At 67.4% G+C, this 419,233-nt stretch carries 381 protein-coding genes, 4 tRNA genes, 1 rRNA gene, 4 pseudogenes and 1 riboswitch (1 of these 391 running past the window's edge); of the genes and pseudogenes, 225 read left to right on the top strand and 165 right to left on the bottom strand.

Features of this window, described 5'->3' with window-relative positions; translation table 11 throughout:
- The first annotated feature begins 3 nt into the window (after window positions 1-3).
- Window positions 4-118: ribosomal RNA gene (rrf, locus tag AC5P5W_RS10575) — 5S ribosomal RNA — on the top strand.
- A gap of 351 nt (window positions 119-469) precedes the next feature.
- Here the strand turns inward: rrf and AC5P5W_RS10570 are convergent.
- From AC5P5W_RS10570 to hemH, 3 genes are all read right to left on the bottom strand, one after another.
- Complete coding sequence (locus AC5P5W_RS10570; protein ID WP_197574655.1) at window positions 470-2,575, bottom strand: methyl-accepting chemotaxis protein; 2,106 nt, start codon at window positions 2,573-2,575, stop codon at window positions 470-472.
- A gap of 290 nt (window positions 2,576-2,865) precedes the next feature.
- Entirely contained in the window at window positions 2,866-3,720 is an 855-nt protein-coding gene (locus AC5P5W_RS10565) for an alpha/beta fold hydrolase (RefSeq protein WP_032957858.1), read from the bottom strand.
- The gene (gene hemH / locus AC5P5W_RS10560; protein ID WP_032957857.1) at window positions 3,717-4,679 is read right to left on the bottom strand and encodes a ferrochelatase; all 963 of its coding nucleotides are present in this window, start codon (window positions 4,677-4,679) and stop codon (window positions 3,717-3,719) included. The genes AC5P5W_RS10565 and hemH overlap by 4 nt, the downstream gene beginning before the upstream one ends.
- Window positions 4,680-4,844: 165 nt before the next feature.
- Between hemH and AC5P5W_RS10555 the strand changes: the two genes are divergently transcribed.
- The 4 genes from AC5P5W_RS10555 to tatC all read left to right on the top strand — a co-directional run bounded on the left by AC5P5W_RS10555 (window position 4,845) and on the right by tatC (window position 7,267).
- Entirely contained in the window at window positions 4,845-5,744 is a 900-nt protein-coding gene (locus AC5P5W_RS10555; RefSeq protein WP_111205393.1) for a lipid-binding SYLF domain-containing protein, read from the top strand.
- A 75-nt stretch (window positions 5,745-5,819) separates the two neighbouring features.
- Entirely contained in the window at window positions 5,820-6,047 is a 228-nt protein-coding gene (gene tatA / locus AC5P5W_RS10550; RefSeq protein WP_014648907.1) for a Sec-independent protein translocase subunit TatA, read from the top strand.
- 15 nt (window positions 6,048-6,062) lie between these two features.
- The gene (gene tatB / locus AC5P5W_RS10545; RefSeq protein ID WP_032957854.1) at window positions 6,063-6,521 is read left to right on the top strand and encodes a Sec-independent protein translocase protein TatB; all 459 of its coding nucleotides are present in this window, start codon (window positions 6,063-6,065) and stop codon (window positions 6,519-6,521) included.
- Entirely contained in the window at window positions 6,518-7,267 is a 750-nt protein-coding gene (gene tatC / locus AC5P5W_RS10540; RefSeq protein WP_005420449.1) for a twin-arginine translocase subunit TatC, read from the top strand. The genes tatB and tatC overlap by 4 nt, the downstream gene beginning before the upstream one ends.
- A gap of 84 nt (window positions 7,268-7,351) precedes the next feature.
- On the opposite strand, the gene AC5P5W_RS10535 is transcribed toward tatC, so the two are convergent.
- The 3 genes from AC5P5W_RS10535 to AC5P5W_RS10525 are packed head-to-tail and all read right to left on the bottom strand — an operon-like array spanning window position 7,352 to window position 10,867.
- Window positions 7,352-8,263: a BPSS1780 family membrane protein gene (locus tag AC5P5W_RS10535; RefSeq protein ID WP_014648905.1), complete on the bottom strand. Its 912-nt coding sequence runs from the start codon at window positions 8,261-8,263 to the stop codon at window positions 7,352-7,354.
- 50 nt (window positions 8,264-8,313) lie between these two features.
- Entirely contained in the window at window positions 8,314-9,060 is a 747-nt protein-coding gene (locus AC5P5W_RS10530) for a glutamine amidotransferase (RefSeq protein WP_014648904.1), read from the bottom strand.
- Window positions 9,032-10,867, bottom strand: coding sequence for a GspE/PulE family protein (locus AC5P5W_RS10525; protein ID WP_014648903.1), 1,836 nt, complete (start codon window positions 10,865-10,867; stop codon window positions 9,032-9,034). Before AC5P5W_RS10525 ends, AC5P5W_RS10530 begins: the two co-directional genes overlap by 29 nt.
- An 83-nt stretch (window positions 10,868-10,950) precedes the next feature.
- On the opposite strand from AC5P5W_RS10525, the gene glyQ reads away from it, so the two are divergent.
- The 4 genes from glyQ to AC5P5W_RS10505 all read left to right on the top strand — a co-directional run bounded on the left by glyQ (window position 10,951) and on the right by AC5P5W_RS10505 (window position 19,889).
- Entirely contained in the window at window positions 10,951-11,862 is a 912-nt protein-coding gene (glyQ, locus tag AC5P5W_RS10520) for a glycine--tRNA ligase subunit alpha (RefSeq protein ID WP_014648902.1), read from the top strand.
- Between the two features lie 87 nt (window positions 11,863-11,949).
- Window positions 11,950-14,025: a glycine--tRNA ligase subunit beta gene (glyS, locus tag AC5P5W_RS10515; RefSeq protein ID WP_126411539.1), complete on the top strand. Its 2,076-nt coding sequence runs from the start codon at window positions 11,950-11,952 to the stop codon at window positions 14,023-14,025.
- A 213-nt stretch (window positions 14,026-14,238) separates the two neighbouring features.
- Window positions 14,239-16,035, top strand: a complete 1,797-nt coding sequence (locus tag AC5P5W_RS10510; protein WP_495221128.1) for an autotransporter assembly complex protein TamA — start codon at window positions 14,239-14,241, stop codon at window positions 16,033-16,035.
- Window positions 16,032-19,889 carry a translocation/assembly module TamB domain-containing protein gene (locus tag AC5P5W_RS10505; protein WP_495221125.1) on the top strand — a complete coding sequence of 1,286 codons (3,858 nt, stop codon included), beginning with the start codon at window positions 16,032-16,034 and terminating at the stop codon, window positions 19,887-19,889. The genes AC5P5W_RS10510 and AC5P5W_RS10505 overlap by 4 nt, the downstream gene beginning before the upstream one ends.
- 11 nt (window positions 19,890-19,900) lie before the next feature.
- On the opposite strand, the gene AC5P5W_RS10500 is transcribed toward AC5P5W_RS10505, so the two are convergent.
- The 3 genes from AC5P5W_RS10500 to AC5P5W_RS10490 are packed head-to-tail and all read right to left on the bottom strand — an operon-like array spanning window position 19,901 to window position 24,284.
- The gene (locus AC5P5W_RS10500; RefSeq protein ID WP_111205389.1) at window positions 19,901-21,148 is read right to left on the bottom strand and encodes a J domain-containing protein; all 1,248 of its coding nucleotides are present in this window, start codon (window positions 21,146-21,148) and stop codon (window positions 19,901-19,903) included.
- The gene (locus AC5P5W_RS10495) at window positions 21,145-22,599 is read right to left on the bottom strand and encodes a J domain-containing protein (RefSeq protein ID WP_495221123.1); all 1,455 of its coding nucleotides are present in this window, start codon (window positions 22,597-22,599) and stop codon (window positions 21,145-21,147) included. Before AC5P5W_RS10495 ends, AC5P5W_RS10500 begins: the two co-directional genes overlap by 4 nt.
- Window positions 22,596-24,284: a molecular chaperone HscC gene (locus AC5P5W_RS10490; RefSeq protein ID WP_032957843.1), complete on the bottom strand. Its 1,689-nt coding sequence runs from the start codon at window positions 24,282-24,284 to the stop codon at window positions 22,596-22,598. Before AC5P5W_RS10490 ends, AC5P5W_RS10495 begins: the two co-directional genes overlap by 4 nt.
- Window positions 24,285-24,410: 126 nt before the next feature.
- On the opposite strand from AC5P5W_RS10490, the gene AC5P5W_RS10485 reads away from it, so the two are divergent.
- Both AC5P5W_RS10485 and AC5P5W_RS10480 read left to right on the top strand, forming a co-directional pair.
- On the top strand, window positions 24,411-26,558 hold the full coding sequence (locus tag AC5P5W_RS10485) for a S46 family peptidase (protein ID WP_495221122.1): 2,148 nt from the start codon (window positions 24,411-24,413) through the stop codon (window positions 26,556-26,558).
- A 233-nt stretch (window positions 26,559-26,791) separates the two neighbouring features.
- Window positions 26,792-30,238 carry a hybrid sensor histidine kinase/response regulator gene (locus AC5P5W_RS10480; protein ID WP_495221120.1) on the top strand — a complete coding sequence of 1,149 codons (3,447 nt, stop codon included), beginning with the start codon at window positions 26,792-26,794 and terminating at the stop codon, window positions 30,236-30,238.
- A 39-nt stretch (window positions 30,239-30,277) separates the two neighbouring features.
- On the opposite strand, the gene AC5P5W_RS10475 is transcribed toward AC5P5W_RS10480, so the two are convergent.
- The 3 genes from AC5P5W_RS10475 to acs all read right to left on the bottom strand — a co-directional run bounded on the left by AC5P5W_RS10475 (window position 30,278) and on the right by acs (window position 33,942).
- A complete protein-coding gene (locus AC5P5W_RS10475; protein WP_053494536.1) occupies window positions 30,278-30,853 on the bottom strand; it encodes a manganese efflux pump MntP in 576 nt (191 codons plus the stop codon).
- 88 nt (window positions 30,854-30,941) lie between these two features.
- A riboswitch (yybP-ykoY riboswitch) is annotated at window positions 30,942-31,031 on the bottom strand.
- A 222-nt stretch (window positions 31,032-31,253) separates the two neighbouring features.
- Window positions 31,254-31,919, bottom strand: coding sequence for a response regulator transcription factor (locus AC5P5W_RS10470; protein ID WP_006477308.1), 666 nt, complete (start codon window positions 31,917-31,919; stop codon window positions 31,254-31,256).
- 79 nt (window positions 31,920-31,998) lie between these two features.
- Complete coding sequence (gene acs / locus AC5P5W_RS10465; RefSeq protein ID WP_197574659.1) at window positions 31,999-33,942, bottom strand: acetate--CoA ligase; 1,944 nt, start codon at window positions 33,940-33,942, stop codon at window positions 31,999-32,001.
- Window positions 33,943-34,187: 245 nt separating this feature from the next.
- Between acs and AC5P5W_RS10460 the strand changes: the two genes are divergently transcribed.
- The 4 genes from AC5P5W_RS10460 (at window position 34,188) to xth (ending at window position 40,019) form a co-directional block, all read left to right on the top strand.
- On the top strand, window positions 34,188-35,615 hold the full coding sequence (locus tag AC5P5W_RS10460; protein WP_032957835.1) for a DcaP family trimeric outer membrane transporter: 1,428 nt from the start codon (window positions 34,188-34,190) through the stop codon (window positions 35,613-35,615).
- A 193-nt stretch (window positions 35,616-35,808) separates the two neighbouring features.
- On the top strand, window positions 35,809-37,473 hold the full coding sequence (locus AC5P5W_RS10455) for an MFS transporter (protein ID WP_014648890.1): 1,665 nt from the start codon (window positions 35,809-35,811) through the stop codon (window positions 37,471-37,473).
- 198 nt (window positions 37,474-37,671) lie between these two features.
- Window positions 37,672-39,081, top strand: coding sequence for an aldehyde dehydrogenase family protein (locus AC5P5W_RS10450; RefSeq protein ID WP_197574660.1), 1,410 nt, complete (start codon window positions 37,672-37,674; stop codon window positions 39,079-39,081).
- Between the two features lie 170 nt (window positions 39,082-39,251).
- On the top strand, window positions 39,252-40,019 hold the full coding sequence (xth, locus tag AC5P5W_RS10445) for an exodeoxyribonuclease III (RefSeq protein ID WP_197575274.1): 768 nt from the start codon (window positions 39,252-39,254) through the stop codon (window positions 40,017-40,019).
- A gap of 72 nt (window positions 40,020-40,091) precedes the next feature.
- Here the strand turns inward: xth and AC5P5W_RS10440 are convergent, their stop codons facing one another.
- Entirely contained in the window at window positions 40,092-40,343 is a 252-nt protein-coding gene (locus tag AC5P5W_RS10440) for a GlsB/YeaQ/YmgE family stress response membrane protein (RefSeq protein ID WP_014648887.1), read from the bottom strand.
- An 84-nt stretch (window positions 40,344-40,427) separates the two neighbouring features.
- Between AC5P5W_RS10440 and AC5P5W_RS10435 the strand changes: the two genes are divergently transcribed.
- The 9 genes from AC5P5W_RS10435 (at window position 40,428) to AC5P5W_RS10395 (ending at window position 48,556) form a co-directional block, all read left to right on the top strand.
- Complete coding sequence (locus tag AC5P5W_RS10435; protein ID WP_046433275.1) at window positions 40,428-41,027, top strand: 4'-phosphopantetheinyl transferase family protein; 600 nt, start codon at window positions 40,428-40,430, stop codon at window positions 41,025-41,027.
- Between the two features lie 39 nt (window positions 41,028-41,066).
- Window positions 41,067-41,705: a 16S rRNA (guanine(527)-N(7))-methyltransferase RsmG gene (gene rsmG / locus AC5P5W_RS10430; RefSeq protein WP_032957829.1), complete on the top strand. Its 639-nt coding sequence runs from the start codon at window positions 41,067-41,069 to the stop codon at window positions 41,703-41,705.
- A gap of 112 nt (window positions 41,706-41,817) precedes the next feature.
- A complete protein-coding gene (locus AC5P5W_RS10425; protein WP_014648884.1) occupies window positions 41,818-42,615 on the top strand; it encodes a ParA family protein in 798 nt (265 codons plus the stop codon).
- Window positions 42,615-43,538 carry a ParB/RepB/Spo0J family partition protein gene (locus AC5P5W_RS10420; protein ID WP_014648883.1) on the top strand — a complete coding sequence of 308 codons (924 nt, stop codon included), beginning with the start codon at window positions 42,615-42,617 and terminating at the stop codon, window positions 43,536-43,538. Before AC5P5W_RS10425 ends, AC5P5W_RS10420 begins: the two co-directional genes overlap by 1 nt.
- A 127-nt stretch (window positions 43,539-43,665) precedes the next feature.
- Window positions 43,666-44,400: a suppressor of fused domain protein gene (locus AC5P5W_RS10415; RefSeq protein ID WP_049442094.1), complete on the top strand. Its 735-nt coding sequence runs from the start codon at window positions 43,666-43,668 to the stop codon at window positions 44,398-44,400.
- A 45-nt stretch (window positions 44,401-44,445) separates the two neighbouring features.
- Complete coding sequence (locus AC5P5W_RS10410) at window positions 44,446-45,411, top strand: NAD-dependent epimerase/dehydratase family protein (RefSeq protein WP_053494542.1); 966 nt, start codon at window positions 44,446-44,448, stop codon at window positions 45,409-45,411.
- A 90-nt stretch (window positions 45,412-45,501) separates the two neighbouring features.
- Window positions 45,502-46,224 carry a glycosyltransferase family 2 protein gene (locus tag AC5P5W_RS10405; protein WP_005420380.1) on the top strand — a complete coding sequence of 241 codons (723 nt, stop codon included), beginning with the start codon at window positions 45,502-45,504 and terminating at the stop codon, window positions 46,222-46,224.
- Window positions 46,224-46,571: a lipid-A-disaccharide synthase N-terminal domain-containing protein gene (locus tag AC5P5W_RS10400; protein ID WP_014648879.1), complete on the top strand. Its 348-nt coding sequence runs from the start codon at window positions 46,224-46,226 to the stop codon at window positions 46,569-46,571. Before AC5P5W_RS10405 ends, AC5P5W_RS10400 begins: the two co-directional genes overlap by 1 nt.
- A 212-nt stretch (window positions 46,572-46,783) precedes the next feature.
- The gene (locus AC5P5W_RS10395; protein ID WP_049442093.1) at window positions 46,784-48,556 is read left to right on the top strand and encodes a DUF885 domain-containing protein; all 1,773 of its coding nucleotides are present in this window, start codon (window positions 46,784-46,786) and stop codon (window positions 48,554-48,556) included.
- Between the two features lie 95 nt (window positions 48,557-48,651).
- On the opposite strand, the gene AC5P5W_RS10390 is transcribed toward AC5P5W_RS10395, so the two are convergent.
- From AC5P5W_RS10390 to AC5P5W_RS10370, 5 genes are all read right to left on the bottom strand, one after another.
- Window positions 48,652-51,861 (bottom strand): CusA/CzcA family heavy metal efflux RND transporter, encoded by a 3,210-nt coding sequence (locus AC5P5W_RS10390; RefSeq protein ID WP_197575276.1) that lies wholly within the window; start codon window positions 51,859-51,861, stop codon window positions 48,652-48,654.
- 10 nt (window positions 51,862-51,871) lie between these two features.
- Window positions 51,872-53,077, bottom strand: coding sequence for an efflux RND transporter periplasmic adaptor subunit (locus tag AC5P5W_RS10385; protein WP_032960667.1), 1,206 nt, complete (start codon window positions 53,075-53,077; stop codon window positions 51,872-51,874).
- Complete coding sequence (locus tag AC5P5W_RS10380; RefSeq protein WP_049407169.1) at window positions 53,074-54,327, bottom strand: TolC family protein; 1,254 nt, start codon at window positions 54,325-54,327, stop codon at window positions 53,074-53,076. Before AC5P5W_RS10380 ends, AC5P5W_RS10385 begins: the two co-directional genes overlap by 4 nt.
- A 56-nt stretch (window positions 54,328-54,383) precedes the next feature.
- Window positions 54,384-54,716 (bottom strand): hypothetical protein, encoded by a 333-nt coding sequence (locus tag AC5P5W_RS10375; protein ID WP_014648874.1) that lies wholly within the window; start codon window positions 54,714-54,716, stop codon window positions 54,384-54,386.
- Between the two features lie 241 nt (window positions 54,717-54,957).
- Window positions 54,958-55,347, bottom strand: a complete 390-nt coding sequence (locus tag AC5P5W_RS10370; RefSeq protein ID WP_014648873.1) for a RidA family protein — start codon at window positions 55,345-55,347, stop codon at window positions 54,958-54,960.
- 108 nt (window positions 55,348-55,455) lie between these two features.
- Here AC5P5W_RS10370 and AC5P5W_RS10365 point away from each other — a divergent pair, with 108 nt between their 5' ends.
- Complete coding sequence (locus tag AC5P5W_RS10365) at window positions 55,456-56,349, top strand: LysR family transcriptional regulator (protein WP_032960663.1); 894 nt, start codon at window positions 55,456-55,458, stop codon at window positions 56,347-56,349.
- Between the two features lie 32 nt (window positions 56,350-56,381).
- Here AC5P5W_RS10365 and AC5P5W_RS10360 read toward each other — a convergent pair whose 3' ends face one another.
- The gene (locus tag AC5P5W_RS10360; protein WP_142235030.1) at window positions 56,382-57,953 is read right to left on the bottom strand and encodes a hypothetical protein; all 1,572 of its coding nucleotides are present in this window, start codon (window positions 57,951-57,953) and stop codon (window positions 56,382-56,384) included.
- A 274-nt stretch (window positions 57,954-58,227) separates the two neighbouring features.
- Between AC5P5W_RS10360 and dnaQ the strand changes: the two genes are divergently transcribed.
- On the top strand, window positions 58,228-58,737 hold the full coding sequence (dnaQ, locus tag AC5P5W_RS10355; RefSeq protein WP_049407177.1) for a DNA polymerase III subunit epsilon: 510 nt from the start codon (window positions 58,228-58,230) through the stop codon (window positions 58,735-58,737).
- 13 nt (window positions 58,738-58,750) lie between these two features.
- Here dnaQ and AC5P5W_RS10350 read toward each other — a convergent pair whose 3' ends face one another.
- Window positions 58,751-59,965, bottom strand: a complete 1,215-nt coding sequence (locus AC5P5W_RS10350) for a glycosyltransferase family 1 protein (protein WP_197574509.1) — start codon at window positions 59,963-59,965, stop codon at window positions 58,751-58,753.
- Window positions 59,966-60,246: 281 nt separating this feature from the next.
- Between AC5P5W_RS10350 and rpmB the strand changes: the two genes are divergently transcribed.
- The 9 genes from rpmB (at window position 60,247) to AC5P5W_RS10305 (ending at window position 68,455) form a co-directional block, all read left to right on the top strand.
- Window positions 60,247-60,483, top strand: a complete 237-nt coding sequence (rpmB, locus tag AC5P5W_RS10345; protein ID WP_005411638.1) for a 50S ribosomal protein L28 — start codon at window positions 60,247-60,249, stop codon at window positions 60,481-60,483.
- A gap of 10 nt (window positions 60,484-60,493) precedes the next feature.
- Window positions 60,494-60,661 (top strand): 50S ribosomal protein L33, encoded by a 168-nt coding sequence (rpmG, locus tag AC5P5W_RS10340; RefSeq protein WP_169411268.1) that lies wholly within the window; start codon window positions 60,494-60,496, stop codon window positions 60,659-60,661.
- 475 nt (window positions 60,662-61,136) lie between these two features.
- Window positions 61,137-61,385 carry a hypothetical protein gene (locus tag AC5P5W_RS10335; protein WP_032960654.1) on the top strand — a complete coding sequence of 83 codons (249 nt, stop codon included), beginning with the start codon at window positions 61,137-61,139 and terminating at the stop codon, window positions 61,383-61,385.
- Between the two features lie 125 nt (window positions 61,386-61,510).
- Window positions 61,511-62,929 carry a cardiolipin synthase gene (cls, locus tag AC5P5W_RS10330; protein WP_014648869.1) on the top strand — a complete coding sequence of 473 codons (1,419 nt, stop codon included), beginning with the start codon at window positions 61,511-61,513 and terminating at the stop codon, window positions 62,927-62,929.
- Between the two features lie 45 nt (window positions 62,930-62,974).
- On the top strand, window positions 62,975-64,396 hold the full coding sequence (locus AC5P5W_RS10325; protein ID WP_049442084.1) for an FAD/NAD(P)-binding protein: 1,422 nt from the start codon (window positions 62,975-62,977) through the stop codon (window positions 64,394-64,396).
- Window positions 64,397-64,405: 9 nt separating this feature from the next.
- A complete protein-coding gene (gene uvrD, locus AC5P5W_RS10320) occupies window positions 64,406-66,598 on the top strand; it encodes a DNA helicase II (RefSeq protein ID WP_014648867.1) in 2,193 nt (730 codons plus the stop codon).
- A 121-nt stretch (window positions 66,599-66,719) separates the two neighbouring features.
- Window positions 66,720-67,046 (top strand): low molecular weight protein tyrosine phosphatase family protein, encoded by a 327-nt coding sequence (locus AC5P5W_RS10315; RefSeq protein ID WP_032960648.1) that lies wholly within the window; start codon window positions 66,720-66,722, stop codon window positions 67,044-67,046.
- Between the two features lie 106 nt (window positions 67,047-67,152).
- Window positions 67,153-67,707, top strand: coding sequence for a hypothetical protein (locus tag AC5P5W_RS10310; protein ID WP_014648865.1), 555 nt, complete (start codon window positions 67,153-67,155; stop codon window positions 67,705-67,707).
- Window positions 67,708-68,008: 301 nt separating this feature from the next.
- Window positions 68,009-68,455, top strand: a complete 447-nt coding sequence (locus AC5P5W_RS10305) for a universal stress protein (RefSeq protein ID WP_005411629.1) — start codon at window positions 68,009-68,011, stop codon at window positions 68,453-68,455.
- A gap of 169 nt (window positions 68,456-68,624) precedes the next feature.
- Here the strand turns inward: AC5P5W_RS10305 and AC5P5W_RS10300 are convergent, their stop codons facing one another.
- Window positions 68,625-68,909, bottom strand: coding sequence for a DUF2782 domain-containing protein (locus AC5P5W_RS10300; protein ID WP_014038952.1), 285 nt, complete (start codon window positions 68,907-68,909; stop codon window positions 68,625-68,627).
- 97 nt (window positions 68,910-69,006) lie between these two features.
- On the opposite strand from AC5P5W_RS10300, the gene polA reads away from it, so the two are divergent.
- Window positions 69,007-71,781 (top strand): DNA polymerase I, encoded by a 2,775-nt coding sequence (polA, locus tag AC5P5W_RS10295; RefSeq protein WP_197574507.1) that lies wholly within the window; start codon window positions 69,007-69,009, stop codon window positions 71,779-71,781.
- Window positions 71,782-72,150: 369 nt separating this feature from the next.
- A complete protein-coding gene (locus AC5P5W_RS10290; protein WP_046433229.1) occupies window positions 72,151-72,630 on the top strand; it encodes a DUF421 domain-containing protein in 480 nt (159 codons plus the stop codon).
- A gap of 44 nt (window positions 72,631-72,674) precedes the next feature.
- Here AC5P5W_RS10290 and AC5P5W_RS10285 read toward each other — a convergent pair whose 3' ends face one another.
- The 8 genes from AC5P5W_RS10285 to AC5P5W_RS10250 all read right to left on the bottom strand — a co-directional run bounded on the left by AC5P5W_RS10285 (window position 72,675) and on the right by AC5P5W_RS10250 (window position 81,270).
- Entirely contained in the window at window positions 72,675-73,727 is a 1,053-nt protein-coding gene (locus AC5P5W_RS10285) for a hypothetical protein (RefSeq protein ID WP_495221109.1), read from the bottom strand.
- A 27-nt stretch (window positions 73,728-73,754) separates the two neighbouring features.
- The gene (locus AC5P5W_RS10280) at window positions 73,755-74,195 is read right to left on the bottom strand and encodes a hypothetical protein (protein WP_495221107.1); all 441 of its coding nucleotides are present in this window, start codon (window positions 74,193-74,195) and stop codon (window positions 73,755-73,757) included.
- 96 nt (window positions 74,196-74,291) lie between these two features.
- Complete coding sequence (gene hemF / locus AC5P5W_RS10275) at window positions 74,292-75,188, bottom strand: oxygen-dependent coproporphyrinogen oxidase (RefSeq protein WP_046433223.1); 897 nt, start codon at window positions 75,186-75,188, stop codon at window positions 74,292-74,294.
- A 53-nt stretch (window positions 75,189-75,241) separates the two neighbouring features.
- A complete protein-coding gene (locus AC5P5W_RS10270; protein WP_197574506.1) occupies window positions 75,242-76,855 on the bottom strand; it encodes a hypothetical protein in 1,614 nt (537 codons plus the stop codon).
- Between the two features lie 37 nt (window positions 76,856-76,892).
- Entirely contained in the window at window positions 76,893-77,858 is a 966-nt protein-coding gene (locus tag AC5P5W_RS10265; protein WP_197574505.1) for a hypothetical protein, read from the bottom strand.
- A 35-nt stretch (window positions 77,859-77,893) separates the two neighbouring features.
- On the bottom strand, window positions 77,894-78,454 hold the full coding sequence (locus AC5P5W_RS10260) for a hypothetical protein (protein WP_197574504.1): 561 nt from the start codon (window positions 78,452-78,454) through the stop codon (window positions 77,894-77,896).
- Between the two features lie 30 nt (window positions 78,455-78,484).
- Window positions 78,485-78,904, bottom strand: coding sequence for an NUDIX domain-containing protein (locus AC5P5W_RS10255; RefSeq protein ID WP_197574503.1), 420 nt, complete (start codon window positions 78,902-78,904; stop codon window positions 78,485-78,487).
- Window positions 78,901-81,270, bottom strand: coding sequence for a prolyl oligopeptidase family serine peptidase (locus AC5P5W_RS10250; protein WP_197574502.1), 2,370 nt, complete (start codon window positions 81,268-81,270; stop codon window positions 78,901-78,903). The genes AC5P5W_RS10255 and AC5P5W_RS10250 overlap by 4 nt, the downstream gene beginning before the upstream one ends.
- A 161-nt stretch (window positions 81,271-81,431) precedes the next feature.
- Here AC5P5W_RS10250 and AC5P5W_RS10245 point away from each other — a divergent pair, with 161 nt between their 5' ends.
- From AC5P5W_RS10245 to AC5P5W_RS10115, 27 genes are all read left to right on the top strand, one after another.
- Window positions 81,432-81,884: a hypothetical protein gene (locus tag AC5P5W_RS10245; RefSeq protein WP_014648854.1), complete on the top strand. Its 453-nt coding sequence runs from the start codon at window positions 81,432-81,434 to the stop codon at window positions 81,882-81,884.
- A gap of 70 nt (window positions 81,885-81,954) precedes the next feature.
- Complete coding sequence (locus AC5P5W_RS10240; protein WP_005414880.1) at window positions 81,955-82,284, top strand: hypothetical protein; 330 nt, start codon at window positions 81,955-81,957, stop codon at window positions 82,282-82,284.
- Window positions 82,285-82,321: 37 nt separating this feature from the next.
- A complete protein-coding gene (locus AC5P5W_RS10235) occupies window positions 82,322-82,975 on the top strand; it encodes an RNA polymerase sigma factor (RefSeq protein WP_014648853.1) in 654 nt (217 codons plus the stop codon).
- Window positions 82,972-83,187 (top strand): hypothetical protein, encoded by a 216-nt coding sequence (locus AC5P5W_RS10230; protein WP_014648852.1) that lies wholly within the window; start codon window positions 82,972-82,974, stop codon window positions 83,185-83,187. Before AC5P5W_RS10235 ends, AC5P5W_RS10230 begins: the two co-directional genes overlap by 4 nt.
- 213 nt (window positions 83,188-83,400) lie before the next feature.
- Window positions 83,401-84,798 carry a cytochrome ubiquinol oxidase subunit I gene (locus AC5P5W_RS10225; protein ID WP_197574501.1) on the top strand — a complete coding sequence of 466 codons (1,398 nt, stop codon included), beginning with the start codon at window positions 83,401-83,403 and terminating at the stop codon, window positions 84,796-84,798.
- Between the two features lies 1 nt (window position 84,799).
- Window positions 84,800-85,813, top strand: coding sequence for a cytochrome d ubiquinol oxidase subunit II (cydB, locus tag AC5P5W_RS10220; protein WP_197574500.1), 1,014 nt, complete (start codon window positions 84,800-84,802; stop codon window positions 85,811-85,813).
- Window positions 85,814-86,030: 217 nt separating this feature from the next.
- On the top strand, window positions 86,031-86,774 hold the full coding sequence (locus AC5P5W_RS10215; protein ID WP_014648849.1) for a beta-ketoacyl synthase chain length factor: 744 nt from the start codon (window positions 86,031-86,033) through the stop codon (window positions 86,772-86,774).
- Complete coding sequence (locus tag AC5P5W_RS10210) at window positions 86,767-87,564, top strand: 1-acyl-sn-glycerol-3-phosphate acyltransferase (protein ID WP_197574499.1); 798 nt, start codon at window positions 86,767-86,769, stop codon at window positions 87,562-87,564. The genes AC5P5W_RS10215 and AC5P5W_RS10210 overlap by 8 nt, the downstream gene beginning before the upstream one ends.
- Window positions 87,551-87,808 carry a phosphopantetheine-binding protein gene (locus tag AC5P5W_RS10205; RefSeq protein ID WP_005411610.1) on the top strand — a complete coding sequence of 86 codons (258 nt, stop codon included), beginning with the start codon at window positions 87,551-87,553 and terminating at the stop codon, window positions 87,806-87,808. Before AC5P5W_RS10210 ends, AC5P5W_RS10205 begins: the two co-directional genes overlap by 14 nt.
- Before the next feature lie 17 nt (window positions 87,809-87,825).
- Complete coding sequence (locus AC5P5W_RS10200) at window positions 87,826-88,083, top strand: acyl carrier protein (RefSeq protein ID WP_005411609.1); 258 nt, start codon at window positions 87,826-87,828, stop codon at window positions 88,081-88,083.
- A 22-nt stretch (window positions 88,084-88,105) separates the two neighbouring features.
- Window positions 88,106-88,657: a COG4648 family protein gene (locus AC5P5W_RS10195; RefSeq protein WP_046433259.1), complete on the top strand. Its 552-nt coding sequence runs from the start codon at window positions 88,106-88,108 to the stop codon at window positions 88,655-88,657.
- Complete coding sequence (locus tag AC5P5W_RS10190; protein WP_111205367.1) at window positions 88,650-90,335, top strand: ApeI family dehydratase; 1,686 nt, start codon at window positions 88,650-88,652, stop codon at window positions 90,333-90,335. The genes AC5P5W_RS10195 and AC5P5W_RS10190 overlap by 8 nt, the downstream gene beginning before the upstream one ends.
- Window positions 90,325-91,095, top strand: a complete 771-nt coding sequence (locus AC5P5W_RS10185; RefSeq protein ID WP_014648846.1) for a glycosyltransferase family 2 protein — start codon at window positions 90,325-90,327, stop codon at window positions 91,093-91,095. The genes AC5P5W_RS10190 and AC5P5W_RS10185 overlap by 11 nt, the downstream gene beginning before the upstream one ends.
- Before the next feature lies 1 nt (window position 91,096).
- On the top strand, window positions 91,097-92,038 hold the full coding sequence (locus AC5P5W_RS10180) for an LpxL/LpxP family acyltransferase (RefSeq protein ID WP_197574498.1): 942 nt from the start codon (window positions 91,097-91,099) through the stop codon (window positions 92,036-92,038).
- Window positions 92,028-93,578, top strand: a complete 1,551-nt coding sequence (locus tag AC5P5W_RS10175) for an HAL/PAL/TAL family ammonia-lyase (RefSeq protein WP_032960620.1) — start codon at window positions 92,028-92,030, stop codon at window positions 93,576-93,578. Before AC5P5W_RS10180 ends, AC5P5W_RS10175 begins: the two co-directional genes overlap by 11 nt.
- A complete protein-coding gene (locus tag AC5P5W_RS10170; protein WP_032960618.1) occupies window positions 93,565-93,996 on the top strand; it encodes an acyl-CoA thioesterase in 432 nt (143 codons plus the stop codon). The genes AC5P5W_RS10175 and AC5P5W_RS10170 overlap by 14 nt, the downstream gene beginning before the upstream one ends.
- Window positions 93,993-94,622, top strand: coding sequence for a LolA family protein (locus AC5P5W_RS10165; RefSeq protein ID WP_046433189.1), 630 nt, complete (start codon window positions 93,993-93,995; stop codon window positions 94,620-94,622). Before AC5P5W_RS10170 ends, AC5P5W_RS10165 begins: the two co-directional genes overlap by 4 nt.
- Entirely contained in the window at window positions 94,615-96,969 is a 2,355-nt protein-coding gene (locus AC5P5W_RS10160; protein ID WP_495221098.1) for an MMPL family transporter, read from the top strand. The genes AC5P5W_RS10165 and AC5P5W_RS10160 overlap by 8 nt, the downstream gene beginning before the upstream one ends.
- A gap of 52 nt (window positions 96,970-97,021) precedes the next feature.
- Complete coding sequence (locus AC5P5W_RS10155) at window positions 97,022-98,272, top strand: tryptophan 7-halogenase (RefSeq protein ID WP_197574497.1); 1,251 nt, start codon at window positions 97,022-97,024, stop codon at window positions 98,270-98,272.
- Window positions 98,260-98,817, top strand: a complete 558-nt coding sequence (locus tag AC5P5W_RS10150; protein ID WP_014648839.1) for a DUF3261 domain-containing protein — start codon at window positions 98,260-98,262, stop codon at window positions 98,815-98,817. The genes AC5P5W_RS10155 and AC5P5W_RS10150 overlap by 13 nt, the downstream gene beginning before the upstream one ends.
- Window positions 98,814-99,998 carry a beta-ketoacyl-[acyl-carrier-protein] synthase family protein gene (locus AC5P5W_RS10145; protein ID WP_014648838.1) on the top strand — a complete coding sequence of 395 codons (1,185 nt, stop codon included), beginning with the start codon at window positions 98,814-98,816 and terminating at the stop codon, window positions 99,996-99,998. The genes AC5P5W_RS10150 and AC5P5W_RS10145 overlap by 4 nt, the downstream gene beginning before the upstream one ends.
- Entirely contained in the window at window positions 99,995-100,450 is a 456-nt protein-coding gene (locus AC5P5W_RS10140; protein ID WP_032960608.1) for a hotdog family protein, read from the top strand. Before AC5P5W_RS10145 ends, AC5P5W_RS10140 begins: the two co-directional genes overlap by 4 nt.
- On the top strand, window positions 100,447-101,178 hold the full coding sequence (locus tag AC5P5W_RS10135; RefSeq protein WP_032960607.1) for a 3-ketoacyl-ACP reductase FabG2: 732 nt from the start codon (window positions 100,447-100,449) through the stop codon (window positions 101,176-101,178). The genes AC5P5W_RS10140 and AC5P5W_RS10135 overlap by 4 nt, the downstream gene beginning before the upstream one ends.
- A complete protein-coding gene (locus tag AC5P5W_RS10130) occupies window positions 101,178-102,416 on the top strand; it encodes a beta-ketoacyl-ACP synthase (RefSeq protein WP_014648835.1) in 1,239 nt (412 codons plus the stop codon). Before AC5P5W_RS10135 ends, AC5P5W_RS10130 begins: the two co-directional genes overlap by 1 nt.
- Window positions 102,417-102,477: 61 nt before the next feature.
- The gene (locus AC5P5W_RS10125; RefSeq protein WP_049442064.1) at window positions 102,478-102,918 is read left to right on the top strand and encodes a hypothetical protein; all 441 of its coding nucleotides are present in this window, start codon (window positions 102,478-102,480) and stop codon (window positions 102,916-102,918) included.
- Between the two features lie 160 nt (window positions 102,919-103,078).
- Window positions 103,079-103,339, top strand: a complete 261-nt coding sequence (locus AC5P5W_RS10120; protein ID WP_049404015.1) for a YcgL domain-containing protein — start codon at window positions 103,079-103,081, stop codon at window positions 103,337-103,339.
- Complete coding sequence (locus tag AC5P5W_RS10115) at window positions 103,332-106,670, top strand: ankyrin repeat domain-containing protein (protein WP_111205365.1); 3,339 nt, start codon at window positions 103,332-103,334, stop codon at window positions 106,668-106,670. Before AC5P5W_RS10120 ends, AC5P5W_RS10115 begins: the two co-directional genes overlap by 8 nt.
- 190 nt (window positions 106,671-106,860) lie before the next feature.
- Here the strand turns inward: AC5P5W_RS10115 and AC5P5W_RS10110 are convergent, their stop codons facing one another.
- On the bottom strand, window positions 106,861-108,639 hold the full coding sequence (locus AC5P5W_RS10110; protein WP_014648831.1) for a monovalent cation:proton antiporter-2 (CPA2) family protein: 1,779 nt from the start codon (window positions 108,637-108,639) through the stop codon (window positions 106,861-106,863).
- Window positions 108,640-108,985: 346 nt separating this feature from the next.
- Here AC5P5W_RS10110 and mgtE point away from each other — a divergent pair, with 346 nt between their 5' ends.
- Together mgtE and AC5P5W_RS10100 are read left to right on the top strand one after the other, a co-directional pair.
- Window positions 108,986-110,356 (top strand): magnesium transporter, encoded by a 1,371-nt coding sequence (gene mgtE, locus AC5P5W_RS10105; RefSeq protein ID WP_197575476.1) that lies wholly within the window; start codon window positions 108,986-108,988, stop codon window positions 110,354-110,356.
- Window positions 110,357-110,506: 150 nt separating this feature from the next.
- Window positions 110,507-113,227 (top strand): bifunctional acetate--CoA ligase family protein/GNAT family N-acetyltransferase, encoded by a 2,721-nt coding sequence (locus AC5P5W_RS10100; protein ID WP_111205364.1) that lies wholly within the window; start codon window positions 110,507-110,509, stop codon window positions 113,225-113,227.
- Between the two features lie 73 nt (window positions 113,228-113,300).
- Here the strand turns inward: AC5P5W_RS10100 and AC5P5W_RS10095 are convergent, their stop codons facing one another.
- Complete coding sequence (locus AC5P5W_RS10095) at window positions 113,301-113,681, bottom strand: YbjQ family protein (protein WP_014648827.1); 381 nt, start codon at window positions 113,679-113,681, stop codon at window positions 113,301-113,303.
- 138 nt (window positions 113,682-113,819) lie between these two features.
- Here AC5P5W_RS10095 and AC5P5W_RS10090 point away from each other — a divergent pair, with 138 nt between their 5' ends.
- The gene (locus tag AC5P5W_RS10090; protein WP_032960593.1) at window positions 113,820-114,527 is read left to right on the top strand and encodes an alpha/beta fold hydrolase; all 708 of its coding nucleotides are present in this window, start codon (window positions 113,820-113,822) and stop codon (window positions 114,525-114,527) included.
- Window positions 114,528-114,689: 162 nt separating this feature from the next.
- Here AC5P5W_RS10090 and dkgB read toward each other — a convergent pair whose 3' ends face one another.
- Complete coding sequence (gene dkgB, locus AC5P5W_RS10085; protein WP_014648825.1) at window positions 114,690-115,499, bottom strand: 2,5-didehydrogluconate reductase DkgB; 810 nt, start codon at window positions 115,497-115,499, stop codon at window positions 114,690-114,692.
- Window positions 115,500-115,744: 245 nt separating this feature from the next.
- Window positions 115,745-117,865 (bottom strand): methyl-accepting chemotaxis protein, encoded by a 2,121-nt coding sequence (locus AC5P5W_RS10080; protein WP_049442058.1) that lies wholly within the window; start codon window positions 117,863-117,865, stop codon window positions 115,745-115,747.
- 183 nt (window positions 117,866-118,048) lie between these two features.
- On the opposite strand from AC5P5W_RS10080, the gene AC5P5W_RS10075 reads away from it, so the two are divergent.
- Together AC5P5W_RS10075 and AC5P5W_RS10070 are read left to right on the top strand one after the other, a co-directional pair.
- The gene (locus AC5P5W_RS10075; RefSeq protein WP_014648823.1) at window positions 118,049-118,504 is read left to right on the top strand and encodes an Rrf2 family transcriptional regulator; all 456 of its coding nucleotides are present in this window, start codon (window positions 118,049-118,051) and stop codon (window positions 118,502-118,504) included.
- Window positions 118,494-119,399 carry an NAD(P)/FAD-dependent oxidoreductase gene (locus AC5P5W_RS10070; protein WP_049442056.1) on the top strand — a complete coding sequence of 302 codons (906 nt, stop codon included), beginning with the start codon at window positions 118,494-118,496 and terminating at the stop codon, window positions 119,397-119,399. The genes AC5P5W_RS10075 and AC5P5W_RS10070 overlap by 11 nt, the downstream gene beginning before the upstream one ends.
- Before the next feature lie 95 nt (window positions 119,400-119,494).
- On the opposite strand, the gene AC5P5W_RS10065 is transcribed toward AC5P5W_RS10070, so the two are convergent.
- From AC5P5W_RS10065 to AC5P5W_RS10050, 4 genes are all read right to left on the bottom strand, one after another.
- Window positions 119,495-120,715: an RtcB family protein gene (locus AC5P5W_RS10065; RefSeq protein ID WP_197575438.1), complete on the bottom strand. Its 1,221-nt coding sequence runs from the start codon at window positions 120,713-120,715 to the stop codon at window positions 119,495-119,497.
- A gap of 56 nt (window positions 120,716-120,771) precedes the next feature.
- The gene (locus AC5P5W_RS10060; protein ID WP_014648820.1) at window positions 120,772-121,896 is read right to left on the bottom strand and encodes a slipin family protein; all 1,125 of its coding nucleotides are present in this window, start codon (window positions 121,894-121,896) and stop codon (window positions 120,772-120,774) included.
- 356 nt (window positions 121,897-122,252) lie between these two features.
- A tRNA-Gln gene (locus tag AC5P5W_RS10055) sits at window positions 122,253-122,325 on the bottom strand.
- A gap of 649 nt (window positions 122,326-122,974) precedes the next feature.
- Window positions 122,975-123,931: an aldo/keto reductase gene (locus AC5P5W_RS10050; protein WP_111205362.1), complete on the bottom strand. Its 957-nt coding sequence runs from the start codon at window positions 123,929-123,931 to the stop codon at window positions 122,975-122,977.
- A 169-nt stretch (window positions 123,932-124,100) separates the two neighbouring features.
- Between AC5P5W_RS10050 and AC5P5W_RS10045 the strand changes: the two genes are divergently transcribed.
- Both AC5P5W_RS10045 and AC5P5W_RS10040 read left to right on the top strand, forming a co-directional pair.
- Window positions 124,101-124,958 carry a class I SAM-dependent methyltransferase gene (locus AC5P5W_RS10045; protein ID WP_134809419.1) on the top strand — a complete coding sequence of 286 codons (858 nt, stop codon included), beginning with the start codon at window positions 124,101-124,103 and terminating at the stop codon, window positions 124,956-124,958.
- A gap of 171 nt (window positions 124,959-125,129) precedes the next feature.
- Window positions 125,130-125,669 (top strand): pseudouridine synthase, encoded by a 540-nt coding sequence (locus AC5P5W_RS10040; protein ID WP_111205360.1) that lies wholly within the window; start codon window positions 125,130-125,132, stop codon window positions 125,667-125,669.
- A 93-nt stretch (window positions 125,670-125,762) separates the two neighbouring features.
- Here AC5P5W_RS10040 and AC5P5W_RS10035 read toward each other — a convergent pair whose 3' ends face one another.
- Both AC5P5W_RS10035 and hrpB read right to left on the bottom strand, forming a co-directional pair.
- Window positions 125,763-126,137: a hypothetical protein gene (locus AC5P5W_RS10035; protein WP_014648816.1), complete on the bottom strand. Its 375-nt coding sequence runs from the start codon at window positions 126,135-126,137 to the stop codon at window positions 125,763-125,765.
- Window positions 126,138-126,337: 200 nt separating this feature from the next.
- Window positions 126,338-128,842 (bottom strand): ATP-dependent helicase HrpB, encoded by a 2,505-nt coding sequence (gene hrpB, locus AC5P5W_RS10030; protein WP_197576162.1) that lies wholly within the window; start codon window positions 128,840-128,842, stop codon window positions 126,338-126,340.
- A 67-nt stretch (window positions 128,843-128,909) separates the two neighbouring features.
- Between hrpB and AC5P5W_RS10025 the strand changes: the two genes are divergently transcribed.
- Window positions 128,910-129,707, top strand: a complete 798-nt coding sequence (locus AC5P5W_RS10025) for a TatD family hydrolase (RefSeq protein ID WP_046433165.1) — start codon at window positions 128,910-128,912, stop codon at window positions 129,705-129,707.
- A gap of 55 nt (window positions 129,708-129,762) precedes the next feature.
- Here AC5P5W_RS10025 and AC5P5W_RS10020 read toward each other — a convergent pair whose 3' ends face one another.
- The 5 genes from AC5P5W_RS10020 to AC5P5W_RS10000 form a co-directional block, all read right to left on the bottom strand.
- The gene (locus tag AC5P5W_RS10020; protein WP_262093735.1) at window positions 129,763-130,572 is read right to left on the bottom strand and encodes a Rossmann-fold NAD(P)-binding domain-containing protein; all 810 of its coding nucleotides are present in this window, start codon (window positions 130,570-130,572) and stop codon (window positions 129,763-129,765) included.
- A gap of 71 nt (window positions 130,573-130,643) precedes the next feature.
- On the bottom strand, window positions 130,644-131,582 hold the full coding sequence (gene panE, locus AC5P5W_RS10015) for a 2-dehydropantoate 2-reductase (protein ID WP_046433139.1): 939 nt from the start codon (window positions 131,580-131,582) through the stop codon (window positions 130,644-130,646).
- A 187-nt stretch (window positions 131,583-131,769) separates the two neighbouring features.
- Window positions 131,770-132,537, bottom strand: a complete 768-nt coding sequence (locus tag AC5P5W_RS10010) for a hypothetical protein (protein ID WP_041863959.1) — start codon at window positions 132,535-132,537, stop codon at window positions 131,770-131,772.
- 349 nt (window positions 132,538-132,886) lie between these two features.
- Entirely contained in the window at window positions 132,887-133,678 is a 792-nt protein-coding gene (locus AC5P5W_RS10005) for an ABC transporter permease (RefSeq protein ID WP_014038898.1), read from the bottom strand.
- Window positions 133,675-134,643, bottom strand: a complete 969-nt coding sequence (locus AC5P5W_RS10000; RefSeq protein WP_005411567.1) for an ABC transporter ATP-binding protein — start codon at window positions 134,641-134,643, stop codon at window positions 133,675-133,677. The genes AC5P5W_RS10005 and AC5P5W_RS10000 overlap by 4 nt, the downstream gene beginning before the upstream one ends.
- 84 nt (window positions 134,644-134,727) lie before the next feature.
- Between AC5P5W_RS10000 and AC5P5W_RS09995 the strand changes: the two genes are divergently transcribed.
- Window positions 134,728-135,477, top strand: a complete 750-nt coding sequence (locus tag AC5P5W_RS09995) for a ferredoxin--NADP reductase (protein ID WP_014648809.1) — start codon at window positions 134,728-134,730, stop codon at window positions 135,475-135,477.
- A gap of 303 nt (window positions 135,478-135,780) precedes the next feature.
- Here the strand turns inward: AC5P5W_RS09995 and AC5P5W_RS09990 are convergent, their stop codons facing one another.
- From AC5P5W_RS09990 to AC5P5W_RS09980, 3 genes are all read right to left on the bottom strand, one after another.
- On the bottom strand, window positions 135,781-136,950 hold the full coding sequence (locus tag AC5P5W_RS09990) for a lytic polysaccharide monooxygenase (RefSeq protein WP_197574902.1): 1,170 nt from the start codon (window positions 136,948-136,950) through the stop codon (window positions 135,781-135,783).
- Window positions 136,951-137,131: 181 nt separating this feature from the next.
- Window positions 137,132-138,301 carry a lytic polysaccharide monooxygenase gene (locus AC5P5W_RS09985; RefSeq protein ID WP_014648807.1) on the bottom strand — a complete coding sequence of 390 codons (1,170 nt, stop codon included), beginning with the start codon at window positions 138,299-138,301 and terminating at the stop codon, window positions 137,132-137,134.
- 191 nt (window positions 138,302-138,492) lie between these two features.
- Complete coding sequence (locus tag AC5P5W_RS09980) at window positions 138,493-139,020, bottom strand: DUF1203 domain-containing protein (protein ID WP_164077002.1); 528 nt, start codon at window positions 139,018-139,020, stop codon at window positions 138,493-138,495.
- Between the two features lie 296 nt (window positions 139,021-139,316).
- On the opposite strand from AC5P5W_RS09980, the gene AC5P5W_RS09975 reads away from it, so the two are divergent.
- Genes AC5P5W_RS09975 through AC5P5W_RS09965 form a run of 3 tightly spaced genes read left to right on the top strand, consistent with a single transcriptional unit; the run spans window position 139,317 to window position 142,767 of the window.
- Complete coding sequence (locus AC5P5W_RS09975) at window positions 139,317-140,843, top strand: alpha/beta hydrolase (RefSeq protein WP_041863953.1); 1,527 nt, start codon at window positions 139,317-139,319, stop codon at window positions 140,841-140,843.
- The gene (locus AC5P5W_RS09970) at window positions 140,840-141,586 is read left to right on the top strand and encodes an ABC transporter ATP-binding protein (RefSeq protein ID WP_046433110.1); all 747 of its coding nucleotides are present in this window, start codon (window positions 140,840-140,842) and stop codon (window positions 141,584-141,586) included. The genes AC5P5W_RS09975 and AC5P5W_RS09970 overlap by 4 nt, the downstream gene beginning before the upstream one ends.
- The gene (locus AC5P5W_RS09965; protein WP_049404907.1) at window positions 141,583-142,767 is read left to right on the top strand and encodes an ABC transporter permease; all 1,185 of its coding nucleotides are present in this window, start codon (window positions 141,583-141,585) and stop codon (window positions 142,765-142,767) included. Before AC5P5W_RS09970 ends, AC5P5W_RS09965 begins: the two co-directional genes overlap by 4 nt.
- Window positions 142,768-142,804: 37 nt before the next feature.
- Here the strand turns inward: AC5P5W_RS09965 and AC5P5W_RS09960 are convergent, their stop codons facing one another.
- Together AC5P5W_RS09960 and AC5P5W_RS09955 are read right to left on the bottom strand one after the other, a co-directional pair.
- Window positions 142,805-143,515 carry a transposase gene (locus AC5P5W_RS09960; RefSeq protein WP_014648802.1) on the bottom strand — a complete coding sequence of 237 codons (711 nt, stop codon included), beginning with the start codon at window positions 143,513-143,515 and terminating at the stop codon, window positions 142,805-142,807.
- Window positions 143,516-143,614: 99 nt separating this feature from the next.
- Window positions 143,615-144,412 carry a helix-turn-helix domain-containing protein gene (locus AC5P5W_RS09955; RefSeq protein ID WP_197574906.1) on the bottom strand — a complete coding sequence of 266 codons (798 nt, stop codon included), beginning with the start codon at window positions 144,410-144,412 and terminating at the stop codon, window positions 143,615-143,617.
- Between the two features lie 78 nt (window positions 144,413-144,490).
- Between AC5P5W_RS09955 and AC5P5W_RS09950 the strand changes: the two genes are divergently transcribed.
- Entirely contained in the window at window positions 144,491-144,745 is a 255-nt protein-coding gene (locus AC5P5W_RS09950) for a hypothetical protein (RefSeq protein ID WP_049442042.1), read from the top strand.
- Window positions 144,746-144,828: 83 nt separating this feature from the next.
- On the opposite strand, the gene AC5P5W_RS09945 is transcribed toward AC5P5W_RS09950, so the two are convergent.
- Window positions 144,829-145,842 carry an energy transducer TonB gene (locus AC5P5W_RS09945; protein ID WP_014648799.1) on the bottom strand — a complete coding sequence of 338 codons (1,014 nt, stop codon included), beginning with the start codon at window positions 145,840-145,842 and terminating at the stop codon, window positions 144,829-144,831.
- Between the two features lie 201 nt (window positions 145,843-146,043).
- The gene (locus AC5P5W_RS09940) at window positions 146,044-146,664 is read right to left on the bottom strand and encodes a TIGR00645 family protein (RefSeq protein ID WP_197574900.1); all 621 of its coding nucleotides are present in this window, start codon (window positions 146,662-146,664) and stop codon (window positions 146,044-146,046) included.
- 110 nt (window positions 146,665-146,774) lie between these two features.
- Between AC5P5W_RS09940 and AC5P5W_RS09935 the strand changes: the two genes are divergently transcribed.
- The 4 genes from AC5P5W_RS09935 to AC5P5W_RS09920 all read left to right on the top strand — a co-directional run bounded on the left by AC5P5W_RS09935 (window position 146,775) and on the right by AC5P5W_RS09920 (window position 152,261).
- The gene (locus tag AC5P5W_RS09935) at window positions 146,775-147,464 is read left to right on the top strand and encodes a glutathione binding-like protein (RefSeq protein WP_046433096.1); all 690 of its coding nucleotides are present in this window, start codon (window positions 146,775-146,777) and stop codon (window positions 147,462-147,464) included.
- Window positions 147,465-147,627: 163 nt separating this feature from the next.
- Complete coding sequence (locus AC5P5W_RS09930; RefSeq protein ID WP_164077006.1) at window positions 147,628-149,853, top strand: S9 family peptidase; 2,226 nt, start codon at window positions 147,628-147,630, stop codon at window positions 149,851-149,853.
- A 25-nt stretch (window positions 149,854-149,878) separates the two neighbouring features.
- On the top strand, window positions 149,879-150,394 hold the full coding sequence (locus AC5P5W_RS09925) for a cytochrome c oxidase assembly factor Coa1 family protein (RefSeq protein WP_014648795.1): 516 nt from the start codon (window positions 149,879-149,881) through the stop codon (window positions 150,392-150,394).
- 67 nt (window positions 150,395-150,461) lie between these two features.
- Window positions 150,462-152,261 carry a DUF885 domain-containing protein gene (locus AC5P5W_RS09920; RefSeq protein WP_046433089.1) on the top strand — a complete coding sequence of 600 codons (1,800 nt, stop codon included), beginning with the start codon at window positions 150,462-150,464 and terminating at the stop codon, window positions 152,259-152,261.
- 105 nt (window positions 152,262-152,366) lie between these two features.
- On the opposite strand, the gene AC5P5W_RS09915 is transcribed toward AC5P5W_RS09920, so the two are convergent.
- Window positions 152,367-152,825, bottom strand: coding sequence for a hypothetical protein (locus tag AC5P5W_RS09915; protein WP_197575502.1), 459 nt, complete (start codon window positions 152,823-152,825; stop codon window positions 152,367-152,369).
- Between the two features lie 186 nt (window positions 152,826-153,011).
- Here AC5P5W_RS09915 and AC5P5W_RS09910 point away from each other — a divergent pair, with 186 nt between their 5' ends.
- The 4 genes from AC5P5W_RS09910 to AC5P5W_RS09895 all read left to right on the top strand — a co-directional run bounded on the left by AC5P5W_RS09910 (window position 153,012) and on the right by AC5P5W_RS09895 (window position 155,612).
- Window positions 153,012-153,260, top strand: a complete 249-nt coding sequence (locus tag AC5P5W_RS09910) for a hypothetical protein (RefSeq protein WP_005420185.1) — start codon at window positions 153,012-153,014, stop codon at window positions 153,258-153,260.
- Window positions 153,261-153,383: 123 nt separating this feature from the next.
- Window positions 153,384-154,301, top strand: coding sequence for a bestrophin family protein (locus AC5P5W_RS09905; protein WP_049404914.1), 918 nt, complete (start codon window positions 153,384-153,386; stop codon window positions 154,299-154,301).
- Window positions 154,302-154,320: 19 nt separating this feature from the next.
- Window positions 154,321-155,310: a porphobilinogen synthase gene (hemB, locus tag AC5P5W_RS09900; protein ID WP_014648793.1), complete on the top strand. Its 990-nt coding sequence runs from the start codon at window positions 154,321-154,323 to the stop codon at window positions 155,308-155,310.
- A 32-nt stretch (window positions 155,311-155,342) separates the two neighbouring features.
- Window positions 155,343-155,612 carry a gas vesicle protein GvpG gene (locus tag AC5P5W_RS09895; RefSeq protein WP_014648792.1) on the top strand — a complete coding sequence of 90 codons (270 nt, stop codon included), beginning with the start codon at window positions 155,343-155,345 and terminating at the stop codon, window positions 155,610-155,612.
- A 120-nt stretch (window positions 155,613-155,732) separates the two neighbouring features.
- Here AC5P5W_RS09895 and AC5P5W_RS09890 read toward each other — a convergent pair whose 3' ends face one another.
- Complete coding sequence (locus tag AC5P5W_RS09890) at window positions 155,733-156,596, bottom strand: TolB-like translocation protein (protein WP_169412000.1); 864 nt, start codon at window positions 156,594-156,596, stop codon at window positions 155,733-155,735.
- Between the two features lie 48 nt (window positions 156,597-156,644).
- Here AC5P5W_RS09890 and aroE point away from each other — a divergent pair, with 48 nt between their 5' ends.
- The 3 genes from aroE to dinG all read left to right on the top strand — a co-directional run bounded on the left by aroE (window position 156,645) and on the right by dinG (window position 160,117).
- The gene (gene aroE, locus AC5P5W_RS09885) at window positions 156,645-157,490 is read left to right on the top strand and encodes a shikimate dehydrogenase (RefSeq protein WP_014648790.1); all 846 of its coding nucleotides are present in this window, start codon (window positions 156,645-156,647) and stop codon (window positions 157,488-157,490) included.
- Window positions 157,491-157,493: 3 nt separating this feature from the next.
- Window positions 157,494-157,847 (top strand): hypothetical protein, encoded by a 354-nt coding sequence (locus AC5P5W_RS09880; RefSeq protein WP_014648789.1) that lies wholly within the window; start codon window positions 157,494-157,496, stop codon window positions 157,845-157,847.
- Between the two features lie 167 nt (window positions 157,848-158,014).
- A complete protein-coding gene (dinG, locus tag AC5P5W_RS09875; protein ID WP_049404916.1) occupies window positions 158,015-160,117 on the top strand; it encodes an ATP-dependent DNA helicase DinG in 2,103 nt (700 codons plus the stop codon).
- Between the two features lie 105 nt (window positions 160,118-160,222).
- Here the strand turns inward: dinG and ilvD are convergent, their stop codons facing one another.
- On the bottom strand, window positions 160,223-162,061 hold the full coding sequence (ilvD, locus tag AC5P5W_RS09870; protein ID WP_032959069.1) for a dihydroxy-acid dehydratase: 1,839 nt from the start codon (window positions 162,059-162,061) through the stop codon (window positions 160,223-160,225).
- 409 nt (window positions 162,062-162,470) lie between these two features.
- On the opposite strand from ilvD, the gene AC5P5W_RS09865 reads away from it, so the two are divergent.
- The 3 genes from AC5P5W_RS09865 to AC5P5W_RS09855 are packed head-to-tail and all read left to right on the top strand — an operon-like array spanning window position 162,471 to window position 164,888.
- Window positions 162,471-163,043, top strand: a complete 573-nt coding sequence (locus AC5P5W_RS09865) for a DUF1190 domain-containing protein (protein ID WP_005420172.1) — start codon at window positions 162,471-162,473, stop codon at window positions 163,041-163,043.
- A gap of 7 nt (window positions 163,044-163,050) precedes the next feature.
- Window positions 163,051-164,229: a glutathionylspermidine synthase family protein gene (locus AC5P5W_RS09860; RefSeq protein ID WP_197575377.1), complete on the top strand. Its 1,179-nt coding sequence runs from the start codon at window positions 163,051-163,053 to the stop codon at window positions 164,227-164,229.
- Window positions 164,229-164,888 (top strand): hypothetical protein, encoded by a 660-nt coding sequence (locus AC5P5W_RS09855; protein WP_197575376.1) that lies wholly within the window; start codon window positions 164,229-164,231, stop codon window positions 164,886-164,888. Before AC5P5W_RS09860 ends, AC5P5W_RS09855 begins: the two co-directional genes overlap by 1 nt.
- Window positions 164,889-164,992: 104 nt before the next feature.
- Here AC5P5W_RS09855 and AC5P5W_RS09850 read toward each other — a convergent pair whose 3' ends face one another.
- The 10 genes from AC5P5W_RS09850 to baeS form a co-directional block, all read right to left on the bottom strand.
- On the bottom strand, window positions 164,993-166,291 hold the full coding sequence (locus AC5P5W_RS09850; protein WP_014648783.1) for a DUF58 domain-containing protein: 1,299 nt from the start codon (window positions 166,289-166,291) through the stop codon (window positions 164,993-164,995).
- Window positions 166,288-167,274 carry an AAA family ATPase gene (locus AC5P5W_RS09845; protein ID WP_014648782.1) on the bottom strand — a complete coding sequence of 329 codons (987 nt, stop codon included), beginning with the start codon at window positions 167,272-167,274 and terminating at the stop codon, window positions 166,288-166,290. The genes AC5P5W_RS09850 and AC5P5W_RS09845 overlap by 4 nt, the downstream gene beginning before the upstream one ends.
- A complete protein-coding gene (locus tag AC5P5W_RS09840) occupies window positions 167,271-168,455 on the bottom strand; it encodes a DUF4350 domain-containing protein (protein ID WP_495221074.1) in 1,185 nt (394 codons plus the stop codon). The genes AC5P5W_RS09845 and AC5P5W_RS09840 overlap by 4 nt, the downstream gene beginning before the upstream one ends.
- The gene (locus tag AC5P5W_RS09835) at window positions 168,452-170,068 is read right to left on the bottom strand and encodes a DUF4129 domain-containing protein (protein ID WP_014648780.1); all 1,617 of its coding nucleotides are present in this window, start codon (window positions 170,066-170,068) and stop codon (window positions 168,452-168,454) included. Before AC5P5W_RS09835 ends, AC5P5W_RS09840 begins: the two co-directional genes overlap by 4 nt.
- Complete coding sequence (locus AC5P5W_RS09830; RefSeq protein ID WP_014648779.1) at window positions 170,058-171,050, bottom strand: stage II sporulation protein M; 993 nt, start codon at window positions 171,048-171,050, stop codon at window positions 170,058-170,060. Before AC5P5W_RS09830 ends, AC5P5W_RS09835 begins: the two co-directional genes overlap by 11 nt.
- Window positions 171,047-171,736, bottom strand: a complete 690-nt coding sequence (locus AC5P5W_RS09825) for an RDD family protein (RefSeq protein ID WP_014648778.1) — start codon at window positions 171,734-171,736, stop codon at window positions 171,047-171,049. Before AC5P5W_RS09825 ends, AC5P5W_RS09830 begins: the two co-directional genes overlap by 4 nt.
- A 123-nt stretch (window positions 171,737-171,859) precedes the next feature.
- Entirely contained in the window at window positions 171,860-172,390 is a 531-nt protein-coding gene (locus AC5P5W_RS09820) for a gamma carbonic anhydrase family protein (RefSeq protein ID WP_014648777.1), read from the bottom strand.
- Window positions 172,391-172,530: 140 nt separating this feature from the next.
- Entirely contained in the window at window positions 172,531-173,352 is an 822-nt protein-coding gene (locus AC5P5W_RS09815) for a DNA polymerase beta superfamily protein (RefSeq protein WP_197576178.1), read from the bottom strand.
- Between the two features lie 135 nt (window positions 173,353-173,487).
- Window positions 173,488-174,177, bottom strand: a complete 690-nt coding sequence (locus tag AC5P5W_RS09810; RefSeq protein WP_014648775.1) for a response regulator — start codon at window positions 174,175-174,177, stop codon at window positions 173,488-173,490.
- On the bottom strand, window positions 174,174-175,565 hold the full coding sequence (gene baeS / locus AC5P5W_RS09805; RefSeq protein WP_049442029.1) for a sensor histidine kinase efflux regulator BaeS: 1,392 nt from the start codon (window positions 175,563-175,565) through the stop codon (window positions 174,174-174,176). The genes AC5P5W_RS09810 and baeS overlap by 4 nt, the downstream gene beginning before the upstream one ends.
- A 128-nt stretch (window positions 175,566-175,693) precedes the next feature.
- On the opposite strand from baeS, the gene smeA reads away from it, so the two are divergent.
- Genes smeA through smeC form a run of 3 tightly spaced genes read left to right on the top strand, consistent with a single transcriptional unit; the run spans window position 175,694 to window position 181,464 of the window.
- The gene (smeA, locus tag AC5P5W_RS09800; RefSeq protein WP_197575366.1) at window positions 175,694-176,890 is read left to right on the top strand and encodes a multidrug efflux RND transporter periplasmic adaptor subunit SmeA; all 1,197 of its coding nucleotides are present in this window, start codon (window positions 175,694-175,696) and stop codon (window positions 176,888-176,890) included.
- A gap of 12 nt (window positions 176,891-176,902) precedes the next feature.
- Complete coding sequence (smeB, locus tag AC5P5W_RS09795) at window positions 176,903-180,052, top strand: multidrug efflux RND transporter permease subunit SmeB (RefSeq protein ID WP_111206560.1); 3,150 nt, start codon at window positions 176,903-176,905, stop codon at window positions 180,050-180,052.
- Window positions 180,049-181,464, top strand: coding sequence for a multidrug efflux transporter outer membrane subunit SmeC (gene smeC / locus AC5P5W_RS09790; protein WP_111206562.1), 1,416 nt, complete (start codon window positions 180,049-180,051; stop codon window positions 181,462-181,464). The genes smeB and smeC overlap by 4 nt, the downstream gene beginning before the upstream one ends.
- 112 nt (window positions 181,465-181,576) lie before the next feature.
- Here the strand turns inward: smeC and mnmG are convergent, their stop codons facing one another.
- Together mnmG and AC5P5W_RS09780 are read right to left on the bottom strand one after the other, a co-directional pair.
- On the bottom strand, window positions 181,577-183,466 hold the full coding sequence (gene mnmG, locus AC5P5W_RS09785) for a tRNA uridine-5-carboxymethylaminomethyl(34) synthesis enzyme MnmG (protein WP_100450757.1): 1,890 nt from the start codon (window positions 183,464-183,466) through the stop codon (window positions 181,577-181,579).
- Between the two features lie 547 nt (window positions 183,467-184,013).
- Entirely contained in the window at window positions 184,014-184,505 is a 492-nt protein-coding gene (locus AC5P5W_RS09780) for a hypothetical protein (RefSeq protein ID WP_032957537.1), read from the bottom strand.
- A gap of 160 nt (window positions 184,506-184,665) precedes the next feature.
- Between AC5P5W_RS09780 and AC5P5W_RS09775 the strand changes: the two genes are divergently transcribed.
- The 4 genes from AC5P5W_RS09775 to AC5P5W_RS09760 all read left to right on the top strand — a co-directional run bounded on the left by AC5P5W_RS09775 (window position 184,666) and on the right by AC5P5W_RS09760 (window position 186,851).
- Window positions 184,666-185,628: a pyridoxal-phosphate dependent enzyme gene (locus AC5P5W_RS09775; RefSeq protein ID WP_197575367.1), complete on the top strand. Its 963-nt coding sequence runs from the start codon at window positions 184,666-184,668 to the stop codon at window positions 185,626-185,628.
- On the top strand, window positions 185,613-186,257 hold the full coding sequence (locus AC5P5W_RS09770; RefSeq protein WP_032957535.1) for a YdcF family protein: 645 nt from the start codon (window positions 185,613-185,615) through the stop codon (window positions 186,255-186,257). Before AC5P5W_RS09775 ends, AC5P5W_RS09770 begins: the two co-directional genes overlap by 16 nt.
- 86 nt (window positions 186,258-186,343) lie before the next feature.
- Complete coding sequence (locus tag AC5P5W_RS09765; protein ID WP_185741892.1) at window positions 186,344-186,484, top strand: hypothetical protein; 141 nt, start codon at window positions 186,344-186,346, stop codon at window positions 186,482-186,484.
- Between the two features lie 226 nt (window positions 186,485-186,710).
- A complete protein-coding gene (locus AC5P5W_RS09760; RefSeq protein ID WP_197649777.1) occupies window positions 186,711-186,851 on the top strand; it encodes a hypothetical protein in 141 nt (46 codons plus the stop codon).
- Between the two features lie 33 nt (window positions 186,852-186,884).
- On the opposite strand, the gene bioC is transcribed toward AC5P5W_RS09760, so the two are convergent.
- The 5 genes from bioC to bioB form a co-directional block, all read right to left on the bottom strand.
- Window positions 186,885-187,769 carry a malonyl-ACP O-methyltransferase BioC gene (gene bioC, locus AC5P5W_RS09755; RefSeq protein WP_014648766.1) on the bottom strand — a complete coding sequence of 295 codons (885 nt, stop codon included), beginning with the start codon at window positions 187,767-187,769 and terminating at the stop codon, window positions 186,885-186,887.
- A 12-nt stretch (window positions 187,770-187,781) separates the two neighbouring features.
- Entirely contained in the window at window positions 187,782-188,561 is a 780-nt protein-coding gene (locus AC5P5W_RS09750) for an SDR family oxidoreductase (protein WP_014648765.1), read from the bottom strand.
- A gap of 29 nt (window positions 188,562-188,590) precedes the next feature.
- Complete coding sequence (gene bioH / locus AC5P5W_RS09745) at window positions 188,591-189,370, bottom strand: pimeloyl-ACP methyl ester esterase BioH (RefSeq protein ID WP_046433055.1); 780 nt, start codon at window positions 189,368-189,370, stop codon at window positions 188,591-188,593.
- 18 nt (window positions 189,371-189,388) lie between these two features.
- On the bottom strand, window positions 189,389-190,612 hold the full coding sequence (bioF, locus tag AC5P5W_RS09740) for an 8-amino-7-oxononanoate synthase (RefSeq protein ID WP_046433053.1): 1,224 nt from the start codon (window positions 190,610-190,612) through the stop codon (window positions 189,389-189,391).
- A gap of 67 nt (window positions 190,613-190,679) precedes the next feature.
- The gene (gene bioB, locus AC5P5W_RS09735; protein ID WP_049442017.1) at window positions 190,680-191,723 is read right to left on the bottom strand and encodes a biotin synthase BioB; all 1,044 of its coding nucleotides are present in this window, start codon (window positions 191,721-191,723) and stop codon (window positions 190,680-190,682) included.
- 160 nt (window positions 191,724-191,883) lie between these two features.
- On the opposite strand from bioB, the gene AC5P5W_RS09730 reads away from it, so the two are divergent.
- From AC5P5W_RS09730 to AC5P5W_RS09705, 6 genes are all read left to right on the top strand, one after another.
- Window positions 191,884-192,447, top strand: coding sequence for a DUF3658 domain-containing protein (locus AC5P5W_RS09730; protein ID WP_197574974.1), 564 nt, complete (start codon window positions 191,884-191,886; stop codon window positions 192,445-192,447).
- A 115-nt stretch (window positions 192,448-192,562) separates the two neighbouring features.
- The gene (locus AC5P5W_RS09725) at window positions 192,563-193,123 is read left to right on the top strand and encodes an HAD family hydrolase (protein WP_197574976.1); all 561 of its coding nucleotides are present in this window, start codon (window positions 192,563-192,565) and stop codon (window positions 193,121-193,123) included.
- A gap of 123 nt (window positions 193,124-193,246) precedes the next feature.
- Entirely contained in the window at window positions 193,247-194,587 is a 1,341-nt protein-coding gene (locus AC5P5W_RS09720) for a chloride channel protein (RefSeq protein ID WP_014648760.1), read from the top strand.
- A 93-nt stretch (window positions 194,588-194,680) separates the two neighbouring features.
- Window positions 194,681-195,376 carry a ComF family protein gene (locus AC5P5W_RS09715; RefSeq protein ID WP_126411480.1) on the top strand — a complete coding sequence of 232 codons (696 nt, stop codon included), beginning with the start codon at window positions 194,681-194,683 and terminating at the stop codon, window positions 195,374-195,376.
- A 58-nt stretch (window positions 195,377-195,434) separates the two neighbouring features.
- Window positions 195,435-195,986: an HdeD family acid-resistance protein gene (locus tag AC5P5W_RS09710; RefSeq protein ID WP_014648758.1), complete on the top strand. Its 552-nt coding sequence runs from the start codon at window positions 195,435-195,437 to the stop codon at window positions 195,984-195,986.
- Complete coding sequence (locus tag AC5P5W_RS09705) at window positions 195,983-196,453, top strand: SecDF P1 head subdomain-containing protein (RefSeq protein ID WP_180834995.1); 471 nt, start codon at window positions 195,983-195,985, stop codon at window positions 196,451-196,453. Before AC5P5W_RS09710 ends, AC5P5W_RS09705 begins: the two co-directional genes overlap by 4 nt.
- A 52-nt stretch (window positions 196,454-196,505) precedes the next feature.
- Here AC5P5W_RS09705 and AC5P5W_RS09700 read toward each other — a convergent pair whose 3' ends face one another.
- From AC5P5W_RS09700 to AC5P5W_RS09675, 6 genes are all read right to left on the bottom strand, one after another.
- On the bottom strand, window positions 196,506-198,284 hold the full coding sequence (locus tag AC5P5W_RS09700) for an MFS transporter (RefSeq protein WP_197574978.1): 1,779 nt from the start codon (window positions 198,282-198,284) through the stop codon (window positions 196,506-196,508).
- A 192-nt stretch (window positions 198,285-198,476) separates the two neighbouring features.
- Window positions 198,477-199,592: an N-acetylglucosamine-6-phosphate deacetylase gene (gene nagA, locus AC5P5W_RS09695; protein WP_197574980.1), complete on the bottom strand. Its 1,116-nt coding sequence runs from the start codon at window positions 199,590-199,592 to the stop codon at window positions 198,477-198,479.
- Window positions 199,589-200,365: a DeoR family transcriptional regulator gene (locus AC5P5W_RS09690; RefSeq protein WP_014038836.1), complete on the bottom strand. Its 777-nt coding sequence runs from the start codon at window positions 200,363-200,365 to the stop codon at window positions 199,589-199,591. The genes nagA and AC5P5W_RS09690 overlap by 4 nt, the downstream gene beginning before the upstream one ends.
- 33 nt (window positions 200,366-200,398) lie before the next feature.
- On the bottom strand, window positions 200,399-201,733 hold the full coding sequence (locus tag AC5P5W_RS09685; RefSeq protein WP_014648754.1) for a D-tagatose-bisphosphate aldolase, class II, non-catalytic subunit: 1,335 nt from the start codon (window positions 201,731-201,733) through the stop codon (window positions 200,399-200,401).
- Window positions 201,734-201,749: 16 nt separating this feature from the next.
- Window positions 201,750-202,688, bottom strand: a complete 939-nt coding sequence (locus AC5P5W_RS09680) for an ROK family protein (protein ID WP_046433033.1) — start codon at window positions 202,686-202,688, stop codon at window positions 201,750-201,752.
- Window positions 202,681-203,835: an SIS domain-containing protein gene (locus AC5P5W_RS09675; RefSeq protein ID WP_197574981.1), complete on the bottom strand. Its 1,155-nt coding sequence runs from the start codon at window positions 203,833-203,835 to the stop codon at window positions 202,681-202,683. Before AC5P5W_RS09675 ends, AC5P5W_RS09680 begins: the two co-directional genes overlap by 8 nt.
- Window positions 203,836-204,157: 322 nt before the next feature.
- Here AC5P5W_RS09675 and AC5P5W_RS09670 point away from each other — a divergent pair.
- The 14 genes and pseudogenes from AC5P5W_RS09670 to AC5P5W_RS09605 all read left to right on the top strand — a co-directional run bounded on the left by AC5P5W_RS09670 (window position 204,158) and on the right by AC5P5W_RS09605 (window position 221,343).
- Window positions 204,158-207,517, top strand: a pseudogene (locus AC5P5W_RS09670) (TIM-barrel domain-containing protein).
- A 134-nt stretch (window positions 207,518-207,651) separates the two neighbouring features.
- Entirely contained in the window at window positions 207,652-210,627 is a 2,976-nt protein-coding gene (locus AC5P5W_RS09665; RefSeq protein WP_197574982.1) for a TonB-dependent receptor domain-containing protein, read from the top strand.
- Between the two features lie 65 nt (window positions 210,628-210,692).
- Window positions 210,693-212,048, top strand: coding sequence for a Gfo/Idh/MocA family oxidoreductase (locus AC5P5W_RS09660; RefSeq protein ID WP_197574549.1), 1,356 nt, complete (start codon window positions 210,693-210,695; stop codon window positions 212,046-212,048).
- 317 nt (window positions 212,049-212,365) lie between these two features.
- On the top strand, window positions 212,366-212,902 hold the full coding sequence (locus AC5P5W_RS09655; RefSeq protein WP_239508259.1) for a hypothetical protein: 537 nt from the start codon (window positions 212,366-212,368) through the stop codon (window positions 212,900-212,902).
- 562 nt (window positions 212,903-213,464) lie between these two features.
- Window positions 213,465-214,032 (top strand): annotated as a pseudogene (locus AC5P5W_RS09650) (RHS repeat-associated core domain-containing protein); the annotation flags it as partial.
- Window positions 214,033-214,084: 52 nt separating this feature from the next.
- The gene (locus tag AC5P5W_RS09645) at window positions 214,085-214,540 is read left to right on the top strand and encodes an SEL1-like repeat protein (protein ID WP_142235068.1); all 456 of its coding nucleotides are present in this window, start codon (window positions 214,085-214,087) and stop codon (window positions 214,538-214,540) included.
- Between the two features lie 262 nt (window positions 214,541-214,802).
- The gene (locus AC5P5W_RS09640) at window positions 214,803-215,180 is read left to right on the top strand and encodes a DUF6869 domain-containing protein (RefSeq protein WP_495221065.1); all 378 of its coding nucleotides are present in this window, start codon (window positions 214,803-214,805) and stop codon (window positions 215,178-215,180) included.
- Between the two features lie 673 nt (window positions 215,181-215,853).
- Window positions 215,854-216,150: pseudogene (locus tag AC5P5W_RS09635) on the top strand (hypothetical protein); the annotation flags it as partial.
- A 773-nt stretch (window positions 216,151-216,923) separates the two neighbouring features.
- The gene (locus AC5P5W_RS09630) at window positions 216,924-217,289 is read left to right on the top strand and encodes a hypothetical protein (RefSeq protein ID WP_111205652.1); all 366 of its coding nucleotides are present in this window, start codon (window positions 216,924-216,926) and stop codon (window positions 217,287-217,289) included.
- Window positions 217,290-217,553: 264 nt separating this feature from the next.
- Entirely contained in the window at window positions 217,554-217,817 is a 264-nt protein-coding gene (locus tag AC5P5W_RS09625) for an ankyrin repeat domain-containing protein (RefSeq protein WP_164077373.1), read from the top strand.
- Between the two features lie 563 nt (window positions 217,818-218,380).
- Entirely contained in the window at window positions 218,381-218,878 is a 498-nt protein-coding gene (locus AC5P5W_RS09620) for a hypothetical protein (RefSeq protein ID WP_495221064.1), read from the top strand.
- 956 nt (window positions 218,879-219,834) lie between these two features.
- Entirely contained in the window at window positions 219,835-220,161 is a 327-nt protein-coding gene (locus AC5P5W_RS09615; RefSeq protein ID WP_495221063.1) for a hypothetical protein, read from the top strand.
- Window positions 220,162-220,264: 103 nt separating this feature from the next.
- Window positions 220,265-220,714: an adhesin gene (locus AC5P5W_RS09610; RefSeq protein WP_197574551.1), complete on the top strand. Its 450-nt coding sequence runs from the start codon at window positions 220,265-220,267 to the stop codon at window positions 220,712-220,714.
- A 170-nt stretch (window positions 220,715-220,884) separates the two neighbouring features.
- Window positions 220,885-221,343, top strand: coding sequence for a hypothetical protein (locus AC5P5W_RS09605; RefSeq protein ID WP_142235072.1), 459 nt, complete (start codon window positions 220,885-220,887; stop codon window positions 221,341-221,343).
- Window positions 221,344-221,420: 77 nt separating this feature from the next.
- On the opposite strand, the gene AC5P5W_RS09600 is transcribed toward AC5P5W_RS09605, so the two are convergent.
- The 3 genes from AC5P5W_RS09600 to AC5P5W_RS09590 form a co-directional block, all read right to left on the bottom strand.
- Window positions 221,421-223,298 carry an aspartyl protease family protein gene (locus AC5P5W_RS09600; RefSeq protein ID WP_197574552.1) on the bottom strand — a complete coding sequence of 626 codons (1,878 nt, stop codon included), beginning with the start codon at window positions 223,296-223,298 and terminating at the stop codon, window positions 221,421-221,423.
- A gap of 82 nt (window positions 223,299-223,380) precedes the next feature.
- Window positions 223,381-224,505, bottom strand: coding sequence for a helix-turn-helix domain-containing protein (locus tag AC5P5W_RS09595; RefSeq protein ID WP_197574553.1), 1,125 nt, complete (start codon window positions 224,503-224,505; stop codon window positions 223,381-223,383).
- A gap of 72 nt (window positions 224,506-224,577) precedes the next feature.
- A tRNA-Arg gene (locus AC5P5W_RS09590) sits at window positions 224,578-224,654 on the bottom strand.
- 149 nt (window positions 224,655-224,803) lie between these two features.
- On the opposite strand from AC5P5W_RS09590, the gene ubiA reads away from it, so the two are divergent.
- Window positions 224,804-225,697: a 4-hydroxybenzoate octaprenyltransferase gene (ubiA, locus tag AC5P5W_RS09585; protein ID WP_005411493.1), complete on the top strand. Its 894-nt coding sequence runs from the start codon at window positions 224,804-224,806 to the stop codon at window positions 225,695-225,697.
- Window positions 225,698-225,969: 272 nt separating this feature from the next.
- Window positions 225,970-227,394 (top strand): short-chain fatty acid transporter, encoded by a 1,425-nt coding sequence (locus AC5P5W_RS09580; RefSeq protein ID WP_181454184.1) that lies wholly within the window; start codon window positions 225,970-225,972, stop codon window positions 227,392-227,394.
- Between the two features lie 63 nt (window positions 227,395-227,457).
- Here AC5P5W_RS09580 and AC5P5W_RS09575 read toward each other — a convergent pair whose 3' ends face one another.
- The gene (locus AC5P5W_RS09575; protein WP_032958748.1) at window positions 227,458-228,147 is read right to left on the bottom strand and encodes an EcsC family protein; all 690 of its coding nucleotides are present in this window, start codon (window positions 228,145-228,147) and stop codon (window positions 227,458-227,460) included.
- A gap of 322 nt (window positions 228,148-228,469) precedes the next feature.
- On the opposite strand from AC5P5W_RS09575, the gene AC5P5W_RS09570 reads away from it, so the two are divergent.
- Window positions 228,470-228,643 (top strand): hypothetical protein, encoded by a 174-nt coding sequence (locus AC5P5W_RS09570; protein ID WP_167345307.1) that lies wholly within the window; start codon window positions 228,470-228,472, stop codon window positions 228,641-228,643.
- 54 nt (window positions 228,644-228,697) lie between these two features.
- Here AC5P5W_RS09570 and AC5P5W_RS09565 read toward each other — a convergent pair whose 3' ends face one another.
- Window positions 228,698-229,324: a YiiX/YebB-like N1pC/P60 family cysteine hydrolase gene (locus AC5P5W_RS09565; RefSeq protein WP_053495303.1), complete on the bottom strand. Its 627-nt coding sequence runs from the start codon at window positions 229,322-229,324 to the stop codon at window positions 228,698-228,700.
- A gap of 82 nt (window positions 229,325-229,406) precedes the next feature.
- On the opposite strand from AC5P5W_RS09565, the gene AC5P5W_RS09560 reads away from it, so the two are divergent.
- The 3 genes from AC5P5W_RS09560 (at window position 229,407) to AC5P5W_RS09550 (ending at window position 233,234) form a co-directional block, all read left to right on the top strand.
- A complete protein-coding gene (locus tag AC5P5W_RS09560; protein ID WP_032958753.1) occupies window positions 229,407-229,919 on the top strand; it encodes a hypothetical protein in 513 nt (170 codons plus the stop codon).
- A gap of 73 nt (window positions 229,920-229,992) precedes the next feature.
- Entirely contained in the window at window positions 229,993-231,831 is a 1,839-nt protein-coding gene (locus AC5P5W_RS09555) for a M3 family metallopeptidase (protein ID WP_142235076.1), read from the top strand.
- 2 nt (window positions 231,832-231,833) lie between these two features.
- A complete protein-coding gene (locus AC5P5W_RS09550; protein ID WP_164077404.1) occupies window positions 231,834-233,234 on the top strand; it encodes a TPM domain-containing protein in 1,401 nt (466 codons plus the stop codon).
- A gap of 1 nt (window position 233,235) precedes the next feature.
- On the opposite strand, the gene AC5P5W_RS09545 is transcribed toward AC5P5W_RS09550, so the two are convergent.
- Genes AC5P5W_RS09545 through AC5P5W_RS09535 form a run of 3 tightly spaced genes read right to left on the bottom strand, consistent with a single transcriptional unit; the run spans window position 233,236 to window position 235,882 of the window.
- Window positions 233,236-233,907 carry a VOC family protein gene (locus tag AC5P5W_RS09545; RefSeq protein WP_014648741.1) on the bottom strand — a complete coding sequence of 224 codons (672 nt, stop codon included), beginning with the start codon at window positions 233,905-233,907 and terminating at the stop codon, window positions 233,236-233,238.
- Window positions 233,908-233,961: 54 nt separating this feature from the next.
- Window positions 233,962-235,041, bottom strand: a complete 1,080-nt coding sequence (locus AC5P5W_RS09540) for a serine aminopeptidase domain-containing protein (RefSeq protein ID WP_197574554.1) — start codon at window positions 235,039-235,041, stop codon at window positions 233,962-233,964.
- Window positions 235,042-235,054: 13 nt separating this feature from the next.
- Window positions 235,055-235,882, bottom strand: a complete 828-nt coding sequence (locus tag AC5P5W_RS09535) for a helix-turn-helix domain-containing protein (protein WP_197574555.1) — start codon at window positions 235,880-235,882, stop codon at window positions 235,055-235,057.
- 185 nt (window positions 235,883-236,067) lie between these two features.
- Here AC5P5W_RS09535 and AC5P5W_RS09530 point away from each other — a divergent pair, with 185 nt between their 5' ends.
- From AC5P5W_RS09530 to AC5P5W_RS09520, 3 genes are all read left to right on the top strand, one after another.
- Window positions 236,068-236,469: a hypothetical protein gene (locus tag AC5P5W_RS09530; protein WP_197574556.1), complete on the top strand. Its 402-nt coding sequence runs from the start codon at window positions 236,068-236,070 to the stop codon at window positions 236,467-236,469.
- A gap of 217 nt (window positions 236,470-236,686) precedes the next feature.
- Window positions 236,687-239,089: a TonB-dependent receptor domain-containing protein gene (locus AC5P5W_RS09525; protein WP_197574557.1), complete on the top strand. Its 2,403-nt coding sequence runs from the start codon at window positions 236,687-236,689 to the stop codon at window positions 239,087-239,089.
- Window positions 239,089-240,390 carry an aminotransferase class V-fold PLP-dependent enzyme gene (locus AC5P5W_RS09520; RefSeq protein ID WP_164166571.1) on the top strand — a complete coding sequence of 434 codons (1,302 nt, stop codon included), beginning with the start codon at window positions 239,089-239,091 and terminating at the stop codon, window positions 240,388-240,390. The genes AC5P5W_RS09525 and AC5P5W_RS09520 overlap by 1 nt, the downstream gene beginning before the upstream one ends.
- A gap of 366 nt (window positions 240,391-240,756) precedes the next feature.
- On the opposite strand, the gene AC5P5W_RS09515 is transcribed toward AC5P5W_RS09520, so the two are convergent.
- Genes AC5P5W_RS09515 through AC5P5W_RS09500 form a run of 4 tightly spaced genes read right to left on the bottom strand, consistent with a single transcriptional unit; the run spans window position 240,757 to window position 244,629 of the window.
- Entirely contained in the window at window positions 240,757-242,271 is a 1,515-nt protein-coding gene (locus AC5P5W_RS09515) for an aminotransferase class I/II-fold pyridoxal phosphate-dependent enzyme (protein ID WP_197574558.1), read from the bottom strand.
- 9 nt (window positions 242,272-242,280) lie between these two features.
- The gene (locus AC5P5W_RS09510) at window positions 242,281-242,880 is read right to left on the bottom strand and encodes a DUF6436 domain-containing protein (RefSeq protein WP_180835007.1); all 600 of its coding nucleotides are present in this window, start codon (window positions 242,878-242,880) and stop codon (window positions 242,281-242,283) included.
- Window positions 242,880-243,158: a hypothetical protein gene (locus AC5P5W_RS09505; RefSeq protein WP_169411283.1), complete on the bottom strand. Its 279-nt coding sequence runs from the start codon at window positions 243,156-243,158 to the stop codon at window positions 242,880-242,882. Before AC5P5W_RS09505 ends, AC5P5W_RS09510 begins: the two co-directional genes overlap by 1 nt.
- Before the next feature lie 55 nt (window positions 243,159-243,213).
- On the bottom strand, window positions 243,214-244,629 hold the full coding sequence (locus AC5P5W_RS09500) for an aminotransferase class I/II-fold pyridoxal phosphate-dependent enzyme (RefSeq protein ID WP_049441994.1): 1,416 nt from the start codon (window positions 244,627-244,629) through the stop codon (window positions 243,214-243,216).
- Between the two features lie 182 nt (window positions 244,630-244,811).
- On the opposite strand from AC5P5W_RS09500, the gene cyoA reads away from it, so the two are divergent.
- The 5 genes from cyoA to AC5P5W_RS09475 are packed head-to-tail and all read left to right on the top strand — an operon-like array spanning window position 244,812 to window position 249,357.
- Window positions 244,812-245,717, top strand: a complete 906-nt coding sequence (gene cyoA / locus AC5P5W_RS09495; protein WP_014648731.1) for a ubiquinol oxidase subunit II — start codon at window positions 244,812-244,814, stop codon at window positions 245,715-245,717.
- 5 nt (window positions 245,718-245,722) lie between these two features.
- On the top strand, window positions 245,723-247,699 hold the full coding sequence (gene cyoB / locus AC5P5W_RS09490; protein ID WP_032958781.1) for a cytochrome o ubiquinol oxidase subunit I: 1,977 nt from the start codon (window positions 245,723-245,725) through the stop codon (window positions 247,697-247,699).
- Complete coding sequence (cyoC, locus tag AC5P5W_RS09485; RefSeq protein ID WP_014648729.1) at window positions 247,696-248,331, top strand: cytochrome o ubiquinol oxidase subunit III; 636 nt, start codon at window positions 247,696-247,698, stop codon at window positions 248,329-248,331. Before cyoB ends, cyoC begins: the two co-directional genes overlap by 4 nt.
- A gap of 1 nt (window position 248,332) precedes the next feature.
- Window positions 248,333-248,665, top strand: a complete 333-nt coding sequence (gene cyoD, locus AC5P5W_RS09480) for a cytochrome o ubiquinol oxidase subunit IV (protein ID WP_006399830.1) — start codon at window positions 248,333-248,335, stop codon at window positions 248,663-248,665.
- 11 nt (window positions 248,666-248,676) lie between these two features.
- Complete coding sequence (locus AC5P5W_RS09475) at window positions 248,677-249,357, top strand: SCO family protein (RefSeq protein ID WP_164077384.1); 681 nt, start codon at window positions 248,677-248,679, stop codon at window positions 249,355-249,357.
- A gap of 259 nt (window positions 249,358-249,616) precedes the next feature.
- On the opposite strand, the gene AC5P5W_RS09470 is transcribed toward AC5P5W_RS09475, so the two are convergent.
- Both AC5P5W_RS09470 and AC5P5W_RS09465 read right to left on the bottom strand, forming a co-directional pair.
- The gene (locus AC5P5W_RS09470; protein WP_014648726.1) at window positions 249,617-250,195 is read right to left on the bottom strand and encodes a hypothetical protein; all 579 of its coding nucleotides are present in this window, start codon (window positions 250,193-250,195) and stop codon (window positions 249,617-249,619) included.
- Entirely contained in the window at window positions 250,195-251,961 is a 1,767-nt protein-coding gene (locus tag AC5P5W_RS09465; protein ID WP_049441989.1) for a S8 family serine peptidase, read from the bottom strand. The genes AC5P5W_RS09470 and AC5P5W_RS09465 overlap by 1 nt, the downstream gene beginning before the upstream one ends.
- Before the next feature lie 248 nt (window positions 251,962-252,209).
- Here AC5P5W_RS09465 and AC5P5W_RS09460 point away from each other — a divergent pair, with 248 nt between their 5' ends.
- From AC5P5W_RS09460 to AC5P5W_RS09450, 3 genes are all read left to right on the top strand, one after another.
- On the top strand, window positions 252,210-252,620 hold the full coding sequence (locus AC5P5W_RS09460; protein ID WP_075076244.1) for a hypothetical protein: 411 nt from the start codon (window positions 252,210-252,212) through the stop codon (window positions 252,618-252,620).
- Between the two features lie 108 nt (window positions 252,621-252,728).
- Window positions 252,729-253,169, top strand: a complete 441-nt coding sequence (locus AC5P5W_RS09455; protein ID WP_041863928.1) for a DUF2231 domain-containing protein — start codon at window positions 252,729-252,731, stop codon at window positions 253,167-253,169.
- Window positions 253,162-254,472 carry a PQQ-dependent sugar dehydrogenase gene (locus AC5P5W_RS09450; protein WP_049441987.1) on the top strand — a complete coding sequence of 437 codons (1,311 nt, stop codon included), beginning with the start codon at window positions 253,162-253,164 and terminating at the stop codon, window positions 254,470-254,472. The genes AC5P5W_RS09455 and AC5P5W_RS09450 overlap by 8 nt, the downstream gene beginning before the upstream one ends.
- Before the next feature lie 131 nt (window positions 254,473-254,603).
- On the opposite strand, the gene AC5P5W_RS09445 is transcribed toward AC5P5W_RS09450, so the two are convergent.
- A complete protein-coding gene (locus tag AC5P5W_RS09445; RefSeq protein ID WP_069117699.1) occupies window positions 254,604-255,266 on the bottom strand; it encodes an exopolysaccharide biosynthesis protein in 663 nt (220 codons plus the stop codon).
- Between the two features lie 149 nt (window positions 255,267-255,415).
- On the opposite strand from AC5P5W_RS09445, the gene yidA reads away from it, so the two are divergent.
- The 4 genes from yidA (at window position 255,416) to AC5P5W_RS09425 (ending at window position 260,322) form a co-directional block, all read left to right on the top strand.
- A complete protein-coding gene (gene yidA / locus AC5P5W_RS09440; RefSeq protein WP_197574559.1) occupies window positions 255,416-256,249 on the top strand; it encodes a sugar-phosphatase in 834 nt (277 codons plus the stop codon).
- A 659-nt stretch (window positions 256,250-256,908) separates the two neighbouring features.
- Entirely contained in the window at window positions 256,909-259,227 is a 2,319-nt protein-coding gene (locus tag AC5P5W_RS09435) for a TonB-dependent receptor (protein ID WP_197574560.1), read from the top strand.
- Between the two features lie 177 nt (window positions 259,228-259,404).
- Window positions 259,405-259,794: a hypothetical protein gene (locus AC5P5W_RS09430; protein ID WP_049408008.1), complete on the top strand. Its 390-nt coding sequence runs from the start codon at window positions 259,405-259,407 to the stop codon at window positions 259,792-259,794.
- A gap of 93 nt (window positions 259,795-259,887) precedes the next feature.
- Window positions 259,888-260,322: an NUDIX hydrolase gene (locus tag AC5P5W_RS09425; RefSeq protein WP_197575091.1), complete on the top strand. Its 435-nt coding sequence runs from the start codon at window positions 259,888-259,890 to the stop codon at window positions 260,320-260,322.
- A gap of 25 nt (window positions 260,323-260,347) precedes the next feature.
- On the opposite strand, the gene AC5P5W_RS09420 is transcribed toward AC5P5W_RS09425, so the two are convergent.
- On the bottom strand, window positions 260,348-261,853 hold the full coding sequence (locus AC5P5W_RS09420) for a YifB family Mg chelatase-like AAA ATPase (protein ID WP_197575093.1): 1,506 nt from the start codon (window positions 261,851-261,853) through the stop codon (window positions 260,348-260,350).
- Window positions 261,854-262,608: 755 nt separating this feature from the next.
- On the opposite strand from AC5P5W_RS09420, the gene AC5P5W_RS09415 reads away from it, so the two are divergent.
- The 5 genes from AC5P5W_RS09415 (at window position 262,609) to AC5P5W_RS09395 (ending at window position 265,015) form a co-directional block, all read left to right on the top strand.
- Complete coding sequence (locus AC5P5W_RS09415; RefSeq protein WP_111190760.1) at window positions 262,609-263,007, top strand: Imm10 family immunity protein; 399 nt, start codon at window positions 262,609-262,611, stop codon at window positions 263,005-263,007.
- A gap of 110 nt (window positions 263,008-263,117) precedes the next feature.
- The gene (locus AC5P5W_RS09410; protein WP_164077391.1) at window positions 263,118-263,456 is read left to right on the top strand and encodes a hypothetical protein; all 339 of its coding nucleotides are present in this window, start codon (window positions 263,118-263,120) and stop codon (window positions 263,454-263,456) included.
- A 42-nt stretch (window positions 263,457-263,498) separates the two neighbouring features.
- The gene (locus tag AC5P5W_RS09405; RefSeq protein WP_049441965.1) at window positions 263,499-263,939 is read left to right on the top strand and encodes an Imm44 family immunity protein; all 441 of its coding nucleotides are present in this window, start codon (window positions 263,499-263,501) and stop codon (window positions 263,937-263,939) included.
- 26 nt (window positions 263,940-263,965) lie between these two features.
- Window positions 263,966-264,373: a hypothetical protein gene (locus tag AC5P5W_RS09400; RefSeq protein ID WP_197576146.1), complete on the top strand. Its 408-nt coding sequence runs from the start codon at window positions 263,966-263,968 to the stop codon at window positions 264,371-264,373.
- A gap of 69 nt (window positions 264,374-264,442) precedes the next feature.
- Window positions 264,443-265,015, top strand: coding sequence for a hypothetical protein (locus AC5P5W_RS09395; RefSeq protein WP_164077393.1), 573 nt, complete (start codon window positions 264,443-264,445; stop codon window positions 265,013-265,015).
- 52 nt (window positions 265,016-265,067) lie between these two features.
- Here the strand turns inward: AC5P5W_RS09395 and AC5P5W_RS09390 are convergent, their stop codons facing one another.
- From AC5P5W_RS09390 to AC5P5W_RS09380, 3 genes are all read right to left on the bottom strand, one after another.
- Window positions 265,068-265,598: a cold-shock protein gene (locus tag AC5P5W_RS09390; protein ID WP_197575096.1), complete on the bottom strand. Its 531-nt coding sequence runs from the start codon at window positions 265,596-265,598 to the stop codon at window positions 265,068-265,070.
- A 45-nt stretch (window positions 265,599-265,643) separates the two neighbouring features.
- Entirely contained in the window at window positions 265,644-266,000 is a 357-nt protein-coding gene (locus AC5P5W_RS09385; protein ID WP_049441958.1) for a hypothetical protein, read from the bottom strand.
- A 471-nt stretch (window positions 266,001-266,471) separates the two neighbouring features.
- Entirely contained in the window at window positions 266,472-267,332 is an 861-nt protein-coding gene (locus AC5P5W_RS09380; RefSeq protein WP_188217928.1) for an OST-HTH/LOTUS domain-containing protein, read from the bottom strand.
- A gap of 254 nt (window positions 267,333-267,586) precedes the next feature.
- Here AC5P5W_RS09380 and AC5P5W_RS09375 point away from each other — a divergent pair, with 254 nt between their 5' ends.
- The 4 genes from AC5P5W_RS09375 (at window position 267,587) to AC5P5W_RS09360 (ending at window position 270,368) form a co-directional block, all read left to right on the top strand.
- Complete coding sequence (locus AC5P5W_RS09375; RefSeq protein ID WP_197575097.1) at window positions 267,587-268,189, top strand: DUF998 domain-containing protein; 603 nt, start codon at window positions 267,587-267,589, stop codon at window positions 268,187-268,189.
- A 389-nt stretch (window positions 268,190-268,578) separates the two neighbouring features.
- Window positions 268,579-268,935 (top strand): CPCC family cysteine-rich protein, encoded by a 357-nt coding sequence (locus tag AC5P5W_RS09370; RefSeq protein ID WP_032958808.1) that lies wholly within the window; start codon window positions 268,579-268,581, stop codon window positions 268,933-268,935.
- A 313-nt stretch (window positions 268,936-269,248) separates the two neighbouring features.
- Window positions 269,249-269,737: a hypothetical protein gene (locus AC5P5W_RS09365; protein ID WP_126411453.1), complete on the top strand. Its 489-nt coding sequence runs from the start codon at window positions 269,249-269,251 to the stop codon at window positions 269,735-269,737.
- A 184-nt stretch (window positions 269,738-269,921) separates the two neighbouring features.
- Window positions 269,922-270,368 carry a DUF4279 domain-containing protein gene (locus AC5P5W_RS09360; protein WP_164077396.1) on the top strand — a complete coding sequence of 149 codons (447 nt, stop codon included), beginning with the start codon at window positions 269,922-269,924 and terminating at the stop codon, window positions 270,366-270,368.
- Here the strand turns inward: AC5P5W_RS09360 and arr are convergent.
- Entirely contained in the window at window positions 270,361-270,795 is a 435-nt protein-coding gene (gene arr, locus AC5P5W_RS09355) for an NAD(+)--rifampin ADP-ribosyltransferase (protein ID WP_014648712.1), read from the bottom strand. The two genes, AC5P5W_RS09360 and arr, sit on opposite strands and share 8 nt — an antisense overlap.
- Window positions 270,796-270,921: 126 nt before the next feature.
- The gene (ubiK, locus tag AC5P5W_RS09350; protein ID WP_169411303.1) at window positions 270,922-271,173 is read right to left on the bottom strand and encodes a ubiquinone biosynthesis accessory factor UbiK; all 252 of its coding nucleotides are present in this window, start codon (window positions 271,171-271,173) and stop codon (window positions 270,922-270,924) included.
- Between the two features lie 154 nt (window positions 271,174-271,327).
- On the opposite strand from ubiK, the gene AC5P5W_RS09345 reads away from it, so the two are divergent.
- The gene (locus AC5P5W_RS09345; RefSeq protein WP_005411374.1) at window positions 271,328-271,666 is read left to right on the top strand and encodes a P-II family nitrogen regulator; all 339 of its coding nucleotides are present in this window, start codon (window positions 271,328-271,330) and stop codon (window positions 271,664-271,666) included.
- A gap of 125 nt (window positions 271,667-271,791) precedes the next feature.
- Here AC5P5W_RS09345 and AC5P5W_RS09340 read toward each other — a convergent pair whose 3' ends face one another.
- Window positions 271,792-272,451, bottom strand: a complete 660-nt coding sequence (locus AC5P5W_RS09340; protein WP_049406658.1) for an RIO1 family regulatory kinase/ATPase domain-containing protein — start codon at window positions 272,449-272,451, stop codon at window positions 271,792-271,794.
- Window positions 272,452-272,887: 436 nt separating this feature from the next.
- On the opposite strand from AC5P5W_RS09340, the gene AC5P5W_RS09335 reads away from it, so the two are divergent.
- A complete protein-coding gene (locus tag AC5P5W_RS09335) occupies window positions 272,888-273,793 on the top strand; it encodes an aspartyl/asparaginyl beta-hydroxylase domain-containing protein (protein WP_197575100.1) in 906 nt (301 codons plus the stop codon).
- 124 nt (window positions 273,794-273,917) lie between these two features.
- Here AC5P5W_RS09335 and speE read toward each other — a convergent pair whose 3' ends face one another.
- Complete coding sequence (gene speE, locus AC5P5W_RS09330; protein ID WP_014648709.1) at window positions 273,918-274,772, bottom strand: polyamine aminopropyltransferase; 855 nt, start codon at window positions 274,770-274,772, stop codon at window positions 273,918-273,920.
- 191 nt (window positions 274,773-274,963) lie between these two features.
- Here speE and speA point away from each other — a divergent pair, with 191 nt between their 5' ends.
- Complete coding sequence (gene speA / locus AC5P5W_RS09325) at window positions 274,964-276,853, top strand: arginine decarboxylase (protein WP_014648708.1); 1,890 nt, start codon at window positions 274,964-274,966, stop codon at window positions 276,851-276,853.
- Between the two features lie 37 nt (window positions 276,854-276,890).
- Window positions 276,891-277,211, top strand: coding sequence for a DUF6122 family protein (locus tag AC5P5W_RS09320; protein WP_005411369.1), 321 nt, complete (start codon window positions 276,891-276,893; stop codon window positions 277,209-277,211).
- A gap of 190 nt (window positions 277,212-277,401) precedes the next feature.
- Here AC5P5W_RS09320 and AC5P5W_RS09315 read toward each other — a convergent pair whose 3' ends face one another.
- Genes AC5P5W_RS09315 through AC5P5W_RS09305 form a run of 3 tightly spaced genes read right to left on the bottom strand, consistent with a single transcriptional unit; the run spans window position 277,402 to window position 279,667 of the window.
- A complete protein-coding gene (locus AC5P5W_RS09315) occupies window positions 277,402-278,721 on the bottom strand; it encodes an ATP-binding protein (protein WP_197575098.1) in 1,320 nt (439 codons plus the stop codon).
- The gene (locus tag AC5P5W_RS09310) at window positions 278,718-279,377 is read right to left on the bottom strand and encodes a response regulator transcription factor (RefSeq protein WP_049441948.1); all 660 of its coding nucleotides are present in this window, start codon (window positions 279,375-279,377) and stop codon (window positions 278,718-278,720) included. Before AC5P5W_RS09310 ends, AC5P5W_RS09315 begins: the two co-directional genes overlap by 4 nt.
- Complete coding sequence (locus AC5P5W_RS09305; protein ID WP_049403791.1) at window positions 279,377-279,667, bottom strand: PepSY domain-containing protein; 291 nt, start codon at window positions 279,665-279,667, stop codon at window positions 279,377-279,379. The genes AC5P5W_RS09310 and AC5P5W_RS09305 overlap by 1 nt, the downstream gene beginning before the upstream one ends.
- A 145-nt stretch (window positions 279,668-279,812) precedes the next feature.
- On the opposite strand from AC5P5W_RS09305, the gene AC5P5W_RS09300 reads away from it, so the two are divergent.
- Window positions 279,813-280,247 (top strand): PepSY domain-containing protein, encoded by a 435-nt coding sequence (locus tag AC5P5W_RS09300; RefSeq protein WP_065178854.1) that lies wholly within the window; start codon window positions 279,813-279,815, stop codon window positions 280,245-280,247.
- 83 nt (window positions 280,248-280,330) lie between these two features.
- Here the strand turns inward: AC5P5W_RS09300 and AC5P5W_RS09295 are convergent, their stop codons facing one another.
- The 3 genes from AC5P5W_RS09295 to AC5P5W_RS09285 form a co-directional block, all read right to left on the bottom strand.
- Window positions 280,331-280,810, bottom strand: a complete 480-nt coding sequence (locus AC5P5W_RS09295; RefSeq protein ID WP_014038776.1) for a hypothetical protein — start codon at window positions 280,808-280,810, stop codon at window positions 280,331-280,333.
- Window positions 280,811-280,935: 125 nt separating this feature from the next.
- A complete protein-coding gene (locus AC5P5W_RS09290; RefSeq protein WP_032958821.1) occupies window positions 280,936-282,144 on the bottom strand; it encodes an NAD(P)/FAD-dependent oxidoreductase in 1,209 nt (402 codons plus the stop codon).
- A 13-nt stretch (window positions 282,145-282,157) separates the two neighbouring features.
- Window positions 282,158-282,652, bottom strand: a complete 495-nt coding sequence (locus AC5P5W_RS09285) for a lipocalin family protein (protein ID WP_032958822.1) — start codon at window positions 282,650-282,652, stop codon at window positions 282,158-282,160.
- Window positions 282,653-282,834: 182 nt separating this feature from the next.
- Between AC5P5W_RS09285 and AC5P5W_RS09280 the strand changes: the two genes are divergently transcribed.
- Both AC5P5W_RS09280 and AC5P5W_RS09275 read left to right on the top strand, forming a co-directional pair.
- Window positions 282,835-283,083 carry a hypothetical protein gene (locus tag AC5P5W_RS09280; RefSeq protein ID WP_014648700.1) on the top strand — a complete coding sequence of 83 codons (249 nt, stop codon included), beginning with the start codon at window positions 282,835-282,837 and terminating at the stop codon, window positions 283,081-283,083.
- Between the two features lie 95 nt (window positions 283,084-283,178).
- Entirely contained in the window at window positions 283,179-285,599 is a 2,421-nt protein-coding gene (locus tag AC5P5W_RS09275; RefSeq protein ID WP_075075884.1) for a DUF3772 domain-containing protein, read from the top strand.
- Between the two features lie 499 nt (window positions 285,600-286,098).
- On the opposite strand, the gene AC5P5W_RS09270 is transcribed toward AC5P5W_RS09275, so the two are convergent.
- Both AC5P5W_RS09270 and AC5P5W_RS09265 read right to left on the bottom strand, forming a co-directional pair.
- Entirely contained in the window at window positions 286,099-288,204 is a 2,106-nt protein-coding gene (locus AC5P5W_RS09270; RefSeq protein WP_197574701.1) for a phosphoglycerol transferase I, read from the bottom strand.
- Window positions 288,205-288,448: 244 nt separating this feature from the next.
- A pseudogene (locus AC5P5W_RS09265) lies at window positions 288,449-290,098 on the bottom strand (ABC1 kinase family protein); the annotation flags it as partial.
- 205 nt (window positions 290,099-290,303) lie between these two features.
- Here AC5P5W_RS09265 and AC5P5W_RS09260 point away from each other — a divergent pair.
- Window positions 290,304-291,230, top strand: a complete 927-nt coding sequence (locus tag AC5P5W_RS09260; protein ID WP_014648696.1) for a DUF808 domain-containing protein — start codon at window positions 290,304-290,306, stop codon at window positions 291,228-291,230.
- Between the two features lie 320 nt (window positions 291,231-291,550).
- On the opposite strand, the gene AC5P5W_RS09255 is transcribed toward AC5P5W_RS09260, so the two are convergent.
- On the bottom strand, window positions 291,551-293,089 hold the full coding sequence (locus tag AC5P5W_RS09255; RefSeq protein WP_014648695.1) for a GGDEF domain-containing protein: 1,539 nt from the start codon (window positions 293,087-293,089) through the stop codon (window positions 291,551-291,553).
- Between the two features lie 106 nt (window positions 293,090-293,195).
- Here AC5P5W_RS09255 and AC5P5W_RS09250 point away from each other — a divergent pair, with 106 nt between their 5' ends.
- The 3 genes from AC5P5W_RS09250 to AC5P5W_RS09240 all read left to right on the top strand — a co-directional run bounded on the left by AC5P5W_RS09250 (window position 293,196) and on the right by AC5P5W_RS09240 (window position 295,229).
- Window positions 293,196-293,831: a Rossmann-fold NAD(P)-binding domain-containing protein gene (locus AC5P5W_RS09250; protein WP_197574702.1), complete on the top strand. Its 636-nt coding sequence runs from the start codon at window positions 293,196-293,198 to the stop codon at window positions 293,829-293,831.
- Window positions 293,831-294,538, top strand: coding sequence for a WYL domain-containing protein (locus AC5P5W_RS09245; RefSeq protein ID WP_197574703.1), 708 nt, complete (start codon window positions 293,831-293,833; stop codon window positions 294,536-294,538). Before AC5P5W_RS09250 ends, AC5P5W_RS09245 begins: the two co-directional genes overlap by 1 nt.
- A 304-nt stretch (window positions 294,539-294,842) precedes the next feature.
- Window positions 294,843-295,229, top strand: a complete 387-nt coding sequence (locus AC5P5W_RS09240) for a VOC family protein (protein WP_014648692.1) — start codon at window positions 294,843-294,845, stop codon at window positions 295,227-295,229.
- A 123-nt stretch (window positions 295,230-295,352) separates the two neighbouring features.
- Here the strand turns inward: AC5P5W_RS09240 and AC5P5W_RS09235 are convergent, their stop codons facing one another.
- From AC5P5W_RS09235 to pdhA, 4 genes are read right to left on the bottom strand one after another with little or no spacing between them, the layout of a single operon-like run.
- Window positions 295,353-296,741, bottom strand: a complete 1,389-nt coding sequence (locus AC5P5W_RS09235) for a dihydrolipoamide acetyltransferase family protein (protein WP_053496443.1) — start codon at window positions 296,739-296,741, stop codon at window positions 295,353-295,355.
- Window positions 296,738-297,091 carry an SH3 domain-containing protein gene (locus AC5P5W_RS09230; RefSeq protein ID WP_012512332.1) on the bottom strand — a complete coding sequence of 118 codons (354 nt, stop codon included), beginning with the start codon at window positions 297,089-297,091 and terminating at the stop codon, window positions 296,738-296,740. The genes AC5P5W_RS09235 and AC5P5W_RS09230 overlap by 4 nt, the downstream gene beginning before the upstream one ends.
- 1 nt (window position 297,092) lies before the next feature.
- Window positions 297,093-298,160: an alpha-ketoacid dehydrogenase subunit beta gene (locus AC5P5W_RS09225; protein ID WP_005419896.1), complete on the bottom strand. Its 1,068-nt coding sequence runs from the start codon at window positions 298,158-298,160 to the stop codon at window positions 297,093-297,095.
- Window positions 298,153-299,235: a pyruvate dehydrogenase (acetyl-transferring) E1 component subunit alpha gene (gene pdhA / locus AC5P5W_RS09220; RefSeq protein WP_134809384.1), complete on the bottom strand. Its 1,083-nt coding sequence runs from the start codon at window positions 299,233-299,235 to the stop codon at window positions 298,153-298,155. The genes AC5P5W_RS09225 and pdhA overlap by 8 nt, the downstream gene beginning before the upstream one ends.
- A gap of 335 nt (window positions 299,236-299,570) precedes the next feature.
- Between pdhA and AC5P5W_RS09215 the strand changes: the two genes are divergently transcribed.
- The 4 genes from AC5P5W_RS09215 (at window position 299,571) to AC5P5W_RS09200 (ending at window position 304,119) form a co-directional block, all read left to right on the top strand.
- Window positions 299,571-300,446: a tryptophan 2,3-dioxygenase gene (locus AC5P5W_RS09215; protein ID WP_046432899.1), complete on the top strand. Its 876-nt coding sequence runs from the start codon at window positions 299,571-299,573 to the stop codon at window positions 300,444-300,446.
- Between the two features lie 181 nt (window positions 300,447-300,627).
- Entirely contained in the window at window positions 300,628-302,127 is a 1,500-nt protein-coding gene (locus AC5P5W_RS09210) for a peptide MFS transporter (protein ID WP_005411345.1), read from the top strand.
- 19 nt (window positions 302,128-302,146) lie between these two features.
- Complete coding sequence (locus tag AC5P5W_RS09205; RefSeq protein ID WP_014648687.1) at window positions 302,147-302,752, top strand: thioredoxin family protein; 606 nt, start codon at window positions 302,147-302,149, stop codon at window positions 302,750-302,752.
- A gap of 227 nt (window positions 302,753-302,979) precedes the next feature.
- A complete protein-coding gene (locus AC5P5W_RS09200) occupies window positions 302,980-304,119 on the top strand; it encodes a hypothetical protein (RefSeq protein WP_197574705.1) in 1,140 nt (379 codons plus the stop codon).
- Window positions 304,120-304,199: 80 nt separating this feature from the next.
- Here the strand turns inward: AC5P5W_RS09200 and AC5P5W_RS09195 are convergent, their stop codons facing one another.
- Window positions 304,200-304,694 (bottom strand): MarR family winged helix-turn-helix transcriptional regulator, encoded by a 495-nt coding sequence (locus tag AC5P5W_RS09195; RefSeq protein WP_014648685.1) that lies wholly within the window; start codon window positions 304,692-304,694, stop codon window positions 304,200-304,202.
- Window positions 304,695-304,823: 129 nt separating this feature from the next.
- Between AC5P5W_RS09195 and hppD the strand changes: the two genes are divergently transcribed.
- Entirely contained in the window at window positions 304,824-305,936 is a 1,113-nt protein-coding gene (hppD, locus tag AC5P5W_RS09190) for a 4-hydroxyphenylpyruvate dioxygenase (RefSeq protein WP_014648684.1), read from the top strand.
- Between the two features lie 85 nt (window positions 305,937-306,021).
- Window positions 306,022-307,320, top strand: a complete 1,299-nt coding sequence (gene hmgA / locus AC5P5W_RS09185) for a homogentisate 1,2-dioxygenase (protein ID WP_197574706.1) — start codon at window positions 306,022-306,024, stop codon at window positions 307,318-307,320.
- Between the two features lie 99 nt (window positions 307,321-307,419).
- Here hmgA and AC5P5W_RS09180 read toward each other — a convergent pair whose 3' ends face one another.
- Entirely contained in the window at window positions 307,420-307,962 is a 543-nt protein-coding gene (locus tag AC5P5W_RS09180; protein ID WP_046432894.1) for a hypothetical protein, read from the bottom strand.
- A 125-nt stretch (window positions 307,963-308,087) separates the two neighbouring features.
- On the opposite strand from AC5P5W_RS09180, the gene AC5P5W_RS09175 reads away from it, so the two are divergent.
- Window positions 308,088-308,744 carry a hypothetical protein gene (locus AC5P5W_RS09175; protein ID WP_032957138.1) on the top strand — a complete coding sequence of 219 codons (657 nt, stop codon included), beginning with the start codon at window positions 308,088-308,090 and terminating at the stop codon, window positions 308,742-308,744.
- A gap of 72 nt (window positions 308,745-308,816) precedes the next feature.
- A complete protein-coding gene (locus AC5P5W_RS09170) occupies window positions 308,817-309,776 on the top strand; it encodes a sodium:calcium antiporter (protein ID WP_197574707.1) in 960 nt (319 codons plus the stop codon).
- A 74-nt stretch (window positions 309,777-309,850) separates the two neighbouring features.
- Here the strand turns inward: AC5P5W_RS09170 and AC5P5W_RS09165 are convergent, their stop codons facing one another.
- The 8 genes from AC5P5W_RS09165 to AC5P5W_RS09130 all read right to left on the bottom strand — a co-directional run bounded on the left by AC5P5W_RS09165 (window position 309,851) and on the right by AC5P5W_RS09130 (window position 317,665).
- Window positions 309,851-310,240, bottom strand: coding sequence for a Na+/H+ antiporter subunit G (locus AC5P5W_RS09165; RefSeq protein ID WP_014648679.1), 390 nt, complete (start codon window positions 310,238-310,240; stop codon window positions 309,851-309,853).
- The gene (locus tag AC5P5W_RS09160) at window positions 310,237-310,521 is read right to left on the bottom strand and encodes a K+/H+ antiporter subunit F (RefSeq protein WP_006399171.1); all 285 of its coding nucleotides are present in this window, start codon (window positions 310,519-310,521) and stop codon (window positions 310,237-310,239) included. The genes AC5P5W_RS09165 and AC5P5W_RS09160 overlap by 4 nt, the downstream gene beginning before the upstream one ends.
- Complete coding sequence (locus AC5P5W_RS09155) at window positions 310,518-311,024, bottom strand: Na+/H+ antiporter subunit E (RefSeq protein WP_032957141.1); 507 nt, start codon at window positions 311,022-311,024, stop codon at window positions 310,518-310,520. The genes AC5P5W_RS09160 and AC5P5W_RS09155 overlap by 4 nt, the downstream gene beginning before the upstream one ends.
- Complete coding sequence (locus AC5P5W_RS09150) at window positions 311,021-312,556, bottom strand: monovalent cation/H+ antiporter subunit D (protein WP_032957144.1); 1,536 nt, start codon at window positions 312,554-312,556, stop codon at window positions 311,021-311,023. The genes AC5P5W_RS09155 and AC5P5W_RS09150 overlap by 4 nt, the downstream gene beginning before the upstream one ends.
- Window positions 312,553-312,945, bottom strand: coding sequence for a Na+/H+ antiporter subunit C (locus AC5P5W_RS09145; protein WP_046432880.1), 393 nt, complete (start codon window positions 312,943-312,945; stop codon window positions 312,553-312,555). The genes AC5P5W_RS09150 and AC5P5W_RS09145 overlap by 4 nt, the downstream gene beginning before the upstream one ends.
- Complete coding sequence (locus AC5P5W_RS09140) at window positions 312,945-315,773, bottom strand: monovalent cation/H+ antiporter subunit A (RefSeq protein WP_014648675.1); 2,829 nt, start codon at window positions 315,771-315,773, stop codon at window positions 312,945-312,947. The genes AC5P5W_RS09145 and AC5P5W_RS09140 overlap by 1 nt, the downstream gene beginning before the upstream one ends.
- A gap of 333 nt (window positions 315,774-316,106) precedes the next feature.
- Complete coding sequence (locus AC5P5W_RS09135) at window positions 316,107-316,592, bottom strand: Mpo1 family 2-hydroxy fatty acid dioxygenase (RefSeq protein ID WP_014648674.1); 486 nt, start codon at window positions 316,590-316,592, stop codon at window positions 316,107-316,109.
- Between the two features lie 146 nt (window positions 316,593-316,738).
- Window positions 316,739-317,665: a phosphoribosylaminoimidazolesuccinocarboxamide synthase gene (locus AC5P5W_RS09130; RefSeq protein WP_014648673.1), complete on the bottom strand. Its 927-nt coding sequence runs from the start codon at window positions 317,663-317,665 to the stop codon at window positions 316,739-316,741.
- Between the two features lie 144 nt (window positions 317,666-317,809).
- On the opposite strand from AC5P5W_RS09130, the gene AC5P5W_RS09125 reads away from it, so the two are divergent.
- The 10 genes from AC5P5W_RS09125 (at window position 317,810) to AC5P5W_RS09080 (ending at window position 326,365) form a co-directional block, all read left to right on the top strand.
- Window positions 317,810-318,139, top strand: a complete 330-nt coding sequence (locus AC5P5W_RS09125) for a J domain-containing protein (RefSeq protein WP_005411327.1) — start codon at window positions 317,810-317,812, stop codon at window positions 318,137-318,139.
- Window positions 318,140-318,196: 57 nt separating this feature from the next.
- The gene (gene rpe / locus AC5P5W_RS09120) at window positions 318,197-318,874 is read left to right on the top strand and encodes a ribulose-phosphate 3-epimerase (protein ID WP_069117731.1); all 678 of its coding nucleotides are present in this window, start codon (window positions 318,197-318,199) and stop codon (window positions 318,872-318,874) included.
- A gap of 12 nt (window positions 318,875-318,886) precedes the next feature.
- On the top strand, window positions 318,887-319,369 hold the full coding sequence (locus tag AC5P5W_RS09115; protein ID WP_197575573.1) for a GNAT family N-acetyltransferase: 483 nt from the start codon (window positions 318,887-318,889) through the stop codon (window positions 319,367-319,369).
- A gap of 224 nt (window positions 319,370-319,593) precedes the next feature.
- Entirely contained in the window at window positions 319,594-320,523 is a 930-nt protein-coding gene (yegS, locus tag AC5P5W_RS09110; protein WP_014648671.1) for a lipid kinase YegS, read from the top strand.
- A 299-nt stretch (window positions 320,524-320,822) separates the two neighbouring features.
- Window positions 320,823-322,298: an anthranilate synthase component I gene (gene trpE / locus AC5P5W_RS09105; RefSeq protein ID WP_100450706.1), complete on the top strand. Its 1,476-nt coding sequence runs from the start codon at window positions 320,823-320,825 to the stop codon at window positions 322,296-322,298.
- Between the two features lie 67 nt (window positions 322,299-322,365).
- A complete protein-coding gene (locus tag AC5P5W_RS09100) occupies window positions 322,366-323,145 on the top strand; it encodes an SIMPL domain-containing protein (RefSeq protein ID WP_075076638.1) in 780 nt (259 codons plus the stop codon).
- A gap of 2 nt (window positions 323,146-323,147) precedes the next feature.
- Window positions 323,148-323,735: an anthranilate synthase component II gene (locus AC5P5W_RS09095; RefSeq protein ID WP_014648668.1), complete on the top strand. Its 588-nt coding sequence runs from the start codon at window positions 323,148-323,150 to the stop codon at window positions 323,733-323,735.
- Between the two features lie 16 nt (window positions 323,736-323,751).
- Window positions 323,752-324,783, top strand: coding sequence for an anthranilate phosphoribosyltransferase (gene trpD / locus AC5P5W_RS09090; RefSeq protein ID WP_197575488.1), 1,032 nt, complete (start codon window positions 323,752-323,754; stop codon window positions 324,781-324,783).
- A gap of 74 nt (window positions 324,784-324,857) precedes the next feature.
- Entirely contained in the window at window positions 324,858-325,652 is a 795-nt protein-coding gene (gene trpC / locus AC5P5W_RS09085) for an indole-3-glycerol phosphate synthase TrpC (protein WP_197575490.1), read from the top strand.
- Complete coding sequence (locus tag AC5P5W_RS09080; protein WP_005419826.1) at window positions 325,649-326,365, top strand: haloacid dehalogenase-like hydrolase; 717 nt, start codon at window positions 325,649-325,651, stop codon at window positions 326,363-326,365. The genes trpC and AC5P5W_RS09080 overlap by 4 nt, the downstream gene beginning before the upstream one ends.
- A 112-nt stretch (window positions 326,366-326,477) precedes the next feature.
- Here the strand turns inward: AC5P5W_RS09080 and AC5P5W_RS09075 are convergent, their stop codons facing one another.
- A complete protein-coding gene (locus AC5P5W_RS09075) occupies window positions 326,478-327,239 on the bottom strand; it encodes a sulfite exporter TauE/SafE family protein (RefSeq protein WP_010482650.1) in 762 nt (253 codons plus the stop codon).
- Window positions 327,240-327,301: 62 nt separating this feature from the next.
- Window positions 327,302-327,991 carry a cAMP-activated global transcriptional regulator CRP gene (gene crp / locus AC5P5W_RS09070; RefSeq protein ID WP_010482649.1) on the bottom strand — a complete coding sequence of 230 codons (690 nt, stop codon included), beginning with the start codon at window positions 327,989-327,991 and terminating at the stop codon, window positions 327,302-327,304.
- 149 nt (window positions 327,992-328,140) lie between these two features.
- Between crp and speD the strand changes: the two genes are divergently transcribed.
- Both speD and AC5P5W_RS09060 read left to right on the top strand, forming a co-directional pair.
- Window positions 328,141-328,935 carry an adenosylmethionine decarboxylase gene (speD, locus tag AC5P5W_RS09065; RefSeq protein WP_014648662.1) on the top strand — a complete coding sequence of 265 codons (795 nt, stop codon included), beginning with the start codon at window positions 328,141-328,143 and terminating at the stop codon, window positions 328,933-328,935.
- 167 nt (window positions 328,936-329,102) lie between these two features.
- Window positions 329,103-329,423 carry a DMT family transporter gene (locus AC5P5W_RS09060; RefSeq protein ID WP_005419816.1) on the top strand — a complete coding sequence of 107 codons (321 nt, stop codon included), beginning with the start codon at window positions 329,103-329,105 and terminating at the stop codon, window positions 329,421-329,423.
- An 82-nt stretch (window positions 329,424-329,505) separates the two neighbouring features.
- On the opposite strand, the gene coq7 is transcribed toward AC5P5W_RS09060, so the two are convergent.
- Window positions 329,506-330,150 carry a 2-polyprenyl-3-methyl-6-methoxy-1,4-benzoquinone monooxygenase gene (gene coq7 / locus AC5P5W_RS09055; RefSeq protein ID WP_014648661.1) on the bottom strand — a complete coding sequence of 215 codons (645 nt, stop codon included), beginning with the start codon at window positions 330,148-330,150 and terminating at the stop codon, window positions 329,506-329,508.
- A 196-nt stretch (window positions 330,151-330,346) separates the two neighbouring features.
- Between coq7 and rplM the strand changes: the two genes are divergently transcribed.
- Both rplM and rpsI read left to right on the top strand, forming a co-directional pair.
- A complete protein-coding gene (rplM, locus tag AC5P5W_RS09050; RefSeq protein WP_005414692.1) occupies window positions 330,347-330,775 on the top strand; it encodes a 50S ribosomal protein L13 in 429 nt (142 codons plus the stop codon).
- A 2-nt stretch (window positions 330,776-330,777) separates the two neighbouring features.
- Entirely contained in the window at window positions 330,778-331,170 is a 393-nt protein-coding gene (gene rpsI / locus AC5P5W_RS09045; RefSeq protein ID WP_005411311.1) for a 30S ribosomal protein S9, read from the top strand.
- Window positions 331,171-331,493: 323 nt separating this feature from the next.
- Here the strand turns inward: rpsI and AC5P5W_RS09040 are convergent.
- Window positions 331,494-331,568 (bottom strand) — tRNA-Gln (locus AC5P5W_RS09040).
- 55 nt (window positions 331,569-331,623) lie between these two features.
- Window positions 331,624-331,700: transfer RNA gene (locus AC5P5W_RS09035), tRNA-Met, on the bottom strand.
- Between the two features lie 121 nt (window positions 331,701-331,821).
- Here AC5P5W_RS09035 and AC5P5W_RS09030 point away from each other — a divergent pair.
- The 3 genes from AC5P5W_RS09030 (at window position 331,822) to bfr (ending at window position 333,373) form a co-directional block, all read left to right on the top strand.
- Window positions 331,822-332,442, top strand: coding sequence for an RNA pyrophosphohydrolase (locus AC5P5W_RS09030; RefSeq protein WP_014648660.1), 621 nt, complete (start codon window positions 331,822-331,824; stop codon window positions 332,440-332,442).
- Between the two features lie 108 nt (window positions 332,443-332,550).
- Entirely contained in the window at window positions 332,551-332,760 is a 210-nt protein-coding gene (locus tag AC5P5W_RS09025; protein ID WP_005411309.1) for a (2Fe-2S)-binding protein, read from the top strand.
- A 142-nt stretch (window positions 332,761-332,902) separates the two neighbouring features.
- Window positions 332,903-333,373, top strand: a complete 471-nt coding sequence (bfr, locus tag AC5P5W_RS09020) for a bacterioferritin (protein WP_005419804.1) — start codon at window positions 332,903-332,905, stop codon at window positions 333,371-333,373.
- A 1-nt stretch (window position 333,374) separates the two neighbouring features.
- Here the strand turns inward: bfr and AC5P5W_RS09015 are convergent, their stop codons facing one another.
- From AC5P5W_RS09015 to AC5P5W_RS09005, 3 genes are read right to left on the bottom strand one after another with little or no spacing between them, the layout of a single operon-like run.
- The gene (locus tag AC5P5W_RS09015; protein ID WP_197574767.1) at window positions 333,375-335,615 is read right to left on the bottom strand and encodes an ATP-binding protein; all 2,241 of its coding nucleotides are present in this window, start codon (window positions 335,613-335,615) and stop codon (window positions 333,375-333,377) included.
- Window position 335,616: 1 nt separating this feature from the next.
- Entirely contained in the window at window positions 335,617-337,506 is a 1,890-nt protein-coding gene (locus AC5P5W_RS09010) for an EAL domain-containing protein (RefSeq protein WP_046432861.1), read from the bottom strand.
- A 44-nt stretch (window positions 337,507-337,550) separates the two neighbouring features.
- Window positions 337,551-338,168, bottom strand: coding sequence for a DUF4126 domain-containing protein (locus AC5P5W_RS09005; protein WP_014648657.1), 618 nt, complete (start codon window positions 338,166-338,168; stop codon window positions 337,551-337,553).
- 179 nt (window positions 338,169-338,347) lie between these two features.
- Here AC5P5W_RS09005 and AC5P5W_RS09000 point away from each other — a divergent pair, with 179 nt between their 5' ends.
- From AC5P5W_RS09000 to ampE, 5 genes are all read left to right on the top strand, one after another.
- Complete coding sequence (locus tag AC5P5W_RS09000; protein ID WP_005411304.1) at window positions 338,348-339,091, top strand: DUF6776 family protein; 744 nt, start codon at window positions 338,348-338,350, stop codon at window positions 339,089-339,091.
- Window positions 339,092-339,095: 4 nt separating this feature from the next.
- On the top strand, window positions 339,096-339,560 hold the full coding sequence (locus AC5P5W_RS08995) for a bactofilin family protein (protein WP_032956754.1): 465 nt from the start codon (window positions 339,096-339,098) through the stop codon (window positions 339,558-339,560).
- A 31-nt stretch (window positions 339,561-339,591) separates the two neighbouring features.
- A complete protein-coding gene (erpA, locus tag AC5P5W_RS08990) occupies window positions 339,592-339,984 on the top strand; it encodes an iron-sulfur cluster insertion protein ErpA (protein WP_005419789.1) in 393 nt (130 codons plus the stop codon).
- Window positions 339,985-340,137: 153 nt separating this feature from the next.
- Window positions 340,138-341,043, top strand: a complete 906-nt coding sequence (gene nudC / locus AC5P5W_RS08985) for an NAD(+) diphosphatase (RefSeq protein WP_014648655.1) — start codon at window positions 340,138-340,140, stop codon at window positions 341,041-341,043.
- A gap of 134 nt (window positions 341,044-341,177) precedes the next feature.
- Entirely contained in the window at window positions 341,178-342,065 is an 888-nt protein-coding gene (gene ampE, locus AC5P5W_RS08980; protein WP_014648654.1) for a regulatory signaling modulator protein AmpE, read from the top strand.
- A 478-nt stretch (window positions 342,066-342,543) separates the two neighbouring features.
- Here ampE and AC5P5W_RS08975 read toward each other — a convergent pair whose 3' ends face one another.
- The 9 genes from AC5P5W_RS08975 to AC5P5W_RS08935 all read right to left on the bottom strand — a co-directional run bounded on the left by AC5P5W_RS08975 (window position 342,544) and on the right by AC5P5W_RS08935 (window position 356,831).
- Window positions 342,544-342,969, bottom strand: a complete 426-nt coding sequence (locus AC5P5W_RS08975) for a DUF2752 domain-containing protein (RefSeq protein WP_197574765.1) — start codon at window positions 342,967-342,969, stop codon at window positions 342,544-342,546.
- A 44-nt stretch (window positions 342,970-343,013) separates the two neighbouring features.
- Window positions 343,014-343,292: a CD225/dispanin family protein gene (locus AC5P5W_RS08970; RefSeq protein WP_014648653.1), complete on the bottom strand. Its 279-nt coding sequence runs from the start codon at window positions 343,290-343,292 to the stop codon at window positions 343,014-343,016.
- Window positions 343,293-343,326: 34 nt separating this feature from the next.
- Window positions 343,327-343,614 carry a CD225/dispanin family protein gene (locus AC5P5W_RS08965; RefSeq protein WP_005419784.1) on the bottom strand — a complete coding sequence of 96 codons (288 nt, stop codon included), beginning with the start codon at window positions 343,612-343,614 and terminating at the stop codon, window positions 343,327-343,329.
- A gap of 221 nt (window positions 343,615-343,835) precedes the next feature.
- The gene (locus AC5P5W_RS08960; RefSeq protein ID WP_014648652.1) at window positions 343,836-345,725 is read right to left on the bottom strand and encodes an MFS transporter; all 1,890 of its coding nucleotides are present in this window, start codon (window positions 345,723-345,725) and stop codon (window positions 343,836-343,838) included.
- Window positions 345,726-345,823: 98 nt separating this feature from the next.
- Window positions 345,824-346,618, bottom strand: coding sequence for an SDR family NAD(P)-dependent oxidoreductase (locus AC5P5W_RS08955; protein WP_049440057.1), 795 nt, complete (start codon window positions 346,616-346,618; stop codon window positions 345,824-345,826).
- A gap of 143 nt (window positions 346,619-346,761) precedes the next feature.
- On the bottom strand, window positions 346,762-348,939 hold the full coding sequence (gene yccS / locus AC5P5W_RS08950) for a YccS family putative transporter (protein WP_197574763.1): 2,178 nt from the start codon (window positions 348,937-348,939) through the stop codon (window positions 346,762-346,764).
- A 185-nt stretch (window positions 348,940-349,124) separates the two neighbouring features.
- Entirely contained in the window at window positions 349,125-352,247 is a 3,123-nt protein-coding gene (locus AC5P5W_RS08945; RefSeq protein WP_049403847.1) for an efflux RND transporter permease subunit, read from the bottom strand.
- A 31-nt stretch (window positions 352,248-352,278) separates the two neighbouring features.
- Complete coding sequence (locus tag AC5P5W_RS08940; RefSeq protein ID WP_032957879.1) at window positions 352,279-355,512, bottom strand: efflux RND transporter permease subunit; 3,234 nt, start codon at window positions 355,510-355,512, stop codon at window positions 352,279-352,281.
- 74 nt (window positions 355,513-355,586) lie between these two features.
- Window positions 355,587-356,831 (bottom strand): efflux RND transporter periplasmic adaptor subunit, encoded by a 1,245-nt coding sequence (locus AC5P5W_RS08935; protein WP_014648647.1) that lies wholly within the window; start codon window positions 356,829-356,831, stop codon window positions 355,587-355,589.
- 186 nt (window positions 356,832-357,017) lie between these two features.
- Between AC5P5W_RS08935 and AC5P5W_RS08930 the strand changes: the two genes are divergently transcribed.
- Window positions 357,018-358,337, top strand: a complete 1,320-nt coding sequence (locus AC5P5W_RS08930) for a M20 family metallopeptidase (protein ID WP_046432850.1) — start codon at window positions 357,018-357,020, stop codon at window positions 358,335-358,337.
- 330 nt (window positions 358,338-358,667) lie between these two features.
- On the opposite strand, the gene AC5P5W_RS08925 is transcribed toward AC5P5W_RS08930, so the two are convergent.
- The gene (locus tag AC5P5W_RS08925) at window positions 358,668-359,516 is read right to left on the bottom strand and encodes a hypothetical protein (RefSeq protein WP_136191755.1); all 849 of its coding nucleotides are present in this window, start codon (window positions 359,514-359,516) and stop codon (window positions 358,668-358,670) included.
- Between the two features lie 220 nt (window positions 359,517-359,736).
- Here AC5P5W_RS08925 and queF point away from each other — a divergent pair, with 220 nt between their 5' ends.
- The 8 genes from queF (at window position 359,737) to AC5P5W_RS08885 (ending at window position 366,917) form a co-directional block, all read left to right on the top strand.
- Window positions 359,737-360,555: an NADPH-dependent 7-cyano-7-deazaguanine reductase QueF gene (gene queF, locus AC5P5W_RS08920; RefSeq protein WP_049439336.1), complete on the top strand. Its 819-nt coding sequence runs from the start codon at window positions 359,737-359,739 to the stop codon at window positions 360,553-360,555.
- Window positions 360,556-360,840: 285 nt separating this feature from the next.
- The gene (locus tag AC5P5W_RS08915) at window positions 360,841-361,134 is read left to right on the top strand and encodes a LysM peptidoglycan-binding domain-containing protein (protein ID WP_005419771.1); all 294 of its coding nucleotides are present in this window, start codon (window positions 360,841-360,843) and stop codon (window positions 361,132-361,134) included.
- 45 nt (window positions 361,135-361,179) lie between these two features.
- A complete protein-coding gene (locus tag AC5P5W_RS08910; protein WP_014648644.1) occupies window positions 361,180-361,692 on the top strand; it encodes a hypothetical protein in 513 nt (170 codons plus the stop codon).
- A gap of 357 nt (window positions 361,693-362,049) precedes the next feature.
- The gene (locus AC5P5W_RS08905) at window positions 362,050-364,272 is read left to right on the top strand and encodes an NADP-dependent isocitrate dehydrogenase (protein ID WP_046432822.1); all 2,223 of its coding nucleotides are present in this window, start codon (window positions 362,050-362,052) and stop codon (window positions 364,270-364,272) included.
- 316 nt (window positions 364,273-364,588) lie between these two features.
- Entirely contained in the window at window positions 364,589-365,554 is a 966-nt protein-coding gene (locus AC5P5W_RS08900; protein WP_014648642.1) for a hypothetical protein, read from the top strand.
- Window positions 365,547-366,095 carry a GTP-binding protein gene (locus AC5P5W_RS08895; RefSeq protein ID WP_014648641.1) on the top strand — a complete coding sequence of 183 codons (549 nt, stop codon included), beginning with the start codon at window positions 365,547-365,549 and terminating at the stop codon, window positions 366,093-366,095. The genes AC5P5W_RS08900 and AC5P5W_RS08895 overlap by 8 nt, the downstream gene beginning before the upstream one ends.
- Window positions 366,088-366,504: a roadblock/LC7 domain-containing protein gene (locus tag AC5P5W_RS08890; RefSeq protein ID WP_014648640.1), complete on the top strand. Its 417-nt coding sequence runs from the start codon at window positions 366,088-366,090 to the stop codon at window positions 366,502-366,504. Before AC5P5W_RS08895 ends, AC5P5W_RS08890 begins: the two co-directional genes overlap by 8 nt.
- Window positions 366,505-366,557: 53 nt before the next feature.
- Window positions 366,558-366,917: a hypothetical protein gene (locus AC5P5W_RS08885; protein ID WP_014648639.1), complete on the top strand. Its 360-nt coding sequence runs from the start codon at window positions 366,558-366,560 to the stop codon at window positions 366,915-366,917.
- Between the two features lie 74 nt (window positions 366,918-366,991).
- Here the strand turns inward: AC5P5W_RS08885 and AC5P5W_RS08880 are convergent, their stop codons facing one another.
- The gene (locus tag AC5P5W_RS08880) at window positions 366,992-367,738 is read right to left on the bottom strand and encodes a KilA-N domain-containing protein (RefSeq protein WP_014648638.1); all 747 of its coding nucleotides are present in this window, start codon (window positions 367,736-367,738) and stop codon (window positions 366,992-366,994) included.
- A gap of 155 nt (window positions 367,739-367,893) precedes the next feature.
- On the opposite strand from AC5P5W_RS08880, the gene aceK reads away from it, so the two are divergent.
- Entirely contained in the window at window positions 367,894-369,624 is a 1,731-nt protein-coding gene (aceK, locus tag AC5P5W_RS08875; protein WP_049439331.1) for a bifunctional isocitrate dehydrogenase kinase/phosphatase, read from the top strand.
- An 80-nt stretch (window positions 369,625-369,704) separates the two neighbouring features.
- The gene (locus tag AC5P5W_RS08870; protein WP_111205608.1) at window positions 369,705-370,595 is read left to right on the top strand and encodes an energy transducer TonB; all 891 of its coding nucleotides are present in this window, start codon (window positions 369,705-369,707) and stop codon (window positions 370,593-370,595) included.
- Window positions 370,596-370,634: 39 nt separating this feature from the next.
- Here AC5P5W_RS08870 and AC5P5W_RS08865 read toward each other — a convergent pair whose 3' ends face one another.
- The 3 genes from AC5P5W_RS08865 to trxA all read right to left on the bottom strand — a co-directional run bounded on the left by AC5P5W_RS08865 (window position 370,635) and on the right by trxA (window position 374,720).
- Window positions 370,635-372,209: a sensor domain-containing diguanylate cyclase gene (locus AC5P5W_RS08865; protein WP_032961682.1), complete on the bottom strand. Its 1,575-nt coding sequence runs from the start codon at window positions 372,207-372,209 to the stop codon at window positions 370,635-370,637.
- A gap of 208 nt (window positions 372,210-372,417) precedes the next feature.
- Window positions 372,418-374,163, bottom strand: a complete 1,746-nt coding sequence (gene rho, locus AC5P5W_RS08860; RefSeq protein WP_046429862.1) for a transcription termination factor Rho — start codon at window positions 374,161-374,163, stop codon at window positions 372,418-372,420.
- Window positions 374,164-374,390: 227 nt separating this feature from the next.
- Entirely contained in the window at window positions 374,391-374,720 is a 330-nt protein-coding gene (gene trxA / locus AC5P5W_RS08855; RefSeq protein ID WP_005411275.1) for a thioredoxin, read from the bottom strand.
- Window positions 374,721-375,228: 508 nt separating this feature from the next.
- Between trxA and rhlB the strand changes: the two genes are divergently transcribed.
- From rhlB to AC5P5W_RS08815, 8 genes are all read left to right on the top strand, one after another.
- Window positions 375,229-376,950, top strand: a complete 1,722-nt coding sequence (gene rhlB / locus AC5P5W_RS08850) for an ATP-dependent RNA helicase RhlB (RefSeq protein WP_049439326.1) — start codon at window positions 375,229-375,231, stop codon at window positions 376,948-376,950.
- A 163-nt stretch (window positions 376,951-377,113) separates the two neighbouring features.
- Window positions 377,114-377,800: a cell division ATP-binding protein FtsE gene (gene ftsE, locus AC5P5W_RS08845; protein ID WP_014648630.1), complete on the top strand. Its 687-nt coding sequence runs from the start codon at window positions 377,114-377,116 to the stop codon at window positions 377,798-377,800.
- A 3-nt stretch (window positions 377,801-377,803) separates the two neighbouring features.
- The gene (gene ftsX / locus AC5P5W_RS08840) at window positions 377,804-378,751 is read left to right on the top strand and encodes a permease-like cell division protein FtsX (protein WP_032961674.1); all 948 of its coding nucleotides are present in this window, start codon (window positions 377,804-377,806) and stop codon (window positions 378,749-378,751) included.
- A 7-nt stretch (window positions 378,752-378,758) separates the two neighbouring features.
- Window positions 378,759-379,601 (top strand): response regulator, encoded by an 843-nt coding sequence (locus AC5P5W_RS08835; RefSeq protein WP_019660837.1) that lies wholly within the window; start codon window positions 378,759-378,761, stop codon window positions 379,599-379,601.
- Window positions 379,598-380,311, top strand: coding sequence for a uracil-DNA glycosylase (gene ung / locus AC5P5W_RS08830; protein ID WP_005419723.1), 714 nt, complete (start codon window positions 379,598-379,600; stop codon window positions 380,309-380,311). The genes AC5P5W_RS08835 and ung overlap by 4 nt, the downstream gene beginning before the upstream one ends.
- Before the next feature lie 278 nt (window positions 380,312-380,589).
- Complete coding sequence (gene rpoH / locus AC5P5W_RS08825) at window positions 380,590-381,465, top strand: RNA polymerase sigma factor RpoH (protein WP_005411269.1); 876 nt, start codon at window positions 380,590-380,592, stop codon at window positions 381,463-381,465.
- A 175-nt stretch (window positions 381,466-381,640) separates the two neighbouring features.
- A complete protein-coding gene (locus AC5P5W_RS08820) occupies window positions 381,641-382,024 on the top strand; it encodes a type II toxin-antitoxin system RelE/ParE family toxin (RefSeq protein WP_495221045.1) in 384 nt (127 codons plus the stop codon).
- Entirely contained in the window at window positions 382,008-382,340 is a 333-nt protein-coding gene (locus AC5P5W_RS08815; protein ID WP_169411602.1) for a helix-turn-helix domain-containing protein, read from the top strand. Before AC5P5W_RS08820 ends, AC5P5W_RS08815 begins: the two co-directional genes overlap by 17 nt.
- Before the next feature lie 78 nt (window positions 382,341-382,418).
- On the opposite strand, the gene purD is transcribed toward AC5P5W_RS08815, so the two are convergent.
- Window positions 382,419-383,702: a phosphoribosylamine--glycine ligase gene (purD, locus tag AC5P5W_RS08810; protein WP_126411429.1), complete on the bottom strand. Its 1,284-nt coding sequence runs from the start codon at window positions 383,700-383,702 to the stop codon at window positions 382,419-382,421.
- 61 nt (window positions 383,703-383,763) lie between these two features.
- Window positions 383,764-385,347 (bottom strand): bifunctional phosphoribosylaminoimidazolecarboxamide formyltransferase/IMP cyclohydrolase, encoded by a 1,584-nt coding sequence (gene purH, locus AC5P5W_RS08805; protein WP_046429857.1) that lies wholly within the window; start codon window positions 385,345-385,347, stop codon window positions 383,764-383,766.
- Window positions 385,348-385,555: 208 nt separating this feature from the next.
- Here purH and AC5P5W_RS08800 point away from each other — a divergent pair, with 208 nt between their 5' ends.
- From AC5P5W_RS08800 to AC5P5W_RS08775, 6 genes are read left to right on the top strand one after another with little or no spacing between them, the layout of a single operon-like run.
- Window positions 385,556-386,173, top strand: coding sequence for a CDP-alcohol phosphatidyltransferase family protein (locus AC5P5W_RS08800; protein WP_134966495.1), 618 nt, complete (start codon window positions 385,556-385,558; stop codon window positions 386,171-386,173).
- A gap of 34 nt (window positions 386,174-386,207) precedes the next feature.
- On the top strand, window positions 386,208-387,959 hold the full coding sequence (locus AC5P5W_RS08795) for an alpha/beta fold hydrolase (RefSeq protein ID WP_197574723.1): 1,752 nt from the start codon (window positions 386,208-386,210) through the stop codon (window positions 387,957-387,959).
- 23 nt (window positions 387,960-387,982) lie between these two features.
- Entirely contained in the window at window positions 387,983-389,287 is a 1,305-nt protein-coding gene (locus tag AC5P5W_RS08790; RefSeq protein ID WP_197574725.1) for a dual specificity protein phosphatase family protein, read from the top strand.
- Window positions 389,284-389,721 carry a hypothetical protein gene (locus AC5P5W_RS08785; protein ID WP_075076466.1) on the top strand — a complete coding sequence of 146 codons (438 nt, stop codon included), beginning with the start codon at window positions 389,284-389,286 and terminating at the stop codon, window positions 389,719-389,721. The genes AC5P5W_RS08790 and AC5P5W_RS08785 overlap by 4 nt, the downstream gene beginning before the upstream one ends.
- A gap of 13 nt (window positions 389,722-389,734) precedes the next feature.
- Window positions 389,735-390,364 carry a lysophospholipid acyltransferase family protein gene (locus AC5P5W_RS08780; RefSeq protein ID WP_014648619.1) on the top strand — a complete coding sequence of 210 codons (630 nt, stop codon included), beginning with the start codon at window positions 389,735-389,737 and terminating at the stop codon, window positions 390,362-390,364.
- Window positions 390,361-391,356, top strand: a complete 996-nt coding sequence (locus tag AC5P5W_RS08775) for a phosphatidate cytidylyltransferase (protein ID WP_014648618.1) — start codon at window positions 390,361-390,363, stop codon at window positions 391,354-391,356. Before AC5P5W_RS08780 ends, AC5P5W_RS08775 begins: the two co-directional genes overlap by 4 nt.
- Before the next feature lie 126 nt (window positions 391,357-391,482).
- Here the strand turns inward: AC5P5W_RS08775 and fis are convergent, their stop codons facing one another.
- The 3 genes from fis to prmA all read right to left on the bottom strand — a co-directional run bounded on the left by fis (window position 391,483) and on the right by prmA (window position 393,604).
- Window positions 391,483-391,758 carry a DNA-binding transcriptional regulator Fis gene (fis, locus tag AC5P5W_RS08770; protein ID WP_005419706.1) on the bottom strand — a complete coding sequence of 92 codons (276 nt, stop codon included), beginning with the start codon at window positions 391,756-391,758 and terminating at the stop codon, window positions 391,483-391,485.
- Between the two features lie 115 nt (window positions 391,759-391,873).
- Complete coding sequence (locus AC5P5W_RS08765) at window positions 391,874-392,641, bottom strand: DUF3426 domain-containing protein (RefSeq protein WP_197574722.1); 768 nt, start codon at window positions 392,639-392,641, stop codon at window positions 391,874-391,876.
- Between the two features lie 42 nt (window positions 392,642-392,683).
- Window positions 392,684-393,604: a 50S ribosomal protein L11 methyltransferase gene (gene prmA, locus AC5P5W_RS08760; protein WP_014648616.1), complete on the bottom strand. Its 921-nt coding sequence runs from the start codon at window positions 393,602-393,604 to the stop codon at window positions 392,684-392,686.
- A gap of 164 nt (window positions 393,605-393,768) precedes the next feature.
- On the opposite strand from prmA, the gene AC5P5W_RS08755 reads away from it, so the two are divergent.
- A complete protein-coding gene (locus AC5P5W_RS08755) occupies window positions 393,769-394,740 on the top strand; it encodes a hypothetical protein (RefSeq protein ID WP_197574721.1) in 972 nt (323 codons plus the stop codon).
- On the top strand, window positions 394,737-395,111 hold the full coding sequence (locus tag AC5P5W_RS08750; RefSeq protein ID WP_032959077.1) for a hypothetical protein: 375 nt from the start codon (window positions 394,737-394,739) through the stop codon (window positions 395,109-395,111). Before AC5P5W_RS08755 ends, AC5P5W_RS08750 begins: the two co-directional genes overlap by 4 nt.
- A gap of 96 nt (window positions 395,112-395,207) precedes the next feature.
- Here the strand turns inward: AC5P5W_RS08750 and accC are convergent, their stop codons facing one another.
- The 5 genes from accC to AC5P5W_RS08725 form a co-directional block, all read right to left on the bottom strand.
- Window positions 395,208-396,575 carry an acetyl-CoA carboxylase biotin carboxylase subunit gene (accC, locus tag AC5P5W_RS08745; protein WP_014648613.1) on the bottom strand — a complete coding sequence of 456 codons (1,368 nt, stop codon included), beginning with the start codon at window positions 396,573-396,575 and terminating at the stop codon, window positions 395,208-395,210.
- Window positions 396,576-396,585: 10 nt separating this feature from the next.
- On the bottom strand, window positions 396,586-397,065 hold the full coding sequence (gene accB / locus AC5P5W_RS08740; RefSeq protein WP_005419696.1) for an acetyl-CoA carboxylase biotin carboxyl carrier protein: 480 nt from the start codon (window positions 397,063-397,065) through the stop codon (window positions 396,586-396,588).
- A 54-nt stretch (window positions 397,066-397,119) separates the two neighbouring features.
- Window positions 397,120-397,545 (bottom strand): lysozyme inhibitor LprI family protein, encoded by a 426-nt coding sequence (locus AC5P5W_RS08735; RefSeq protein WP_032959079.1) that lies wholly within the window; start codon window positions 397,543-397,545, stop codon window positions 397,120-397,122.
- Window positions 397,542-397,991, bottom strand: coding sequence for a type II 3-dehydroquinate dehydratase (aroQ, locus tag AC5P5W_RS08730; RefSeq protein ID WP_197574720.1), 450 nt, complete (start codon window positions 397,989-397,991; stop codon window positions 397,542-397,544). Before aroQ ends, AC5P5W_RS08735 begins: the two co-directional genes overlap by 4 nt.
- Before the next feature lie 274 nt (window positions 397,992-398,265).
- Complete coding sequence (locus tag AC5P5W_RS08725) at window positions 398,266-398,994, bottom strand: DOPA 4,5-dioxygenase family protein (protein ID WP_495221044.1); 729 nt, start codon at window positions 398,992-398,994, stop codon at window positions 398,266-398,268.
- Between the two features lie 164 nt (window positions 398,995-399,158).
- On the opposite strand from AC5P5W_RS08725, the gene AC5P5W_RS08720 reads away from it, so the two are divergent.
- The gene (locus AC5P5W_RS08720; RefSeq protein ID WP_134966121.1) at window positions 399,159-399,986 is read left to right on the top strand and encodes an isocitrate lyase/PEP mutase family protein; all 828 of its coding nucleotides are present in this window, start codon (window positions 399,159-399,161) and stop codon (window positions 399,984-399,986) included.
- A gap of 57 nt (window positions 399,987-400,043) precedes the next feature.
- Here AC5P5W_RS08720 and AC5P5W_RS08715 read toward each other — a convergent pair whose 3' ends face one another.
- Window positions 400,044-400,577 (bottom strand): hypothetical protein, encoded by a 534-nt coding sequence (locus tag AC5P5W_RS08715; RefSeq protein ID WP_014648608.1) that lies wholly within the window; start codon window positions 400,575-400,577, stop codon window positions 400,044-400,046.
- A gap of 126 nt (window positions 400,578-400,703) precedes the next feature.
- Between AC5P5W_RS08715 and AC5P5W_RS08710 the strand changes: the two genes are divergently transcribed.
- Window positions 400,704-401,300, top strand: a complete 597-nt coding sequence (locus tag AC5P5W_RS08710) for an NAD(P)H-dependent oxidoreductase (RefSeq protein ID WP_049407909.1) — start codon at window positions 400,704-400,706, stop codon at window positions 401,298-401,300.
- A 16-nt stretch (window positions 401,301-401,316) separates the two neighbouring features.
- Entirely contained in the window at window positions 401,317-401,910 is a 594-nt protein-coding gene (locus AC5P5W_RS08705) for a TetR/AcrR family transcriptional regulator (RefSeq protein WP_495221042.1), read from the top strand.
- A 5-nt stretch (window positions 401,911-401,915) separates the two neighbouring features.
- On the opposite strand, the gene AC5P5W_RS08700 is transcribed toward AC5P5W_RS08705, so the two are convergent.
- Window positions 401,916-402,710 carry a serine hydrolase gene (locus tag AC5P5W_RS08700; RefSeq protein WP_164077594.1) on the bottom strand — a complete coding sequence of 265 codons (795 nt, stop codon included), beginning with the start codon at window positions 402,708-402,710 and terminating at the stop codon, window positions 401,916-401,918.
- A gap of 132 nt (window positions 402,711-402,842) precedes the next feature.
- On the opposite strand from AC5P5W_RS08700, the gene AC5P5W_RS08695 reads away from it, so the two are divergent.
- Window positions 402,843-403,409, top strand: coding sequence for a GIY-YIG nuclease family protein (locus AC5P5W_RS08695; protein ID WP_049439308.1), 567 nt, complete (start codon window positions 402,843-402,845; stop codon window positions 403,407-403,409).
- A 7-nt stretch (window positions 403,410-403,416) separates the two neighbouring features.
- Here AC5P5W_RS08695 and AC5P5W_RS08690 read toward each other — a convergent pair whose 3' ends face one another.
- Window positions 403,417-403,560 (bottom strand): hypothetical protein, encoded by a 144-nt coding sequence (locus AC5P5W_RS08690; protein ID WP_162838509.1) that lies wholly within the window; start codon window positions 403,558-403,560, stop codon window positions 403,417-403,419.
- Window positions 403,561-403,658: 98 nt separating this feature from the next.
- On the opposite strand from AC5P5W_RS08690, the gene AC5P5W_RS08685 reads away from it, so the two are divergent.
- On the top strand, window positions 403,659-404,558 hold the full coding sequence (locus AC5P5W_RS08685; RefSeq protein ID WP_197574718.1) for a LysR substrate-binding domain-containing protein: 900 nt from the start codon (window positions 403,659-403,661) through the stop codon (window positions 404,556-404,558).
- A gap of 34 nt (window positions 404,559-404,592) precedes the next feature.
- Here the strand turns inward: AC5P5W_RS08685 and AC5P5W_RS08680 are convergent, their stop codons facing one another.
- Window positions 404,593-405,309, bottom strand: coding sequence for a transporter substrate-binding domain-containing protein (locus AC5P5W_RS08680; RefSeq protein ID WP_197574717.1), 717 nt, complete (start codon window positions 405,307-405,309; stop codon window positions 404,593-404,595).
- Between the two features lie 82 nt (window positions 405,310-405,391).
- Between AC5P5W_RS08680 and AC5P5W_RS08675 the strand changes: the two genes are divergently transcribed.
- A complete protein-coding gene (locus AC5P5W_RS08675) occupies window positions 405,392-405,763 on the top strand; it encodes a VOC family protein (RefSeq protein ID WP_032959087.1) in 372 nt (123 codons plus the stop codon).
- Window positions 405,764-405,828: 65 nt separating this feature from the next.
- Here the strand turns inward: AC5P5W_RS08675 and AC5P5W_RS08670 are convergent, their stop codons facing one another.
- Window positions 405,829-406,668: an arylamine N-acetyltransferase family protein gene (locus tag AC5P5W_RS08670; RefSeq protein WP_197574716.1), complete on the bottom strand. Its 840-nt coding sequence runs from the start codon at window positions 406,666-406,668 to the stop codon at window positions 405,829-405,831.
- A 203-nt stretch (window positions 406,669-406,871) separates the two neighbouring features.
- Here AC5P5W_RS08670 and AC5P5W_RS08665 point away from each other — a divergent pair, with 203 nt between their 5' ends.
- Complete coding sequence (locus tag AC5P5W_RS08665) at window positions 406,872-409,409, top strand: methyl-accepting chemotaxis protein (protein WP_197574715.1); 2,538 nt, start codon at window positions 406,872-406,874, stop codon at window positions 409,407-409,409.
- 92 nt (window positions 409,410-409,501) lie between these two features.
- Here the strand turns inward: AC5P5W_RS08665 and AC5P5W_RS08660 are convergent, their stop codons facing one another.
- From AC5P5W_RS08660 to AC5P5W_RS08640, 5 genes are all read right to left on the bottom strand, one after another.
- A complete protein-coding gene (locus AC5P5W_RS08660; RefSeq protein WP_197574714.1) occupies window positions 409,502-412,024 on the bottom strand; it encodes a PepSY domain-containing protein in 2,523 nt (840 codons plus the stop codon).
- Window positions 412,025-412,678: 654 nt separating this feature from the next.
- On the bottom strand, window positions 412,679-413,242 hold the full coding sequence (locus AC5P5W_RS08655; RefSeq protein ID WP_197576171.1) for a redoxin family protein: 564 nt from the start codon (window positions 413,240-413,242) through the stop codon (window positions 412,679-412,681).
- The gene (locus AC5P5W_RS08650) at window positions 413,239-415,620 is read right to left on the bottom strand and encodes a protein-disulfide reductase DsbD domain-containing protein (RefSeq protein ID WP_197576170.1); all 2,382 of its coding nucleotides are present in this window, start codon (window positions 415,618-415,620) and stop codon (window positions 413,239-413,241) included. Before AC5P5W_RS08650 ends, AC5P5W_RS08655 begins: the two co-directional genes overlap by 4 nt.
- Window positions 415,617-415,955, bottom strand: a complete 339-nt coding sequence (gene cutA, locus AC5P5W_RS08645) for a divalent-cation tolerance protein CutA (RefSeq protein ID WP_014648595.1) — start codon at window positions 415,953-415,955, stop codon at window positions 415,617-415,619. Before cutA ends, AC5P5W_RS08650 begins: the two co-directional genes overlap by 4 nt.
- A gap of 68 nt (window positions 415,956-416,023) precedes the next feature.
- Window positions 416,024-417,814 carry an endonuclease gene (locus AC5P5W_RS08640; RefSeq protein WP_014648594.1) on the bottom strand — a complete coding sequence of 597 codons (1,791 nt, stop codon included), beginning with the start codon at window positions 417,812-417,814 and terminating at the stop codon, window positions 416,024-416,026.
- A 311-nt stretch (window positions 417,815-418,125) separates the two neighbouring features.
- Between AC5P5W_RS08640 and AC5P5W_RS08635 the strand changes: the two genes are divergently transcribed.
- Both AC5P5W_RS08635 and groL read left to right on the top strand, forming a co-directional pair.
- A complete protein-coding gene (locus AC5P5W_RS08635; RefSeq protein ID WP_005411227.1) occupies window positions 418,126-418,413 on the top strand; it encodes a co-chaperone GroES in 288 nt (95 codons plus the stop codon).
- Window positions 418,414-418,494: 81 nt separating this feature from the next.
- Window positions 418,495-419,233, top strand: the 5' end (the start) of a protein-coding gene (gene groL / locus AC5P5W_RS08630) for a chaperonin GroEL (protein WP_005411226.1). Its footprint extends 911 nt past the window's final position; only the first 739 of its 1,650 coding nucleotides appear in the window; it begins with the start codon at window positions 418,495-418,497; its stop codon lies beyond the right edge, outside the window.

The following is a 419,233-nucleotide window of genomic DNA, read 5'->3' as shown; positions in this document are numbered from 1 at the left end:
CTCCCTGGTGAAATTAGCGCTGTGGAACCACCCGATCCCATCCCGAACTCGGAAGTGAAACGCAGCTGCGCCGATGGTAGTGTGGCTCAAGCCATGCGAGAGTAGGTCATCGCCAGGGTTTATACCCAAAACCCCGCTGCTTGCGCAGCGGGGTTTTTCTTTGTGCGCAGAACACGCGGGTAGTGCCGGCCGCCGGCCGGCACCGCCATAGCTGCACACCGGCCGGTAGATGCACGCCATGCGTGGATATTCTCCGCGGGCAGCCCCAGCGCCAACCAAGGTTGGCGACTACCGAGGGCATGCGGGCGCACAGTAGATCCACGCCGTGTGTGGATGCGGCGCCAGCCAGGGTTGGTCGCTCCTCACGGCAGGTCCGGAAGCGGACTTTCCTGACCCATCACGCAAAAGCAGGCAAAAAAACGGCGCCCTGCGGGCGCCGTCTTGACCGGGATGGAACTGCAGGCCCGGATCAGGCGGCCCGCGAGACCTCGTGCGGTTCCTGCTGGCGGAACACCGATACCGCCTCGGTAAGCGTACCCGCCTGCGATTGCAGCTCGCGTGCGGCCGCGGTGGCTTCCTCCACAAGCGCGGCATTCTGCTGCGTCGCCTGGTCCATCTGCACCACGGTCTGGTTGATCTGCTCGATGCCGACCGACTGCTCCTGCGAGGCCGCCGAGATCTCGTGCATCAGGTGGCTGACATTCTCAACGCCCCCGACAATGCCCTGCATCCGCTGCCCCGCATCGGCCACCAGCTGGGCACCTTCGCCCACCTGGCGACCTGCCTCATCGATCAGCTTCTTGATTTCTTGAGCCGCAGCGGCGGAGCGCTGCGCCAGCACGCGCACCTCGCTGGCCACCACCGCGAAGCCACGGCCCTGCTCGCCGGCACGGGCGGCCTCCACTGCCGCGTTGAGCGCGAGGATATTGGTCTGGAAGGCGATGCCATCGATCACGCCAGTGATGTCGCCGATCCGCTTCGAGGCTCCCTCGATCGCCTGCATGGTGTCGACGACCCGCTGCATGGCGACGTTGCCATCGCTGGCGGCGCTCTGGGTGGTGATCGCCAGCTGGCTCGCCTCGCGCGCATGGGCAGCGTTCTGGCGCACGGTGGCAGTCAGCTCTTCCATCGAAGCGGCGGTTTCCTGCAGGTGCGCTGCCTGGCGCTCGCTGCGCTCGGACAGCGCGCCATTGCCCGCAGCGATTTCGCTGGCAGCGGTGCTGATCGAGGACGCGCACTGCTGGATACGGCCCACCATGCGCGCCAGCTGGCCGGCGGTGGCGTTGGCATCGCGCTGGATCGCGGCAAAGGCGCCGTGATACTCGCCATGCATGCGTCGATCGAGATCGCCGCTGGCCAGCGCCGAGAGCATCTGCCGCACCTCGTCAACCGTACTGCCCAACGTATCCAGCAGCTGGTTGATGCCACCGGTGAGGCCATCGAGGAAGCTGGCACCTTCGGTTGCCTGCAGGCGCTGGTCGAGGTCGCCGGCGGCGGCGGCCGCGACGATGCCGGCGACGGCGTTCTCCAAGGCGAGCTCATGGGTACGGTCATGCCACTCCACGGCAAAGCCCAGGCGCACGCCCTGTGCGTCGAAGACCGGAGTAACCACCTGTGCGAAGTGCACCGGGCCGATCTGTACCTTGCCGTTGTGGCTGACCTGCAGGCCATTGAGGATGGCGCGGATCCGGTCCGGGTTGGCGTGGAAGCGATGAATGCTGCTACCGACCAGGCGCTCGGCATCGAAATCGGGGAAGGCCTGGCGCAACGTTGCCTGCTGGTTGCGCAGCAGGGCCACCACCGAGCGGTTCACGTAGCGGATCACGTGATCGTTGTCGGCAATCATCATCGCGGTGCGCGAGGCATCGAGGGCCTGGCGGATCTGCGCGTTCTCGGCGTGTGCCTCCGCTTCGCGTCCACGCTGGGCCTGCACATGGCGTGCGGTGTCGGCCAGCGCATGGGCCAGCGAACCCGGTGCGTAGGCGGTGGTGTCAGCATGTGCACCAAGATCGGCGCCGGTGGCGATGTCGCGCGCCAGCGCGGCCAGCCGCCGGGGACCGTGGCCGAGTGCTTCGGTCTGCTGGCGGAGCCGCAGTGCGACCTGGCCAAGGAACAGGGTCAGGCCGGCCAGCATCGCGGCCTGCAGCAGCGCCGGCCCCACCGCAGCACCGGCCGGCAGCGGGGCCAGCAGTGCAAGCGTGCCGATGCTACCGGCCAGCCACACCGGCAGACGATCGCGATGGCCCAGCAGCACGCCCAGCAGCAGGGCGATCGGCAACGCCGGCGACAGGCCGGTGATCGCGGACAACAGGGCCAGCTGCAGCGCCACCAGGATTGCCAGGGCGTTGCGGGCGATGTCGCGGCCTGCCAGCGGACCGGCCAGCCACAAGGCGGGCAGCACAGCGCCCGCGGCCAACGCGGCGGCCACACCGTGCGGACCGCGCAGGGCCAGCACCAGCCCGGTCACGGCCAGTGCCGCGCTGCCGGTCAGCAGGCGGCGGTCAGCACCGCGGGCGAGCTGTTGCAGGTGCGACAGGCGGGCGGTATCGGGGGGACGGGCGGATGCAATGGACATCGGAGGCTCCTGGGTCAGCAGACGACAACGAGCACGCCGCAACGCACGCAGCAGGGCGTGACGAGGGCGGGTGCCGGGAATTCGAGGGATGCGGCGCGATCAGCGACGCGGAGAGGGGACACCGCGGCCACATCCTGTGGGTGACGGTGCAGCAGAGCGGGCATGCGGACTTCCTTGCAGAACCAGACACATGCCGCAGGACCGACCGGGCCCGCGTGCAGCGGGCGCAGGGGCCCGCAACTGATGTATCGGCCGCAAACGCGCGGAGTGAAGCGCGCGGACGCCTGCGCTCAGCCGGCGTTGTCGTTGCTGAAGAAGTGCAGGATCACGCCTGCGATCTGTTCCGGATCTTCCATGTGCAGGTGATGGTTGCCGGGAAACACTGCCAGCCGGCCATCCCGCAGGTGCTGCAGGCGATCGCTGCGCATCGGCTCGGGATAATACGACTGCGCCGGCGTGGCATAGATCACCTGTGTCGGGCAGGCGATGGCCTGCAGCAGGTTGTCGATCTGGCCCTCGCTGAGGCGGATCGCGGTGGGCAGCATCAGGCGCGGATCGCTGCACCAGCGATACCCGCCTTCGACCGGTTCCACGCCGCGCTCGACCAGCAGTCGTGCGCACGGTTCGCTGAGCTGGTTGGTCATCATCCGTGCGCGGATCGGCGCGGCCAGGTCGGGGAACACGCGCAGCTGCTTGCGCGCCAACGCACGGGTGGCGTTCACATGCTCGCGCAGGCGATGGGCGGTCTCTTCTTCGGGGCCGCGCAGGCCGCCGAGAGCTTCGATCGCCACCAGGCGCTCGACGCGGTCGCTGACCGAGGCGGTGAGGCTGGCGATGCCGGCGCCCATCGAATGGCCGAGCAGGCTGAAGCGGTCCCAGCCCAAGGCGTCGGCCACATCAAGCACGTGGCAGATCGCGGCCGCCGTGGTGTAGCTGGCACCGGCCGGCAGGTGCGCGCTGTGGCCATGGCCGGGCAGGTCGATCGCCACCAGCTGCAGCGACGCCAGGTGCGGCGCCAGCGGCACGAAGCTGGCGGCATTGTCGAGCCAGCCATGCAGGGCCAGCACGCGCGGGCCGTCGCCGCTGTTGCGCAGGCCGGCGACGCGGGTGCCGCCCACCTCGAGTTCAAAGGGTTGCAGACTCATGCCAGCGAGGCCACGGCCAGTCGTGCCAGGGCGCGCGCGTGTTCCGGTTCGGCATTGAGGCAGGGGATGTAGCGCATCGTCGCGCCACGTTCGGCCAGCGTTTCGGTGAAGCCCATCGCGACTTCTTCCAGCGTTTCCAGGCAATCGGTGGCGAAGCCGGGGCAGACCACGTCGATCTGCTTCACACCGGATTCGGCCAACGCCCACAGGCTCGGCTCAGCGTAAGGCTGCAGCCAGCGCTCGCGGCCGAAGCGCGACTGGTAACCCATCTGCCAGTCGTCCTTGCCCAGGCCCAGCGCGTTGGCGATGGCCTGCGCGCTGGCCTCGCAGCGCTGCGGATACGGATCACCCGCGTCGGCCAGGCGCTGCGGGATGCCGTGGAAGGAGAACATCAGTTTCTGGCTGCGGCCGTGCTGTTCCCAGTAGCGGCGGATCGAGCCGGCAACGGCCTCGACCCAGCCCGGGTCGACCGAGTAGTCGCGTACCAGACTGACGGTCACGCCCGGGTTGCGCCGCTGCCAGGCGTCGACGCGGTCCTCGACCGAGGCGGTGGTGGTGGTGGAGTACTGCGGGTACAGCGGCAGCACCACGATGCGGCGTGCGCCTTCGCCGGCGAGGCGGTCGAGCTCGTGGGCCAGGGCCGGTTCGCCATAGCGCATTGCGTGGCGCACTTTCAGGGTTGGCAGCAGGGCCTGCATCGCCTGCGCCAGCTGCCGGGTATGGACCATCAGCGGTGAGCCATCCGGCAGCCAGACCTGGGCGTACTTGGCCGCCGAACGGCTGCTGCGCAGCGGCAGGATCAGTCCGCGCAGCAGCGGCTGCCACAGCAGTGGCGGGATCGCGACCACGCGGCGGTCGGACAGGAATTCGGCCAGGTAACGGCGTACGGCGGGGGCCGTCGGCGTATCGGGCGTGCCTAGGTTGACCGCCAGCACGGCGGTATCGGGTGCGTCGAGCATGGGGTGCATTGTCGCCGATCCGGTGTCGCACCGGGATGCAGGGTTCGGATTGCAGGCATAGCGGGCATCTATGTGAGCGGGGAGCGCTCATTGGCGATTCATGACAACACTACTAATTTCAGTCACTTGCTATATCTTCCTATGGACTGACTTCTGGAGCCTGCCATGCGTCGCCCGATCCAAGCCCTGCTGATCGCCGCCAGCCTGCTGTCCAGCCAGGCCATGGCCGGACCGCAGGAAGACCAGCGCGCCCGCAATGCCGTGCGCGTGCTGGCGGAGATCCAGGAAATCCCTGAACAGGGAATTCCGGACAAGTTGCTCGACGAAGGCCGCGCGGTCATCGTCATTCCCGACACGATCAAGGCCGGCCTGGTCATTGGCGGTCGTCGCGGCCACGGGCTGATGTCGGTGCGCATGCCCAATGGCGCCTGGTCCAGCCCGGTATTCGTCAAGCTGACCGGTGGCAGCATCGGCTTCCAGGCCGGCGTGCAGTCTTCCGACGTAGTGCTGGTGTTCCGCAACGACCGCAGCCTGGACAACCTGGTCAATGGCAAGTTCACGCTTGGCGCCGATGCCGGCGTTGCCGCCGGTCCGGTCGGCCGCAATGCCGCCGCCGCCACCGACGGCCAGCTGAAGGCCGAGATCTGGTCGTGGTCGCGCGCGCGCGGCCTGTTCGCCGGTGTCGCGCTGGATGGCGCGGTGCTGCAGATCGACGATGCCGCCAATCTGGACGCCTACGGCAGCAACACCACGCCGCGCATGATCTTCGAAGGTCGCGCCGTCGGTTCCCCGTCGATGGACGTGGTCGCCTTCCGTGATCGCCTGGAAGAGGCCACCTACGCCGCCCGCAACAACCGCAACGGCAACGGTGGCAATGCACCGCGTCCGGCGCCGGCGCCGGCTGCCGCCCCCGTGTCTGTGCCCGTTCAGGCAGCACCGGCGGCCCCGGCCGAAGCCACCACCGCGCCGCTGCAGAACGTTCCGCAGAACCCGCCGCCGCAGCAGCAGGGCTTCCAGCCGGTCAACGACGGCGAAATCCGCACGGAAACGCTGGGCGGAAACTGACTTTCGTCACGCGCGCCGGCTAACACCCGGTGCGCTATGCTCGACAGCCTGATCACTAACGTAACGAGCGTCTTTATGGGCAGTTTCAGCATCTGGCATTGGTTGGTCGTGCTGGCCATCGTCCTGCTGGTGTTCGGCACAAAGCGCCTGACCAGTGGCGCCAAGGACCTCGGTTCGGCGGTCAAGGAATTCAAGAAGGGCATGCGCGACGACGACAAGCCGAACGCGCAGCTGGGCGACGAGTCGCGCAGCCAGGACGCCTCGCGCACCGCGCAGGACGAGCACGACCGCACCCCTCGCTGATCCGGAGCGGTCGCGGTGTTTGATATCGGCTTCAGCGAATTGCTGGTGATCGCCGTGGTCGCCCTGGTGGTGCTCGGTCCCGAGCGCCTGCCCAAGGCGGCCCGCTTTGCCGGCCTGTGGGTGCGTCGCGCCCGCAATCAATGGGATTCGGTGAAACAGGAACTGGAGCGCGAACTGCAGGCCGAGGAGATCAAGCGGCAGATGCAGGACGTTCGCCAGGGCATGCAGGACACCGAGAACCAGCTGCGTGCCAGCGGCGAAGCGATCCGTCGCGAAGCGCAGGAGGCGCAGCAGCAGGGCGATACGCTGGCGCAGGAGGTACGCGCACCGGCGCCTGCGGATCTGCCGCCGCATATGAGCGGCCTGACCCGTGCCGATGCACCGGTACAGGAGGGCGTCGCTCCCGAGCCGACGCCGGCGACACCCCCTGAAGCCGGTGCGCCGCCGCCGCCGCGCACGGAGCGCCAGCCATGAGTGAACAGGATTTCGGCGAGAGCTCGCTGGTCGAACATCTGGTGGAACTGCGCGGCCGCCTGGTGCGCGCATTGCTGGGCCTGGGCGTGGTGCTGCTGGCGCTGCTGCCGTTCACCCAGAAGCTGTACAACGCGTTGGCCGAGCCGCTGGTCTCGCAGCTGCCGAACGGGCAGACGATGATTGCCACCAATCCGGCCGGCGCCTTCTTCGCGCCGTTGAAGCTGACCTTCTTCGTTGCCCTGTTCGTGGCGGTGCCGTGGCTGCTGTACCAGCTGTGGGCCTTCGTCGCGCCCGGCCTGTATGCGCGCGAGAAGCGCCTGGCGGTGCCGCTGCTGGTGTCCTCGGTGCTGCTGTTCTACACCGGCTGTGCCTTTGCCTACTTCCTGGTGCTGCCGGCGGTGTTCCACTTCCTCACCACCTTCAGCCCGGACGTGATTGCGATCACCCCGGATGCAAATGCCTACCTGGATTTCGTGCTGGCGATCTTCTTCGCCTTCGGCGGCAGCTTCGAACTGCCGGTGGCGATGGTGATCCTGGTGCTGCTGGGCTGGGTGACGCCGCAGCAGTTCAAGGAAGGCCGCGGCTACGCGATCGTCGGCATCTTCGTGCTGGCGGCGGTGCTGACCCCGCCGGACGTGGTTTCGCAGCTGATGCTGGCGATCCCGATGTGCCTGCTCTATGAGCTGGGCATCCACGCCGCACGCTGGCTGGTGCCGTCGTCGGCAGTCAAGAAGCCCGCCGCCTGAAAGAAAAAAGGGGACGGAGGGGATTAAGTCGTTAGCTGCACACACTGGGCATAAACGACTTAATCCCCTCCGTCCCCTTTTTCATCAGGCGTGGAAGATGTCGCTCGAGGTCGGCGTGGTCGGGATCGGCGGGGCGGCGCGGCTGCCACGGTGCACGAACATCTGCTTCCACGCGGCGTAGACCGCGCCGACATACAGCGGCATCAGCACCGTGGTCAGCACCAGCTGGGCGATGAAGGCGGCGGCCAGCGGGCCGCCGATCAGCATCGCGATCTGGATCACGATCACGAACAGGATGTAGATGCAGAACGCGGCGATCAGGCCGAGCACGGCGAACACGATCATCGCGCCGATGTTCTCGATGCAGCCCTGCAGGCTCAGGCGCAGCGCGTGCATGCCGCTCTGCTTGTCGAACACCACCAGCGCCGGCTGGGTGAACATTGCCAGCGACAGTGCGACCGCGCTCAGGAACACCAGCAGCATCCACAGTGCGATGCGCTTGGCCGGCAGGTTGGCCACCAGCGCCGCGGCATCGTCCGGCTTGATCTGCTGGCCACTGCGGCTGATCTCTTCCATCTTGGTCATGACCTCGCTGAAGGCGGTGAAGCCTTCGCGGCCGATCATCAGGAACAGCAGCGCGCCCAGCAGCAGCACCGCCAGCACCTGGATCGCCAGCGGCACCAGCAGGTGGCTGACGCGGTGGTCGCGGATCGGCTGCAGCAGGTGCGAGGCCAGGCCCGGGCGACCTTCGTCGATCTCACCCACGGCGTACAGCATGCCGCCGAACATGATCGGCGAGATGGCCAGGGTCATCAGCTGCACGGCCATGCCGGCAGCGCCGGGAATCAGCGTCGACAACAGGGTGACCACCCAGCTCACCAGCAGCCAGGTCAGACCGATCCGGGCCAGCTGCAGCGGCGCACGCCGATACAGCGAGAACGTATCCAGCAACCACTGGGCGCCCGCCGAGGCCGGCAGCTTGCGAATCTCTTTCATGGACATCCGGGAAGGACAGGAGGGGGCCGGGCGCTTGCCCGTGCCGCCGATTATCCCTGTTTTGCCGCCGGCTGGGCTGAAGACAGCCGCGCCTGGCGAACGAAGCGGCGCAGCAGCTGGCGCGCCAGCGGTGCGGCGCTGACCGCGCGCTCGATGCTGCGGGCACAGCCGCCATGGCGGCCGATGCAGTCGGCGCGGGCACGCACGTAGCCGCGCATGTGGTGGGTGGCGAACTCGGGGTGGAACTGCACGCCCCAGGCCTGGCGCCCCCAGCGGAAGGCATGGCAGCCATCCAGCGGCGAGCGTGCCAGTACTTCGGCACCGTCAGGCGCGCGCAACACGGTCTGCAGGTGGGTGGCGTGGGCGGCGAAGTGCTGCGGCAGGCCCTGGAACAGCGGGTCCTGCGCGGCCTGCGGCTGCAGCTCCAGTTCGATCGTGCCCGACTCGCGCCCGGCCGGGTTGTAGGCCACCTCGCCACCCAGCGCGTGCGCCAGCAGCTGGTGCCCATAGCAGATACCGAACACCGGCAGGTCGTCGTGGGCGGCCTGGCGCAGCCATGCGGCACTGCGCTCACTCCATTCGGCGTGGTCGGTGACGAAGGCGGCCGAGCCGGTCACCAGCACGCCGGCGAAGGCATGCGGGTCGGGCAGGGCATCCCCGTGTTCGACATCGACCACCACCGTCTCGTGCTCTTCCAGCCCGGCGGCCACCCGGATCCAGTGCGGGAAGCGCCCGTAGCGGCGCAGCGACGGCACCGGGCGGCCGGTTTCAAGGATCAGGAACGGGGCTGGGTTCATCCGGGGGCGGCAGGACTGACAGGACTTCCTCGATTGTAGTCAGCCCCTGCGCCACCTTTTCAAGCCCGGCCTGGCGCAGGGTTCGCAGCCCTTCAGCCCGCGCGGCACGGGTGAAACCGGCCAGATCCATGTCGGCGCGGATCTGCCCACGCAGCCGCGAGCCCAATGGCAGCAACTCATACAGGCCGATGCGGCCGAGGAATCCGGTGCGCCGGCACTCCAGGCAACCAACCGGCCGACAGGGCGTGGCGGCATCTGGATATGCAGCTTGGCTATCAGCCAGCACCGCCCAGTCGGCAGCACCAAGGGTGTGCGGCTGCTTGCAGTGCGGGCACAGGGTGCGCACCAAGCGCTGGGCGAGGATGCCGTTGAGGGTGCTGGCCAGCAGGTAGTGCGGCACGCCCAGGTCGAGCAGGCGGGTGACCGCCGACGGCGCGTCGTTGGTATGTAGCGTGGACAGCACCAGATGGCCGGTCAGCGAGGCCTGCACCGCCATCTGCGCGGTTTCCAGATCGCGGATCTCGCCGATCATGATGATGTCCGGGTCCTGCCGCAGCAGGGTGCGCACGCCGCTGGCGAAGTCCAGGTCGATGTTGGCCTGCACCTGCATCTGGTTGAACTCGGGCGCGATCATCTCGATCGGGTCCTCCACGGTGCACACGTTCACGTCCGGCGTGGCCAGCCGCTTCAGCGTGGAATACAGGGTGGTGGTCTTGCCTGAGCCGGTCGGGCCGGTGACCAGCACGATGCCGTGCGGGCGTTCGACCAGTGCATTCCAGCCGGCGGCCTCCTGCGGACTGAAACCCAGCTGGTCGATGCTCTTGAAGGCGGCATCCGGGTCGAAGATGCGCATCACGCACTTCTCGCCGAAGGCGGTGGGCATGGTCGACAGGCGCATCTCGACCTCGCGGCCGCCCGGCGAGCGGGTCTTGATGCGGCCGTCCTGCGGGCGCCGGCGTTCGGCCAGGTCCATGCGGCCGAGCACCTTGATGCGGCTGACCACGGCGGTCATCACCGCCGGTGGCACCTCGAAGACCTTGTGCAGCACGCCATCGATGCGGAAGCGCATGCGCCCCATCTCGCGGCGCGGTTCCAGGTGGATGTCCGAGGCGCGCTGTTCGTAGGCATATTGCAGCAGCCAGTCGACGATGTGCACGATGTGCTGGTCGTCGGCATTGACGTCGCCGGTACGGCCCAGCTCGACCAGCTGCTCGAAGCTGGGCAGAGTGGTGCTGGCTTCGCCGCGGACATCGCCGCGCGCGCCACGCACCGAGCGGGTCACCCCGTAGAACTCCATGGTGTAGCGGTGCAGGTCGAGCGGATTGACCACCGCCAGCTCGATGCTGCGGCGGGTCAGGTGCTGCAGATCGCGGCGCCACTCCTGCACCAGCGGCTCGCTGGTGGCCACCAGCACCCGTTCGGCATCCACCGCCAGCGGCAGGAAGCGGTGGCGGCGGGCGTAGGCATGGGAGACCAGCGCGGTGACCGCAGCGACGTCGACCCGGGTCGGATCGATGCGCAGGTAGCGGCTGCCGGTGCGCCGGGCCAGCCATTCGGTCAGGCGTTCCAGGGTCAGTTCGCCACCGTCGCGGGCGGCCAGCTTGAGGTTGGACAGCAACACCAGCGGGTGCACTTCACTGGCATTGCGCGCGCCCTGTGCGGAAAACCGCATGCGCTCGACGTCGTGCTCGGCCACCAGGCCATCGGCCAGCAGCGCTGCGCAGACCTGTTCGAAATGCAGGCGGCCCCACGGCAGCGGGATGTCGCCTGGCTCGCCGGGCGTGCCCACCGGCAGCCGATGTTCCATCTGCCTGCTCCTCCCGGGTACGGAATGCCCCGCAGGTCGGCCGTTATACTAACGCACCCCCTTGCCGGCCAAGACTCGTACGCATGTCCGCGACCCCGACCGTTCCGATCACCTTCCAGGGCCTGATCCAGACCCTGAACCAGTTCTGGGCCCAGCAGGGCTGCGTGCTCATCCAGCCGCTCGACCTGGAGGTGGGCGCCGGTACCTTCCACCCGGCCACCTTCCTGCGTGCGATCGGTCCGGAACGCTGGAACGCGGCCTACGTGCAGCCGTCGCGCCGCCCGACCGATGGCCGCTACGGCGAGAACCCGAACCGCCTGCAGCGCTACTACCAGTACCAGGTGGCGATGAAGCCGGCGCCGGACAACATCCAGCAGCTGTACCTGGATTCGCTGAAGGCGCTGGGCATCGACCCGCTGGTGCACGACCTGCGTTTCGTCGAGGACAACTGGGAATCGCCGACGCTGGGCGCCTGGGGCCTGGGCTGGGAAGTCTGGCTCAACGGCATGGAAGTGACCCAGTTCACCTACTTCCAGCAGGCCGGTGGCCTGGAGTGCCGCCCGGTGCTGGGCGAGATCACCTACGGTCTCGAACGCCTGTGCATGTACCTGCAGAACTGCGACAACGTCTACGACCTGGTCTGGACCTACGGCCCGGACGGGCAACCGGTGACCTATGGCGACGTCTACCACCAGAACGAAGTCGAGCAGAGCACCTACAACTTCGAATACGCCGACGTGGACGAAATGTTCCACCGCTTCGATGCCTGCGAGCGTGAAGCGCAGAAGCTGGTCGAGGTGGGCCTGCCGCTGCCGGCCTACGAGCAGGTGATGAAGGCCAGCCACACCTTCAACCTGCTCGATGCACGCCGCGCGATCAGCGTGACCGAGCGCCAGCGCTACATCCTGCGCGTGCGCGCGCTGGCCCAGGCGGTGGCCAAGGCGTACTACGAGCAGCGCGAGAAGCTGGGCTTCCCGGGCGCGAAGAAGGCCTGACGGGCCGTCCGCACCCACCCGCTTTTCATCAACTACCCGGGGCGCCGGACGCGTCGCGCGCTGCGCCCCCACCACAGGATCGAACCGATGAGCCAACTGTCCCCCCTGCTGATCGAACTGGGCACCGAGGAGCTGCCGGTCAAGGCGCTGCCGGGCCTGGCCCAGGCGTTCTTCGACGGTGTTGTCGAAGGCCTGCGCACGCGCGGCGTCGCGCTGGAACTGGGTGATGCACGCCCGCTGTCGACCCCGCGCCGCCTGGCCGTGCTGCTGCCGGGCGTGGGCCTGGAACAGCCGGAACAGCACAGCGAAGTGCTGGGCCCGTACCTGAACATCGCACTGGACGCCGAAGGCCAGCCGACCAAGGCGTTGCAGGGCTTCGCCGCCAAGGCCGGGATCGACTGGACCGCGCTGGAGAAGACCACCGACAACAAGGGTGAGCGCTTCGTGCACCGCGCGGTGACCCCGGGCGCACGCACCGCCAGCCTGCTGCCGGAGATCCTGCGCGAGGCGATTGCAGCGATGCCGATTCCCAAGCCGATGCGCTGGGGCGGCCACACCTGGGGCTTTGCCCGCCCGGCGCACTGGCTGGTGCTGCTGCACGGTACCGAGGTGGTGGAGGCCGAACTGTTCGGCCTGCAGGCCGGCCGTGTCAGCCGTGGCCATCGCTTCCACCACGACCAGCCCGTGTCGCTGGCCCAGCCGCAGGACTATGTTGAAGCCCTGCGCGCCGCCTTCGTGCTGGTCGACCCGCGCGAGCGCCGTGCGCGCATCGTCGCCGAGGTCGAGGCCGCCGCGGCCAGGGCCGGTGGCAGCGCCCGCATCACCGACGACAACCTGGAGCAGGTGGTGAACCTGGTCGAGTGGCCGTCGGCGGTGCTGTGCAGCTTCGAACGCGCGTTCCTGGCAGTGCCGCAGGAAGCGCTGATCGAAACGATGGAGATCAACCAGAAGTTCTTCCCGGTGCTGGATGCCGCAGGCACGCTGACCGAGAAGTTCATCGGCATCGCCAACATCGAATCGAAGGACGTGGCCGAAGTGGCCAAGGGCTACGAGCGGGTGATCCGCCCGCGCTTTGCCGACGCCAAGTTCTTCTTCGACGAGGACCTGAAGCAGGGCCTGGCGTCGATGGGCGACGGCCTGAAGACGGTGACCTACCAGGCCAAGCTGGGCAGCGTGGCCGACAAGGTGGCGCGCGTGGCCGCCCTGGCCGAAGTGATCGCACCCCAGGTGGGTGCCGATGCCGTGCAGGCCAGGCGGGCTGCCGAATTGGCCAAGAACGACCTGCAGTCGCGCATGGTCAACGAGTTCCCGGAGCTGCAGGGCATCGCCGGCCGCCACTACGCCGTGGCCGGTGGCGAATCGACCGAGGTGGCGCTGGCCATCGACGAGGCCTACCAGCCGCGCTTCGGCGGTGATGACATCGCGCTGTCGCCGCTGGGCAAGGTGCTGGCCATCGCCGAACGCGTCGACACGCTGGCCGGTGGTTTCGCCGCGGGCCTGAAGCCGACCGGCAACAAGGACCCGTTCGCGCTGCGCCGCAATGCGCTGGGCCTGGCCCGCACGATCATCGAAAGCGGCTTCGAGCTGGACCTGCGCGCGCTGCTGGCCAGCGCCAACGCCGGCCTGGCCGCGCGCAACGTGCAGGCCGATGTCGGCGAGCTGTACGACTTCATTCTCGACCGCCTGAAGGGCTATTACGGCGACAAGGGCGTGCCGGCCACGCACTTCAACGCGGTGGCCGAACTGAAGCCGGCCTCGCTGTACGACTTCGACCGCCGCCTGGATGCGATCGGCACCTTCGCCGCACTGCCGGAAGCCGAAGCACTGGCTGCGGCCAACAAGCGCATCCGCAACATCCTGCGCAAGGCCGAGGGCGACATTCCGGCGCAGATCGACCCGGCGCTGCTGCAGGAAGACGCCGAGCGCGCGCTGGCCGAAGCGGTCACCGCCGCCATCGACGACACCGGCGCCAGCCTGCACCAGAAGGACTACGTGGCCGTGCTGGCACGCCTGGCGCGCCTGCGCCCGCAGGTCGACGCGTTCTTCGACGGGGTGATGGTCAATGCGGACGATCTGGCGCTGCGTGGCAACCGCCTGGCGCTGCTGACGATGCTGGGCGAGCGCCTGGGCAAGGTCGCGGCGATCGAGCATCTGTCGAGCTGATGCCCGTATCGGTAGTGCCGGCCGCTGGCCGGCATTACCCCCGCGCACCGCATCGCCGGTGGATGTCCATCGGGGTCATTGCCGGCATCGCGCACGATGCCGGCATCCTCGCCTGCATCCACGATGATCGCCACAAAGGTGCGTATTTTGACCGCCACTTAACAACCGATCCCGAATGACGTGATGCATTTCGCATCGTCACCTTCGGTCGGTATGCTGTCCCGCATGCAGCCAAAGAAATACGCCCTGCCGCTGATGGTCCTGTCGTTGGCCGCCACTTCCGTGGTCCACGCGCGCGGCACCATCGACAAGGTGGACATCAAGGGATTGGACAAGGGCGACGACGCCGCAATCATCGAGAACATCCAGGAATCGCTGTCGCTGTACGACACGATCGGCAAGGAACAGGGCGAATCGCGCCTGGAATACCTGCTGTCACAGGCCGAGCGGCAGACCCGCCAGGCACTGGAACCGTTCGGGTACTACAACCCGGTGATCAAGGTCGAGGCACCGCGCGAGGACGAATACGTGCGTGTGCTGATCCATGTCGACAAGGGCACCCCGGTGACCGTGCGCCGCGAGCACATCGACATCACCGGCCCGGCGATGTACGACCAGTACCTGCAGGATGACCTGGCCGCGTTCAAGCCGCGCAAGGGCCAGCGCTTCGAGCACACCCAGTACGAAGCCAGCAAGATCACCATCACCCGGCGCCTGGCCGAGCGCGGCTACTTCGACGCCGACTACACCCAGCGCCAGGTGCAGATCACCCGCGCCGACAACGCCGCCGACATCGACCTGACCTGGGACAGCGGCCGCCGCTACAACATGGGCCCGGTGCGCTTCCAGCAGGACTACTTCGTCGACAAGCTGTTCGATCCACTGGTCTACTGGGACCAGGGCAGCTACTACCACGAGGGCAAGCTGGACCGGCTGCGCGAGTCGCTGACCAAGCTGGACTACTTCAGCGTGATCGACATCCAGCCGCGCCCGGACCAGGCCGACGAGAACGGCGAAGTGCCGGTGGACGTGAAGCTGACGCGCGCCAAGCGCACCATCTATACCGCCGGCCTGAGCTACGGCAGCGAGAGCGGCCCGGGTGTGCGCGGTGGCATCGAGCGGCGCTTCCTGAACAACCGCGGCCACAAGATGAACACGCAGCTGGACTATGCGCAGAAGCGCAAGAGCCTGGTCACCAGTTACCGCATTCCGGCCTTCAACTGGCTCGACGGCTGGTACACCTTCGCCGCCAGCGCGTACGACGAGCAGACCGACTACATCGATCTGCGCAACTTCAAGCTGATCGCCAGCCGCAGCGGCGAGATCAACGAGCACTGGACCGCGATCGCCTCGATCAACGCACTGCGCGAGCGCTGGCGCTACGCGTCCGGCACCGAATTCACCGACGCCGTCTACAACACCTCGACGCTGGTGTACCCGCAGATGGTTGCCGACTACGTCAACGTCGACGACGAGATGTTCCCGCGCAAGGGCATCAGCGGCGCGGCGACGGTGCGTGCCGGCGTGGAAGGCGCCGGCTCGGATACCAGCTTCGTGCAGGCCAACGCCGTGCTGCGCTGGTACATCCCGGTGGGTGAAAGCAACCGCCTGATCCTGCGCGGTGAAGGCGGCACCACCTGGACCAGCGATCTGGTGGCGATGCCGCCGAGCCTGCGCTACTTCGCCGGCGGTGACCGCAGCATCCGCGGTTACGCCTACCGCGAAGTCGGCCCGCGCACACCCAAACCCGACAAATACGCGCTGGGCGCCAAGAACCTGGTGATCGGCTCGGCCGAGTACGAGCACTACTTCAATGGCGGCCCGTGGGGCGCGGCGGTGTTCGTCGATACCGGCAGCGCCTTCGACAACACCATTGACCTGCACACCGGCGTCGGCTTCGGCGTGCGCTGGAAATCGCCGGTGGGCCCGGTGCGCGTGGATATCGCGCATGGCCTGAACAACCCGGATTCGCAGTTCCAGCTGTACCTCAACATCGGAGCGGACCTGTGAGCACGCCCGCACCCACCCCGAACACGCCGCCGCCGCGCGTGCGTTTCTACCGCCGCCGCCGCTTCTGGGCGTGGTCCGGCGTGGGCGTGATCGGCCTGGTGCTGCTGGCGTTGCTGGCGGTGTACTGGCTGCTGCAGACCGTGGCCGGCCGCGATGTGCTGCTGGCCCAGGTGGTGGCGCGACTGCCGGCGGGCGCCAGCTTCACCTGGGACAAGGTGGACGGCCCGGTGGCCGGTCCGCTGACCCTGTACAACGTCGACTTCCGCTACGACGACATCCATTTCCACGCCGAGCGCGCGCACCTGGAGCCGGACCTGCGCCCGCTGCTGGGCCGCAAGCTGCTGCTGGACAAGCTGGAGCTGACCAACGCCACGCTGAACCTGGCCAAGAGTGACGAGCCGTTCAAGCTGCCGTCGTGGCCCGATTCGCTGCCGCAGATCGAAATGCCGCTGGCGATCCAGGCCGATGCCATTGCCATCGACGGCTTCCGCATCAGCCAGGCCAACGAGCCGGTGATCGACATCAGCCGTGTGCGTGGTGGCATCGAGATCGCCAATGGCGAGTTCCAGGCGCACAAGCTGGTGGTGGACAGCGACATGGGCAACTTCACCGCCCAGGGCCGTTACATTCCGGCCAAGGACTACGACACCGATGTGACGGTGACGGCGGTGCTGCCAGCACCGCGTGGGCGCACCGCCGCTACGGTGGGCCTGGTCGCACGCGGCGACCTGTCGCACATGGAAGTGGCCGTAGCCGGGCGCGCGCCGAAGCCGCTGCACGCGATGCTGGTGTTCGATGGCCGCACCGACCCGAGCTGGAGCGCCAGCATCCGCAGCGACGAGCTGGATCTGGCGCTGTTGTCGCCAGCATTGGCGAGCTCGGCGATTGCGCCGTTGTCGCTGGACTTCACCGCCGCCGGCAAGGGCGGCAATGCCAACCTGCGCGGCAGGGTGAAGCAGGGCGACCAGGAGCTGGAACTGGCACCGTCGGTGGTGTCGCTGCAGGACCAGGTGCTGAAGGTCTCACCGCTGCTGGTGAAGGGCCTCGGTGGCGAAGCGCGGCTGGAAGGCACCGCCGACTTCAGCCAGGACGATCAGCAGAAACTCAATTTCTCGGTGGTCGCACGCGATCTGACCTACGTGCCGGCACCCGACCCGAACACGGCTGGCAGCGCACCGGTGCCGGTCACCCTGAAGGAAGCACGCTTCGGCCTGGCCGGTACCCTGAAGGCCTGGGCGGCGATCGGCCGTGCCGAGATCGAACGCGAGGCGCAGAAGGCGCAGCTGCAGTTCGACGTACGCGGCAATGACCAGGCCGCGTCGATCCACCAGCTGCAGGCGCAGACGCCGGGTGGGCAGCTGCAGGTGGAAGGCCAGGTGGCCTGGGCGCCGCAGCTGGACTGGGACGCCAAGGCCACGCTGAAGGACTTCGACCCCGGCTATTTCGTGCCGGGCTGGAACGGCCGCCTGTCCGGCAACCTGGCCTCCAAGGGCCGTCAGCTGCCGCCGCCGGCCAATGCCGCACCGGGCACGGCCGGCACGCTGGAAGCCACCGTCGACCTGCCGTCGCTGAAGGGCATCCTGCGCCAGCGCAACCTTGATGCACAGGGCAAGTTCGCGCTGCAGGGCGCGCAGGGCCAGGGTGACCTGAAGCTGTCGCTGGGCAGCAGCCGGGTGACCGCGTCGGGCAAGGTCGGCGACCGCCTCGACATCGATGCACGTTTCGAACCGCTGCAGCTGAGTGACCTGCTGCCGGGCGCCGACGGCGGCCTGCGCGGCCAGGTGCAGGTGAAGGGGCCGCGCGATGCGCCGGACATCACCGCCGACCTGGTCGGCAATAACCTCAACTGGGAGGGCTACGGCGCCGAGAGCGTGAGCATCAAGGGCCACCTGCCGTGGCGCGGCGACAGCGGCACGCTGGCGGTGCAGGGCCAGCAGGTCAACGCCGGCATGCTGCTGGAGCGCTTGAACGTGGATGCGCAGGGCAGTGTGTCCAACCTGCGCCTGGCTGCGCAGACCCGCAATGAGATGGGCGCGATCGAGCTGCAGGGCAGCGTGCGCCAGCAGGGGGCGCAGTGGCGTGGCGAGCTGGCCTCGCTGCGCATCGCACCGGTGAAGGGTGATGCGTGGTCGCTGCGTGCACCGGCGGCGTTCGCGATCAACGGCAGCACCTACACCCTGTCCGAAGCCTGCCTGGCCGCCGCCAGCAGCGGTGCGCTGTGCGCACAGGCCAACTGGCCGCGCGAAGGCCTGGTGGTGCGCAGTGACGCGCTGCCGCTGGCGCTGGTGCAGCCGTGGCTGCCGCCGCAGTCCGGCCGCCGCATCTACCTGCGCGGCGACGTCAGCCTGGACGCGCAGATCCGCCCGCGCGGCGCGGCCTGGGAAGGCCATGTGGAAGTGCGCTCGAAGGAAGGCGGCGTGCGCCTGGGCGAGAACCGCAACACCGTGGGCGATACCACCCGCGGCGAGCTGGTGCGCTATGACCAGTTCTCGCTGAAGCTCGACATGACCCCGGCCAGCATCAAGGGCTACCTGGGCATGGGCTTCCAGGGCAATGGCTTCGTCGACGCGAAGATGCAGACCGGCTGGGAAGCCAGCGCACCGCTGAACGGTGAGCTCTACCTCAACATGTCGCGGCTGTACTGGCTGGAGCTGTTCTCGCCGGACATCGTGCGCCCGACCGGCCTGATCGAAGGCCACGTCAGCCTGCGCGGTACGCGCGGGCAGCCGTCGCTGGGAGGCGACGCGCAGCTGAGCAACTTCAAGGGCGAATTCCCCGCGCTTGGCCTGACCTTCGACCAGGGCAAGGGCAGCTTCGTGGCCCAGCCCGACGGTTCGGCCAAGATCACCGCGCAGGCCAACTCGGGCCAGGGCACGCTGTATGTCGACGGCGGCCTGTCGTGGTTCGGTGATGCACAGCCGCTGCAGCTGAAGATCCACGGCGAGAACGTGCTGCTGTCCAACACCAGCGAGCTGCGCATCGTCGCCAATCCCAACCTCGACTTCACGTTGGCCAAGGCGGCGATGGAGCTGCGTGGCACCGTGCACGTGCCCGAGGCCGACATCGACCTGGAGCGCCTGGACCGTGGCACCTCGGTGTCCGAAGACGTGGTGGTGCTGGACCCGGCCGATCCGGAAGAGTCGCGCACCTCGCCGCTGGACATGGACCTGACGGTCAGCCTCGGCGACAAGGTGAAGATGACCGGGTTCGGCCTGAAGGGCGCGCTGACCGGCAAGATGCAGGTCTGGGCCAAGCCCGGCCGTGAAATGACCGCCAATGGCGGCCTGGAAGTGAGCGGCCGCTACAAGGCGTATGGGCAGGACCTGACCATCACCCGCGGCAACCTCACCTGGAACTACAACGCGGTGTCCGACCCGCGCATCAACATCCGCGCCGAGCGCCGGATCGGTGATGTCACCGCCGGCATCGACGTGACCGGGCGTGCGCAGCAGCCGCGCGCGGACGTGTGGTCCGATCCGGCGATGTCGCAGTCCGAGGCACTGGCCTATCTGGTGCTGGGACGCAGCCTGACCGGTGCCAGCAGCGACCAGGCGCAGCAGGTCAACGCGGCCTCGGCGGCGCTCTCGGCGGGCAGCGGCCTGCTGGCTTCGCAGCTGGGCGCCAAGCTGGGCCTGGACGACGCCGGCGTGAGCCAGTCGCGCGCGCTGGGCGGCTCGGTGATCGGTGTTGGCAAGTACATCTCGCCCAAGCTGTACGTCGGCTACGGCGTGTCGCTGGTCGGTGCCGGTTCGGTGATCACGCTGAAGTACCTGCTGCGCCGCGGGTTCGACGTGGAAGTGGAGTCGAGCACCGTGGAAAACCGCGGGTCGATCAACTGGCGGCGGGAGAAGTAACCCGCTGCCCCTCAACCACCCTCTGTGTCGGGATCGGTCTGGCTGACAACGGCGAAGGAGGGGGCGGGCCTGCGCGGACGAGGCCCGTGCGTGAGCATGCCGTGTCCATCAAGCGCCGACGGTGGCTCGACGGGCGCTGGCGCGGACGCCGTCCGCGATGGGGTGCCTCCAACGAAAGGCGTCAGCATGAGGACGCCAGACACGATGACCACCGAGGCATGGATTGCCACGTGTTTCATGCTGGACGTGCTGATCGCGATAGGGCGAGCGGCATCACCGAGCAATGCCAGCGCCGCCAGAACGGCCAGCACGACGAGAGCGCCCAGCAGGCAGCGGACAATGGCCACCTGCATCTTCATGAGATTGAAGTGCCCGGGTTGGGATACCGCCATCCAGAAGGCGACCTGATCCGTGTCCAGTGGCGCCAGCGTGTCACGGACACCATGCACTCCCAGACGCTGCATCGTTTGCCGCATGATGCCAGCACGCCCGGGCACGCTGGCCGACAGCAGCGATTGCAGCCAGTGCCACGGTCGGGTCAAGCGTTCCATGCGGGCATGGGCCTCGGTTACGGACACCCGGTCATGCGGTCGGTCCAGGGCTGCGGTGAGGGCCGTGTGGTTGCGCGGCTGCAGCTGCCAGCGGCGATGCAGCAGGTTGCGCCGTGCGCGAACCCGGTAGGGATCGATATCAGCCCGGATCTCATCCCAGCAGAAGTATCGACCCAGCAGATCGAAGTTGGACTCGCACAGCGGCTGGCCCTGGTGCAGCAGCTGCTGCAGTACCACGTCACCGATACGCGGCCTGTCGGCCAATGACCACAGCTCCGGGCGATGGGCCAGCCAGTGCTCGAAGCTGGCCGGGTCGGCGTCGCCGGCGGTGTTGATCAGCAGGCGCGCAAACCGGGGCAGGTTCAATGATGGCTCCACCACATCGTCCGGCATGTCGGTGTCGGGCGTGCATGGATGATGCAGCACCGGCATGTGGTCCATCGGCGAATGGCTGTCGTACGGCGCCGGTGGGCCGGGTGGGCTGTTGTCTGCAGGCGGCGTCGACAGCGCTTCTGCACTGCTTTCCTCCTGCCATTGCGTGCGGCTGCGTGCCCACAGCAGGGCCTGCTGGTAAGCCTCGTGCAGCGCCTGGAATGCCACCGGGTCTTCGTCCGGGCGTGCCGCGCGCAGTCTCTGCGCGTAGGCGCGCTTGATCGCCTTTTCGTCGGCGCTGGCGTCGAGCCCGAGAGCGTCCAGTGCCCGGTTCACACGGTGTTTCCAGAAGCAGGTGGAGGCAGGTCGATCGACAGGCGACGGCACCTGTCACGCAGGAACCAGGTGGTCCATAGCAGCAGGACCAGGGCGCAGCCCACTTCGGGGACGAACATGCCGATGCCCGGTCCAATCAGGTTGCGCGGCCGGAATCCCCGGCCATCCTCGCGCCGGATCCAGCGTGCCGTCGCCAGAGCAAGGCCAGGGAACAGCAGCAACGTACCTTCCAGCCGCAGATCCAGGCCATGGACCAGGATCAGGCTGGCGAGGGCGATCAGCGGCGCTGGCAACGCCAGCAGCCATCCCCAGCGCGAAGGGGGCAGATCCAGCGTCAGCTGGCGCAGCGCCCAACGGACATGGACCCACAGAGCGCCGGTCAGGGCGAGCAGGACCCCGAGCAGCACGCCGCCTATGCCGAGCGCGGCGGCGGTGCGCAGGTCACGCTGGGCAAGACTCATGAGGGTCGAGCCACCGGCAATCGCGAGCGTCAGGGCAGCCAACAGGCCGCCCCGCAGCGCATTGACCTGGCAACGCCAGCGGTTGGGACGGGAAACGTCGGCAAGGCTGCGCCAGAACTGCACCTGCTGCCGATCCCAGACGGCGGGCAATGGCTCCTGGCCGCCGCGTTCCAGCGCATCCAGCAGCGCGTTGACCTCAATGATGTGCTCGGGCAGCTGCGCCTGCCAGAGGGATCGTCGCGCGTGCCATGGCTGCGACAGGTAGCGCAGGCAACGCGCAAGGGTGACCCTCCCCAGCCGCAGGCTGCCCTCCTCCTCCAGCAGCGCCGACAGCTCCGCCGCATTGCCGGATTCGGCAGCCCAGCGTCGATGACCGCGCGACTGGATCGATGCCAGCCTGTCCGGATCCACGCCATCGTGCACATCATCCCAGCCAAAGCAGCGTGCCAGCAGACCCATGTTGGCTGCGCTGACGCTGTTGTGACTGCGTGCCAGTTCATCCAGCAGCGCGTCGCCCACCAATGGCTTGTAGCGCAGCGACCACAGCACCGGCGTGGCCTCCAGCCAGGGGCCGAAGTCTTCAGGGGAAGACAGATGGGCCATGCGCAGGATCGTGTGCGCATGGCCCGATACGTGGACCGCTCCCTCCAGTTCCGCCACTGGCGCCGTGCGCAGCAGCACAGGCGTGCCGCGAGGTGGCCATGGAGGCGAGTACGAACGCGTTTCGGGCGGCGCCCATGCCACGTCTGCGTCGGGCGGCCAGGGTGCGATGTCGGCTGCATGCTCCGCCGGTTCGTCTTCGTCCGCGATATCGGCCAGCGCTTCCTGGCGGACCCAGTCCAATGCCGCCTGATAGGCCTCATGCAGGTGCTGGAAGGCGACCGGATCCTCGTCGGGTCGAGTCACCCGCAGGCGCTTTGCATAGGCGCGCTTGACCGCGCGCTCGTCAGCCGTTTGGTCCAGCTCCAGGACGTGCAGTGCCCAGCTCATGCATCGCGCTCGAGGGCGTCGAGTGCCTCGTCCAGCTGACGGCGATGACGCTCGACGGCAACGGCATCCTGGCTCTCCAGCACATGGCGGAAGCTGCTCAGCCACGACTGCAACTGTTCACGGTGATGGATGCGTTCCTCGTACAGGCGCTCGGTGCGGGCGATCACCGCGAGGTTGGGCTGGGCGTCACGCGGGTGGATCTTCAGCGCTTCCAGCGCGCGCAGGCGCTGCTGGATCTCTTCGGGTGACAGCAGCCCGGGATTCTGTTCCAGGATGAGCTCGTGGCGCCTGCCGGTGGCATCCTCGGTGACTTCCACCTGCAGCAGCCCGTTCACGTCGTAGGTGAAGCGGGCGGTGACGCTGCGTTCCTGCATCGGGACAGAATGGGTCAGCGGCACGGTCAGCTCACCGAGCTTGATGTTGCGATCCACCGTCGGGCTCTCGCCCTGGAACACGTCGATGCGGATGGCACTTTGCCGCTCGTGCAGCGGGTAGAAGCGATCCTCGCGGCTGACCGGCACCACGCTGTTGCGCTGGATGATCGGGTGGAAATAGCCGCTGCGCTCGCCACCGGCAGCATCCTGGCGGGACACCTGCGTGCCAAGCGTGTAGGGGCAGACATCGGTCAGCACGACTTCGCGCAGCGATTCGTCGCGCGCCTTCAATCCCGCTGCAACGGCGGCACCCAAGGCAATCGCCTGGTCCGGATGGACATGGCGCAGCGGCAGCCGGCCGAACATGCGGGTCGCAAGCCTGCTGACCATCGGCATGCGTACCGCACCGCCGACCAGGATGATGTCGTCCAGCGCCTCGGGCTTGAGCCGGGCGTCGCGGATCGCGCGCTCGATGGGCGCGCGCATGCGCAGCAGCAGTGGCTCGCAGAGCTGGGTGTAGCGAGCTTCATCCAGCTGCCACTGGCGTTCGCTGCCGGCCAGGGGCAACTGCAGGCTGGCAGTGCCGCTCTGGCTGAGTTCGCGCTTGAACAGTTCCAGCCGACGCAGCAGCTGCGCCTGCTCGGCAGCGGACAGGTCGCTGGCGGACGTGCCCTGGTCGGCATGGAAGGCCTGCACGAGTACCTGCAGGAAATCCTCGCCGCCCAGGAAATTGTCGCCGGCGCTGGCATGCACTTCGACCACGCCATCGAACAGTTCCAGGATGGAGACGTCGAAGGTGCCGCCGCCCAGGTCCAGCACCAGCACGCGGCCTTCGCCGTCACGCTCCTGCAGACCATAGGCCAGCGCAGCGGCCGTGGGTTCATTGATCAGGCGCTCGACGCGGATGCCGGCCAGTTCGCCGGCGGCCCGGGTGGCCTTGCGCTGGGCGTCGGAGAAGTAGGCCGGCACGCTGATCACCGCTTCCTCCACCTTGTGGCCCAGGGCGGCTTCGGCGTCGGCCAGCAGCGAGCGCAGCACCATGGCCGAGAGCTCCTCGGGACGGAAACTGCGCTCACCCAGCCGGGTCTCACGGTCGCTGCCCATCCAGCGCTTGAAATGGGCCACGGTCTGCTGCGGATGGCTGACCAGGCGGTCACGGGCCGGCTGGCCGACCAGTACGGCACCATCGACGAGGCTGACCACCGAAGGGGTCAACAGCTCGCCATGGGCATTGGGGAACAGCTGCGGCCCTGCTGCCGTGTGCCTGCCGATGAGGGAATGGGTGGTGCCAAGATCGATGCCGACGATCATCTGCGAACGTCCGATGTGCAGAAAACGGCAATTCTAGGAGCGCGGCGCAGGCCTGACTATCGGGCGTTGCCCGACAGCGCCCCACGGGCTATGGTCCCGGGCTGTTCTGTCGTACCGGATTGCCTCATGTCACCACGCAAAGCCCTTCCCACTGCCCTGGCCCTGGGCCTGACCCTCGCCACCGGTGCCCACGCCGATGAAGGCATGTGGATGCCGACGCAGCTGCCGGACCTGGCCCAACCGCTGCAGGCCGCTGGCTTCAAGGGCAATCCGGCCGACCTGGCCAACGTCACCGCGCCGCCGCTGAGCGCCGTGGTGCGCGCCGGTGGTGGCACCGGTTCGTTCGTGTCCGCCGACGGCCTGCTGCTGACCAACCACCACGTGGCGATGGGCGTGATCCAGTACAACAGCTCGCCCGAGCACGACCTGATCACTGGTGGCTTCATCGCCAGGGACCGTGCCGACGAGCGCCCGGCCAACCCGGACTTCCGCGTGCTGGTCACCGTCGGCTTCGACAAGGTGACCGACCAGGTGCTGGCGCAGGCCCGTGGCAAGACCGGCCGTGCCTACTTCGATGCCGTGGATGCAGCCAGCAAGCAGATCGTGGCCGAGTGCGAGAAGGACGGCAGCGTGCGCTGCTCGGTGGCCAACATGTACTACGGCACCGATTTCTACCGCATTGCCCAGCTGGAACTGAGCGACGTGCGCCTGGTGTATGCGCCGCCGCGTGCGATCGGCAACTACGGCGATGAGATCGACAACTTCATGTGGCCGCGCCACACCGGCGACTTCACCCTGCTGCGCGCCTACGTGGGCAAGGACGGCAAGCCGGCCGCCTACAGCAAGGACAACGTGCCCTACCAGGCGCCGGCACACCTGCAGATGTCGGTGGAAGGCCCGAAGGAAGGCGATTACGCGATGCTGGCCGGTTACCCGGGCATCACCTACCGCCACCGCACCGCGGCCGAATTCGCCGGCCAGATCGATACCGTGCTGCCGCGCCGCGTATCGGTGTTCCAGCAGATGATCGACACCATCGAGGCCGCCAGCGCCAAGGACGCGCAGGCGCGTACCCGCTACGCCTCGCAGCTGCAGTCGCTGAAGAACAACCGCAAGCGCGCCGCCGGCGAACTGGAAGGCCTGCTGCGCAGCGATGCGAAGGCCCAGCGTGCCGCCGACGAGACGGCCATGCTGGCTGCCACCGACCGCAGGTACCAGGGTGACATCAAGGCGCTGCTGGCCAACCTGTCGCAGGGTGCGGCGGTGGGCGAGCGTGACCTGCTGCTGGAGCAGATGGCCGCGCAGAGCCAGCTGCTGCGCTCGGCGCTGCTGCTGGAGCGCCTGCGCATCGAATCGGCCAAGCCGGACGCGCAGCGCGAGAGCGGCTACCAGCAGCGCGACCAGGCGATGATCGAAGGGGTGCTCAAGCAGGTCCAGCGCCGTTACGCGCCGGAGGTCGAGAAGGCCCTGCTGACCACCCTGCTGACCCGCTACCAGCAGCTGCCGGACGCGCAGCGCGTGGCCGAGTTCGACGCGGCCTTTGGTCGTACCCCACAGCAGCTGGCCAAGGCGCTGGACACCCTGTATGCCGGTACCCAGCTGGGTGAGGAAGCGCAGCGCCTGTCGCGCTTTGCCGCCGCACGCGAAGGCAAGGCACTGGCCGCCGATCCGCTGATCAGCGTGGCCGGTCCGCTGGTGGCCGCGCAGCTGCGCATCGAGAACGAGAGCAAGACCCGCGAAGGCGAGCAGCTGCGCCTGCGCCCGGCGTACATGCAGGCGCTGTTCGCCTGGCGTGCCAAGCAGGGCCGCGCGGTGTATCCGGATGCCAACCGCACCCTGCGCATCAGCTACGGCAAGGTCGAGGCGCTGCACCCGCGCGATGGCGTGACCTACTCGCCGGTGACCACCATGGCCGGCATCGTCGAGAAGAACACCAACGCCTACCCGTTCGATGCACCCAAGCCGTTGCTGGCAGCGATCGCCAAGGGTGACTTCGGCAGCACCGCCGATCCGACACTGAAGACCCAGACGGTCAACTTCCTGACCAACCTGGACACCACGGGCGGCAACTCCGGCTCGCCGGTGCTCAACGCCAGGGGCGAACTGATCGGCCTGAACTTCGACAGCAACTGGGAGTCGGTCAGCGCCAGCTGGTGGTTCGACCCGCGCTACAAGCGCGCCGTGCACGTGGACATGCGCTACCTGCGCTGGCTGCTGGCCAAGGTCTACCCGGCGCCCGAGCTGCTGAAGGAAATGGGCGTGCCGGCCCAATAACGCCGGTACCTGGCAGGCGCCCACCGCTTCCTGGTGGGTGCCCATTGATTCCCGGTAGGTGCCCACTGTTAGTGGGCACGGATGTCCCCGTCACGACCAACGGTCGTGACCCACCAGACGGATCAACGATCGTGACCTACTGCCATGCCCCACCCTTGCGGTCCTTCCTCGTGACCTACCCGCACGACCAGCGGTCGTGATCTACTGACCCCTGTCCTGACGGAAACGCACGCGTGGTCTCCAGCTGGATCCTGCTGCTGGTCTCGGTTGCCTATGCCGCGCTGCTGTTCGGCGTGGCGTGGTGGGGCGACCGTCGGCCGATGTACCCCGACCGGCCGTGGCTGCGGCCGGTGGTCTACAGCCTGGCACTGGCCGTGTACTGCTCGTCGTGGACCTTCTACGGCGCGGTCGGCACCGCCGTGCGCAACGGCGTGGGCTACCTGCCCATCTACATCGGCCCACTGCTGCTGCTGCTGTTCGGCTGGCGCATCATCGAGCGCCTGGCGCTGATCGCGCGCAGCCAGAACGTGGTCTCCATCGCCGATTTCATCTCCTCGCGCTTCGGCCGTTCCCGGCGGCTGGCGGCGCTGGTGGCGATCATCGCGCTGATCGGCATCATTCCGTACCTGGCGCTGCAGTACAAAGCGGTGGCGATGAGCCTGCAGGTGCTGACCGGCAACACCGGCCCGACCGGCTTCTTCACCGATCCCGCGCTGTACGTGGCGCTGCTGATGGCGCTGTTCGCCACCCTGTTCGGTACCCGCCAGGTCGATGCCACCGAACACCACCACGGCATGATGCTGGCCATCGCCTTCGAATCGGTGATCAAGCTGCTGGCGATGCTGGCCGTGGGCGTGTTCGCCTACCTGTGGCTGAGCAACCGCACCGACGCGGTGGTCGAGTCGGTGCATACGCTGTTCACCGGCCTGCCGCCGGTGGGCTTCATCTCGCAGACGCTGCTCAGTTTCCTGGCCATCATCTGCCTGCCGCGCCAGTTCCACGTGGCCGTGGTCGAGTGCGGCGATGTGCGCGACGTGCGCCGCGCGCGCTGGATGTTCGGCGGCTACCTGGTGCTGATCTCGGGCATGGTGCTGCCGATCGCCACCGCCGGCGTGACCCTGTTCGGCACCGGCGGCAGCGTCGCCGACGACTCGATGGTGCTGGCCCTGCCGCTGGCCGAGGGCCGCAATGCGCTGGCGCTGATCGCCTACGTGGGCGGCTTTTCGGCGGCCACCGGCATGGTCATCGTGTCGTCCATCGCGCTGGCTACCATGGTCAGCAACGACCTGGTGATGCCGGTGCTGCTGCGTCGGAGCGGTGACCACCAGGAGGCCGCCGACGTCGCCTCGCGCGTGCTGTGGATCCGCCGCCTGGCGATCCTGCTGCTGGCGTTGATGGCCTACAGCTACTACCGCACCAGCAGCAACGACAGCACCCTGGCCTCGTACGGCCTGATGGCATTCGCAGCGGTGGCGCAGTTCGCGCCCGGCCTGATCGGCGGCCTGTACTGGCGCGGTGCCAGCCGGCGTGGCGTCGAGGTGGGCATGCTGCTCGGCTTCGCCACCTGGCTGTACACCCTGCTGTTGCCGGCGATGACCATGGCCGGCTGGGTCGATGCCGCCTGGGTGCAGCACGGCCCGTTCGGCATCGAGTGGCTGCGCCCGCGGCAGCTGTTCGGCATGACCGGCTGGGATCCGCTGACCCATGGCACGTTCTGGTCGCTGCTGGTCAATGCGGCGACGATGATGCTGGTGTCCGCGCGCTGGCGGCCCGGCGTCGACGAGCGACTGCGTGCCGCACCCTTCCTCGACCCGTATGCCGAACGCCCGTCGGTGGCCGGCGGCTGGCCCGGCCACGTGCACGTGGGCGACCTGCTGGCACTGGCCTCGCGCGTGGTCGGCGAGCGCTACGCGCGGCGTTCGTTCTTCGAGCAGGCGCAGTCGCTGGGCCGCGAGCTGCAATCCTCGGCGCCTGCGGACCGGCCGTGGGTACAGTTCACCGAGCGTCTGTTGGCGGCCTCGATCGGCGCGGCATCGGCGCGCCTGCTGCTGACCAGCCTGCTGCGTGGCTCGGGCATGGACCTGGGCGAAGTGGTGGCGGTGCTGGACGAAGCGGGGCAGGAGCTGCGCTTCAACCGCGAGATCCTGTCGACCACGTTGGAGAACATCAGCGCCGGGGTCAGCGTGGTTGATCCGGACATGCGCCTGACCGCATGGAACCGCCGCTACCAGGACATGTTCGGCTACCCCGACGGCATGCTCTACGTGGGCCGCCCGGTGGCCGACCTGATCCGCTACAACGCCGAGCGCGGCGAGCTGGGCGAGGGCGATATCGAAGTGCAAATCAACCGCCGCATCGGCTACATGCGCGCCGGCTCACCGCACGTGTTCGAGCGCACCCGCAGCGACGGCAAGGTGATCGAGATGCGCGGCCAGGCGCTGCCCGGCGGCGGTTACGTGACCAGCTACAACGACATCACCGACTACAAGCACGCGGAGAAGGCACTGCTGGAAGCCAACGAGACGCTGGAACAGCGCGTGGCCGAGCGCTCGCACGAGGCCGAGGTCGCGCAGCAGTCGAAGACCCGCTTCCTGGCGGCGATCAGCCATGACGTGCTGCAGCCGCTGAATGCCGCGCGGCTGTTTGCTTCGGCGCTGCGCGACAGCGACCATGTGAGCGACGAGCAGAAGCATCTGGCCGAACGCGTGGATGCGTCGCTGCGCGCCGCCGAAGAACTGCTCGATGGCCTGCTGGACGTGTCGCGGCTGGATGCCGGTGGCCTGCACCCGGTGATCGGCGAGTTCGACGTGAGCGCGCTGATGCGCGAACTGGCCGCGCAGTACACGCCGGTCGCCGCCGGCCGTGGCCTGCGCCTGGACCTGTTCACGCGTCCGGCCTGGGTGCGCAGTGATCGCCGCCTGCTGCGCCGCGTGCTGCAGAACTTCCTGGCCAATGCGCTGCGCTACACCCGTCAGGGCCGCATCGTGCTGGCGGTGCGCCAGCGTGGCAACGAAGTGGAGCTGCAGGTATGGGATACCGGCCCGGGCATTCCCGAGCACCACATGCGGCAGATCTTCGATGAATTCCATCGCTACCAGCAGCCGTTCGACTGGGGCGAGCAGGGGTTGGGCCTGGGCCTGTCGATCTGCCAGCGCATCTCGCGCCTGCTTGACCATCGCCTCAATGCGCGCAGCCGGGTTGGCAAGGGCTCGATGTTCTCGATCATCCTGCCGCGGGTGGCGCCGCTGCCGGGCTATACCGAACTGGCCGCGCCGGTACAGGCCGCAGCCGCGCCGCTGCGCAGCGATTCGCTGGCCGGCCTGCGCGTGCTGTGCGTAGACAACGACGAAGAGATCCTCGACGGCATGCGCGCGCTGCTCGGTCGCTGGCAGGTGCAGGTGATTACGGCATCGACGGTGGATCAGGCGCTGGAGAAAGTGGCCGAGCGGCCGCAGGTGATGCTGGTGGACTACCACCTGCACGACCGCATGGACGGCCTGGATGCGCTGGTGGCGCTGCGTGAAGCCGCCGGTTACCCGCTGCCGGGTGCGTTGTTGACCGCCGATGGCCGCGACGAACTGAAGCGGATGGCACGCGAACGCGGCTACCGCGTGCTGACCAAGCCGATCAAGCCGGCCTCGCTGCGCGCCTTCCTGGGCGCGCTGCGCGATGCGCAGTAGTGCCGGCCGCTGGCCGGCAACCACGTAATCGCGGAAGCGTTACCCCACGCCGTGCAGGTGCTCGTACAGGATCATCGCGCCGATGATCACCAGGATCACGCCACCGATGATCTCGGCACGCTTGCCGACCATGCTGCCCAGCACACGGCCGAGCATGATGCCGACGGTGACCATGGAGAGCGTGCACAGGCCAATGACCGCGGCCATCACGCCGATATGGACGTCCATGAAGGCCAGGCCGATACCCACCGCCATCGCGTCGATGCTGGTGGCGAAACCGGTCAGCGCCAGCTTCCAGAAGCCGTGGTGATGCGAGGGGTCCTCGTCGTCCTCGGCACTATCCGGGCGCAGGCCGTTGTAGATCATGTGGATGCCCAGCGCACCGAGCAGGCCGAACGCGATCCAGTGGTCGAAAGCTTCCACGTACTGCAGGGCGGCGCGACCGAGCAGCCAGCCGATGATGGGCGTGATCGCCTCGATGACGCCGAAGATGATGCCGGCACGCAGTGCATCGCGGAACACCGGCTTGCGCATGGCCGCACCCTTGCCGATCGCCGCAGCGAAGGCATCGGTGGACATGGCAAAGCCGATCAGGAGGATCGAAATGGGGGACATGGACAGCTGCTGAGGTCGGGCAAGGACGGACGCACGGCTCGCGCTCGCGCCCAACCTGACGTTGCGCGCGCGGGCCGCTGGTCTCGCCAACCATCATGGTTGTCCACGCCACGGCGCACTGGCCGAGTATGTTGACGTGGACGATTCCTGCGAAGGAATCCGGCTACTCCCCAAGGGGACGCGAAGCTTAGCATCGCGACTCGCGCGTGGCGCATTTCCAGCGAAACGCGCAGGCAGGGCTGGTTTGTATAGCGATGGCTATATCGCGAGCGCAGCGGTGCCTGGTAGTGCCGGCCGCTGGCCGGCATGCGCAACGGCGAGTGCGTGCCAAGCAAGCTTGGCACCTACCAGAGCGGTTTAAGGCGTTTCAGCTGACTGCCGGCCAGCGGCCGGCACTACCTCAATCTTCTTCCGGCGGCAGCACGATGGCGTCGTCGTCGATGGCCAGCTTGCCGGCCATCAGCACGGCCTGGGTGCGGTTGGTCACGCCCAGCTTGCGCAGGATGGCGGTGACGTGGGCCTTGATCGTCGCTTCGGAAACGTTGAGGTCGTAGGCGATCTGCTTGTTCAAGCGGCCTGCGCCCAGCATCTGCAGCACGCGGAACTGCTGCGGGGTCAGCTCGCGCAGGCGCTGGCCGACTTCGCGTTCTTCGCTGCCGGTGGGCGGCACGTTGTGCGCTTCCGGCGGTGCCCAGGTCTCGCCATCGAGGATGGTGCCCAGTGCGTGGCCGATGGTGTCCGAGTCCGCAGACTTCGGAATGAAGCCCAGCGCGCCGTGGTCGAGCGCGCGGCGCATCACCGTGGCTTCTTCGCGCGCGGACACCACCACCACCGGCAGGTGCGGGTGCAGCGAGCGCATGTGCACCAGCGCGTTGAAACCCTGTGCGCCAGGCATGTTGAGGTCCATCAGGACCAGGTCGGCGTCGTTGTGCTGATCGGCCAGCGCGTACAGCGCTTCCACGCTGTCGGCCTCGAACAGCTGCACGCCGGGGATGACCCGCTGCACGGCGCCGCGCAGGGCTTCGCGGAACAGCGGGTGGTCATCGGCAATCAGGAGGGTGGTCATGGTCGGGGGGAACCGTGGGGGAAAGCAGATGGGGTCAGAGCCCTTTCCTTGCGGAAAGGGATCCGACCCCGGTCGTACATCAGCGCACCTTGCGCTCGTCCACCAGCGAGGCCACCACCGATGGGTCGGCCAGGGTCGAGGTATCGCCGAGCTGGTCCGGCGCGTTCTCGGCGATCTTGCGCAGGATGCGGCGCATGATCTTGCCCGAGCGGGTCTTCGGCAGGCCCGGCGCCCACTGCAGGTGGTCCGGCGTGGCGATCGGGCCGATCTCCTTGCGCACCCAGGCGATCAGCTCCTTGTGCAGCTCATCGCTCGGTACCTCTTCGGCCACCAGGGTGACATAGGCGTAGATGCCCTGGCCCTTCACGTCGTGCGGGAAGCCGACCACGGCCGCTTCGGCCACCTTCGGGTGCGAGACCAGCGCGCTTTCCACTTCGGCGGTGCCGATGCGGTGGCCCGACACATTGATCACGTCGTCAACGCGGCCGGTGATCCAGTAGTAGCCGTCCTCGTCGCGGCGGCAACCGTCGCCGGTGAAGTAGCTGCCCGGGTAGGTGCGGAAATAGGTATCGATGAAGCGCTGGTGGTCGCCGTACACCGTGCGCATCTGGCCCGGCCAGGAATCACGGATGATCAGGTTGCCCTCGGTCGGGCCGCCCTGGATCTCGCCATCGGCATTGACCAGCGCCGGCTGCACGCCGAAGAAGGGCAGGGTGGCCGACCCCGGCTTGAGGTCCATCGCGCCGGCCAGCGGCGAGATCAGGATGCCGCCGGTCTCGGTCTGCCACCAGGTATCGACGATCGGGCAGCGGCTGTCGCCGACCACTTCGTAGTACCAGCGCCAGGCTTCCGGATTGATCGGCTCGCCGACGCTGCCGAGCAGGCGCAGCGACGCGCGCGATGTCTTCTTCACCGGCTCCTCGCCTTCGCGCATCAGCGCGCGGATGGCGGTCGGGGCGGTGTAGAAGATGGTCACCTTGTGCTTGTCGATGACGTTCCAGAAACGCGAGGTGTCCGGGTAGTTCGGCACGCCTTCGAACATCAGCGAGGTCGCGCCGTTGGCCAGCGGCCCGTACACGATGTAGCTGTGGCCGGTGACCCAGCCGACATCGGCGGTGCACCAGTAGACGTCGTCTTCGCGCAGGTCGAACACCGCTTCATGGGTGTAGGCCGCGTACAGCAGGTAACCGCCGGTGGTGTGCAGCACGCCCTTGGGCTTGCCGGTGGAACCGGAGGTGTAGAGGATGAATAGCGGGTCTTCCGCGTTCATGCGTTCCGGTTCGCAGGTGGACGGCTGGCTGTCCACCACATCGTGGAACCAGCGGTCGCGCGGGGCCTGCATGTCCACCGCGCCGCCGGTGTGGCGCACCACCAGCACGGTTTCAACCGTATTCGTGCCCGGCAGCTTCAGCGCGGCATCAACGTTGGCCTTCAGCGGAATCCTGCGGCCACCGCGCAGGCCCTCGTCGGCGGTGATGATCAGCTTGCTCTGGCAGTCGCTGACGCGGTCGGCGATCGAATTCGGCGCGAAGCCACCGAACACCACCGAGTGGATCGCACCGATGCGCGCACAGGCCAGCATGGCCACCGCGGCGTCGACGATCATCGGCAGGTAGATGGTGACGCGGTCGCCCTTCTTGACGCCGAGGTTGCGCAGCGCGTTGCCGAGGCGGCAGGTGCGCTCGTACAGCTCGCGATAGGTCACGTGCTGGGCCGGTGCATCCGGGCCGTCCGGCTCGAACAGCAGGGCGGTCTTGTCGCCGCGCGTTTCCAGCTGGCGATCCAGGCAGTTCACGCTGGCATTGAGCTCGCCATCTTCGAACCACTTGATGTGGAAGTCGGACAGGTCATAGCTGACGTTCTTGATCTTCGTCGGCTTGCGCATCCATTGCAGGCGCTCGGCGGCCTTGCCCCAGAAACCATCCGGGTCGGTCACCGACGCCTGGTACTGCTGTTCGTACGACGTCTTGTCGATGCGTGCCTTGGCGGCGAACTGCGGATCGACGGGGTAGATATCAGCCATGGCACCCTCACTTGCACGTTGACTTTGTATGTGCGGTCGCAGCATCGCAACGACCGATCCCCCTCAGTTTGCCCCATTCACCCCCGGCCGCGTCACCACCCTGGTTAGACCATGGTCGAAAGTGAGCGCCCAGCAGGGCCGGGTTCGACCAATGGCCAATAGCCGCTGTGCGCGAACGCCCCGCAGTCTCGGCTCGACCGTGCCCCACGCGCGGCATCACCTTGCCACTTGGGAGAGAGGGCAACATGAGCCACCGTACGTTGAAAGCCGTGCGCACACCTTTGGCGGCCTGCCTGTTGGTCGCCCTGGTCGCACCGGGCATGGCGTTCGCAGAGACCGCCAAAGAGAAGGCACTGGAAGCACGCGTTGCCGAACTGGAACGCCAGGTCCAGCTGCTGCTGTCTTCGCAGCAACAACAACAGACCCAGATCAGCCAGACCCAGCAGGCGGTGACCGAAGTGCGCACGGTGCAGGCCGGGCAGAAGCCGGTCGCCTCGGTGCCGGCGGGCAAGCAGCCGATCCAGGTCACCACCATCACTCCGGGCGCCGCGCCCGGCACCACGGTCAAGATCGGTGGCTTCATCAAGGCCGACTTCCTGGCCACCCAGACCAGCGATGGCCAGCTGGCCGACGACGCCACCGGCCGTTCGCTGTACCTGCCGGGCCAGACCCCGGTGGAAGGCGCCGGCGGCAGCGGCAAGCGTTCGGGCACCGACTTCAACGCCCACGCCAAGTTCTCGCGCTTCAACCTGGGCATCGACAACGTGAGCGAATCGGGCAACAAGGCCGGTGCGTTCTTCGAGATGGACTTCTTCGGCAACTCGCTGGGCAACCAGACCGCCACCAATACCTATGGCGTGACCCTGCGCCACGCCTACATGTACTGGAACAACTGGATGGCCGGCCAGACCTGGTCCAACTTCATGGACGCGGCCGCGCTGCCGGAGGCGGTCGACTTCGTCGGCCCCACCGACGGCGTGATCTTCGTGCGCCAGGCCCAGGTGCGCTACACCCAGGGCGGCTTCAGCGTCGCACTGGAAAACCCGGAAACCACCACCCTCACCGGTACCCGCAACCCGGTCACCGGGGCCTGGACCAACGCCAGCGCCAACTCCGACCGTGGCAGCCTGCCCGACCTGACCATGCGTTATGGCTGGAAGGGCGACTGGGGCACCTTTGGTGTCGGCGGCATCGTCCGCCAGTTGAAGGTCGACAACCAGGCCACCGGCGCGAAGGCCGACAAGGTGGCCGGCGGCCTGACCCTGGGCGGCAAGTGGGTGATGGGTGACAGCGATTCGCTGCATTACCAGCTGACCGGTGGCGAAGGCATCGCCCGCTACATCGGCCTGGGCATCACTGCCGACAGTGCCTATGACGTGGCCCGCGACGAGCTCAACCCGACCGGCGTGCTGGCCGGCTACGTGGGCTGGCGGCATGCGTTCTCGCCGAAGCTGCGCACCAACCTGATCTACGCGCGCAGCGACTACGACAACGACAGCATCCTCGGCCCGCTGGTGACCAAGAGCGTGCAGAGCATCCGCGGCAACATCTTCTATTCGCCGCTGCCCAAGGTCGATATCGGCGCCGAGCTGATGTATGGCCGTCGCGAAGTGGAAAACGGCAACAAGGGTGACATCACCCGGTTGCAGTTCACCACGAAGTACAGCTTCTAAGAGCGTGCCGGCCAGCGGCCGGCACCTACCGAGATGGGGCGCCGGCCAAGGTCGGCACCTACCGAGATGAGGTGCCGGCCAAGGTCGGCATCTACCGAGATGGGGTGCCGGCCAAGGTCGGCATCTACCGAATTGAGTGCCGGCCAACGGTCGGCACCCACCAACAACGATTGCTTCGGAGGGGAAGCGTCTTATGTCCAGCACTGCACCAGGCCCGCACCATGCGGCGGGCACCCTGACCAAGGGCCACAAGAAAGTCATCTTCGCCTCGAGCCTCGGCACGGTCTTCGAGTGGTATGACTTCTTCCTGTACGGCTCGCTCGCGGCCATCATCGCCAAGCAGTTCTTCAGTGGCGTCAATGAAACCACGGGCATGATCTTCGCCCTGCTGGCGTTCGCTGCCGGCTTCTTCGTGCGTCCGTTCGGCGCGGCCTTCTTCGGCAGCCTCGGCGACCGCATCGGCCGCAAGTACACCTTCCTGGTCACCATCCTGATCATGGGCATCTCGACCTTCCTGGTCGGCGTGCTGCCCAACTACGCCTCGATCGGTTTCGCCGCACCGGTGATCCTGATCATCCTGCGCCTGGCCCAGGGCCTGGCGATGGGCGGCGAGTACGGCGGTGCCGCCACCTACGTGGCCGAGCACGCGCCGGACGACAAGCGCGGCCTGTACACCAGCTTCATCCAGTGCACCGCCACGCTCGGCCTGTTCCTGTCGCTGCTGATCATCCTGGCCTGCCGCATGACGCTGGGCAACGAGGCCTTCGAAGCCTGGGGCTGGCGCATCCCGTTCCTGGTCTCGATCCTGCTGCTGGGCATTTCGGTATGGATCCGCCTGCAGCTGAGCGAATCGCCGCTGTTCCAGCAGATGAAGGCTGAAGGCAAGGGTTCCAAGACCCCGTTCCGCGACAGCCTGAAGGGTGGCAACCTGAAGCTGATGCTGCTGGTCCTGCTCGGTGCGGCGGCTGGCCAGGCGGTGGTCTGGTACGGCGGCCAGTTCTACGCGCTGTTCTTCCTCAGCAGCATGCTGAAGGTCGATGCCACCACCTCCTACCTGCTGATCGCCGCTGCGCTGGCACTGGGCACGCCGTTCTTCATCTTCTTCGGCTGGCTGTCCGACCGCATCGGTCGCAAGAAGATCATCCTGGCCGGCTGCCTGCTGGCGGCCATCACCTACATCCCGATCTTCAAGGGCCTGACCCACTTCGCCAACCCGGCCATCGAAGAAGCCCGCAGCAGCTCGCCGGCCCTGGTCGTGGCCGATCCGGCTACCTGCTCGTTCCAGTTCGATCCGGTCGGCCTGCGCAAGTTCACCAGCTCCTGCGACGTGGCCACCGCCGCGCTGACCAAGGCCGGTGTGCCGTACGACGTGCAGCCCGCCGCCGCCGGTTCGCTGGCGATGGTGAACGTGGGCAGCGCCAGCGTCACCTCGTATGAGGCCGCCGGCCTGACCAAGGAAGAAGGCAAGGCCAAGGCCGATGCGTTCGGTGCGGAACTGAAGACCGCCCTGACCACCGCCGGCTACCCGGCCAAGGCCGATGGCGCCCGCATCAACATCGCCGGCACCATCTTCATGCTGTGGCTGCTGGTGCTGTACGTGACCATGGTCTACGGCCCGATCGCCGCCTACCTGGTCGAACTGTTCCCGACCCGCATCCGCTACACCTCGATGTCGCTGCCGTACCACATCGGCAACGGCTGGTTCGGTGGCTTCCTGCCGGCGATCTCGTTCGCGCTGGTGGCCGGTACCGGCAACCTGTACTACGGCCTGTGGTACCCGATCGCGATCGCACTGATGTCGGTGGTGATCGGCGGCCTGTTCCTGCGCGAAACCAAGAACGTGGATATCACCAAGTAACCGGTGGGTTCCATGCAGTGAAGGAAAGGCCGCGGTGCAGACCGCGGCCTTTCTGCTTGTGGGCCGTGCCCACTCGGCCCGCATCCGGTAGTGCCGGCCGCTGGCCGGCAACCTCCTGAATCGCCGCGGACATGAAGCCCTTGCCGGCCAGCGGCCGGCACTACCATTGCGTTGCGCAGCACCCCGTATAGTCGGCCCATGACCACCACCACGCCGGCCGACCTTCCCGCCCTCCTGCACACCCTGCGCAGCGCCTGGCAGGCCCAGCGCCCGACGTTCGACCAGCGCGAAGCCGACCTGCGCCGTCTGCGCGAGGCATTGAAGCCGCGCCTGGACGAAATGGCCCAGGCCATCGCCGAGGACTTCGGGCATCGCGCCCACGTTGAATCGAAACTGGCCGATGGCATGAGCGTGCTGTCGGCCATCGACCACCTGCGGCGCCACCTGCGGCGCTGGTCGAAGCCGCAGCGGGCACCGGCGGGATGGAAGCTGTGGCCGGCGCGCGCGCAGCTGCGGCCGACGCCGCTCGGCGTGGTGGGGGTGATCTCACCGTGGAACTACCCGGTCACGCTGGCGCTGGTGCCGCTGGTCACCGCGATTGCTGCCGGCAACCATGTGCTGCTGAAGCCTTCGGAACACACGCCGCGCACCAGCGCGTTCCTGGCCGATCTGCTGGCCAGCGTGTTCCCGCCCGATCGGGTGGCGGTGGTGCAGGGCGGGGCGGATGTGGCCGCAGCGGTGTCGTCGCTGCCGCTGGACCATCTGCTGTTCACCGGCTCGACGGCGGTTGGCCGCAAGGTGATGGCCGCCGCCGCTGAGCATCTGGTACCGGTCACACTGGAGCTGGGCGGCAAGTCGCCGGCGATTGTCTGTCGCGATTTCCCGCTGGACAAAGCCGCTGCGCGGCTGGCCACCGGCAAGTGGTTCAACGCGGGCCAGACCTGCATCGCGCCGGATTACGTGCTGATCGATACCGTTCGCCAGCGCGAATTCGTACAGGCGCTGCAGCAGCAGGTGCGCGAGCGCTATGGCGACTTCAGCGATGCCGACGATTACACCCGCATCATCAATGAAGGCCAGTACCGGCGCCTGCAGGGCTATCTGGCACAGGCGCGGCAACGCGGGGTGCCGGTGATTCCGTTGGCGCAGGTGGATGACGCGCGCGCCGACCGCGAGCGCCTGCTGGTGCCGACCGTGGTGCTGGACCCGCCGGACGACCTGGACCTGATGCGCGAGGAGATCTTCGGCCCGATCCTTCCGGTGCGGGCCTACCCGGATCTGGACGCCGCGCTGGGCGACGTGCTGTCCCGCGACCGGCCGCTGGCGCTGTATCCCTTCAGCCACGACACGGCGACGGTGGAGCGCATCCTTGGCCAGGTGGTGGCCGGCGGGGTGACGGTGAATGACACGCTGCTGCACTTCGCCGCCGATGGCCTGCCGTTTGGCGGTGTAGGGGCCAGCGGCATGGGCGCGTACCACGGCCGCGCCGGGTTCGATGCGATGAGCAAGCGGCTGCCGGTGCTGTGGCAGTCGCGCTGGGCGGCCAGCGACCGGCTGCGGCCGCCGTATTCGAAGATTGCGGGGTTGTTGAAGCTGCTGCTTCGGTAGTGCCGGCCGCTGGCCGGCAACTGCAGGGTCCTGCCGACGGTTCATGGGGTTGCCGGCCAGCGGCCGGCACTACCGGTGGGTGCAAGCCTTGGTTGGCACATGGGGGCCTCGGCGCCAACCAAGGTTGGCGACTACCGGGCATGGGTGGCCCAGCCGGTTAGAATGCCCCCATGAAGATCGCCTCGTGGAACGTCAATTCGCTCAATGTCCGCCTGCCGCACCTGGAGCAATGGCTCAGGGAGTTCGGCCCGGACATCGTCGGTATCCAGGAAACCAAGCTGGAGGACCACAAGTTCCCCGATTCGGCGCTGATCGCCGCAGGTTATCGCAGCGTGTTCGCCGGCCAGAAGACCTACAACGGCGTGGCGCTGCTGTCGCGTGAGCCGGCGCAGGACGTGCAGATCGGCATTCCCGGTTTCGAGGACGAGCAGAAGCGCGTCATCGCCGGCACCTTCGGCGACCTGCGGGTGATCAACCTGTACGTGGTCAATGGCCAGGACATCGGCACCGACAAGTACGACTACAAGCTGCGCTGGCTGGAAGCGGTGCATGCCTGGATCGCCGGAGAACTGCAGCGCCACCCGAAGCTGATCGTGATGGGCGACTTCAACATCGCCCCGGACGCGCGCGACGTGCACGACCCGGCGGTGTGGAACGACAACCACATCCTGACCTCCACCGCCGAGCGCGGCGCATTGAACAAGCTGCTGCAGCTGGGCCTGCACGATGGCTTCCGCCTGCACAACGACGAGGCGGGTACCTTCAGCTGGTGGGACTACCGTGCCGCCGGCTTCCGCCGCAACCTGGGCCTGCGCATCGACCTGACCCTGGTCTCAGAGGCGCTGAAGGGCAGTGCGGTGGCCTCGGGCATCGACCGCGAGCCGCGCACCTGGGAACGCCCGAGTGACCATGCGCCGGTCTGGGTGCAGATCGGTTGAACGAACGGGGCCCGACGATTGCCGGGCCCGTTCTGGAACATCTGCCGGCCAGTGGCCGGCACTACCCTCAGATCACCGTATGCTCTTGCGGGTGAACAGGTTGACGATCGCCAGCAGGATCACCGCACCGATCAGCGAGAACAGGAAGGTGCGGAGGGTGATCGCTTCGTTGATGCCGCCGCCGAACAGCCAGCCGGAAATCAGCGCGCCGACGATGCCGACCACGATGTTGAGGATGATGCCCTGCTGGGCATCGCGCTTCATGATGATGCTGGCCAGCCAGCCTACGATGCCGCCGACGATCAGCCAGATGATGATGCCCATGATCGAACCTCCGGTGGGGAACTGTGACCAGTTGACGCGCAGGGCTGTGAACCCGTCGTGGAATTGCGTGATGGGCGTGTGCGGATGAGCCTGCCAGCCACCCTCGATGGCCCGTGGCGCTTCGGTCCGGTGACGGTCTGGCGGCGCCCGCATGTGCCGGGCCAGCGTGGTGAACCGCAGGCGCGGCAGGTGCTGGCGCAGGCATTGGGCGCCGACCCGCAGACGCTGCCGCTGGTCCGTGATGACAAGGGCCGGCCGGAACTGAGCGGCCCGTTGGCCCACTACGGCACCGGCTGGAGCCACAGCGGCGAGGTGCTGCTGGTGGCGCTGGGCGAAGGCGTGCGGCTGGGCGTGGACCTGGAGCTGCTGCGGCCGCGACCGCGCCTGCTGGAAATCGTGCGGCGCTTCTTCCACCCGCAGGAGGTGGCCTGGCTGGAACGCCTGGATGAGGCCGGGCGCGAGCACTGGTTCTTCCGCGTATGGTGCGTCAAGGAGGCCATCCTGAAGGCGCATGGGCAGGGCATCTCGTTCGGCCTGCACCGCCTGCAGCTGGCGCCCGGGCCCGATGGCGCCCTGCACCTGCGCTGGTGCGACCCGGAACTGGGCGAGGCCGCGCGCTGGCACCTGCACGAGTGGCAGGCCAGCGGCCAGTTCCGCGCCGCATTGGCCTGGTATCCACACTGAAGCGGGGAATCGGCGCGCAAAACCGGCGATAATGCCGGCATGAGCGAACACCCACTTCCCGCCAGCGTGTCTGCCACGCTGGAACAGGGCCTGGCCAGCATGGGCCTGGACGCCGCGCTGGCGCCGCCGTTGCTGCGCTACCTGGCCCTGCTGCACCGCTGGAACGGCACCTACAACCTCACCGCCATCCGCGACCCGCAGGAGATGGTCACCCGCCACCTGCTCGACTCGCTGGCGATGCAGCCGTTCGTGGCCGACGGCAGCCTGGCCGACCTTGGCACCGGCCCCGGGCTGCCCGGCATCCCGCTGGCGATCGCCTGCCCGGGCCTGCAGGTCACCCTGGTCGAGAGCAACGGCAAGAAGGCGCGCTTCATGCGCGAAGCCGTGCGCCAGCTCGGCCTGGGCAACGCCCGCGTGGCCGAGTCGCGCGCCGAGGCGCTGGACGAGGCCGGCCGCTACGACCAGTTGACCGCGCGCGCGATGGACACCCTGGCCGGCATCGTCCGCGTCGGTGGCCACCTGCTGCGCCCCGGCGGCGTGTTGCTGGCCATGAAGGGCGTCCACCCGCATGAGGAGATCGCGGACCTGCCGGCGGGCTGGCAGGTGCGTGAGGTGACCCCGTTGAGCGTGCCCGGCCTGGCCGGCGAACGCCACCTGGTCACTGTTACAGGCCCCTGATTCCGGCCGCCAGCCCCTTGTGGAACAACGGGTTGGCGATCCACGATTTCCGCAAGGGGCCGGTTGTACGCATAATGACCGGTCCCAGCACACGTCGACGAGGCACACCCGCATGGCCCGCATCATCGCCATCGCCAACCAGAAGGGTGGCGTCGGCAAGACCACGACCGCCGTCAACCTGGCCGCTTCCCTGGCCAACGCACCCAAGCGCGTGCTGTTGGTCGACCTGGATTCGCAGGGCAACGCGACCATGGGCAGTGGCGTGGACAAACGCGAGCTGGCCGCCTCCACCTGTGACCTGCTGCTCGGCGAGAACAGCGCTGCCGATGTACGCGTGCAGACTGCCGAGGGTTACGACCTGCTGCCCGGCAATATCGACCTGACCGCCGCCGAGATCCAGCTGATGGGCCAGAGCGAGCGCGAGCAGCGCCTGAAGCGCGCGCTGGCGCCGATCCGCGACGAGTACGACTACATCCTGATCGACTGCCCGCCGGCGCTGTCGCTGCTGACGCTCAACGCGCTGGCCGCCGCCGACTCGGTGATCGTGCCGATGCAGTGCGAGTACTACGCGCTGGAAGGCCTGAGCGCGCTGGTGGAAACCATCGAAGCGCTGCGCACCAGCCTGAACCCGGCGCTGGAGATCGAAGGCGTGCTGCGCACCATGTTCGACGTGCGCAACAACCTGGCCAACGCAGTGTCGGCCGAGCTCACCGAGCACTTCGGCGACCGCGTGTTCCGCACCATCGTGCCGCGCAACGTGCGCCTGGCCGAGGCACCCAGCCATGGCCAGAGCATCGTCGGCTACGACCGCGCCTCGCGCGGTGGCGTGGCCTACCTGGGCCTGGCCGGCGAGATCATCCGCCGCAACAACGAACGCAACAAGGCCGGCAAGGCCGTGGAGATCGTCTGATGACCAGCAGCAAGCCGGCAGCCAAGAAGCGAGGCCTCGGCCGTGGCCTGGATGCGCTGTTGGGCCCGAAAGGCGCGGTCAGCCAGGTGCAGGCCACCACCGCGGTGATCGAGCCGCTGCCGGGTGAAGTGCTGCGCAAGTTGCCGGTCGGCCAGCTGCAGCCGGGCAAGTACCAGCCGCGCCGCGAGATGGACGAGGGCAAGCTGTCCGAGCTGGCCGACTCGATCAAGTCGCAGGGCGTGATCCAGCCGATCCTGGTGCGCCAGCTGCCGGCAGGCAACTACGAAATCGTCGCCGGTGAACGCCGTTGGCGCGCATCGCAGCTGGCCGGCCTGGACGAAGTGCCGGTGGTGGTGCGCGAGCTGGAAGACCGCACCGTCATCGCGATGGCGCTGATCGAGAACATCCAGCGCGAAGACCTCAATCCGCTGGAAGAAGCCGAGGCGCTGCAGCGCCTGATCAGCGAGTTCACCCTGACCCATGCCGAGGCCGCCGAGGCCGTCGGCCGCTCGCGCGCGGCGGTGTCCAACCTGCTGCGCCTGCTGGAGCTGCCGGTGGCGATCCGCCTGCTGCTGGAAACCCGCCGCCTGGAAATGGGCCACGCCCGCGCGCTGCTGACCCTGGCTCCCGAGCTGGCCGGCAAGCTGGCCCAGGAAGCAGCCGATGAAGGCTGGTCGGTGCGCGAGGTCGAGCGCCGTGCGCAGGCCTTCGCCGCCGGCAAGGTGCCGAGCAACCGCCCGGCGGCCACGCCGAAGGTGCAGCAGGCCGACATCGCCTCGCTGGAAACCGAACTGTCCGAAGCATTGGGCGCCAAGGTGGCGATCAATCATGGCCGTGGCGGCAAGGGCAAGCTGATCATCCACTACACCGACCTGGATACCCTGGACGGCGTGCTGGAAAAGCTGCGCACGCGCCAGGGCTGAGCCCGGCGCAGTGACAGGGGGCGCGGCCCGTTCCTGCCGTGTCCCGCCAATGACAGGGAACGTACCGCCGCGCGCGCCGTGGGAATGCACTGCCTTCCGGTCCGTGGCCTCATCCAGGGAGCAGGATATGAGCAACGAATACGAGGACGTCAGCCCGGACGGCACCCAGATACTGGTACATCGCCGCGAAAAGGACTTCGTGCTCGCCACCGGCGAAGAACGCCACATCGAGGCGATCAGCGCCCACCTCGAACGCCATCTGGGCCCGGTATCCGGTGTCTTCCACGAGATCATCTCCGACCTGGTGCACATCGACGTGCACGTGGTGCCGGCCAATGACCACTGCCCTTACCTGCGCCTGGTCACCTCCGGCATGAGCGACCTGCCGATGACCGTGCCCGCCGAGGTGGACGCGGACGTGCCGCGCTACATGGAACTGATGGTGACCCTGCCGGCGGACTGGCCCATCTCCCAGGACGCCTTCGAGGACGAGCGCAATTACTGGCCGGTGCGCCTGCTGAAGGGCATGGCGCGGTTGCCGCACGAGTACGACACCTGGCTGGGCTTCGGCCACACCATTCCCAACGGCCATCCCAGCGAGCCCTATGCGCCGGGCGTGGGCTTCGACGGCGCCATCGTGCTGACGCCGGTAACCACCCCGGAGGATTTTGCCACGCTGGAACTGGACGACGGCAAGACCATCAGCTTCATGAGCCTGGTCCCGCTGTACCCCGAAGAGATGGACCTGAAGCTGAGGAAGGGCGCCGAGGCGCTGCTCGACCGCTTCGACGCGAAGAAGATCCAGGATGTAATCGAACCCGGCCGCACCAACGTGGCGAAGAAGCGTTTCGGTTTGTTCTGAGACCGGTAACATCAGGGGCCTGAACTTCGTTTCCAGGCCCCTGCCATGACCATCCTGCTCACCGGCGCTGCCGGCTTCATCGGTGCCTACACCGCCCGCGCACTGCTGGAGGCCGGCCAGGCCGTGGTCGGCCTGGACAACTTCAACGATTACTACGACCCGCAGATCAAGCGCGACCGCGTGGCCGCGCTGTGCCCGTCGCTGGACCTGCGCGCGCTGGACCTGACCGACCGCGAGGGCCTGGCTGCGCTGTTCGATGAAGTGCAGCCGACGGCGGTGATCCATCTGGCCGCCCAGGCCGGCGTGCGCTATTCGCTGGAAAACCCGCACGCCTACGTCGACAGCAACCTGGTCGGCTTCGTCAACATGCTCGAACTGTGCCGCCACCGCGGCGTGCAGCACCTGGTGTATGCCTCCAGCAGCTCGGTCTACGGCGATTCGGCCACGCCGCCGTTCTCCGAGGACCAGCGCGTGGACCAGCCGCGCTCGCTGTATGCGGCGACCAAGGCCGCCAATGAGCTGATGGCCCATACCTACGCGCAGCTGTACGGCCTGCATGCCACCGGCCTACGCTTCTTCACCGTGTATGGCCCGTGGGGCCGGCCGGACATGGCACCGCTGCTGTTCTCCCGCGCGGTGCTGGCCGGGCGGCCGATCGACGTGTTCAACGAAGGCCGCATGCAGCGCGATTTCACACATGTCTCCGACATTGTGTCCGGTATCCTCGGCGCCCTCGCGCACCCGGCCGACGGCCCGGTGCCGCACCGGGTGTTCAACCTCGGCAACCATACGCCGGTCGAGCTGGAGCGCTTCATCAGCGTGATCGAGCAGGCCGCCGGCCGCCCCGCGCAGAAGGTGTACAAGCCCATGCAGCCCGGCGACATGGTGCGCACGATGGCCGATACCCGGCGCGCACATGACGCTTTCGGCTTCGATGCGGTGACCCCGATCGAAGAAGGCCTGCCGCCTGTGGTGCAGTGGTGCCGCGAGTATTTTGGCGATCGCGCCTGAGGATGGATCCTCACGCCGCGGGGTTCATCTTCGGATAACCTCGGCAGCGGAGAATGCGCGGTCTTTGTCCCCCCTTTGGCCGAGTGCCTTATGAGCCAACCCGAGCTTTCCGTTGTCGTCCCGGTATTCAACGAGCGCGACAATGTCGCCCCGCTGGTCGCCGAAATCACCGCCGCGCTGCGTGGCCGGCTGCCGTTCGAAATCGTCTACATCGACGATCACTCGCGCGATGACACCCTGGCGGTGCTGCAGGGACTGAAGGCGACCACCCCGGAACTGCGCGTGCTGCACCATGTGAACCAGAGCGGGCAGAGCACCGCGGTGCGCACCGGCGTCAAGCACGCCCGCGCGCCGTGGATCGCGACCCTGGATGGCGATGGCCAGAACGATCCGGCCGATATCCCCAAGCTGCTCGCCGCACGCGACGCCGCCGAGGCGCAGGTGAAGCTGTTCGCCGGCTGGCGCGTCAACCGCCAGGACAGCGGCAGCAAGCGCTGGGCCAGCAAATGGGCCAACGCCATCCGTGCACGCATGCTGCGCGACGATACGCCCGATACCGGCTGCGGCATCAAGCTGTTCGAACGCAGCGCGTTCCTCGACCTGCCGTACTTCGACCACATGCACCGCTACCTGCCGGCGCTGATGCAGCGCGCCGGCTGGAAGACCACCAGCGTGCCGGTCAACCACCGCCACCGTACCGCTGGCGTGTCCAAGTACAACAACCTCGGCCGCGCGCTGGTCGGCATCCGCGACCTGCGTGGCGTGGCCTGGCTGATCACCCGCAGCAAGCGCACCGCGGTGGAGGAGCGCTGATGGATCTGGAGCTGCATTGGCTCGACCAGCCGCTGACCTGGCTGTACTGGACCGGCCTGCACGTGACCGGCTGGAAGCTGATCGGCTATACCGGCGCGCTGATGTTCGGCGGCCGCTGGCTGGTCCAGTTCGTCGCGTCCAAGCGCGCCGGCAAGCCGGTGATCCCGCGCCTGTTCTGGTACATGAGCGTGCTCGGCAGCCTGATGACGCTGAGCTACTTCCTGTTCTCGGCCAAGCAGGACTCGGTGGGCGTGCTGCAGAACCTGTTCCCGGCGTTCACCGCGCTGTACAGCCTGCACCTGGACATCAAGCACCGCGGCTGGAAGCGAGACAAGGCCAGCCACTGAGGCCCCGGGGTCGGATCCCTTTCCATGGGAAAGGGCTCTGACCCCGTCCGGATCACCCTGTCCGGATCCGCGGCGCATCCACGCATGACGTGGGTCTACTGCGTACCTGGCTACCGGGGCCCCGGTCTGCTGCGCAGGCAGGACCTTCGTCCCATGCCACGGGCGATGGGGGGTGCCATGATCGGGGTCTGCCTTCCCGGGAACCTGTGCTCGTGAAAACCCGTCTTGCCGTTGCCCTGCTGATCGCCCTGTCCGCCCCCGCCGTGGCCCTGGCCGCGCCGCCCGCCACCGCCGCACCGTCCGGCGTGGCCACTGAATCGCCCGCCGACGCCGCCTTCCGCGCGCTGTACGAGAAGGAATGGAAGTGGCGCCAGCAGGGCGGTGGCGAGGCCAGCGAGGACGAGGACGCCCCGGCCAACGCCACCCGCATGCCCGACGTCGGCCCGGCCGCGCAGCAGGCGCGCCTGAAGGTGTGGGATGAGACCCTGGCCGCGCTGAAGAAGATCGACCCGAAGACCCTGTCGGCCGACAACCAGGTCAACTACGCGATCTACCACGACCAGGTGTTCAACCTGGCCGAAGAGACGCGCCTGCGCGGCTACGAGATGCCGTTCAACGCCGATTCCTCGTTCTGGTCCAACCTGTCCTTCATGGCCCGGCGCGAGATGAAGACCGTGCAGGACTACCAGAACTACATCGCACGCCTGAATGATGTACCGCGCTACTTCGGCCAGCAGACCGAGAACATGCGCGCCGGCTTGAAGCGTGGTTTCAGCGTGCCGCGCGCGGTGCTCGATGGCCGCGAAGTGTCCATCGCCACCGTCGCCGAGCTGAAGGACCCGACCGAGTCGCCGCTGTACGCGCCGTTCAAGAAGCTGCCCACCACCATCCCGGCCGCCGAGCAGGCCAGGCTGCAGGCGCAGGCGCGCGAAGCAATCAGCGGCAAGGTGGTGCCGGCGTTCCAGCAGCTGCGCACCTTCTTCGTCAACGAGTACGTGCCGCAGGCGCGTACCACCCTGGCCGCCGAAGCGATGCCCGATGGCAAGGCGTACTACCGGCAGCAGATCCACGAGTACACCACGCTGGACCTGTCGCCGGACGAGATCCACCGCATCGGCCTGGATGAGGTCGCGCGCATCCAGAAGGAAATGAACGACATCATCAAGCAGGTGAAGTTCAAGGGCAGCTTTGCCGAGTTCCTGACCTTCCTGCGTACCGATCCGCAGTTCTATGCAAAGACACCGGAAGAGCTGCTGTCGCGTGCCGCGTGGATCTCCAAGCGGGCGGATGGCCAGCTGGGCAAGTACATGACGTTGCCGCGCGCGCGCTTCACCATCGTGCCGGTGCCGCCGGACATCGCACCGTTCTGGACGGCCGGCCGCGGTGGCATGGGCACCTACTGGCTCAACACCTACAACCTGCCGTCGCGCCCGCTGTACAACCTGCCGGCGCTGACCCTGCATGAATCCGATCCGGGCCACTCGCTGCAGGGCGCGATCGCCGCCGAGCAGAAGAACCTGCCGGAGTTCCGCCGCAACGCCTACATCTCCGCCTATGGCGAAGGCTGGGCGCTGTACTGCGAGAAACTGGGCGTGGAGATGGGCATCTACGAAACCCCGTACGAGGACTTCGGCCGCCTGACCTACGAGATGTGGCGTGCCGCGCGCCTGGTGATCGACACCGGCGTGCACAGCAAGGGCTGGACCCGCGAGCAGGCGTTGGCCTACCTGCGTGACCACACCGCGCTGAGCGAGCATGAAGTGACCACCGAGGTGGACCGCTACATCTCCTGGCCTGGCCAGGCGCTGAGCTACAAGCTGGGCGAGATCGCCATCGTGCGCCTGCGTGCGCAGGCCGAGAAGGAGCTGGGCGACAAGTTCGACATCAAGGGCTTCCACGACACCCTGCTCAAGCAGGGCTCGGTGCCGCTGCCGGTGCTGGAACAGCAGATCCAGGCCTACATCGCCGAGCGCAAGAAGGCCTGACCGTGCAAGGGTAGTGCCGGCCGCTGGCCGGCAACCCGACCCGGTCACGGGGTCGGATCCCTTTCCTGTGGAAAGGGCTCCGACCCCCTCTCGCCTCACCCCACCGGCCGCGGCTTGGCCACCCGTGCTGCGAAGGTCGGCAGCACCAGCAGGGTCAGCACGGTGGCGGTGATCAGGCCACCGATCACCACCGTGGCCAGCGGCTTCTGCACCTCCGCACCGGAACCGCTGGCAATCGCCATCGGGATGAAGCCGACGATCGCCACCAGCGCCGTGGTCAGCACCGCGCGGATGCGGCTCGAGGCACCGTTGATCGCCGCCTGCAGCGGCAGGTCGCCGGCATCCAGGCGTTCGCGGATCGCCTGCATCAGCACCAGGCCGTTCAACGTGGCCACGCCGGAGACGGCGATGAAGCCAACTGCCGCCGATACCGAGAATGGCATGCCTCGCAGCAGCAGCGCGAGGATGCCACCGACCAGCGCCAACGGCACGCAGCTGAACACCAGAATGGCTTCCTTGCCGCTGCGCAGGGCCATGAACAGCAGGCTGCCGATCAGCAGGAACACCACCGGCACCACGGTTGCCAACCGCTTCTCCGCGCGCTGCAGGTTCTCGAACTGACCGCCCCAGGTCAGGTAGGCGCCCGGCGGCAGCGCCACGTCGGCCACCGCGGCCTGCGCCTCGCCGACGAAGCCGCCCAGATCGCGACCGCGCACGTTGGCCTGCACCACCACGCGGCGGCTGCCGTTGTTGCGGCTGATCTGGTTCGGCCCTTCGCTCACGGTAATGCGCGCCACCGACGACAACGGAATCACGAGCCCCGATGGCGTGGCGATCGGCAGCGAGGCCAGCTGGTCCGGATCGTTGCGCGAGGCATCGTCCAGGCGCACCACCACGTTGAAGCGGCGGTCGCCTTCGAAGATCTTGCCGGCCGTGGTACCGCCGATGCCGGTGGACAGCGCATCACTCACATCTGCAGCGCTCAACCCGTACTGTGCCGCCGCCACGTGGTCGATCGCCACGTTGAGCGTGGGCAGGCCGGAGATCTGTTCTACCCGCACGTCGGCCGCGCCATCCACCGCACGCAGCTTCAACGCCACCTGGTCGGCCACCTTCTGCAGCTGGCTGAAGTCATCACCAAAGATCATTACGGCCAGGTCGGTACGCACGCCGGAAATCAGTTCGTTGAAGCGCAGCTCGATCGGCTGGCTGAACTCGAAGCTGTTGCCCAGCTGCTGCCCGGCCAGTTTCTCGAAGCGCGCCACCAGTGCGTCCTTGGCCAGCGTCGGATCGGGCCAGTCCTTGCGTGGCTTCAACACGATCACGCTGTCGGAAATATTGGTCGGCATCGGGTCGATCGCCGCCTCGGCGGTACCGGTGCGCGAGAACACGGTTTCCACTTCCGGCTGCTTGGCAATCGCCTTTTCCAGCGCCAGCTGCATTGCCAGTGACTGCTCCAGCGAGGTCGATGGCACGCGCAGGGCCTGCATCGCCACGTTGCCTTCATCCAGGGTCGGCATGAACTCGCGGCCCAGCAGCGAGAACGCGCCGATGCCCACCACCACCATCATCACCGCACCGGCCAGCACCGTGCGCGGGTGCGCCACGGCCTTGCGCACCACCGGTTCGATGCGCGCACGCAGCACGCGGATCAGCCTGGTTTCGTGCTCGCCGTCGTCCGCGTGCGCATCGCCGTCCTTCACCTTGGGCTCGCGCACCAGCAGCGCGGCCATCGCCGGCACGAAGGTGAAGGAGAACAGGAAGGCACCGACCAGGGCCAGCATGAACGTGGCCGCCATCGGGTGGAACGTCTTGCCCTCCACGCCCTCCAGCGTGAGGATCGGCGCGAACACCAGCAGGATGATCAGCTGGCCGAAGGCCGCAGGGCGCGCCAACTTAATGGCAGAATCGGCGGCCACGCGCAGGCGTTCCATCGCGGTCAGCGCACGGCCCAGTTCGGCGCGGCGCTGGCCCAGCATCAGCAGTGTCGACTCGACCACGATCACCGCACCGTCCACCAGGATGCCGAAGTCCAGCGCACCCAGGCTCATCAGGTTGCCACTGATGCCGAAGCGGTTCATGCCGATCACTGCGAACAGGAACGACAGCGGAATCACCAGCGCGGTGATCGTTGCCGCACGCAGGTTGCCCAGCAGCAGGAACAGCACCACCACCACCAGCAGCGCGCCCTCGGTGAGGTTCCTGGCGACGGTCTTGATGGTGGAATTGACCAGCACGCTGCGGTCCAGCACCGGTGCCGCCACGATGTCGGCCGGCAGTGACTTGTTTACCTGTTCCAGGCGCGCGGCCGCTGCCTGGGCCACGGTGCGGCTGTTGCCACCGGCAATCATCAGCGCGGTGCCCAGCACGGCTTCATGGCCGTTGCGGCTGGCCGCACCCAGCCGCGGCGCGCGGCTCAGTTCCACCGTGGCCACATCGGCTACGCGTACCACCACGCCATTGCGGGTCGCCACCGGGGCCTGTGCCAGGTCGTCGGTGGTCAGCGCCAGGCCGTCGGCACGTACCACCAGGCCCTCGCCGGCACGCTGTACGAAGCCGGCACCGGCCTGCACGTTGGAACGCTGCAGGGCAGTGACCAGGTCGGCCAGGCCGAGGCCATGCGCGGCCAGTCTGGCGCTGTCCGGATGCACGCCGTATTCCTTGACGTAGCCGCCAACCGTATCGACGCCGGCCAGCCCCGGGCTGGAACGCATCTGCGGCGCGATGATCCAGTCCTGCACGGTGCGCAGGTAGGTCGCACGTTCTTCGGGCGTACGCAGCAGGTTGCCTTCCGGTGTGCGGTAGACCTCGCCGGCCTGCCAGCCCGCTTCATCGGGTTTGGCCAGTTTGGCCGGATCGAACGCGGTGAAGTCCACCGTCCACATCAGCACCTCGCCAAGGCCGGTGGTGACCGGCGACAGCATCGGTGATGCACCATCGGGCAGGTCTTCCGATGCCTCGCGCATGCGTTCGGCCACCTGCTGGCGGGCGAAGTAGATGTCGGTGGCATCGGTGAAGATCGCGGTGACCTGCGAGAAACCATTGCGCGACAGCGAACGCGTGGTGGTCAGGCCGGGGATGCCGGCCAGCGCGGTTTCGAGCGGATAGGTCACCTGCCGCTCGATCTGCTCCGGTGTCAGCGCCGGTGCCACCGTGTTGATCTGTACCTGACGGTTGGTGATGTCCGGCACCGCGTCGATCGGCAGCTTGCCCAGCTGGAACAGGCCCACCGCGGCGATCAGTGCGGCCATGAACACCACCAGCCAGCGGTGGCGCACCGCTGTTTCAATGATCAGCTTGAACATGGTCGCCTCCTCAGTGGCCGTGCTCGGCTTCGCCCTTGGCCAGCTCGGCCTTGAGCAGGAAGGCATTGGCACCGACGATGCGCTCGCTGCCGGTCAGCCCAGCGAGGATCTCGATGCGGTCACCGGCACGGCGCCCGGCCAGCACCGGCTGCGCCTTGAAGCCACCTTCGACGGCGACAAACACCGCGCTGCTGCCATCAACGTTCTGCACTGCATCGGCCGGGACGCTGAGCGAACCGTCCTGGCCTTCGGTGACCACCACGGCCGAGACCGGCGAACCGGCCGGCGGCAGCGACGCATCCACCGGGGTGGCGCGGATCACCGCGACGCCGCCCTGCTGGCGCACATCGGCGGCCGAACCGGTGACGGTGGCGGTGAAGCTGCCACCCGGCACGCTCACTTCCAGCGTCATGCCGGGCGTGACCTGTGCGGCCAGCGCCGGCGGTGCGGTGAACACCAGCTCGTTCATTGTCGGGTCGGCGACATCGGCGACTGCACTGCCGGCGGCGACTACACCGCCCGGAGTGACCTGCACGTTGCCGACGATGCCGGCCACCGGGCTGGTGATGCGCACGCGGCCACTGGCATCGGGCGCACCGTTGGCAGCGGCCTGGGCCTGCGCGGCAGCGGCCTGGGCCTGTGCCGCCAGCGACCGTGCGCGCGAGGCTTCCATCTCCTGGCGGGCGACCACGCCCTGGTCGACCAGCGCCTTGTCGCGGCCATAGGCCAGGCGCGCGGCCTCGGCTTCGGCCGAGGCGGCCAGCGCATTGGCGCGGAACACCGCCGCTTCGCCGCTGACCACGATCGCCAGTGCCTGGTTCTGCTTCACCGCGGTGCCCGGTGCGACCAGCACGCGTTCGACGCGGCCGGTCACGGTCGACGCCACCGAGGCGCGTGCACCGACCGACGGTTCGACCCGGCCGGACAGGCGCGTGGAGCTACCGCCACCACGACCGACCGCGACCACTTCGATACCGGACGCCTTGATCTGCTCAGGAGTCAGCTGCACGACACCCTCATCGCCATCGGCGGGCGCCTTTGCGGATTCGGCCTTGGCCTCCTTGCTGTCGGCGGCATGGCCGTGGCCATCGTCGGTGCCGGCCTTGGCCGCAGCCGGGTCTTCATTGGCAGGTGTCTGCGCGTTGCCAGCGCAGCCGGCCAGCAGCGCGGCCAGCAGCACGCCGCCGATCAGCGGGAAAGTACGGGAGAGCGTCATGGGACCTCCACAAAAGGTGCGCGCCCTTCAAGGCGGGCAAGATCGATTTCCGCGGCGACGCGCGACAGGCGCGCATCCACGGCGGTGCCGCGGGCGGCGATGAGGGCGCTGCGCGTGCTGCGCAGTTCCAGCTGCGAGATGCGCCCGGCGTCGAAGCCGATGCGGGCCAGGCGATACGCCTCTTCGGCGGCGACCACGCTTTCATCGGCGGCGCGGGTACGGCTGCCGGCGGCCTTCAAACCGGCCACCGCGGAGAGGCGTGCCGCCTCGCTGTCGCGGCGCTGCTGGTCCAGGCGTGCCTCGGCCGCGCGCTGGTCGGCGTTGGCGGCGCGTATGCCCCCGCGGTTGCGGTCGAACAGCGGGATGCTGAGGCTGACCCCGAGGTTGTAGGCGCGCTCGCCCCCCTCGCGGAAGCGGGTCTGCGCGGCAGTGACGCTCAGGTCGGGCAGGGCGCGCTTGCGCTCCACGTCAACCAGCTTGCCCGCCGCATCCGCTTCGGCTTCGGCGATGCGCACCGCCAGCGCGGTATCGGTGGCACCGCGTGGCAACGGCGGCGCGCGGTCGAGCAGGCTGTCGCCGATCGACTGCACCGGCGCATCCAGTAGCGCGGCACCGGCCAGGCGGGCCAGCGCGGCATCGCGGAAGGCCTGCGCCTCATCCAGCGCGGCGCTGGCGTTGGCGACTTCGCTCTGCGCCTGCACGGCGCGCAGCTGCGGCTCGCGGCCCTGCTTGACCATCGCGTTGACCGCGTTGGCGTCAGCGCGGGTGAGGCTCAGTGCTTCTTCGGCCAGGGTGTAGCGGCGCAGTGCACTTTCCGCCTGTGCATAGACCACCGCCAGCTGGCTGGCCACGTCGCTGCGGCTTTGGGCACCACGCAGGTTGGCGGCCTGTGCCTCGGCACGGGCGGCACGGACACGCGCGCCACGCTGGCCCCAGACCTCCAGCGGCTGGGACAGGGTGAGCACGGTATCGGCCTTGCCCATGCCGCCATAGGAGCCGGTGCCCCAGGCGTTTTCGGCGGAGTAAGAGAGGGAAGGGTTGGGCAACGCACGGGCCTGGTCGGCGCGCGCGTCGGCGGCCTCGGCCAGCGCCGCACCGACGCGGGTGCCGGGCAGCTGGTCCAGGCGTTCAAGCAGGGTGTCGTAGGAAGGGGCGGCTTGCGCCATCACCGATGCCGCCGGGGCCAGGCCCAGCAACACGGCGACGACCCGCCCGGCCGCACGCAGCGGCCGACGTGTCAGGGTCGACATGAAGAATTTCCGGAGGTGAGAGGAACCGAAGCCCGCGAATGCGGGACGCGCTCAACTCACGCCCGGGGAGGACGCGTCAGTTCATCCTGGGCGACCGCATAGGTCGCCGCGTCGCCGGCATTCATCCAGCGCGCCGGAAGCGGCGCACCGAAGGCGGCGAAGGTACTGGCCGGCAGGCTCAGATTGGAGTGGTGGCAGTGGTTGTGGCCACAGGCACCGACGTGCTTGCCGTCGGCATCGCCATCGGCATCCGGTGCGGACTCCACATGCACCGTGCTGGCATGCGGTTCCACCGTGCAGGCCAGCGCGTCGGCCACCGGCACGACCACGAATGCCGCCATCAGCAGCATCAGCAGGGTCGAACGGAGGTGGCGGGTGATCCAGCGCATGGACGGCAGGCTAGCAAGCGGTTTTCGCCGGATACAATATCAATGGACGCTTCGGGAATTCGTCGGAATCTCCCGTTCAGCTGGGCCGGGCGCGGGGTCGGATCCCTTTCCTCCGGAAAGGGCTCTGACCCCACCACACCGTTCGGGTGCGCCGCGCACATGTGCTCTGGTAGGTGTCGACCTTGGTCGACACGCTTTTCGACCCCACCGCGTTGCCGGCCAGCGGCCGGCACTACCCGTATCACGGCAGCTTCGCGATCACCTTGATCTCGAACTGGAACCCGTACAGCCAGGTCACGCCGATACCGGTCAGGGTCGGGTGCGGCGCCTCGCCCCAATACTCCGGCACGATTGCCCAGGCCTTCTCAAAGTTCTTCTCTGGATCGACCAGGAACACGGTCACGTCGATCACGTCATCGAACGTGCAGCCGGCAGCAGCCAACACCGCATTGAGATTCTCGAAGGCGCGGCGCACCTGCGTTTCGAAGTCTGGCTCGGGCGAGCCGTCCTCACGGCTGCCGACCTGGCCGGATACGAACAGGAAGCCGTTGGAACGGATCGCAGGCGAGTAGCGGTTGCGCTCGTACAGGGCCTGGCGGCCGGCGGGGAAAACGACATCACGCTGTGACATGGGGAAGATCCCGTGGGAGAGAACGCCATCCTCCCCGTCAGCGCTGTCTGGATAAACCGCGATGATCGGCCTAGATTGATTGTCAATTCCAAACAATCATGGCCCGCCATGGACCGTTTCGAGGCGATGCGGGCCTTTGCCCGGGTGGTGGAAACCGGCAGCTTCACCCGCGCCGCGCAGACCCTGCAGATCAGCCGCACCACGGCCACCCAGCTGGTGCAGCAGCTGGAGGCACACCTGCGGCTGCGCCTGCTCAACCGCACCACGCGCCGGGTCAGCGTCACCGCCGACGGCGCGGCCTACTACCCGCGCATCGCCCGCCTGCTGGCCGAGCTGGAAGAAGTGGAGGGCGGGCTGGGCGACGCGGCCACCCAGCCGCGCGGGCGGCTGCGCGTGGATGTGCCCGGGCCCTACGCGCGGCTGCGGCTGGTGCCGGCGCTGCCGGACTTCCAGGCGCGCTACCCGGAGATCCAGCTGGACATCGGCGTGAGTGACCGCGAAGTCGATGTCATCGCCGACAACGTCGACTGCGTGATCCGGGGTGGCACCCCGGCCGACCCGGCGCTGGTAGCGCGGCCGCTGGCGGCGCTGCCGATCGGCTTCCACGCAAGCCCCGACTATGTGCAGCGTTTCGGCCTGCCGACCGATCCGCGCGCGCTGCAAGGGCCCGATCACCACATGGTTGGCTTCCTCAGCCCGCGCAGTGGCCGCGCACGCGTGTTCATTGCACAGCGCGGCGATGAACGCGTTGAGGTGCAGGGCCGCTATACGGTCGGCTTCGATGATGGAAACGCCTATCTGGCCGCTGCGTTGGCGGGGTTGGGCGTGGTGGCGCTGCCCAGCTACATGGCCGAGCCGCACGTGGCGCGCGGCGAGCTGTTGCCGGTGTTGCCGGACTGGCAGCTGCCGCCGATGCCGATGCATGTGATGTTCCCGCCGAACCGGCACATGAGCCAGCGGCTGCGGGTGTTCATCGATTGGGTGGTGGAAGCGCTGGGGTGACGCTGCACACCACCCCCGATTGCTGATGGCGACTAGAGCTCCACGAACTCGTAACTGATTGGTAGGCCGAACTGAGCGCGTATGCGCTCAAAGAAGTCCTTGTCTTCTCCTACCAATGGCCGACGCCCCACGATGACCAATGAAGGCTCCAGATCGTGCGTCCGTCTCGGGTGATACGCGTACTCGAGGAGCTGGCCGAGCGCCTGACGTATCGCGCTCAATGGTCTGAGGTCTGATTTGACCTCATAGAGTATGAGCTTGTCATCCGTTCGAAGCTTGACGTCAATGAAGTCTTCCTCAAAGGCGATATCCGCACCGGGATAGCGAAGTTTCAAGCGAGCTTCCAAAAGCCGTTGCATCTTCTGATGTTCTGGAGAGTAGGTGGCCATTCCAGCTTGGAGCTTACGCTGCCGTTCACCGGAGTCCGGGAGTTCGGGTACACCCTTACGTCCTGCCCATCTTGCAGGCTTTTCGGGAAGCGGTGTCTCCACTCCATACAGCGAATAGCGCGTCAAACGATGTGCAGGGTGCCAGCTGGGAATGGGATTGCCAGCGTCGATACGCCTTACGTTCGTCGTCCGGAAACGTATGTTGAGTATCTGCTCGGGAAGGTCAGGATCGAGCGCGGCAGCGTAGCCGTTTGCGTCCTCCACCTCTTGTTTCATTGTGGCAAGCCATCCATTTTTGACATAGGCCTCAACTGCATCTGCTGATTGCTGATCGCTTAGAACCTCCACGTCTCGGATCTCGCACACCATTGACCGACCTTGTGACGAAAGAACGAAAAGCTCGAGGTCAAATGCCTCGCCTCGCTTGAGCAGACGCTTCCTGCTGCGATTCACACCTTGAACAAACGCGTATCGCCAGCCACCGAGCTGCCATTCGTCGCGAAAAAGCCAGTCTTCATGGCCGAAGCCGTACTCGCTCCGATAGCTTGATCCGCTCTCAGTCACATCATGTGCGCCTGCCGGTCTACGCCACCCCATGCTGTTGTGGGCAATCCGGGCTGTGTAGCGATTGCTGGCCTTCGTTCGCCCCTGCACTGGGACCTCATCGAAAACACAGCGCTCGATTTCTTCATAGAGGGGCAGGATATTCACTAGCGTCGCGACGGCGCGCTGCACTGCCGATTCGTTCACGCCGGCTGGACCCACATACTCTTTGACGCCAAAGAATATGAAGTTGCCATTGATCACTTCGCTGGCCGGTATTGGCCCGGCAGGAAGTCTGGCCTCACTCCCGTCTCCACGATGAATCCAGATTTCGTAAGCAGACAATGACGGCATCCCAGGAAGGATGCTGTTGAACGCATCAATACGGCTGGCTAGCTGCTTTGTCGGATCCGGTAGGCTCTGTCCGGGCTGCAAGCCGAACGCAACGCCGTAGCGGAAAAGGTCACCTTTCTCAAAACCAATGTTGAACTGAAGCTCCTCCCGGCCTCCTCGATGGAATACATAGTTCAAGGCCTCGCCTGCCTTGGGGAAGAGCCCCCCGTGGTTGTTACCTCTTCCCCTTACCTGTCGGCGGATGCTGTAGAAGTCGGCAAGCCGGGTATCCTCCAGCGCTTGGTTCAGTCGTTGTCTCACTTCCTCGATTGTGTTCATCGTTTCCCCTGTCCCTGTATGGAAGGCTGAATATAGTGGTATAGAGCAGGTCGCTGATACACCAACGCCTGCATATCAGACTTGGACCAGGCCTCACCATCGTGGCAATGACCGGACTTGTAGCGCCGAGCCAACGCTCGGCTGCTTCTGGCTCCAACGCTCAAGGCCTGCGCCTAGCGCGTGAGCCGAGCACGGGCTCGGCTCTACAGTGGGGGGCTTCCTGCTGCAGGCATGCGAAAATCATCGCGGCACGCAACAGGAAACAGCCTCACGCATGAGTCGCATCGTCGCACTGGATACCGAAACCACCGGCATCTCCCACCGCCTGGGGCACCGGGTGATCGAAATCGGTGCCGTCGAACTGATCGATGGCCAGCTCACCGGCCGCCAGTTCCACACCTACCTGCAGCCGCAGCGCAGGGTCGACTGGGGTGCACAGCGCGTGCACGGCATCAGTGATGCGATGCTGGTGGGCAAGCCACTGTTTTCCAGCAAGGCCGCCGAACTGCTGGACTTCCTGCGCGGCAGCGAGATGGTCGCGCACAACGCCACCTTCGATGTGGGCTTCCTGGACAACGAGCTGCGTCTGTCCGGTATTCCCGGCACGCTGGCCCAGCATTGCCGCATCACCTGCAGCCTGAAGCTGGCGCGCGGGCGCTGGCCGGGCCAAGGCAACAAGCTGGATGATGTGCTGCAGCGCCTGCGCATTCCCAGCCAGCGCGGCCTGCACGGCGCGCTCAAGGATGCCCATCTGCTAGCGCAGGTGATTTCGCACCTGCGCTGAGGCCTGGCCGCTGTTACACCGGCCGTAACCAGCGCTCGATCATCGCCACGCCACAGGCCACCCCGTCCTCATGGCCCATCGCCACGCCCAGGGTCGCCGCGCGTGTGCGTGTTGCGTCGGTTTCAACGAAGGTGATGGCTGCCGCCAGCGTTGCTGCATCCAGTCGCTTCGGTGACAACGGTGCCGGTGCCACGCCCAACCGATACAGGCGATCGGCCCAGAAGAACTGATCCGCGGCGAACGGCATCACCAGCGAGGGAATGCCGGCGCGGCAGGCCGAATGCGTGGTGCCGCTGCCACCATGGTGGATGGCGAGTGCGCAATGCGGGAACAGTGCTTCGTGTGGCGTCGGGCCGAGCACGAACACATCTGCTGGCAGCGCACCCGTCGGCAATCCGGCCCACCCTGGAAACAGCAGCACCCGGCGCGGTGCCAGCGCCTGCAGCAGGGCCGGCAGCACGCGCTCGCGATCGAATCCGGTCATGCTGCCAAAGCCCAGATAGACCGGCGGCGGCCCGGCATCGAGGAAGGCCTGCAGATCGGCCGGCGGCGTCCAGGGCGCGTCAGGAAGCCGCCATTGGCCACAGGCGATGTGGTCGACCGGCCAGTCCGCCGGTGGCGGCAGCAGCTGCGGCGAGATGCCATAGAGCATCGGCAGGCCGGACCACAGCGCGCGACGCGGCGATTGCCCCAGTTGCTGGCGTGCCGCGTTGATCGGCCGACGGAACTGGCGCCAGATCAGGCCGTTGACCCACCCGTAGCTGGCCCGGTTCAACCAGCCCGGCGAGCGTCCGGGTGGCAGGAACGGAGAGCGGAAGGCTCGCGTCGGGGTCAGCGGAATCATGCCGGTGCCGATGACCGGCAGACCCCGACGTTCGCCCACGCTCATGCCGACAAGGGCCGCCAGTCCGCCGGTCAGAATCGCATCGCAGCCTTCGGCGGCGGCATCGGCCTGGCGCATCCAGCCGCTGACATGCTGCAGCGCCATCCGTGCCAGACCGGTACTGGCGGCGGCAACACCGTTGCCCCGCGAGACAAGGGCGACCACTTCGTCATGGATGTCACCCTCAAGGGCCGCGTGGGGCACATCCAGGGCCTGCGCGCTGCCCAGGGTGCCGCCATCGGCCAGCAGTGTCACCGCGTGGCCTGCGCTGATCAGCCCATGGCAGAGCATGGCCAGCGGACGCGTATCGCCTTCGGTTCCGTAGGTCAGGGCCAGCAGCCGCATGGAAAGCTCCGCAGTGATCCGGGCCAGTATGCCGGTTGGCGAAGTCTCCCCGGCCCCGCCGGTCCAGTCCCCGCCTGTGGGTAACTTGCGCAAGTGTTTGAACCCGTGCATAATGCGCGGCTCGCTGTGTCCGGTTTTCTACCGGGCGGCGCCCCCGGGAGCACGTCCCTGGCCGCCCAACGCCAGCGTAACCCTTTGATTCTCTTGACGTGTGGTGGGCAACCATCGAGGCCGCCGTCGCCCGGGCTACGGGCTGACAACTACTACTATCGAGGTGCGCAATGTCCCGCGTATGCCAGGTTTCCGGCAAGCGAGTGCAGACGGGTAACAACGTCTCGCACGCCAACAACAAGACCCGTCGTCGTTTCCTGCCGAATCTGCACGAGCGCCGTTTCTGGGTGGCCAGCGAGAACCGCTGGGTCAAGCTTCGTGTTTCCGCGCATGCACTGCGCACCATCGACAAGAACGGTATCGATTCCGTTCTGGCTGAGCTGCGTGCGCGCGGCGAAAAGGTCTGAGGAGTAAAGCATCATGGCAGGCAAGCGCGATAAGGTCCGTATGATTTCCTCGGCCGGTACCGGCCACTTCTACACGACCGACAAGAACAAGAAGAACACCCCGGGGAAGATGGAATTCCTGAAGTACGATCCGGTCGTGCGCAAGCACGTCCTGTACAAGGAAGGCAAGATCAAGTAATCCGCACGGATTGCTGATCCCCGCGAAGAAACCCGCCCTTGTGGCGGGTTTTTTCATGCCTGGCGTGCAGACTTCGGTAGCGGCCGACCTTGGTCGGCACTGCCGCACTCCCTGCGCACGCTGTCGCCAATGGCACCCTGCCTGAGGTGAAGGGCCGAATGCGATAAGTGATTGTTCCTACCGGTTCTGCCGCCTCGCGCGGTTCAAATCGATTGGAACGACGGGCCCCGCCGTGCCCATGATGGCTGGCCGCTGCGGTTGCAGTGGTCGGGCTTGCAATCCCGTCGAATCGGTAGCCAGTAAACTCGCCCGCCGTTGCCGGAAAGCTCCGCCGACGGCGGGCGACCCATCTGCCTCTATGGCGGACGGTGCGTGGGGGCCTCGCGCCCGCCGGTTTGGTGGCTACCGTTCCCGGTATTGCAACCACGCATCGTCCGCCACCTTCACGGTGGCCAGATCCGTTGAAGGAGGTTGCATGAACACCCCATCACACCGGCAGGACCTGGAACTGGGCTGGCTGCGCCTGCAGCGCATGCTGCAAGGCATCGAGGGCATGGCGCTGCTGCTGTGCGACCACCATCTGGCACTGGCCAACGGCGCGCCGTCGCCGCTGCCGGAGGCGCAGCTGGAGCGGGCCGCACAGGCGATCGCCTGCATGGCGCTCAACGGCCGCCGCCATGCCGACGCGGTGCGGCAGCTGTGCGAGGTGCCGGTGCGGCATTGATCCATCCTGTAGAGCCGAGCCCACGCTCGGCTGCTGTGCGGTCGGACCGGAAGGCCGTCGAGCGCGGCTCGACTCCACAAGGGCCGGTGGGCAGAATGGCCCATCACCTCCCGACGGGCGACACGATGCTGTTCGAGTGGTTGCTGGGTTCGTACCTGCTGCTGATCGACTGGCTGATCCGGCTGGTTGCACTGTGCTGGATCCCCACCCGCACCACGCCGGGGGCGGCGCGTAGCTGGCTGCTGCTGGTCGGCTTCGTGCCGCTGCTGGGCCTGCCGCTGTACCTGCTGTTTGGCCACCCATGGCTGTCGCGCGAGCGCATCCGCCGCCAGGCCGAGGCCTCGCAGGTCATCCGCGAGGAACAGGCGCTGCAGCATCGCCTGCGCTGGACACCGCAGCCGGACACCGCCAGCGCCGAGATCGTGCCGCTGGTGCAGCGCCAGGGCGACTTCATGCCGGTGCACGGCAACGCCGTCGATCTGCTGACCGACTACGACGAATCACTGCACACGCTGATCGCCGACATCGACCAGGCCGAAGACCGCGTGCACCTGCTGTACTACCTGATGTTCGACGACGCGGTGGGCGAGGCGATCGTCGAGGCCCTGCAGCGTGCGGCTGCACGTGGCGTGCAGTGCCGCGTGCTGCTCGACGCGGTGGGCGCCAAGCGCGGCCTGCGTGCCTATCGCAAGCGCCTGCAGGCGCGCGACATCGAAGTGCGCGCGATGCTGCCCGGTGGCCTGCGCTGGCGCCGCAGCGGGCGCATGGACCTGCGCAACCATCGCAAGATCGCGGTGATCGACAACGAAGTGGCCTATGTCGGTTCGCAGAACCTGGCCGGCCCGCAGTTCGTGCCTGGCCACCCGAACCGCGAGCTGGTGGCGCGCGTGCGCGGCCCGGCGGTGGCGCATCTGGAAGCGGTGTTCGCCAGCGACTGGTACATGGAAACCGGCCAGCGCCTGGACGTGATCGCCGATGTGCCCGAGTGCAGCGACGACATCGCCACCCAGCTGCTGCCCAGCGGCCCGGCTTATCCGTACAGCAACGCACGCGATGCGGTGGCGGCGCTGATCCACCTGGCGCGGCGCCGGCTGGTGATGGTCACCCCGTATTTCGTGCCCGACGAAGCCACGCTCAGCGCCTTGCGCATTGCGGCCTTGTCCGGCGTGCAGGTGCAGCTGATCCTCTCGGCCAGCAACAACCAGCGGCTGACGTCGTGGGCGCAGGAGGCCTACTACGACGAGCTGCTGCGCTGTGGCGTGCGCATCGCGCTGTACGAGCCGCAGTTCCTGCACGCCAAGCACATGAGCGTGGACGAGGACATCGCCGTGCTCGGCTCGATCAACATGGATATCCGCTCGTTCGCGCTGAATGCCGAAATCGGCCTGGTCTGCTACGACCGTGCGCTGGTGCAGCAGCTGTGCGCGATCGAGGATGGCTACCTGCGCGAGTCGCGGCAGCTGGACCTGCAGCAGTGGCGCAGCCGTCCCACGTGGCGGCGCAGCCGCGAAGGCATCGCACGGCTGGCCGATGCGTTGATGTGAAACGGCGGCAACCGCCCGCTTCGGCAATCCGGCCCGTCATCGCCGATGGCCTACAATCGGCGCATGACTGATTCACCGCGTAATGGCGAACTGGACCTGGCAATCATCGGTGGTGGTGCGGCCGGGGTGCTGGTGGCGATCCAGGTGTTGCGCCAGGCCCAGGCGCCGCTGGCGCTGGCCATCTTCGAACCGGCTTCGCAGCTGGCGCAGGGCATCGCCTATGCCACGCCGTGGCCGGAGCACCTGCTGAACGTGCCGGCGGCGAAGATGAGTGCGTTTGCCGACCAGCCCGGCGACTTCCTCGACTACCTGATGGCCGCCAATGCCTACCCGGGCGAGGCGCGCGAGGTGCTGGGCGAGCGCTACGTGTGCCGCCACCACTTTGCGGCCTACCTGCAGCAGCGCCTGCAGGAGGCTGCCGCAGCCAGCCCGGCGCAGCTGCAGGTGATCGCGCAGCCGGTGCTGGGCCTGCAGCCGGATGACCATGGTTACCGGCTGCTGCTGGGCGATGGCCAGACGCTGCACGCCGCACAGGCGGTGCTGGCCACCGGCAACAGCATGCGGCCGCTGCCGGTGGCCGGTGCCGATGCGCTGCCTGCCGATGACGTGATCGAGGCCTGGGACTACGACGGCGTACGCACCCTGGCCGGTGAGCAGGCCGTGGCCATCGTCGGCTCCGGCCTGAGCATGGCCGACACCGTGCTGGCGCTGGTTGCTGCCGGCCACACCGGCCCGCTGCACGTGATCTCGCGCCATGGCCTGCTGCCGCTGCCGCATGCGCATGGCGGCCTGCCCGCGTTCGACCCGGCTGCGCTGCTGCCGATGAGCCTGCGCCAGCGCCTGCGCGCGTTGCGCGGGTTCGCGCGCCAGGCGCAGGCCGATGGTCTGCCGTGGCAGGGGGTGATGGACCGCATCCGTCCGCACGGGCAGGCACTGTGGTGCAGCCTCGACGCGGCCGACCAGCGCCGCTTCCTGCGCCATGTGGTGCGCTACTGGGACGTGCATCGCCACCGCATCGCCGAAGAGGTCGACGCACAGCTGCAGGCGCTGATCGAAAGCGGCCAACTGCGTATTCACCGGTCCCGCCTGCAACGCGTCGGCCGCGAAGGCGATGCCCTGCGGCTGTCGGGTCGCGACGCCTCCGGCAAGGATCAGCAGTGGACGATCAGCGGGGTGATCAACGCCACCGGTGTGGAAACCCGCGCCAGCGCGCTGCGCAATCCGCTGCTGCAGCAGCTGCAGGCCGATGGCCTGGCCCGCCCCGGCCCGCATGGGCTGGGCCTGGACAGCACGGTGCCGGGCGACCGCCTGCGTGCCGCCGGTGGCCAGCCGCAGGCGCGGCTGGGCGTACTCGGCAGCCTGCGCATCGGCAGCCTGTGGGAAAGCCTGGCGGTGCCTGAACTGCGTCAGCAGGCGCAGGCACTGGCCACCCAGGTGGTCGCAGGAGCCGCGACGGCGATGCCGTAAAATGGGGGCATGGATGTCTCCCACCTGCTTGATGGCCTGAACCCGGCCCAGCGCGAAGCCGTCTCCGCTCCCCCCGGCCACCACCTGGTGCTGGCCGGTGCCGGTTCCGGCAAGACCCGCGTACTCACCCACCGCATCGCCTGGCTGCATGAAGTCGACGGCGTGCCGACCCACGGCATTTTCGCGGTGACCTTCACCAACAAGGCGGCCGGCGAAATGCGCCACCGCATCGACGCACAGCTGCCCCATGGCAGCCGTGGCATGTGGATCGGTACCTTCCACGGCCTGGCCAACCGCCTGCTGCGCCTGCACTGGCAGGACGCGAAGCTGCCCGAAGGCTTCCAGGTGATGGATTCGGACGACCAGCTGCGGCTGGTCAAGCGCGTGGTGCAGGCGCTGGAGCTGGACGACGGCAAGTACCCGCCCAAGCAGATCGCGTGGTGGATCAACGCGCAGAAGGACGAGGGCCGCCGCCCGCAGCACATCCAGCCCGAACCGCACGACGCGTGGCTGGAGACCATGCGCCAGGCCTACATCGAGTACCAGGCGCGCTGCGACCGCGCCGGCCTGGTCGACTTCGCCGAGCTGCTGCTGCGCGCGCACGAACTGCTGCGCGACAACCCGGCGCTGCTGTCGCACTACCGCGCCCGCTTCCGCGAGATCCTGGTGGACGAGTTCCAGGACACCAATGCCATCCAGTACGCCTTCGTGCGCGTGCTGGCCGGCGATTCCGGCCACGTGTTCGTGGTCGGCGACGACGACCAGGCCATCTACGGCTGGCGCGGTGCCAAGGTCGAGAACGTGCAGGGCTTCCTGCGCGATTTCCCGGGCGCGCAGACCATCCGCCTGGAGCAGAACTACCGCTCCACCGCCAACATCCTCGGCGCTGCCAACGCGGTGATCGCGCACAACCCGGATCGCATCGGCAAGCAGCTGTGGACCGACAGCGGTGACGGCGAGCCGATCGACCTGTACGCCGCGTACAACGAGATGGACGAGGCACGCTACATCGTCGAGCGTGCCCGCCAGTGGGTGCGCGACGGTGGCAGCTACACCGAAGTGGCCGTGCTCTACCGCAGCAACGCGCAGTCGCGCGCGCTGGAAGAAGCGCTGCTGAGCGAGCAGGTGCCATACCGCGTGTATGGCGGCATGCGCTTCTTCGAGCGTGCCGAAATCAAGGACGCGCTGGCCTACCTGCGCCTGCTGTCCAACCGCAACGATGACGCCGCGTTCGAGCGCGCGGTCAACACCCCCACCCGGGGCATCGGCGACCGCACGCTGGACGAAGTGCGCCGCGAGGCGCGCGCGCAGGGTATCTCGCTGTGGGAAGCAACGATGCTGGTCACCCAGGGCAACGCGCTGGCCGCACGCGCGCGCAATGCGCTGGCCGGCTTCCTGGGGCTGGTCAACGAGCTGCAGGCGCAGACCGTGCACATGACCCTGGCCGAGCGCGTGGACCACGTGCTGGCCCGCTCGCAGCTGCGCGAGCACTGGAGCAAGGAAAGCCGCAACGCGCTGGACTCGGAGTCGCGCACCGACAACCTCGACGAATTGGTCTCGGTGGCCTCGCGCTTCGTGCGCCGGGCTGACGACATCGAGGAAGTGGGCGAGGACATGGACGAGCTGGTCGCGTTCCTGGCCTATGCCGCGCTGGAGGCCGGTGAGGGCCAGGCGCAGGCAGGCGAAGAGGGCGTGCAGCTGATGACCCTGCACTCGGCCAAGGGCCTGGAATTCCCGCTGGTGTTCCTGGCCGGCCTGGAAGAAGGCCTGTTCCCCAGCGCACGCTCGCTGGAGGAAAGCGGGCGGCTGGAAGAAGAGCGCCGCCTGGCCTATGTCGGCATCACCCGCGCGCGCCAGAAGCTGGTGCTGAGCTATGCCGAATCGCGCCGCATTCACGGCCAGGACAACTACAGCCTGCCGTCACGCTTCCTGCGCGAGATTCCGCGCGAACTGCTGCACGAAGTGCGCCCGAAGGTGCAGGTCTCGCGCCCGGCTTCGATGGGCGCCAGCAGGGTGATGGGCCATGCCTCGATCGAGGCGCCGCCGGTCAAGCTCGGCGCGCTGGTTACCCATCCCAAGTTCGGCGAAGGCATGGTGACCGACTACGAAGGCAGCGGCGCGCACGCCCGCGTGCAGGTCGAGTTTGCTGATGCCGGCAGCAAGTGGCTGGTGATGGCCTACGCCAACCTGACGGTGATCTGATCGCCGTCGAGGGGTCGGATCCCTCCCGCAGGGAGGGCTCTGACCCCATCGCGGAATGCACGTGGTTGGGGCCGGAGCCTTTTCCGTTGGAAAAGGGCTCTGCCCCCATTAGGCTGCGCTCATGACCCGCAATGTGCTCTTCCTCTGCAGCCAGAACCGCCTGCGCAGCCCGACGGCCGAGCAGGTATTCGCCGATTGGCCGGGCATCGAGACCGCCTCGGCCGGGCTGCTGGCCGACGCCGAGGAAGTGCTCAGCCCCGAGCTGCTGCAGTGGGCCGATATCGTGTTCGTGATGGAGCGCGCCCACCGCAACCGGCTGTCCAGCCGCTACAAGGCCTGGTTGAACGGCAAGCGGGTGATCTGCCTGGATATTCCGGATGACTACGAGTACATGGACCCGGTGCTGGTGGAACTGCTGAAGCGCAAGGTCACGCCGTTCCTGCGTTGACAGGCTGTTGTAGAGCCGAGCCCATGCTCGGCTGCTTTTCCGGCCAGAAGCAGCCGAGCATGGGCTCGGCTCTACAATAGGTGGCACTTCTTCCAGGAACGCCCCCATGACCGAACCCACGCTGCACGTCACCGTGAAGTTGAACGCCCGGCTGCAGCCGGAGCACCGCCACGAACTGTTCGAGGATCCGCTCGACGCGCTGCTGCAGGCGGCCCAGGTGGGCGAGCTGACCGGCGGCGGCACCGCGATGTCCGACCTGGGTGAGGTCGAATACGGCGATATCGAAGTGGCACTGGTCGATGCCGCGGGCGTGCCGAAGCTGATCGACCTGCTGGAGCAGCTGGGTGCACCGAAGGGTTCGCAGATACAGGGCGCAGGCGAGGCCGATCGCAGCTTCGGCGTGACCGAAGGCCTGGGCATCTACCTGGATGGCCTGAACCTGCCGGACGAGGTCTACGAACAGTGCGATTCCAACCACGTGTTCGAGCAGCTGTCCGGGAACATCGACGGCCTGGGCGAGATCTGCAGCTGGTGGCAGGGCCCGACCGAGACCGCGCTGTACATGTACGGCCAATCGTTCGAGGCGATGCGCGATGCGATTGACGAGTTCGTGGCCAGCTACCCGCTGTGCCAGAACGCGCGCGTGGTGCAGATCGCCTGAGCGACGTTGTTGTAGAGCCGAAGGTAGCGGCAGGAGCCGCTGCCAACGTCGCTTGCGACGGCCCGAAGGGTGCCGGTCAGGACGACCGGCATAGCCCATGTTCGGCTGCTCTTCCCGCCAGAAGCAGCCGAGCACGGGCTCGGCTCTACAGAAGAGGGCGGGCCGAGCCTGTCCCCCGGACCACGTGACGGTGCGCACACGCCGCTGCGCGGCGCCGGATTGATCCTGCTCAAGGCGCCGCCTCCACATCCGGTGTGCAATGGTGTCGTTCCCATCCGGCAGACCGCCACGGAGCCCCACCATGTACAAGCGCATCCTGATTGCCACTGACGGGTCCGAACTGGCCGACAAGGGCCTGGCCAAGGGCTTGGAGCTGGCCAAGGACCTTAACGCCGAGGTCGATATCGTCACTGTTTCCGAGCCGTGGGCCGTCGGCATGTACGACGCCATGGGCTGGAGCGTGGGCTACATGAACAGCCCCGAATACAAGGCCGACCGCGAGGAAGGCGCGCAGAAGGTGCTGCAGCCGGCGCTGGCCAAGGCCGCCGAGCAGGGCATCACCGCCAACCCGGTGCACGTGCTGGACCGCTATGCGGCCGACGGCATCATCGAGACCGCCGGCGAGCGCAACAGCGACCTGATCGTGATGACCTCGCACGGCCGCCGTGGCGTGACCCGTGTACTGCTGGGCAGCCAGACCGCCGAAGTGCTGGCACGCAGCACGCTGCCGGTGCTGGTCATCCGCTGATCCATACCCGCTGATTCAAGCGTTCCCGGGGAGGGGACCCGACGCCGGCCGCAGGATGCGCGCCGGCGTTGCTTTTTTGTGGGGGATCGGGGCCGTGCCGGTGGCTTCGAGGGGGTCAGAGCCCTTTCCTGTGGAAAGGGATCCGACCCCGGTCACAACCCCGGTCACCTCACCAGCTGTACAGCTTCCAGTAGACCGGCGACACGCCGTCCTTGTCGTTGTCCATGCGGCCGTCGCCGTTCTTGTCGTACATGTAGAACGGGGCACCGCGCGACGGGGTCACCTTGACCATGCGCAGCTGGCCGGACACGCGGTATTCCTCGATGGTGTCACCGTTGTCCATGGTGCGCTTGGATACATCCGCGCCCTTGACGTCCACCGGGGGAGCGCCCGCGCCACCCATGCTGGCGCAGCCAGCGAGCAGGAGCAGGGAAGCCAGCATCAGGGTCTTCATCGGCAGGGCCTTTGCCTGGAAAGAGCCCTGATTATGCCCCATCGCGGTGTACGGGCCGTGTCGCCGCGGTGCAGGCACGGGCGCGTAGAATCGGCACATGAGCAGATTAGTCCTGATCGACGGGTCCAGTTACCTGTACCGCGCGTTCCACGCGCTGCCGCCCCTGTCCAATGCACAGGGTGAACCCACCGGCGCGCTGTTCGGCGTGGTCAACATGCTGCGTTCGACGCTGAAGGAGCGCCCGGCCTACGTCGCGTTCGTGGTCGACGCGCCGGGCAAGACCTTCCGTGACGACCTGTACGACCAGTACAAGGCCAACCGCCCGCCGATGCCCGATGAGCTGCGCAGCCAGGTCGAGCCGATGTGCCGCATCGTCGAAGCGCTGGGCATCAGCATCCTGCGCATCCCCGGCGTGGAAGCCGACGATGTGATCGGCACGCTGGCCCTTCAGGGCCTGGCGCAGGACCTGAAGGTGACCATTTCCACCGGCGACAAGGACTTCGCCCAGCTGGTGCGCCCGGGCATCGAGCTGGTCAACACCATGACCGGCAGCCGCATGGATTCGGATGCGGCGGTGATGGAGAAGTTCGGCGTGCGCGCCGACCAGATCATCGACCTGCTGGCGCTGATGGGCGACGCGGTCGACAACGTGCCGGGCGTGGAGAAGTGCGGGCCGAAGACCGCCGCCAAGTGGCTGGCCGAGTACCAGCACCTGGACGGCGTGATGGCGGCCGCGCCGGCCATGAAGGGCAAGATCGGCGAGAACCTGCGTGCCGCACTGGAGCGGCTGCCGCTGAACCGCGAGCTGGTGACCATCCGTACCGACGTGCAGCTGGACGCCAGCCCGACCACGCTGGCCCTGCGCGAGCAGGATGTGCCGGAGCTGACCGAGCTGTATACGCGCTATGGCTTCACCCAGGCGCTGAAGGAGCTGGGCGCGCCGGTGCCGGCACCGGTGGCCGCTAGCGAGGCGACCCCGAGCCTGCGCGGCACCGCCGCTGGCTTCGCCCGTGGCAGCGTCGAGGCGCCCGCCGCTGGCACGCTGGATCCGGCACTGTCCGCGCCGGGTGAGTACGAGACCGTGCTGACCGCCGAGCAGCTGCAGGCCTGGGTCGAACGCCTGCAGCAGGCCGACCTGATCAGCTTCGATACCGAGACCGATGCGCTGGACGCGATGCGCGCGCGCCTGGTGGGCATCAGCCTGGCCGTCGAGCCGGGCAGGGCGGCGTACATTCCGGTCGGCCACGACTACCCGGGTGCGCCGGCCCAGCTGCCCATGCAGCAGGTGCTGGACGCACTGCGCCCGGCGCTGCAGGACCCGGCGAAGAAGAAGCTGGGCCAGCATGGCAAGTACGACCTGCATGTGCTGCGCCGCCACGGCGTGGCGGTGCAGGGCTACCACGACGACACCATGCTCGAGAGCTTCGTGCTCAATTCCACCGCCACCCGCCACGACATGGATTCGCTGGCGCTGCGTTACCTGGGCTACAGCACCATCAAGTTCGAGGACGTGGCCGGCAAGGGCGCCAAGCAGATCCCGTTCTCGCAGGTGGGCATCGACGAAGCCAGCCGCTACGCCGCCGAGGACGCCGACATCACCCTGCGCCTGCACCACGCATTGCAGCCGCAGCTGCTGGCCGAGCCGGCGCTGGACAGCGTGTACCGCAACATCGAGATGCCGCTGGTGCCGGTGCTGGCCAGCATTGAAGCCAATGGCGTGCGGATCGACACCGACGAACTCCGCTGGCAGAGCCAGGACCTGTCCTCGCGCATGCTGGCCGCGCAGCAGAAGGCCACCGAGCTGGCCGGGCGCAGCTTCAACCTGGATTCGCCCAAGCAGCTGCAGGCGGTGCTGTTCGACGAGCTGAAGCTGCCGGCGGTGGTGAAGACCCCGAAGGGCCAGCCCAGCACCAATGAAGAGGCGCTGGAGGCGATTGCCGACCAGCATGAGTTGCCGCGGGTGATCCTGGACTACCGCGGGTTGGCCAAGCTGCGCAGCACCTACACCGACAAGCTGCCGGAGATGGTCAACCCGGACACCGGCCGGGTGCATACCAGCTACCACCAGTCCGGTGCCGCCACCGGCCGCCTGTCCTCGTCGGACCCGAACCTGCAGAACATCCCGATCCGCACCGAGGACGGCCGCCGCATCCGCCGCGCGTTCATCGCCCCGGAAGGTTTCCAGCTGCTGGCGGCCGACTATTCGCAGATCGAACTGCGGATCATGGCCCACCTGTCCGAGGACCCGGGCCTGGTGCGTGCCTTCGAGCAGGGCGCCGACGTACACCGTGCCACCGCCGCCGAGGTGTTCGGGCGCACGCTGGAGGAAGTGACCCCGAACGAGCGCCGCGCCGCCAAGGCCATCAACTTCGGCCTGATGTACGGCATGAGCGCCTTCGGCCTGGCCCGCAACCTGGGCATCGACCGTGGCCAGGCGCAGGACTACGTGGCGCTGTACTTCAGCCGCTACCCGGGCGTGCGCGACTTCATGGAGCGGATGCGCCAGCAGGCCCGTGACCAGGGCTACGTGGAAACCCTGTTCGGCCGTCGCCTGTACCTGAACGACATCCACGCCCGCAACCAGGGCCTGCGTGCCGGTGCTGAACGCGCGGCGATCAACGCGCCGATGCAGGGCACTGCCGCCGACATCATCAAGCGCGCGATGGTGGATGTGGACCAGTGGCTGCGTGACAACGGGGCGCCGGCACGGATGATCCTGCAGGTGCACGATGAACTGGTGTTCGAAACCGAAAGCAGTTTCGTCGAGGACCTGCGTTTGCAGGTGGTGGAGCGCATGTCGCAAGCGGCCAAACTGCGGGTGCCACTGGTGGTCGACACGGGCGTCGGCAACAACTGGGACGAAGCGCACTGACGGTGTTTCAGGCCGAAAACGACGTGAATTTGTTCATGAGTCGGGTGTTTCTGACTCGACCATGAATGTTGCCCCTATTGAAATTCATTAAATGGGGCCCCTTCACGAACCGTTAGTGTTCGAAGTGCTTCTATAACTCCCGACAGGCGCAACGCCTGTTGTGGATCTCTCCCATCCCCTGGAGCAGATCTCGGAACGGGGACTCCTCCCCAAGTGCCCGTTCCCCGGCCCCGTTGACCTCCCCCTGGTCAGCGGGGCTTTTTATTTGCGCCAACGGAACACACACTGGGGGTCAGATCCCTTTGCCCGCCGGGCAAAGGGATCTGACCCCAGATGCTAGGCTGGGCCACCGTTCCGCAGGGGAAGACCATGCCCGACCTGTTCGCCCTGGCCATGCCGTGGTGGGAATTCATCCTGCGCGCGGTGGTGGTCTATGTCGTGGTGCTGGGCATGGTCCGGCTGGGCGGCAAGCGGGCTCTGGGGCAGATCACGCCTTTCGACGTGCTGCTGATCGTGCTGCTGGGCAACGCGGTGCAGAACGCGCTGCTGGGCACCGACACCTCGCTGGGCGGTGGCCTGCTGCTGGCGGCCACCCTGATCGTGCTGAACTACGGGGTGGGCTGGTTGACCACCCGGAATCGGCGCATGGAGCGGATGATCGAAGGAGAGCCCACCGTGATCGCGCGTGATGGCCGGCTGTTGGAGGGCGTTCTCCGCCGCGAACTGATCAGCCGGGCCGATTTCGATGCCGCGCTGCGCCAACAGGGCGGCCTGCAGATCGAGGACGTGCAGATCGCCCTGCTGGAGACGACCGGGCACATCACGATCATCGCGCGGAAGAGCACCTGACCTCGTAGCGCCGGGCCCATGCCCGGCTCAACAGGTGCCTGGCCTCAGGGAGCGGCTTCAGCCTTCAGCGCCGGCCAGTTGCGCGTCGCGTCCACATCGCAGGCGACGTGGGTGCCCTTGCCGTCCTTCGCGCAGATCGCCGCCATGGCCTGCGGAATCTTCGGATCCGCGGTATGCGCATACACCGCGGCCATTGCCAGGCAACCTTCGCGCACACCCGCGCTGCACAGCGTCTGGAAGTAGGACCGCGATGCGGCCCATTGTTCGTTTTTGAACAGTGCCTCGCCGGCAACCTTGCAGCCCAGCAGCTTGCCATCGGTGCAGCAGGCCTTGGCGCCGTCCTTGCGGTCCAGGGTCGGGCAGTCCAGCGGCAGGGGGATCTCCACGAAGGCCACCGGCGGTGCGCAGCTGGCATTGCCTGAGCCCGGCTTGCGCTCGTAGTAGGCGAAGCGGTTGCCGCCGTCGATGCTGGCCAGGTTTCCGTTCTTCAGCGGCTGCAGTACGAAGTCGCTGCCGACGTCGCGATGGATGAGGATGCGCCCGTCCTGCAGGCTCGCGCGCAGGCGCTGGTCGCGGCCCCCGGCTTCCACCAGGCCACCATCGAGGAAGCGCAGCTGCGAGAGCACGCCGTACTCCGCTTCATAGCTCCCACAGGGCAGCGCGGAAGCCGGCACCGGGGCCAGTGCAGCGGCCGGTACCGAGGCCAGTCGGGCAAGCGCCTCGGCGCGGCCGCAGGCCACGCCCTCCGCGCGCTGGGCGCACGAGAGCTGCAGCGCCTCATGGGCCTGCAACAGGCGCCCACCACTCCACAGCGCCTCGGCAACGTCGGCGCAGAACGCCTCGCCGTGCTGCTGCCGGCACAGTGCGGCCAGTTCATCGAGCTGCGCGGTCGGCAAGACAGGGTCGTTCGAATGCTGCAGGCCGAGCACGGCCTTGCCCATCATCTCGGCGCCGACCACCTCGGCGATCGCCCTGCAGCCCTCGGCATTGAACGACGCCGAATCCTCCTTGCAGATCTCCGGCATCGGCGGCTCGGAACGTGCAGGCGCCGGCGCTGCGTCCTTGGCCTGCCGCTGGTAGGTCTCCAGCAGCTGCATGCAGGCCGCGCCCACGCCTTCGGCGCACTAGGCATGCAGCTTCAGCGGTTCGGCTTCCGGCAACGCCTCCAGGCACTCGGAGGTGTTCATTACGCAGCCGCCCTCGATGGGCTCCGGCATCGTCTTGCAGACGGCGGTGTGCTCGCGGGTGAATTCGCGATAGGGGGTGCTGATCGTGCGATCGTTGTCCGAGAAGTACCAGTTTTCCAGGCGGCCGGTGGACAGGTTGCCGGTGCCGAGCACGTCCTCCTGGCGGGCGATGCGCAGCTGCTCGGTGGCTTGGTAGGGGCCGGACAGGAAACCATGGCCTTCACTTTCGATGGTCAGCGTGGTGTTGCCGTCGACGTCCTTGTAGGTGCCGCAGGCCATCGATTGCGCGGCGGCCGGCAGGCTGGCCGAGGCCAATGCAAGCAACAGCAGGGAGCGCCAGCCCGCGGCGCGGGGGCGGAAGGGAACAGCAGCAGGCATGGGGTCATCCTTGAAGGAGGCAGTGCAGGGCCTGTCCGGCGCGGGGCGCACCACAGGCGTAAGAAGGCGCCACGGATCAGGCGTGGCGCCGGACGATCAGAGCCAGTCGCGTGGCACCAGGTAGTCGGCCAGGCGCGCCTCGGCGCTGCCCGCTTCCGGGGTGAAGCCGTACTCCCAGCGCACCCGCGGCGGCAGGCTCATCAGGATGCTTTCGCTGCGGCCACCGCTCTGCAGCCCGAACAGGGTGCCGCGGTCGTAGACCAGGTTGAACTCCACGTAGCGGCCGCGGCGGTACAGCTGGAACTCGCGTTCGCGCTCGCCATATGCGGCGTCCTTGCGCTGCTGCACGATCGGCAGGTAGGCGTCGAGGAAGCCATCACCGACCGCACGCAGATAAGCGAAATCGCGCTCGAAATCGCCGTGCAGGTCATCGAAGAACAGGCCGCCGACGCCGCGCGTTTCATTGCGATGGCGCAGGAAGAAGTATTCATCGCACCAGCGCTTGTGCGCGGCATAGCGCTCGTCGCCGAACGGTGTGCACAGGTCGCGGGCGACCTGGTGCCAATGCTGCACGTCCTCGTCGAACGGGTAGAACGGAGTCAGGTCGAAGCCGCCGCCGAACCAGCTGGCCACCACTTCGCCGTCGCGCTGCGCCTGGAAGAAGCGCACGTTGGCATGGGTGGTCGGCACGTAGGGATTGAGCGGGTGGAACACCAGCGACACGCCGGTGGCGCGCCAGGAGGCGCCGGCCAGTTCCGGGCGGTTGGCCGAGGCCGACGGCGGCAGGCGGCTGCCGGCCACGTCGGAGAAGCCGATGCCGGCCTGCTCGAACACCGCGCCGTCGCGCAGCACGCGGGTACGCCCGCCACCGCCCTCGGCCCGCTGCCACAGGTCTTCCTGGAAGCGGGCCTGGCCATCGACGGCCTCGATCGCCGCACAGATGCGGTCCTGCAGGTCGGTGAGGTAGGCGCGCACGCGCTCGAATTCGTTCATGGCGCTACTTTACCGCAGGGCCCGCCCGAAGCTGCGGGCAGGCCTTGGCCGGCTCATCGCTTGCGGTTGGAAGCGCGCGGCGCCGGAGTGTCCTCGGCCGTCGCTTCGTCCACCGCCTCCTGCAGGACACGGCCCAGCTCCAGGGCGCTCCAGTTTCCGGTGTCCAGCACGTCGCAGGCGACGTGGCGCCCGCTGCGGTCGGCGGCACACAGCCGCTCCAGCGTCGCATGGGCGTCGATGTCGCTGCTGCGGCCCTGCGCTGCGACCAGGTTTTCGCAGCCCTCGCGCACGCCGGCACGGCACACGGTGGTGTAGTGCTCTGCCGCCTGCCGCCACTGGCCGGACAGCGCAAGACGGTTGCCAAGAATGTTGCAGCCCTGCAGCTTACCCTGCGCGCAGCAGGCTTCGGCACCGCCGCTGGCCAGCGCCTGCGGGCAGTCCTGAGGCAGCGGCAGCACCGTGTAGTGTTTCGGCGGGCTGCAGGTGCTCGCGCCCTCGCCGGTCGGCACGAACACCTGGAAGCGTGTCCACGTGTCCAGGCCCAGCAGCTGGCCCCCGGGCAACGGCCGCAGCACGAAGTCGCCGCCCTTGTCGTGGCGGATGCGGATGTCGCCGTCTTCGACACGAGCACGCAGTTGGCTGTCCCAGCCGATGCCGACCCGTCCTGCATCGCCGAAGTCCAGCGTATCCATCAGGCCACCTGCGGCGCGGAAGGTGCCGCAGGGCAGCGCCGTAGCCGGCTGCGGCCGCAACGAGGCGCCCAGCGCCTGCAATGCAGGCAGGCGCTCGCAGGCGGCGCTTTCCTTACCGGGCGCGCACGCTGTGGTCAGTGCCTGCACCGCCTGCAAGGGGTCGCCGGATTCCCACGAGAGCTCGGCCACGCGGCTGCAGAAGCCGCCATGGCCGACCTGCTGGCACAACTGCAACAGCTGCTGGCGCTGCGCGGCCGGCACCACCACCGGCGTGGAGGGTGACAGCACGGAGCTCACGGCTTCGACCATCGCCGCACCCATCGCGGCCTTGACGATCTGCTCCTGCAGCGCCGGATCCGCTTCCAGCGCCGCTGCACAGGCCGGTGTCTCGTTGCTGAAGTCGCCATTCCGGCACGGCACAGGCAGTTCGATGCCGGCCAGTGCGGTATCGAGGATGGCCTGTTGCTGCGCCTCATCCGGCGTGGCCGGCGCCCTGGCCTCGTCATGCCAGCGATCGGCCAGCTGCAGGCACATGCCGGGCACGCCTTCCCGGCACCCTGCTTCCAGCGCGGCCGGGGGCGCTTCACGGCGGTTGTCCAGGCACGCCGCCGCATCGGCCAGGCAGCTGCCTTCAGCCGGCCTGGCTGCGGCGGCGCACTGTGCGGGGGCCTGCAGGATGTAGACCGTGCCATCCACCTCGACCGTGCGGCCACGATCGCGCACCTGCAACGCGCTGGGCAGGCCGTACTCCAGGTTCACCAGTTGCAGCTTTCCGTCGATCTGCTGGAACGCGACCGGAGACGGCGCACTGCCGAAGTGCTTCTGCTCGCCGCGGTTCGGTGAGCTGATGCGCAGCGTGCCGCTGCCTTCGTCGGCCTTGAACAGGCCGCATTGCGGTGACTGTGCGGCGGCCATCGGCGCGGCCAGCAGCAGCGCCCAGGCCAGCCAGCGGCGGCGCGGTGCGGGTGAATGCATGTCGTCTCCTTGACGATCGAACGGGAAACTCCAGGCGCTACGGCGAACCACGGCCCTCGCGCGGGGGCGTGCATTGTGCCGTGCCGGGCACCGGCTGGTAGCGCTGGTAACCGGTCTGCGTATCCATGCCAAGCAGGTCGCCGTTGCCCAGCTGGCGCAGGACAAGGGTTTCGCCGTCCTGCTGAAGGTGGATGGCGCCGTCTTCCAGTCGGCCGCGCGTGCCATCGCCGAAGTCGAGCCTGTCGATCGCGCCGCCATCGGCCTGATAGCGGCCACAGGGCACTTGCTGGAGAGGCACGAGGCGTAGATCGGTGCCGAGTTCACGCAATGGCGCACTACGTTCGCAGGCACTGGCGCGCCCAGCATCGCAGACCACCTGCAGCGCCTGCACGGCCAACGCGGGTTCCAGCGCGATCAACTGCTGTTCGGCCACCTCGGTGCAGAAGCGACCACCGCGCTGGTGCAGGCAGAGCCGCTGCAGCGTGGTGCGCTGCGCGGCAGGCAATGGCGCGTCCTGCTGCCCGGCTGCGGCGGCGGGTGCAGCGAGAAAGTGGCGCAACAGCGCCGAGCACCCGGCGCCGACGCTTTCCTCGCACGCGCGTTGCGCCTGTTCCGGCGGCGCATCCGCGAGCCGCGCAATGCACAGCGCAGGTTGGCCCAGGCAGCCGTCGGTGACGGGCGCAGGGGCGCGCTGGCAGGCCTGGGGTCGATGCAACTCGAAGTCGGTCATGCCGTCGTTGATATGCGCCCCGTCAGCAGCCACGCTGATGGCGGTGGATACACCGTCGTCGAGAAATACCAGGCGCAGATCGCCGCCGCTGCGGTCGATGCGCACAGGCGCGTGTTCCTGGCCTTCCAGAGCGCGATAACCGGCAGTGGATGATTCGAACACCAGCGCCATGGCGCCCTCGGTGCTGCGGTACTCGCCACATCGCAACGCGTCGGCGGACGCAGGTTGCGCGGCGAACAGCAGCAGTGCGGGGAGCAGGGTCAGCACGCGCATGCGACGGTCCTTGTCCAGCGGGAATCGGATGGGGCTCAGCGGAAGCGCGAGCGGATGTCCGGCCTCAACAGGCGCCAGGCCAGCCAGCCCTGCAGGCCGAGGAACAGGATCGAGGTACCGACCACGATGAAGGTGACCATCCAGCGCCGCGGCTGCAGCTCCTGCTGCAGGGCCGGGTCATCGGCCAGCAGTGCGATGAGATCGCGCATGCACGCGTCCAGCCACCAGGCGATCGCGAAGTTGGCCAGTGCGCTCAGCAGCAACAGCGCCACGAAGCCCCACAGGCCCCAGCGGCGTTCGCGCAGCAGGCCCCAGCTGGCTGCGGTCGAGACCAGGCAGGCCAGCGCGATGATCATCGAGGCGCCCACCGGGTGGGCCAGCAGCCAGGTGACGCTCTGCACCCGGTGCGCCTGCGCCATTCCGGCGAGCGACTGCCACAGCGGGGTGCCGTGCAGTGGCCACAACAGCAGCGCCTGCAGCACGAAGTAGAGCGTCAGCAGCAGGCACAGCCAGAACGACGCCTGCGCCATCGGGCGCACCCAGGCGTGAGCGGGTGGCGTGGTGCGGGTGGGAAGCGGCGGGAGCGGCACTGACATCCGATGTCCTTGCAGTCGGCGCCCGCCTGCTCAGCGGGCCGTCACCCGGGTGGCGACCGCCGGCAGGATATGGTGTTCGCTCAAGGGTGCCAAGGGCAGGCCATGCGGTGGTTGCAGCGGCACCCAGGCCAGTTCGGCAATTTCGGCGCACGCCTGTGGCGTACCGTCCACCTGCACCCACCAGGCCTGGGCCTGCACGCGGTGGCCGGGCTCGTTCACTGCCCAGTCCTCGAACGTGCCCAGTGCGATGGCGGCACCGGTGCACAGCCGTACGCCCAGTTCCTCGTGCAGTTCGCGGGCCAGCGCCTGCAGCGGTGCTTCGCCGGGTTCGGGCTTGCCACCGGGCTGGATGAAGCGGCGGGCACCGTGCTTGCGCACCAGCAGCGCCCGGCCACGGTCATCCAGGATGACCGCGGCCACGATCCGGATCATGGCCGCGGCGTTGCTCACTTCAGGTTCTGCTCGAACAGCTTGAGGATGCGCTTGTACTGGTCCAGCCAGGAATCGGCACGCACGTAGCCGTGGCGTTCCAGCGGGTACGGTGCGATCGACCAGTTGTCCTTGTGCAGTTCGATCAGGCGCTGGGTCAGGTTCACCGAGTCCTGGAAGAACACGTTGTCATCCATCATGCCGTGGGCGATCAGCAGGTTGTCCTGCAGGTTCTGCGCGTACTCGATCGGCGAGGACACGCGGTACGCCTCCGGATCGATGTCCGGGGTGTTGAGGATGTTGCTGGTGTAGCCGTGGTTGTAGTTGTGCCAGTCGACCACCGGGCGCAGCGCGGCGCCGGCCTTGAACGTGCCCGGCGAACGGAACAGCGCCATGAAGGTCATGAAGCCGCCGTAGGAGCCGCCGTAGATGCCGGCGTGGTCACGGTCGCCCTGCTGGGTGTCGACCAGCCAGTCCAGGCCGTCCTTGTAGTCTTCCAGTTCCGGGTGGCCCATGTTGCGGTAGATGGCCGTGCGCCAGTCGCGGCCGTAGCCCTCGCTGCCGCGGTAGTCCATGTCCAGCACGATGTAGCCCTTCTGCACCAGCAGGTTGTGGAACATCTGCTCGCGGAAGTAGGCCGGGTAGCGCTGGTGCACGTTCTGCAGGTAGCCGGCGCCGTGCACGAACATCACGATCGGGTACTTCTTCCCCGGTTCCTTGTTTTCCGGCTCGTAGTACTTGGCCCAGACCACGCCGGCACCGTGCCTGGACGGTACCGCGACCAGCTTCGGCTGGATCCACTCACGCGCCTTGTAATCGGCGGTGCGGGTATCGGTCAGCACGCGTGCCTGGCCACCGGTGCTGGGCAGCACCGCCAGCTGCGGCGGCAGGTAGGCACCGGAGTAACGCACCAGCAGCTGCTGGCCATCCGGCGACAGCGAGAAATCCTCCACGCCATTGAGGCTGGTCAGCTCGCGCACCTGGCGGCTGCCGGTGTCGACCGCGCAGACTTCGTAGTCATGCGGCGCCTGCTGGTTGCACAGGAAGTAGAAGCCCTTGCCATCGGCCGACGGCACCGGTGCCGAGGTTTCCCACTTGCCGCTGGTCAGCGCCTGCGGCTTGGCGGTGCCGGCCTGGGTGTACAGGTGCGAGAAGCCCGATTCCTCGGACAGCAGCCACAGCGTGCGGCCATCGGCCATCCAGCCGAAATCGTTGAAGCCCCAGTTGATCCAGGCGTTGTCGGTCAGGCGGTGGCGGTTCTGCACGCGGCCGTCGGCGGCATTGACGCTGATGATCCAGCGGTCCTTGTTGTCGTTGGCACGCAGCATCACCGCGGCCTGCTGGCCGTCGGCGCTCCAGCGGATGCCGCCGCCCATGAAGTCGCTCATCACCTGCACGCTGCGCTCGCCCTTCAGCGCATCCTTGCCGGCCTTGCGGCGCAGCTCGGCCAGCGGGTCGGTGCTGATGCCCGGCAGGCTGGACAGCGAGACTTTCTCGGCCTTGCCGGTGCGCACGTCCACGTACCACAGGGTGTGTGGCTCGAAGCCGTTGCGGCCGACGCGGGTGCGGGTGTCCTCGGTTTCCTCGTAGCCCGATTCGGTCACGTACAGCGGCATCTTGCTGGTGCGGCCGTCGTCGAAGTCCTTCGGCTTGGTCACCACGATCAGGTGGGTCAGGTCCGGCGACAGCACGCTGTCACCGATCTCGACGTCGGCGCCCAGGTACACCGGGCCCGGTGCGCGGGTCGGGTCGGCCTGGCGCCAGCGCTGGTCCTGGTCCTTCAATGCTTCGCGCTGGTCGCGGTCGCGGCGCAGGGTTTCCAGCGTGCGCAGCTGCTGGTCGCGCAGCACGTCGGCCTTCGGCGGCGTACGCGGGTCCTTCTCGGCTTTCAGGCTGGCCACCTGCTGCACGCCGCTGGCGGCGGTCCAGTGGAACCAGTTCTGGCCGACGCGCCAGATCACGCCGTTGTCGGCGGCAAAGTTCACGTTGCCCGCGCGCTCGTTGCTGCGGGTGAGCTGGGTCAGCGCGCCGCTGCGCAGGTCGCGCACGAACACATCGCCATTGCGGACGAAGGCGCTGCGGCTGCGGCTGCGGTCGTAGACCGGCTCGGCCACGTCCAGGGTGCCGCGCTGGTCATCGGCCACCTGCGCGGCCACGCCACCGGCCACCGGCTGGCGGAAGGTATCGCGTACCGGGCTGCCGTTGCGCTTGAGCTGGTACTCCACCTGCTGGCTGTTCCACGACCACCAGGCCTTCTCGACCGGCGGACCGATCCAGTCCGGGTCGGCCATGGCCTGTTCGATGGTGATCGGCGTCGGCGCGGCATGCGCAGCCGGTGCGGCCAGCACGGCCGACAGCAGGAGGGACAGGGGCAGCACTCGGGACATGGGCGGACGGCACCAGTAGAGGAAACCGGGCAAGCGTAGCAGCCGCACGGGCCCGGGGCAGGGGCCACAGGTCATGGCAGCGGAATCGGCAAAATGGCCCCCTCCAGGTCGCTGCGACGGCGTGTGCGGCATGATGGCCATTCCGTTCGGATGGAACCGATATGTACTGCTACGACTACAGGATCTCGCTGCGCGTGCAGCACCCAACAGAGGCCGGCGCCGGGATTGCCGCCCGGTTGGATCTGGAACCGGCGTTTTCCCGAGACGTCGGAACCGGATACCGGGATCGCGACGGCAGCCTGATCAGCGGGCATGCGGAGACCCGCGTGGTGTTCGTACTGGAGAGGGGCAAGGACGGCTGGCTGATGGATGCCTGGCCGGCGTTGGTCGACCTCCTGCGGGCACGCGCCGATGTGATCGGGGAACTGCTGCAGGAGGGGGCTTCGATCGGCGTGCGTGTCGGCATCTTTGGAAAGACCGCATGGGCGGGTTTTGTGCTGGATCAGCAGTTGCTGCGACTGTTGGCGGACCTGCAGCTGGGTTTCCAGGTGGAGACCTATTTCCCGGACCCGGCGGACACGCCCGGCGCCAGCGACGAGGTGGCAGGCAGCTAGTGCAACCGGTTGCCGTGGTCGCGCATCCATTCTCCTGAACCCGCATCATCCATCGAACAGGAGCCCGACCATGCAGGAACTGATCCCGATCACCCTCTTCATCTGCATCGCCTACGCGATCCATGCCATTGCCGATGCGCGCGCGCGCAGCAAGCTGGTGGCCCCGCACGTGCCGGAGGAAGTGATCCGCTCGCTGGCCGTGCTGGAAGAAGAGCGGCGCCGCCAGGGGGCGTTGCGCTGGGGCATCAGCCTGGTCTGCCTGGCCCTGGCCATGGCCCTGCTGGAGGCCATCGGTGCGCGTGACCTGACCTTCGGTGCCGCTGCCGCGCTGGTCGGCAGTGCCGGCTTGGGCCAGCTGCTGGCTTGGCACTTCACCCGTCCTGCCGCACGCAAGGGCTGAGCCGGCGCATGCCACGGGCACAGGGGGCGCCCCGCGCATGAGCCTGCTCGGCGAAGCGCTGTCGGCACTGCGGGGCCGTCGCCGCGAGGATACGGCGGCGACGGCGGCTCCCGCCAAAGCGCTGGACGCGGACCAGGCCCTGGTGCGGGCCATCATCGATGGCTCGCAGTCGGCCTTCGCGCAACTGGTTGAAGCCCACCAGCGCACCTGCGCGCATGTGATCGGACGCATGGTGGGCGACCGCGACCAGGTGGCTGACCTGCTGCAGGAAACCTTCCTGGCCGTGTTCCGCCAGCTGCACCGGTTCCGCTTTGAATCTTCGTTGCGTACCTGGGTTTCGCGGGTGGCCTACACCACTGCACTACAGCACCTGCGCCGGCGGCGGCTGGAGGCGCAATGGATGGTGGCGGTGGAGGTGCCGGAGGAACTGGGGATCGGCGATGAAGGCCCCGGGCCCGCCGAGTTGAGCGAGGCGCTGCAGGCCGGGCGCCAGCTCGGCGCGGCACTGGAACGGCTGAGCGCGCCGCAGCGCCTGATCGTCGGCCTGCATTACCTGGAGGATTTCGATCTGGCCGAGATCGAGCAGGTGACCGGACTGGCACGCGGTACCATCAAGAGCCACCTGCACCGCGCGCGCCAGGTCCTGAAGCAGGAACTGACGCGGCATGCCACTGCCGGAGAGCTGCTGTGAACCCACCCACCGATCCTCGCGATGCGGAAGCGCGCGTGCTGGCACAGGCGTTGCGCGAGCAGGCGCAGCAGGAAGCAACGCCGGATGTGAGCGAGGCGCTGCAGAAGCGCATTGCCGCTGAGTCGCGCGACGGTGGCGTGGGCTATGTGGTGGTGCAGGTGCTGTTGTTTGGCGCGCTGCTGGCTGCAGCGGCCTGGTATTTCTGGCTCTGAGGCGCCCTCCGGGCGGTGGGCCGTTCCAGTCGCCGTTGGTAGATGCCGACCTGGGTCGGCGTTTGGGCGTGTGTGCCAACCAAGGCTGGCAGCTACCAGAACGGTTGACCCCTGCGACAAAGTGAAGCAGCGCGTCACCCGGTCGCATCCCACCTTAACGAAATCCTCCTAAAGTGGTCCGGTATCCCACCAGTCGCAGGCAGGAGGCGTCCCTTGGACGCGTTGTTGTTGTCCCGGATCCAGTTCGGATTCGTCATCAGTTTCCACGTGCTGTTCCCGGCCTTCACCATCGGCACGGCCAGCTGGCTGGCCTTCATCGAATGGCGCTGGCTGCGCACGAAGTTGCCCGTGTGGCGCGAGCTGTATTTCTTCTGGCAGAAGATCTTCGCGGTGTCGTTCGGCATGGGCGTGGTCAGCGGCATCGTCATGGCCTTCCAGTTCGGCACCAACTGGCCGCGGCTGAGCGAGGTGGCCGGTACCGTCATCGGCCCGCTGCTGACCTACGAGGTGCTGACCGCGTTCTTCCTGGAAGCCAGCTTCCTCGGCGTGATGATGTTCGGCTGGGGCCGGGTCTCGCCGCGCCTGCATTTCCTGTCCACCTGCATGGTGGCGCTGGGCACGTTGTTCTCCACGTTCTGGATCCTGTCGTCCAACAGCTGGCTGCATACGCCTGCCGGCTACGAGATGGTCAACGGCATCGTGCATCCGGTGGACTGGTGGCAGGTGGTGTTCAACCCCTCGTTCCCGTACCGCCTGGCGCACATGGCGCTGGGCTCGTTCATCACCACCTGTTTCGTGATTGGTGGCGTCGGTGCGTGGTACCTGCGCAGGGGTACGCACGTGGAAGCGGGGCGGCGCATGCTGATCGCCGCCGTTGCATTCGCGGCATTGACCGTGCCGGTGCAGATCTTCGTCGGCGACATGCATGGCCTGAACACGCTCAAGCACCAGCCGATGAAGATCGCGGCGATGGAAGCGCACTGGAATGAAACCGAGGAAGGCGAGGGCGTGCCGCTGGTGGTGTTCGCGCTGCCGAACGAGAAGGAAGAGCGCAACGATTTCGAAGTGGCCATCCCGAAGCTGGGCAGCGTGATCCTCACCCACAGCCTGGACGGCACCTTCGACCCGCTGACCTCGGTACCGGCCAGCGAGCGGCCGCCGGTGACGCCGGTGTTCTTCGCCTTCCGCATCATGGTCGGGCTGGGCACGCTGATGCTGCTGTTGGCCTGGGTGTCAGCGTTCCAGCTGTGGCGCAGGAAGCTGCTGGATTCACCGTGGCTGCTGCGCGGATGGAACTGGATGCTGCCGAGTGGCTTCATCGCGCTGCTGTCCGGTTGGTTCGTCACCGAGATGGGGCGCCAGCCGTGGGTGGTGTACGGCGTGCTGCGCACCGCCGATGCGGTTGGCCCCCAGAGCGCGTGGATGACGGCGTTGTCGCTGGGCGTGTACGTGGTCGGCTACGCCTTCGTGTTCGGCTGGGGCATCTGGTACCTGGTGAAGATCCTGCGCCACGGGCCGCAGCCGTATGCCGAGGGGCCGTCGCTGGACCATGGCAGCCATACGCCGGCACGCCCGCTGTCGGCGGCCGACGAACCGCTGGAGGAGCGCTGACATGGACCTGATGACCTGGCTGCCGGTGGCGTGGTTCGCGGTGATCGGCTTCGGCGTGCTGATGTACGTGGTGCTGGACGGCTTCGTGCTCGGCATCGGCATCCTGGCCCCGTTCGCCGAGGACGAGGAGCAGCTGGACCTGATGATGAACACCGCCGCGCCGATCTGGGACGGCAACGAGACCTGGCTGGTACTGGGCGGCGCCGGGCTGCTGGCGGCGTTCCCGAAAGCCTATGCGGTGCTGTTGTCGGCGCTGTACCTGCCGGTGCTGCTGCTGGTGGTGGCGCTGGTGTTCCGCGGCGTGGCGTTCGAGTTCCGCTTCAAGGCACACCGTTCGCGCCGGCTGTGGAGCGTGGGGTTCGGCCTGGGCTCGCTGCTGGCCACCTTTGCCCAGGGCGTGATCCTGGGCACGCTGGTGCAGGGCATCCCGCTGGTGGACGGTGCCTACCAGGGCGGCGCGTTCGCCTGGTTCAGCCCGTTCGCGATGCTGACCGGTGCCGCGCTGGTGGCCGGCTATGCGCTGCTGGGCAGCACCTGGCTGATCCTGAAGACGGAAGGGCGCGTGCAGGCGCTGGCGCGGCAGATGACCCGCCCGCTGGTGGTGGCGGTGATCGCGGCGATGGGCCTGGTGAGCAGCTGGCTGCCGTTCCTCGATTCGCGGTTGATGGACCGCTGGTTCAGCGACGGCAACTTCTGGTGGCTGTCGCCGGTCCCGCTGCTGACCCTGACGGTGGCGGCCGCGCTGTGGCGCAGCGCGACCCATCCGCGCCGCGACCTGCCGCCGTTCCTGCTCAGCCTGGCCCTGTTCGTGCTCGGCTTCCTTGGCCTGGTGCTGGGCATGTGGCCCTACCTGCTGCCGCCGTCGATGACCCTGTGGCAGGCCGCCGCGCCGGCCTCCTCGCTGGGCTTCACCCTGGTCGGGCTGGTCATTCTGCTGCCGGTCATCCTCGGCTACACGGCGTGGTCGTACCGGGTGTTCCGCGGCAAGGTGCACGCCGACACCGGTTACCACTGATCGTTTGAATGCGGGGCCGGCTGGTGCCGGCCCCCGCGTTGGGGAATGTGAAACCTGCACACCCCGCGCAGGACGTGCTAGCGTGCGCTCCTTTCCGGCGGCCAGGGGGGCAGCCGGCGACGTCCTGGACGGACGCACGGCTGCAGGAATGGGGGGCCGCCGCGCGTCGCCGTAATGGCTCGTGCCTATCGTTCTCCCGTTGAAGCACCATCGCTAAATGATCGAATTCTCCATCGTCGACTGGGCCGCCTGGGCGCCCGGCCTGAGCGAGCGTAGCCAGTGGCTGGGCTGGGCCGATGCGCCGTATCCGCCGCAGGGCGAAGACACGCCGGCGTTGGCCGAGATCCCGGCGATGCAGCGCCGCCGCATCGAGCGGCTGGGCCGGATGGCGATCCAGGCTGCCTGCTGGTGCGAGGACGGGCAGGGCGCTGACAGCCAGGTGCCGCTGGTGTTCGCCAGCCGCCACGGCGACGTGGCCCGTTCGATGGACCTGCTGGGGGCGCTGGCCAGCGATCAGCCCCTGTCCCCCACCGGGTTCGGCCTGTCGGTGCACAACGCGATCGCGGCGCTGTACTCGATCGCCCGCGGCCACCGCGGCAACTACCTGGCGCTGGCCGCCGGCCAGGCCACGGTCGAGACCGCCTGCCTGGAGGCCGCCGGGCTGCTGGCCGATGGTGCCCGCGAAGTGCGGGTGGTGGTCTATGAGTCGCCGCTGCCTGAAATTTACGCGACGTTTGCCGACGAACCCGACCCGTTCTTTGCCTGGTGCTGGCGTTTGACCGCGCCGACAGCGGGCCAGCCGACGCTCTCGCTGCAATGGGAGGCGGCGCCGGAGGCCACCGCCACCGCCCCGGGCACGCTGCCGCACGCGCTGGACCTGCACCGCTTCCTGCTGTCTGGCGCGCCGGCGCTGGAGCACGTGGCCCAGGGCCAGCGCTGGCGCTGGGGACGCCGTGGCTGAGGCGCTGCGCCGCCTCGATCATGCCTGGCGGGTGTTCGGCACCGGCCTGAGCTTCGCCGCATTTGGCGTGGGCGGCCTGCTGCTGGGCGTGCTGGTGATGCCGGTGCTGCTGCTGATGCGCGACGCGGTGGTCCGCCGCCGCCGCGCCCGCCGCGTGGTCCAGGTCGCCTTTGCCAGCCACCTGCGCCTGATGCGTGCGCTGGGGGTGATGACCTACCAGATCGAGGGCGGGGAACGCCTGCAGCGCGACGGTTTGCTGGTTCTGGCCAATCACCCGACCCTGATCGACGTGGTCTGCCTGATTTCGCTGCTGCCCAACGCCGATTGCGTGGTGAAGCGGGCCGTGGCCTGCAACCCGTTCATGCGCGGCCCGGTGCGGGCGGCCGGCTACATCGCCAACGATGACGGGGCCGGCCTGGTCGACGACTGCGTAGCGGCGGTGCATGCCGGCGGTACCCTGGTGATCTTCCCGGAGGGCACCCGCAGCGTGCCGGGCCAACCGCCGCGGCTGCAGCGCGGGGCCGCCAACATCGCCGTCCGCGGCCGGCTGGACATCACCCCGGTACGGATCACCTGCACCCCGCCCACGTTGACCAAGGGACAGAAGTGGTATCGTGTCCCCTCACGTCGCTTTCACGTTCGGCTGCAGATCGGCGAAGATATCCCGATCGCGCCCTTCCTGGCCGATGACGACTCGCCAAGGGGGGATGCCTTGGCAGCACGCCGCGTCACCGAGCACCTTTCTCGTTATTTCGACCTGTCTGGAGATCCGCCCCGTGCAAGCACTTGAGCACGAGATCAAGGAATTGATCATTTCCTCCCTTTCGCTGGAGGACATCACGCCGGAGGACATCGATCCGACCGCGCCGCTGTTCGTCGAGGGCCTCGGCCTGGATTCGATCGACGCGCTGGAACTGGGCTTGGCGCTGCAGAAGAAGTACGGTGTCAGCCTCTCGGCCGATTCAGAAGAAACCCGTCGCCATTTCTCCAGCGTGCGCGCGCTCGGCGAGTTCGTCGCCGCCCGCCAGTCGTAACGGCGCCAGGAATTGCCATGACCAAGAATGAACTGTTCGAACGCATCGTCAGCATCCTGACCGACAGCTTCGAGATCGAAACCGCCCGGATCACCCCCGAGGCCCGCCTGTACGACGACCTGGACATCGACAGCATCGATGCGGTCGACCTGATCGTGCAGCTCAAGCCGCTGCTCGGCCGCAATCTGCAGCCGGAAGCGTTCAAGGCCGTGCGCACCGTGCAGGACATCGTCGATGTCGTGCATGGACTGCTGCCGGACCAGGCAGCCGCCTGACCGCAGCGCCGGCGGCTTCGCCATGGCTCGCGCACGTACCGTCGTGGTGGCAGCGATCTCGCTTGCCTACCCGCTGCTGGTGTACCTGGCGATGGGCCGTTTCGAGCCGCGCTGGTTGTCGCTGCTGCTGTTCACCCTGGCCCTGCTGCGTGCACTGAGCACGCGACAGCCGCTGTGGTGGGCCGCCGCCGCTGGCACCGGCCTGCTGGCGGTGCTGGCCACCGTGCTCAACCAGGCCCTGCCGCTGAAGCTGTACCCGGCGCTGGTCAACGTGGTGATGCTGGCGGTGTTCGGCACCAGCCTGCGCTTCGGGCCACCGCTGGTGGAGCGCCTGGCGCGGCTGCAGGAGCCGGACCTGCCGCCGTTCGCGGTGGCCTATACCCGCCGCGTCACCCAGGTGTGGTGCGGCTTCTTCGTTCTCAACGGCAGCCTGGCCCTGCTGACCGCGCTGTACGCGTCGGACCGGGTCTGGATGCTCTACAACGGATTGTTGGCGTACGTGATGATGGGCGTGTTGTTCGCAGGGGAGTGGCTGGTGCGGCGGCAGGTGAAGGCGGCGCACGCGCATGGCTGAGTGGATTGCCCTGGACCGGCTGCTGCTGGAGGCACGGCCGCAGCGCAGCGTCGGCCTGTGCGACGGCGAGGTGATCGACCATGCCGGCTTCCGCCAGCGCGTACTGGCCTGGCGCGCCGCCTTTGCGGCCGCCGAAGGCCGCGACTGGGCCCTGTACTTCGATGATGCCGTGGCCTTTGCCGCCGCGCTGTTCGGTGCCTGGCATGCCGGCAAGCGGGTGTTCCTGGCCGCCGACAACCTGCCAGCCACGCTGCAGGCGCTGCAGCCGCAGGTGAGCGGCTTCGCAGGCGACGTGTCCGCCGACTACCGCTCGCTGGTGGCGCTGGACGCCGCGCTGGACGATGAGCTGCAGGCGCTGGACGAGCGCGCCTGCGAGCTGTGCGTGTTCACCTCCGGCAGCACCGGCCAGCCCAGTGCGATCGGCAAGCGCCTGGACCAGCTGGCGCGCGAGGTGGAGGCGCTGCAGGCCGCGTTCGGTGCGCAGATGGAGGGTGTGCAGGTCCATGGCACGGTGTCCCACCAGCACATCTACGGGCTGCTGTTCCGCGTGCTGTGGCCGCTGGCCGCCGGCCGCCTGATTCATCCGCGCCGGTTCTTCCACGAAGACCTCGTGGGTGCGCTGGCCGGTACCGATACGGTGCTGGTGGCGACGCCGGCCCACCTCAAGCGCCTGCCCGGGCAGCTCGACTGGGCCAGCCTGCATGGCCGCCTGCGCGCGGTGTTCTCCTCCGGTGGTCCGCTGCCGGAAGACGCAGCGCGGCAGGTGCGGCAGTGGCTGGGCGTGGCCCCGACCGAGGTCTATGGCAGCAGCGAGACCGGCGGCATCGCCTGGCGCCGCTGGGACATCGACCTGCCGCCGTGGCAGCCGCTGCCGGGCGTGCAGTGGCGCATCGACGATGGCTGCCTGGCGGTGGCCTCGGCGCACCTGGACACCCCCGGTTGGTGGCGCACCCAGGACCGTGTCGAAGCCCTGGCCGACGGCCGCTTCCGCCTGCTGGGCCGGGCCGACCGCATCGTCAAGATCGAGGAACGCCGGGTGTCGCTGGATGCGCTGGAACGCGCGCTGCGCGAAGACGCCGAGGTGGATGACGCGCGCGTGCTGGTGCTGCCCGGGCAGCGCGAGCAGCTGGCCGCCGTGGTGGTGCCGGCCGATCCGGCGCTGCTGGAGGGCGGCGACGCTGCGCGGCGGGCGCTGGGCCAGCGCCTTGGCGCCCGCCTGGCGCATGCGCATGACGCAGTGACCCGGCCGCGTCGCTGGCGCCTGGTGCAGGCGCTGCCGATCAATGCGCAGGGCAAGGTGACCCAGGCCGCGCTGGCGGCGCTGTTCCAGCCGTTGATGCCGGTGCCGGCGTGGGATCACCGCGATGCCGCCAGCGCCACCCTGCGCATGACCCTGGACCCGGCGCTGCGGCCGTTCCAGGGCCACTTCCCGCAGGCGGCAATCCTGCCCGGCGTGGCGCAGCTGGACTGGGCGGTGCGCTTCGCCCGCCAGGCGTTTGTGATGCGGGGCGCGTTCGTGCGCATGGATGCGGTGAAATTCCAGCACGTGGCCCGCCCCGGTGACGAGTTGACCCTGCAGCTGGACTGGGATGCCGCACGCAACGTGCTGGCCTTCCGCTACACCTCCAGCCACGGTGTGCATGCCAGCGGCAGGGTGGTTTTCGCTGATGCGGACTGACCCGGCCGTTGCCGGTGCCGCATTCGCGCCACTGGTGGTGATCCCTGTCTACGACCACGAGCACGCCATCGCGGCGGTGGTCGATGGCGTGCAGGCCGCGGGACTGCCCTGCCTGCTGGTCGACGATGGTTCGCACGATGGGTGCGCGGCGGTGCTGCGCGCTCTGGCACAGCGCCAGGGCGTCGACCTGCTGCGCCTGGACGTCAACCAGGGCAAGGGCGGGGCGATGCTGGCCGGCTTTGCCGAGGCCGGCGCGCGTGGCTACAGCCACGTGCTGCAGATCGATGCCGACGGCCAGCACGATACCACTGACCTGCCACGCTTCATCGAAGCCGCGCGCGCCCATCCCGAGGCGGTGATCTGCGGCATTCCGGCTTACGACGCCAGTGTTCCCAAGGCGCGCCTGTATGGCCGCTACGCCACCCACATCTGGGTCTGGATCAACACGCTGTCGCTGCACCTGCGCGACACCATGTGTGGCTTCCGCGTGTATCCGCTGCCGCCGGTACTGCGCCTGATCGGTGAAGAGACCATCGGCCGGCGCATGGATTTCGATACCGAAGTGATGGTGCGGCTGTACTGGCGGCAATTGCCGGTCGAGCACCTGGCCACGCGTGTGACCTATCCATCCGATGGCGTGTCGCACTTCGATGTGTGGCGCGACAACGTGCGCATCAGCCGCATGCATACCCGCCTGTTCTTCGGCATGCTCTGGCGTGCGCCGCGGCTGCTGTGGCGCCGCCTGCGGGGGCAGCGCTGAGATGGCGGCCGCGCAGGGTGCCCCGCACTGGGCCGACATCGGCGAATCGACGTCGGTGGCCGGCGTGCTGTTCCTGTGCTGGGTGCACCGCTGGTTCGGGCGCTGGCCGTTCCGCCTGTGCGTGTGGCCGGTGGTGGCCTGCCATTGGCTGGGCAACCGTATAGGGCGCCAGGCTTCGATGCAGTACCTGCAGCGGCTGCAGGCGCACAGCGGCGTGCTCGGCCGCGCGCCGACACGGCGTGACAGCCTGCGCCACTTCTTCGCCTTCGCCGATACGATGCTGGACAAGATCCTCGGCCTGGGCGGGCGCTACCCGGCCGAGCGCATCCACCTGCATCGTGACCTGGTGCTGCAGAAGATCGCGCGCCGCGAGGGCGGGCTGATCCTCACCGCGCACATCGGCTGCTTGGAGCTGTGCCAGGTGCTAGCCGAACAGGTGCCGGGGTTCCGCATCACCGTGCTGGTGCACACCGCGCATGCGCAGCGCTTCAACCGCCTGCTGCAGCGGCTGGACCCGCTGGCGGCGGTGGAACTGGTGCAGGTGACCGAAATGGGGCCGGCCACCGCGGTGATGCTGGCCGAGCGCGTGGCGGCGGGGGGCTTCGTTGCCATCGTCGGCGACCGCACGCCGGTACAGGGTGGCCGCAGCGTCACTGCCGATTTCCTGGGCCACCGCGCGCCGTTCCCGATCGGCGCCTATGTGCTCGCCGCGGCGCTGGGCTGCCCGGTCTACACCATGGCCTGCCTGCACGAGGGCGACGGCTATCGGGTGGCATTCGAACAGTTCGCCGAACGCATCGTGCTGCCGCGTGGCTCGCGCGACGCCGCGCTGGCCGAACAGGCACAGCGCTTCGCGCGCTGGCTGGAACTCCAGGTCATCCAGTCCCCGTTGGACTGGTTCAATTTCTTCTCCTTCTGGGATCAGGCTCCGCATGACGACTGACGCCGTACCCGTGTGCCGCTTTGGCGACGCACCGTTGACCATCGAAGACGTGGTTGCCCTGGCCCAGCGCCAGTGCGAGGCCGCACTGAGCGACGCGCCGGCGTTCCGCGCGCACATCCAGCGCGGTGCCGACTTCCTCGACCGCCTGCTGCGCGAGGACGGCGTGATCTACGGCGTGACCACCGGCTACGGCGACTCGTGCACGGTGAACATCCCGCCGGCGCTGGTGGCGGAACTGCCGCACCACCTGTACACCTACCACGGCTGCGGCCTGGGCCGTTACCTGGACCCGGTCGAGACCCGCGCGGTGCTGGCCGCGCGCCTGGCGTCGCTGGTGCGCGGCATGTCCGGCGTCAGTGTGCCGCTGCTGGAAGGCCTGGCCACGCTGCTGCAGCACGACGTGCTGCCGATGATCCCGGCCGAAGGCTCGGTCGGTGCCAGCGGCGACCTGACCCCGCTGTCGTACGTGGCGGCGGTGCTGTGCGGCGAGCGCGAGGTGCTGCATGACGGCCGCGTGCAGCCGGCGGCCGAAGTGCTGGCGAAGATCGGCATGACCCCGCTGAAGCTGCGGCCGAAGGAAGGCCTGGCGATCATGAACGGCACCGCGGTGATGACCGGCCTGGCCTGCCTGGCCTGGCAGCGCGCCGATTACCTGGCGCGCATGGCCACGCGCCTGACCGCGTTCAACGTGCTGGCCAGCGACGGCAACGCGCACCACTTCGACGAAACCCTGTTCGCCGCCAAGCCGCACCCGGGCCAGGGCCGCATCGCTGCGCGCCTGCGCAGCGACCTGCACAGCGAACGCCCGCCGCGCAACGAACAGCGCCTGCAGGACCGCTATTCGCTGCGCTGCGCGCCGCACGTCATCGGCGTGCTGGAAGACAGCCTGCCGTTCCTGCGCCAGCTGATCGAAACCGAACTGAACAGTGCCAACGACAACCCGCTGATCGACGCCGACGGCGAGCGCATCCTGCATGGCGGCCACTTCTACGGCGGCCACATCGCACTGGCGATGGACACCCTGAAAAACACCGTGGCCAACGTTGCCGACCTGCTCGACCGGCAGCTGGCGCTGGTGGTGGATGCCCGCTACAACCATGGCCTGCCGGCCAACCTGTCGGCGGCCACCGGCCCGCGCGCGGCCATCAACCATGGCCTGAAGGCGCTGCAGATCAGCGTGTCGGCCTGGACTGCCGAAGCGCTGAAGCAGACCATGCCGGCCAGCGTGTTCTCGCGTTCCACCGAGTGCCACAACCAGGACAAGGTCAGCATGGGCACCATCGCCGCGCGCGACTGCCTGCGCGTGATCGAGCTGACCGAACAGGTGGTGGCGGCAATGCTGATCGCCGCGCGCCAGGGCCTGGCGCTGCGTGAGCGGGTTGGCCTGAATGCGCAGCTGCATGGCAGTCTGGCCGACATGTACGCCGACCTGGGGCAGCGCATCGCCCTGGTCGAGGAAGACCGCGCGCTGGATCGCGAACTGCGGGAACTGCTGGTGGAGATCCGCGCGCAACGTTGGGAGCTGTATGCCGGTGAATGAGGCCATCGAACGGGTTGGCGAAATTGCGTTGACCCCTGCCTTCCATGACTGCGATCCGATGAACGTGGTCTGGCATGGCAACTATTTCAAGTACTTCGAGATCGCGCGCTGCGCGCTGCTCGGGCGCTACGACTACGACTACCCGCAGATGCTCGAATCGGGCTACCTGTGGCCGGTGGTCGATGCGCGGGTGAAGTACGTGCGGCCGCTGCTGTTCAACCAGGCGCTGCGCGTGGTCGCGCGCATCGTGGAATGGGAGAACCGGCTGAAGATCGAGTATGAAATCCTCGATGCGCAGAGCGGCCAGGTGCTGACCCGCGCGATGACCATCCAGGTCGCGGTGGACGCGGCCAGCAAGGAAATGCTGTACCAGTGCCCGCCGGTACTGTGGGAACGCCTGGGAGTACCTGCGCCGTGAACCCCCTTGTCCGTCTTTCGAGCGTGCTGCTGTGCGCGCTGATCTTCGTTGCCGCACCGCAGGTGCAGGCGGCCGACCCCGCCATCGATGCGATCACCCAGGCGGTGGCGCGGCCGGACGTGCTGCGTGGCCAGTTCAGCCAGGAAAAGCAGGTCAGCGGCTTCAGGAACCCGCTGCGCTCGCAGGGCCAGTTCGTGGTCGCGCGCCGGCACGGCGTGATCTGGACCACGCTCAAGCCGTTCCCTTCCGAAGTGGTGGTCACCGCCGACCGCATCCTGAGCCGCCAGCGCGATGGCAGCACCCGTGTCGAGCTCGATGCACGGCAGCAGCCGGCGATGCGTTCGGTGAACGCGATCATGTTCGCGCTGATGAGTGGCGACGTGCAGGCGCTGTCCAGCCAGTTCAACGTGGCGGCCAGCCGTGAAGGGCAGGGCTGGCGGCTGCGGCTGACGCCGAAGTCGGCGATGCTGGCCAAGGCGTTCCAGTCGCTGACCCTGCAGGGTGACCGCTACGTGCGCCAGGTCGAGATCGTCGAGGCCAACAAGGACCGCACGCAGATCCAGTTCAGTGCATTGAGCGAGGCGCCGGCCACCCTCACCGCCGACGAGGCACGCCGCTTTGAGTGAGGCCGTCGCATCGAACGCACCGGAGCGGCTGCGGCGCTGGTGGCACTGGCTGGGCATCGCCTGGCTGTTGCTGCTGCTGGTACTGGGCGCGCAGCAGTGGCACCTGTGGAGCCAGCAATCGCGGATCGACACCGACATCCTCGCGCTGCTGCCGCAGGATGCGCATGACCGCCTGTTGAGCGACGTCACCCGGCGCATCGCCGACGGCAGCTCGCGGCAGGTGGTGGTGCTGCTGGGCAGCAGGGACGGCGCCGCCGCCAAGCGTGCGCAGGCGGCCTTTGCCGCGGCCATGGCCAAGGACACTGACCGAGCCCTGCTGGTGCCCAGTGGTTCGATCGAAGGCTGGTTCGATGAGGCGCGCGCGTTCTACGCGCCGTACCGCGACCGCCTGCTGACGCCGGCCCAGCGCGAGCAGCTGCAGGGCAGCGAACCGGGCGCGTTGGCCGAGCAGGCGTTGGCCGCGCTGTACGGCCCGATGGGCGCTCCGCGCCTGACCGACTGGCGGCAAGACCCGTTGTCGTTGTGGCCGCAATGGTGGCAGCAGCAGGCGCAGGGGTCGGGGTTGCGGCTGGGCGATGACGGCCTGCTCGAAGCCGAGGGCAGGCACTGGGCCGTGCTGCAGTTCGATACACCGGGTTCGGCGTTCCAGCTCGACGGTGAGCGTCATCTCGACGGCCTGCTGGAACGTGCCGGGCGGGCTGCCAGGGCGGCAGCACCGAAGCTGGAAATCCTGCATGCCGGCGTGCCGCTGCACGCCGAGGCGGCCGCGGTGCAGGCCAACCAGGAAATCAACACGATCGGCTGGGGCTCGCTGGCCGCGGTGCTGCTGCTGGTGTGGCTGGCGTTCCGTTCGCTGCGGCCGATCCTGCTGGTCGCCGCGTCGTTGCTGATCGGTTGTGGCGTGGCGCTGGCGGTGACCGTGCTGGTGTTCGGCAAGGTGCACGTGCTCACCCTGGTGTTCGGTGCGTCGCTGGTGGGCGTGGCCGAGGATTACGGCATCCACTGGTTTGCCTCGCGCCAGGCCGAGCCGGCCGATCGCCGCTGGAAGCTGCTGCGGCACCTGTTGCCGGGCCTGTGGCTGGCCTTGCTGACCAGCGCGCTGGCCTACCTGGCCCTGGGCCTGGCCCCGTTCCCGGGCCTGCGCCAGATGGCGCTGTTCTCGGTGGTCGGCCTGGCCGCCGCGTTCCTCACGGTGATCTTCTGGTTCCCGTGGCTGGATGGCGGCGAGATCCGCCAGACCCGTTTCTCGCAGTGGCTGGGCAACACGCTGGAGCGCTTCCCGCGGTTGCATGGCCGCCGGCCGGTGACGGTGTTCGTGGTGATCACGCTGGCGCTGTCTGCCATCGGCATCGCCCGCCTGCACAGCAATGACGACCTGCGCAGCCTGCAGTCCTCACCGCCGGCACTGATGGCCCAGCAGATCCGCCTGAGCCAGCTGCTGGGCATGCCCAGCCCGGCGCAGTTCTATCTGGTGCAGGGCAGTGACGCTGCACAGCTGCTGCAGCGCGAAGAAGCACTGACCGAACGCCTGCGTGTACTGGCCAACGACAAGCGCATCGGCGGTTACCGCGCGATCAGTGACTGGCTGCCGTCGCCGGCACGCCAGCAGGCCGATGCGGCGCTGACCGCCAAGGTGGAACCGGGCGTGCTGCAGGCCGTGTCCGATGCGGTCGGAGAACCCTTGCCGCGCCCCGACTTCGCCACCACGCCGCTGACCGCGGAGGCGTTCCTGGCCTCGCCGGCCTCGCAGCCGTTCCGCCACCTGTGGGTGGGTGAGGTCGGTGGGCAGATGATCAGCGTGGTGATGGTCGATGACCTGTCGCGCGCCGATGCGCTGGCGACCCTGCGCGGGGCGGCCGAAGGCCTGCCCGGCGTGCGCTGGGTGGACCGCACCGCCGACTTCTCGCAGCTGCTGGGCCACTACCGCAAGCTGATGGGGGGGCTGCTGCTGGTCGGCATCGTGCTGGTGTTCGGCGCGCTGTGGCTGCGCTACCGCCGCCAGGCCTGGCGCGTGTTCGCGCCGACCCTGATTGCCGGTGCGTTGACCCTGGGCCTGCTGGGCCTGTTCGGCCAGCCACTGCAGCTGTTCAACGTGCTGGCACTGATGCTGCTGCTGGGCATGGGCATCGACTACGGCATCTTCCTGATCGAGCACCGCGGCGATGCCAGTGCCTGGCTGGCGGTGTGCGTGGGCGCGGCCAGCACCTGGCTGTCGTTCGGCCTGCTGGGACTGTCGCAGACCCCGGCGCTGCGCGCGTTCGGCCTGACCCTGCTGTTCGGCATCGGCCTGGTCTGGCTGATCTCGCCGCTGTTCCGGCCGCCGCCGCATGATCTGCCGCGGGCCTGAGCCTGCTTCCGACTTCCTTCTTTCCACTTGATCGAGCAACAAGGACGCACCGATGAATACTGCTGTGGATGCTGTCGAACGTACTGAAATCCTGATCATCGGTGCCGGCCCGGCCGGCTCCGTGGCTGCGGCGATGCTGCGCCAGCAGGGCCGCCAGGTGCTGATGCTGGAGCGCCAGCAGTTCCCGCGCTTCTCCATCGGCGAAAGCCTGCTGCCGCAGAGCATGGAGTACATCGAGGCCGCCGGCCTGCTGCAGGACGTGGTCGAAGCCGGCTTCCAGCACAAGAACGGCGCGGCCTTCGTGCACGGCGAAGCGCGTACCGCATTCGACTTCAGGAAGAAGTTCTCGCCGGGCTGGGGCACCACCTACCAGGTGCAGCGCGCCGACTTCGACAACGTGCTGGCGCGCGGTGCCGAGCGCATGGGGGCCACGCTGCGTTTCGGTGATGAAGTGCTGTCGGTCGAAGCCGGCGAGCAGCCGGCGGTGACGGTGCGCCGCCCGGACGGCAGCGAGTACCGCATCGAGGCCGATTTCATCCTCGACGCCTCGGGCTTCGCACGCCTGCTGCCGCGCCTGCTGCAGCTGGAATCCCCGTCCAACTTCCCGGTGCGCGGGGCGATCTTCTGCCACGTGCGCGACAACATTCCGGCCGAAGCGGACTTCGACCGCAACAAGATCCTGATCACCACCCATCCCGAGCACGTCGACGTCTGGTACTGGACAATCCCGTTCTCCAACGGCTGCTGCTCGCTGGGCGTGGTCGCCGAACCGTCGTTCTTCGAGCGCTACGAGGGCGACGACCTGCAGAAACTGCAGGCCATGGTCGGCGAGGACCCGAACCTGACCCGGCTGCTGGCCAATGCCGAATGGGCGGTGCTGCCGGTGCGCCGCATCACCGGCTACTCGGCCAATGTCAGTTCGTTGTGGGGGCCGGGCTATGCCCTGCTGGGCAATGCCGGCGAGTTCCTCGACCCGGTGTTCTCGTCCGGCGTGACCATCGCCTTCAAGTCCGCGCAGCTGGCCAGTGCATGCCTGGCGCGCCGCTATGCCGGCGAAGCCGTGGACTGGGAAGCGGAGTTCTCGGTCCCGCTGCGGGCGGGCGTGAAGACCTTCCGCCGCTTTGTCGAAAGCTGGTACGAAGGCGGTTTCCAGAAGATCATCTACCACCCGCAGCAGCAGCCCGAAGTGCGCGACATGATCAGCTCCATCCTGGCCGGTTACGCCTGGGACACCAACAACCCGTACGTGGCCGATGACAGTGGCCGCCGCATGCGCGTGCTGGAGCAGCTGTGCGGCGCCTGATCGCCCCTGCGACAGCACTGCTGCTGAGCCTGCTGCTGGTGGCCTGCGCCGGCCGCATGCCGAAGCCGTTGGTGGAACTGCCGCCGCTGCGCCTGTCGCCGGCCAGCCTGCCGGCGCCGCTGGCGTTGCAGCAGCAGTTGCATTTCCGGTTCGGCACGCATGAGCGCGACCTGGATGCACTGCTGGAAGCCGATGCGCAGCAGGTGCAGCTGGCGGTGCAGGCGATGGGCCAGACCGGCGTGCGCCTGCAGTGGGACGGCCGGCAGCTGACCCAGCAGCGCGCGCCGTGGCTGCCGCCGCAGGTGCGCGCCGAGCGCGTGCTGGATGACCTGCAGTTCGCGCTGTGGCCGACCGCAGCCATCGCGGCCGCGCTGCCAGCCGGCTGGCAGGTCCGTGACGATGGCCATCAGCGCAGCCTGTCGCGCGACGGCACGGTGTGGCTGCAGCTGCAGCGCCTGGACGATGGCAGCGTGCAGCTGGACAACCGCGCCGAAGGCTATGCGCTGCGCATCGAATCGATCGACATGGCCGGGCCGGATCGATGAGTGCACCGATCTATCTGAACGATCTGGGCGTGGTCTGCGCGCTCGGCGATGGCCGCGACGCGGTGGCTTCGGCGATGTTCGCCGGCGTGCCGGGCGGGCTCAGCGACAACGATACCCTGCTGCCGGGGCACACCCTGGCGCTGGGGCAGGTGCGTACACCGCTGCCGACGCTGGAAGAACTGCCGGCCGCCCTGCGCGGGCGCAACAACGCCCTGCTGGACGTGGCACTGGCGCAGATCGCACCGGCGGTGGCCGCCGCGATCGCCCGCCACGGCGCCGAACGCGTGGCGGTCGTGCTGGGCACCAGTACCTCGGGCATCGGTGAATCCGAGCAGGCCCTGCGCACCCATGCCGAACAGGGCCAATGGCCGCCCGGGTTCGATTACGCCCAGCAGGAAATGGGTACTGCCGCGCAGTTCGTGCGCCAGCGCAGCGGCGCTCAGGGGCCGGCGTGGACCCTGTCCACCGCCTGCTCGTCCAGTGCCAAGGCACTGATGTCGGCGGCACGCATGCTGCGGGCCGGTATCGTCGACGCCGTGATCGCAGGTGGCGCGGACTCGCTGTGCCGCTTCACCGTGGCCGGCTTCAGCGCGCTGGAATCGGTGTCGGCCCTGCGCTGCAATCCATTCTCGCAGCACCGTGCCGGCATCAACATCGGCGAGGGTGCCGCGCTGTTCCTGCTCACCCGCGAACCCGGCCCGGTATGCCTGGCCGGCTGGGGCGAATCGGCCGACGCGCACCATATGTCCGCCCCCGATCCGCAGGGCCTGGGTGCCATCGATGCCCTGCAGCAGGCGCTGCAGCGCGCCGGCTGGGCGGCCGATGAAGTGGACTACGTGAACCTGCATGGCACCGCCACCGGCCACAACGATGCGATGGAAAGCCTGGCGGTGTCGCAGGTGCTGGGCAACCAGGTGCCGGCCAGTTCGACCAAGCCGCTGACCGGCCATACGCTGGGTGCTTCAGGCGCGATCGAAGCTGCACTGTGCTGGATCGTGCTGGCCGGGAACCCGCAGCAGCAGCTGCCACCGCACTGGTGGGACGGCGTGGCAGACCCCGCGCTGCCGGCACTGCCGCTGGTCGCACCGGCCACCCGCCTGGCACAGGCACCGCGGCGGGTGCTGAGCAATTCGTTCGCCTTCGGCGGCAGCAATGCCGTGCTGGCGCTGGAGCGTCGATGAACACGCTGTACGCGATCGAAGAGGTGGTGCCGCACCGCCAGGACATGTGCCTGCTGGAGCGCATCACGCACTGGGACCAGGACACCATCGAGGCCGAACTGGTGGTGCCCGACGCGGGCCTGTTCGTCGAGGAGGGCCAGGTGCCGGCGTGGGTCGGCATCGAATACATGGCGCAGGCCATCGCGGCCTGGGCCGGTTGCCGTGCGCGTGCGGCGGGCAAGCCGCCGCAGTTGGGCTTCCTGCTTGGCAGCCGCCGCTACAGCAGCCCGCGCAGCAGCTTTCCCAGCGGATCGCGGCTGCGCGTACAGGCGCGCTGCGAGCTGTTGGGTGACAATGGATTGGGGATGTTCGCCTGCCGCATCCTGGCAGGCGAGGACGAATGGGCGACAGCCAACGTGTCGGTGTTCGAACCGGCCGATGCGATGGCCTATCTGGAGAGTGGACAGGCATGACAGGGAATCGAAGCGTGCTGGTGACCGGCGCCAGCCGGGGCATCGGCCGGGCCATCGCGCTGCGCATCGCGCGTGACGGCTTCGACGTGGTGGTGCATTGCCGCAGCCGCCTGGATGAGGCACAGGCCGTGATGGCCGAGATCCACGCGTTGGGCCAGCAGGCCCGCGTACTGATGTTCGACGTGGCTGATCGCGAGGCCGCACGCGCTGTGCTGGAGGCCGATGTCGAAGCGCACGGCGCGTACTACGGCGTGGTCTGCAACGCCGGCATCGCCCGTGACGGTGCCTTCCCGGCACTGTCAGCGGAGGATTGGGACCAGGTCATCCACACCAACCTGGACGGTTTCTACAACGTACTGCATCCGCTGATCATGCCGATGGTGCGCCGGCGCAAGCCTGGCCGCATCATCACCCTGTCGTCGGTGTCCGGACTGGCCGGCAACCGCGGGCAGGTCAATTACAGCGCCGCCAAGGCCGGCATCATCGGTGCCACCAAGGCCCTGGCGCTGGAACTGGCCAGCCGCCAGATCACCGTCAACTGCGTGGCCCCGGGCCTGATCGAGACCGAAATGCTCAACGATGAAGTGGTTGAACACGCGCTCAAGCTGATTCCCGCCGGCCGCGTCGGTCGTCCCGACGAAGTGGCGGCCACGGTGGCGTTCCTGCTGTCCGAGCCGGCCGGCTACATCACCCGCCAGGTGATCTCGGTGAACGGAGGCATGATCTGATGGCCGCTGATCGTCGCGTGGTGGTCACCGGTGCCGCCGCCATCAGTCCGCTCGGCCACGACTGGCCGACCATCGAGGCACACCTGCGCAGCTGCCGCAATGCGGTGCGTGCGATGCCCGAGTGGGATGTCTATGCCGGGCTGAACACCAAGCTGGCCGCGCCGGCGCAGGATTTCGAGCTGCCGCCGAACTACAACCGCAAGACCACCCGCTCGATGGGCAAGGTCGCGATCATGTCGGTGCGCGCCACTGAGGTGGCACTGCGTGAAGCCGGCCTGCACGAGCATCCGGTGCTGCGCAGCGGCCGTACCGGCGTGGCCTACGGCTCGTCCTCGGGCAGCCACGAGGCCACCGGCGAATTCGGGCGCATGCTCAACGAGTTCACCACCGATGGCATCAGTGCCACCACCTACCTGAAGATGATGAGCCACACCGCGCCGGTCAACATCGGCGTGTTCTTCGGCCTGTCCGGGCGCGTGTACACCACCTCCAGTGCCTGCACCTCCGGCAGCCAGGGCGTGGGTGCGGCCTATGAAGCGATCCGCAGTGGCAAGCAGACGGTGATGGTGGCCGGCGGTGCCGAGCAGCTCGATGCCACCGCAGCGGCGGTGTTCGACACCCTGTTCGCCACCAGCGTGCGCAACGATGCGCCGCAGACCACCCCGCGCCCGTTCGATGCCGGCCGTGATGGCCTGGTGCTGGGCGAGGGCGCCTGCACGCTGATCCTGGAAGACCTGGAGCACGCGCAGGCGCGCGGCGCCACCATCCTTGCCGAGGTGGTCGGCTACGGCACCAACAGCGATGGCCAGCACGTCACCCAGCCCAGCGCCGACACCATGGCCCAGGCCATGCGCCTGGCGCTGGAGGATGCCGGCCTGGACGCGGCGCAGATCGACTACGTCAACGCCCACGGCACCGCCACCGACCACGGTGACATCGCCGAAACCCAGGCGACCGCGCAGGTGTTCGGCAACCGCGTGCCGATCAGCTCGCTGAAGAGCTATGTCGGCCACATGCTGGGTGCCTGTGGCGCGTTCGAGGCCTGGCTGAGCATCCAGATGATGCGCGCCGGCTGGTTCGCGCCGACCCTGAACCTGGCCGAGGTCGACCCGCGCTGTGGCCAGCTCGACTTCATCACCGGGCAGGGCCGCGAACTGCAGGCCGAGTACGTGATGAGCAACAACTTCGCCTTCGGCGGCATCAACACCTCACTGGTGTTCCGCCGCTGGAGCGAGTGATCCACCGCCCCACCGCACTGTTTCCGCCATCCACCCGCACCCCTGACAAGGAGAAGTTTCGATGCGCCGCACTCTCATGCTCGCCACTGCCACCGCGCTGCTGGCCCTGACCTCCACCGCCTCTGCCCGCGATACCCGCGTCGAGCAGTCCCTGCAGGAGCTGGTCAGCTCGCAGGCTGCCAAGGACGCCGGCATCGACGGCAGCGTGCGCTTCTACCTGGCCGGCCAGCCGGTCAGCGTGCAGCAGCGCCTGGGTGAAGACGTGACCAACAAGAAGACCAACGCCGCCAACAAGAGCGATGCCGAGGCCTGCCGCTGGGTCGCGCTGTCGGCGCTGCGCGCGCTGCAGGACGGCGCCAGGTCGCGCGGCGCCAACGCCGTGGTCGACATCGTCAGCTACTACAAGAAGAACGAGTTCAAGAGCAGCACCAATTACGAGTGCTACGCCGGCACCATCCTCGCCGGTGTCGCGCTGAAGGGCACCTACGCCAAGGTCAAGTAAGCGCCCGCGTGGCGGCGGCGTTGGCTGAACGTCGCCGCCACATTGCTGAACCTCGCAAGGGAAACGCCGCCGATCGCGCCGCCATCGTCGGCTGACGGCTTTCCCCGGTGTCGGCTTTCCGACACAATCATGGCTCTTCCCGGGTTATCGTCCCGCGGACATGCACGCCTACGTCTATAAAAGCCAACTCAAGCCGGACACCTACGTCTACGTTCCCCGACGCGATGATTTCAGCGCGCTGCCCGCGCCGCTGCTCACCTCGCTGGGGACGCTCACCTTCGTCCTGGAGGTGGCCCTGGATGTCCAGCGCCGCCTGGCCCAGGCCGATCCTGAAAAGGTCCGCAGCGAAATGAGCGAACGCGGGTTCTACCTGCAGGTACCGCCGTCGGTGGCCAGCCTGATGCCGCGACACTATGACTGACACCTCCCGTCCGCGTGCCCTGTCGATCGCCTTCGCCGTGGGTGCCATGCTGGCGTTGGGCGCCGCGGTGGGCGGTGTGCCGGGTGCCATCCTTGCCGCACTGGCGCAGCCGGCGTTCGCGCTGGGCGTGTCGTGGTGGCGTCGCAGCCGTGCGCTGCTGCCGCTGAAGGTGGTCGCACGCCAGGACCTGCCCGCACTGCTGGCGCTGTGGGCTGCCGCGCCATTGCTGCTGGCGCTGCTGCTGGCCTGGCCGCTGGCGGCCCTGCGTGACAGCGGCAGCCTGGCGGCGGTGCTGGGCCTGAGCGTGCTGGTCAGTGCCGGCCTGCTGGCGGCCTGGCGCACCTGGCCGCTGTGGAACGATGTCGAACGCCTGGATGGCAGCCTGGCCCAGCACTGGCAGGCGCTGGCCGGCCGCGACCTGACCGCCTGGCGTGGTCTTGGCGTGGCGGCGCTGGTGATCGCCTTGGCCGCACTGGTGGTGCTGCCGGCCTGGCCGGGCCTGTTGCCGGACGGCGCACGCTGGCCCGCCGCACTGGCGGTCGTGCTGCTGTCGCCGGCGCTGCACCTGCTGCTGCAGCGGGTCGCGCCCGCGCCGCTGGTGTCGCTGCGCCCCAGCCCGTTCGCCGCTGCCAGCAGCGAACAGGAACCGATGTTCCCCGCTGCGGCCGAAACCGCGCCGCTGGAGGCGATGGCGCCGCAGGAACTGACACCGGCCCTGTATGAGGCCGCGCGCCAGGGCCGCGTCGACCGTGGCCTGCAGCTGCTGCAGGCCGGTGCTGATCCGTATGCGCTGCCGGACCCGAACTGGCGTGACCAGCGCAGCCTGGCGGTGCTGGCGGCGGTGCTGCCGGACCTGCGCCTGCTGCGCGAGCTGATTGCCCGCGGCGTTGATGTGAACGCGCCGCACCGGGGCATGACCCCGCTGCTGGCCGCCACCCGTGACAGCTGGCATGGCCGCCCCGAAGCGGTGATGACCCTGCTCGCCAACGGTGCCGATTCGCGTGCCACCGACAGCGATGGCAACACCCCGCTGCACCATGCCGCACGCAGTTCCGACCCGGGCGTTGCCGCGCTGCTGCGCGATGCCGCTGCCGAAGTCGATGCGCTGAACCGCGAGGGCTGGTCGCCGCTGGCGGTGGCCTGCCAGGTCGGCAACTGGCGCCTGGCCCGCTTCCTGCTCGAGCGCGGTGCACGCAGCGAACCGGCCGATGGCACCCCGGTGCTGCTGGCCGCCGCCGCCACCGAGGACGACGATCCGGCCGGCGTGCAGCTGCTGCTCAAGCACAAGGCACGCGCCGACGCGCGTGATCGCCAGCGCCGCAGCGCGCTGCACGAGGCAGCGCTGGCCGGCCACGTGGAGATCATCGGCGTGCTGCTGGGCGCCGGCGCCAACCTGGAAGCGCGCGATGCACTGGGCCGCACGCCGTGGCTGGAAGCCGCCCGTGCCGGCCGTGCCGCCGTGGTCGAGCACCTGCTGCCGCACAAGCCGGACCTGGTCGCGGTGGACGGCGAAGGCCGCAATGCGGTGCAGCTGGCAGTGATGGCCGAGGATGTCTCGCCGCTGCTGATCAAGCGCCTGATGGAACTGGGCATCGCCGCCGACGCCACCGACCCGGTTGGCCGCCGCGCGGTGGACTATGCGGCCGAAGCGGGCCGCTGGGCGATCGTGGCCTTGCTGGACCCGTCCTATCCGCTGCCGGCAGCCGTCAGTGATGGCCTGGCCGAGCGCGGTGAAGCGGCCAGCGCCAGCGGCCTGTTGCCGGACCGTCCGCCGCTGACCCTGCTGCGCGAAGCGCTGGGCTTCGGCAACACCGATGGCATGGCCGCGCTGGCCAGGCTGTGTCAGCCGGAAGAACTGGGCGGCCTGCTGCTCGATCCGGAGCTGGCCCTGGAGCCGCGCGCGGTCGATTGGCTGCTGGCCCACGGTGCCGATCCCTATGTGCGCGACGCCTGCGCCGATACGCCGATGTTCGCGCTGCTGTCGCGCGGCATCGACGCGGTGCCGGCGCTGCAGGTCATGCTGCAGCGCGGCCTGTCGCCGGCCGGGCGCGGTGGGCTGGCACGCTTCCTGGCCGCCTGCGCACAGCACGACCAGGCCGCCCGCGGCCTGGAACAACTGGCGCTGGAACTGCTGGAGCGTGGCGCCGATCCGTTCGCCGCTTCGCCGGCCGGTGACCCACCGCTGTCGCTGGCGGTACGCCTGGGCTGGCTGCGCCTGCAGCAGGCCCTGCTCAAGGCCGGTGTCGATCGCGAAGCGCGCGACAGCCATGGCATGACCGCACTGCATCTGGCCACCGCCCTGGCCCGCGAAGGCGCGCTGAAGCTGCTGGTGCAGCACGGTGCCTCGCCGGAAGCACGTGCCGCCGACGGTCAGACGCCACTGGGCGTGGCGCTGTCGATCGGTCGCCGTGACCTGGCCGACTGGCTGGACTGGCGGGTGTGGCCGCTGCCACGCCGTACCCTGCGCGAGGCCGATCTGCCGGCCGCTGCGATGGCCGGTGATGTGGACGCCGTGCGCCGCCTGATCGATCTGGGATTTGCCGTCGACGCGGTCGACGCACAGGGCTGCACCGCGCTGCTGCGTGCGGCCGGTGGTGGCCACCTGGCCGTGACCGACCTGCTGCTGGCGCGCGGTGCCGATCCGCAGCACGCCGCTGCAAGCGGTGCGACGCCGCTGTCGGCGGCGGTCAGCATGCGCCAGGTCGACATCGTTTCGGCCCTGCTCGATGCCGGCGCCAAGCTGGAACATCGCCTGCCGGGCGGGGTGACCGTGCTGATGCTGGCCTCGGCGCTGGGCCTGCCGGACATCGTCGCGCGCCTGCTCACTGCCGGTGCCGACGTGCATGCCGGTGACGCGCAGCAGCTGGGCCCGCTGCACTGTGCCGCGCTGTACGGTTTCAGTGCCCGCGACCGCTCGCGCCTGCTGGCCCTGCTCGACACCCTGCTGTTGGCGGGCGCCGAGCCGGACCAGGCCGCCGCCGGTTCGGTCACGCCGCTGCTGCTGCTGCTGGGCGCACGCGCCGAGCCGGGTACCGCCTGCGACGAGCAGGTGGTGATGGCGGCGGTAGAGCGCCTGCTGGATGAGGACGTCAGCCTGGACGTGCGCGATCCGCGCGGCTTCGGCCCGCTGCATCTGGCCGCCCTGCATGGACTGCCGCTGCTGGTGCAGCGCCTGTTGCGCGCCGGTGCCGATCCGGAAGTGCGCGACAGCCTCAACCGCAGCCCGCGCGAGATCGCGGTGATGCGCGGCTTCATCGACGTCGCTGGCGAGTTCGAACCGCGCGTGCCGGGCGTTTCGTCGATGGCGCGGTTCCTGCGCGACAACGGTTGAGCACCGGGATCGGAATCCGCAGTGGGTAGTGCCGGCCGCTGGCCGGCAACCTGCTGAGACCTCCGGGATACCGAGGCTGCCGGCCAGCGGCCGGCACTACCGGGTCCGCCATCGATCGGGTCGGTGCCAACCCTGCCCCCGGTGGGTGCCGATCGTGCCCCCGGTGGGTGCCGACCGTTGGTCGGCACGCCTACTTGCCGTCGCTTTCCGCGTCGGCCTCGAACAGATGCATCAGGTCGTTGCGTGCGTCGCGCGAGGTCTGGATCACCGCTGCCTCGTCGTCGTACACCAGATACTGGTCGCGCAGCAGCTGCTCATCGTGCTCGCGGAAGCGCTGCACATGGCGTTCGGCCACGTCCGGCGCCACGCCCAGCGCGGTCAGCACGCGTCCGCTCATCTCAAGGCTGGTGCCGAACACTTCGCGGAACGGCTCGGCCGACATGTCCATCAGGCGCCACGCATGCTGGCGGTTGCGTGCACGCGCCAGCACCGTCGCGTCCGGGTACAGCCGGCGCACCATGCGTACCGCGCGCAGGTTGGTCTCCGGGTCATCCACGGTGATCACGAACACATCGATGTGCTCGCCCCCCGCCGCACGCAGCATCTCCGGCCGGGTCGGATCGCCGTAGTACAGCTGGTTGCCGAAGCGGCGCAGGTCGGCAACGGTGTCCGGGTTCGCCTCCAGCGCCACGAACGGCACCTTCTGCGCGGTCAGCAGGCGCGCGATCACCTGGCCGAAGCGTCCCATGCCGGCGATCAGCACCTTGGGCCGGTTGTCCGGCGCCACCTTGTCAGCCTCGGCCGCCGCGCGTGGTGCGGCTTTTTCCTGGCCGAGCAGCTTGAGCAGCGCGATCATCAGCAGCGGCGTGATCGCCATCGACAGGCCGACGATCGCCACCAGCCGGTCGTGGTTGGCGTTGCCCAGCAGGTGCGCGCGCTGTGCCTCGTTGAATACCACGAAGGCAAACTCGCCGCCCAGCCACAGCACGCTGCCCAGCAGCAGCGATTGCCGCGAGCTGAGCCGGGCGACACGTCCAACCGCGTAGAGCAGGCTGAACTTGACCACCAGCAGGATGCCGACACCCGCGGCGATCAGCCACGGCTCGGCGGCGATGCGGTCCAGGTCGATGCCCATGCCCACTGCGATGAAGAACAGGCCCAGCAGCAGCCCCTTGAATGGTTCGATCTGCGCTTCCAGCTCATGCCGGAACTCCGAATCGGACAGCAGCACGCCGGCCAGGAACGCGCCGAGGCTGGGGCTGAGGCCGGCTTCCTGCATGAACCAGGCGGTGCCCAGCACCACCAGCAGGGCGGTGGCAGTGAATACTTCCGGGCTGCGGGTGCGCGCAATGATGCTGAACACCTTGCGCAGCACCGGTCGTCCGCACAGGATCACCACCGCCAGCGCACCCAGCGCCACGGCCGCATCTTCCCAGCGCAGGGTCTCGTTCTTCACTCCGCCCAGCAGCGGGATGGCCGCCAGCAGCGGGATCGCGATCAGGTCCTGGAACAGCAGGATGGCGAACCCGAGCCGGCCATGGTCGCTGTTGATCGCCTTGTGCTCGGACAGCAGCTGCAGGCCGACCGCGGTGGATGACAGCGCCAGCGCCACGCCGACCACCAGCGCGCTCTTCCACTGGAAGTGATCGAGCAGCAGCAGGCCGCCCAGCACCAGCCCGGACAACGCCACCTGCGCCGCGCCGGCGCCGAACACCGAGCGCCGCATCACCTTCAGGCGTGCCGGTGACAGCTCCAGGCCGATCACGAACAGCAGCATCACCACACCGATCTCGGCGGCACCGAGGATGCGGTCGGCGTCCTGCACGAAGCCCAGCCCGTCCGGGCCCAGCACCACGCCGGCCGCCAGGTAGCCCAGTACCGCGCCGAAGCCGAACTTCTTGAACACCGGCACGGCGATGACCGCCGCCAGCAGCAGCACCAGGGCCAGTTCCAGACCACCGCTATGCATGGGAATACCTGGTCATCGGGGGAGCCCGCTGTGCGTCCGTTCGGATGGGGGAGGGCGTGGCGAGCGCCACCACGACATTATGCGCGCCGGCCTGTGTATGCACGAGAACAACCGGCCGGGCGGCCACCCAGCGCGGGGCGCCCAGGTTGACCTGCATGGCCCACGGGTCCAGACTGCCCGCCGCTGGCGGCGCGTCCGTTGGCATACGCATCCCGGAGTCCCCAACCCATGTCCAGCGACAGTAGAAGTCGACCTCGTTCGACGCCAGCGATGGCCACCGCCTGACACCGGGACGGTTTGCCTGCGTTGGCGTTGCGCGAGGTCGCATCCCCACAAGGCAAAACCGATGAACCAGAAGCAATTGCTGCGCCCGGTGGCCGATGCCGCCGCACTGGCCGCACCGCTGGCGAACTACAACACCGCCGACGCGGTGGAATTCCTCAACACGCTGGACCTGACCCGCGCCGCGGAAACGCTGGCTGCGCTGCCGTTGCCGCGTGCAGTGAAGATGCTCGAAGCGCCGGAGCTGCACCGCAGCGGTGAGCTGGTGGCCGCGCTGCCACCCGCGCGGGCTGCGGCGCTGCTTGGCCTGATGGCCGACGACCGCGCCACCGACATCGTCCACGAGCTGGATGAGGAAGAGCGCGCGCGGTTGATCCCGCTGCTGGGCACCGACGCCCGCCAGGTCATCCAGAAGCTGCTCAGCTACCCGCCGAACACCGCCGGCGCACTGATGACCACCGAGTACGTGGCGGTGCCCGCCAGCTGGACCGTGGCGCAGACCCTGCAGCACATCCGCCAGGTCGAGCGCACCCGCGAGACGGTGTACGCGATCTACGTGCTGGAGCCGGCCAGCCAGCAGCTGCAGCAGGTGGTGACCATGCGCCGGCTGATCACCGGCCTGCCCGAGGAATCGATCCTGGACGTGGCCCAGGTCAATCCGCCGGTAACAGTGGATGCGCTGATGGACCAGGAAGAGGTGGCACGGCTGATCCGCCGCCACGACCTGCTGGCGATTCCGGTGGTCGACGCGCAGCAGCAGATGCTCGGCATCGTCACCGTGGACGACGTGCTCGATGCGCTGATCGAGGAATCCACCGAGGACGCGCACAAGTTCGGCGGCATGGAAGCGCTGGACAAGCCGTACATGCAGATCGGCTTCTTCGAGATGCTGCGCAAGCGCGCCGGCTGGCTGAGCGTGCTGTTCCTGGGCGAGATGCTGACGGCCAGCGCGATGCAGCACTACGAGGACGAACTGGCGCGCGCGGTGGTGCTGACCCTGTTCATCCCATTGATCATGAGTTCGGGTGGCAATTCCGGCTCGCAGGCCACCTCGCTGCTGATCCGCAGCCTGGCACTGCGCGAACTGCGCCTGCGCGACTGGTGGAAGGTGGCCCTGCGCGAAGTGCCGACCGGCATGGTGCTGGGCGCCATCCTCGGCTGCCTGGCCATCGTGCGCATCGTGATCTGGCAGCTGGGCGGCCTGCACGACTACGGCGAGCACTGGATCCTGCTGGCGATCACCATCGGCGTCGCGCTGGTGGGCATCGTCACCTTCGGTTCGCTGTCCGGCTCGATGCTGCCCTTCATCCTGAAGCGGCTCGGCTTCGACCCGGCCAGCGCCTCGGCCCCGTTCGTGGCCACCCTGGTGGATGTGACCGGCCTGGTGATCTACTTCAGCATCGCCGCGATGATCCTGCACGGCACGCTGCTGTAACAAAACGTGCACGCCGGGGTCGGATCCCTTCGCGCAGCGAAGGGCTCTGACCCCGGATATCCGCAGCAGGGGATCAGAGCCCTTTCCTGCGAAAAGGGGTCCGACCCCGCCTCCGACCCCATCGCCACGGAATTTGGGTACCGTAGGCGCATGAGTACCTACCACCTGCAGTCCGTGTTCCGTCCGCAGTCGGTCGCGGTGATCGGCGGCAGCCCGCGCGAGCGTTCGGCCGGGCGCGCGGTGATGCGCAACCTGCGTGGCACCGGCTTCCCCGGCAAGGTGGCGTGGATCAATCCGCGGCATGCCGAGATCGATGGCATCCGCACGGTCAAGCGGCTGAAGGACCTGGACTGGGTGCCCGACCTGGTGGTGATCACCGCACCAGCGGCGATCGTGCCGCAGGTGGTGCGCACTGCCGCCGAACGTGGCGTGCAGGCGGCGATCATCCTCACCGCGCACCTGGGCGAAGGCCCCGGTTCGTTGTCTGCACAGGTAGAGGCGGTGGCGCGCAAGCATGGCCTGCGCATCCTCGGGCCGCATTGCCTGGGCGTGATCGCGCCGCACGCGCGGCTCAATGCCAGCATCGCCGCACATTTTCCGCAGGCCGGCGACCTCGCGCTGATCTCCGAATCCTCGGCCATTGCCGCCGCGCTGGTGGAATGGGGCGTGGCGCGCTCGGTCGGGTTCTCCGCCGTGGTCTCGCTGGGCGATACGATGGACGTCGACTTCGGCGACCTGCTCGACTACTTCGCCACCGACTACCGTACCCGCGCCATCCTGCTCTACGTCGAGCAGATCAAGGACGCGCGCAAGTTCATGTCGGCCGCGCGTGCCGCCGCCCGCGCCAAGCCGGTGGTGGTGGTGAAGTCCGGCCGCGCCGAGCGCGTGCAGCCGGGCAGCCGCGATACCCATGTGCAGGCCCTGGCCCGCGCCGATGATGTGTACGGTGCGGCCTTCAACCGCGCCGGGCTGCTGCGCGTCGGTGCGCTGGACGAGCTGTTCACCGCCGCCGAATCACTGGGGCGGCTGGGCACCTTCCCTGGCCGCCGCCTGGCCATTCTCAGCAATGGTGGCGGCGTCGGCCGCCTTGCCGTGGACCAGCTGATCGCGCTGCGTGGCACACTGGCCACCCTGTCCGACAGCACGGTGCAGAAGCTCGATGCGGTATTGCCACAGGGCTGGTCGCGCAGCAATCCGGTCGACATCGTGGTCGACGCCGATGGTGACCGCTATGCCGCGGCCATCGAAGCGCTGCTGGCCGACAACGAGAATGACGCGGTGATGGTGGTCAACGTGCCGACCGCGTTCACCTCATCGGCGGACGCCGCGCAGGCACTCACCCGCACGCTCGGCCTGCGCCCGCGCCACCACCGCGACAAGCCGGTGTTCGCGGTGTGGCTAGGCAACGACGACCAGGCCACCGCCACGCTCAACGCGGCGCGGGTGCCGACCTATCCGACCGAGGCCGAAGCCGTACGTGGCTTCCAGCATCTGGTGCGCTACCGCGAAGCGCAGAACGCGTTGATGGAAACGCCGCCCAGCCTGCCGCAGGACTTCAGCGTCGACACGGCCGCCGCGCGCGCACTGGTCGATGCCGCGCTGGCCAACGGCCAGCAGTGGCTGGACCCGCTGGCTACGCATGAACTGCTCAAGGCCTACGGCATTCCCTCCGCGCCGGTGATGCATGCGCGTGATGCGCACGAGGCGATGGACCTGGCGCAGCCGCTGCTGGAACGCGGTGCCACGGTCGCGCTGAAGATTCTCTCGCCGGATATTCCGCACAAGTCGGAAGTGGATGGTGTGCGCCTGAACCTGTCCACGCTGCCGGCGGTGCAGAGCGCGGCCAACGCGATCCTGTCGCGCGCACGCCAGCTGCGGCCGGATGCGCGTACCGACGGCCTGCTGGTGCAGCCGACCATCGTGCGTCCGAAGGCGCGCGAGTTGATTGTCGGCATCGCCGATGACGCGACGTTCGGCCCGGTGATCGTGGTCGGTCGCGGCGGCACTGCCGTCGAAGTGATCAACGACAAGGCGCTGGCGCTGCCGCCGCTGGACCTGCGCCTGGCCCACGAGCTGATTGGCCAGACCCGCGCCTCGCGCATCCTCAAGGCCTACGGTGACGTGCCGGCGGCTGACGAGCGCGCACTGGCGCTGGCGCTGGTGAAGCTGGCACAACTGGCCGCCGACATTCCCGAAGTGCGTACGCTGGACATCAACCCGTTGCTGGTCGACGGCAAGGGCATCCTCGCCCTCGACGCCCGCGTAGCGGTGGCGCCGTCGCGCATCCTGCACAAGGGCCGCGGCCATCCACGTTTCTCGGTGTTCCCGTACCCGAAGGAGTGGGAGCGCACCATCGAACTGTCCGATGGCGGCCGTGCCTTCGTGCGCCCGGTGCGGCCGGAGGACGACGCGCTGTTCCGTGCGTTCTTCGCCCGCGTCAGCGACGAGGACCTGCGCCTGCGCTTCTTCCAGTCGGTGAAGCACTTCAGCCACGAGTTCATCGCGCGCCTGACCCAGCTCGACTACGCGCGCTCGATTGCGCTGGTGGCGATCGAACCGCGCAGCGGCGAGATGCTGGGCGCGGTGCGCCTGCACGCCGATGCCGATTACCACCGTGGCGAGTACGGCATCCTGATCCGCTCGGACCTGAAGGGCCACGGCATCGGCTGGCGGCTGATGGCGATCATGATCGAGTACGCCAAGTGGCTGGGCCTGGACGTGGTCGAAGGCCAGGTGCTGCGCGAGAACAGCACCATGCTGGCGATGTGCCAGAGCCTGGGCTTCAAGACGAAGCTGGACCCGGACGACCCGACGGTGATGATGGTGACCCTGCCGGTGCAGCAGGTCGAGGTGCCCGACGTGCCATTGTAGAGCCGAGCCCACGCTCGGCTGCCTTGCATCACACGGGCACGCCTGAGCCGGGCATGGGCTCGGCTCTACAGCTTCAACGCATGGGTTCCACCACCACCGCCGTGCCATAGCACAGCACTTCGGTCAGCCCGGTCATCACATCGGTGGCGTCGTAGCGCATGCCGATGATCGCGTTGGCACCCAGCTGCCGCGCATGCTTGACCATGTCGCGGTAGGTTTCCTCGCGGGCCTGTTCGCACAGTTCGGTATAGATGGTGATGTTGCCACCGAAGAGCGTCTGGATACCGCCGAGGAAGTTGCCGACGATCGAGCGCGAGCGCACGGTGATGCCGCGCACCACACCGAGGTTGCGCACGACGCGGTGCCCAGGCAGCTCGAAGGCGGTGGTGACCAGCGCATCATCGAAGCGGAGCGCGGGTGGGGTGGGGGTGCCGCTGTTGTAGGGGTCTGCCATGGTCGCGTCCGTATCGCTGCCTTCTGAGAGTCGAGCCATGCTCGACGGGCCGTGCAGCAGTCGAGCATGGCGCGACCCTACAACGCAACCGCCTGTTGCGGCATGGTTCCGTCACCGTGCTGGCGCGACAATACCCCCATGACCGACCGTATTCCCCTGCTGCTGCTGCCCGGCCTGCTCAACGATGCCGAGCTGTGGCGCGCGCAGCTGGCCGACCTGGCCGACATCGCCGACTGCACAGTAGGCGACCAGACCCGTGGCGAGACCCTGCAGGCGGTGGCCGAGGACGTACTCGCACAGGCACCGGAGCGCTTTGCGCTGGCCGGTTTCTCATTGGGCGGCTTCGTCGCCCAGCAGATCCTGCGCATTGCGCCGGAGCGCGTGCTGCAGCTGGCGCTGATCGATACCTCGATCCACGCCGATTCACCGGAACGTGCCGAGCAGCGCCGCAGCCAACGTGCCAGCGTGCGCCTGCCGGGGAAGTTCCACGGCTTCGGCGATGTGCTGATGCGCAGCTACATCGATGCGTCGCGGCTGGATGACTACGTGCTGGTGCAGCGCGTGCGCGACATGACCGCCCGCCTGGGCGCGGACGTGTTCCTGCGCCAGAGCGCGCTGGAACGCCGCGATGGCCATGATGTGCTGGCCGGCTACCGCGATCCGCTGCTGATCGTGTGCGGCGCGAACGATCGCATCACGCCGCTGGCGGTGAGCGAGGAAATGCACGCGATGGTGCCGCACTCGCAGCTGGTGGTGGTGCCTGACTGCGGGCACCTGGCACCGATGGAGAAGCCGGACGAGGTCAGTGCGGCGATGCGTGGGTGGTTGCTGCAGGGCAGGGGATGATCCCCACCCTCTCGTAGGTGCCGACCTTGGTCGGCACGGTGTTCCAACGATCGATCAGGGCTCAGTGCCGACCAAGGTCGGCACCTACCTGTAGAGCCGAGCCATGCTCGGTTCCGGGGAGGCAGCAGCCGAGCGTGCGCTCGGCTCTACAGCACCACTGCCTCAATCCCAGGCCGGGGCGATGCCTTCCGGGTTGGCCAGGCGATGGCCGCGGTCGAGCTTGGCGATCTGTGCCATGTCTTCGTCGGTCAGGCGGATCGCTGCCGCTTCCAGGTTGCTCGCCAGGTTCTCGCGCTTGGTCGAGGACGGAATGACCGAGAAACCCTGCTGCAGCGCCCAGGCCAGCGCGACCTGCGCCGGCGTGGCCTGGTGGCGTCCGGCAATGGCCTGGATCACCGGGTCCTTGATCACCTCGCCGTAGGCCAGGCTCATGTAGGCGGTGATGTGGATGCCGTTGTCCTGCAGGAACTTCACCAGCAGGCGATTCTGCAGGTAGGGGTGGATTTCGATCTGGTTGGTGGCAATGGCACCGGCGCCGAGGATGCCGATCGCCTTGCGGGTCTGCGCGATGGTGAAGTTGGAGATGCCGATCTCGCGGGTCAGGCCCTGCGCCTTGGCTTCAGCCAGTGCGGCCAGGTACTCCTCCATCGGCACGTCGACCTTGTCGTTCGGCGATGGCCAGTGGATCAGCGCCAGGTCGACGTACTCGGTTCGCAGCTTTTCCAGGCTGGTGCGCAGGCTGGCGAGCAGCGCATCGCGCTTGAACGCGGTGATCCAGACCTTGGTGGTCAGGTAGATGTCGTCGCGCGGCACGCCGGAATCGGCGATGGCCTGGCCGACCTCGGCTTCGTTGCCGTAGATCTGCGCGGTATCGATGGCGCGGTAGCCGACCGCCAGCGCGTTGCGCACGGAGTCGATCACGGTCTGGTCTTTCAGGCGGAAGGTACCGAGACCGAAGGCGGGGACAGTCATGGGGGCTCCAGCAGAGGGGGAGGGAGGCGGGAATATCCACGAAAGGGTAGGCCAGCGGCCGTGTGCATGCCGGCAACGGTGCATTGCATCGACGTGTACGACGGCAGGTGGTGGTGGGTGCGGACCGTTGGTCCGCACTGTTCATGCCGCCACCCATGCAGCGTTGGACGCGGCCGGCCAGCGGCCGGCACTCCCCCTGTCTGCGCTCGACGGTAGTGCCGGCCGCTGGCCGGCAACCGGATCAATCAAGCCGCGCGTGCCAGCCCGCCCTTCGCCGCCGCCGTGGTCGACAGGTCGAACACATCCACCGCATCGATCAGGCGGTTGGCCTGCTGCTCCAGGCTGCGCGCGGCGGCGCTGGCTTCTTCCACCAGCGCGGCGTTCTGCTGGGTCGTGCCGTCCATCTGGATCACGGTCTGGCTGACCTGTTCGATGCCCGCGCTCTGCTCCTGCGAGGCCGCGGAGATCTCGGCCATGATGTCGGTCACGCGCTGCACCGATGCAACGATCTCGGCCATGGTGTCGCCTGCCTCGCGCACGCGCTGTGCGCCATGGCCAACCTGTTCCACCGAGGCTTCGATCAGTGACTTGATCTCCTTCGCGGCTGCCGCCGAGCGCTGCGCCAGCGTGCGCACTTCGCTGGCGACCACCGCGAAGCCGCGGCCCTGTTCTCCGGCGCGTGCCGCTTCCACCGCGGCATTCAGCGCCAGGATGTTGGTCTGGAAGGCGATGCCATCGATGACGCTGATGATCTCGGCGATCTGCCGCGACGAGGTCTCGATCGCGCCCATCGTCGCCACCACCTGGCCGACCACGCTGCCACCGTGCGAGGCGACCGTATGGGCGCCGATCGCCAGCTGGTTGGCCTGGCGCGCATGTTCGGCGTTCTGGCGCACGGTGGAGGTCAGCTCCTCCATCGATGCCGCGGTCTCCTCCAGGTTGGCCGCCTGCTGCTCGGTGCGGCGCGACAGGTCATTGTTGCCGGCGGCGATCTCCGCGGCGGCGGTGTGGATGTTGCCGGAGGCGTGCTTGATGTCGGTGACGATGGTCGCCAGCTGCGTGGCGGTGGTATTGGCATCGCCGGCGATACGGGCGAACACCCCCTGGAAATCACCGTGCATGCGCGCGCCGAGACGGCCATCGGCGATCGCGCGCAGCATCGTCGAGACTTCGCCGAGGTTCAGTTCGGTAGTCTGCATCAGGCGGTTCAGGCCTTCGACCATTGCACGGAAATCATGCTCGAAGCGGGCAGTGTCGCCGCGCTGGCTGAAGTCACCGGCGGCCGCCGCCTCGGCCAGGCGGCGGATCTCGCCATTGATCAGGCCGAGGTTGTGCTTGGCCATATCCAGCGCTTCGGTGATCACGGCCTTCTCGCCGGGCAGGCGTTCCATGTCCTGGCTGAGGTCGCCGACCGCGTAGCGGCCCATGATCGAGATCGCGCGCATCTTCACCCGGATATGCGCATCGACCAGTGCGTTGCAGTCGGCCACCATGGTGCCGAACGCGCCGGGGAAGGCAGCGGCGTCCATGCGATGGCTGATGGTGCCGGCTTCGTGCGCCTGCGCCATCGCGGCCTGTGCATCCAGCACGCTGCGCAGCGTGGATTGCACCGCCTGCATGGCCTGCGCGAGGCGACCGATCTCGTCGCGGCTGCGCACCTGTACTGCGTGCTGCAGGTCACCGGCGGCCACCGCGCGCGCCGCTGCTTCCACTGCCAGCACCGGCTGCACCACCGCACGCCGCAGCCACCAGGCCAGACCGATCAGCAGCAGCACGGCGGCCAGCACGGTCAGCGCCGCGCACAGCAGCAGGGTCTGCCGGGCCTGCTGCGAACGTGCCGCCAGCGCCGCTTCAGCCACCTGCGTGGCGTGCGTGCTCAGCGCATCCAGAGCCATCGCCACCGGGCGATCCTTGCCGCGCACCAGGTTGTCGCCGGCCGCGGGATCGTAGCCGGCCGCGGCAAATGCCTGCAGCGCCGCGTGATAGTCCTGCTGCAGCTGCGCGTGCAGGCCAACGAACGCCTGCGCCAGCTCACGCGTGCGCGGGTCCGGGCTGGTGGCCAGACCCTTGGCCAGTTGCCCGACCAGGCGGCCTTCGCTGTCGAAGCCATCCAGGTGGCGTTGGCGCAGCGCATCGTCGTGCCCGCGCAGCAGCACGTTCTTCCATTCCTGCACCTGGCCACGGAACTCACGCTGCAGGCGTTCGGCATCGCGGCTGTGCGCGACTTCGGGCGGGACCTCGGTGGACAACTTCAACCAGGCGGAGGCCAGGCCTGCCAGCGCGCACAGCAGGACCACGGCCAAGCCAACAGAAACCGCGCCGAGCAGCTTGGACTGCAGGCGCGGAGCACGGACAGACGCATTCATCGGGAAGCACTCTCGGGAAGGGGCAATGCGGTATCGACCCGCTACGCTTCCGCTGAAGTGCGACGAACATCACATTAGCGTTTCGTTTAGTGATGTGAAGGAAGTGTTTCATAGGACAAATGTGTCCATATGGAACAAATGCGGACCCTGGACAGGGGATATAAATGTAACTAATGTAGTTACATGAAATCCGCGAACCCGCTCTCTGACGCCCTGCACGTGATGGCGCATCTGGTCGGCCAGGATGGCCCGCGCACCTCCGGGCAGCTGGCGTCCTGCCTGCCGACCCATCCGGTGGTGATCCGCCGTCTGCTGGCGCAGCTGCACAAGGCCAGCTTGGTACGCAGCACCCGCGGTCATGGCGGTGGCAGCCAGCTGGCCCGCGACGCTGCAACGATCACCCTGCATGACATCTATCTGGCCGTGGGCGCACCACCGCTGGTGCAGGTCGGCGCCCGCGACGCCGGCGGCGGCTGCCCGATCCAGCAGCTGGTCAACAGCGCGCTGCTGGAGGGGGCACGCGAGGCACAGCGGTTGCTGGAGGCGCGCCTGCGGGCGACCACGCTGGACCAGCTCGGCGCCGACTTCGCCCGCCATCTCGCCCATCACCGTTCCCTGGAAGGTCCTCATGAATCCTGATGTGCTCATCGTCGGCGGCAGCTACGCCGGCATTGCCGCCGGCCTGATCCTGGCCCGCGCCCGGCGGCCGGTCACCGTCATCGACGCCGGCTCGCCGCGCAACCGCTTCGCCAGCCATTCGCACGGGGTGCCAGGGCTGGATGGCATCAGCGGCGCCGAGCTGCTGAAGACCGCGCGCCAGCAGCTGCTGGATTACCCCAGCGTGCGCTGGGTGCATGCCGAGGCTGTGCAGGCCAACGCCAGCGCAGAGGGCGTGGAAGTACGTACCGCCGATGGCCAGGTGCTGGCCGCGCGCAAGCTGCTGCTGGCCAGCGGTATCGCCGACCAGCTGCCGGAACTGCCCGGGCTGGCCGCGCGCTGGGGCAGCACCGTGCTGCACTGCCCCTACTGCCATGGTTACGAAGTGGGTGGCGGCGCCATCGGCCTGCTTGGCGGCCATCCGATGTCCGCCGGCAAGGCGCCGCTGTTTGCCGACTGGGGCAATGTCACCTTCTTCAGCCAGGGCCTGCCGATCACCGATGAGGAACGGGCTGCCATGCAGCAGCGCGGCGTGCAGATCGAGACGTCGCCGGTGCTGGGCGTGCAGGGCGACCAGCCGACCTGGCTGGAAGTGGAGCTGGCCGATGGCCGCCGCATCGCCCAGCGTGCGCTGTTCGTACCGGCCACCCAGGCGATGGCCACGCCATTGGTGCAGCAGCTTGGCTGCACCTTGGTCGAGAGCCCGCTGGGGGTGCTGATCGAGGTCGACATGATGAAGCAGACCTCGGTGCCCAACGTGTATGCCGCAGGCGATGCGACGACGGTCGGCAACATCACCCTGGCCATGGCCGAAGGCGTGCGCGCGGGCATCGGCGTGCATCATGCGCTGGTGGCCGAAGACAGCGTGCCGCGCTGAATGTGCCGGGGTCAGATCCCTTTCGCAGAAAGCGATCTGACCCCCGACGTGACGTACTACTCTGGTAGAGGCCGGCCTTGGCCGGCACTGCTCCGTTACCCCTTCACGCACAGCACCTGGCGCAGGGTGTGCACCACCTCGACCAGGTCCAGCTGCGCTGCCATCACATCGTCGATCGACTTGTACGCGGCCGGTGACTCGTCCAGCACGCCGCTGTCCTTGCGGCATTCCACGTGCGCGGTGGCCTCGCGGTGCTGGGCCAGCGTGATCTGCTGGCGCGCCGTGCCACGGCTCATCACCCGGCCGGCACCGTGGCTGCAGCTGTGGAAGCTGTCGGCGTTGCCCTTGCCGCGCACGATGTAGCTGCGCGTGCCCATGCTGCCGGGAATGATGCCCAGCTCGCCTTCGCGCGCACTCACCGCCCCCTTCCGGGTCACCAGCAGTTCCTGGCCGTGGTGCGTCTCCTTCTGCACGTAGTTGTGGTGGCAGTTCACCGCCATCGCTGCCAGCTGGAACTTCGGCAAGCGGTGGCGCATCTCGGCCAGCACGCGCGACATCATCGCCTCGCGGTTCTGCCGGGCGTAGTCCTGCGCCCACGACACGGCTTCGACGTAGTCATCGAACAGCGGCTCGCCTTCCATGAAGAACGCCAGGTACTTGTCCGGCAGGTGGAAGCCGAGCACGCGCCGGGCCAGTTCCTCGCGCGCCTTCTCGATGAAGTAGGTGCCGATCAGGTTGCCGGTGCCGCGCGATCCGCTGTGCAGCATCACCCACACCGTGTCCGTCTCGTCCAGGCACAGTTCGATGAAGTGGTTGCCACCACCCAGCGTACCCAGCTGGCGGTCGAGCTTGTCGGTGCGGATTCTGCGGTGCCTGTCCTTGATCTTCTCCAGGCCGGCGGCCAGCCCGGACTGCACGAGCCGCGTGTGGATGCTGTCGGGCATGCGGTGATGCTCGCCGCCGCGTCCGTTGCCGACCGGAATGCTGCGCTCGATGCTGTTGCGCAGCTGCCGCAGGTCGTCGGGCAGGTCGTTGGCGCGCAGCGTGGTGCGTACCGCCGCCATGCCGCAGCCGATGTCGACGCCGACCGCGGCCGGGATGATCGCACCGCGGGTCGGGATCACCGAGCCGACGGTCGCGCCCTTGCCCAGGTGCACGTCCGGCATCACGGCCACCCACGGCCCGACGAACGGGATCGCGGCGATGTTGCGCAGCTGCTCATGCGCCTGCGCTTCCAGCGGCACACCGTTGACCCAGCCCTTGATCGGCGTGGTGCCCTCGGCGTGCAGCCATTGATAGTTGTGTTGAGTGTCCATGTCTTCGTGTATGTCCTTGATGGGCCGGCGGCGCGTCCCTGCGCCGCCGCTACCCCCTACCTGATCGTCACCAGCTGCTTCAGCACGCCATCCAGGCCGCCGAACACGGTGAGCGTGTCGATCTTCTCGGTGACCTTCTCCAGTGCCTCCAGCTCCTTCAAGCGCATCAGCACCGGGTTGTCCTCGATCAGCTTTGCGGTGTTGAGCTGCGAACGCGTGGCGTTGGCCTCCTCGCGGCGACGGATCACGCTGGCCTGGGCCTGCTTCTCGGCCAGCACCACGCCATTGAGGATCTCCTTCATCTCGCCCGGCAGGATCACGTCCTTGATGCCCACGCCGAGCAGCCGCACGCCGTGGCCCTCGATCGCGGCCTGCACATGGGCGGCGATCTCGCCGTCCAGCGCCGCCTTGTCGCCCAGCAGCTCGTCCAGGCTGCGCGCGGCTATCGCCTGGCGCAGGCCGAACTGCAGCTGCCGGTAGACGAACTCATCGGCATTGCTGAGCGTGCGGTGTGCACGCACCGGGTCGATCACCTGCACGGTCGCGGCCAGGTTCACCCGCAGGGTCACCTTGTCGCGGCTGAGCAGCTCCTGGCCGGACACGTCCAGCGAACGTGCACGCAGTTCCACGCGCTCCACCGACACGTTGCCGTTGAAGTTCCAGAACGCGTGCAGGCCGGCGTCCAGCGTCTGCCGCAGCGTGCCATCGATGAACAGCAGGCCGACCGACTCGCTTGGCACGGTGCTGATCACCGCCACACGCGGCAGCACGCCCAGCTGGCCCAGGCGTTGCTGCACGTCCGCCGGGATGCGCGGCTCGTCACCCAGCGCCATCACGCGTACCTGGGTGTCGACCGAACCCCGCCAGTACAGACGGCGGCTGCCCGGCGGCAGCACTTCATCGATGCGGCCGTTGCGCAGCAACAGGCCGACTTCGGTGGCGCTGACATTGGCCAGCACGAAGTGCGTGTCCAGCGTCGCGCCCAGTGCCTCGATCAGGCTGTCCTGGTCGCTGCCGGTATAGGCCGCGCCCTTCGATGCGGTGTGGATGTCCACGTGCGGGCGGCCGCCGAACGGCGACAGGCGGTGCACGCCCGGCAGCAGCATCTGCTGGAAACGACGGTTGCGATACACCAGGCCGCGCTCGCCGTCGCCGATCACGACCTTGATGGTCCAGAACATGGGAGTCTCTCCTTGTATGGCTCTGGTGGTTCGACCCGTTGCGGATGAATCGCCATGACCCGGGTCGATCAGGTCGTGGCGCGGCCGCCTGCACACCACGTGCAGGCAGCGGAAGAGGGCGGCCATCGGCGGACGGTCCGCGCGCGGAGCCTTCGGTGCGCCGGCAGTGCTGCCATCGCCGTTCCCGGCAGGCAGCACCGGGGCGGAACGTGGCTGGCAGTGGCGGCGGGCCGGGGCCCGGCGTGCGGTCCGTTGCCTTCCACGCCCCGCCCGAAGGCGATGGCGGTGGACGGCGACAATGGCCGCTGGGGCTTGCGCCCCGGGTGTTGCTTCAAGTCATGACGTGACAGGTCATGTGGTTTGGAGTGGGAGTCGAACCCACGACAGACGGAATCAGGATCCGTTGCTCTACCCTGCTGAGCTATCCAGTTGGGGACCGCGCGGAATCGAACCGCGTACCGGCGAACCGGCGCCTGCCTCCAGCAGGCGATCCAGGCGATGGCATGTCCGCGACCTCCGGCATACGCCACGGCAACGCCGCGCGCACCAGCCCGTGATGGAAACGGGACCGTTGGAGAATCGAGGGTGCAGGCCACCGACATTATCGACGAGCGATAATGTTTTGATGCGATGCAGATAATGTCCTGGCGCAGCCGATCGCGCGAAGTAAATCCTTCGGCGGGGCGGGAGAAACCTGGGTCAGTGAGCGGCGGGTTGCCGCGCGGGGTGCAGTTCTGGCATCGCGGGTCCTTGTGCCGACGCAAACGAAAACGCCCCCGGGACTTGCGTTCCGAGGGCGTCGTCAGGCCTCGGAGATCGGGGTGGCCGATCTCCGCAGGGCGGGTATCAGGCCGTTGTCAGCTGGTCTTCCTTGCCGAACGCGCGCGCCAGCCCGTCCATGCGCAGGCATGGCAGCAGTTTGGCGATGGCGACGGAATGCGCGTTCAAGGGAAGTTTCCAGAGGTTGTTGAAACGAGGTGCGCACGATAAACCACGATTTAGTCGCGTGCAACCATTTTGTTCAATTGTTTTCTTCGGCACGTGGGCAATGCCGGCCAGCGGCCGGCGCTACCGGGCCTCACGCTTCGGCGCTGGCGGCATCCAGCTGCGCGACATCCTGCACGCTCAGCGACACGTTGGCCGCTGCCAGCAGATCGTGCAGCTGTTCGACGCTGGTGGCGCTGACGATCGGCGCGGTGATCGACGGCCGCGCGATCTGCCATGCCAGTGCGATCTGTGCGGCGCTGGCACTGTGCTTGCTGGCCACGTCATCCAGCGCCTGCAGGATGCGCAGGCCGCGCGGGTTCAGATAGCGCTTCACCACCGTTTCGCCACGTGCCGGGCTCTTGGCCGCATCGGCCGGTGTGCGGTACTTGCCGCTGAGGAAGCCACTGGCCAGGGCGTAGTAGCCGATCACGCCGATCTGTTCGCGCTGCACCAGCGGTTCCAGCTCATTCTCGTAGCCGGCACGGTCGTACAGGTTGTACTCCGGCTGCAGGGTTTCGTAACGCGGCAGCTTGTAGTCGGTGGACACCTTCAGCGCATCGGCCAGGCGCGTGGCGCTGTAGTTGGAGGCACCGATGGCGCGCACCTTGCCGGCTTCGATCAGGCGGCCGAACGCGGCCAGGGTCGCTTCCAGTGGCGTCGACTCATCATCCTCGTGGGCCTGGTACAGATCGATCACGTCGGTCTGCAGGCGGCGCAGCGAATCCTCGACGGCCGCATTGATGTTGTCCGGGGTCAGGCCGGGGCGTTCGGCCCATTTGGCCACCTTGGTCGCCAGCACCACCTTGTCGCGCTTTCCGCTGCGCGCGAACCATTTGCCGATCAGCGTTTCCGATTCGCCGCCGGCGTTGCCCGGCACCCAGGCCGAATACACATCGGCGGTGTCGACCAGGTTGAAGCCGGCGTCGACGAAGGCATCGAGCAGGGCGAAGCTGGCCTTCTCATCGGCGCTCCAGCCGAACACGTTGCCACCGAAGGCGAGCGGACGTACATGCAGGCCGGAACGGCCCAGTTCGCGGGTTGCCGTCATGGGCACGGACTCCTTGGGGGAAGTGCTCCAGAATAGAACGCGTAGTGTGACCGTGCTGCGGCGGCGACCACAAAACAGTGTTCCGCGATACGCACGCGGCTAACGTTTTGTGAACACCTGGGGCGCCGCGGCTGCTAGTCTCGCCGCATCTTCCGCTGGAGTCGCTCCGATGATGCCTGCTTCGTCCCTGCGTGGTTGCCGCCTGCTGCTTGCTTCGGCCCTGCTTGCCGCTGTTCCCGCGTTTGCCGCACCGGCCACGGTCGCGCCGGCGAAGATCCAGGTGTCGCCGGCCATCGACGCGGCGGTGAAGGCGCCCACCCGCGATGCCAACAACGTCAAGCGCGACGGTTTCCGCCACCCGGCGCAGACGCTGTCGTTCTTCAAGGTGACGCCGGAAAAGACCGTCATCGAGATCACCCCCGGCAACGGCTGGTACTCGGAGATCCTGGCGCCGCTGCTGCACGACAAGGGCCACTACGTTGCTGCGGTGGTCGATCCGATGGCGGTGCCCGAAGGCCGCGGCCGTGACTACCAGCAGCGCAGCCGCGACAGCCTGGAAAGGAAGTACGCCGCTGCACCGGCACAGTTCGGCAAGACTGCCGTGGTCGCCTACGATCCGGCCAAGCCGGTGTTCGGCCCGGCCGGTTCAGCCGATGTGGTGCTGACCTTCCGCAACGTGCACAACTGGCGCAAGGCCGGCCAGGCGCAGGGCATGTTCCAGGGCTTCTTCAACGTGCTCAAGCCGGGCGGCGTGCTGGGCGTGGTCGAGCACCGCGCCAAGGCCGACGTGGCTGACGACGATGACACCGGCTATGTCGGCCAGCAGCAGGTGATCGCGATGGCCGAGGCCGCCGGCTTCAAGCTGGACGCGCGCAGTGAGGTCAACGCCAACCCGCGCGACACCAAGGACCACCCGAACGGCGTGTGGACGCTGCCGCCGACCAACCAGCACGACAAGGCCGATGATGCGAAGTACCAGACGATCGGCGAAAGCGACCGCATGACCCTGCGCTTCATCAAGCCGTAAGAGGGGTGCCGGGCTGGCGCATGCTGACTCTGTAGAGCCGAGCCCATGCTCGGCTGCTGTTGCGTTCCGCCGTGCTGTGCGCGATGAGCCGAGCATGGGCTCGGCTCTACAGCCGAGTGGCGCGTGGCGCGGCATGGGACAATGCGCCACCCGCCGACTGCCGTGCCCGCAATGCTGATCGCCTTCAACAAGCCCTTCAACGTGCTCTGCCAGTTCACCGACCGCAGCGTACCGCCGCGACCGACGCTGTCCGGGTTCGGCCTGCCGCCGCGCGTGTATGCCGCCGGTCGCCTGGACCATGACAGCGAAGGCCTGCTGCTGCTGACGGATAACGGCACGCTGGCGCACACGTTGACCGACCCGAAGCACAAGGCCGACAAGACCTACTGGGTGCAGGTGGAAGGCACGCCCAGCGATGAGCAGCTGCAACGGTTGCGCGATGGGGTGGAGCTGAATGACGGGCCGACCTTGCCGGCGAAGATCGAGCGCCTCGATCCGGCGCCGTCGCTGTGGACACGCGATCCGCCGGTGCGCTTCCGCAAGACCGTGCCCGATGCCTGGCTGGCGATCACGATCCGCGAGGGCCGCAACCGCCAGGTGCGGCGGATGACCGCGGCAGTGAACCTGCCAACGCTGCGGCTGGTGCGGGTGGCGATGGGGCCCTACCGGCTGGACGACCTGCAGCCGGGGCAGTGGCGGCAGATCGGTTGAAACAGAAAGGGCCGGATACCTCGCGGCATCCGGCCCTCTCGTAGCTGGTAGGGTCAGAGCCCTTCCTGCGGAAGGGCTCTGACCCGGGCAGCTTCACGCGTCGCTGCCGATATCGCTGTGCTCGTCCACCACGGTGTCGTTGCGACGGTCGCGTGCGTGGATGCGCTGCGCCTGCCCATTCACCACGTGGCCATTGGCAGCCTTCTTCTTCTGCTGCTTGCGGTACAGCGCATAGCCGAGCAGGCCGACGCCGACGGCAGCCGCGGCAATGGTCACGGCCGGGTTGCGGCGGGCGAACTTGGTGGCGACCTTGCCGCCGGTCTTCACTGCGCCGAGGGCGGCGCCGGTCTTGATCCAGTCCGCGTTGCGCAGGCTGCCACCGGCGCTCTTCAGGCCATCGCCGGCGGTGTGGGCCAGCTCCAGGGCGCGCTCCAGAGCGCGGTCGGTGATTACGGTCAGCTTGCTCATGCGGGGGTCCTTTGCCTCGGGTCGAAGTCCAGTGTCGCGTGTTGCCCGTAAACGGTATGTCAGTCGGGGACGCACGTGGTGTGACTTTACCGCAGCCATTCAGGATCAGGCAGGCTCCGCACCCGGTAGTGCCGGTCGCTGGCCGGCAATGCTCTCCGCCTGGTGCCAGGGGGCTGTCGGCCAGCGGCCGGCACTACCAATCAGGTTCCGCGCGGCTTGGCCCGGTGCGTGGCCGTCGCCGTCCACGGATCATCCGGCCATGGGTGGCGCGGGTAACGGCCCTTCATCTCCTTTTTCACTTCGGCGTAGGTGCTTTCCCAGAAGTTGCGCAGATCCTGGGTGACCTGCAGCGGGCGGCCGCCGGGGGAGAGCAGGTGCAGGGTCAGCGGCACGCGGCCATCGGCGATGCGCGGCGTGTCGGCCAGGCCGAACAGTTCCTGCAGCTTCACCGCCAGCACCGGCGGCAGCGGATCGCCGCTCTCGCTGTCCAGCGCATAGGTGATCGGCCGCTCCAGTCCGGACGGCACGGTGATGCGGGTCGGCGCATGACGCTCGACCAACTGCCGTTGTGACCACTCCAGTGGCGATTTCAGCGCCTCGCCGAAGCTGGATTCATCCAGCGCATCCAGTCGCGTCCTGCCGGCGAACGCGGGCTGCAGCCATTGCGCGCGCGTGGCCAGCAGGGCATCGTCGCTGCAGTCGGGCAGGCCGAGCTCGGGCATCCAGCGCCGCAGCGATTCCACCCGTGCCTGCCACTGGCGCAGGCCCTCGGTCCACGGCAGCGCCTGCAGGCCGAGCTCGGCCACCGCATCGGTCAGCGCCTGCGCGGCGTGCTGCGGATCGACCCGGCCGGCCGAGCGGCTGTCCAGCACGATCCGGTCGAAACGGGTCTCGCGCAGCGCCACCAGGGCGCGTCGCTCGCTCTCCCAGCGCACCACGTCTTCGGTGACGAAGCGCTCCGGCCATGCCTTGCGCAGCTGGCCTTCATCCACCGGTGCGGCACGCAGCAGCAGCGCATCGCGCGCCTCGAAGCGCAGTTCGCTGGCCACCAGCCACGGCTCACCGCGCAGGTCACTCAGTTCGTGCAGGCGCGCGCTGCGGCCATTGGCCAGCAGGTAGCGCAGCGGATCGCCGGGATGCTGGAAACCGATCCGGTCGGGAAAGGCGTGTGCAAGCAGATCGCCCAGTTCGTGCGCCTCGATGCTGGCCGGCGGCGTAGCCTCGCAGCGCAGGCGGCGACGCCACTGCTTGGCGGCGGCATCAATGGCGGCCAGCCCGCTGCGGTTGGCATCGCCCGGCGCGCGGCCAGTGCGGAACGCGGCCAGTGCGCGCCAGCGGGCCGCCAGCGCGTCACCGCCCTGGCGCAGCGGGTCGCGCGCTTCCAGCAGGGCGGCCAGATCGGCGGCCAGCGCCTGCGCGCGGGCATCGGGCGCTGCCAGCAGCATCGCCGCCATCCGCGGGTGCGTACCCAGCGCCAGTACACGGCGCCCGAGTGCGGTGATCGCGCCCGAGTCCGACAGTGCACCCAGGCGTTGCAGCAGTTCGCGCGCCGCACCCATCGGGCCGGCCGGTGGCGGGTCGAGGAAGCGCAGGTCGCTGCTGCCCCACGCGGCCAGTTCCAGCGCCAGTCCGGCCAGTTCCACCTGGTCGATCTCCGCGCGGCGCTGCGGCTCCAGCCGCTGCGACTGCGGCCACAGCCGCCAGGCCACGCCCTCGGCCACGCGACCGGCACGGCCCGCGCGCTGGTCGGCCGACGCCTGCGCGATGGCCACCACGTCCAGCCGGGTGAAGCCGCTGTTGGGGTCGTAGCGCGGCTCGCGCGCTTGGCCGCTGTCGATCACCACGCGCACGCCGGGCAGGGTCACCGACGACTCGGCCACGTTGGTCGCCAGCACCACGCGACGGCGGCCATCGCTGGCGGCCTGCAACACGCGCGCCTGTTGTTCCACCGGCAGCTCGCCATGCAGCGCCAGCACCTCGACGTTGCCATCGAGTGACTCCTGCAGGCCGGCCTGGACGCGCGCGATCTCGCGCTGGCCGGGCAGGAACACCAGCAGGTCACCGGGGTGCTCGGCCAGTGCCTGCTGCACCGCGCGGCGCACCTGCAGTTCCAGGGCTTCATCGCGGCGCGCCGGGAAGTGGCTGATCGCCACCGGATAACTGCGGCCCTCGCTGCTCAGCCGCGGCGCATCGAGGAAGCGTGCCAGCCGCTCGCCGTCCAGCGTGGCCGACATCACCACCAGGCGCAGGTCGTCGCGCAGCTGCGCCTGCACGTCCAGCGCCAGCGCCAGGCCCAGATCCCCACTGAGATGGCGCTCGTGGAATTCATCGAACAGGATCGCGCCGACGGTTTCCAGCATCGGGTCGTCCTGCAGCATCCGGGTCAGGATGCCCTCGGTGACCACCTCGATGCGGGTGCGCGCGGATACCTTGTTCTCGAAGCGGATGCGGTAGCCGACCGTGCCGCCGACCTCCTCACCCAGCTGCCGTGCCATGAACAGCGCCGCGCTGCGCGCGGCGACCCGGCGTGGTTCCAGCAGGATGATCTTGCGGCCCTGCAGCCACGGCGCGTCGAGCAGCGCCAGCGGCACCTGGGTGGTCTTGCCGGCACCGGGCGGGGCCTCCAGCACCAGCCGTGGTTGCACGGCCAGCTGCTGCTGGATCTGCGGCAGCAGCGGGGAAATCGGGAAGAGCGGGGCGTTCATATGCAAAGGATAAGGGGCCACGGCAGGCGCAGGTACAATGCGCGGGCACTTTTCCCCCGCGATGACCATGCACCTGATCGATATCGGCGCCAACCTGACCCACGACTCCTTCGACCGCGACCGCGATGCCGTGCTGGACCGCGCGCGCCAGGCCGGCGTGGTGCAGATGGTCATCACCGGTGCCAGCCGCGAGCACTCGCCACTGGCCCTGCAGTTGGCCCAGCAGCACCCCGGCTTCCTGTACGCCACCGCCGGCGTGCACCCGCACCACGCGGTGGAATACACCGAGGAATGCGATGCCGAAATGCGCGCGCTGCATGCCCACCCGGAAGTAGTGGCGGTGGGGGAGTGCGGGCTGGACTACTTCCGCGATTTCTCGCCGCGCCCGGCCCAGCACCGCGCGTTCGAGCGCCAGCTGCAGCTGGCCGCGGACAATGGCAAGCCCCTGTTCCTGCACCAGCGCGATGCGCATGCCGATTTCATGGCACAGATGAAGAACTTCGAAGGCCGCATCGGCCCGGCGGTGGTGCATTGCTTCACCGGTGAGCGTGACGAGCTGTTCGACTACCTGGACCAGGACTGGTACATCGGCATCACCGGCTGGCTGTGCGACGAGCGCCGTGGCGCGCACCTGCGCGAACTGGTGAAGAACATCCCGGCCAACCGCCTGATGATCGAGACCGACGCACCGTACCTGCTGCCGCGCACGCTGAAGCCGATGCCGAAGGACCGCCGCAACGAACCGATGTTTCTCTCGCACATCGTGGAAGAACTGGCGCGTGACCGTGGCGAGGACGTGGCAGTTACCGCCGCGAATGCAACGGCCGCGACGCGTACGTTCTTCCGCCTGCCCGGCGCAGGTTGATGGTAGTGCCGGCCGCTGGCCGGCAACACGGTTGATTGCCGGCCAGCGGCCGGCACTACCGGAGCAGGTCGCGCAGGCCCTCACGGTAGCTGGGGAACCGCGGCGCCCACGCCAGTGCTTCACGCGTGCCACGGCTGTCGATGCGCTTGTTGCTCTGGTAGAAGCGTCGCAGGGTCGGGCTGAGTGCAGGGTCGTCCCATGCCACGGCAGGTGGCATCGCAAACCCGCCCAGCTGCGCGGCGAAGGCCAGTACCTCCTGCGGCGGTGCCGGCTCGTCATCGGCCGGCAGATACAGGCCATCCACGCACGGCCGCTGCATCGACGCGATAACGACCGTCACCAGGTCATCCACGTGCAGCCGGTTGAATAGCAGCCCGGGACGCACTACGTGGCGGGCACGTCCCTGCGCCAGCTGCAGCAGCGCATTGCGCCCCGGCCCGTACAGGCCGGGCAGGCGGAACACTGCCGATGCGATGCCGCGTTCTCCTGCAAGCGCACGCCATTGCGCTTCGGCCCGCAGGCGCTGCACGCCGGCTGCTTCAGTGGCATCGGCTGCGCTGCGCTCGTCGACCCAGCCGCCGGCGCGGTCGGCATACACCGAGGTGGACGACAGATAGCCCACCCAGCGCAATGCCGGGCTGGCCCGCAGCGCGGGCAACAGCAGGCGCAGTGCAGGATCGCCATCGGCGTCGGGTGGCACACTGCACAGTACGGCCTCGGCCTGCGCGATCTCATCGAGCAGGGCGGGCGATGGCGTGGCATCGGCACCCAGCGGATGGCGACGCAGACCATCGCGTGGTGCCGATGCGGGATCGCGTACCGTGCCGGCGACGTGTGCGCCCAATGCCTGCAGATGTCGGGCCATCGCACCGCCACTCCAGCCCAGCCCGAGGATCAGCACCCGCGAGGGCGATGCACTGGCGGCGGAGATGATGCTCACGCGCCGCGCAGTGCCTGGTAGGCCTGCAGGCTGCTGTAGGCGACCTGCAGCAGCAGGGCTTCCTGGTCGGCCTTGCGCGCGCGGGCCAGCATGTCGCCGACGATCTGTTCGGCCTCCACCTGTTGGCCGGCTTCCAGGTCACGCAGCATCGATGCCTTCAGTGCCGAGCCGGCCTGGGTCAGGGTGTCGCGCGCGGTGTCCTGCGCGGCCACGGGAACCGGTTCACCGGCGGCTTCGGCCACGGCCAGGCATTCGTCGTACAGGCCGCGCACGATCGCCTCGCCATCATCGGTGGCAACGATGGTGCCGATGTCGGCGCGCAGCAGGCAGGTCGCCGCCGCCAGCGCGGTAAGGAAGGTGTACTTGATCCATTGTTCCTGGCCGATGTGTTCGCTGGCCAGGTGATCAAGATGGGCCTGCGCGCAGACCGCAGCGAAGGCGCGCACGCGCGCCGAGGCCGCGCCGCTGTCGCGCTCGCCGAAGGTGAGCTTGGCCGGTTTGCCCAGGTGCAGCACCGCACCGTCGGGGGCCTTGGTGGCGCTGATGAAGCACAGGCCACCAAGCACGGCGTCGCGGCCGAAGCGCGCGTCCAGTGCGTTGTAGTGATGCAGGCCGTTGAGGATCGGCAGCACGGTGGTGCCTGCGCCCACGGCCGGGGCAATGGCGTCGATCGAGCTGTCCAGGTCGTAGGCCTTGCAGCTGAGGATGACCAGGTCGAACGGCTTCTGCGCGGCCAATGCGGGCAGTGCATCAGCGGTGACATGCTGCACGGGGAAGCTGGCATCGCCGAGCGGGCTGCGGATGACCAGGCCGTCGCGATCCAGCTGGGCGGCGCGCGCGGGGCGCACGAGGAAGGTCACGTCCACACCGGCCTGGGCCAGGCGACCACCGAAGTAACCGCCGGTACCGCCGGCGCCGAGGATCAGGATGCGCATTGCACGTTCACCGTGTTCTGGGGAATCAGGATTTCGATTGTGCCGGAGATCGCGGCCAACGGCGGTGCCACTCGTGGTGGTTCGCGGAAAGCACGGTTCAGTGGGGTTGGCCGGGTGCGGCCACCACGGAAGACAGATCAGGAGCGGAAGCGGGCCGCTCGCTGCGCGAGCGCGTGTAGAACCGCGCTCAGGGCAGCTGTTCGCTGAAGCCTTCGGTGTATCCCAATAGAAGCGTGGTGCGGGAGGACAGCGTTGCAGCCAGTTGTGACCAGGTGTCGTGCGTTCCGGCAGCGTAGACGCGCTGCAGGTCCGCGACCAGAGCGTCCGCTTCCGCAGGCGACGGCGCGCTGTCACGCTGGAAGCCCAGCCACGATGCGCCAAGCCCGAACAGGCGGTAGTCGTAATGCTCTTGCAGGTGCCGGATCAGGGCGTGGTTCTGGAAGATGTTCCAGTCCGCGCTGAAGTAGCCGTTGGGCAGGGCGGCGATCAGCAGGTCGTCACGATCCACGGGCACCTGTTGCACGCAGACCACCTCGTCGACGATGAGATCCGGTGCGGCATTGGCCGCGACCAATGCCTCGATGTCTGCGTCATTGCACATCAGCGTGCCCGCCAGCGTGCTCCATTCCAGCCGATGCGTCGAATGCTCAAGCTGCGCGACCACATGCGCCAGCAACCGCCCGCGTGCCGCCAACGCATCGTCGGGGGTCGCCGGGTCTTCGTCCTCGTAGAGCGCGATGCGCGCGTCGTCTGACGCGTGCATGCTGGTGTAGCGGCACTGGCCGGCATCATCGAGCGTGCACAGGTAGCGATACCGGGGATCAGCCGCGTGCCGCGAGGCCAGGTATTCCAGCACCTCATCCAGCGTGGGTGAATCGCCCAGCAACGCATGGCTGAAGGCATCAATGGGGCCGTCCGACACGGCTTTGTCCAGCGCAATGGAAGTGATCTTCATCGCCACAGCCTAGCTGCAATCCCGAACGAGAAAAGCGGAACATCGGCTTTGCCGTGAAAGCTCCATCCACGCATGGCGTCGATCCATCGTGTCGACCAAGGTCGACACCTACCAGCAGCAGCGGAGAACGACATCCCGGCAGATCGCCGGAATTTGTCGAAGGCGGGGTGGGTCCGATTGCGGGGGTGTCCGCGGCATGGATGCCGCGGCCAAGCCCCCAAGGATGGGTTTACGGCGTCCCCCGCAATCGGACCCACCTCGCCAACCCAAGGAATGCCAGCTTTTGACGTTGCCGTTGAAGTTCACGTTGATTCGGCGGGTGCAGGGCCGCAGGCCCTGCAGGCCACCCTTAGCTGCGCATGCCCACGCCACGGCGCAGCAGCCACAACGCCAGCGCCGTCAGCGCCACCACGAAGCCGATCATCAACCCATAGGCCACCGGCAGCGGCACATCGCTGCTGCCCAGCAGGCCATAGCGGAACGCATTGACCATGTAGAAGATCGGGTTCGCGTGCGTGGCCGCTTCGGCCCAGCCCGGCAGCAGCTTCACCGAATAGAACACGCCACCCAGGTAGGTCAGCGGGGTCAGGATGAAGGTCGGCACGATCGCCACGTCGTCGAACTTCTTCGCATACACCGCATTGATGAAACCGGCCAGCGAGAAGATCGTCGCGCCCAGGATCACCGTGGTCAGCATCACCAGCGGGTGCGGAATGCGCACCGGGGTGAAGAACATCGCGATGATCAGCACGATCACGCCCACCATCAGGCCGCGCAGCACGGCGCCGGCCACGTAGCCCCACAGGATCACCCAGTTCGGCATCGGGCTGACCAGCAGCTCTTCCACGTGGCGGCCGAACTTGGCACCGAAGAACGAGGAACTGATGTTGCCGTAGCTGTTCTGGATCACGCTCATCATCACCAGGCCCGGCACGATGAACTGCATGTAGGTGTAGCCGCCCATGTCACCCACGCGCGATCCGATCAGGTTGCCGAAGATCAGGAAGTACAGGGTCATGGTGATCGCCGGCGGCACCAGGGTCTGGCCCCAGATGCGCATGATGCGGGCGACTTCGCGGCGCACGATGGTCATCAGTGCGATGCGGTTGCGCTGGCCGTCGGTCAGCTCGGTGGTGCTCATGCAGGCTTCTCCAGGTTGCCGGTGAGGCGCACGAACAGCTCCTCCAGGCGGTTGCTCTTGGTACGCATCGAACGCACGCGGATACCGGCCTCGTTGAGCGTGGCGAACACGCGGTTGAGGTCCATTGCGCGCGGCATGTCGATGTCCAGCGTGTGCGGGTCCGGCGCGGTCAGGGTCGCGCCCTCGATCACCGGCAGCTGCGCCGGCAGGTCACCGTCGATGTCCAGCAGGAAGCCCTCCACGTCCAGCTTGGCCAGCAGGGTGCGCATCGGCCCCTGCTCGACGATCTGGCCATGGTTGATGATCGCCAGGTGGCGGCACAGGTACTCGGCTTCTTCCAGATAGTGCGTGGTGAGGATGATCGTGGTGCCGGCAGCGTTGATCTCCTTCAGCACGCGCCACATGTCGCGGCGGATCTCGATGTCCACGCCGGCGGTCGGCTCATCCAGGATCAGCAGGCGTGGGCGGGTCATCATTGCGCGGGCGATCATCAGCCGGCGCTTCATGCCGCCGGACAGCGTGCGGCTCATCACCTGCGCCTTTTCCCACAGGTGGGCCCGCTTCAGTTCCTCTTCGGCGCGCTGCTCCGCTTCCTCGCGCGGCACGCCGTAGAAGCCGGCGTAGTTCACCAGGATGTCGAAGGGCTTTTCGAACAGGTTGAAGTTGATTTCCTGCGGCACCAGCCCGATCAGGCGCATGGTGGCGCTGCGGTTGCGCACCAGGTCGCTGCCGAACACCTCCACCTGGCCCTCGCTGAGGTTGACCAGGGAGCTGATGATGCCGATCAGGGTCGACTTGCCGGCACCGTTGGGGCCCAGCAGGGCGAAGAAGTCGCCCGGGGCCACTTCCAGGGAAACCCCCTTCAGGGCCTGGGTGCCGTTGTCGTAGGTCTTGCGCAGGTCGCGCACGCGCAGGGCGGGCGCCGTATCGTTCTGGGATGCCAAGCTCGAAGCCTTCGCGCCCATGGGCTGGCGCTGGAGAGGGGCGGGGAGGGGCTATTATAGAAGACCCCGAGGGCTTGCCCCGGCTACACACTGTCCCGAAAAGTCGTGCCTGTTCAATTCCCCCTCAAGCTGGTCGGCCGCCGCATGCTGGCCCCGACCGTCGGCCACTACCAGTTCGTGCGTGACGATGGGCAGCCGCTGGATTTCCAGCCCGGCCAGTTCATCCAGGTCCATTTCAGCTACGCCGATGGCACCGAAACCAAGCGCAGCTACTCGCTGGCGACCATTCACGACCACGCACTGGGCCCGGGCGAGGCGGTGGATATCGCGGTCAGCTTCGTGCCCGGTGGCGCCGCCACCGCGCTGTTCGAGGCGCTGGAGCACGGCGGCCAGATCAGTGCATCAGGCCCCTACGGCCGCTTCTGCCTGAATCCCGGTGACCACAATGCCCGCTACCTGCTGATCGCCACCGGTACCGGCGTTACCCCGTACCGCTCGATGCTGCCGCTGCTGGAAAAGGCCATGGCCGAACGTGGTGCGCAGATCGTGCTGCTGCAGGGCGCGCGCAGCCCGGGCGAGCTGCTGTACAGCGAGGATTTCTACAGCTTCGCCGAAAAACACCCGAACTTCCGCTATGTTCCATGCCTGTCGCGCGAACTGCCCGCCGATCCGCATCCGGACGTGCAGCACGGTTACGTGCAGCAGGCGCTGGCCGGTTTCACGCCGGACCCGGCCACGGACATCGCCTACCTGTGCGGCAACCCGGACATGGTCGATGCCTGCGCCGAGCTGCTGAAGGCCGCCGGCCTGGGCAACCCGCAGATCCGCCGCGAGAAGTACGTCAGCAGCAAATAGGTCCGGCTGGCGCCGGCCGCTGGCCGGCAACCCCACGAACCTGGTAGTGCCGGCCGCTGGCCGGCAACCGCACGAACCCCGGTAGTGCCGGCAGCTGGCCGGCAACCACACGAACCCCGGTAGTACCGGCCGCGGGCCGGCAACGGCATGAACCCCGGTAGTGCCGGCCGCTGGCCGGCAACCACACGAACCCCGGTAGTACCGGCCGCTGGCCGGCAACCGCACGAACCCCGGTAGTGCCGGCCGCTGGCCGGCAACCCTGGAAACCGGAGGCGACCCCACGCCGCCCCCGGTGCCCTGCCTTCAGTACTCGATCCAGGCATCACGCCAGGCAGAGCCGGTACCCGGGCGGTAGGCCTCTGCATTGATGTTGCACCAGGCGCCTTCCGGGAACGGGCGGCAGGCATACAGCTTGCCGTCGGTGCCCTTCACCACGGTCTGGCCCGGCGTGTAGCTGCCGATACCCGCGGGGTATACGAAGTCGTAGTCGTCAGCCGGCGGCGGATCGATCGGATCGACCGGATCCGGCACGCGGGTATCGAGCTGGAACAGGTGGCCTGGCTTCAGATAGACGCGGTTCCCGGTAGCCGAGGCGACGGGCGTGATCACGCCGTTCTTCATCACCCCCACGCGCGCCTGCTGCGCAGTGCCATTGACCTTGTGGGCCAGTGCCAGCGGCCACTGGTTCGCAGCGGTCTGGCCGGCGGCAAGGGTGATCTGCGGGCTTTCCAGATCGTTGCCCTGGGCGTTGAAGACCCGCAGGGTCAGGATGGTGCCCACGTCCAGCGCACCACGGGCAGTGACCGGACCCGCGTCCTGCCACTGCGGCGGCGGGGTCACACCACCGCCCCCCTCGAAGCGCACGTCTGCGCAGGTATAGAACGCCTCGCCCGAATCCGAGCGCTGCCAGGTGTTGTAGATGATGTGCTGGCCGCTGCGCTTGGGTAGCGGGCAGTCCAGCTTGTAGACGTCACCGGAGACCGGCACGTTGCCCAGCGTGCAGAATTCCTGCAGGTCGGCCCAGCGCAGCGGGCTGCCCGGTTGCCAGCCATCGCGGGTGACATAGAACTTCCACTCGCGGGTGGCATGCGGGGCCGGCGCCTTGAACTCGAACGTGTAGCGGCCACGGGCGTCGGCTCGGATCGGCGAGGTCTGCCAGTCACTGCGGTTCAGATCCAGGCCGCGGTATTTGCTGTTGCCGCCGCTGCACAACTCGCCATCGGGCACGACGGTCTGGTGGTTGCCATGGGCCTCGGCCTGGTTGATCCCGGCCCAGTCATAGAACGGTTGCGCACCACCGATGGCCTTGGCGGCAGCGCAGGCGGGGTTGGTCGGATTTTCGGGATTGCCCTGGTAACAGGCATAGACACGGCTGGCGGGTTTGGACAGGGTGCCGTGGGCGAACGCGCTGCCAGAGGTGGCAATGCCTGCGATCACAGACAGCGCGATGACGGTCCGGTGTGACAGATGCATGGAGATCTCCTGTGGGTGGTGAAACCCCGCGAAGTCTCGACATCCCGCCCGCCCGCATCCATCGGATTACGTTGAAAAAAGCATCGCGTGGTTGCATATGGGAACGGCTTCCCACTCACACGCTGGCGCGTCTCACGCTATGCAGGGAACGGCGCTCTGCCACCGTTCCCTGTACCCGGTCTCAGTATGCAATCCATGCATCGCGCCAGGCCGCACCCACACCCGGCCGGTACGCCTCGGCGTTGACGTTGCACCATGCACCTTCCGGGAACGGGCGGCAGGCGTACAGCTTGCCGTCGCTGCCCTTCACCACGGTCTGGCCCGGCACATAGCTGCCGATGCCCGCCGGGTACACGTGGTCGAAATCACCGCCCGGTGACGGTGTACCCGGGTCGGGAACCTGGGTATCGAGCTGGAAGCGGTTGCCGTCCTTCAGGTACACGCGGTTGTCGGTGGCCGAGGCGGTCGGCGTGATCACGCCATTGGCAAGCACGCCCACGCGCGCGTGCTGGGCACTGGCATTGACCTTGCGGGCGAGCACCAACGGCCACTGCGCGGGTGCGGTCTGGCCGCTGGCCAGGGTGGCCTCCACACGTTCGACGTCATTGCCGTTGGCGTTGAACACGCGCAGCGCCAGCGTCGTGCCAACCGGCAGCTCACTGCGTGCGGTGACCGGGCCGGCGTCCTGCCATTGCGGTGCCGGTGCGGTCCCTCCGCCTCCCTGGAAGCGCACGTCCATGCAGGTATAGAACGCCTCGGTCGAATCCGAGCGCTGCCAGGTGTTGTAGATCACATGCTGGCCGGTGCGCTGCGGCAACGTGCACTGAAGCTTGTAGGTGCCGTCGGCCGACAGCGGCGTATTGCCCAGCGTGCAGAACTCCTGCAGGTCGGCCCAGCGCAGCGGGCTTCCCGGCTGCCAGCCTTCGCGGGTGACGAAGAAGCGCCAGTCGCGCGTGGCGTGTGGTGCGGTCGCCTTGAACACGAAAGTGAACTTGCCATTGGCATCGGCCTGGATCGGCGTGGTCTGCCAGTCACTGCGGTTCACGTCCAGGCCGCGGAAGGTCGGGTTGTTGCCGCTGCACAGCTTCCCGTCGGGCACCACGGCCTGATGGTTGCCGTTGGCGTTGGCCTGGTTGATGCCGTTCCAGTCGTAGAACGCCTGTGAACCGCCAATCGCTTTTGCAGCGGCACAGGCCGGGTTGGTCGGGTTCTCGGGATTGCCCTGGAAGCAGGCATAGACGCGGCTGACCGGCGTGGTCATCGTGCCGTGGGCGAACGCGCTGCCGGCCAGGCACAGGCCCGCAGCGGCGAACGAGGTGGCCAGCAACAGCGGTGTGGATCGGAATGACATGGCGCATCCTTGTGGTCGTCGAAAGGGAACGGTGACCGCAGGAGCTGCGCTGCGCGGCGGACTTTCGGCGGCACCACGGCGAGTATCGAGCCGCACTGCAGGCGACGGAACCATCGCAGTGCCGATCCGTGACTGCGCATGTGAAGCCCTTCCCGCAGGCTTCACGCAGGGCTGAACGGATGCGCTGGACGTCACGTGACCGGCGTGGCATCGATCACGTCATGGAGATCACGCGACGCAGTCCCGGTACCCACCCGATCTGCCTGGCACGAGAAACAGCCATGCGCCGCGTTGTGCAGCTGCACGAACGCCACCGACGGGTCGGCAAACAGTGCATCCAGGTGGTCGGCCACCTCGGTGCCCGCGCAGACCTGGGCACCGCACATCAGCGCGGCGTGGTCATAGGCACGCATCGAGATCATCCGGCGCTGCACATACGGGGGCACCTCGCCCGGCGGCAGGACGCAACGGGTCACGCCGCGCTGCACGAAGATCGGGCCGGCGGCGCGGTACGGCGAATGCAGCGGCAGGTGGACGTGGGACAGCAGGAGCAGCTCGCTGCCAGGCGCGGGGTCGCTCAGGCTGATCCGGCAGGGATGTCCGCCGTTGGCGCCGGCCCAGCGACGCTGGATGCCGAGCACGGCGAGCGCGCTGTCGCTCATCTCGAACAGGTGCAGGAACGGGCGGTGGTCGATGCCGCCTAGGTACCACGCGTGCATGGGCGTCTCCTTGGGTTTTCCGCGGATTGTGCGCATGCGCCGGTCGCCGTGCTCGCCGTTTTCAGACCCCGCATCGCCGTCGGGCCGGAACACTGGCCCTTGGGGTACTGCTGGCCGCCGCCGATGCCGCCCTGCACGGGCCAAGGCCGAGCGCGGGACTGCCAGGTCTGCGCGCCGTCGGCGGCGGATTCGTCATTGCCCATCGCCGTCGGCGCGCTGCCCGTGTAAGTTGGGTCACATCTTCCGCGGCAGCCCGTCGTGGTCGACAGGAACGTCCTCCAGGGGAAACGAGCACGATGCAAAGACACCACCTCGCGCTGGCCGGGATGCTGGCCAGCCTGATGCTTGCCGGGTGCAGCCAACCGCCGCCGGCCGCCGCCGGAAGCGCCAGCGATGCACCCAGCCGCCGCTTCGGCACGATCGACTTCCAGCCCTGCACGTTGTCCACCGAAGGCGCCAGCGCCAACGTGGAGGCGCAGTGCGCCACCCTGCAGGTGCCGGAGAACCGGGCCCAGCCCGATGGCCGCCGGATCGGCCTGCGCATCGCCTGGCTGGAATCGGGCAGCAGCGGCGCCAGCCAGCCCGACCCGGTGTTCTTCCTGGCCGGCGGCCCCGGCCAGGCGGCCAGCGAGGTGGCGGTCATCGTCGATACCGCACTGCGCCAGGTGCGCAAGCAGCGCGACGTGTTCCTGATCGACCAGCGCGGCACCGGCGGCTCCAACCCGCTCAGCTGTCTGGGCGCAGATGGCAAGCCGCTGCAGATGGACGAGGATGCCGCGCCTTCCGAGGCATCGCTGCGCGACTACGCCCAGCGCTGCGCCGCATCGCTGCAGGGGCGTGCCGATGCGCGCTTCTACACCACCACCGAGGCGATCGCCGATCTGGATGCGGTGCGTGCGGCGCTCGGTGTGGACCAGCTGAACCTGGTTGGCGGCTCCTACGGTACCCGCGTGGCCCAGCGCTATGCCGGGGCCTATCCGCAGCACACCCGCAGCATCGTCATCGATGGCGTGGTACCGAACGAGCTGGTGGTCGGTGGCGACTTCGCGACCACCTTCGAGGATGCGATCGCCCTGCAGTCGGCGCAGTGCCGCAAGGATGCCGCGTGCAGCAAGCGTTTCCCGACCGACACCCGCGCGCAGCTGCGCAGCGTGGTCGACACCCTGCGCCGTGCACCGGTCTCGGTCGAGTATCGCGACCCGGGTACCAACGCACCGCGGCAGGATGTCCTGACGCCGGACAGCGTGGTCGGCCTGGCCTTCGCCTTCTCCTACGTGCCGCAGTATTCCTCGCTGCTGCCACTGGTGCTGGATGAAGCCGCGCACGGTCGTTATGCCCCGTTGGCATCGCTGGCGCGCGGCGCGAACCGCAGCATGGATTTCCAGATCAACCGCGGCATGCAGTGGTCGGTGATCTGCAGCGAGGATGCGCCGCGCTACCACGCGCCGGCCGAGGACCCCGAGCGGCTGTTCGGCAACGAAGTGGCCAGCGCCTTCTTCGCCGCCTGCCCGGTGTGGCCGCACCGTCCGGCGCCGGCAACCGATGCCGTGCCGCTGCGCAGCGACGTGCCGGCACTGCTGCTGTCCGGTGAGCTGGACCCGGTGACCCCCCCGCGCTACGCCGCACAGGTGCTCAAGGGCCTGCCCAATGGCCGTGCGCTGGTCGCCCGTGGCCAGGGCCATGGCACGTTGACCGCCGGCTGCATGCCGCGGCTGCTCGGCCAGTTCATCGACAAGACCGATGCCAAGGCGCTGGATGCCGGCTGCCTGGACACGCTGAGCTACGTGCCGGCGTTCACCTCGTTCAACGGATGGGAACCATGATCGTCGCCGACAACCTGCACAAGGCCTTCGATACCCGCACGGGCCGCATCCAGGCGGTCGCCAACGTCGGCTTCCGCGCCGGCGATGGGCAGATCACCGGCCTGCTCGGCCCCAACGGTGCCGGCAAGACCACCACCATGCGCATGCTCTACACGCTGATGACCCCTGACCAGGGCAGCATCAGCGTCGATGGCATCGATGCCGCCGGCAATCCGGTGGAGGTACGTCGCCACCTGGGCGTACTGCCCGATGCGCGCGGCGTCTACAAGCGTCTGACCGCGCGCGAGAACATCGCCTACTTCGGCGAGCTGCATGGCCTGTCGGCCGAGCGCATCCGCGAACGCATCGAGGTGCTGTCGCACGCGCTGGACATGGGCGACATCCTCGACCGGCAGACCGATGGCTTCTCGCAGGGCCAGCGCACCAAGACCGCGATTGCCCGCGCGCTGGTGCACGATCCGCGCAACGTCATCCTCGACGAACCGACCAACGGCCTGGACGTGATGACCACGCGCGCGCTGCGCCGCTTCCTGCTGGGCCTGCGCGAAGAGGGTCGCTGCGTGATCCTGTCCAGCCACATCATGCAGGAGGTGGGCGCGTTGTGTGACCACATCGTGATCATCGCCAAGGGCACGGTGATGGCCGCGGGCAGCGCCGATGATCTGCGTGCGCAGGCCGGTGAAGCCAATCTTGAGGACGCGTTCGTGAAACTGATCGGCAGCGAAGAGGGCCTGCACGCATGAGCATGATGTCGACCCTGATGACGGTGATGCGCAAGGAACTGCGCGACCTGTCGCGTGACCGCCGCACGCTGCTGCTGACCCTGCTGTTCGGGCCGCTGCTGTACCCGGTGCTGCTGCTGGGCATGGGCAAGCTGGCCGAGAGCCGGGTGCGCACCCAGATCGAGGAGCCGTTGCAGATCCCGACGATCGGCGCGGAGAACGCGCCGAACCTGGTGCGCTTCCTCGCCGCACAGGGCCTCAATGCCGCACCGGCGCCGAAGGACCTGGCCGAGGCCATCCGCAGCCAGGATATCGATGTGGCGCTGCGCATCAGCGGGGACTTCGGCAAGGACTGGGCCGAGGGCAAGCCGGCGCTGGTGGAGGTGATCAAGGACAGCACGCGTCGCGCGGCCGAGGTACCCAGTGCACGCCTGGAGGCGGCGCTGGCCACCTACAACGGCCAGGTCGGTGCCTTGCGCCTGATGGCACGCGGCATCGATGCACAGGTGGCACGCCCGCTGGACGTGGCACGCCAGGACCTGGCCAGTGCCGAGGCCAAGCGCGGCATGATCCTGTCGATGCTGCTGCCGGTACTGCTGACGCTGACCTCGTTCATCGGGGGCGCCTACCTGGTGATGGACGCCACCGCCGGCGAGCGCGAGCGGCAGTCGCTGGAACCCCTGCTGGCCACGCCGGGCTCCCGCAGCGCGATCGTCAGCGGCAAGATCGCCGCCGCCTGCGTGGTCGGTTTCGTGTCGCTGCTGCTGACCCTGGTCGCGTTCAAGGTGAGCGCGCAGATCGCACCCGGCAACATCGGCCGCCAGTTCAACATGAACGTCGGCTCGATGCTGCAGATGCTGCTGGTGATGCTGCCGATGCTGCTGATCGGTACCTCGCTGCTGACCTTCCTGTCGGCCGCGGCCAAGAGCATGAAGGAAGCGCAGAGCCACATGACCTGGCTGATGCTGCTGCCGATGCTGCCCGGCTACGCACTGGTGGCCTATCCGCTGAAGAGCGAGATGTGGCAGTACGCCGTGCCGTTCCTGTCGCAGAACCAGATGCTGCTGAAGGTGATCCGCCACGAGACCATCACCCCGACGGTCTGGGCGATCTACCTTGGTGCCAGCCTCGGCCTGGCCGCCGTGCTGTGGTTCGCCGCCGTGCGCCGCTACCACAACGAGCGCCTGGCCATCTCCGGCTGACCCCAAAAAAGGGGACGAAAAAAGGGGACGGAGGGGATTAAGTCGTTTCTGCCCCTCCCGTCCCCTCCTTGCGCGGGCGGCCTTGTCTTCGCATCGCCACCGGGCGCCCGAGCGTCTTCTCTACCATCCGCAGGAACGCAGCATCCCCCAACGGACGCTGTTTGGCGCTATGACTGCGGATTGCGGGCAGATCGGCGGACGCATTCACATCGCGCAGGAATCGCGCATACACCGTCGTCCTGTTGCGAGCGGTCGCGGCCAACGCTCTGAATGCGGGATGCGGGGTCAGCATGGGGTCATCGCGTCGTTGAAGGTTGCCGTGCACGCTGGACCACGGATGATCTTCAGCACTGACCGCAATGCCGGCACGAACGGGATTGCGTTCGATGTAGCGGTATACGCTGAGCAGGTAAGCGTCGCTGTCGATCATCGAGGAATGGAAGCGGCCCTGCCACAGGGGACCGGTGCGGCCGTGCCGCTGGTTGAAAGCCTGTACATAGTTGTTGCCCTGCATGCGCATTGCATCGGCCAGCCCACGCTGCGTGGATGGCGTGGCCAGCAGGTGGATGTGGTTGTCCATCAGTACGTAGGCATGCAGTGCGACGCGGTGCTTGAGGAAAGCGCTGTGCAGCAGATGCAGGAACAGTTGCCGGTCGATGTCGTCGACAAAGATCGCACCCTTGTTCACACCGCGCTGGATCACGTGATAGGCCTGGCCGGCCAGCATCAGGCGCGCTTGTCGGGGCATGGGATTCCCAGGTCGAAGGGGGCCTCAGCCTGGCATCGGCACCGTGGCGTAGGGCATCAGGTAATGCCGCGCAGGCGTATCGGAGGAGTCAGAAGCGACTTAATCCCCTCCGTCCCCTTTTCCGTACCGCGCGGGCGTTACCCCCATCTCGCGCTTGAACACGTTGATGAAGGAACTGGGCGTGTCGTAGCCCATCGACAGGGCGACGCTGATCACCGGTTCGCCTGCCTGCAGGCGTGGCAGTGACAGCAGCACGCGCAGGCGCTGCCGCCACTGGCCCAGGGCCATGCCTGTTTCGGCCTGCCAACGGCGGGCGAGGCTGCGGCTGGACAGTCCGCTGGCGGCTGCCCACGCTTGGACGCTGCGCAGGTCGTCCGGCGAACGCGCCAGCGCCGCCGCGATCCGCCACAACCGGCGATCCCGCGGCTGTGGCAGGGCAAATGGCAAGGGAGTGCTGGCACGGATCTCATCGGCGATGACGCCGGCCAGGCGTGCCTGCGCAGCGTCCAGTGCCTGATGCTGCCAGCGCAGTGCGCGCGTCACCGCCGCCTGCAACAGCGCATCGGGTTGGAAAATACGGGGCAGCGGGGGCAGATCCAGGCCGGCATCGGCGCGGACGTACAGGCTCCAGCCATCGAACCCGTCTGCCCCGAGCAGCGCATGGGGCAGCAGCGGCGGTATCCAGGCAACGTGCCCGGCCGGAAGCAGCCACTGCAGATTCCCGGCTTCGATCCGCAACAGGCCCTGATGGGCGCCCAGCAATTGACCGCGCCGGTGTTGGTGGCGGGCGGTGCGCCGCCTCCCGGGCACGCGCAGCTGGCCGGCCAGCACGATGGGGCCGTCGTCGGCGTCCGCCAATGCCGGATCAATCAAGCCGGTCGGTGTCTGATCTGCCATATCCATTGGCAGTTATACGGCAGAAGCGCCGATCCGCGCGCGCCACACTGGGCGCCCATTTCAACACGAGCCGCCCCGATGCAGCCCCAGGACATCCTTCCCGACCACCAGAACGAAGTACAGGTAAACGGCCTCACCGTGCGCAAGGGCAGCGTCGGCGCCTTCCTCGCCAGCGTCCGTGACTGGCAGGACCCCGCCAGCGATGACGCCACCCGGGCCACCGCCGAAGCAGATCTGCGTGGGCTGCTGCCGGGCCTGCATGCGCTGGGCCTGTTCCAGGTGCTGGCCGCGCGCGATCCGGCACTGCAACGCCTGATCGACAGCCTCTCCTGAAACGAACACGGCCCGGACATGCCGGGCCGTGTCCTCATTGCGGGGGCGGAAACGACTTAATCCCCTCCGTCCCCTTTTTGCGGTCAGGTGCCGCCCGGGGCGAATACCAGGGTACGGCGGGTGGTGACCGGTGCGCTGACCGGCTCGAAGCGCCAGCGCTTGACCGCGTTCATGGCTTCGCGATCGAAGACGCGCGACGGTGTTGCGCGCAGCACGCGGGCGTTGGTCACTGAGCCGTCGGTGCCGACGGTGATTTCCACCAGCACTTCGCCGGAGGTGCCTGCACGCAGTGCCTCGGACGGATAGCGCGGCGCCGGGGTGCTGACCGGGCGCAGGTTCGGCGCCGCAGCGGCCGCTGGAGCCGCGGCCTGGCGTGCGGCACTGGCCTGCTGGGCGGCGGCCTGCTGCTGCTTCAGCTCGGCTTCGCGGCGCGCGGCGGCCTGGCGCTCGGCTTCCTGGCGCTCGTTGTCGCGGCGGGCGGCATCCTGCTGCGCAGCGATCTGCTTGGCCGCGTCGGCTTCCTTGGCACGCTGCTCGGCCAGGCGCTGCTGTTCGGTCTGCTGCTTGCTGCGGTCCTCGGCGTCCTTCTTGGCCTTCTCGGCTTCGGCCTCGGTGCGCTTGGCCGCGTTCTGCACGCCCTTGGCCAGGCCGTCCTTCAGGCGCGGCAGGGCCGGCGCGGAGGCATCCACCTTCTCGATCAGCGCCACCAGCCGCTGCGCTTCGGTGTAGTCCTCGCGCCCCAGGTGCTGCTCGGCGGCGATCAGGGTGTACGGCAGCAGGTCGGTCAGCGCGCTCTTCACCGAGGCGTCGTCCGGGGTCTTGTCGCGCAGGGCGAGGTAGTACTCGATGGCGTTGTCGCCGGCCGGCGCGTACATGCGGTTCTCGCGCAGGGCCTGGCTGGCCGACTCACGCAGCTGCTCGGTGCCCATCGACTGCACCTTGGCGGCGACCACCGGTGCGGCAGGTGCAGCGGCGGTGGGGGCGGCGGCCGGAGCCGGTGCTGCGGATTCTTCCTTGCCCGAGCAGGCGGCCAGCGCCAGTGCCAAAGCAACCGGCAGCCACCGGCGCGCGGCGGTGATCGTTGAGACGTGCGACATCCTGCTCCCCTTTAGAAGACGACGTGACGTAAATCATTGATATGCATGGCCGGGACCCGTGGTCCAGGCGCGGCAGGGTAGCGTTTCCCGACGCCACCGCCGGCAACGGCGAGGATGCAATCTAGCATCCCGGCCACCGCCCCGCACAAGGGGTGGTGGCCGGGTGGGGCCGCGGCGATCATGTCGTGGCCGGCGGCGACCTCAGTAGTCGTGTGCCTTGTCGTGCGACTTGCTGTGGCCGTTGGACATCAGCTTGTCGGTCCAGGCGATGCCGATCGCCGACAGGATGAACACGCAGTGGATGATGGTCTGCCACAGCACGCCTTCCTGGGTCAGCATCGAGCAGCGGGCGACACCGATGTTGGCGGCGGCCACGCTCATCTGCTCCGGCGTGCACAGCGGGATACCGCCCAGCGCACCGCTGGCGATGAAGGTCTTCAGCAGGTGGATCGAGGAGATGCCGATGATCGCCATCGCCAGCTTCACCTTCAGCACGCTGGCATTGACGTGGCTCAGCCATTCCGGCTGGTCCGGGTGGCCTTCCAGGCGCAGGCGCGAGACGAAGGTCTCGTAGCCGCCGACGATCACCATTACCAGCAGGTTGGAGATCATCACCACGTCGATCAGGCCCAGCACGATCAGCATGATCTGCTGCTCGCCCATCGAGGCGGAATGCGAGATCAGGTGCCACAGTTCCTTGCCGAACAGGAACACGTAGACGCACTGCGCCACGATCAGGCCCAGGTACAGCGGCAGCTGCAGCCAGCGCGAGGCGAAGATCAGCGAGGACAACGGGGACAGGGGACGAGGACTGTGGCTCATGCAGGACAGTGCGTTTCGGGGGAGCCGCGAGGTTACCGGCCCGCCATGACGGTGCCAACCCAACTCACGCACTAGACTTCAGGTTCCTTTCCGCACCCCGAGCCGACGCCATGATCGACCTGTATTACTGGCCCACCCCGAACGGCCACAAAGTGACCCTGCTGTTGGAGGAAGCCGGCCTGGAGTACCGCATCCACCCGGTCAACATCGGCTCGGGTGACCAGTTCAAGCCAGAGTTCCTGGCCATCTCGCCCAACAACAAGATGCCGGCCATCGTCGACCACGCCCCGGCCGATGGCGGTGCCCCGCAGAGCGTGTTCGAGTCCGGTGCGATCCTGCTGTACCTGGCCGAGAAGACCGGCCGCTTCCTGCCCAGCGACCCGCGCGGCCGCGTGGCCACCCTGGAATGGCTGTTCTGGCAGATGGCCGGCCTGGGTCCGATGAGTGGCCAGATGGGCCACTTCAACGTGTACGCACCAGAAAAAATTCCCTATGCCATCGAGCGCTACGACAACGAAGTGCGCCGCCTGCACGGGGTGATGGACAAGCGCCTGGCCCAGCACGCCTTCCTGGCCGGCGACGAGTACACCATCGCCGACATGGCCAGCTACCCGTGGATCGGCGCCTACGACAAGCTGCCGGTCGACTTCGCCGCGTTCCCGAACCTCAAGCGCTGGCACGAGGCCATCGCCGCGCGCCCGGCCACCCAGCGCGCCTATGCGCTGCGCCAGCAGGTGAACCCGAACGCCGGCAAGCCGCTCAGCGACGAAGAGCGCAAGCACCTGTTCGGCCAGCGCTGACCCGCCGCGGGGTCGGATCCCTTTGCAACGCAAAGGGCCCTGACCCCAGCACCGCAGCATGGGCAGAAGGTCATGCTGCCTTCCTGCACGGGCTTGGTTAGGATGGGGGAACGACCGCCCCGCGCCCGCCGCCGGGCGGACCTGCCGTTTGCCGGGATCCTCCATGCGCCACCTGTTCGCTTCGCTTGCCCTCATGCTCGCCACCAGTACCGCCGCCCACGCCGAAAAGCTGACCCTGGAGGCCATCACCGGCCCGCTGCCGCTGTCCGGCCCGACCCTGATGAAGCCCAAGGTGGCGCCGGACGGTTCGCAGGTCAGTTTCCTGCGCGGCAAGGACAGCGATCGCAACCAGCTGGATCTGTGGACCTACGACATCGGCAGTGGCCAGACCCGGTTGCTGGTTGATTCCAAGGTGGTGCTGCCCGGCACCGAGACCCTCAGCGATGAGGAAAAGGCGCGCCGCGAGCGCCAGCGCATCGCCGCGATGACCGGCATCGTCGATTACCAGTGGTCGCCGGACGCACAGCGCCTGCTGTTCCCGTTGGGCGGCGAGCTGTACCTGTACGACCTCAAGCAGCAGGGGGCGGCGGCCGTGCGCCAGCTGACCCACGGTGAGGGCTTCGCCACCGACGCCAAGCTGTCGCCCAAGGGCGGCTTCGTCAGCTTCATCCGCGGCCGCAACCTGTGGGTGATCGACCTGGCCAGTGGAAAGCAGCTGCAGCTGACCCGCGACGGCAGCACCACCATCGGCAACGGCGTGGCCGAGTTCGTCGCCGATGAAGAGATGGACCGCCACACCGGTTACTGGTGGGCACCGGACGATTCGGCCATCGCGTTCGCGCGCATCGACGAGGCACCGGTGCCGGTGCAGAAGCGCTACGAGGTCTACGCCGACCGCACCGATGTGATCGAACAGCGTTACCCGGCCGCCGGTGACGCCAACGTGCGCGTGCAGCTGGGCGTGATCGCACCGGCCGCCGAGGCGCAGCCGCGCTGGATCGACCTGGGCAAGGAACAGGACATCTACCTGGCCCGCGTCGATTGGCGCGATGCGCAGCACCTGAGCTTCCAGCGCCAGTCGCGCGACCAGAAGCAGCTGGACCTGGTGGAAGTGGCACTCGACTCCAACCGCCAGCGCGTACTCGCCCACGAGACCAGCCCGACCTGGGTACCGCTGCACAACAGCCTGCGCTTCCTTGAAGACGGCAGCGTGCTGTGGTCGTCCGAGCGCACCGGCTTCCAGCACCTGTACCGCATCGACAGCAACGGCAAGACCACCGCGCTGACCCACGGCAACTGGCCGGTGGACGAGCTGCTGGCGGTGGATGAGACGGCCGGCAAGGCCTACTTCCGCGCCGGCATCGAAAGCCCGCGCGAAAGCCAGATCTACGCGGTATCGCTGCAGGGCGGCGAGCCGCAGCGCCTGTCGAAGGCGCCGGGCATGCACAGCGCCACGTTCGCCCGCAATGCCAGCGTCTATGTCGACAGCTGGTCCAACAGCACCACGCCGCCGCAGATCGAGCTGTTCCGCGCCAACGGCGAGAAGATCGCCACACTGGTGGAAAACAACCTGGCCGATCCCAAGCACCCGTATGCGCGCTACCGCGACGCGCAGCGCCCGGTCGAGTTCGGCACGCTCACCGCCGCCGACGGCAAGACGCCGCTGCACTACAGCCTGATCAAGCCGGCCGGCTTCGATCCGTCCAGGCGCTACCCGGTGGCGGTGTATGTCTATGGCGGCCCGGCCAGCCAGACTGTCACCGACAGCTGGCCCGGCCGTGGCGACCATCTGTTCAACCAGTACCTGGCCCAGCAGGGCTACGTCGTGTTCTCGCTGGACAACCGCGGCACCCCGCGCCGCGGCCGCGACTTCGGTGGTGCGCTGTACGGGAAGCAGGGCACGGTGGAAGTGACCGACCAGCTGCGCGGCGTGGCCTGGCTCAAGCAGCAGCCGTGGGTGGACCCGGCGCGCATCGGCGTGCAGGGCTGGTCCAACGGCGGTTACATGACCCTGATGCTGCTGGCCAAGGCGTCGAACCAGTACGCCTGCGGCGTGGCCGGTGCCCCGGTCACCGACTGGGGCCTGTACGACAGCCATTACACCGAGCGCTACATGGACCTGCCGGCGCGCAACGACGCCGGTTACCGTGAAGCGCGCGTGCTGACCCACATCGATGGGCTGCGCTCGCCGTTGCTGCTGATCCACGGCATGGCGGACGACAACGTGCTGTTCACCAATTCGACCAGCTTGATGAGCGCGCTGCAGAAGCGCGGCCAGCCGTTCGAGCTGATGACCTACCCGGGTGCCAAGCATGGCCTGTCCGGCGCCGATGCCCTGCATCGCTACCGTGTGGCCGAAGCCTTCCTGGGGCGCTGCCTGAAGCCTTGAAACACAGACGGGAAGGAGCCCGCCGATGACACTGCCGCCGCCGATTCCCACCCACGGCCCGAAGCCCGCCGGCTGGTGGTCCCGCCACTGGCGCTGGGCGATGCCCGTGGCCGTGCTGCTGGTGCTGGCCGGGGCCGGTGGCACGGTGGCCTGGAGCGTGCTGCGCTGGAGTGAGGCGGCACGCGAGAGCCCACCGATGCGCGAGGCGATGCGTCGCGCCGGCTGCAGCATCGAACTGGTGGAAGCCTTCGGCGAGCCGCTGCGTACCGAATCGATGCCGCTGGGCAGCATGCAGACCGCGCTCAACGGCCAGCGCGATGTCGGCCTGACCGTGGCCCTGGAAGGCCCCCGCGCACACGGCCGGTTGTTCGTGAAGGGCACCCGCAGTGACGACGTGTGGGACTACCCGGTGATGTACGTGCTGGGCGAGAACAAGCAGACCTTCGACCTGACTGCGCTGGATGACGATGAGGCCGCGCAGGAATGCGAACTGCAGGCCTGCCGCGAACGCGGCGAATGCCCGCTGACCGCAGCGTTGTGACCTCCGGCCGATTGTCGCCACCGCGCTGAGCGCGTAGGGTGCGGGCAACCCTGTCCTGGAGTGCACCATGAAGCCGATCGCGTTGGCCGTTGCCCTGGCCCTGACCGCCGCCCCGCTGCTGTCCGCACCGCCGGCGCTGGCGGCACCCGCCGCCAAGGCCGCTACACCGGCCAGCCCGGCCTGGGTCGCCCGCAGCAACGCACTGGCGCAGATCCTGCTCGATGCGCAGGGCCCGTTCCAGCCGGAAGAAACCGGCTTCTTCGGCGTGCCCGGCTACGACGACAAGGTGGCCGACCTCGGCGCGGACAACGGCAAGCGCTACCGCGCCGCGATGGCCAAGGCCCGCGACGAACTGAAGGCGAAGCTGGCCACCGAGCAGGATCCCAACGTCCGCCAGGACCTGGAGATCATGATCCACGCCGCCAACCAGAACATCGAAGGCAGTGAGCTCAACGAGAAGTACCTGCTGCCGTGGAGTGACGCGCCGCAGACGGTGTTCAGCGGCCTCAACCTGCTGCTGTCCGACCAGGTGCCGGCCGAGCGCCGGGCCAAGGCGATCGACCGCCTCAAGGCTTACGCCGGCCTGCAGCCGGGCGGCACCGCGTTCACCACGCTGGCCCGCCAGCGCTACGAAGAGCGCTTGAAGGACAGCAGCCTGTTGCAGCCGACGAAGATCGAAGTGCAGCAGTCGCTGGACAACGTCGAGACCTACATCAGCGGCATCGAGTCGCTGCTGAAGAAGTACCAGATCGCCGGCGCCGATGAAGCGATGAAGGCCCTGGCCGGGCAGATGAAGGACTACGCCAGCTGGACGCGCTCGACCGTGCTGCCGAAGGCGCGCACCGACGCACGGCTGCCGGCGCCGCTGTACGCCTACCAGCTCAAGCAGGTCGGCATCGACATCGACCCGAAGCTGCTGATGCAGCGCGCGCAGCTGGAGTTCATGGAAACCCGCTCGGCGATGCAGCAGCTGGCGCCGCTGGTGGTGAAGGAGAAGGGCCTGAAGGTGGCCGACCCGAGCGACCCGGTGGCGGTGATCCGCGCGCTGAAGGCCGACAAGATCGCCGACGACCATCTGGAAGGCCACTACCGCAAGGTGATCGATGCGATCGATCCGCTGATCCGCGAGCATGCCATCGTCGACGTGCCCAAGCGCGCCATGCAGATGCGCCTGGGTTCGGCCGCCGAGAGCGCGGCCAGCCCGGCCCCGCATTTCCTGCCGGCGCCGCTGGTCAACAACACCGGGCAGCAGGGCACCTTCGTGCTGCCGCTGGGCAACCCGGCCGCGGGCCCGGGCGCACAGTACGACGACTTCAACTTCGGTGCGGCGGCGTGGACGCTGAGCGCGCATGAAGGCCGCCCCGGCCACGAGCTGCAGTTCACCGCGATGGTCGAGCGCGGCGTGTCGCTGGCACGCACCATGTTCGCGTTCAATTCGGTGAACGTGGAAGGCTGGGCGCTGTATGCCGAGGCCGAGATGGTGCCGTACGAGCCGCTGGACGGGCAGATGATCGCCCTGCAGTTCCGCCTGCTGCGCGCCGCACGCGCGATGCTCGACCCGATGCTCAACCTCGGCCTGACCGACCGCGCCAACGGCGAGCGCGTGCTGATGGAGCAGGTCGGCCTGTCCAAGGCGATGGCCACCCAGGAACTGGACCGCTACATGGTGCGCATGCCGGGCCAGGCCGGCAGCTACTTCTACGGCTACACCCGTATCCTGGAACTGCGCATGCAGACTGAGCTGGCACTGGGTGCGAAGTTCGACCGCCTGGCGTTCAACAACTTCCTGCTCGACCAGGGCCTGCTGCCGCCGGACCAGCTGGCCGACGCGGTGAACAAGGTGTTCGTGCCGAAGTACAAGCGCTGAACACCCCCCGGTAGTGCCGGCCGCTGGCCGGCATTCCCCTGACGTCGGGAGGATTTCTGAGGTTGCCGGCCAGCGGCCGGCACTACCCGCGGTGATGCTGCCGCGTCACCGCTGCGGGGTGATCACCTGCGTCGGCAGTCGTGCCGGCGGTTCCGGGTTCGGCACCCAGATCGCCACGCCGGCGGCGCGCTTCTGCGTGGTCGGAATACCGATGCCGACGCCACCGCCGACATGCGAGCCGAACGTGCCGGCACCCACCGACATGCCCACCGGTGAGCCGCTGCTGCCCACGCCCATCAGCACCACGCCATTGGCGCCCAGCGCTGCGGCCTCGCGCTTCAGGCGCGCCACCGCTGCATCGGTCTGGCCCTGCGTGCCGAAGCCCACGGCAGACGCCGATTCCAGCTGGGCGATTTCCTGGGAGCCGGCCGGCGGCGTCGAATAGATCTGCACCAGTGCCGGATCGATCGGCGCGCGGGCGCTCCCCAGCATGACCTTGGAGGTGCTGGCACAGCCAGCGGCGACCAGCAGGATGGCCGCCAACGCGGCCCAACGGATGTTCATGGCACGACCCCTGTAGGACTGGTTGCGATCATCGGCGGGCCACTCTGAATCGGCGCCAACACCCGGCCCAGAGCAGGCACGGCGGCACGCTAGCACGGTGCCGGTGACAGCCCCGCCAACGGCAGTAGGCGGCGACGGCGGGAACGACTATGGTGCACAGACAGGAACCAACTGCGGGAGAGTGGAATGGGCGTGATCAGTCTGTTGTGGGGCGTACTGGCGCTGTTGTGGATGATCCTGGCGCTGATTCCGCTGCTGGGCTGGGGCAACTGGTTCCTGATCCCGTTCGCCGCCGTGGGCGCGGTGATCGCCGCGCTGGGCATCCTGTTCACCCACCCGACCAAGCGCGGCCGGGCCTGGGCCGGGCTGGTGCTGAACGGCATCGTGGTGGTGGTCGGCATCCTGCGCCTGGGCCTGGGGGGCGGCGTGATCTGAGCCGCATCGCCGGGTGCGACAGGGCGTCGCAGGTACACGGCCGCGGGCCGGGCAGGGGCGTACAATGAACGGCTGCGCGAGCCCCCCGCGTGCCTGTGAATCCGCGCCCGGCGCGGCTGCCCCATGATCATCCGACCCCGTCCCCACGGCTGGCAACTGCTGTACATCCTGCGCGGCTCGATCGTAAAAGCGATCGCGCCGAAGGTGCTGGCCATCCTGATCCTGTCCATCGCGGTGGCCGCGGTGGTGGAGCTGGCGCCGCCGACCGGCATCGAGCGCGTTTCCGTCACGCCGTTCACCCTGCTCGGCCTGGTGCTGTCGATCTTCCTCAGTTTCCGCAACAGCGCCTGCTACGACCGCTGGTGGGAAGGCCGCAAGCTGTGGGGCCAGCTGGTCTACGAATCGCGTTCGCTGGCCCGCCAGGTGAACCTGCTGCTGGCCGATGACGCCGGTCGCCGCCGCCGCATCGCCTACCTCACTACGGCTTTTGCCCATGCGCTGGCCGCGCGCCTGCGCGGGCGCATCGTGGCCCTGGCGGCGTTGCCGTGGCTGGACAAGCCGCAGCGCGAGCAGCTGGGCCAGCGCGAGAACGTGCCCGACGCATTGCTGTCGATGATCGCTGCCGAGCTGGCCCACGCCCTGCGCGCCGGCGAACTCGACCCGATCCTCTACACCCAGCTGGAAGAGCGCCTGCACGCGATGTCGTCGATCCAGGCGGGCTGCGAGCGCATCCTCACCACGCCGCTGCCGTTCGCCTACACCCTGCTGCTGCATCGCTGCGCATGGATGTTCTGCGTGCTGCTGCCGTTCGGCCTGGCCAGCTCGCTGGGCTGGGGCACGCCGGTGCTGTCGGCGGTGCTGGCCTACGCCTTCTTCGGCCTGGACCAGCTGGGCGAAGAAATGGAAGACCCGTTCGGCCTGGAGCCGAACGACCTGCCGCTGGACGCGCTGGTGCGCACGATCGAGATCGACCAGCTCGACGCGCTCGGCGAACGCCCGTTGCCCGAACCCCTGCTGCCGCAGGGCTACCTGTTGCAATAGCCACTCCTCGGAGCCTGCCATGTCCCACCCGCTTTACCGCCCGCGCCGCATGCGCCACGACGAGTTCTCGCGCCGCCTGATGCGCGAGAACACGCTGACCACCGACGACCTGATCTACCCGGTGTTCGTGCACGAACGGGCGGGCCGCACCGCAGTGCCGTCGATGCCGGGCGTGGAGCGGCTGTCGATCGAAGAGCTGCTGAAGGTGGCCGAAGAAGCGCTGGAACTGGGCATTCCAGTGATCGACCTGTTCCCGGTGATCGACCCGTCGCTGAAGTCGCTGGACGCGTCGGCGGCGTGGGCCGAGGACGGCCTGGCGCAGCGTGCGATCCGCGCGCTGAAGTCGCGCTTCCCGGAACTGGGAGTGATGACCGACGTGGCGCTGGACCCGTACACCACCCACGGCCAGGACGGCATCATCGACGACAAGGGATACGTGCTCAACGACATCACTGTCGAAGCGCTGGTCAAGCAGTCGCTGTCGCACGCCGAGGCCGGTGTGGACATCGTCTCGCCGTCGGACATGATGGACGGCCGCATCGGCGCGATCCGCCGTGCGCTGGATGCCGACAACCACATCAACGTGCGCATCATGGCCTACTCGGCCAAGTACGCCTCGGCGTTCTACGGCCCGTTCCGTGATGCGGTGGGCAGCGCGGCCAGCCTCGGCAAGGCCGACAAGAAGACCTACCAGATGGACCCGGCCAACGGCGACGAGGCCCTGCGCGAGATCGCGCTGGACCTGGAAGAGGGCGCCGACATGGTGATGGTCAAGCCGGGCATGCCGTACCTGGACCTGGTGCGCCGGGTGAAGGAGACATTCGGAGTGCCGACCTTCGCCTATCAGGTGAGTGGCGAGTACGCGATGATGAAGGCCGCCTTCGCCAACGGCTGGCTGGACGAACGCGCCTGCGTGCTGGAGTCGCTGCTGGGTTTCAAGCGGGCCGGCGCCGATGGTGTGCTGACCTATTTCGCGCCGCAGGTGGCGCGATGGCTGCGCGAGCGCTGACAATAGCGCCACGATAGACGGAGGACTGCGCGATGGGACCCGAACTGGGATGGGTGCAATGGCTGATCTGGGGCACCGGTACGCTGGTGTTCGGCGCCATCATCGTCGCTGTCTTCATCGCCGCCTGGCGGGCCGGCAAGCGCCCGCCGGAACAGCTCTCCGCTGCCCGCCACGTGGCCCGTGAGCAGGCGCTGCCGGAGACCGTGCAGGCCGAGCTGGCCGCGTTGAACCAGCGCAAGGACAACGGCCAGCTGAGCGAGATGGAGTACGAGCAGTTGCGCGCCAAGGTGTTGTCGCGCTGACAGGGCGTTTCATCCACGCATGGCGTGGATCTACTGGTAGTCGCCAACCTTGGTTGGCGCTTTCACGTATGCCAACCAAGGTTGGCATCTACCAAACGGCCATCCACGCATGGCGTGGATCTACCGCGCGCACCCGGCCACCGCCGCCACCTTCGGCACCGCCAACCGGTACACGTCCACGCCACCGGCACGCGGCGCCTTCGCTGCACTGCTGGCCACCATCATCTCGCCCGGTTTGGCGTTGTCGATCACCGGCGCACCGGTCCAGCCGCCGGCCTGGTTGAACGACAGCCCCAGCGGCTGCAGCGCTACACCGCTCCACGCACAGCCGCTGCTCCAGACCTGCGCGGTACTGCCGTTGCCGCGGCTGAACACCACGGCGCCGTCCTGGCCCAGCCAGTCGCCGTCGGTCTCGTCGTCGGCGCTGTTCAACGCGCTCAGTGCGCTGGCCGGGCCGCGCAGGCCCTGCGCATCCAGCGTCGCCACGAACAGGTCCCAGCCGGCGCCACGGCCCTGCTGGCGGGCAAACAACAGCTGCTTGCCGTCCGCGCTCAGGGCCGGCCCGCGCTCTTCCCGGCGCCCGCCGTCACCGGCCAGCGGCTGCGCCGGGCCCAGCCGGCCGTCGGCGGCCAACGCGGCGCGGTACAGCGCCAGCGCGCCCTCGCGGCCGGCCGCGAACAGCAGCCAGCGGCCGTCACGGCTGAAGTAGGGATCGCGGGCTTCACCGGCCACGCCTACCGGCAGTACCTGTGCCTGCTGCCAGCGACCGTCCACCACGCGCGCCTCCCACAGGCCCCAGCCGGCCTCGCCGCGGCGGGCGAAGACGATGCGCTGGCCATCGGCGCTGATCGTGGCGCGACCTTCGTCGGCGCGGGTCGAGACCACGCCCATGCCTTCGATGCCGTACTCGTTCAACGCCATCGCCACGGGGGCAGAGAGTAGACTGGCGGCGAGCACCAGCAGGGGCGGGGTGATGCGCATCATCCGGTTCCGTGCACGAAAGAGCATCAGTCTAGTCAGCTTGAGGATTCCATGACCGACCGTTACGCCGTCTTCGGACACCCCGTTGCCCACTCGAAGTCGCCGCAGATCCACGCGACGTTCGGTCGCCAGGAAGGCATCGCCATCGACTACCGCGCGATCGACCTGGCCCCGGATGCGTTCCTGGCCGGACTGGAGGCCTTCGCCGCCGAGGACGGTGTCGGCGCCAACGTCACCCTGCCGCACAAGGAAGCCGCGTTCTCGGTGTGCACCACGCTGACCGCGCGCGCGCGCCGCGCCGGCTCGGTCAACACACTGCTGCGCAAGGGCGACCGCTGGCACGGCGACACCACCGATGGCATCGGCCTGGTGCGCGACCTGACCGACCGCCACGGCCTGGACCTGCGCGGCCGCCGCGTGCTGATGATCGGCGCCGGTGGCTCGGCGCGCAGCGTCGCCCCGGCGCTGCTCGATGCCGGCATCACCGAACTGGTGGTGGTCAACCGCACGCCGGAGCGCGCCGACGAACTGATCGACGCGATGGGCGAACCCGGCCGTGCGATCAGCCGCTACTGGGAAGACCTGCGCGACCTCGGCGACTTCGAACTGATCGTCAATGCCACCTCGGCTGGCCGCGACCGCGACGTCGAGTTCAAGCTGCCGCTGTCGCTGGTCAATTCGATGACCACTGCCGTCGACCTGAACTACGGCGAGGCGGCCATCGCCTTCCTGGCCTGGGCCCGTGCGGCGCAGTGCCGCAATACCGTCGACGGCCTGGGCATGCTGGTCGAGCAGGCCGCCGAGAGCTTCCTGCAGTGGCACGGCGTGCGCCCGCAGACCGGCGAGGTCTACCAGTCGCTGCGCCAGGGCTCGGCCGTGCTGGCCGGCGAGGACTGACCGATGGACAGCACAACCCTGATGGTGACCGTGCTGAGCATGGTCGGCGTGCGCCTGCCTGTGCTGATCGCGCTGTGCGTCGGCCTGGTCTGGGTGGTCGGTGCGCCGCGCGATGCCACCCGCACCGGCGCGCTGGTCGGCCTGCTGCTGTTGCTGCTGTCCAGCCTGGGTGGCCTGGCGGCGGGCATGCTGCCGATGTGGCTGGTCAGCAGCGGCAACTTCAGCGCCATCTCGGGCATGAGCGCCATCTTCGGCGTGGTGCACTTCGCGCTGGCGATGGTCGAGGCCATCGGCGTGGTGCTGCTGGTGTGGGCGCTGGTGCGCCTGCTGCGTAGCCGTCCCGCCCCGGTCGCCTGAGCGCTGGCGCCGGGCCACGCCCGGCGTGTTTCGCCCCTGTGCGGCGCGGGCTTCGGACCGTGCGCGCCGGCGGGCGTCGTCGCTGGCTCGTTCAGGGTGCCAGCAACAGTGAACGCGGCCGGCCATGCGACAATGACCGGCCTGATCCAGCTACGGTAGTTCCCGGCGTGACCGAAACCGTCGCCGCTCCGCGCACGCTCGATGACACCTTGAAGGACGCGATCCGCAAGGCGTACACGACGCTGCAGGCCAACACCCCCGGCTTCTCCACCCGTCGCTCGCAGAGCCAGATGATCGGCGTGGTGTCGCGCGCGCTGTCGAAAAGCGGTGGCGTCGGCGTGGTCGAGGCGCCGACCGGCGTCGGCAAGAGCCTGGGCTACCTCACCGCAGGCGTGCCGATCGCGCTGGCCACCAAGAAGAAGCTGGTGATCAGCACCGGCACCGTGGCGCTGCAGTCGCAGCTGGTCGAGCGCGATATCCCGAATTTCCTGAAGGCCACCGGCCTGGAAGCGACCGTGGCGCTGGCCAAGGGACGCACCCGCTACCTGTGCACGCGCAATGCCGCCGAGGCGCAGGGCGAGGGCTCGCAGGGCGGCATGTTCGAGGATGACGCGCCACTGTTCGACCGGCCGCTGGCGCCGATCGAGATGGACATCGCCAAACGCCTGACCGACGCCTTCACCAGCGGCAGCTGGGATGGCGATATCGACAATGCGCCGGAGACCATCAGTCCCGGCCTGCGCAGCCGCATCACCACGCCGGCCTCGGGTTGTGCCGGGCGACGCTGCGCCTATTCGGCGCAGTGCGCGGTGCTGCGCTCGCGCAATACGGTGCGCGACGCACAGATCGTGGTCACCAACCACGCGCTGCTGCTGTCGGCGCTGTCGATCGGTGACAGCGACAACGGCCAGCCGTTGATCGCGCCACCCTCGGACATGCTGCTGGTGCTGGACGAAGGCCATCACATCGGCAACGTGGCGATCGACCAGGGCGCGGCCAGCCTCGCGCTGGACGAGATGGCCAAGCGCACCGGCCGCCTGCAGATCCTGATCGCCGGTGCGTACCGCGCGGTCGACAAGGACCGGCTGGGCAACCTGCTGCCAAACGAAGCGATCGAAGTCGCCAGCAACGTGGCCAAGCAGCTGCGCGCGTTCCGTGATCACATCGAGCGGGTGTGGATGCCGGCGCCGGCGGACGAAGAGCCGATGTGGCGCGCGGCCAATGGACGCCTGCCCGAGGCCTGGCGCGAGCCGATCGAGGCACTGGCCGACGATACCCGCAGCCTCTACAACTGGGCGCATGCGGCCACCACGCAGGTGGCCAAGGGCAAGCCGGACGATGCCGCGCGCGAGCGCCTGCAGCGCAACCTGGGCATGGCGCTGGAGATGATCGAGCAGCAGTACAACCTGTGGCAGGCGTGGCGCCGCGAAGACAAGGACGGCGCGCCGCCGATGGCGCGCTGGGTGACTGCCACCCGCGATGGCGACCTGGTGCTGCACGGTTCGCCGGTGTCGGCCGCGCACGTGCTGCGCAAGCTGCTGTGGGATGAAGTGGACTCGGTGGTGATGACCTCGGCGACGCTGACCGGCGGTGGCGACTTCCAGGCGCTGGCGATCGACAACGGCATTCCGGAAGAGGCCGAGATGGTCTCGCTGTCGTCGCCGTTCGACCTGCCCAACCAGGCCGAACTGATCGTGCCGAAGTTCCCGGTCACGCCGGACGACCGCGAAGGCCACCCGCGCGAAGTGGCGCGCTACCTGGACACCGAACTGGACTGGGCCAAGGGCTCGATGGTGCTGTTCACCTCGCGCTGGAAGATGGAGAAGGTGGCCGGGCTGATGCCGGCCGCGCGCCGCAAGCAGGTGCTGGTGCAGGGCGAGATGTCCAAGACCCGGCTGATCGAGGAACACCTGCGGCGTGTCGAGGCAGGCGAGGGCTCGGTGCTGTTCGGCCTGAACTCGTTCGGCGAGGGCCTCGACCTGCCCGGCGAGGCCTGCACCACGGTGGTGATCACCCAGGTGCCGTTCGCCGTGCCGACCGACCCGCAGACCGCCACCCTCAGCGAGTGGTTCGAGGGACGCGGGCTCAACGCGTTCAACCTGATCGCCATTCCGCATGCGCTGCGCACGCTGACCCAGTTCGCCGGCCGCCTGATCCGCACCTCCACCGACACCGGCCGCGTGGTCATTCTTGATTCGCGGCTGCTGACCCGCCGCTACGGCAAGCGCATCATCGACGCGCTGCCGCCGTTCAAGCGCGTGATCGGCTGAAAAATGGGGACGGAGGGGATTAAGTCGTTTGAGCCTCAAACGACTTAATCCCCTCCGTCCCCTTTTCCCAGGTGCCGGCCAGCGGCCGGCACTACCGGATCGGCATCAATCGCCGAGCAGGGCGGTGTTGCGTACGGCGCCCTTGTCGGCGCTGGTGGCCAGCAGGGCGTAGGCCTTCAACGCGCTGGTGACCTTGCGCGGGCGTGGCGCGCGCGGTTTCCAGCCACGCGCGTCGGCGTCGGCGCGGCGCTGGGCCAGCGTGGCCTCATCCAGCAGCAGGTCGATGCGGCGGGCCGGGATGTCGATGCGGATGCGGTCGCCGTTCTCCACCAGACCGATGACACCGCCGCTGGCGGCTTCCGGCGAGACGTGGCCGATCGACAGGCCCGAGGTGCCGCCGGAGAAGCGGCCATCGGTCAGCAGCGCGCACTGCTTGCCCAGTCCTTTCGATTTCAGGTAGCTGGTGGGGTACAGCATCTCCTGCATGCCCGGGCCGCCCTTCGGCCCTTCGTAGCGGATCACCACTACCTCACCCGGTTGCACCTCGTCGGCGAGGATGCCGGCGACGGCGGCGTCCTGGCTTTCATAGACACGCGCGGGGCCTTCGAACACGTGGATCGATTCGTCCACGCCGGCGGTTTTCACCACGCAGCCATCCACGGCCAGATTGCCACGCAGCACGGCGAGGCCGCCTTCCAGTGAGTACGCATGCTGCAGCGAGCGGATGCAGCCCTCGGCGCGGTCCATGTCCAGGGTCGGCCAGCGCGTGGCCTGGCTGAAGGCCTCCTGGGTAGGGATGCCGGCCGGGCCGGCCTTGAAGAAGGCATGCAGGGTGTCGTTGTCACTGCGCACTACGTCCCAGCGTTCCAGCGCGTCGGCCAGGCTGGCGCTGTGCACGGTCGGCACCGTGGTATCGAGCAGGCCGGCACGGTCCAGTTCACCGAGGATGCCGAACACGCCGCCGGCGCGGTGCACGTCCTCGATGTGGTACTTCGGCGTGTTCGGCGCCACCTTGCACAGCTGTGGCACGCGCCGCGACAGCGCGTCGATGTGGGTCAGGTCGAAGTCGACCTCCGCCTCCTGTGCTGCGGCCAGCAGATGCAGGATGGTATTGGTGGAGCCGCCCATGGCGATGTCCAGGGTCATCGCATTGGCGAACGCGGCCTGGGTGGCGATGCCGCGCGGCAGCGCGCTGGGGTCTTCGCCGCCGTACCAGCGATGGCAGAGTTCGACGATCAGGCGGCCGGCGCGGCGGAACAGCGCCTCACGGTCGGCGTGGGTGGCCAGCGTGGTGCCGTTGCCGGGCAGCGACAGGCCCAGCGCCTCGGTCAGGCAGTTCATCGAGTTGGCGGTGAACATGCCTGAGCAGGAACCGCAGGTGGGGCAGGCGCTGCGCTCGAACGCGGCGACTTTCTCGTCGGAGGCGCTGTCATCGGCGGCCACCACCATCGCATCGACCAGATCCAGCTTGTGCTCGGACAGCCTGGTCTTGCCCGCTTCCATCGGCCCGCCGGAGACGAACACCACCGGGATGTTCAGGCGCAGCGCGGCCATCAGCATGCCGGGGGTGATCTTGTCGCAGTTGCTGATGCACACCAGCGCGTCGGCGCAGTGCGCGTTGACCATGTACTCCACGGCGTCGGCGATGATCTCGCGGCTGGGCAGCGAATACAGCATGCCGTCGTGGCCCATCGCGATGCCGTCGTCCACGGCGATGGTGTTGAATTCCTTGGCGACGCCGCCGACCTGTTCGATCTCGCGCGCGACCAGCTGGCCGAGATCCTTCAGGTGCACGTGGCCGGGCACGAACTGGGTGAAGGAGTTGGCGATGGCGATGATCGGCTTGTGGAAGTCGCCGTCCTTCATGCCGGTGGCGCGCCACAGGGCGCGGGCGCCGGCCATGTTGCGACCGGCGGTGGAGGTGCGGGAACGGTATTCGGGCATGGCGGGCGGAACGGGCGGGCCGTACGACGTGGGGGTCAGCCGATCATGGCCAATTTTTTCGGTTGCTGCTGCAACCACCTTCACCGCTTGCAGCGGCTTGGCGGTCCGCGCATGTCCCCTTATTCCCGCGCCTTCGGCGCGCCCCCCTTGAACAACAAGGGGGCTTCTTGCCGGAGACTTGGCTGCGCGCGCCGGGCATGACCGGGCGCCGCGGGATGTGTGCCAACCAAGGTTGGCACCTACCAGAGCGGTGCGCCGCCTGGGGTCGGATCCCATCGCGGCGCGATGGGCTCTGACCCCAATGCCGACGAAAATGAAAGTCCGTTCATCTTTCGCACTTTGCCGATTCCGGTTGCTGGCCCGGATTTGGCATCATTGGGGCATTGATCCGTCGACAGGGCATGAGGCCATGAAACGTTCCCGCACCACCGCGCTGCTGCTGATGAGCGCCGCGCCGCTGCTGTTCACCGCCTGCCAGAAGGAGCCGGAGGTGAAGGTGCAGGAAGGCCTGTATACCTCGGTGGAGGCCTGCACCGAGGCCACCGGCGATCCGTCGTCGTGCCGCAATGCGTTCGCCGAAGCGCAGAAGCAGGCCGCCGATGCGGCGCCGAAGTACGCCAGCAAGGAAGCCTGCGAGAAGGACTACAAGCCGGAACAGTGCGTGCAGCAGCACACCTCGGCCGGTACCTCGTTCATCGGCCCGATGATGATGGGCTTCTTCATGTCGCAGATGCTGAGCAACCGCGGCGGCCTCGCCCCGCAGGCGCCGGCGTCGGCACCGGCCTACCAGGACAAGAATGCGGGTTGGGCGCGCCCGGCACCGGGTGGCACCGGTGGCCTGAACACCGCCAGCGGCATCGGTGCCGGCAAGGCCGGCCTGGCGCCGGTCACCAGCGAGCCGAACCGTGCGGTCACTGCCAGCCGTGGTGGCTTCGGCAATACCAGCGCACGCCGCAGCACCAGCGGCAGCTACGGCGGCTGATCAACCCATGCAGCGCATCCGGATTGCCGAGCGTGCCCAGTGGCGGGCGCGCGCGGAAGAGGCGGGTTTCCGCTTCCACACCATCGACAGCCAGCCGTACTGGGATGAAAGCGCGTATTACGCCTTCACCCTGCGCCAGATCGAACAGGACATCGAAGACCCCAGCGCCGAGCTGCACCAGATGGCGCTGGATCTGGTCGGTGATGTCATCGGCAGCGAACGCTTGATGGACCAGCTGGCGATTCCGTCGCACTACCGCGACTGGATCGCCGACAGCTGGCGCCAGCGCCAGCCGCACCTCTATGGCCGCCTGGACCTGGCCTACGACGGTAACGGTCCGGCCAAGCTGTACGAATTGAACTACGACACGCCGACCTCGCTGTTCGAAGCCAGCTTCTTCCAGTGGCAGTGGCTGGAAGACCAGCGCAATGCCGGCCGCCTGCCGCAGCATGCCGACCAGTTCAACGCCATCCACGAAGCGCTGGTCGAGCGTTTCGGCGACCTCGCCGCGCAGCTGCCGCCGCCGCTGTACTTCAGCGCGGTCGGCAGTTCGGAGGAAGACCGCGGCACGGTCGAGTACCTGCGCGACTGTGCGTCGCAGGCCGGCCTGCATGGCCAGGCCATCGCCATCGAGGACATTGGCCTGTCCGAGGACGGACGCTTCACCGCGCTGGACGATTCGGTGATCGGCACGCTGTTCAAGCTGTATCCGCTGGAAGACCTGATGGCCGAGGAATTCGGCCGCGCGCTGCCCGGTTCGGGCGTGCAGCTGCTGGAACCGGCCTGGAAGGCGGTGCTGAGCAACAAGGGCATCCTGCCGCTGCTGTGGCAGCGCAACGTGGGCCATCCGAACCTGCTGGAAGCGCATTTCGATGACGGCAGCACGCTGGCGTCGGGCTGGGTACGCAAACCGCTGTTCTCGCGCGAAGGCGCCAACATCGAGATGCACCTGGCCGATGGCAGCACCCAACGCAGCGACGGTCCCTACGACGGCCCGGCGATCATCCAGCGTGCGCATCCTCTCACCCGCTTCGAAGGCGGCTATCCGCTGATCGGCAGCTGGGTGATCGGTGACCATGCCTGCGGCATCGGCATCCGCGAGGATGACAGCGCGATCACCCGCGACAGTGCGCGCTTCGTGCCGCACGCGATCGTCGACGAGGCGCCGACGCGGATCTACGTCTGATGACGGTGCGGCGCAATCGCGACCTGCGGCCTGCGCCGCTGCCGGGCCGGCATCTGGATGACGGCCACGCCCTGTGGCGCTATTCGGACCGCATCGCGGTGCGCTGCCACCGCTGCGATACGCCCGGCTGGGTGGTGCGGACGCCGGAATCGCGACGTTTCCGCTGCCTGGGCTGCAGCGCAGCCCTCGACAGTGGATGCGGCTGCGGTTGCTGTGCCGCGGGCGACTGGGTCGGGTCCGTGCGCTACAGCGGCTATCGTCCCTGCGGATACTGCGGGCACAAATGGGTCCGCGCCGAGCTGTACCGTGCGCGTGCAGTGTCGCCGTTGCGGACGCTGGCGGCGGACTGCAGTCAGTGCGGACGCAGCAGCGAGGTGGAGGTCACGTTGTCGCGATGGCGTGGCAATGAGGCGATCGATCCGCATTTTGGCTTGCCGCTGCGGCTGGTCGAAAAGACTGCGGCCGGCGTGCTGTGGGCCTACAACGAAGCCCATCTGCAGGCACTGCACGACTACGCTGCCGCGCCTCTGCGCGAGCGCGCGGGCGTTACCAACGGTTCGATGTTCTCGCGCCTGCCGCAGTGGATGAAGCTGGGCCGCAACCGGGTGCTGCTGCAGCGTGCGGTGGAGCGGTTGCAACGTCGGTTGCTTCAGGGGTAGTGCCGGCCGCTGGCCGGCAACCGGTTTTGGTAGATGCCGACCCTGGTCGGCGCTGTGGATTCCGTGCCAACCAAGGTTGGCACCTACCAGAGCGATCGCGGGTATCAGAGCAGCCCTTCGCGCTTCACCGCCAGATAGCGTTCCACCAGCGCGCCGGGCAGGGCATCGGCGGTCACGTCCAGCACCATCACCTTTTCGCTGCGCAGGGCCTCATGCGCCTTCGCGCGTTGCTGCAGGTACAGCGCGGCGGCACCGGCCTGGGTGGCGTCTTCCAGTGTCTGCACCTCGCCCTCCAGTGCGCCGTCCAGCTCGCGTTCGCGCAGGCTGGCCACGCACACCAGGTGGCGCCGCTGCAGCAGGCGCACTGCCGCCAGCAGGTCTTCGATGTCCTCATCACGCACGTTGCTGACCAGCATCACCAGCGCACGCCGGCGCTGGCGCAGCGACACCTCGGTGGCGGCGGCCAGGTAATCGGTGGCCACCGCGCGTGGCTGCAGGTCGTAGCTGGCGCGCAGCAGGTGCTCGACCGTACCCATGCCGCGCTGCGGTGCCACCCAGCGGCGTTCGCCACCGGCAGCGTACAGGCCGGCAGCGTCGCCCTGGCGCAGCGCCAGGTAAGCCACCACCAGCGAGGCGTTCAAGGCATGGTCGAAGTGCGAGAGCCCGCCTTCGCTGGCCAGCATGCGCCGGCCACTGTCCAGCATCAGCAGCAGCTGCTGGTTCTTCTCGTCCTGGTATTCGCGCGAGATCAGCTTGCGCGCACGCGCGGTGGCCTTCCAGTCGAGCTGGCGCAGGCTGTCGCCGATGCGGTACTCGCGCATCTGGTGGAAATCGGTGCCTTCGCCACGGCGGCGCTTCACGTGCGCACCAACCAGCCGCGAGGCCTGGTCGGCACTGAACAATGCGAAGCGGGTGAGCGGCACGAAGTTCGGATAGACCCGCACCTCCAGCGCCGGCGGCAGCGTGCGTTGCTGCCACCACAGGCGCCACGGCGAACGCATGCGCAGGTGCACCCCCTCGAAGCGGAAGTGCCCACGCTGCAGCGGCTGCAGGTGGTAGTGCAGGGTGGACGCCGTACCGGCCTGCAGGCGCACGCGCTGCGGCAGCGCTTCCAGCGGCCAGCCGCCGGGCACCAGGTCGAACACCTGCACCGTCATCGATTGCTCGGCCTGCAGGCGCAGCGCCGCCTCGCGGCGCACGCCCAGCGCCAGCGCTTCGGGCAGCTCGCGCTGTACCTGCGGCGACGGACGCCGCGACTGCCGCCACAGATCCCACAAGGCGGGCAGCGCGATGACGACGGCTGCCAGCGCCCAGCTCCAGCGCGGCAGCCACCCGCCCAGCACCAGGCCGCCCAGGGCAGCCCAGGCCAGCAGCAGCGCCAGCAGCAGCGGGGCCGGTCTCATCGGCGCGGTGCTTCCACCTTGGCCAGCAGCGCGCCCAGCACGTCGTCGGCGTCCTGGCCTTCGATCTGCAGCTCCGGGGCCAGCGCGATGCGGTGGCGCAGCGCCGGGCGCGCAATGTCGCGCACGTCGTCCGGCGTGACGAAGTCACGGCCGGCCAGCACCGCCTGCGCGCGCGAGGCACGCACCAGCGCGATGCTGCCGCGGGGGCCAGCGCCGACCGCGATGCCCGGCCACTGCCTCGTGGCCGCCACAATCCGCACCGCGTAGTCGATCACTTCGTCATCGACGGTGATCGCCGCGGTCGCGCGCTGCAGTTCCAGCAGCTCGCCGGCCCCCAATACACGCGGCACCTGGCTCAGGTCGAAATCGCTGGCGGCACGGCCACTGGTGATCGCGGTCACCATGCGCTTCTCGTCCTCCAGCTGCGGGTAGTCGATCAGCACCTTCAGCAGGAAGCGGTCCAGCTGTGCTTCCGGCAACGGGTAGGTGCCTTCCTGTTCCAGCGGGTTCTGCGTAGCCAGCGCCATGAACGGCGGCGCCAGGGTGAAGGCCTTGCCTTCGATGGTCACCTGGCCTTCCTGCATCACTTCCAGCAGGGCCGACTGGGTCTTGGCCGGGGCACGGTTGATCTCGTCGGCCAGCAGCAGGTTGGTGAACACCGGGCCGCGACGGATCTTGAAGCTCTCGCTCTTCGGGTCGTACACCGCGTGGCCACTGACGTCGCTGGGCATCAGGTCGGGGGTGAACTGCACGCGCCCGTAGTCCAGCTCCAGGGCCTGTGCCAGTGCACGCACCAGCAGGGTCTTGCCCAGACCGGGCACGCCTTCGATCAGCACGTGGCCACCGGCCAGCAGCGCCACCAGGATCTGGTCCAGTACATCGGCCTGGCCGATGAAGGCGTGTCCAACGGCGGTGCGGATGGCATCGACGCGTTCGATCAGGCGGGCGTTGGCGGCCGCCGGCAGCTCGGGGACTTCGGTCATAGCAGGGATCTCATCTGGAGCAGCAAGCGGATGCGCTCGCGCAGGGCGGAGGAATCGTGCGGTGGCGGGGGCGTGAGCGCGCTGGCAACACGGCCTTGCGGCCATTTCAGCAGTTCGGCGATGGCCTGATCGCGCGGCGCACCGTCCAGTGCAGCGGCTACCGGTGCGCGCAGGCGCAGGCGATGCAGGAACAGGGCGAACACGGCGTCGTACAGGCGCGTGCCGTGGCCGAAGCGCAGCAGCAGCTCGCCACTGGCACGCACGTGCTCCAGCAGCGAGCGGCGTTCCAGCACCGGCGACGGCAGCAGGCTGCCAAAGCGCTGCGAGCGGGCCCACAACCAGCCCAGCAGGGCCAGCAGCAGCGGCGCCCACAGCGGCCAGGCCTGGTAGAACAGGCGCGCCCACAGCGACGGCGGGCGGCTGGCGTAGACCAGCCAGAAAGTGCCCTTGCCGTAATTCGGGTCGAGCAGGTAACGGGTCAGGTCGCGGTGCGAGAGATCGTGCAGGCCATCACTGGCCTTGCCTGCGGCCGACGCCAGGCGTGCCGCCGGTGAGTCCACCTCGCCGCGCATGAACTCCATGTCGGCCAGCACGCTCACCTTGCCCTGGCCATGGCGCAGGCGTGCGAACACCAGGTTGCGCTCGTTGCCCCAGCGCCGTTCGGCCCGCGCATTGGCGGCAAAGCCCAGCGTGAAGCGACGGCCGCCGCAGAACTCGACGTGGCTGGGATCATCGATGACGTGGAATGGCTGGCAGTCACTCTGCTGATACAGGCTGTCCACGCCCAGCTGGTCCAGCAGGGGCCCCTGCGTGCTGCTGGCGTCGTCCTCGGCGGGCGGCGGCGTACGCACCAGCAGATGGCCACCACCATCAACCCAGGCCAGCAGGGCCCTGGCCGCCGGTGCCGGCAGTTCGCTGCTGTCCTGCAGCAGCACCACCGTATCGTGCGGGCCCAGCGCCATCTGCTGCAGGTCCAGCCGCGGCCGCGAGTGCACCTCGATGCCATCGGCACGCAGGGCCTGGCCCAGCACGTACAGCGGGTTGTAGCCAGCTTCGCCCTGCGGCGGCAGTTGCACGGTCTCGGTCACGCGTTCGTGCGTGCGCAGGTAGAGGATCGTCAGCGGCACGCCGAACAGCACCAGCCCACCCAGCAGCAGCGACCAGAACAGGCGCGGACTCATGCCAGCCACCTGTACTGCCGGCGCAGGGTATCGGCCAATGCATCGAAATCGGCGCGGCTGGGCAGGCGGCCACCGTAGGCGGCGTACTGCCACATGCGCACGATGCGCGCGAACAGGTCACGGTCGGTGGCATCGGGCATGCGCCGCGACGCGCGCAGGCATTGCGCTTCGGTGGCACCGGGCGGAAGCGCGATGCCGCTGCGCTCGCCCACCGTGCGCACGCTGGCGCGGTACAGCAGGGCCAGCGCCTGCCGCGGCCGCCCCTGGTCCCACAGCAGGCCGGCCTGGGTGGCCACGTCCGGCGGCAGCACGACCGGCAGTTCCACCGGTTCTTCCACTACCTGCGGTGCGGCCTCGGCCTTGCGCCGGCCACTGCCGCGCAGCCACGGCAGCCACAGCCGTGCGGTCAACAGCAGCACCAGCAGCAGGACGCCCAGCAGGCCCCACAGGCCCCACTCGGCCAGGCGTGCCAGCCAGGCGATGCCGTCCTTGCGCGCTTTGCGTTCACCCTTGCTGTTGGTGTCACGCTGCAGCTGCTTGTCTTCCTTCTTTTTTTCCTCGGCCTGCTCGATCGGCTTCCAGCGGGTGATCTCGCGGGTCGGGCGCTGCAGCGGGTCCTCATAGGCGCGGTTCACCGCCTGGCGGAAGCCGGCGGTGTCCACTGGCGCTGCACCGAAGATCATGGCCGGTGCATTGGCCGGATCGTTCGCCGCAGTGGCCGGTTCCTCCGCGCTGTCCTCGTCCTCTCCGGCATCGTCTGCCTGTTCTGCGGCCGTCTGCGCGTCCTGCGCATGCACTGGCGCGGAGGCCAGCGGCAGGGCAAGGCACAGCAGCAGGGCCAGCGTCGATGCCGCCGGCAGCAGCCGCTCGCGCAGGCGGCGCAGGGCGATCTCAACGTCCCACGCTTCCATCTGCGTGCGACGGTTCAAGTACAGGCCGAAGCCGGCGCCGACGTAGAACGGACCGATCAGCACCGAGGCCAGCCAGCACGCCAGGTTGAAGCCGGCCCGCGCCCAGGCGGGTGTGTCCTGGCCGATCATGTCCCACGCGGCACGCCATGATTCGGACATCAGCTCCAGCGGCATGAACATGAACACCGCGCCGATCGCACCGGACACCAGCACCGCTTCAAACGCCATGCAGGCCACGGTCAGCACGGCGGCGGCACCCGCCGCACCAGCGGCCACGGCACGGCGGCGTGCACCGCGCTGGGCCGGCGCATTGCCCTCCAGCAGGTTCACCGGCAGGCACAGGCTGCGCAGCACGCTGAAACGGCGCCAGCCCAGGTAGCCCCAGAAACCTGCATTGCCCCAGCTGCGTTGCGCGCGCAGGGCCGCCAGCGTACCGACCGGCTCGCCGAAGATGCCACGCGACAGCACGTACAGCGGCGCCCGTTCGAACAGCGGCTTGCACCACCACATCGCCAGCCACGCCCAGCCGAATGCATCCAGCCACCAGCCCAGCGCGTTGAAGACCACGAACAGCGGCGCACTGGCCAGCAGCCAGCTGCCCCATACCGCGCGTGCGTGGCGGCGCGACAGGGCACTGCCCAGCTCCATTGCTTCCCAGCCGCTGCGCGCGCGCAGCACCACGTCCAGGTGGTCAATGCGCATGGCCGCCTCCGCGTCCGCCGCGCCACAGCCACAGCAGCACGCCGGCCCACAGCATGCCGGCCACGCTGAACTTGCCCCACGCCGGCACGTCGGCAATCGACGACCAGAAGGCTTCGATGAACGCGGCCACCAGCAGCATGAACGCCACGCCCAGGCACAGGCGCGCACCGATGCGGCCGCCCTCGACCAGTGCATCCAGGCGGCTGCGCCGGCCGGGTGCCAGCAGTTTCATGCCCAGCTGCAGACCGGCACCGCCGGCGATCACGATCGCGGTCAGCTCGAAGGCACCATGGCCTGCGACGAAGCGCCAGAACGGATCACCATGGCCGATGTGCTGCAGGTGGCCCGCCACCGAACCGATGATCACGCCGTTGAACAGCAGCACCAGCAGCGTGCCCAGGCCGGCCAGCAGGCCGCTGGCGAAGGTACGCAGGGCGATGCTGATGTTGTTGAGGATGTAGTGGCCGAACATCATCCAGTCGGTGCCGCTGTCGCGTCCCAGGCGCTCGGCGGCCGGATCGTACATGCGCTCCATCTCGGCGATCTGGCGGTTGTCCATCACCATGTGGATCAGGTCCGGATAGACCTGCACCAGCACGAAGCAGGCCAGCGCCGGCAGCGCGAACATCGCCAGCGCCACCCACATGCTGCGCGCCTGGCTGCGCACCAGCAACGGGAAGTCGGCCACCAGGAATTCCAGCGCACCGCGCCAGCGCGTCGGCGGCGTGCGGTACAGCACGCTGTGGCCCTGCTGCATCAACTGCTGCAGGCGCTGCACCAGCTGCGGGCTGTAGCCGCGCTCGCGGGCCAGCGCCAGCTGCTGGCACAGGCGCCGGTAGCGCTGCGGGAAGGCGGTATCGTCCAGCGCGAGCGCGCTGGCCTTGCGCCGCGTGCGGCGCGAAGCACCGGCGCGCAGCAGCAGCCAGTGTTCCAGGTCCTGCCATTCCTGCTGGTAGCGGGCGACGAACTGTTCCTGCTTCATCGCCGCCCCAGCAGCCAGTTGGCCATGGCATACAGGCGCAGCACGCCGACCTGGCCGTGGGTGCCGGTCAATGGCTCGGCAATGCCGGCCAGTTCCTGCTGGCGTGCCGCCGACAGCCGCGGCGCGCGCTCGGCGAAGGCCATCAGCGCCGCCTGTTCTTCCGGTCGCAGCGGCTGCGGCGGGGCCAGCACGCTGTCGATGGTGGGCGGAGGCGGCAGGTACAGCACCGGTGCATGCACCACCACGGTACCGGCCACCAGGTCGCCGAGGCGGCGGCCGTGGGAATCGAACAGGCTGCTGATCAGGCCCAGTGCATAGCCGAACGGCAGCATGTCCACGGTGCGCAGCAGGTTGCGGGTGATGGCGGCCATCCAGCCCACCGGCGCGCCATCGCGCGCGAGCACGTGCAGGCCCAGTGCGCGCTTGCCCAGGGTGCGGCCCCACCGCGCTTCGCAGACGATCGGGTAGGCCCAGTAGACCAGGAACATCAGCACCAGGCCGAGCCCGGAGCCGAACGAATCCAGCAGTGCCAGCGGAATCGACATCAGCACCAGCACCGCGATGCGCACGCCCAGATCGATCAGCCAGGCCATCGCCCGGGGCACCGGGCCGGCCGCCGGCAACTGCAGCGGCACACCCTCCGGCGTCACCACCTCGCGGTAGGTATCGAGCATCGGTGCGGCCATCAGTGCGATGGCCTTCGTTGTGGGCGGCGGAGTCCTCTCCGGCAGGCAGCCACAGGCATGGGGGTCTCGACAGGTCCTGGTCGGGCCCAGACTTTAGCAGAGCCGCATGGCGGTGTTGGCCGATCAGCCCAGGTATTCGTCCTTCAGCCGCACGTAGTGGTCGGCCGAATAGTGCAGCGACTCGATCTCCTTGTCGCTCAGCGTGCGCGCCGGGCGGGCCGGGTTGCCCACCCAGAGCTCACCTTCACCGACCACCTTGCCCGGGCCGACCACCGCTCCGGCACCGACGAAGCCATGGCGTTCCACACGGGCGCCATCGAGGATGCAGGCGCCCATGCCGATCAGGCTGTAATCACCGATGGTGCAGGCGTGGATGATGCAGCCATGGCCGACGGTCACGCCTTCGCCGATCAGGGTCGGGTAGCCGGCCTTGTTGTACGGGCTGTGGTGGCTGACGTGGATGATGGTGCCGTCCTGCACATTGGTGCGCGCACCGATGCGGACGTAATTGACGTCGCCGCGGATGATCGTACCCGGCCACACTGATACGTCCTCGGCCAGTTCCACGTCACCGATGAGGGTGCAGGCCGGATCGATGTACACGCGCTGGCCGAGGACGGGCATCTTGTCGCGGAAGGGGCGCAGCGGGTTCATCGGTGTCTCCGGAAATCAGGGCGTTCACCGCGATGATACTGCGTGGTAGTGCCGGCCGCTGGCCGGCAACGTCATGGGCGTACCTGGAATTCTGCGGTTGCCGGCCAGCGGCCGGCACTACCCGAGTCAGGTGCAGCCGCTCAGATCGGCGCGTGCTCGGCCAGCATCTGCCGGAACAGCTCATCCAGCCACGCCGCATCACCGTGTCCAGCGGGCAGCTGCGGCGCCTGCGCAGTCCGGATGGCCAGTTCACGATCGATGAAATCGCTGATCGCCGCGATGCGTGGTCCGGCACTGACCTCGGCACTGGCGCGTTTAACGGCCAGCAGGGCATCGATGGCTTCACGCACCGGGCCGTGCGTCAGCAGCCGGTCCAGCAGGTCCTCGAAGGCCATCGGCGGGGGGGGCTGTTCGTGCTCGATCCACTGGCAGGCCAGCAGTGGGCGCAGCACGTACAGGTACTTCTTCGTGCGTACCGTTTCGCCACGCAGGTAACCGCGATGGTTCGAGCGCGCCATGTTGAAGTAGTGCCACCACGTGCCCAGTGATGAATAGAACGACTCAGCTGCCTTCCAAAGCTGCGACACTGCGGTGTGATCCTGCTGGTAGATGATCGGCGAGCGCAGCCATTCAATCAGTGTCGGATTGGATTTTGAAACCAGGCGCAATGCCTTGCGCAGGTCCCAGCCGCTGACATCGAGCTCATCGTCGATCGGCAGCTCGATCACGTCCCGCTGCGCATCGCCGGGGCCGGTGCTCTCGTTGACGGTGAGATACCACGGCTGGCGATGCACGTAGATGAAGCGTGCATCGTAATCGCTGTCCGGCGAAGAGAAGCCCCAGCCACGGCTGCCGGACTCGCACGCCAGCAGAACGCGCACGTCGTGTCGCCGTTCGATGTCGGCGAGGCTGGAAAGAATGGCGGCGCGCTTGCCCGGCGCGATCGGGTGGATGTCGTCCATGCAGTCGTGATCCGTTGATGTCGAGCGTGCTCGACTGTAGCGCAGTTGCGCACGGGTAGTGCCGGCCGCTGGCCGGCAACCTCAATGGGCGCACCTGGAATTCTGCGGTTGCCGGCCAGCGGCCGGCACTACCGGCTAGGGTTCGTAGCTGTAGCCCATGCCGTACACCGAACGGATCGGTTCGCCTTCCATGCCGGCGTCGGCCAGCTTGCGGCGCAGGTTGCGCACATGGCTGTCGACGGTGCGGTCGACCACCACGCGGTGGTCCAGGTAGAGGCGGTCGAGAAGCTCATCGCGCGCCCAGATCCGGCCGGGCGTGGCCAGCAGGGTGCGCAGCAGGCGGTATTCCACCGGCGTCAGGTCCAGGCCCTTGCCGTTCCAGGTGGCGCGTGCCGCCGGTTCGTCGATGTGCAGCCCGCTGTTGGCGCGTGCAGCGGGGTCCGGGCGGTAACGGCGCAGCACTGCCACCACCCGCGCCACCACCTCGCGCGGACTGAACGGCTTGCAGATGTAGTCGTCGGCACCGATGTCCAGGCCCAGCAGGCGGTCGATCTCTTCCACCCGCGCGGTGACCATGATCACCGGTACGTCGCTGCCGGCGCGCAGTTCGCGGCACAGGTCCACGCCATCGCGTTGCGGCAGCATCAGGTCCAGCAGCACCAGGTCGGGCTGGTAGCGCGCGAATGCGTCGATCACCTGGCCGCCATCGTCCACCCATTCGCTGGTCATGCCGGCGGCGGCCAGGTAGTCGCGCAGCACCGAGGCCAGGCGTGGCTCATCCTCGACGATCAGGATCTTCGCGGACGCGGCGGGGGACAGGCTCATGCGGACTCCGGCAGGGTGACGACCACGCGCAGCCCGCCCAGCGGCGAGGGCTCGGCGTGGATATGGCCGTGGTGGGCGAGGATGATGTTGTGGCTGATGGCCAGGCCCAGCCCGCTGCCGCCGCTGGCGCGGTTGCGCGAACTCTCCACCCGGTAGAAGCGCTCGAACAGCAGCGCGCACTTGTCGGCCGGTACGCCCGGCGCGGTGTCTTCCACGATCAGCTGCACGCCGGCGGGCACGCGCGCAGCCTGCACGCGCACGCGGCCGCCGCCATGGGTATAGCGCAGTGCGTTTTCCAGCAGGTTGGCCAGCACCTGCTGCAGGCGGCGCTCGTCACCGGACACCTGCAGCGGTGTGGCGGGCAGCGCTTCTTCCAGTGCCAGCCCCGCCGTGGAGAAGCGCACGCGCATGCCATTGAGCTCGCTGCGCACCAGCGCCACCAGGTCCAGCGGGGCGAAGCGGTAGGCCAGGCCGCCGGACTGGGTCATCGACAGGTCGTGCAGGTCGTCGATCAGCTTGCCCAGCTGGCGGATCTCGCCCTGCAGGGCACCCAGGTTGGCGCGGTCCAGCGGGCGGATACCATCCTCGATCGCCTCCAGTTCGGCGCGCACCACCGCCAGCGGCGTGCGCAGTTCGTGCGAGATGTCGGCAATGAAGGCGCGGCGGTTGCGCTCGGTGTCGTCCAGCGCCTGCGCCATCCGGTTGAAGTCGTTGACCAGTGCATCCAGCTCGTCATCGCTGGTGCGCTCGATGCGGGTGGCGTAGTCGCCGGCGGCGAGCCGGTGGGTGGCGGCGGCCAGCTTGGCCAGGCGCTGGCGCAGCGCGCGCGACACCAGCCAGGCCAGCACTACGGTCACCAGCAGCAGCGAGATGCCGATCACCCACCATGCGCGCATCTGGGTGTTGTAGAAATTCAGGTCGTTGGTAGCGATGACGGTCTGGAACGGCACCATGCCCAGCCAGCCGACGGTGTGTCCGTCCACCTGCACACTGTGCGGCTCGTCGTCGCTGATCGCGTCCGGGTTGCCGGCCACGAACCGATGCTGCGCATCGAACAGGCCCAGCCGCGAGGGAACGCCGGTCTGGTCGGACAGCGGCGGCACGGGCCCCTCGTGCCCATGGCCCAGGTCCGGGCGCAGCAGCCGCGCCCAGCGGTCACTGTCACCGCGCAGATGCTCCCAGCCGCCTTGCGTGCGGTACTCGCGCTGCAGGTGTGGCATCACGCGCTGCATGCGCAGGTCGCCCTGGTCGTTGAGGTAGTCCAGGAAGCCGGTCTGGAACGCCACGCGGCTGGCAATGCCGTTCACTGCCAGCACCAGCAGGCAGGCGGTGAAGATCGCGAGGAAGGTCTTCGCGGTCAGGCCGAATTTGAATCGAATCTTCGCCATCGCCGGGCCATTAGCGGCGCATGCGGCGCCGAAAGCAAGCGCCCGCTGAGCCGGTCGCACAATCTCCATATTCTCTGCACACTTTCACGGCAGCGTGCACGGGTCAACGAAAGGCCCCCACGCCCCCCATGTCACTCCTGCGTCCGCTGTTCCGCTCCCCCCGTGCGTTGTTGTTGCCCCTGCTGCTGGGCCTGGCGGCCTGCTCGGCGGGCAGGACCGAGGCCCCGGCCACCCCCGAAGTCGGCGTCATCACCGCCCGCGCGCAACCGCTGGCACTGCAGCGGACCCTGCCCGGCCGGGCGGTGCCGTTCGAGGTGTCCGAGGTGCGGCCGCAGATCGGTGGGCTGATCCGCCAGCGGTTGTTCACCGAAGGCCAGCAGGTCAAGGCCGGGCAGCTGCTGTACCAGGTCGATCCGGCGCCGTACCAGGCCGCCTTCGATACCGCGCGTGGCCAGCTGGCGCAGGCCGAGGCCGCTGTGCTGTCGGCGCAGCCGAAGGCCGAGCGCACCCGTACGCTGCTGGGCATGGACGCGGCCAGCAAGCAGGACGCCGACGATGCCACCTCGGCACTGAAGCAGGCCCAGGCCAACGTGATTGCCGCGCGCGCGGCATTGCAGGCCGCGCGGATCAACCTGGACTACACCCGGGTGACCGCACCGATCGACGGCCGCATCGGTACCTCCAGCGTCACCGCCGGCGCGCTGGTCGCCGCCGGCCAGGACGCGGCGCTGGCGACCATTCAACGGCTGGACCCGGTCTATCTGGATGTGACCCAGTCCAGCACGCAGATGCTGGCGCTGCGCAAGCAGCTCGACGCCGGCCTGGTGAAGGCCATCGATGGCAAGGCCCAGGTGAAGGTGCTGCTGGAGGACGGCAGCACCTATGCCCATGAGGGCACGCTGGAGTTCGTCGGCAGCGCAGTCGATCCAGGCACCGGCAACGTGGTGCTGCGCGCGGTCATTCCGAACCCGGAGGGCCTGCTTCTGCCGGGCATGTACCTGAAGGCGGTGTTGCCGATGGCCACCGATGCGCGTGCCCTGCTGGTGCCGCAGAAGGCGGTGCTGCGCAATGAACGTGGCGAGCCGCTGCTGCGCCTGCTCGACGCAGAGGATCGCGTGGTCGAGCGGCGGGTCAGCACCGGCCAGGTGGTGGGCAACCAGTGGCAGATCACGCAGGGCCTGAAGGCTGGCGAGCGGGTGATCGTCAGCAACGGCAGTGCGGTAGCGCTGGGCCAGCAGGTGAAGGCGGTGGCGGCCACCACGGCGCAGCTGGCGGCGATGCCGGCGGTCGACCCGAACGGCAACACCGACGAAAAGTCGCACTGAGGCCTGCCGCGCATGGTTCGTTTCTTCATCGACCGGCCGATCTTTGCCTGGGTGATCGCCATCGCGGTCAGCCTGCTCGGCCTGCTCGCGATCCTGATCCTGCCGGTGGACCGCTACCCGCAGATCGCCCCGCCCACCATCACCATCCGCGCCACCTACACCGGCGCCTCGTCGCAGACCGTGGAAAACGCGGTCACCCAGGTCATCGAGCAGTCCCAGCAGAGCCTGGACCACCTGATGTACATGACCTCGACCAGTGCTTCCGATGGCTCGGCGCAGGTCAACCTGGTGTTCGCCACCGGCACCAACCCGGACACCGCGCAGGTGCAGGTGCAGAATCAGCTGCAGGCCGCGATGGCGACGCTGCCGCAGGCGGTGCAGCAGAACGGCCTGACCATCACCAAGTCCAGCGGTTCGATCTTCGAGGTGCTGTCGTTCACCAGCGAAGACGGCAGCATGGACAACTTCGATGTCGCCAACTTCATGGAAGCGCGCATCGACGACCAGATCAGCCGCGTCAGCGGTGTCGGCAACATCCAGCCGATCGGCCAGGAATACGCCATGCGTATCTGGCTGGACCCGGAAAAGATGCGCCAGTACGCGCTGATGCCGTCGGACATCGAGACCGCACTGCAGGCGCAGAACACCGACGTGTCGGCCGGTGAACTCGGTGGCCAGCCGGCGCTGAAGGGCCAGCAGCTGGACGCGACCGTGACCGCGCGCAGCCGCCTGCACACGCCCGAGCAGTTCGCGCAGGTGGTGCTCAAGGCCGATGCCAATGGCAGCGTGGTGCACCTGGGCGACGTGGCGACGATCGGCCTGGGCCCGGAAAGCTATGACAGCATCAGCACGTTCAACGGCAAGCCGTCGGCCTCGCTGGGCATCGAGCTCAACGCCGGTGCCAACGCCATCGCCGTCTCCAAGGCCGTCGAGGCACGACTGCAGCAGCTGCAGAAGTACTGGCCGCATGGCTACACCTACCACGTGGCGTTCACCACCACGCCGTTCGTGACCATCTCGCTGAAGGAAGTGGTGATCACCCTGATCGAGGCGATCGCGCTGGTCGTGCTGGTGATGTACCTGTTCCTGCAGAACTGGCGGGCCACGCTGATCCCGACCATCGCGGTGCCGGTGGTGCTGCTGGGCACCTTCGGCGTGCTGGCCGCCTTCGGCTATTCGATCAATACGCTGACCATGTTCGCGCTGGTGCTGGCCATCGGCCTGCTGGTGGACGACGCCATCGTGGTGGTGGAGAACGTGGAGCGGGTGATGACCTTCGAAGGGCTGGCACCGAAGCCAGCCACGTTGAAGGCGATGGGCCAGATCACCGGCGCGCTGGTCGGCATCGTGCTGGTGCTGACCGCGGTGTTCCTGCCGATGGCGTTCTTCAGCGGTGTCACCGGCGTGATCTATCGCCAGTTCTCGGTGACGATCGCCGCTGCGATGATCCTGTCGGTGCTGGTGGCGATGACCATCACCCCGGCGCTGTGCGGCAGCATCCTGCACCAGATTCCCAAGGGCGGCCATCCGCATGGCGACCACGCTGGCGAGCCGGGCCTGCTGGGCAAGTTCTTCATCTGGTTCAACCATCGCTTCGAGCGCACCTCCAACCGACTGCGCCATCGCGTCGACCGCTTCCTCGGCCGGCGCACGCTGGGCGTACTGTTCTACCTGGTGCTGAGCGTGGCCACCGGCCTGTTGTTGTGGCACCTGCCGGGCGCGTTCCTGCCCGATGAAGACCAGGGCATGCTCAACGCGCTGGTGAAGCTGCCCGCCGGGTCCACCCTGGAGCAGACCCGTGCCGTGATGGATCGCCTGAGCGCCGCCGCGGTGAAGGACGACAGCGTACTGTCAATCCAGGCCACCGCCGGTTTCAGTGTCAGCGGCAGTGGCCAGAACGTCGGCCAGGCCTTCATCCGGCTCAAGGATTGGGACGACCGCAAGGACGATGCCGATACCATCGCCGCGCGCTTGACCGCGGCCATGGCCAGCGTGCCCGATGCGCAGGTGTTCATCACCTCGCCACCGGCCATCCTCGGCCTCGGCGATGCCGGTGGCTTCACCCTGGAACTGCAGGACGAAGGCGGTGCCGGCCATGCCGCCGCCGTGGCCGCGCGCAACACGCTGCTGAAGGACGCTGCCAAGGATCCGAAGCTGGTCAACGTGCGCTACGCCAGCCTGGAAGACGCGCCGGTGTACGCGGTGAAGGTGGACGACGCCAAGGCGCAGGCGATGGGCGTCAATCCGCAGGACATCAATGACACCTTGAACGCCGCGCTGGGTGGCGACTTCGTCAACAACTTCATCTACAAGGGCCGCATCAAGAAGGTGTTCATCCAGGGCACGGCCGAAGCCCGCATGCAGCCGCAGGACATCGAGCGCTGGAGCGTGCGCAACCAGGCCGGGCAGATGGTACCGCTGTCGTCGCTGGTCAGCGCGCACTGGACCAGTGCGCCGGCCGCGCTGCAGCGCTACAACGGCGTGTCGGCGATGGAGATCACCGGCCAGCCGGCACCGGGCGTCAGTTCCGGCGAGGCGATGGCCGAGATCGCACGTCTGGCCGGCACGCTGCCGGAAGGCTTCAGCCATGCCTGGTCGGACATGGCCTACCAGGAACAGCTGTCGGGGAACCAGGCGCCGATGCTGTATGCCATCTCGCTGCTGTTCGTGTTCCTGTGCCTGGCCGCGCTGTATGAAAGCTGGGCGGTACCGTTCGCGGTGATGCTGGCAGTGCCGGTGGGCGTGTTCGGCGCCGTGCTGATGATGAACCTGCGTGGCCTCAACAACGACGTGTACTTCCAGGTCGGCCTGCTGACCACGATTGGCCTGGCAGCGAAGAACGGCATCCTGATCGTCGAGTTCGCGCGCATCCTCGAGCAGCAGGGCAGGAGCACCCGCGACGCGATCCTGCAGGCGGTCTACCTGCGGCTGCGCCCGATCGTGATGACCTCGCTGGCATTCCTGATGGGTGTGCTGCCGCTGGTGTTCGCCACCGGCGCCGGTTCGGCCGCGCGCCGTTCGCTGGGTACCGGCGTGGCCGGCGGTACGGTCGCCTCGATGGTGCTGGGCATGTTCTTCGTGCCGTTGTTCTACCTGCTGGTGCGCCGCCTGTTCCCGGGCCGCGCGCCGGCCGACGCCACTGCCCCGGAGGCACGCCCATGAAGCCGATGCTGCTGCGCGCCCTGGCGGCCGCAACGATGACCACCGTGCTGGGCGGCTGCGTGAGCATGGCCCCGCACTACCAGCGCCCCGAGGCGCCGGTGCCGGCACAGTTCGCCAATGCCGCCACCGGCGAGACCGGGCCAGCACTGGCGATGCCGGCCTGGCGCGAGGTGTTCCTGGAGCCGCGCCTGCAGCAGGTCATCGCGCTGGCACTGCAGAACAACCGCGACCTGCGCGTGGCGGTGCTGCAGGTGGAGAAGGAACGCGCGCAGTACCGCATCCAGCGCGCGGCGCTGCTGCCGTCGGTGGATGCCAGCGGCAGCGTGACCCGTTCGCGGGTGAGTGATGCCAACAGCGAGATCGGCGTCAGCCAGGTGACCGAATCCGATGCCGTGCAGGTGGGCTTCAGCAGCTGGGAACTGGACCTGTTCGGGCGCATCCGCAGCCTGAAGAACGAGGCGCTGCAGAACTGGCTGGCCAGTGCCGAGAACCAGCGTGCGGCGCGCACCAGCCTGGTCGCCGAAGTGGCCACGGCCTGGCTGGCGCTGGCGGCCGACGAGCAGTCGCTGGCGTTCACCCGGCAGACGCTGGACAGTCAGCAGCAGACCCTGCAGCGCACCGAGGCCCGCCATGCACAAGGCCTGGCCTCGGGCCTGGACCTGTCGCAGGTGCAGACCAGTGTGGACGCCGCGCGCGCTGCGCTGGCCAGGCTGCAGACCCAGCAGGCGCAGGATCGTGATGCGCTGCAGTTACTGGTGGGTGCTCCGCTGGACGCGGCATTGCTGCCCAGCGCACAGGCACTGGACGGCACCGTGGCGCTGGCGCCGTTGCCTTCCAACCTGCCCTCGAGCGTGCTGCTGCAGCGTCCGGACGTGCTGTCCGCCGAACACGCGTTGCAGGCGGCCAACGCCGATATCGGCGCCGCGCGCGCCGCGTTCTTCCCGACGCTGACGCTGACTGCCAACTACGGCCACAGCTCCACCGCGTTGTCGACGCTGTTCTCGGCCGGCACCCGCGGCTGGTCGTTCGCGCCCAGCATCACGGCGCCGATCTTCCACGCCGGTGCGTTGAAGGCCTCACTGGATGCCTCGAAGATTGGCAAGGACATCGGCATCGCTCAGTACGAGAAGGCGATCCAGCAGGCCTTCAGTGAAGTGGCCGATGCCCTGGCCACGCGCGATCACCTGGGCGCGCAGATGGAGGCACAACGGGCACTGGTCGCCGCCAGCCAGCGCAGCTACACGCTGGCCGAGGCGCGCTATCGCACCGGGCTGGACGGCTATCTGCAGGCGCTGGATGCGCAGCGCAGCCTGTTTGCCGCGCAGCAGGACCTGATCGCGCTGCAGCAGCAGGAAGCGGGAAACCGGGTGACGCTGTTCAAGGTGCTGGGCGGTGGCGCAGACGCACGGTAACGCGCCCTGCTCTGGTAGGTGCCGACCTTGGTCGGCACGGAAGCATGGAGTGTCGCGATCTGATGATTCGTGCCGACCAAGGTCGGCACCCACCAGAAGCGGACGGTGCTGCCTACGCCACGCGGCCCCGGCGTGCACGCTCCAGGTGCACCAGCAGCAGCGAGATTGCCGCCGGGGTCATGCCCGGGATGCGCTGCGCCTGGCCGATGGTCTGTGGGCGCACGCGCTCCAGCTTCTGCAGGGCTTCGGCCGACAGCCCGCGCACCGTGGCGTAGTCGAAGGCTTCAGCGATCGGCGTGGCTTCATGCCGCTGCTGGCGCTCGATCTCCTCGCGCTGGCGGTCCAGGTAGCCGGCGTACTTCACGCCGATCTCCACCTGCTCGGCCACCTTGGCGTCGGCCACGGCCGGGCCCAGCGACGGCACCTGCATCAGCTGCGCGTAATCCAGCTCGGGGCGCTTGATCAGGTCCAGCACGTTGGTTTCGCGGCTGACCGCCACGCCCAGCGTGTCCTGCACTTCGCGGCCCAGCGCATTGGCCGGGGTCGCCCACAGCGCGCCCAGGCGCGCGCGCTCGGCGGCGACGGCGGCCTGCTTGGTCTCGAACGCGCTCCAGCGCTGGTCATCCACCAGGCCCATCTCGCGGCCGGCCGGGGTCAGGCGCTGGTCGGCGTTGTCCTCGCGCAGCTGCAGGCGGTATTCGGCGCGGCTGGTGAACATGCGGTACGGCTCGTTGGTACCGTGGGTGATCAGGTCATCCACCAGCACGCCCAGGTAGGCCTCGTCGCGACGCGGGCACCAGCCGTCCAGCCCACGCACCTGGCGTGCGGCGTTGAGGCCGGCCAGCAGGCCCTGCGCGGCGGCTTCTTCATAGCCGGTGGTGCCGTTGATCTGGCCGGCGAAGAACAGGCCGTTGACCAGCTTGGTTTCCAGCGAAGCCTTCAACCCGCGTGGATCGAAGAAGTCGTACTCGATCGCGTAGCCCGGGCGGGTGATGTGCGCGTTGCCGAAGCCGCGGATGCTGCGCACCATCTCCAGCTGCACGTCGAACGGCAGCGAGGTGGAGATGCCGTTGGGGTAGATCTCGACGATGCCCAGGCCTTCGGGTTCGACGAAGATCTGGTGGCTGGCCTTCTCGGCGAAGCGCACCACCTTGTCCTCGATGGACGGGCAGTAGCGCGGGCCGATGCCTTCGATCTGGCCGCTGTACAGCGGCGAGCGGTGCAGCGCGTCGCGGATGATCTGGTGGGTCTGTTCGGTGGTGTGGGTGATCCAGCAGCTGACCTGCTGCGGATGCTCGTCCACCGAACCCAGGAAGGACATCACCGGGCGCGGCGAGTCGCCGGGCTGCTCATCCATCACGCTGTAGTCCAGCGAGCGGCCGTCGATGCGCGGCGGCGTGCCGGTCTTCAGGCGGTCCACCTGGAACGGGCGCTCGCGCAGGCGCGCCGCCAGCGTGGTGGCCGGCGGGTCGCCCATGCGGCCGGCGGCGTACTGGGTCGGGCCGACATGGATCTTGCCGGCCAGGAAGGTGCCGGCGGTCAGCACCACGGCCTCGGCATCGAAGCGCAGGCCGGTCTGGGTGATGACCCCGCGCACGGCGTCGCCGTTGATGACCAGGTCATCGACGGCCGCCTGGAACACGGTCAGGTTGGCCTGGCCTTCAACGATGGCGCGGATCGCCATGCGGTACAGGTTGCGGTCGGCCTGGCAGCGGGTGGCGCGCACGGCCGGGCCCTTGGAGGCGTTGAGGGTGCGCCACTGGATGCCGGCACGGTCGGCGGCATGCGCCATCGCACCACCGAGGGCGTCGATTTCCTTGACCAGGTGGCCCTTGCCGATGCCGCCGATGGCCGGGTTGCAGCTCATCGCGCCCACCGTTTCGATGTTGTGGGTCAGCAGCAGGGTGCGCACGCCGGTACGGGCCGCGGCCAGCGCGGCTTCGGTGCCGGCGTGGCCACCGCCGATGACGATGACGTCGTAACGATGGAAGGACGGGTTCATGGGGCTGTTCAGCTGGGGGCGGGCGCGGCCGGGGCGGCGCCGGGGTGGCGATTTTAGCGCCATTCGGGGCCGCGGCGTCGGTGCCGGCCGGCCGGCGTCGAAATCAGCCCTAAAGTTGGCAGGATTATTGCAGATAACCCAATAGCACCCACCGTGGCTGGCGCCGCAGGCGCCCGTGACCGGAATTGGAACAGGGGCCGGTACAGGCGCACGGTGGGGGAGCAGAGGGCCGGCAGTCGGGGGACTGTCCGGCCCTGTTTTTTTGGGATTGCCGGGAAAGGCCCGACCACGCATGGCGTGGATCTACCGACGCTGGCGCTCTCTCCGGTTGGCGACCCGGCAAAACAGACGGCCCCGCAGTGCGGGGCCGTCTGTCTTCAGAGGTGCCGACATCCGACAGGGCCGGAACAGGGGGGATCCAGATGTTCCTGTCGGATATCGACGTAGAGATTTTTGCGGCGGCCCGTCTCGCTTTTTGTCACTTTGTGACGCGGGCCGTCACCGGTTCCGTAGAGTGCAACCTGGACCGGGTGAAATGCAAGACGGTTCAGCGCTCAACTGTGCGCTGCGTCCCACGATCCATGTTGCGCCACGGGGAACCGTTCATCCTCGGCGCGCTCGGCGCCGGGGTCGGACGGGCCGGCGGTGGCGGCGCCGACGGCTGGATGTTCGACTGCGGCGGGCGACGCATCGAGTCCATGTTCCGCCACGGCGAACCGCCGTTGTACGACGGCCGCGGCGGCGGCGGCGGACGGTTCTCGCCACCGTTGCCGGGCGGGCGCGGTGGCGGACGGTGGTTGTGCGGCGGGCGGTAGATCGGGCGCGAGTAGTACGGATTGCCATAGCCGCCGTAGTAGCCGCCATAGCCGCCGTAGTAAGGGTAGCCGTAGTTGTAGGGATAGCCGGCCGGGTAGCGGTACTCCACCGACGGCGCACCGTGGTAGTAGCTGCCGCTGCGGCCACCGCCGACATAGTCGTAGGTGGTGCAGCCGGTCAGGGCCAGCAACAGGCCACCGGCAAGCATCAGGCGCGTTTTCATGGTGGGTCCCCCCAGAGGACGGGTTGTGCAGTCAGCTTCGTGCGCAGGCGTTGAATCGGCCCTTAACTTCACTGGCCAGGATGAATGGAGGTGAAGGCCCTCATGCTGTCATGACCTGTGCCGGGGTCGCCAGCGTGGGGCCATACGTTAATCTTGCGTCATGAGCGATTCACTGTTGCCCCGTGCCGACGATGTCCTGGCTGCCGCTGCGCGGATCGCGCCGCACGCCAGCGTGACCCCGGTGCTGCGCTCGCGCACGCTTGATGCGCTGGCCGGCGCGCAGCTGGCGTTCAAGGCCGAGCACCTGCAGCGCGGCGGCGCATTCAAGTTCCGCGGGGCCTGCAACGCGGTGTGGTCGCTGGATGCCGATCGCGCCCGTGCCGGCGTGGTCACCCATTCGTCCGGCAACCACGGCGCTGCCCTGGCCCTGGCCGCGCGCACCCGTAGCATTCCCTGCCACGTGGTGGTGCCCGAAGGTGCGGTGGCGGCCAAGCTGGCCAACATCGCCCGCCATGGTGCCACGCTCTGGCGCTGCCCGCCGACCATCGCCGACCGCGAGGCCGCCTGCGCCAAAGTACAGGCCGATACCGGCGCGACCCTGGTCCATCCCTATGCGGACCCGGCGGTGATGGCCGGGCAGGGCACCGCGGCCCTGGAGCTGCTGCACAGCGACGGTCCGTTCGACGTGCTGGTAGTCCCAGTCGGAGGGGGCGGCCTGGCCAGCGGTACCGCCCGGGCCCTGCAGTTCGCCAGTCCCCAGACCCGGCTGGTGCTGGCCGAACCGGCCGGTGCCGACGACACCGCGCGCTCGCTGGCCGCAGGCGAGCGCCAGGGCGCGTTCACCCCTGACACCATCTGCGACGGCCTGCGTACCCTGATCGGCGCCCCCAACTTCGCGCTGCTGCGCGCGGCCGGCGTCGAGGTGATCGTGGTCGACGACGCCGCCACCATGGCCGCGATGCGCCTGCTGTGGGAGGTGCTCAAGCAGGTGGTCGAGCCGTCCTCGGCCACCGTGCTGGCCGCGGTACTGGCACAGCCGCAGCGGTTCGCCGGCCTGCGGGTGGGCCTGGTGCTGTCCGGTGGCAATGTCGACCTGCCCGCGCTGCGTTGGGGGGCGCCTTGAGCCGCGACGGGCACCGGCCCCGCACCGGCCTGCTGGGCTGGCTGTGGCGGCTGTTCGTGCTGCTGGTGGTCTGGCTGCTGGGCGTGACCGCCTGGATCGTCTGGGTGGGGGAGCGCGACCAGGCAGCCAAGGCCGACGCCATCATCGTGCTCGGTGCGGCGGCCTATGACGCCAAGCCGTCGCCGGTATTCGAAGAACGCATCCGTCATGGCCTGGATCTCTATGAAGCCCGGTACGCGCCACTGCTGATTTTCACCGGCGGCTACGGTGGCACCGGCGCGCGCTTTTCCGAATCGCAGGTGGCGCGGCGCTATGCGCTCAAGCATGGCGTGCCGGACGATGCGATCCTGATCGAGACCGCCTCGCGCAACACCGTGCAGAACCTGGTCGAGGCCAAGCGGCTGATGGACCAGCGCGACCTGCACCGGGTGATCATCGTCAGCGACCCGTTGCACATGGCGCGCGCGCTGCGCCTGAGCAAGGCGCTGGGCATCGATGCGCTGGCCTCGTCCACGCCCAGCACGCGCTTCCGCAGCTTCCACACCAGCTGGCGCTTCCTGGTGCAGGAAATCTATTTCTTCCACCGCGACCTGGTGCGGCCGCCGCTGAGTTCGCCGGCCAACACCTGAGGCGGAAACCTGATCTGGGCAGACGCCCATCGTGGAATCGTGAGGTTGCCGGCCAGCGGCCGGCACTACCGGGCGATCAGGTCTGCTTGCGCCAGATCGGGATCGCCGACACCGCCCGAATTAGGTGGGTGCCGACCAAGGTCGGCACCTACCCGGGCGATTCGCGCACGATGTGGCATACGGTAGTGCCGGCCGCTGGCCGGCAGACGCCCATCGTGGAATCGTGAGGTTGCCGGCCAGCGGCCGGCACTACCAGCCGGTCAGGTCTGCCTGCGCCGGATCGGGATAGCCGACACCGCCAGGATTGGGTGGGTGCCGACCAAGGTCGGCACCTACAGAGCGATTCGCGCACGGTGTGGCATGCGGTAGTGCCGGCCGCTGGCCGGCAGATGTCCATCGTGGAATCGTGAGGTTGCCGGCCAGCGGCCGGCACTACCAGACGATCAGGTCTGCTTGCGCCGGATCGGGATCGCCGACATCGCCCGAATTAGGTGGGTGCCGACCAAGGTCGGCACCTACCCGGGCGATTCGCGCACGGTGTGGCATGCGGTAGTGCCGGCCGCTGGCCGGCAAATGTCCATCGTGGAATCGTGAGGTTGCCGGCCAGCGGCCGGCACGACCGGGCGATCAGGTCTGCTTGCGCCGGATCGGAATCGCCGACACCGGCACCGAGGCCACGTCATGCCCGCCTTCGCGGATCGGTGCGCCCGGGTCCGGTGCCCAGGCGTGGGCATAGATCACTTCCCAGCTGCTGGGCAGCTTGCCGTCGGCGCGTCGCATCGGTTCATACGCCGCTGCCGCCGCGGCGAAGCGGCCACGCCCGGTCAGCGTGTGGCGGCGGTCCACCCGCGCATTGGTCGCGCCCATCGCGCGCAGCTCCCGCATCAACGAGGGCAGGTCGTCGTAGGTCAGGGTGAACAGGTCGCGGTCCAGCACCGGGTCGCGGAAACCGGCCATCATCAGCGCATCGCCGAACTGGGCGATCTGCGCGAAGCGGCTCACGTGCGGGCGGTCATCGGCGGCCGCGAACGCTTCGTTGAGTTCGACCAGCGTGTCCGGGCCGAAGGTGGAGCACAGCAGCAGGCCGCCGGGCTTGAGCACGCGGCGGAAGCCGGCAAACACCGCCGGCAGGTCGTCCACCCACTGCAGGCACAGGTTGCTGAAGATCACGTCCACGCTGTTGTCGGCCAGCGGCAGCGCGGCGGCGTCGCCGCACAGGCGCTGGAACGGCTTCCACCAGCCGGCCTGGCGCTTGGCCTGATCCAGCATCGGCAGCGCCACGTCCAGCGCGATCACCTGCGCCTTCGGCCAGCGCTTCTTCATCAGCGCACTGGCGTGGCCGGTACCCGCGCCGATGTCCAGCACTACCTCGGGCTTGCGTGCCTCCAGGTAGTCCAGCGATTCCACCAGCCGCGCCTGCACCTCGCGCTGCAGGGCGGCGGCGGCGTCGTAGCTGTTGGCGGCGCGGGCGAACGCGCGGCGGACATGGCGGGCATCGAAGTGGGACGGCATTGCGAAAGTCTCTTAGAACGTACCGGGGTAGGCGCCGCCGTCGATCAGCAGGTTCTGCCCGGTGAGGTAACCGGCCTGTGCGCTGCACAGGAAGGCGCAGGCCGCGCCGAATTCATCCGCCGTGCCGAAGCGGCCGGCCGGGATCTGCTGGCGGCGGCGTTCGGCCACTTCGGCAGCATTGCCGTCCTTGCCCGCACTGTGGGCGAAGTTGGCGCGCAGGCGGTCGGTGTCGAACTGGCCGGGCAGCAGGTTGTTGATGGTGACATTGTGTGCCACGGTGCGGCGCGACAGCCCGGCGACGAAGCCGGTCAGGCCGCTGCGCGCGCCGTTGGACAGCGCCAGGATGTCGATCGGGGCCTTCACCGCCGAGGACGTGATGTTGACGATGCGGCCGAAGCCACGCGCGATCATCGCGTCCACGGTGGCGCGGATCAGCGCGATCGGCGCCAGCATGTTGGCGTCCAGTGCGGCGATCCAGTCGTCGCGCTCGAAACTGCGGAAGTCGCCCGGCGGCGGGCCACCGGCATTGGTGACCAGGATGTCCACCTGCGGGCACGCGGCGAGCGCTGCGGAGCGACCGGCCTCGGTGGTCACGTCGGCGGCGACCACGCGGACTTCGGCGGCGCCGGGCAGGGCGCGCAGCGCTTCGGCGGCGGCCTGCAGCGCAGCCTCACCACGGGCCACGATCACTACGTTGACGCCCTCGCGCACCAGCGCACGCGCGCAGCCCAGGCCCAGCCCCTTGCTTGCGCCGCAGACCAGTGCCCAGCGGCCGTTGATACCCAGATCCATGCATCAATCCTGCGGAATGAGGAAGGCGCTCATTGTCCGCCATCGGCCGGTGACAGGCCGGCAACGAAGTGTTGCAGGGCGGCGGCCACCTCGTCGGCATGGCCGAGGAAGGGCGCATGGCCGCCGTGGGCGATGGTCAGCGCCTGCGCACCGGGGGCCAGTGCCGCGGCGGCCTGCATTGCCGCCGGAGACACCAGCCGGTCACGCTGGCCGGCGATCCACAGGCTGGGCTTGGCCAGCGTCGGCAGTGCGCCACGCAGGTCGGTGCTTTCCAGCAGGCGCAGGCCTTCCAGCAGGGCGCGTTCGGTGGGTGCACCGCGCTCGACCAGGCGCTGGCGCAGCGTGCGCAGCTCCTCGCGGGCGTGTGCCGAGCCCATGACATCCAGCGCCAGGAAGCGTTCCAGGGTGCCACCGAAGTCGGTGGCCAGCTCGCGCCCGAACTGCTCGAACACCGCCGGCTCCACCGCATGCGGCCAGTCTTCGCTACGCACGAAGCGCGGCGTGGCCGCGATCATCGCCAGCCCGCGCACCTTCGGCAGTGTCGCGGCGGCGTGCAGCGCGAACAGGCCGCCCAGCGACCAGCCGCACCACACCGCAGGCGGCGTGGCCGCGGCAATGGCATTGACCACGAACGGCAGGCGCAGCGGCGTGGTGTCCTCGCGGCTGTGGCCATGGCCCGGCAGATCAACCAGATGCAGGGTGAAGTGATCGGCCAGGCGTTGCACCAACGGCGCGAACACGCCGCCCTGCAGGGCCCAGCCATGGATCAGTACCAGGTCCGGCCCCTGGCCGGTGACGTCGATATGCATGGGGAAACGGCAACAGGCTCAGGCAAAGACAGGCAGCGGCGGTGGCGCGGCCTCACGCGCGGCCAGGTCGACGCGATCGCGCGCGCTGGCAATGGCTTCGACCAGGCCACGCACCTGCTCGGGGGTGTGCAGCGCGGACAGCGTGACGCGCAGGCGCGCCTTGCCTTCGGGAACCGTGGGCGGGCGGATCGCGCCGACCAGCCAACCGGCCTGTTCCAACGCCTGGGACATCGCCACGGCGCGATGGTCATCGCCACACAGCAGCGGCTGGATCGGCGTTTCCGAGGCCATCAGGTCCAGGCCATGGCGGCGGGCTTCGCCGCGGAACAGCGCGATCAGATCGGTCAGTTTCGAGCGCCGCCAGTTGTCACGGCGCGCCAGGCGCACCGCTTCCAGTGCTGCTGCGGCCAGCGCCGGCGGCATCGCAGTGGTGTAGATGTACGGGCGTGCAGTTTCGGCCAGGTGCTCGACCAGGTCGTCGCGGCCCAGCACCAGCGCGCCGGAACCGCCCAGTGCCTTGCCCAGCGTGACCAGCTGCAGCGGCACATCGTCCACGCCCAGCCCGGCGGCGGCCACGGCACCACGGCCATCACCGACCACGCCCACGCCGTGCGCATCGTCCACATAGAACAGCGCCTGCTGCAGGCGTGCCACCAGCGACAATGCACGCAGCGGTGCGATGTCGCCATCCATGCTGAACACACCGTCGGTGGCCAGCATCGCCGCGCCATCGGGCGCGTGCTTGAGCTGGCGCATCGCGCCTTCGGCGTCGAGGTGCGGATAACGGCGCAGGCGCGCACCCGCCAGCCGCGTCGCATCGAGCAGGCTGGCGTGGTTGAGCTTGTCCTGCACGCACACATCGTTCTCTTCGCTCAGCAGCGCCTGCTGCACGGCCAGGTTGGCGGCGAAGCCACTGCCGAACAGCAGCGCGCGCGGGTAGCCCAGCCACTCCGCCACTTCGCGCTCCAGCGCGTCATGCAGGGCGTGGTGGCCGCAGACCAGATGCGAGGCGCCCGCGCCGGAGCCTTCGCGTGCGGCCGCATCCTGCAATGCGTTGACCACGCTGAACTGCTGGGCCAGGCCCAGGTAATCGTTGCTGCAGAAGCCGGTCAGCCACTGGCCGTCCACCTCCAGGCGGACGCCATCACGACGGCTGACCGTGCGCCGCGTGCGGCGACGGCCTTGGGCATCGCGCAGGGCGCGTTGGGCGTGGAGGCGGGCGGTCAGGTCGGGGCGGGCCATGGCGGCTGAATGCGGCGACGGGGCGGCTAGGGTAGCGCGTTGCCGCGGCGCCTGCTTGCGGCCCGTCTCAGGCCGCGTGAGCGCAGCCACAGGCGGGCGCATCGGCGCTGATATCAGCGTGCACGATGCCGCCGTGGTCGTGGCCCTCGGCATCCACCTGCACCGCCATCGGCTGCAACCCCAGCCGCGCGAACAGGGCCAGGTCGCGCTCGCTCTCCGGGTTGCCGGTGGTCAGCAGCTTGTCGCCGTAGAAGATCGAGTTGGCACCGGCCACGAAGCACAGCGCCTGCAGTTCGTCGCTCATCGCCTCGCGACCGGCCGACAGCCGCACCATCGAACGCGGCATGGCGATGCGTGCCACCGCGATCATGCGCACGAACTCGAACGGATCCAGTTCGGCACTGCCATGCAGCGGCGTGCCCGCCACCTGCACCAGCTTGTTGATCGGCACCGAATCGGGATGCGCCGGCAGCGTGGCCAGCGCCAGCAGCAGGCCCACGCGCTGCGCGCGCGTCTCGCCCATGCCGACAATGCCGCCGCAGCAGGTTTTCAGACCGGCATCGCGCACGTGCGCCAGCGTGTCCAGGCGGTCCTGGTACTGGCGCGTGTGGATGATCGAATCGTAGTAGTCCGGCGCGGTGTCGAGATTGTGGTTGTAGTAGTCCAGGCCGGCGTCCTTCAGCGCACGCGCCTGCTCGCCACTGAGCATGCCCAGCGTGGCGCAGGTTTCCAGGCCCAGCGCCTTCACCCCGGCGATCATCGCCGCCACCTTCGGGATGTCGCGGTCCTTCGGCGATCGCCACGCGGCACCCATGCAGAAGCGCGATGCGCCGGCAGCCTTGGCCTGGCGTGCCTTGGCCAGCACCGCGTCGGTGTCCATCAGCTTCTGCGCGTTCACCCCGGTGCTGTAGCGCTGTGCCTGCGGGCAGTACGCGCAGTCTTCCGGGCAGCCGCCGGTCTTCACCGACAACAGCGTGGACACCTGCACCTGCGCTGGGTCGAAGTGCTCGCGATGGACTGCGGCAGCGCGGAACAGCAGCTCGGGGAACGGCAGATCGAACAGCGCCTGCAGTTCGTCGTGTTGCCAGTCGTGGCGGATGGCAGCAGCCATGGCGGGACCTTGGGTACGAGTGGAGCGAGGGCGGCAGTGTGGGTGGGTTGGTGAGCCCTGTCAACTTGATTGATTCCCATGTGGTTTACATCGGTTGACCGCCATGAATGGGCGCTACGGTGTAAGTTCATTGCTGCATACGGACGCGCGAGCACGTGCCATGAACAGCTACCAGCCCTACCCGATCCGCCGCGACGCGGTGCTGTGCAGCCTTGCCGAACTGCCCGACGGCGGCCTGCGCGTGGTGCTGGATGATCTGCGCCAGTCCGACACGCCAGGGGAGTGGAAGAACCACGTCTTCGTGACCTTCAAGGACTACCCGGCAGGGCAGCTCGATCCGGCGACGTTGCCGAAGGAGGAGCTCGAGGCTTTCGGCCACTATGTGCTGGTTCGCCTGTTGGCCATCAATGGCTGCCTGCGCGATACGGACGAGCGCTCCGACAACGATGCCCATCTCACTGACCTGGCGCGGCAGAACATCGCCGCGCTGACCAGCGAGGACATCGCCTCGATCGATGAGCAGCTGTTCTCCCTCTGCGACGGGCAGTTCCGAAAGATCGCCTACATTGTGGGGATGGTCATGTCGCTGCAGCCGAAGTGCCGATCGGGAATTCCCGATGTGTTCTATGCAGGGCGTGTACGCATGCTGGTGGAACGGGGCATGTTGCAGGCGCAGGGCAACCTCACGCGGATGGGCTGTTGCGAAGTGCGCGTCCGGCAGTAGGCTTGCGCCCACCAGGACCTGGCTGGAACTGTGCTTACATCTACCTGCTGGAAGGACACATGCTGAAGTCCATCCAGAAGATGGCGGCAGCTGAGGCAATGAAAGAAGGATGCGCATGGAACCGGACACGATGCCGCAGGGCGGAAAGCTGCTGATACTCGATCTGGATGAGACGCTGGTGCATGCCAGCGAGCGTGAACTGGAGCGAGCCGCGGATTTCCGCCTCGTCGGCTACCACGTCTACCTGCGGCCCCATCTGCAGGCATTCCTCGACTATGCCTTTGCCCATTTCACGGTGGGTGTGTGGACGTCGTCCGGGCAACTGTACGCCGAACCGCTGGTGGACCGGCTGATGCCGGGGCGTCCGCTGGCGTTCCTGTGGTCCGCGCCGCGGTGCAGCACGGCCCGTGATTGGGAAACCGGCGGTTACACCTCGCAGAAGCGGCTGGGCAAGCTGAAGCGCCACGGCTTCCGTTTGGAGCAGATGATCGGTATCGATGACACGCCCGGCAAGTACGCCAGAAACTACGGAAATCTGGTCGCGGTGCGTGAGTTCACCGGGGATCCGGCTGATGACGAGCTGGCCCATCTGCAGCTGTATCTGGAGTGGCTGCGGCAGCAGCCCAACGTGCGAGCGGTGGAGAAGCGCCGGTGGCGGGAGCGCCTGCACGCATAGGTAGCTGCACAGGGCAGGTGCTATCGGCGAGCACCCGCACTCGCGCGTTTCACCGCATCCTGCAAGGCCTGCAGCCACAATAACCGCTGCCCAACGCAAGCGCTGGCGCGCAGACTGTGCCCCATGACCGATCTCCATCGCCTCCGCGGCCGCATCACCGCGCTGGTTCTCAGCGAGGCCTGGCGCCGCCGTGCCGCGCTCTGGGGCGGCGCGGTGGCCGTGGCGTTGGTGGCCATCCTGTTCGCCAAGGCCAGCGACGCGGCCTTCCATCTGTTCCAGCGCATCACCGCGCACTCGCCGTGGTGGGCCCTGCTGCTCACGCCGGGCATCTTCGCGCTGCTGGCCTGGTTGACCAGTGGCGTGCTGAAGCCCACGCGGGGCAGCGGCATTCCGCAGGTCATCGCTGCGTTGGACAAGCCCGATGAGCCATTCCGGAAGACCAATCTTTCGCCTGCGGTCTCAGCCGGCAAGCTGCTGCTGACCTCGTTGTCGCTGCTCGGCGGCGCGTCCGTCGGACGCGAAGGTCCCACGGTGCATGTGGGTGCCAGCCTGATGTACCTGTTCGGCCGCTGGTTCGGCTTCAAGGATCCTCGCGAGCTCTCGCACTTCCTGCTGGCCGGTGGTGCAGCGGGCATTGCCGCGGCGTTCAACACGCCGCTGGCTGGCATCGTATTCGCCATCGAGGAGCTCAGCGGCCGTTTCGAGCATCGCTTCTCCGGCACCCTGCTGACGGCGGTGATCGTCGGTGGCGTGGTGTCGCTGGGCCTGCTTGGCAACTACACCTACTTCGGCCATGTGAGCGCGCGGCTGCCGCTGGGGCAGGGCTGGCTGGCGATCCTGCTGTGCGGCGTGGTGGCCGGGCTGCTGGGCGGCCTGTTCGCGCGCGCGGTGCTGGCCAGTGCGGCGGGCCGCCCGCGTTGGCTGGGCCAGCTGCGCCAGCGGCATCCGGTGCTGCTGGCCGCAGGCTGCGGCCTGGCGGTGGTGGCACTGGCTTTGACGTTCGGCGACGGCGCGTTCGGCACCGGCTACGAGCAGGCGCGCAGCTTGGTGCAGGGGCAGGCGTTGGTCGGCCACGAGTTCGGGTTGATGAAGCTGCTGGCCAACCTGGCATCGTACGTGGCCGGCATACCGGGCGGCCTGTTCTCGCCCGCGTTGGCGGTCGGTGCGGGGCTGGGCCACAACCTGGCGGTGCTGATGCCGGGCGTGGATCCGCGCGCGTTCGTGCTGCTGGGCATGTGCGCGTACCTGACCGGCGTCACCCAGGCACCGCTGACCTCGGCGGTGATCTCGCTGGAGCTGACCGACAGCGGCGATCTGCTCCTGCCGATCCTGGCCACGGTGCTGATCGCGCGGGGCGTGTCCGGTCTGGTATGCCGGGTGCCGATCTATCGTGGGTTGGCGGAGGTGTTGACGGCGTCGGCCGTTGCATCAACCGGGCCTGGGCAGGGCGGACGCCTTTCCTGATCGGCAGCACCCTCTGCAGTTGCGGGCAGTCCCGACACTGCGATCGGTGCTTCGCCGATGGCCGCACATGGGCAGCGCGATGAAGCATGGGCAATGCGCATTGATCTCCTGCGTTCGGCAACCCGTGTCTCCCGCGCACTGCTGGGTGTCCTGCTGCCACTGCGCTGCCTGGTCTGCGGCGATCCGGGCCATGATGATCTCGATCTGTGCCGCGGCTGCCTCGCCGGACTGCCCTGGGCCGGTCGCGCCTGCCTGCGGTGTGCACTGCCGTTGCCGGATGAGGGCCTGATCGTCTGCGGCAGCTGCCGCGAGGAAGCACCACCGCAGACGGCCACGCACGCCAGCCTGCTGTACCTGCCGCCGGTGGACCAGCTGCTGCTGCGCTACAAGTTCCATCAGGACCTGGCGGCCGGTCGCCTGCTGGCGCAGTTGATGCAGCGCGCACCACCGCCCTGGTCCTGCCCGCCGCTGGTGCCGGTGCCGCTGCACCGCCGGCGCCTGCGCCAGCGCGGCTACAACCAGGCTGCCGAGCTCTGCCGGCTGCTGCCGTTGCCGGTCTGGCAGGGGCTGTACCGGCGGCGGCACACCGCACCGCAGTCCGAACGCACGGCCGAACAGCGCAGGGAAAACCTGTTCGATGCGTTCGATGTCCACGGGCCGGTGCCCACGCATCTGACCGTGGTCGACGACGTGATGACCACCGGCAGCACGGTGATGGAAATCGCCGAAACCCTGCGCTGCGTGGGCGCCAGAGAGGTGCGGGTATGGGTGTGCGCGCGGGTGCCGTGATCGCTCCCTTCATCGCCACGGGCTAGGATGAACCCGGTTCCGGATCGAAGGAGTGACCATGAATTCCCCCTTGTCTCCCTTGTTGTCAGCGGTTGGCCGCAGCTGGTGGATCCTGCTGCTGTATGGCCTGGTCGCGCTCGGCTTCGGCATCATCGCCATCGGTTGGCCGCTGTCCGCAGCCATGGCATTGGCCTGGACGCTGGGCGTGATGGCCATCATCGAAGGGGTCATCAGCCTGTTCGCACTGATCAGTGGTGGCAGCGGCGCCTCGCGCGGCTGGCTGGCGCTGTATGCCATCGCTTCGCTGGGCTTCGGCATCCTGGCGGTGATCAACCCGCTGGCCACCGCCAGCGTGCTGGTGCTGTTCCTGGCGGCGTGGCTGCTGGTAGCCGGCATCTATCGCATCGTCTTCGCGATCCGCGTGCGCAAGCAGATCCAGGGCGAGTGGCTGCTGATCCTCAGTGGCGTGCTGGCGGTGGTGCTGGGGCTGCTGTTCGCGGCCAATCCATACGCAGGCGTGGCGGTGACCACGCTGTGGATCGGCATTGGCAGCCTGCTGTACGGGCTGCTGCAGGTGCTGGTGGCGTTCAAGCTGCGGAAGCTGAAATGAGGGGCGCGCGTCCGCTCCTGCTGGGCGCGGCGCTGGTGCTGGCCGGATGCATGCCGGGTGCCACGCCCGGTGCGCTGGCAGGCAAGGATCATGCGCCGCGCGCCGGCGTGGACGTGCGCCTGAGCGCGGTCGATGCGGCTGGCAACGGCACTCCGGCGCACTGGCAAGGTGAAACCCTGGCCCTGCGCGAGCCGCCGATTGCCGGCAGTGCGGACATCGCCGATGTGCGCTACGTGCTGGACGATGCCAAGCAGCCAGGCCTGCAGATCCGCTATCGGCCAGAAGCGCATCAGCGCATCCACGATGGCACCTCGGCCCTGGTGGGCCAGCGCGCGGCGATCAGCGTGGACGGCCGCGTGCTGATGGTGGCGACGGTGAAAGGCCCCTTCGGGGAATCGATGATGCTGAGCGGGCTGCCGAGCATTGCCGAGGCGCAGGCGCTGGCCAGGCACATCACCGGTCAGTGACGGGCGCGCCAACACCACCGCGCTACGCGCGGAGGTCGACCAAGGTCGACCGCTACCGTGCGAACCTTGCCTCGATCTCCTCCAGTGACTTGCCCTTGGTCTCCGGCAGCCAGAACGCGGCTACCAGGAAGAACACGAACGTGCACGCCGCCCAGAACAGGAACATGCTGGCGTAGCCGTAGTGGCCCACCGTGGGCAGGAAGATCGCCGCGATGGTGGTCGACACGAACTGGTTGATCAGCAGGGCGATGCTCATGCCGTTGGAGCGGATGCGATTGGGCATCAGTTCCGACAGTGCCAGCCACACGCAGACGCCGGGGCCGACCGCGAAGAACGCGACGAATACCAGGATGCAGGCGGCTACCGCCCAGCCATGCGCCGGCGGCGGCACCGGGCCGATGCGGGCCTGCTCGATGCGCAGCGGTGCCTGTGCGGCCTTGGCCGGGTCGGCGAACGGGTTCAGATGCAGCTTGCGGAAGAACGCGCCGATCACACTGTCCGGCTGCACGGTCCCGGCACGCTCGATGCGCAGCTCGCGGTCGGTCAGGCTGTCGCTGCGCAGGGCGCGCACATTGGTGAAGTCACCGTAGGCGTACGACACGGTCAGCTGCATCGGCCGGCCTTCGCTGTTTATGCCACCGCCCAGGCGCTGCCACTGTGCGTCGTCCAGCACCAGCCGCAGGCCGTCGCCGCTGACCGCCGCCTGCAGTTGCGGCTGCACGTCGGCGCGGCCACGCTCGGCCTGGAAGAACAGCGTGGCGGCAGCCAGCAGGGCCACGCAGATGCCGCCGCTGCCGAGCATCAGCAGGAACTTGCGGCCCTTGCGGTCGACCAGCAGCAGCGCGACCACGGTCATCACCGCGTTGAGCAGCTTGATCGCCACGTCGGCACCGTTGGCCACCGAGCCGGACAGGCCGGCCTGATTGAGGATGTTCACCGCGTACGCCAGCACCGAATTGATGCCGGTGGCCTGGGTGCAGGCCAGCACCACGCAGGCCAGCACGAACGGCACCACGTAGCGGCGGCTGAGCAGTGGGTCGCGCTTGCCGTCGCTGCTGCTCGATTCCGGCGCCTGGATCTGTGCAAGGGTGGGTTCCACGTCGGCAGCAGGCAACACCCGCTGCAGGCTGCGGCGGGCATCATCGACGCGGCCGCGGCGCACCAGCCAGCGCGGCGATTCGGACAGCCAGGAGATGCCGGCACAGAACAGCAGGCCTGGCGCCAGGCAGCTCCAGAAGATGGTGCGCCAGGCCTGGTCCTTCACCGTGAACAGTTCCTGCGCCTGCTGCGCCAGCGGCAGCGAGCGCACGGCTTCGGCGGCGGCATCCACCGCATGTGCGTGGTACAGCCCGATCAGTGCCGCCAACACCAGGCCGATGGTCAGCAGCAGCTGGAACATCGCCGCACCGCGCCCACGCCGCTCGGGGCTGAGCACTTCGGCCAGGTACAGCGGGATCACCACGCCGATCAGGCCGCCACTGATGCCCTGCAGCAGCCGCCCGAGCAGCAGCGGCGTGTAGCCCGAGGCCAGCGCCATGATCGGAATCGACGCGGTGAACAGCAGGCCGGCCAGCAGCATCGCACCGCGGCGACCGATCAGGTCGGCGACCATGCCGGCGAACAGCGAGGACAGCACGCTGCCCAGCAGTACCGCCGCCACCACGAAGCCGAGTTGCTGGCTGCTGAGCTGCCAGGCGTGGCTGGCCGTTGCCTCCAGGTAGGGCAGGGCACCGGCGATGATGCCGATGTCGATGCCGTACAGCAGGCCGCCGAGGCCGCCGATGAAGAGCAGGTAGCGTACGGGCCAGCGCGGGGCGGTGCTTGCAGTCATCGGCAGTTCCTGTGGTAGCGCCGGGCCAGGCCCGGCGGCGGTTCGTCGCAGAGTGCATTCTGTAGAGCCGAGCCATGCTCGGCTGCTTTCCGTTCCGATATCGAGGTTCCCCATGCCGCGCTTCGCGCGGTGAGCCGAGCATGGCTCGGCTCTACAGGGAGCCCGCGCGGCATCCGGGCCGCATCGCTTGCGTCAGGTCAGATCGACCACGCGCCCACCAATGACCACCTGCTGCAGGCGCAGTTCGGCGTCCAGCACCACCAGGTCGGCGCGGGCGTCGGGCGCGATGCGGCCGCGATTGCCCAGGCCCAGATAGTCGGCCGGGAAGGTGGAAACCCGCTGCGAGGCGTCGGCCAGGTCCAGGCCGACGCGCACCAGGTTGCGCAGCGCCTGGTCCATGGTCAGTGCGCTGCCGGCCAGCGAACCCGTCGCCAGGCGCACGCAGCCGCCGCACTTGTGCACGCGCTGCTCGCCCAGCGCGTACTCGCCGTCGGGCATGCCGGTGGCGGCAGTCGCGTCGGTCACCGCGTACAGGCGCGGGATCGCGCGCGCGGCCAGCCGGATAACGCCGGGGTGGATGTGCTGTAGGTCGGGGATGATCTCGGCGTACTGCGCATGCGCCAGCGCCGCCGCCGCAATGCCCGGGCGATAGTGGTCAACGCCGGTCATGCCGTTGAACAGATGGGTGAAACCGGAGGCACCGGCCTGCAGCGCCGCCACGCCCTCCTCGTAGGTGCCGGCGCTGTGGCCCAGCTGCACGCGGATGCCCATCGCCGAAAGCGCGGGTATCAACGCGGTGTGCTCGCCGATCTCCGGCGCCAGCGTCATCACCCGGATCGGCGCCAGCGCGTGCAGCTGCTGCACCAGTGCCACCGTCGCCTCGATCGTACGATTGGGCTGTGCGCCCAGCCGCTGCGGGCTGATGAACGGTCCTTCCAGATGCACGCCGACGATGCTGGCGGCGTCGGTATCGGGCGCCGCCATCGCCGCAGCGACGCCGTGCAGCGCGTGCTCGATCTCGTCCAGCCCGGCAGTCATGGTGGTCGCCAGCAGCGTGGTGGTGCCGAAGCGCAGATGGGTGCGGGCGATGGTGCGTGCCACGTCGCCGCCCTGCATCAGGTCCACGCCGGCCGCGCCATGCACATGCAGGTCGACGAAGCCGGGCAGGATCACCGGCAGCTGCAGGTCGTCGGCGCCGCTGTGGTCGTCCACCTGCAGCCGGCGCACGCGTGAATCGAAGTGGACGTGCCCGCGCCGCCAGCCCAGCGGGGTGAGGATGCGGCCATGCAGGGTGCGGGTGTCGGTCATGCGGTGGGCTCGGCGATGATCACTTCGATGCCCAGCCGCTGCAGCCCTTCGCGGGTTGCATCGTCGATGCCGGCGTCGGTGATGATGGCGTGGATCTGGTCCAGCAGGGCGATGCGGTGCAGGCTGACGCGGCCGAACTTGGAGGCATCGGTCAGCACCACGATGCGGCGCGCACGCTCGACCATGCGGTGGTTGAGGCGGGCTTCGGCCTCGTCGTGGGTAGTCAGGCCGAACTGCAGGTCCAGGCCGTCCACGCCCAGGAACAGGGTGTCGAAGCTGTACGAGTTGAGGCTGGCTTCGGCCTGGCTGCCCTGCAGCGACAGCGACTGCTGGCGCAGCAGGCCACCGGTCAGCAGCACGGTGATGCCCGCGGCATTGGCCAGTTCCCAGGCGATGTTCAGGCCGTTGGTCATCACCGTCACGTCGCGATGCGCGCGCAGGTGGCGGGCCAGCGTCATCGTGGTCGAGCCGGAATCGATGATGATGTTGTCGCCCGGCTGCACCAGGCGCGCAGCGCGCGCACCGATCGATTCCTTCAGTGGCAGGTTCAGCGCGTCCTTCTCATGGATGTCCTGTTCCTGCGGCGGCGTGCGCACCAGGGTCGCGCCGCCGTGGGTGCGGTTGGCCAGGCCCTGCGATTCGAAGTGGGTCAGGTCGGCACGGATCGTCACCGCCGACACGCCGAAGCGCTCGACCAGATCGGCCACCTGCACCGAGCCGTGCTCGATCAGCAGCTGCAGGATCTGTTGCCGGCGGGAGCGGGTGTTGCGCATGGCCATTCTCGGTTTTGCGGGAAAAGGTAGAGATTAGCCGTTCGCAGGAACGCCGGCAGCCGAACCTGCGTTCTGCGTGCGGGGTCCGGCCTGGTTGGCGCTGCAGGCACGGGCGTACTCACCCAGGCACAGGCCGATGCGGTGCTGCACCAGCGCGGTGGGGGTGTTGGCCAGGCTGCCTTCGCGCACGGCGCGGTACTGCTCCGGCAGGTACTGGCTGAGCAGCACCAGCGGCGGCGCATGCTGCTCCAGGTTGGCGAACAGGGTCTGCACCGCCTGTACCAGCGCCGGCTCGCCCCAGTAGTAGCGGCAGCGGTCGCTGAAGGAATAACGGCGCAGCAGGCGCAGCGCGGCGGCATCGCCCTGGTAGTAGGACTGCCAGTACTTCGGCTGCGCCACCATCACCTCGTCCAGCACCTGCGGCAGGTGCGAGCACTGTGCGGCCGGCAGCAGTTCGGCCTCGATCGCGGCCAGCGCGAACAGCGCCTCGCGGTAGGCGAAGGTGGCCGCCGGGCCGACCTTGAGGATGGCGAAGTGGTCGCGTACCAGCGCATGCAGGCCGCTTTCGCGCTGGTAGTCGGTGGAATGCGCTTCGAACACGATGCGCGGCTGCCGCTCGAGGAAGTCGGCCAGCGCATGGGCGGCGTCCGGGTTGTACTCATGCACGCTGCTGTGGTCGAAGTCCACGCCCGGCTGCACCACCATCGCGATCACGCGCTGCCACGCATCGCGCAGCTGTGGCGTGTCGAACGCCTGCTGGTGGATGGCCAGGGTCTGCGCGGCGGCAGCCGGCGTGGTCACCTGCAGGCCTTCGGCCAGCGAGGCTTCGCCGCCGGGAATCGGCACCTCGGTACCGATCACGTAGACCGGCGGCGGCAGGCCGTGTTCGGCGGCGGTGCGTTCGGCGATCTCGGCAAGCTCGGCCGAACGCGCAGCGACGATGGCATCGGGCAGCGGCACCGGGTCATCGGCGCAGGACATGCTGCAGTCGAGGTGGATCTTGTGGAAACCGGCGGCGACGTAGGCTTCGATCAGCACGCGCGCGTGGGTCATCGCTTCGGCCGCCGGGCGCTTCTGCCAGGCATTCGGGCCGAGATGGTCGCCGCCCAGGATCAGCCGTTCGCGTGGGAAGCCTTCCTCATCGGCCAGGGTGCCGACGTAATCGCGGTACTGCGGCGGGGTCATGCCGGTGTAGCCGCCGAACTGGTCGACCTGGTTGGAGGTGGCCTCGACCAGCAGCACGGTGCCATGTGCCTGTGCCACGTGCATGGCCGCGCGCAGCACCTGCTCGTTGCTGCAGCAGACGCTGTACAGGCCGACATTGGCACCGGCGCGGTGGGAAGCAAGCAGGGTCTGCAACGGGGACATGGTCAGGCTCCGGACATCAGGAAAACGAGGGTTGGCAGGCGAGCAGGGCGGCACCACGTGCGCCACCGGCATCGCCGAAGCGTGGCGGCACGATTGGTGGCACCTGCACACCCTTGAACAGGTGGGCGGCGATGGCGGCGGGCAGGTGCTGGTACAGCGGCGCGTACTGCGAAAGGCCGCCGCCGAGCACGATCACGTGCGGGTCCAGCGCCAGCACCAGCGCGGCCAGGCTGTGGCCGAGCAGGTCGCGATGGATGTCCAGCGCCTTGCGCGCGCGGGCATCACCGGCTTCGGCCAGGGCGATCACCGCGCTGGCGTCGGCGGCGCTGCCACCAAGGTGGCGCTCGATCATCGCCACGCCACTGCCGGACACATAACGCTCCACGCAGCCCTGCAGGCCGCAGGCGCAGTCGATCAGCGGCAGGCCGTGGCGCTGCAGCAGATGACCGGGCACGCTCCAGTGGCCCCATTCGCCGGCCAGCCCGTTGAAACCGGTCAGCAGGCGGCCCTGCACGCAGAAACCACCGCCAGCACCGGTGCCGAGGATGGCGCCGAACATGCTGGGGTAGCCGTCGGCGGCACCGCCGTGTGCTTCAGACAGGGCAAAACACTGCAGGTCGTTGCCGAAATGCAGCGGGCGTTGCAGCCGCGCCTGCAGGTCCGCGGCCACGCTGTGGCCGGTCAACGCAGGCACGTTCGCGCTGAGCTGGCGGCCGCTGCGGCGGTCGCGCACGCCGGGCAGGGCGATGCCGATCGCCGCATCACTGCGGCCCAGTGCGGCATCGGCCTCGGCGACCAGCGCCACGACTGCCTGCAGGAAACCGTCGTAGTCACCCTGTGGGGTGGCCACGCGGCGGCGCCAGGTAACCTGCATCGCCACATCGCACGCCACCAGCTCGATCTTGGTGCCGCCGATGTCGATGCCGTAGCAGGCGTGGGCGATCAGCTCAGCCATGGTGGATGGTGACGCCCTTGACGACGCGGTTGACGGTGCCGTCCGGGAACGGGTTGTCCGGGGTCAGGCCCAGCGCGGCCGAGCGCTGTAGTGCGAACAGCTGCGCAAAGCCCAGCCACACCGGTGCCAGCCACGGATCGTCCAGTGCCGGCACGGTGAGGGTGTATTCGTCGTCGGCGCCGATGTCCGAATGCGGACCGATCGCCAGCACCTGGCCGGCCACGCCGTCGCGGCGCAGTTCTTCCAGCAGGTCCTGTTCGTAGCGGCGCGCCAGCGGCTGCACGCTGCGCAGCACCACCACCAGGGTGTTGCCATCCAGCGTCGACTTCGGGCCATGACGGAAGCCCAGGGGTGTGTTGGCCAGCGCCAGCACGCGGCCAGCGGTGAGCTCCAGCACCTTCAGCGCGCACTCGCGTGCCAGTGCTTCCAGCGGGCCGCTGCCGAGGTAGATGATGCGGTTGAACGGGCGCTGCGCCAGTGTCGCCACCGGTGCATCCCACTGCGCCAGGCCTTCGCGGGCCAGCGCGGCGATCTGCTTCAGGCGCGTCACGCGCGCATCCCACGGCGAACGATCGAACACGGTCAGCGCGGCCAGCAGCATGCAGGTCAGGCTGCTGGTCATGGCGAAGGCGCGGTCGCAGCTGGCCGACGGCATCAGCAGGGTGCAGGTGTCGGCACGGCTGGCGGCACGGCGGGCCAGCTCGCCATCGGCGTTGCAGGTGATGTCGAGGAAGCGCGCGTCATCCACGTCGCTGCGCACGCGGTCCACCGCCGCCACGCTCTCCGGGCTGGAGCCACTGCGGCCGAACGAGACCAGCAGGGTCGGACGGTCGCGCTGCAGGTACAGCGCCGGGTGGGTCAGCAGACTGGTGGTGTGCACCACGCGCACCTCGGCGAGCCATTGCGCGTTGATCGCGTCGGCCACCATTTCGGCGATGAAGCCGGAGCTGCCGGCGCCGGTGAACAGCACGCGCTGGTTGGGATCGTTGAGGCTGTCGCCGAGGAAGGCCTGCAGGCGGTCGCGGGCACGCGACAGGTCCTGTGCCAGGGCTTCCCACAGCGCAGGCTGCTGGGCGATTTCGGTAGCGGTATCGGCTCCGCCAAGGCGCTGCCAGGCGGACACATCGGAAAGCAGGGTGACGTCCATTCGGAGGTTCCAGTTGGGCCAGCGCACCATCTGCGTTTTCTTTCGAAATGTCAAACATCGAAAGTAAAAAGAAAGAAAAAAGGTGAGTGGCTTTGCCTTGCCCGCGATGCCGGGAAAAACGAAAGGACCGACGGAATTCCGTATCGCACAATGCTTAACAGGCGCCTGCAAGCGCTTACACAAAGTATTGCGGCGCAACAACTTTCGTTTCAACGGAATATATCTTCCTTTTTCCTTTCAATTTGTTGACATCTTTCGAATCGCTGCCCTAGAGTCGGCCCAATCGCTTTCGAAACGCCCGGTGAACGGGTTGGGAGTCCGCGTGGAAAACTGCGTTCGTCGCTCGCCGCTGATGCTGGCCCTGGTGCCGGCCTTGATGCTGGCGTCCATGACGGCCCGCGCCGAGCCGGTCGGCAACCTGCGTACGGTCAGCGCCAGCGCCAGCCGCGACGGCGTGCAGGGCTGGGACCTGCAGACCGACAAGGGCGCGCGCATCCGCATTGAACTGCCGGCGACCGACATCATCCGCGTGCAGGCCGGCCGCAACGGCACGTTGACCGGCGCCGGCGACAAGGCCGCGCCGATCGTGCTGCCGCAGCCCAAGGCGAGCGTGCAGGCGCAGCTGGAAGAAGACGCACAGGAAATCCGCGTGCGTACCGAGGCACTGGTACTGCATGTACAGCGGCAGCCGCTGCGCCTGCGCCTGGAACGGCTGGACAATGGCCAGCCCACCGCGCTGTGGCAGGAACTGCAACCGCTGGACCTGGATGCCACGCAGAGCGTGCAGGTGCTGTCCTCGCAGGCCGATGAGGGCTACTTCGGTGGTGGCCAGCAGAACGGCCGTTACCAGTTCAAGGGCCGCGAGCTGGAGGTGTCCTATTCCGGTGGCTGGGAAGAAGGCGATCGGCCGAGCCCGGCGCCGATGCTGCTGAGCAGCCGTGGCTGGGGCATGCTGCGCAATACATGGAGCGATGGCAGCTACGACCTGCGCCAGAGCGACCAGGCCACGTTGCTGCATCGCGAAGACCGCTTCGATGCGTACTACTTCGTGGGCGCCGACCTGCCCAAGCTGATCGAACGCTACACCCAGCTGACCGGCCGCCCCAACATGGTCGCGCGCTGGGCGCTGTCCTACGGCGATGCCGATTGCTACAACGACGGCGACAACAGCAGGAAGCCCGGCACCGTGCCCGAAGGCTGGAGCGACGGCCCGACCGGCACCACGCCCGATGTGATCGACAGCGTGGCCAAGCAGTACCGCGCCCACGACATGCCCGGTGGCTGGATCCTGCCCAACGATGGCTACGGCTGCGGCTACAAGCAGCTGCCGGAAACGGTGAAGGGGCTGGCCGGCTACGGCTTCCGCACCGGCCTGTGGACCGAGAACGGCGTCGACAAGATCGCGTGGGAAGTGGGCAAGGCCGGCAGCCGTGTGCAGAAGCTGGACGTGGCCTGGACCGGCAAGGGCTACCAGTTCGCGATGGACGCCAACCGCCAGGCATTCAACGGCATCCTCGACAATTCCGATTCGCGCCCGTTCCTGTGGACGGTGATGGGCTGGGCCGGCATCCAGCGCTACGCGGTGGCATGGACCGGCGACCAGAGCAGCAGCTGGGATTACATCCGCTGGCACGTGCCGACCCTGGTCGGTTCGGGCCTGTCCGGCATGGCCTACGCCAGCGGCGATGTGGATGCGATCTTCGGCGGAAGCGCCGAGACCTTCACCCGCGACCTGCAGTGGAAGGCGTTCACGCCGGTGCTGATGGGCATGAGCGGCTGGTCGTCGAACGCGCGCAAGCACCCGTGGTGGTACGACGAGCCCTACCGCAGCATCAACCGCGACTACCTGAAGTTGAAGATGCGCCTGACGCCATACATGTATGGGCTGGTGCACGAGGCCGCGCAGACCGGTGCACCGCCGGTGCGTGGCCTTATGTGGGACAACCCGCGCGATCCGCATGCGCAGGATGAAACCTACAAGTACCAGTTCCTGCTCGGCCGCGACCTGCTGGTGGCGCCGGTGTACCGCAGCCAGGCCGCCAGCCGTGGCTGGCGCCGCGACATCCACCTGCCGGCCGGCGGCTGGATCGACTACTGGGATGGCCGTCGCGTGCAGGCCGCCGCCGATGGCCGCCAGCTGGACCGCCAGGTGGACCTGGCCACGCTGCCGGTGTTCGTGCGTGCCGGTGCGATCCTGCCGATGTACCCGTCGATGCTGTTCGATGGCGAAAAGCCGCTCGATGAAGTGACCTTCGACCTGTACCCGCAGGGCGACTCGCAGTACACGTTGTACGAAGACGATGGCAACACGCGCCGCTACCAGCAGGGCGAGTCGAGCACGCAGGTGATCCGCGTGCAGGCGCCGGCGCAGGGCAGTGGCCCGGTGCAGGTGCAGATCGACGCCGTGCAGGGCCAGTACAACGGCCAGCTGGCGCAGCGCCGCTACGGCCTGCGCGTACTCAGCCGGCAGGCACCACGTGCGGTGCAGGCCGGTGGCCGCGCGCTGCCGGCGCTGGCCGATGCTGCCGCCTTCAACAGCGCCAACGAGGGCTGGTACTTCGATGCCAAGGACCGCCGCGGCACCGTGCATGTGCGCACTGCCACCCAGGACATCCGCCAGCCACTGCAGCTGCAGCTGGACTTCGCAGTCGCTGCCGCAGCCACCGATGATGCCTATCCGGCCGCACCGGTGCTGGGCCGCGAACTGCCGGCCGACAGCCTGCTGGTGGTCAACCGCCCGGCCGAAGAGCCTGGCCATGCGTTGGAAAATGCTTTCGACGACGATCCGGCCACCTGGTTCCGCAGCGTGCGCAACCAGGCCGTGCGCACCGGCGCCCACGAGTGGGTGATCGGCTTCGGCGAGCGGAAGATGATCGATGGCATCGACATCGCGCCACGCAATGACAAGAACTGGAAGCACGGGCAGGTACGTGACTATGAGGTCTACCTGGGCGACAGCAACGGTGAGTGGGGCGAGCCGATCGCCCGCGGCCGCCTGCAGTTGAAGGAAGGCGTGCAGCGCATCGACTTCCCGGCCCACGCCGGCCGCCTGCTGCGCTTCCGCGTGCTGAGCGTGCAGAACCCCGAAGGCGACGGCGCCAGCAGCACCGACCCGATGGTCACCGCCGCACAGGGCAGCGCCCGCGCGTTCGATGCACTGCAGCCGCGCGATGTCGGCCCGATCGCCCTGTCCACCTTCCACATTCTCGAACACTAGGAACCGGAGCGACCGGCCCGGCAGCGCTATCTCTCCGAGCTGCCGGTGCCGGCCGCGCTGGCCAGCCAGCTGCGTACCGACCAGTCCTTCCGTGGCGACGCCGGCATGCGCATGAACGGCCTGCAGTTCCGCCGTGGCCTGGGGGTCGGCGCCAACAGCCGCATCGACCTGCGCCTGCAGGGCGGCTGGCACCTGCTGCGTGCCGACCTCGGCATCGACGACGCCTGCCGCAACGCCGGCGGCCTGCAGTTCCAGGTATGGGGCGACAACCGCCTGCTGTACGACAGCGGCCTGGTGAAGGCGCCCGGCGTGGTCAAGCCGGAGCTGGACATCCGTGGCCTTTCCACCCTGAGCCTGCGCACGCTGGGTGCGCAGGGCAGCCAACCCGCCCAGGTCTGTGCCAACTGGGCCAACGCCGTACTGATCGGCCAGGAGGGCGACTCCGCCAGCATCGTCGCCCCATGACCCCCACGTAACACCGCTCCTCCCCCGCCCCATCCCGACTACGGCCCTCATGGCCGTGGCCCGGGAGCGTTTTGCCCGCCGAACGCCCACGCGCTCACCCAGTTGCGCCGCACCCTTGCCAGGAGAGAACCCCGATGTTGCCCGCCCGCCACCACCGCCCCCCCTGCCGCCCGATCGCTCCGCTGACGCTGGCCATCGCCGGCGTGCTGCTGTCGGTCGCCGTTCCTGCCTTCGCCCAAGAGAGCAAGGACAAGGCCACCGACCTGGCCCGCATCGAGGTCACCGGTTCCAACATCCGCCGCACCGACGTTGAAACCGCCTCGCCGGTGCAGGTGATCAGCAAGCAGGACATCCAGAACATGGGTGCGCGCACGCTGCTGCAGGTGCTCGACAACCTGCCGGCCGCACGCCCTGCGCAGCAGGATGCGCGCTCGCTGTTCACCGGTTCCGATGGTGCCTCGCAGGCCAACCTGCGCGGGCTCGGCGCACAGGGCACGCTGGTGCTGCTGAACGGTCGCCGCCTGTCGTACTACGGTGCGCCGGCCGGCTTCCAGACCCAGTTCGTCAACATCGATGCGATCCCGGCGGCGGCCATCGAGCGCATGGAAGTGCTGACCGACGGTGCCTCGGCGGTGTACGGCACCGACGCGGTGGCCGGCGTGATCAACGTGATCACCAAGCGCAACTTCCAGGGTGCCGAGATCAGCTTCACCAACGACACCTCCTCGCGCATCGATTCCTACGGTGAGCGCCAGGCCAGCATCACCGCCGGCTTCGGTGACCTGGCCGAGAACCGCTTCAATATCTATGGCGCGGTCAACATGTACCGTCGCGACGCGATTCCGCTGAGCGATTTCTACGACAAGCGTCCGGACCAGTACTACGTCAACAACCCGAACTACCTCAACAACCTGCGCCTGGGCGTGGGCAGCAAGCCGGGCGAGTTCAACCCGGGCACCTACTTCGCCTTCGATCCGGTCACCGGCCGCCGCGTGCAGGAAGCTGCGCCGGGCTGCAGGAACGTGCTGACCAGTGAAGCGGCCGGCCCGCGTTGCGTCTGGGAAACCTGGATGAACAACGAGATCGATGCCGGCGCCAAGTCCGAGCGCAACACCGCCTACCTCAACGGCACCTTCCTGGTCGGTGACAACACCGAGATCTTCGCCGAGGCGACCTATACCGACATCGACCTGCGCGCCAACGGCGGCACGCCGCGCACCTATGGCACCACGACCGGCAACCCGACCAGCTGGTTCTCGCGCAACACCGGCAACACCGTCAACCAGTTCCTGTACCCGTTCCTGGGCCCGAACAACGAGTACAACCACGCCAGCCCGCAGTTGAGGGCCATGATGGGCGGCGTGGTCGGCCTGAACTACCTGCTGCAGGATGCCGGCCCGAACTACTTCGGCCAGCGCAATACCGACAAGAGCTACCGCGTGCTGGCCGGTGCGCGTGGCAACCGGGGTGACTGGAACTGGGAAACCGCCTTCGCCAGCGCGGGTACCCACTCCACCACCTACCAGACGATCAACGTCAACACCAAGGGCTTCGAGAAGGCCTTCGGCCCGTACACGATCGATCCGGGTACCGGTCGGGTGATCATCTCCGACCATCCGGCGTACAAGTTCGGCGAGATCAGCGAAGCCAACGCCGCGCTGATCCGTGAAGCGTTCCCGACCTTCGACATCCAGTCGTGGACCCGCCTGCACACCCTGGACGGCAAGATCGAAGGCCCGCTGTTCCAGCTGCCGGCCGGCGAGATGCGCGCCGCGTTCGGCTTCAACGCCAGCCGCGAAACCTTCTACACCCCGGGCAACGCCGATGCGGCCAACGGCCTGATCACCCAGCAGGGCGGCTCGTGGTTCGACGGCAAGCGCAACACCTACGCGCTGTTCGCCGAGACCGTGGCACCGATCACCGACAAGCTGGAGCTGGACGCCGCGGTCCGCGTGGACAAGTACCCGAACTTCAGCGCCAACGTCGCGCCGAAGATCGGCTTCAAGTACCAGGCGTTCGACCAGCTGATGCTGCGCGGTACCTACTCCACCGGCTTCCGCGCGCCGAGCCTGGCCGAGTCCGGCAATGGCGGCGTGTTCGCACAGCTCGGTGGCTTCCGTGACGAACTGCGCTGCGGCGAGACCAATGCCATCGCCAACCTGCTGCTGAAGTCGCAGCGGCCGGGCGATGTCGATCTGGGCAAGAGCCTGCTGAACGTCGATTGCAGCCGCACCGTGGCGCGCATGACCCAGCCGAACAAGGACCTGAAGCCGGAGAAGGCGAAGATCGCCACCCTCGGCTTTGTCTACGAGCCGGCCAGCTGGCTGTCGGTGTCGGCCGACTACTGGTTCATCTACCGCAACAACGAAATCGTCGCGCCGGACTATCGCCGCATGGAAGACATCATCTCGATGTCGCGCTCGCCGATCACCGACAGCGACCGTGCCAACCTGGCCCAGCTGGCGGCAATGTGCGCCGATCCGGCCAGCGGCGTGAGCTGCCCGGCCACTCTGCCGGGCTACTCCGCCGGCAACGTGGCCAGCGTGGTCGGCCAGTACAAGAACCGCGGCAAGACCCTGATCGACGGCTTCGACATCGATGCGCGCAGCCGCTTCTCGCTGGGCGACTGGGGCAACCTGAACATCGGCCTGGCCGCCACCATCGCCAACCGCAACCGCTTCTACATGGACGCGGAGAACGGCTGGTACTACGGCGACGTTGTGGGTTATTACAACAATCCGCGCCTGCGCGCCACGCTCAATGCCGACTGGACCTACAAGCAGGTGACCACCAGCATGTTCGTCAATTACGTGGGCGGCACCAAGTGGGCCACCGACCAGATCGACGAAGAGAGCAACAACAAGGAAACCTGCACCGGCGGCTACCTGGCCCTGCAGAAGAGCAAGTGCGATGGTGCACCGTCGTGGTGGACCGCCAACATGAGCGTCACCTGGCGCCCGGATGATGCGTGGAACCTGAGCTTCACCGTCAAGAACCTGTTCAACCGCCTGCCGTTCTACGACCCGAACAGCTTCCTGGGTGACTCCAGTGACTACGCAACCATCTTCGGCCGTGGTTACAGTGTGACCATCGGCTACCGGTTCAAGTAATTCCGTTTGCGTGACCTGGCGTGCCGGCTGCGGCCGGCACGCTGCCAAGAGGAGAGATGTTTGCCATGAAGCGTAGGGAATTCATCGCGGCCAGCGCCGCTGTCGCCGCCAGCAGCCTGCTGCCGCAGACCCCCGCCTGGGCACGCGGGCGCAAGGTGCGCCTGGCCATGATCGGCACCGGCATGCGCGGGCTGGTGCTGCTGAAGGAACTGGTGCGTCGCGACGACGTCGAAGTGGTTGCCGTCTGCGATATCGAGCCGATCATGCTCGGCCGTGCCACAGAGATGGTGGCGAAGGCCGGCAAGCCCGCGCCGAAGACCTATGGCCAGGACCGCGACACCAACGCCTGGAAGCGACTTCTGGAACAGAAGGGCATCGATGGCGTGATCATCGCCACGCCGTGGGAATACCACGCACCGATGGCGATTGCCGCGATGCAGGCCGGTGTGGCCGTCGGCTGCGAAGTGGTGGCTGGCATCACCCTGCAGGACCACTGGGACGTGCTGAAGACGCAACTGAGCACCGGTACCCCGTACATGCTGCTGGAGAACGTCTGCTACCGCCGCGACGTGATGGCGGCGTTGCAGATGGTGCGCCAGGGCCTGTTCGGCGAACTGGTGCATCTGCAGGCCGGCTACCAGCACGACCTGCGCGGCGTGAAGTTCAATTCCGGCGATCCCAACCAGCCCTACGACAGCGGCGTGGAGTTCGGTCCCAAGGGCTGGAGCGAAGCACGCTGGCGCACCGAGCATTCGGTGGAGCGCAACGGCGAGCTGTATCCCAGTCACGGCATCGGCCCGTGCGCGATGTACACCGGCATCAACCGTGGCAACCGCTTCACCCACATCAACGCCTTCGCGACCAAGGCACGCGGCCTGCACGAATACACCGTGGCCAAGAGTGGCGGCACCACCCACCCCAGCACCAAGGTGAAGTTCAAGCTCGGCGATATCGTCACCACCACGCTGGCCTGCGAGAACGGCGAGACCATCCTGCTGCAGCACGACACCTCGCTGCCGCGCCCGTATTCAATGGGTTTCCGTGTGCAAGGCACCAAGGGCCTGTGGATGGACGTGAACCATTCGGTCCACATCGAAGGCCGCAGCCCGCCGCACCAGTGGGAGGAGTTCAAGAAGTACCAGGATGAGTACGAACACCCGCTGTGGAAGCAGAATGCCGACACCGCCGCCAGCGCCGGCCACGGTGGCATGGACTGGTTCGTCATCCATGCATTTGTTGAAGCACTGAAGGCCAAGGCACCGATGCCGATCGACATCTACGACGCGGTGACCTGGAGTGCGATCACCCCGTTGAGCGAGCAGTCGATCGCCAACGGCTTCCAGACGCTGGAGTTCCCGGACTTTACTGCTGGTGCGTGGAAGACGCGCAAGCCGATCTTCGCGTTCGACGGGAAGTATTGAGGTTTACACCCTTCCACGCTGTGACGGAGACGCCGGGCACTGCCCGGTGTTTCTGTTTCTGGAAGCATTCGTCTTGTAGAGCCGAGCCCACGCCTGGCTGCTTGTTCGGTCGGTCGCTCGCTTTATCAGAAAACTCTGAAATCCGACCCACTCCACAGTTTCTGACTTGAATGTGTAAACCACATCGGAGATAACGTTCCCCGTGCGGTCATGGCCGCATTCCGGACCAGGGACGATCCGAAGCATGACGTGGTGAGGCAGCTGCCCCACGTTCTCGTTCCCGCCGGAGCTGTGTTCGTCCAGGAAGGAGAACAGGGATGTTGGAACGACTGAAGACCATTTCGTGTGCCGCACTGGCGATGATCGCGCTAGGGAGCTTGGCTCCTTGGGCTGCGCAGGCGCAGGAGGTGCAGAAGAAGTGGGAGAGCTACCTGTCGATGGGCCAGCCGCGAGCCACCGAAGCGGCGGTGCAGAAGGACATCAAGTCGCTCTTTTCCCAGTACGAAAAGGACAAACCCTTCGATTGGCATGTCAAACGCCAACGCGTCCTTGGAAAGAAGGTCATCTACGATTACCGGGTCAGACCCGAGAAGATCGTTACTACCGACTGGGTCTACATCCACTCAGGGCAGGAGTACTCCTCCGAAGATCAGATTCGTAGCGTGATCCTCGCTACCCGCGTCAGCGACCCGCGGGCGGTGGGGCGCATCTTGGCGCAGGGACGTCAGCCAATGCTTCGAAGAGCTCAGGGCCGCTGCCAAAGAAATCTTGGGGCGTCTATCGATACTCTGAAATGGCGGGCGGTTGGGGGCCATCGATTGGCGGCTCCATTCAAGGTTCAGATAATCTTATGAAGGGCAATAAGGACGGTGATAATTGGGCGTCGTTTCGTCGCCTGTTCTCACTGGACGATATGGGAAGAGATAAGGTGGGTGGTGGATCCCTTTCTGTTCCTCCGCTGCCTGGAGTTGGGTTTGGCGTCATGTCGGGATCTGGTTACACAGTTTCTGGGCAGATAGCTACGCCGACTGGAAATGGGTGCGGGTGTCCTTGAGATGAATAAATACAATCGATTCCTTCGGGCTTACTACATCATGTTCTTCTGGGCACTCAGGCTAGTTGCTTGCCTTGCAGCTGCCGTGAATATAGTAATCCTTGCTTTTGTGCTGATTGATCTTGCTGATGGAGGCCGAGACTATGGATTTACGGGCTTGGCGTTTGTCGCTTTCTCTCTTTGCATAGCTTTTGCCATGTGGAAAATCGGGTCTGTCGGCCTGCTCCGTCTCCGGCAAGCGAAGGAGTCATAGATCTTGCGAGGTCGTCGGTCGCGGGAGCGAGTGTGAGGGCTTTAGGCCAGCGCGCCCGTGTCGTGATCGCCTTCCACAGCTGCGATGCGCTTGCCTGTCGAATCCTCCGGATATGGGCTATAGCTATGACGTAGCACCCGCTGCCTGGGCCGCAGACAAGCGGCTTCGCCAAGGGGCGTCTGGGGCAGGTGCTGCACGCCAATGGCTGCCCCCAGTACTGCCACGACCGCTTCGGCCAGGTCACCCGCAAGGTGCAGACCGTCAACGGCGTTGCCAGCACGCTGCGCTATGCCTACAGCAAGGCGGGCCGCCTGGCCGCGCTGACCTACCCGGGTGGCAGCGTGGCCGACTACGTGCGCGATACCCAGGGCCGCATCAGCCAGATCGGCCTGACCCGGCCCGGCCAGGCGCGCCAGTTCGTGGGGAACAACGTGACCTACGCGGCCTTCGGTCCGGCCACTGGCTGGACATATGGCAACGGCCGCCAGCTGCAGCGTCCGCTGGATCTGGATTATTGCCCGCAGGCGGTGCATGACCCGGCCGCCGGTGGCCTGTCGCTGGGCTATGGCTATGATCCCGTCGGTTCGATCACCGAGCTGAAGAACGGCACAGGCTCGACGGCGCTGGCCAAGTACGCCTATGACGCGCTGGGTCGCCTGACCCAGACCCAAGACGGATAAAAAGCAATCCTGGAGAGTGGGTGAATTTCATGAAAGAGGGTGGGGTCAAATGAGCATGTTCAAGAAGACTGGTCTTCTCCTGTATCTGGTGGGTGCAGGGTATGTAAATGCGCAGGTGCCCCCTCAGCCGGAAAGGCCGGTGGTTGAGCTTGACGGCTCGATCGCGACGGATAGTGGCGCTGAGCTTGATGATAAGCAGCTACTTGCGTTGACTGGCCGCGCAGACGCGGGCGACGCTGAGGCAGCGTTTCGAATCTCACGCCACTTTGAGGGCAGAGGCACGGCTGGCAGCTCCCACATGTGGCTTGTCTATGCCGCAGCACTGGGGCACCCGATTGCACAGTACAACGTGTTCTTCATGTTGAAGGACAAGAAGGACTGCGCGTCATCAAGTGAGGCATACGCATGGCTCAAGATTGCCGCGTTGAACGGGGTGAGAGCCGCGGACTCTGAACTTGAGCGAGCGGCCCGCATAGCAGCTCAACGATGCGGTAGTAAACGATAGGGAGAGAGAGATCACTTGCCGATTGAGGGCTAGTAACGTCCAGCTACCCACTAAGTCCCCAGGCTCACATGGTGCGCAGAGGATGGGCGTGGGCTTTCGGCTACCGGTCGTATGTCAATAGATGGGCATGTGCAGCAACTTCAAAACAAGCAGGCGCGGTTGAGGCGATTGCTTGCTGATTCTGCAGCAAAGCGCTGTGCAGGTTATAGCAATGAGGCTTGGCAATGGGTGACTATGGCTCAATCAATTTGAGATATACATAATGTTTGATAAAGAGCGCGTGGAAAAAATAGCTGAAGCTTGGGTCAATTTTAATCGGCTCGCAATCGATGCGATTGAGCGGGATCCGCTCACAGGCGGGCTGGATGAAGTTGATGACATCATCCAGCGAGATCCTAGCGAAGGTTGGAAATTCATTGAGGCTGTCAGGCGGATGGATGTAGATGCGCACCTACTTTCCAATCTTGCTGCCGGACCTTTGGAGGACTACCTGGTTGCCCACGGCGAAACCGAGATCGAGAGGGTTGAACGCTTGGCAAAACACGACCCGTCTCTTCGGGATCTCCTCGCTCAGACGTGGAAGAACTCGATGTCGGATGAGGTGTGGCGGCGGGTACAACGTGCTGCCACATCAGGTTAGGCTGCCATGGGTAACGCTCGAACGCCTTATGACTACGCTTGGCAGCTTCGCTATCGGCATGGCCCGCGAGGCCGCAGGGGGAGTGCAGTGCAATAAGTAATAAATGCGGGAGGCCGTTGCGGAAGTGCATGCGGGAGATTGGCAAGGAGCTTCAGCCCGCGAAAATGAATCTTCCGGAATCAATAAACCACCTGCTTTGGTGGATGTCTGATGACTCAACCATTCAGCGCGGGCAAAGATGATGAAATTTATTCCCATTATTTTTATCTGCTCAGTCTTCACTATCACCTCTTGCGATCGCAAGGGCAGGGAAGTTGTGCCGGAGGGCGTGATCGAAGTCTATGATTCGGCAGAGGGGGGTGCCGTAATTGGTACAAGTACTACTCCGGTTCCGGTTGTTGGATATGTCTATCCGGACAAGACTCGTTACGTGCTGAAGGTTTGCCATCTGGGTCACATAGGATATGTGCGGGATGGAATACGGGAGCTAAGGGCAGCAGTAAACCCGAGGTCATGCTGCCCGGAAACCGCGAGGAGCGCGGACTAGAATTAACTAAACGAGGCGAAACTGAGATCATCAAGTTGGAGACTGTGGCGAAACAGGAGCTGCCACTGCGTGAATTACCTAGTTGGATGTGGGCCAGGGCGTACCCCAGCCAGGTTGGGAAGACACAGTGATGGCAGGGCACCTCGGAGCGGTCCCGCAACCGGCCATCGTGACTGCGGTGGATGGCGAAGCGCGCAACCATGACGCAGTGGGCAATACCACCAGCACCGGCAGCTACAACCACCGCGGTGACGCGTACTGTGTACTCAGGCTAGTGGCGCAGCACAGATCACGTTGTACGACGAGGCTGGGTAGTGGCTGGGGAACTATTCGGGCACGGGCCAAGCGCAACGGCAGGCCATCTGGCTGGACAACTACCCGGTGGCGTTGATCAATGTGCCGGGCCCCGGTATACCGGAGCTAGATCAGCACTTTCGGATACGCAGGTGGCGTCCCGTCGTCTTTGGTAGATCAACTTGGTATGTGTCCCTGCGACGAGTGCGTTGACTACCTAAGCATAACGTTCGGTGTGGCAGGCCTCACCTTTGGAGGCTTGGAAGCTGTGAATGGCGCAGGAGTCACCATTGCCGGTGTTTTGTCTCTGCAGCCCGAAGTTGCAATCCCCGGATTTCTGGTAATGGTGAATGGTGTGGCAACGGCGTACGATGGAGTGTCAGCGATACAAACCGCACAGGATGGAAAGGGAAGAGAATCCACCTACACCGAGGCGGCGGGGGATTGCTGTGGTATTTGGCGCGAATGCGGGAGAGCTGTTGTCATTCGGCTTCACATTGAGCAGTTGCCTTCAGGTCACACCAGAACTGCTGCAACGCGTAGCTACTGACAAGGATGCCATGAAGGTGGTGAAGGATGTTTGGGGTGGGTCTGGGTGCAATTGCAGATAATTGAGATGATATGCATATGCGCAATAGAATACTGAATTGGCTCGGTTTGGTGTTTTTTTCGCTAATTTTTCTGAGGTCATCGTCCTATCTCGCATTGAAGGTGTATGCGATTGGTCACCTTGAGAGGGGCGATTATTTTGTAATGTTGCCTCTGGCGCTGGGTTCGCTCCTGATCTGCGGCATGTTTGTGGCAATTGTTCTTAAGAACGTAAAATCCAATCAATAGATTCCACCTGGAAGTTCACGCGCGACGTATGGATCCGTCAAGTGATTGGCCAAGGAGATGAGCCGATGGGTATCACTATCCATGATTTCAAGATGACCGGAATTCGTCTTGATCCGGTGTCCGGAGTGACTGTTTCTCTGTTTGATGACTCTGTGCAGGGATCCTATGATTTGGTCTTTGGCCGAGTCAGGAAGGCGAGCATTGATGGCTTCTCTAGCCAGAATGTCGTACTCGATCTCAAGGTCTTCCATCGAAAGGATGATTCCTTTGAATTCCAGCGGTGTTGCTTTCTCCTTGGTCTAGACCCAGTGGCTGCCCGGGAAATTGTCGATGGCGACACCTTGGTCTTCATTGAGGCCTCTGTCGGCGCAGAAATTGCACTTCTAGTAGAGGGGACTTGGGAAAGCCGGTTGATCCCGGTCAAATCATGATTCTTGATCTGTCGAATGCATCGCTCCAAGACGCACGCACCGCCTGGCTTGTAGGTCGACAGGGATCTGACAGAGAGATGGATTACAGGACGGATCACCATCGGGCCAACGCAATGGGCTCTACCGTGCGTGCAGCCCGATGAACATCATCGATCCTGTACTCAGCGAACTGCTTTCCCGGCTCGGTGTCGACACTGACTTCGGCGACGCGGTGCTGACTTGTCCGGAGACCCAAGGGCCTATGAGGACACGCCCCTGCATGTGGTGGCCTATTACAACGATGTGGCCCTCCGCAGCGCATTGATGCCCTTCGTGACCAACATCGATGTGCGTGGTGATCTTGATCTGACGCCGCTGGCAAGTGCGGTGGCACATGGCAGCGTCGCGGCAGCGGCTTATCTCCTCTGGTGTGGTGCAGACCCGCACGCAGGGAATGAGCTTGATCGGACACCACTGGAAATGATGTGCCAGGACCCGAGGTTTGATGATGCGGTGCGTATGGTCGACACCGCAGATGGAGCCTGGTGATGGAAACTTCTGAAAAGAGGTTCTACCGATGCGCCTGATGACCTTCATCTGCCCACTTTGTGGCGCTAGCGGGCAGCGCTTTCCGCTGCGATCTGCTGGAAAGCGTCAAGCGAAGGCGTCCTGCCGGGGGTGTCGCGTCGAGCTTCGTTCAGACCCGCGGTTGGGCACGTACACGCTCTATCTTCTGTACACACAGGTCATCATCCTGGTGGCAGCATTGCCGCTGATCGGGGCCAGTGTCGCGGGTGAATGGGCGCGGCTGGGAATGATCTGTGCGGTGGTGCTGGTGCTGTGCTGGTTCCCCGGCGCGATCAGGCACGCACGAAGTCCGATCGTGCGCGCTTGCCGGGATCCCGATTACAGTTATGCGCGCAGGCCGGGTGTTTCGACTACGCACGCTGCCGCAAGCCCGGGGCAGAGTAGCGACACGCCAAGCGCCAGCCCATGATAGGGAAGTCAAGAAATGACATGCCATCTTGGGCACGAGGTACAAATCATAGATCATTTTGCAGAACGGGTTGCAGATGATAATTAGCATTTGGCCGGCCCTTTCTGGGGCTTTCATGTCTATGCCGAAGGCTGGTATCTTGCGTGCAGCGGTGCTGCTCTTGCCAATGCTAGGGGGCTGCAGCATTCACCAGTTTCAACATACGGAATGGAAGTCGGACTGGGTAGATGTTTCGTCCGATGCGATTTTCCCTGGCAATTCAACGACTCTGCCGCTTGACCGCATTTCCACGCTTGATCCTGATAGTGAAGCAGCCATTGTGGAGTGGATGTTGAAGCATTCGCTGGCCGTGGTATCGGCATCAGAGGTTAAAGGGAAGATCGGTCCAATGCCGTTGAGTGACCTGAAGCCAGCGCCCGGGGAGAGCGTCTACTTCGTCAGGGCCGCTTCGGATGAAAGTAGGGGCAAGTTCATCGGCTACGTCAACGACAAGGGACTTCTCATCATGTATGGGGTGATGGGGGGCTGCGGTGAGCAGAAGCAACGGGTGGTTGCCGTGAGCCTTCGGGAGAAGCCCGCCAATGTATTCGGTCGATGCTCGGCGGCGCTATAGTGCGCTGAAGCGCCGAGCTCCGCCTACTGCCTGGCGGATGACGCCAGGTGTGCGACCAATGGCGCGCTCGGCAACCGCAAGGGAGATCGGCGCAGCGCGACCAATGCGTTCGAGCAGATCGTTCTGGGGAGGTAATGGAAAACAGTCAAAGGAAATCGGGGTTGCTCAAGAGTTCTCTCGATGCCAAAGGCTTCTTCCTGCGCGCTTTGTCTGTCGCGTCCGTCTGTGTGCTCGCCCTGAGCGCATGCGAGAATGACCGCTTAGGGGAGCTGCAGCTGAAACCCATCTACGCGGAACTGAGTAGTGCGTATTACGGTGGGATGTGCGAGGGTGCAGCCGGTCCAGACGCCAGTATCGAGAAGGTTCGTGCGGTGCGCATTGGTACGATCGCTGGTGATTGCGCAGTGCTCTATTTGGACGGAGTAGATAGGAAGGGTGAGCCCGTGATCTATGGAGCGAAAACTGGGGATCGGCCTGAATGTGCTGGATTGATACGAAAGCTCGAAGTCGGACGGGCAAGCGCGGCAGTTCTCGGCAGGGCGCGGGAAATATGCAGATAGTGATTTTCAGATATTCTCCGTATGACCTCCACTGTTGGGGGGCGCAGATGCCCGCTGTGGGCCGGCAGTCGCAATCTTCTTCTCAGTGCCAGCCTGGCCTTAAGAAACTCGAATTCGGCGTCTAGTATGAAGATGAATTTGGATACCTTGGAAAAGGTCTCATCAATATTGTTCGACGCGCTCCGCTCCAGGGGCTTGCAAGAGAACTGGCCGCACTGTTCAGGAGGTATCGGATTCCACTGGCCCAGCTGCGAACGCTGGAGGCAGGCAGGTACTCTCGAGCGCTGCGCGATGCGTTGCGCGAGTAGGGCGCCAAGCGGGATGCAAGGTGCATGAGCTCCCGCGCTCCTCCACCAAAGAACGCGATCGGCCTGCACGCCCTCGGAGAGGTACAAGATGAAAGCCAGGCAGATTCTTCGGTACGGGCTGGCCTACGCGGTGTCGTGTGGAGCACTCTGGCTGTTCCTGCACTTTGTGGGCAGGGCGCTTTACGCCTTCGACTCACATCAGGTTTTCTTCTGGCTGTATGCCGTCAGCCTTCTGTTGCTGGGAATTGGCGCACGGGTTCCCGCCTCTGGCCGCCTGACGTTCAGGCGGCTTGCCAAGGGGGCAGGCCTAGGGCTGCTCGCGGGCCTTCTGGCCCAGGTCGTGGTACTTGTACTGGAAGCCTACAGATTCAGCGGATTCAGGCCATCGCTGCTCTGGCAGGTACCGGTTCGCTGACGGTGATCAGCGTCGTGCTGCTCACGCCGCTCTGGGGCGTAGTGCTGGTTGCCCTCACCGCCGCATTCCGCCGCGACAACCACCCACATCAGGCCTCGAACCCATGAAGCGCCTGACTGCCTTTTGCCTCGCGGCCGCACTGACATCCTGTGCGGCGCATCCGAACCGCACGACGAAGTGTCAGCCGGCCCAATTCACTTACATCGGCACCGAGAGCATCGACGGGCTGACCTATGGGCGCTTCCAGGTCAGCCACAACGCTGGTCAGCCGCTTCAGCTGTGGGTGGATGAGAGACGCAGGTTGAACTCAAGGACCGCTCGCGCAGAGATGAGGCGCACAGGCGAAGATGCTTGGCGGCCTTACAACGTGATCCTTGAGGAAATCACACCGGGAGCGATCGGGGTGTCGATCGGGCAGGGTGAACAGCAGAGCGTTTTGTTCGATGGTGATGGCGTGTTCCTGCCCGGCCAATCCAGTGCGGACACGGAGTACTCCATCGTGGTACGGGATGCAGCCGGTTGCGAACATCGCACCGCGTCATTCATTCCCTGACGTTGCCGCCGCTGTGCGAGATTCTCGGTCACCCCCGCTCAGCGGCACCCACTGCATGCGCAGCGGGTGCCCCACAGCGGTCTGCGCGATCTCAATCGGCACGCCATCCCGCAGCCACGCGGCCCGCCAGCACCAGCTCGGTATCTGAGGTCAAACTACAGCAAATGCCAATGTCCCGCGAACTGATTTTCATAAGGTGCATGAAGGGCGCAGCTGCAGTTGGAGCGTTGGCGATCTGCTGCGCGCTGATTGCGTCCATGATGAATATGGGCTGTCCAGTCGTTGGGTACTCTCCAGCAGTCATGCTTGCTCTTTTTTTCGCATTGCTGGTGCTGCTTGTGTATTCCAAGTTCGAACTGGCGGGGAGGGGAATTCTGTCGGTTGAGGTTGGGCGAGTGCGATTCGCATTCGCTATGGCTTTCCTGGCCGAGATGTTCATGATTGGGTTGCTGGTCGCCCGCAACCTCGAATGCGATAGCTTCGTTCGCGCGATTCCCATTCCTGGGGCACTACTTGTCTTCTATACAGCTGCCGCCTTCTCATTTGTATTCAGTGACTTCTACCTTGGTGCAGCGCGAAAAATCATCAGACTTGGTGCTCGGCCGAGGAACTTCTTAAGAGACAAATAGTTGGAACTGCCTTTGTGGTGCGTGAGCATCCGCCACGTGAGTGGCGGGTGCTCCGCAGGGATAGCGCCAGTTCTGACTCAATCGGCACGCCATCCCGCAGCCACCCGGTCCGCCAGCACCAGCTCGGTATCCACCTGCCGGCCATCGCGCAGATAACGGATGCCCACGCGCGTCCCAACCGGACGCTCACGCAATAGCGCACGCCAGTCCGCCAGCATCCGCGTGGCAATCGGCTCGCCTGAAACCATGACAATGCGATCATCCCTGCGCAGCCCGGCGCGTGCACCGGCGCTGGACGGCGCCACATCGGCCACACGCAGTGCATCGTGTTCGGCTTGCAGCCACAGCCCGCTGCGGTCGAAGGCATCGGCCTGCGTGCTTTCGGCATTGGGTACCAGATAGAGGCGCTTGGCACCGTAGTCGATGCCCATCGAGAAGCGCCGCAGCACGCCGCCACCCAGGATCGCACCGTAGTCGGCCAGGGCCAGCGCACCCTTGTCAGTGCTGGACAGATCACCGACCAGACCAGTGACCTCGATATCGCCCATGCGCAGCACACCGAGCCGGGCAGGTCGCGCCCGCCCCGGGCCACCCAGGCCCCATCCAAGCACCGCCTCCTCACTGGCGTGGTATTTCTCCAACAGACCATGGGTACGCACGAACGGACTGCTCAGGCTCAGCGAGTTGCGTGAGCCGGTGTCCAGCCACAGGCGAAGCGGGATGCCGTCAAGCTCGCCATTCAGTACCGGCGCGCGGTCATCCTGTTCGAACGGCAGCACCACCGCGTTGGCAGGCGGCTGGTAGTGGCCCGGCAGGGTGAAGCCGAGCACGCGCGCGCCATAGTCGAAGGTGGTGACGAAGCGCAGGAAGGTCTCGTAGCCGATGAAGCCATCATGCGGCACGCCCATCGAGTTGATCTGCTGGCCGAGGTCGATGATGTGGAACACCGGGTTTGCAAGGTGCGCGCCACCGATGCGCAGGTGGCGGGCCTGTGCCAGGCCCAGGTCGCTGGCGTTGTCGCCGGCACCATGCACGCTCAGGCGGCCCGTGGTGGTCAGCCCCAGGCGCTTGGCGGCGGTCGGTGTCAGCAGATTGATGGCGCCCGTATCCACCAGGAATCGCGCCGGCTGTCCGTCCACTTCGGCCTCGATGTAGACATGGTTGTTGATCAGGTCGAACGGAATGCGGGTGGTGCCGCTGGCATCCTCGATATAGCTGTCATGGGCCATCATTGGCGGTGCATACACGGTGTCTGTTACCGGGCCATCCACCTGGTAGCGCTGCACCTGTACATCGCTGCGCAGTCGCGGATCAGCACGGCCCCGGGCATCGAGGGTGTCGGTGATGATGCGATGGGGCAGCAACAGGCCTTCGACCGCCCGGTAGTCCTCCAGTGCGGTGGCGGTGGGTGTGCGAGCGGATGCAATGACCACGCGGCCGAGCAGGCCGCTGCCCGTATCGAACCAGAGCTCGATCGGGTCGGCGCCCCTCGGCTTCGTGGCCAGGACGGTATAGCGCCGGCCATCCAGAGCCTCGGTGCGGGGCGCGGCAAAGTGCGTGGTCGGATAGGCGTTGGACCAATAGGCACGGGTCGCCAGCCACGACTGCATGCGCGCGGTCCGACGTGGCACGGTGCCATCCAGCAGGCCGACCTCGCCGCCATAGTCGCGCCGCCAGGACAGTTGCCCATCAAAGCCCTGCGCGACGGTGAAGTCTCCCAGTTGCGCCTGTTCGGCATAGCGCCCGGCACGCAGGTCCTGGTTGAGCTGCCAGCGCCCGTGCAGGCCGCCCACCGACTGCTCGCCCACCGCCTGCAGACGCTGTACCGACAGCCACTGCTCGCCACCACTGGCTACGCGGGCCTTGGCCAGCACATCGGCAGCATCCACCCCCGCGGCGTGTGCCGGAACCGCCAGCACCCACAGCAGGCCACCTAGCATCCATCGCAAACGCATCGCCTCACCTCCTTCGTTGGATCAGGAGGTGATGGCAGCGCACGGACCGGGGATATTCGACCGGGCGTGAAGGATTGGACGTTCAGTTGGACGCGGTGAGGCGGCGGTACTCGCTCGGCGTCTGTCCGGTGGCGCGCTTGAACGCGCTGTTGAAGGTCGACTTGCTGCCGAAGCCGGCGGCAAGGCCGATGTCCAGCACGCTGCGGAGGTCGGACGGATCGGACAGGCACGCCCTCGCGGCAGCGACGCGGAAGCTGTTCACGAACTCGGAGAAGCTCTGGCCCACCCCTTGGTTGAGCGCCTGCGAGACCTGGTTGGGTGACCAGCCGCTGCGCTGGCTGAGGGTCTGAAGATCCAGCCCGGGCGCTTCATGCAGGCGTTCGTCCTGCATCAATGCGGTCAGCGCGCTGGCGATGGCCGCGCATTGTGCTGCGTCGATGCCCGAGCGTTCGTAGCGTGCGTGGGTCGTATCCTCGGCGGACGCGGTCATGTCCACCATGATGGGTGCCGCAGTGCTCGCACGTACGCGCAGCTGCTGGCGTACGACCCGGCACGCCAGCAGGTACATGCCCATGGTGGTCAGCAGGCTGAGCCCGATGCTGGCCAGCAGTGGAGCAGCGTCCGGCGGCCACCGGTTCATTGCGCTGGCAAGCCAGCATCCCGCCATCACGATCGCCAGCCCGCGCAGTCCGCTGCGTTGGATGGCGGCTCCGGGCGGGGCGGGCGGCACACGCAGCGAGAGCCACAGCGCGGCCAGCAGGTAGGGAGCACCCTGCAGCAGCCAGCCGTGGAAACTGAGCTGGAACAGCACATCGCCCAGCGGTGAGGCCTCGAAAGGCGCGAGTGCGTTCAACAGGGAAATGGCGAACGCGAGGCCAGCCGGCAGCAGATGCGCGAGCGGCAAGGGTGTTGCAGCGGCCTGCGCGGGTGTCAGCAGCGCACGCGCATGGCCATACAGCAGTGGACCGAGCAGATAGACCAGAGGCACTTCGATGACCCGCAGCCAGCGCACGGCGTCGGGCGAGAGCCAGGCCTGGCCACCCAGCAGCACCAATCCGAACAGATTGGCGGCGGCGAAACAGGCGAGGAATGCGGTGAGCAGCGGGTTCCCACGCGATGTGCGACCGACGCTCACGCCGGTGGACAAGGTGGCCAGGCCGAGAATCGCAGCACCCGCGGCCAGCTTCAGCAGATCCGGTGGCGTCATGCGCGCAGTGTTGATGAAGCACGTGGCAACGTCCAGCGCGGGCTGGCGGCGTGCAGGCAACACAGGGGAAGATGGCGCGCCCGGAGGGATTCGAACCCCCGACCAATGGCTTCGGAAGCCACTACTCTATCCGGCTGAGCTACGGGCGCGTTGTAGAACCGCCGCGCCGTCGGCCGGTGCCGGGGCGGGCATCGCAGCGCCATGAAGCGGTGCGGGACCGGCATTCTATCCAGTTTCGCCGAACAAATCTCCCCCCACGGGCAAAGCCGTGCCGGAGGGGCAGGAGTATCCTATCGCCATGGCTGATACCCCCCTCACTTCGCCGCAGTCGCCGGCGACGCCGCGTTGGCGGCATTACTGGAGTCTGATGCGCGCTGATCGCCCGATCGGCACGCTGCTGCTGCTGTGGCCCACCTGGTGGGCGTTGTGGCTGGCCGCGGGCGGCCTGCCGCCGCTGTGGACGCTGTTCGTGTTCACCGCCGGCGTGTGGCTGACCCGCTCGGCCGGTTGCGTCATCAACGACTACGCCGACCGCTGGCTCGACCCGCATGTGGAGCGCACCAAGGCACGCCCGCTGGCCACCGGTGCGATCAGCGGCCGCGCCGCGCTGGCGCTGTTCGCCGTACTGATGCTGGTGGCGTTCGGCCTGGTGCTGACCCTGAACGGGCTGACCATCGGCCTGAGCTTCATCGGCGTGTTCCTGGCTGCCAGCTATCCGTACCTGAAGCGCTATACCCATCTGCCGCAGGTCTACCTGGGCATGTCGTTCGGCTGGGGCATCCCGATGGCGTTCGCCGCCGTGCAGGGCGAGGTGCCGATGCTGGGCTGGCTGCTGTATGCCGGCAACATCCTGTGGTCCACCGCCTACGACACCTGGTACGCCATGGTCGACCGCGAGGACGACCTGAAGATGGGCTCGCACTCCACCGCGATCCTGTTCGGTGATCTCGACTTGGTCATCCAGGGCGTGCTGTACGCACTGTTCCTGGCCACGATGGCGCTGGTCGGCGTGCGCGGCGGGCTGGGCGGGTACTACCTGGCCGGCGTGGCCGTGGCCACCGCGCTGGTGGTGTACGAGTTCTGGATCTGCCGCAACCGCGAACGCGGCCCGTGCTTCAAGGCGTTCCTGCACAACAACTGGGTGGGTGCCGCGCTGTTTGCCGGCATCGCCGTGGACCTGGCGCTGCGTTGATCCCAAGGCCTGGTAGAGCCGGCCGCTGGCCGGCTGCACGACCATCCCGATTGGGAAATTGCCGGCCAGCTGCCGGCGCTACCGCCTTCCACCACCTGCGGTGATGCCTGGATCTGGTAGAGCCGGCCGCTGGCCGGCTGCACCCGTGCGCGATCCCGAGGTTGCCGGCCAGCGGCCGGCACTACCGTTCTGTGCCGCCTACGACCAATAGGTGGCTGACAGCCCGCACCCCACCGCCCAGAATCGATCCATCGAACCTGGGAGGGTAGGCGATGGCCTCTACGGCAGCAGTACAGGACGGCTGGATGGCGCGCGCAGCGCTGCGTTCGGCCGCCTGGGCGGAAAAGTGGTTCCCCGACGCGTATGTGTTCGCGGTGCTGGGCGTGGTCATCGTCGCGCTGGCCGCGATGGGCTTCGGCTCGACCCCGCAGGCCACCGCGAGCGCCTTCGGTGACGGCTTCTGGAGCCTGATTCCCTTCACCATGCAGATGGCCTTCGTGGTCATCGGTGGCTACGCCGTGGCCACCGCGCCGGTGGTCGCGCGCTTCATCGACTTCCTGGCCCGGGTGCCGCGTACCGGCCGCGGTGCGGTGGTGTACGTGGGCCTGGTCAGCATGCTCGCCTCGCTGCTCAGCTGGGGGTTCTCGCTGGTGTTCGGTGGCCTGCTGGTGCGTGCGCTGGCCCGTCGTACCGAACTGCGCATGGACTACCGCGCCGCCGGTGCTTCGGCGTACCTCGGCCTGGGTGCGGTGTGGGCAATGGGGCTCAGTTCCTCGGCCGCACAGCTGCAGGCCAACCCGGCCAGCATGCCGCCGGGGCTGGTGGAGATCACCGGCGTGCTGCCGTTCACCGAAACCATCTTCCTGTGGCAGTCGATCGCGCTGACCTCGGTGCTGATCCTGGTCTCGCTGCTGATCGCCTGGCTGACGGCACCCGCGGCGGGTAGTGCGCGTACCGCCGAGGCGTTCCCCGGTGCTGCACAGGCCGAGCCGGAACCGCTGCAGCGACGCACGCGCCCGGGCGAATGGCTGGAATACAGCCCGCTGCTGACCGTGCTGCTCTCGCTGCTGGCGTTCGGCTGGCTGTTCAACGAGTTCGCCAACAAGCCGGTGATCACCGCCATCGCCAACCTCAATACCTACAACTTCCTGTTCATCTCGTTGGGCCTGCTGCTGCACTGGCGCCCGCGCAGCTTCCTCAACGCGGTGGCCAAGGCGGTGCCGAGTACCACCGGCGTGCTGATCCAGTTCCCGCTGTACGGCGGCATCGCGATGATCCTCACCCACGCCGCTGGCGGTGACGGGCAGACCCTGGCGCACCGGCTGTCGAGCCTGTTCGTGCACGTGGCCAGCACCGATTCGTTCGCGCTGGTGATGGGCGTCTATTCGGCCGTGCTGGGCTTCTTCGTGCCGTCCGGTGGCGGCAAGTGGATCATCGAGGCGCCGTACGTGATGCAGGCCGCCAACGAACTGAAGGCGCACCTGGGCTGGGCGGTGCAGGTCTACAACGCGGCCGAAGCCCTGCCCAACCTGATCAACCCGTTCTGGATGCTGCCGCTGCTGGGCGTGCTGGGCCTGAAGGCACGCGACATCGTGGGCTTCACCTTCATCCAATTGCTGGTGCACATCCCGCTGGTGCTGGGCCTGTTGTGGCTGCTGGGCATGACCCTGGCGTATGTGCCACCGGTGATGCCGTAGTCCAGTATCCCCGGATCATGCGGCTTCCTACTTTGAAAGCCGCATGGCCAGAACGCGCGCTGCTCAGATTTCATTGGGCTTGTTGCCCAGTGCGGCATCCGCTTCGAACCAGCTTCGCGCAGTATTGCCAACATACTTGGTCAACGCATAGTTGGCCCCTGAGCCGATGACGACTCCGATGCCGAACGGAATGGCTTTTTCCAGCGCCTTGCGGGTAAAGGTGATGCCGATCTTCTTGAAGAGTTCCTTGAGAGCTTGCAACACGGCGCCCTTCAAGTACTGACGGACCATCTTTACGCCAGCATTTGAGGCGATCCGAGTCGACGCTTCGACGCCGAGCTTCTCCAGAGAACCTCCTGCGGCGATGAGAAAAGCCAGGTGCCTGGCGTCTTCGCCATTCACGTCCCATCCATAGGCCTCAGCCAAGCACATGGTCATGTCGACCTGCAGTTTCATGCTGATGCTTGCATCGGCGAGACCACCGCCAACCATTGCCAGGGCCGTACCAATTCCCGGGATGACCCCGGTCAGAGCAGTCGCTCCCCCCGTGGTGGCTGACATCCGGCAATAACGGCTGATGATCTTGTCGGCCACCAACCCTGCAACCTCGTGCTGGCCGCGTGTTGGATCCCGGGAGAGAATCTGGCGCCTGTACTGGGCGACGAGGGCCTTCGCGTCTGCGGGACTGATCGCGATGCTCTCGACCGCTTTGAGGAGGCGAGAGTCACTTGCTTCTGCAACCACGGCGTTCATTTAGACGTTCCTTGTTGATGCTTGGAAAGATGGGCCGTCCATAGCAGCCCGTCCGCAGCCTATCGGCTTCGGGTAGCCATTCTTGAGCGAACGCTCGCGCATTCCGGTGCGCCCTACAGCACTGAATACGTGCTCCTGTCATTACCCCATAAGGACATGCCGAACCCGCATGAATCCTTCAGCGGCTTGTGCCGCAAGGACTTTCGCGTGTTCATTCACGCGCGTACACACAGGTGTAGCCGTCCGCCAACGCGCGATTAACTCTTCGCTGCAGACGATGGCCCTGTCCACCGCATTCCGCGCGTGGCTTTGGAGATCGGACATGGCACAGCAGAACCAGAACCCGAACCAGAAGCAGCAGGGCCAGCAGAACCAGCAGGATCAGCAGGATCAGCAGCAGGGCCGTGGCCGCGACCAGCAGCAGCAACAGCAGCAGGAACAGCAGCAGCGCAACCAGCGCAATCAGCAGCAAGGTGGGCAGGACGAGGAAGAGTGACGTCGGTACCCACCCTGGGCAACCCCCGAAGCCCCGCCGCGCGCGGGGCTTCGCTTATTCCAGCACGCCGATGCGTTGCAGCACCGGCGCGGCCGACATGTCATTGGGATTGGTGCCGGGCTGATCCTGCGGCACCTCCATGCCCATGCCGCGGTACAGATCGACCCAATGCTGTGCGATCTGCCCGGTCTGCGGATTGCGGAAGTTCATCGGCTGCAGCGCGAACACATGGTGCGCACGGAACGCACGCTCGATGAAGTCGGAACAGTAGTAGCTGTCCTCGTTCAACACATACGACGTGTTGTACGGCTTGCCCAGCATCATGCGCGCGGTGGCGACCGCATCCTTGATCGCCGCCTGCTGCGGTGCCCGCAGGCGATAGACCACGATCTGCCGCTGCTTGGCCCGGGCGTCCTGGCGGAACTCGACCAGCGATTGCCGGCGCGATCCTTTCTCGTCCGCATGCAATACCTCCCAGCCCTTCGGCGTGGAAGCGACCAAGGCGACGTGATCGAAGCTGGGCGCGCCCTGCTTGCCGGTGGCATCGTCGATGGCCGCACTGAGGCCGCTGCGGCCGGCGGTGACGAACAGCAGATCACCTTCGTGGACATCGACGGCCATCGCCAGCGCTGGCCACAGGGCGGGCAACAGCAGGCCGATCATGAGCAGGAGGCGACGCATGGAGAGTCTCGGACAGGCGGAGTGCCGGAATTGTAGGGCGCGCGGTAGCATGGGACGACCCAACCGGATTCAGGATGAGCCCATGCGTCGAAACCGTTCCGCTGCCGTGCTGATGCTTGCCTGTGGCGTGGCCCTGGTTGCCTGCACGCCCGAGCCCCAGGTGACGCCCACGGAAGTGGCGCCTGCACATCCCGCGCCGTCGTCCACGGCGGCAGCGGTCCAGCCCGCACCGGTGCCTGCCAGCGGTGAATGCCCCTACTCGCAGTTCGATGCGTTCCTGAAGCACTTCGGCAACGAGATCGCGCTGCAGGAAAAAGCCACCGCCGATCCGCTGCTGGACAGCTACATCGATGCCGAGGCCGAGCCGGAACCGCGCAAGGTGGAAAGCCGCCTGGCGCTGGCCGATGTCGAGTGGCCGGTCATGCCCGATCCCGCCGCGTTGGCCGGGCAGGGCCGCGAGATGCAGGTCAGCACGCTGGCCGATGGGCAACGACAGGTACAGATCCGCACGCCGGACAGCAGCGACCAGCAGACCTACACCTTCGCGCAGTCGCCCTGCTGGACGCTGGTCAAGCGCGAGGATGAGTCGATCTGATGCCTGTCCCGGCACAGGCGCGGCCGGGCGGGGGCTGCTAGGCTCGGAGCCTGATCCAGGCAGGGAGACGCCGATGCAGGCTCGCAGGATGTGCACCATCACCGCCACCATGACTGTCATGCTGGCGATGGCACCCTTCACCGGCGTCCAGGCGCAGTCGCTGCCGGCCGACGATAGCGCCTACTTCGCCAGTGCGGCAGCCGAACAGGCCGCGCGCGGCGAGCTGGGCAAGCGTGTCGAGGCCCTGCAGCAGGCTTCCGCGCTTGCACCTGCGCAACGCTTCCATCAGGCCGAGGCACTGCAGGCGCAGTGCCTGCGCCATCACAGCTATCTGCATCTGCAGGCCGCACGCAACGCCCGTGACCATCGCCCGACGCAGGCGCTGGACCAGGTGATGGGGCTGTGCAGCCGCATCGCCCACACCGGCCGCGCGGCGCTGCGCGAAGCGCCCGCAGACGCGGCGTGGGCAGCACCGTATGCCTTCCTGCGCGCGCGTGCGCTGAAGGACGCCGCAGCACCGGCCAGTACCGCACTGGATGAGGCCGTGGAGGCCCTGGCCGATCCGGCGCTGGACAGTTTCGCACGGCTGCGTGGGCAGATCCTGCGCAGTGCCGAGTACCCGCAGATCGAGCGTGATGGTCGGCACTGGGACACCGGGCACGACAAGCAGGCACTGGCCCAGCAGCAGGACCGCGCGTTGCGGGAAGCGGGCTGGAAGGGTTACTGGCAGGGCCTGCACTCGCGCCGCGAGCCGATGGCCTCGGTGCTGCTGGGCCTGGTGCAGGTGAACGATGCCGCCGCGCGCCTGCAGGGCGATGGTTCTGCACCGGCGCGGGGCTACCAGCGCATGGGCCTGGATGCATCGGCGGTGGATGCTACGCTGCAGGCGATCGAACGCCATGCAGGGGACCGTCGCGCCTACCAGGACATGCTGCTGCGCCACGCCGCGCGCTCAGGCATCGATGCGCCGCAGCTCTGGGATACCACGTTGCCCGATGCCGGCTATATGCCGCCGGTACTGACGCTGGCGCAGCTGCGCGACAATGCCGCCGATGCCATGCAGCACCTGGGGCCGGCATACGTCAGTGAGCTGCGTGCGCTGCTCGATCCGGCCAACCGGCGCATGGATCTGGCCGCCGAACGTGGTGACCGCAGCCAGGACGCGTTCTCGGTAAGCGCTCCCGGCGTGCCGGCAATGCTGTTCGTTGGCGTGCGCCGTGGTGATCTGGAAAGCGATGTCGAGATCGCCCATGAAGCCGGTCATGCCATGCACGGTGAGTGGATGCAGCGCGGCCATGCCTCGCCGCTGCAGCGCAATGGCAGCCAGTGGCTGACCGAGGCCTTTGCCATCTACAACGAACTGCGCTTCCGCGACCAGCTGTACCAGCAGGCAGGGGACCCGCGGGCGAAGGCCTATTACCTGAAGTCACTGCTGGACGATATGGTGCTGCAGCTGTTCACGTCTTCCGAAGAGGCGCAGCTGGAGCAGTCGATCTACGAAGGCGTGGCGGACAACACGCTGGGTACCGCCGATGACCTGGACGCGTTGACCGGCCGGGTGCTGGCGCGCTTCGGTCAGGACCCGGAGCGCTATCCGCAGCTGTGCAACGGCTGGATCGGCAAGCGCCTGATGTATGACGACCCCAACTATCTGGTGAACTACCTCTATGCAGGGCTGCTGGCCGTGCAGCTGTTCGTGCAGGATCAACGCGACCCGGCAGGGTTCCGTGAACGCTATCTCGCGGTGCTGGGTGAAGGCTTTGATCGTGCGCCGACCGAGCAGGTGGCGCAGTTGCTGGGGCACGCGCCCGATTGGCCGGCGCTGGTTGATGCCGATCTGCAGGTGTTCAACCAGGCGGTCGCGCAGCTGCAGGCGCTGCATGCGCGGATCGAGGCAGGGCAGGGCACGTGAAGATGCTGCGCAGGATGACGTGCACCCGGGTCACGGCATGGCTGTTGATGCTGTTGTGCCTGTTGCCGATGGTGGTGATGGCCGGTGCTGCGGTCCCTGCGCTGGATGACCCGGTGGTGGACGCCGCCAACGCACTTTCGGCGGATACCCGCGACATACTGCGCACGCAGGCCCTCAAGTTGCAGGCGCGCACCGGCGCGCAGCTGCAGGTGCTGGTGGTCGACCATGCTGGCGACGAGGGCATCGAGGCCTACGCGCAGCGGGTGTTCGACCAGTGGCAGTTGGGCCGCGAAGGCGTTGACGATGGCGTGCTGCTGCTCGTGGCCGTGCAGGACCGCCGTGTACGCATCCAGACCGGTTACGGTCTGGAGGGCGCGATTCCAGATGCCTATGCCGCCCGCATCATCGACAAGGCGATCGTGCCGCGTTTCCGCGATGGCGACCTTGACCAGGGCCTGCTGGATGGAACGAAGGTCGTGGTCGCGCTGATCGATGGCGAGGACCTGCCGGCCTGGGAAGCGCCATCGATGCGCGACGTGCTGCCGGCCGGTTGGCGCAGCGCGGACTCCGTGGTTGCACTGACGCTGCTGGCCGGCTTCCTTGCGGGTCTGTGGCGCTCACCGCCCTCGGCGCCCGCGGCCAGGATGCCGGACGACCTCGCACGCAGGCATCGCGAGCGCCAGCGTGGAGCGCCACGCGAGGTCACCACGCCGCAGGCGCGCCCGAAGCGATTGCCGGCCTGGGGTCGCCCGCTGCTGGTGACGGCTGTGGTAGCCGCGGGTCTGCTGTCGGCGGCTATGTGGGCGCCACGCCAGGCATTGGCAGCGGTCTGCATCGTATTGGCGTTGTGCGTACCGGTGGCGAGCCTGCTTGGCTGGTGCTGGCGCCGCAGCCGAGGTGTGCGCGTGGTGCTGCTCGGCATGCTCGGGGTCAGTTCGGGGTTCTTGGTGGTGATGATGCTGCGTGGCCAGTTGCCGCCCAGTCTGGCCCTGCACACGTTGCTGGACCTGGCGGCAGGCATCGTAGCCATGCTGCTGTTCTTCCTCGTGCAGGCGTGCCGCGCGCGCTGGCACAAGGACCGCAGCAGCTTCGGGGTGAGGTTCGCAGTGCTCTTGCTGCTGACCGCTGGCTACGTGCTCTTCGCACTGCTGGCCATTGATCGCGCCGACCCGGTGGCACGCCTTGCCGCGACGATCGGGTGGAGTGCCGGCACGGTCGTGCTGTACTTCGCCTGGATTTTCACCATGCTGCCCGGTGAGAAGGCACGCGGCAGCCGCAGATCATCCGTCGGCCACCGCAGTGCGTCCAGCAGCCCGTCGTCAAGTTCGTCTGCGAGCAGCTCCAGCAGCTGGTCCGGAGGCGGCGGCCGCAGCGGCGGAGGTGGTGCGTCGGGCAGCTGGTAGTTCAGGCTGCCTGTACCCGCCAGCCGAGCACAACGTCCTCCACGACACCGGGGCCAGCCACGTCGCCCACCTGCAGCAACAGCCCCTGCGCATTGGGCAGGTCCTTCTGCTCGGGAAACCACCGTCGATCGGCCGCGACCACGATCAGCAGGCCCTCGTCGTCGCCCATCGGTGCGAACTGCGGCGAAGCCGGGCTGATCGGCTGCAGGCCGAAACGTTGGTTGGACAGTTCGCGTACGGCCTCGACATCGCGGCTGGGCAGGCCGACTTCGCTCAGGCAGGTCAGCTCGCTGCCATGGAACACGCCTTCGCGAGCGCTGGCCGGCAGGCGGCGGCGGCCGATCAGTTCAAGGATCAGGCCGTCCGGGCCGGTGAAGTACACCGACTGCGACTGCCAGCTGCTCTCCAGCGCGAAGTAGTCCAGCCCCGCCGGATTGCGCTGCAGCGGCGTGCGCTCACGCAACCACGTCATTGCCTCGCTGAAGCGGTTGTCCGGCACGTTGAAGGCCAGATGCACGCCACCCACCGGACGCCCCGCCGCAGGCTGAAGTTCGAGGGTGCTCCAGCCGACGTGCACATGGTTGCCGACCACGCGCTGCTGCAGCACATCGTGGAAATATGTGGCCACGGAAGCGACGTCGGATACCGGCAGAGTGAGGTGCAGCAGGCGCATGATCGATTCTCCGTGGACGCTCCCACTGTAGCGCCGGGCGATGCCCGGCGGCCACTAGCGCAGCGAATGGTTGAAGAACCGTATTGCCGCGTCCGCTGCCTGCGCGTGGGTCTGCGCCTTCGGCACCGATGTGCTGCACAGGTCCTGCAGCCGCTGTTGTCCGGCCGGGGTGCATGCGGCGAGGAAATCGTAATGGCCGACACCGGGCAGCACCTGCAGTGCAGCGCCCGCAATCACCGCACGCGCAGCCTCGCCATTGGTCTGTGGTGGCGCGACCGTGTCCGCCTGGCCCAGCACGATCGACACCGGCTGTTTCAGCGAGGAGAGCTGCTCGGGCGCAAAGGCCTGCACGATTGCCGGCGCCAGCAGGAACACCGCGCGCACGCCGGGAATGGCGCGTGCGTCGTTGGCGTGGGACATCCATGGCGACAGTTCGGGCGACGTCGCAGCGGCAACGCGCGCCTCCATCGTGTGCGTTGCCGCCTCCTGTTGGGGCTGGCAGACGCCGTCATCCGGATGTGCGGTGCAGAAGTCCCGCAATCGCTGCAGGTCCGGTCGCGCACCGGCTGCCAGCAGCGCGGTGTAGCCACCGGCCGAGAAGCCGGCGACCCCCAGGCGCTCAGGATCGACATGCGGGCCCAGCACCGGATCAGCTTGCACGGCCGCCAGTGCGGCACGCAGGTCATCGGCGCGCAACCAGGTCAGAAGGCTGCCGGGCAGGGTCATGGTGTCAACGCCGTTGTTGCCTGGATGATCCACCGCAATCACCAGATACCCGGCCCGCGCCAGCGCCGTGCCCAGCCAACCCATCATGCGCGCGCTGCCGCCGTTGCCATGCGAGAGCAGCAGGGTCGGCAGGCGATCACCCGCGACCGGCGCATCCTTGGCCGACCGGCCGGCGTCGAACAGCGGCGCGTCGGGTGGACCGATGGTCAGCGCGTTTTCGCGGCTGCCGGCCTGTGCCGGATACCAGGCCGTGTAGCGCAGCGCGTCGCGGTGCCCTGCGTCGCGCACGGCGGCGCTGGCCAGCGTCGTCGTGCCGTGGCGCTCGCCGGCGACGCCGCTTTCGCGGGCGGCGCCGACGCTCGCGAACGCCAGCAGCATTCCTCCCAGCACAGCAGCGGTCATGCGCATCTTCAACTCCTTGTCAGTGGGAACGTTCTTCCACCGGCAGCCAGATCTCCACGCCGCCGTTGCCGCTGTGCTCGTCGAACCGGGCGTCGTAGCGCTCCAGGTCCGGCGCATCGGCAAGGCTCAGGTTGGACGCAGGGAGATAATGATCCAGCAACCAGAACCAGGTCGAGCGGATGGCCGAGATGTGTCCGCCGTGCCAAGCCACCAGGTAGCGGCGCGCCGGGATGTCCACGCGTCGCCAGTGCGCAGGCACGCTCGGCACCGTGCTTGCCGGTAGTGCCGCAATGTAGTCGAAGCCACCATCGTCATCACTGTTGCAGCACACGCCGAAGCTGACCGGTGCCGGCGTCGGCCACTCGCGGTTGAGCTGGGCCCATTGGCCCGGAATCGCGCCGCTGCTGTCGCGGGTATGCCGCATGCCGACGCCTGCCAGCTGGAACGCGGGCGTATCGAGCAGCCGGGGGGCTTCAATGCAGGCTGACGGGGCCTCGTCCAGGCGGATCGCCTGCACCAGCGTCAGCCCATCGGTGCCCTGTTCGCGTACCCGTTCCGGTGTCTGCCCGAACTGTTCGCTGAAGGCACGGGTGAAGGCAGCATGGGTGGTGTAGCCGGCCCCCAGCGCCACCTGCAGGATGTCGCCCGCGCCGTTGGCCAACCGCTGCGCGGCAGCGGTCAGGCGGCGCCCGCGCAGGTAGCGCACCACCGAGGTGCCGGTGCGGGCCTGGAACAGGCGTGACAGATGAAACGGCGACAGGCTGGCCGCAGCGGCGATATCGGCCAGCGCCAATGGCTGGTCCGCATGGGTTTCGATGTACCACAACGCCTTGCCTGCCGCGCTCATCCTGCCGTTCCCCGCATCCAATGCCGGCACAGTAGCGGATCGGCAGGCGCGGCGTTTAGCAGTTCTTGCGCTGCCGGGCTTTGCGTCTGCCTGCGTACCGGCAACAATGCGTGCTTCATGGACGTGATGGGGGGCAGGGAGATGCGATCGACGACGGGGGATGCCAGGCCAGCGGAGCCCGGCCGATGATCGAGATAATCGAAATGCTGCTTGCCCTCTGGGTACTTCCCAGTCTGTTGACCCTGGCGCTGATGCTGCTGATGTTGTTCGGCGCGCCACGGTGGCGCGGCAACCCCTGGGTGTACCGTGTCGGCTTCGCGTTGCTGGGCGGGTTTCTGACACCGACGTTGTTGGGGGCCGGTCACGGTGGGTTGCCGTGCGCGACTATCGGCGGGCTGGTGATGATACTGACGCAGCTGCAATGGATCGGCGATCTGCAGGTCGACTTCATGGGGATCGGGATTCGCAACAGGGGCATCTGGATCATGTCCACCCCCGCCTTGGTGGTGTTCGCCGCCATGATGTTCGTTCCGCTGCGAACGGCACGGCCGGCCCGATTCGGCTTTGGCGACGACGCCAACGGCTAGCCGCTGTGTGCGGGGATGGGGCGTGGGTCTGCATTGCCACCCATGCATGGCGTGGATCTACGGATGAGCCCTGGCAGGGGCCAACCTTGGTTGGCGCATCAAGCTGTCGTACTGACGTCATGCCTCCTTCACACATCGCGCCGAGACTGCGCGCCTTGTCCAGGCCTGTTGTGTGCGCACAGGTGCTGGCCCTGTCGCGTCCTCCCGGAGCCCTGCCGTGCATCGTTCGAAGCTTTCGCGTTCCATCCTCCTTGCCCTTTCCATGGCCAGCGCAGGAGGCGCGATCGCAGCGGAGGCCGATGCGGTCGATGCCGCCGGCGGCAGCCGCGCCGCGCCCACCCAGCTCGACGCGATGCTGGTCACGGGTACCCGCGCGTCCAACCGCACCCAGTTCGAAACGCTGGCGCCGGTGGATGTGTTCAGCAAGGAAGACATCAGGTCCGTCGAATCCACCGACCTGAAGGACGTGCTGGCCCAGCTGGTGCCGTCGTTCGTGGTGCAGCGCCTGCCGATGGCGGACGGCCAGGTGTTCGTGCGTCCGGCGACGCTGCGTGGCCTGTCGCCGGACCAGACCCTGGTGCTGGTGAACGGCCGCCGCTTCCACCGCAGCGCGCTGCTCGGCAACCGTGGTGCACAGGCCGCTGATCTGGCACAGATTCCAACCAGCGCGATCAAGCGCATCGAGGTGCTGCGTGATGGCGCGTCGGCGCAGTACGGCTCGGACGCCATCGCCGGCGTCATCAACATCATCCTGGAGGATGGGCCGGGTAGCGAGATCACCGCCGGCTACTCGCAGTACGCGCAGGGCGACGGTGCTTCGCGCGATTTCAGTGCGCGCACTGGCTGGTCGCTGGGTGACTACGGCAGCCTGGTGCTGTTCGCCGAATCGTCCACCTCCGACGCCACCTCGCGCACCCGCCAGCGCCCCGATGCCATCGCCTTCCAGGCCGCGCATCCGGAGCTGGAGGTGCCCAACCCGGTGCAGCGCTGGGGCCAGCCGGAACTGGAAAGCCGCCGCGTCGGCTTCAACGTAAAGGCCAACGCCAGCGATACGCTGGAGCTCTATGCCTTTGGCCTGTACAGCCACAGCGATGGCGTCAGCGATTTCAACTGGCGCAACCCGGACACCACCACCGGCGCGTACCGCACCACCGCCATCTTCCCGGGCTGGAACCTGCGCTCGCTGTATCCGGTCGGCTTCAGCCCGCAGTACGGCAACGTGCAGAACGACCTGCAGCTGGTCGGTGGCCTGCGCGGCGAGATCACGCCGAAGCTGCGCTGGGATGTCAGCGCCTCGTATGGCCGCAACGCCATCGACTATCGCCTGAAGAACTCGATCAATGCCTCGCTCGGTCCGGCCAGCCCGACCGACTTCGATCTCGGCCGCCTCACCCAGACCGAGAAGAACGCCAACGCCGACTTCAACTACGAATGGGACGTGGCTGCGCTGTCCAAGCCGATCAACGTCGCCTTCGGTGGCGAGTTCCGCCAGGAAACCTACCAGGTGCGCGCCGGTGATCCGGCCTCGTACGCGGTGGGTCCGGGCGCGGCCGCGGGCCTGGAGGCCAACTCCAATGGCGCGCCGGGCTTCTCGGCCAGCCAGGCCGGGCAGTGGAGCCAGCGCAGCAAGGCCGCCTACGTGGACATGGAAGTGCCGCTGGGCGAGCGCTGGAGCATCGGTGCAGCCAGCCGCTACGAGGACTTCTCCAGCTTCGGCAGCACACTGGACGGCAAACTGTCGGCGCGCTTCGCGATCACCCCGGACGTCGCCCTGCGCGGCACCGTGTCCACCGGCTTCCGCGCGCCGACGCCGGCGCAGCTCAACACCACCAGCACCACCCAGGGGTTGGATACGCGCACGCTGCAGATCTTCACCAGCGGCCGCCTGTCGCCGAACGATCCGCTGGCGCAGCTGCTCGGTGCCAGGCCGTTGAAGCCGGAAGAATCGCGTACCGCATCGCTGGGCCTGACCTGGCGCACCGACCTGGGCCTGTCCGGCTCGGTGGATGTCTACCAGATCAAGCTCACCGACCGCTTCAGCCAGTCGGCCAGTTTCGCCATTCCGGCCGGTACGCCCAATCCGCTGGGCTATACCTCGGTGAACTACTTCACCAACGACTTCGACACCACCACCACCGGCGTGGACGTGGTCGGCAACTACCTGCGCGACCTCGGCGCGGGCCGCATGACGCTGACCCTGGCCTACAACTACAACCGCACCCGCGTGGACAACGGCAGCACCTCGGTGGCCACCAACGAGACCCAGCGCGTGCTGTTCGAAGATCGCCTGCCCGAGCACAAGGGGAGCTTGACCGGCAGCTGGGACATCGGTGCCTGGTCGCTGATGGCGCGCATGCGCTACTACGGTGCCTGGACCGATTCCAGCGGCAATGCGGTGGGCGATATCTACCAGCGTTTCGGTGCGATGAGCTTCCTCGACCTGGCCGTCGGCTATCGCATCAACGAACATCACAGCCTGCGCGTGGGTGCCGACAACGTGTTCGACCGCTATCCGGACGAAGCCACCTTCCAGACCAGTCGCGGCCTGGTCTACTCGCGCAACGCGCCGTACGACACCGACGGTGCCAACCTGTACGCACAGTACCGGCTGAGCTTCTGATGGACCGCAACCGCCGCGTCCTGTTGCGTGCCGGTGCACTGCTGCCGGCTGCAGCTGCGCTGTCTTCACTGCCCGCCATGGCTGCCGCGGGTTACGCTGCGCCCATGCAGATTCCCGCAACGACCGTAGCGCCGGACGCGCTGGCCCGCGATGAAGGCTACTGGGCCGCCGTGGCCAGCCACTTCGACATCACCGATGAAGTGAACCACCTGGAGAACGGCTACTGGGGCGCGATGGGCCGCGAGACGCTGGCCAGCTACCAGCGCCACACCGCCGAGGTGAACCGTGGTAACGCCTGGTACGGCCGTCATGAGTTCCCGGCGCAGTACATGGCGGTGCAGGGGCAGGTGGCCGAACTGCTGGGCGTGGGCGCCGACGAGATCGCACTGACCCGTGGCGCCACCGAAGCGATGCTGGCGCTGATCGGTGGCTACAACCGCCTGCGGCCCGGCGACCAGGTGCTGTACGCCGACATCGACTACGACAGCATGATCGGTGCGATGCGTTGGCTGCAGCAGCGCCGTGGCGTGCAGGTCGAGCGCATCGCGCTGCCGGTGGTGCCCGACCATGCGCAGATCCTGCAGGCCTACGAGGCCGCGTTCGCGCGGCTGCCACGCCTGAAGCTGGTGCTGCTGACCCAGGTCAGCCATCGCCATGGGCTGGTGCTGCCGGTGGCCGAGATCGCCGAGCGTGCACGCGCACGCGGTATCGACGTGATCGTCGATGCGGCGCACGGGTTCGGCCAGATCGACTACGCGGTGCCGCAGCTCAAGGCCGATTTCGTCGGCATCAACCTGCACAAGTGGATCGGCGCACCGGTCGGTGTCGGCGCGATGTACGTGCGCAGGGGCCGCGTTGCGGACCTCGACCCGTACATGGGCGAGACCGACGACGGCCGCGTGGGCAGCCGCGTACACACCGGCACGGTCAACTTCGCCGCTTACTTGGCACTTCCGGAGGCGATTGCCCTGCACCAGCGCATCGGTGCGGACAACAAGCAGGCGCGCCTGCGTTACCTGCGCGAGCGCTGGACGCTGCCGGCGCGGCAGATGGCGCACATCGAAGTGCTGTCTTCGCCGGATCCGGCGTTGGCGAGTGCATTGGCCAGCTTCCGCCTGCGCGGGCGCACCAGCGTGGCTGACAACATCGCGCTGCAGAAGCGCCTGTTGGATGAGCATCGCGTGTTCACCACCCATCGCGACGGCTTGGACTCCGGCGCCTGCGTGCGGGTGACGCCGTCGGTGTTCACCCGGCCGCAGCAGATGGATGCGCTGGTGAAGGCCCTCTCCGCCTTGGCCTGACCCTGCTTTGGTGGGTGCCAACCTTGGTTGGCACATTCCAACCGTGCCGGGGAATCTTCCGCCGGCCAGCGGCCGGCGCTACCGGTCGGGTGGGTGCCAACCTTGATTGGCACATTCCAACCGTACCGGGGAATCTTCCGCCGGCCAGCGGCCGGCGCTACCGATCGGGTGGGTGCCAACCTTGGTTGGCACATTCCAACCGTGCCGGGGAATCTTCCGCCGGCCAGCGGCCGGCGCTACCGGTCGGGTGGGTGCCAACTGTTGGTTGGCACATTCCAACCGTGCTGAGGAATCTTCCGCCGGCCAGCGGCCGGCACTATCGGTCGGGTGGGTGCCGACCGTTGATCGGCACATCCCATTCCAGGGCTACCGCTCGATCGCCGGCAACGCGTCCGACAACAACAACCGGTCAATCCGTCGCAGCGCACTTTGCAGCTGCCGGCGATCGGCCGCCAGCCCCAGCGACAGCCGCACGCCGTTCTGATGCTGCACCCCCGGCGGGCAGAACGCCGATGAGGGCGCGATCGCCAGCCCCTGCAGCTGTGCGGTACGCACCAGGGTGGCGTCAGTCCATGGCGCTGGTACCCGGCACCAGGCATGCAGGCCTTCGGCGCGCAGCAGCAGCGAAGGCGCCAGCAGGTAGCGCGCCATGCGCATGCGCTCGTGCGCTTCGCTGCGCACCTGCGCCAGCAGCGATTGCGCCGAACCATCCAGCAGCAGCTGGCTGGCCAGCGCCGCCACCAGCGGATGCCCCATCAACCGGGTGGCGCGCAAGGCCGAAGCCATCGCCTCGGCGTGCGCGGCACCCGGGCAGCGCACGAAGGCCGTGCGCAGGCCGGGGCTGATCACCTTCGACAGCGTCGCCACATGGAACACGTGGCGCGGTGCCAGCGTTGCCAACGGTATGGGTGCCTCTTCGGCAAGGTGCCAGTAAGGATCATCCTCGACCGCCAACAGGCCCTGGCTTTCCAATACGCGTGCCAGCGCTTCGCGCCGCTGCAACGACAGCGTCAGCGCGGTCGGGTTCTGGCAGGTGGGGTTGAGATAGACCAGCCGCGCGCCACTCCCGCGCGCCTGCCTCACCAGTGCATCGGGGCACATCCCGTACTCATCGGCTTCCACCGGTACCAGCCGCCGCCCAAGCGCCCCGGCGGCCTGCAGCAGCCCCGGGTAGACCAGCGTGTCACACAGGATCGCGTCGCCATCGCGGCCCTGGCTGACCAGGATCGCGGCAAGCGCCACCTGCGCGCCTTCGGTCAGCAACAGGCTGGCATCCTCCACCGCGCCCAGCATCGGTTGCAGCCAGCGCGCTGCCGCGTGGCGGTCGGTGGGATTGCCGCCGCCCAGGTGGTAGGTCATCAGGTTCGGCGCGTTGCTGCGCGCAAGCACGGCGGCGGCACCGCGGCGCAGGGTCTCGGCCAGCGCATCGGCATCGGGCACCGGCGGCACGTTCATGCTCAGGTCCACCACCTGGTCGAAGCCGGCCTTGGGTGGTGCGATGAAACTGCCTTGTGGCCCGCGTGCCTCGATCAGGCCGCGCTTGCGCGCTTCGTCGAACGCCCGCGTTACCGTGGTCAGGTCGACGCCGAGCTGCTGCGCCAACGCACGCTGCGAGGGCAGGCGTTGTCCTGGTGCAAGCCCACCGCGACGCACCGTGCGCTCCAGCGAATTGACGATGCGCAGGTAGATCGGCCCGTTGTGCGCGAGCACGTCCTGCACCCATTCGCGGGCTGCGACATCCGGTCGCGGCATGTACGGAGCATGTCGGGGCGTATCGTTGCTTCCAACGGCGGGAGCCTGTCCATAACCATCGGTCGGTTCGGACAGGTGACCGCCGTTGTTGCTTGTGGCGGCCACAGCGGCCAGCGTCAGTGGTGTCATTGCGCGTCCTCAGCGCTTGGCCTGCCAGGGGCAGTAGCAGCCCACGGCAAGCAGTCCTTTCGGGCGCACGGTTTCGCCGCGCACCAGTCTGTCCAGCAGTGGTTCGACGAAGCTGTTGGCCGAGTTGCAGACCATGCCGATGCTGTACGGGCCGGCATAGGCGAGGTGGCCCTGCCGGTCCCAGATCGCCACGGCAGGGCTCGCCGGGATGTGTTCGATGCCGTCGATGGTCGGCAGGTTGATCACCTTGTTGCGCAGCGGCTCAGGCAGTTCGCCGTGGGTACCGGGGCGGCGGATCGCATAGAAGTCGATGCCGGCGCGGCGGTACATGCTGATCAGGTAGCTCAGGTGTGCGCCGGTTTCGCGGTTGCAGACGGCACACGCCGGGTCCCAGAAGTGCACCACGCGGATGCGGCCGGTATCGCCGGCCAGATCGGACGGCAGGCGCAGCTGCGAGTCGTCGAAGACGATGGCCTGTTCGGTGAACGTCGACTGCGCGCTGTAGCCGAAGTAGTGCCACAGCGCAGCCGCCACGCCGGCCATGAACAGGCAGGCGAGGGCGATCATCGTCGGCAGCAGCCAGCGGCGGCGCGGCGCGGCTGCGCCCATCAGGACGCGTCCCCGCCGAACTTGTGCACGTACTGCTTGCGCATCTCGCGGCAGGAGTCGGCCTGCGCGCGACGCTGGATCTCGCTACGCGACGGATCCTCGCTGCGCTGCACGCATTGCTCGATGGCGTGGCGCTCGGCGGCCTGCACATCCACGGTCTGCGGCTGCAGGCAGACCCAGGCCAGCGCGGCCAGCATCAACACCACAAAGCCACCACAGCCGGCCATTACCAAGTGGAACTTCAGTCTCTCGGCGCGCATCGACGCACGTCCCTTCATCCATACATTGCATACAAAATATCATCTTGTATGGATGCGGCGCCATGCGCCCGGTTCAGACGATGGCGTTGTGCCGGGCCTCGGGGGCCTCAGACAGGATCTCGTTCAGTTTGGCCAGCGCCCCGGCCAGCGCATCCTGGTCAACTGCGCCGCCCAGCGACAGGCGGATGGCGTTGCCCGGTGGCGGTTCCTCCACGCTGAAGGCGTCCGAGCTGGCGATGCCCAGCCCCTGTTCCTGTGCGGCCTGGATCAGCCGGTACTGGTCCAGCCGCGGCGGTAGCGGCAGCCATACGTGCAGGCCGGCCGGGTGCGCCCGCGCGCGGGACGGCAGGTACTGCGCGGCAATCGCCTGGCGCTCGCGCAGCTCCTGCTGGAAGCGCTGCACCATGTCCTGGGCCTGGCCGCTGCGGATCCACTGCGACGCCACCGCCACCATTGACTGGGTCGGCATCAGCGCGATCGCACGCAGGGCGTCCAGCACCGGTTCCATCGGTTCGCCGCCCGGCACCACCAGGTAGGCGGTGCGCAGGCCCGGTGCCAGGCACTTGGACAGGGTGGAGATGTAATACACCGGGCAGCCGGCGTCGCGGTGGGCGGCCAGCGGCGGTGCGGCGTCCCCGGCCAGCAACCAGTAGGGATCGTCTTCGATCACGGTCAGATCGTGGCGCTTGGCAACCGCCAGCAGGGCCTGCCGGCGTTGTGCCGACATCGTCGCCGTGGTCGGGTTCTGGATGGTCGGTACCAGGTACAGCAGGCGCGGGCGGCGTAGCTGGCAGGCCTCTTCCAGCGCTTCGGGCAGCATGCCTTCGGCGTCCATCGCCACTGGCACCACGCCCCGCTGCAGCACGCGCGCGGCGGCCAGCAGGCCCGGGTAGGTCAGCTGCTCGGCGGCGATCAGCTCGCCCGGTTGGGTGCGGGCCAGGATCAGTGCGCACAGTGCGGTCTGCGCGCCGGGGCAGATCACCACCTGGTCGGCACCCACCGTGCCCAGCACCGGTGACAGCCACTGCACGGCGGCGGCGCGGTCCTCGCGGGTGCCGGCGCCGACGTGGTAGCTCATCAGTTCGCCCTGGCCCAGCTGCTGGCCCACGTGCTGGAAACCGGCCTCCATGCCCTGTGCGAACGGCGCGCTGCCCAGCAGCGGCGGGATGTTCATGCTCAGGTCCACCGAGGTGCTGCGGTTGCCGGCCGACAGCGCGATGAAGGTGCCGCCGGCGCCCTGCGCATCCAGCAGGCCAGCCTGGCGCAGCTCGGCAAAGGCCCGGGTGACCGTGGTCAGGTCCACGCCCACCTGCTGGGCCAGGTCGCGCTGCGGCGGCAGCCGGTCGCCCGGACGCAGCACGCCGTCATCCACTGCCTCGCGCACCTGCTGGGCGATCTGCAGGTACAGCGGGCCAGCGCCCTCGCGGAAGGGGCGAACCCAGGTGCGATTGGGGTGTTTCAGGCGGCGGCCGGCGGCAGGTGGCGTCATCGGTCAGTTTTTCCATACGTGCAGATGCACAAGTCCATACAATGATGTATCTTGTATGGGCTTGATTGGAGTTGATCGCTCTCTTGTAGGCGACCTCGTACCCACAGTGTAGCCGCTCCACGCCCGGGCGCTGCGCGCAGGCGAGCCGGTCAAGCGTGCTTCTTCAACAGGGTTGACCTCCAATGAATATCTGCTGGAACCGCATCCGCCTGGCGCTGGTCGCCCTGGCCTGCGTCGGCCTGTCGGGCTGTGACTGGGTGCTGCTGGATTCGAAGGGCATGGTCGGGCTCGCCCAGCGCGACCTGATCCTGATCTGCATCGGCCTGATGCTGATCGTGGTGATACCGGCCATCGTGCTGACCTTCGTATTCGCCTGGCGCTTCCGCGCCGGCAACACCAAGGCGAAATACACGCCGGACTGGTCGCACTCCACCAAGGTGGAGATCGTGGTCTGGGGCGTGCCGCTGCTGATCATTGCCGGCCTGGCCGTGATCGTGTGGAAGTCGACCCACGAACTGGACCCGTACAAGCCGCTGGACGTGGCCGGTGAGCCGCTGCACGTGGACGTGATCGCCACCGACTGGAAATGGGTGTTCGTCTATCCGGACCTGGGCATCGCCACGGTCAACCAGCTCAACTTCCCGGCCAACCGCCCGCTGGCGTTCAACATCACCTCCAACTCGACGATGAATACCTTCTTCATCCCGCAGCTGGGTGGGCAGATCTACGCGATGGCCGGCATGCGCACGCAGCTGCACCTGATCGCCAACGAGCCCGGCCAGTTCCGTGGCATGTCCGGCAACTACAGCGGGCATGGCTTCTCGAACATGAAGTTCATTGCCACCGCCAGCAGCAACGAGGAGTTCGAGCGCTGGGTGGCCGAGGTACGCAGCGCACCACAGGCGCTGGACTTCAACCAGTTCAAGGCGCTGGCCGCACCGTCGAAGAACGCGCCGGTGCAGCACTTCTCCAGCGTCGAACCGCTGCTGTTCAAGAAGGTCATCGACCAGTTCATCGGCGTCGGTGAGAACACCGCTGCTGCGTCCCCGGCGGGTGCTGCCGGTGGTGCCCAGGTTTCCCAGGAGTAACGAACATGTTGGGTAAATTGACGTGGGAGGCCGTGCCGCTGCACGAGCCGATCGTCGTGGTCACGCTGGCGGCCATGGTGCTGGGTGGCCTCGCGCTGCTTGGCGCGGTGACGTACTTCAAGCTATGGGGCGTGCTCTGGCGCGACTGGTTCACCACCGTGGACCACAAGAAGATCGGCATCATGTACGTGGTAGTGGCGCTGGTCATGCTGGTGCGTGGCTTCGCCGACGCGCTGATGATGCGCGCGCAGTTGGCCGCGGCCGGGCCAGGCAGTGATGGCTTCCTGCCACCGGAGCACTACGACCAGATCTTCACCGCGCATGGCGTGATCATGATCTTCTTCGTGGCCACCCCGTTCGTGGTCGGCCTGATGAACATCATCGTGCCGCTGCAGATCGGCGCACGCGACATGGCGTTCCCGTTCCTCAACGCCTTCAGCTTCTGGATCTTCGTGGTTGGCGCCGCGCTGATGATGATCTCGCTGGGCGTTGGCGAGTTCGCCATGACCGGCTGGGTGGCCTATCCGCCGCTGTCGGGCATCGAGTTCAGTCCGGGCGTAGGCGTGGACTACTACATCTGGGCGTTGCAGGCCTCGGGCATCGGCACATTGCTGACCGGCGTCAACCTGTTCATCACCATCCTGCGCATGCGTGCGCCGGGCATGACCCTGATGAAGATGCCGGTGTTCACCTGGACCGTGCTGGTCACCAGCGTGATCATCATCGCCGCCTTCCCGATCCTGACCGTGGCGCTGGGTGCGCTCACCCTGGACCGCTACCTGGACTTCAACTTCTACACCAACACGTTGGGTGGCAACCCGATGATGTACGTGAACCTGGTGTGGGCCTGGGGCCACCCGGAGGTGTACATCCTGGTGCTGCCGGCGTTCGGCATCTTCTCTGAAGTCACCGCCACGTTCGCGCGCAAGAAGCTGTTCGGCTACAAGTCGATGGTGGGCGCCACGCTGGCGATCGGCATCCTGTCGTTCATCGTCTGGCTGCACCACTTCTTCACCATGGGCTCGGGTGCCAGCGTCAATGCCTTCTTCGGCATCATGACGATGATCATCGCCATCCCCACCGGCGTGAAGATCTTTACCTGGCTGTTCACCATGTACGGCGGCCGCGTCGAGTTCAGCGTGCCCATGCTGTGGACCATCGCCTTCCTGGTCACCTTCACCATCGGTGGCATGACCGGCGTGCTGCTGGCCATCCCGGGCGCGGACTTCCTGCTGCACAACAGCCTGTTCCTGGTCGCCCACTTCCATAACACCATCATCGGCGGCGCGCTGTTCGGCTACCTGGCCGGCTTCGCCTACTGGTTCCCGAAGGTGTTCGGCTTCACCCTCAACGAGCGCCTGGGCAAGTGGTCGTTCGCCTGCTGGGTGATCGGCTTCTACCTGGCCTTCATGCCGCTGTACATGCTGGGCTTCATGGGCATGACCCGCCGCATGAACCAGTACGACAACCCGGCGTGGACGCCGTACCTGATCGCCGCCTTCATCGGTGCACTGTTCGTGTTCGCGGGCATCATCCTGATGCTGGTGCAGATCTACGTGAGCGTGCGCGACCGCAAGCGCAACCTGGACCTGACCGGCGACCCGTGGAACGCACGCACGCTGGAATGGGCCACGCCGTCGCCGCCGCCGTTCTACAACTTCGCCGTGGTGCCCAAGGCCGATGAGCTGGATGCCTTCCACGAAGCGAAGAAGCGCGGCCTGCCGCCGCCGCCGAAGACGTACGCCCCCATCCACATGCCGAAGAACACCGGCGTGCCGCTGATCCTCAACATCTGGATCCTGGTGCTGTGCTTCGCCCTGGTCTGGCACATCTGGTGGATGGCCGCGGCCAGCTTCATCGCGATGATCGTGACCCTGATCGTGCGGTCCTACGACGAGGACGTGGATTACTACGTCAGTTCCGAAGAGGTGGCGCGCACCGAAGCGGCCAACCTTGCCAAGCTGAAGGAGGTACGCGCATGAACCTGTTGACCCGCCCCGAGCTGGCCAGCGACACGCAGGCGCACGAGGACCACCACGAGCACGACCACGGCCACGAACAGGGCGGCATGAAGGTGTTCGGCATGTGGGTCTACCTCATGTCCGACCTGGTGCTGTTCGGTTCGCTGTTCGCCTCGTACGCGGTGCTCAGCACCGCCTACGCCGGTGGCCCCACCGGCAAGGACCTGTTCTCGCTGCCGTTCGTGATGGCCGAGACCTTCCTGCTGCTGGTCTCCAGCATCACCTACGGCCAGGCCGTGCTGGCCATGCATCGCCACGATGCCTCGGCGGTGCTGCGCTGGCTGGGCGTGACTTTCGTGCTCGGTGCCTCGTTCATCGGCATGGAGATCTACGAGTTCTCGCACCTGATCCACGAAGGCGCGGGCCCGAGCACCAGTGCCTACCTGTCGGCGTTCTTCGCGCTGGTCGCCACCCACGGCCTGCACGTGGCCAGCGGCCTGATCTGGATGGCGGTGGTCATGCACCAGGTCTACCGCCGTGGCCTGACCCCGACCAACATCACCCGTGTGTCGTGCCTGAGCCTGTTCTGGCACTTCCTGGACCTGGTGTGGATCTGCGTCTTCACCTTCGTCTACCTGATCGGAGCCTTCTGACATGGCCCACGTCGAAACCTCGCGCGCCGGCAATGCGCACGGCTCCACCAAGTCCTACCTGATCGGCTTCGTGCTGTGCGCGCTGCTGACCGTGGTGCCGTTCGCACTGGTGATGAATCCGGTGCTGTCGCGGCCGCTCACGCTGTTCCTGCTGGTCGGCTTCGCAGTGGCGCAGATCCTGGTGCAGCTGGTCTATTTCCTGCACATGGACCGCAAGTCCGAAGGTGGCTGGAACCTGGCCAGCTTCGTGTTCACCCTGGTGATCCTGTTCATCGTCGTCGCGTTGTCGGTCTGGATCATCTGGAGCATGCACTACCACATGATGATCAACTGAGCTGGCGAACCGTGAAAGGCATTGCGTTCCCCCATCGTGGCCTGCGCCTGGCCGCAGGCCTGCTGCTCGGCCTGCTGGCCGGCTGCAGCGCGCAGTCGCGCATGGACTTCTATGCGAAGGACATCGCCTGCGAAGAACTTGGCCAGCAGTGGTCGATGCCCGACAGCCGCGGCACCGTGCGCGGCCCGAAGGACCTGCAGGGGCAGGTGACCTATCTGTTCTTCGGTTTCACCAGCTGCCCGGACGTGTGCCCGACCACGATGGTCGAGCTGAGCCAGGTCAAGCACCTGATGGGCAAGGATGCCGATCAGCTGCAGGTCGTGTTCGTCAGCGTGGACCCGGCCCGCGACACGCCGGAGGTCGCACGCACCTATGTGGAAGCGTTCGATCCCAAGGCAATCGCGCTGGTCGGCAACGAAGCGCAGCTGGCCGCGATGGCCAGCGACTTCAAGGCGTTCTACGAAAAGGAACCCGGTCAGGTACCGGATACCTACACCATGAGCCACATTGCCGGCGGCTACGTGTTCGACCGCCAGGGCCGCCTGCGCCTGTTCGCGCCGTACGGCATGCCGGTGGAAAAGCTGTTCTCGGACGTGCAGCGCCTGCTGCTCGAGCCCGGCCACCCGGCCGCCGGCAACGACGCGCTGGCCAGCTGCCACCTCAAGCACAGCGGCACACTGGCCGCGCGGTAACGCCGGTGGGTGCCAACCTTGGTTGGCACGTCCGAATCTGCTCCTGGTAGATGCCAGCCTTGGTTGGCACAGCTGTAGAGCCGAGCCCATGCTCGGCGCCGCGCGCACCGCGCCTGCGGCACCCCGTAGACAGCAGCCGAGCATCGGCTCGGCTCTACACGCGCGCGGCCCCGGCAGGTGTCGACCGTTGGTCGGCACACCCCCACACCAATCCCCGGCCGGCCAGGAGAGCCAGCCGGCCGGGGCACCGCTCAACGCCTTACTTGGTCTCTTCCCACTGCACCACGTCCGGCTCGGTGGCGCGGATACCGGCGGTGGACAGCAGCCTGGTGGTCGCATCCAGCGCCGCGTTCACCGACGGGTACTCCACGATCGCCTGGCCCGACGCCTTGGAGACCTTCACCACGGTGCCACCGGTGGCCGTAGCCGCGCGCTGGGCCGATGCTGCATCGGTGAAGAACACCTTGACCCGCGAGGTCGCCACCACCGGCGCTCCGTCACGGGAGACCGCCGCCGCGAACTTGCCGGCACCGGCATCAGCAGGCGCCGCCGCGGCGCCATCCAGCGAACGCTTGGTACGCGAGCTGGTGGTCGCCGCCGCCTGCGGGGTGATCGTGAACTGGCCGCCGCTGGCCTGCTTTACCGTTGCCGAGGGCGACAGCTGGAAACGCGTGCCGCCCACATCGAACGAGCGGCCGGTAGCGGACGCCTTCAGTTCCTGAGCATCCACGGTCGACAGGGTCCTGGCCGGAGGGGTCTGCCCCGAGCTCTGTGCCCAGGCAGGGAAGGTCATCGCCGCGAAGGCGAGCGTGCTCAACAGAATGGTGGTCTTCATCATCAGTGCCCCAGAACGCGGATCTTGAAGAATTCGAGGTTGCCACGCGATGCAGCGGTCGCGGCCTGCCCCATGTCGGTCACTTCCAGCGTCCAGGTGCCCGTGGCGTTCTCATCCAGGAAGGCATTGCTGGACAGCAGGTCCCAGCTGGTGAAGTTGCTCTGCGCGCCACCCGTGCCCGAACCGATCGCGGTGAACGCCGGTTGCACCACGCTGCGGGTACCGCTGGGTGACACCAGCACGAACTGCAGCTGGCGCGTGTTGCGGTGGTTGACCCGGAAGCCCAGCTGCACGCTTTCGATGTTGCGCGCGCCGTTGGCCAACTGGAAGGTCAGGCGTGCAGCGGCGGCCGAGGTGTTGCCGATGGCCACGGTACGGGTGGTGTTGCGCCAGCCGCTGTCGACCAGCGCACCGAGCGACTGGAAGTTCTCGGCCACCTGCACCGCGCGTGCAGCGTTGACCACGCCGAAGCCATACCAGTTGCTGTAGGCACGGCCGGCAGCATTCACCGTCCAGCCTGGCACCAGCGTGCGCCCGTCGGCCAGCGTCACCGCCGGCTGGTTCGGGTGGTTGCGGGTGGCGGTGGTGGCCAGGATGTACTTCACATCGCGATAGGACAGGTTCGGATTGGCTTCCAGCACCAGTGCCGCCACGCCCGAGACCATCGGCGCTGACGCCGAGGTGCCGTTCATCTTGGCGGTGTAGTTGCAGGTGCTGTCGATGGCCGACAGGTTGCTGTCCAGCGTGTTCTGGCGGTTGGTGTTCTTGTTGCTGCCCTGCGCGCACCCGGTCACGTCGGTGGTGACGATGGCCGGGTCGTAGGCGCGTGCCACCAGGCCGGGGGCGTACTGGGCCTGCAGGCCGTATTCGCCGCCGAAGGCCGACACCCACAGCGCCGAGCCGGTGGAGGAATACGACGAGCGCACGCCATCGGCACGCACCGCGCCTACCGTGATCACGTTGAACAGGTTGTTGCGCGGATCACGGCCAGCCGGCACGCAGCCGGTGTTGCGGTTCTTGGTGTCGGTGGTGCAGACATCCTGGGTCTGGCTGATCGAGGCATTGTTGAAGTTGTTGCCCGCCGACTTCACGTAGATGCCGCCGCGGCCACCGCGCGTCCCCGACAGTGCCTGCTCATACGAACGAATCGTGTTTTCGCTGTACGCCAGCGGCAGGTTCGGATTGCCCGGGCCGGCGCCCCAGCTGTTGTTGAACACCTGCACGTCGGCCGACTCCGCGCCGTCCCACCAGGCGTACTCGATGTTGCTCTGCTGGTTGCCCAGGGCTGAGCGCGAAATCGGGTTGAAGCCCTTCAGCGTCGCCGCCGGGGCCACACCGCGCACGCCCAGGTTGTTGGCGCCCACCGCGCCCGCAATGCCGCCGACCATGGTGCCGTGGTTGTCGACATCCGGGTTGGTCGGGGTGGGGTTGTTCGAGCCGTTGGTGAAGTTCTTGCCGGCCACCGCGGCCACGTTGGCGGCCAGGTCCGGGTGCGCGATCTGCAGGCCATCGTCGACGATGGCGATGGTGACGCCCTGGCCGCGGATGCCGTTGCGGAACAGGCCATCCACGTTCAGGTCGTTGCCGGCCACCGGCAGGGTGTCAGCCGGGACCGTCTGCCCGGTGTTGAGCAGGTGCCACTGTATCCCCGCCAGTGGATCGGCCTGTTGGGCCTGGGCGGTGACGGCCAGGCTGCCCAGCACCAGGGCAGTGGCAAGGGCCAGGCGCGCAGAGCGCGGTGGCGCGGAGCGTTGCGTGTGTCGCTTCATACACGAATCCTTCTGTTGTGAATCGGCATGGCAGGACGGCGGGGCGGAACTGCCCCATCGCAACGAGCCAAACGCGACACAACGGAGAACCCCCTACCTCTTCACATCCGCAATGTACGAATATGCAAATTGCGTCACAAACACTTAGTACGTCAGGTTATGACAGGGCGCGCGAATGCCTTCACGCCATCTTCGCGCGCTTGCTTCGGGTGCGGGAAACTCGGGTAACCACATGCAGGTGAAGACACATGAAGAAGGAACGCCAGCGTGCACGTGCGCGCGCAGACCAGACCCCGCTCTCGGTTGCCGCCATCCGCAAGGTGGTGCTGTCGATGTACCACCGTCGCCATGATTACTGGACCGATGCGGATATCGCCGAGCTGCTGCCGGCGCTCGCCACATTCAATATCACGACGATCAAACAGTTGCGCTTGCTGATGAAGCGGCACCGACGCGCGCTGCTGCAGGAGGAAAGAGTGAAGATGCGTAGGGCGCAGACACTGCACCTGCTGGCTGAGGATGGTCCCTGTGGCATCGATGTACACGCCAATACCAGCTACTACGCCATCGGCGGCCTGGTCCGCACCAGCATGGAACACGAATTCGGCTTCGAGACGATGCTGCCCTTCCACGAGGTGCGCGAGGACGAACCCACGTAGTGCGGTGCCTGCCCGGTGGGTGTGGCAGCGCCGCCGGGGCATCATCGCGCGCCCTCACATCGCGCTGTGCTACTACAGCCCGTGCACCCTTCCGCACGGAGCACGATGATGGTCAATCCGCTCGCCCAGGCCCATCGCGGCCTCGGCACCACGCTGTTCAGCCTGTTGAACCCGATACCCTTCGGCTTCTTCGTCGGTGCACTGATCTTCGACGCGATCTATCTCAACAGCGCCGAGGTGATGTGGGGCAAGGCCGCCGCTTGGCTGATCACGTTCGGCCTGCTGATCGCCATCGTGCCGCGCCTGATCAACCTGTTCGCGGTCTGGCGCCGCAACGGCACGGCCACCCGCATCGACCGCATCGACTTCTTCCTCAACCTGGTCGCGGTGGTGCTGGCCATCTGGAACGCCTTCGTGCACAGCCGCGATGCGTATGCCGTTGCTGTGCCGGGCACGATCCTGTCGGCGCTGACCGTGGCCCTGATCGCCCTGGGCCTGATCCTGTTGTCATTGCAGCCGCCGGTGCTGCAGGGAGGTCGTCATGGCTAAGCACATCCTGCCCACCGTGGCCGCGCTGGCACTGGCCGTCACCCTGTCGGCCTGCGCCGGCAAGGCCGAATACCATCCGGCCGACCAGTCGGGACCGCAGCCGCCACTGCCCAAGCCGGCCAACTTCCTGATGCCGCCGATGCAGGTGCCCAAGGGCGTGGGCTGGGCCGACGGCCAGGCCCCCACGGTGGCCGAAGGCCTGAAGATCGAGCGCATCGCCGCCAACCTGCAGCACCCGCGCCGGCTGCTGACCCTGCCCAACGGCGATGTACTGGTGGTGGAAGGCAATGGCCCCGGCGAAGAGCCGGTCACCACACCCAAGCAGTGGATCGCCGGCAAGGTGAAGGCGCGCTCGGGCAAGGCCGGCAAGGGCGGCAACCGCGTCACGCTGCTGCGCCGCTCGCCAGGCACGAACACCTGGACCCAGCACGTCTACATCGAAGGCCTGCACTCGCCGTTCGGCATCCAGCTGATCGGTGACACGCTGTATGTGGCCAACACCGGCAACATCATGCAGTACCACTACGTGCCCGGCGAAACCCGCATGTCCGACAAGGGCCGCGAGTTCACCGACCTGCCCAGCACCATCAACCACCACTGGACCAAGGAACTGCTGGCCAGCCGCGATGGCAGCAAGCTGTACGTGGGCGTCGGCTCCAACAGCAACATTACTGAAAATGGCCTGGCCGTCGAATACCGCCGCGCGGTCGTGCTGGAGGTGGACGTAGCTACCCGTGGCAGCCGCATCTTTGCGTCGGGCATCCGCAACCCGACCGGGCTGGACTGGGAGCCGAGCACTGGCCAGCTGTGGGCCGTGGCCAACGAGCGTGATGAGATCGGTGCCGACCTGGTGCCGGATTACCTCACCTCGGTGAAGGAAGATGGCTTCTACGGCTGGCCCTACAGCTACTACGGCCAGCACGTGGACGAGCGCGTGCAGCCGCAGCGGCCGGACCTGGTGGCCAAGGCGATCGTGCCGGACTATGCCATCGGCTCGCACGTGGCACCGCTGGGCCTGTTGTTCTACACCGGCCAGGCACTGCCGGCGCAGTACCACGGCGGCGCCTTCATCGGCGAGCACGGCAGCTGGGACCGCTCGCCACTGAGTGGCTACGAAGTGGTCTACGTACCGTTCAAGGACGGCAAGCCGACCGGGCGGCCGCAGACCGTGGTCAGCGGCTTCACCTCGAAGGACGAGAAGACCCTGATGGGTGCGCCGGTGGGCATGGCGATGGATGCCGAGGGCGCACTGCTGGTGGCCGACGACGTGGGCGACGTAGTGTGGCGGGTGTCGGCGAAATAGCTGTGTAGCGTCGAGCCACGCTCGACTGCTGTGGATCCGGCCTTTGTAGAGCCGAGCCCATGCTCGGCTTACGCGCGCAGCGCGCGGGTTTCCGTGCACCGAGCGAACAGCAGCCGAGCATGGGCTCGGCTCTACAGTTCGGCGGTACTGCTGCGGAACCCGCTGAACACCGATTCCGCAGCAAACCCCACGCCGCCCAGCAGCACGCCGAAGTACACCACCGTGGCCACCACGAAGCCGTAGCCGGCTGCCACCGCCGCACCATCGCGCTGGATGAAGCCAATCGCAAACGACATCAGCGCCAGCGCCGGCAGCGTGTTGCTGAAGGGAATCGGCCCGGCCGGCGCCATCAGCAGCAGGGTCGCAAACACCAGCATCAGGTTGTTCAGGCGCATCATCTTCTTCGAGCGCACCATCACCGCCAGCCGCATCGGCCGCGACAGCCGCTCCATGCGGTGCACCCATTTCAGCGCACGGCCCAGGTTGGCCTTCAGCTTGTCGGTGGCGATCCCGCGGCGCGCCAGCTTCTGCGGCACCCACAGCGGGCGGTCGCGCACCCGGCTCAGGCCGATCAGCAGGATCGAGGCGCCAAACACCGTGCTCAGCCCGGGAATCGACACCGGAATGATGAAGATGGCCGAGAGCAGGATCACGACCAGCAGCAGGCCCTCATCGCCCAGCGCGCTGAGCAGGGTGCCGACGCTCACCTGGTCGCCGGGCAGCTCGTCGATCATCTGCTCGATCTGCTGGGCCAGGGGGGCGCTGTCGTTGGTTTCGGGGGCACGGTAGGTCATGCGTCGCAAGGTTCTCCAGGGAAGGGCGGTCAGCGGGCCGTCCTGCGGTGGGGGACGCACAGGCTCCTGCAGTATCCCGGCCAACGTGGGCAAAGAGGTGAACCGGGCATGAGGGGGTAAACTGGCGTGCCCCGCACGAGTTGAACGCAATGGACATGGGCCGCAGGCAATCGACCATCGAACTGGTCGCCATCGACATGGATGGCACGCTGCTGGACCCGTCGCACCAGCTCACCCCCCGCGCCAGGAAGGCCATCGCGCAGGCGCGCGCACTGGGCGTGCACATCGTGCTGACCAGTGGCCGCCCGGTTCCGGGCCTGGCGCCGTACCTGCACGAGCTCGGCATCACCGGCAACGACGACTACTGCATCGCCTGCAATGGCGGCCTGGTGCAGCGCATCGGCACGCGCGAAACCGTGGTCGAGTATCCGCTCAGCTTCGACGATTTCCTGTTCTGCGAGCAGGTGGCCCGCGACCTGGGCGTGCACTTCCAGGCGCTGGACAGCCAGCGCATGTACACGCCCAACCAGGACATCAGCTACTACACCGTGGCCGACTCGCATCTTTCGCGGATGCCACTGTCGTATCGCCGCGTGGAAGACATGGACCCGTCGATGTCCTTCATCAAGCTGATGATGATCGACGAACCCGAGGTGCTGGACGCTGCCATCGCGCGCCTGCCCAGCGCGCTGACCGAGCGCTTCGCGGTATTGAAGAGCGCACCGTTCTTCCTGGAAGTGTTCGACCACCGCGCGGGCAAGGGGCCAAGCCTTCAGAAGCTGGCCGAGCACCTGGGCATTGAGCGGGCCAACGTGATGGCCATCGGCGACCAGGAAAACGATCTGACCATGCTGCAGTATGCCGGCACCAGCGTGGCGATGGGCAATGCCATCGACGCGGTGAAGGTGGTGGCGCGGTTTGAGACCAGCAGCAATGCCGATGAAGGCGTGGCGCGCGCGATCGAGCGTTTCGTCCTGCAGTAACCGCGCGTCCCTATGCTCTGGTAGCTGCCAACCTTGGTTGGCACACACAATCGGCAAGCGCCGACCAAGGTCGGCCTCTACCAGGCCCCATTCGCCCCGGTAGGTGCCAACCTTGGTTGGCACACGCAGGCGGCCAGCGCCGACCAGGGTTGGCCTCTACCAATCCCCATTCGCCCCGGTAGCTGCCAACCTTGGTTGGCACGCGCAGGCGGCCAGCGCCGACCAGGGTTGGCCTCTACCAATCCCCATTCGCCCCGGTAGCTGCCAACCTTGGTTGGCACGCGCAGACGGCAAGCGCCGACCAAGGTCGGCCTCTACCAGGCCCCATTCGCCCCGGTAGGTGCCAACCTTGGTTGGCACACGCAGGCGGCCAGCGCCGACCTGGGTCTATACCCACGTATAGCCCACCCATCCCCACCGCCATCGGCGCTGTACCACCGCGCAATGGCGTATGCGGCAGCGCGATGCAAGAATTTCGCACGTCGAAATTACGCCATCGAATCCTGCGGCAGATGATCGTCTTCCTCTGCTGACCGGCGCGCACCGCGCCGTCGCTCTCTCAACGCAATCGCACCGCCAGCCAGGGCGCCGACACCGGCGCTGCAACGCGCTGGGCGTGCGCCTGCGCGACTCTCTCCCTGCACCCTGGATCTACTGCCATGAACACCCCACCCACGACGCGCCTCGCCCTGGCCATCATCGCGGCCACCACTGCACCTGCCTACGCCGCAGAAACGCACGACGCCGCGCTCGACACGCCCACCACGCTCAACGCCCTGCAGGTCATCGCCACGCCGCGCGGTGCGGCCGTGGCACCGACCCAGGTGGTCGGCCCCAACCGCTACATCATCAAGGCCGAAGACCTCGACGCGATGGTCACCGGCAACAATGGCCTGGCCATGCTGAAGCAGGTGCCGGGCGCGAGCTATACCGCCACCGATGGGCTGGGCTTGGATATCTCCGCCACCAGCCTGTTCGTGCGCGGCTTCCGCATGAACGAAATGGGCATCACCTTCGAAGGCGTGCCGCTGAACGACAACGGCTTCCTCTCGCTCACCGGCACCAGCGTGGTGAACGTGGGCGTGCCCGATGGCATCGGCGCGATCACGGTCAGCCCCGGTGGCGCACCGGTCAGCGTGTTCTCCAGCAGCGTCAATGGCGGCAGCCTGGAATACCGCCTGCGCGAGCTGCGGGACACGCCCAGCCTGCGCGTGAAGCAGGGCGTGGGCAGCAACAGCACGTTGGTCACCACCGTATCCGGGCAGAGCGGCCAACTCGGCGAGCATGGCCCGAAAGTGCTGGTCGACCTGCAGCGTGTGTCCGCCGACAAGTACCAGGGCGAGGGCACGCAGAACTTCCTGCGCGGCGACCTGAAGCTGCAGCAGGACGTCGCCTGGGGCGATGTCACCGTGTTCCTGTCCGACAGCAAGGCCAAGGTCTGGGGTTACAACAACATTTCCTTCGACATGATCCGCAAGCTGGGCTGGAAGGCCGACATCTTCTACCCGGACTACGCCTGGGCGTATCACGTGGCCTCGCCGGAGAACGCAGACAAATCCTGCGGCGCCTATACCTGTGGTGAACTGTCCGGGCTGATTCCCTACGACACCGGCCAGAGCACGCGTGACCGCGTGTCCTCGATCAACCACCGCTTCCAGATCAGTCCGGCGCTGAGCGGCAACGTGCAGCTGTACAACGCCAACAGCCACACCCAGGCCACGCTGACCGACCCGAACGTGCCGTCGCCCAACGGCGCGCCGTTCTCCGAACAGGTGCAGACCCCGCGCCTCAACCGGCTGGGCGGCATGCTCAATCTGCAGTTCGAGACCGGCGCGCACACCTTCACCGCCGGTTTCTGGCAGGAGAAGAGCAAGGCCGCGGCCAAGACCGAGTGGTACCAGCAGCCGCTGCTGGGCGAGGGCCCGCCGCTGAAGGCCACCGGTCCGTTCGATGTGTACGGCCCCGCGTTCAAGACCGACAACGCATCGAGCTGGGTGACCCGCTCGCGCCAGCTCTACCTGCAGGACGACATCGTGCTGAACGACACGCTGAAGCTGGGTGTCGGCTTCAAGGCCGTGGACTTCCGCACCAGCGGCGGCGGCCTCGGTGACGCCAAGGACCGGCCGGTGAACGGCACGCTGCGCGCGAAGAGCAACTTCCTGCCGCATGTCTCGCTGTTCTGGAGCCCGACCGAATCCACCGATGCCTTCATCGACCTGGCCAATACCATGAACGGCTACCGCGTGGCCCAGCGCGGCAACATCGGCTACACCGCCTCGGCGTGGACCATCACCGACCAGGAGGAGTTCGACCGCGTGGCCGGCACGCTGCGCCCGGAGAAGAACTGGAACCTCACCGTGGGCGCATCGCATCGCTTCGACCGGCTGACGATCACCGGCGACGTGTTCTACAACGACATCCGCAACCGACTGCTGTCGGCCGCCATCGGCACCCAGTTCGCACAGATCAACACCGTGCGGCTGATGCCGAAGATGCACGTGATCGGTGCCGACCTCGGCATCACCGCCGACCTGACTGACCACCTGCAGTTCTACCAGGGCGTGGCCGTGGCCCGTTCGTACTACGACAGCGATTTCGTGGTGGGCGACACGGTGTACCCGATCAAGGGCAACGCGCAGCCGGGCTACCCGCAGATCTCGCTGGTCAGCGACCTGTCAGCGCATTTCGGTGACTGGCGTTTTGGCGCCACCAGCACCTCCTACCTGCGCCAGCCCTTCACCTACGAGAACGACATCCGCGTGCCGACGTTCTGGCAGGTCAACACCTATGCCGCCTACCGCTTCGGTGCCGACAGCGCCGTGCCCGGCCTGGAGCTGCGGCTGGACGTGAGCAACCTGTTCAACCGCCACAACATCGGCACCGCCACCATTGCCGGCTCGTCGTTCTCGGGGGATTACCAGACCCTGCAGCGCAGCGCGCCACGGCAGCTGATGTTCAGTACCTCGATGGCGTTCTGAGACGATGAGGGTGGGGTCAGAGCCCTTTGCTGCGCAAAGGGATCCGACCCCGCAGCCACCCCGTGATCGGGGTCAGAGCCCTTTGCGCAGCAAAGGGCTCTGACCCCCAAAACCCGCCTAGAAACCCGCCTTGCGCAAACAACAGGGGTTTTCTGGCGGCGACGCAAGGTTCCCACAATGTTGCTGGGTCATCCTGTTGGCATGGCACAGCACAACCCGCGAACCCCGTTGTTCGGCATCCGGGGCCCAGGACGGCCCCGGCAGGCTCTGTCCGTGGCGCCGGCGATCGATCTGCAGGGCGAGTACCAGTTCTGGCAGGTCTACGAACGCGTGGTCCGCCCGCTGCCCGGCGGTGGGCTGCGCCGGGCCTGGCTGGTGTGCCAGAAGGTGTACCGGGACCGCCTGCGGTTCCCGCATGACACCCGTGAAGCCGCGCTGGCGCGTGTGCTTTTCGGCAGCAACAGCACGCCCGAGCGCGCAGCCGAACTGCAGGACCTCTTCGGCCTTGTCAGCCGCCGCATGGCGTCCGTTGCCGTCCGGCGACAGGCGCCCATCCCGGGAAAGTGAATCACTGGCCAGGAATCGACACGCGTTGATGGCTTTCTCTTGGTCCGCCTGCTTTTGGCCTATTCTGGGGCGGGCTGGTAAGGACGGGAAACGATGAAAATCAGACGATCTGCACGCCTTGTGATCGTTGCTGAGGATGCGGTGTTGCTGTTCCGGTATCACGATGAACACCACGCTCCCTTCTGGGCTACACCGGGCGGGGAGCTTCTGCCCGGGGAGGGATATGCGGACGCCGCACGGCGTGAGCTCAGGGAGGAGACCGGATTGGATCTGCCGATAGGCGTGCGGCTGGAAACGCGCGATGCCATCTACGCGGTCGCCCGATCAACGCCCGCGCGATGGCTGGAAGAATATTTTCTGGTCCGCAGCCCCAACCAGCCCGACATCCAGCGTGACGGGTGGACGGAGGAGGAAAATGCCACGATCAGGGCGTGGAAATGGTGGCGCGTAGAAGAGATGAGAGAACAGCCTGCTTCCCTGTTCAAGCCGGAATGGCTGCCGGATCTTTTTGAACGTGTGCCCGCATGACGCGGCCTGATTCTGCCCGCTGCGATTACGTGCTCGCCTTCCCCCGGTCCAGCTGCCGGTAGCCAATGGCCTCGGCCAGATGCGCCGTCTGGATCGTTTCGCAACCCGCCAGATCGGCAATCGTGCGCGCCACCCGCAGAATCCGGTGCATCGCCCGCGCCGACAGCTGCAGGCGCTCGATGGCCTGTTCCAGCATGTCCTGATCTGCCTCGCTCAGTCGGGTACAGGCCCGCAGTGCCGCCGGCGGCAGATGCGCGTTGAGCCCGCCACGCACCTGCTGCTTGGCATGGGCGGCTTCCACCCGTGCACGTACCGCCGCACTGGGCTCCCCCAGCGGCGTGCTCTCCCGCAACTCCACTGCGTCCATACGGGCCACACTGATATGCAGGTCGATGCGGTCCAGCAGCGGGCCGGATACGCGCGCGCGGTAGCGGTTGATGCGCTCATCACTGCACAGGCAGCGGTTGCTGCGGTCGCCAGCCCAGCCGCAGGGGCAGGGATTCATCGCCGCCACCAGCTGGAATCGCGCTGGATACTGCACGCTGCGTGCCGCGCGGGCGAGGCGGATGTGGCCGGATTCCAGCGGCTCTCGCAGGGTCTCCAACGCACTGCGGTTCCACTCCGGAAGCTCATCCAGGAACAGCACGCCGTGATGGGCCAACGAGATTTCGCCAGGGCAGGGCGGATTGCCGCCACCCACAAGCGCCGCCGCGCTCGCACTGTGGTGCGGTGCCCGGAAGGGCCGCTGCCGCCATCGTCTTGGGTCCAGCCCTTCGCCACTCACCGAGGCAATCGCGGCCAGCTGCAACGCCTCGGCTTCCTCGGTATCCGGCAACAGGCTGGGCAGGCGCGAAGCCAACAGCGTCTTGCCGCAGCCAGGGCTGCCGATCAACAACAGATGGTGCCCACCGGCGGCCGCCACTTCCAACGCGCGCCGTGCATGCGCCTGCCCCCGCACGTCGGCCAGATCGGGCAGGGGCAACGGTGTCGTGTCCACGCGCTCCACGGGCGGCAGCAGGCGCGGATTGCCCAGACCGGCACAGCACTCCAGTAGCGTGCGCGCCACGCGCACATCCGCGTGCTCGGCCAGCGCCGCCTCGGCGGCATTGCCGGGCGGCACCACCAGGATGCGGCCGGCATCAGCCGCCGCGATCGCAGCAGGCAGCGCTCCGGCCACCGGCCGCAGTTCGCCGGTCAGCCCCAGCTCGCCCAGGAACTCGTATTGCAGCAGCGACTGCGGATCGACCTGGCCACTCGCGGCAAGAATGCCCAGCGCGATGGCCAGGTCGTAGCGCCCACCTTCCTTGGGCAGGTCGGCAGGCGCGAGGTTGAGCGTGATGCGCCGCTGCGGAAAGTCGAAGCGTGCACAGAGCAGCGCGGCACGCACGCGCTCGCGCGATTCGCGCACGCTGGTCTCGGCCAGGCCGACAATCTGGGTGGCGGGCAGGCCGCCAGAGAGGTGCACTTCCACCCGCACCAGCGGGGCATCGACCCCGGCGCGGGCACGGCTGTGGACCAGCGCCAGGCTCATGTGTGGATTCCTGCAGAAAGACGCCTGATGGTGCGGCAGGTAATCTGCGTGGGACTATCGGGGTTTGCCGGCAATGCGTCTCGGGGTATTTCTGCCTGCAAAGGGCGCAGCGTGCGCATCGAGGGCAAATGATCTGTGCAGCGCGGCTCTGGGATGGCGGTCTCGCAGGTCTTGCGTCAGACAAGGGGTACTACAGGGCAGTGAAGGAAAGGAGCGAGCTGAAATGCAGTGCATTCGAGTACTGATGGCCCTCTCGCTCGCCATGGGCCTGCCGGGGTGCCGGGATGAGGTGGAGAGTTCAACGTATCCCATTGGCCAGACGGGAGAGACGTGCACCGCCTACAAGGGCTTCGAGCGCCAGCCTCCTGAAGTAGTTGTGGCCGAGCTTGCCAAGCGAGGGTTGGATAGCAGCCGTTTGGTGCATAGGACAGTCTGCGGCCCGATCACAAGTTGGGACATTCTCCCCCGCAGGGGCGTCGATCGATCGGATACCTCCGCCAGACGCATATGTAAGCGTCCACCTGCTGGAAGACGGCTCGGTTTCCGTCAGTACAGACCGCCCCTGACGTTGGCGCCGCCCTTGATGATCGAGCGGCGGGGGAACAGACAAAAGTACGGATGGGCTCGCAGGCGGGGCGAGTGGCACCCAGGTGGGCTGGAAGGGTGACAACGATACGACCCTGCGTGCTGAGAGCGGCACCAGGACAGCGGCGGAGTAGACATTGAGTTTTCCACATGTCAGGAGTACCCGGGAAATGTACAGATTCAAGGCCGAAGTCGTTTCCATGGAGGAAGATGACTACTGCATCGTAGTTGGCTTGGCCGACAGCTCGACGAATCCGTCTCGTTACGTGGTATTGCAGAACGCGAAGGCGTATGACGACCAGGACGAAGAGTTGGGCATGGCGCACGCCCATATCGAGGTCGGCGGAGGTCTTGAGCCTTGCTATGGCGGTCTGGTGCATATCTCTCTGCGGCGCATGGAGCTTGAGCTGTCTCTCTCCGAAAGTGCACAGAGGAAGCTTGGGATCACTGGTGGGATTGCAGTGACACTGAAAACGTTGGAAAACGGCAGCAAGCTGGAGGCCGCGTTGCGGAAAATCTGTGTTGCGGAGGGTATTCCGCTTGATCTGAACTCGTCTGGACGGGATTGAGTTCATGCTGTGCCGCACTGCCTGCGAGAGGCGGGCTGAGCGGGGACAAGAGGCAGCAGGTCCGGACAGGCGAATGTGTTCTGGCTCATTTTCAAAGCCGGGGGAGTGGCATGAAAGCTGACGAATTTGTATCCGCTATCCAGCGCTATGTGCTTGAATCATCCGTGGGTAGTACGATCTCGAACCTGGCGTATCCACCGGGCCGTCGGGTGGCCCCAGACCTGTTGGCACGGTCCGAATGGTTCAACAGCTTGTCCGCTGTAGAAGCCGACATGTTGCGAGCCGTTGCCGGTGAAGCTGCCCGTTCGGCGGTCTTCGGGTTTCTGGCGGTGCTTGATGGCACCCGTGTCATCGATTCAGAGAAAGGCACCCTCGAGCTTCACCATGTGGGTCGCGAGAAGCGCCTGGCGAATCCGTCTGGCATCGATCTACACGACCTGCTCGAATAGGTGCGGGATGCGCGCGCAGCACTAACATGGAGCGTGGGACTGATGAAACTGAACTTCGTGGCGGACTGCGACTGGGAGTCGCATGTTGGCAGGATAAAAAGTCATTACGTAGAGCGCTCCGCCACATTCGAGTCCAGGAGCTACGGGAACGAAGTGGCTTCTGTGGCATTGCTTTTCGTGTGTCGAGATCCCGAGCTGGATTTCAAGCGAAGAGTGCAGTTTCGACGAAAGAAGGCGGAGTTCTATACCGATGTGATGCTTGACCTGCCGACCATCGTTCCGCTCTCGATGAAGGAGAAAATGCGGTATGTCTCCCGCGAATTGCTTGAGCAGTTGGCGGAGCAACTGGGCAGGGTGAAGTTCAAGGACTTCGACCATGCAAGGTTTCTGATGGATCTGAAGGTATGGCTGGAGGACATCGATAGCCGTTACAACGGCCAATCGTCGGGTGCATGGCACTATGCCTCGGGCGAGGCGTCCTAGTCGCTCCGGAAGTCACCGATGCTCACTTGCTGGTCAGTTTTCTCAACGGAATGAGGGATCCATTGCAGCGCTATCTTTGTGATCTGGATGTAACAGGCAATCTTTCGGCGGGCCGCGATGTCGAGCAGCTGCTCCCCGATCGATATGAGTTGGATCAGCGTGTGATTCGCTTTGTCTCCATTGAGCAGGCCAATCTGAACGCCTGGAGGGTTCGTCTTTGCGAAGTATTTGACAATGGAGCGCCTGGCTTCATCGATGTGTACGAGTTCGAGGCGGTGGACCCTGATCATCCCTTTGGTACCGAGTGGACGTTTGATTCGGTTGACGGCGCCTTGAGGTTCGCGCGGGACGTGCTGAGGACCAGTCAGGGGTGCTATGTGAACCAAGGACTGATTCAAGACGAGTACAAGGACCGCTATCATCCGGAATGGTGATACGCCTCTGGAACGAGTGGGCTATCCGCACATGAGTCAAGAATGCTCTGTGATCATTCTTTCAGATGGATGGACGAAGTTGTCATGAAGACACGCAGACTCATCTGGATTGCGCTGGGTATGTTGCCTGCAGCAGCAGGCTTCCCCGCAGGGAATACACGCGTGGACTTTGTATCGAAAGCCTTCCGCGATGGAAGTTTCGTCCCGCATGTCTACAGCGAGAGGGATTTCCTGCGCCGCTATGGTGATGGCGAGATGGTCGTGGACGCGGCAGGGCTGATACGGCGTAGATACCTGGATCCCACTACCCGATTGGAGGTGCTGATCACCTCCAACCCTGACGTGGCTCCGCAGTTCCGAACCATTGATGAGATCCGCGTTTCATCGATCAGCGCGGCGCAACCCACTGCAGGTAGAACCGAGAGCCTGCGCGGCATGAAGCTGAAAGGCGTTGCGATGGGTGATCCGGCGTCCGAGGCCATCGGCACAGCACGCAGATATGGCCAGGGGAAGACAGAGCAGGCAACGCTGGGGGGCTTCGATGTCGAGCGCACCTGTGGGTTCTCGGAAGGTGGATCGAGCATTTGCTTCTACGTTCGGGATGGGAAAGTGGTTGCGATGGCGCTGGGGTTTGGCCCCTGACCAGTTGCTGTGCCGCATGCGGTGCAGGCACAGCGCAACCGTGAGCGTCAGCCTACGAGGGCACTTCAGCGCTGAGGTAATTGGTGGAAGCGGCCTGGCGGTTGGCTGGCGCCCCAAGCAGACACCGCTGCTCATCCAGCACCAACCCATTGAAGCGCCCAAACCGTGCCTCAACCCACGAAGGCCCCGCGCTTTCCACCAGCAATCGCCCCTGGCTCTGGTGCAGATCCAGCCAACGCTCGAAGCTGATGCGCAGCCGTTCGATATCCGGTGCCCGCCAGCGGGCATCGGCAGGCATGCGGATCAGCACGCGCGAGGGCGCGTTCTCCACCTCCATCACCAGCACGCCCTTGCAGCGGATCTCGAAGGACATCACCCCGGCATAGCGCGCGTGCAGTTCAAAACCCTCGTAGGCCTTCGCGGTCACGAAGCCGAGTGCATCACTGCGCAGCAGGCGGTAATCGGCTGGCTGCAGCTTCTGGTAGGCCCAGACCTGATCGCCCGTGGGCTCGGGCCACTCCACCCACATCGCGCCGATCACCGCGATGCACACCGCTACAGCGGCCAGGCCATGCATCTTCATTCGTCACCCCGCACACAGGCAGAAAGGTCCGCGCCATAAGCGCGCTCAGTCCTTGGGTCGCATCCGCTCGTGAATGAAGGCGGTCAGCGCCAGATCGGCCATCACCAGCCCCTCCATCACCCGGTCGCCCACGTACTGCTCTGGCCCGCCGTTCTGGCGCGTGCGCTCGGCCGCCAGCAGGATCTCCTGCACGATGCGCTGGCCGGTGAGTGCGCAGTCGGCGTCGGACAACGCCATCTGCCGGCCACGCAGGTGATGGCGCTCAGGCCACGGCTGGCCATCGGCCGCAGCGCCCGCGCCGATGGCGCGCAGGATGGCGATGAGGCTGTTGGGGTCCGGGGCCGGAGCGGCCGAGGGCGCTTGCTGGATCGGGCGCGGGGGAGGGGAGTGCGGCGTGGTCATGGCGGGCTCCGTGCATGCAGGCGGACGCCGCCACCGATAAAGGTGGCGGGCAGAGCGTGGCTCGAAAACCGGATGTTGGGAACCGGCGGGTACAAGACCCCCACGCCCCGCCCGCCATAGCCGGCAGACGGATTGCCAGCCGGCACCACGCGCGGTGGTGCCGGCTGGCAAGCGCAAACTACTTCCCAACAAAACGGGCTTTCGAGTCCCGACCACCGATGCACGGTGGCGCAGTAACGATTACCTGCTGTTGTTCGGAATGCCAACGGGTGGGGGGCAATGCCGCCAAAACCCGAGACGCTTTTGGCATTGTCGCATAGCACCGGAAGCGGCGAGAGCCTTGGCGTGCTTGGCGCAGCGGGACTTCTGGAATGGAGTCGTCAGAACCTTCCGCTAGAGACGCAGGGAGCGGCAAATGCGACAGCACTTGGTAGGCGAAAGCGTATTGCTACTACCAATAGCGGCGCCTGGCTAGCCAGTCGAATCTGGCCGCTCGCGGAACCAAGCCCCGAACTGGCCGTGGTGCGCGAAGTGGCGCAGTTCGAACTGACGAGATTCGTGAATGACGTGCCGCCATCGGGCACAGCCGTACTTCTTGGGGGTTTGTTCCGGGTGGTGCTCTGCTACCCAGCGAACGGCTGTGTCCACACTCACCCAGCCGTCGATCGCCCGTTCTCGGAAGGCCTGTCTCAGCGCACTGACAATACCTGTGAGCGGCCAATGGATCTGCCCATCAGGCGCGATGCCGTTGACCATAAACTCATGGAACTGGGGAGAGTGAACCAGCTCCGCAAAGGCTTTCGCTCCCCGCGCAACATCTGCCGCAAGTGCACGCAGCCGTTGAAACTGGCGGTCGATCTGAGCGTAGGAACGGCTGAGTGCAGCCTGTGCCTTCAGGCATCCTTCGACAGTCTGGATATCGTATTGCTCGATGAAGTGGTGAACGAGCACGTTCCTGAGGTTCACCAGTTCGCGCAGGTCGGCTTGCAGCGTTGCATGGGATTGCTCTGGAAACTCTAGCCCCATGTGCAGAGCGACGAAGCTTGAATTGCTGTCGTAACCCGATGGGCCGCCAGGGGCTTCGCTGCCCTCTTTGACCACGCATTCGGCAGTCAGGTGACCTACCAGCACCCCCATGGTCTTGCCGCTGATCTCTGCTTTGCGCTTGTCCAAAGCCATTGGGAGTGTTTCCGGCGTACCGAACAACTTCTGAAAGGCGAGCATGGATCTCATCAGTTGCTCGCACTGCTGAAGTCGCAGAATGCAACGGCCAAGAAGCTGTTGCACTTCGTGCTGTGCACCGACAATGTCATTCTGGTCGACGGCGGACATGGCAAACCTGAGCATGGGACACGTCGACTTTACAGCCAGAGATGGTGGAAGCTCAGGCTGGACCAGAATGATGAGGTTGTTGTCTGCATCGCTTGCGGGCATGAGTGACTTTCTGCCTATTGACCCCTTAGGGCGTCGCGCAGAAGGTGACTACCTCTGTAGTCAGCCGGAGCCACCCTGCCCCGATCAGGAAGGTTCTGCGGTGTTTGAACGGATTCCACCCACTGGCGCAGGCCAAACAAGGACCACTATACGTGTCACACCGCAGCCGACTGCTTCTCTGTGCGGGTCTGGTCCCGCTTCCGTGGTTCCTGTTCTGGACCAGCGTTGCCGCCCTGTTCGCGCCGGGCTACAACCCGCCTGCGCAGCACGCCAGCGAGCTGCTGCAGGCGCCAACGCTTGCAAGCATCTGCGGCAGGATCGCGGCTATCGGCTCCGGTATGGGCTTCGTGGCGTTCTCCATCGGGGTATGGCGGGAGTCCGGTCGCCGGATTGCAGTAGGTGCAATCTGCTGGTTGGTCTTTGGCATTTCCATGCTGACCAACGGGCTCTGGCCCATGGGCCATCCGATGCACGGCTTCTACACCATTGGTATCGCAAACATCATTGCACCGGCGATGTCGCACATCGAACTGAGTGCGTGGTCTGCCAACCGAAGGGCGTATGCCATGACCGCTGTGGTGAGCATCGCGGGCATCGTCTATCTCTGGTTGAACGTGGTGGGGGCGGATCCGGAGGGATTCAGGGGGCTGACACAGCGCCTCTTCTCGTCGATCAACTCGCTGTGGCCGTTCCTCGTGGGGCTGTACCTGATGCGGCGGGGTTCAAGCGCGCTGAAGGCGCAGGCTGCGCATTGATGGGGGCGCGCGACAGGAACATAGAGGGCCGAACAAGGACTTCTCGATTCTCCGGCCCCAGCTCAAGGTGATCTTCTCGGGATTCATGCCAGTGTGCTCGCTGTTCAAGCCGTGGGTGCTCTTCAACCATCTGTTCCTTGATGCTGGCACCACGGGTGGCAAGAGGGGGAAGGTCGTGCGCGCCTTCTGCTATAAGTAGCGCAACCGCGCCCAGAGAAGGCTCTTGCGATTGATGCCCGCTCTGGGCTGAATGCAAACGTGCCGGCGCCAGACAACGCGACCCGGAATGCTAGAGGCCGCTCTCGATCCGAAGCGGACGTTCGTCCCCTTCAGCCCTACGCGACACCTGCCAGTCCAGTGATTCGTCTACCTGAGGTTCTTGGTTCTCAATGATCGATCTGCCTTGTCCATCGTGTGGCTTCCTGACCCTGGAAGACGTCTACGGGTCCCATGCCATATGTCCGATCTGCAACTGGGAGGATGACGGAGTGCAACTTGCCAACCCCACATCCACCGGCGGAGCCAACGGCGAGTCTCTGGCGCAAGCGCAGCAGAATGCTCTTTCCAGTTTCCCCCTTGGCGTCGAGGTCGCAAGCGGCTTTCGCCGCGGATCTGGCTGGCGCCCTTTGTCCAGCACGGAGATCGGGCACTACGAAGCTCTAAGGGGCGGCAATCACTGGCACAGCAAGAGTGTCTCGTACGAGAAGGAGGCTTACTGGTCGATGCTGGGCGTTCTTTCGATCTGAAGCACTTCGCGGCTCAACTCATGGCGTTCGCGAATGTCCACCACTGGCCGAGAGCGGACATTGGCTCGCGCAGGGTATTTCCTGTGGATCACTGACCAGCCAGCGACCCGTAGCGGACATGGCCCAAATGTCTTGAACGTGGATTTCGCGGGGCTTCTGATCCTATGCCTGGATCTGGCCAATGCGCCGGCTTGATGGCCGAACCCAGCCGCCCTAGGATCGCGCTGTATCAGGGGAAAGTACGCCACATGGTGCTTTGTGGGCAGGTCGTATGACCGGATCCAAGGGTCCATCCATCAGGGAGTCAGGTCCCATGAGAAACATGACAGTGCTCCTACTCGTGCTTGCGATTGCCAGCCCAGCTGCAGTCGCGGCGGATCGCCCTTCGGCACAGGCCGTGCTCAATCGCGTTGCCAACGAAGGGGGGCGCAAGGTGCTTTGGGACCTGTGGCAGCACGAGCGGGAGTTTGGGCAGGTCACCGCTGGCATCGAGTCAGGCGATCCTGCATGGCTTGAGGTTGCGGCTGCGCTAAAGCCGTTTTCAGATGCGGGCGCCTCCCTATCCATCAATTACGCGGTAGCCCGTGCATTGCCCAAGACGCCAGAGCGGGTCTTGGCATTGACCACCCAGGGATTCAAGGTCGAGGACATCTGCACATCGCCGTTCATCGAGCCAGATCCGGGAGTCGCGGAGGCGTATGAACGACGTACGCTTGCGGCACTTTCACGACTGAAGGGCACATCGGTTGCGTCCGTTGCGGCAGAATGCGCGGCGCAGGTCCGCCTTCCGGATGGGGCTTGATGATTTTTACGGCTGGGCTTTTTGGACATGTTCAAGTAGGGACCGGCCAGCCCTCCGTTTGAGCCCAAGCCGATTCCCCCGGTTCGGCCTATTCCGAAGCTGCTGTCGTCCGGTTCCGGCCGGAATCTGGCATCAACGAGGCCTACGCACTGGAATACGTTCCGAAAAGGACAGCTGGATTCCCATGGCAGCATTCGATCATTCCCTGGTAACCCTCCGATTCTTCGGCGACGACCTCCTGCCCGAAGAAGTCAGTGCCTTGCTCGGAGCGACTCCAACCGCATCGCATCACAAGGGCCAGGAACTCAGAGGCAACCAATCAGGCACCGTGCGTATCGCCAGAACCGGAAGCTGGCAACTTGATGCGGCGCGTCGTGAGCCTGAAGATCTGGAAGCGCAGATCTTCGAGATCCTCGATCAACTCACCGGCGATCTCGCCGTATGGCAGGCTCTGGCACGCTTCCGGCCTGATCTGTTCTGTGGCCTTTTCATGGGCAGCAGCAATGATGGTGTCTCGCTTTCGCCTCGCACGCTGCTCGCCTTGGGTGAGCGCGGCATTGAGCTCGGGCTGGACATCTATGAAGCCGATGAAGAAGTGCGCAACGCCCAGCGCCAGCAGGCCATCAGTTGATGATCTCCCCACTCCCCGAAGCAACAAACGCCTTCAACTGCCGAACGAACTCCGCGTCGTAGGCTTCCCACTCCGTAACCTCCCCAACCACCCGCAACGGCTGCGCACTCCGATACGATCGCGTCGGGTTGCCGGGAAACTTCTTGTTGGTCACGTTCGGATCGTCTTCAAACGGCCCGGTCGGCTCCACCACATACACGCGCGGCCGCCCCTCACCGCGGGCCATCTCCGCAGCCAGCCCGGCGCCCTTGGCAATGGTGGTGAAGTAGATGTGGTTCATCACCACGCTGTCGCGATAGTTGGAGCGGAAGCCCGCGCTCAGCAAGTCGCCCACGGCCAGGTCAGCGCGGGTGCCGTGATAGAACGGCCCAGCCACCTGGTCGCAGGTGTCATGCGAAACGGGTGTCCAGTCGGTGTCCTGTGCCATTGCTGCTGCCCCTCTCTGTGCTGCCGGATCGACAGGCCGGCGAGTCTAGGGCGCCCGGTGGGCCTTGCTGCAAGGCCCCATCCAGGAAATAATCTGTAAACGGGAGGCGCAGTGCGCCTCCTTTTTTCATTCTGCGGCGCCGCGCCCTTCCAGCTCGCGCACGGCGGTTTCCAGCGCGTCCAGCTTCTGGCGGGTCTTCAGCAGCACGGCGCGCTGCACTTCGAACTCCTCGCGGGTGACCAGGTCCAGCTTGGCCAGGCCGGCCTGCAACGCGCTCCTGAAGGTGGCCTGCAGTTCCTCGCGCGATTCGCGCAGGCCCGGCGGCACCAGGTCGCTGAGGCGACGGGCGAGGTCATCGATTTGATTCAGGTCGATCATGGGGTGCTCCGTGGGGTGGGCCCGTGCATCCGGCGCGGGCAGGCCATTCGGGCACAAGGATACTGCCGGCACCCACTGCCCGGACAGGCCGCAGCGGCTTCGCACGGGCCGCGTTCAGGCGCTATCCTCCACGCCGGAAGACAGGAGATAGACGATGAAGATGGTCATGGCGGTGATCAAGCCGTTCAAGCTCGACGACGTGCGCGAAGCGCTGGCCGAGCGTGGGGTCACCGGGATCACGGTGACGGAAGTGAAGGGCTTTGGTCGCCAGAAGGGCCACACCGAGCTGTACCGTGGCGCGGAGTATGTGGTCGATTTCCTGCCGAAGGTGAAGCTGGAAGTGGCGGTGACCGATGACCAGGTGGAGGCGGTGGTTGAGGCCATCGTGAAGGCCGCCGGCACCGGCAAGATTGGTGACGGCAAGGTGTTCGTGTACGACCTGGGCAGCGTGGTGCGTATCCGTACCGGCGAGTTGGACGCGGACGCGTTGTAACCCGCTCGGCGGGATGTTGTAGAGCCGAGCCCATGCTCGGCTGCATTTCGCGCGATGCAGGAACAGCAGCCGAGCGCGCGCTCGGCTCTACAAAGAGCGGTAAAGCGGTCGAGCGAGCTCGACCCCTACCGGCGCTTGGCCCACTTGTAGAACCGCTTCCAGCCCTGGCGCACGGCGGCGACCCAGCCCGGGTCGGCCACCAGTGCGGCCTGCGCGGCACTCGGCGCCTGGCCGGTCACGCGCTGGCGGATCTTCAGCAGGTTCTTCATGTCGCTGCGGCGCATCTGCCGGCTCAGCGGGCCGCGGCGCAGCCAGCGGGGTACGCGCCAGGCGGAGGTGAAATCCAGCAGGACCGGCACGCCGCCACTGACCACCACGTTGGTGCCATGCAGGTCGTTGTGGGTGATGCCGGCGGCGTGCAGGCGGCTGAGCGCGTGCTGCAGCTGCTCGAACACTTCATTGCCCACGGCCTGCGCGGTGCTCAGGGTCTGGCCCGGGATGAACTCCATACCCAGTGCCAGGCCACCGAGGGTGCCGAGCAGCGCGGGGGCATGCTTCCAGCCGCCGAGGCGCTGCAGCATGCGGGCCTCGCGGCGCACCATCAGTCGCGCGATCAGCGAAACGGGAGTGCCGCGGTAGCGGGAGTAGTCCTTGATGACCGCCTCGCGCCCGTCCAGGCAGGTGCGGTAGACGTCGGGGGCCAGGAAACGTTCGCCGCGCTTGAGCAGCAGCGGGGAGGCGGCATCATTGCCGCAGGAGGAGGGGGGAAGAGCAGGAAGATGCATGTCGGGGTCTCGGACGACCCGGTGGGTGGCGCAAAGCGTCAAGCGAACCGGTATTACAGGGAGTTACTAAGTTTTCGTTAATTTTAGTACTCGCCAGTTCGCTATTCCACGATTTGTCGGAGAAATGTCGGGGTCGTGGCTGGAACAGTTCGTCACGCAGAATCGGACAATTCCGTCTCACTTATAAGGTTTGCCCCGCTGAATCAATGAGTTGGGCGCGCTTCCAGCCCATTCATCGGCGGCGCGCTGAACGCCACGCACGTCCAGCTTGACCCCAGCGCACGCCCTGCCGACCATAAGCTGTTAACCCGCGACATCGGCGGCCGCCCCCCTCCGGCACGTCCCCGTCCCCTGCCGCGTTCCGAACCGGTGCTGGCCGCCTGGCCGTGCATCGCCCCGTTTCCCGTTCCGGCCGCGGCTGGAGGAAAGTGCTTTGATCATCAAAATCGTCATTGCAGCGCTGTTCGTGGCCTGCGTGCTGTACATCCACTTCCGTGGCAAGGTCCGCGCGCGCTGGTCGCGCCAGCTGCTGGACCACTCCAGTTTCATGGCCCCGATCAACGTGGTCATGTACATGTTCTCGAAGGTGCCGACCACGCCGTTCCTGGACCCGGGCAAAGAGTTCCCGCAGCTGGAGCCGCTGCGCCAGAACTGGCAGATGATCCGCGACGAGGCGCTGGCGCTGCGCGACGCGCAGAAGATCGCTGCCTCCAGCACGTTCAACGATGCCGGCTTCAATTCGTTCTTCCGTCGTGGCTGGAAGCGCTTCTACCTGAAGTGGTACGGCCCGTCGCACCCGTCGGCGAAGACGCTGTGCCCGAAGACCACGGCGCTGATCGAGTCGATCCCGGACGTGCGTGCGGCGATGTTCGCGCAGCTGCCACCGGGCAGTGAGCTGCGCCCGCACCGCGACCCGTTCGCTGGCTCGCTGCGCCTGCACCTGGGCCTGAGCACGCCCAACGACGATGCCTGCTACATCGAAGTGGACGGCATCAAGAAGAGCTGGCGCGACGGCGAGTGGATGATGTTCGACGAGACCTACATCCACCATGCGCACAACGAGACGCAGCAGGACCGGGTGATCCTGTTCTGCGACATCGCCCGCCCGCTGCGCTTCGGCCTGCCGGGCCTGTTCAACCGCGCGGTGGCGGCCACGCTGCTGGCCGGTGGTGCATCGCCGAACCTGCCGGGTGACCCGACCGGTGGCGTCAACAAGGCGTTCGGCAGTGTCTACAAGGTGCGCCTGAAGGCCAAGGCGCTGCGCGAGCGCAGCGTGGTGGCCTACCAGCTGATCAAGTGGGGCATGGTGGTGGCGGTGATCGCGGGCATCTGGGCGCTTTGACTGTAGAGCCGAGCCCATGCTCGGCTGGGTTTACCGCAACCTGTCCGAAGAGCAGCCGAGCGTGGGCTCGGCTCTACAGAAAGCAGAAAACCCGCGCTGTCGCCAGCGCGGGTTTTTGTTTGGATCAACCCTTCAATGCCGCCTGTACGAACGGCGGGGTCACCAGCACGCCGGTGTGCAGCGCGGCGGTGTAGTACAGGGTGTTGAAGGTCTTGGCGGCCGAGTCGGCCTGGCGGAAGTCGAAGCTGCTGTCGCCCTTGCGCGCCATGGTCACGCTCCACCAGCCGGTGGGGTAGCACGGCTGCGGGAACGGCAGGGTCTTGAACGAACCGAAGCCGGCCTTGCCCATCTCGGTGCGCATTTCGTTGATCAGGTCCAGCTGCATCAGCGGCGATTCGGACTGCTGCACCAGGATGCCGTCGTCCTTCAGGGCCTTGAAGCAGCTCTCGTAGAAGGCCTTGTTGAACAGGCCTTCGCCGGGGCCGACCGGGTCGGTCGAATCAACGATCACCACGTCCACGCTGCCGGCCGGGCAGTTGGCCATGTAGGCCACGCCGTCGTCGAACAGCAGCTCGGCGCGGGCGTCATCGTTGGAGTCGCACAGTTCCGGAAAGTGCTTGCGCGCCATCACGGTGACCTGCTCGTCGATGTCGCACTGGGTCACGCTCTCCACGCCGCTGTGCTTGAGCACTTCGCGCAGGGTGCCGCAGTCGCCGCCACCGATGATCACCACGCGCTTGGGCGCAGCGTGGGTGAACAGCACCGGGTGGCTGATCATCTCGTGGTAGAAGAAGTTGTCCTTGCTGGTCAGCATGATGGCCCCGTCGATGGTCATCAGGTTGCCCCAGTCGGTGGTCTGGAAGATCTCGATCTTCTGGAACGGCGACTGCACCTCGTCCAGCTTGCCGGTGATGCGGTAGCCGATGGCCGAGCCGGTGCGCTCGAAGTGTTCGATGTACCAGTTGTTGCTGTCAGTCATTGGAAAACAGTCCTGTTCGGAGGGGTGGAGCCGGGCTGGCGGGCGGGGCCGCGTGGCACAGATGCCACATCCGGACGGATCGGCCCGTTCAGGTTGGAACCTGTCACGGGCGCGGGCGCGCATGATAACGAACCTGTGGGCATATAGGCGTTATCATGCCCCCCCTTTTATTGCCAACAAGGCCGACTGAAATGACCGATTGGTCCCTCGACCAAGCCCGCAAGACCTACTCGATCCCGCATTGGGCGGACGGTTACTTCGACGTGGATCAGGCCGGGCACATGGTGGTGAGACCGACCGGGGCGGACGGCCCGGTGGTATCGCTGCCCAAGGTGGTGGACGCTGCGCGCGCGGCCGGTGCCAAGCTGCCGCTGCTGGTGCGCTTCCCGGACATCCTCGGCCAGCGCCTGGGCAAGCTGCAGGCGGCCTTCGCCCAGGCCCAGCAGGACTGGGAGTACAGCGGCGGTTACACCGCCGTGTACCCGATCAAGGTCAACCAGACCCGCGGCGTGGCCGGCACCCTGGCCAGCCACCACGGCGAAGGCTTCGGCCTGGAAGCGGGCAGCAAGCCCGAGCTGATGGCCGTGCTGGCGCTGTCCCGCCCGGGTGGCCTGATTGTCTGCAACGGGTACAAGGACCGCGAGTACATCCGCCTGGCCCTGATCGGCCGCAAGCTGGGCCTGCAGACCTTCATCGTCATCGAGAAGCCGTCCGAGCTGAAGCTGGTGCTGGAAGAGTCCAAGGCGCTGGACGTGAAGCCGGGCCTGGGCGTGCGCATGCGCCTGGCCTCGCTGGGCGCCGGCAAGTGGCAGAACAGCGGTGGCGACAAGGCCAAGTTCGGCCTGTCGCCGCGCCAGCTGCTGGACCTGTGGAAGTCGCTGCGTGACACCGAGTACGCCGACTGCCTGAACCTGCTGCACTTCCACATGGGCTCGCAGATCTCCAACGTGCGCGACATCGCCAACGGCATGCGCGAAGCCACCCGCTACTTCGTGGAGCTGTCGCGCCTGGGCGCGAAGATCACCCACGTCGACGTGGGTGGTGGCCTGGGCGTGGATTACGAAGGCACCCGTTCGCGCAGCTTCTGCTCGATCAACTACGGCCTGCATTCCTACGCCAGCAACATCGTGCAGCCGCTGGCCAATGCCTGCGAAGAGTTCGGCCTGACCCCGCCGCGCATCGTCACCGAGTGCGGCCGCGCAATGACCGCGCACCACGCGGTGCTGATCGCCAACGTGTCGGAAGTGGAAGAGGCACAGGAAGGCCGCGTGCCGGACCAGCACGACGACGAGCCGGCGGCGATCCGCCACCTGCGCGAGATCCACGACGAACTGGACGTGCGCCCGGCGGTGGAACTGTTCCAGGAAGCGCAGCATTTCCATGCCGAAGGCCTGGCCAGCTACGCGCTGGGCCAGATCGACCTGCCGCAGCGTGCGCGCATCGACGACCTGTTCTACGCCATCGCCCATGGCGTGCGTGCGCGCCTGAGCTACGACGAGAAGAGCCATCGCCCGGTGCTGGACGAACTGAACGAGCGCCTGGTCGACAAGTACTTCGTCAACTTCAGCGTGTTCGAATCGATCCCGGACGTGTGGGCGATCGACCAGGTGTTCCCGATCGTGCCGATCGAGCGCCTGGATGAAACCCCGGACCGCCGCGGCATCATCGCCGACATGACCTGCGACTCGGATGGCATGGTGGAAACCTATGTCGAGAACGAGAGCCTGGACAGCTCGCTGCCGCTGCACAAGATGAGGCCGGGCGAGAGCTATCGCATCGGCTTCTTCATGGTCGGCGCCTACCAGGAAATCCTGGGCGACATCCACAACCTGTTCGGCGATACCGACGCGGTGGAAGTGCTGGCCGATGCCGATGGCTACGCCATCACCCAGCAGCGCCGCGGCGACACCACCGACGTGATGCTGGATTACGTGGGTTACCGCCTGGACGAACTGCGTGCGACCTATGCGCAGCGCGTGGCTGCAGCGCAGCTGTCGCCGGAACGCGCGCAGGAACTGTCGGACGCGCTGGAAGCCGGCCTGACCGGTTACACCTACCTGTCCGACGAACCGCTGGTGTGATGGACGGCGCCGGGTTTGCCCGGCGCCACCGTTGCCGATGAGCGCGCGCGCGATCTTCCACCTGTTCCTGCATGCCGCCGTGCCAGCGTTGCTGGCATGGCTGTTCTGGCGCAAGCGCTTTGCCTCGGCGTGGCTGCTGATGCTGCTGGGCTGGATCATCGACCTGGACCATCTGCTGGCCGACCCGATCTATGCACCGAACCGCTGCAGCATCGGGTTCCACCCGCTGCACACCGCACCGGCCATCGCAGTCTATGCCGGGCTGTGCGTGCCGAAGAAAACGCGGTTGTTCGGTATCGGTCTGATCATCCACATCGTGCTGGACGCGATTGATTGCTGGTGGATGCATCACCGTTGATGCTTGGTGCGTGTCGACCAAGGTCGACACCTACCGGGTGCACGGTGGCGGACGGAACTGACGGACTGCTTTGGTGGATGCCGACCTTGGTCGGCGCTTTTGATGCGTGTCGACCAAGGTCGACACCTACCGGGGGGGGGGGCGGCTGAACCGGTAGCGCCGGGCGGCGCCCGGCGAGCGCAGCGGTGCTTCACGCCACCGGCAACCACAACGTCGCACGCAGGCCCGGCTGCGCATTCTCCAGCTGCAACCGCCCGCCATAGCTGGCGGCGATATCGCCTACGATCGCCAGGCCCAACCCGCTGCTGCCTTCGCGCTCGTCCAGCCGCACACCACGCTGGGTGACGCGTTCCAGCGCGTCTGCGGCCAGGCCGGGGCCATCGTCGCGCACTTCGATGCGTAGCTGCCCTTCGCTGGTTTCCGCTTCGACAGTGACCTGCTGTTGCGCCCAGCGCCCGGCGTTGTCCAGCAGGTTGCCCAGCATCTCCTCCAGATCCGCACTGGCGCCGGCGAACTGCAGCGCCGGATCGATGCCTGTCGCCGTGAACGCGATGCCACGTTCGCCATGCACGCGTGCCATCAGCCGGCACATCGCCTGTGCGACGGCCGCCACGTCGGTGCGCTGGCGATGGTCGGCAGCCAGTCCTGCAGCCAGGTAACGGTCGACACTGGCCTGCATGCGCGCACTCTGCTCGCGCACGGTGGCACGCCAATGCGTGCCGTCGCTGTCAGCTTCGGTGGCCAATACGCTCAGTGGAGTCTTCAGCGCGTGCGCCAGATCCTGTGCACTGGTGCGCGCACGCGCGACCATGCGTTGCTGGTGGTCCAGCAGCGCGTTGAGTTCTTCACCCAGCGGTGCGACCTCCGCGCCCAGTCCCTGTGTGTCGATGCGCTGCGCATCGCCGCGACGTACCCGTTCCAGCTGCGCACCGAGGCGATGCAGCGGGCGCAGGCCGAAGTGCACCTGGCTGGCCAGCACCGCCAGCCACGCCGCGACCAGCACGCCCAGTGCGATGGCGGTGCGCTTGCGGAACGCGGCAACATCGGCATCCAGCGCGCTGCGGTCGGTGGCGACCACGGCCACGAACGGTTCGCTGGCGCGCGGCAGGCGCACCTGCTGCACGCGTGCACGCAGGAATTGTTGCAGCGGCCCGGGCAGATTGCGCGTGGCCGGCCCGGCGGCCTTCGCCGGCAGGGTTTCATCCCACAGCGAGCGCGACTGCAGCAGCACGCGGCCATCGGCACCGGCGATCTGCCAATAGGCACCGGAAAACACGCGCTGGAAGCGCGCATCATTGGGTTCCTGGCGCAGGCGCAACTGCCCGTCCGGGTCCACTTCGGCCTGTGACAGCAGAGTCAGCATGTCCTGCTGCAGTTCGTGGTCGAGGCGGTCGCGCGCGCTGCGCTTGAACAGCTCGCCCAGCAGAGCGCTGGCCAGCAGCGAGACCAGCAGCAGCCCGACGCCGCCGGCCAGCAGCAGGCGCCGCCGCAGCGACGGTTGCCGGTTCATGGCTCGGCCAGCCGCCAGCCTTGGCCGCGCACGGTCTGGATCAGGTCGATGCCGAGCTTGCGGCGCACGCGTCCGAGCAGCACGTCCAGTGCGTTGGAGTCCGGGTCGTGGCCGCCGTCGAACACCTGTTCGCCCAGCCGGTCGCGGCTGATCACCTGTCCGCTGTGGTGGATGAAGTAGCTGAGCAGGCGGAATTCCTGCGGACTCAGTGGCAGCGCCTGTCCATCCAGCTCGAAGCGGCCGGCATTGACGTCCAGCTGCAGCGGGCCGCAGTGCAGGCGCGGGCTGGCGTGGCCATGGCTGCGGCGGATCAGGGCGCGCAGGCGCAGCACCAGCTCATCGGCCTGGAAGGGTTTGGTGAGGTAATCGTCGGCACCGGCATCGAAGCCGGCCAGCTTGTCGTGCCAGCGCCCGCGCGCGGTCAGCACCAGCACCGGAAAGCTGCGGCCGTTGCCGCGCCAGCGCTCGATCACGCTCAGCCCGTCCAGCCCGGGCAGGCCGAGGTCGACGATGGCGGCCTGGAGGTCTTCGATCTGCCCGATTTCTTCGGCCTCGCGACCGTCGGCGACCACCGCCACCACATAGCCGGCCTGTTCCAGCAGGGGCACCAGGCGCTGTGCCAGTGCGGCATCGTCTTCGGCCAACAGGATGCGCATCAGTCGTCGAGCTCCGTCTTCAGCAGCTTTCCGCTGCGCGCATCATAGTCCAGCTCCACCACCACGCCGTCGCCGCGCAGGATCTCCACTTCGTAGACGCCGTCGTCCAGCTCCACTTCCAGCAGCTGGCCGGGGTAGCGCTTGAGCGCATCGCGCACCACGCTCTCCAGCGGCACGTAGCGGCCCTGCTGCACGGCGCGACGCGCGACCTGCTGCGCCGGGTCCTGCAGGGGCGCGGCGGCGGTCGGGGCGTTGGCCAGGGCCAGCAGCAGGGGCAGGGTGGCGAGCATGCGGGTAACGAAAGAGAGAGGGGTACAGGCGCGAGTGTGGCGGGGATGACTAACAGCCGGCTAACAGCCACGGCTAAGGCGCTGTTAACCGGGCCATGCATCGTGGCGTTGCCGGGATGGTCCGGCCACGAACAGGAGAACCCCCATGTTGAAGTCGCTCACCCTCGCCACTGTTGCCCTGCTTGCCGTCGCGCCGGCCGTACAGGCCGCGCCGCTGGGCATGGCCCAGGTTGAACAGACCCTGCGCAAGGCCGGCTACACCCAGATCCACGAGATCGAACGCGATGATGGCCTGTGGGAGGCTGACGTGAGCCGCGCCGATGGCCGCTTCAGCGAGGTCTACGTGGACCCGAAGACCGGCGAGATCTTCGATGAGCACAGCGGCCGCGCGCTGCTGACTACCGAGCAGGTGCTGGCACGGGCGCAGTCGCATGGCCTGCGCGAGATCCATTCGCTGGAACGCGATGGTGCTACCTGGTCGCTGGAAGCCCGCAATGCCCGCAACCAGAAGGTAGAGGTGCGCCTGAGCGGCTATGACGGCCGCATCCTGCACAGCGAGCGCGATGGCTGGCTGGATTGACGTTGGCCTCTGTAGAGCCGAGCCCATGCTCGGCTTTGCGGCCAACCGTAGCCGAGCATGGGCTCGGCTCTACAGGGGCTGGCTTACCAGCCGTACGGCGGCGGGTAATCCCAGCCCGGCCCGCGGCCGTAGTAGCCGCCATACGGGCCGAAGAAGCCCGGGCCCTTGCCCTCACTCACGTGGATGTTGAGGTTGACCCCGTGGGTCTTGCCTTCATCGGTGGTGTAGTTCTTGCTCAGGTTCAGCGTGGCCGCGTTGTAGTGGCTGTTGCCGCCGTTCTTCGAATAGCCGATGCCAGTGGTGAAGCTGCCGGACACCTTGACCTTGTCGTCGGTCACGTCGGCGATCTTCGCATCGTCGTGCACGCGCGGGCCGCTCTTGTCACCGTAATAGGTGCCGGGCGGGTCCTGCTGCAGGGCCGGGTCGTTGAGGTAGCGCATCGGCGCCTGCGGCAGGGTCAAGTCCAGGCCGGCAGCCTGCGGCGCAGTGGCGCCAGCGGCGGACTGGGCCAGCACGGTTCCCGGCAGGGCCAGGCACAGCAGCAGGGTCAGGGGGCGGATCATGACGGCGCTCCAGCGGACAGGTGGCCGCGCAACTCGCGGCGGTACAGGCCGACGCTAGCAGGGGTTGCTTGAATGATGCCTGTCGGCGCCGGATTGGGGTAGAGCCGGCCGCGGCCGGCTGCAGGTCACAACCGCCCGAACCCGAACAGCCTTTCCAGCGCATGCTTGCGCCGCTCGATCCGGGCCCGCAGCAGCTGGGCGCCGATCATCGAATAAGTGATGCCGTTGCCGCCGTAGGCCATGGCGAAATGGACCCGCGGTCCCCACTGCGCGTGCGGGCCGAAGAAGGGCAGGCCGTCGGCGGTTTCGGCGAAGGTGCCGGCCCAGGAAAAGGCGGGTATCGGATCCAGTCGCGGGAACCAGTGCCGCAGCTGCTTCATCAGCTTGCCGGCCTTGCCATCAACGCGCCGGTCGCGCCGGGCGGGGATATCGATGGCGTCGTCCAGCCCACCCACCAGCAGGCGGCGGTCGCCGGTGGCGCGCAGGTACAGGTACGGGCGGGCGCTTTCCCACACCATCGTGTTGCGCAGCCTGCCGAGCACGTCCGCTTCGATGGGATCGGTGATGAAGGCATAGCTGCTGCGGTTGCGCGCAACCCGCTGTTCCAGCCACGTCTGGTTGGCATAGCCCATGGCCAGGACCACGTGGCGGGCACGGACCGAGGCGCCGGCCTCGGTCATCGCGGTTACGCCCTGCGCGCCAGGCTTGAGCGTGTGCAGCACGGTGCGGTCGTGCACATGGCCGCCGCGGCGGCGCACTCGTTTGAGCAGGCCGTAGGTGAGACAGTAGGGATCGACCCGCGCCGCCTGGCGGGTCAGCAGGGCGCCGCCGGCATCCACGTCGAAACGCTCGCGAAGCGCTTCGCGGTCCAGCCAGCGGGCATCCAGGCCGATGCTGCGCCGCGCCTCACCTTCGGCCATCAGGCGCGGCACGTCGCGATGGCGGCTGGCCAGGTACAGGCTGTCCATGCGCTGGAAATCCACGTCCTTCAACCCGCGTGCCACTTCGCCCAGTGCCGGGATTGCCTCCGCGCAGGCCCGGTACGCCCGTGCCGCGGCGTCTTGCCCGTAGCGTTCGGCCAGTTCGAGCAGATGGGTATCGATCTCGTACTGCAGCAGCGCGGTGCTGGCCGCCGTGCTGCCCCAGCCGATGTCACGCTGCTCGATCACGGCCACGTCATGGCCATGGTGGGACAGCTCGTCGGCAATCAGCGCGCCGGTGATGCCGCCACCGACCACCAGCACATCGCAGCGCAGATCCTTCTCCAGCGGGGGGAACGCCTGGATCAGTCCGTTGCGTACGGCCCACCACGGGTAACCGCTTTTCAGGTCCATGCGTGCGTGGGGCTCAGGCTGTGGGTTTGCCGGTATGTGGCGTCTGGATCAGTTCGGACAGATCGAAGCCCTGCAGGCGGGCCGCCGCCAGATAATGGTCCTGCACGGTCGCGTCCAGGCGCGGCTCGCGCGCCAGCAGCCACAGGTACTTGCGATCCGGGCTGCCGACCAGCGACACGCTGTAGTCCGGGGCGATCTGGATCACCCAGTAGTCGCCCTTGGCGAACGGCAGCCAGCGCAGGCCCTTGGGCAGGAAGCTGACCTCCAGCCGCGCGCTGTCGTTGTCGACAGCGCAGGCCTCGCCGGTGGCCTCTTCGATCTCGCCGTCCATGCGGCAGCGGTTGGTGACGCCGACGTTGCCGTTGTCGAGCAGGGTGTAGTGCGCCGATACGTCGGTGCAGCCTTCCGGCTCGTGGCGCATCGGCAGGCGTGCGATCTCGTACCAGGTGCCCAGGTAGCGCGGCAGCTTGAGGTCGGCGACGGTTTTCAGCGGCGGGTGCTCGGTCATCGGCGGTCGTGGCAGGGGTGGGCCTCCACGATGCCGATGGCCTTGCCATGGGCGGGTGAAGCCGGGGCGATGGCCGTGTCCAGAACGTTCCGTCGCCCCGGCGGAGCGCCCGTTGTCACCGGCCTGGGGGTATCCTGCCGCCAGCGCCGTGTTTTCCTGATCCAACCGAGGTGGAGGTGCCGATGTACCAGGTGATCCTGTTGAAGAGTGAATCTGCGTTCGCGCGCGAACAGTGGCCGCAGGTCGACGAACTGGTCGACTACGAAGGTGTGAGTTACAGCCTGCGCGCCGGCCCGCGCCAGCCGCTGCCGACCGACCACGACTGGCACCCGGTGGCGGTGTACGCGCCCGATGAGATCACCGAGGAAGAGTTCCAGGACTGGTATGCGCTGCAGCAGCCGACGGTGGAAGAGCTTCGGCTGAAGTACTGATGCGCGACGCTGGCGGGGCCGCCCATCCGGCCTTGACCGGCTCTGCCGTATAGTCGCGCGCAGGCGCGGTGGTCCGCGCGAACCGGTGTGGCTGCGTGTCTTCTTTCCTGCGATCGATCCGTGCACGGGGGCCCTGGTGGGTCCTGCTGCTGTGCACCGCCTTCCTGCTGTCCGCGCCGGTGCTGGCGCAGGATGAGGACCCCACGCCGAAGCAGCAGCTGGCGGATATCGATTCCAGCCTGAAGGATGTGGAGCGCAAGCGTGGCGATGCAGAAGCCACCGAGACGCTGGCGATGCTGTCCGAGAATGCCTCGCAGGCACGGCGCGATGCCGAGGCGCTGGAAAAGGCGCTGCAGCCGCAGCTGGACCGACTCAACGAACAGCTGGCGCAGCTGGGAACGCCGGCAGAAGGGGCCGCTGAGCCGCCGGAGCTGGCGGCGCAACGGCGCACCCTCACCAAACAGCGTGACGGCCTGGCCGCTTCGGTGGTGCAGGCCAAGGCCAGTGCCGTGCGTGCGCAGCAGCTGGCGGCGGACATCGAGCAGCAGCGAGCCGCGCAACGCACGGAAGAACTGGGCCAGAAGGTGGCCTCGCCGTTGTCGCCCGCGCTGTGGAGCAAGGTGGCCGAGCGTCTGCCGATCGATATCGCGCGGGTTGTGCCATTGGCCGGGCAGGGCCGCGATGCGCTGGTCGCCGGTATCCGCGCCCATGGCTGGGGCACGCCGTTGCTGGGCCTGCTGGCCGCGCTGGTGATGATGTTCCCGTTGCGGCTGTGGCTGCGCAGGCTGGGGCGCCGTTTTGCTGCGTCCGAACGTGCGCCTGATGGTCGACTGCGCCGGTCCGGCCTGGCCATGTGGCTGCTGCTGGTCGGCACGCTGCTGCCCGGTTACGCCGTGGTGGTGCTGATGGCGGCGCTGGATGCCATCGATGCGATCGCGCCGCGCCTGCAGGTGGTGGCCGACGGCCTGGAGACCGCAACGTTCCGCGCGGCCTTCATCGCCGCACTCAGCGCCTGCCTGCTGGTGCCCAAGCGCCCGTCATGGCGGCTGTTGAACCTGGACGACACCGCCGCGCTGAAGCTGCGCAAATACGCCTGGGGCGCGGCGGCGCTGGCCTGGCTGAGCACGGTGCTGGTGGCCCTGGACCAGGCCACGCGCACCAGCGACGTCACCACGGTGGCGCTGGACGGACTGATTGCGCTGACTTACCTCGGCCTGATCATGGCCATGCTGGTGACCCTGGCGCGCCTGCATCGCCGGCAGACCGCCGAGGCCGAGGCCAAGCTGGAAGCGCAGGCCGATGGCGTGGGTGCAGCCACGCCGGTGCGCCGCAGCAGCTGGCTGGTACTGGCCCGGGTAGCGGGCAACATCGCGGTGGTGGCCGCCATCATTGCCACATTGCTGGGCTACCTGAATTTCGCCAAGTTCGTGAACCAGCAATTGATCGGCGGCAGCATCGTGGTGTTGGCCGCGACGTTGCTGTTCAAGTTCGTCGATGACCTGAGCACGTGGATGCTCAACGCCGACAGCAAGGTCGGCCAGACCATCCTGCTCAGCACCGGCCTGAGCGTATCGCGGCTGGAACAGGCGGGCGTGCTGCTGTCGGCAGCGCTGCGTACCATCGTCGTACTGATCGCGCTGCTGGCGCTGGTGGCACCGTTCGGCAACATCGGCGCGGTGGTGGAGCGCTTCACTTCACTGTTCACGACCGGATTCGATATCGGTGGCACCAAGCTGGCACCGGCGGGGATCGTGTTGGCGGTACTGGCGCTGCTGGCCGGCCTGGCGATCACCCAGCTGGTGCAGCGCTGGCTGACCGACACCTACCTGCCCAAGACCGAGCTGGACCTGGGCGCGCGCAATTCGGTGAGCACCGTTGCCCGTTACGTGGGCATCATCATCGCGGTGATCTGGGCGCTGTCGGCGATGGGGCTGCAGCTGAGCAAGCTGGCCCTGCTGGTCAGCGCACTGTCGGTGGGTATTGGCTTCGGCCTGCAGGTGATCACCCAGAACTTCGTCTCCGGCCTGATCCTGCTGGCCGAGCGCCCGGTGAAGATCGGCGACTGGGTGAAGCTGGGTGACCAGGAGGGCGACATCCGCCGCATCAGCCTGCGATCGACCGAGATCCAGGTGGGCGACAAGTCGACGCTGATCGTGCCCAACTCCGAGCTGGTCACCAAGACCGTGCGCAACATGACGATGGGCAACAACCAGGGCCGCATCCAGATCCAGTTCGCGGTGCCGCCCAGCACTGATGTCGGCAACCTGCGGCAGGCGCTGCTGGATGCGTACACCGCGCACACCAACGTGCTGAAGCAGCCGGCGCCGACGGTCTACATCGACAGCATTGCCGGTGGCCAGATCACCATCAACAGTTTCGCGTACGTGGCCAGCCCGCGGCAGGTGTATGCAACCCGCAGTGATCTGTACTTCAGCCTGCTGCAGATCCTGGCCGAGCGGAACATCCCGCTGTCGACCCCGACCGACATCCACATCATCCGCGACCCGCAGGAGTAGGGGTTGTGTTGCAGGGCTGCGCCCTGCACCCCCAGTAGTGCCGGCCGCTGGCCGGCAACTTCAACAGCAACAGCGACAGCTGATTTCCTGCGGGATGGCGGGGTGGGTCCGGTTGCGGGAGACGCCGTAAACCCCCAGGCCGGCCCAGCCGCTGGCGGCTGTGCGTTCGGGCGCTTGCGAAGCAGTGCTTCGCAAGCAAAACGCCCTCACCCATGGGGGCTTGGCCGCGGCATCCATGCCGCGGACACTCCCGCGATCGGACCCACCCCGCCGTCGACAGTTTCCCGCGATCTGTCGGAAATGCTCTTGGGGTCAGATCCGTTTTCCGGAGGAAAACGGATCTGACCCCATCTTGATTTTCGATATCTGACAGAGTGTGTCGACCAAGGTCGACACCGCCCCGCCAAACCACGGATTGCACGCTGTTGCCGTTACTTCTGAGGTTGCCGGCCAGCGGCCGGCACTACCACGGGTGCAGGGCGCAGCCCTGCAAAGAACCCTATCCCCGTGGTCGGCTGCGCGAGGGCACCAGTGCGAACGTATCCACCGCCAGCTTCTCGGCATGGTTCAACCACGCGCGGATCTCCAGATCATCCACTTCGTGGTCCAGCCCGAACCACACGTTGATCTTGCCGTCGGCATCGGGCTGCACCCACTGCTGGGCCAGCACCACCTTGCGCTGCGAGGACACCGCCTCGATCCAGAAACCGCGATCCGGGCGCGTGCTCGCCACCAGCTGCAGCATGTACTGGCCGGCACGGGTGCGGCGGCCCTTCTGGGTGATCATGTGCGCCTGGCGCACGCTCGGGCGCGGGCCCTGGAATGCGTCCAGCGGTGCATCGACCGCGATGCCGCCGCGCAGGTCATTGTCGCGGTACAGCTTGATGCCGTTGTCGCGGTTGACGAGCAGCGCACACCAGTCGCCGTCGGCCGAGCCGTCCTCGAATGCGGTGCAGCGATCAACATAGGCCAGCGTGTTGTCCGGATCCGCGTCATCGAACTGGCGCGAGGTGTTCTCCAGGTAGACCGACTTCAGCCCCCAGTCCTTGTCGTACTCCAGCAGCACCGGTGGCTGCACGTGCTGCAGGCCGACCACGACCTGGTCATCGCCATCGATCTTCAGTTCGCGGGTCGGTTCGCCTAGCCACAGTGAGCGGGCGAAGGCCAGGTACTGCGGGTAGTCGCGGCCACCATCGCGCGTGGCCGCCACGCTGGCGCTGGGTGCGCGTTGGCTGTCGATCAGCGAGCGGCCAAAGCCCATCGTCTTCAGGTTCGGGTCCAGCAGGCTGAGCAGGGTCGCACCCGAATCCAGCGTGGTGCCGGCGTCGGCGCTGAGCTGCTGCGGGGCAATGCCATCGCCCAGGAACAGCAGCAGGTTCTCGCGCTTCTGCCGGGTCAGGATGTGGGTCAGATCGTTGGGCATCGCCAGGTGGTCGGAGGCGATCACGATCAGCGTGTCCTTGCCGTACGGGCTGGCCTGGATGCGCTGCACCAGCTGCGAGATCAGCCGGTCGCTGCACTTGAGCGCGTTGAGCATGTTGATGTTGCCGTACTGGCTCTGGTAGCGCTCACCCTTGCACGATACCGGCAGGTGGCCCGCCGGGTGGTGGGTGTCCATGGTCAACGTGGTCAGCATGAACGGTGAACCGGCGCGCGAGAGCTGTTCGAAGCGCTGGTAGGCGGTATCCAGCAGCACGTCGTCGTGCACGCCCCAGGCCGAGTAGTGGATGCGGCCGATCTTCTTCTGCTGCTTGAACCACGCCAGGTCGTGCACTTCATCAAAGCCGTGGCTGGCCAGGAACTGGCCCTTGCCGGCGAACTGGCCGTTGGCCCCACCCAAGTAATGGTTGGTGTAGCCCTGCTGCTTCAGGTAGTCGCCCAGGCACACCGCCTTGGGCAGGAAGCTGCCCATGCGGTCCATGCTGTTTTCATCGCCCTGCGAGGTGGTCAGCGGCACGCCGCACATCGACGACACCAGGCCGGCGATGGTCCAGCCGCTGCCTTCGGCCGAGGCCAGCCCACGCACGTCCAGCGACTCGGACGCCAGGCGGTTGAGGTTGGGCATCAGGCCGGGAAACACGGCCTCGTCCAGATAGGTGCGTTCCAGGCTTTCGCCGTAGATCCAGACGATGTTGCGCGGGCGCTGCAGCGGCTGCGTCGGCACCTGGTACTCAGGGGCGATGCGGGCGAAGTCGACCGGGCGCAGCTGCTGGTACAGGCGCTGGCCGTCACGGGCCAGCGGGCTGATCATGATCGTGGCCACCCACACGGCCGCGAAACCGGCGAACAACGCGCCACCGTGGCCGGGCCGGCGCCAGCGCTTCACCCGTGTGGCGAACAGTGGCAGCAGCGAGACCAGCGCCAACACGATGAAGCCGGCGATGTAGCCCTTGAAGTCGGAGACACCGGCACCTTCCATGTCGGCGCCGAGGTGGTACAGGGTGGCGGCATTGAGCCCATCACCGGACAGCTTGTCGATCAGCCACCACGCGCTGAGCATGAGCAGCAGCAGCGAGAACGCGCCGGCCTTCCACCACACCCACTTGTCGGACGCGAGGAACAACCAGCACAACAGCAACAACGACAGCAGCAGTATCCAGAGCATAGGCAGCTTCGGCAGTGACGGGGTGGTGGTGATGGACGTCGTACCGACGCGTGTCCATCCGACCGGCGCTGCCGCAAGCACATGCATGTGACAGGCCGATGACCCGATAGTGCATGCACGAACCTGACTGAAATGTTTGTTGAAATGACGCGCGCGTAATCGCGCTCAGAAGGTAAAGCGAGCGTGAAAGGGGTAGCTGGATTGCATTAAAAACTGCATGAATACGGGCGTTTTCGTCGATGCGCTAGCGATGCCCGCGTTCTTCGCGTGCCCGCGCACGACGGTCGAACAGCAATGCACTGGTTACGATGCCCAGGCCGAGCACCACGCCGATGAACAACAGGATCAGGGCGATGAGCGGGTAACCGAACAGGTGCCAGCCGGTGTCGATCCTCATCATCATCGCGGCGGCCATGATCAATGCGGCGCTGATGATGCCGGCCGCCACGCGGTTGGCGATCTTCTGCAGGTTCTCCATCAGCCGCGATTCTTCCAGGCCGGTGACCTTCATCTGCAGGCGGTTCTCGGCCAGCAGCGCCATGATGTCCGACAGCTTGCGCGGCCCATCACGCAGCAGCTGCTGCAGCTCCATCGCCTCGCTGGCGATGTTGGCTGCAGACAGCGACTTCTTCAGGCGCGCACGCATCACGTGCTGCAGCTGGCGCTCGACGATGCGGCGCGTGTCCAGCTCTGGCGCCAGCAGCCGGCACACGGTTTCCAGGTTGAGCAGGGCCTTGCCGAGCAGGCTCAGTTCCGGCGGCGTGCGCAGGCCGCAGGCGGTGGCGATGCGCACCATGTCCAGCACCACGCGGCCTTCGGAGAAGCTGCCACTGGCCGCATAGCGCGCGATCAGCTGACCGGTTTCGCGCAGGTAGCGCTCTTCATCGAAGGCCTCCAGCCGCGTGCTGATACTGATCAGGTCATCGGCCACTTCCTCGCCACGGCCGTCGACCGCCGCGAACAGGATCTTCAGCAGACGCTCGCGCAGGCGCGGCGGCATGTGCGCGACCATGCCCAGGTCGAAGATCGCCAGCCGGCCGTCGGGCATCACCCGCAGGTTGCCCGGGTGCGGGTCTGCATGGATCTCGCCATGCACGAAGATCTGGTCCAGGTAGCCGCGGATCAGCGCCGCCGCCAACGGGTCCATGTCCTGCTCGGTGCGGCGTACGCCGGAGATCGCATCCACGCGCACGCCGGTGGCAAGCTCCATCGTCAGCACGCGCTGGCTGCTGTAGTCCCAGATCGGCTGCGGCACCCACAGCCGGCGGAACGGCCGCAGGTGCCGTCCGAAGCGCGCCAGGTTCTCGGCCTCGGCGTGGTAGTCCAGCTCCTGCATCAGGGTCTTGGCGAACTCGTTGAGCCAGTCGCGCAGGCGCACGCGGCGTCCGACCTGGGTCAGGTGGTCGGCGGCCAGCGCGAAGCTGCGCAGTGCCTCCAGGTCCGAGCGCAGCTGTGCGGCCACTTCGGGCTTCTGCACTTTCACCGCCACCTGGCGGCCATCGTGCAGCACCGCGCGATGTACCTGCGCGATCGAAGCACAGCCCAACGGCTCGGGATCGAACGAGGCAAACAGCTTGTTCACCCCTACGCCCAGTTCCTGCTCGATGATCGCGTGGATGCGCTCGACCGGGATCGGCGCCACCTTCTCCTGCATGCGCTCCAGCGCCGTGGCGAACTCCACCGGCACCATGTCCGGCCGCGTGGACAGCATCTGGCCCAGCTTGACGAAGGTCGGCCCCAACGCTTCCAGGTCGCTGACGAACTGTTCCGGATTGCCGTCGGCGGGCACGTCGGCCTGGTTGCTTGCCGCATCCAGGTTCATGCCCGAGAACACGCCCGAATGGCGGTAGCGCATCAGCAGGCGCAGGATCTGGCTGCGCCGGCTCATGCCTTTGACCAGCGGGGGATTGCCATTGGCGGCGGACGGATTGCTCAAGCGGGACTCCCATGCGACGAAGACAGGTAGCGCCGGCTGCGGGCCGGCAATGTCCGGATTCCGCAGTGTCGCCGGGGGGCGGTGGGCATGCGGTGAACCCGGTGTCTTCCGCAGTCCACACCGGATCGGTCAGAATCCGCCTATTCCCTTTCTTGGACGCCCCATGGCCGGTGCCAGCCTGTTCGCCCTGCTCGACGATATCGCCACCCTGCTCGACGATGTCTCGGTGCTGACCAAGGTCGCCGCGAAGAAGACCGCCGGCGTGCTCGGTGACGATCTGGCGCTGAACGCGCAGCAGGTCACCGGGGTCAACGCCAACCGCGAACTGCCGGTGGTGTGGGCGGTGGCCAAGGGCTCGCTGGTCAACAAGGTGATCCTGGTGCCGGCGGCCCTGGCGATCAGTGCGCTGGAAGCTTGGCTGCACAGCCGCGGCTGGAACGTGCCCCTGATCGTGCCGCTGATGATGATCGGTGGTGCCTTCCTGTGCTTCGAGGGCGTGGAGAAGCTGGCGCACCGCTTCCTGCATTCGGCCGACGACGATGCCGAGCGCCAGACCGAACGCCGCAAGGCGCTGGCCGACGCGCAGGTGGACATGGTCGCGTGGGAGAAGGACAAGGTGAAGGGTGCGATCCGCACCGACTTCATCCTTTCGGCCGAGATCATCGTACTGACCCTGGGCGTGGTCGCCACCGCATCGTTCACCAACCAGCTGGTCACGCTGGCCGTGGTTGCACTGGCGATGACGGTCTTCGTCTATGGGCTGGTGGCGGGCATCGTCAAGCTGGATGACGTGGGCCTGTACCTGTCGCGCAAGGGTGGGGCTGTTGCCGCCTTCGGTCGCGGCCTGGTCGCGTCGGCACCGTGGCTGATGAAGTTCCTGTCGGTGGCCGGCACCATTGCCATGTTCCTGGTCGGCGGCGGCATCCTGGTGCACAACGTGCCGGCGCTGCACCACGCGGTGCAGGCGCTGGGCGGCGAGGGCCAGTGGGGCTGGCTGGTCAGCGCGGCGGGCAACATGGTGGTGGGCATCATCGCCGGCGCCATCGTGCTGGCGGCGGTGACCGGGTTCCAGAAGCTGCGCGGCAAGTAGTCACCGGCAGGTTCCCCGGTAGAGGCCGACCTTGGTCGGCGCTTTGTTTCCCACGCGTGCCAACCAAGGTTGGCACCTACCAAAGCGGTTCAAGGTGGTCGGCATCGTCGCCGGCGGGTTCCCCGGTAGAGGTCGACCTTGGTCGGCGCTTTGTTTCCTGCGTGTGCCAACCAAGGTTGGCACCCACCAAAGCGGTTCAGGGTGGTCGGGATCATCGCCGGCGGGTCGCCGGGTAGAGGCCGACCTTGGTCGGCGCTTTGTTTCTGCGTGTGCCAACCAAGGTTGGCACCTACCAACGTAGTTTGCTGCGGGCCGGACGGTCAGCCTGCCTGCACGCGGTTCTTGCCCTGTCGCTTGGCGGCATACAGCGCGTCGTCCGCGCGCCGCAGCAGGGTTTCGGTGTCGTCGCCGGGTTGCCATTGCGCCAGCCCGGCACTGAAATGCACCGGTACGCGCCGGTCCTGCACGGTCAGCACGCGATGCGCCAGTGAACGCTGAAGGCGCTGCACCGTGGCCATGCTGTCGGCGCCCTGGGTTTCCGGCAGCACCAGTACGAACTCGTCGCCGCCCAGCCGCGCGATGCCATCGGTGGCGCGCAGCAGCAGCTTGCAGACGGCCACCAGGTGCTGCAGCAGTGCATCGCCACCGGCATGACCATGTGCATCGTTTGTCTGGTGGAAATCATCCAGATCGATCACCGCCACGCCCAGCGGCGAGTTGTTGCGTGCGGCACGGGCCAGCTCGCGTTGCAGCAGTTCGTCCAGGCCGCGGCGGTTCAGCGCCTGGGTCAGTGGATCGATGCGTGCCAGGTCACCGGCCGCGCGCAGTTCCTGCTCCAGCTCGGCGATGCGCTGCTCGGCACGCTCCACTTCCTGCCGTGCGTTGGCCAGGTGATCGCGCGCCTGCGCGGCCTGCTGCTGCACCTTGCCGGTGTCGCGCATCACGTCCTGCAGCAGCTGGTTGAGGTCGGCGATGCTGCGCGCCTCGCGCAGCTGCAGTGCGTAGCTGCCGATGCGATCGTGGTACTCGCCGGTGCTGGTGGCCATGCCATCCATGCGCTCGATGAACTCGCCCATCAGCCCGCGCATCGCCGCCTTCGAATCGTCGATGCCCTGGCGCAGCAGGCCCTGCTTGTAGATCACTTCGCGCAGTTCGGCGCGGGTGCGCTCGACCGCCTCAGCTTCCAACGGCCCGTCCAGCAGCTGGCGTACCGCGGCGATCTGGCCCTGCAGCCAGCTGCGGTCATCCAGCAGCTCGCTCACGTTCTCCAGCAGCAGCGCGAACAGCTCCAGCAGCAGTGCCTGCTGCTCCTGCCAGCTCTCGGCACGCACGCCGACCTGGTGGCCAAGTTCGCGCACGCCCTGCTCGATCGGTTCCAGCGCCGTGCCTGGCTGCCACTGGCGCAGGTGCATGGCCAGTGCCTGCGCCTGTTCGCGCAGGTCCGGGTCGTGCTGCAGCAGCGCCACCACCGCGCCGCCCAGCAGCAGCCGCAGCTGCTCGGACAGGCGCAGGCTTTCGGGTTGCCCATCCGGCGAATGCTGTTCGATGGTACGGATGTACTTGTCGATCAACTGCCGCATCGCGCGCCCGTAGCGCGGCCAATCGGCGCTGGCCTGCGCCGACTGCAGGCGGTCGCCCATATCGCCCAGCTCGCCGGGCAGGGTGGCCATGCCGTTGGCGAACGCGGCCAGCAGCGGTTCCGGCGCGTCGGCGCCTGCGAACAGCTGCTGCAGCGCCACGCCACCGCCGCCCTGCAGCACCACGCGGTCGCCCAGCCCATCGTCCACCACCGCGCGCACGCGTGCCGGCGGCCCAAGGGCGGTACCGGGGGCAGGGCGGTGGTCGGGCTGGTCCGTCATGGAGCGAATCCTGGGGGCTGGCAGGGACTGGTTCCAGCATATCGGCGCGGCCGCCGACGGCTTGAACGGCTAGGATGGGCGACAGGATGCCGCAGTGGAGGTGGTGATGCGCGTGATGTTGCTGGGGGCGACCGGCCTGGTCGGTGGGCTGACCCTGCCCCGGCTGCTGGACGACCCGCGCTGCAGCGCCGTGATCGCCCCGACCCGTCGCCCGTTGGGCGCAGCCCACGGGAAGCTGGAGAACCCGGTACTGGCCTTCGATGCGCTGCCCGCCGCCGCCGGGTGGGCGGGCGTGGGCGCGGTCATCTGCGCGCTCGGCAGCACCATTGCCCAGGCTGGCAGCCGCGAGGCCTTCCATCGCATCGACCATGATTACCCGCTGGCGTTCGCCCGTCTGGCGCAGGCGAAGGGTGCGCAGACCTATGTGCTGAATTCCGCAGCCGGTGCCGATCCGCGGTCGTCGATCTTCTACAGCCGGGTGAAGGGTGAATTGGAGCGCGATCTGCGCGCGCTGGGCTTCACCTCGTTGACCCTGGTCCGCCCAGGGTTGATCGGCGGCGAGCGCAACGAGGTGCGGCGCGGTGAGCGTCTCGCGCTGAAGGTGCTGGGCGTGCTGGGGCCGGTACTACCGCGGGCGTGGCGGATCAACCCGGCGAGCGAGATCGCCAAGGCGCTGGTCGAGGCCGCGCTGGCCCCGCAACCGGGTGAGCACGTGGTGGCATCGAGCGCACTGGCCGGCTGATGTCGCGTGCGCTGCGCCTGACCCAGCTCCAACAGCTGCTGCGCCGCCATCGGCGGCCGGTGGCCGGCCAGGTGCTGGCCGACGCGCTGGGAGTCAGCCTGCGCACGCTGTACCGCGATATCGAAACCCTGCGCGAGCAGGGCGCCGACCTGCGCGGCGAGGCCGGCGTCGGCTACCAGCTGACGCCGAGCGATACCCTGCCGCCGATGACCCTGCCACCGGCCGAGATCGACGCACTGGTGCTGGGCCTGCGCTGGGTTGCGGCCCGTACCGAACCCGCGTTGGCCGAAGCCGCACGCGATGCCCTGGCGCGCATCGCCCATGTGTTGCCCGCAGCGCGGCGCGAGGCCCTGCGTGACAGTGGCCTGCGGGTGGGCCCTTCGCGTGCGGCGGCCAAGGTTCGCCCTGCTCGTCTGCAGGCCGTGCGAGAGGCTGTCGGTTCACAGCAGCGCCTGAAGTTCGGCTACGAGGACGCGCACGGCCAGCGCAGCGAGCGCATCGTCTGGCCGTTCGCGCTGGGCTACTTCGATGAGGTGCCGATGCTGGCGGCGTGGTGTGAGCGCCGCGAGGATTTTCGCCATTTCCGCCTGGATCGCATCCGCCAGGTGCGCGTGCTGGAGGAGCACTACCTCGTACCACGCGCCACGCTGCTGCGGCGCTGGCAGAAGGCGCAGGGCATCGCGCCGGACTGGCTGGACCGTTCGTAGCGTCGGGCCTGCTCGACTGTCATTGCGCTTCGCTTTCTGCTGCTGGTGCGATGGGTTGGCGGCTTTTGCTCTTTGCTCTTCGATCTTTGCTCCTGGTAGGGGGCGAGCTTGCTCGACCGCCTTTGATCTTCGCGAACAGCAGTCGAGCAAGCTCGACCTCTACCAGGGCAGTGGCAACGGCAGTCGAGCAAGCTCGACCTCTACCAGGGCAGGAGCGACAGCAGTAGAGCACGCTCGCCGCTACTGACAGAATCTGTCAGCAGGGCCGTACCACCATGATCGCTCCCAACAACGGAGCTTCCCCATGTTCACGCCCAGCACCCTGCTGCAGTACGTGCGCGACGTCGCCACCAGCGCCACCTTCTACAGCGGCATCCTCGGCAAACCGCCGGTCGAGCAGTCGCCTGGCTTCGCCCTGTTCCTGCTCGGCGATGGCGCCGCACTCGGCCTGTGGCAACGCGATGACGTGCAACCGCCGGTGTCTGCGCAGGCAGGCGCCGCCGAACTGGCGATGGTGGTCGCAAACCCCGAGGCCGTGCAGCAGATGCACGATGCGTGGCGTGGGCTCGGCGTGCAGATCCTGCAGTCGCCGGTGACGCTGGAGTTCGGCCACACCTTCGTCGGTGCCGACCCTGATGGCCACCGGCTGCGTGTGTACAGCCGCGCCGAAGGCATGGTCGCGCGCGATTGATCGCCCGCATTGTGTAGATCCACGCCATGCGTGGATGCCGGAAAAAAAACGCCGGGCAATGCCCGGCGTTCTCTCCAAGTCATGTGCCAACCAACGGTTGGCACCCACCGGTCAGGTGGCCGATCAGCTGGCCAGTGCCAGGTCGTCCATCATCGCGCGCAGGAAGCGGGCGGCTTCACCGCCCGTGGCTGCGCGGTGGTCGAAGGTGACCGACAGCGGGATCACCTTGTGCGCTTCCACGCCGCCCATCACCGGGGTCATCTGGTGGCGGGCTCGGCCGGCACCGACGATGGCCACGCACGGCGGCACCACGACCGGGGTCGCGTAGCGGCCGGCGAACATGCCGAAGTTGGACAGCGAGATGGTGTAGCCACTCAGTTCCGACGCCGCGATCGAACGCGATTCCACCTGCTCGCGCAGGCGGTTGACGCCTTCGCGGATGCCGCGTGCGTCGAGCATGTCGGCGTTGCGCAGGGCCGGCACGAACAGGCCGTCGTCGGTGTCCACGGCGATGCCGATGTCCACCTGCGCGTGCAGGGTGCGGGTCAGTGCTTCGCCGTCGAACCAGGCGTTCATCGCCGGCACCTTCTGCGCGGCGACCACGATCGAACGCACCAGGCGCGCGGTGACGTCGTTGCCCGGCAGCCAGGCGTGGATGTCGGCGTCGTCGTTCAGCGTGGTCGGCACGACCTTGCTGTGCGCATCGGCCATCACGCGGGCCATGTTGCGGCGCACGCCCTTCAGCGGTTCCGGCTGGCCCTTGGCGACCACGCCCGGCGGCTGGGTACGCATCGGCTTGCCGGCGGCGGACAGCGGGGTGCGGGCTTCGCTCTGCACGGGGGCAGACACCTGCGCCGGGGCCGGCGCGGCATAGGCAGCAGCGGCAACCGGTGCCGGAGCAGCGCCGAGCTTGGCGGTGCCATTGGCGGCGGCCTGCTTGACGTCGGCCATGGTGACCGCGCCATCGGTGCCGGTAGCGGCCACGCGGCTCAGGTCCACGCCCAGCTTGCGGGCCATCGCACGCACGGCCGGCACGGCCTTGACGCCACCGACGGCCAGCGCCTGTTCGGCATGCACGGCATTGGAGCTCTGCATCGCGCCGACCACGGTACCGGCGTCATCGCGCTCGGCCGCGGCGGGCTTGGCCTCCTCGGCGGCAACCGGAGCGGCCGCAGCCGGCAGCGGCGGGGGGGTCGGTGCGGCCGCCGGTGCAGCGTGGCCATGGCTGTGGCCGGTGTCCTGGCCATCGGCTCGCTGCGGCAGGTTCGGGTCCAGTTCGAAGCTGGCCAGCACCGAGCCGGTCGGGATGATGTCGCCGGCGCCGCCGGACAGCTTCAGCACCTTGCCGGAGAACGGCGAGGGCACTTCCACCACGGCCTTGGCGGTCTCCATCGACACCAGCGGCTCGTCCAGCTTGATCACATCGCCTTCCTTGACGAACCACTCGACGATGGTCGCGTCCGGCAGGCCTTCGCCCAGGTCGGGCAGGTTGAAGTTCTTGGTCTGGCTCATTTGCAGTTCTCTTCCAGCAGTTCCAGTTCGCGGGCCGGCAGCCAGCCCGTCGCGCCATTGGCGCGCTCGGACCACCACCACCCGCCGTGTTCGTGATGAAGCTTCACCATCTCGCCGCTTTCCACATCCAGCTCGCGGGCGTCGTAGTCGCACAGTGCTTCGGCGCGACCCTCGTCCAGCAGCTGCAACCAGGCGATGGGCGCCCATCCAGCGCGCCCATCGTTGGTGCGTACCCAGGCAAACGCCGGCCATTCCTCGTCACGGACACCTACTTCGACGATCTGGCCGGTGCGGAACCGGAGGGGGTTGGGATACTGGCTGCGGTAAGCCCCCAGAAGGCGGGCCCGCATGTCAGCCGGCCGCCACCGCGCGCTTGGCCGCAGCCACGATCCGCTCAACGCTCGGCAGGTACTTCATTTCCAGGCGGAACAGCGGAATGTGGGTGTCGTAGCCAGTGACGCGCTCGACCGGTGCCAGCAGGTCGTAGATCGATTCCTCGGCCAGGCGCGCGGCGATCTCGGCGCCGAAGCCCGCGGTCTTCGGGGCCTCCTGCACGATCACGCAGCGGCCGGTCTTGGCCACCGATTCGGCGATGGTGGCGAAGTCCAGCGGACGCAGCGTGGCCACGTCGATGACTTCGGCACTGATGCCTTCGCCGGCCAGCTTGTCCGCCGCTTCCAGCGCTTCCTTCACCTGCGCGCCCCAGGTCACCAGGGTCACGTCGGTGCCGTCGCGCAGCACGAAGCAGACGTCCAGCGGCAAGGCTTCGCCGTCGTTGACGACCACTTCCTTGTACTGGCGGTAGATGCGCTTGGGCTCCATGTAGATCACCGGATCCGGCTCGCGGATCGCGGCCAGCAGCAGGCCATAGGCACGCTGCGGCGACGACGGCAGCACCACGCGTAGGCCCGGCACGTTGGTGAAGATCGCCTCGTTGGCTTCGCTGTGGTGTTCCGGCGCGCGGATGCCACCGCCCCACGGCACGCGCAGCACCATCGGGCAGTGCAGGCGGCCACGCGTGCGGTAACGCAGGCGTGCCGCGTGGCAGACGATATGGTCGACCATCGGGTACATGAAGCCGTCGAACTGGGCTTCGGCCACCGGCTTCATGCCCTGTGCGGCCAGGCCGATGGTCAGGCCGGCGATGGTGGTTTCGTCCAGCGGGGTATCGAGGATGCGGTCCGAGCCGAAGCGCTGCTGCAGCCCGGCGGTGGCGCGGAACACGCCGCCGTTGACGCCCACGTCTTCGCCCAGCACCAGCACCGACGGGTCGTGTTCCAGCTCCCAGGCCAGCGCCTGGGTGATGGCTTCGATGAGGGTGATCGGGGTGGTGGTCATGCTGTCATCTCCGCGCGCGACAGCGGCGCTGTCGGCGGCGTTGGTGTGCGCGCCGGGCGCGCCGTTCTTGATCTCATCCATGGCGCTTCTCCAGGGCGATCGCCTGGGCACGCTGGGCCAGCAGGTCCGGCGGCGGATCGGCATACAGGAAGTCGAACATCGCCTCGACCGGCTGCACCGGCGTGTTGAGGTACAGGTTCACTTCCTCGTCCACGCGCGCGCCGCACTCGGCGACCCAGGCGGTTTCCTCTTCTTCGCTCCACGCACCGGCGTTGATCAGGTACTTGCGCAGGCGCAGCATCGGTTCGCGCTGCCAGGCATCCTTCACTTCGGCGTCGTCGCGGTAGCGGCGCGCGTCATCGGCGGTGGTGTGGTCGGACAGGCGGTAAGTCATCAGTTCCAGCACGGTGCCACCGTCGCCGGCCAGCGCACGTTCGCGCGCCTGCTCCATGGCAGCCAGCACGGCGATCAGGTCGTTGCCGTCCACCTGCAGGCAGTGCAGGCCGCCAGCCAGGCCCTTCTGCGCCAGCGTTTCGGCACCGGTCTGGGCCGAACGCGGGACCGAGATGGCCCAGCCGTTGTTGACGATGCACAGGATCAGCGGGAGCTTGTAGGCGCCGGCCGAATTCAGTGCCGCGTAGAAGTCGGTCTTGGAGCTGCCGCCGTCGCCGCACACCGCCACGGCGATCTGCGGTTCCTTGTTGAGCTTGAACTTCAGCGCGGCGCCTGCGGCATGCAGGCACTGGGTGGAGATCGGCACGCAGAACGGGAAGTCCTTGGCCGCGTTGCCGCCGTAATCGTTGCCGCGTTCGTCGCCGCCCCAGTACATCAGCACGTCGTGCGGGCGCACGCCACGCATGAACATCGCGCCATACTCGCGGTACGAAGGCGCGAACACGTCGTCCTTCTGCATCGCCGCGCCGATGCCCACGTGCGCGGCTTCGTGGCCCAGGCAGGCGGCATAGGTGCCCAGCTTGCCGGTGCGCTGCAGTGCGATGGATTTGCTGTCGAACGTACGTACGAACAGCATCTGCTTGAACAGCGGTACCAGGACCTTGGGGTCGCGCAGCGACGCGGGCAGGTCATCGCGGACGAGTTTGCCGTCCGTATCCAGGTACTGCAGGTATTCGATCTTGAATTCAGCGGCAACCGTCATTGCGTACTGCACCTTCGACAGAGAAGTTACAAATGATATGAATCGCCATGTTAAGGAACGCGTACGGAATAGCCTTCCTGCGCCGCAACACGGCAACGCCCTGTTTTACCCCTGCCGGCGGGTGGGGGGCCAATAACAACAACGTATTCAGTCGTTGCTGCAAAGCATCAGAATACGCCTCTGGCTGACTGCTGGCGCAACGACCCGATCGGTTCCACGCGCAGGCCCCGCATCGGCCAATGCTCCACGGGGCACCGCACGCCCCGGTATGGACCCGGCGGCTGCCAGCGCGGCGGCAACGCGCTACCCTTGCCGCCCCCGATCTGGTCCCGCCCATGTCCGTCGACAACAACCAACGCGATCTCGAAGCCGGCATCCACACCGACCTGCAGGGACGCCTGACCTACGGCGGCTACCTGCGGCTGGACCAGCTGCTCAGCGCGCAGCAGCCGCTGTCCAACCCGCCGCACCACGACGAGATGCTCTTCATCATCCAGCACCAGACCTCGGAGCTGTGGCTGAAGCTGCTCGGCCACGAACTGCGTGCGGCGATCGGCTTCCTGCAGCGCGATGAAGTCTGGCAGTGCCGCAAGGTGCTGGCGCGCAGCAAGCAGGTGCTGCGCCAGCTCACCGAGCAGTGGTCGGTGCTGGAAACGCTGACCCCGTCCGAATACATGGGCTTCCGCGACGTGCTGGGCCCATCGTCGGGCTTCCAGTCGCTGCAGTACCGCTACATCGAGTTCCTGCTGGGCAACAAGAACGCGCAGATGCTGCAGGTGTTCGAGCACGACCCGGCCGGGCAGGCGCAGCTGCGCACCGTGCTGGAGGCGCCGAGCCTGTACGAGGAATTCCTGAAGTACCTGGCCCGCTTCGGCCATGCCGTGCCGGCGGTGTACGAATCCCACGACTGGACCCAGCCGCACGTGGCTGACGACGCGCTGCAGCCGGTCTTCGAGCGCATCTACCAGGACACCGACCGCTACTGGCGCGAGTACGCGCTGTGCGAGGACCTGGTGGACCTGGAGACCGCCTTCCAGCTGTGGCGATTCCGACACATGCGCACGGTGATGCGCGTGATCGGCTTCAAGCGCGGCACCGGCGGCTCGTCCGGCGTGGGCTTCCTGGCCAAGGCGCTGGAGCTGACCTTCTTCCCCGAACTGTTCCAGGTGCGCACCAGCCTGCAGGCGGCACCCCCGGCAGAACTGGGCTGAGCCCCATTCAGCTTGGACCCCGGCCATTGGCTGGATCGTTTCGGATGCAAGTTCAGCGAGCAGGCTGGCACCTGCCTCAAACGGCGTGTATTTGACGTGAACGGCAGAAGTCGGTGATCCTCGCGCGTTGCTCCAACTGCACAGCGGACGTGCTCGTCATCCACCGAACCAGGAAATCCGCATGAGCGTAAACGCCACTGCGAACACCCCAGAGCCGGCGCTGCCGGACTTCAAGACCACGCTGGGCCACCCGCGCCCGTTGTGGATGCTGTTCATGACCGAGTTCTGGGAGCGCTTTGCGTTCTACGGCATCCGCTGGGCGTTGGTGCTGTACATCGTCGCCCAGTTCTACAACGGCAGCGCTGCCGGTGAAGGCGACGCCAGCCGCATCTATGGCGCCTACCTGGCCCTGGTATACGCCGCGGCGATCTTCGGTGGCTACGTGGCCGACCGGGTACTGGGCTACCAGCGCTCGATCCTGACCGGCGCGATCATCATGGCCGCAGGCCTGTTCATGATCTCGCTGCCGCAGGAGCACATCTTCAAGCTTGGCCTGGCCACGATCATCGTAGGCAACGGCCTGTTCAAGCCCAACATCTCGACCATGGTCGGCAAGCTGTACGGCCTGAAGGACGAGCGCCGCGACTCCGGCTTCACCATCTTCTACATGGGCATCAACATCGGCGCGATGATCGCCCCGGTGCTGACCGAGTACCTGGCCCGCAAGGTGTTCGGTACCGACGCGATGCCGTCCTACAAGGTCGTGTTCATCGCCTCGGGCGTGGGCATGCTGATCTCGCTGGTGTGGTTCTACATCGGTCGCGCCGGCCTGAAGGGCATCGGTGCACCGCCGGCCGGCGCTGAAGGCTTCGGCCGCATCATCATGGTGCTGGCCGGTGCCGTGGTCGCCATCCCGGTGGCGTACTTCCTGCTGGCTACCGGCGCCACCGCGCTGGCCTGGATCCTGGGCGCGATGTTCACCGCGCTGGCCGTCCTGCTGCTGGTCGAGGGCATCCGCGAAGGCAAGGTGCAGCGCGACCGCGTGATCGCCATGCTGATCATCTTCGCCTTCAACGTGATGTTCTGGATGTTCTTCGAACAGGCCGGCAGCTCGTTCACCTTCCTGGCCGAGAACATCGTCAACCGCCAGTTCGGTGACTGGACCTTCCCGACCGCGTGGTTCCAGTCGGTCAACTCGGTGGCGATCATCACCCTGGCCCCGGTCATTGCCTGGATCTGGGTGGCCATGGGCCGCGCCAATCCGTCCATCCCGCGCAAGTTCGGCCTGGGCCTGCTGTTCAACGGCGCCGCCTTCGCGCTGCTGATGTTCGCCCTGTCGCAGATGGTCGTTGACGGCAAGATCCCGTTCTGGACCCTGTTCATGGTCTACGTCATCCAGTCGGTGGGTGAGCTGTGCCTGTCGCCGATCGGCCTGTCGATGGTGACCAAGCTGGCCCCGGTGCGCCTGGTCGGCTTCGGCATGGGTGGCTGGTTCCTGTCCACCGGCATCGGCAACAACCTGTCGGGCATCTTCGCCGGCGTGGTCAGTGGTGAAGGCGGCATGACGGTCGAGTCGGCCCTGAAGGGGTATACCTTCGGGTTCTGGGCCCTGATCGGCTCCGGCGTGGTGCTGTTCCTGATCGCCCCGCTGATCAACAAGCTGATGCACGGCGTCAAGTAATGATGAGAGGGTAGAAGGCATGCGCAGCAAGCTCGGTGGTGCAATGGTGGTGGTCTGTGCGGCGCTGATCGGCGCCTGTTCGCAACCGCAACCGCCTGCCGCCGCCGAGCCCACGCAGCCCCTGGATACCCGACCCACCGAGCCACCGGTTGCTGACCCCAGCGAACCGGTGGCCTCGGGCAACACCCCGGTGGCGGCGGACATCGCCGCCATCGCCGGGCTCGGCGCGCAGTTCGACCCGGCCCGCAACCCCGCCGACGACCTGGCCACCGCCAAGGTGGAAGCCCAGCGTGGCAAGAAGCGGATCCTGCTGGAGGTCGGCAACGCCGCCTGTGAGCGCTGCCGGGCGCTGGACGACGTGGTGGAAGGCAACGGCGACCTGCGTCGCTTCCGCGATGCCCACTACGTGTGGGTGAAGGTCAACGCCAGCGACGAGCAGCCCAACACCGCCTTCTTCGCCCAGTACCCTGTGATGGCGCGCGACTACCCGTACCTGCTGGTGCTCGATGCAGATGGCGGCCTGCTGGTATCGCAGGCCACCGGCGAGCTGCGCAGGGGCGAGGCGTTCCAGCCTGCGCGGGTGAGTGCCTTCCTCAAGCAGTGGGCGCCTGACAAACCGGAATAGGGTAGTGCCGGCCGCTGGCCGGCATGCTCTGGTGGGTGCCGACCGCTGACCGCCCACCCCGGTGGGTGCCGACCGTTGGTCGGCACTGAGGCGCATCCACGCCTGGCGCGGATCTACTGCGCGCACCGTCACACTCTCTGAATCGGCGTCTCAACTTCACCGTGAGCACGCCGTTACCGGCAAGGACCTCAGTCGACATCCCGTCGATGCAACCTTCCAGAACGCCCATGCACAGCGACCACGCCGAACGATTGCCCGAACCCGCCAGCGACCTGGCCGAGGGTGGGGCAGGCGAGGGCGTGACCCTGCCAGCGCAGGAGGCCCTGCTGGACGACGCGGGCACCGGCGAGGACGCCGTTGAACTGGCGCCGCCACGCCATCGCCTGCCGCAGATCGCGCTGCCCGACAACGTGGTGCTGAAGGGGGCGGTGCAGAAGCTGGTCGAGCAGAAGTCCCGGCTTGATGCGCTGGCCGCCGAAGGCCAGCTGGCCGGGCTGCTGCCGCCCGAATGGCAGGGCCACGGCGCGCGCGCGATCGAGCTGTCCACCTTCATCCAGGGCGTGCTGCCCTTCCTGCAGACCGGCGAGCGTGGCGAGACCGCCCCCGCGCGACTGCCGGTGCGCCATGTGTTGGGTGACGACAGCCGCTGGGGCCTGGACGATGTGGCCGAACCGAAATCACTGGCGTGGTATCTGGCCAGTGACGAGCGCGCCACGGCCGGCAGCAAGGACGTCGCCGAGGCGTATCTGGTGGGCGCACTGGGCTTGGCGTGGATGCAGGAAGGTCGCAGCCGCCCCGGCTTCCTGCGCGCGATGGGCCAGGACAGCCTGGCCGCGCGGGTGACCATGCTCGGCTATCCGCCGGCCAACGAACTGGCGCTGTACAGCGTCACTGCGCACGGCCAGCCGCAGATCTGGTGCGTGCACGGGCGCCGCCGCATGCGCCCGCTGGTGGCGCCGTGGTTGAGCGTGCTGCTGCTGACCGCCTACGGCGTGCCGGCGCCGGTTGCGTGGCCGTCCAGCTTCCCGCCGGTGGAAGCGGTGGCCGAGCTGCTGGCGACCGCCCGCCTGGGGCGCGCGCTGCCGGAAGTGGACCTGGCCAAAGCCGTGGCGAAGATCGCCGAGGACGCCGCCTCTGACGCCTGGCAGCCGGTCAGCCTGCTGCAGCTCAACACCTGGTCACCGCGCTGGCACTTCTTCCTGGGCACCTTCGTCGGCCTGCCGTCGTTGCTGCTGGTGGCGGCGGCGCTGGCGCTGCCGGGGGCGGTCGAAGCAGCGACGGTGGCCGCCTCGCTGGGCTTCGCCGGCGGCGCCATCGCAGCACTGGCCGTGCCGTGGATCCACGCACGCCGCAAGCACCTCAGCTGAAAAAAGGGGACGGAGGGGATTAAGCCGCAATCAGCACAGGTGTGCCTGATGCGACTTAATCCCCTCCGTCCCCTTTTCTTCTAGACGCCTTCGCCCATCCGCTCCAGGCCTTCGCCGGCCAGGCGAAGGATCAGCTTCTCCAGCACCTGCTCTTCCTCCTCGCTCAGCACCGACATCAGCTTGCGGGTGATCTCGATCACCATCGGCGCGATGGTCTCGTACACCTCGAAACCGGCGGCCGACAGCGCCAGCACCGAGCGGCGGCGATCGTCGCCGTGGGTCTCGCGCTTGATGAAGCCGCGCTCCAGCAGGCGGGCCACGGCGCGGCTGACCGCCACCTTGTCCATCGCCGTGCGGTCGGAGACCTCGCTGGCCGAGGAGCCCGGGTACAGCGCCAGGATGGTGATGACCCGCCACTCGGGGATCGCCAGACCGTAACGATCGCCGTACAGCTTGGCGATGTTGCCGCTGACCCGGTTGGACAGCACGCTCAGCCGGTACGGCAGGAACTGTTCCAGGTCGAGCAGGACGTGCGAGGCACGCAGGCGGGTCGAAACGGGATCGGCGGGGCTCATGTTGCGGTGCACCTTGCTGGTGGTTTCAAGTGTAACTATAAGGGGTGGGTCCAGACCCTGCATTCTCGCCGGGTCCCTACCTGCCCGCACCTGGTTTGTACCGATGCGGTACCGATTCGGAGCCACGCCATGAATACCGCAGTCCCGACCGCCTCGCATCCCAACCCCGGCATGCAGGTCACCACCTTCGAGAACCCGATGGGCATCGACGGCTTCGAGTTCGTCGAATTCGCCGCCCCGGCCGGCCGTGGCCAGGAGCTGCACGAGTACTTCCGGAAGATGGGCTTCAGCGCGGTGCTCAAGCACAAGCAGCGTCCGATTACCGTCTATCGCCAGGGCGACGTCAACTTCCTGGTCAACGAAGACCCCGATTCGTTCGCCGCCGACTTCGCCGAAAAGCATGGCCCCTGCGCCTGTGGCTTTGCCATCCGCTTCAAGAAGCCGGGCCAGGAGGTCTACCAGACCGCGCTGGGCAACGGCGCCGAAGCCATCGCCTTCAAGCCGGACAGCAAGGCGGTCAGCGCGCCGGTCATCAAGGGCATCGGCGACTGCATGCTGTACCTGGTCGACCGCTATGGCAGCGCCGGCAGCATCTACGACGGCGACTACGAGCCGATCGCAGGGGCCGACCTGCACCCGTTCGGCTTCGGCCTGACCTTCATCGACCACCTGACCCACAACCTGTACTTCGGCAACATGCAGCAGTGGTCGGACTACTACGAGCGCCTGTTCAACTTCCGCGAGATCCGCTACTTCGACATCAAGGGCCTGAAGACCGGCCTGGTGTCCAAGGCGATGACCGCGCCGGATGGCATCGTGCGCATCCCGCTGAACGAATCGTCCGACCCGAAGAGCCAGATCAACGAGTACCTGGACGCGTACAAGGGCGAGGGCATCCAGCACATCGCCTGCTTCACCGAGAACATCTACGAGACCGTCGAAGCGATGCGCGCGCAGGGCGTGGATTTCCTCGACACGCCGGAAACCTATTTCGACGTGATCGACCAGCGCGTGCCGAACCACGGTGAAGACGTGGCGCGCCTGGCCAGGAACAAGATCCTGATCGACGCCGATCCGGAAACCCACCAGCGCAAGCTGCTGCAGATCTTCACCCAGAACTGCATTGGCCCGATCTTCTTCGAGATCATCCAGCGCAAGGGCAACGAAGGCTTCGGCGAAGGCAACTTCACCGCGCTGTTTGAAAGCATCGAGCGCGACCAGATCCGCCGCGGCGTGCTGTAAGGTCCGCAGGCAATGTCGGCGTCCCGCCGGCATTGCCTGTCCGAATGGTAGTGCCGGCCGCTGGCCGGCAATCTCTGGAGTTCCCATGTCCCCCGCCATCACCGCCCGCGGCTACCAGTCCGGCTTCGGCAACGAATTCGCCACCGAGGCCGTCGCCGGCGCGCTGCCGGTCGGGCAGAACTCACCGCAGAAGGTGGCCCACGGCCTGTACGCCGAACAGCTGACCGGCACCGCCTTCACCGCGCCGCGCGGCAGCAATCGCCGCAGCTGGCTGTACCGGATCCGCCCGGCGGTGACCCATGGCGAGTTCACTCCGTTCGCGCAGTCGCAGCTGCAGTGTGATTTCGGCGCACAGCCGGCTTCACCGAACCAGCTGCGCTGGAGCCCGCTGCCGTTGCCGGAGCTGCCGACCGACTTTGTCGAAGGCCTGTACACGATGGGTGGCAACGGCTCGCCCGACGCGCATGCCGGCGTGGGCATCCACCTTTATGCTGCCAACCGCGACATGGTCGGCCGCTACTTCTACGACGCCGACGGTGAACTGCTGATCGTGCCTCAGCTGGGCGCACTGCGCCTGCTGACCGAGCTGGGCGTGATCGAGATCGAGCCGCAGCAGATCGCGGTGATCCCGCGCGGCGTGCGGTTCCGCGTGGAACTTCCCGATGGCCCGAGCCGCGGCTACATCTGCGAGAACTACGGCGCGCTGCTGAAGCTGCCCGACCTTGGCCCGATCGGTTCCAACGGCCTGGCCAACCCGCGTGACTTCGAGACCCCGCACGCGGCGTTCGAGGATGTCGATGGCGATTTCGAAATGATCGCCAAGTTCGAGGGCCGCCTGTGGCGCGCGCCGATCGACCATTCGCCGCTGGACGTGGTGGCCTGGCACGGCAATTACGCGCCGTACCGCTACGACCTGCGTCGCTTCAACACCATCGGTTCGATCAGCTACGACCATCCGGACCCATCGATCTTCCTGGTGCTGCATTCGCCCAGCGACACACCCGGCACCAGCAACATGGACTTCGCGATCTTCCCGCCGCGCTGGCTGGTGGCGCAGAACACGTTCCGCCCGCCGTGGTTCCACCGCAACATCGCCAGCGAGTTCATGGGCCTGGTGCATGGCGCCTACGACGCCAAGGCCGAAGGCTTCGTGCCGGGTGGCGCATCGCTGCACAACTGCATGAGCGGTCATGGCCCGGATGCGCCGACCTTCGACAAGGCCTCCAATGCCGATCTGTCCAAGGCCGATGTGATCAAGGACACGATGGCCTTCATGTTCGAGACCCGCGCGGTGATCCGCCCGACCGCGCAGGCGCTGGCCGCCGGCCATCGCCAGGGCGATTACCAGCAGTGCTGGAACGGCCTGCGCAACAACTACCGCTGACCCGGAAAAGGGGACGGAAAAAGGGGACGGAGGGGATTAAGCCGCAATCAGCACACGCGTGTGCCTGAAACGACTTAATCCCCTCCGTCCCCTTTTTCTTCAGGCGGCCTCGGTGAACGCGTCGCAATGCTCCAGCGGCAGCGCTTCCAGCAGGCGTTGCCGCACACGCTGGCAATAACCCTCCGAGGTCAGCCCGGGCAGCATCTGCATCGCCGAGTGCAGCACCTGCAGTACTTCACTTTCGGCGCGCGCCTGCTGTAGGTCGCGGAACAGCGCCGCCGCCTGCGGGTGGCGCTGCATTTCCAGGATGCCCAGTACATAGATGCGCGCGGCCACCAGCGAGCGGCGGCGCTCGCTGCCGGTTGCGGGTGCAGCCGGTGCCGCCGCCGGCGTGGTGGGTGCCGGTGCTGCCGCGTCTGCGGGTGGTGGCGGTGCGGCTGTGGCGCCGGTACCGGTGCTCAGGTAGCCGGCCTGCACCAGCTGGATGACCATGGCGGGCGCGTCCTGGCCGAGCAGGCCGGTCAGGTCGGCGATGCTGCGCTGGCCGTCGCACAGGATCAGCAGCCGGCGCTGGCGCATGTCCAGCGGCGCGCGATGGGCCTGCAGCGCGGTTCGGGCGAGTTCGGTCTTGCGCGGTTGCATGGAAGGGACAGCCAAGTCGGTGCACGCCGAGCCTGAACGAAGGCGATGAAACCGCGATGACAATGCAGCGCCTGCACACGGGATGGGCTAGCGTGCAGCCATCTTCGTGCCAGGGAACCGCACCGATGAAGCACCTTCCGCTTGCTGGTCTGTTGCTCCTTTCGCTCACCGCCTGCAGTGCTGGCCCCGACAAGCAGGGGGCGGCCGGCAGTGGCAGCGACACCCCGGCCGAAACCGCCTCGGCGACCGGGCCCGCGCAGTCGGCGGATCCCGACCTGGCCGCCCGCCCGGCCAACGACCTCCGCAAGGACAGTCCAGCGCGCCTGGACGGCTTCGGCGGTGCAACGCTGGGCGCCGGCATCGCCGAGGTCCGCAGCGGCTTCGGCACGCCGCTGCAAGGACTGGGCACCGACGCCAATGGCAAGCCCCTGCCGGCCGACGACAGCAACGACGGCTGCTACTTCCTGCGTCCGCAGGGCGCCGAAGACCCTCGCCTGATGATCGAGGCACGCAAGCTGGTGCGCTACGACGTGCGCAGTGCGGCGATCGTCGCTCCGGGTGGCGGCAAGGTCGGCATGACCCTGGGCGAGCTGCAGGTGCTGTACCCCGAGCGCGCCGACGTCGGCCCTGACAAGTACGACGAGAAGGCGCAGCACCTGCGCGTGCGACCGGCGCAGGAAGGCGGGGCGGTCATCGACTTCGCGCTCGGCGCCGATGGTCGGGTCAGCGCCTGGCGCGTCGGCCAGACCCCGCAGGTCGATTACGCCGAAGGCTGTGGCTGATCCTTGATCCACCGCCCAGCCATGCGCTCGGGCCAAGCGTAGAATCGCGCCACCACTGCTGGGGAGTGCTCGATGATCGCCATTGCCATTGCCTGGTTCCTGCTCGGCCTGCTGTTGCTGGCGCTGGGCGGGGATTCCATCGTCAAGGCCGTGTCCGGCCTGGCCCAGCGCTTCGGGGCCAGCCCGTTCACTGCCGGGCTGCTGCTGCTCGGGGTGACCACCTCGTTGCCGGAACTGGCGGTCAATGCGCGCGCGCTGGCGGTCGGCCAACCGGAGCTGGCACTGGGCAATGCCGTGGGCAGCAGCATCGTCAACCTGGGCTTCACCCTGGCGGTGGCAGCCATCGCCGCGCCCCTGTTGCTGCGCGCGCGCCTGCAGACGGTGCTGTGGTGGTCGCTGCTGGTGGCCGGCGTGCTGCTGGTCCTGTTCGGGCTGGATGGTCGCCTGGCGCGCTGGGAAGGCGGCGTGCTGGTGGCAGGCTTCATCGTCATGCAGGTGCTGCTGCTGCGCCGCGGTCGCGTTGAGCGTGCCGAGGTGCAGGCGGCCATCGCCGAGTCCGCCCTGAGCCGCACCAGCCTGCCGTTGAACGTGCTGCGGGTGCTGATCGCAGCGCTGACGCTGTACTGGGGCGCGCGCCTGGTCGTGGGCGCCGCCGCTGACTTCGGTGCCGCGCTGGGCTGGACACCGCTGCTGGTCGGCCTGCTGCCGGTGGCGATCGGCACCGCACTGCCGGAGGTGGCAACCGCAATTGCTGCCGCGCGTCGCGGCCACGGCGACATGGTGCTTGGCCACGTGCTGGGCTCCAGCGTGGTCAACCTGCTGCTGGTGATCGGGGCGATGGCGGTGTTGCAGCCGTTGGCGTTGCCGGCCTCGTTCGTGCGCCTGGAACTGCCGGCACTGCTGGCGTTCGCCCTGGTGCTGTACCCGATGCTGCGTGGCGATCTGAAGATCAGCCGCAGTGAAGGCGGAATCCTGCTGGTCGCGTTCGACGGCTGGTTCGTGCTGGAGCTGCTGCTGGTCGGCGCGGCATGAGGTAGTTCCGGCCGCTGGCCGGCAACCTCACTGCCTCTGACGGAACCCTTGCCACTGCCGGCCAGCGGCCGGCACTACCGGTTCTGTGTGGCTTCCTCTTCCCGCGCCGGTTCCGGCGGCGGAAGCTGTTCCTCGGCAGCCGGCTCGTTGCCCGGCAGGCTGGGACGGGTTTCCATCAGCAGCGACAGCGCCGCCTTGGCCATCATGTGGGCGCTGATCGGCGCGGTGATGAACAGGAATACGGTGATCAGCAGCTCGCGCGGCTGCGGGTCCTGGCCCAGGAAGATGTGGTAGCAGACCGAGCACACCAGCACGCAGCCCACGCCCAGCGTGCTGGCCTTGGTCGGCGCGTGCAGGCGCTTGAAGAACGTGGACAGCTTCACCAGCCCCAGTGCGCCGACCAGGATGAAGAAGCAGCCGAACAGCAGCAGGATCGACAGGCCGATCTGGATCGCGGTGATCATTCGACGATGTCCCGGCGCAGCACGAACTTGCTCAGCACCACGGTGCTGCCGAAGCCGAGCATGGCGATGACCAGTGCGGCTTCGAAGTAGATCGCGGAGTTGAGGTACATGCCGAACAGCATCAGCTCGGCAATGGCGGTCACCGACAACGTGTCCAGTGCGAGGATGCGGTCGGGCACGGTCGGTCCGCGCAGCAGGCGCCAGGTGGCCAGCAGCATGGCCAGGCCGACCACGTGCATGCACACCACCAGCGTGGTCTGGATGATCTGGAATCCAGTCATGGGAAGATCTCCATCAACGGCGCCTCGTAGCGGCGCTTGATCGTATCGATCAGGTCCTGTGGGTCCTCCAGGTGCAGCACGTGCACCAGCAGGAACTTGCGGTCGTCGCTGAGCGCGGCCGAGACCGTGCCCGGGGTCAGCGTGATCATGCTGGTCAGCGCCGCGATGCCGTGGATGTTGGCGATGTCCAGCGGCAGCCAGATGAAACCGGGGTGAATCTTCTTCTCCGGGCCCAGCACCTGCAGGGCCACGCGGATGTTGGACATCAGGATGTCCCACAGGGTCACGCATACCAGCTTGGGCAGCGGCCGCAACGTGCCGATGCGCGCGAACTCGCGGTCCAGGCGTGCGGCGAACAGCGGCACCACCACGCCCAGCACCAGCCCCAGCACGATCTGGCCGAGGGTGAAGCTGTCGGACATCAGCAGCCAGAATGCCACCACCATGATGCTGAGCATCGGCGAGGGAATCAGGCGACGGAACAGGGAGCGCTGGGCGGTCATGGCTGGCGGATCTCCGGTGCGGTCGCGCGCAGCTGCTGCACGTACTCGCTGGGTTGCAGCAGCTGTGCGGCGGTGGCGTCGGTGTAGCGCATCAACGGTGCAGCGGCCAGGGTCATGGCGATACCGTAGGCCAGCAGGATGCACGCGGCGTACAGCTCCACCCGGCGCAGAGGAGCCTTGCGCGGCTTCGGCGCCTCCGGATCGACAGGCGGCACGCGCCAGAACAGGCGGATGCCGCCGCGGGTCAGGCCCATGATCACCAGCAGGCTGCTGACCAGCACCGCGGTCCAGACCGGAGCGGTGTACTGCGCCGGCATGCCGGCCAGCAGTGCGGCCTTGGCCAGGAAACCGGACAGCGGCGGCAGGCCGGCCACCGACACCGCGCCGATCAGGAACAGCACGGCGGGTGTCTCCTTGCCCGGCATCGGCGCGACCACTTCCTTGCGGTCGCTGGCACCGCCGCGACGACGGCGGATCAGGTCGGCGATCAGGAACAGCGCGGCGGCGACGAAGCTGCTGTGCGGCAGGTAGTACAGGCCGGCCGAGAGCACCTGCGGCGTGCCCACCGAGAAGGCGATGAACAGCGTGGCTGCCGACACGATCACCAGGTAGGAGATCAGCACGCGCAGGCGGGTCGCGGCGAGGGCGCCCAGGCCGCCCAGCACCAGCGTCGCCACACCGGCCCACAGCAGCCAGTCACGGCCGTAGCCGGCCATCGCGCCGGCATCGTCGCCGAACCACAGCATCTGGATGCGCAGCACCGAGTACAGGCCGACCTTGGTCATGATCGCGAACAGCGCAGCCACCGCCGCTGGTGCGCGTGAATAGGCTTCCGGCAGCCACAGGTACAGCGGCATCAGGGCGGCCTTGGCGCAGAACACCAGCAGCAACAGGCCCATCGTCGCCTTCACCAGGGTCAGCTGCGCCGGCGGTACCTCGGCGATGCGCTGCGACAGCTCGGCCATGTTCAGCGAACCCAGCGTGGCGTACAGCAGGCCCAGCGCGATCAGGAACAGGGTCGAGGCGGTGACGTTGAACACCACGTAGTGCAGGCCGATGCGCATGCGCAGGCCGCGGCCACCACTGAGCAGCAGGCCGTAGGAGGCGATCAGCATCACCTCGAAGAACACGAACAGGTTGAAGATGTCGCCGGTCAGGAACGCACCGTTGAGGCCGACCAGCTGGAACTGGAACAGCGCATGGAAGTGCGGTGCGCGGCGGTCCCAGCCCGAACAGGCGTGCAGCAGGCAGGGAATGGCCAGCAGCAGGGTGGTCAGCAGCATCCACGCCGACAGCCGGTCGGCCACCAGCGCGATGCCCAGCCGCGACGGCCAGTCGCCCAGCAGGTAGACGCTGATCTCACCACTGGCGGTGGTGGCAAACAGCAGGCCCACCGCCAGCGCCAGCGCCGACAGCGCGGTCCAGGCCACCGCGCGCTGCACCCTGGGGCCATAGCGGCGGTGTTCGACGAACAGCGACAGTGCCGCACCCAGCAGCGGAATCAGGATCGGCAGGATCACCAGGTGGTTCATGCGCGGTCCTCGCCCTGGCGTGGTGGAACGCGCTCATCCTGCAGGTCGTCATCCGGCTCGTGGGCGTCCACATGGTCGCTGTGGTTGTCGCTGCGGCTGCGCATGGCCAGCACGATGCTCACCGCGGTCATCGCGAAGGCGATCACGATCGCGGTCAACACCAGCGCCTGCGGCAGCGGGTCGGTGTAGTTGCCCAGGTGGCTGTCCACGCCGTCCTGCAGTACCGGCGCCTTGCCCAGCACCACGCGGCCACCGGCGAAGATCAGCAGGTTGGTCGCATAGGACAGGAAGGTCATGCCGAGGATCACATCGAAGCTGCGCGCACGCAGCAGCAGGTAGATGCCGATGGCGGTCAGCACGCCGATCGCGGTAGCCAGGGCCAGTTCCATCAGTGCATCTCCCCGGTGCGTGCCGAGCGGCGTTGCAGGTCGATCTCACCCTTGCGGGCGGTACGGGTACGCGATGGCTTGATCGTGCCCATCATCGACAGCATCAGCATGGCACCGCCGAACACCACCAGATAGACGCCGATGTCAAAACCAATCGCACTGGCCAGCGGCACGTCGCCGATCAGCGGCAGGTGCAGGTCGAGGTGGCCGCTGGTCAGGAACGGCACGCCGAACAGCATCGACGCGCTGCCGCTGAGCAGGGCGATCAGCAGGCCCATGCCGATGCAGCGGATGTAGTCGAAGCCGAAGCGCGACTCCACCGACGCAGTGCCCTGGATCACGTACTGGATCAGCAGCGGCACCGCCAGCACCAGGCCGGCGATGAAGCCGCCACCCGGCGCGTTGTGGCCGCGCAGGAACAGGAAGATCGACACGGTCAGGGTCAGCGGGAACATGATCTGGGCCAGGTCGGCCGGCACCGGCAGCTTGATCGGCGGGCCGGGCATGATCTGCTCCGGCGCCATCCGCGTGCGCCGCAGCAGGGCATGCACCACCAGCGCGGCGATGCCGAACACGGTGATCTCGCCGAAGGTATCGAAGCCGCGGAAGTCGACCAGGATCACGTTGACCACGTTCTGGCCATAGGCCTCGGGCAGGGCACGGGCGAGCAGCTCGCCGGCCATGGTGTTCGGCGGCAGGGTCATCGCGGAATAGGCCAAGGCGCCAAGTCCAGCACCGGCGATGATCGCGATCACCGCGTCACGGCGCTTGCGCCAGCGCGGCCGCTCCGGCCCGGACTGCGCAGGCAGGTAGTTCATGCCCAGCAGCATCAGCACCAGGGTCACCATCTCCACCAGCAGCTGGGTCAGGGCCAGGTCCGGCGCGGACAGGAACACGAAGGTCAGCGCCACCATCAGGCCGACGCCGCCGACCAGCAGCACCGCCAGCAGGCGCTGCTTGTAGATACGCAGGGTAGCCACCGCGCAGGCCATCATCACCAGCCACAGCGCCCAGCCCAGCAGCGGGATCGGCTGTGGCCTGGTCCAGTTCGGCGAGGCGGGGTTGGCCACGAACGGCGCGGCGGCGGCCACGATCGCCACCAGCACCAGGCCCAGCAGCATGCGCTGAAGGCTGCCGTTGGCGATGCCGTTGGTCAGGCGCATGGCCAGTGCGGAGATCGCGTCCAGCTGCGCATGGAACACATTGCGGCCAGTGCTGACGTTGGTCACGGCGTGCAGGTTGATCAGCTTGCGCAGGCCGAAGTACAGCGCCACGCCGCCGATCACGCCGATCGCGCTCATCGCCAGCGGCAGGTTGAAGCCGTGCCATACCGCCAGGCTGTACTCGGGCATGGCGTCGCCGAGGATCGAGGCCGCAGCGGCGTGCAGCACCGGCGCTACGGTCAGTGCCGGTGCCACGCCCACCGCCACGCAGATCACCACCAGCAGTTCCACCGGCACCTTCATCCAGCGCGGCGGTTCGTGGGGCACGCGGTCCAGGTCGTGCGGGCCGGGGCCGAAGAAGGTGTCGTGCACGAAGCGCAGGCTGTACGCCACCCCGAATACGCCCGCCAGCAACGCTGCGATCGACACCGCCGTGCGCATGATTCCCGGGCCGCCGGCCGTGATCGCTTCGGCGAACAGCATTTCCTTGGACAGGAAGCCATTGAGCAGGGGGATGCCAGCCATCGCCAGCGAGGCGATGATCGCCAGCGCGCTGGTAAACGGCATCAGCCTGCGCAGGCCTCCCAGCTTGCGCATGTCTCGGGTACCGGTCTCGTGGTCGATGATGCCGGCGGCCATGAACAGCGAGGCCTTGAAGGTGGCGTGGTTGAGGATGTGGAACACGCCGGCCACCACCGCCATCGGCGTGGACAGGCCGAACAGCAGGGTGATCAGGCCCAGGTGGGAAATGGTCGAGTACGCCAGCAGGCCCTTCAGGTCATGCTGGAAGATCGCATTCCAGGCGCCGATCAGCAGGGTCAGTGCGCCGATGCCGCTGACCGTGTAGAAGAACAGGTCGCTGCCGGCCAGTGCCGGATGCAGGCGCGCCAGCAGGAACACGCCGGCCTTTACCATGGTGGCCGAGTGCAGGTAGGCCGAGACCGGGGTCGGCGCCGCCATCGCGTGCGGCAGCCAGAAGTGGAACGGGAACTGCGCGCTCTTGGTGAAGATGCCGGCCAGTACCAGGAACAGGGCGTAGGGGTACAGCGCGCTGGCGCGGATCTGCTCGCCAGCAGCCAGCACCACGTCCAGGTCGAAGCTGCCGACGATGCGGCCGATCAGCAGCACGCCACCGAGCAGGGCCAGGCCACCGCCACCGGTAATCACCAGCGCCATGCGTGCGCCTTCGCGGGCGTCCTGGCGGTGCGACCAGAAGCCGATCAGCAGGAACGAACTGATGCTGGTCATTTCCCAGAAGATCATCAGCAACAGCAGGTTGCCCGACAGCACCATGCCCAGCATGGCGCCCATGAACAGCAGCAGGTAGCAGTAGAAGCGGTGCGCGTTGTCCTGCTGGCTCAGGTAGTAGCGCGCATACAGCACCACCAGCGCGCCGATGCCGAGCACCAGCCCGGCGAACATCCAGGCCAGCCCGTCCAGTCGCAGGGTGAAGTCCAGCCCGAGCTGCGGCAGCCAGGGCACCAGGGTGCGGACCACCTGGCCATCGAGCACCGACGGGGTCAGCCAGCCGAGGATGGCCAGCCCGCCCAACGGCGCCAGCGCCGCCAGCCAGGCAGCAGTCGAGCGCGAACTACGGGGGAAGGCCGCAACAGCCGCTGCCATCAGGAACGGCAGGGCCAGCAGCAGGGGCAGGCTGGGGAGCATGCAGGGAATCCATGATTCACGAGCAGGTCAGGGAGGATAACAGGCTGCGAAATGTCGCCGAAACCCATCGAACAGCGATCAATTGCATGTAACGTTCGCTGATTCATTTTTTCTGCGATGCAACATCACATTCCTGCATCCCTTCCCTGGCTGCCCTCGGGGGACACCCTACGCCCACGCAGGGAGACCGCAGGCCCTGTCGCACAGGGGCTGCCGTCGACGGGCGGGCAATGGGGAGCGGATCACCGGCGCAGGCTGGCAGGGCTCCCGTGGACTACGGGTGACGGAATCCGCCCGTTCAGGAAACGACGGCCGCTGTCGGCCGCCGCCAGGTCAGTAGCGCCAGTCCAGCTTGCGGTAGAACTTGGCCATCACCCAGGCCGGGCCGATCAGCAGGTAGGTCAGGTCGGTCAGGAAGCTGGGCTTGCGGCCCTCGAATTTGTGGCCGATGAACTGCGCGATCCAGGCCACCACGAACACGCCCACCGCCAGCCAGCGCAGGGCCTGCAGGCCGATCTCGGCCTCCAGCAGCCGGCACAGGCAGCCGAACACGAAGAACTGGATGAGCATGCCGATGCCCAGCGGGCGCGACAGCTTGTTGTAGAAGCACCACGCGCTGAACATCGCCAACGCCGACCAGATGCCGTACTGGAACCAGGTGATCAGCGGCGGCAGGCACCACAGCAGGGCCACCACCGACCACAGGATCGCCGGGACCGCCACCACGTGGATGCGCTGGTTGATCACATTGCGGTGGTCGTCGGAGTAGCTGGCGAAATAGCGGTCGATCGGCCGCGCAAGCTGGGTGGATGTCTGCATGCTGCGTCGCTTCCTCGGGCAACGGTAGTGCCGGCCGCTGGCCGGCACTCCAGAGCATAGCCGAGTTCGCGAGGTTGCCGGCCAGCGGCCGGCACTACCGCGATCAGAGCGCCCCCCGCCTTTCCGGCCGGGGGGACGCGGGGGGATCAGTCGACGCTGATCCCGGCCAGGCGCTGCAGCGCCTCGGCGTACTTGGCGCGGGTGCGCTCGATGATCTCGGCCGGGATGCTCGGGCCCGGGGCGGTCTTGCCCCAGTCCAGCGTCTCCAGGTAATCGCGCACGAACTGCTTGTCGTAGCTCGGCGGGCTGGTGCCCACTTCGTATTCGTCGGCCGGCCAGTAACGGGAGGAATCCGGCGTCAGCATCTCGTCCATGATGTACAGGCGGCCATCGGCGTCGGTACCGAACTCGAACTTGGTATCGGCCAGGATGATGCCGCGCTCGCGGGCGTAATCGGCCGCGAACTTGTAGATGCGCAGGGTGGCGTCGCGCACGCGCTCGGCCAGTTCCGCACCGACCTGCTTCACCATCGCATCGAAATCGATGTTCTCGTCATGGTCGCCGACGGCGGCCTTGGTCGAGGGGGTGAAGATCGGCTCCGGCAGCTGCTCGGCCTGGCGCAGGCCGTCGGGCAGGTCGATGCCGCTGACCTTGCCGGTGCGCTGGTAGTCCTTCCAGCCGCTGCCGATCAGGTAGCCGCGGGCGATCGCTTCCACCGGCACCGGCTTCAGCTTGCGGGTGACCACCGCACGCTTGGCGTACAGGGCTGGGTCCACGCCTTCGGGCAGCACGCTGGCCACGTCGATGCCGGTCAGGTGGTTGGGCATCAGGTGCGCGGTCTTGGCGAACCAGAAGTTGGAGACCTGGCAGAGCATCTCGCCCTTGCCCGGAATCGGGTCAGGCAGCACCACGTCGAACGCCGACAGGCGATCGGTGGCGACCATCAGCAGGTACTCGCCCGGCGGGGTTCCGGCTGGCAGCCGCTCGCGCGGGATATCGAACACATCACGCACCTTGCCGCGATGGCGCAAGGGCAGGCCGGGGAGATCGGATTGCAACAGCGTGGTTGGCACGGGCACTCCTGGGGCGTTGTCGATACGGCTGCTGCCCAACGGACCCGGCGGGCCCGCTGACCAGCGGGCGGCCTAGTGTAAAGCGGTCCGGGCCCGCTGTGACGTAAAATGAGCGTCCATTTCGTCGGTCGACCCCGGAGCGCCATGCGCTGGTACGGAAAACTGCTCGGATTCATCGCCGGCGCCCTGCTGTTCCGGCCCAATCCGCTGTTCGGCGCGGTGGTCGGCCTGTTGATCGGCCACGCCTTCGATTCGGACTGGTTCCGCCTGAACAAGGAGAACCCGTACCGGGAGCTTGGGCTGACCTCCGAGGCCACCGATGCCGAGGTCGAGCGCGCCTACCGCAAGCTGATCTCGCAGTACCACCCCGACAAGCTGGGCGGTGCCGCCCCCGAGCTGCAGCAGCAGGCCGAGCAGAAGTCGCGGCGGATCAATGCCGCCTACGACCGCATCAAGACCCTGCGCAAGCGCTGATTCCAGAGTCCCGCCTGCGGGCGGGAGAACCTTTTCCCCGTTCCGAAGGCCCCGGCCATGTCCAACTGCCTCATCGCCCCCTCCATCCTGTCCGCCAACTTCGCCCGCCTCGGCGAGGAAGTCGACAACGTCCTCGCCGCTGGCGCGGACTGGGTCCACTTCGACGTGATGGACAACCACTACGTGCCGAACCTGACCATCGGCCCGATGGTCTGCCAGGCGCTGCGCAAGCATGGCGTCACCGCGCCGATCGACGTGCACCTGATGGTCGAGCCGGTGGATCGCATCATCCCGGACTTCGCCGAGGCCGGTGCCACCTACATCAGCTTCCACCCGGAGGCGAGCCGCCACGTGCACCGCACCCTCCAGCTGATCCGCTCGCTGGGCTGCAAGCCGGGCATCGTGCTCAATCCGGCCACTCCGGTGGACATCCTCGACTGGGTGCTGGATGACCTGGACCTGGTGCTGCTGATGTCGGTCAACCCGGGCTTCGGCGGCCAGGCCTTCATCCCCTCGGCGCTGGACAAGCTGCGCGTGGTGCGCAAGATGATCGATGCCAGCGGCAAGGACATCCGCCTGGAGATCGATGGCGGCGTGAAGGCCGACAACATCGGCGAGATCGCCGCTGCCGGCGCCGACACCTTCGTCGCCGGTTCGGCCATCTTCAACGCCAGGACCAGCTACCAGGATGTGATCGCGCAGATGCGCGCCAACGTCGCTGCGGCACGGGGCTGAGCCATGAGTACGGTGGCCGTGTTGAACATCCGCCCGGCCACCGTCGCCGATGCGGGACTGATCCTGCATTTCATCCGCGAGCTGGCCATCTACGAGAAGGCCGAGCATTCGGTGCAGACCGATGAGATCGGCATCGCCGAGAGCCTGTTTGGTCCCGATGCCACGGCACGCGCACTGATCTGCGAAGCCGACGGCGAGGCCATCGGCTATGCGGTGTATTTCTACAACTATTCCACCTGGCTGGGCCGCAAGGGCATCTACCTGGAAGACCTCTACGTCAGCCAGGAAAAGCGCGGTGCGGGCGCCGGCAAGGCACTGCTGAAGTACATCGCGCGCCAGGCCGTGGCCGAGGGCTGCGGCCGTTTCGAATGGTCGGTGCTGGACTGGAACATCCCGGCCATCGAGTTCTACACCGCTGCCGGTGCCAAACCGCAGGACGAGTGGACCGTGTACCGGTTGCAGGGCCAGGCGCTGCACGATTTCGCCAACGGGTGAGATGACGTGCATCCACGCTTGGCGTGGATCTACTGCTGGGCAAAAAAAAAGCCACGCCAATCACTGGCGTGGCCTCGCTGCATGCGTGGGAGGCTGATCCTGCCTCCATCCATCGTCCCTGCTATGGCCTTCCATTCTCCAGCAACTGAATGACACCTGCGTGACATTCACCGCGGGCAAACAGCGCATTGCTAGCCTGTGCCACCCCCTCCTGGAAGTACCGCATGACCACCCCGCGCTGGCGCCTGATCCTCAATGGCAAATCCGCAGGCAACGAGGAACTGCGCGAGGCTGTCGGCCATTGGCGCGGGCAGGGCGTGCAGCTGGACGTGCGGGTGACCTGGGAGGACGGTGACGCCGAACGCTACGTGGCCGAGGCCATCGATCATGGCGTGGACGTGATCGTTGCCGCCGGTGGCGATGGCACGCTCAGCGCGGTGGCCGAAACCCTGGCGCATCGTGAGGAAGCGGCGGATGCGCTGCCCTCGCTGGCGCTGATCCCGATGGGGACCGCCAACGATTTCGCCACGGCTGCGGGTATTCCGACCGAGCCTGAGGGCGCGTTTGCGTTGATCGGACAAACCACGCCGCGTGCCATCGATCTGCTGCGCGTGGATGCCGATGGCACGCCCTGGTGGTGCGCCAACCTCGCCAGCGGTGGCTTCGGCACGCAGGTGACGGTGGAGACCGATGCCGGCCTGAAGAAGATGCTGGGCGGGCTGGCCTATGTGATCACCGGCATCGCCAAGCTGGGCCGCATCGAGCCGATCACCGCGCGGCTGTCCGGCCCGGATTTCGCGTGGGAAGGCGACTTCATCGCCCTGGGCATCGGCAATGGCCGGCAGGCCGGCGGTGGCCAGCAGTTGTGCCCGCAGGCCGTGATCGACGATGGGCTGCTGGATGTCACCGTGCTTCCGGAACTGGAAGGTGAGGTCACCGCCACGCTCGGCCAGATGCTGAAGTCGGGCACCCAGGCGGCGCTCGAACAGCTGGCCACGCGCGCGCGGCTGCCGTGGCTGCAGATCGACGCACCGAAGGCGCTGACCCTCAACCTGGACGGCGAACCGGTGCAGGCCCGCCAGTTCCGCATCGCGTGCGTGCCGGGCAGGGTGCGGATGCACCTGCCGACCGGATGCCCGTTGCTGGCCGGGTAGGGGGTAAAGTCGACTGTTGGTCGACTGCTTTTCGTTCCGACGGCGTAAAACCCCGCGCTACGCGCGCAAGTCGACCAACAGTCGACTCTACCGGTCCGCGTCGTTGGTTCCCGTGGCCGGCCCCGCCCGTCCGGTGGTTCAGTTTCACAGGGTTCCCCTCCCGCCCCGGCTGCGATACAGTCAGGGGGTGTCCAGCCTGACGACCCCGCATACCCTTTCTTCCGCACGCCGTTGGTGGCGATGGTGGCCCGTTGCCGTCGTCCGCCCCCATAACGCTGTGTCCCGGAAGGAAAGTCGTCTTGAACTCGCACGCTCAGTTTCAGCAGCAGGCCGCTGAAGGCCACACCCATATTCCCGTCGTCCGTGAAGTGCTGTCCGACCTGGACACGCCGCTTTCGGTCTATCTGAAGCTCGCCGACGGCCCCAATACCTACCTGTTTGAATCCGTCGAAGGCGGCGAGCGCTTTGGTCGTTACTCGATCATCGGCCTGCCGGCGCGTCGCGTGTACGCCTTCCATGGCCACACGCTGACCGTGCGCGAAGACGGCCAGGTGGTGGACACCCGCGAAGTGGCCGACCCGTTCGCCGAAGTCGAGGCGCTGCGCAGCGCCCACTCGGTGCCGAAGCTGGACGGCCTGCCGGGCTTCACCGGTGGCCTGGTCGGCTGGTTCGGTTTCGAGTGCATCGGCTACATCGAGCCGCGCCTGGCCCCGCCGGCCGGCCGCGATGAGCTGGGCACGCCGGACATCCTGCTGCTGGACTCCAACGAGCTGGCGGTGTTCGACAATCTCAAGGGCCGGCTGTACCTGATCGTGCACGCCGACCCGCGCGTCGACGGTGCCTTCGAGCAGGCCCAGGCGCGCCTGGATGCACTGACTGCCAAGCTGCGTGCACCGGGCGCCGGCTATCCGGCGCCGCTCAACAGCGACGTGCTGGACGAATCGGATTTTGTCTCCGGTTTCACCCGCGAAGGGTTCGTCGATGCGGTCCAGCGCAGCAAGGAATACATCCGCGCCGGCGACATCTTCCAGGTGGTGCTCAGCCAGCGCCTGAGCGTGCCGTTCAAGGCGCGCCCGGTGGATGTGTACCGCGCGCTGCGTGCACTGAACCCGTCGCCGTACATGTACTTCCTGGATGTCGGCGACCTGCAGGTGGTCGGTTCATCGCCGGAAATCCTGGTACGCCTTCAGGATGGCGAAGTCACCGTGCGCCCGATCGCCGGCACCCGCCCGCGTGGCGCCACGCCCGAGCTGGACCTGGCGCTGGAAGCCGAGCTGCTGGCCGATCCGAAGGAACGCGCCGAGCATCTGATGCTGATCGACCTGGGCCGCAACGATGCCGGCCGCGTCTCGAAGGCAGGTACCGTGGAGGTGGGCGAGCAGTTCGTGATCGAACGCTACAGCCACGTGATGCACATCGTCAGCGAAGTGACCGGGCAGCTGCAGCCGGGCCTGAGCTATGCCGACGTGCTGCGTGCCACCTTCCCTGCCGGAACGGTCAGCGGCGCGCCGAAGATCCGCGCGCTGGAAGTGATCCGCGAGCTGGAACCGATCAAGCGCAATGTCTACGCCGGCAGTATCGGCTACATCGGCTGGCACGGCGATGCCGATACCGCGATCGCGATCCGCACCGCGGTGATCAAGGATGGCCGCCTGTACGTGCAGGCCGGTGCCGGCATCGTCTACGACTCGGACCCGGACAAGGAATGGGACGAGACGATGAACAAGGGCCGCGCGCTGTTCCGCGCCGTCGCCCAGGCCGCCAAGGGCCTGTGATCCTCCCCGTGCCGTGGCCTGCGCCGCGGCACCTTCCGCTGTTCCCATTCAAGACAAGGAGTACCGCATGAAGCTGCTGAGCGCATTGCTGTGGTCGTCACTGCTGGCCACGATGGCCCCGTCTGCGTGGGCGCAGGCCAACACGATTCCCTCGCAGCCGCACCTGCTGGTGAAGGGGCAGGGCAGCCGCACGGTGATGCCGGACCGGTTCGGCCTGCAGTTGAACATCGAAGAGACCGACATGGACGCCGACGCCGCGCGCCGCCGCGTGCAGGACAACGTTGCCCGCGTGCTGGCACTGTTCAAGCAGCACAAGGCGGTGGAGGGCAGCGTGCGTGCGGACAACCTGCGGATCGGCCCGGCCACGCGCTATGAGCAGAACCGGCAGGTCTTCATCGGTACCCGCGTATCGCGCCAGCTGCGTGCCAGCTTCGCCAGCGTGAAGGCGATGCAGGATGTGCTGGGGGCGTTGAAGGCCAACGAGAACGTACAGGTGAGCAGCCTGGCGCCGACCTATTCGGGCGAAGTGGCGCTGCGCCGCGAACTCAAGGGCGAGGCAGCGGCCCAGACCCGCGAGTCCGCGCTGGGCCTGGCCAAGGCCTATGGAACAAGAGTGCGTGGCCTGTACAGCATCTCCGATGTGGCGCCGAACTTCGCCTATGGCGTGCAGGCGGGCAATTGGCCCAGCAGTGGGGATCTGGTGACGCCGCCCTCGCCGCCTGCGCCCGAGGCACCGATGAACAGCATCGAGACCACGGGCTCGCGCCTGCGCGAGTCGGTGGAAGCCGGCCCCATCACCTACACCGAAAACGTGTACGCCATTTTCCTCATAAGCGACGGAACCTGACCATGTTGTGGATGATCGACAACTACGACAGCTTCACCTACAACCTCGTGCAGTACCTGCAGACGCTGGGCGCCGAGGTGAAGGTGGTGCGCAACGATGCGATGAGCGTGGACGAGATCGCCGCGCAGAAGCCCGAGCGCATCGTCATCTCGCCCGGCCCGTGCACGCCCAACGAAGCAGGCGTGTCGCTGGAGCTGATCCAGCGCCTGGGCCCGACCACGCCGATCCTCGGCGTGTGCCTGGGCCACCAGGGCATCGGCCAGGTCTACGGCGGCACGGTCATCCGTGCCGGCAACATCATGCACGGCAAGACCTCGCCGATCCGCCATGAAGGCAAGGGCGTGTTCGCCGGCCTGCCGGACCGCTACCAGGCCACCCGCTACCACTCGCTGGTGGTGGACAAGAACAGTCTGCCGGACTGCCTGGAAGTGACTGCCTGGACCGAGAACGACGACGGCTCGATCGAAGAGATCATGGGCCTGCGCCACCGCCAGTTCCCGGTGGAAGGCGTGCAGTTCCACCCCGAGTCCATCCTCACCGAACACGGCCACGCCCTGCTGCGCAATTTCCTGCAGCGTCCGGCGGCCTGATCCAAGGAGCATTCCCATGAGCTTCTCCCCCCAGGAAGCCCTGCATCGCACCATCGAACACCGCGAAATCTTTTTCGACGAAATGGTCGACCTGATGCGGCAGATCATGCGCGGCGACGTCTCGCCGATGATGACCGCGGCGATCCTGACCGGGCTGCGCGTGAAGAAGGAGACCGTGGACGAAATCGCCGCGGCGGCCACCGTGATGCGTGAATTCGCCCGGCCAGTGCCGGTGGCCGATACCTCCAACCTGGTTGATATCGTCGGTACCGGTGGCGATGGCTCGCACACCTTCAACATCTCCACCTGCTCGATGTTCGTCGCGGCCGCCGCCGGCGCGCGCGTGGCCAAGCATGGCAACCGCAGCGTATCTTCCAAGTCCGGCAGTGCCGACGCGCTGGAAGCGCTGGGCGCGGTGATCGAACTGCAGCCGGATCAGGTGGCAGCGGCCATCGACCGGACCGGCATCGGCTTCATGTTCGCGCCGATCCATCACCCGTCGATGAAGGTCGTCGCGCCGGTGCGCCGCGAGATGGGCGTGCGCACCATCTTCAACATCCTCGGCCCGCTGACCAATCCGGCCAGCGCGCCGTCGGTACTGATGGGCGTGTTCCATCCCGATCTGGTGGGCATCCAGGCCCGCGTGCTGCGCGAGCTGGGCACTGAGCGCGCCATGGTGGTCTGGGGCCGTGACAACATGGACGAGATCTCGCTGGGCGCCGGCACGCTGGTGGGCGAACTGCGCGACGGCAAGGTGCGCGAGTACGAGATCCACCCGGAGGACTTCGGCATCGCCATGTCGGCCAGCCGCAACCTGCGCGTGGACAGCCCGGAGCAGTCCATCCAGATGCTGCGCGCGGTACTGGACAATGAGCCCGGCCCGGCGCTGGACATCGTTGCGTTGAATGCCGGCGCCGCGCTGTACGTTGCCGGCGTGGCCAGCGACATCGGCGACGGCCTGGCCCGCGCCCGTGCCGCCATCGCCAACGGCAGTGCCCGCCAGCGCCTGCAGCAGTATGTTGAGACCACCCGCGCGCTGGTTGCCTGAGCGCGCGGTTCAGCCTGACCCCGTCGATGGCCGATAATGGCCGTCCTCACCGCCCCCGCACCGAACCGAAGACGATGAGCGACATCCTGCAGACGATCCTGGCCCGCAAGGCCGAAGAAGTGGCCCAGCGCCGCGCCCAGCGCCCGCTCGAGGCGCTGCAGGCCGCCGTGGCCAGCGCCCCGCCGGTACGTGGCTTCGTGCGCACCTTGCAGGCGGCGGTGGCCAACGGCGATCCAGCGGTGATCGCCGAGGTGAAGAAGGCCAGCCCGTCCAAGGGCGTCATCCGCCCGGACTTCCGCCCGGCCGACATCGCCGTCAGCTACGAGTTCGGCGGCGCCAGCTGCCTGTCGGTGCTGACCGACGTGGACTTCTTCCAGGGCGCCGACGCCTACCTGCAGCAGGCGCGCGAGGCGTGCACGCTGCCGGTGCTGCGCAAGGACTTCGTCATCGACGCCTACCAGGTGTACGAGGCACGCGTGCTGGGCGCCGACTGCATCCTGCTGATCGTCGCCGCGCTGGACGACACCCAGCTGGCCACGCTGTCCGAACTGGCGCTGTCGCTGGGCATGGACGTGCTGGTGGAAGTGCACGACATCGACGAGCTGGAGCGTGCGCTGCAGGTGCCGGCGCCGATGATCGGCATCAACAACCGCAACCTGCGCACGTTCGAAGTGTCGCTGCAGACCACGCTGGACATGCAGAACGCGGTGCCGCGTGACCGCCTGCTGGTCACCGAGAGCGGCATCCTTGGCCCGCAGGACGTGGCGCTGATGCGTGACGCCGGCATCCATGCCTTCCTCGTCGGCGAAGCCTTCATGCGCGTGGAAGAGCCGGGCGAGGGCCTGCGTCAGCTATTCTTCGCGGCATGACAACGCACTATCCAACGCCGCGCGAGGATGCGCCGCTGGTGGTCTTCGACTTCGACCACACCCTGTACGACGGCGATTCGGGCACCCACCTGTTCGCCTCGCTGATCAAGCGCAACCCGCTGCGCATGCTGGCGGCGCTGCTGGTCACGCCGATCGCCGGGCCGATGGTGGCGATGCTGCCGACCCGTCGCGCGGGCATCTCGGTCTATGTGTGGATCGGCAGCTTCGGCCTGCACCGTGCGCGTGACTTCAACAAGGTGATCGACGCCTATGTGCTGCGCAACCAGGCGCAGATGCGCGCCAAGCTGCTGCCGCAGGCGCTGGAGGTGTTCGCCGCGCACCGCGCCAAGGGCGACCGCGTGGTGGTTGCCACAGGTGCGCCGCCGGAGCTGGCGCGCGCGATCCTGGCTTTCGTGGCCCACCAGGACGTACCGGTGATCGGCACCGAGGTCGGCCCACGGCTGGGCGGCGTCGGCCCGACCCGCCACTGCCACAATGAAGAGAAGATGCGCATGCTGCGCGAGCGCGGCTACGGCGACATCGATATCGCCTATTCCGACAGCACCGCCGACCTGCCGCTGCTGCTGGCGGCCAAGGCGCCGGTAGTGGTGAACCCGAAGCCGGGCCGGGTGGCGTTCTTCCGCCGCGTGCTGCCGGCGGGCACCCGCATCCTCAACTGGGGTTGCGTGGACCGGGGCGGCGACAAGGCCTGATCCCGCCGCACGGTGATGGATCTGCCGGCCAGCGGCCGGCACTACCCTTCTCCGTCGCGGTTGTGCCGGCGCTTCTCTGTCCCGGTAGTGCCGGCCGCTGGCCGGCAAACGCTCAGCGGTACAGGTGCCCGTACACCGCGTGGCCAATCTGGAACAGGCTGATCCCCAGCACCAGCACGCCGACGGCCACCAGCACCCAGCGCTCCTTCACCCGCTTGACCAGGATGGCGGCTACCGGCGCGGCCATCATGCCGCCGATCAGCAGGCCGGCGACGATCTGCAGGTGCTGCACCCCCATCGACAGCAGGAAGGTCGCCGACACCGTCAGCGTGACCACGAACTCCGCCGCATTGACCGTGCCGATCGTGGTGCGCGCCTGGCCACCCCGGGCGAGCAGGGTGGACGTGGCGATCGGCCCCCAGCCGCCGCCACCGCTGGCGTCGAGCAGGCCCGCGAAGAAGCCCAGCACCGGTACCCGGCGGATCTCGCCCTTGGGCATCCAGCGTCCGGCCGCGCGGGCCAGGATGATGATCGCCAGCACCAGCAGGTACAGGTAGATCAGTGGCCGGATGATCTCGCCCGGGATCTGCGTGAGCACGTACGCGCCCACGGCACCGCCCACCGCGCCAGGCAGGGCCAGGCGCAGGAACAGGCGCTTATCGACATTTCCGGCTGCGAGGTGCGACACACCCGAGGCGCCAGTGGTGAACACTTCAGCGGTGTGGATGCTGGCGCTGACCTGCGCCGGGGGCAGGCCCATGCTCAGCATCACCGACGAAGACACCAGGCCGAACGCCATGCCCAGCGCGCCGTCGACCAGCTGTGCGCCCAGGCCGATGAGGATGAACCACCAGAATTCGCTGCTCAGTTCCATGCCCCGAGCCTAGCGCGCGAAGGAGTGCGGACCAAGGTCCGCACCCACCGGGTGCTCAACGGTCAACGGGTGCCGTACAGCACCACGGTCTTGCCACGGGCATGCAGCAGGCCGTCGGTCTGCAGCTTCTTCAGCACGCGGCCGGCCATTTCCCGCGAGCAGCCGACCAGGCGTGCCAGCTCCTGGCGGGAGACGCGCAGCTGGCTGCCCTGCGGATGGCTCATCGCCTCCGGTTCCTGCGCCAGGTCGTGCAGGGTGCGCACGATCCGGTCGGTAACGTCCAGGAATGCCAGGCGGCTGGCCTTGCGGCTGGTGTCGAGCAGGCGCTTGGAGATCTGCTGGCCCAGCGCGTACAGCAGGCGCGGGGCGTCGGCCGACAGCGGGCCGAGGAACAGCTGATGCAGGCGCTCGTAGCTGATTTCAGCCAGCTCGCAGGCGGTACGGGTCCGCAGGATCACCTCGCGGCGGTCCGATTCGACGAACAGGCCCATCTCGCCGACGAACTCGCCGGCACCGAAGTAGCCCAGCACAAGCTCGCGATCGTCATCTTCCTCGGCCATGATCGAAACCGAGCCGCTGATGACGTAATACAGGGTTCCCGCCGGGTCACCGGGTCGGAAGACGTCGGTACGGGTGGGATATCGCCGCCTGTGGCTGTGCGCCAGGAAACGATCGATTGTGGCGATATCCAGGGCCAGTGGACTGCTAGCTAGGCGCACGGTTGACACGATAGGGGCGCTCCCTCTGCGCATGAACGGATTCACGGGGTCGATAGCGGAGCTTAACCAGCGCAATTGTTAAGGGCAAACAGTGTGCCAGAACTCTTGCGTCTTCACGTTCCCCCCGGGGGCAGTTTGCCCCATAATTCCCCCTTTCCCTTCTTACACAGGAATCGACCGCCGTGGTCAAGCCGTTGCCTCGCCTGAGGCTGCAGGGTTTCAACAACCTCACCAAGGCGCTGAGCTTCAACATCTATGACGTGTGTTACGCGCGCACCGAAGAGGAGCGTCAGCGTTACATTGAATACATCGATGAAGAGTACAACGCCGACAGGCTGACTCAAATCTTGACCGATGTCGCCGAGATCATCGGCGCCAACATCCTGAACGTGGCCCGCCAGGACTACGACCCGCAGGGTGCCTCGGTGACCATCCTGATCTCCGAAGAGCCGGTGATCGACAAGAAGCAGGCCGGCAAGGAACTGATTCCCGACGCCGTGGTCGCGCACATGGACAAGAGCCACATCACTGTCCATACCTACCCGGAAACCCATCCGCAGGAAGGCATCGCGACGTTCCGCGCGGACATCGACGTGGCCACCTGTGGCGTCATTTCGCCGCTGAAGGCCCTGAACTACCTGATCGAGAGCCTGGAATCGGACATCGTGATCATGGACTACCGTGTCCGTGGCTTCACCCGCGATGTGAAGGGCAAGAAGCATTACATCGATCACAAGATCAACTCGATCCAGAACTTCCTGGCCAAGAACATCAAGTCGCGTTACGAGATGTTCGACGTCAACGTCTACCAGGAAAACATCTTCCACACGAAGATGCACCTGAAGGACTTCGACCTGGACCAGTACCTGTTCGAGGAAAAGGCCAAGAACCTGTCGTTCAAGGAACGCATGAAGATCGAAGCGCTGCTCAAGCGCGAGATCGAAGAGCTGTTCCACGGCCGGAACCTGTCCGAGTAAGCCCCATGTGCGATGCCCGCAGGCATCGCCGCCCAGGCGGGACGACCCGCCCCGTGGAACCAGTGCCTCGCACGCGTTACGGTTCCACGGTGATGTGCCGACCCACGGCCCGGTGTGAAAACACCGGGCCGTTTCGTTTTTCCCAAAAAGGTAAGGAGCCCCCACCCATGCCCTGGATCTATCTGCTGCTGGCCGGCCTGTTCGAGATCGGTTTCGCCCTCGGAATGAAGTACTCCGAAGGCTTCAGCAAACCCCTGCCCACCGTTGCCACGGTGGTGTCCGCCCTGATCAGCCTGTACCTGATGAGCCAGGCGATGAAGAGCATCCCGGTCGGCACCGCCTACGCGATCTGGACCGGCATCGGCGCCATGGGCGTGGCGGTGCTGGGCATCTATCTGTTCAACGACAGTGCGTCGCCGGCCCGCCTGGCCTGCGTGGGCCTGATCGTAGCCGGTGTGATCGGCCTGAAGCTGGTCTCGCCCAACTGATTGATGGCCCGACCAACGGTCGGGCCCCACCGTCGCCCCCCGCACCTCCTGGTAGGCCCGCACCGTTGGTGCGGGCGACCCTTCAAATGCGGTAGGCGATGGTCTTCATCACCCTGGAAGCCAGCGCCATCGCGCCCGGGATCGGGAATGGCAGGCGGCGTGCGCCGGCCTGTTCGGCGTGCTCCGCATGGCGGGCCTCGTCCTCCTTCATCACCTGGATGACCGCGCGGCTGCGCAGATCGCCGGCCGGCAGGTCGACCAGGTGCTCGTCCAGATGGGCTTCCACCTGGCGCTCGGTTTCAACCACGAAGCCCAGGTTCCAGCCGTCGCCGCGCAGACCCGCCAGGGTGCCGATGGTGTAGCTGCCGGCGTACCACAGCGGATTGAACAGGCTCGGGCGGCTGTCCAGTTCATCCAGCCGGGTCGCGCACCAGGCCAGGTGATCGGTCTCTTCCTGGGCCGCTTCCAGCAGGTGTTCACGGGTGGCCGGGTCGCGGGCCACGGCCGCCTGGCCGAAGTACAGGCCCTGTGCGCAGACCTCGCCGACATGGTTGATCCGCATCAGCCCCGCGGCGTGGCGGCGCTCGGCGCGGTCCATGCCCGGCTCGCCGGTGCCTGCGGCCGGGTAGGGGCGGGCCGCCGGAGGGTTGCCGAACACCGTGTCCAGGGCGCGCTGCGCCTCGGTCAGCAGGTGGTCCAGCGGGGTGGTCTGGCGGAGCACGGTCATGGCGGCACGCGGTGGGGCGGGAGACCCGCCGATTCTCGCCCGCCCCCGCTCCCCTGCCAACCCGGGGCAGGGCCAGCTTGCACCGAGGGCGTGACCTGCGTACAATCCCGCCTCTTGCGCTTCACCTTTCACAACGCGTGGCAGAGTTCCGGCGAGTCCTTCGCCGCAATGAGCCCGACCTAACCTAGAGTTCTTCATGAGCACTTTCACTGCCAAGAACGAGACCGTCCAGCGCGACTGGTACCTCGTCGACGCCGAGGGCAAGACCCTGGGCCGTCTCGCCACCGAGCTGGCCCGCCGTCTGCGCGGCAAGCACAAGCCGGTCTACACCCCCCACGTTGATACCGGCGACTACCTGGTCGTCATCAATGCAGAAAAGATTGCCGTCACCGGCAAGAAGCTGCAGGACAAGATGTATCACCGTTTCACCGGCTACATCGGCAACCTGAAGACCGAGTCCCTGGCCCAGGCGCTGGAGCGCCACCCGGAGCGCGTGATCGAGATCGCCGTGAAGGGCATGCTGCCGAAGGGCCCGCTGGGTCGCCAGATGTACCGCAAGCTCAAGGTCTACGCCGGCACTGAGCATCCGCACGCCGCACAGCAGCCGCAGGTTCTGGATATCTAATCATGGCTATCACTCAAAACTACGGCACTGGCCGCCGCAAGTCCTCCACCGCTCGCGTGTTCCTGCGCAAGGGTTCGGGCAACATCACCGTCAATGGTCGTCCGCTGGACGAGTTCTTCGGTCGTGAGACCGCGCGCATGATCGTGCGCCAGCCGCTCGAGCTGACCAAGAACACCGAAAGCTTCGACATCCTGGTCACCGCCGCTGGCGGCGGCACCACCGGCCAGGCCGGTGCGATCCGCCTGGGCATCGCCCGTGCGCTGGTCGAGTACGACGAAACCCTGAAGTCCGAGCTGCGCAAGGCCGGCTTCATGACCCGTGACGCCCGTGAAGTCGAGCGTAAGAAGGTCGGTCTGCACAAGGCCCGCCGCGCCACCCAGTTCTCCAAGCGCTGATTTACCGCGCCTGGTTGGGCTCCTGCGGGAGCCCGCTGGTTGGAAAAGCAAAAGCCCGGCTTCGGCCGGGCTTTTGTCGTTTTGGAGTCAGGCATTTCGTGGTTGCCGGCCAGCGGCCGGCACTACCCGGGGTTTCGCATCTCGGAAGGGGTGGGGTCAGAGCCTTCTCCTTTGGAAAAGGATCCGACCCCGGGCCTCTCTCTGGAGAAGAGCCCCCTTGATGTTCAAGGGGGCGCGCCGACAGGCGCGGGGATAAGGTGGGATGCGCGACCAAATTAAAAGCAAAAGGCCAGATCTTTCGATCTGGCCTTTTGCTTTTAATTTGGCTGCCCCGGATGGATTCGAACCACCGAATGCCTGAGTCAGAGTCAGGTGCCTTACCGCTTGGCGACGGGGCAAAACGTGCAACTATTTTCTCACTTTTCACACTGAAAAACAACTTGATTTTCAGTGTGGTGGCTATGGGTGGACTCGAACCACCGACCCCAGCATTATGAGTGCTGTGCTCTAACCGGCTGAGCTACATAGCCTTGGTGAGCCCGCTATTCTGCGGATGTGTATCGACCCTGTCAACACTTTTGTGTCGTGCTTGTGGGCCGACAGAGGGCATGGGATAGTCCCGACCAGTAGATTTTCTTAGGAGTCCGCATCGTGATCGATCCGGACGGCTATCGACCGAACGTCGGCATCGTGCTGATGCGGCAGGACGGCCAGGTGTTCTGGGCACGACGCGTGCGCCGGGATGGCTGGCAGTTCCCGCAGGGTGGCATGAACACCGACGAGACGCCTGTCGAGGCCATGTATCGTGAACTGCAGGAAGAGACCGGCCTGCTGCCTGAGCATGTGGAAGTGCTCGGGGCCACGCCCGGCTGGCTGCGCTACAAGCTGCCGGCGCGGGCCATCCGCCGCAACGAGCGGCAGGTCTGCATCGGCCAGAAACAGGTCTGGTTCCTGCTGCGCCTGACCGGCGACGAATCCCACGTGACGCTGGACCACACCGACTCGCCCGAGTTCGACCACTGGCGCTGGGTCGACTTCTGGTACCCGGTAGAGCACGTGGTGATGTTCAAACGCGGCGTCTATGCGCGTGCCCTGCGACACCTGGCGCCACTGGCGCGCGGCGTGGCCGGGCAGGGCGTCACCGCCATGCCCAAGAGCGCCGCCGAGGCCTGGATGCCGGGCCACACCGCCGGGCACGACCGCCCGCGCAAGCGCCCGCGGACCCGAGGGTACTGGCCGAAGAAGGTCACGGGCGACGGCCCGGCCAGCTGACCGGCTGAACGGTCTCGAGAATGGTTCAGGTCTCTGATTGACAACCATTCTCGTTTCCATTGGAATAGCCACCAGGCCGCTTCTGGCCTGTCAGCCCGGTTCCCGCCTGTGTACGTCTGCATCTGCAACGGAGTCACCGACCACCAGATCCGCGAAGCCGCCAGCCATGGCGTGAGCACGGTGGCCGAACTGACCATGCGTACCGGTTGTGGTGCCACCTGCGGTTCCTGCCTGGACATGGCCGGCGACCTGCTGGCCAAGGCACGTGCGACCCACGATCTGCCGCTGCCGGTATTGGGCCTGGCGCAGGTCGCCTGATCGCCTTTTCGCGGCGCGTTGACGCCGCGCTTTCGCATCCTTCACCTTCGGCCGCGCAGGCCAATGCACACGATTCGCGTTCCTTCACGAGCGCACGCGAGGCGTTAAAGTGCCTGCGTTTTCAGCGTGCAGGAGCACCCCCATGAAGGGCGACACCAAGGTCATCGAATTCCTCAACAAGGTCCTCTACAACGAGCTGACCGCGATCAACCAGTACTTCCTGCACGCCAAGATGCTGAAGAACTGGGGCATCAAGGAACTGGCCGAACACGAGTACAAGGAATCGATCGACGAGATGAAGCATGCCGACATGCTCGCCGACCGCATCCTGTTCCTTGAAGGCCTGCCGAATTTCCAGGCGTTGGGCAAGCTGCGCATCGGCGAGAACCCGACCGAGATCCTGCAGTGCGACCTGTCGCTGGAACGCGATGGCGTGGTCACCCTGCGCGAGGCCGTGGCCTATTCCGATTCGGTTGGCGACTACGTCAGCCGCCAACTGTTCGTGAAGATCCTCGATTCGGAAGAGGAGCACATCGACTGGCTGGAGACCCAGCTGGACCTGATCGAGCGTATCGGCGAGCCGAAGTACCTGCTGAGCAAGCTGGAAGAGTGAGTCAGCCGCCCTGGCCGGCGCGGTGCTGTGCCAGGTAGCCCGTCAGTGCAACGCGCGCCCGGGCGAATTCCGCAACCAGCAGCGCCACCGCCACCGCGGGGCGCTGCAGGCTGCCACTACGGGCTTCGTGCTCGATCCGCTGTGCGATCGCCGACAGCGACAATGCGCCGACGTTTGCACTCGATGACTTCAGGCTGTGCGCTGTGGCCTGCAAGCGCAGCTCATCGCCGTTCTGCGCGGCCAGCTGCAACTGCTGCACCATCACCGGCGCATCTTCAAGAAAGACCATGACGATCTGGGTGGCAGCGTCGCCGATCACGGTGTGCAGTTCATCCAGCACGTCGCGGTCGATCACCGGTTTCGGCGCGGCTTGGCTTGTCGTCTCCTGTAGAGCCGAGCCATGCTCGGCTGATGGAGTGGGAGTGCAACTGGCCGTCAGCCGAGCATGGCTCGGCTCTACAGACGGCTCCACAGAAAGTCGTCCAGGTGATGCAGCTCTGCCGCCACCCCAACGCAGCAGCAGCGCATGCAGCGTGGCGCGCGCGATCGGCTTGGACAGGTAATCGTCCATGCCCGCCTGCAGGCAGCGCTCGCGGTCACCGGCCATGGCGTTGGCGGTCATGGCGATGATCGGCAGGCGGGCGCGCCCGGTCTCCACTTCTTCGGCGCGCCAGCGGCGCGTGGCGGCGTAGCCGTCCAGCACCGGCATCTGGCAATCCATCAACACGATGTCCACGCCGCCTTCGCGGAGGGCGGCCAGCGCCTGCTCGCCATCGGCGGCGTTGCGTACTTCGCACTGGAACACGCGCAGCAGTTGTTCGGCGACCATCCGGTTGACCGTATTGTCCTCCACCAGCAGCACACGCAGATGCAACGGCGGCAGCGTGGCAGCCGGGTGCTCGTTGTCCGCGCTGGCCAGCAGCGCAGCGGGGCGGGCGGGGGCGACCGGTGCAGCCAGCAGTGCATGCAGGGCCGCATCGTCGAAGTGCGGGGGCAGCTGGCGCTGGCGCTGGCGTTGTGGAAGTGCGCCCTCCTGCAGCCACAGCACCTGCAGCACATCGTCGTCACCACGTTCACTCAGCGCCAGCTGCAGCGTGGCCTCACCGTTGCGGCGTGCGCGGGCATCGACCAGCAGCCATGCCGGTGCCGGTTGTCCGGGCCGCGCGGGAGCGCGCAGGCGCTCGACCACGGCATCCAGCTGTGCCAGCACCTGCACCTGCAGCCCATGGTGGGCGGCGATGCGCTCGATACGTGCCTGCAGCGTTGCATCGGCACTGAACAGCAGCAGCGGTGCCGGTGCGCGCGCCATCGCCGGCAGGTCGCCAGCGACCTTCAGCAGCGGGATCTCGAACCAGAAGGTTGCGCCCTGGCCCGGCGTGGAGTGCACGCCGATGTGCCCGTGCATCAGGTCGATGATGCGCTTGCAGATGGCCAGGCCCAGGCCGGTGCCGCCATAGATGCGGGTGGTGGATGCGTCGGCCTGGCTGAAGGACTGGAACAGGCGTGCCTGCAGCGCGTCGTCGATGCCGATGCCGGTATCGATGATCTCGAAGCGCAGCTGGTGCTGCGCGGCACTTTCACCCAGACGCAGCACGCGCAGCTGCACTTGGCCGCGGGCGGTGAACTTGATGGCGTTGGCCAGCAGGTTGCTCAGCACCTGGCGCAGGCGCACCGGGTCGCCGCGCACCGGCAGGCGCACCGATGGATCCAGTTGCAGGCCCAGGGCCAGGCCCTTGGCGTCGGCGGCCCGCTGCATCAGCTGTACCACGCCATCGAGCAGGTCGCGCAGGTTGAAGCTGGTGATCTCCAGTTCCAGCGCCTGCGCTTCCAGCCGGGAGTAGTCGAGGATGTCGTCGACGATGCGCAGCAGCTGTTGCGAACTGGCCGAGGCGGTGGCCAGCATCTGCCGCTGGTCTTCGCCCAGCGGCCCGCGTGCGATCAGCTCCAGCATCGGCAGGATGCCGTTGAGCGGGGTGCGGATCTCGTGGCTCATCGTGGCCAGGAACTCGCCCTTGGCCAGCACGGCCGCCTCGGCGGCCTGCTTGGCCTGCAGCAGCTGTTGTTCCAGCTGGCCCTGGCGTTCGGTGGTATGGCGAAGCTGGTCGCGTTCGGCGGCCAGCGCACTGTGCGTGCGCTGCAGCTGGGCCAGCGCATGGTTGCGCGCGCGCAGGCGCAGGCCCAACAGCAGCAGCGCGATGGCGGCCGCAGCAAGGGCAACCAGCAGCACGCCCCACAGCGGCACGTCAGAGCACCGCGTTGTGGAAGTCGAAGTTCAGGTCGCTGCCGGCCGACTGCACCATGTTGCCCTGGATGTAGTCGACGCCGCCTACCCACATCGCCGCTGCAGCCTGCGGATCCTCGATCTGCTGGCCGATGATCTGCAGTCCGGCGGCATGGGCCTGTTCGATCGTCTTGCGCAGTTCCTCGCGCGTGGCCGGATTGGAGTGGCTGCTGGAGAAGCGCGCAGCCATGCGCACGAACGACAGCGGCAGCTGGGTCAGCAGTGCATCGGCCTCGCCGCTGGGTTCGAACTGGCTCAGGCAGAAGCGCACCCCTGCGCTGGCCATGCGCTGGCAGAACTGCTGCAGCGGCACGGTGTGGATCAGTGCGTCGGGCAGGCGCACGTCGATCACCAGCGCACTGCCAGGCAGGTCACGCTGCTGCAGTGATTCCAGCAGCCAGTCGGCGAAGGCATCGCGCTGCAGGGTGCGCAGCGACTGCGAGACGAACAGGCTCAGCGGCTGCGTTGCGTGCCGGTACAGATCCAGCAGGCCCAGTGCGTGGTCCATCACCTGCTGGTCGAGGTCGGCGATGCGCCCGGCGGCTTCCGCGGCGGGGATCACCTGGCCGGCCGCCAGCACCGTGCCATCGGCCTGGCGCAGGCGCAGCAGCAACTGGTATTGCGCGGTGTTGCCGCCTGCCACGGCGACGATCGGCTGGTAGGCCAGTTCCAGCTGGCCCTCCAGCAGCGCCAGGTGTTCCTGTTCGGTGACCGCCTGGCGATGCACATGGCCCGCCACGCCGGCGCTGAGCAGGCGCGCCTGCAGGGTTGTGCGCTCAACCGCTTCCAGCGCACTGCTGGCATCCTCGAAGCCCGGCGACAGCGGCGCATAGCCGACCACGCCGCGCAGATGCACGGATTCGTCGTCGCGGATCACGAAGGCGCGGGCCGACAGCTGCTCGCGCAGGCTCGCGGCGATGCCTTCGAGGGCGTCCTCGTCGGCGTTGCGGGCCAGTAGCAGGAAGCTGTTGTCGTTCAGCCGCGCCAGCAGGTGCGGATGGCCGGCTTCGGCCAGGCGCTGCCCGGCCTGCACCATCAGCCGTTCAAACGCGGCATAGCCATAGCGTTCGCGCAGGCCCAGCGCACTGGCCACTTCGATGAAGAACACGCCGCCCCGGTCGCGGTGGGCGAGTGCGGTGTTGAGCTGCTGCAGCACATGGTGGCGCGTCGGCAGGCCGGTTTCCGGATTGCTGGTGGCCGGTGCGCCGGTGGCGCCCGGCAGGGTCGCGGCTTGGGCACGTGCGCGGCGGATGCGGTTGGCCACCGCTGCGATCAGGTGGCGCGGCCGGATCGGCTTGCTCAGGTAGTCGTCGGCGCCGCTGTCGAGCACTTCGAACTGGCGCTCTGGATCCGGATCGCCGCTGAGGAACACGATCGGCAGCAGCTGCAGGCCGGGCTGCTGGCGGATCAGCGCGGTCAGGCGCATGCCGTCCAGCCCGGGCAGGTGCAGATCCATCAGGATCAGGTCGGGGCGGTGCTCCTTGATCGCCTGCAGCGCGGCATCGGCATCGCTGTGCACGATCGCCTGCATGCCGGCGCCGTGCAGCACGCTCTGCGCGAACAGCGCCTGGGCGCGATCGTCTTCAACGATCAGCACGCGGTAGGGCGAGTCCGAGGGCGGCGGGGCCAGATCGTTGTTGCCGGCTTCGGCCAGTGCGATCGGGCCGGGCAGCGGCGGCGGTGCGCTGTTGACCGGCGCCGGGGCATCGGTCGCGATGGGCGGCGGGGTCGCAGCCGTCGGTGCGGCCACAGCGGGGCCTGCCGCCTCGGGCGCCCAGCGCTGCCAATGATCGGCCGGAGGGGTTTCAGCGCGTCCCGGGCGGGCGCCCGCGGGGGATTCGTTTGCGGCCATCGGTGCTCCTGGTGTTCGCGTCCATTATGCGACAAGCCCGGTGCTCAACCGGTACTGCTGTGCCCCGGCGGTGCTGCCGATGCACCGCGCGCCAGCCAGCGCACGCCCTTCCACAGCGCGCGCCAGACCAGCCACACCAGCAGCGCGCCGGCCAGGCTGCAGGCCAGCACCACCACCAGCGCGATCCACGGGTGTGCCAGGGCCAGCGCCAGGCCACCGACTACCACGGTGTCCTCAGCGGCGGAGGCGACCCAGTTGCTGGCCGGTTCCGGCGAGGTATTGAGCAGCGCGCGGGTACCGGCCTTCAGGCCGTGGCTGGCGAGGGCGACGCCGGCACCGGCGGCGAGTGCGCCGGCGCCGAGCTGACCGTCCGGCGACAGGGTAGCCGCTGCGAGGAACGCGCCGGCCGGCACGCGTGCGAGCGTCTGCACCAGGTCCCAGACCGAGTCCACGCCGGGAATCTTGTCGGCGAAGAACTCGGCGATGGCCAGCGCCGCCGACGTGCCCAGCACCCACCAGGATTCGGTGGCCTGCAGAGCGGGCGGCAGGTCGACCCAGCCGAGCAGGCCGGCAAGGCCGACGCCGAACACGGTGAGGTAGACGCGGATGCCGGCCAGCCAGGCCAGCAGGATGCCGATCACGAACAAGTGGGCTTCGGTCATGGCGATGCTCCGGCGACGGAACTGTGCAGGGGACCACACTATCGACGATGGCATGCCTGAACGCCACAGACCGTGGCCGGCCACGGCGCAGGAAACCCACCCGTCCTGTCATACACTAGCCCGTCGTTTGCCACAGGGGCCGTACCGGTGTCGCCCTCGCGATACCCCGGAAACCACCCATGACCAACCGTCCTCCCATGCGCGTGCAGGTACGCCTGCCCGGCGCGCCGCAACCGCCGGCCGACCGTCGCCGCCTGCTGGTGATCGGCGGCATCTGGCTGCTCAGCCTGGTGCTGGCGGTGCTGGGTGGCTGCTGGATGGCCACGCCACGCGATGCCCAGGGCCAGCGCCTGCAGGCTGCCGAGAAGCGCGCCGAGACGCTGCAGGCGCAGCTGACCGAGCTGCGCCAGAAGCAGGCCACGCTGGAAGCCTCCGACCGCATCAGCCGCGCCGCCAATACCGAGGTGCAGTCCTCGCTGGCCGAGCGCGATGAGGAAATCGCCGGCCTGCGCGCCGACGTTGCCTTCTATGAGCGCCTGGTGGGTTCGACCAGCCAGCGCAAGGGCCTGAACACCCACTCGATCGAGTTCAGCCCGGAAGCGGCCGGCACCTGGCAGTACACCGCCGTGCTGACCCAGAACCTCAACCGCGGCGCCATCAGCCAGGGGCAGATGCGCTTCACCGTGGAAGGCGTGAAGAACGGCAAGCTGGCCACGATCAGCTGGGATGATCTGCACCAGCGCAGCAAGGTGCCGGGACAGGATTACTCGTTCCGGTACTTCCAGCAGCTCACCGGCAGCGTGATGCTGCCGGCTGACTTCACCCCGCAACGCGTGCGGGTGACATTGGGGAGTGGTACGGGGGGTACCACCCAGGTATTCGACTGGAAACAGGCCGGCGCGCCGGCCAGCAAAGGGGAGTAGGCAGATGTTCGGAAGCAGCAAATCCAACCGTGAAGGCCAGCTGGTGGTGGATGCCCTGATCGGCAACCAGGTGGTGATCCGCGGTGATGTGGAATTCAGTGGTGGCCTGTATGTGGAAGGTCGCATCCACGGCAAGGTGATCGCCACCGAAGGCGCCAGCGGCGCGACCCTGACGGTCGCCGAGCATGGCGTGATCGAGGGTGAGATCCGGGCCCAGGTGGTGGTCATCAGCGGCCGTCTGGACGGCGATGTACACGCCACCGAGAAGGTCGAGCTGACCCCCAGCGCACGGGTCAATGGCAACGTCCATTACCAGGTGGTGGAGATGAATGCGGGCGCCCAGCTGAACGGCCGCCTGATCCATGCCAGCGCCCCGATGGCGGCCCTGCCGGCGCCGGAAGGCGATGAGGCCAATGGCGGCAAGGGCGACACCGCCGCACGCCGCAAGCTGGCCGAGGCGATGGCTTGAAAGCCATCCCCGGCACCCCCATGCTGGCACCATGAGCACGCTAGTCTCCCTGCCCGGCGCCACCCCGGTTGCCGCGCCCGATTACCAATCGCTGGAGCGCCCGCTGAACTTCACCGAGTCGGCGGCCGCCAAGGTCAAATCCCTGATCCAGGAAGAGGGCAACCCCGACCTGGCCCTGCGTGTGTACATCGAGGGCGGCGGCTGTTCGGGCTTCCAGTATGGGTTCGAGTTCGACGAGAACCGTGCCGAGGATGACCTGGCGGTACAGACCAGCGGGGTGACCCTGCTGGTCGACCCGCTGAGCCTGCAGTACCTGATGGGCGCCGAGGTGGACTACACCGAGAGCCTGACCGGTGCCCAGTTCGTGATCCGCAACCCGAACGCAAAGACCACCTGCGGCTGCGGCAGCAGCTTCAGCATGTAAAAGGCCTGTGGCCGGAATGTGCCAACCAGGGTTGGCACCTGCCAGAGCGGGTAGATCCACGCCATGCGTGGATGATCCTTCCTGCATCCACAACGGCAGATTGCGCACAGCGCCGACCTTGCCACCCGCATCGATTGGCGGCACGCTTGCAGGATGCCCAATACTCCTTCGCCGCTTTCCGGTTTCGCCTTCGTGGGTGAACCGCTGGAGCGCGCCGATGCCCTGCGCGAAGATGCCGATGCACTGGCGCGCCTGTGGCCGGGCGCGCGCATTCTCGTGCTCGATCAGGACGGCAGCGCCTTCACCGGCGATGACGATCAGCCACTGGCGCTGACCGGCGCCGACATCGGCGGCGGCCCGGGTGCCGCGATCTTCCTCGGCCTGCGCGGAGAGCAGGCGTGGTTCTCGGTTGAAGCCACCAACGTCACCATCAGCGCACCACGCCGGCTTGATCTGCGCCAGGCCGCGCTGCTGTGGTCGATGGCCGATGCGACCGCCTTCAGCTATGCCCGCGGCATGTCGTACTGGCACTCGCGCACCCGCTTCTGCGGCGTGTGCGGCGGCGCCGTGGCGTTTGCCCGTGGTGGCTTCGTCGGCCGCTGCGGGCAGTGTTCCACCGAACACTACCCGCGTGTCGACCCGGCGGTGATCGTCGCCGTGGAAAACCAGGGCCGGCTGCTGCTGGGCCGGCAGTCGAACTGGGCCCCGCGTCGCTACTCGGTGCTGGCCGGCTTCGTCGAACCCGGCGAGACCTTCGAGCAGACCGTGGTGCGCGAAGTCCATGAAGAGAGCAAGGTGCGGGTGACGGCCTGCCAGTACCTCGGTTCGCAGCCCTGGCCATTCCCAGGTGCGCTGATGGTTGGCTTCCGCGCACAGGCGCAGGATGACCTGCCGACCGTGGACGGTGAGCTGGAAGACGCGCGCTGGTTCAGTGCCGACGAGGTCGGCGCGGCACTGGCGCGCGACGTGGAGGACGATGGCCAGGGTATCCGCCTGTCGCCGCCGATCTCGATTTCGCGCGGCCTGATCGAGCATTGGTACCGGCAGCAGAAGGGCTGAGCCGGGCCGGCTGGGGCGATTGCATTGCCGCCACCTGAACACGGCCCGGGTTACAGTGCGGGTCATCGCGGAGGGCGCCGCTGCGACAGGTAAGGTAGCGGCGCCGAGCGTTTTGTTTCGTAGGGAGACCTGCCATGTTCACCACTCTGGCCGCCGTGCTGGTGGCACTGGCCCTGGGCCATGTTGCTCCGGCCGCTGCTGCCTCGCTGCGCCGTTTCGACGGTTTCCGGCGTTGGCTGGGCTGGCTGGATGCGCGTGGTGGCAAGGCCTGGCAGGGACCGGCCGGCGTTGCCTTGGCACTGCTGCCGCCGCTGTTGCTGATGGTGCTGCTGGCGTGGCTGTTGCGCGGGGTGCTGTTCGGCCTGCCGTCGCTGCTGCTGGGCGTGGCGGTGCTGGCCTGGTGCTGGGGCCCGCGTGACCTGGACCGCGATATCGAGGCCATTATCGATGCCGATGATGCGGCGACGCGGCAGGCTGCAGTGCGCAACCTGCAGTCGGCCGGCGGCAGCCTGCGCGAGGACATTCCGTCACTGGTCGAGGCGACGGTGCTCAACGCACTGCGGCGCTGGTTCGCGGTGCTGTTCTGGTTCCTGTTGCTGGGCCCGGCTGGCGCGCTCGGTTACCGGCTGCTGGCGCTGATGGCGGAGAGCCCGATGCGCGCACGCGTGCCGGTGGAGCCGCTGGCGCTGGCGCAGCGCCTGCTGGGCTGGATCGAGTGGCCGGTGGCGCAGCTGATGGCCTTCTCGATGGCGCTGGTGGGCAATTTCGATACGGCGTGGAAGGCCTGGCGCCAGGCCCATGGCGAACGCCTGGCCGGCAACATCGGGTTCCTTGGCGCGGTGGCGCGGGCCAGCGTCAACGCCGAGCTGCGTGAGGATGCGCACGATTACACCGAGGCAGGGTTGCTGCCGGTGTGGCAGCGGTTGCCGGACCTGCGTGATGCGATGAGCCTGGTGTGGCGGATGCTGCTGCTGTGGCTGGCGGTCCTCGCCCTGCTGGTGATTGCAGGCTGGGTGACGTAGTTGCTTTGCAGGGCTTGCAGCCCTGCACCTGCAGAGTCGACAGCAACTGCAACGGCAGGATTGCAGCGGGTCGGCGGGGTGGGTCGGATGGCGGGGGACGCCGTGAATCCGTCCATGGAGGCTTGGTCGCCGCATCCATGCGGCTCACACCCCCGCCATCCGACCCACCCCGCCTTCGACAGTTTTCCGCGCACTGACGTTCTGTAGAGCCGAGCCATGCTCGGCTCCGAGCGAGCGCAGCGAAGCGATCCGCTTCCGCTTTTGATCTTCTCTTTCTTTTCCGTGGTGGACGCACACGGAAACTGTCCGTGGTCGGGCGGGATGGGTTTGCGGGGGTGTCCGCGGCATGGATGCCGCGGCCAAGCCTCCACGGACGGATTCACGGCGTTCCCCGCAAACCCATCCCGCCCGGCCAACCCCAAGGCTTCTGCCTTCAAACGCCGCCCACCACGAGGGGCTGCGCCGTTGGCTGGAAAACCTAGATCGGTGCCAGTGCGGTGAACGGTGCCCAAGGCAGGTTGCGCAGCAGCGCATACCCGGGCAGCACCCAGAGCCAGAACGTGGGATTGGCCAGTACCCGCATCAGCGGGTCGAGCACGCGCGGACGGATGCCGGCGACGTTCAGCAGCATCAGCAGCAGGAACGGCAGGCCGATGACCAGCAGCGGGTTCATCGCCATCGCGCCGGGCAGGTCGAAATGGACCAGTGAATACAGGCAGCGGGTGCTGCCACAGCCCGGGCAGTACAGGCCTGTCAGCGCGTACAGCGGGCAGCTCGGCAAAGGATTGCCGGCGACATACGGATTGACGTTGCGCAGCACCACCGCGGCACCGGCGGCCAGGCCGGTGGCGGCCAGCAGCGGTGCCCAGCGGGCGAATCGGGAGCGGGCGGGAAGTGCGGACATTGCAGCAACGGATCCGGCGCAGGCGCCGGATCCGTCCACGCGGATCAGTAGCCGCTGTTGTTCATTGCACCCATGCCGCCGACAGCGACGATCAGGATGCCGTACAGCACGCCGACCACGACGGCGGCGATGGCCGACCAGATCGCCCACTTCTTGGCCTTGGCGGCGGAGTCCTGGGCACCGGCGATGTCGCCAGCGGCCAGCTTGCCGTTGACCTGCGCGGCGTAGACGATCGACACGATGCCGGCCGGCAGGCAGCAGAACAGGGTGCTCAGGATGGCCCAGACCAGATTGTTCGGGACCTGCGGAGTGGCGGTGTTCATGGGTTCAAGCTCCTTGATGGGTGGTGGTGGTGAATCATTGGTCGGAAAGAGCGCCCAGTACGGCCAAGCCGCCGAACAGCCCGAACCACAACAGCAACAGGACCGGCAGGGCCACGGCCGAAGCCACCGCCCACCAGCCCGCCTTGCGCGACGCACTGTAGGCCCCCGGCAGGTCGCCGGCGGCGCGGCGGCCATCGACCTGGGAGGCATAGACGATCGACACCACGCCCAACGGCAGGCAGCAGAACAGCGTCGTCAGGATCGCCCAGACCAGATGGTTGGGGATGTAGACCGGACGGCTGAGCGGTGGCGGTTGATTCAAAGCAAGACTCCATTCCTTGGTGGCCGGCCATGATGAAACGGCCGAACCTCCCCCCTGTGGGTGCGTAATCTACCTCAACCCGCGCTGCATGTATGCGGTTACAGTCAGATACTGGCCGGTATGGCCCTTGATCTGACGCATCTGACGGACCTCTGCGATGCATCGGAGGGCGAGGATGGGGGCTTGTCGCTGGGACGGTCTACCCGTGTCCGTGCGGTCGATCAGGCGTGATCACCACGCAGGGCCCGCACCTGGGCCTCCAGCACCGGGGCGCTGGTGGTGCGGCCATCCACGGCCGGTGCCGCCACCACCTCGACCGTGGCGCGGAAACGACGCGGCACCCGCATGCGGCCAAGGCGGCTGTCGCGGCGGCTCCACATGCTCGACCACATGCCGCGCAGCGCCATCGGCACCACCGGCACCGGCCGCCGCTCGAGGATCTTCTCGACGCCGGACTTGAACGGCGCCATCTGCCCGTCGCGGGTCAGCGCGCCCTCGGGGAAGATGCAGACCAGTTCGCCTTCGGCCAGCGCCGCGTCGATCTCATCGAACGCACGCTGCATCAGCGCCGGGTCTTCGCGCGCCCCGGCAATCGGGATCGCCTTGGCGGTCCGGAAGATCCAGCGCATCACCGGGATGTTGAAGATCCTGTAGTACATGACGAAGCGCACCGGACGCGGAATCGTCGCCGACAGGATCAGCGCGTCCATGTAGCTGACATGGTTGCAGACCAGCAGTGCGGCGCCTTCGTCCGGCACGTTGGCTTCGATGCCGTGCGGGCGCAGCCGGTACAGGGTGCGCACCATCAGCCAGCTGAGGAAGCGCATCAGGAATTCGGGGACGATGGTGAAGATGTAGATCGCCACCAGCGCGTTGGCGATGGCCAGCGCCAGGAACTGCTGCGGAATGGTCCAGTGCAGCAGCTTGTGGGCGGCCAGCGACAGCAGCGCCGCAGCGACGATGAAGCCCGAGTTCTGGATGTTCAGTGCGGCGAACACGCGCGACATCTGCGCCTTCGGCGTGCGGCTCTGGATCAGTGCGAACAGCGGCACCACGAAGATGCCGGTGAACAGGCCGATGCCGATCAGGTCGATGACGATGCGGATGCTGCCGGGCTGCTGCAGGAACGGCCCGATGGTCAGCCCGTGCACTGTCGCTTCGCCGCTGCGGGCGAAGTACAGGTCGAGCAGGAACGCGGTCATGCCGAACGCGCCCAGCGGTACCAGGCCGATTTCCACCGTACGTGCTGACAGCTTCTCGCACAGCAGCGAGCCGACGCCGGTGCCCACCGAGAACAGGGCCAGCGCGAAGATGTACAGGGTCGGCTGGCCGCCCAGGTTGGTCACCGCATAGGCCGGCAACTGCGAGGTCAGCACGGTGCCGACGAACCAGAACCAGGACACGCCCAGGATCGAGTTGCGTACGGCTTTCTGCTGGCGCGCCATGCGCAGCACCGCCAGCGATTCCGGCAACGGGTTCCAGTTGATCTTCAGGTTCGGGTCGCCGGCATCGACCTTGGGAATCAGGCGGGCGGCGATGTTGCCGCAGATCGCCAGGGCGATGATCGCGCACGCGGCCACCACCGTGCCGTGACTGCCAGCCACGGTGAACACCAGGCCGCCGACGATCATGCCGGAGAGGATCGACATCGAGGTGCCCATCTCGACCAGGCCGTTGCCGCCGGTCAGCTCTTCTGGCCTGAGCACCGACGGCAGCACTGAGTACTTCACCGGGCCGAACAGGGTGGACTGCATGCCGGTGCAGAACAGCGCGACCAGCAGCACCGGCAGGCTCTGGGTGAGGAAGCCGGTGGCCGCCAGCGACATGATCACGATCTCCATGGTGGTGGTGATCACGATCAGTCGCGATTTTTCCAGTTTGTCGGCGATCTGCCCGGCCAGCGCCGAGAACAGGAAATATGGCAGGATGAAGATGGCCGGTGCCAGGGTGGCGTACAACCCCAGTTCTTCCTCCGGCACAGCCATGAACAGCAACATGCTGATGATCGCCTGCCGGTACACGTTGTCGTTGAACGCACCGAGCGCCTGGACCACGAAGAACGGCAGGAAACGGCGCTGGCGCAGCAGGGCGAACTGGTTGTGACCGGACATGGAACCTCCTTGACCGGCGCAGCCTAGCATTCCTTCCCCTCCGCTGTGGATGCGGACCTGTGGGTGCGGACCGTTGGTCCGCACACCTGCCAGCACTCTCAGACGATATCGTCGACCACGCCGCCATCCACGCGCAGCGCCGCACCCGAGGTTGCCGAGGCCTGCGGCGAGGCCAGGTACACCACCATGTTGGCCACTTCCTCGACCGTGGCGGTGCGCTGGATCACCGAGGACGGCCGGTGCGCCATCACGAACTCACGGCCGATCTGCTCCAGCGGCTTGCCGCTGCGCTGGCGTTCATCCTCGAACATCGCCGCAAAACCGTCGGAGAGGGTCGGGCCGGGCAGCACCGCGTTGACGGTGACGCCACTGCCGGCCACGCGCTTGGCCAGGCCGCGCGACAACGACAGCTGCGCGGTCTTGCTGACCCCGTAATGGATCATGTCGGCGGGAATGTTGCGCGCTGATTCGGAGGAAATGAACAGCACGCGGCCCCAGCCGGCATCGACCATTGCCGGTAGCAGCGCACGCGACAGGCGCACGCCCGACATCACGTTGGTCTGCCAGTAGCGCTCCCAGGTCGCGTCATCGGTCTCGAAGAAGTCCTGTGGGCCGAAGATGCCGGCGTTGTTGACCAGGATGTCGACCTTGGGCAGGCCGGCCAACAGTGTTTCGACACCGGCTGCATCAGAGAGATCGGCGGCGAGGCCGAGCACGTCGGCTCCCGGCACGGTGGCGAGCAGGTGCCGGCGGGCGCGCTCGACGCTGTCGGTGCTGCGGCCATTGAGAATGACACGCGCACCAGCGCTGGCCAGTCCTTGGGCGATGGCCCGGCCGATGCCGGCGGTGGAGGCGGTGACCAGCGCGGTGCGGCCACTGAGCTCGATTTTCATGGCGATAGTCCGGAGCGGGGGGAATTGCCCAGTATCCGCGCGGCCGCGTGATCGAACCGCAGCGCCACGCGCAACGCGCCGTTGCACACGGCGCAATTGACCCATGCCACGCGTGGGTGGGATCTCCGATCAGCGATGAGGAGTCAGGTCAGGCTGGTCACCGCTTCATTGGCCGCTGCCCGCACCTTCGGCAGCATCCGCAGTACCAGCGCCATCTGCGTGCGGATCAGCTGCAGTTTCGGCGGCATCGCCTCGTCGATCTGCTCCAGCTCGGCGGCCACCGCGCGGTCGGCATCGTTGTCATCGTCGGCGACCGGTTGCCGTGCGGTCAGCGCCGAGGCCAGTTGCTGCAGTGCCTTGCGCACGCGCTCGCCGGCCGCCAATGCCAGCGGGTCGCCCGCATAGCTGTCCACCTGGTCGCGATGCGCGCCCAGCGCCGACAGGTGTCCCAGCAGTGTGTTGGACAGCGCCAGGAAGTGGAAGCCGGCATCCAGATTGCGGCGCACATGGCCGGGCTCACGCAGCATGTTCGACAGTGCGGTGGACAGCGCGGCATCGGCGTTGTGCATGTCGCGCCGCGCGATGCGGTAGGCCAGGTCGTCGCGCATGCCGCTGCGGTACTGGCCCAGCACCGAATCCAGGTAGCGAGCCGCAGTGTCCAGCACGCGTGCCAGGACGAGATGCAGCTGCCGGCCCTGCCAGTCGGGCAGGACCAGGAACGCGGCCGCCGCTGCGATCGTGCAACCCAGCACCGTATCGACCATGCGCGGCACGATCAGCACGAAGCCGTCGCCGATCAGGTTGAAGCAGGTCAGCGCCATCACCGTGATCGCCGCCGACGCCACCAGGTAGCGGTCGGTGCGGGTGAAGAAGAACAGAAGTGCAGAGAGCAAGGCGATCAGCAGCTGCACGTGCAGCTGCGGGAACAGCTGCAGCAGCGCCCAGGTCAGCACCAGTCCGGCCAGGGTGCCGACGATGCGCTGGGCCAGGCGTTGGCGGGTGGCGCCGAAGTTGGGCCGGCACACGAACACGATGGTCAGCAGTACCCACGAACCGTTCTGCGCATTGAACAGGCGGATCGCTGCAAAGCCGGCAATCAGCGCCAGCGCCATGCGCAGCCCATGCCGGAACAGCACCGAGCCGGGCGTAAGCTGCTGGCGGATGCGCACGCCCATCTCGCGCAGGGTGTGTGGGTTGCTGTCGCGCAGGCGGGTATCGACGTTGTCCAGGCTGGCTTCGGAGCGCTCGGCATCCAGCAGGCGCCGTTCGATGCTGCGCAGGTTGTGCACCAGCAGGTCCAGCGAGCCCAGCAGGCGCTGCCATTGCGGCCGCTGCTGGTCGCGCAGGTAGGCCAGCGCATCGGCCAGGTCGCGCCCGGCCTGCTGGTTGCCTTCGCCGTACACGAACGGACGGCGCAGCCGGATTGCCTCGCCCAGGCGGGCACAGGCCTGTCCCTGCAGGTCAAGCAGGCGCTGGCAGCGGTACAGCACGTCGCTGTGGAAGAACGCGTCCACCAGCGCGCCGTACGGGTAATGCGAGGAACTGGCGCGCTCGTGGAAATCCTGCGCCATGTAGTACAGGCGCAGGTAAAGGCCGGAGTTCACGCCGGGTCGGCCGGAGCGGCCGAAGCGGGCCAGGATCGCGGTCTTGGCCTCGTTCAGCGCGCCGACCACGCGGCGGTTCTGTTCGGCCAGGTCGAGCTGGCGACGTTGCAGGTCGGCTTCGCGCACCGGCTCGAACAGCGCGGCCTTCAGCTGCAGGTAGCGGCCCAGCTCAACGTACAGTCGCGCCACCCGCTCGCGGACCGGCCGGTTGGCGAACAGCGCGGTCCACAGGATCGACAGCAGGCCGTACCAGACCGCACCGGCCAGCAGGTGGCTGACCGCTTCCAGCGCACTGTGCAGGTCGCTGGCACCGTGCTGTTCCAGGCCGATCATGGTGTAGATCGCCAGCGTCACCGTGGCCTGGGCAATGGACGCATAGCGCTCGCCGAGCGCGCCGAGCAGGGTCAGGCCGAAGGTGGACAGCGCCAGCGCGCCGATGAAGATCCACGGCCACGGGAACAGCCAGATGACCGATGCTGCGGCAATGCAGAAGCACAGCAGCGACAGCGCCACCGCCTTGGTCCGGCCCCACCAGTTGTCATCGGTTTCGGCGATGGCACTGGCGATGATGCCGAGGAACACGCCGGGCAAGGCGGTCAGCGCATCCAGCTGCCAGCACACCGCCAGCGCCGCGGTCAGGGCGATGAACACCCGCAGGCCGTAACTGGCCTTCTCGTGGGCCCACAGGCGGCTGAGGCGGGATTGTCGGGCGGACATGCAGGCTCGGTGGAAGGGTCTCCGACCATTATTGCGGGTGTGGGGTGAAATATGGAGTGCGGACCAACGGTCCGCACCCACGGTAGTGGTAGTGCCGGCCGCTGGCCGGCAGATTTGCGGTACGGAGAAAGCCGGCCAGCGGCCGGCTCTACCCATAGATCCACGCCGCGCGTGGATGGGCCCTTCTAGGCCCGCTGCGCGCGCTTGAGCAGCTTGGCTTCGCGCCTGCGTGCGCGGCGTGCGCGCCAACGCTCGGCCAGGCACGAGAAGATCACGTACAGCGCCGGCGTGCTGAGAAGGGTCAGGCTCTGCGAGAACAGCAGGCCGCCGATCATCGCGATGCCCAGCGGGCGGCGCAGCTCGGACCCTTCACCCAGGCCGATCGCCAGCGGCACGGCGGCCAGGATCGCGACCATCGTGGTCATCATGATCGGGCGGAAGCGCACGATGCTGGCCTCGCGTGCGGCATCGCGCGGCGCCAGCCCATGCTCGCGCTGCGCCACCAGGGCGAAGTCGATCATCATGATCGCGTTCTTCTTGACGATGCCGATCAGCAGAACCAGCGCGATCATCGAGATCACCGACAGTTCGGTGTTGGTGCCGAACAACGCCAGCAGCGCACCGACGCCCGCCGCCGGCAGCGTGGACAGGATGGTGACCGGGTGGATCAGGCTCTCGTAGAGCATGCCCAGCACCAGGTAGACGGTCAGGATCGCGGCAAACACCAGGATCAGCATGTCGCTGGGATCTGAATTGAAGCCGAAGCCCGCATCGTCGGCCAGGCGGATGTCGCCAGGCATGCGCATGCCGGCGACGGTGGCATCGATGATCGCCTTGGCCTCACCCATGCTCACGTTCGGAGCCAGGTTGTAGCTGAGGTCCATCGTCGTGTACTGGTTCTCGTGGGTGATCTGCGAGGGGGCCAGGCCGGGCATCTGCGTGGCCACCGCGGTGATCGGCACCATGTCGCCGTTGCGCGCACGCACGTACACCTCATCCAGCGCCGCCGGGGTGGCGGTCTGCGAGGGCAGGGCGTTGACCACCACGCTGTACTGGTTGATGTCCGAATAGATGGTGGAGATCTGGCGCTGGCCGAACGCACCGTACAGCGCGCCGTCGATGGCGCCGACAGTGATGCCCAGGCGCGCGGCCTTGGCGCGGTCGATCTGGATGTTCTGGCGCAGTCCGGCATTGTCCACGTCGGTGCCGACGTCACGCAGCTTCGGGTTCTTCTTCAGTTCCGCCTGCAGCTTGGGCAGCCATTCCTGCAAAGCAGCCAGGTCGTTGCCCTGCAGGGAAATGCGGTACTGCGCGCCCTGGCTGGAACCGCCGCCATCGTTGCTGGGCAGGTCCTGGATCGCGCGCAGGCGCAACTGCAGGTCGGGGTAGCGATCGGCCTTGGCACTGAGTCGCGCCAACGCATGTGCGGTGGTTTCGCGGCGACCGTCGCTGCGTGACTTCAGCTCGATGTTGAACTGTGCACTGGAGCCCTGACGGCCGCTGCCGAGGCGCACACCCACGGTTTTCACTGCCGGGTCGGCCATCAGCATGTCGGTGATGCGACGCTGGCGGGCGACCATGTCCTCGAAGGAGACGGTGGCGCTGGAATTGGCGCGGCCCCAGATCAGGCCGGTGTCCTGCGGCGGGAACGCGCCCTTCTTCACCGCCCCGAACAGGAAGATGGTGACGCCGATCAGGATCAGCGGCGTCAGCGACAGCAGCAGCGCGTGGCGCAGCGAGAAGTCCAGGAACACGGTGTAGATGCGCAGCATGCGCTCGTGGCCGGCATCCAGCCAGCGTCCGAAGCGCGACGGCGGCGCGCTGTGGTCATGGGCGCTGAGGAAGCGGCTGCACAGCGCCGGGGTCAACGTCAGCGAAACGATCATCGAGACCACGATGGCCGCCACCAGGGTGACGGTGAACTCGCGGAAGAACGCGCCCATCATGCCGCTGGCGAACAGCAGCGGGATGAACACCGCGACCAGCGAGGCGGTGATCGAGACAATGGTGAAGCCGATCTCGCGCGCACCGGTCAGCGCCGCCTGCATGCGCGGCATGCCCTCATCGAGGTGGCGCATGATGTTCTCGATCACCACGATCGCATCGTCCACGACGAAGCCGATCGCGATCACCAGCGCCAGCAGGCTCAGGTTGTTCAGGGTGAAGCCCATCACGTACATCACCAACGCGGCACCGGCCAGCGACAGCGGTACGGTCACTGCGGCGATCAGCGTCGGTGCCAGCCGGCGCAGGAACAGCGCCATGGTCAGCACCACCATCGCCAGGCTGATCAGCAACGTGATCTGCACTTCATGCAGCGACGAGCGGATGGTCGGCGTACGGTCGAAGTACGGCGTCATCGTGGTGCCTGGCTGCAGGTAGTCGCGCAGGGTCGGGATCTGCGCCTTGACCCGGTCCACGGTCTCCACGATGTTGGCGCCGGCACGGGTGAACACGTACATCACCACCGCCGGTTTGTGGTCGAACCACGCGGCCTGGTAGGCATCCTGCTGGCCGTCGTAGACGTTGGCGATGTCCTTCAGGCGGATCACCCGGCCATCGCCCTGGGTCTTGACCACCAGATCGGCGAAGTCGGCCGCACGCGCCACCGAATCGTTGGCGATGATCGCGGTGGTGGTGTTGCCGTCGCTGAGGAAGCCGGTGGGCGAGGTCACGTTGGCCGCGCGCACCGCATTGCGCAGGTCATCGGCGGTCAGGCCCAGCGCGTTCATCAGGCGCAGGTTGACGTCCACGCGCACCGCTGGCGTCGACGCGCCGGCGATGTCGACCGAGGCGACGCCACTGATCTGGCGGATGCGCTGCGCCAGCAGCGAATCGGCGACGTTGTACAGCTCATCGGCCGACTGCGTCTGCGAGGTCAACGCGATGGCGATGACCGGGTCGTCGTTCGGGTTCGCCTTCTGGTACATCGGCGAGCCCATGCCCGAGGGCAGGTCGGCCTGCGCCGAGTTGATCGCGGTCTGTACGTCCAGCGCGGCCGAATCGATGTTGTGGCCGCTCTGGAAGATCATGAACACCAGCGAGCTGCCTTCCGAGCTCGACGAGCGCATGCGGTCGATGCCCGGCAGCTGGCCGAGATGGCGTTCCAGCGGCGCGGTAACCGTGGAGGCCATGGTCGCCGCATCGGCGCCGGACTGGCTGGCATGCACGAAGATCACCGGGATCTCGATGTTCGGCAGTGCCGATACGCCCAGGCGCAGGTAGCAGATCAGGCCGACCATGAACAGGCCGATGGCCAGCAGCGCGGTGCCGATCGGGCGGCGGATGAAGGGGCCGGACAGGTTCATCGTGCGGCCCCTTGCAGCAGCGGGGCGTGGATCATGCCTGCGGCTCCTGCAGCGAACCGTCGCGCAACGCACGCTGCTCGCGGCGGCGGGCAAGCCATTCGGAGAAGCGCTCCATGTACAGGTAGATCACCGGCGTGGTGTACAGCGTGACCAGCTGCGACAGCAGCAGGCCACCGACGATGGCGATGCCCAGCGGGCGGCGCAGCTCCGAGCCGATCCCGGTGCCCAGGGCCAGCGGCAGCGCGCCCAGCATGGCCGCGGCGGTGGTCATCATGATCGGGCGGAAGCGCAGCAGGCAGGCACGGCGGATCGCTTCGTGCGCGTTGGCACCGGCGCGGCGGGCCTCGATCGCGAAGTCCACCATCATGATGCCGTTCTTCTTGACGATGCCGATCAGCAGCACGATGCCGACGATGCCATCCACCGACAGGCTCAGGCCGCACAGCATCAGCGCCAGCAGCGCGCCGACACCGGCCGGCGGCAGCGTGGAGATGATCGTGATCGGGTGGATGTAGCTCTCGTACAGCACGCCCAGCACGATGTAGATCACCACCAGCGAGGCCAGCAGCAGCCACACCACGTCCGTCTGGCTGCCAGTGAACTCGGCGGCCTTGCCGATGAACTCGGCATGCAGGTGGGTGGGCATGTCCAGGCTGTCCTTGGTCTCCTGGATTGCACGCACCGCTTCGGACAGCGAATAGCCCGGCGCCACGTTGAACGAGACCGTCACCGCCGGCAGCTGCTGCTGGTGGCTGACCACCAGCGGCGCGCTGCTGACCTTGCCTTCGGCCAGCGCCGACAGCGGGATGATGTTGCCTGCGCCGACGGTGATGCCGGTGTTCTGCGCGCCGATGCCGGTGGCGGTCGACGAGTTCGACGAGGTGACCTGGCCGAAGCTGGTGGCATTGGTGCCGGTCAGTGCGCCGGCGCCGTTGGAGGCCACCGCCAGCTGCTCCATCAACGCGGTGCTGGTGCGGAACTCCGGTGCCACTTCCAGCACCACGCGATACTGGTTGAGCTCGGTGAAGATGGTGGAGATCTGGCGCTGGCCGAACGCATCGTAGAGCGTGTCGTCGATGGTCTGCATCGGCACGCCCAGGACACTGGCCTTGTCGCGGTCGATGTTCAGCTCCAGGGCGCGGCCCTGGTTGGACAGGTTGTTGTCCACGTCAGCCAGTTCCGGGCGCTTGCGCAGCGCTTCGGTCAGGCGCGTGGCCTGGGTCGCCACCGTTGCCGAATCGACGTCCGACAGCGAGTACTGGTACTCGGTAGCGGCCACACGGGTATCCAAGGTCACGTCCTGCACCGGCTTCAGGTACAGCGCCACGCCGGGAATGCCGGCCACCGCCTTCTGCAGGCGCGGCAGGATCTCGTCCAGGCCATCGCGCTGGCTGCGCTCCTTCAGCACGATCGACAGCTGGCCCTGGTTGAGCGTGGGGTTCATGCTGCCGGCACCGATGAATGCCGACACGCCGGTCACATCCGGATCGTGCCGCAGTGCTTCGGCGACCTGCTTGGTGCGCTGTTCCATCTGCGGGAAGGCGATGTTCTGGTCGGCCTGCACCACGCCCGTGATCAGGCCGGTGTCCTGCTCGGGCAGCAGGCCCTTGGGAATCAGCACGTACAGCAGCACGGTCAGTACCAGCGCGCCGCCGGCCACGGCCAGGGTCAGGCGCTGGTGGCCCAGCACCCAGTCCAGGCTGTGCTCGTACAGGCCGACGGTGCGCGTCCACAGGTTCTGCTTGCCGGCGGCCGCTGCGCGCTCATGCGCGTCCTCGCCCTCGGGCAGGGCGTCGGGCTTGAGCAGGTAGGCACACATCATCGGGGTGAGCGTCAGCGAGATCAGCATCGACAGCACCACCGCGATGCTCAGCACCCAGGCGAACTCGTGGAACAGGCGGCCGGTGACGCCGGGCATCAGCAGCAGCGGCAGGAACACCGCTACCAGCGAGACGGTCAGCGACAGCACGGTGAAGCCGATCTGGCGCGCGCCGATCTCGGCCGCTTCCTTGCCACTCTTCCCCTGCTCGATGTAGCGCACGATGTTCTCGATCATCACGATCGCATCGTCGACCACGAAACCGGTCGCCACCACCAGCGCCATCAGCGAGAGGTTGTCCAGCGACATGCCGGCGAAGGCCATCACCGCGAAGGTGCCGGCCAGCGACAACGGCACTGCTACCGACGGGATGATCGTGGCCCACAACCGGCGCAGGAACACGAAGATCACCGCCACCACCAGGCCGATGGTGAGGATCAGGGTGAACTGCACTTCATGCACCGAGGCGCGGATGGTCTCGGTACGGTCGTTGAAGATCTCCAGGTGCACGTCGGCCGGCAGCACGCCCTGCAGCTGCGGCAGGATCGCGCGGATGCGCTCGACGGTCTGCACGATGTTGGCACCAGGCTGGCGCCGGACTTCCAGCAGCACCGCCGGCTTTCCATCGGCCCAGGCGGCCAGCTGGTCGTTCTCCACGCCATCGATCACCTCGGCCACGTCCGACAGCCGCACCGGGCGGCCGTTCTTGTAGCTGATGATGGTGTCGCGGTACTCGGCGGCGCTGGCCAGCTGGTCGTTGGTGCCGATGCTGTAGGACTGCGTCTTGCCGTTCAACGAGCCCTTGGGCGCATTGACGTTGGCCTGGGTCAGTGCGCTGCGCAGCTGCTCCAGGGTCAGGCCCATGTTCGACAGCTGCGCCGGATTGACCTGGATGCGCACGGCAGGGCGCACGTTGCCGGCGATCGACACCAGTCCCACGCCCTGCACCTGCGACAGGCGCTGGGCCAGGATCGAGTCGGCGTAATTGTTGACGTCGCGCAGCGGGCGCGTGTCGGAGGTCAGCTTCAGGGTGACGATGGCCGCGTCGGCCGGATTCACCCGGTTGTAGACCGGCTGGTAGGGAAGCGACGAGGGCAGGGTGGCCTGGCGGATCGCCGCCTGCACGTCCTGCGCGGCGATGTCGATGTCGCGGTCCATCGAGAACTGCAGGATGATCGTCGACAACCCGGCCGACGAGTCGGAGGTCATCAGCTCCAACCCGGAAATCTGCCCGAACTGGCGCTCCAGCGGGGTAGTGACCAGCGAAGCCATGGTGGTGGCGTTGGCACCGGGGTACTGGGTGGTGACCACCAGGCTGGGCGCATCGATTTCCGGCAGCGCCGACACCGGCAGCTTGCGGTAACCGAGGATGCCCAGCAGCAACAGGCCCGCCATCAACAGCGAGGTGGCGATCGGGCGGCGGATGAAGATCGTCGAAAAGCCCACGGACTGATCCTTGCTGGCACTTCAATGTCGGCGCCGGCGGGTATGCCGGCGCGAGGGAGATCAGTGGCCTGCGCTCAGCGCGGGCCACCACCGCGACGGCCACCGCCGCCTGCGTTCTTCTGCTCGGCCGCCTTCAGTTCGGCCTCGGTCGGTGCGGCCGGGGTCTCGCCCGGCTTCAGCGCGGTGACCTTGCTGCCCGGCTTCAGGCGGAACTGGCCTTCACTGACCACCCGCTCGCCGCCCTTCAGGCCTTCGGCGATCTGCACCTGGCTGTCGCCCACTTCCACGCCGCTGCGCACCGTCTGCATCTTTACCGTGTTGTCGCCCTGCACGATGTAGACGTACTCGCCATCCGGGCCACGCAGCACCGCCTGGGTGGGGATGACCACACCACCGGCGATCGTGCGCAGCTGCATGCGCACGTTGACGAACTGGCCCGGCCACAGGCCGTTGTCGGTGTTGTCGAAAATCGCGCGCGCCTTGAACGTGCCGCTGTCGGCACTGATCAGGTTGTCGACCACGTCGAGCTTGCCGTCGCCGGACAACACATGCGAATCGGCACGGTCCAGCGCGGCCACCGGCACCGTGCCGGCGGCCTGCGCCTGGCGCACGTCGCCGAGCTGGCGCTCGGGCAGGTTGAACAGCACGTGGATCGGATGGATCTGGGTCAGCGTGACCAGCGCGGTGCCGGCGTTGACCACGTTGCCCGCGTCGACCGCGCGGATGCCGGCGATGCCGGAGATCGGTGCGGTGACCTTGGTGTACTGCAGCTGCACCTGCGCCGAACGCATGCTGGCCTCGTTGGCGGCCACGGCGCTTTCGTACTGTGCCACTTGGTTTCGCTGTGTATCCAGATCGGTCTTGGCGACGTACTGGCGATACTCAGGCGCGTTCGAGCGCTGGAAGTTGGAGCGCGCAGTGGCCAACAGGGCTTCGTTCTGGCGCTTGGCTGCGGCGGCCTGGTCATAGCTGGCCTGGGCCGTGCGCGGATCGATCACCGCCAGCACGTCACCCTGCTTCACTTCCTGGCCTTCGCGGAAATTCAGGCTCATCAGCTGGCCGCCGACCTGCGGGCTGACGGTAACGGTGTTCATCGCAGTCACCGTGCCCAGCGCGCTGGCATACACCGGCACGTCCTGGCGCGTGGCCTCCACCACGGTCACCGGTACTGGACCGGCATTCGGATCCTCGCCGCCCTGGCGCGCCCCCGCAGCTGCACCACCGGCCTTGTCCTTGCCCCCGCCCATGACGCGCAGGCCGACCACGGCCAGCACCAGCACTGCCACGACCAGCAGCACGATCTTCCAAACACGTGACATTACGAGGACTCCGAGAGGGCTGGACCAGGCGGGACGCCGGGGCAATGCGCAAAGCATACCTGTGCCACATCACGTTTCCTGCATGACGGATGGGACGGGCGCTAAGACCGGATCGAGCGCCGGAGGTTCCCGTGGCGGCGGTGTTGCCCTACATTCAGCTGGAACCCTTCTGCTGTGGAGATTGCGATGCGCCGTTCGCTGCTGCTGTCCGCCCTGCTGCTGGCCCTGCCGGCCCTTGCCCACGCCCAGGACGGGCAGCGCCCGGAAGTGACCGCCGCCGCGCAGCGGCTGCAGGCCAAGGTGGTCGAATGGCGCCGCGATTTCCACCAGCATCCGGAGTTGTCCAACCGCGAGGCGCGCACCTCGGCCGAGGTCGCCAAGCGCCTGCGTGCGATGGGCCTGAAGCCGAAGACCGGCATCGCCCACCACGGCGTGGTTGCGATCATCGAGGGCGGCAAGCCGGGGCCGAAGATCGCCCTGCGCGCCGACATGGACGCGCTGCCGGTGACCGAGCAGACCGGCCTGCCGTTCGCCTCCAAGGCCACTGACCAGTACCGCGGGCAGACCGTGGGCGTGATGCATGCCTGTGGCCATGACGCGCACACCGCGACCCTGCTCGGCGTGGCCGAAGCACTGGTGTCGATGAAGAAGGACCTGCCGGGCCAGGTGATGCTGATCTTCCAGCCGGCCGAGGAGGGCGCACCGCCGCCGGAAGAGGGTGGTGCGGCACTCATGCTGAAGGAAGGCCTGTTCGCCGATTTCAAGCCGGAAGCGGTGTTCGGCCTGCATGTGTTCTCCAGCGTGCAGGTGGGTCAGATCGCGGTGCGCGGTGGCCCGTTGATGGCGGCCTCGGACCGGTTCGGGATCAAGGTGATCGGCCGCCAGACGCATGGTTCGGCGCCGTGGAACGGGGTTGATCCGATCGTCGCCACCGCCGACCTGGTGGGCACCGCGCAGACCATCGTCAGCCGCCGCGCCAACCTGTCCAAGCAGCCGGCAGTGCTGACCTTCGGCGCGATCAACGGCGGCATCCGCTACAACATCATTCCCGATGAAGTGGAGATGGTCGGCACCATCCGCACCTTCGACGAAGGCATGCGCCAGCAGATCTTCGCCGACCTGCGCAACGTGGCCGAGCACACCGCCGCCGCGCATGGTGCCAAGGCGGTGACCGAGATCTACGAAGCCGATGGCAACCCGGCCACGGTGAACAACCCGGCACTGACCGCGAAGATGCTGCCGAGCCTGCAGGCGGTGGTGGGCAAGGACAACGTATACGAGCCACCGCTGCAGATGGGTGCGGAAGATTTCTCGCTGTACGCCAAGGAAGTGCCGGGCATGTTCTTCTTCGTCGGCTCCACCAGCGCGGGCATCGACCCGGCAACGGCGCCGGCGAACCATTCGCCGAAGTTCCTGCTGGATGAGAAGGCGCTGGATGTCGGGTTCCGCGCGCTGCTGCAGGTGAGCCTGGATTACCTGCACGGTGCCGGCACCCCGGCGGAGTGAGGGTTTCCGGCAGGGCTGCGCCCTGCACCCGCTGAAGCGGTAGTGCCGGCCGCTGGCCGGCAACCTCAAGGTCAAAAGCGGGCGATCAGTGGGATGGCGGGGTGGGTCCGGTGGCACGGGACGGCGCAAGTACGTCCCTGTAGCCTCGGTCGCGCCATCCATGGCGCTCACGCCCCTGCCACCGGACCCACCCCGCCTTCGACGGTTTCCCGCGAGCTGTCGGAACGACATCCTGCTTTGGTGGGTGTCGACCTTGGTCGACACGGCGGACGTCATGAACGTCTGAAGAAATCGAAGATCGGTATGGATTGATGCGCTGATGATGCGATTTCAGAAGCCCTTGGCAGCGGCCAGCGCTTGATCAAGCATCGGGGTTGTCCAGGCTGGTACTGGTTCGGCGGGCAGCCAGGCCAAGGGCTGGTTCATTAAGGGATGGGAGAAGGCAGATGGATTTGCCCGGCCGGCCCATTCGCGCAGGCGGAGCCATCCAAGGATTTCGTAGGGAAAGATCATCCGATCCTCCCTATCGAACTCGCGGATGTCATTCGCGGATCTATTGCGGGCCTGCTGAACGTGAAACTCCGCCAAGGCCGAAACCAGGTCATCGACCTGGCCCACGTTCTCGGTATCCCAGCTCGCAAGTGCATCAGCGTAGGGCCCCATGGTGGTGGGGGTCGAGTAGTTGTGCAGATCAATCCGCTCTTTGAACGCGGCAGCGCAAAGAAGCATCAGGAACCAGAAGTGGCGATAGATCGTCCCTGCCCCGGGACGGCCATCGTTACGCAGATCAAGAAGCTGCGTGTCCAGCCCTGCGCGCAATTGATGGAACAGAACCCTCACCTCCGCACGCCGGGCCGCCAGAAGACACAGACCCAGCGAGACGGCGGCAGTGTCTGGAAGCATCATGCAGCTGAACTGGGCCCCTAGACCCTTTCCAATCAGTAGGCTGGCCACATCCACCTGTGCACGGGCGTGGGCAGCTGCGGCGACGAGCAACTCGGGGTGCCGCTCGCGCTGGTTGAGCGAGCGATGCTGGTAATCGACCAGGTGCCAATGAGTCAGATCCTCCAGGCTCTGGCAGAGATAAGGCAAAGAGTCTTCGCTGGCCTGGATCGCAATCCGTTCAAGTTTGCCTTCTGCGTCTTCGAGGATGAGTTCCCGTTTCAATGCATCCGTCATGCTCCAGGCAGCCCAGGTCGAGACTTTGCGCTGCAGATTCCTGAATGAGCTGCCGACCATAGAGTCCCCCAAAAGGTCCAAAGCTTCCTCCGCCCAAATGTAGAGAGGTAGAGTTATTTGCGACAAAAGTTGCAAGTGTCTGTTCCGAAAAGAAATTGATGTGGCCGCTGACCCGAAATGGGAGCCCGGACAGGAGTACTCACGCGATACAATGGCGCCCATGAACACCCCACAGGATTCCAGCCTCGGTCGCGAGGTCAGTTACCCGTCGCAGTACGATCCCGGCCTGCTGTTTCCCATCCCCCGCAGCGGCGCCCGCGCCGAGATCGGCCTCGATGACGCCGCGCTGCCGTTCGTTGGCCACGACCGCTGGCATGCCTTCGAGCTGAGCTGGCTCGACGCGCGTGGCAAGCCGCAGGTCGCCGTCGCCACCGTGCAGGTGCCGTGCACCTCGCCGCGGTTGATCGAATCGAAGTCGTTCAAGCTGTACCTGAACTCCCTCAACAGCACCCGTATCGACAGCGCCGAGGCACTGCGCGCGCGCATCGTGGCGGATCTGTCGGCCTGCGCCGGTGCGCCGGTGGAGGTCGAATTCGGCCTGCCGGGCCTGCGTGAGACGCCGCTCGGCGAATCCATCGATGGGCTGGACCTGGAGATCGACTGCTACGGCCCGCCGCAGGCAGACTTCCTCGCCGCTGATGCCGGCGAGGTGGTGGAGGAAACCCTGGTCTCGGCGCTGCTGAAGTCCAACTGCCCGGTTACCGGCCAGCCGGACTGGGCCACGGTCAGCCTGCGCTACCGCGGGCCGAAGATCGACCGCGCCGGCCTGCTGCGTTACCTGGTCAGCTACCGCGAGCACGCCGAGTTCCACGAGCAGTGTGTTGAACGGATCTTCAGCGAGGTGTCTGCGCGCTGCCAGCCGCAGTGGCTGGAAGTGGAGGCCCGCTACACCCGTCGTGGCGGCCTGGATATCAACCCCTGGCGTGCCAGCCCGGGCATCGCCGCCCCGGCCGCGACCTACCGCGAACTGCGGCAGTAACCGCCATAGGCGGTTGCCCGTTGCGCCGGGCCATGCCCGGCGAGCGCCGGCCAGCGGCCGGCACTACCATGATTCGCAGGTGGTTACGGGTAGAGCCGGCCGCTGGCCGGCAATCGGCCAAGGCCGGATCCCCCTGGCACAGCCGGCCAGCGGCCGGCACTACCGGGCGTCCATTCCCCCGATTGTTCAGCCGCCCCGGGGGGCGGCTTCACATCTGCACCATCCCCATTTAACAACCTCCATGGCACCGTGCGAATCACGTAGTCATGCAGACGGGAGTTGTGGATGAGTACCGAGAAGAAAGCCGATTTCTCCGGCGTCAGTGGCAGTGTCGACAGTACCGCCGAGCAGGTGCCGAAGGCGGACTTCTCCGGCGTCAGCGCTTCGGTGGACAGCACCGCAGACGTTGTCAGCGGCGGCACCTATACCGTGCAGAAGGGTGACTCGCTGTCGAAGATCGCCAAGCAGCATCTGGGCGACGCCAATGCCTGGAAAAAGATCTTCGAAGCCAACCGCGATGTGCTTGATGACCCGGACAAGATCTTCCCGGGCCAGACCCTGAAACTGCCGCCGAAGTAAGCCGGCCATCGAACGCCGTCCGACAATCCCTGGGAGGAACCCCGAATGATCAAGACCACCCCGCTACAGACCGCCCTGATCGCCGCCCTGCTGGGCAGCGTTGCCCTGGTCGGTTGCAAGAAGAAGGAGGAGTCGACCGACAGCAACGCCGCTCCGGCAGCGACCGCCCCGGCCGAACCCGCAGCTCCCGCGCCGATGACCGGCGCACCGCCGCCGATGGCCGAAGCCGCTGCGGTCAACGTCTCGTCGGTCACCGTCGGCAAGACCGCCGCCGCCGACAAGTCGGTTGCGACGACGGCTTTGTTCGCACCGAAGGATGACATCATCGTCTCGGTCAAGACCGACGGCGCTGCAAACAACGTCACCGTTGGCGCCAAGCTGACCTATCAGGACGGCCAGGTAGCCGGCGAACAGAACGCCACCCTGAACACCAGTGGTGCGGAAACCACCAACGTCACGTTCAAGAATGCAAAGGGCTGGCCGGCCGGCAAGTACCGCGCCGAGGTCACCGTCGATGGCAAGGCGGCCGGAACGCCGCAGGAGTTCGAGGTCAAGTAAGTCCTGCCGACTCTCTCCCGGCAGGGCTCACGATGGACGCAGCCGCGAGGCTGCGTCCTTTTTTGTTGGGCGATGGCTGGCTTCATCCACGCATGGCGTGGATCTGCTGATGCGGTGGGGGGCTTCATCCTGGCGCGGATGGATCACAGCGTTGCCGCCGTGCAGTACCGCCGCGTATGGCACAGCTTTGCCCCGCGCGGCTGAAAACGCGACAATGCAGGGGTTTCCCCGCCGCGCGCCCACCCTGACGGCGACGGGGGAAAGCGTGGGGCCCGGCCCCGCGCGCGACACGGTTGCACGTGGCCCGGCGCTGGCGCCGGCCTTCCCCTGAGCACTGCTACAGAGTCCAAGTCCCCCATGTCCAAGATCCTCTACACGCTGACCGACGAAGCACCGTTCCTGGCCACCCAGTCGCTGCTGCCGATCGTCGGCGCCTACACCGCCACCGCAGGCATCGTGGTGGAAACCCGTGACATCTCGCTGTCCGGCCGCATCCTGTCGCTGTTCCCTGAACTGCTCAGCGACGCGCAGAAGGTCAGCGACGACCTGGCCGAGCTGGGCCAGCTGGCGACCACCCCGGACGCCAACATCATCAAGCTGCCGAACATCTCCGCCTCGGTGCCGCAGCTGAAGGCGGCCATCAAGGAACTGCAGGACCAGGGCTATCCGCTGCCGGATTACCCGGAAACCCCGGCCGACGACCAGCAGCGCGACTACAAGGCGCGCTACGACAAGGTCAAGGGCAGTGCGGTGAACCCGGTGCTGCGCGAAGGCAACTCCGACCGCCGTGCACCGCTGTCGGTGAAGAACTACGCGCGCAAGCATCCGCACCGCATGGGCGCCTGGGCGTCGGATTCGAAGTCGCACGTCGCGCACATGGCCGCCGGTGACTTCTACGGCAGCGAGAAGTCGGCCACCCTGGCCAACGCCGGTTCGCTGAAGATCACCTTCCACGGCAAGGACGGCAGCGCCGTGGTGCTGAAGGAAAAGACCGCAGTGAAGGCGGGCGAGATCGTCGATGCCGCCGTCATGAGCCGCAAGGCACTGGCCGCGTTCATCGGCGAGCAGATTGCCGATGCCAAGGCCCAGGGCGTGCTGTTCTCGCTGCACCTGAAGGCGACCATGATGAAGGTCTCCGACCCGATCATGTTCGGCGTGGCGGTGAACGAGTTCTACAAGGACGTACTGACCAAGCACGCCGACGTGCTGAAGCAGGCCGGTTTCGATGCCAACAACGGCATTGGTGACCTGGCTGCGCGCCTGCCGTCGCTGCCTGAAGCCACCCGCGCCGCGATCGAGGCCGACCTGGCCGCCGAGTACGCGCAGCGCCCGGGCGTGGCCATGGTCAATTCGGACAAGGGCATCACCAACCTGCACGTGCCGAGCGACGTGATCGTCGACGCCTCGATGCCGGCGATGATCCGCGACTCGGGCAAGATGTGGAATGCCGAAGGCAAGCTGCAGGACACCAAGGCGGTCATTCCGGACCGCTGCTACGCCGGCGTGTACCAGGCCGTCATCGACGACTGCAAGGCGCACGGTGCCTTCGACCCGGCCACCATGGGTTCGGTGCCGAACGTCGGCCTGATGGCGCAGAAGGCCGAGGAGTACGGCTCGCACGACAAGACCTTCCAGATCGCCGCCGATGGCGTGGTCAAGGTCACCGATGATGCCGGCGCCGTGGTGTTCGAGCACGCCGTGGAAGCTGGTGACATCTGGCGCATGTGCCAGACCAAGGACGCGCCGATCCAGGACTGGGTCAAGCTGGCCGTCGAGCGCGCCCGCCTGAGCAGCACCCCGGCCGTGTTCTGGCTGGACGCCGCCCGCGCCCACGACGCGCAGGTCATCGCCAAGGTCGAGCAGTACCTGAAGGACCACGACACCACCGGCCTGGATATCCGCATCCTGCCGCCGGTGGAAGCCACCGCGTTCTCGCTGGACCGCATCCGCAAGGGCGAGGACACCATCTCGGTGACCGGCAACGTGCTGCGTGACTACCTGACCGACCTGTTCCCGATCATGGAACTGGGCACCAGCGCCAAGATGCTGTCGATCGTGCCGCTGATGGCCGGTGGCGGCCTGTTCGAGACCGGTGCCGGTGGATCGGCCCCGAAGCACGTGCAGCAGTTCGTTGAAGAGGACTACCTGCGTTGGGATTCGCTGGGTGAGTTCCTGGCCCTGGCCGCGTCGCTGGAACACCTGGGCAACCGCTACGACAACGCCGCTGCCCGCGTGCTGGCCAAGGCGCTGGACGAAGCCAACGGCCAGTTCCTGGACAACGACAAGTCGCCATCGCGCAAGCTGGGTGGCATCGACAACCGTGGCAGCCACTTCTACATCGCGCTGTACTGGGCCCAGGCCCTGGCCGCGCAGGACGAGGACGCCGCCCTGAAGGCGCGCTTCGCCCCGTTGGCCAAGACGCTGACCGACAACGAGCAGAAGATCGTCGAAGAGCTGATCGCAGTGCAGGGCAAGGCCGTGGACATCGGCGGCTACTACCGCCCGGACGTGGCCAAGGCCAGCAAGGCGATGCGCCCGAGCGCGACCTTCAACGCCGCGCTGGAACAGCTGCGCGGCTGATCCACTGCCGTTCGGCCGTGACACCGGAACCCGCGCTTCGGCGCGGGTTTCTTTTTATGGCGCTGGGGTCAGATCCCTTTTGCAAGCAAAAGGGATCTGACCCCATTCGACCCGTGTCCAGAACCGTGACATCCGTCGGTCGTCGGAATGCCGTCAACGGGGCATGAAACTTGCCCGCGATGGCGGTCGCAGAATGGATCGGCGCGGTTTCGCAGTCGCCTTGAATCTGAGCAATCGATCACGACGGCCGCCGCTGGCGATGCCCTAGCCTTGGCGACGCGAGGCCACCGGGGAGGTGGCCGCACGGGGAACACGGATGGCACGCGTGCTGGTAGTGGGAACCGATATCCAGGGCGAGCAGGCCCTGCTGCAACGGCTGCGCCTGGCCTCGGCGCTGCCGGATGGCCAGGTCCGCCGCAGCCAGGATCTGGACGATTGTGATCTGCTGGTCATCCGCGATACCCCGGCGCTGCGCAACGCCGCCCAGCGCATGCGACAGCAACGTCCGCGCCTGCAGTGCTGGATCGAGGACATCGGCGGCCAGCTGCGTGATGGCGACGGGCATCAGGACGTGCTTGATGACGGTGCCATCGGTCGCGCGTTGCGTCGCATGCAGTTGGCACCGGAGCCCCTGGTCATGCAGACACCTGCGCCGATCCGCCTGGCAGATGGCGCGCACGCCATCACCCGTCTGCTGCGCGAGCGGCTGCCGCTGCGACAGGGCCAGGCACTGCTGGGTGATGCAGGCGAGCCTCTGCTGCTGATGGATCTGGAGCACGATCAGGCCGTGCTGTTGCAGGAGCCGGCTGCGGCGCTGGTGGAGCGGCTGGCCGATGCCTTTGAGCGCCTGCAGCTGGACGCGCTGACACCGGCGCGCCTGCAGGCCCTGGCCGGCGAGCGGCCACGCCAGCCGCTGCGGCCACTGCTGTGGCAATGGGCGCAACGCAGCCGCCATTGGCAGGCGCTGGACGAGCGCCTGCGCGGCGCCTCGGTGAAGCTGCTGCGCTGGCCGGACTTCCGCGTACTGGGCCATGACCACGATGGCTTCCGCCTGTGCTCGCTGCTGCTCAAGCGTGCGTGTACGGTTGAGGAATGCACGATGCTGCTCGAACTGCCGGCGGCGGCCGTTCGCGATTTCATCCATGCCGCCTATCTGTGTGGCTACGCGCAGCTGCAGGCCGCCCCGGCGACGCTGATGATGGCGGCAGGTGGCACCCGCACCGACAACGGACTGCTCGCCCGCCTGTGGCGGCACCTGCGCGGGAGCGAGCGCAATGCGTGAGCACAAGGTGGTCGTGCTGGGCGGCATGGGCAGCGGCAAGTCGACGCTGGTACGCAGCATCGCGGCTGGCGCGGTGGTCGACACGGATGTGGCCAACAGTGATCGCCTCGGCGCCGACAAGGCCTCCACCACCGTGGCGCTGGACTATGCAGACATCGACCTGCCCAACGGCGAACGCCTGCGTCTCTACGGCACACCCGGCCAGCAGCGTTTCGATTTCCTGTGGCCGATCCTGCTGCAGGGCGCGCGTGGCGCGGTGCTGCTGCTGGATGCGCGCCGCGCCGGCCTGGCCAGCGAGCTGGAAGGCTATCTGCAGGTGCTGCAGCCGTTCGCATCATCCTTGGCACTGGTCGTGGCGGTCACCCACCTGGACCAGGCACCGCAGGCCGCACTGGATGACTGGGCCATCCGTGCCTGCCTTGACGACCAGCCGCTGCCGCTGCTGGCCGTGGATGCCCGTGACCGAGGACAGGGACTGCTGCTGATGGATGTACTGATGAGCGAAATGGAAGCGCACGCACTGGTGGCTGCACATGGCTGACGGGCAGCTGGCGGTACTGCCCGACGCCGGTCAGCGTGAGCGCCTGCAGCCCCTGCTGCAGGACCTGCAGCAGCGGGTCGAAGGCGTGCGCACGGTCGTGCTGGCCAGCGTCGATGGCTTTGCCCTGGTCAGCGCCGGCGCCGAAGGGCGCGGCGAACGGCTGGCGGCGATGACCAGCGCGATGCTGGCGCTGGCTGCGGCGGTCGGGCGCGAACTGGTGCTGGGCGATCTGCAGACACTGATGCTGGAAGCGGCGGGCGGAAAGGTGCTGATGCTGGCGATCCAGGCCGAAGGGCGCGCACCGTTGCTGCTGATGGCGGCCTGCGACCAGCGCAGCGTGATCGGCCAGGTGCTGTGGCAGAGCAGGGAATGTGGCCAGGCGATCCTGGCCGAACTCGGCGGATCGTGAGCCCGGCCGCAGGGGAACAAGGGGCTCGGACCAACATCGACAAGGGGTGCGACGTGGCTGGATTGAATGATTCGTTGAACGCACTGATGGGCATCGACGGCGCGCAGGCAGTGGCGCTGGTCGATTACGAAAGCGGCATGCTGCTGGGCGAAGCCGGTGCTGGCATGGACATGGAAGTGGCCGCCGCCGGCAATACCGAAGTGATCCGCGCGAAGATGAAGACCGCCGCATCGCTGAACCTCAACGACAGCATCGAGGACATCCTGATCTCGCTGGGCAAGGCGTACCACATCATGCGCCCGGTGGCGAAGAAGAAGGGCCTGTTCTTCTACATCGTGCTGGACCGTACCAAGTCCAACCTGGCATTGGCCCGGCGCAAGGTGCAGGACGTGGAGGCCGAACTGGCGATCTGAGCGGCCGCCTCCGTAGCGCCGGACCATGCTCGGCTGCTTCCAGCCGAAGCAGCCGAGCACGTTCGGCGCTGCCTTCAGGCTGCTGGAAGCAGCAGTGCAGAGACGAACGAGAGAGCCTTGCTGTCGCGTGCGGCGAAGTACCTGGGCGCATGATCTGGCAGCCACACTTCGTTGAAGTGGCGGCGGAAGTCCTCGTAGAACTCGTTGGGATACAGCTTGGCCTGCACCGTGCGGCCGTCCGGGTAGGCGTGGTCATACGTGGGCAGCGCATCGGTGTCGACGCCGCGATGATCCCTCAGCCATTTGCAGAACAGTCGGCCTTCGGAGATGTCCGGCACCAGCGCCTGCGGGAGCGTATAGCCCGCCTGCTCCAGCGGTGCGATCAGGTTCAACGTCAGCTCGTTGAGCATCGAGAAATGGGTGTACGGCACCTTGGCACGGTTCTGCATGTAGCGGTCGATGTGCACGGGCAGCAACGCATTGGCGCGACCCTGCTGCCATTCCACCACCCACTGCGAGACCTTCACTGCGAACCTGCGCGACAGCCACTGGCCGAGGTGGATGGCGAGGTACGGGTGGATCCAGGTGCCCTGCATGGCCGGGTTCCCACCGGATACCACGTGGATCAGCTCATTCTCGGACAGCTTCGTCTGCGCCATGAGCTCCTGCAGGAACTCCTCCGTCGATTTCAGTGCCCGGTAGTCGGACCAGCGCTTGCCGACGGACTGGCACAGGGCGGTCGCGCTGATGTAGCCGTCGCGGGCGCGCTGCGGGATGACGTTGCCTTCCTCCACGCGCGGAATAAAGGTCATTTGCTGCATGCGTCACCTCGTGCCGTTGTTGGGCCTGAAAGGGTAGGCAGCAGGGAGGCATCAGGTCTGTAGGAATCGTTGCGTTTGTCGCGGCATGCAGTGGCCCTACACAAGCCACCCCACGCCAGCGTATGGTGAGGCAGGTCCTCCCGGGTGAGCCCTGCATGTCCGAGCCTGACACCGTTGCCGACTTGGCGTCGCGCATCGCCGGCGCCATTCACGCCGGCTTCGAGCAGTATCACGCCCGCTTTGCGGCGATCACCGCCCGTGCGCGGCAGCGTTTCGAGCAGCGCGACTGGGTGGGCGCGCGCCGGGATGCAGTCGAGCGCATCGCGTTGTACGACCTGTGCATCGCCGAACAGATGGATGCGCTGCGGCGCCTCGCCGGCGAAGCGATCGGGGAACGCGCGCTGTGGCTGCAGGTGCATGCGCGCTATAGCGCACTGCTGCGGGGGCTGATCGACGCCGAGCTGTACAAGACCTTCTACAACACGCTGTCGCGGCGCTTGTTCTCCACCCGCGGCGTGGACCCGGCGCTGGAGTTCATCGCCTTCGATGTCGAGCCGTCCGATGCGATCACCCACCCGGTCGCACGGCATACCTATGCGGTCTCGCCGACGCGGCCGGTGGAGGCTCTCCAGCGCGTGCTGGCCGATTACCGCTTCGACATTCCGTATGCGCACCAGCTGCGCTGCGCGGCGGCCATCGCTGTGCGCCTGCAGGATGATCTGGCCCACTGGGGTGATACGCCGGTGCGCAGCATCGAGCTGCTCGACACCGTGTTCTACCGGGAGCGCCGCGCCTACCTGGTGGGTCGCGTGTTCGGCGAACACCGCTTCTCACCGTGCGTGATCGCCCTGGTCAACGATGGGCAGGGCCTGCGTGCAGATGCGGTGCTGACCCGGCGTCGCGATGTCGCCCATCTGTTCGGCGTGTCGCGCAGCTATTTCCAGGCCGACCTTGCCACGGTGGGCGATGCGGTGGTGTTCCTGCGCAGCCTGTTGCCGGGCAAGCCCATCGATGAGATCTATACGGTGCTGGGCCGCGCCAAGCAGGGCAAGACCGAGCGCTACCGTACCTTCTTCCGCCACTTCAACGAACATCCGCAGGAGCGGCTGGTGCATGCCGAAGGCACGCCGGGCATGGTCATGGCGGTGTTCACCCTGCCCAGCTATCCGCTGGTGTTCAAGCTGATCCGCGACCGCTTCGCGTGGCCGAAGTCGATGTCGCGGCAGCAGGTGGAAGAGAAGTATGCGCTGGTGTTCAACCTCGACCGTGTCGGTCGCCTGCTTGATGCGCAGCCGTACCGCCATCTGCGTTTCCCGCGCGACCGCTTCGCACCGGCCTTGCTGCAGGAGCTGCTTGCGCAGTGCGCGCAGAGCGTGCGCGTCGATGGCGATCAGGTGGAAGTCGCACTGTGCTACGTGCAGCGTCGCTTCCGTCCATTGAACCTGTACCTGCGCGAGCAGGGCGGCGATGCGGTGCGTGCGGCGGTACTCGACTACGCGCAGGCGATCACCGACATGGCGCGCAACAACATCTTCCCCGGCGACATGTTGCCGAAGAACTTCGGCGTATCGCGGCATGGCCGGGCAGTCTTCTACGACTATGACGAGCTGTGCCTGGTCAGCGACTGCGTCTTCCGCGCCTGGCCGCAGCCGCGCACGCCGGAGGAAGCCATGGCCGACGAACCCTGGTTCCACGTCGGGCCACGCGACGTGTTTCCAGAGCGCTTCGGCCCGTTCATGGGCCTGCCGGCGGGCGAGCTGGCGGCGGTGCGCGAACATTACCGGCACCTGTTTGATCCCGCGTGGTGGCAGGGCCTGCAGGCGCGCTTCGCCAGCGGTGATTATCCGGATACCCCGCCCTATGCGGCGGTCCATCGCCTGGCCTGAACGGCGTGGCGTGGACTGCCTGCCGGTCCCGCTCGGACTGCGGTACGCTCGGGGTTCACCTCATCACCATGGATCCGGCAATGATGCGTTCCCCCCTGTTCCTTGCGCTGGCCCTGGCGTTCGCCGCCGGTGCTCCCCTGCTGCCGGCCGATGCCGTGGCCCAGAACGCGCGCGCCGTGCGCGCCACTGCCGAGATGAGCATGGTGCTGTCGGGCAGTATCGACGTGGCGGCCGATGGTTCGGTCAGCACGCTGGTCCTGGACCAGCGTGCCATGCTCGCACCCGGCATCGTGTCGTTCGTGGAAGGCGCCATCCGCGGTTGGCAGTTCGAACCGACGCTGCGTGATGGTACGCCGGTGGCCGTCCACGCGCCGCTGCGCGTACGCCTGCGTGGCAAGGAGCAGGAAGACGGCAACTACCAGATCAGCATGACCAGCGTCGACTTCAGTGAATATGATCCGAAGGCTACCGATTCGATCACCCAGAAGCGCATGCCGCCGCCGCGCTACCCCGAAGAGGCCTTCCGCAATGGCGGGCAGGGTGACGTACTGCTGCTGGTCAAGGTCGCACGCGACGGCACCGTGGCCGATGTCATTGCCGAGCAGGTGAACATGACCGTGGTCGCACCGGAACGGACCATGGCCAGGATGCGCGACATCTTCGCCAAGGCCAGTATCAGTGCGGCCCGCAAGTGGACCTTCTCGCCGCCGACCACCGGCGAGGACAGCACGCGGGATTCATGGACCGTGCGCGTGCCGGTCACTTTCGCCCTGAACAACAGCGACAACGGCCAGCCGGAACGCTACGGCCGCTGGCGTGCCTTCATCCCCGGCCCGCGCCAGGCCGCACCCTGGCGCACGCCGGATGGCGCCGGACAGGCGGGAAGTGATCTGCTGCCGGCCGGCGGCGTGTACATGGTCGATGGCACCCAGCGCGGCCTGCGCCTGCTGACGCCGCTGGCGCAGCGCTGAGCCCGGTGCGATGGAGCGGTCGGCCAGGCCGGCCGCTTTTCAGTCCGCGTACGGGTAGACCACCACGCGGTTGCGGCCCTGTTCCTTGGCCATGTACAGGGCCTTGTCGGCCAGCCGCAGCGCCTGCTCGGCATCGACATGGAAGCTGGGGAAGTGGGCCACGCCCAGCGACACGGTGATGGTGCCGACCGGCTCGAACGGATGATCGGCGATGTGCTGGCGCAGCCGCTCGCCGGCCTGGCGCGCCGAGTCGGTACTGATGCCCGGCAGCAGCAGCAGGAATTCCTCGCCACCGGCACGGCAGAGGATGTCGCTGTCGCGCGAGTAGCGGCGCATCTGGTCGGCGATATGGACGATGGCGGCGTCACCGACGTCATGGCCGTGGCTGTCGTTGATCGATTTGAAGCGATCGATGTCCAGCGCCAGGATCGCGAACGGAATGCCCTGCACCTGCAGCGCATCCAGCGCCTGCTGCAGGCCGCGGCGATTGAGCAGGCCGGTCAGCGGATCGGTACGGTTGGCGCGGTTGAGTGTGCCAATGCGGTCCTGCAGGGCGTTGAAGCTGTGCAGGACCGCCTGCTTGAGCTGGGCAACCTCGAAGTACCATGCGCGGATGCCGCTGACGTGGTTGATCGCGCTGCCGGTGTCCTCGCCACCCTGCACGTTGCGCGCCAGCTGCCACAGCGGCATCGAGATGCGCCGGGCGAACCACCAGGTGATCAGCAGTGACAGCAGGCCGAGCGGGATCGCGTTCCAGATCACCGCGGTCATCAACCGTGACAACGGCTGCAATGTGGCCTCGGTCGGCCGCTGGGCGATGATGCCCCAACCAGTGGCCGGTACCGGCGCGTAACCGGCCAGCATCGACACGCCCAGGTTGTTACGGACCTGCTGCGCGCCGCGCTCACCGCGCACCACCGCCTTCACCGCCGGGTTGCCGACCACGTAGTCGCCGACCCGCTTGCCGTCGGCGTGGTACAGCAGGCGGCCATGGCGGTCGACCACGTACAGGTAGGAGCCGTCGCGGTAGTAGTGCTTGCCCAGCAGCGTATGCAGCGCGCTGCGCTGGCGCAGGTACAGGGTGCCGCTGACGTAGCCGCGATAGTGGCCCTGGCGGTCGAAGATCGGGTGCGACAGCGAGACCAGCAGCTTGCCTGTGGTCGACTGGTACGGGTCGCTGATCATCGGCTGGCGTGCAGCCAATGCGGCATTGTTGCCGACGCTGTGCAGGATCTCGCCCTGCAGCTGCAGGGTCTGCGGCGAGGTGGCGATCACCAGGCCGTCGGCGTCCACCACCAGCGAGGAATTGAAGCTGTTGGTCTGCAGCTGCAGGCGGCTGGCCTCGTCCTGCGCCTGTGCCGGATCGAGGTCACTCTGGCCGAGCCGGGTGGCGGCGTAGGCCAGCTCCTGCTGTGCGGCCAGCAGGAAGTTCTGGGTGGTCTCGGCCAGCTTGGTGGCATAGACGCGGTTGGCTTCCAGGGTATTGCCGACCAGCTGGTCGCGCTGCACGCGGTAGCTGGCCAGCAGGGTATTGGCCAGGGCGATGATGGCGCTGAGCAGGGCCAGGGCGAGGATCAGCTTGCCCAGGTTGAGGCGGGGAGACAGCGTTCGCATGCGTCGACGGATCCGGCAGGAGGCTGGACCCGACCGGTTCTCCGGAAGGGGCGACAGCGGAATCGGTGGCCACGCCCGCAGGGCCGGGCAGGGTATCGGGCGGATTATCGCCAAAAGTCGGCGGCGGCAAAGTGAAGTGGGTCGCCCTGCAGGCAAAAAAAAAACCTGCCGCAGCGAGCGGCAGGTTCCTTTCGATGCAATGCCTGGATCAGCGCTTCATCGAACCGAAGAACTCGTCGTTGGACTTGGTGTTCTTCATCTTGTCGAGCAGGAACTCCATCGCGGCCATTTCATCCATCGGATGCAGCAGCTTGCGCAGGATCCAGATCTTCTGCAGCAGTTCCGGCTCGATCAGCAGGTCCTCGCGGCGGGTGCCGGAACGGTTGATGTCGATGGCCGGGAACACGCGCTTTTCAGCAATGCGGCGGCTCAGGTGCACTTCGCTGTTGCCGGTGCCCTTGAACTCTTCGTAGATCACCTCGTCCATCTTCGAGCCGGTGTCGACCAGCGCGGTGGCGATGATGGTCAGGCTGCCGCCTTCCTCCACGTTGCGCGCGGCACCGAAGAAGCGCTTCGGGCGGTGCAGGGCATTGGCGTCCACGCCACCGGTCAGCACCTTGCCCGAGCTCGGCACCACGTTGTTGTAGGCGCGGGCCAGGCGGGTGATCGAGTCGAGCAGGATCACCACGTCCTTCTTGTGCTCGACCAGGCGCTTGGCGCGCTCGATGACCATTTCGGCCACCTGCACGTGGCGCGCGGCCGGCTCGTCGAAGGTCGAGCTGATGACCTCGCCGCGCACGGTGCGCTGCATTTCGGTCACTTCTTCCGGGCGTTCGTCGATCAGCAGCACGATCAGGTGCACGTCCGGATGGTTGGTGGTGATGGCAGTGGCGACCTGCTGCATCATCATCGTCTTGCCGGCCTTCGGCTGGGACACGATGAGCGAGCGCTGGCCCTTGCCCTGCGGCGCCATCAGATCGAGGATGCGGCCGGTAATGTCTTCCGACGAACCGTTGCCACGCTCCAGGGTGAAGCGGCGGCGCGGGAACAGCGCGGTCAGGTTCTCGAACAGCACCTTGTTCTTCGACGCTTCGATCGGCTCACCGTTGATGGTGTCGACGATGTTCAGCGCGAAGTAGCGCTCGCCGTCCTTCGGGAAGCGGATGCGGCCGGAGATGTGGTCGCCGGTGCGCAGGTTGAAGCGGCGGATCTGGCTGGGCGAGATGTAGGTGTCGTCCGGGCCGGCCAGGTAGCTGGCTTCGGCCGCGCGCAGGAAGCCGAAGCCGTCCGGCAGGATTTCCAGCACGCCATCGGCGGCAACGCCGTCGCCGTGGCGGGTCAGCACCTTCAGCAGGGCGAAGATCACGTCCTGCTTGCGGGCACGGGCCACGCCTTCGGAGATCTGCAGCTGCTCGGCGATCTCCAGCAGCTTCTGTGCCGGCATGCGCTTGAGGTCGCTCAGCGAGTAGACCGGGAAGCCCTCGGGCACGTTGGCGTGCGGGCGCGGCACGAAGGGCTGCTGCTCGCCGCCGTCCTGCGGCATGCCGTCATCGCGGCCACCGCGGTTGCGGTCGCGGTCGCGACGGTTGCGGAAACGGTCGCGGCGATTGCCCTGGCCCTGCTGGCCGTTCTGGTTGTAGGGGTTGTTGTTCTGACCCTGGCCCTGGTGCTGCCCACCGCCCTGGTGGTTCTGCTGGCGCTGTCCGGATTCGCGGCCTTCGCCACCCTCACCGCCGCCGGAGGCGGGGGCTTCAGTGGCAGGCGCGCTCGGCGCGGGGGCGGCTGCAGCCGGTGCCGGCGCTTCGGGCGCGGCTGCCAGCGGCAGGGTCGGTTGCGCCGGAGCGGCACTGGTTTCGGCGGCTGCCGGGGCGGCGGCCTTGCTCACGCGGGGCTTGCGCACGCGCTTTTCGGCGGGCGCATCGGCGCTGCCGGTTTCGGAAGTGTTATCGGACAAGAGCGTTATTCCTCGCTTGAAGGTGCGAGCGCCCGGCTGGGGCGGCGAACGTTGGGAATGGGTCTGGAAGAAACTGCGTCCAGAGGGTGCGGCACGCGAGCGCGGCCGGATATGCCGACACTATCATCGGCCTGCGGCGGCATGCAAGGGTCGCCGGGAACAGCATTCATGATGGACGCGGGGCGCCCGCCGGCAGCCGCGGGCGGCGGCTGCCGGGAACAGCAGGATCAGGCCAGGGCCTTGTCCAGCAGGCCGGCCAGCTGGGCCTTGCCCACCGCACCGATCTGCTCGCCGACCTTCTCGCCGTCCTTGAACACGACCAGGTACGGAATCGAACGCACGTGGTACTTGGCGGCCAGTGCGCGGTTGTGGTCGACGTTGACCTTGGCGATCTTGGCGCGGCCCTGGTAGGCATCGGCCAGTTCGTCCAGCGCCGGGGCGATCATCTTGCAGGGGCCACACCACTCGGCCCAGAAATCGACCAGCACCGGTTCCTTGGAATTCAGCACTGCGCTATCGAAGTCGGCGTCGCCGACATGTACAACCTTGTCGCTCATCTTGGTTTCTCGTCTTGGATTGCACCCGGCCATGCCGGAGGTGGGTGAACTGGGCCATGCCCGGTGGCGCGACCCTCGTCGTTGCCTCGCGGCGCACTGCCGCGGTGCGTTCGGCGGGATGCCTGGACGCTCACGGCCGGCAGTGTACCCCTATCGCAGGGCAGGGACAGGCGCCGGTTGGAACCCAGCGTATCGTGATCGCTTCGATGGCCGGTATGTGTCGGATTTCACTGTCTTCCTGTACATGGGGCTGGCAGTGGGCGACACCAGCGAACCCGGGCAGGCCGTTCAAGTCCGGTGTGGCTGGGTGAAGGTGGCGTCTCTGGATGCCATGAGACGCCGCATTCCGGTTTGCCTGCCCGAGTGCGGTAAACTGGGGCATTGTGCGGCGCGCGGACCGGTGGTCCCAGCCTGCCAACCCGCCGCAGGGGCCGCAGTTTGCGACGGTGCCCCTAGACGATGAAGTGCCAGCCGCCCCACGGGCCGGCGGCCATACCAAGACGGACTCATGAGCGACAAACCGCTGACCGATTTGACCTTCTCCTCCTTCGAGCTGCATCCGGCCCTGCAGGCCGGCCTTGAAGGAGCCGGATTCACCCGCTGCACCCCGATCCAGGCGCTGACCCTGCCGGTCGCGCTGCCCGGCGGTGATGTTGCCGGCCAGGCCCAGACCGGCACCGGCAAGACCCTGGCCTTCCTGGTCGCTGTCGTGAACCGCCTGCTGACCCGCCCGGCGCTGGCCGACCGCAAGCCGGAGGATCCGCGTGCGCTGATCCTTGCCCCGACCCGCGAACTGGCCATCCAGATCCACAAGGATGCGGTGAAGTTCGGTTCCGACCTGGGCCTGCGTTTCGCGCTGGTCTACGGTGGCGTGGATTACGACAAGCAGCGTGAGCTGCTGCAGCAGGGCGTGGACGTGATCATCGCCACCCCGGGCCGCCTGATCGACTACGTCAAGCAGCACAAGGTGGTTTCGCTGCATGCCTGCGAGATCTGCGTGCTGGACGAAGCCGATCGCATGTTCGATCTGGGTTTCATCAAGGACATCCGCTTCCTGCTGCGCCGCATGCCGGAACGCACCATCCGCCAGACCCTGCTGTTCAGTGCCACCCTCAGCCATCGCGTGCTGGAGCTGGCCTACGAGCACATGAACGAGCCGCAGAAGCTGGTGGTCGAAGCCGAGACCATCACCGCTGCGCGCGTGCGCCAGCGCATCTATTTCCCGGCCGACGACGAGAAGATCCCGCTGCTGCTGGGCCTGCTGTCGCGCAGTGAAGGCGCGCGCACCATGGTGTTCGTCAATACCAAGGTGTTCGTCGAGCGCGTCGCCCGCTCGCTGGAAAAGGCCGGCTACCGCGTCGGCGTGCTGTCCGGCGACGTGCCGCAGAAGAAGCGTGAGAGCCTGCTCAACCGCTTCCAGAAGGGCCAGCTGGAAATCCTGGTGGCCACCGACGTGGCCGCGCGTGGCCTGCACATCGACGGCATCAAGTACGTCTACAACTACGACCTGCCGTTCGACGCCGAAGACTACGTGCACCGCATCGGTCGTACCGCGCGCCTGGGCGAAGAGGGTGATGCGATCAGCTTCGCCTGCGAACGCTACGCGATGGGCCTGCCGGACATCGAGGCCTACATCGAGCAGAAGATCCCGTCCGAGCCGGTCACCAAGGAACTGTTGACGCCGCTGCCGCGCCCGGAACGCCCGGCCCCGGCTGCTGGCGAGGAAGGTGAGGAGAACGAGAGCGTCGGCCAGATCTTCCGTGAAGCGCGCGAAGCCCGCGCCGCTGAAGAAGAGCGCCGTGGTGGTGGTCGCAGTGGGGGCCGCTCCGGCGGTGGCCGTGGCGAGCGTCGCGACGGTGAGCGCAGCGGCGAGCGCCGTTCGCGTGGCCCGCGCAAGCCGCGCGTGGAAGGCGAGCAGGTTGCAGCTGCCCCGGCCGAAGGTGCTGAAGCCGCTGTCGCCCAGGCTCCGCGTCCGCCGCGCCCGCCCCGCGCCGAGGGCGCGCCGGAAGGTGCCGTGGATGGCGAGCGCAAGCCGCGCAAGCGCCGTCGTCGTCGCCACGGCCGTCCGGTCGAGGGTGGCGAGGGCGTGCAGGCCAACGCCGGCAACGGCGCCAGCCCGGTGACCCCGGTGCAGGTGGTGGCCAAGCCGGTGCGCACGGCGGCCGACAGCGGCGATTCGTTCCTGACCCGCATCGGCCGCAAGATCCGCCGGATGCTGTCGGGCAGCTGATCGGCGCTGCCGATCAGCGGGAAGCCCCCGACCGCTGGTCGGGTGGCTTTGAACGGTAGTGCCGGCCGCTGCCGGCAACCCACATGGCTGCCGGCCAGCGGCCGGCACTACCGATCGGCGCCACCGTCTCCACGAGGTCGCGCCGCTCCTGCATAATCGGGGCATGAGTGTCCTGCGCTTCGACAATGTCAGCAAACAGTACGCCGGTGGCCACGAGGCGCTGATCGATGTCAGCTTCGAGGTCGCGCCGGGCGAGATGCTGTTCGTCACCGGCCATTCCGGTGCGGGCAAGAGCACCCTGCTCAAGTTGATCCACCTCGACGAGCGGCCCAGCCGCGGCGCGGTGGTGTTCGACGAGCGCAACCTGCTGAAGGTGCGCGGCGGCGACGTGCCCCGCCACCGACGCGCGGTGGGCGCGGTCTACCAGGACCACCGGCTGCTGATGGACCGCTCGATTGCCGAGAACGTGGCGCTGCCGCTGATCCTGCGCGGCACCCGCCGTGGCGACATCAGCAAGCGCGTGCGCTCGGTGCTGGAGCGGATGGGCCTGGGCCATCGCGAGAAGGCGCTGCCCTCGCAGCTGTCGGCCGGCGAGCAGCAGCGCGTGGGCATCGCCCGCGCCATCGTCGGCGAGCCCAAGCTGCTGGTGGCCGATGAGCCGACCGGCAACCTCGACCCGACCCTGGCGGCGGAGATCATGGCCCTGTTCGCCGAGCTGCCCTCGCGCGGCACCAGCGTGCTGGTGGTCAGCCACGACCTGCCGCTGCTGCGCCGCATGCGCAAGCGCGTGCTGATCCTCGACCATGGCCGGCTGGTGGATGACATCTCGCCGCAGGACCTGGCGGAGTAACCGATGGCGAAGAACGAAAACAGCGAAGCCGCCGCCCCCTCGCGCGTGGGCGTCTGGTTCCAGCACCACGTGCACAGCGTGGTGTTCAGCCTGGGCCGCGCCTGCCGCAAGCCATGGGCGACCCTGCTGACGGTGATGGTCATGGCGCTGGCGCTGGCGCTGCCGCTGGGCCTGTCGATCGCGCTGGACAACCTCAAGCAGTTCGCCGGCAGCGTGCAGCAGTCGCGCGACATCAACGTGTTCCTGAAGGGCAACGTCGATGCACCCGGCGCGCTGCGCCTGGCCGGCCAGCTGCGCGACCGCGACGACGTGGCCGAAGTGAACGTGCGCACGCCCGAGCAGGGACTGCAGGAACTGCGCGATGCCGGCCTGGGTGAGGCGATCGACGCACTCAACGACAATCCGCTGCCTTCGCTGCTGGTGATCACTCCCGGCCAGGGCAAGGACGACGCACGCCTGGCGCGCGCGCTGGAAAGCCTGCCCGAGGCCGATCTGGTGCAGCACGATGCGCTGTGGCGCCAGCGCCTGGATGCCTGGCTTGCCTTCGGTGCGCGGCTGGTGCAGGTGCTGTCGGTCCTGCTCGGCGCAGGTGCCGCGCTGGTGGTCGGCAACACGGTGCGCCTGGACATCCAGGCCCGCCGCGAAGAGATCGGCGTGCTGCAGCTGCTCGGCGCCAGCGATGGCTTCATCCGCCGCCCGTTCCTGTACCTGGGCGCGTGGTACGGCCTGGGCGCCGGCGCGGTGGCGCTGGCCCTGATCGGCGCTGCGGGTGCCGCCCTGCGCATGCCGCTGGCCGAACTCTCGCGCAGCTACGGCAGCCCGTTCGTACTGCACGGCCTGGACCTGCTGCACGGCGGCCTGGTCCTGCTCGGCACGCTGCTGCTGGGTTGGCTGGGCGCCTGGCTGGTCACCGGCCACTTCCTCCGCCAGACCCGCCCGACCGACACCTGAGACCGGCATGCAACCGCAAGCGCTGAAACACCTTGAAGGGCCCGCGACGCGGGTGATGGTGGTCGATGGCTCGAAGCTGGTGCGCAAGCTGATCGCCGACGTCCTGCAGCGTGACCTGCCGGGCGTGGAGGTGATCGGCTGCGACAGCATCGAGGACGCACAGCAGGCGCTGGCACAGGGGCCGGTGGACCTGGTGACGACCTCGCTGACCCTGCGCGATGGCGACGGCCTGGCGCTGGCGCGGATGGTGCGCGAAGCGGCCGGCCAGGCCTATGTGCCGGTGATCGTGGTCTCCGGCGATGCCCAGCAGCACCTGGAGCAGCGCCGCTTCACCGAGTACGTCACCGACTATTTCGACAAATCGCTCGGCCATGAAGCACTGGCGACCTTCATCCGCGGCTACGTGCAGCCGCAGACCATCCCCGGTGCCACCATCCTCTATATCGAGGACAGCCGCGTGGTGGCCGAGGCCACCAAGCGCATGCTGGAACGCCAGCAGTTGAACGTGCTGCACGTGGTCAGCGCCGAAGAAGCGTTCACCCTGCTCACCGCCGAGTCGCTGGGCCGCAGTCGCCACCGCATCGACCTGGTGCTGACCGACGTCACCCTGAAGGGCGAACTGAGCGGTCGCGACGTGGTGCAGCGCGTGCGCGTGGATTTCGGCTACGGCAAGCGCCGCCTGCCGGTGCTGGTGATGACCGGCGATGGCAACCCGCACAACCAGACCGGGCTGCTGCAGTCCGGTGCCAACGACCTGGTGCTCAAGCCGATCGAAGAACGGCTGCTGGTCACCAAGGTGCTGTTCCAGCTGAGGCTGGCCCGATTGAACGATGGACCTCTGTTGCGATGATGGATGAAGTAGCCGACACCCCGACGATCCAGCTGGAACCGAGCTGGAAGCAGCATGTCGGCGATTACCTGTTGCAGCCGCAGATGCGCGAGCTGTCCAGCTTCCTGCGCCAGCGCAAGGCCAGTGGCGCGGCGGTGTTCCCGCCCGGCCCGCAGATCTTCGCCGCGTTCGACGCCACGCCGTTCGAGCAGGTGAAGGTGGTGATCCTCGGGCAGGACCCGTACCACGGTCGCGGCCAGGCACATGGCCTGAGTTTCTCGGTGCCGCCGGGCGTGCCGGTGCCGCCGTCGCTGCTGAACATCTACAAGGAGATCGAGAGCGATCTCGGTATCCCGCGTCCGGACCACGGCTGCCTGATTCCGTGGGCGCAGCGTGGCGTGCTGCTGCTCAATGCGGTACTGACGGTGGAAGAGGGCAAGGCCGGTGCGCACCAGGGTCGTGGCTGGGAAGGCTTCACCGACCACGTGGTGGATGTGCTCAACCGCGAGCGCGAAGGGCTGGTGTTCATGCTCTGGGGCGCCTATGCGCAGCAGAAGGGCAAGGTGATCGACACCCGCCGCCATCGCGTGCTGAAGTCGCCGCATCCGTCGCCGCTTTCGGCCCATCGGGGCTTCCTCGGCTGTCGTCATTTCTCGATGGCCAACGAGTACCTGCAGCGCCGCGGCCAGGCCCCGATCGACTGGTCGCTGCCGCCGCGCTCGGCACTCTGAGGGCCGGCGGGCCGCTGGGCCTGAACACCGGGCAACGTTCCCGGGCCTGAATGGGCCTTCAGAACGGCCCGTTCAGCTCCGCTTGACCGGAATCGGCCGCTTTACGGCAGGTAATTGCTTGAATTCCAAGGGATTGTGAATCCCGAAAAGCATGCTCGCCACTGTCATCAAATCGCGCTACGGTAGGGCTCTGTTTGGGACCAGTGTTGCATCAATGGGATGCTGGAACTTTTTCCTCCTTTAGCAGTCCAAATCCCGGACTGCTAAGATGGGTGCCTATGAGCCAGAACACCTCTACTGCCCTTGTGGCAAACAATCTCCCGATTCCCAGTGCGCTCGGTTCGCTGGACGCCTACATCGGTGCCGTGCACCAGATCCCGGTGCTGTCGGTCGATGACGAACAGGACCTGGCCCGTCGCTTCCGCGACGGCAACGATCTGGACGCTGCCCGCGAGCTGGTGCATTCGCACCTGCGCTTCGTGGTGCACGTGGCCCGCGGCTACAACGGCTACGGCCTTGCCCTGGGCGACCTGATCCAGGAAGGCAACATCGGCCTGATGAAGGCGGTCAAGCGCTTCGACCCGGACATGGGCGTGCGCCTGGTCTCCTTCGCGGTGCACTGGATCCGTGCAGAGATGCACGAGTTCATCCTGAAGAACTGGCGCATCGTGAAGGTCGCCACCACCAAGGCGCAGCGCAAGCTGTTCTTCAACCTGCGCAAGTCGAAGACGCGCCTGGGCTGGATGAACGCGGCGGAAGTGAGCGCGGTGGCCAAGGACCTGAACGTGTCCGAGCGCGAGGTCATGGAAATGGAGTCGCGCCTGTCGGGTCGCGATATCGGGTTCGATGCGCCGACCGACGAGGACAACGAGCACGCGCCGCCGTCGCCGGCTGCGTTCCTGGTTGCCGATGACGAAGACCCGTCGATGGCCTACGAGCGCGAGGACAGCGAAGACAACCAGATGCAGCTGCTGCGCGAAGGCCTGGCGGAACTGGATGCCCGCTCGCGCGACATCATCCGCCGCCGCTGGCTGGACGCGGACAGCAAGGTGACGCTGCAGGAACTGGCCGACGAGTACGGCGTGTCGGCCGAGCGCATCCGCCAGGTTGAAGCGAACGCGCTGAAGAAGATGAAGGCGCTGTTCACCGCGTAAGCGGGGTGGCGTTGGAATGAAGAAAGGCCCGGCGGAGATGCCGGGCCTTTTTGTTTCTGGAGCGCATCCACGCATGGCGTGGATCAATCCTGACGCCAGGGCGGCAGCTGCGCCGACCGGAGCATGCGCTGGACGCTGATTTTCACGCCGTACCACTCGGTGGCACGGTATGATCATGTCACGTGTCTTCCGCACTCGAAGCTTCAACCGCAGTACACGACGTTCTTCACTGACCGATAGAGCCTTGTGCCGCGCAGCGGTGGAAATGCGTCAAGGACTGATTGATGCAGATATAGGGGGCGGCCTTCTCAAAAAGCGGGTTGCGCTGCCGGGCCGCGGAAAGCGCGGTAGCGCCCGCGTTATTGTCGCAACTAGGGTGGGGCGCTACTGGTTCTTTCTCTTCTGCTACGAGAAGAACGCGCGCGCGACCATCAGTGGTGCGGAACGGGACGCCCTTCAGCTGTATGCGTCTGAGTTCTTGAGAATGAGCCCTGAACAGTTGGACAGGGCAGTTATCTGCGGAGAACTGCAGGAGATTTGCCATGACAAAGACGGTTGAACATGGACGTGCAAAGAGTGCGATCCTCGATGCGGTGCATGAAGGCGCGGCGGGCCTTTACGCCAGCGGCTTCATCGACAAGCGGCGCATGAGCATGTACGAGGCGCTTTGTCTTGGGCCTGTGCCCGAATACAGCAGCGCCCAGATCCGTGCACTTCGCACGTCGTTGGAACTTAGCCAGCCGGTGTTCGCAGGTGTGCTCAACACCAGCGTTTCGACGGTCCGTAGCTGGGAACAGGGCGGGAAGAAGCCGAGCGGGCCGTCGCTGAAGCTTTTGAACCTGATTGATCGGAAGGGTCTCGAAGCAGTCCTGTAAAGCAAAGGCCCGGCAATGCCGGGCCTTTGCTTTACTGTGGTATTCAATCCGCGCCATGCATGGAAGCGGGGGGGTGCCTCACCCCTCGCGTGCGATCGCGCGCCAACCAATGTCGTTGCGGTGGAACTCGTTGGCCCAGCTCACCTTGGCCACGCCGGCATAGGCATTGGCCTGCGCGTCGCGCACGCTGTCGCCCAGTGCGGCCACGCACAGCACGCGACCGCCCGCACTGACCACGTGGCCCTGCGCATCCAATGCCGTACCGGCATGGAACACCTTGGCACTGGCCGGCACGTCGTCCAGGCCGGAAATCACGTCACCGGTGATCGGCGCTTCCGGGTACGGCCTGGCCGCCAGCACCACGCCCAGCGACGGGCGCGCGTCCCACTGCGCTTCGACCTCATCCAGGCGGCCATCGATAGCCGCTTCCACCAGCTCGACCAGGTCCGACTGCAGGCGCAGCATCACTGGCTGGGTTTCCGGGTCGCCAAAGCGCACGTTGAATTCGATCACCTTCGGTGCGCCGCTGGCATCGATCATCAGGCCGGCGTAGAGGAAACCGGTGAACGGGATGCCGTCGGCGATCATGCCCTGCACGGTGGGGTTCACCACCTCGCGCATCACCCGTGCATGCACCTCCGGCGTCACCACCGGGGCCGGCGAATAGGCGCCCATGCCGCCGGTATTCGGGCCGGTGTCGCCGTCGCCGACGCGCTTGTGGTCCTGCGAGGTGGCCATCGGCAATGCATGCACGCCGTCCACCATCGAAATGAAGCTGGCTTCCTCACCGTCGAGGAATTCCTCGATGACCACGCGCGCACCGGCATCGCCAAACGCGTTGCCGGACAGCATGTCACGCACCGCGTCCTCGGCCTCGGTCAGGCTCATCGCCACGATCACGCCCTTGCCGGCGGCCAGGCCATCGGCTTTGACCACGATCGGTGCGCCCTTCTCGCGTACATACGCCAGCGCGGCGTCCACGTCGCTGTGCACGGCGTAGTACGCGGTGGGGATGTTGTGGCGGGCCAGGAAGTCCTTGGCGTAGGCCTTGCTGCCTTCCAGCTGCGCGGCGGCGGCGGTCGGCCCGAAGATGCGCAGGCCGGCGGCGCGGAAGCGGTCGACCACGCCGGCCACCAGCGGTACTTCCGGGCCGACCACGGTCAGCGCTACGCCTTCGGCCTGGGCCAGCGCCAGCAGGCCGTCGATATCGGTGACCTTGACTGCCACGTTGCGGCACGTGTCTTCGCTGGCGGTACCGGCGTTGCCGGGCGCCACGATCACTTCGGTGACACGGGAGGACTGGGCCAGCTTCCATGCCAGGGCGTGTTCGCGGCCGCCAGAGCCGATGACGAGGATCTTCATGGGACAGGGTTCTCGGGTACGGAAGAGAAAAGCCGGGCAGGGCCCGGCTTGGTGATGCGGATCAGTGGCGGAAGTGGCGCACGCCGGTGAACACCATGGCCAGCCCATGTTCGTCGGCGGCGGCGATCACTTCGGCATCGCGCATCGAACCGCCCGGCTGGATGACCGCCTTGATGCCGGCGGCTGCAGCGGCATCGATGCCATCGCGGAACGGGAAGAAAGCGTCGGAGGCCATCACCGAGCCCTCGACCACCAGGTTCGCATCGGCGGCCTTGATGCCGGCGATGCGGGCCGAGTACACGCGGCTCATCTGGCCGGCACCGACACCGATGGTGCGGTTGTCCTTGGCGTAGACGATCGCGTTGGACTTCACGAACTTGGCCACGTTCCAGGCGAACAGCAGGTCGGTGAACTGCTTGTCGGTCGGCGCCAGCCTGCTGACCACCTTCAGTTCGTCGCGGGTCATGCCGCGGTTGTCCGAGGACTGCAGCAGCAGGCCCGAGCCGACGCGCTTGCTGTCGAAGTTGTTCAGGCCGTCGCCGTGCGGGATGCGCAGTACGCGCACGTTGGCCTTCTTCTGCGCGTACTCCAGCGCGGCCGGCTCGTAGTCCGGGGCGATCAGCACCTCGACGAACTGGCGGTCGAGGATCACCTTGGCGGTGGCGGCATCCAGCGGCTTGTTGAAGGCGATGATGCCGCCGAAGGCGCTGGTCGGGTCGGTGGCGTAGGCCAGCTCGTAGGCATCGCCGTTGCCGGCGCCGACGGCCACGCCGCACGGGTTGGCGTGCTTGACGATGACGCAGGCCGGCGCATCGAACTGGCGCACGCATTCCCACGCCGCATCGGCGTCGGCCAGGTTGTTGTAGCTCAGCTCCTTGCCCTGCAGCTGCTGGAAGGTGGCCAGCGTGCCCGGCACCGGGTACAGGTCGCGGTAGAACGCGCCGCTCTGGTGCGGGTTCTCGCCATAGCGCAGGTCCATCACCTTCACGAAGGTGGAGTTCATCTGCGCCGGGTACTCGGCACGGGCCGGCACGGCGGCGTCAGTGGCGGTGACCGCCGACAGGTAGTTGCTGATCGCCGCATCGTACTGGGCGACGCGGTTGAACGCGGCCACCGAGAATGCGAAGCGGGTGGCTGCCGTCAGCTGGCCGTTGTTGGCCTCCAGCGAGGCCAGCAGCTCGGCGTACTGCGACGGATCGGTGGCCACCGCCACGCGGGCGAAGTTCTTGGCCGCCGAGCGCAGCATGGCCGGGCCGCCGATGTCGATGTTCTCGACCGCGTCGGCCAGGGTGCAGTCGGCCTGGGCGGTGACCGATTCGAACGGGTACAGGTTCAGCACCAGCAGGTCGATGGCACCGATACCGTGCTCGGCCATCACTGCGTCATCCAGGCCGGAGCGGCCCAGCAGGCCGCCGTGCACCATCGGGTGCAGGGTCTTGACCCGGCCGTCCATCATTTCCGGGAAGCCGGTGACCTCGGCCACGTCCTTCACGGCCAGGCCCGCATCGCGGATCGCCTTGGCGGTGCCGCCGGTGGACAACAGCTCCACGCCGCGTGCCGCCAGCGCAGTGGCCAGCTCGACCAGGCCGGTCTTGTCGGAAACGGAGAGGAGGGCCCGGCGGACGGGCAACAGATCAGCAGTCATGGGACAGAATCGGCAGCGGAGCGGGGCCGATATTGTAGGCGGTGGGGGCCGGTGGCGGGCGCCGGCGGGGAAAATCGACCCGCACCCACGGCCTGTGGCCGCCTTCAGCACAGCCTGGCCGGGGGCGGTCCGCAAGCAATTCGATGGGGCGCGCTGCTCCAATCGGGTAGGCTGTGCCGGAACTGCCAAGGATCAGCGGGTTCGGATCGTGTCGATCTATGCATTGAAAGGACGTTTTCAGGACCTGTTGCGTCCGGCCGTACGCGGTCTGTACCGCATGGGGATCACCGCCAATGCGGTGACCGTGACCGCGGCCGTGGTCTCGCTGCTGGTCGCTGCCGCCGTCTGGTGCTGCGCGCCGGCCCAGCCCCTGCTGTACCTGCTGCTGCCGCTGTGGATGCTGCTGCGCATGGCGCTCAACGCCGTGGACGGCATGTTGGCCCGCGAGTTCGGCCAGCAGTCGCGGCTGGGCGCCTATCTGAACGAGCTGTGCGATGTGATCGCCGACGCGGCGCTGTACCTGAGCCTGCTCAGCGTGCCGGGCGTGCGCCCGGAAGTGCTGTGGCTGGTGGCCTGGACGGCGGCGCTGAGCGAGTACGCCGGGGTGCTGGGGCTGATGGTCGGTGCCAGCCGCCGCTATGACGGCCCGATGGGCAAGAGTGACCGCGCCTTCGTCGTCGGCGTGCTGGGTCTGCTGCTGGCGTCTGAGTGGGTTGGCGCGATGACGGTCACTGGCGTGGCTGCGGCCATGGCGGTGCTGTGCATGCTGACCATGATCAACCGCGTCCGTCGCGGACTGCGGGAAACGGCGGTTTCGTCGAATTAATCAAGCAGATACAGAAAGACAATCAGGAGATTGCATGCGTCAGGCGCAGGAACGGGAATTCCACAGCTTCGACCAGGTACCGCTGTTCTACCGGTACTGGGCGGGCACCACCGCAACCCCGGCCACCCGGGCCATCGTGCTGCTGCACCGCGGCCACGAGCACTCCGGGCGTGTCACCCACCTGGTCGATGAGCTGGACCTGTCCGACACCGCCTTCTTCGCCTGGGATGCGCGCGGCAATGGCCGTTCGCCGGGTGCGCGTGGCGATGCACCGGGCTTCCCGGCGCTGGTGCGCGACCTGGACAGCTTCATCGCCCACATCGGCGCCGAGCACGGCATTGCGGTGGAAGACATCGTGGTGATCGCGCAGAGCGTAGGGGCGGTGGTCGCCGCGACCTGGGTGCACGATTACGCGCCACGCCTGCGTGCGCTGGTGATGGCTTCACCGGCGTTCAAGGTGAAGCTGTACGTGCCGTTCGCGCGGCCGGGCCTGGCCTTGATGCAGAAGCTGCGCGGCAACTTCTTCGTCAACAGCTACGTCAAGCCGCAGTGGCTGACCCATGACCCGGCGCGGGTGGAAAGCTACCGTACCGATCCGCTGATCACCCGGCCGATCTCGGTGCGCGTGCTGCTGGGCCTGTACGAAGCGGCCGACCGCATCGTGGCCGATGCGCAGGCGATCAGCGTGCCGGTGCAGCTGCTGGTGTCCGGCTCGGATTTCGTGGTGCACCGTGGCCCGCAGGATCGCTTCTATGAGCGCCTGTCCAGCCCGATCAAGGAGCGGGTGCACCTGCCGGGCTTCTTCCACGACACGCTGGGCGAGCGCGATCGGGCACCGGCACTGGCGCGCATCCGCAGCTTCATCCAGGCGCGTTTCGCCGAACCGTTGCGCGAGCTGTCACGGCGCGACGCGCACCGCCATGGGCCGACCTTCGAAGAGTCGGAGATCCTGGCCTGGCCACCGGAACGCAACAGCCTGGCCGACCTGCGCTGGCGCGTTGTACGTGGCGGCCTGCGCTTCGGCGGCACGCTGTCCGAAGGCATCGCGCTGGGCCTGCAGACCGGTTTCGATTCCGGTAGCACGCTGGACTACATCTACCGGAATGAGGCGCGCGGCAAGGGCCCATTGGGGCGGATGGTCGACCGCAACTACCTGGATGCGATCGGCTGGCGTGGCATCCGCGTGCGTGGCCAGCACCTGCAGGAACTGCTGCGCGACGCCGCACAGCGCCTGCGCGGGCAGGGCACGCCGGTGCGGGTGCTGGACGTGGCCGCCGGCCATGGCCGCTATGTGCTGGAAGCACTGGGCCAGGGCGAGCAGCGCGCCGACCGCATCGTGCTGCGCGACTTCAGCGATCTGAACGTGACCCAGGGCCAGGCGTTGATCCAGCGCCTGGGCGCGGCCGACATCGCGCGCTTCGAGCAGGGTGATGCGTTCGACCCGGCACAGCTGGCCAAGGTCGATCCAGCGCCGACGCTGGCGGTAGTCTCGGGCCTGTACGAACTGTTCCCCGACAACGACGCCGTGCTGCGCTCGCTGCAGGGCATTGCCGCAGCGGTGCCGGTGGGTGGCTACCTGGCCTATACCGGCCAGCCCTGGCACCCGCAGCTGGAATTCATTGCCCGTGCCTTGACCAGCCACCGCGGTGGCGCGGCGTGGGTGATGCGCCGCCGTACCCAGCAGGAGATGGACGAACTGGTGCGCCTGGCCGGGTTCGAGAAGGTGGCGCAGCGTATCGACGACTTCGGCATCTTCACCGTATCGCTGGCGCGCCGGACCGCGTGATGGCGACGCTCGCCGCATCCCCACTGGCCGCAGAGGGGCGCCCCTGGCGGCGCGCCCTGTTGTGGCTGGCCCTGCTGGGTCCGTTCTTCTTCGCCAGTTATGGCTTCGCCAACTGGATGGCCGGCCGCCACGCTACCCTGCCGGTGATGGCGTTCGGCTGGGAGACCCGCATCCCGTTCGTGCCATGGACGATCGTGCCGTACTGGTCGATCGACCTGTTCTACGCGGTCTCGTTCTTCCTGTGCCGGCAACGGCTGGAGCTGGACCGGCACGCATTGCGGCTGTTGAGCGCACAGCTGATCGCCGTGAGCTGCTTCCTGCTGTGGCCGCTGCGCTTCAGCTTCGAGCGTCCGCAGATCGGCGGTGTGTTCGGCTGGCTGTTCGATGTGCTGCTAGGCTTCGACAAGCCGTTCAACCAGGCACCGTCGCTGCACATCGTGTTGCTGATCGTGCTGTGGGTGAAGTTCGCACAGTACCTGCACGGCGTGTGGCGCTGGGTGCTGCATGTGTGGGCGCTGCTGATCGGCGTATCGGTGCTGACCACGTTCCAGCATCATTTCATCGATATCCCGACCGGCCTGCTGGCCGGCTGGTTGTGCGTCTGGCTGTGGCCGGAGCAGGGCACGCCACCGCTGCGTGCATGGCGCACGGCACGTGATGCCAAGCGCTGGCGCCTGGCAGGGGTGTACCTGCTGGGGGCCGCTGTACTGCTGGTGCCGGTGGTGCTTCTGCGTGGCGCCGCGTTGTGGCTGCTGTGGCCGGTGGTGTCGCTGCTGCTGGTGGCGCTGGCCTATGCCGGGCTGGGTACCGCGGTGTTCCAGAAGCGCGCCGATGGTCGCCTGACCATGGCGGCACGCTGGCTGCTGGCGCCGTACCTGGGCGCAGCCTGGGTCAATTCGCGGCTGTGGACGCGGCGTGCGCCGCATCCGGTGCCGGTGATGGATGACGTGTGGCTGGGACGCATTCCCTGTGCTGCGTTGCCAACACCGCTGGTCGGCGTGGTCGATACCTGTGCTGAACTGTCCTGCCGCGCGCCGGGCGCGGCGTATGCCAGCGTGCCGATGCTGGACCTGGTGGTGCCCACGCCGGAACAGCTGCGCGAGGCGGCCGATGCCATCGAGCGTCTGCGCGTGCAGGGGCCGCTGCTGGCGTGCTGCGCGCTGGGCTATTCGCGCAGTGCCGCCAGCGTCGCCACCTGGCTGCTGCGCAGTGGTCGTGCCGCCGATGCGAACGCGGCAGTGGCGATCGTGCGGGCTGCACGCCCCGGCATCGTGCTGCACGCGGCGCATCTGCATGCCATCACTGCTGCGGCAGGAGCGCGCGCATGAGCACGGTTCCCGATCTGGTGACCATGCAGCTGCTGCTGCGCCAGGGGCGTTGGCCGGCGCTGCTGTCGCTGGGGATGTTGCTGGTGGCACTGCTGCTGCTCGGCACCGAGCCGGGGCTGGCGATGATCGCTGCCGGCCTGTTGCTGCTCAGTGTTGCCGCGGGCATCGCACAGGCCTACCACGCGTGGCGGGTGGGGCTGGATGCCAGCCTGCTGCAGCTGCTGCGCGATGAAGGCCTGGAGGGCGAAGCCGCCGCGCGCCGCATCGATCAGCTGCTGCACGACAGTGGCCTGCGCCGCGCGTCGCCCGATGCGCCACTGCGTGGCTGGGATGCGCGCTGGTCCGGCATGCGCCGCCTGCTGCTGCGCCAGTACCTGCTGACCGCAGTGCAGTTCGCACTGCTGGTGCTGGCCGTGGTGTGGCCGCAGACGTGAATGGGAGTGACCGATGTTTGCCGAACTGATTGCCCGCGCCTGCAGTGGCGCGATCCATGTGGTGACCGGCGCACGCGCGCTGTGGATCGGTTGCGCGCCGTCCAGCGAGCGCCGCGTGTACTACGGCAACCACGCCAGCCATGGTGACTTCGTGCTGATCTGGTCATCGATGCCACCGGCACTGCGGCGCCAGGTGCGCCCGGTGGCCGCGGCCGAGTACTGGCAGCGTGATGGCCTGCGTCGCTACCTGATCGATGCGGTGTTCAACGGTGTTCTGGTCGAGCGCGAGGCCGGCCATCGCCAGCAGGACCCGTTGCAGGTACTGCGCGATGCGGTGGACGAAGACTGCTCGCTGATCCTGTTCCCGGAAGGCACGCGCAATATCGGCGATGAACCGCTGTTGCCGTTCAAGAGCGGCATCTACCACCTGGCGCGGCAACGGCCGGAGCTGGAGTTCGTGCCGGTATGGATCGACAACCTGAAGCGGGTGATGCCGAAGGGGCGGTTCCTGCCGTTGCCGCTGCTGTGCACGGCTACCTTCGGCACGCCGCTGCGGCTGCAGGCCGACGAGGACAAGGCCGCATTCCTGGCCCGCAGCCGGCAGGCGCTGCTGGACCTGGCGCCGAATGGAGGTCGTGCATGAGTTTCGTGCTGGATGTATCTGGCGATCTGGCAACGCAGAGTGTCGGCCAGCAGACCGGCCTGCTGTTTGCCGGCGTCGGCGCGGTGCTGGTGCTGGCCACGCTGGTGGCCGAGACCCTGCGCTGGCGCCAGCGCGGTCAGCCCAGCGCGGTGATCGCCAACCTGGTGTCGCGTATCCGTGCATGGTGGGTGATGGCGATCGTGGTCGGGCTGGCGCTGTTCTTCGGCCGCGCCGGGGTGATCGTGCTGTTCGCGATCATCTCGTTGTTCGCGCTGCGCGAGTTCATCACCCTGGCGCCGACCCGTTCAGGCGACTACTACGCGCTGCTGGCTGCGTTCTACATCGTGCTGCCGTGGCAGTACTACCTGGTGTGGATCGACTGGTACGGCATGTACACGCTGCTGATCCCGGTCTATGCGTTCCTGTTCCTGCCGATCCTGTCGACCATCGGTGGCGATACCACGCACTACCTGGAGCGCACCGCGAAGGTGCAGTGGGGGTTGATGATCTGCGTGTTCTGCATCTCGCACGTGCCGCTGCTGCTGAACCTGCACGTGCCCGGTCACGACCCCTCGCGCAACGTGCTGCTGTTCGCCTTCCTGGTGATCGTGGTGCAGTCCTCGGACGTGTTGCAGTACATCTGGGGCAAGCTGCTGGGCCGGCACCTGATCGCGCCGAAGCTGTCGCCGTCGAAGACGGTGGAGGGCTTCGTGGGTGGCGTGCTGAGCGCCAGCGCGCTTGGGGCGGCGCTGTGGTGGATCACCCCGTTCACGCCGCTGCAGGCGTTCGGCCTGTCGCTGCTGATCAACCTGATGGGATTCTGGGGCGGCCTGGTGATGTCGGCGATCAAGCGCGACCGTGGGATCAAGGACTGGGGCCACATGATCGAGGGCCATGGCGGCATGCTCGACCGGCTAGATTCGGTGTGCTTCGCCGCGCCGGTGTTCTTCCATGTGGTGCGGTACTACTGGAAGGCGGGCGGCGGCGGGTGATCCCGCCGGGGCTGCATCCACGCATGGCGTGGATCTACCGGTAGTGCCGGCCGCTGGCCGGCAACTGCGACATCCTGCCATCGTTCATGGGGTTGCCGGCGAGCGGCCGGCACTACCCGCGCGCGCTCAGGCGCTGATGCCGTATTCCTTCAGTTTCTTGCGCAGGGTGGCGCGGTGGATGCCCAGCATCGCGGCGGCGCGGCTCTGGTTGCCTTCGCAGTGGTTGAGCACTTCCACGAACAGCGGGATTTCCATCTCGCGCAGCACGATCTCGTAGACATCGTCCGCGTCGCAGCCATCAAGATCACGCAGGTAGCGGCGCACGGACTGGGCGACGTGTTCACGCAGCGGTGGCCGGGGAGCGCCACGACTGTTGTCAGGACGAGAGAGGACAGCGTTCAAGGGGGTTCCCGATTCGGTTGGCCCGTGCGCGCGGAGCGCGCGGCCGGACGAGGTGGTGGCGGCCAGTCTAGCGCGAGCGTGCCCGACCTGCCACGGCTGGTCGCCTCTACCCTGGTCAGAGGAAGTCGAAGGTGAATGCGACGGTGGACGCGGCGGGTTCCTGCACGCGGAACGCGATGCGCGCACTCTGGCCCGGTTCCAGCACGGTCGTGGCCGGGCTTTCGCCAAGGTATTGCGCGGGCGTGAACACGCCGCTGCCGATCACCCGGCCATCGGCATCGGACAGTGACAGGCGCAGGTCCGGCCAGGCCTGTGCCCAGCGCGCATCGTTGCGGATGCTGGCCTGCACCTGCAGCACACCGGCCTGGCCGGGCAGGGGGCGGATCTCGCGGCTGGTCATGGTGAACGCGGTCGGCTCGTGCCAGGCCGGCAGGCTGCAGCGCAGCACGGCGCACAGTGCGCCCAGCCAGGTGCGGTTGCCGGCGTCGGCGGCCAGTCGCGCACGATCGGCCAGCACGCTCTGCAGTACCAGCAGCAGTGCCAGCCCGGCGACCAGCACCCAGTGCCAGCGCGGCGTCGGCAGCGCGCGCGGCCGCGAAGTGCCCAGGAAGCTCGGCGCATCGCCGGCCACCGCCTGCGCGGCCGGGACGGCAAGGACGGGTTCGATCACGGTCGCTTCGTCGAGGATGACGGTGTCATCGAGCTGTCGCGTCTCCGCCATCGGCGGCAGCGCCGCGTCGACCGGGTCCCCGGACTTCGCGGCAGGGATGTCATGCGCCGACGGGTCGGGCGTGCGCGCGTCGGTCGCAGGTGCGGCCTCGCCTTCCGACGCGGGGCGCAGGAAGGTGGCCAAAGGGCGGCGCGGCGGGTTCGGCTCGGACATGCTCAGGGCGCGGGCTCGGATCCAGCGGTCATTCAATCACGATCAGGCGCGGCGCGTGCCGGTGATGCGCATCCAGTCGCCATCCTGGGTGGCCTGCAGATCGTCGAACCACGCGGCATAACGCTGCAGCAGTTCGCCTTCCTGGCCCTGCAGGATGCCCGACAGGGCGATGCGACCGCCGGCGGCTACGCGTGCGGCCAGCAGCTCGGCCAGCGCATCCAGCGCCGAGGCAAGGATGTTGGCGACCACGATCGGGTAGGTGGCGACCGGTTCGTCCTGCGGCAGGTACACCTGCATGCGGGCCTGCTCGCCATTGCGCTCGGCATTGTCGGCGGTGGCGACCAGCGCCTGCGGGTCGTTGTCCACGCCGATCGCTTCGGCGGCGCCCAGCTTCAGCGCGGCCAGCGCGAGGATGCCCGAGCCGCAGCCGAAGTCGAGCACGCGCTGGCCCTGCAGCTGGCCGTCCACGGCCAGCTGGTCCAGCCAGCGCAGGCACAGGGCAGTGGTCGGGTGGGTGCCCGAGCCGAAGGCCAGGCCCGGGTCCAGCCGCACCACGGCGGCATCGGCGGCCTGTGCAGCGTCCGGCAGTTCATGGTTCCACGGCACGATCCAGGTGCGGCTGCCGAAATCCATCGGCTGGAACTGGTCCAGCCATGCGCGCTCCCAGTCTTCGTCTTCGACCGCGCGGAAGCTGCCATTGCTCCAGTCCAGTTCCGGGTCGAAGGATTCCAGGGCGGCCAGCAGCAGCAGCGCATTGCTGTCGGCGGGGAACAGCGCGCTCAGCACCAGGGTGTCCCACAGCGGCGTTTCCCCCACGCCGGGTTCGAGGATGGCCTGTTCGTTGCTGGTGTCGGCTTCGGCATCAAGCAGGGTCACGGCCAGTGCGCCGACGTCCTCCAGCGCATTTTCATAGCGGGGCTGGGTGGCTTCGGTGCAGCGCAGGGTCAGTTCCAGGAACGGCATGGCGGTGGGGACAGTCGCGGGAAAGGGGGCAATGCTAGACCATCGGCGCGTCTCCGTATTGCCTGAGATGCCGCTTCGAGATGAATGGGGGCAGTTCAGACAGGCCTGCCGGGCCTTGCTAAACTCGGCGCTTTCCTGTGTGCCGTGAACGCTCACCACCGCCGATGGCCTTCGCTCCGACCCTGAAAACCTGGTTGCTCGTGCTGCCGGCGGTGGCCGTGCTGGGCGTGGCCGGGTATCGGGCCAGCGGCCATGCTGCGGGCGTGGCGTCGACGTCGGCGTCGCCGGACCTGCCGCTGGCCATGGCCAGCCGTGACGGCGGAGCGCCGCTGCCGGTGGTGTCGGAAGCCCTGGCGCGGCGGCTGGCGGCTTTCGAGCGCGGCAACACGCTGCCGTCGGGCCTGCCGCTGGACCTGCGCGCCGACATCGAAGACGCCAGCGACCTGTATGCCTACGCCCAGCGCCTGCGCGCACAGGCCGACAACGGCAATCACGAGGCGCGCTGGATGCTCAGCCGCGTCTATGACTATTGCGCGCAGTACGCACTGGATCCGGGTGGCTACCGCCTGGACAACAACGTACTGAGCGGGTTGGGCCTGACTGCGGCGCCGGCGATGATCGAGGCACGCGAGCGCGTGGCACAGCGGTGTGGCGGTTTCGTGCCGGGCGACAAGCTGGGCGCGGCGCTGGTGCTGGCCGAACGCCGCAAGGCGGCCGCGCAGGGCAACCTGGCCGCGGAAGCGTCGCTGTTCGCCGAGGGCGAGCCCTTGCATGACAGTGCCGAGTACCGCCGCGACCTGGTCGAGCGCGTGCGCACCTCGCGCGACCCCGAGGCCTACATGGCCATCGCGCCAGGCATGGGCGTGCGTGCGGCCGGTGACCGCGCGCTTGACGGGCTGGTGGCGGGCGAGCAGCTCAGTGAACTTGCATGGCGGCTTGCGGCCTGTGAACTCGGCCTGGCCTGTGGAGCGGACAGCGTGCTGGTCAACAATTTTTGTGCGAACGGAGGGATCTGTTCGCAGGATGGAGCGCAGGATTTCCGGGATTTCGTGTATGACGCTGCGGTATCGCGGCAAGGTGCTGGGAAAATGAAGGAATGGATCAAGCGATTGGTTGGAAAGAGGGACGGGCGATGAATTACCGTCGATTCCTGCATGGGGCCAAGTTCTGGTTCTGGGTGGCGCTGTTCGTGGCCTACTCGGCTGGGGCGGTTGGCCTGCTGATGATCGATACCTACGAGGACCGCTACCGGCATCTGTCGAAGGTGGAGCTGACCACGGTGAAGGCGCAGGAAGACGTGCGCCGCGCCGGTGCCAGCCAGGTCGCTGCGGTCTACCGCGCGCAGAGTGGCATGCCATTCGCTTCACTGCCGGCCGGCAGCACCTTCCAGGTGGTGTGGCCCGATGGTTCCACCGAAACCATGGTGATCGTCGATCCGACCTCGCCCAATGGCGTGCGGCCGCTGGCCCATTCGCAGATTCCGGCCGACGTGGCCGACAAGCGCTGACGTGCTCGCTGTGGAGCCGAGCATGGGCCCGGCTCTACAGGAACAGAAAAGGGCGGGGATATCCCCGCCCTTTTCATGTCCGGCACCTGGCGCCGATCAGGTCAATGCGATCGGCTTGTTCTTGCGCTCGGCCAGGCGCTTTTCCAGGTAGTGGATGTTCTGGCCACCGGCCTGGAAGCCCTTGTCACGCATGATCCGCTGCTGCAGGGCGATGTTGGTCTTGATGCCATCGACCACCATTTCGCTCAGTGCCACCCGCATGCGGGCAATGGCGGTTTCGCGGTCCGGGCCGTGCACGATCAGCTTGCCGATCATCGAGTCGTAGTTCGACGGCACGCGGTAGCCACTGTAGATGTGGGTGTCCACGCGCACGCCGGGGCCACCCGGCGGATGGAAGCCGGTGATGGTGCCCGGGCTCGGCACGAAGGTTTCGGCGTCTTCGGCGTTGATGCGGCACTCGATGGCATGGCCGGTCAGCACCACGTCGCTCTGCTTGATCGACAGCTTCTGGCCGGCGGCGATCTTCAGCTGCTCGGCCACCAGGTCGATGCCGGTGACCATTTCGGTGACCGGATGCTCCACCTGGATGCGGGTGTTCATCTCGATGAAGTAGAAGCGGCCGTCCTCGTACAGGAACTCGAACGTGCCCGCGCCGCGGTAGCCGATGCGGATGCAGGCTTCCACGCAGACCTTGCCGATCTGCTCGCGCTGCTCGGCGGTGATGCCCGGCGCCGGTGCCTCTTCCACCACCTTCTGGTGGCGGCGCTGCATCGAGCAGTCGCGCTCACCGAGGTGGATGGCATTGCCCTGTCCATCGGCCAGCACCTGGATTTCCACGTGGCGCGGATTCTCCAGGAACTTCTCCATGTAGACCTCGCCATTGCCGAACGCGGCCTTGGCCTCGCTCTTGGTGGTTTCGATCGAGGTCTTCAGCGACGCTTCGGCGTGCACCACGCGCATGCCGCGACCACCGCCACCGCCGGCCGCCTTGATGATGACCGGGTAACCGATCTCGCGGGCGATCTTGGTGTTGGCGACGATGTCCTCGCCGAGCGGGCCGCCCGAGCCGGGCACGCACGGTACGCCCGCGGCCTTCATCGCGCGGATGGCTTCGACCTTGTCACCCATCATGCGGATGGTGTCGGCCTTGGGGCCGATGAAGATGAAGCCGGATTCTTCCACGCGTTCGGCGAAGTCGGCGTTCTCCGACAGGAAGCCGTAGCCCGGGTGGATGGCCTGGGCATCGGTGACTTCCGCCGCCGCGATCAGGGCCGGGATGTTGAGGTAGCTCTGCGGCGACGGCGCCGGACCGATGCAGACCGACTCGTCGGCCATGGCCACGTGCTTGAGGTTGCGGTCGACCGTGGAGTGCACGGCCACCGTGCGGATGCCGAGGGTATGGCACGCGCGCAGGATGCGCAGCGCGATCTCCCCTCGGTTGGCGATGACGACTTTGTCGAGCATGGCGCGCCCCTCAGCCGATCACGAACAGCGGCTGGTCGAATTCCACCGGCTGGCCGTTCTCGCCGAGGATGGCAACGATGGTGCCGGAGGTGTCGGCTTCGATCGGGTTGAACATCTTCATCGCTTCGATGATGGCCAGGGTTTCGCCTTCCTTGACCTGCTGGCCCACGGTGACGAAGGCCGGCTTGTCCGGGGCGGACGAGGCGTAGAAGGTGCCGACCATCGGCGAGCGCAGCACGTGGCCTTCCGGCAGTGCCGGGCCCGGCTTGGCGCTGCCGCCGGTGGAGGCTTCGGTCGGCGACTGCATCGGCATCGCCTGCGGCGCCGGGGCAGCCGGAGCGGCATACACCGGCGCGGCGACCGGGGCGGCATAGCCGGCCACCGGGGCGCGCGACAGGCGCACCGACTCTTCGCCTTCCTTGATTTCGATTTCAGCCAGGTTCGACTCTTCCAGCAGGTCGATCAGCTTCTTGATTTTGCGGAGATCCATGGTGGCCTCTTTGCTCGTGATGTCAGTGTGGTGGAGAGTGCGGTTGCACTCGGTTCAAAGCAGTTCGTAGAACTCGCGCAGCTGCCGCGTACGGTCGCGCGTCTGGGTGATCAGGCATTGCATCTTCGCGGGGTTGCGCGAGGTGCCGTCTGCATTGAAGGCATACACCGCCTCGCAATCTGCATCGCGCAAGGTGATCCAGATGCGCTGGGCCTTCACCAGCTGTTGTTCGGCCGCCGCGCAGCGGCTGCAGCTGCCATCGGTTGCCTGCGCCTTCAGTTCGCCACGCGCCTGCGCGTAGACGGCGTTCAATGCGCTGTCGGCATCATCCAGGCGATCGGAATCGCACATGTCGCGCTCGTAGCCGCCGCTTGCCTGTGCGCAGTCGATGCCCGCGGCCGCGCGCTCGGCAGCGACACTGGCGCCGCACAGACCGGCCCACAGCAGGATGCCGGCAAGCACGCGCGGCGGCATCTTCACGCGCTGGCCGCCTGCACGCGCAGCAGCGCCGCGTCCATCGCGTAGCGGTAGCTGTCGGCACCGAAACCGCATACCACGCCCACTGCCTTGTCACTGAAGTAGCTGTGCTGGCGGAACGGCTCACGGGTATGCGGGTTGGACAGGTGGATCTCGATGAACGGCACCGCCACCGCCGCCAGCGCATCGCGCAGGGCGACCGAGGTGTGGGTGAAGGCGGCGGGGTTGATCAGGATGAAAGCGGTTCCGTCGCTGCGCGCAGCCTGCACGCGGCCCACCAGCACATGCTCGGCGTTGGACTGCAGCCGTTCCACGGTGTGTCCGGCGGCCGATGCCTGGGCAGCCAGGGCCTGGTCGATGTCGGCCAGCGTGGTGTGGCCGTAGACCTCCGGCTCGCGGGTACCGAGCAGGTTGAGGTTGGGGCCGTGCAGGACCAGCAGCTTCGCCATGGGATCCGGAAGACGGGAAAGGGCGGCAGTCTGGCGGAACCGGCGGATGCTGTCCAGTTCGGCGAAGTTTGCAGCGTTTCAATCGTATGTTTGAAATCTGCCGGAGCGCTTGCGGCCGTATGGCGGGCGCTGGATCAAGGCGCGCTGAACGTGGTGCTGGACGGGGATGCGTGCACGTAGGCCGACGATGCCGGCATCCACGCCATGCGGGGAGACGGGGTTCGGTGGGCAGCACACTGCGCCTCCACATGGAGCTGTCCGGCACCCCGGCCGCTCAGATCTCCAGCGGCACCGTCGGCACCACGTTCGGGAACACCTCTTCCAGCGGTTCCGGCTGCCCGGGCTTCGGCGCCGGCCAGTTGTAGGCATTGACCGGCTGCGCGCGGTTCACCCACAACGCGTAATGCAGATGGTCAGCGCGGCCATCGCCGGTATTGGGGTGGATCAGGATGGTCAGGCCCAGGCTGTTGAGCTGCAGCCAGGGCACCAGCACCGACAACAGGTCGTTGGTGAAGCCGAAATAGAACGACGGGGTGACGTGCGGCCCGCGTGGCTCAAGGTTCCAGTTGCCCAGCTCCACAGGGAAGCGCTCGGCGGCCCAGCGCCGCAGCAGCGCGGCCTTCTCGAAGCTGTCCTCGTCGAAGTAGATGTGGGCGTGGTAGCTCTTGATGGCGGTGTAGGCACGTGGCCGGGTGGGCAGCGTGGCCTCGCCGGGGCGCACGCTGGCCGGCCGCGGGGTAGGCTCGCTGGCCGTGGCCTGGCCCCATGGGCTGCGGCCCTCGGGCGCTGGCGGAACGATGGCTCGGAAGCCGGGTCGCCCGGGTTCGGTGGTGTTCACGGCGTTGTCGCTGCGCGCGGCTGCGGTGGCAGCCGACGCGCTGGCCAGGCCGCCAGCGGCCAGCCCGGCCGACGCGATCAGGCGACGGCGCGCGGGTGAAAGCAGGTCGGCCCATTGGGCGTCATCGTCGCCGGCGTCGATCAGGGTCTGCGGGTCCGGGTGCATCTGGGGCTCCGTGGGGCACTGTGTGGCAGGCAAGCACGCTCGGGCAGCGTGCACGGTGGTGTCCAATAAGCAGCCGGCATCACCTCATGCACGTTGGCCCACGCCGTGATTGAGTGCCGCCGCAGCGTGGGCTAGGGTGCAGGTCCGCCGCCCGGGACCCCGCCATGACCCCGCTTGATGCCGACACCCAGCGCAAGCGCGCGCGTTTCCGCCAGCTGCATGCGCGAGGTTGTTTCGTGCTGCCCAATCCGTGGGACGTGGGCAGCGCCCGCTACCTGCAGCGGCAGGGCTTCCAGGCACTGGCCACGACCAGTGCCGGCTGCGCCTGGAGTGAAGGGCGGCCGGATGGGGCGGTTTCGCTGCAGGCCACACTGGAACATCTGCGGCTGATGGCGGCCGCGACACCGCTGCCGTTGAACGCCGATTTCGGTGATGGCTTCGGCGCCACGCCACAGGCAGTGGGCGAGGCGGTGGCGGCGGCCATCGACACCGGTATCGCGGCGCTGTCGATCGAGGACGCCAGCGGCGTGGCCGATGCGCCGCTGCGGCCGATCGGGCAGGCGGTCGAGCGACTGTGTGCGGCACGTGCGGCCATCGACCGCGCGGGGGGCGATGTGCTGCTGGTCGCGCGGGCCGAGAATTTCTTCGTTGGCGTGCCGGATCTGCAGGACACCCTGCAGCGCCTGCGCGCCTATGCCGAGGCCGGCGCCGATGTGCTGTATGCACCGGGCATCAGCACGCCCGAACAGATCAGCGCGGTGGTTGCCGCTGCGGGGGCGAAGCCGGTGAACCTGCTGGTCGGTGGACCGACACCGCTGAGCCTGCAGGACATCGCCGCACTCGGCGTGCGACGGGTCAGCCTGGGCGGTGCGCTGGCGCGAGCCGCGTGGGGTGGGCTGATGCAGGCCATCGAGCCGATCATGCAGGACGGCCGCTTCGATGGCCTGCAGCAGGCGGCTTCGGGCGCGGCGTTGAACGCGCTGTTCCGCTGACACACGCCCAGGCCTGCAATGGATCGAGCCCGGGCGTGGATGGACGCGCGCCTGCGACTACAGCGCTTCCATCCCGCCCCTGGGCAGCGTCACGCCCGGCTCCAGCGCCGGCAGCAGTTGCCGCAGCAGTGCCGGGTTGTCCAGCATCGCCGCGCCGTCCAGATAGCGCCATTGCGTTGTACCGACGCGTCGCACGGCAACCATGAATGACGTGCTGCGCATCGGCGCTTCGCGCACGCGCAGCAGTGACTGGCGCGGTACGAAGCAGACTTCCTCGTCACCGGCCGCATAGGTGCGGCCCGGCACGCCTGCCTCGTCGCTGATGATGCTGACGCCGGCCCTGCGCAGCGCCTTCACGGTGTCGCGGGTCGCCCGCGCATAGGCCTCGTCGCCACCGGCCAGCTGCTTCAGGCTGGGATGGGTACGCGCGATGATCAGCTCGGTATCGCCACGGGCGAAGGCGCCCATCATCGCCTGCACCTCCTTGCGCAATGCGGCCGAGTCTTCCGGACTGAGTTCACCGGCCAGCGCGGGCGTAACGTCCATTGCCATCGGCAGGGCCAGCAGAAGGGCAAGCAGATACCGGTGCATCGTCGGGCAGCTCAGTGGGAACCGCCGCACTATACGGTGGATGCGGAAACAGCGTCCCACGCATGGCGCTGGTATCCCGGGCGACACTACTTACTATTGGTAGTTAGTGAACTCCGGACATGCCCCATGCACACCCTCATCGTTACCGCCCACCCTGAACCCGGCGCGTTGACCCATGCCATCGCCAGGCGCATCGGCGAAGCCATCACCGCGTCGGATGCCGCCAACAGCGTGACCCACGCCGATCTGATGGCTGAAGGCTTCGATCCGCGCTTCAACATGCAGGACCAGGCGCTGTTCCGTGGCACCGGCGCGACTCCGGCTGACGTCGCCGCCGAGCAGGCGCGGCTGCAGGCTGCCGACACGCTGGTACTGGTCTATCCCCTGTACTGGTGGTCCTTCCCCGCGCTGCTGAAGGGCTGGATCGATCGTGTGTTCACCCAAGGCTGGGCCTACCAGGACGGCGCCGATGGCAAGGTGCAGAAAAAGCTGCAGCGGTTGGGCGTGCATCTGGTCGGCATCGGCGGGGCTGGCGCGGACATGATCGAACGGCGCGGCTACGGTGCGGCGATGAAGACCCAGATCGACATGGGCATCTTCGACTACTGCGGCGCGCGCGTGCTGTCGTCCGACCTGCTGCTGGACGCCGATTCCGGTGCAGCCGAAGCGCATCTGCAGACCGCGCTGGCGATCGGCCGTAAAATCGGTGCTCCGATGCGCTGACCGCCGTGCTCCACCGATGCCTGCCAACGCCGCTCCCACGCGCCGCCGATTGACCCGCGAGCAACGCGCCCGCCAGTTGCTGGACGTGGCCTGGGCGCTGGTCGGCGACGAAGGCACCGACGCATTGACGCTGGGGCGGCTGGCCGAGGCGGCCGGTGTGACCAAACCGGTGGCCTATGATCACTTCGTGACCCGCAACGGGCTGCTGGCCGCGCTCTACGATGACTATGACGGGCGGCAGACGGTGGTCTTCCACGAGCGTATCGGCCGTGCCAGGGCGCAGCTGGCCGATCGTGCAGCGGCCATCGCCTCCGGCTACATCGACTGCGTCCTCAGCCAGGGCAGTGAAGTGCAGGGCATCCTCGCTGCGCTGGTGGGCGCGCCGGAACTCCATGAAGTGCGTCTGCGCTACCAGCAGGACTTCATCGACAACTGCGACACCTGGCTGGGCCCGTTTGCGGCCGATGGCACGGTCCCCCTGGCCGGACGCTGGGCGATTCTCGGTGCGGCCGAAGCCCTGTCCGAAGCCGTGGCGGCAGGCGCGCTGGACAAGGTCGGCGCCGAGGCCGAGCTGCAGCGCTTGATCGTGGCGACGGTCAAGCGACGCTGATCCGCTCAGGCGTCGGCGGTGGTGTCGTCCAGCGCCGCAAACCCGGCGGCCAGCCGCTCGCGCACAAGGGCATCGCGTGCGTCGCGGCTTTCAGCGCCCAGCACCACGGTGATCAGGCGTACCGGCAGGTTCCGCCCGGGCACAGCCCGGCAGGCAGTGGCGGCCAGGCAGAAGCCTGCGGCCTGGGTGTAGCCGGTCTTCAATCCATCCACGCCGTCTTCGCCAAGCAGGGCGTTCTGGTTGCTGCGGCTGAAGCGGCCATGCGCGAACGTGCGCTGCGCGGTGATTGCCAGGATCTGCGGATGGTCATTCAGCAGGCAGGCGGCGAGTACCGCCATGTCGCGCGCGCTGGAGGCATGGTGCGGGGTGGTGATGCCGGACACGCTGGCGAACCGCGTGCTGCGCAGGCCAAGCTGGCGCGCGTGCCAGTTCATGCGGCCCAGGAACGCAGGCTGTGATCCGTCCAGATGGCGTGCGATGGCCAGCGCCGCATCATTGCCGGAGACGATCATCAACCCTTCCAGCAGGCGCGCCAGCGTGACCGTTTCGCCGGGCACCAGGCCCATGCGTGTTTCATCATCGGCTACGGCATGCACATCCTCGGCGGCGATGGTGACCGCCTGGTCCCACGTGCCACCGTTCTCTTCGACGCATCCGTAAGCGGCGTAGGCGGTCATCAGCTTGGTCAGCGAGGCCGGTTGCCGCGCGATGTCCGCGTTGTGCTGGTGGACCACCGCGAAGGTTGCCGCGTCCAGGGTGATGGACGAGACCGGCAGGTGGGCAGGCGCAGGAGCAGGCATGGTGGCGGTGATGACAGCGACAACCAGCAAGGATAGTCCGAAGCGGCTGCATGAAGCCGTACTGCCAAAGCCCTGCGGCGCCCACCGCAACGCCCGGTTGCGCCCGGGCTGCAGTGGAGGCAGCCTGCGCACATGCAGTCGCATATCCGCATCGACGGTCGTGTCTTCGCCTACGTCTTCCCCTGTGCGTGGGAGGACTACGCGAAGATCGGCTTTTCACGCGATCCGCTCGGGCGCATCAGCGCATTGCACCGGCGCTGGTTCGAGTTCTTCGACCTTGATGCCGGTACGCTGGTGGAAGCGGAGAGCGAGCGCGATGCGCGTGATCTGGAGCTGCAGCTGCGTTCGCCGTTCAAGGCGCACCGCGCGCCGGCGCCGATGACGGTCCAGGACAAGGCCGGAGGTCGCACCGAATGGGTGCGTGGTGCCAACCAGGCGTTGTCGCTCGCGGTTGATGCGTTGGGCGCACAGGGCTATCGCTGTTTCCAGCTCAAGGCTTGGCTGCAGGCCGCCCAGCGCCTGCGCATGGACCGGCTGCACGACTGGGCGGCGGTGCAGCTTCCGGAAGAGGATGGCCTGCGCATGCCCGGTGGCCCCGGCGAGCGCGTGCTGCGTGACACCCTCGACGGTTGCCGGGCGCTGGATATCGACCCAATGCCATGGCTGCCTGAACACGTCCAGCGTTGGTATGCAGGTTGAGCCGTGTTCAACGGCCACGCGGTTTCTGAACCGGCGCGGCCGGTTGCGGCGCACCCGTGGGGGAGCCGGTGGACGGGCAGGCCAGCTGCCGGGCCAGTTCGGCGTTGGCCACGTGGCCCTGCAGGAACAACAGGCTGCCGTAGATGTTCATGAGCGTCCCTCCACTTGAGTGGATTGCACGATACGGGCAGCATTGACCGGGAAAAAGCGACATTTCCGCAAGCATGCCTTGAGAGGAATTCAAGCCTGATGTCCCGTCCGCCCCTTCACGCCCTGCAGGGCTTCGTGGCCGCCGCGCGGCTGGGCAACCTGTCACGCGCAGCGGCGTCGATGAGCCTGACCGTCAGTGCGCTCAGCCATCAGATGCGCCAGCTGGAAGAGCGGCTGGGGCAGCCACTGCTGGTCCGCCAGCCACGCGGCGTCACCCTCACCCTGGAAGGGCAGCGCCTGCTCGACCAGGTCGGCCCGCATCTGGATGCGATCAACGAGGCCTTCCAGCCCTATGCCGCACGCGCCGAGCACGTGCTGACGATCAGCGCGGTACCGTCGATGGCGTCGGCGTGGCTGGTGCCGCGCTTGGGGCACTTCGTTGCCGAGCATCCACAGATCGAGATCAACCTGCAGTCGAGTGAACGCCTGATTGACTTCGAGCGACAGCGCCAGTTCGACGCCGCGCTGCGGCTGGGCAGCGGGCAGTGGCCGGGCCTGGTGGTGGAGCCGCTGTTCGACGAGTGGCTGCTGCCGATGGCCAGCCCGGCGCTGATCGAACGCATGGGAGGGATCGACCGCGTGCCGCTGAACCAGTGGCCGCTGCTGGGGGATGCCGATGGCGCGTGGGGCGCCTGGTTCGCGCTGAGTGGGCAGAACCCGCCGCCGCGCTTCGTGGCGGTGCTGGATGATTCGGAGGCGCATCACCGTGCGGCGCTGGACGGGGTGGGCGTAGCGCTGGGACGGGTGACGCGGGCGCGCCTGCTGCTGGATTCGGGCCAACTGGTGGCGCTGTCCAGCCTGCGACTGAAAACCGCTTGGCCGCATTGGCTGGTCTACCCGCAGCGCTCGGCCCGCCATCGCGGCTTCCTGGCCTTCCGCGACTGGCTGCACGCTCAGGCGGCCGAGCACGTCCGGCACATGGCAGACGCGCATTTATAGCGTCGAGCCATGCCCGACTGCGTGTGTCCCGCAGTCACCGTACCAACGTAACCGCCTGCCCGGCACGGGCGAAGGCTTCGCCCAGCAACGAGCCTGCCTTGATCGCCTCCACTTCCTCGAACAGCGCCTGCAATGCATCGGCCGGGCGCGAGGCCGGCGCCGCGACCGCCTGCTGGATCACGGTGAAACGGTCGGCCAGCACGCGGTGGCCGGGATGCGCCTGCGCCCAGGCGGCCAGCGGCTGGCGCACGCCGGCGGCGGCATCCAGGCGCTGCAGATCGAACAGGGTGATGGCAGCGGCCGACGTCTCGGCCCGCTCGATCATGGCGTGGCGCAGTTCGCGGCTGAGGAACAGGTCGTAGGCGGCGCCACGACCGACCGCGATGCGCAGACCATCGCGGTCCAGGTCGGCCACCTGCTGCGCAGGGCTGTCCTCGCGCACCAGGTAGGTGCCTTCGATCTCCGCATAGGGGGCGCTGAAGGCGATGCGGTCGGCGCGCGCCGGATCGATGGCCAGGAAGGCCAGGTCCCAGGCATCCTTGCTGGCTGCAGCGACCACCGCGGCCGCGGCGTCGTGGCAGGTGAAGCGTGCCTGCACGCCCATGCGCTGCGCCAATGCCGTGGCCAGTTCCAGTGACGGCCCGCGCGGTGAGCGCGCGTCCCCCTGCGCCAGTACTGGATTGCCCAGGTTGATGGCCACGCGCAGGAAGCCCAGCGGTGCCAGCGCACCACGATGATCGGCCAGGGACATGCAGGACTCCGCGGGGAAAGGGCGGTCCAGCATGCCAGTACGGACCTGCAAGGCAGTGTCAGCATCCGGTTATCCTGCGGACATGAACCCCATCCTGCACGTCGAGATACCGGTCACTGACCTGGGCCGGGCCATCACGTTCTACCAGCACTGGCTGCAGGTGGCGGTGGACGAACCGATCCTGCTGCACGACTGCAGGATGGCCTACCTGCCGTTTGCCGATGAGGCCACCGGTGCCAGCATGGCGCTGGTGCGGGGGGCCGACTATCTGCCTTCCGTCCACGGTGCGCGCATCTACATCGGGGTTGATGACCTGGATGCCAGCCTCGAGCGTGCGCTGCAGGCCGGGGCCGAGCTGCGCTTCGGCCCGGCCGATGCCGGTGACTGGCGCGTGGCCGAGATCGCCGACAGCGAAGGCAATCGCATTGCGCTGCAGGCGCGCGTGATTCTGTAGGGCCGAGCCCATGCTCGGCTGCTGTTGACCCAGCCGCCAACGCTCATCCGAGCATCGGCCCGGCTCTACACCGTGGCCGAGCGTGAGCGCTGCAGCCAGTCGTTGATCGCCGGGTCCAGCCGTGGGTCGTCCGGCAGCTGCATGCCGAAGCGCTGCTGCAACACCTCGCGCACGTCGCCCACATCGCGCAGCGGACGCTTGTCCGGTGCCTGGCCGGGACGGTACTCGGTGTAGTTGCCACTGCCGATGGTGCGTCGCCAGTCCGGCCCGGTCAGGGATGCGCGCAGCTGGCCGGGGAAACTGGAATCGGGATGGGTGCACACGTACCAGTTGCCCACGACGTTGTCGATCGGTGCCGGCGCGTGCAGGTCGAAGCGATACATCGCCCGCCAGCCATCGCCGGACTCGGCGGACAGCACGAAATCCCCCTCACCGGGCAGGCGCTGCAACAGGAAGCGCTCGTGGGGCGTGGCCTGCGGCTGCGGATCATGCAGCCGCAGCGGCACGGTCGGGGTCAGGCTGCCGAAACCGGCATCCACCAGCCAGTCATCGCCGTCCACCTGCACGCGCAGCAGCAGGTGGGTGCGTGCGGTCAGTTCGCCGTCCTGGGCGGCCAGCAGCACGCGCGCGCTCAACGGCTGTGCATCGAAGCCCAGCGCCTGCAGCAGTGCCAGCAGGCCGCCATTGAGTTCGAAGCAGTAGCCGCCACGACGGTCGTCGAGCAGCTTGCGCTGCACGCTGTCCAGGTCGATCGGTACTGCATCGCGCAGCAGGCAGCTGAGGGTTTCGAACGGCAGCAGTGCGTTGTGGCGCTGCTGCAGCAGGGTCAGGCCCGCCAGCGTCAGCGGTGGCGGTGCATCCAGCTTCAGGCGTTGCAGGTAGCGGGGGACATCGAGCGTCGTCATGCGCGCGCCGGGCGGGGGAGGGAGATCTACTGTGCTCTCCCAACCGGGGTTGAGGTCAAGCATTGCGCGGGTGTCATCCCCCCGTCGCCTGTGCCGGGTACAAAGGCCGCGTCCGCCAGCAATCGGTGGGAGTGAACCAGGAGCGCCCTAAAGTTGCGCCATTTCCCGCCGATACAGGTGCGTCCTTCCGCCTGGAGCCTGTCATGTCGGCCGTCGTCCCCCACCTCCGGTCCCTGCGCATGCGGCTTGCCGCACTGCGCTCGGCGTCCCCCGGCCTGCTGCTGTGGCTGCAGCCGCATCGGCTCAGTGTGGCCAGCAAGCTCAAGGCGACCCTGTGGGTCTGTGGGCTGGGCCTGATCGCGATCGCCGCCGTCTACGCCTGGACCGGCCATGCCAGCACGCAGGCGGCGCGCAGCCAGGCCAGCTACCAGCACGGCAGCGATCTGGCCGCGAGCGTGGCCACGCGGGTGGCCGAGGCGCGTCGTCTGCAGACCCAGTATGCACGTAGTTTCGACGATGCCGACCGCGCGCAGCTGCTGGCGACGCAGAAGGCGCTCCAGGCCGATCTTCAGGCGCTGCGCGCGATGCCGATGGATCCCGGCCGGCGCGAGGCGCTGCAGGCACTGACCGAAGCCGCCGGCGCGTTCTCGCAGGGTGTGGCCGCCCTGTTCGAACGCGTCGATGAGATGGGTCGTGGCGATGCCGGCCTCGCCGCGCAATTGCAGCAGGCCGCCGACGCCCTGCAGGCGCAGGTGGATGCGTTGCAGCGGCCTTCGTTGGCGTTGTCCCTGCAGAAGATGCGCCGACAGGAGGCACTGCTGCTGCTCGATGGCGACTCCACCCATGCCGACCGTGCGAGCGAAGAAAAGCTGCCGTTCGATCTCGCACTGGTGGGCCTGCCGACCGATGCGCAGGATGCCCTTCGCAACGGCATGGAGGCCTATCAGGCCGCATTGCTGGGCTATACCGCCGCCCGCGTGGGCCTGGATGTAGAGGCGCAATCGCTGCTGGATACCGCCGCCGGCGTGGCGCCGGCGCTGGCCGCCTTCCAGCAGGCCCAGGTGGCGGCGCTGGCCAAGGCACAGGCGCGCCAGCAGGCCGGCGCACGCACCATGAGCGTGCTGTTCGCGGTGACCCTGCTGCTGGTCGCCGGTGTGTTGATCACCAGCCTGGTGCTGGTGCGGCGTGCGGTGCGCCAGCCGATCCAGGACACCCTGCGCTTCGCCAGCGACATCGCCGACGACCGACTCGACACCACCCTGCGCGTCTACAACGCCAACGATGAAATCGGCCAGCTGGCGCAGCGCCTGGTCGACATGCAGCAGCGCCTGCGCGCGCGCATCGAGACCGAGCGTGCCGTGGCGCGCGGCAACACCCGTGTGCGGCAGGCATTGGACAGTGCGCAGACCGGGCTGATGGTGATCGATGCTGAGGGCCAGGTGGCCTACGTCAATCCGGCACTGCTGCAGCAACTCGAGCGGGAGGCCGAAGATCTGGTGGGCAGCGATGCCTTGCGCCTGCATCCGGCGCTGGCCAGCCTGGCCGGCGCGCGCCAGCGCGAGGAGCGCGAGATCGGCCATGCCGGCGTGCGCTACCAGCTGATTGCCAACCCCATCATCGACGAAGGGCAGTTCCTCGGCGTAGCGGTGGAATGGCGCAGTCGTGCGCTGGAGACGCTGCTGGAAACCGAGGTCGCTGCCCTGGTCGATGCTGCAGCACGCGGCGACCTGCATGGCCGTATCGTGCTGGAGGGCAAGCAGGGCTTCGTGCGCACCTTGTCGACCAGCATCAATCGCCTGCTGGCCACCTTTGAAACCAACCTTGGTGACCTGCAGGCACTGCTGGCTGCGCTGGCCTGCGGCGACCTCAGCGTGCGCATGGAGGGGGACCTGCAGGGCGTGTTCGCGCGCATGCGCGACGATGCCAATGCCACCGTCGCGCAGCTGGGCCGCATCGTCACCCGCATCCAGCAGGCCACCTCCAGCCTGGATACCGGCGTTGGCGAGATCGTCGCCGGCCATTACGATCTGTCGCGGCGCACCGAGCAGCAGGCCGCCAACCTGGAAGAGACCGCGGCGTCGATGCAGGAGCTGACCGATACCGTCGGCCGCAACGCCGATGCCGCAGGCCGCGCCGATGCCCTGGTGCAGGGCGCGGCGGCGGTGGCCCAGCGGGGTGGCGAGGCGGTCGGCCAGGTGGTCGCGACCATGCATGGCATCAGCGAAGCCTCGCGACGGATCGGCGACATCACCCAGTTGATCGACGGCATCGCCTTCCAGACCAACATCCTTGCCCTCAATGCGGCGGTGGAAGCGGCGCGTGCCGGCGAGCAGGGCCGCAGCTTCGCCGTGGTGGCCGCCGAAGTGCGCCTGCTGGCGCAGCGCAGTGCCGAGGCGGCCAAGCAGATCAAGGGGCTGATCGAGGATTCGGTGGCGCGTGTCGGCCAGGGCAACCAGCAGGCCGCGCAGGCCGGCACCACGATGGGCGAGATCGTCGGCAGCGTGCAGCAGCTGGCCGAGCTGCTGGCAGGTATCCGCAGTGCGTCGCAGGACCAGCATGCGGGCATCGCACAGGTGAACCAGACCATCGTGCAGATGGAAGCCAGCACCCAGCGCAACGCCAGTCTGGTGGAAGAGGCCGGTGCCTCCACGGCGCAGATGCAGGCGCAGGTGCGTGCCTTGGCAGAAGCCGTGGGCGCGTTCCGCTTGCAGTCGATGCCGCAGGCGCGCGCGGCGGCCTAGTCAGTCGAGCGTGGGCTCGGCGCTACATCGGCTGCACGAACACTGTAGAGCCGAGCCCATGCTCGGCTCACACCAGCGTTCGGCGGCAGGAATCAATACACGTCGCGGCGGTAGCGCCCGTTTTCCAGCAGCGTTTCCACCGCTTCATCACCCAGCGCAGTACGCAGCACCTGGTCCACGCCTTCGGCCATGCCCTGCAACGACCCACAGACATGGATCACCGCACCGCGCTGCATCCAGTCGCGCAGCGCATCGACGGCCGCACGCAGGCGATCCTGCACGTAACCACCCTCGCCATCGCGCGAGAACGCCAGGTCCACCCGCGTGAGATGGCCATTGGCCTGCCAGGCTTCGATCTCGTCGGCGAACAGGAAGTCGTGTGCGCGCTGGCGTTCACCGAACAGCAGCCAGTGCCCGCGCTCGCCTGCGTGGGCAGCTTCGCGCAACAGGCTGCGCAGCCCGGCGATGCCGGTGCCGTTGCCGATCAGCACCATCGGCGCGCCGCTGACGCGATGGAAACCGGGGTTGCGATGCACGCGGGCGACGATGCCGGCACCGATCGGTGCATGCAACGACAGCCAGCCCGAGCCCAACCCGGCGCGACCGGAGGCGTCATGCACCAGCCGCACCACCAGCTCCACCACGCCGTCATCCGTGCAGGAGGCGATCGAATACTCGCGGCTGGGCAGCAGCGGCAGCCCGGCCAGCCACAGGCAGGCATCCTGCACCGCCAGCGCGGCATCGGCCTCGGGCAGCTCGCGTTCACTGGCCAGCGCCAGCAGCGTGCGCGGATGGCCATCGACCAGCAGGGGCTGCAGCGGATCCAGACCGTGGCCCTTCAGCACGGCACCGGCATGCCGCGCGTTGTGGCGGGGTGCGATGTGCAGGATGTCACCCGCCTGCCACTGCACGTCGGCCGGTGCGGCAAGACGGATACGCCAGATGGCTCCGCCGACGCTGCCCGGGTTGAGGTGGTCGCGGCCGAGCAGGCGCCACTCATGCATCTGCGTAGCCGCAGGCAGCACGCTGTCATCGGTGACGATGCCGGTGAGCGTACCCAGCTGCTGCTGCCATTGGCGCAATGCCGGCACCGAAGCGGCATCGACATCGATGCGCTCGAACAGCGGGCGCGCGCCGTTGCCGATCAGCCAGCCATTGAACTGGCGGCCGAAGCCGCAGTAATGCGGGTACTGGCGGTCGCCCAGCGCGAGCAGGCCGAACTGCAGGCGCGACAGGTCCAGGCGTTGTGCGAGCAGCAGCCGTGCCGCGCGGCGCGTGGCATCCGGTGGCTCGCCGTCGCCGAACGTGCTCAGCACGAGCAGCGCCTGGGACGTGGCCTGCAGCGTCGCGGCATCGACGCGGGCCAGCGACTGCACCTGCACCGCATGACCGGACGCCTGCAGCTGCGCGGCCGCACGCCACGCCAGTTGTTCGCCCAGTCCGCTCTGGCTGGCATGCACCACCAGCCACGGCGGACCACGGCCATCGGTGGTCGTGGCCGGCAGCGCGCGGCGCAGCCCTCGCGCCGCACGCTGGCTGCGGCGGCGGTCCAGGTACAGCATCCAGCCGGTGATGAAGAACAGGCTCATGCCCAGGCTGCTGAGCATCACCACCACGCGCCCGGGCACACCGAAGTAGCTGCCCGAATGCAGCGCGAACACGCTGGTGGCCAGCTGTCCGCCCGCGCCCTGGCGTGCGTACGGGCGGGCATCGAGAACCGCGCCGCTGGCCGGATCGAGCTGCAGCAGGTCATGCGCACGGTCGTGGTGGCCGCCGCGCTGCGACGGATCACCGGCCATCACCCGCACGTTCAGCGCCTGCCCCGGCTTCTCCGGCAGGCGCAGGTCGATGAAGCCGGTGCGCACGCCGGGTAGCGCGTACAGCGTGGCCTCGATGCGATGGACGTCCAGTGCCGCGTCGGCGGCAACCGTGTGCTTTGCCGCCGGCGCCACACCGAGCAGCGTGTTGGCCGCGTTGCGGTACCAGTCGAACGACCACCACAGGCCGGTCAGCGCACTCATCAGGTAGATCAGCAGCACCCAGGTGCCGACCACCGAGTGCAGGCTCCACAGGAAGCCTCGGCCGCTGCGCGTCCACTCCACCGCCAGCCAGCTGCGCCAGTGCCACCAGCGTCGTGGCCAGCGCAGGTAGAGACCGGACAGGGTGAAGAACAGCAGCGCGATTGCACAGCTGCCGGTGATCCACTTGCCGCGCTCACCGGCAGCGAGGTGGCGATGCAGGTCCTCGACGACGTCGAAGAATGCCTGCCCGCGCAGGGCGCTGAAGCGCTCGCCGCTGTACGGATCGAAGTACACCCAGTGTTCCTTGCCGCCGGCAAAGCGCGCGACCGACGGCCGCTGTCCGGTCGCATCCACGCGCAGGCGTTGCAGGGGGCGCTCGCTGCCAGCCTGCAGCAACGGCACCAGTTCGCTGAGTGCAAGGGGATGCTGGCCGTCCGCATGGTGCTCGGCGATCTCAGCGAAGCCAGGATTGGCCGCGCGCAGCAGCTCGTCCTCGAAGGACAGCATGGCGCCGCTGAGGCCCATCAGGGCCAGGACGGCACCGGCGGTAATGCCCAGCAGCCAATGAAGTTGGAACAGGACGTTCTTGAACATCGAAGGAGGAGGGCCAGGAAGGCTGCCGCCCGCATCCTGCGCAACAGCAAATGAGAATTAGTCGCGGAATTCTCCGTGGCGCCCTGCCTGCGGTCAAGCAGGGGTTGCCGGCCGGGCTGCGCCCGGCACCCGCGGTAGTGCCGGCCTGGCCGGCAACCTCAGAAGCAACAGCCGAAGCAACAGCGGGTTTCCTGTGAGGAAGCGGGGCGGGTCCGGTTGCGGGGGACGGCGCAAGTACGTCCCTGTAGCCTTGGCCGCGGCATCCATGCCGCGGACACCCCCTCAACCGGACCCACCCCGCCTTCGACAGTTCCTGCGATCTGTCGGAACGACGTTCTGCTTTGGTGGGTGCCGACCGTTGGTCGGCACGGGGTCTGATTCCGTTCTGAATATCGATATCTGACAGATGTGTCGACCAAGGTCGACACCTACCAACGGCCGCGAAGATCTGTCAGAGGTGGGGCGGTGTCGGAGTGCGGGGTGTCAGCCGCATGGATGCGGCTGCCAAGCTTACAGGGACGTACTTGCAGCGTCCCCGCACTCCGACACCGCCCCGCCAACCCACGGAATGCCCGCTTTGGCTTTGGCTTTGGCTTTGGCTGTTGCCGTTGCATTGAGCAGGGTGCAGGGCTGCAAGCCCTGCAAAAAACACCCTCACTTCACCCAGCCGTCGATCTCGCCGTGGGCGAACGGTCCCAGCTTTGCCTTCACCCGCCGCCCCTGTGCATCGAACAGCACGCTGTAGGGCAGCAGGCCCTGCGTATTGCCCAGTTGCACGCTGGCATCGCGTGGCCCCGGCGTCTCGACCACGATCGGGTAGTCCACCGGCACCCGCAGCAGGAAAGCGCGCACGTCGTCCGGGGCATCCAGCGCAATGCCCAGCACCTGCACACCGTTGTTGCCCTGGGCTTCGGCGAAGCGGGCCAGTTCGGGCATCTCTTCCACGCAGGGCGCACACCAGCTGGCCCAGACATTGATCAGCAGCGGCCGGCCGGCGAAGCGGGCGCGCAGGTCCAGCGGTTGTTCCGCCAGGTCCGGCAGGATCAGCGCCGGCAAGGGATCACCCACCTGCAGGGCAGGCTTCACGGCCGTCGCTGTGGAAGCCGTCGTTGGCGCGGCCGGTGCAGACGGGCCGGGTGAGAATCGATGCCCGGCCCACAGGCCGAGGCCGGCGGCCAGCACCGCTGTCCACAGCAGCGCTGGCCGTTGCCACTTCATCGTGCGGTGCGCAGCAGCGCTTCCTCGACCACCGCCTGGGTCAACAGGGTCGGCAGCACGGTCGGCGGCGCCCCCGGGCCGTACACCACGTACAGCGGCACGCCCACGGCCTTGTGCTCTTCAAGGAACGTGGTGATCTGCGGGTCGACGTTGGTGTAGTCACCGCGCATGTACACCGCGTTGGTGCGCTTGAGCAGTTCCTTGAACTCCGGCCGCGACAGCACGGCACGTTCATTGGCCTTGCAGCTCACGCACCAGTCGGCAGTCATGTTGACGAACACCACGCGGTTGTCCGCACGCAGGCGGTCCAGCAACTGCGGCGAATACTCGACCACGTTCTCGCTGGCGGCCTGTGCGGCCCGCGCCGGTGGTGCCAGCTGGGTCACGCCCCAGGCAGGAACCAGCGCGCCGATCGCCAGCAGCACGCCGAGCAGGGTCACCGCACGCGAGCCGGTCCAGCGATTGCGCTCGAACAGCCACAGGCCGAAGGCGAACAGCAGCAGGCCACCCAGCACCAGTGCCATGCCGTCCACGCCGCGCTGTTTGCCCAGCACCCACAGCAGCCACAGCGCGGTGGCATACATCGGGAAGGCCAGCACGTGCTTGAGCGTTTCCATCCACGGGCCGGGCTTGGGCAGGCGGCGTGCCAGCGCTGGCACGAAGCCGATCAGCAGGAACGGCAGCGCAAGGCCCAGGCCGAGGAACAGGAATACGGTCATCGCCTTCAGCGGCGGGGCAATGAACGCGTAGGCGATCGCCCCGCCCATGAACGGGCCGACGCAGGCGCTGCCGACCAGGCAGGCCAACGCACCGGTGAAGAAATCGCCGGCCGGCCCGCTGCGGCTGGCCAGCGACTGGCCGAGGTTGCCGATGCCACCGCCGAGGGTAAACACGCCGGACAGGCTCAGGCCCACCGCGAACATGATGTAGGCCAGCGCCGCCACCACGCCCGGGTGCTGCAGCTGGAAGCCGATGCCGACGGCGTTGCCGATCGCGCGCAGGCCCACCATCAGCGCGCCGATCACCGCGAACGCGACCAGCACGCCCAGCGTGTACCAGAGGGCATGGCTGCGTGCCCGCTCAGGGCTTTCGCCACTCTGCGCCAGGCTCAGCACCTTCAGCGACAGGATCGGCAGCACGCAGGGCATCAGGTTCAGCACCAGGCCACCGGCCAGCGCCAGCAGCAGCACCCACACGAACGAACGGTCCGGGTTCGGGGTTGTCGCCGGTGGGCGCGTGCGCAGTGCGTTGCCATCGCGCGCGTCGGCGGCGAACTCATTGCGCGCACCCTCACTGCCGCTGGCGGCGGGAGTGGCAATGCCGTCGTTGGGGACGGTCGGCAGCAGGCGCAACGGTGCGCCGTTGGCGGATTCACGTGGCACGCCGGCGGCGGGCAGCGGGCTGATCACCTCGTTGCGCGCTGGCGCCTGGTCAATGCTGGCGGACAGCTTGCCAGCGGGAATCGACAGCTTCACCCGGCGGGTCATCGGCGGGTAGCAGATGCCATCGGTCTGGCAGCCCTGGAAGGTCACCACCAAGGTGCTGTCGACGGCATCAGTGACAGTGCGGCGCAGCGGCAGCGGCACTTCCACCTGGTTGAAGTAGACCGAGACATCGCCGAAGTGCTCGTCGCGATGCGATTGCGCGGCCGGCCAGCGCGGCTTGCCGGCCAGCACGCCGGCGCTGCCTTCCAGCTTCAGCAAGGTGCGGTCGCGATACAGGTAATAGCCGGGCGCTGGGCTGAAGCGCAGCAGCAGGGTGTTGCCGTCACTGGCGATGGCATCGAAGCCGAACGCCTGTTCCGACGGCAGCGGCAGGGCCTGGCTGTTGTTGGCCGCGCCCGGCAGGCGCAGGCCACCGCTGTTGCCGGCACCGGCCAGCGGGTTGTTGAACGGGTTGGCCGCACCGGCACGCGCGGCAGGCACCGCCGCCGCCGCACCGGCGCCCGGCAGGGTGACCTGCACCACGCGCTTCTGCGGCGGGTAGCAGACACCGGCATCGGCGCAGCCCTGGTAACGCACTTCCAGGCTGATGGTGCCGGCAGCCTCGGACGGCGTGCCGGGCAGGGTGGCCTGCAGGCGCTCGCGATAGGTCTCGACTTCGCCGAAGAAATCGTCGTGGTGCTTGTCGCCCTTGGGCATCTGCAGCGCGCCGGCATTGAAGGCCGGGTCGGCCTTGACGCTGGTGCGGTGGCGATAAAGGTAATAGCCCGGTGCGATCTTGAACTGCAGTTGCACCTGGCCCCGTTCGGGGGCACTGGCGGTCAGCGCGAACGCCTGGTCCACCGGCAGCAGGTCCTTCTCATCCAGCGCGAAGGCCGGCAGCGAGAGCCACAACAGGGCGCACAAGGCGGCGCCGCGCGCAAACAGAGTCTTCAATCAGTGTCCTCCCGGGTCTGTGCCCGGATCCAGTCCAGATACGCCGGCAGGCCGGCCCGGGTTTCGACCGCGATGCACTCCGGGAGTTCATACGGATGCAGTGCGACGATCCGGGCAATTGCGTCATCGACGCGGCTCGCGGTGGTTTTCACCAGCAGCTGCAGTTCGGCGTCGGTGGTCACCTCCCCCTGCCAGCGGTAGGTCGACTGCGCGCCATCGAGGCGGGTCACGCATGCCGCCAGGCGCTCGCCGACCAGCGCGTGCGCGATGCGCTCGGCACTGGCCCGGTCCGGGCAGGTGGTCAACAGCAGCAGGACGGGATCGACGGTCGACATGACCGCCGAGTATAGGGCCGCCGCCGGGTCAGGGCCCGGCGGCGGCAGTGGACCGCTGCGTTGCGCGGTCAGTTGGCCAGCTGGCAGGTGGCCGGCTTGGCCGAGGTGAACAGGGCCGGGGTTGCCCACTCGGGGTGGTCGATGAACGGGTTGCGGTTGCCCTGGAAGCTGTAGATCACGTCATTGCGCGCACGCTCGGCATCATCCGGCGGATCGGACAGGTGCCAGTCGATCAGCGTGGACAGCAGGCCCATGTAGGCCGGCGAACTGCTGGTCTTGACGATTTTGCTGCGGTCGTCGGTCAGCTCCAGGTCCGGCTCGGACTGGCCGGTGGCCGCATCCTTGCCGCCCTCGTAACGGATCGCCATGTACATCACCGCACGCGCCATGTCGCCCTTGCGCTTGCCCCACACCTCGAAGGTGCCGGTGTTGCCGTCCGGCGTGCGCACCCAGTTGGAGTTGCCCGGATAGCCGCCGCTGCCGCCGCCCTGGCCGTTGTTGGCCTCGGTGGCGCGCTCGCCGCAGTTGGCGTCGCACTTGCCGAACGGCTTGTTGCCACGGTCGGCGTTCCACTGCGCGTCGGTCAGGTACAGCATGTGGGTGTCGGTATACGGCGCGTACGGCAGGCCCTTGTCACCGGTGGTGGTGGCAAAGCCCAGCGAGTTCGGCCAGGTGTGCTCGCGGTTGTACTTCAGGCCACTGCCACTGCCGGCGCGATCGGTCACCTTGGCGTAGCTGTGGTTGCGATATGCATCGAGGATCCTGCCGGAATTGTTCGGATCCTCGTCGGCGATTTCCAGAATGGTCCAGGTACTGGTGCCCGAGCCGCTGTAAGGGTAGGCGGTGTGGCCCTTGATGGTGGCATGCAGCGAGCAGCGCAGCTGGCTGGGGCTGCTGGTGTTGACCTTGGAGTAATAGCCGGCCGGCACGCCCGGGTTGCCCGGGTCCGGATTGCCGCCGGTGCTGGCCACGGTGAAGGCGATGCGGCTGTCGGCGGCCGGGTGCGCGCCCTGCAGGTCGGTGATGCGCGCGGCGCGGATGTCGAAGCGGCAGGCCTCACCGGCCACCAGCGCAGTGTTGGTGGACAGCTTCACGCTGCGGCCGCTGGCCGGGAAGGTCAACGGCACGCTGCCGGAGGTGCCGCAGCTCAGGGCGAAGGCGCCACTGGCCAGGTTCACCGTCTCGCTGAACACCACTTCCAGGTCGGCGGCGGCCGGGAAGGTGCTGCTGCCCTGCGCCGGGGTGGTGGTGGAGACCGACGGCGGTGTGTTCGGGCCCGGGGTTCCGCCGCCACTGAAGGTCTGGCCGTTGTTGCAGCTGCCGAAGGTCTGCCTGGCCGACTCGGCCCAGGTGAAGTGGGTGTACTGGCTGCCGCTGCCGGTCAGCTGCAGCGAGGTGCCCGCGGCCGTGCTGTTGGTCTCGGCCACCGGGATGTTCTGGCTGGTCATGCCGGCGGCAGGGCCACCGGAGGCGGTGATGGCGCCCTCGTAGCTGAGGAACTGGACCACCTTGCCGCTGGCATCGACCAGGGCGATGCCGTCGTTGGGGCCGTTCTGGATGCCGTTGGTCGGGTAGTTGACCACGGCGATGGTCGCGCTGCCGCAGCCGGCGGCGGTGCCGGCCGGGACCGGGTTGTTGGCGTAGACCGCGGCCGCCGAAGGATTGCTGCCGTTGTAGAGGTAGAGGCGGTAGCCGGACAGGTCCTCGCCGGCGGTGGCGACCACTTCGATGGCTTCGCCGACGTCACCGGCGGCGGTGCTGTCGTCGTAGTGCAGTTCGTTGATGAAAACCTCGGCCTGGGCCGGCGCGGCGGCCAGTGCCAGCAGGCAGGCGGCGGCAAGCGGGGACAGCAATCGCATCGACTACTCCTTGTGATTGGGAATGCCTGACCGAGCCTAAGGCCGATCCAGTGACACTTTGTCGTAAATGAACGTCAGATATCTGACAGTGCGACGCTTGTCACCGAAATTGTCCAGGACCGACGCCTTGGCCGAGGCGCGCGGGCGGAAAAATTTTTTCATTCCGCCCTTGAAAGGGGGCGGCGGGGCTCCATCTCTGCCCTGCTCCCGACGTTGTCGGGTTTCTTCACGTGCGGTTCTGGCACTCGCCTGGGGTGAGTGCTAACATCGCCGGACTTTTTTAGACCAATCAATCACTTAAGAGGTCTCCTATGAGCATCAAGCCGCTGCACGACCGCGTTGTGGTCAAGCCGATCGAAGCCGACGAAATCTCCGCCGGTGGCATCGTCATCCCCGACTCGGCCAAGGAAAAGTCCACCAAGGGTGAGGTCGTGGCCGTCGGCCCGGGCAAGCCGCTGGACAACGGCAACGTGCGCGCGCCGTCGCTGAAGGTCGGCGACAAGGTCATCTACGGCCAGTACGCCGGCAGCTCGTACAAGAGCGAAGGCGTCGAATACAAGGTCCTGCGCGAAGACGACGTGCTCGCCGTCATCGGCTGAGCCCCGGCGCGACCTGTTTCAACCTGATCCCAAACTCCCAGCCGCCGGGCATCGTCCGGCGCTACCAATGAGGTAAATGCAATGGCTGCCAAGGATATTCGTTTCGGTGAAGACGCCCGTTCGCGCATGGTGCGCGGCGTCAACGTTCTCGCCAATGCCGTCAAGGCCACCCTGGGCCCGAAGGGCCGCAACGTCGTGCTGGAAAAGAGCTTCGGCGCGCCGACCATCACCAAGGACGGCGTCTCCGTCGCCAAGGAGATCGAACTGGCTGACAAGTTCGAGAACATGGGCGCGCAGATGGTGAAGGAAGTTGCTTCGCGCACCAACGACGATGCCGGCGACGGCACCACCACCGCCACCGTGCTGGCCCAGGCCCTGATCCGCGAAGGCGCCAAGGCCGTTGCCGCCGGCATGAACCCGATGGACCTCAAGCGCGGTATCGACAAGGCCGTCTCGGCCGCCGTCGCCGAGCTGAAGAACATCTCCAAGCCGACCGCCGACGACAAGGCGATCGCCCAGGTCGGTACCATCTCGGCCAACTCGGACGAGTCGATCGGCCAGATCATCGCTGACGCGATGAAGGAAGTCGGCAAGGAAGGCGTCATCACCGTTGAAGAAGGCTCGGGCCTGGACAACGAACTGGACGTGGTCAAGGGCATGCAGTTCGACCGCGGCTACCTGTCGCCGTACTTCATCAACAACCAGCAGTCGCAGACCGCTGACCTGGATGACCCGTTCATCCTGCTGCACGACAAGAAGATCTCCAACGTCCGTGACCTGCTGCCGGTGCTGGAAGGTGTCGCCAAGGCCGGCAAGCCGC

The sequence above is a fragment of the Stenotrophomonas sp. YJH_SMC_123 genome (genome assembly GCF_059368215.1).
Note: the sequence above shows the minus strand (reverse complement) of the source record. Positions and strands in the feature narration are given on the sequence as shown.

Excerpts from the sequence above, each read along its gene's own strand:
- AC5P5W_RS10065 (WP_197575438.1), bottom strand. The coding sequence starts at position 120,715 with ATGGACACTCAACACAACTATCAATGGCTGCACGCCGAGGGCACCACG.
- AC5P5W_RS09210 (WP_005411345.1), top strand. The coding sequence starts at position 300,628 with ATGAGCGTAAACGCCACTGCGAACACCCCAGAGCCGGCGCTGCCGGAC.
- AC5P5W_RS09505 (WP_169411283.1), bottom strand. The coding sequence starts at position 243,158 with ATGAAGGGACGTGCGTCGATGCGCGCCGAGAGACTGAAGTTCCACTTG.
- arr (WP_014648712.1), bottom strand. The coding sequence starts at position 270,795 with ATGGCACAGGACACCGACTGGACACCCGTTTCGCATGACACCTGCGAC.
- AC5P5W_RS09425 (WP_197575091.1), top strand. The coding sequence starts at position 259,888 with ATGAAAATCAGACGATCTGCACGCCTTGTGATCGTTGCTGAGGATGCG.
- AC5P5W_RS09685 (WP_014648754.1), bottom strand. The coding sequence starts at position 201,733 with ATGTCCCCGTTGCAGACCCTGCTTGCTTCCCACCGCGCCGGTGCCAAT.
- AC5P5W_RS09080 (WP_005419826.1), top strand. The coding sequence starts at position 325,649 with ATGACAACGCACTATCCAACGCCGCGCGAGGATGCGCCGCTGGTGGTC.
- crp (WP_010482649.1), bottom strand. The coding sequence starts at position 327,991 with ATGCGCAGAGGGAGCGCCCCTATCGTGTCAACCGTGCGCCTAGCTAGC.
- AC5P5W_RS10260 (WP_197574504.1), bottom strand. The coding sequence starts at position 78,454 with ATGTCAGTGCCGCTCCCGCCGCTTCCCACCCGCACCACGCCACCCGCT.
- smeA (WP_197575366.1), top strand. The coding sequence starts at position 175,694 with ATGTCACTCCTGCGTCCGCTGTTCCGCTCCCCCCGTGCGTTGTTGTTG.
- AC5P5W_RS09630 (WP_111205652.1), top strand. The coding sequence starts at position 216,924 with ATGGGTATCACTATCCATGATTTCAAGATGACCGGAATTCGTCTTGAT.
- AC5P5W_RS09880 (WP_014648789.1), top strand. The coding sequence starts at position 157,494 with ATGGACAGCACAACCCTGATGGTGACCGTGCTGAGCATGGTCGGCGTG.
- AC5P5W_RS09250 (WP_197574702.1), top strand. The coding sequence starts at position 293,196 with ATGCGCGTGATGTTGCTGGGGGCGACCGGCCTGGTCGGTGGGCTGACC.
- AC5P5W_RS09545 (WP_014648741.1), bottom strand. The coding sequence starts at position 233,907 with ATGCGCCTGCTGCACCTCACTCTGCCGGTATCCGACGTCGCTTCCGTG.
- AC5P5W_RS10240 (WP_005414880.1), top strand. The coding sequence starts at position 81,955 with ATGCAGGAACTGATCCCGATCACCCTCTTCATCTGCATCGCCTACGCG.
- hrpB (WP_197576162.1), bottom strand. The coding sequence starts at position 128,842 with ATGAACGCCCCGCTCTTCCCGATTTCCCCGCTGCTGCCGCAGATCCAG.
- AC5P5W_RS10495 (WP_495221123.1), bottom strand. The coding sequence starts at position 22,599 with ATGAGCTGGGCACTGCACGTCCTGGAGCTGGACCAAACGGCTGACGAG.
- AC5P5W_RS08815 (WP_169411602.1), top strand. The coding sequence starts at position 382,008 with ATGACAAAGACGGTTGAACATGGACGTGCAAAGAGTGCGATCCTCGAT.
- AC5P5W_RS09865 (WP_005420172.1), top strand. The coding sequence starts at position 162,471 with ATGAAACGTTCCCGCACCACCGCGCTGCTGCTGATGAGCGCCGCGCCG.
- AC5P5W_RS09405 (WP_049441965.1), top strand. The coding sequence starts at position 263,499 with ATGAAACTGAACTTCGTGGCGGACTGCGACTGGGAGTCGCATGTTGGC.
- xth (WP_197575274.1), top strand. The coding sequence starts at position 39,252 with ATGAAGATCGCCTCGTGGAACGTCAATTCGCTCAATGTCCGCCTGCCG.
- AC5P5W_RS10040 (WP_111205360.1), top strand. The coding sequence starts at position 125,130 with ATGCTGATCGCCTTCAACAAGCCCTTCAACGTGCTCTGCCAGTTCACC.
- AC5P5W_RS09775 (WP_197575367.1), top strand. The coding sequence starts at position 184,666 with ATGAGCGATTCACTGTTGCCCCGTGCCGACGATGTCCTGGCTGCCGCT.
- AC5P5W_RS09225 (WP_005419896.1), bottom strand. The coding sequence starts at position 298,160 with ATGGATGAGATCAAGAACGGCGCGCCCGGCGCGCACACCAACGCCGCC.
- AC5P5W_RS09620 (WP_495221064.1), top strand. The coding sequence starts at position 218,381 with ATGTCTATGCCGAAGGCTGGTATCTTGCGTGCAGCGGTGCTGCTCTTG.
- ung (WP_005419723.1), top strand. The coding sequence starts at position 379,598 with ATGATGGATGAAGTAGCCGACACCCCGACGATCCAGCTGGAACCGAGC.
- AC5P5W_RS08715 (WP_014648608.1), bottom strand. The coding sequence starts at position 400,577 with ATGCACCGGTATCTGCTTGCCCTTCTGCTGGCCCTGCCGATGGCAATG.
- AC5P5W_RS10400 (WP_014648879.1), top strand. The coding sequence starts at position 46,224 with ATGGATCTGGAGCTGCATTGGCTCGACCAGCCGCTGACCTGGCTGTAC.
- rpe (WP_069117731.1), top strand. The coding sequence starts at position 318,197 with ATGTCCAACTGCCTCATCGCCCCCTCCATCCTGTCCGCCAACTTCGCC.
- AC5P5W_RS10325 (WP_049442084.1), top strand. The coding sequence starts at position 62,975 with ATGGCCTACAATCGGCGCATGACTGATTCACCGCGTAATGGCGAACTG.
- trpD (WP_197575488.1), top strand. The coding sequence starts at position 323,752 with ATGAGCTTCTCCCCCCAGGAAGCCCTGCATCGCACCATCGAACACCGC.
- glyS (WP_126411539.1), top strand. The coding sequence starts at position 11,950 with ATGAGCCAACTGTCCCCCCTGCTGATCGAACTGGGCACCGAGGAGCTG.
- AC5P5W_RS10360 (WP_142235030.1), bottom strand. The coding sequence starts at position 57,953 with ATGAACACAATCGAGGAAGTGAGACAACGACTGAACCAAGCGCTGGAG.
- AC5P5W_RS09460 (WP_075076244.1), top strand. The coding sequence starts at position 252,210 with ATGAAGAAGGAACGCCAGCGTGCACGTGCGCGCGCAGACCAGACCCCG.
- AC5P5W_RS08930 (WP_046432850.1), top strand. The coding sequence starts at position 357,018 with ATGCGCCGTTCGCTGCTGCTGTCCGCCCTGCTGCTGGCCCTGCCGGCC.
- AC5P5W_RS09930 (WP_164077006.1), top strand. The coding sequence starts at position 147,628 with ATGCGCCACCTGTTCGCTTCGCTTGCCCTCATGCTCGCCACCAGTACC.
- AC5P5W_RS09660 (WP_197574549.1), top strand. The coding sequence starts at position 210,693 with ATGAAGCGTAGGGAATTCATCGCGGCCAGCGCCGCTGTCGCCGCCAGC.
- AC5P5W_RS09075 (WP_010482650.1), bottom strand. The coding sequence starts at position 327,239 with ATGGAACTGAGCAGCGAATTCTGGTGGTTCATCCTCATCGGCCTGGGC.
- AC5P5W_RS10000 (WP_005411567.1), bottom strand. The coding sequence starts at position 134,643 with ATGGGCGCGAAGGCTTCGAGCTTGGCATCCCAGAACGATACGGCGCCC.
- AC5P5W_RS09640 (WP_495221065.1), top strand. The coding sequence starts at position 214,803 with ATGTTTGATAAAGAGCGCGTGGAAAAAATAGCTGAAGCTTGGGTCAAT.
- cyoD (WP_006399830.1), top strand. The coding sequence starts at position 248,333 with ATGGCCCACGTCGAAACCTCGCGCGCCGGCAATGCGCACGGCTCCACC.
- smeB (WP_111206560.1), top strand. The coding sequence starts at position 176,903 with ATGGTTCGTTTCTTCATCGACCGGCCGATCTTTGCCTGGGTGATCGCC.
- AC5P5W_RS09730 (WP_197574974.1), top strand. The coding sequence starts at position 191,884 with ATGAACAGCTACCAGCCCTACCCGATCCGCCGCGACGCGGTGCTGTGC.
- AC5P5W_RS09950 (WP_049442042.1), top strand. The coding sequence starts at position 144,491 with ATGCAGCCCCAGGACATCCTTCCCGACCACCAGAACGAAGTACAGGTA.
- AC5P5W_RS08915 (WP_005419771.1), top strand. The coding sequence starts at position 360,841 with ATGAGTACCGAGAAGAAAGCCGATTTCTCCGGCGTCAGTGGCAGTGTC.
- AC5P5W_RS09410 (WP_164077391.1), top strand. The coding sequence starts at position 263,118 with ATGAAAGCTGACGAATTTGTATCCGCTATCCAGCGCTATGTGCTTGAA.
- polA (WP_197574507.1), top strand. The coding sequence starts at position 69,007 with ATGAGCAGATTAGTCCTGATCGACGGGTCCAGTTACCTGTACCGCGCG.
- AC5P5W_RS08675 (WP_032959087.1), top strand. The coding sequence starts at position 405,392 with ATGAACCCCATCCTGCACGTCGAGATACCGGTCACTGACCTGGGCCGG.
- AC5P5W_RS09555 (WP_142235076.1), top strand. The coding sequence starts at position 229,993 with ATGCAGGCTCGCAGGATGTGCACCATCACCGCCACCATGACTGTCATG.
- AC5P5W_RS10470 (WP_006477308.1), bottom strand. The coding sequence starts at position 31,919 with ATGACCACCCTCCTGATTGCCGATGACCACCCGCTGTTCCGCGAAGCC.
- AC5P5W_RS08955 (WP_049440057.1), bottom strand. The coding sequence starts at position 346,618 with ATGAAAATCGAGCTCAGTGGCCGCACCGCGCTGGTCACCGCCTCCACC.
- AC5P5W_RS09690 (WP_014038836.1), bottom strand. The coding sequence starts at position 200,365 with ATGCGCAACACCCGCTCCCGCCGGCAACAGATCCTGCAGCTGCTGATC.
- AC5P5W_RS08765 (WP_197574722.1), bottom strand. The coding sequence starts at position 392,641 with ATGTCCGAGCCGAACCCGCCGCGCCGCCCTTTGGCCACCTTCCTGCGC.
- AC5P5W_RS09205 (WP_014648687.1), top strand. The coding sequence starts at position 302,147 with ATGCGCAGCAAGCTCGGTGGTGCAATGGTGGTGGTCTGTGCGGCGCTG.
- AC5P5W_RS08975 (WP_197574765.1), bottom strand. The coding sequence starts at position 342,969 with ATGTCCGCACTTCCCGCCCGCTCCCGATTCGCCCGCTGGGCACCGCTG.
- AC5P5W_RS10280 (WP_495221107.1), bottom strand. The coding sequence starts at position 74,195 with ATGCCTGCTGCTGTTCCCTTCCGCCCCCGCGCCGCGGGCTGGCGCTCC.
- AC5P5W_RS10565 (WP_032957858.1), bottom strand. The coding sequence starts at position 3,720 with ATGAGTCTGCAACCCTTTGAACTCGAGGTGGGCGGCACCCGCGTCGCC.
- AC5P5W_RS08720 (WP_134966121.1), top strand. The coding sequence starts at position 399,159 with ATGACCCCGCTTGATGCCGACACCCAGCGCAAGCGCGCGCGTTTCCGC.
- prmA (WP_014648616.1), bottom strand. The coding sequence starts at position 393,604 with ATGCCGTTCCTGGAACTGACCCTGCGCTGCACCGAAGCCACCCAGCCC.
- rhlB (WP_049439326.1), top strand. The coding sequence starts at position 375,229 with ATGAGCGACAAACCGCTGACCGATTTGACCTTCTCCTCCTTCGAGCTG.
- AC5P5W_RS08900 (WP_014648642.1), top strand. The coding sequence starts at position 364,589 with ATGGCACGCGTGCTGGTAGTGGGAACCGATATCCAGGGCGAGCAGGCC.
- AC5P5W_RS10125 (WP_049442064.1), top strand. The coding sequence starts at position 102,478 with ATGCGCCGCACTCTCATGCTCGCCACTGCCACCGCGCTGCTGGCCCTG.
- AC5P5W_RS08635 (WP_005411227.1), top strand. The coding sequence starts at position 418,126 with ATGAGCATCAAGCCGCTGCACGACCGCGTTGTGGTCAAGCCGATCGAA.
- AC5P5W_RS10170 (WP_032960618.1), top strand. The coding sequence starts at position 93,565 with ATGCCGGTGAATGAGGCCATCGAACGGGTTGGCGAAATTGCGTTGACC.
- AC5P5W_RS09280 (WP_014648700.1), top strand. The coding sequence starts at position 282,835 with ATGTACCAGGTGATCCTGTTGAAGAGTGAATCTGCGTTCGCGCGCGAA.
- AC5P5W_RS10200 (WP_005411609.1), top strand. The coding sequence starts at position 87,826 with ATGACCAAGAATGAACTGTTCGAACGCATCGTCAGCATCCTGACCGAC.
- yccS (WP_197574763.1), bottom strand. The coding sequence starts at position 348,939 with ATGTCCGCCCGACAATCCCGCCTCAGCCGCCTGTGGGCCCACGAGAAG.
- AC5P5W_RS09285 (WP_032958822.1), bottom strand. The coding sequence starts at position 282,652 with ATGACCGAGCACCCGCCGCTGAAAACCGTCGCCGACCTCAAGCTGCCG.
- AC5P5W_RS09150 (WP_032957144.1), bottom strand. The coding sequence starts at position 312,556 with ATGAACCACCTGGTGATCCTGCCGATCCTGATTCCGCTGCTGGGTGCG.
- dkgB (WP_014648825.1), bottom strand. The coding sequence starts at position 115,499 with ATGACTGTCCCCGCCTTCGGTCTCGGTACCTTCCGCCTGAAAGACCAG.
- acs (WP_197574659.1), bottom strand. The coding sequence starts at position 33,942 with ATGGCTGATATCTACCCCGTCGATCCGCAGTTCGCCGCCAAGGCACGC.
- AC5P5W_RS09235 (WP_053496443.1), bottom strand. The coding sequence starts at position 296,741 with ATGAGCCAGACCAAGAACTTCAACCTGCCCGACCTGGGCGAAGGCCTG.
- AC5P5W_RS09165 (WP_014648679.1), bottom strand. The coding sequence starts at position 310,240 with ATGATCACCGCGATCCAGATCGGCCTGTCGATCCTGCTGCTGTTCGGC.
- AC5P5W_RS09215 (WP_046432899.1), top strand. The coding sequence starts at position 299,571 with ATGTCCGTCGACAACAACCAACGCGATCTCGAAGCCGGCATCCACACC.
- AC5P5W_RS09895 (WP_014648792.1), top strand. The coding sequence starts at position 155,343 with ATGGGACCCGAACTGGGATGGGTGCAATGGCTGATCTGGGGCACCGGT.
- AC5P5W_RS08785 (WP_075076466.1), top strand. The coding sequence starts at position 389,284 with ATGAGCACGGTTCCCGATCTGGTGACCATGCAGCTGCTGCTGCGCCAG.
- bioH (WP_046433055.1), bottom strand. The coding sequence starts at position 189,370 with ATGCATATCGACGTCACCGGCCAGGGGCCGGACCTGGTACTGATCCAT.
- AC5P5W_RS08925 (WP_136191755.1), bottom strand. The coding sequence starts at position 359,516 with ATGACGGATGCATTGAAACGGGAACTCATCCTCGAAGACGCAGAAGGC.
- AC5P5W_RS09060 (WP_005419816.1), top strand. The coding sequence starts at position 329,103 with ATGCCCTGGATCTATCTGCTGCTGGCCGGCCTGTTCGAGATCGGTTTC.
- AC5P5W_RS09960 (WP_014648802.1), bottom strand. The coding sequence starts at position 143,515 with ATGCCCCGACAAGCGCGCCTGATGCTGGCCGGCCAGGCCTATCACGTG.
- AC5P5W_RS10135 (WP_032960607.1), top strand. The coding sequence starts at position 100,447 with ATGACAGGGAATCGAAGCGTGCTGGTGACCGGCGCCAGCCGGGGCATC.
- AC5P5W_RS09850 (WP_014648783.1), bottom strand. The coding sequence starts at position 166,291 with ATGAGACCGGCCCCGCTGCTGCTGGCGCTGCTGCTGGCCTGGGCTGCC.
- AC5P5W_RS09180 (WP_046432894.1), bottom strand. The coding sequence starts at position 307,962 with ATGCAACCGCGCAAGACCGAACTCGCCCGAACCGCGCTGCAGGCCCAT.
- AC5P5W_RS10415 (WP_049442094.1), top strand. The coding sequence starts at position 43,666 with ATGAGCAACGAATACGAGGACGTCAGCCCGGACGGCACCCAGATACTG.
- AC5P5W_RS10115 (WP_111205365.1), top strand. The coding sequence starts at position 103,332 with ATGACTGACACCTCCCGTCCGCGTGCCCTGTCGATCGCCTTCGCCGTG.
- AC5P5W_RS09385 (WP_049441958.1), bottom strand. The coding sequence starts at position 266,000 with ATGACCACGCCGCACTCCCCTCCCCCGCGCCCGATCCAGCAAGCGCCC.
- queF (WP_049439336.1), top strand. The coding sequence starts at position 359,737 with ATGAACACCCCACAGGATTCCAGCCTCGGTCGCGAGGTCAGTTACCCG.
- AC5P5W_RS09465 (WP_049441989.1), bottom strand. The coding sequence starts at position 251,961 with ATGAAGCGACACACGCAACGCTCCGCGCCACCGCGCTCTGCGCGCCTG.
- AC5P5W_RS08695 (WP_049439308.1), top strand. The coding sequence starts at position 402,843 with ATGCAGTCGCATATCCGCATCGACGGTCGTGTCTTCGCCTACGTCTTC.
- AC5P5W_RS09145 (WP_046432880.1), bottom strand. The coding sequence starts at position 312,945 with ATGGAACTGGCCCTGGCTACCGCGATCGGCGTGCTGACCGCCATCGGC.
- AC5P5W_RS10315 (WP_032960648.1), top strand. The coding sequence starts at position 66,720 with ATGACCCGCAATGTGCTCTTCCTCTGCAGCCAGAACCGCCTGCGCAGC.
- mnmG (WP_100450757.1), bottom strand. The coding sequence starts at position 183,466 with ATGAACCCGTCCTTCCATCGTTACGACGTCATCGTCATCGGCGGTGGC.
- AC5P5W_RS10175 (WP_032960620.1), top strand. The coding sequence starts at position 92,028 with ATGACGACTGACGCCGTACCCGTGTGCCGCTTTGGCGACGCACCGTTG.
- rpmB (WP_005411638.1), top strand. The coding sequence starts at position 60,247 with ATGTCCCGCGTATGCCAGGTTTCCGGCAAGCGAGTGCAGACGGGTAAC.
- nagA (WP_197574980.1), bottom strand. The coding sequence starts at position 199,592 with ATGACCGACACCCGCACCCTGCATGGCCGCATCCTCACCCCGCTGGGC.
- AC5P5W_RS09570 (WP_167345307.1), top strand. The coding sequence starts at position 228,470 with ATGGCACAGCAGAACCAGAACCCGAACCAGAAGCAGCAGGGCCAGCAG.
- AC5P5W_RS09510 (WP_180835007.1), bottom strand. The coding sequence starts at position 242,880 with ATGGGCGCAGCCGCGCCGCGCCGCCGCTGGCTGCTGCCGACGATGATC.
- ampE (WP_014648654.1), top strand. The coding sequence starts at position 341,178 with ATGTTCACCACTCTGGCCGCCGTGCTGGTGGCACTGGCCCTGGGCCAT.
- AC5P5W_RS08750 (WP_032959077.1), top strand. The coding sequence starts at position 394,737 with ATGAATTACCGTCGATTCCTGCATGGGGCCAAGTTCTGGTTCTGGGTG.
- AC5P5W_RS10525 (WP_014648903.1), bottom strand. The coding sequence starts at position 10,867 with ATGGAACATCGGCTGCCGGTGGGCACGCCCGGCGAGCCAGGCGACATC.
- AC5P5W_RS10370 (WP_014648873.1), bottom strand. The coding sequence starts at position 55,347 with ATGTCACAGCGTGATGTCGTTTTCCCCGCCGGCCGCCAGGCCCTGTAC.
- AC5P5W_RS09160 (WP_006399171.1), bottom strand. The coding sequence starts at position 310,521 with ATGACTGGATTCCAGATCATCCAGACCACGCTGGTGGTGTGCATGCAC.
- AC5P5W_RS08700 (WP_164077594.1), bottom strand. The coding sequence starts at position 402,710 with ATGCCTGCTCCTGCGCCTGCCCACCTGCCGGTCTCGTCCATCACCCTG.
- bioB (WP_049442017.1), bottom strand. The coding sequence starts at position 191,723 with ATGGCTGCTGCCATCCGCCACGACTGGCAACACGACGAACTGCAGGCG.
- AC5P5W_RS10390 (WP_197575276.1), bottom strand. The coding sequence starts at position 51,861 with ATGTTCAAGCTGATCATTGAAACAGCGGTGCGCCACCGCTGGCTGGTG.
- AC5P5W_RS10290 (WP_046433229.1), top strand. The coding sequence starts at position 72,151 with ATGCCCGACCTGTTCGCCCTGGCCATGCCGTGGTGGGAATTCATCCTG.
- AC5P5W_RS09420 (WP_197575093.1), bottom strand. The coding sequence starts at position 261,853 with ATGAGCCTGGCGCTGGTCCACAGCCGTGCCCGCGCCGGGGTCGATGCC.
- pdhA (WP_134809384.1), bottom strand. The coding sequence starts at position 299,235 with ATGACGGTTGCCGCTGAATTCAAGATCGAATACCTGCAGTACCTGGAT.
- AC5P5W_RS10155 (WP_197574497.1), top strand. The coding sequence starts at position 97,022 with ATGAATACTGCTGTGGATGCTGTCGAACGTACTGAAATCCTGATCATC.
- AC5P5W_RS08870 (WP_111205608.1), top strand. The coding sequence starts at position 369,705 with ATGATGCGTTCCCCCCTGTTCCTTGCGCTGGCCCTGGCGTTCGCCGCC.
- AC5P5W_RS09720 (WP_014648760.1), top strand. The coding sequence starts at position 193,247 with ATGACCGATCTCCATCGCCTCCGCGGCCGCATCACCGCGCTGGTTCTC.
- AC5P5W_RS10050 (WP_111205362.1), bottom strand. The coding sequence starts at position 123,931 with ATGACGGCAACCCGCGAACTGGGCCGTTCCGGCCTGCATGTACGTCCG.
- AC5P5W_RS09610 (WP_197574551.1), top strand. The coding sequence starts at position 220,265 with ATGAAGCGCCTGACTGCCTTTTGCCTCGCGGCCGCACTGACATCCTGT.
- AC5P5W_RS08945 (WP_049403847.1), bottom strand. The coding sequence starts at position 352,247 with ATGAACCTGTCCGGCCCCTTCATCCGCCGCCCGATCGGCACCGCGCTG.
- AC5P5W_RS09100 (WP_075076638.1), top strand. The coding sequence starts at position 322,366 with ATGAAGCTGCTGAGCGCATTGCTGTGGTCGTCACTGCTGGCCACGATG.
- AC5P5W_RS09655 (WP_239508259.1), top strand. The coding sequence starts at position 212,366 with ATGTTGGAACGACTGAAGACCATTTCGTGTGCCGCACTGGCGATGATC.
- AC5P5W_RS09595 (WP_197574553.1), bottom strand. The coding sequence starts at position 224,505 with ATGACGCCACCGGATCTGCTGAAGCTGGCCGCGGGTGCTGCGATTCTC.
- tatA (WP_014648907.1), top strand. The coding sequence starts at position 5,820 with ATGGGCAGTTTCAGCATCTGGCATTGGTTGGTCGTGCTGGCCATCGTC.
- AC5P5W_RS08865 (WP_032961682.1), bottom strand. The coding sequence starts at position 372,209 with ATGCGAACGCTGTCTCCCCGCCTCAACCTGGGCAAGCTGATCCTCGCC.
- AC5P5W_RS10120 (WP_049404015.1), top strand. The coding sequence starts at position 103,079 with ATGCACGCCTACGTCTATAAAAGCCAACTCAAGCCGGACACCTACGTC.
- AC5P5W_RS09920 (WP_046433089.1), top strand. The coding sequence starts at position 150,462 with ATGAAGCCGATCGCGTTGGCCGTTGCCCTGGCCCTGACCGCCGCCCCG.
- AC5P5W_RS09975 (WP_041863953.1), top strand. The coding sequence starts at position 139,317 with ATGCAAAGACACCACCTCGCGCTGGCCGGGATGCTGGCCAGCCTGATG.
- AC5P5W_RS10010 (WP_041863959.1), bottom strand. The coding sequence starts at position 132,537 with ATGAAGATCACTTCCATTGCGCTGGACAAAGCCGTGTCGGACGGCCCC.
- AC5P5W_RS10185 (WP_014648846.1), top strand. The coding sequence starts at position 90,325 with ATGCGGACTGACCCGGCCGTTGCCGGTGCCGCATTCGCGCCACTGGTG.
- AC5P5W_RS10245 (WP_014648854.1), top strand. The coding sequence starts at position 81,432 with ATGTACTGCTACGACTACAGGATCTCGCTGCGCGTGCAGCACCCAACA.
- cyoB (WP_032958781.1), top strand. The coding sequence starts at position 245,723 with ATGTTGGGTAAATTGACGTGGGAGGCCGTGCCGCTGCACGAGCCGATC.
- AC5P5W_RS10070 (WP_049442056.1), top strand. The coding sequence starts at position 118,494 with ATGAATCCTGATGTGCTCATCGTCGGCGGCAGCTACGCCGGCATTGCC.
- AC5P5W_RS09860 (WP_197575377.1), top strand. The coding sequence starts at position 163,051 with ATGCAGCGCATCCGGATTGCCGAGCGTGCCCAGTGGCGGGCGCGCGCG.
- AC5P5W_RS08780 (WP_014648619.1), top strand. The coding sequence starts at position 389,735 with ATGTTTGCCGAACTGATTGCCCGCGCCTGCAGTGGCGCGATCCATGTG.
- AC5P5W_RS09705 (WP_180834995.1), top strand. The coding sequence starts at position 195,983 with ATGAGGGGCGCGCGTCCGCTCCTGCTGGGCGCGGCGCTGGTGCTGGCC.
- AC5P5W_RS09255 (WP_014648695.1), bottom strand. The coding sequence starts at position 293,089 with ATGACGGACCAGCCCGACCACCGCCCTGCCCCCGGTACCGCCCTTGGG.
- AC5P5W_RS08680 (WP_197574717.1), bottom strand. The coding sequence starts at position 405,309 with ATGTCCCTGGCCGATCATCGTGGTGCGCTGGCACCGCTGGGCTTCCTG.
- AC5P5W_RS10020 (WP_262093735.1), bottom strand. The coding sequence starts at position 130,572 with ATGGCCCGACATCTGCAGGCATTGGGCGCACACGTCGCCGGCACGGTA.
- AC5P5W_RS10180 (WP_197574498.1), top strand. The coding sequence starts at position 91,097 with ATGGCGGCCGCGCAGGGTGCCCCGCACTGGGCCGACATCGGCGAATCG.
- AC5P5W_RS10435 (WP_046433275.1), top strand. The coding sequence starts at position 40,428 with ATGAGCCTGCCAGCCACCCTCGATGGCCCGTGGCGCTTCGGTCCGGTG.
- AC5P5W_RS09985 (WP_014648807.1), bottom strand. The coding sequence starts at position 138,301 with ATGTCATTCCGATCCACACCGCTGTTGCTGGCCACCTCGTTCGCCGCT.
- AC5P5W_RS09955 (WP_197574906.1), bottom strand. The coding sequence starts at position 144,412 with ATGGCAGATCAGACACCGACCGGCTTGATTGATCCGGCATTGGCGGAC.
- AC5P5W_RS09345 (WP_005411374.1), top strand. The coding sequence starts at position 271,328 with ATGAAGATGGTCATGGCGGTGATCAAGCCGTTCAAGCTCGACGACGTG.
- AC5P5W_RS09980 (WP_164077002.1), bottom strand. The coding sequence starts at position 139,020 with ATGCACGCGTGGTACCTAGGCGGCATCGACCACCGCCCGTTCCTGCAC.
- AC5P5W_RS10195 (WP_046433259.1), top strand. The coding sequence starts at position 88,106 with ATGGCTCGCGCACGTACCGTCGTGGTGGCAGCGATCTCGCTTGCCTAC.
- AC5P5W_RS09910 (WP_005420185.1), top strand. The coding sequence starts at position 153,012 with ATGGGCGTGATCAGTCTGTTGTGGGGCGTACTGGCGCTGTTGTGGATG.
- AC5P5W_RS08970 (WP_014648653.1), bottom strand. The coding sequence starts at position 343,292 with ATGAACACCGCCACTCCGCAGGTCCCGAACAATCTGGTCTGGGCCATC.
- AC5P5W_RS08725 (WP_495221044.1), bottom strand. The coding sequence starts at position 398,994 with ATGCACCCGGACCCGCAGACCCTGATCGACGCCGGCGACGATGACGCC.
- aroE (WP_014648790.1), top strand. The coding sequence starts at position 156,645 with ATGACCGACCGTTACGCCGTCTTCGGACACCCCGTTGCCCACTCGAAG.
- ubiK (WP_169411303.1), bottom strand. The coding sequence starts at position 271,173 with ATGATCGACCTGAATCAAATCGATGACCTCGCCCGTCGCCTCAGCGAC.
- yidA (WP_197574559.1), top strand. The coding sequence starts at position 255,416 with ATGGACATGGGCCGCAGGCAATCGACCATCGAACTGGTCGCCATCGAC.
- AC5P5W_RS08820 (WP_495221045.1), top strand. The coding sequence starts at position 381,641 with ATGTCACGTGTCTTCCGCACTCGAAGCTTCAACCGCAGTACACGACGT.
- AC5P5W_RS09520 (WP_164166571.1), top strand. The coding sequence starts at position 239,089 with ATGGACCGCAACCGCCGCGTCCTGTTGCGTGCCGGTGCACTGCTGCCG.
- AC5P5W_RS08880 (WP_014648638.1), bottom strand. The coding sequence starts at position 367,738 with ATGCAGCAAATGACCTTTATTCCGCGCGTGGAGGAAGGCAACGTCATC.
- AC5P5W_RS09680 (WP_046433033.1), bottom strand. The coding sequence starts at position 202,688 with ATGGCTGAGCTGATCGCCCACGCCTGCTACGGCATCGACATCGGCGGC.
- AC5P5W_RS09455 (WP_041863928.1), top strand. The coding sequence starts at position 252,729 with ATGGTCAATCCGCTCGCCCAGGCCCATCGCGGCCTCGGCACCACGCTG.
- ubiA (WP_005411493.1), top strand. The coding sequence starts at position 224,804 with ATGGCTGATACCCCCCTCACTTCGCCGCAGTCGCCGGCGACGCCGCGT.
- AC5P5W_RS10460 (WP_032957835.1), top strand. The coding sequence starts at position 34,188 with ATGAGCCACCGTACGTTGAAAGCCGTGCGCACACCTTTGGCGGCCTGC.
- AC5P5W_RS10530 (WP_014648904.1), bottom strand. The coding sequence starts at position 9,060 with ATGAACCCAGCCCCGTTCCTGATCCTTGAAACCGGCCGCCCGGTGCCG.
- AC5P5W_RS10145 (WP_014648838.1), top strand. The coding sequence starts at position 98,814 with ATGAGTGCACCGATCTATCTGAACGATCTGGGCGTGGTCTGCGCGCTC.
- AC5P5W_RS08640 (WP_014648594.1), bottom strand. The coding sequence starts at position 417,814 with ATGCGATTGCTGTCCCCGCTTGCCGCCGCCTGCCTGCTGGCACTGGCC.
- AC5P5W_RS09965 (WP_049404907.1), top strand. The coding sequence starts at position 141,583 with ATGAGCATGATGTCGACCCTGATGACGGTGATGCGCAAGGAACTGCGC.
- speE (WP_014648709.1), bottom strand. The coding sequence starts at position 274,772 with ATGACTGACAGCAACAACTGGTACATCGAACACTTCGAGCGCACCGGC.
- bioF (WP_046433053.1), bottom strand. The coding sequence starts at position 190,612 with ATGGCCCGCCCCGACCTGACCGCCCGCCTCCACGCCCAACGCGCCCTG.
- AC5P5W_RS09310 (WP_049441948.1), bottom strand. The coding sequence starts at position 279,377 with ATGCGCATCCTGTTGGCCGAAGACGATGCCGCACTGGCACAGCGCCTG.
- AC5P5W_RS09415 (WP_111190760.1), top strand. The coding sequence starts at position 262,609 with ATGTACAGATTCAAGGCCGAAGTCGTTTCCATGGAGGAAGATGACTAC.
- AC5P5W_RS09240 (WP_014648692.1), top strand. The coding sequence starts at position 294,843 with ATGTTCACGCCCAGCACCCTGCTGCAGTACGTGCGCGACGTCGCCACC.
- accB (WP_005419696.1), bottom strand. The coding sequence starts at position 397,065 with ATGGATCTCCGCAAAATCAAGAAGCTGATCGACCTGCTGGAAGAGTCG.
- AC5P5W_RS09830 (WP_014648779.1), bottom strand. The coding sequence starts at position 171,050 with ATGAAGCAGGAACAGTTCGTCGCCCGCTACCAGCAGGAATGGCAGGAC.
- AC5P5W_RS10130 (WP_014648835.1), top strand. The coding sequence starts at position 101,178 with ATGGCCGCTGATCGTCGCGTGGTGGTCACCGGTGCCGCCGCCATCAGT.
- AC5P5W_RS09820 (WP_014648777.1), bottom strand. The coding sequence starts at position 172,390 with ATGAACCCGCTGCGCCCCTTCCGCGACAAGATGCCCGTCCTCGGCCAG.
- AC5P5W_RS09835 (WP_014648780.1), bottom strand. The coding sequence starts at position 170,068 with ATGCGCATTGACCACCTGGACGTGGTGCTGCGCGCGCGCAGCGGCTGG.
- AC5P5W_RS09390 (WP_197575096.1), bottom strand. The coding sequence starts at position 265,598 with ATGAAGATGCATGGCCTGGCCGCTGTAGCGGTGTGCATCGCGGTGATC.
- yegS (WP_014648671.1), top strand. The coding sequence starts at position 319,594 with ATGACCACCCCGCGCTGGCGCCTGATCCTCAATGGCAAATCCGCAGGC.
- AC5P5W_RS09915 (WP_197575502.1), bottom strand. The coding sequence starts at position 152,825 with ATGAACATCCGTTGGGCCGCGTTGGCGGCCATCCTGCTGGTCGCCGCT.
- AC5P5W_RS09750 (WP_014648765.1), bottom strand. The coding sequence starts at position 188,561 with ATGGATCTGGGTATCAACGGCCGCTGGGCACTGGTCTGCGGCGCAAGC.
- AC5P5W_RS09565 (WP_053495303.1), bottom strand. The coding sequence starts at position 229,324 with ATGCGTCGCCTCCTGCTCATGATCGGCCTGCTGTTGCCCGCCCTGTGG.
- hmgA (WP_197574706.1), top strand. The coding sequence starts at position 306,022 with ATGTCCCCCGCCATCACCGCCCGCGGCTACCAGTCCGGCTTCGGCAAC.
- purH (WP_046429857.1), bottom strand. The coding sequence starts at position 385,347 with ATGACTGCTGATCTGTTGCCCGTCCGCCGGGCCCTCCTCTCCGTTTCC.
- AC5P5W_RS09540 (WP_197574554.1), bottom strand. The coding sequence starts at position 235,041 with ATGCGCATGACCGCTGCTGTGCTGGGAGGAATGCTGCTGGCGTTCGCG.
- AC5P5W_RS10190 (WP_111205367.1), top strand. The coding sequence starts at position 88,650 with ATGGCTGAGTGGATTGCCCTGGACCGGCTGCTGCTGGAGGCACGGCCG.
- uvrD (WP_014648867.1), top strand. The coding sequence starts at position 64,406 with ATGGATGTCTCCCACCTGCTTGATGGCCTGAACCCGGCCCAGCGCGAA.
- AC5P5W_RS09700 (WP_197574978.1), bottom strand. The coding sequence starts at position 198,284 with ATGACTGCAAGCACCGCCCCGCGCTGGCCCGTACGCTACCTGCTCTTC.
- AC5P5W_RS10335 (WP_032960654.1), top strand. The coding sequence starts at position 61,137 with ATGAACACCCCATCACACCGGCAGGACCTGGAACTGGGCTGGCTGCGC.
- AC5P5W_RS09530 (WP_197574556.1), top strand. The coding sequence starts at position 236,068 with ATGATCGAGATAATCGAAATGCTGCTTGCCCTCTGGGTACTTCCCAGT.
- AC5P5W_RS09000 (WP_005411304.1), top strand. The coding sequence starts at position 338,348 with ATGACCAACCGTCCTCCCATGCGCGTGCAGGTACGCCTGCCCGGCGCG.
- coq7 (WP_014648661.1), bottom strand. The coding sequence starts at position 330,150 with ATGACCGTGCTCCGCCAGACCACCCCGCTGGACCACCTGCTGACCGAG.
- AC5P5W_RS09370 (WP_032958808.1), top strand. The coding sequence starts at position 268,579 with ATGATCGATCTGCCTTGTCCATCGTGTGGCTTCCTGACCCTGGAAGAC.
- AC5P5W_RS09615 (WP_495221063.1), top strand. The coding sequence starts at position 219,835 with ATGAAAGCCAGGCAGATTCTTCGGTACGGGCTGGCCTACGCGGTGTCG.
- AC5P5W_RS09550 (WP_164077404.1), top strand. The coding sequence starts at position 231,834 with ATGCTGCGCAGGATGACGTGCACCCGGGTCACGGCATGGCTGTTGATG.
- AC5P5W_RS08995 (WP_032956754.1), top strand. The coding sequence starts at position 339,096 with ATGTTCGGAAGCAGCAAATCCAACCGTGAAGGCCAGCTGGTGGTGGAT.
- AC5P5W_RS09600 (WP_197574552.1), bottom strand. The coding sequence starts at position 223,298 with ATGCGTTTGCGATGGATGCTAGGTGGCCTGCTGTGGGTGCTGGCGGTT.
- ftsX (WP_032961674.1), top strand. The coding sequence starts at position 377,804 with ATGGCGAAGAACGAAAACAGCGAAGCCGCCGCCCCCTCGCGCGTGGGC.
- AC5P5W_RS09715 (WP_126411480.1), top strand. The coding sequence starts at position 194,681 with ATGCGCATTGATCTCCTGCGTTCGGCAACCCGTGTCTCCCGCGCACTG.
- rplM (WP_005414692.1), top strand. The coding sequence starts at position 330,347 with ATGAGCACTTTCACTGCCAAGAACGAGACCGTCCAGCGCGACTGGTAC.
- AC5P5W_RS09780 (WP_032957537.1), bottom strand. The coding sequence starts at position 184,505 with ATGAAAACGCGCCTGATGCTTGCCGGTGGCCTGTTGCTGGCCCTGACC.
- AC5P5W_RS09710 (WP_014648758.1), top strand. The coding sequence starts at position 195,435 with ATGAATTCCCCCTTGTCTCCCTTGTTGTCAGCGGTTGGCCGCAGCTGG.
- smeC (WP_111206562.1), top strand. The coding sequence starts at position 180,049 with ATGAAGCCGATGCTGCTGCGCGCCCTGGCGGCCGCAACGATGACCACC.
- AC5P5W_RS08835 (WP_019660837.1), top strand. The coding sequence starts at position 378,759 with ATGCAACCGCAAGCGCTGAAACACCTTGAAGGGCCCGCGACGCGGGTG.
- hemF (WP_046433223.1), bottom strand. The coding sequence starts at position 75,188 with ATGAACGAATTCGAGCGCGTGCGCGCCTACCTCACCGACCTGCAGGAC.
- AC5P5W_RS10405 (WP_005420380.1), top strand. The coding sequence starts at position 45,502 with ATGAGCCAACCCGAGCTTTCCGTTGTCGTCCCGGTATTCAACGAGCGC.
- AC5P5W_RS08755 (WP_197574721.1), top strand. The coding sequence starts at position 393,769 with ATGGCCTTCGCTCCGACCCTGAAAACCTGGTTGCTCGTGCTGCCGGCG.
- AC5P5W_RS09905 (WP_049404914.1), top strand. The coding sequence starts at position 153,384 with ATGATCATCCGACCCCGTCCCCACGGCTGGCAACTGCTGTACATCCTG.
- cls (WP_014648869.1), top strand. The coding sequence starts at position 61,511 with ATGCTGTTCGAGTGGTTGCTGGGTTCGTACCTGCTGCTGATCGACTGG.
- AC5P5W_RS10570 (WP_197574655.1), bottom strand. The coding sequence starts at position 2,575 with ATGTCCATTGCATCCGCCCGTCCCCCCGATACCGCCCGCCTGTCGCAC.
- AC5P5W_RS10005 (WP_014038898.1), bottom strand. The coding sequence starts at position 133,678 with ATGAGCACCACCGAGCTGACCGACGGCCAGCGCAACCGCATCGCACTG.
- AC5P5W_RS09580 (WP_181454184.1), top strand. The coding sequence starts at position 225,970 with ATGGCCTCTACGGCAGCAGTACAGGACGGCTGGATGGCGCGCGCAGCG.
- AC5P5W_RS10375 (WP_014648874.1), bottom strand. The coding sequence starts at position 54,716 with ATGCGCTGGATCACCCGCCACCTCCGTTCGACCCTGCTGATGCTGCTG.
- AC5P5W_RS09845 (WP_014648782.1), bottom strand. The coding sequence starts at position 167,274 with ATGACCGAAGTCCCCGAGCTGCCGGCGGCCGCCAACGCCCGCCTGATC.
- AC5P5W_RS10265 (WP_197574505.1), bottom strand. The coding sequence starts at position 77,858 with ATGCGCGTGCTGACCCTGCTCCCCGCACTGCTGCTGTTCGCCGCGCAA.
- AC5P5W_RS08685 (WP_197574718.1), top strand. The coding sequence starts at position 403,659 with ATGTCCCGTCCGCCCCTTCACGCCCTGCAGGGCTTCGTGGCCGCCGCG.
- purD (WP_126411429.1), bottom strand. The coding sequence starts at position 383,702 with ATGAAGATCCTCGTCATCGGCTCTGGCGGCCGCGAACACGCCCTGGCA.
- hemH (WP_032957857.1), bottom strand. The coding sequence starts at position 4,679 with ATGCTCGACGCACCCGATACCGCCGTGCTGGCGGTCAACCTAGGCACG.
- ftsE (WP_014648630.1), top strand. The coding sequence starts at position 377,114 with ATGAGTGTCCTGCGCTTCGACAATGTCAGCAAACAGTACGCCGGTGGC.
- AC5P5W_RS09295 (WP_014038776.1), bottom strand. The coding sequence starts at position 280,810 with ATGATCCGCCCCCTGACCCTGCTGCTGTGCCTGGCCCTGCCGGGAACC.
- ilvD (WP_032959069.1), bottom strand. The coding sequence starts at position 162,061 with ATGCCCGAATACCGTTCCCGCACCTCCACCGCCGGTCGCAACATGGCC.
- hppD (WP_014648684.1), top strand. The coding sequence starts at position 304,824 with ATGAATACCGCAGTCCCGACCGCCTCGCATCCCAACCCCGGCATGCAG.
- AC5P5W_RS09810 (WP_014648775.1), bottom strand. The coding sequence starts at position 174,177 with ATGAGCCTGTCCCCCGCCGCGTCCGCGAAGATCCTGATCGTCGAGGAT.
- trxA (WP_005411275.1), bottom strand. The coding sequence starts at position 374,720 with ATGAGCGACAAGGTTGTACATGTCGGCGACGCCGACTTCGATAGCGCA.
- AC5P5W_RS10075 (WP_014648823.1), top strand. The coding sequence starts at position 118,049 with ATGAAATCCGCGAACCCGCTCTCTGACGCCCTGCACGTGATGGCGCAT.
- AC5P5W_RS09445 (WP_069117699.1), bottom strand. The coding sequence starts at position 255,266 with ATGACCTACCGTGCCCCCGAAACCAACGACAGCGCCCCCCTGGCCCAG.
- AC5P5W_RS08935 (WP_014648647.1), bottom strand. The coding sequence starts at position 356,831 with ATGTCACGTGTTTGGAAGATCGTGCTGCTGGTCGTGGCAGTGCTGGTG.
- AC5P5W_RS09430 (WP_049408008.1), top strand. The coding sequence starts at position 259,405 with ATGTTGCTGGGTCATCCTGTTGGCATGGCACAGCACAACCCGCGAACC.
- dnaQ (WP_049407177.1), top strand. The coding sequence starts at position 58,228 with ATGAGTCGCATCGTCGCACTGGATACCGAAACCACCGGCATCTCCCAC.
- AC5P5W_RS10100 (WP_111205364.1), top strand. The coding sequence starts at position 110,507 with ATGAGTACCTACCACCTGCAGTCCGTGTTCCGTCCGCAGTCGGTCGCG.
- hemB (WP_014648793.1), top strand. The coding sequence starts at position 154,321 with ATGTCCCACCCGCTTTACCGCCCGCGCCGCATGCGCCACGACGAGTTC.
- AC5P5W_RS08670 (WP_197574716.1), bottom strand. The coding sequence starts at position 406,668 with ATGACGACGCTCGATGTCCCCCGCTACCTGCAACGCCTGAAGCTGGAT.
- aroQ (WP_197574720.1), bottom strand. The coding sequence starts at position 397,991 with ATGGCGAAGCTGCTGGTCCTGCACGGCCCCAACCTCAACCTGCTCGGT.
- AC5P5W_RS09825 (WP_014648778.1), bottom strand. The coding sequence starts at position 171,736 with ATGGCCGCACCGATGCTCGATACCTACCGCGAGGTGGTGACGCCGGAG.
- AC5P5W_RS09300 (WP_065178854.1), top strand. The coding sequence starts at position 279,813 with ATGTTGAAGTCGCTCACCCTCGCCACTGTTGCCCTGCTTGCCGTCGCG.
- AC5P5W_RS09125 (WP_005411327.1), top strand. The coding sequence starts at position 317,810 with ATGCGCTGGTACGGAAAACTGCTCGGATTCATCGCCGGCGCCCTGCTG.
- rpsI (WP_005411311.1), top strand. The coding sequence starts at position 330,778 with ATGGCTATCACTCAAAACTACGGCACTGGCCGCCGCAAGTCCTCCACC.
- aceK (WP_049439331.1), top strand. The coding sequence starts at position 367,894 with ATGTCCGAGCCTGACACCGTTGCCGACTTGGCGTCGCGCATCGCCGGC.
- AC5P5W_RS10235 (WP_014648853.1), top strand. The coding sequence starts at position 82,322 with ATGAGCCTGCTCGGCGAAGCGCTGTCGGCACTGCGGGGCCGTCGCCGC.
- AC5P5W_RS10490 (WP_032957843.1), bottom strand. The coding sequence starts at position 24,284 with ATGATCGTCGGCATCGATCTTGGCACCACCCATTCCCTCATCGGCAGG.
- AC5P5W_RS10035 (WP_014648816.1), bottom strand. The coding sequence starts at position 126,137 with ATGAGCAAGCTGACCGTAATCACCGACCGCGCTCTGGAGCGCGCCCTG.
- AC5P5W_RS09435 (WP_197574560.1), top strand. The coding sequence starts at position 256,909 with ATGAACACCCCACCCACGACGCGCCTCGCCCTGGCCATCATCGCGGCC.
- rpoH (WP_005411269.1), top strand. The coding sequence starts at position 380,590 with ATGAGCCAGAACACCTCTACTGCCCTTGTGGCAAACAATCTCCCGATT.
- AC5P5W_RS10060 (WP_014648820.1), bottom strand. The coding sequence starts at position 121,896 with ATGTTCTGGACCATCAAGGTCGTGATCGGCGACGGCGAGCGCGGCCTG.
- AC5P5W_RS10250 (WP_197574502.1), bottom strand. The coding sequence starts at position 81,270 with ATGTCCCGAGTGCTGCCCCTGTCCCTCCTGCTGTCGGCCGTGCTGGCC.
- AC5P5W_RS10025 (WP_046433165.1), top strand. The coding sequence starts at position 128,910 with ATGCACCTGATCGATATCGGCGCCAACCTGACCCACGACTCCTTCGAC.
- AC5P5W_RS09200 (WP_197574705.1), top strand. The coding sequence starts at position 302,980 with ATGCACAGCGACCACGCCGAACGATTGCCCGAACCCGCCAGCGACCTG.
- AC5P5W_RS08665 (WP_197574715.1), top strand. The coding sequence starts at position 406,872 with ATGTCGGCCGTCGTCCCCCACCTCCGGTCCCTGCGCATGCGGCTTGCC.
- AC5P5W_RS09365 (WP_126411453.1), top strand. The coding sequence starts at position 269,249 with ATGAGAAACATGACAGTGCTCCTACTCGTGCTTGCGATTGCCAGCCCA.
- AC5P5W_RS09500 (WP_049441994.1), bottom strand. The coding sequence starts at position 244,629 with ATGACGCCACCTGCCGCCGGCCGCCGCCTGAAACACCCCAATCGCACC.
- AC5P5W_RS10110 (WP_014648831.1), bottom strand. The coding sequence starts at position 108,639 with ATGCATAGCGGTGGTCTGGAACTGGCCCTGGTGCTGCTGCTGGCGGCG.
- AC5P5W_RS10305 (WP_005411629.1), top strand. The coding sequence starts at position 68,009 with ATGTACAAGCGCATCCTGATTGCCACTGACGGGTCCGAACTGGCCGAC.
- AC5P5W_RS09305 (WP_049403791.1), bottom strand. The coding sequence starts at position 279,667 with ATGCTCGCCACCCTGCCCCTGCTGCTGGCCCTGGCCAACGCCCCGACC.
- AC5P5W_RS09260 (WP_014648696.1), top strand. The coding sequence starts at position 290,304 with ATGGCCGGTGCCAGCCTGTTCGCCCTGCTCGACGATATCGCCACCCTG.
- AC5P5W_RS09005 (WP_014648657.1), bottom strand. The coding sequence starts at position 338,168 with ATGACCGAAGCCCACTTGTTCGTGATCGGCATCCTGCTGGCCTGGCTG.
- AC5P5W_RS09195 (WP_014648685.1), bottom strand. The coding sequence starts at position 304,694 with ATGAGCCCCGCCGATCCCGTTTCGACCCGCCTGCGTGCCTCGCACGTC.
- AC5P5W_RS10510 (WP_495221128.1), top strand. The coding sequence starts at position 14,239 with ATGCTGTCCCGCATGCAGCCAAAGAAATACGCCCTGCCGCTGATGGTC.
- AC5P5W_RS09175 (WP_032957138.1), top strand. The coding sequence starts at position 308,088 with ATGAAGCACCTTCCGCTTGCTGGTCTGTTGCTCCTTTCGCTCACCGCC.
- AC5P5W_RS09135 (WP_014648674.1), bottom strand. The coding sequence starts at position 316,592 with ATGCAGACATCCACCCAGCTTGCGCGGCCGATCGACCGCTATTTCGCC.
- AC5P5W_RS08690 (WP_162838509.1), bottom strand. The coding sequence starts at position 403,560 with ATGAACATCTACGGCAGCCTGTTGTTCCTGCAGGGCCACGTGGCCAAC.
- AC5P5W_RS09935 (WP_046433096.1), top strand. The coding sequence starts at position 146,775 with ATGATCGACCTGTATTACTGGCCCACCCCGAACGGCCACAAAGTGACC.
- AC5P5W_RS09010 (WP_046432861.1), bottom strand. The coding sequence starts at position 337,506 with ATGGCCGCAAACGAATCCCCCGCGGGCGCCCGCCCGGGACGCGCTGAA.
- AC5P5W_RS10310 (WP_014648865.1), top strand. The coding sequence starts at position 67,153 with ATGACCGAACCCACGCTGCACGTCACCGTGAAGTTGAACGCCCGGCTG.
- AC5P5W_RS09270 (WP_197574701.1), bottom strand. The coding sequence starts at position 288,204 with ATGCTCTGGATACTGCTGCTGTCGTTGTTGCTGTTGTGCTGGTTGTTC.
- AC5P5W_RS09890 (WP_169412000.1), bottom strand. The coding sequence starts at position 156,596 with ATGATGCGCATCACCCCGCCCCTGCTGGTGCTCGCCGCCAGTCTACTC.
- AC5P5W_RS08895 (WP_014648641.1), top strand. The coding sequence starts at position 365,547 with ATGCGTGAGCACAAGGTGGTCGTGCTGGGCGGCATGGGCAGCGGCAAG.
- AC5P5W_RS09675 (WP_197574981.1), bottom strand. The coding sequence starts at position 203,835 with ATGGACGTCACCCTGCTTTCCGATGTGTCCGCCTGGCAGCGCCTTGGC.
- AC5P5W_RS08775 (WP_014648618.1), top strand. The coding sequence starts at position 390,361 with ATGAGTTTCGTGCTGGATGTATCTGGCGATCTGGCAACGCAGAGTGTC.
- AC5P5W_RS09450 (WP_049441987.1), top strand. The coding sequence starts at position 253,162 with ATGGCTAAGCACATCCTGCCCACCGTGGCCGCGCTGGCACTGGCCGTC.
- AC5P5W_RS10420 (WP_014648883.1), top strand. The coding sequence starts at position 42,615 with ATGACCAGCAGCAAGCCGGCAGCCAAGAAGCGAGGCCTCGGCCGTGGC.
- tatC (WP_005420449.1), top strand. The coding sequence starts at position 6,518 with ATGAGTGAACAGGATTTCGGCGAGAGCTCGCTGGTCGAACATCTGGTG.
- AC5P5W_RS09575 (WP_032958748.1), bottom strand. The coding sequence starts at position 228,147 with ATGAACGCCGTGGTTGCAGAAGCAAGTGACTCTCGCCTCCTCAAAGCG.
- AC5P5W_RS09470 (WP_014648726.1), bottom strand. The coding sequence starts at position 250,195 with ATGATGAAGACCACCATTCTGTTGAGCACGCTCGCCTTCGCGGCGATG.
- AC5P5W_RS10140 (WP_032960608.1), top strand. The coding sequence starts at position 99,995 with ATGAACACGCTGTACGCGATCGAAGAGGTGGTGCCGCACCGCCAGGAC.
- AC5P5W_RS10380 (WP_049407169.1), bottom strand. The coding sequence starts at position 54,327 with ATGTCGACCCTGACACGTCGGCCGCTGCGTGCGGCCGGGCGGGTCGTC.
- AC5P5W_RS09940 (WP_197574900.1), bottom strand. The coding sequence starts at position 146,664 with ATGAGCCACAGTCCTCGTCCCCTGTCCCCGTTGTCCTCGCTGATCTTC.
- cutA (WP_014648595.1), bottom strand. The coding sequence starts at position 415,955 with ATGTCGACCGTCGATCCCGTCCTGCTGCTGTTGACCACCTGCCCGGAC.
- AC5P5W_RS09855 (WP_197575376.1), top strand. The coding sequence starts at position 164,229 with ATGACGGTGCGGCGCAATCGCGACCTGCGGCCTGCGCCGCTGCCGGGC.
- glyQ (WP_014648902.1), top strand. The coding sequence starts at position 10,951 with ATGTCCGCGACCCCGACCGTTCCGATCACCTTCCAGGGCCTGATCCAG.
- AC5P5W_RS08960 (WP_014648652.1), bottom strand. The coding sequence starts at position 345,725 with ATGTCCGGTCACAACCAGTTCGCCCTGCTGCGCCAGCGCCGTTTCCTG.
- AC5P5W_RS10485 (WP_495221122.1), top strand. The coding sequence starts at position 24,411 with ATGTCACCACGCAAAGCCCTTCCCACTGCCCTGGCCCTGGGCCTGACC.
- AC5P5W_RS10215 (WP_014648849.1), top strand. The coding sequence starts at position 86,031 with ATGATCGAATTCTCCATCGTCGACTGGGCCGCCTGGGCGCCCGGCCTG.
- baeS (WP_049442029.1), bottom strand. The coding sequence starts at position 175,565 with ATGGCGAAGATTCGATTCAAATTCGGCCTGACCGCGAAGACCTTCCTC.
- AC5P5W_RS09155 (WP_032957141.1), bottom strand. The coding sequence starts at position 311,024 with ATGACCGCCCAGCGCTCCCTGTTCCGTCGCCTGATTCCCTCGCCGATG.
- AC5P5W_RS10535 (WP_014648905.1), bottom strand. The coding sequence starts at position 8,263 with ATGAAAGAGATTCGCAAGCTGCCGGCCTCGGCGGGCGCCCAGTGGTTG.
- AC5P5W_RS10425 (WP_014648884.1), top strand. The coding sequence starts at position 41,818 with ATGGCCCGCATCATCGCCATCGCCAACCAGAAGGGTGGCGTCGGCAAG.
- bfr (WP_005419804.1), top strand. The coding sequence starts at position 332,903 with ATGAAGGGCGACACCAAGGTCATCGAATTCCTCAACAAGGTCCTCTAC.
- AC5P5W_RS09245 (WP_197574703.1), top strand. The coding sequence starts at position 293,831 with ATGTCGCGTGCGCTGCGCCTGACCCAGCTCCAACAGCTGCTGCGCCGC.
- bioC (WP_014648766.1), bottom strand. The coding sequence starts at position 187,769 with ATGCCGTCCCACTTCGATGCCCGCCATGTCCGCCGCGCGTTCGCCCGC.
- AC5P5W_RS09945 (WP_014648799.1), bottom strand. The coding sequence starts at position 145,842 with ATGTCGCACGTCTCAACGATCACCGCCGCGCGCCGGTGGCTGCCGGTT.
- AC5P5W_RS09665 (WP_197574982.1), top strand. The coding sequence starts at position 207,652 with ATGTTGCCCGCCCGCCACCACCGCCCCCCCTGCCGCCCGATCGCTCCG.
- mgtE (WP_197575476.1), top strand. The coding sequence starts at position 108,986 with ATGAACCAGAAGCAATTGCTGCGCCCGGTGGCCGATGCCGCCGCACTG.
- cyoC (WP_014648729.1), top strand. The coding sequence starts at position 247,696 with ATGAACCTGTTGACCCGCCCCGAGCTGGCCAGCGACACGCAGGCGCAC.
- AC5P5W_RS10045 (WP_134809419.1), top strand. The coding sequence starts at position 124,101 with ATGATGCCTGCTTCGTCCCTGCGTGGTTGCCGCCTGCTGCTTGCTTCG.
- AC5P5W_RS10090 (WP_032960593.1), top strand. The coding sequence starts at position 113,820 with ATGACCGACCGTATTCCCCTGCTGCTGCTGCCCGGCCTGCTCAACGAT.
- AC5P5W_RS08710 (WP_049407909.1), top strand. The coding sequence starts at position 400,704 with ATGCACACCCTCATCGTTACCGCCCACCCTGAACCCGGCGCGTTGACC.
- AC5P5W_RS09315 (WP_197575098.1), bottom strand. The coding sequence starts at position 278,721 with ATGAACCGGCAACCGTCGCTGCGGCGGCGCCTGCTGCTGGCCGGCGGC.
- AC5P5W_RS10095 (WP_014648827.1), bottom strand. The coding sequence starts at position 113,681 with ATGGCAGACCCCTACAACAGCGGCACCCCCACCCCACCCGCGCTCCGC.
- AC5P5W_RS08905 (WP_046432822.1), top strand. The coding sequence starts at position 362,050 with ATGTCCAAGATCCTCTACACGCTGACCGACGAAGCACCGTTCCTGGCC.
- AC5P5W_RS08655 (WP_197576171.1), bottom strand. The coding sequence starts at position 413,242 with ATGAAGTGGCAACGGCCAGCGCTGCTGTGGACAGCGGTGCTGGCCGCC.
- AC5P5W_RS10350 (WP_197574509.1), bottom strand. The coding sequence starts at position 59,965 with ATGCGGCTGCTGGCCCTGACCTACGGAACCGAAGGCGATACGCGTCCG.
- AC5P5W_RS09645 (WP_142235068.1), top strand. The coding sequence starts at position 214,085 with ATGAGCATGTTCAAGAAGACTGGTCTTCTCCTGTATCTGGTGGGTGCA.
- AC5P5W_RS09990 (WP_197574902.1), bottom strand. The coding sequence starts at position 136,950 with ATGCATCTGTCACACCGGACCGTCATCGCGCTGTCTGTGATCGCAGGC.
- AC5P5W_RS10365 (WP_032960663.1), top strand. The coding sequence starts at position 55,456 with ATGGACCGTTTCGAGGCGATGCGGGCCTTTGCCCGGGTGGTGGAAACC.
- AC5P5W_RS09725 (WP_197574976.1), top strand. The coding sequence starts at position 192,563 with ATGGAACCGGACACGATGCCGCAGGGCGGAAAGCTGCTGATACTCGAT.
- AC5P5W_RS08910 (WP_014648644.1), top strand. The coding sequence starts at position 361,180 with ATGATCAAGACCACCCCGCTACAGACCGCCCTGATCGCCGCCCTGCTG.
- cyoA (WP_014648731.1), top strand. The coding sequence starts at position 244,812 with ATGAATATCTGCTGGAACCGCATCCGCCTGGCGCTGGTCGCCCTGGCC.
- AC5P5W_RS09395 (WP_164077393.1), top strand. The coding sequence starts at position 264,443 with ATGGACGAAGTTGTCATGAAGACACGCAGACTCATCTGGATTGCGCTG.
- AC5P5W_RS10385 (WP_032960667.1), bottom strand. The coding sequence starts at position 53,077 with ATGACGCTCTCCCGTACTTTCCCGCTGATCGGCGGCGTGCTGCTGGCC.
- AC5P5W_RS09340 (WP_049406658.1), bottom strand. The coding sequence starts at position 272,451 with ATGCATCTTCCTGCTCTTCCCCCCTCCTCCTGCGGCAATGATGCCGCC.
- AC5P5W_RS09515 (WP_197574558.1), bottom strand. The coding sequence starts at position 242,271 with ATGACACCACTGACGCTGGCCGCTGTGGCCGCCACAAGCAACAACGGC.
- rsmG (WP_032957829.1), top strand. The coding sequence starts at position 41,067 with ATGAGCGAACACCCACTTCCCGCCAGCGTGTCTGCCACGCTGGAACAG.
- AC5P5W_RS09170 (WP_197574707.1), top strand. The coding sequence starts at position 308,817 with ATGATCGCCATTGCCATTGCCTGGTTCCTGCTCGGCCTGCTGTTGCTG.
- speA (WP_014648708.1), top strand. The coding sequence starts at position 274,964 with ATGACCGATTGGTCCCTCGACCAAGCCCGCAAGACCTACTCGATCCCG.
- AC5P5W_RS09320 (WP_005411369.1), top strand. The coding sequence starts at position 276,891 with ATGAGCGCGCGCGCGATCTTCCACCTGTTCCTGCATGCCGCCGTGCCA.
- AC5P5W_RS09140 (WP_014648675.1), bottom strand. The coding sequence starts at position 315,773 with ATGCTCCCCAGCCTGCCCCTGCTGCTGGCCCTGCCGTTCCTGATGGCA.
- AC5P5W_RS09535 (WP_197574555.1), bottom strand. The coding sequence starts at position 235,882 with ATGAGCGCGGCAGGCAAGGCGTTGTGGTACATCGAAACCCATGCGGAC.
- AC5P5W_RS08660 (WP_197574714.1), bottom strand. The coding sequence starts at position 412,024 with ATGTTCAAGAACGTCCTGTTCCAACTTCATTGGCTGCTGGGCATTACC.
- AC5P5W_RS08890 (WP_014648640.1), top strand. The coding sequence starts at position 366,088 with ATGGCTGACGGGCAGCTGGCGGTACTGCCCGACGCCGGTCAGCGTGAG.
- AC5P5W_RS10300 (WP_014038952.1), bottom strand. The coding sequence starts at position 68,909 with ATGAAGACCCTGATGCTGGCTTCCCTGCTCCTGCTCGCTGGCTGCGCC.
- AC5P5W_RS09840 (WP_495221074.1), bottom strand. The coding sequence starts at position 168,455 with ATGAGTCCGCGCCTGTTCTGGTCGCTGCTGCTGGGTGGGCTGGTGCTG.
- AC5P5W_RS09290 (WP_032958821.1), bottom strand. The coding sequence starts at position 282,144 with ATGGACCTGAAAAGCGGTTACCCGTGGTGGGCCGTACGCAACGGACTG.
- AC5P5W_RS09560 (WP_032958753.1), top strand. The coding sequence starts at position 229,407 with ATGCGTCGAAACCGTTCCGCTGCCGTGCTGATGCTTGCCTGTGGCGTG.
- AC5P5W_RS10285 (WP_495221109.1), bottom strand. The coding sequence starts at position 73,727 with ATGCAGCTGCTGGAGACCTACCAGCGGCAGGCCAAGGACGCAGCGCCG.
- AC5P5W_RS09380 (WP_188217928.1), bottom strand. The coding sequence starts at position 267,332 with ATGTCCGCCGTCGACCAGAATGACATTGTCGGTGCACAGCACGAAGTG.
- AC5P5W_RS09230 (WP_012512332.1), bottom strand. The coding sequence starts at position 297,091 with ATGCGGGCCCGCCTTCTGGGGGCTTACCGCAGCCAGTATCCCAACCCC.
- AC5P5W_RS10455 (WP_014648890.1), top strand. The coding sequence starts at position 35,809 with ATGTCCAGCACTGCACCAGGCCCGCACCATGCGGCGGGCACCCTGACC.
- AC5P5W_RS08705 (WP_495221042.1), top strand. The coding sequence starts at position 401,317 with ATGCCTGCCAACGCCGCTCCCACGCGCCGCCGATTGACCCGCGAGCAA.
- AC5P5W_RS10440 (WP_014648887.1), bottom strand. The coding sequence starts at position 40,343 with ATGGGCATCATCATCTGGCTGATCGTCGGCGGCATCGTAGGCTGGCTG.
- nudC (WP_014648655.1), top strand. The coding sequence starts at position 340,138 with ATGCCCAATACTCCTTCGCCGCTTTCCGGTTTCGCCTTCGTGGGTGAA.
- cydB (WP_197574500.1), top strand. The coding sequence starts at position 84,800 with ATGGACCTGATGACCTGGCTGCCGGTGGCGTGGTTCGCGGTGATCGGC.
- erpA (WP_005419789.1), top strand. The coding sequence starts at position 339,592 with ATGAGCACGCTAGTCTCCCTGCCCGGCGCCACCCCGGTTGCCGCGCCC.
- AC5P5W_RS10555 (WP_111205393.1), top strand. The coding sequence starts at position 4,845 with ATGCGTCGCCCGATCCAAGCCCTGCTGATCGCCGCCAGCCTGCTGTCC.
- panE (WP_046433139.1), bottom strand. The coding sequence starts at position 131,582 with ATGCGCATCCTGATCCTCGGCGCCGGCGGTACCGGCGGTTACTTCGGT.
- AC5P5W_RS09815 (WP_197576178.1), bottom strand. The coding sequence starts at position 173,352 with ATGGACGACATCCACCCGATCGCGCCGGGCAAGCGCGCCGCCATTCTT.
- AC5P5W_RS09605 (WP_142235072.1), top strand. The coding sequence starts at position 220,885 with ATGTCCCGCGAACTGATTTTCATAAGGTGCATGAAGGGCGCAGCTGCA.
- AC5P5W_RS10450 (WP_197574660.1), top strand. The coding sequence starts at position 37,672 with ATGACCACCACCACGCCGGCCGACCTTCCCGCCCTCCTGCACACCCTG.
- AC5P5W_RS09360 (WP_164077396.1), top strand. The coding sequence starts at position 269,922 with ATGGCAGCATTCGATCATTCCCTGGTAACCCTCCGATTCTTCGGCGAC.
- accC (WP_014648613.1), bottom strand. The coding sequence starts at position 396,575 with ATGCTCGACAAAGTCGTCATCGCCAACCGAGGGGAGATCGCGCTGCGC.
- trpC (WP_197575490.1), top strand. The coding sequence starts at position 324,858 with ATGAGCGACATCCTGCAGACGATCCTGGCCCGCAAGGCCGAAGAAGTG.
- AC5P5W_RS09095 (WP_014648668.1), top strand. The coding sequence starts at position 323,148 with ATGTTGTGGATGATCGACAACTACGACAGCTTCACCTACAACCTCGTG.
- AC5P5W_RS10270 (WP_197574506.1), bottom strand. The coding sequence starts at position 76,855 with ATGCATTCACCCGCACCGCGCCGCCGCTGGCTGGCCTGGGCGCTGCTG.
- AC5P5W_RS10410 (WP_053494542.1), top strand. The coding sequence starts at position 44,446 with ATGACCATCCTGCTCACCGGCGCTGCCGGCTTCATCGGTGCCTACACC.
- AC5P5W_RS08795 (WP_197574723.1), top strand. The coding sequence starts at position 386,208 with ATGCGTCAGGCGCAGGAACGGGAATTCCACAGCTTCGACCAGGTACCG.
- AC5P5W_RS10080 (WP_049442058.1), bottom strand. The coding sequence starts at position 117,865 with ATGAATGCGTCTGTCCGTGCTCCGCGCCTGCAGTCCAAGCTGCTCGGC.
- AC5P5W_RS10475 (WP_053494536.1), bottom strand. The coding sequence starts at position 30,853 with ATGTCCCCCATTTCGATCCTCCTGATCGGCTTTGCCATGTCCACCGAT.
- AC5P5W_RS09970 (WP_046433110.1), top strand. The coding sequence starts at position 140,840 with ATGATCGTCGCCGACAACCTGCACAAGGCCTTCGATACCCGCACGGGC.
- AC5P5W_RS09925 (WP_014648795.1), top strand. The coding sequence starts at position 149,879 with ATGACACTGCCGCCGCCGATTCCCACCCACGGCCCGAAGCCCGCCGGC.